The following is a 332,335-nucleotide window of genomic DNA, read 5'->3' on the forward strand; positions in this document are numbered from 1 at the left end:
GAAAATCGACGGGGTTTGTCAACGGTCTGAAAAAGGGGCAATGCCCCTTAGATAAAGTGGTTTTCGGGCAGGTTGAATTTTTCCACCATGAAGTCCACGAAGACGCGGACTTTGGGGGACAGGTGGCGACCCGGGGGGTAGATGGCGTAGATAGCGCTGTCGGGAACGTGGTAGTCAGGTAGAACTTCGACCATATGGGCCTGGCGAATGGCGGGGCCAACCAGCCAGAGGGGGAGCAGGCTGATCCCCATGTTTTTGCAGGTCAGATCCATGATAACTTCGGGGTTGTTGGTTTCCACGGCGCCACTGACATGGACCAGCTCTGCGCCGTCTGGTCCTTCAAAGCGCCAGTCGTTGCGAAAGGCACGTGAAGCATAGATCAGGCAATCATGATTTTCCAAATCCTTCGGATGTTTTGGTGCGCCGTGCTTTTTGAGGTATTCCGGCGAAGCACAGACCACCCGGCGATTGGCCGCCAGCTTGCGTGCGATCAGGCTGGAATCTTCCAGATCGCCAATGCGCACGGCAAGGTCATAGCCTTCACTCAACAGATCCACAAAGCGGTCCTGTAGATTGAGATCCAACTTGATTTCGGGATAGAGGCTCATAAATTCAGGAATAAGCCCGGTAATCCACAGGCGTCCAAAAGCAACGGGTACGTTTATTTTCAGGGTTCCCCGCGGCGCGGCATGCAGGTTTGCTACCGCATCCTCGGCCTCTTCCACGTCCACCAGAATCTGACAGCAACGCTCATAGAAGCCCTTGCCGACTTCCGTCAGGGAAAGATGGCGCGTTGTGCGATTAAAAAGCCGCGCCCCGAGGCGATCTTCCAACCGCCCGACCTGTTTGCTCACCGCCGAAGGAGTCAAGGAAGCCGCCCGCGCCGCCGCCGAAAAGCTGCCCTCGTTCACCACCTTCACAAAGATGCCCATCGCCGAAAGATTATCCATGTGCTCGCCCTGAGTCAGAATTTATTTGTGACACAGGGGAATAGATAGCAGGATTTTAATGGATTGTAACGATGATTAGGGAAGTAATTATACCTGCTGAAAGCAGTGTGCTACATGAAGGTAGGCAAAGCATCTAATTGAAATTTCAACACGCCAGCTTCAAAGCTCGACGCTTATTGTCAATCAAAGTCTGTAGGCGGGATTTCATTTCATCATTAGACATAAACCGCCCTGCTTGCCGTTTACGCAACAAAAGGCCAAGTGCTTCTTGATCTTTGGGTTTTACTTTCTTCTCCACTGAACCTGCCCCAGCTTAAGCCATCGTATTTAAACGATGCCAGTGTATCCTGTTAATAAAGCAGTATCAAAACTTCAATCCACACCCCAATCCAGTATCACCTTGCCGGAGTTGCCGGAACGCATGATGTCAAAGCCTTGCTGGAAGTCGTCGATGCTGTAGTGGTGAGTAATGATCGGGGTCAGGTCTAGGCCGCCTTGGATCAGGGCGGCCATTTTGTACCAGGTTTCGAACATTTCGCGGCCATAGATGCCCTTAATCACGAGGCCCTTGAAGATCACTTCGTTCCAGTCAATGCCCATGCGCCCGGGGGGAATGCCGAGCATGGCAATGCGGCCACCGTGGTTCATGGCGCCAAGCATCCCGTTAAAGGCGGGTTCACTGCCAGACATTTCAAGGCCAACGTCAAAGCCCTCTGTCATGCCGAGGTCGGCCATAACCTCTTCGATTGAGCTTTCCGTGACATTGACAGCATGCTTGATGCCCATCTTCTTGGCCAGTTCCAGACGGTAGGGATTAATATCGGTAATCACCACGTGGCGGGCACCGACATGGCGGCAGATTGCGGCGGCCATGATGCCGATGGGGCCAGCCCCTGTGATCAGCACGTCCTCGCCCACCACATCAAAGGACAGCGCGGTATGGGCCGCATTGCCAAAGGGATCGAGGATTGCCGCAATATCGTCAGAAATATCATCGGGCAGGATAAAGACGTTACTGGCCGGCAGGCAGAGATACTCGGCAAAGGAGCCTGTGCGATTCACGCCGACGCCTTCGGTATTGCGACAGAGATGACGCCGCCCCGCCCGACAGTTGCGGCAATGTCCACAGGTCAGATGGCCTTCGCCCGAGACCCGCTGTCCGATTTCCAGATGTGAAACCTGACTGCCTACCTCTTCGATGGTCCCCACGTACTCATGCCCCACGGTCATGCCGACAGGAATCGTGGCCTTGGCCCAGTCATCCCAGTTATAGATATGCACATCGGTGCCACAGATCGACGACTTGCGGATCTTGATCAGCACATCATTGGGGCCGATTTCCGGTTTGGCTTCATCGCGCATCCAGATGCCGGGTTCTGCCTTTAACTTCGCCAAGGTTTTCATATCTAAACTCCAACCAGCCAGTGGCTGGTTTATGGTTATCGCTCTGTTCTCTAAATAGAGAACTTCTCTATCGTTCAAGCGCCACTAAGGCTTGTTCTCGCATAAGCTCGGGCGCGTAGTCACGCTTGCCAGATTGAGAATATTCAATCTGGATTTGGTTTTATACCGCTTCTCAAGAAAGCGTATTGCGCTCAAGTGCCGCGCATGCTTGTCCTCACTTCGTTCCGGGCGTGCATTCGCACTTGCCAGATCCTGGATAGGATCTGGGTTAGGTTTGTACCGTCCCCCGAGAGGACGTATTGCGCTCAAACGCCACTAAGGCTTACCTCGTATAAACTCGGGCGTCCGGTCGGACTTGCCAAATTGCACCAGCAATTTGGTTTACTTCTTATATTATCCCCAGTTCTTTTCCGGCTTCGCCGAAGGCTTTGATGGCCCGGTCGATCTGTTCCTTTGTGTGGGCTGCAGACATCTGGGTGCGGATGCGCGCCTCGCCTTTTGGCACCACGGGGAACGAGAAGCCGATGACATAGATGCCCCGTTGCAGCAGCGCATCTGCCAATTTGGTGGCAAGGGCGGCATCGCCGATCATCACCGGGATAATGGGGTGCTCGCCCGGGAGCAAATCAAAACCCAGCTCGGCCATACCTTTGCGGAAATGGTTGCTGTTTTCCACCAGCTTGGCGCGCAGGTCCTGCCCGTTTTCCACCAGATCCAATACTGCAAGAGTCGTTGCTGTGATCACCGGGGCCAGAGAGTTGGAGAAGAGATAGGGGCGCGAGCGCTGGCGCAACCAGTCCACAATCTCTTTTTTCGCAGAGGTATAGCCGCCAGACGCCCCGCCCAGCGCTTTGCCCAACGTGCCTGTAATGATATCCACGCGGTCGCGCAGGCCCCAGTAATCCGGCGTTCCGGCACCGTTTGGCCCCATAAACCCGACGGAATGGCTGTCGTCCACCATCACCAGTGCGTCGTACTTGTCCGCCAGATCACAGATTGCGGGCAGGTTGGCAATGTAACCATCCATAGAAAAGACGCCGTCTGTCACGATTAGACGGAAACGCTGGTCCTGTGCCTCTTTCAGGCAGCGTTCCAGCTCGTCCATATCACTGTTGGCATAGCGATAACGCTTGGCTTTGCAGAGGCGAACCCCGTCGATGATACTGGCATGATTCAAGGCATCACTGATCACCGCATCTTCGGCCCCGAGGATCGTTTCAAACAGACCAGCGTTGGCATCAAAACAAGAGGAATAGAGAATGGTGTCTTCCTGTCCCAGAAAGCGGGAAAGGCGGTCTTCAAGCTCTTTATGAATGCCCTGGGTGCCACAGATAAAACGTACGGAGGAAAGCCCGAAACCATAGTCATCCAGCGCCTTTTGCGCCGCGGCCACCAAAGCAGAATCATTGGACAGACCAAGATAGTTATTGGCACAAAAATTCAAAACATCGCCAGAGGACTGGACCTTGATCGCCGAAGACTGGGATGATTCAATCACCCGTTCAGCCTTGTAGAGGCCTGATTCCTTCAAGGTGGCGATTTCACCCGTTAGATGCTTGATAATGGACTTGCTCATAACCCGTCGCGATCCCGTTTCAATGGAAGTTCAATATAATAGATATATTATCTAGTATAAGGGATTCGTCAAGCCACTTACTGCCCAGTACTGCCCAGAATTTTACCCGTAACCTGAGAACAGTGCTTCAAGAATGCTAACAAGGCTGCTGTTTCCCCTATCGTCGTTATCAGGAATACTAGCATACTGCGCAGGTACAATATCAGCTATATTAGGCCGAACACAGGAATCAGCCTGAACAACAGGAGCCTCAGCATGTAACAGTTCACAGAAGCGGAACTCTTCACCGGGGGATGCCTCTGTGGCAAGGTCCGGCTTGTGGCGTCGGGAAGGCCCGATCGGGTCGGGGTCTGTCACTGTCTTGATTGCCGGAAACATCATGGCGCACTTTTCTATGCCGCCGCTATATTCCCGCAAACTGCTGTCACCGTCGACGGCAAAACCCGCGCCTATAAGGGGCGGCATTTCTGCCCTGATTGCGGATCATCGGTTTTTGCACAGACGGGAGATGAGATCGAAGTGCACCTTGGCACGCTGGATGCCCCTGACCAGTTTGCACCCGACTATGAAAGCTGGACCCTGCGCCGCGAAGCCTCCTTGCCCGCCTTTCCCCACACAAAACAATACGCCCGTGATCGTGATGATTCAGAAGGCTCTAAAGAGTCGTAACACCGCAGCTTAAGGCTTGAATCACAAACAAACGCGCTACTGCGATAAACTGAACCAAAGCCGCAAACTCATCCCCAAATAAAGCCCGTGGCGCTGCCACAGATTAGAGGATCTGGTAGTTCTGGCGGTATCGGGTCGGGCTGATTCCCATTTGATCACGGAAGTGATGGCGCAGGGTATCGGCGAGGCCAAAACCACAGTGCGAGGCGATTTCTTCCACAGACATCGCGGTTTCTTCCAGACAGGTACAGGCCAGCGCCAGGCGTTCCTGAATCATCCACTTGGCCGGGGGCAGCCCCGTTGCTTCCTTGAATCGCCGGATAAAAGTGCGCAGACTCATATGCGCGCGTCTGGCCAGCTCTTCGACCCGCAGCGGCGTGTGCAGGTGCTTTCTGATCCAGGCCAGAAGGTCATCCATCGCCAGTTCTCTCCGCACCTGTGGGCGGTCGATAAACTGCGCCTGTCCGCCATCGCGCTGTGCCGGAAGCACCAGACGTTTGGCGACCTTGTTCGCTACGGCAGGGCCAAAGTCGTTGCGGATAATATTCAAACAGAGGTCGAGTCCCGCGGCGGACCCCGCCGAAGTCATGATTCGCCCCTCATCAATAAAGAGGACATTGGGATCAACGTGTAAATCAGGGTATGTCTCTGCCAAAAGATCCGCATAGCGCCAGTGTGTCGTGACCTTTTGATTGCGCAGGATTCCCGCCGCCGCCAGCACAAAGACACCGGAACAGATCGACACAATTCTGGCCCCGCGATAATAGGCCGCCCAGATGGCTTCCAATAACGCCTCGGGCGGGCGTTCGTGCACAGAGCGCCAGCCCGGCACCACGATGGTGTCCGCCTTTTCCAGCACTTCCAGCCCCTTTTCCGCCGTCACCTGTAGCCCACCAATGGCGCGGCACGGCCCGCTGTCTGCCGAGCAGGTCGTGAAGTCATACCAGTCATCAAACTCGGGGCGGTCCAGACCAAAAGCCTCTACAACCATGCCGTATTCAAAGGTACAGAGACCGTCATAGACCACCGCCGCAACAAGGTGGTTTGCCTTCTTCACAGCTATTTCTTGAGAGGTTTCCAAGTTCTTTTTTGAGATCGTCTTCTGAACTGATTGCGGGACTAGTTTCTGGCGAGATTTTTTATTCATGGCAGATTTTTCACTATCTGAATTAATTGGCATTATTTATATTAATATAGTCATTTATGCCAATAGGCAAGCGTAAAAACACGCCCTATGATCATTTTCATCACCACCTGAACACGAAGATTTTGGAGAAAAGAAATGCCGTCTAATGTCGCCCTCGTTCCCGCCGCACCTCCCGAAGAAGCGCTAATGCATTTCGAGCGCCGCCTGCGTCTGGAAACCGATTGCTGGGACACGCATCATGCGCTGAACGAACAGGAACAGGATTTTGTTTTGCTGGATGTACGATCACCGGATCTCTACGAGGCCGGACACATTCCCAAGGCCATCAACTTGCCCCACGGCAAGATCATCGCCCGCAAAATGCGCGGTTTTCCCGACGATACCCTGTTCGTCGTCTATTGCGCTGGCCCCCACTGTAACGGCGCCAACAAAGCCGCCATACGCCTCGCCAAACTGGGCTATCAGGTCAAAGAGCTGATCGGTGGTATCGAAGGTTGGAAAGACGAAGGCTTTGACCTCGTCACAGGCGTTATTTGATTTTTGGGCTGATTTTTTTTGTGGCCTGTTTTGGGCCAGTTACAAGGCCATCTACGACAGGATAGAAGTCCGGCAAAACATTATTTCCTGGGTCGTTACCTTGGGTCGTTGGCTTGGATCGTTGGCTTGGATCGTTGGCTGGCCCGAATCACAAGATAGAGATTTACCAGCACTTACATCAAGAAAAGGCATCTATACGACACGAGCAGGTCGAAGTAGATGCCTTTTCATATAAATAGCCTACGCGTTAACATACCGCCCGAATTTTACAGCCCCTGTAGCCGTTCGACCACCAGCAAGGCAACAGCGTTGCCGTCGCCCACGTTGATCAGGGCATGGTCGCAATCGGCGGGGTAGCGGGCGGTGCCGCCGGCTTCGACAGTTTCTGTATCGCCCGCGGACTCAACCTCTATGCGCCCCGACAGCACCGTCAGGTGTTCGCGGGTTCCTTCGGCATGGGGGGCAGAGCGCAAGGCCCCGGCGGCTTCGAAGCTCAGTTCGTACCACTCGCACAGCGCAGCATTTTCAACGGGGGAGAGAATACGCATCACACAGCTGCCATCCGGGCTGGACATGGTGGGCGTCAGGTTCGCGGGCACGGCCTCTATCTTGACCACTTCCGGCTCGCGCGGCGCGCCCTCTAGCAGTTCATAGATATCCATGCCAAAGCTTTGCGTCAGGCTCCAGAGCGTCGCAAAGGTCGGGTTGGCCTGTCCGCGCTCTATCTGCGAGAGCATGGACTTGGACACCCCCGAAAGCTTCGCCAGCTGATCCAGCGTCAGCTTCTTTTCCTTGCGCGCATCCCGCACCTTATCCCCGATCTGCGGCACACCCTTGCGTTTCGTACTCATACCTTACCTAAAACCCCTTTAGTGGAATTTCCACCATAGTGGATTTTTAGAGCGAGTGCCAGATGGAAGGAGTTTTAGGTTTAAATTATTGAAATGCTAATGATAGTATTAAATTTAATTGTGTATAATAATTAGCAACTCACACTAAGGCATTTCTAGGTGCAAAATGACAGACCCTGCTCAATGGCTAAATATGCATTTTGAAGGTTGGAGCAATCTCACACCCCAAGAGAAGAAAGCTATAAGAGATTTTCCAATCTTGTGGTCTATATTCGAGTTGCAAGCAACTGGCCAAAATGGCGAGCGTCCAAATGCTACGCCAGAGAGAATTTGCAGAGCAATTGAAAACCTAACTGCCGATATAGATGAGAATGGAATTCAACAAGCTAAACATTACTTCTCTGGACGTTACTATAATGACAACGGTCAAGGAACGTATGCATTTGATCAACTTAGAGTTCACAGCGACTATCAACAATACGTAAGAAATGCACTTCTTGAGGTAGATGTATCCAGCCAAAATATTTTGCTTGGATTATTATTAATTATCAATCGGCTGAGAAACAATTTTCTGCACGGAGAAAAAGCATCATATGCATTCGCAAATCAACTAGAAAATTTTCGTCATGCTAATAGTGTGTTAATGTTCGCAATCCCTTTATGGGATACACCCTAAGACATTTTTCTTTTAATTCATCTCGGGCTAACTAGCGCTTTTCCATCTGACGTGCGTCACATGCAACGTACTGTCATCAATCGCGACCACGACGTCGCCGTCCTGAATGAAAAGGCACCACAAAACATTACTTCCCAAATGGAACTAGTATAGTTCTTATTAATGATATTTTGGTCGTCTTGAATCAATTCTATTGTTAACTCCTACAGATTTCCGGAGTTAACACCATGGACCAACCCAACCGTCGTTTTGAGATAGAATTCATCATTCTAATCGCCACGTTGATGGCAATTGTAGCAATGGCGATAAATATGATCTTGCCTGCCTTTGCAGACATCACCCGACATTTCGGATTGGATACACCAACACAGGTTGGGTTAACGGTATCGCTGTTGTATGTCGGGCTGGCATTTGGCCAAATCACCTTTGGCGCGATCTCAGACAACTTGGGCAGAAAACCGGCAATGCTCGCTGGTCTGGGGATTTTTGTCGTGGGTACACTGGTGTCCTGGAGTGCCCCGACATTTCCATTGCTGATATTCGGACAGATTATTCAGGGCTTCGGTCTGGGGGCACCCAGGGTCATCACAGTCGCCATTATACGGGACCGTTTTGAAGGCTCGGGCATGGCGCGAATCATGTCATTCATTATGATGATCTTTGCATTGGTTCCCACCGTATCACCCTATATTGGTCAAGCGGTGATCGTCGCCTCTGATTGGCGCATGCTGTTTGTGGTTTTTGTCGCCGGGACAATGCTGGCCGCGCTCTGGTTTGCATGTCGCTTGCCCGAGAGCCATCCCACGTCAGCAAGAACGGGCTTTTCATTTCGCCCTGTGCTTGTCAATTTGCGCGACGTTCTGTCGAACCGCGCTGCTATGGTACACGCGGCTACCCTTGGTATTGTGTCTGGTGCGTTCATTGCCTATCTGAATCTGTCCCAACAAATTTTTGAGTTTCAATACGGCTTGGGAAATCAATATCCCTTTTATTTTGCTCTGATGTCTTTGAGTCTGGCATCGGCATCATTTATCAACGGACGAGTCGTCGTCGCCGTCGGTCTGGAGCGCCTCTCTGCATTTGGATTATTTGGTATGATAGCCGGATCCACGGTTTTAGTCGGCATCATTGCTATATCGCCCAGCGATCCAGCCCTGCCCGTCCTGCTCGTATATCTGATGGCGATGATGTTCTGCTTTGGCATTTTGGTAAGCAATCTCAACGCTTTGGCCATGAAATCTCTGGGAACTGTCGCAGGAACAGGTGCTGCGCTGGTTGGTGCACTGACCACACTCATATCGGTACCGCTGGCCATTATGGTTGGCAATATCCACCACAACTCGGTACTGTCGCTTGCATCAGCATTTGGTTTGTTCGCACTCATTAGCCTGTGCATGGTGCGTTTCATCCCGACGGAACGATTGCAGGTAAACACATGAAGCTGTTGGACATGGAAACATTTGTAGCGGTTGCCAGGGCGGGCAGCTTTGCAGGAGCGTCCGCGATTTTGGGCATTACAAGCTCGGCAGCCAGTCGACGTATCGCCCGTCTGGAAGACAGTTTACAGGTTAAACTTCTTTACCGTACCACACGCGCGCTGTCACTAACCGAGGCGGGTAACGAGTTCCTCATACATGCCCAATCGGCTTTGTTATCTGCAGAGAATGCAGTTGATGCCGTCAAAAGTCATCAATCATCTCCCGAGGGGCACCTGAGGGTACATGCGCCTATGTCATACGGAAAGCTTCATGTTTCGCCACTCATACCTGAATTTCTGGATCAATTTCCAAATCTGAAAATCAGTTTGTTCCTGGATGACAAGATTCCCGACCTGTTGGACGCAAATCTCGATGTTGCCATTACTGGCCGCCACATTTCTTCCGGCAGCTATATCGTACGCAAGGTTGGCGCGCTGACAAGTGTGCTATGCGCAGCACCTCACTATCTTGAGCATCACGGGGCGGTCCAACACCCACAGGACTTGTCAGCACACAACTGCCTTTTCTATCATCATTCCGAAAACACACCTTATTGGGTTTTTAACCATGACGGCATTTCATTTGAGGTGGAGGTATCCGGAAACTTCCTGTCCGATAGCAGCGAAGCTGTTCACGATGCGGCTCTCAAGGGAATGGGGATTGCACGCATCCCTCGATTTCTCGCCAATCCCGACTTAAAAGCCGGTCGTCTCATCGAACTGTTGCCGGATTTTGTCATGCCGGAAAAACTGCTTTTCACCGTTTACCCTGAGCGAGAGCACAAGCCTGCCAAATTGAACGCCTTTCTTGAGTTTTTTATACCCAGACTGGCGACACCATAAAAGTTGGCAACACCATAAAATTCGACCCTATCATACAGCATTGTTTTTTTATGGCGAGAGGTAGAGTTCTTTGGCGCAGAAGAAACATTCTGATACAGCGAAAGCCTGTAGCCTAAAGCTTTTTCCACCTCATCGGCGTCACATGCAGCGTACTGTCATCAATCGCAACCATAACGTCGCCGTCCTGAATAGTGACGGACAGACGCATGGAGCGGTTGGCGAGGTCGGCCAGGGCGCGAGTGTCTTCTCGTGAGAAGTTTATCACCTCGAGATTATCAAACCGCGTGGTGCTGTTTTTGACCTTCTCCCACCACATCTCTGCTGTTGAGCCGCCGTAACAATAGATTATGACCTTGTTGGCCTTGCCACAGGACTGGCGCACGATTTTTTCCCCCGGCATGCCCAGCGCGATCCACAGATCGATCTCGCCACTCAGGCTTTTTTGCCACAGGTCCGGTTCATCCTCTGTGGACAGACCCCGGGTAAATTCCAGTTGCTCGTGGGCGTTCAGGGCAAAGCTCAACACGCGCAGCATCAAACGCTCATCGGTTTCCGAAGGGTGCTTGGCAACGGTGAGATTATGGGTCTCGTAATAGTGACGATCCATATCAGCAACGGAAAGTTCTACTTTATAGATGGTGGCATTCTTTGCCATGAATTGCGCCTGTTCTGCTTTTTTCAGGAATTTGAATGACTCAACTTGGGTACTGAATGTTGTTTAATGGCATTGGCGACTTTGGGAAAGCAGAAAGAAAAGGGACAAGGCTTTTCCTTGAAGGATAGCATTTTGAGTCTGGATTTTTTAAGCTCCTGATTTTTAATCTCCCCTAACAATTAGCCCTTACCCATACTCTATTTGTGAGCTACCAAGTCTATGTCGGTAACAACATAATCAAGCCAGCTTTAATGTATAGTTGATAAACTTGCGCTAAAGTTGTGCCCAAGACAAATAACGTTTGGACAGTTAGTTTATGGACAGGCAAATTTGGGGAGGCAAGCTTGCCCACAGGTAACACTCCGGTAAGAGGTTTGTTTCTATTGCTAAACCAGTATGTTGCCCCGTTAACGGGTCTCTTTCTCATCCTGTTTTGCTGCATGATCTCTGGGGTATTGTTAAGCAGTGTCTCTGCGCAAGACATATCAACCGGACAAACCATACGCATAGTCGCCACAGACTATCCGCCACATGTAATCGCCGCTGAGGAAGGTGGCATGGATCTGGATATCCTGCGGGGTGTTCTGGATGAAATGGGGCACCCATCCACCGTCAGTTTTGTGCCCACCAAACGCGCATTGGCCATGGTCACCCGGGGTGATGCCGATGTTGCCGTGCCTGTTTTCCTTGAAACAGATCGGGATGGTTATTACACGTCAGACGCAATCATAGAATACAAGCCAACTGTTTTTACCCTCAGCAAAAACCAAGATAAATTTCGAAACTTGGGCGCTCTGAGTGAACACAGGGTTGTCACCTTTATCGGTGCAAGCGGTTATTTTGGAACAGTTTTTACCAATGCCACAGATAAAGCTATTTCCTATAACGAAATAAATAACGTTGACGCAATGCCAGAACTTTTATTGATGGAACGCTATTCAGCCGCAGTTCTGGATGCGAACATTTTTTATTATTTTTACAGAAAAGAAAATAAAAACAGAGACCTAAGCGTTTTTGACGCCCATGCCGTTTTCCCCAAGGTCGAGGCCTCTGTCGGGTTTAACAATAAAAGCTTTCGAGATTCCTTTAACCAACACCTTGCCAAATACCGCGCCGCAGGAAAAGACCATCAAGTCATCGAAAAATACATTGGCGCCACGCGTTAAATTTAATTATCCCTTTTTGTTTCAAGTACATGCTCTGCGCCCCAATCACCCAAGGCCAACAAAATAGGCCGCAGGCTCTCGCCCTTTGGTGTTAAGCTGTATTCTACCTTTGGCGGAACCACGGGATAGACTTCGCGGTGGATCAGGCCATCCCCCTCCAACTCCCGAAGCTGTTTGGTCAGCATCCGTTGTGTAATTGTGCCACAATCCCGCTGTAGTTCATTAAAGCGTTTGGTACCGGACAACAAATGAAAGAGAACAATGCCTTTCCACTTGCCGCCGATTATCTCTAACGCAGCCTCAACAGGGCAACCTTTGGAACAGTCATAAATATCGTATCGCATCACTCATAGTATACTTTTTGTATGTATAGCACAAAATTGTGCATACTTGTTAAATTACCCCTTAAATATATATTCGATTCATCCCCGGATAACTAAGTGAAATATCTAGACGAAAATATCCACTGGAAAACATCGACAAAAACGGAAATGCTCATGACAAAACTTGCCATTGTTGCCAATATTTACGCCAAGCCTGATCAGATTGATCTGGTACGAGCCGAGCTGGAAAAACTGATCCCCATTACACGCGCTGAAAATGGATGTCTGCAATACGATCTGCATCAGGATAATGACGATCCGGCTCATTTTATGTTCTTTGAAAGTTGGGAAACCCGCGAGCTGTGGCAAACCCACATGAACGCCCCGCACCTTGCCGCCTACATGGCCGCAACCGACGGGGCCGTTGAAAACTTTACCCTGAATGAAATGAGTCAGATCGGGTAAGTCAAACAAATCCAAAGACAAAAGCGGAACCGTTTTTATGGGCTTCTGCTTCTCTGCTTGCCGGTTTATTTTCCCCCAATTATTGCCATTTCTCCAGGAAACGGGCATGAATGAAGAAGCAATTTTATTCAATAAATCACTTTAGAAGCGGGGGAGCTTTCATGCAGATCGTCACAACTGATTCCATCGAGGGAAAACGCATCGTAGCCTATAAAGGTATCGTCAGCGGTGATGCCATCGTCGGTGCCAACTTCGTAAAGGACTTCTTTGCCAAGGTAACCGACGTGCTCGGCGGACGTGCAGGTGGCTATGAAAAAGCCCTGCGCGGTGCCAAGAATCACGCCATGGACGATATGATAGAACAGGCAGAAGAAGTTGGCGCCAACGCCGTGATCGGCGTTGATCTAGATTATGAATCAATCGGCGGGTCCATGTTAATGGTCAGCGTCAATGGCACCGCTGTGGTTCTGGAAGACGCCTAACATACACTTCGTGTACACACACTTTGTGATTTTGGGTTAAGGTCGGTGCGCTTGTTCCGGCCTTTTTCTTTTCAGAAAAGAAAACAAAGTATAAAAGGCCGAAGCACATGCTCCGGCCTTTCTTATTTAGTTCAAGCCCTGATCAAAGCAGAGCAACACTGTTGCTTAGGAAGACACCATGTTCTTGAGCTGACGGTTGGCCACCGCCAACATGGCGTAGTCGGGCTTTCCAGCGGCGTTCAGTTCCGCGAGGATCTGTTCGGTCCGGTTTACCAATGGGCGTTTCGATTCAGCCCACTCTTTGATAGCGGCCTCAACACGATCGGTTTTCCCTGCGGCCTCAAGTACCCGGGCTGTCAGTTCACCCTGATGACCATAGAGATCATCCACAATCGCCGTCACCGCCAGTTTATCCCATGCAGATTCACTTGGCAGACGACCGGCCGCACTGCGCAACCAGTCAAAGCCATAGCGTTCCCCGATAGAGAAATAGGTGCTGCCAACGGTATCCACGGGCATTTTCAGGGTATGGGCCAGACGCACAATATCACAGGCTGGCGTCAGAAGACGCAGACCCGCAATCCGCTTGGCGATATCAGCCGGAACACCCTGTGCTTTGAAGTTGGCGATTTTCTTTTTCAGAAGTGCCGTATTTTCCTTGGACAGTAGTTTTTCCAGCTGATCCGCAATCGTGCCGACTTCCTTGCCATAGGAATTGACCTCTTTTCGGATATCAAGCGGATGTGCTCCGTGACGCAGGAACCAGACAGTGCCCTGTTCAATCAGACGCCCACATTCCGCCAAAAGCGTTGCCTGAAGCGACGCGGGGGCCTTGTTATCCAGGCCTTCGATCATATCAAACAACGTATTCATATCGAACACTTCGCGGGCGATGGTATAGGCCCGGGCAATGTCGCAGGACGCCATGCCGGTTTTTTCCTTCACCTCGTAGACAAAGGTAATGCCGACCCGGTTGATCATGTCATTGGTTACTGCCGTAGCAATAATTTCACGACGCAGACGATGTTCGCCAATCTGTTTGGCAAACTTTTTCCGCAAGGCCGTCGGGAAATAGTCAATCAGCGTATCTTCCATATAGGAATCATCCGGCAGATTAGAGCCTAACAACTCGTCATAGAGAGAAATCTTGCTGTAAGACATCAGGGTCGCAAGCTCTGGCCGTTCAAAACCAAGGCCCTGTTTCATGCGCTCAAGCACCATCTCGTCATCGGGAAGGAACTCAATGGCCCGGTTCAGCAGGCCCTGCTTCTCTAAAGACCGCATATAGCGGGCAATACGGTCAAGCAGACGTCCGCCGATATTTGCAGTGACCGAAATCGCCTGACTTTGCAGATAGTTATCGCGCAAGACCAGATCCCCAACCTCATCAGTCATGGATTCCAGCAATTTGTCACGCTGCTTGCGTGTCATATCACCGTCCTGCTCGACAGCGCCAAGGAGAATCTTGATATTCACTTCGTGGTCAGAACAATCAACGCCCGCCGAGTTATCCAGGAAGTCAGCGTTTACACGACCACCGTTTTGCGCATATTCAATACGCGCCCGGTGGGTCATCCCCAGGTTCGCTCCCTCGCCCACGACTTTACACCGCAGTTCCTTGCCATTGAGACGCAGCGCATCATTCGCGCGGTCCCCGGCATCCCCATTGGTTTCGGTCGAATGCTTCACATAGGTGCCAATGCCGCCGAACCAGAGCAATTCAGCCTCTGATTTTAACATGGCACGAAGCAGATCATTCGGTGCCAGTTCGTCTTCGGCAATACCAAAGAGATCTTTCATCTCTTTGCTGATCTTCAAAGACTTGGCGCTGCGATCAAATACACCGCCACCCTGGGAAATCAGCTTTTCGTTATAATCTGTCCAGGATGAACGCGGTAAATCAAAAAGACGCCTGCGCTCGGCAAAGGATTTCGCCACATCGGGATCGGGATCAACAAAGATATGCAGATGGTTAAAAGCACCGACAAGCTTGGTTTGGTCCGACAACAGCATCCCGTTCCCGAACACATCGCCAGACATATCGCCAACACCGATCGCCGTGAAGGGTTCGTTCTGAATATCCTTACCCAGTTCGCGGAAATGACGTTTCACAGATTCCCAGGCACCCTTGGCTGTAATACCCATTTTCTTATGGTCATAGCCGGCAGAACCACCAGAGGCAAAGGCATCATCCAGCCAGAAACCATAGTCAGCCGAAACACCATTTGCGATATCAGAGAAGGTTGCCGTTCCCTTATCAGCCGCCACCACAAGATAGGGGTCATCCCCATCGCGACGAATCAATCTTTCAGGTGGCACAACTTCGCCAGCCACCAGATTATCGGTCAAGTCCAGCAAACCACGGATAAAGGTTTTATAACACTCGATACCAGAGTCGATAAAGGCTTCGCGCCCTTCGCTGGCCGGCGGCGGATTCTTGACCACAAAACCACCCTTGGATCCCACAGGTACGATGACTGAGTTTTTGACCTGCTGTGCTTTCACAAGACCAAGAATTTCAGTTCTGAAATCTTCCCGGCGATCTGACCAACGCAACCCACCACGCGCAACAGGGCCAAAACGAAGGTGCACGCCTTCTATATCCGGGCTATAGACAAAGATCTCGCGATAAGGTCTAGGCAACGGAAGATCAGTAATTTTTTCCGAATTCAGCTTGAACGACAGGTAAGATTTAAAATCGCCCTCTTCCGTTTTCTGCAAGAAGTTTGTTCGCAGTGTACATTCGATCACATTGCGGAAACGACGAATAATTCTGTCTTCATCAAGGTTGCTGACACCATCCAAAGCTTCGTTGATCTTTTTGTTCAGATCATCCGCAAGCTGTTCGTCCCGCTCGGTCCCTTTGCCCATAAATCGCACAAGGAAAAGATCGACAAGCATCCGGGTGATATTCGGATTATTGGCCAGCGTCTGTTCCATGTAGCTTTGAGAAAAAGGAATCTGTGCCTGAAGCAGGTACTTGCAATAGGCACGAAGAATAGTAACTTCACGAACTTTCAGACCCGCAATTAGAACCAGTCTGTTAAAACCGTCGTTTTCCATCTGCCCATGCCAGACAGAAGCAAAAGCCTCGTGGAAACCTTCGCGCAGGCTTGAGATTGAAATTTCCTGATCACCCGAAATCACCATGTTAAAATCGTGCATCCACACGCTTTCACCGGTTTCAAGGGAATTAAAGTGATAGGGAATTTCACTAAATACCTTTAGTCCCATGTTTTCCAACATCGGCAAGACATCAGACAATGGAACTGGATTATCCCGCAAATAGATTTTGAATCTGACCTGCTCGGGATCAGCCCCAAGCGGGCGATACAGATTCATGGCCAAGCCGTCACCCTCAAGCGCCTCTTCGGCCCGGGTAATGTCAAAAACCGCATCGTTTTCGTTAAAGTGTTCCTGATAATTCACCGGGAAAGCTGCGCCGAGACGACGCATGGCCCGGATACCCTGTTCTTCACCACGATCTTCGATCAAAACCCGTTCAAGGCGGTCTTCCCAAGAACGGCCTGCATCTGCAATACGAGCTTCCAGTTCGCTGACATCAACATCGGGCAACTGACCACGGGTTGTTTTAACAATGAAGTGAACCCGCGCGAGAACCGTGTCGGAAAGATGGGTAAAGAATGCGCTGATCTGGCCATTATAGGCATTGCATAAAATTTCCCCGATCTTGCGGCGCAAGGCCGTATCAAAACGGTCGCGAGGAATATAGGTTAGACAAGAAATAAACCGCTCAAAAGGATCTTTGCGCACAAAAAGTGCAATCCGGCGGCGTTCTTGCAAATGAAGAATACCATGCGATATCGCAGATAGTTCAGTACTGGAAATCTGGAACAGCTCATCTCGGGGATAGGTATCCAGAATATGGGTCAAACCTTTGCTGTCATGACTGCCGGCTTTAAACCCGGACTTATCCAGAACTTTCTTGACCTTGTGGCGCAACAGCGGAATATCGCTAGGTGAACAAGCATAGGCCGTAGAGGTCAAAAGGCCCGCAAACAAAATCTCACCGATCACTCGCCCCTTGGCATCAAAACGTTTCACAGCAACTGTATCAAGGTGGACAGCCCGGTGAACCGTTGAACGACGGTTTGCCTTCGTAATACGCAACAGAACAGGCTTGGTCATGAAATCCCGGACTTCTGCTGGCAAAGATCCAAAGTCTCTTAGACCGTCAAAAACATGAACATCAATATCACGCAGTAAGCCCAAAGAATCAGGATGTACCTTTAAAATCGCATTGGTGCCTTCGCCTTCAAACTTGTATTCGCGATATCCAAGGAAAGTGAAATTATCCTGGGTCATCCATTCCAGAAAAGAAATAGACTCGCTAATTTCAGTTTTGGATAGTGACGGCGGAGATTTTTTAAGCTCACCAATCACATCGTTCATCTTGCCAAGCATTGGCTGCCAGTCTTCGACGGCGGCTTTGACGTCTTCAAAAACCTTGGTCAGTTCATGCGCAATCTGTGTATGACTTTCGACAACCTGTTCACTAATCTGTATGTGCATCACAGATTCTGTCAGAATACCTTTGCCGCCACCGTTTGCATTGATGCCACTTAACTTACCCTTTGCATCGCGGACACAGCTGAGAACGGGGTGCACGACAAGATGTACTTCGACATCCAGACGTTCCAGGGCTGCAGTAACTGAATCTACCAGAAACGGCATGTCGTCATTAACGACTTCGATAATGGTATGGGACGATTTCCACCCGTGTTCTTCAGGTCGCGGGTTATAGACCTTTATTTTGGTTTCTCCGGCGTTGCGCTGCTGTAATTGCCCCCAGAGAGCCAGTGACGCCCCAAAGAGGTTATCTGCTGTCTCTTCACGCAAATCATCCGGCGGGACGTTTTCATAAAAAGTGCGCACAAACTGTTCAATCATCTGGGCTTTATCAGCACTTATTTTTTTGTGAACCAGCTCGACTACTTTATCAATACATTCAGATGTACTGCTATTGCCATGAATGGCCATTATTCTTTCCTCGGACCGCTGTCGCTTTTTAATTATTGGGTTATCGCTCTATTCGACGTCTCCACCCCAGGTCCGCCCTTAAAGGTGGAGGACAAACCACGTTAACCTATTTCAGGACCATTGTTAGTAAAAAATACGTCGTCTACAGGATATTTTTTCAATACTTACAAAAGAGTAAAGTTATCCACATTATTTTCGCCCATAGGTTTAAAAAATTGGCGCCAAAATCACCAAATGGAAGAGAACAAAGTCAGTCCATTTGTCCTACCTATTTTTACTATGGATACAGGCTATCTTGCCTTTTGATATCTAAGATCAGATTCGATCAGAGTCGGACTTATCCAGCGTTCTCAGCGTTCAAATTGTCATCACTTTTTTATCTAGGTCTCTATTTAACACGGCTCTCGGTGATTTTCCTCTGTCCTTGGGGTGCTCTTTGCAAAATACCAGCCGAAAGCAGCGGGAGAACGTCATATCTGAATGTTTTTTTAAGGACACTTTCAGGCCGTAAAATACCCACAATACCCGTGCCTTATAAAGCAATACGAGAGTTAGGTTGTCCCAAAAGCACAATTAATGCGCCCGTGTGACATCCAAATCTCTCTCAAAAGAATTAACAATGACACCTTTGTGGCCAGTTTATCAACGGCTTGCATTAAAACATCAGACAAGGTAACTCTATGAGCATGTATCGGATTAACACAGAAATTGCTGCGCGAATGTACACGAGCACGCGAATGACCGGGGGCATGGAAATGTCAACGACCATCGTCACGTCTGCTTGTTTAAATCTTCGCCACACGAGATCCGATCATGAATACTTCAGCTCTATCGCAGCAAAACAGCCTATCTAATTCCTGTAAGCTACCGAACTCCTACCGATTTATCAGACTAAGCTTTTCGGTACCTTCGCTTTCAATAGACACAATCAAAGATCAACTGACTTTCAATCAGTACAATGTCTTAGCAGATTTATCTGCCTCTTCACCTGGGGGACATTACCACCTTTTGATAGAAGCAGAGGTTTCCGCCCTTGATCTCCCGATTATTAGCCAATGGTTCATCAAACGCGTTAAATCTGAATTCGTTCACAGCAAGCTTGAAAATAAATCAGGTGAAATTATCGCCGAATGCAAACTTTATTGCGATGGTAACAGCAGTTTTTGAAGCTGTGGATCACTTAGAATTTTTGGGCAGTGACTGTCGAGCATCGCGATATAAAGAAAAAGATTACCGGATTCAGCTTTGAGCGCAGCCCGGTCCTCAGGCCTTAATCCCTGGTGTCGAACCAAGCGTGCCAAAGGCGTTTTTAGGGATTCTGGTGTCTTATCCAAAGCAAGATCAGCGGCACAAGAACAGTGATCTTCCATCTTCAAAGCATTTTCCGCACCAATTCTTTTCCCAAGTTCGGTGACACAAAAGTCTAGTGTTTCTTCGTGACCCAGACTATCAAAAGCCCTGACAGTACTAGGGAGAACAAAGGACACAGCCAAACAGAGGCATATTGCACTCCACAAAAACCTATTCGGCCACAAGAACGTATTTGGTCGCATTAACTCTCTTGCCCTTCACGCCGTCGTTTCATCCAGAACATTATCTTAATCACAGGATAAATCCAGACAAGCCCAACAAAGGGATAATATAAAAGATGAACAAAAGGGTGATCAGGCAGCCAGTCTGTTCCGATAGAGATAACCAGTGCAGAATAGAGACCCAGCAAAAGGAAAAAGACGAGATACCCAACAAGGTTTTTAACCAAAACTGTAACTCTTTGAACAATAATTAATAATGCAAATCGTTTGGTGATTTATATCCTGCAAGACAAATAAGAACCAGCATAAAAACATCACCATGTTTTAGGTTCTCTCTTCTTATTTCATTAAAGAGTGTAACAAACAGGAAAAATTACATTTAAAGATTTGGCCTGTATGAACTCGGCTCAAGAGCTTTAGCCCAAGAACTATAACTGAGCAAAATTTGATCTACAAAATGGTATTAAAAACGAAAAAACCCAGCCTAAGCCGGGTTTTTTTCAAGCAACACTGGAGCGGGCGATGAGATTCGAACTCACGACATTCTCGTTGGCAACGAGATGCTCTACCACTGAGCTACGCCCGCGTCTCTGTGTTGGTGGAGGGGTATTTACGTCACGAAGTTTGACATTGCAAGAGCTTTTTTCACAAAAAAATAATCCTGTATGATTCTTTCTGGTTTCAAAGATAAAAAAAACGAGGCATATCCTTAATTCTAAACAAATTTTGCAAAAGTACGCAGGCAAAAAAATATGACTGACACCCCCCCTTGTACCCCAGATGAACTCTTTCAAAAACTCGATGATCTAGGAATCGAAACAACAACGATTACTCATCCCGCCGTTTATACAGTCGAAGAATCCAAAGAACACTGTGGTGACATTCCCGGTGCCCATACAAAAAACCTTTTTTTGCGTAACAAAAAGGGACAAATGTGGCTGCTTGTTTGTTTTGAAGATCGAAAAATCGATATGAAAATATTGGGTAAAGCACTTGGCGCAGGAAAGCTCTCTTTTGGTAGCGCAGATCGTCTGATGGAATTTCTTGGCATAACCCCGGGGTCAGTTTCACCCTTTACCGCAATCAATGATAAAAACAATGCTGTAAAGGTTGTTCTGGATAAACAGATGATGAAACAATCACCCATAAATGCGCACCCCCTCACCAACACCATGACCACATCAATTTCACCCACAGACCTTGTAAAGTTTCTGTCGGCTATTGATCACTCGCCGGAAGAACTGGATATGGATAATTTGACACAACTCGCACAGGACTTAACTTGATCTCTTGCAGTTCACGTCATTCAATATCATCTTGTCAGGTAGAAAAATAACTTTCTAGGGTTGAGGCTCTGCAATTAAAACCTAAGTCTGGTGAAACCTGTGTTTGGAACACCAGATTTTATGGTTCCTGATTTTATGTGCTTCAGAGACTAATTTTAAAGCTCGGATATTAAACAATGGAAGAACTCATCGGCAGCAACGCAACACCACAAGCTGATCTGATAAAAGATACAAATCAGCAAGATTTTGCCAAGGATGTCATGGAAGCTTCCATGAACCAACCGGTACTGGTCGATTTCTGGGCGCCGTGGTGTGGGCCATGCAAACAAATGATGCCCGCCATTGAACAGGCTGTAATGGCCGCCAAAGGTGCGGTTAAACTTGTGAAAGTCAATATTGATGAAAATCAAATGCTGGCATCACAACTGCGCGTTCAATCCGTTCCAACCGTATATGCTTTTTTTCAGGGACAACCTGTTGATGGTTTTAACGGTGCTCTGCCGCCCAGCGAAATCAGCAAATTTATTGATACTGTTATTAAAAAAACCGGAGGTGCCAAAGGTGACCCCATAACCAACGCACTTGAACAAGCAACCATTGCCCGGGAAAATCAAGACGATATGGCGGCAATGTCCATCTATAGTCAAATTCTGGAACACGTTCCGGATAATGAACCGGCGCTTGTCGGTATGCTTGAATGCCAAATTAGTGCTAACATGGAAGAAGAAGCACAAGCGTTGTTTGATCAATTACCTGACGATGTTAAATCAAAACCCGAGTTTTCAGGTGTTAGAGCCAAGCTGGAACTCGCTGGTCAAAGCCTTGATAACGAAGAAATTATTGCACTGAAAAATAAAGTTGAAAAAGATCAATCTGATAATCAATCACGGTTTGATCTGGCACTGGCATTACAAGCTGAAGGTAATCACGAAGAAGCCGCAGATCATTTGTTGTATATCATCAAACACGATCGCGAATGGAATGATGACGCAGCCCGTATTCAGCTTTTGAAATTTTTTGAGGCTTGGGGCATGATGGATCCAATGACGATGAAAGCACGCGGCAAATTATCTTCGTTACTTTTCAGGTAAATTATTCATTGTCACTTCATAAGAATAAATAAAACTATCAAGGCGGGTTCCCCAATAACAATCTTCAAGGGCATGCTATGACCGGTGGTATCTTCGATCCAAAGTTTAACGAGCTCCCGAACGAAATTCCTGTGTTTCCGCTAGAGGGCGCACTGTTGCTCCCCGGCGGAACTCTTCCACTTAATATTTTTGAACCTCGCTATCTGACAATGATCGATCATGCATTGGGGCAAGATCGGTGTATCGGGATGATCCAGCCCAATAGTAAACCTGATCAAACTCTGTTAGATGATTCCAACACTCCACTATATAAAATCGGGTGCCTTGGAAGAATTACATCCTTTATGGAAACAGATGACGGACGCTACCTTATCTCTCTACAGGGATTGATTCGCTATAATATCGACAGCGAGTTAGCATCCGATTTTGGCTATAGGCGTGTCATTCCGGACTACACCTCCTATCGCCCTGATCTTGAAAATACCGAATCTGAAGATCTGGATCGCAACCGCTTGTTGTCCAGCCTGCGAAGCTATTTCGACACCAACAACATTGATGCAGACTGGAAAGCCATAGAACACACAAACAATCATCGACTAGTGAATACTCTTGCGATGATTTGCCCCTTTTCATCAGCAGAAAAGCAGGCGATATTAGAAGCATCAACTTTGATACAGCGTGCCGATATCATGGAAACAATCATGGACATGGCCGTGCACCAAAGTAACCAAAACTTTGCCAAACAGTAAAACACCCCTGATAAAATGAAGTCAGGGATTTATGGATAAAATTGATGAGCAGTGAACCACGTGTCGACAGAAAATTACTCGAAATATTAGTATGCCCAGAAACCAAGGGGCCACTTGAATACGATGCACAGAATCAGGAATTGATTTCACGACAGGCAAAACTTGCTTATCCAATACGCGATGGCATACCCGTGATGCTAACAGACGAAGCAAGATCAATCGATTAATCTGGGTAAATATCAATGACCGGGTCAATTGAAGAAGATAATGCACAGAATTTTCATACTGAGCATTGGCCGACAGATCTGAAATATAAATCAGAACAACGGGCCCTTCATATAACTTTTGAAAACGGAGAAACCTTTGTCTTACCGGCAGAGTACCTTCGTGTGGAAAGCCCCTCTGCAGAAGTGCAAGGCCATCATCCTAGCCAAAAGCAGATCCTGTCCGGACGGCGAATGGTCGGAATTATTGAAATTGAACCCGTTGGGAACTATGCCGTCAAACTAACATTTGATGATTTGCATGACACGGGTATCTATTCTTGGCAGTACCTTTATAAACTGGCCACAGAGCAAGAAAGTATCTGGCAAAAATATCTGGATGAGATAGAGAAGCGAGGCCTTTCCAGAAACCCCTAAGGTTTGACAACAATCCTTAGCGCAAACAAATCTAGCCTCTATATAACTAAGGTCAGCCCTTAACCCTCGGCCAACAGGTGAAGGGCTATCTTTTTGGCCCTGGCTGCAGCTTGTTTATCACCACTGACCTGTGCGGTAACAATCGCCCCTTCTTTCAAGAGCATTAATTCAGCGGCCAACTCTTCTGAATGGGAAAAGCCAGTTTTTTCAACTATTTTCAGGATTTCTTGTGTTAAAACACCTTTATGGCGCGCAGCAACTTGGTGCGCCAACTGCTTTAAATCAGAGAATTCCGCAGCTGCATTTATAAACAAACATCCACAGAAACGGTGCTCTGGAAAAGCTTTATCGTTAAACCACAGCTCCAAAGCATCAAACATCGCCAGTATCTGATCCTTTGGCTTTTCTTCCTTAGTCATATAATTTAGCAACCACTCTCTGAACTGTTCATCACGCCGTTCCAAAACAGCGATGATCAGATCATCCTTGGATGGGAAATGTTTATATAGCGTCATGCGCGCTACGCCGGCCTCTGAAACAATCTGCTCAACCCCAGTCGCGTGAAATCCTTGGGCATAAAAAAGCCCAAGTGCAACATCGACGAGGTGTTCACGTTTTTTAGATCGGCGCATTTCTTTTCATTCAGGTTTTATTGGACCTTTCGCTCAAAACCGATTTTGCAAAATCTATTTTGGAGCCTTAATAACAACAACGGATGGCTTTCCATCAAGTTTTGACAAGGAACTTTGCCAACTTGGTGGACATGGGTGTTTTTTCGAATTCTGATTACATGCCCATCCCGTTCGAATACCTTCGAAAGCCTGTTTCATTGCATCGTTCGTAACGGGCTGAGCACCAATTTCAAATTCAGGCACACGAAAAACATGTTGGATCAAGTACAAGGCATTCTGGCCAACCGTCGCCCGAAAGAGCGCTACTTCGCCTGTGTTACGGGTTAAATCACGTGTACAGTTGATCAAACGAAAACCTGTTGGGAAACCATTAACCTGATCCTTTAGGGGCGGTGTAGCACCACTTACCTCACAATTCTGCTTATAAATTGCGGCCAATTCATCCAAAAAACTGACAACATCACCATCAGCCCACCCCGGAAAAACCTGAACGGTGATCATGTCTTTCCAGTTATTGACGTTCTGTCCTGGCGGCAACCATTCTGCCGTCGTTGATTGCGCCTGCGTACTTCTGGGCAAAGCCTGCCATTGATCAGGTAAAGCTGCAAAAAAGACTTCACCGTTTCCACCCTGGGCAATAACAGAATCACCAGCGGCCCGAGCAGTGCTCAAAGACACCACACTGACAGCCCCAAATAACAAACTGGCAAGAAATACCCCTGACAAGAAGTTTCCGGGCCATTTAACTTCGCCTTTAATCAAAGACACTGATACCTCTCAAACGCAAACAACTTCCATTTATCGCGACTATTACCAAGATACTGTATGCAAGGTTCCAACAGAGACATCGCGATAGATTCTCAAACACTAGAGTAAAATAACAACCAACTCTGGCGATTTTGTGTCAGCTATCAAAGACATTACATTGCCTGTTATCATTTTCCCTACTCTACTTTTGTCAATTTTCATAAAGAGATTTAGAGCTTCTGCCCCTGCATCAAACGAGGCAAATCCCCAACGATTCCCATAGCATGCTTCATGAAAAACCGTTTTACAGGTGGAATTTTGTCAACAGTGGCCAGGCCGACATCACGTGCCACGCGAACTGGTGCCAAATCATTGGAAAACAGTTTCACAAGACCATCCATGGCACCCAGCAGGAGCACGTTATCAAAACGACGCCACTTGGCGTAATCTTCCAGTACCTGTGGTGATCCAACATCGAGACCTACTCTTCGGGCATCCACAACAACCTGCGCCAACGCGGCAACGTCCCGTAAACCAAGATTCAACCCCTGTCCGGCAATCGGGTGCATACCGTGGGCCGCATCCCCCACAAGAGCCAGGCGGGTATCTGTATAACGTTCTGCATGTAAAGAACTCAACGGATAGGACCAGCGCATATCCGTTACAGAAAAGGCACCGAGGCTTTCGCCAAATCGGCGATGAAGCTCATTGGCAAAATCTTCATTACTCATGGCCATATAGCCATCAACAAGATCTCTTTTTTCTGACCAGACCAATGAAGAACGGTGCACCCCCTCATCGCTATCAGGTAACGGTAAAAGCGCAAAGGGACCTGAAGGCAGGAAATGTTCGAAAGCAACGCCGTTATGGGGCTTTTCATGCACCACGGTACAGACGATACCGTTTTGCTGATAATCCGTCCCTGATACCTTGATTCCAGCACTTTTCCGCAGTTGAGAACCGCGCCCATCTGCCCCAATCACCAGGCGCGCTTTGATTTTTGTGCCATCACCCAGGGAAGCAACAACGCCACGCTTGTCTCTTTCCAGTTCTTGTAAATTATGGGGCGCCAGATGGTGTAGGTTTTCAAGCTCGGCAGCCTTGGCATGTGTCGAAAGCCTGATGGCCCGATTTTCCACAATCCACCCCATCGGCGTGTCACCGACTTCCTTAAAATCATAAGACATGGAAAGCGGCGATGCACCGCGGTCAATCTGACCATCAGTAATCTCAATATAGCGAATGGCCTCTGCGGCCCATGCCATACCATCCCACAAACCAACCTGATCAAAAACTCTTTGAGACCCCAATGCAATAGCAGACGATCGACCATCAAAAGGCGCAGCTTTTTGATCAGAAGGCTGTTCACGATCAACAACTGCGACGTCCATTCCCGCACCGGCAAGGGCGACACCCAGCGTCAGGCCAACCAGGCCACCGCCAACGACAAGAACTTCAACGGTTAGATCTTTTTGAGCCATATTATTTTAAGCCATTTATATTCAGGATCTTCTTTAAGGTAAGCACAGTCCAACCAAAGAAATCCGATCGCGCCAACTTTCTTATTCCTATATAAGAGGGATTCCAGCCTTTGCCAAAAGATAACCGCCAACAAATCGGAATTTGCGACAATTTAGTCTGATATAGCAATAAGCCAGAACACCTTGTTCTGATTTATATTATTTCTTTCTGCAAATACGTCATACATAAAAAGAGCACTAAAAGGGTATAAATACAAAATCTCTCTTGACCTTCCCCCTAGAGGAAGCCCTACCTAGGTGGCATGGAACGTATTCTTCATATCTTGTTGATTTTGACCTTTGCCCTTTCGACGCCCTTGGTGACTGCCAAAGCCGCTGGACATTGGAATGATAACACTCATCATTATCCTGTTATATCAGAACAAATAAATACTGATGTCTCAGGTTCTGATATATTCGGTGTATCACAACAAGACCAATCTCTTCCTTCTGAAAAGCAGGCTATGGAAGAGTGTACGAAGATTATGCACTGTAGTTCTTCCAGTAGCTATTTTTTAACTACAAACACCCAACAATATGTTGATTTCTATCAACATAGCCTCTGGAGCCTACTGCAAGAACAACGTCTGTTGGATCAATCTCCTGCAGTAGATCTTCCTCCACCGCGATTTCTGTAACTCCACTTCAAGATTTAGATCTTATACCTCTCTTTCGTGAAGCAGGATTTTCATCCTCCCAGCAAAGAGTGAGATAGCGTCTGAATCTCTTTTTGCTCACAAATTGATACAAATTATACTGCTGGAGTTGCAGATGAAAATAACACTTACATACCCAAAAGTCTTGACCTCAACCTTAACTAGCTTTGCTTTATCCCTTGGCCTGATTTCCGCCTCGATTTCCACAGCAATGGCAAGCCCGGGCCACGGTAACACCGAATTGCCATCAATTGGTAAACAGGGTAAAGCCTCTCAGATAAGCCGGACAGTTGAGGTTAATCTAGAAGATAATTACTTTAGCCCCGAGACAATTTCGGTAACTAAGAATCAAACTGTGCGTTTTGTAATTAAAAACAGCGGAGAGTTTGTTCACGAGTTTAATATTGGCACCGCCGCCATGCATGCCGGCCATCAGAAAGAAATGATGATGATGACCGAACATGGCATCTTAGAGGTGGATAAAATCAACCGGGACAAGATGATGATGATGGATATGGGGGATGGAGAAACTATGTCCCACGATGATCCAAACTCTGTATTACTGGAACCGGGCGAAACCGCTGAGATTATTTGGCAATTTCCCGAAGCTGCAGAACTGGAATTCGCCTGTAATGTCCCGGGACATTACGAGAGTGGCATGGTCGGTGAGATCAAGGTCGGAAAAGGCCAATAAATACCCACCACATTTTCAAATCATCAAGATTGGATATTGAGAGCAGATAAGGCTGTCATCCAATTAATATTGATATCAATCACATAGTTAAACCCGCAGGTACGATTGTTGTTTACCTGCGGGAAGACTGTCATGGGTAAGGAAAAATTTATGAAACGAGAAATACGTTATCTCGCGTCTGTCCTTGGCGTCATATCTTTTATGACTTCAACTTATATGACAGAAGCAGAAGCCGCCAGCTATGACCTTACAGTTGATAAGGTTGAAATTGAAACAGCAGAATTCACCAAAACAGGTATCGGTTATAACGGTAGTTCACCCGGTCCAATACTACGCTTTACCGAAGGCGAAGATGTCACCATTAATGTGACAAACAATCTCGACGAACCCACTTCCATCCACTGGCATGGTTTGATTTTACCAGCCAATATGGATGGTGTTCCAGGGATTAGTTTTGATGGTATCGCACCTGGCGAAACCTTTAGTTACCAATTCCCTGTGGTCCAGTCTGGGACTTATTGGTATCACAGCCATTCTGGCTTTCAAGAGCCTGATGGCGCCTATGGGACGATTGTAATTGAGCCCCAAAAGCGTGAACCTTACCGTTATGATCGTGATTATGTTGTTCAATTTACGGACAAACATCCACAATCGGGTTCTACCATCATGCGTAACCTCAAGCTGATGGATGACTATTACAATCGCAGCCAGCGTACTCTTGCCGATTTTTTCTCAGATGTTTCACGCAAAGGGTTTTCCGAGACAATTTCTGAGCGCATGTCTTGGGGGCAAATGCGGATGACACCAACTGACATCGAAGATGTGCAAGGCTTTACCACCTTGATTAACGGGCAAGACCCAGAGGCAAACTGGACTGGTCTGTTTAAACCGGGTGAGCGAATCAGGCTGCGTTTTATCAATTCATCTGCAATGGCCTATTTTGATGTACGGATCCCCGGCTTGAAAATGACCGTTGTCAGTGCGGATGGCAACAATGTACAGCCAGTGAAAGTTGATGAGTTTCGAATTTCCGTAGCCGAGACATACGACGTAATCGTTCAACCGAAAGAGAATAAAGCCTACAGCATTTTCGCTGAATCCATGGGTCGCAGTTCATACGGCCTCGGGACACTTGCACCGCGTAAAGGCATGAAAGCAGCAGTACCTGAAATGCGAGAGAAGCCGTTACTGACTATGGCTGATATGGGCATGGATCATGGCTCGATGGAGCATAACAATATGATGTCATCAGGTAAAAATTCTGCAGAGATGACAAATAATACCAGCAAAGACCACACACCAACACTATCCAGTGCAGAAACAGGTATCTCTACAATGATGCGAATGGATCATTCCAAGATGCCTGATTCCCATGCTGCCAGCATGAAGAACATGAGCAACAAAACAGATCCGTTTTATGCCAACGGCAGTGGACTAAAACCTGAGATCTCTGAGGGTGCGAAAGTTTTGTCCTATGCTGATTTGAAAGCTCAAAAACCACTTTATGAAGATCGGGAAGCAACACGAGAGATTGAGCTGCGACTAACGGGAAACATGAATCGATATAGCTGGTCGATCAATGGGGTTAAATATGAAGATGCCGACCCTATCCGTCTGAAATATGGTGAACGAGTGCGTTTTAAGTTTGTCAATGAAACCATGATGACTCACCCTATGCACCTACATGGTATGTGGTCCATTTTGGATAACGGCAATGGCAAATGGAATCCGGTAAAGCACACCATCTCTATCGCCCCCGGCACAACGGTCTATTCCGAAACTGAAGTTGATGCTACTGGCCAATGGGCGTTTCATTGCCATCTCTCCTATCACGCAGCAACAGGTATGTTCCGCAAAGTAATTGTTGAGGGCGGTCCAGATGTTGCGCAAAGCACAACTGATGTTGAGAACCCTGTTTCTGAAACAGACTTAGAGCAAAAGGGTTAAATTATGAAAAAACTTGGAAAAATAACTCTTGCCTCAAGCAAACGCTTTGTGCTGACTAGTCTTATCTTCTTTACCTTTTTGGGAGCTGGAGTACCTGCCACCTCACAAGAACTCAAGTATGATAATCTTGGAAAAGATCCTTATATCTATTATGGATTAAGCATTGAGCAGCTGGAAACCCGCATCGGAGAAAGCGGCCATTCCCTTGTTTGGGATGGTGATGCCTTTGTAGGGACAGATGAAGCAAAGTTGCGCCTGCGATCAGCGGGGGAATATTCACTGGACGAGAGTCTGTTGGAGAATTTGGAACATCAAGCTTTGGTCCAAACACCTGTATCAGACTTCTTTGATGCTAAAGCCGGTCTTCGCTACGACAGCCCTAATGGCAAGAACAGAGGCTATGCCGTTGTTGGTTTTCAAGGTTTAGCCCCGCAATGGTTTGAGCTTGAGGGTGATCTGTTCCTCAGTGAGAAGGGTGATCTATCTGCACGGTTGGAAGCAGACTATGAATTGCTTTTAACCAATCGTCTGATCCTGATACCAACTGCTGAAATTGATCTGGCCTTTTCTGATGATGAAGATATAGGTATTGGAGCAGGTCTGAATTCTATCGAGACAGGTCTTCGCCTTAGCTATGATCTCGTAGATCGTACCATTGCACCTTATATTGGGGTCAACTACGAACGTAGTTTTGGTCAAACTCGGGATTTTGCCAGAGAAGATGGTGAAGACACAGATCAAACGACCTTTGTTATGGGCGTTCGCTTGCTATTCTAATACTTCGATAAGTTAATCAGCATAAAAAGCTTCACCACGAAATCTGGTGAAGCTTTTTTTTGGAATAGATACACAAAATAGGACCTGCCATGAACATACATATCGCTATAAAAATCAAGAGCAATATGAGTTTCCTTGCTGAATTGGCGGACAAGCGACTGTGCCATATGAACAATACACACAACAATCGCCTTTGAGGGGGCGTAAAATCTCGTTGCATCCTTTACAGTCATAAAACCACTGGCAAGCATCAGTCGGCATTGTTTCAGATTCAGCATGTCCGCATTTAGGACAAGTAATAATCGAGATTACTTCAAACGACGCTTTTGACGTTTCCATAGTGCGTATCCCGTGATGATAACGAAGAAAGCAAGGACAGGAAGCAAAACGAAGTCCAAGTAACCAACTATCGCCGAAAGGCCAAGCAAACTAAACAGAACAACAAGAAGAGGTGTAAAACAACACAATGCAGTGATAATTGTTCCAACAATACCAACGGTAAGAAGGTCAGGTTTCATCAAGTTTTAATCCCATATGACACCTTCATATTTACCATCAATATTATCGTTTTTCATAATCATCTATGCGTGATCATCTCTATCCCGACCACCGTAATTGAAAACAAGAACACCCAAGAATCAGTAATCCCATTTCCAGAAGACACCGACCTTGCTGTCTGCTGTTTGTCCGGTTTCGCTTTCAAGCGTGATATTGGGCGTCAGATCAATTTGGACTTTGGCTTTGGTGCTGTCCGCTGAAGCCCCTTGGTCGACACCGATATAGATATTATCGGTGATGTATTTTCCGGCGCTGACCTCTGGCGATCCGGTATCAGAATTCGTTCCCGCAGTCAGAACATCTACCCCCAGTGTATCCCGGGCGAAGCCCAGAACACCCCCGCCGGAATCTATCTTACCGGAAAGGGATGCAACAGCAGATGCAAGTTGCAAGGCCTCAACCGCCGAAAGTTTTCCCGAAGCTTTGCCAAAGAGAACATGGGAAAGCACCTCATCCTCGGGCAGACCATCAGGCGAAGAGAAACTGATCTTTGGGTTGGACGCTGTTCCCTGAATAGAAACAATAGCTGTCACGTTATCGGCTTCATAGATTGCAGAAAGATCGAGTTCCGGATTAATCTGTGTACCGCCCACTAGTGCGATCTTGCCCTTTCGCAATTTAAAGTTCTTACCCGCGAATGAGAACTGTCCTCTAACCGGGCTTAGATATCCTTCAATCACTGGTGCATTGGCAAGCCCCTTGATGGTGAACCTGCCTTCCCATTCCGAATCAAGCCCCCGTCCGCGAATGAAAACCTTACGCGGCATATTCAACAGTAAATCCAGTGAAATTTTTGAAGGTGGTTTTTCCTTCTCAGCCGTCACATCCCCCGAAGTCGGCTGCCCCGGACGATGGGGACGATTTATTTCAGTTACCTCCAGCTCTACGACGCTAGGGGCAACGGCACTGCCGATATTAATATTGGTTTCCCGGGTCGTGATATCACCCGCCACAGTCATACTGGTCGGCGAACCTTTGATTGCAATATTACCATCGGTCTGGACGGCTATCTGATCCTGATCCAGCGCGGCAAGATTATCGAGTTGAATAGCCAGGTCAACCAGTGGATTGCTAAGGCTTTCAAAGCGCACGGTGCCTTCGGATCTCAAAACCCCCTGTTTATTGTCATTCGCCTGAAGGTTTAATCGCAACAACTGGCTATTTTCCAACCCGGCATCAAGGGTGATATTTTTAAGCAACGTTCCCAGTTCAATATTTTCATAACGACCTTCACGCACAGTGGCTGTACCGATCAACTGCGGGTTTGCAACAGTCCCGGAAACCTGGAGATCAGTGTGAAGCTTCCCGCGCATTTCCTGCGTATCCAGTGCCAGAATAGCCCACAAACTTTCGATTTCACTATCAATCAGCAGATCCCCGCTCAAAGGCTGGCTTTCAGGAACAGTGACAGAAAAAGGAGAAAAACCTACCTGTAGAGGCACAGAACCTTTGGCCTGAACTGTTGATTTTTCCAACCCCGTTACATCATTTTGAAAGTCAAAACGGGTATTATTCAGTGTACCGGATAAGGTTGTGCGCAAAGGAGGTATTGTTGAGTTCGGATCGTCTGTAAGTTTGACGTTTTCCGCCTTCAACAAAAGACTCCCCTGTGCATTATCAGGGCGTAGAGACAAGTCTGCCTTTCCGGCCAGTACCCCTTTGATCTCTAAGTCAGGAGCCACCAGATTGACCAGATCAAGCGGGAAAGTTTTGATTTCTATCTGCGCATCTGCACTGGATTTTGTCAGTGCACCCGTGCCGGAAATCACACCGCGATCAAATGCAAGTTCAAAGGGATCAATACTGGTTTTATCCTGATCCTGAAGCACGACAAGAGCCTGGCGTAAAGCCAGAACCTTGTCTGCAATCGTGCCATCCAGCTGAGACAGTTCAAAACGTGTGTGTGATGTTTTCCCCGCTACTGGAAGCGTCAGATTACCGCCCCCTCCTAACGAAACAGAAGGTGCCATTGAGCTGTCCACAGCAAAGGTAAAATCAGCATTGGAGAGGCCACCCCTAACATCCAGCCGAGCTTGTTCGATCAAGCGATCCTGAACAGAAACATCAGACAAAGTGGCCGTCATCGCCAACAAGGGATCATTAAAATTCCCCTGTGATGTGGCAGTCACCTCCAGATTCCTGATAACTGTCCCCCCGGAGTCAGGTGAGAAATTATTTACCTTCGAGTCCAAAGCCAGATGTTGCACACCGCCTTTTTCTGTCAGGGCTGCATTGGCCGTGACTACCCCTGCGAGATCAACCCCAAAGGCTGTTCCCAGAGAGGAAACATCACGGAAATCCCCCCGGATATCAGCAATAAGCGGTGCCCCATCAAAGGGAACCGTTGCCGTACCCGACATATTATTCTGCCCCGTTTGCAGCAGAATATCCGCGACTTCCAGCTTCCCGTAATCGGGCATAGAAAACCCAAACGCCAGATCCAGAGGAAGAATTCCCCCGCGAAGCTCTGAATCAACACCCCCACTTGCCCCGCTCGCCAATGTCTTCGCGTTAAAGGTTGTCACCAAATCACCGATTTTATTCTGATTCAGATTCAAAGCGGACAGGGTTAACGTTCCTTCTGCTTTTGGATCTGTGACCTCACCGCTTAGCGTGGTTTCAAAGTTTGCTGCCCCCGACAAGTCAAGTCCGGCAACCTTATTCAACCTTGAAAGCTCTGGTGCTTCGACCTTTACATCAGCCAAAAGACTTTCAAAGGTGGCAGGAAGTTCAGCTGCCCCGGTAAGTTGTGCCACCGGAAGCGGTAAGGAGATATCCAATATCCTGAAGCCCCCATCACCCAAATTCAAATTTGCCCTCAAGGATGGATCGCTGCTCACGAGTTCCTGAAGAACAGGATCACCCACATCAAGGCTTTGAGCTGTAATCGTGATGTCACCCGTCATCTGATTGGCAACATCCAGACTCTGCAAACTTAATTCGGTGACAAGCTTTCCCTTTATTGGTGCAATCCGGGAAAGATCATCCAGAACGATTGCAATTTTTGAGCTTGCCGTATTCTCACGGGTTGCCATGGCCGCTCTGACATCTGCACCGATGAAAGCCCCGCGTGCACGCAGCATCGGGATATTTAACAATCCGCTTTCAAGGACATAATGACTCTCAAGCTCAAGACGTAAGTTACGCCCCAGCAAGTTCTCTGCCTGAGGAGGAAGCCCGCTAATTTCTGTGAGAGCTGCCGAAGCATTAACGGGAATCATTTCCAGCGACGCCAAATAGATATCAGAGCTGATACTGCCAATAATGTCCCCGATACCCAAGGCAGGCTGCGCAGCAGTATCAAGCTTTTCGCGCTGATTGAGCTTGATGTCCCCCGCCTGAAAGGTCGTCGTGATATTCATCGACTGAAAATCACCAACGACATCAAGATCGACAACCCCACGCCCAAGCGAGGCCGGTGCAATCAACGAATTAAGCGTATCGACACCTAACAACAAGGTACTGGCGGAGACATGAACGCTTTCCTTGTCGAGATCCACATCACCACTGACTGAAACACTCAGGTTAGAATTGGTAACCTCCAGAGATGACAGTGTGATCAGATCACTTTCTCTGTCCCAAAGAACCGTCGATGCCAAATCGATCGGCATATTGTCGATCAATGGCAGAGAGGTTGCCAACTTTTCTGAAACCACTGTGGCACCAGAAAGGGCAAATGTAATCGCATCCTGCCCCTGGCTAGAAAGAGAGAGGTCGGTTTCAAACAATTCCCCCGCATGCCCCTTGAGCTGTCCTTGCCAATTCACCAAGGGCCCCTGCCCTGTGATTGTAAAATTCACTTCAGGATAACCGGGAAGATCTAACGCCCGTGCAATCAATCCCCCTTGAGGCTCTGAAAGCTGTGCGTCAATTGACAAGGTGTCTGCATCAGGCTGGTAATTAACTCTGGCACTGACAGATCCCTGATGCGCATCCAATTGGTCAATATCAAGAGTACTGACAATCCCGGATTCATCCCGTGCAGAAAGCTTCATAGATAGAGCCAACAGAGCCTCTCGCCCCAATATGCTCTCGGCGAGATCAATCTTTGCGATATCAAGCTGCCCAAGACTTATATCTATGGGTAAAGGCAGAGGTGATGATGTGCTCTCTTCCTCTTCCGGTGCGGAAGGAAAGTCCGGATTACGTTTCACAACCAGCGAAGCAAGAGAGATTTGGTTTATTTTTAACTGGCCAAATAATAAATCCTGTGGAGACCAATCCAGAACAAGGTCTGTTGCTTCAAGCCAGTCACCTTGAGGGTCCCGCAAGATGACCTTGGCAAGCCGTGCATTGGAAAAGACGTTGCCATCAAGCTGTTGCAGATCAAGGGTCAGACCATCGGGGTCATTTACTGCAACCTCAATCTCTGCCAACAGGGTCGCCCGCCCGCTATCGGTTTGCAGATAAATATACCCGCCCAGCAACAAAACCAAAAGAAGGACCAGCGGCGCAAAGATGATCGCAGCAACAATTTTGCCTTTGCCTGTTTTCCCTATGGGGCCATTTGGGGAACCATTTTGACTTTGAACTGATCTTGATCTCAAAAAGCCTGCCCTATGCTAACGTAAAATTGCCAGGCATCATCGATATCTTTACGTCTGTTCAATGGAACTGCCACATCCAAACGGATCGGTCCGATGGCCGTATAATACCGCAACCCCAGTCCCGCACCCCACTGAAAATTCTCGAAAAAATCAGGAACAGCACTGTCGTAAACATTACCCCCCTCGATGAAAGGAACCAGGCCAATGTCTTCAGTCACACGCACTCTGGCCTCTGCCCCAAATTCAACAAGAGACCGCCCGCCAACGGGATCATCACTTGAATTTAGTGGGCCAACAGTCTGGTGTTCATAGCCTCGAATTGACCCGCCACCCCCGGCATAAAACCGTTTGGTCGCCGGTATATCGCTGGAGCTATCCCCGGCCAACAGACCGATTTTACCACGGGTGGCAAAGACCAGCCTGTCATCATCCAGAATTGAATAATAGGTCGATCCGTCAATTTCTGTCTTGAAGAATTCCGGAGAAGCCGCCGTTAATCCATAATAGGGTGTTGCTGTCACACCAAAGCGAAAGCCTGTTGTTGGGTCCAGCAAATCATTTGTTGAATCATACCGTGCACTAAGCGGGATGCTGGCAAAGGCATATGATTCTGTATCATCTTCATCTTGAATTTCAGACAATTCAAGCTCAAGACCGCCACCAACAGTCCAGTGCTGACCCCACTTGCGATCAATACCAACAAACGCGCTTACAGATTTCTCTTCGTAAGCATCTGTATCTTCGTGCTTGATGTTTATGTTAGCATTTAAGCTTTGATTATTTCTGAGGTAATTTGGCTTATTAAACCCAAGTTTTAATTGCTGACGTATCTCGGCAACTGTTAAATCTGCCCGCAGCTTTTCACCCTGCCCGAAGGTATTTCTGTTTTCCCAGAAAAACTGTGTTCCGGCCCCTTCACTGGTTGAGAAACTGGCGCCAAGACCGACTGATTTATGCTCACGCTCAACAAAAATCATTGTAATCGGAGTCACATAAGTACCGTCACGAGCGGCATTAGTCGTATCCAGCGGCTTCATCCGCACCGCTTCAAACAATCCGGTACGCAAATATTTACGACGCAGTTCGTCTATGATCTTGGCATTATAGAGAATACCAGCTTTCCACTGACTCAATTGTTGCAGATAATTTGCATCTACGTCTTTCAAACCTTCAAATTCAAGATTCCCCACAACCAGTCTTGGGCCCTCGTCAAGAACAAGCGTGACATCCATCTTTTGTGTCGCAAAATCAACGACAACGTCCTGATCAGCCAGTTTTGCATCTGGATAACCATGATCAGCCAGAACAACAATTGCCCGATTTTTGGCTTCAACAACAACTTCCGAGCGGGCAACAACACCCGTTGAGATTCCGATGTTGGCGTTGTTTAAGGCTGAAGGGATCTGCTTTCCGGATTTAAAGATAATACGGAATGAGTTGAGGTAAAATTGTGGACCCGTCTTAATTTCATAAACAATATTGATGGGCCTTTGGCTCTCATCAACGTCATAGGAAATGGTATTGTCATAGTACCCTTCAGAGCGCAGAACCTTATCAAACCCCTCACTGTCTTCCCTTACCCTGCGCTTGAGTGCCGCCAAACTTGAAGGTAGCTTATCTTTTAGCTGCTTTAGGCGAGATGATTCTTCAATCAGACTCAGTAAGTCACCCTGTACATCGCCCGAAAACGAAACTTCATACCCATAGGATTGAGATTCACCAGAAGTTGCCTGATCTTGGGCCCTCGCACTGCTATGCACCCCGAATGACAGCAGGGTTAGAAAAAGAAAAACAAAATTACATCTTGGGGGCCTCAACGTCCTCTCAAGAAATTTAAATCGTCTCATAAAGGGCGTACCCGATCTATTTTCTTCGCAGTTAATATCCAATCCAGATACTTTAACCTCAATCCAGAATCACTTTACTTTTTACCCTAGAACAAAAAAGCAAAAATTTACCCTAAACACTATTCAATTAATGCTTATAGGCTTAAAGCCATTAGTTCAATCGTGGCTTTTACCTACCCCACTTTCTCAACACGCACATAATGCCCAATATTTAATCACCAAACGATCAATGATTAAATATTGGGCATTATTATTTTTGCATTGCACAATTTGAATCCACATCAAAGTACCATATACAACATCTATCATATTGATATATATAATTATTTTATTTTTTTAAAGTTGGCACGTTTCTTGGATCTAATGGATCAGTCCCAGAACGCAAATAATGGAAGAAATAATGTCCAGCTTTCTCAGTTCCAACAAAAATACTATCGCACTTTCTGCGGTCACAGTTTCGTTGCTTACGCTCTCTGCACCAGCTCAAGCCGCAGTAACGGAAGAGACCGCGTTTGTCTTCAACACATTTTCCTTTTTGATAAATGGTGTCCTTGTTATGTGGATGGCTGCTGGTTTTGCCATGCTAGAAGCAGGATTGGTTCGAAGTAAAAACACAGCGGCTATATGTCTGAAAAATATTGCACTCTATTCCATCGCTGGGCTGATGTTTTATCTCGTTGGCTATAACCTTTTATATGTTGGCGTGGAAGAAGGCGGTTTTATTGGAACATTTAGTTTCTTTTATGATTCAGGAGAGGCAGAGGTCGCCCTGCTTTCCGCAGAAACAAGCACCGAAGAAATGATTACAGCAGTTACTTCAAACGGTTATTCCGTTATGTCTGACTGGTTTTTCCAAATGGTCTTTGTTGCTGCAACCGCCTCTATTGTCTCTGGCACTCTTGCAGAGCGCATTAAATTCTGGCCTTTCATGCTATTTATCGCCGTATTGACCGCCATAATCTATCCAATTCAAGCTTCCTGGAGCTGGGGTGGTGGCTGGTTGGCTGATCTGGGCTTCAGTGATTTTGCCGGATCCAGTATCGTTCACTCTGTAGGTGGGTGGGCTGCTCTGACGGGTGCGATCATTCTAGGTCCACGCAAAGGTAAATTCACTGCCGAGGGACGCGTAAAACCAATCCCCGGCTCAAATCTCCCCTTGGCCACACTTGGTACCTTTATCCTCTGGATGGGATGGTTCGGCTTTAACGGTGGATCACAACTTGCTCTTGGATCCGCAGCAGATGCCGTTGCCATGGCGATCGTATTTGTGAACACAAACATCGCCGCTGCTGCTGGTGTTGTTGCCGCCATGATCCTGACACAACTTCTATACAAAAAAGTTGATCTTACAATGGCCCTTAACGGTGCACTTGCAGGGTTGGTTGCGATTACTGCCGGACCCGATGTCTCCCACGCTTATATGGCCATAATCATCGGCGGCATTGGTGGTGCAATAGTGGTCTTTGCCGTTCCCCTGCTTGATAGTCTTCAGATTGATGATGTTGTCGGCGCTATTCCTGTTCACCTTTGCGCTGGAATCTGGGGAACCCTTGCCGTAGGAATTTTTGGTTCTGGCAGTATCGTTTCCCAATTAACAGGAATCATCGCAATTGGTGCCTTCACCATTATCTGTAGTGCAACCTTGTGGATTTTGCTCAAGATTACTGTTGGTATTCGTATCTCTGAAGAAGAAGAATACAACGGACTTGATGTAAGCGAACTCGGCCTCGAAGCCTACCCGGAATTTGGACGAGGTTCTCAGAAACTCGTCTAACGACTTCAGTCTCCCCACTGAAACTGGTGGTTTTGCAATTGATCGTAAAACCACCTGAGATATCCGGTTAATCCCTTTTCCGGTATGTCTCATCCTCCTTAGGCCCTACAGACCGCTATCCGAGCTCTTTCCTAGTAGGGTCTTAACTTGCCGCCTATTACATCCCCGTAATAGGCGGTCTTTTTAATTAAAGCCCAAAAATATTTCTTTTCACTAGCCACGCTCTTGCCCGAATTGGTATTTAGTTACATTAATTAAACCAATTCATGTTGACCAAAACATTATTAAGAGTCCGAGGTTAAGAGTTCACGTGATTACCCGCCAATTTGTTGATCGCCAAAATTTACAGGAATTTCATCCCTTTACTCGCCTTCGCGCCTTACTCGAAGACATACCTGTCGGCCGATCATGCCTGCAAGATGGACAGGTGATAAACCTTTCTATCGGCGAACCGCAGACTCAGCCACCAGCATTTGTTGCCGAAGAAATTGAAAAAGCGTCAACAGGTTGGTCAAAATACCCTCTTTCAAAGGGAACACCTGATTACCTGGAAGCTAGCGCCAATTGGCTGGAAAAACGTTACAATCTCCCTGAGCAATTTATTGATCCGACAAAACATCTTTTGGCTGTACCGGGAACACGCGAAGGGTTGTTTATGACGGCCCTTACTGTCCTTTCTACGCCCCAAAAGGATACTCAAGCCCCTGTATTTCTTACACCAAACCCTTGTTATCATGTTTACACCGGAGCTGCCGCTGCCGCCGCTGCAGAAGTTGTAACCGTAAGCGCGACTAAGGAAAGTGGTTATCTTCCCGATTACACAACCGTGCCCGAAGATATTCTAGAACGGACCGAACTTTGCGTGCTTTGCAGCCCCTCTAACCCCGAAGGAGCGGTCGCAACCCCACAACAGATCAAAGATCTTATTTCTCTTGCTCGCAAATACGACTTCGTTGTCGTCTTTGATGAATGTTATGCCGAGATATATAATGAAACAGCCCCACATTCAGCCTTAGAAATGGCACTGGAAATAGCCCAGGATATGGTTGGGGAAACCACAACAGAAACAAACACAAATTTTTCCCATAATTCTCAGATAGATCCCTTAGCCAATATTCTGGTTTTTCATTCTCTTTCCAAACGATCTAGTGCTGCTGGTCTTCGTTGTGGTTTCATTGCCGGTGATGAGAAATGGATCTCTATGATTAACACAACCTGTCAGGTTGGTGGTGCTGGTGTTCCCATTCCAGTCCAGGCAGCAGGCACACGCTTGTGGCAAGATGAAGAGCACGTCAAAGAGAATCGCGCACGTTATAAACAGAACTTCGATCTCGCCAAAAAAATCTTGGGGCAAGCCCATAGCGTAGAAATCCCTGCTGGTGGTTTTTGTTTGTGGCTAGATGTAGGCAACGGCATAGAGGTAACAAAAAAACTATGGCAAGAGGCCGGCATTCGTGTCATGCCCGGTGCCTTTATGAGCCACGCAAACAGTAAAGGCACATCCCCGGGGGATCGCTATATCCGTCTTGCCTTGGTTTACGATCCAAGCTTTATGGAACAGGCTCTTTTGAGTATCGCAAACATACTGAAAGAAATAAAAGACATAGGGGTTAACGATTAATGGCAAGATCCGCCAAATCAGATAAAGTTCAACTCCTGCCTCAGGGAACAGGCGTATTTTTTAAAAAGCGCCTGATAGAGTGTCTGGGTGCCACCCTCTTCCTTACAGGCTGTTTACTTTTCCTGTCCCTCGTAACCTATAGCCCGAATGACCCCGGCTTTAATAGGGCCACAGATGGAATGGTAGAGAACCTTCTGGGTATTTATGGTGCTCAAACAGCAAGTTTTATGCTCCCATTTATCGGGTTATCTGCCTATTGTTTGCCTCTCATACTCATTGGCTGGTGCTGGAGGTGTTTCAAAGATCACGGCCTGAGACATCCTTGGCTTAGAATTTTAACTCTACCATTTTTAACCCTTTCCCTTCTCATCGCATTTGCAGGGCTTCCACAAACAGAGGGGTGGTTGGGACAGGGTCAGACATCCAGTTTAGGCGGTACCTTTGGTCAATTAATTCTTAACGAATCACAACCCTATTTAGGCAACTTGTCCTGGGTGCTTTCTGTCGCCTCATTTTTTATTGCCATTCCCCTTTTCCTCTATGCTGTCGCCCTCAGAAAAGAAGAATGGCAAACAATCGGACGCGGATTAAAATTTGGCTTTTCTGCTGCGGGGCAAATCAAACACATCTTCAACGCACCTAACCCGTTCAAAAATAATCGTGACGATGATGAAACCCCGGATATCAGAGGGAAAAGAGATCAAGCCATTCGCAGACGGGCAAAGAAAGATCGAATTGAACCCACTCTGGAAGACGAAAAAATTACCAACGCGCGTGTTGAAACATCTGCAAAACCAACAAAGCCAAGCAAACGGATCAAAGCGGAAGAACAGGGGCGTCTGAATCTGGAAACTGTTGATGGTGAATATGAACTGCCCCCGATTTCCATACTCAATGATCCCCCCAGTGATTCAGGGAAAAATAGCCTTAGTAAAGACGCATTGGAAAAAACGGCGCGTTTACTGGAAACCGTTTTGGATGATTTTGGCGTCAAGGGCGAGATCGTTACAATCCGCCCCGGTCCGGTTGTTACACGCTATGAACTAGAGCCTGCCCCCGGCACCAAAACCAGTCGGGTTGTTGGCCTTGCCGATGATGTCGCCCGATCAATGTCCGCAATTTCAGTACGTGTTGCCGTTGTCCCTGGATCAACAACAATTGGTATAGAACTGCCAAACAGCAAACGGCAAACCGTCTATCTGCAAGAATTAATGGGGTCCAGCGACTACGACAAAGACAAGGGCAAACTTCCCATCATTCTCGGGAAAGATATCGGTGGCATCCCCTCTATTGTGGATCTTGCACGCATGCCACACTTACTGATTGCCGGTACCACAGGATCGGGTAAATCAGTGGCCGTGAATGCAATGATTCTGTCGCTGTTATACCGCTTTACGCCAGATGAATGTAAATTCATCATGATTGACCCCAAGATGTTGGAACTGTCTGTCTATGACAATATTCCACATCTGTTAGCACCTGTGGTGACAGAGCCTAAAAAAGCGGTAGTTGCCCTCAAATGGACTGTGCGTGAAATGGAAGATCGTTATCGCGCCATGTCCAAACTGGGCGTCCGAAATATCGACGGCTATAACGCCCGAATGGCAGAAGCACGCAAGAACGGTGAAATTCTGACACGTAAAGTCCAGACAGGGTTTGACCCTGAAACCGGGCAACCTATTCACGAAGAACAACCGTTTGATATGAACGCACTGCCCTATATCGTCGTTGTAGTCGATGAAATGGCCGATCTTATGCTTGTGGCTGGTAAGGATATTGAAGCAGCGATTCAACGGCTTGCACAAATGGCCCGTGCCGCGGGGATTCATATTATGATGGCAACACAACGTCCCTCGGTTGATGTTATTACCGGTACAATCAAAGCCAACTTCCCGACACGCATCAGTTTCCACGTCACGTCAAAAATTGACAGTCGTACAATCCTTGGGGAACAGGGGGCTGAACAACTTCTTGGACAAGGTGATATGCTATACATGGGTCAGGGCGGCAGAATTCAGCGTGTCCACGGCCCACTGGTAACGGATGAAGAGGTAGAGGAAGTCGTGAACTGGCTAAAAAAACAGGCCATGCCGAACTACATCGAATCAGTTACCACCGAAGACTCTGAAAGCCCTGATTTTGACGCCGCCGCTCCCTCCAGTAGCGGTGGAAATGGTAGCAAAGCAGACGAGCTCTATGACCGAGCAGTCGCGGAAGTGGTTAAAAGCAGAAAAGCATCGACCAGCTACGTCCAGCGACGTCTTCAGATCGGATACAACCGCGCTGCCACTATCATTGAAAGGATGGAAGACGAAGGCGTTATTTCATCTGCAAACCACGTTGGAAAACGGGAAGTGCTGGTTCCAGACAGAGATGAATAGAATACGTATAGATACGGCCTTGTTTTCAGGACCGATACAGCGCACAAACTTACTATCGAACTATTGATTTATTAAGGATCAAACTTTGATCATGTTTTATAAAATATTTTCCTTAAAATCCTTAATGACGGCTATGTTTTTTGCCGCGTTTATTTTAACGGGACAACTCATCGCAAGTGATCACGCTGCCTTAGCCGACACAAAGACAGAAACACCCCCTGCGGAGAAAACAAGCGGTCTGGATGGGCTATCCCCTGATGAAGTATCAATTGTTCGTCGTGTCGAATCTTATCTTAACGACCTGAAATCAGTCTCGGCACGGTTCATTCAAATTTCCAGCAATGGTAGTCTAGCCGAGGGAAACGTTAACATTCAACGTCCGGGAAGGATGCGTTTTGAATATGACGAACCCGTGCCAATCGTCATGATCGCAAACGGAGTCACCCTGCTCTATTTCGATAAAAAATTAAAACAATCGACTTATTTGCCCCTATGGAAAACACCCTTGTGGTTTCTAATTCGCGAAAAGGTCGAGCTTCATAAGGACATCCAAATCCTTCGCGCACAGGAATCTGACAGTACAATTCAACTGGAAATAAGAGCCGAAGGTGAATCCGACGGCACACAGATGACATTGTTATTTAGTGATAACCCAATATCTCTGCGAAAGTGGGAAGTAGTTGATGCACAAGGCATTACAACACAGGTGTCGCTTGTTAACCCTGTTTATGATGCGTCGATTGACGAGGCTGTGTTCAAAACAGATGATCTGGATATGAAAAAGAAAAAAATAGGCGACTAATCTTTTCTTTTTACAAAAGGCCTGAGGAATAGCTGTGGGAGGGATTTATCCGTCGCTCCCTCTACCCCTATTTTCATATTTAATGTTCTTCGCGCAAGGCTTTTAGAACTGAAAACTCTATCCCAGAAGCTGAAAACTGAACCGTAATTACTATCTGTATCGCTCCGAAGTGCATGATGATGAACCCAATGGATGGATGGTGTTACAATGACCATGGACAAGGCTTTTTCCAATCTCTGGTCCAATCGTAGATTTGAATGGTGGAAAATCGTTCCGACCAATAATATCGTTTCAAAAATTATGACGGATACCAATGGGATATCAAAAAGAACAATAACGAGAACTCTCATAATTGCGGATAATATAACCTCCCCAAAATGAAAGCGAAGAGCCGAAGTTGTATCTAAGTTCATGTCCAGGTGATGTATTTCATGAAACCGCCAGAGAAACGGGATTTCATGATTGAGCCGATGCCACCAATAGATAAAGCAATCTAACAAAATCACATCCAGAATAATACCAATACCACCTGATAAAACAGCTGGACGCCAGCCAACAAGATGTGTGGTGGCCCAAATAGTCAGGGGAATAACCACAAGCGGTGACAAAAGCAAATTACAGAACCAGAGGCATATATTCCGCCAAACCCTGACAGGGAAATATTTTTCAACTCCTTCGCTGTTTTTTGTCAAAGCAGAAGCAGGAAAAGTTCGCTCCAAGACAAAAAGCAATAAGAGCCAAACAAAAACGATCAATCCTTTATAGGTCAAAAGCACTTCTACAAAATTTTCCATCTAGTTACTGCACCGCCATATATTCAATATTCGATTATATCGTTTTACTTATTTTGAGTTTTGCTACAAACCAATCATCCTTACCGATAGAATCATACTTGCACTCAATAGCTTATACAGTACGATCACAAATCACATTTTCCTGAGTTTTTTGATCCGTAAGTCCAATGGCCAATCCAACATTATCACCAGTACTTCCCATCGTCGGTGTATCAGCATGCCTCTATAAAGCAGAAACACCTAAACCCTATCATGCCGTCGACGATAAATATCTACGCGCCGTAGCCACATCATCAAATACAATGCCTGTGATCATTCCAGCATTACCTGATCTATTGGATATTCCACGTCTGGTTTCCAAACTTGATGGCATAATGCTGACCGGAAGCGCCAGTAACGTACACCCCAAACGTTATAGAGCATCGCCCTCTCCAGAGGCTGAGCCCTATGACGAAATGCGGGACCAGACAACTTTTGCCTTAATCAAAGAAGCCATTAATCAGGAAGTCCCCCTTTTAGCTATCTGTCGCGGGTTTCAAGAGCTTAATGTCGCCTTAGGTGGCAGTTTATATCCACAGGTCAAAGAGATCGCAGACCGCATGGATCATAGCAGCCCAGACACAAACAATATGGAAATTGACTACGGGCCAAATCATTCAATTACGCTTGACCGAAATGGCCGATTGTATGAGATCCTGAAAAAAGACGATGCGATGGTAAATTCATTACACTATCAGGCGGTCAACAAACTCGGGGATGGTCTCATGGCCGATGCAACCGCAAAAGACGGAACGATAGAAGCCATTTCCATGCCTGGACAAAAGTCTTTTGTTCTCGGTGTTCAATGGCACCCGGAATACAAAGCAAGTGAAAATAGCACATCACAAGCTATCTTCAGGGCTTTTGGAAAAGCCGTGATTAACAGGATACAATAGATCATCTTTTCTTCGGCGCAGTTACTCCCCCCAAAAGATCATAGTTTCCGTGGAGTCCCTTGACCTATACCCAATTTAATCAGCGTTTTTCTGCACAAATAAGGATAATATTCTCTAAAATACAAAAAATCTGTGAATAAAAACCTATAACTTAAATTTTATCCACAGGTTCATTGAAATCCCCACTAGATGGCTTATCTTAGAATCACGTCGCCTCCTACCTCACTCCTGGCGACGTTAAAGGAACTGGAATCCCCCCTCTGGTTCCTTGAAACTCTGCGAAGAAGCGGGAACACCTGGTTATCCCCCCAATCAGGTGTTCCTTTCTTTTATTCCTTAGATCTATGTGTTAAAGTATCTTAGGAATAAAATTAACATTATTTGATTAAAGCATTTAACACTCGTTTCGCCTCAGAAACAAAAACCTATTAAACATTCCATATTCGAAACAAATTCATAACGATAGTGGAATGAAATCATTTCGCGTATGGAATAAATAAATGTCACTTCGTATTGCTACCTGGAACATCAACTCGATCAGACAGCGTTTGGGGCACCTCAAAGATTTCACAGATAGCCATGGTCCAGATGTTCTATGTCTTCAAGAAACAAAAGTACAAGACAGCGAATTCCCCTTATCCGATTTAGAATCAATGGGTTATGAAGAGGTATTTTTCCACGGGCAAAAAAGTTATAATGGCGTTGCGATCTTGTGCAAAAAAGCAGTTCAAAGCCATCAGAAAATTGTCTGGTGTAACAAGGATGACCGAAGGCACCTGTCCGTCACACTGAATAATGGCCTGGAAGTTCATAATTTTTATGTACCATCAGGTGGCCCCATTCCGGATCCGGAACAAAATGACAAATTTGCCCATAAAATCCAGTTCCTCAAAGAAATGGCAAAGTGGGTCAAAAATCCAGATATAAAAGATAAAAAATTAATCCTTGTTGGCGACCTTAACGTTGCCCCCTTGGAAAAGGATGTCTGGAACCATAAGAAGCTGTTGAAATCAGTTGGTCACACACCTTTGGAAAGTGACCTTATGGCAGGGCTAAGACAATCAGGCGATTTAATCGATGTCGGCCGTCACTTTGTCCCGGATGATCAACCGCTCTATAGCTGGTGGGGCTATCGCTACAAACCATCCTTTGAAAAAGATTACGGATGGCGGTTGGATCACATACTTGCAACCCAAAGTTTGAAACCTGCTTTAAAAAAGTTCGAAATTGTCAGACACACCCGCGGCTGGGAAAAACCCTCTGACCACGTTCCAAATGTCGTCGATATTGATGTCTGATCAGCAAGAAAGATTTACTGTTGATCTAAATTGAACCATCGCCACAGCGTGATTTGAAATGTGTCTCAGAGGTTTATTTAAATCTGCAGATACACGGAACGTCCCACAGAAACGTCCGCTGAGACAATGTAAACCTCAACTTGTCTTTTCAGCCAGCGCGTTCCGGGCTTCGGTCAATTGACTCGTAGTATGGTCGATGCGGTGCGCAAGAACCCGCATAACCTCGACCCCCATTTCAGGAAAGTCCATCACCATATTAAAAAAGAGTTCTTTGGTAATCTTGAGAGTTACCAGCTCTGACTTGGCTTTAATAGTTGCTGTTCTTGGTACATCACAGAGGATAGCAATTTCACCGACAAAATCATTTTTCCCAAAGGTCGCAACGACAAGAGGTCCATCGTCAGTATCAACAATAACATCGGCCTCTCCTTCGATAAAAATATAGGCCGCATCTCCGGCATCTCCCTGATGAAAAAGCTCCTTTCCTTCCTTGAAAGTAAGTCTTTCACTCGCAAAAGCCATAAGTTTTAACCGAGAAGGATCAATGTTTGCGAAAAGTGGTATGTTTTTTAACGCTTCAACTTCTTGTTCAATCGACATCTACTTATTTTTCCAGCTACTCTGTTTCTCTTTGGCTTCGTTTCACGATGGCTATTTCTTGATTTTTCTATTCATCATCAATAAGACTTTTTAAAACTTTTCCATCTTTGTTCAGCTCTTCAAAACGGCCGCTTTCAACAACTTTTCCATTTTGCATTACAATGACATATTCGAAATGCTGCGACAAACTGGCTCTTTGCAATGTCCAACAAACACCTCGATTTTCCTGCGCTTCCATAATAGACGGAACCAGCCTGTTTTGACTCTGTGAATCCATAACCGCTGCTGCTTCATTCAGGATCAATAAATCAGGTCGTTTGATCAGCGATCGCGCCAATGCCAGCTTTTGTCGCTGAACGCTGCTTAGACGGTTACCTGCAATACCAACATTAAATTCCAGGCCAACTTCAATAACTTCTGACCTTAGCCCCAAATCATCCAAAAGCTCTGTCATGACGCGCCCTATTGTTGCGCCAGCTTCCGCACGACCATAGGCCAAACGACCAAACAATATATTATCCTGAATACTAGCTGCTGAGTTATAATTGTCCGGATCATAAAACTCGACTGCGTCCGGGTCACGGCTTTCCAGTTTCTCTGCAAAAATCTTACGGGCCCTTAAGATTTTTGCCTCGACATCTTTGGTTACAAGCCCAAGACGATGACGGGCCTCGACATAATCAAAAGGCAAATACATCAAAGCTTCCCGATCAGAATCAGATATATCGGCAAAGCTGCTTTTATCAGCTCTTTTCACTATTTTATCGAACTCGGGCAAATCATCTGCAGATATAAAACTAAACTGCTCAAAGAACTGATGAGACGGTGGCAATCCCATAAAAAGTTCAACCATCGTACGGGCAATGGACAAACCCATATTATAAATACTGTCCCGCAGGTCTGCTTCTTCAACTGCCTCGCGCAAAACCGGCATCGCCAAAAGGTTATTTCCCGCATACTGCTTTTTACGGGGTGTTCCAAATAAAAGGTTTTCGCGCAAAGTCGCGTTATTATTGTATTTCTCGGGATCAAAAGCGATTACAAGATCTTCATCGCCTGTGGATTTAAGGTGCTCCTTTAACGCTATCCTTGCCCCAAGGATGCTTTCAGCAATGTCTGGTCGATTTTCACTATCAACGATGCCACTTAGTCCGAATAAATAAACATCTTCTTCAAAATCAACGGCACGCAATACCTCTGTAACCCGAGGCACCAATTCCGCCGGATCATTAATCCCCGCAGAAACAAAGTCGACCCATTCACCATCAGGGTTGAGCGCAATGTTTCCAGTCCGCAGGGCTTCTTGCTTTTCGCGTTGATATTCAGCCTCGGAATGAGAAAGCAGGGATGAATCTTTGATCATCCAGTTCCGTAACCCATAAAAAAGGTTGTCCATAACCGACAAGGGAAATAGATAAGCCTCAGAACTAACATAGGAAATTCGACGTCCGGTTATGGCAGAAGGCAATTGAGCCATTGATTTGCCCCCTATCTTCATCGACCCCGAAGACGATTTAACCAAATTGGCAAGAAGCAACCCCAGATATTCCTTTCCACTGCTGGCGTTGCCAACAACGGCAATTTTCTTATCAACACCAACACTGAAAGTGATACCGTCTAGAAGTTTGTTCTCATTTTCATCAACCAGACAAAGGTTGCTTGCAACAATATCCCCTTCCAGTGGCGGGCTATGCTTTTCTTCAAGTCGTTGCATTTCTGCATCGATCATACCATTTGGCTGGAACTGTTCAGCAACCTGCTCGTACTTGATTTGAACATCATTTCGTTGCTGATCCCAGTTAATGAGATCTTTGATCGGCGGGGGTAAATCCTTATAAGCTGCAAGAACCGCCACAAGGGTACCGATTTCAAACTGTCCGGTTATTACCAAATATCCACCGCCAAGATAAAAGATAAAAGGTGTTATTTGCGCCAACAAGTTGTTCAGAAACTTAACAAAAAACTTTCTCTGATAAATTTCATATCGAATTTTGAAAATCTTGCCCAGCCGGCTTGATATCTCGGCACGCTCATAGTTGCTGGTATCATGGGCCTGAATTTCAACGGCACCTTCGACCAATTCACTAACGCGACCAGCCAACGCCCGTGCTGTCATCTGCCGTTGGCGACCAAGGTCGAGAATACGTCGCCGCAGTTTGGGAATCAAAAAAGCCTGCACCAATACGATGCTCATGGCCACAATGCCCAACCACACGTTCTGGACCATAATAAAAATCAAGGCCGTTAAGGCTTGGCCGCCTAAAAAGACGGGGGTAACAATGGCATCACCGATAAAGCCGCCCAAAGGTTCGACTTCATCCTTAAGCATTGTTGCAATCTCTGCCTGCTTGACCCGTCGGCTGTGCATAACTGGAAACCGGAGAATACGATCAGTCAATTCAAACCGTAGCCTGCGGAGCATTCGCTCCCCTAGCTGACCTTTTAACGTATTGATTACAAACTTGAATAGACCGTTGACAAGTACCAACCCCAAAAAGGAAAAACACAATGCAAACAGTAAAGAGATTTGTGTTAAATCAAACCCCTCAAACAACACCACCGGCTGACCAAAGATTGCTTCCCCAAAGGGAAGGTCAAACCGCATGAAAGACAAAGTTGAATTAATGTCAGAAAAATTTTGAGAGTCGACAGCCCGGTTTATTATGCTTTTTGGTAAATCCAATGACAGAAAGTAAAAAGGCATTGAAGCAAGTACCAGGAACAAAATTTTAATCTGGTCTGCTTTACTGTGCTTCCAAATATACTTAAAAAGTCGTTGCTCCATAGTGCCCCTAATCCCCCGCAGCCGTCCTTTAAAAGTTTAATTGCAGCCATTACATCTGTATTTCAAGTGGTTACAGGATAAAATAAGATTTTTTCCGGTAAACCGTCCACAAATTTTAATGTGCGACAACGATTAGCCTATCCGAAGTCACAACAGAGGTAAACTCGAAGAGCATAAACTGATTGTTATCCAACGTGTCTCTCCTAATTAATAACTCTACAGTATTATAAAGAACGCAGTGCACCGGGGATGTGATTATGTCATGCCAAATAGAAAATTTTTTTAGAACATATAGTTACACATAATCCATGCGATATTTATCACAAAAAAACTGGTAAAATACTCTTTGGCTATATTCTTTCTTGGGTCTTGGGAATGAATTATGGCATAGTCCCGACATTATTGAGGGGAGCAAAACCATTACAAAAGACAGTAGACACATTGTTGACGATCAAAAAAGTACCCGTGTTCTGATTTACAGTCACGATAGCTTTGGTCTGGGGCATTTGCGACGCTGTCGGGAAATTGCCCATACACTGGTGGAAGAACATAAAAACCTATCAGTTTTAATTCTGTCTGGGTCACCAATCATTGGATCTTTCGGATTTAAGGCACGGGTGGATTTTGTCCGTATCCCTGGCGTAATCAAACTGAGAAATGGCGATTACACCTCTCTCAATCTGCATATTGATATTGAACAAACTCTGAGCATCAGATCTTCTATTATCAAACACACAGCAGAGTTTTATGACCCCGACCTTTTCATTGTGGATAAGGAGCCTTTGGGCCTAAGAGGTGAAGTGGAAGACACACTTCGCTTGCTGAAAAGTAGAGGCACCCCCTGTGTGCTCGGCCTCAGAGACGTCATGGATGATCCGGATCTGCTGTCAAATGAATGGGAACGTAAGAATACAGCCCCCGCTTTATCTGAATATTATGACGACATATGGGTCTATGGCCTTCCTCAAATATGTGATCCGTTGGATGGCATTGACCTGCCCCCGTCAGTCCAAAGAAAGATGACCTATACCGGATATCTGCGGCGAACCGGGGGCAACGATGTTCCCATGCCTGTTCTGGAAAAAATCGATGAAGAAACGCCCTATTTGCTTGTGACTGTCGGTGGGGGCGGTGATGGTGAAGAAATAATCGATTGGGTTCTCTCTGCCTATGAAAGTGACCCGGACCTGCCATATCCTGCGCTGATTGCTCTTGGTCCCTTTATGAACAGCGACCTTCAACACGATTTTCAAGTTCGCGCCAGCAAACTGCCAAATGTTGAAGCCATCACCTTTAATGCACAATTCGAGAGTCTGGTCGATAGAGCCATCGGTATTGTTGGTATGGGCGGATACAATACTTTCTGTGAAATTCTTTCCTACGATAAACGCGCTCTCATCGTACCTAGAACTGTTCCCAGAATGGAGCAATACATAAGGGCCAGTCGTGCACAGGAACTAGGCTTGGTGTGTATGCTCGAAAATGATGGCAAGCGCGACCCGCAAAAAATGGCAACTGCCTTGAGGAACTTACCTCAACAACATCTGCCATCCGATGTGGTTGTCCCCGGTTTGCTTGATGGTCAGAAAAATGTGATCAAACTTGCTGATAACTGCTTCAAGGCAAAGCTTTCAAAGCTCGGATTAATTGATAAGTTATCAAATACAAACTAACAACATCTGCTTAATCGCGCTCCACACCCAAAAGACGTCTCCCCAAAGCAGACAACAGAAAAAGAGATATAATCCGGCGGTATGAAAAAAATAACCGTAATTCTTAAGGGGTATCCACGCCTTTCCGAAACTTTTATCGCACAGGAACTTCTTGCGCTGGAACAACGCGGCCTAGACCTTTCACTGGTCTCACTGCGCCATCCAACGGATACATCCACACATCCCATTCATCAGGAAATCAAGGCGCCCGTCAGTTACCTGCCCGAGTATATCTATCAAGAACCTTTACGGGTTTTGAAAAGCTGGTGGAAAGCCCGGAAGATGGCAGGATATAAAAAGGCATTTTCTCTTTTCATCAAAGACCTGAAACGTGACCGAACGCCAAATAGAATAAGGCGTTTTGCCCAAGCCTGTGTTCTCGCAGCTGAATTGCCAGAGGATGTTGATTGGCTCTACGCGCACTTTTTACACACTCCCTCTTCTGTCACACGCTATGCATCCTTTATGCGTGGAATTCCCTGGTGCGGATCGGCCCATGCCAAGGATATATGGACATCGCCAGAGTGGGAATTGAGAGAAAAGCTGGCCGACATTAAGTGGTTGGCAACCTGCACAAAATTTAACGTGGACTATTTAAGGGGCTTAACCCAAGACAAAGGCCGTGTAGACCTTGTCTACCACGGTCTTGATTTTGACCGTTTCGATAAAGCAGCGAACAGCCATTCACTGAATGACGGTAGTTCAGAAGATAAAAAAGTTACCCTGATTTCCGTAGGGCGGGCAGTTGCCAAAAAAGGCTATGACGATCTTTTGAAAGCCCTTTCCCATCTACCCCCAACTTTACATTGGCAATTTATTCATATCGGAGGGGGAACATTAAGCAAGAGCCTGAAAGATCAGGCTGAATCACTCGGCATTAGCCATAAAATCTTCTGGATGGGCGCTCAACCGCAAGAGGTCGTTCTGAAGCAATACCGAAAAGCAGATCTTTTTGTATTAGCGTCCAGAATCACCGAAGACGGGGATCGCGACGGCATGCCAAATGTGCTTATGGAAGCACAAAGTCAGGCTCTGGCCTGCCTTTCAACCGATATATCTGCTATACCTGAGCTTATTGTTAACAATGAAACGGGTATATTGGTTTCACCAGAAAACCCGGATGCTTTAAGTGATGCCCTTAATAAGCTTATCAAGGATCCTGCGCTCAGGAAAAGGTTAGGGGAAGCTGGGGCAAAGCGTGTGAGAGGTGAATTTTCTATGAAACAAGGCATAGACCAGCTTTTTAATCGGTTCACAGCAACATAGTCGGGCGATAGAAATGCGGATTGCTTTTTACGCCCCCCTAAAATCCCCACATCACCCAACACCATCGGGCGATCGCCACGTTGCCAGATTAATTATTCAAGCTTTGGAAACACAGGGTCATGAGGTTGAGATCGCGTCTCATCTTCGAAGCAGGGATGCAAAAGGCGATAAAGAGCGCCAGATCAGAATGAAGAAGATTGGGGAAAAACTGGCCGCAAGATATATCAAGAAAATTCAAAACAAACCAGAGGACCAACGCCCAGATATCTGGATTACCTATCACCTCTATTACAAAGCACCCGACTGGATTGGCCCTCTTGTTTGTGAGGCCCTTAATATCCCCTATATTCCCATCGAAGCATCGATCGCCAACAAACGTGCAAATGGCCCTTGGGATCTAAGCCATCAAGCTGTCGTTGCCGCGGTTCATCAAGCCGATTGTATCATTAGCCTCAACCCCCATGACTCAAACTGTTTACCTAAAAGTATCAGAAACTGGACTTTGCCACCCTTTATTATCCCAGACCCCATTATAGAAAACCGGGAAAACTGGTCGCAGTGTCGTAAAATCATTGCAGAAAAATACGGGCTGGACCCCCATAAGCAATGGTTGCTGGCAATTGCCATGATGCGCCCCGGGGACAAGCTGGAATCATACAAAGTGCTATCAAAAGCCTTGCGCGGCCTTCCAGACTTGTCCTGGCAGTTAATCATCGTTGGTGATGGACAGGCCAGACCCGATGTTGAAACGGCATTTGTCTGGGTACCTAATACAAAGATCACCTATACGGGTCAGCTCGATTCAGACGAGCTGGCGACACTTATTCCGGCGTGTGATATCTATACCTGGCCCGCAGTTAATGAAGCCTATGGCCTCGCTTTTTTAGAAGCCCAAGCAGGGGGGCTACCAGTCATCGCAGGAAACACCGGGGGGGTTCCGGCTGTGGTTGCAGATGGTGAAACCGGCCTGTTAACAACACCCGGAGATCCCGTGGCCTTTGCAGCAGCGCTGAGAAGTTTACTCACCGCGCCTGTTCGTCGCCGAGATATGGGAAAAGCCGCAGCAGAAAAAGTAGAAGCAATGCATAGTCTGGTGACAGCTGGAAAGCGTTTGGATGCAATCCTTGCAACATCCAGAAAAAACTTTATTGAACCCGGCTTACCCCTGTTCGATTATGTCCAAAAAAATACCAATAAAAACAATACTTTATTATCATGACATCTGACACTCAAAACCCAGAAATCAAGAGATCAGAAGAACGCATTGATGTTCTTTTTTATGTTCAACATCTTCTCGGTATCGGGCATCAAAAACGAGCAGCGACTCTCACCCGAGCTATGAATAAAGCCGGTCTTTCAGTTGCTTTTGTTTCCGGTGGGATGAACGTTCCCGGACTCGATACCGGTAGTGCAGAATTTTATCAACTCGATCCCGTTCGTGCTGATGGTATCCTGTTTACAGAATTACTGGATAAAAACGATCAGCCCATTGATAAAACCTTCAAGGCCAAACGCGCACAAGATCTTGTCGATATCTATCACGCAACAAAACCACGGCTTGTACTGTTGGAAATGTTTCCCTTTGGCCGTCGGCAAATGCGCTTTGAACTAATTCCCTTGCTTGAGGCCGCGAAAGCATCAGAATTTTCCAGTAAAATCGTCTCATCCGTTCGGGATATCTTGGTCAAGGCCCCCAAACCGGAACGCCTTACCGAAATGCTTGCCTGGGTAGATACTCATTTCGATCATGTCCTTATCCACGGTGATCAAAACCTGATTCCCTTTGATAAAACCTTTCATCCTGCCCGGGATATCGCTGATAAAATTCTCTATAGCGGCTACGTCATTGATGAAAAGGTTGATGCGACACCTCACCCGACAGATGGTATTGACGAAGTCCTTGTTTCAACCGGCGGCGGTGCTGTCAGCGAACGTCTGATCGACGCAGCCTTGAGCGCGAGAAAACAAAGTATTTTGAAAGAAAAACTTTGGCGCATACTTATTGGCCATAGCCTACCGGAAAAATTATTTGAAAAGTACAAAGCACAGTCAGATGATAACTTGATTGTTGAGCGTTCAAGACCGGATTTCACATCTCTTTTGGCTAACTGCGCCCTATCCATAAGTCAGGGCGGCTACAACACGGTTATGGAGGTTCTACGCGCCGGATGTCCTCGTGTCATCGTCCCCTATTCCGGTGGCCTGGAAACAGAACAAACCCTCAGGGCCAAGCTGTTATCTGAACAAAACGCCCTTACCTGTGTAGATGAAGAAACACTGACAGGTGAGAAGCTTGCTACAGCCATGGAGAAAACATTACAAAAGAAACAAAAGCCGCCATCCAGCCTTAATACAAATGGCGCTGAAAACACAGCGACAATCCTCGCAAACATTCTGAATGATAACCCCCTGCAACAGTTTTTGAAAAATGGCTGAACTCTTGATCTTCAGGCATGGGCCAACCATTTGGAATGCTGAAAAAAGAATACAGGGAAGGTCTGATATTTCCCTTTCTGAACAAGGCATCGAAACAGTTCAAAAATGGCAGCTTCCAGACGAATGGATGGCTGTACCCTGGTATGTCAGCCCTCTGCAACGTGCTCAGGAAACAGCCAAACTTCTGGGCCAAGAAAAGCTCGAAACCGATCCCTTGCTGATTGAAATGTCCTGGGGAAAGTGGGAAGGACAAAGGTTACCTGAATTAAGGAAAAAATTGGGACCAGAAATGGAAAAGATGGAGGCCCTTGGACTTGATCTTTGCCCCCCTGGTGGCGAAAGTCCGAGAGATGTCCAAAACCGCCTGAAACCATTTTTATACAAGGTCGCCGGATCGAACCAGTCAGCGGTCGCCGTGGCACACAAAGGTGTTCTAAGAGCCCTTTATGCCGAGGCAACAAACTGGGATATGCTCGGCAAACCAAAAGAAAAAATCAGAGATAACTGCGCCCACCTTTTTCAGATTTCCTCAACGGGTATAATCAGTGTAAAAGCAATGAATATCAGTTTATTGTCATCCATTGATTTTTTTCCAAGACCAATAAAACAATCAGAGCATCCCCCATCAGACTTCCCCAAAGAAAATCGCTCATGAGTATCCACAAAAATACGGGTAATGTTTTTATCTATGTGCAGCACCTTCTGGGGATTGGACACCTGAGACGTGCTTCTTTACTTGCCAAAGCCATGGACAACGCAGGAATGTCTGTTGTCTTTGCCTCTGGGGGGCGCCCCGTGTCCTATCTTGATATCGGAAATGCGCAACTTTTCCAGCTCCCTGCCCTGCATGCTGCCGATAACAGCTTCAAAGTTCTAAAGGATATTGAAGGATCAATCGTCAATGATGAGTGGAAAAAACAGCGAAAAGAGCTGCTTTTATCAGCTTTTCGCGAGGCCCGGCCAGATGTCCTCCTGATTGAGATGTTTCCCTTTGGCAGGCGCCAGATGCGTTTCGAACTGGACCCCTTAATTACTTTGGCCAAATCGATGAATATTCCCGTCGTCAGTTCTATCCGGGATATTCTCACAACCCATAAAACCCCGGGCAAAAGTGAATGGATCATTGATCGGGTTCAAAAAGACATTGATCATGTTCTAGTTCATGGCGATCCGGATTTTATCCCTCTTGAGGACAGCTTTCCCCTTGCCGAAAAAATAAAAGATAAAATCGTCTATACCGGCTACGTTGTTGAAAACAATACAGAACATAGAAGCCGGAACTTAGAAAAAAAACGAAGAGGTGTGCTCGTCTCTGCAGGCGGCGGTGCCGTTGCCCTGCCCTTGGCTGAAGCAGTCATAACAGCCAAAAACCTTTCCTCTTTGAACGATGTACCCTGGCGATTGCTTTTGGGAAACAATCTGCCTGATGAGGAATTTAATAAAGTTCTTAAAAGTGCGTCCGATGGGTTAATTGTTGAACGAAACCGCCCGGACTTTTGCACGCTTCTGGCCGCAAGCCAGCTTTCGATCAGCCAGGCCGGATACAATACCGTTATGGAAACCCTTATGACCGGAACACCCGCGATTGTCGTTCCCTTTTCGGCAGATGGTCAAAGCGAACAAACGGATCGTGCACAAAAACTGGCGCAAGCAGGCGTGCTATCACTGCTATCAGAAGCAGACCTAACCCCGGAAAATCTGGCAAAGACTATTGACCATGCCGTCGAAAAGGCGTCATTGAAGAACCTGGAGTCAGAAATAACAGTCGATGTTCACGGCACAGACAAAACAACGTTATTTATCAAAAACCTAATTGAAAAGAGACACAAAAAGAGAGACACACAGTGCCCCAGATAACCCCCCAAAGTTTCAAGTATCCTCTTTTTGATATTTATCTCGATTATCTGAAAACCGCCTTCGGTTTATCCATTGGCCTCGGCGGGCTGATTTATGGCCTGAACAACACTTTTTCCCAAATCTGTTTTAGCATTATCCTCGTTATCTTTATCGTCTTTGGATTTCATTCTCTACGGCGCCATAAAACATGCGTAAAGCTGGATGGTCAGCAGGTTGAAATTACAGATTTCAAACAACGGAAAATTCTATTCAAAGACTTGGAAAACATAGAGTTGCGCTATTACGGACGTCCCGTCAAAGACAAAGATCGTGATCAAAAACCCAAAGGCGTTCTTCACCTGACGTTAAAGAGCAAAGAGCAAAAACTCACTTTTGATTCCAACTTGTATGGGTTCAGATATCTGGTCTGGTCAGCCATACTATTTGCGAAAGAGTGTAACCTGCCGCTTGACCCAAGCACCATTGGCAATATGCTAGATATCGGACTTGATCCAGAAGGCAGCAGTGAAATGCCGGATCCAAAAATGTCGGGAATTTAAGAAGATATAAAAAGATCAAGCCAACAGGGTTTAACAACGGGGCCAGAGTATAATCGTGGACGATCTGTTACAGGTCAAAGACCTCCGTGTCGCATTTAAGCTTCCAGAAGGCACTTTGAACGCCGTCAAAGGCGTATCCTTTCGTATTCCAAGGGGAAAAACAGTTTCTCTGGTCGGTGAATCAGGATCGGGTAAATCCGTTGTCAGTCAGGCAATCATGGGAATCTTACCCAAAGTAGCTGAAATTGCAGGCGGAGAGATTCTCTTTTCCGACCCGGAAAAACAGGGTGAAATCCTGAATCTGGCAAGGATCAAACCTGATAGTAAACAAATGAGACAAATCCGCGGTGGTCGCATCTCTATGGTTTTTCAGGAGCCCATGACCTCGCTTTCGCCAGTACACACCGTTGGTAACCAGATCTGCGAAGCTTTGGAACTACATCGGGATATTACCTCGGCTCAAGCACTGGAACTTGCAACCGACATGTTACGTATGGTCGGGTTCCCCGACCCAGCCCGCGCAATGCGTACCTATCCCTTTGAACTTTCAGGTGGTTTGCGTCAGCGCGCCGTCATTGCCATGGCACTGGTATGCCACCCCGTCCTACTGATTGCCGACGAACCCACCACAGCGTTGGACGTCACCATTCAGGCACAAATTCTGAAGCTTATCAAAGATTTGCAGAGCGAGCTGGATATGTCCGTTCTGATGATCACCCACGACCTTGGCGTTGTTGCCAATATGGCCGATGAAGTCGTGGTCATGTACCACGGCGAGGTAATGGAAAGCGGTACGCTGGAGGATATTTTCAGAAAAGCCGAACACCCCTACCTCAAGGCCTTGCTTCACGCGGTTCCTCGTTTTGATATGAAGCCGGATGAACGGCTCAAGCCAATTCGTGAAATTGAACACCACCCTGATAATCCTATTCTCAAGGCAAAGAGACAAAGACGAAAAATCTGCAAAGATGATCCCCCTTTGCTTGAGGTAAATAACATCTCAAAAGCCTTTTCTATCAGAAAAGGAGGGTTTTTCTCTCAAAAATCAGAAGAGAAAGTACTCGCCGTCGACGATATCAGCTTTTTTGTCAATCGTGGGGAATGCCTCGGTTTGGTCGGGGAAAGTGGGTGCGGGAAAACCACCCTGTCAAAGATCATTATGCGTGCTCTAAAGCCCGATCAGGGGTCAATTATTTTCCGCGATCAGGATAATAATCCGACAGATGTTTTAGCCCTGGAGAAAAAAGAGCTCTTTAAGTTTCGTGAACGTGTTCAGTTCATGTTCCAGGATCCTTATAGTTCGCTCAACCCCCGCATGACTGTGCAGGAACTAATTGGAGAACCCCTGCTCATCCATGGCATGAAAAATCCTAAAGAGCGACGAAAGTACGTTGAAAGCCTAATGGACGTGGTTGGATTGGCACCAATGCATATAAATCGCTATCCACATTCATTTTCAGGGGGGCAGCGTCAACGGATCGGGATTGCCAGGGCACTGGCCCTACAACCCGACCTTTTGATCTGTGACGAGCCTGTTTCAGCCTTGGATGTCTCTATTCAGGCACAGGTTCTTAACCTGTTGAAAGATTTAAAAGCAGCTTTGGGTCTGACCTATATTTTCATCAGTCACAATCTGGCAGTTATCGATTACATTGCTGATCGGATTATCGTCATGTGCAGGGGACGATTGGTTGAAACTGCCCCCAAGGAATTACTCTTTAAAAATCCTGTTCATCCCTATACCCGGGCATTGGTATCTGCAGTACCTGATCCCGATCTCGACCATCCACTCGATTTAAAGGATTTATTGGAGGGCAAAGCTTCTGTGCCCGAAAACTGGCCAGCGCCTTTTACTGTAAATGAGCAACACGAGATGGCCATGGTTGATTTGGGTGGTGGACATTATGTACGCGTCCATAAAGGCACTGAGAGTGATGCCATCCCTCAAGCAGATATGAGGGAGAACGCGTAATGTTGACCTATATCGTGAATCGTATTTTGGCCATGGTGCCAACACTACTTATCATTTCAGCAGTTATCTTCACATTGATTCAGTTGCCGCCCGGCGACTATCTGGAAACACAGATTGCCGAAATGCAGGCACAGGGTGAAAACGTCGATCAGGAAAAAATCGATTATCTCCGCACCGAATACGGTTTGGACAAACCCATGTACGAACAATATTTCGATTGGGTTTTTGGGCTTTTACAAGGTGATCTTGGCTATTCATTCGAACATGAATTACCTGTAACCGAAGTTATTGGTGATCGGATCACCTTAACCATTGTGCTCGCCCTTGCTGCAACGCTCTTTACCTACGTTCTTTCCTTCCCCATAGGTATCTATACCGCTGTAAAGCAATACTCTGTCGGTGATTATGTTTTCAGCTTTGTCGGGTTTATCGGCCTTGCAACACCTAACTTTTTGCTGGCTTTGGTTTTGTTATATTTTGCCAATGTCTGGTTCGGTACATCTATTGGCGGCCTGATGGATGATCAATTTATCGGCAAGCCCTGGAGTGTAGATAAAGCGCTGTCCGTCTTGGAACATCTATGGGTTCCCGTTGTCGTAATTGGAACTTCCGGTACCGCAGGTATGATCAGACGGCTACGCGCGAATATGCTGGATGAACTATCCAAACAGTACGTCATTACTGCCAAAGCCAAGGGCCAAACGCCCCTCAAAATCCTTTTGAAATATCCACTTCGTTTGGCAATAAACCCTTTTATAGCAGATATTGGATCTATTCTGCCTGACTTACTTTCCGGGTCTGTCTTGGTCGCGGTGGTCATGGGATTGGAAACAACCGGCCCAATGCTGGTCGATTCACTCTTGAGCCAGGATATGTATCTCGCGGGGTCATTTCTTATCATCGAAGCATCGCTTGTTGTTATCGGGGTTTTCCTTTCAGATCTTATTCTTGCCGCAATTGACCCCAGAATTCGTCTGGGCGGGGGAGCTGAAAAATGAGCAAAAACACAACAGATCATCAGCCCCAAAATCGGCCAATGGAACACTACGTCAATCCAGCCCCTTTTGATCCCCAATCGGTCACAAAACTGACGCCACAGCAAGAACGCTATTTCACGGCATCGCAATGGCAGATCATGTGGTGGAAGTTCAAAAAACACAAATTGGCGGTTTATTCCGGGGTTATACTGCTTTGTATGTATGTGGTTGCCATTCTAGCAGAGCTGGTCGCCCCCTATAATTTACATAACAGGGAAACAAAATTTATCTATGCCCCGCCGCAGGCCATTCACTTTTTCCATGAAGGCGAGTTTATAGGGCCCTTTGTCTATGGCTTTGACTACAACCTCAATATGGAAAACCTGAAACGTGAATATACCCCGAATACATCTGATATTCAGAAGTTAAACTTCTTTTGCCGAAGTGATCAGGAGTATGAGTATCTTGGTCTAATCAGCGGAGATTTTCATTTCGTCTGTCCGGCAGAGAATGGAACGCTTTTCATCTGGGGAACTGATCGTTTAGGACGAGATGTTTTTAGTCGGATTATCTATGGGTCAAGAATTTCTCTAACCATTGGGCTGATCGGTGTTGCCATCAGCTTTGTGCTTGGCACCTTCTTTGGTGGTTTGGCCGGATATTTTGGTGGTCTGGTCGATAATTTTGTGCTGCGAGCCATTGAAATACTCAAATCCTTCCCGAGCCTGCCATTATTCATGACTCTTTCCGCTCTTTTACCTGTCACTTGGAGTCCTTTGGGCGTTTTCTTTGGCATATCTATCATTCAGGGTTTTCTGGATTGGCCGGGTCTAGCCCGCGCGGTCAGGTCAAAATTGTTGAGCCTACGCGAAGAGGATTTCACCACAGCAGCGCAGTTGATGGGCGCTTCACATGCAAGAATTATTGGCAAACACCTTTTACCATCTTTCAGCAGCCATCTTATTGCCTCTGCAACCCTGGCCATTCCCATGATGATACTGGGTGAAACCAGCTTGTCTTTCCTTGGTCTTGGTCTAAGAGCACCCATCACATCTTGGGGCGTATTGCTAAACGAAGCGCAAAATATTAGTGCTGTTGTTCTATATCCATGGCTGCTGTTACCCGTACAGCCTGTGGTATTGGTCGTACTCTGTTATAATTTCTTGGGTGACGGACTGCGTGATGCAGCAGATCCCTATAAGTAACTTTTAGTGTGGTGAGAAATGATTATTGCTCACCACACTTAGTTCGCGATAACCACCAGATCCATTGCTTCGGTAACACCCATAACCTGACTTTTCTCCAGTACCTTTGGCTCTAATAAAGGCTGATATCCTTGTTCAAGTGCTCTCTGATAGGTCGTGTGGTCTGAAATAGCGCGTGCACCAACGTCTTTATTGTGCTTTTCAAGCTTTGCAGACAAGTTCACAGCGTCACCAATTACCGTATATTCCAAACGTGTATCATCACCCACAGCCCCAAAGAGAACGGGTCCAACCGCTATTGATCCATTTACCAACGGGGCTTCTTCACCGTTATCTCTTTGCCATGCCGCTGTTACATTCATCAACTCGTCCATGGCTCTTAAAGCGTCGGCCGCATAGGTTTCCGAAGGAACAGAAGCACCAAAGGTTGCCATAATACCATCGCCCATAAACTTATCGATTGATCCGCCATGCTTTTGGATAATCGGAACACAAAGCTGCTGATATTCAGCCAAAGTGCCCATGACAACCTCGGCAGATTCAACCGCTGCTAACTTTGTAAAGCCTCGCATATCCAAATTCATAATCGCAGCTTCGCGTCTTTCAGCACTTCCCACCATTATTTTATCTTTTGAATGGGCAATCTTTTTCGCAACTTCCGGGGAAAAGAAACGGGAAAGTTCTTGGGCAGCCTGTCGTTCAGAAACGGAATTGATCAACAAGGCCCGGGCACGCACAAGGGCAACAGCCAAAATAAGCGTTACAACCAGAATAGAGATTATCTTATCAAACTCTGCACCCAGAAGAATGGAATTTGACGTCATGTAATGCACATAATCACGCGTTATCATGCTGTCCATGGAATCCACAGAGACAACGTACATAATCATTATGCCCCACCCCAAGGCCGCGAATAATCCAGCAATAACAACGAACTTTGCTTCAAACCGTAAGGCCCTGATGGCTATAAAAATAAATACATAAAGAAGTGTCGGCACTTTCAAATAAAAACTTGGGGGTTGATTGTACTGAATATGAAAGCTCCAGATCAGAACCATCAAAAGCGTCATATCAAACAATGCTGAAACGGCGAGCGACCAGTCAGGTAGATGAAAATTATAAGCCCAAACAATCCGAATGAGTGTCAAAACCAGATAAATGCTCAAGGCCCAGGGAACAGGAGCAAAGGTCACATCTTCGTTAAAGGTTTTAGGTGAAATCAGATAAAGGGACCCAAAAATAGAAACGACCCCCAGCTGAATCCAGCCAATCAATCGTTCTGTTTTATCTTCTTGCTCATGAATGGCTTTCAAGACCCGCTCTGGCAGAGCTGTTTCATTGACCGGGCTAAACCATTTCATATTCATAATCCTGAATTTAAAACAACTGATTGTGGTCAGTTATGCGGTAAATTTAAAGAAATTCTGTTGTTTTATTCTACAGGAATATTGATCAAGCCATAGTCAGAATAATGTGATTCAGGGGTAAATTATTATAGACTAAGAACCAGGCCTTCTTTGGCAAACAAAGTGCCCGACCGTAATTTTTCTGCTTTCTCAGCTTCAATATCCAGAAAATCATCATTATGACAGGGGTCATGATGAAAGGCGATTAATTGCTTAACATCAGCCTGTTCACATAAACGTACCCCTTCTTGCCAAGTAGAATGCCCCCAATCCTTGAATTTCGGGAACTCTTCATCTGTATAGCTGCTGTCATAGACCATACAGTCAGCCCCTTGGACAAGTTCCAAAATCTGCCTATCCGGTACGCCCGGGGTATGTTCAGTATCCGTTATATAACAAAAGGATTTGCCTTGATATTCCAAGCGATAGCCCGTTGCCCCATTTGGGTGATTCAAAGGGGTCGTACGAACCTTGAGCCCCGGATAAGGTTCTAACGTTTCCCCCCCGTGAAAATCATGGAACGTTACATTTGCTGAAAATATCTTAGGTGGCACCGGAAACAAGGGTTCAGCCATATAACGGCACAAAATTTCATGAAGATTGCTTTTTTGCTCTAATAAATGCCCCGCCCATAACCGCACTTTATTTTTAGGATAAAAATTCGGACCGAAAAAAGGCATGCCCATAATATGGTCATGGTGTGTATGTGAGAAAAAGATATCGATCTGCTGCTTATCACTCGCCGAACATATATTCTGCCCCAAAGACCGAATACCTGTACCCGCATCGAATATAAAATGGTGATCTCCACAGCGAACCTCTACGCATGACGTATTCCCGCCATAGCGCCTGTGGCTGTTTTCCGGGCAAGGTATAGAACCTCTTACTCCCCAGAATTTCACTGTAAAATCACTCGTTGCCGACACCTTTAATCTCCCGGCTATTTCATAGCCAAATGCAATAGTTCACAGATCCTTTGCCAAGATATCCCTAAGGCACCAAACGATAACCACCAGGCTCTGTTACTAATAACTTTGCATTCGATGGGTCGATTTCAATCTTTTGTCGTAATCTATAGACATGAGTTTCAAGCGTATGCGTGGTTACACCAGCATTATATCCCCATACTTCGTTAAGGAGAGTATCACGCCCGACAACCTGAGATCCCTTACGATACAAATACTTAAGAATAGACGTCTCTTTTTCAGTCAGGCGAATTTTCTTTTGTGTTTCACCCTCGATAAGAATTTTTCCACTTGGCTGAAAAGTATAGGGCCCAATCGTAAAAACGGCATCTTCACTCTGTTCATGCTGGCGAAGCTGGGCACGTAATCGAGCTAAAAGTACCCCGAGGCGAAACGGCTTGGTTATATAATCATTGGCACCGGCATCCAAACCAAGAATAGTGTCGGCATCTGATTCAGCCGCCGTCAACATTATAATAGGACTCTTCACCCCTGCCCGACGCATAAGGCGACAAACTTCACGTCCATCCATATCGGGAAGACCAACATCCAGCAAAATAGCATCATAGTAATCGTCTTTGGCCTTTTCCAGGCCTTCCATACCATTAACAGCTTCTGTTGTTTCAAACTCTTCATGTAGATGCAGCTGCTCTCTTAACGATGAACGCAACGCGTCATCATCATCGATAAGCAATACTCTACGGCCGTTTGAAGTCGTCATCCCATAGGCCCCTTATCTGTTTCCCTGTTTTACGACACAGTTTTTATTTCACTGTTTCATTATATTGCCGGATTTTCTATCCAAATCCATTATTTCCACAGCATTCAAATAACCAGCTTTTATCTAAAAATAACACTTATTTAGATAACACTCGCCTTATCCACATTCAAGTTCACCTGATAAATCTATATTTTGGCATCAATTATAAAGGTGGCTATAAACAAAGAAGGTTACACTTTAGCTATCAAAATTATATATATGGTCTCATTTAGAGTTTACCCATATCAAGATATTTTATAGAAATTACAAATAGAAATTGATAAACAATCCGTGTGATCCCTAATATCATTGAATTAAAGTCACTTAATTCATGTAACCACCTGATTACCCAGCGTTTGTTACTAATATTTACAAAAAATACTTTTAACTTTTTCCATCACATCTCGTAAAATGTCTAGGACTGTCGCAAATCCCTTATCACTGCTTCGTATTTTCACTCTTTCCATTCCTGCCACTTTGTTATAAGTGACCATGGGATTTAGACATTTATCTGGAATGTCAAAGCATCGGTTCCTAAATAATGAGCCGATCACTGTTCTTTGGTGATATATTACCAAAGGCCGTGATTACCAATGTAACCAAGCCGGACGAAAGAACTGACCAGTGCCAGCGCTAGAAGAAAATGCCGCAAGGATCCTCCCTGCTGTTGAGCGGGCTATTGCAGAATTGCGCCGTGGAGCAGCCGTTATTGTTCAGCGCCCAGATGGACAATCTGCCCTAATTCAGGCATCAGAAACGTCTTCAGAAGAAAGCTTGAACGAGCTTCGGGAGATCAGCAATGCTGAACCTTGTCTTCTTTTGACGGCACGACGCGCAGCGGCAATTGGTATTAGCGAGGCAGAACCCCTGATCAACACGACCGAAGTTATCGCCTTTGCCTTGGACGGTATGTCTCCTGAAGCCGCGGCTTACCTCGCGGATCCCGTACATGACCCTTTGGGTATCAATCTACGACATGATAACTTTCTGACGACCGAAGTTCCGGAAATATTGGCCCGAAACGCTGTACTTTTGACGAAACTGGCCTGCCTGCTTCCCGCAGCTCTTTTTGTAAATTTACCTGATGGTACTGACAAACAACTTGCAGAAGAACATAATCTTCTCGTCGTTTCAGCCGATGATATTTCCAGCTATCGCAGCACAGCGGCCTATAGCCTGAAAAAGGTTGCATCAGCTCAAGTTCCCCTTGAGATGGCCGAAAAGACAACTGTTGTTGCCTTCCGTCCCAAAGATGGTGGCACAGAACACCTTGCACTGGTAATCGGTGATCCCGATCCAAATCAACCAACCCTTATCCGGCTGCACTCTGAATGTTTTACCGGTGATCTTCTTGGTAGCTTGCGGTGTGATTGTGGTGACCAACTTCGCGGTGCCATTCGCCTTATGGAAGAACAAGGTGGGGGTATCCTCCTTTATCTTTCACAAGAAGGTCGTGGCATTGGCCTGATGAACAAGTTACGAGCCTATGAACTTCAGGATAGGGGTGCTGATACGTCTGATGCCAACGAACTTGTCGGCTTTGATCCTGATGAGCGGGTTTATATCCCCGCCGCAGAAATGCTGCGCCAGCTAGGGTATGATGAGGTCAGACTTCTGACAAACAATCCGGAAAAAGCCACTTCCCTTATAGAATGTGGCATAGAAGTCATTGAAATGGTCCCACACCACTTTCCTTCCAACGGACATAATGAGTTTTATCTCAAAACCAAAGCCACACGTTTTGGGCACAAACTTTAAAAAATATGCACTTAAAGTATTAAATTAAAAGATGCTAACGCTGCATCGGCAAGCTTTTCCCCATTTCGGGAAAAGTATTCCTGCCCGTTAAGAAAATTAAACCCAAAACACGATACAAAAAGCCTAAATAAACTGGCCCGATCATTGCATTGATATTTTCGCATTAACGATCAGGTGTTATCAGGCTTATGTTGGATCAGCTCTATTCTCAAAAAAACATCCCAAAGGGACAGATACGTTCCGCAGTTCATAATGGGCAAAATAATACAGATTCAAGATCTGAACACACTTCAGCGCCTTTTCCGCAATCACAAAACGCCCAGATCCTTAAAGTAGCCCTATCCCAAGAGCATGTCCCGGAGAATCCGTTTAAAGGTGAACTGATAAAAACCAGCACCACAGATTCAAATAAAAAACTTGCAACAGAAGAAACAACACAACAGCAAAACATAAACGAGAACGACCAGAGTTTTGGCTTTTTTGATTTTCTGGACGTTATAAATCCTTTGCAACATATCCCCGTAATTTCAACATTATACAGGGAAATAACGGGCGATGAAATCCAACCCGCAGCACGGGTGGTTGGGGGGATGATCTACGGGGGACCTTCCGGGTTTATTTCAGCCATCGCAAATTCGATTTCAGAAGAAACAACTGGCAAAGATATAGGCGAAAACATTCTGGAGGCTTTTCTGGGATCTGATGAAGAAGAAACCCCAGTTCAAGTAGCAGCGGTCGATCCTTTGTCCGAGAAGGCTCCACCGCCCTTATTCTCTCAGCTAGCTCCAGCAATCCCCCCAGCACCCTTACCAGCATCTGGGCAGCAACCACAGACTAATAATGCTCTAAATACCAGTGCTGCACCCTCTCCTCTTGAAGGGAAAGCAGCCCTAGCCGCTCTTTACGACGATATAACATCTACAACAACAGCATCACATCCTATTCAGGCATCATCAAATTCCCCTTCAAATTCCGATTTAATGATACAACAAGCGGCTTCTGAACCTCTCCCCCCTTCCAAACCCGGCAAATGGTTTCCACTCTCAGGCAGTAATGTTCTTATTGCACAAGCGTCACATTCCCCTCAGTCCATACCAACAAAAACGAGGACACAACAAATCACACCCGCTATAACTGCACCTGCCACTAACAACCTACCATCAGCCGAAGAAACAATTGCTGCGATTGAAAGTGATTTTGCCACGAACCTGTTAAACGGTCTGGATAAATATCAGGAACTAAAAAGCAATAATTGAAACCTCGACAATCCAGATTGAATATGTATGTTTGGCCCAAATTATATTTCTGGCTTACGACTAAAGACTGACTTCGGGCAAAGACATGGATCTCATCGTTCAATCAAGTAATGGCAAATGGCAGGCATCATTAGGTGACAAGACGTGGTCTTGCGCCATTGGCAAAAATGGTACCGTTCCCGCTAAAGAAAAAGTTGAGGGTGATGGCAAGACACCGATAGGAAGTTGGGCTTTAACAAAAATTCTCTATCGCGCAGATCGTATATCACTGGAACAAAGAAAAATGATAGGTAAGTCAATTGAAATTGCACCACTATGCCAAAGAGATGGATGGTGTGATGAGCCTGAGGATCCCTATTATAACAAAGCTGTCATTGTACCCTACACATCCAGCTACGAAGTCCTCTGGAAAGAGCAAGAAAACACCTATGATCTGATCGGCCTTCTCAGCCATAATTCCAATCCAGTCATTCCAGGCTTGGGATCAGCAATTTTTCTGCATGTCGCAAAGCCAGATATGACCCCGACAGAAGGCTGTGTTGCCCTTGAGATCAATGATCTCTTGGAGCTACTTTCTCTATTAGACAATGGATCAAAAATTAAGGTAATCGGGTAACATCTTCTCAAAATGTCTGATGTATTTTTTCAGATTATCCCCATATTAAATAATTAAGAATGAAAATTTAAGAAAGCCCAAAGCATGAAAAAGACTCTTTCTTATGTAACTATAAGCCTTTTACTGACAGGGTGTGCGGCCTCTGGCTATGACAGTCTTCGTTCTACTTACTATTCATTGGCATATACAAAAGGGGATGCCCTGTTAGCTGCAAATGGTCAGGCAATAAAAGTGAATGTTGTCTCTAAAGATGGGAAAGAAGCACTCGAGAAAAATGTTTCGACTGGCCTGAATAAATATGGTCCAAAGTGGCTTGACGCAAAGTATGCCCCCGCCTCTGCCATACAGAATAAAAGTCCCTATCAAATGAAATGGGCTTTTAATGTGCCTGAAAGTGGGAATGCAATCTCCATCTGCAGAGAAGATTACGATTCAAATCCAGAAAATTTTGCCATAAACAATACAAGCGTTGTTCTAGCAGCCTTTTGTGTAGATAACAGAACCCTAACAAGCTTAAGGGCACGGGTTTACTCTGCACCAGATACAGAAGAGTTTTCAAAGACCATCGGGCTTATCGGCAGAAAGCTGTTAACCACAACAAATCCAGAGAGATTTGATGACTGTACGAATTTCGATGATTGTACTTAGTCTACACCGGTATAATCACGAGCTCCAAAAATACCTGAACCGACCCTGACGTGGGTCGCGCCAAAACGAACCGCCAAATCAAAGTCATTACTCATACCCATTGATAGATTTGGCAAATCGTATTCCTTTGCAAGCTTAGACAAGAAGGAAAAGTGTAGCGAAGGTTCTTCATCTACTGGCGGAATACACATAAGCCCCGTAACTCTGAGATCTTGTTCATGACAAAGGCCGATAAGTTCCTTTAAATCATCGGGTAAAACACCTGCCTTTTGTGGCTCTTCACCTGTATTCACTTGAATATAGAATTCAGGCTGTTTCCCCAATTTCTTTATTTCCTTGGCCAGCGCTTTAACCAACTTAGGTCGATCTACAGTCTGAATGACATCAAAGGTCTCAACAGCTTCTTTTGCCTTATTCGTCTGCAAAGGACCGATAAGATGCAACTCAATTTCTTCTCTTTTATGACCAATCTCGGCGAATTTTTTTTGGGCTTCCTGAACTTTATTCTCACCAAAAACCCGGTGCCCAGCTTTATAAGCTGATACAATATCCTCAACAGGCTTTGTTTTGCTTACAGCTATCAAAGACACATTCTCAGAAGCCATTAAAGACTCTACTCTAGAAAGCTCTATCTGATCGCTAATGTTTTTAAGATTTTTGGCAATATCAACAGACATCGTTACAATTTTCTACAAGCTCTAGACAAAATTTAGGTTCACTACAGTTCGAAACCAGGATTACAAATAGCCAAAACGCTTCATCTGTGTCTTATGATCTTTCTCAATACGATAGCGTTGTTTATCGGTTAAAACCTCTCGCCATCCACCGGCTTTTCCAGAGCGAAAGAATTTTTCACTTTTGTGAGATCTTTCAATAAAACCTTTTTCAGCTTCCAATGCTTGTAGTTGTTTAAAAGAAGAAAATTCCACAGCACGTTTTATACGTTCTTCGTCCTTTGTAACCCCTAGTTTACGTGCCAAACTACCAAGTTCTTTATGAGGGTCAGCTAACATATCTTCATAACGCAAAACGATGAGACGATTATGTTTGACCTGTGTCCAAGACTTCACATGTTGCGACCAGCTACTATAAACTTCATAAATTTGACTTTTATCAGGTTCACTCATTGCACTCGATTTACTCATCAATTCAATTGTCTCATCCAGGGAAACACCGAAATGATCTGCTCCAGAAACGGCAACATCCCTTGGGTCTCTTACTATATAAATTGCTGCCGCAGTTGCAGACATGTTACAAAGTGGTTGCCCAGAAAATTCCCCTAGGTAGTTATGCGTTTTTAATAGCACGACATTCTTATTGATATTGACGGCCCTTTTTTGAGCCTCGATTCTCAGCTTAGCAATATCCATAAAAGACAAATCATCGAATGATTGACCTTCTTCCAACAAAGGAGCAGTCCATGATTTACTCGCCTCGGACATACAAACTTCAGCAACACGATCAGGTGTAATTGGTTCCTGTTCATTTAAAATCAGGTTAGCCAGAAAAATCCTTGTCCATGTGTTTCCCGACTTAGGATAGGAAGAAATCCAAACAATTCCTGGCATCATAAACTCCAAAATTTAAATACGCTGAATGCTACTAGTATATTTGTTAAACAATAAATACCGCGTGATGGAAGATAGATATCAATGCCTTCACCTACTAGCAAGTGTACATATTTATACTGAATCTAATAAAGATGAATTCAACAACTTCATTTATGTTTCCCCCATCCTTACGTTAATTTTGAATAAAAATTCTTGATCCCACGGTGTACACGGTCACTGAGATACTCAAATATGTTGCATTCATGACACAGTAGTACTTAAAAACAACAATTGTGTAGATTCCAGTGTTGCAGAACTTTGAAGGCTAGTGATACAAAAGCACACGTTAATTGATGGCTTGAAGCCTGATTTATTTTTTTGGAGATCGAATATAATGAAAAAAGTACTGCTTGCTAGTTCAGCTCTTGTAGCTGGCGCAGCTTTTTCAGCACCAGCTATGGCTGCTGATGGCGAACTCGTTTGGTCCGCATTCACACAGTTCCACGTTTCTTCTACTGGTGTAGATGACGATTCAACTGTTGCTGGTGGCGACACTAACAACGGCGTTGACTTCAACACTAACTCTGAAATTGCTCTTACTTACACAGCAACTGCTGATAACGGCCTAACTTATGGTCTTCACATTCAGCTTGAAGCTGATCAGAGCAATACAAACGACGTTGATGAAAACCACATCTTCCTAGAAGGAGATTTTGGTAAAGTTCTTCTTGGTGACCAGGATTCTGCTGGTGATGCGTTGATGGTTTCTGGTTCATCAGTTGGTTTCCAGTTCGGTATGTATGGTAACTACACTGGTTCCATTCTTGGTGGTGCCTACACTTCTGGTGCAAACACTGCTGCTGACTTCGCTGATGCTGGTGATGACACAAAGATCACTTACTTCACACCAAACTTCAATGGCTTCAAAGCTGGTATCTCTTACGCACCAGACGCTGATGAAGGTAACTCTGTTTCAACTGGAAATACTTCACGTGACAACCACATTGATGGTGGTATCAACTATTCTGGTAACTTCAACGATTTCTCAATCGATGCAGGTCTAGTTGGTGGTACACACGAAACACAGCAAGCTGGTGCTGATGACCAGACTTATTACGCTGTTGGTGGTGGTCTAATGGTTGGTTACGCTGGTTTCAGCGCAGCTGTTGGCCTTATGCACGAAGACCAAGAAGATACTTATGACCAGAACACTGTTGATCTAGGTCTAAGCTACGGAACTGGTCCTTGGAGCTTCGCTGTTGGTGCAGCTTGGTCCGAGCGTGATAACGACAATGCATCTGATACAGAATTCACAGCTTACTCTGCTGGTCTTGGCTATCAGGTTGCTCCAGGTCTTAAAACTTGGGTTGGCGGTACAGTTGGCGAATACGAAGACGCTGCTGAAGACTTCACAAACATCCAAGCTGGTGTAGCTGTATCATTCTAATTGATACCTACTACATAGTTTAAAAGTTAGGCTGGTTCGGTTTCGAACTAGCCTTTCTTTTTACTGTACTTCTGCATAAAGATTAGGTTAAGTATTCTCAGATTAAGTAAAATCCGGGAAGAAGTATGACCAACCTCACCTCTTTTGTTCGTTTAGCTTTTATTGCTCTACTCTCTATATTCCTGCTCGCATGTGAGGGAGGAAAAGAGTCAGACCTTATTTACGATAACCCTTCTGATGAAAGATACGCTAAATACGGCGGGTCCATTCTTGGCGGAGATGGTGGTGTTAACCTTCTAGATCTGGGGAATAACAAACCCCAAGACGGCGGTGCTGGCGTTGGTGTAAACTCTTTCCTTTGGCGCGCATCACTTGATACCATCGCTTTTATGCCATTAACCTCTGCTGATCCTTTTGGTGGCGTTATTATTACAGACTGGTATAGCCCCGACGAGACCAAACCAGAGCGCTTTAAGGTGAACGTGTTTATTCTTGGCCGCGATCTACGCGCCGATGGCGTACGTGCCTCTGTTTTCAAACAGCAACGCGACGTTACTGGCAGCTGGATTGATGCCAAAGTTGATCCCAAAACTGGCACAGAGTTGGAAGATGCGATCCTTACCCGCGCACGTCAGTTAAGAATTGCATCAAGTGAATAAATTCGATTTTCCTAGCTAGTCAGGAATTGAAATAATTTGCGTCCAAGGCCACAGAAACTGATTCATCACTCATCTGTGGCCTTAGCCTTGTTAGTCATCAGCTTTTTATAAAAGCCAGTTATTGTATAATGTAAGTCAAAACATCATGAGCCGTTACAACGTCAAAGAAACCGAAACAAAGTGGCAAAAAGCCTGGGTTGAGAGCAATTGTTTTTCTGTCGAAACAGATACAGACAAACCCAAGTATTATGTCTTGGAAATGTTCCCCTATCCCTCAGGCAGAATCCATATGGGGCACGTTCGGAACTATACAATTGGCGATGTAATTTCCCGCTATAAAAAAGCCAAAGGCTTTAATGTTCTTCACCCCATGGGTTGGGATGCCTTTGGACTGCCGGCAGAAAACGCAGCGATGGCCCGCGGAGTCCATCCTGGTAAATGGACTTACGAAAACATTGCCGCTATGCGCGAACAGCTTAAATCTATGGGTCTTTCCATTGATTGGGATCGCGAAATAGCCACTTGTCATCCTCAGTACTACAAACATGAACAAAAGATGTTCCTGGACTTCCTGAAAGCAGGTCTGGTTGAGCGTAAAGAGTCATGGGTGAACTGGGACCCCGTAGATCATACAGTGCTCGCCAATGAGCAGGTAATTGACGGTAAGGGCTGGCGATCCGGTGCTGAAGTTGAAAAGCGCAAATTAAGCCAATGGTTCTTTAAAATCACTGACTTTGCAGACGAACTGTTAGAAGGCCTGGAAACACTGGATCGCTGGCCTGATAAAGTCCGTACGATGCAGCATAACTGGATCGGCAAATCCGAAGGGGCCAGAGTCTTTTTCAAAATAAAAGACTCTGATCAGGAAATTGAGGTTTATACCACACGTCCCGATACCCTGTTCGGGGCATCATTCTGCGCGATTTCAGCAAACCACCCGCTCGCAGACCAACTTTCAGCTGATAATGAAGGGCTCAAAGCCTTTGTTGCCGAGTGCAACAAGATGGGAACATCTGAAGAAGCCATAGAAAAGGCAGAGAAAAAAGGCTTTGATACAGGCTTAAAAGTGACCCACCCACTGGATTCTTCTATTGAGCTTCCCGTTTATGTCGCAAACTTCGTCCTCATGGACTATGGAACAGGCGCTGTTTTTGGCTGCCCTGCTCACGATCAGCGTGATCTGGATTTTGCCCGAAAATATGATCTGACTGTAACACCCGTTGTCCTGCCAAAAGACGAAGATCCAAACATTTTCGCCGTCGAAAACGAAGCCTATACAGGTGAAGGAACGCTATTTAATTCTCAATTCCTTGATGGTTTGAACATTGTTGCTGCGAAGAAAAAGGTTATCAGTCATCTGGAAGACCTTGGCCACGGCAAAGGAACAACCCAATTCCGCCTGAGAGACTGGGGTGTATCCCGGCAACGCTATTGGGGCTGTCCAATTCCCATTATCTATTGTGATGATTGTGGCGCTGTTCCTGAAAAGGAAGAAAACCTGCCCGTTGAGTTGCCTGAAGATGTTACCTTTGACAAACCAGGCAACCCCATCGCGCACCATCCGACGTGGAAACATACCTCGTGTCCTTGTTGTGGAAAAGCAGCCGTCAGGGAAACAGATACCTTTGATACCTTTATGGAATCTTCCTGGTACTTTGCGAGATTTTGTAGCCCGAGAGATGACAACGCCTTTGATCGCAAGGATGTAGATTACTGGCTTCCCGTTGATCAGTATATCGGCGGTATTGAGCACGCTGTCCTCCACCTGCTCTATTCAAGGTTCTTCACCCGTGGACTTGAGAAGTGTGGGTATCTAACAGCGAAAGAGCCCTTCAAGGGCCTCTTCACTCAGGGCATGATTTGCCATGAAACCTATCAAAACGACAAAGGCGAATGGCTTTCCCCCGAAGAGATCGAGAAAAATGATAGTGGTGACTTTGTCACTTTAGATGGTGGCCCAGTTAACGTCGGTCCATCGATCAAGATGAGTAAATCAAAGAAAAATACCATCGATCCTGCCGATATTATTGGCAGCTATGGCTCTGATACAGCAAGATTTTTTATGCTTTCTGACAGCCCACCCGATCGTGATATGGAATGGACAGAATCCGGAATTGACGGGTCCTGGCGATTTACCCAACGTATGTGGCGTCTGATCACAACACAGTTTGATAGCCTTCCTGCTGTCAATACGGCACAGCCAGATAAATTCAATGATCAAGCACTGGAACTAAGAAGAACGGTTCACAAGTCAATTGCATCCATAAGCGAGAATATTGAAAGCTTCCGCTTTAATGCTGCTGTCGCAAAAATATACGAGTTGACGAATGCTATTGGTCAATTCAAAGCAACGGAAGATAATGATTTCTGGGCTTTACGCGAAGCATTTGAAATTCTCGTACGTCTTGTTTCGCCAATGATGCCACATATTTCCGAAGAGCTTTGGAATCAACTTGGCCATAACGATCTTATTGTTAATGTATCCTGGCCTGTTGCCGATGACAGCCTGATCGTAGACGACACTGTAAAACTTCCCGTTCAGGTTAATGGTAAGCTGCGCGCGACAATTTCATTGCCTCTTGAAGCGACCGAAGATCAAATTAAAGAAGCTGCGCTGTCCGAAGCCGGCGTTCAAAGAGCAATTGATGGCAAAGATATTCGGAAAGTTATTATCGTCAAAAACCGTATCGTAAATATTGTTGTATAAATCTGCTTTTAAGGCCCTGATGATGCCCATTATTCTCAAAAAATTGTGTATGCCAGTTGTGCTAATTCTCGGCCTTATCAGCCTCACTGCATGCGGATTTCAACCTGTTTACAAGAAGAGTGCAGAAACCGGGTACTCTTCGCATCAGGCTTTGCAAACGATTAGAATTAGCCCCCTTCCTGATCGTCCGGGACAAATCCTTCACAACCTGTTGCGCGACAGAATGAATCCTCTGGGGCAACCCAGAAAACCGCTTTATGTTTTAAAAGCCACGATTACCGAAACGGAAAAGGATCTTGCTGTCCGTCTTGATAATACGACCTCAAGGACAAATTTGACTATAATGGTGAAATATTCGCTTATAAGCCTATCAAGCAATAATGCTGTTTTTTCTTCCATCGCAAGATCTACCAACAGCTTTGACAAGCTTGACGATCCCTATGCAAACCTTGTTGCTGAAGATACCGCCCGTAATCGTGTATTACGTCAGGTCGCAGATGATATGGCTTTACAGCTCGGTGCTTACTTCAATAAATTACAGTAAGAAATAACCCTATAAGGCTTTAGATACGTGAAAATACCTGCTGCCAAAGCTGATAGTTTTTCAAAGTCTCCTGACAGCAGCATAAAAGCTATACTGGTTTATGGTCCCGATGAGGGGCTGGTTTTAGAGCGAAGCCAAAACCTACTTCATACAGTTGTTGACGATGCACAAGATCCCTTTCGTGTCGTTAACCTGGATAATGATGCTTTAAAAAAAGAACCTTCATTGATCAGTGATGAAGCAGCGGCCATATCCATGATGGGTGGTAGGCGTGTGATACGAATACGCTCAGCCAGTGATGCCCTAGCCCAAGTTTTTTCCGATTATTTTTCTGACCCCGTTGGCGATGCCCTCATCATCCTAGAAGGCGGAGATTTACCGGGAAGATCCAAACTCAGAAAAGTTTTTGAAACCGAAAATCTTGCTGCAGCGATTGCCTGTTACAAAGATGATGAAAAAAGCCTCCCAGGTCTAATTCGTCAAACCATTGAAAATGAAGGATTTTCTCTTTCAAACGACGCTCTCGGCTTCCTCGTGGCAAATCTTGGTACAGATAGACGATTAACGCGCCGAGAATTACAGAAATTATGCCTATATAAAGGAAAAAATTCCTCTCCCATTTCTCTTGAAGATGCGCAGGCCTGTATCGGTGACACCGCCACATTAACACTGGATGATTTAGCAATTGCCGTCGGAACAGGGAATATTCAAAAGCTTGAAAAAAATCTGTTGCGCGCGCAACAAGAAAATCAAAACGCAATCACCATCCTGAGGGCCGTCACCAGACATTTTCAAAGGTTGCATTTAACGGCGGGTCTTGTTGCACAGGGAGTCCCCATGGACAAAGCTGTATCTACACTTCGCCCACCCCTGTTCTGGAAAGTTGCTGATCCCTTTAAAGCCCAGGCAAGAAAATGGTCGCCAAACGCTCTGTCCAAATCACTCGGCATGCTTTTAGAGACTGAAGCAAATTGCAAAAAGACGGGCGCTCCGGCTGAAACTCTCTGCGCCAGAACACTTCTGGAAATTACAGCCAACGCCCCTACGCGCCGCCGGGCTTAAGCTCTTTAAAAGCCGTTTACTCAGAAGACTGGGTTAACCGATGCAGAACATTATCAAGCTGTTCCAGTGTATCGTATGAAATTTTAAGCGCCCCGCCTTGCCCGTGGAAATCAATACTCACCTTTAGGCCTAACATATTCGAAAGATCACGCTCCAAGGCAAGAGTATCTGCGTCCTTTTGTGGCCCTGAACTCGGCTTAATCTTTGAGCTAGTGATAGGCTTTTTTAACTGAGTCTGATCATTTTCAGGTTCTTTCAACTCATTCTTCATCGCTTTGGCCAGGCGTTCTGTCTCGCGAACAGAAAGGCCTTTGGAAGCTATTTCCTGAGCCAAATCAACCGCATCATCAGCACCAACAAGCGCGCGAGCATGACCTGCGCTCAAATCACCCTTTTCAACAAGCTCCTGTACTTCTTCCGGCAAGGATAGCAAACGCAGCATATTTGCAATGTGGCTACGACTTTTCCCAATGATTTTAGCAACATCATCCTGTTTATGGCCAAATTCATCCATCAGGCGTCGATAACTTGTCGCTTCTTCGATTGGTGTCAGATCCTGACGCTGCACATTTTCAATAATCGCAACCTGGAGAACTTCGGCATCATTCAGCTCTCGAATAACAACCGGAATTTCATGTAACTGTGCCCGCTGAGAAGCACGCCAACGGCGCTCTCCTGCAACAATTTCGTATTCTGAAGACAGTTCAGGGTGCCGACGAACCAAAATTGGCTGTAAAAGCCCGGACTGTTCAATTGAATCGGCAAGTGTCGCGAGGGCCTCTTCTTCAAAGTGACGACGAGGCTGTTTTGTGTTGGGGTGAATATGCTCTATTGGAACCTGCTTTGTTGAGCGTACTTTATCCAACGAAGCATAGTCTTCCGTCTCGTCCCCAAAAAGAGCAGCAAGACCGCGGCCTAAATTTTTCCGTTTATCCTGAGCTTCAGCCACCAATCGACCCTCTCAACTAACCCTGTTATCTATTCTATCCGGTGTATGACCGATTAACCTTATGCGACAGCTGGTTCCGTAACACGAACCTGTTCATTTCTGAGGATTTCCCCAGCCAGCTTGATATAGGCCTGAGACCCCGCACAGGCAACATCATATAAAAGAACAGGTTTGCCATGTGAAGGTGCCTCTGACACCCTGACATTACGCGGAATAACCGTATTAAAAACCTTCTCTCCCAGGAAAGCCCGCACGTCGGCAGCAACCATCTCACACAGGTTATTCCTTCTGTCATACATGGTAAGAACAACACCCTGGATTTGAAGGCGACGATTAAGTCCCCTCTTCACGCGATCAATGGTACGTAAGAGGTGAGAAAGTCCTTCAAGGGCATAGAACTCTGTTTGTAAGGGGACAAGAACCGCATCAGAAGCAACCAGAGCATTCAGGGTTAACAAACCAAGTGCTGGTGGGCAATCGATCAAGATGTAATCGAATTGATCCAGAAGCGGCCCAATAGCATTCACCAGTTTGAATTCACGCTCTGCTAGCCCCACAAGCTCGAGCTCAGCACCCGAAAGTTCCACACCAGATGAAATAACATGCATACGCGGAACATCCGTTGATCTGACAGCTCGCGTTATTGGTAATCCCTCGATCATAACCTGGTAAATACTTTGCTGCCGAGCGTCAGGTTCCACACCCAATCCCGTACTGGCATTCCCCTGAGGATCCAGATCAATGATCAGGACCTTCTTTTTGCAAGCCGCAAGAGCAGTGGCCAGATTTACAGTCGTCGTTGTTTTACCAACGCCACCCTTCTGATTTGCAATGGACCAGACCTTAGCTTCGCGTTTCTTTTTACTTGAAATTGAATCCATATCTTGTACTGACATGATCAATCCCCCCAAATTATAGAAGTTTGAGGTTCAATATTGCTGCATCATCGTCAGACAAAGAATTGTACCTCGACACCTTCATAGTCCACTTTTTCTCTGCTTCGGTCAATTCCTCATCTACATTTCGACCCTTTAAAAGCAAAAATTCCGGATCTTTTTCCACCTTTGAAACCTCGAGGAAGGCTTGTGAAAAATCTAAAATCTTGGAAAGTGACGCAAATGCACGTGCTGTAAAGACATCCACAGGAAAAGGTTTGATCTTTTCAATACGGTTATTATGGACCGTCAAACCTGCATCTGTTTCACGTGAAACTTCCCGCAAGAACATTGATTTTTTGAGATCAGATTCCATTGCATGAACGTCACCTGCCCCCAATATCGCAAGAATGAGAGCTGGAAAACCAGCACCACTGCCAAAATCAACGATCGTTTTTGTATGATCTGTCTTTGGAAGATATTTAATCAGCTGAGCGGAATCTAAAAAGTGGCGGGTCCATAGATCCGGTACAGTATTTTTACTCACCAGATTTATTGCTTTGTTCCATTTGACAAGAAGATCAGCATAACACTTTAGTTTATCCTCTGTTTCACGTGAAACAGGAATGTGCTTTTTAAGAAGATCAATTCCGGTAGTATCAAGCAACATAATTTTTATCTAATTTTCTGACATATCTTAAGAGAGCGACCAACGCAGCAGGTGTTACACCCGAAATACGCGATGCAGCTCCCAATGTTTCCGGTTTTGACTGATTGAGTTTTTGAACGATCTCATTGGACAAACTTGGCACAGATCCATAATCAAAATTATCAGGCAGCTTTAAAGCCTCATCTTTTCGAAAAGCTCTGATATCTGCATCCTGTCGCTCAATATAACCGGCATAACTGGCATCAATTTCCAGCTGCTCGACAATGACCTGATCAAACTGCGAAAGCTCTGGCCACACTTTTGTGAGAACTTCTACAGTTACGTCAGGATAGCGGAGTAAATCAAAGATTGATCTTCTCTGACCGTCCTTATTTACATTGATATTATAGGCAATCAACTCGTTAGGTGTCGCAGAATGTTCCTTTGCAAAAGCTCTAGCTTTTGAAAGTTCAGACATCTTTTTCTTAAATACAGAAGCTCTGTCTTCTCTAATACAGCCAATATCAAGCCCGATTGGTGTTAGACGCTGATCTGCGTTATCTGCGCGAAGTTTTAAACGATACTCTGCCCGGCTGGTAAACATACGGTAAGGCTCAGTAACGCCTAAGCTGACCAAATCGTCAATCATGACCCCCATATAGGCATCAGCACGATCCAAAACAAAATCCCGTTCTGATCCTTTAGATTTTAAAGCAGCATTTACCCCAGCAATAAGACCTTGTGCCCCCGCCTCTTCATATCCTGTCGTTCCATTAATCTGCCCGGCAAAATAAAGGCCCTGAACTTTCAAAGTTTCCAAAGTAGGACGTAGTTCACGGGGGTCCACATAGTCATACTCAATCGCATAGCCATGTTGCAGGATCTTTGCCTTCTCAAGTCCCGGGATTGTTTTCAGGAAGTCCTCTTGAACATCTTCGGGAAGAGAGGTTGAAATGCCATTCGGATAGACATTTACATCGTCCAGCCCTTCTGGTTCCAAAAAGATCTGATGGCGGTCTTTCTCTTTAAACCGCACAACCTTGTCTTCGATAGAAGGGCAATAGCGCGGTCCCTTACTTTCAATCTGTCCGGAATACATCGGAGATTGATCTATATTTTCAGCAATAATATCGTGGGTATCAGTATTGGTATAGGTGATATGACAGGCAACCTGTTCCTGGGTAATTTCCTTTGTCATATAGGAAAAAGGTTCAGGTGGCGTATCCCCCGGCTGAACAACCAGATTGCTATAATCTATTGTCCGGGTATCCAGTCGGGCCGGTGTACCCGTTTTCAAACGGCCCAATTCAAACCCAAAACGGGAAAGTGTCCTGGATAACCCGATAGCAGGTTCATCCCCTACCCGCCCGGCAGGAATTTGTTTTTTCCCAAGATGTATCAAACCGTTTAAAAAGGTTCCTGTTGTCAAAACAACAGCAGATGAAAGGATTTTCTCTCCAGAAGCCGTGATCACACCACAACAAATATCATTTTCATCAAGAATAAGATCTTCAACAGGCGCTTCAAGAATTGTCAGGTTTTCCTGATCATCCAACAGATCTTGAATGGCTTCTTTATAGAGCTTGCGATCAGCTTGTGCTCTTGGTCCACGAACAGCTGGACCTTTACTTCTGTTTAAAACACGAAATTGAATGCCGCCACGGTCAATGGCTTTTCCCATCAAGCCATCAAGAGCATCAATTTCTCTTACCAGATGCCCTTTACCCAAACCGCCAATCGCAGGGTTACAAGACATAACCCCGATCGTTGACTTTTTATGGGTTACAAGAAGTGTTGCCGCGCCCATTCTGGCAGCAGCAGCAGCAGCTTCTGTTCCAGCGTGTCCGCCGCCAACAACAATAACATCATAGTTTTTCATAGCTGATCGCTTTACTGTATTTTAGAATATTAAAAATACTCTGGACAAATTTATAAGCTATTTGCCAAGAGCATCCTTAATCTTCTGATCTGTTTTATATTGGCTCAAAGCATAAACAGACCAGATAGCTGCTACAGGCCAACCAATTAAAGTGATCTGTAGAATAAGACAAATGATACCGGCAAAAGGTCTTCCGATTGTAAAAAACTGAAGCCACGGAATTAGCAAAGCCAATAGTAAACGCATTCTCTTCCCCTTAAGAAGTCTCTTCAAACTTTTCTATGAAATAATAATAAGCGAGAATTCATAGATAGATTTGTTCTCAACTTATTTTACAGTCATATTTATATAAACATGATCCGTTTCACGTGAAACATCTTCACAAAACACTTCACTTATGTAAGCTAACTCAGCCTATTTTCCAATGCAAAAATCACGGAAAATAACATCTAACAACTCTTCAACATCCACTTTTCCAGTAATCCGTCCAAGATAACGTGTGGCAAGACGAAGATCTTCGGCACAAAGTTCTGGCAGATCAGTTTCGAGTGATCGTCCAAGGGAATCCAGACACTCCTGTAAAGCCGATCTGTGACGTTGGCGCGTTATACCAGAAGAGCTACCTGACAGTCCCATATTGGCAACAACCCAGGTGTTCAACTTTTCTAGTAAAGCATCAATCCCCTCTCCTGTTTTTGTGGAGATTTTAGTGACATCAAAATCTGAAAGAGAAACAGGAGTTATTTCATTATCATCCGTTTTGTCACATTTATTGATCGCGACAAAAGAGCTGGTAGAACTCAATAGTCTTAAAGTTTCCTGATCAAAGTTGTCACTGTCTTCTATATCAAAAACGGCCAGACATAAATCAGCAGACTCTGCATGTAATTTCGCACGTCTTATTCCCTCGAGCTCAATGCCGTCTGTCGTGTTTTCTTCTATTTCTCTTAGACCAGCTGTATCAGAAACAATAACCGGGTAACCAGACAGATCGAGATGAACTTCAATAATATCCCTTGTTGTCCCTGCTACATCAGAAACAATCGCGACTTCACGTCGTGCCAAAACGTTCAGAAGTGACGATTTACCCGCGTTAGGGGGACCAACAATTGCTATTTTAATGCCATTACGTAATCGTTCACCACGATGACTATCATCAAGATGATGTCTAATGTCTTCTCTTAATTCCTCTATCTTGTGTTTAACCTGATCAGAAATTCCCTCTTCCAGCTCTTCATCAGGGAAGTCAATTTCAGCTTCCAGATAAGCCAGCATTCGAACCAGACGATCTCTCCACCCTTCGACAAGTTTGGAAAGTTCTCCATCCATTTGACGAATGGCCTGCTTCCTTTGCGCTTCGGTTTCGGCAGCAATAAGATCGGATAGTCCCTCTACTTCTGTTAAATCGAGCTTGTCATTATCAAAAGCACGTCGGGTAAATTCACCAGCTTCAGCCGGACGAAAACCAGGCAATTTTGCCAAAGCTTCAATGGTACCATCCACAACTGCACGACCACCATGAAGGTGCAGTTCAACAACATCTTCCCCCGTAAAACTGCCAGGACCCGGAAACCAAAGCGCCAAACACCGATCAAGTTCAGCTTTGTCCTCGGGATCAAAAAGCTTTATGAGTGCTGCAATCCGTGGTTCTGGAAAGGAAGATGACATTTCCTGCAAAACAAATCTGGCTTTACTGCCAGATATTCTGATCACAGCAACCCCGGCCTGTCCCGGTGCTGTTGATAGGGCAAAAATTGTTTCGGAAGTCATCTTGTCTAAACCAATACGAGTTTTGTGCGCAATTCACCAGAATTCATATACAGGTGGAATTGCACATTAACCGCAGATAATCAGCGGGTCAAAAGCCTTTATTACATAGCAGAACTGCGAAAGTTCATGATCCAGGGAAATTAAACCAACGCCAATTTTCTATTTAGATAATACCCATAATTACTTGGTTGTTTTTGATGAACTATCTTTGGAAAATTGAGACCAGAACATCTTTTGCATTTGATCAAACCCTTGCATAGAAGCTGGCATCCAGGTTTTCATCAAGGTTTCAGGATCACTTGATTGAATAGTTTCCATCATTCTTTTTCTGACTTCTTCCATCGCTTCTTTCTGAAGCTCGGAAACGTCGGGAAGCCCTAAAAACTGACGCGCTTCCTCCGGGGTACAGTCTACATCAAAAGTGATTTTCATTGGTATGTCCTGAATTTAAAGCAATTGATAAAAGTTACACTACCTTACTTACAGAAAAAGAATTACAAATTTTTATATCTACGTTTGTTTCCCGTGAAACATTCACAGAAAACATTTCTTTGGCGAAATAATTTAATTCCAATTTTTGCTCAAACTCACCAAAGGTTCTCTGGCAAAAAACCAGCACACAATCTTACGAGTAACAGTAAGTATTGGCGTATAAATCATCCAGATCGTTACCATAAAGGCCAGGAAAACACCACCGATAGCAACATCTCCAAACCAGTGCCCTCCCCCGACAAGTCTTGGACTGGCGTTGATAAGTGCAAAGAAGCTTACGAGAATTCCATAGGACGTTCCAAAATATCGCCACATGAAAATAACGGAAATAAAAGAAATAGCAGCATGATCACTGGGAAATGATTTCCTTGTTCCTGTTTTAACCTCTATCCAGGAAACAAGATCATTTATATTTACAAAAGGTGTAAGAACCTGTGACGGGCTTTGGTGATAATACAGCTCAAACCCACGGGAAATTATTATCATCGTTATAGCAACAGAGATGATGAGAAGAAAAACTCTGGCAAGGCGTTCTTGAAAAGAAGTTTTCCTGTTTAACACAACGTACCAAAGGCAGATAGATGCTAAAAATAACCCGCTTAAACTGTCAAAAATTTTACTGTTGGTGAAGGCCCAATAGTTATTCCAAAGGGTACGACCTTCCTGTAGAGAACCATTTAAATAGAAAAATATCTGCTCGTCCCAAGGCGTTTTAAATCCATGGTCTATAGAAAAATAAACAACCAGACCAACAAGTAGGTTTCCCAGAAATAATTTCTTAATATTCCATGCCGACAGCTTTTGATCAGAATTATTCACACCTGTGCCCTTAATTATTTTAGTGGTTGGTTTTCTCTACCAAACATCACCAAATATGCTGTTATAATATCGTAAAACAATAAAAAACGTTATCATGCAGTACGCACGTTTTTTCCTAATCCTATTATAAGCGTCTGACAACCGGGAACTTCTATGTATCACTTAACCTTTCCTTCGCCACAAGGCTATTTGGATGTAGCAGAAGAAGATAATAAAATCGTTCGATTGCAATGGATTAGTGATAAAAATCTGTATGAACAATCCTCTACGACATTGCTTTTAAAATGTAAAAAACAACTAAAAGAATACTTTAGCGGGGAACGAAATAATTTTGATGATATTCCCCTGGCCCCAAAGGGGACAGATTTTCAAAAAAATGTGTGGCAAGCCTTATACAAAATTCCCTATGGAAAGGTAAAAACCTATGGCGATATTGCCCATGAGGTTAAGTCAGTTGCAAGAGCAGTAGGTGGTGCTTGTGGTGCAAACCCTATCCCCATCATTATCCCTTGCCATCGTGTCATTGCTGGAAATCAGGCTCTCGGCGGTTTTTCCGGTGGTGAAGGCGGAAAATCCAAAAAAGAGCTCTTATTTCTCGAAGGTTATAAACACTTTGAAAAAAATCAGCTTGAAAAAAAACAGCCAAGTCTTCCCGGGCTTTAAATTTCAGTTAAACAACCCCGAAACAAATTTTAATAACCATACAAACACAGGTGCAACATGAACAAAGGCATTAAATTTTATGAATATGGCGGACCGGAAGTTCTTCACTATGAAGACATAGAAATTGGCAAACCAGGCAAAGGCGAGATAAGGCTAAAACAAACCGCCATCGGACTTAATTTTATAGATGTTTATCATAGAACAGGTCTCTATCCTCAACCTTCACTTCCTTCGGGTATAGGGTTGGAAGCAGCAGGGATTATTGAAGATATTGGTCCCGGCGTCACAGATCTCCATGTCGGAGACAGAGTTGCCTATGGCACCGGCCCCATAGGCTCTTATGTTGAACACAGAATAATTCCAGCCGATAAAGTCATTCTTATACCTGAAAGAATTTCTGATGAAGAAGCTGCCTCGGTAATGCTACAAGGAATGACCACAGAATATCTGATTAGACGCACCTATTGTGTCCAGCCCGGTGACTTTGTTCTTTTCCATGCTGCTGCCGGTGGTGTCGGATCATTGGCTATCCAATGGCTCAATGCATTAGGCGCAACTGTTATCGGGACAGTCGGCTCGGAAGAAAAAGCGGAAATAGCCAAAACAAAAGGCTGTCACCACACGATAAATTACAAAAGAGAGAATTTTGTCGAACGGGTTAAAGATATTACGGATGGTAAAGGCGTAAACGTCGTTTATGATTCTGTCGGAAAAGATACTTTCGAAGGATCCCTCGATTGTCTGAAGGTTCGCGGCACCATGGTAACCTTTGGTAATGCATCCGGCCCCGTTCCTGCCATAGAACCTCTTATACTCAATGCAAAGGGTGGAATTTATCTGACACGTCCAAGTTTGGCCCACTATTGCGGGACTCACGGCGAAATGACTGCTTCAGCAAATTCCCTGTTCCAGGCCATTTCTTCCGGCGCGATACAGATTGATGTCAACCAAAGCTACGCTTTGTACGATGCGCGTAAAGCGCATGAAGATTTGGAAGCAAGGAAAACAACAGGATCTACCATTCTTGTTCCCCAGCATTAAGAAAAAATCAGAAACTACCATAAATAAAAAGGGCTACCAAAGATAACTGGCAGCCCTTATTCCCTTGAGAAACTAATAAATTGGTTCTCAATTACTGATTCATAGAATCAAAGAATTCGTCATTATTTTTGGATGATTTCAGTTTATCAACCAGGAACTCAACAGAATCTGTCACACCCATCGGTGTAAGAATACGGCGGAGTACCCACATTTTACTCAATGTTGCTTTGTCGACCAGCAACTCTTCCTTACGTGTACCGGATTTGCTGATATCAATCGCAGGATAGGTACGTTTATCAGAAAGTTTACGGTCCAGAACAATTTCAGAGTTACCAGTACCTTTAAATTCTTCGAAGATCACTTCGTCCATACGGCTACCGGTATCGATAAGAGCCGTAGAGATGATCGTCAGGCTACCGCCCTCTTCAATGTTACGTGCAGCACCAAAGAAGCGTTTAGGACGCTGTAGCGCGTTTGCATCGACACCACCGGTCAAAACTTTACCAGAGCTTGGAACAACAGTGTTATAAGCGCGAGCTAGACGCGTGATGGAATCAAGAAGGATAACAACGTCTTTTTTGTGTTCAACCAGACGCTTTGCCTTTTCCAAAACCATTTCAGTTACCTGAACATGGCGATGAGCTGGCTCATCAAAGGTAGAGCTAACAACTTCACCTTTCACGGAACGTGCCATGTCTGTGACCTCTTCCGGACGTTCATCAATCAGAAGAACAATCAGGAAAACTTCGGGATGATTTGCCACAATCGACTGCGCAATATTCTGCATCAAGACTGTTTTACCGGTTCTTGGCGGCGCTACGATCAATGCTCGCTGACCTTTACCAAGTGGAGTCACAAGGTCGATCACGCGGGTTGTCATGTCTTTTTTTGTTGGATCATCAAGCTCAAGCTTGAGTTTTTCATCCGGATAAAGCGGTGTCAGGTTGTCAAAATTAATTCTGTGACGCGAAGATTCCGGTTGATCAAAATTTATCTGATTAACTTTTAACAAAGCAAAATATCGTTCACCATCTTTGGGCGCACGAATTTGTCCTTCGACAGTATCACCTGTTCTTAACCCAAAACGCCTTACCTGACTTGGGCTGACATAGATATCATCAGGCCCTGGCAGATAGTTTGATTCCGGCGCTCGGAGAAAACCAAATCCATCTTGTAAAATTTCCAAAACGCCTGAGCCAAAAATAGGCACATCGTTCTCAGCCATTTGTTTGAGGATGGCGAACATCATGTCCTGCTTTCGCAGGGTGCTGGCGTTCTCTACTTCAAGTTCCTCTGCAAGCTTAAGAAGCTCTGCGGGACTTTTTACTTTGAGATCTTGTAAGTTCATATGATGGAAAAGTTTGGTTCAGTTAAGAATGAACGAGATGATAAGGATGCAACAAACAAGTTAAGATTTATAAAAGGCTTCGTCTTTTATTACGACGATCCTCAAAGACCTGATATCCTGTTGCAATGTAAATCGGAGTAACGGGCTGTTGAAGTTGGCCCACGTTTGCTAGCGGGGTGAATTATAGTACCTCAAAAAGGAAGTCAAGTAAAAGAATTCTCGCGTGGACTAAATTTTAGACTCAAAATGGCTTCACAACTGCAAAAATAACGATAGCAATCATTAAAATTGTCGGAATTTCATTGGCATAGCGATAAAAACGTTCGCTTCGTGTGTTTTTGTCCACTTGGAAAGCTTTCATCCACTTTCCTGCGATTTCATGAAAAACAGTCAAAGCAATCAAAAGCGTAAGTTTGCCATGAAACCAGCCATCGCTATAGGCTTCGATGTTTAAAACCAAAAGAATACCAAAAAGCCAGCTGGCCATCATTGCCGGGTTCATTATGAAGCGAAAGAGTTTTCGCTCCATAACTTTAAAAATCTCTGACCGTTCAGAACCAACAGGAACTTGGGTATGATAAACAAAAATGCGCGGAAGATAGAGCAAACCTGCCATCCATGAGATAACAGAAATAATATGCAGAGCTTTTATCCAGAGATAGCCCTCACCCAAAAATCCACCCATTTGTCAGAAATTCCCGTTTAATTCAGCTCCTGACGAGCTTTAGCATTTTTTCAACATTCTCAATTGGCGTTTGCGGCACAATGCCATGACCCAGATTGAAAATAAAGGGACCACCACTGAGATCGTTCATAATGGTTTCAATGGATTTTTCCAATATGTCACCACCAGCTACCAACACGAGCGGATCCAAATTACCCTGGACAGTGACGTGAGATTGGATGTTATCTCTGGCCCAGGAAGTTGACAAAGTCGTATCCAGACCCAAGGCATCAGCTCCGCTTTCCTTAGCAAAAACTGGATAGCTGTCCCCTACTCCCCTTGGAAAGAGAATAACGGGGACGTTTGGATAAACTGATTTGATTCCGGCTATAATCTGTTTACAGGGTTCCAAACACCAACGGCGTAAAGCAAATTCAGGCCATACACCTGCCCAGGAATCAAAAATTTGTACTGTTTCTGCACCGCTTTCAATTTGTTTGATCAGGTATCTGGTTGTTGCCTCAACCACCAGATTAATAATTTGATCAAACTCTTCAGGTTTTGAATAGGCCCAAGTTTTGGCTTTGGCATAATCTTTGGAAGATCCGCCTTCTATCATGTAACTGGCAACTGTCCATGGAGCCCCGGCAAAGCCGATTAATGTTGTTTCTTTTGGAAGTTCTTCTTTCAAGCGACCAAGTGTTTCATACATGGGCGCGAGATGTTCATGAAGATTATCCATATTGAGTTTTGATAGATCTTCTATGGAATTAAGCGCTTCCAGCTTTGGGCCTACACCTTCTTCAAACCATACCTTTTGACCAAGTGCATGGGGAATGACCAGAATATCACTAAACATTATTGAAGCATCGAACCCAAATCTGCGAATGGGTTGAAGGGTAACTTCTACAGCGAGATCCGGTGTGTAACAAAGGTCGAGGAAGCCGTTCGCAGATGCTCTTGTTTTTCTGTATTCGGGTAAAAAACGCCCTGCTTGTCTCATAAGCCAGATCGGTGTGCGTTCTGTTTTTTCGCCTTTTAGGGCGCGTATCATGAGTTTGTCTTCGGTTTGCACGATTTCTTTGAACCTCGCGTTAAGAGTTATCTCTATTAATATACTATGTAATAGTAATTATTTGTTGTTGTTGTAGATCCCTGTGAATCACGAGGATTAGTCAGTTATTCATAACTTGTCCTCAAGCTTCAAGTCTTCAATTTAAATTTTTTGTGATTTCTGATTCTTCTGTGAGTTTCACTGTGAATTGAAAATGGGGACTCGTTAACGAATCTCGGAGTCCTATTTTTTCCTTAATAACCTTAATTATGGGGATAACTTTTTTACATTCCGGAGTCCTTTTACAAGTTTTGCACAGATGTGAATATTGCAGCGAATTGTCGCATAAGGTGAGGGAATGACCGGGGGACAGCGTGTGTAGAAAAAGGTCATGTGGACAAATAGCTATAGTTATCCACAAAGTTTTACGCACTACCCCCAACTTTGTTCACATTTGAGAGCATGGTCTGAATAGTCGTGTTATCTGAAGAATAAGTTATTGTTTTTCCTTGGCTTGACCTTTGTTCTGGTGTTTTAAAAAGGGTAACTATTCCCCAACAAAAACGATCTATTCCTTGAAGAAAATATGAAAATAGATTGCTTTCCTGCTCAGACAGGTTTCGTGCTTTGCACTTAATGTGTATGAATGAAGCACAATAAATGTGCCATGAAGCCGAGAGGCAGGGCCAAAAGTTCGGAAGTAGATATGTCACAAACCCATTTACATCTTGTTTCAGATTCCACAGGTGAAACGATTAATTCCGTCGCCCGCGCTTGTATGGTGCAGTTCAAAGTGGAAGAACCTATTGAACATGTCTGGAGCTTGATCCGAACCAAGGTTCAAATGGAAAAGGTCTTACTTCAGATCCGGCAAAAACCTGGACCTGTTCTCTTTACAGTTGTTAATCAAGAGCTTAGAGAAATTTTAATCCGTGAATGTCGGCGTTTGGGATTACCCTCTATTCCTGTTCTTGATCCGGTTATTCATGCACTCGCCAGTTATTTCAATCTGGAAATGTCGGGTAAACCCGGTCTGCAGCACACGCTGGATTCAGAATATTTCAATCGCATAGAAGCGATGAATTTTGCATTAAACCACGATGACGGACAACTTCCCCAAAACCTGAATGACGCCGAGATTGTATTGCTGGGGGTTTCCAGAACATCAAAAACACCGACCTGTATCTATCTGGCTAACCGGGGATATAAGGCAGCGAATGTTCCGATTGTGCCGGGATGTCCCTTACCAAAAGAGCTGGAAACTCTTAGTAATCCTCTGGTTGTTGGTCTGACGAAAGACCCTGCAAGCCTGATGCAGATCCGCCGTAGCCGCTTGAAAATGATCTCGAATGAAGAAGAAACAGACTATGTTCATCTGGAATCCATCAAGGAAGAGGTGAAGATGGCGCGGAAGTTTTGTAACGAGCATCGCTGGCCAATTATTGATGTAACCCGCCGCTCTATAGAAGAAACGGCAGCAACTATTATCAAACACTATCATCGTCATATGGGTATTGCCGATGAATAGGGTTATAGAGCAGGAAAAACTGGACCAAACCCCTGTTATTCTGGCTTCAGCAAGCAAAGCACGTGGATTTCTTTTAAAGAATGCGGGCGTTCCGCTTGCTGATTTGTTACCTGCCGCGATTGATGAGGACGAGGTCAAACAGTCCTTAAAATCCGAAGGTGCAACAGCTATACAAGTAGCAGAAACTCTCGCAGAGCTTAAGGCCCGCAAAATTTCCATGACAAATCCCAATTCTTTTGTCATTGGCGCAGACCAGATGCTGAACTGTAATGGGATCTGGTTTGATAAGCCAACCGATCTGGATCATGCCGCGGCTCATTTGAAGGCCCTGTCCGGGAAAACACATCAGTTGGAATGCGCAGTCTGCGTGGTAAAAAATGGCGAGAGGCTTTGGCACCATAATGAAACGGCCTCTTTGACCATGCGTCCTTTGGATGATGAGTTTATTGCCGCCTATCTGAATAAATTGGGTGATGAGGCGCTTTCCTCTGTCGGGGCCTATCAACTGGAGGGGCTTGGCGCACAGCTTTTCCACAGGATTCAGGGGGATTATTTTACAATCCTGGGGCTTCCCCTTCTCCCTCTTCTCACGTTTTTACGACATAACAGGATTTTGGCTTAGATGATTCTTTCAGGGAAAGCCCGCTTGGCCGGGGTTATTGGTTGGCCTGTGTCCCATTCAAAATCCCCGCGCCTACATGGTTACTGGCTTGAAAATATGGGCATAGACGGGACCTATTTACCCCTTGCCATTGAACCCGAAAACTTTGAAGCGGCTGTGCGCGGCCTCATGCATTCAGGCTTTGGCGGTGTCAATGTTACTGTTCCGCACAAGGAAGCTGCGTTGGCTTTTTGTGATGAAGTTGATCCGCTTGCGAAACGAATTGGGGCTGTGAATACCATTGTTTTTAAAAACGGGCGTTCTTATGGCTCTAACACTGATGCATTCGGGTTTATTGAAAATTTGAAACAAGGTGCTGAAAAGCTTGATTTTTCCCTTGGTTTCTCTGGATTAAAAACGGTTGTTTTAGGGGCTGGTGGTGCATCCCGCGGGGTGATTGTGGCTTTGCAAGATGCTGGTGTTCAAAACATTATCCTGGTGAACCGGACAAGAGAACGTGCTGAAGTTCTTGCGGCTGATTTATCGTCAGGTGCTGATGGCATGATTACAGTTGCCGATTGGGATGATCGTAATAATGTGCTTAATGGCTGTGATTTACTGGTAAACACGACAAGTCTTGGTATGGCAGGTCAGCCACCTTTGGAATTATCACTGGATAAATTACCAAAATCCTGTGTGGTGACGGATATTGTCTATGCGCCTTTGGTTACACCTCTTCTTGCTTTGGCCAAGGAAAGAGGAAACAAAATTGTGGATGGTCTGGGGATGCTATTGCATCAGGCAAGACCCGGATTTGAAGCATGGTTTGGTGAAAAACCAGAGGTAACAGAGGATTTACGCAAATTTGTTCTGGAAAGTTAATTCCAGATTTTTGCACAGGTTTTAGTGTATCAGGAGCGGGTTGTTTTAAATGCATGTTCTTGGGCTTACGGGTTCAATTGGAATGGGAAAATCGACCGCTGCCAGGATGTTTCAGCGGTTGAAAGTTCCTGTGCACGATGCTGATGCGGTTGTCCATCAACTGATGGGTAAGAATGGGGCCGCCGTTAAAGATATTTCTGCCCTTTTTCCTGAAACAAAGACAAACAACGGCATTGACCGCAAAAAGCTGGGGGATGCTGTTTTTAGACAACCGGAAAAATTAAAACAGCTCGAGGCAATTTTACATCCCCTCGTTCGACAAAAGATGCACCGTTTTATCGACCGCTATGCCCGACAAAGAAGAGAACTGGTTGTCTTGGATATCCCGCTTTTGTTTGAAACAGGCGGAGACAGGTTTTGCGACAGTGTTCTTGTTATTTCTTGTCCCAAATATATACAGGATCAACGGGTGTTATCGCGCAAGGGAATGACGGCGGAAAAATATCAGGGAATACTGAAAAAACAGATGCCTGATATGGAAAAAAGGGCGCGGGCTGACTTTGTTATCAGATCAAATCAGGGACGAAGATATTCTTTTCAACAGGTACAACAGATTGTTGAAAAGCTGGGATCAAGTGATAAAAGTGCTCATGGCACAAAAGACAGAAAGTTTTGTCCTCATCTGTCGCTGATCTACAAACAATAGTATTATGCAAACAGTAATCTGGGATTTAGATAGTCAACATGCGTGAAATTATTCTGGATACAGAAACCACCGGTTTTAAACCTGAAGAAGGTCACCGTATTGTCGAGATCGGGTGTCTGGAAGTTTATCAAAATTTGCCAACCGGGAAGTCATTACAGCTCTATATAAACCCGGAACGTGACATGCCTGAAGGGGCTTTCAAAGTTCACGGTATTAGCGAAGAGTTTCTGGCCGATAAACCTGTTTTTGTTGATGTTGTTGATGAGTTTCTGGAATTTATCGGCGAAGATCCTCTGGTGATTCATAACGCGCCGTTTGACATGAAGTTCCTCAACTCGGAACTTAAATGGGCGGGTCGACCAAATCTGAAGAACAAACCTATTGATACTGTGGTGATCGCCAGAGAACTTTTCCCGGGATCACCGGTTAATCTGGATGCTTTATGCCGTCGATTTGAAATTGATAATTCGTCGCGTACCTACCACGGTGCTCTGCTGGATTGTGAACTTCTTGCAGAGGTATATCTGGAACTTCGGGGCGGTCGTCAACATGGCTTTGATCTCGGTGCAAAAAAAGCAGCTTCTTCTGCAAACAGCAGTGGCCAGAGACAAGACTTAAGCCGTACCAAAACGGGCAAGAAAGTGCGCGAAGCAAGACCTCATGTTATTCCAGAAGAAGAACTTGCTGCCCATAGTGCGATGCTTGAACTCCTAAGCGACCCTATTTGGAAAAAATAGCCAGTCTGGAAAGACTTCATAAAATTTTGAGAAACTAAAAAAGGGTAGCCACGGCCACCCTTTTAATAAAGCTATGTCAGATGACTTTAAGCGTCGGCTGTTTTTTCGTCTTTGGCCATTTCAGCATTTGCTTCGGCAGCAGCAGCTTCGCTTTTGCGTTGCATGAACATCTGATGGAAATCAATCGGGTTCATGATTAATGGTGGGAAACCACCGTCTCTTGTGATGTCTGCAACAATGTTGCGTGCAAACGGGAAGAGATAACGTGGCGATTCAACCATTAACAATAGCTCAACGATCTGTGCTTCAAGACCTTCGGCAAGGGTAACAACCCCACCGTAATCAAGCTCGATCATAAAGGCAGTTTTGTCGTCAATTGTTGCGGAACCACGGATGTTCAGAACAACTTCGTACGCTGTGTCGGAAAGTTGTGTCGGAGTGACATCAACATTGATATCCAGCTGTGGTGCCTTTTCTGACATCATTGGGTAGATCATCGGTGAATGCGGATTTTCGAATGACAAATCCTTGATGAACTGCATTTTGATAACCAGCGGCTGTTGCTGGGCGGTTGTTTCTTCAGCCATAAAAAAGCTCCCTAAATGTTTGCCTGATTGGCTAGCACGCTTTGAAGGACTGAACAACCAACGATTAGGCCAGATGTTAAAAATTCATATTCAATAGTGCTCTAAATTGGCAATAAAGAGACACATATGAGCTAACTCGCAAGGATATTAATACCCGTTACTTTGTCGCAGGGGCAGCCGTATCAACTGAGAGAGATTGTAGATCTATATTCAGGATCGCGCCGTTGTCTATTTCCTGACCGGTTAAGCCACGAATAAAGGCCCAATGGCTGACAACCAGTGTTTTGGACCAGTCTTCAAGCGCAAGCATTTTTTGCTGAAACTCTTGGCCCCTCAATTTTACCTGATGTTCGGTTTCATTTAAATCCGGCCACCAGCATTCTGATAAGTGTTGAAAATCCAGATGGGGCCATTCCCGGGATAGCTTTGAAGACGGGGACCCAATATCGCAGGAGAAAAAAGCATGCTCGCGAACCAGTTCTTCAATCTGAACAGGTAAGTTTAAAATATCACTGACTATTTCTGCGGTTTGAAGGGCTCGCGTATAGGGGCTTGCCAAAATTTTGGTGATATCTTTGTCTTTTAAGTGCTGGGCAGCAGTATGAATTTGGGATCGACCTTCATCTGTTAGTTCCGGATCCGGAATGTTTGGGTCAATGCGTGTTTTTGCATAGGTCACGTTAAACTCGGATTGTCCGTGTCTAAGAAGGTACATTTTTTATCCCGTTTGTTTGATCCGACACTTTATTGCATCTAGTAAAAAACCATTCTTGTCACCAGTTACAATAAGAGAGGATATACAGAGATTGGAATCTTGAAAACCAAATAGCGTTGTTGGGAATACGTTATTCGGAATGCGGGGTTCTATGAATTACAAATCATATCAAAGGATATAATTCATGCTGATCAAAACACCTATTTGCGATTTTGGATGGCCTGCACCTGATTTCAAGCTACCGGATCTGGACGGACAGTTCATCAGTCTCGATGATGTAAGAGGTCCAAATGGCACGTTAATCGCGTTTATCTGTAATCACTGTCCTTACGTAAAGGCAATTATTGGCGATTTGGTAACTGATGTCAAAAAGCTTCAGGATGCAGGTATCGGTGTTGCGATGATTATGTCCAATGATTATCGGAATTACCCCGATGATTCCCCGAAAAACATGAAAAAATTCAGCAGGGATAACAACTTTAACTTTCCCTATTTACTGGATGAAAATCAAGATATCGCGCGGGCTTATGATGCTGTCTGTACCCCGGATTTTTTCGGTTTTGACGCGAAAGATGGTTTGCAATACAGGGGGCGTTTGAATGCATCAACAGCCCAGATCGTCCCTAATGCAAGACCAGAGCTTCTTGAAGCCATGCTGGGTGTTGCTGAACATGGCAAAGGACCTGTTGAGCAAATTCCTTCTATGGGGTGTTCCATAAAGTGGCGGTAAATAGGTTGAGCCGGCAATAATTTAACTTCTTGTCAGGGATCCGTCAGGTATGTCGCTAATATTCAGGCTTCTGTTTAGATGATGTTTCCCATGTTTACGCATGGGGCATATGCCTTGATGAAGTCAGGATTTAATCTCAAAATGATAAAATTTATTAGTGCAGGCCTTTTGGTAATTGGCGTGAGCTTTTTGGTGGGTTGCGATACTACTGAGACAACAATGGGACATGGACAAATTCAAACAGCCAATGGAAAAGGTTCTCAATCTGTCCAGTTAAAAATTACTCAGGATATTTTTGATAATTCAGGAGCCCAAGCGATGGTGACTTTGGGTAATGGTGAGGTTTTCAATGGAAAAATAATTATCGAAAGAGAACACATGGAATCTACCACAGACTCTTTTGATTATTTTTCCTGGGACAGTGACGATGATAAAAAGAAAAAAGAAAAGCACTATCCAGAAACAACGAATACAAATTCAACCTCTTATTCTTCCCAGGCTAGAGGTGTTCTGTTTAGTACTTCTCGCTCTATGCAATGCCTAATGACACTAAGTGATCCACGCAGTGGTTTTTCAAGTGGTGGAGTTGGACGATGCACGATTTCTACAGGCGAAGTTGTTCCTGTTCAGTTTTAATTTCTGAAGCATTAAATTTCATTATTTCAGGCGATCTTTATCGCTTTCGGTGACGTCCTGATAGTCTCCGTCAATGACGGTGTCATCATTTTTATTCCAGGCACCTGCCTTACCGAAGGGAGATTGTGCGCGGAAATCACCAGACTGCTGGTGATTGGAAAATCCTTGAGAATGAAAGCCCTGATTTTGGTATCTGGAGTTTTGTAGGCCATGGGAAATGCGTTGACCCAGAGTATTGCGCAGCAGTTCTCTGACCGGGGGGATTAGCAGGGCAAAGCCAATGCTGTCTGTAACAAAGCCGGGGGTGAGCAAAAGAGCACCGGCAGCAAGAAGACACAGACCATCAAACAATTCTTTGGCAGGAACAGCGCCCTGATTAAGCTGTTTTTGAGCATTCGCAAGAGTTGCTATGCCTTGGTGACGAAGCATCCCGGTGCCAATTACAGCTGTCAAAATGATTAAGCCAATCGTGCTCCAGAGACCGATTTGATCGCCAACTTGAATCAATACTGCGATTTCCAACAATGGAATACCGATAAAAAGAATAAGGAAAACAATTCCCATACTTGCTCTTTCTTAAGCACTTGCCTATTTAATCAATATTAAGTGATTATGAATATAGTGATTAATGTCGTTTCTCACTAGTAGCTGATCGATATTTATTGAATCAAATCATACATGGGTAAGAACTTGCCTTTTTTCGATATCATTCTTCTTGCTGCAGTTGCAGTTTTCCTCGTCCTCAGGCTTCGCAGTACGCTTGGTAAGCGCACAGGCTTTGATGAAAAGCCTGACCATGACCCTTTTCAGGATCGTGCTGAAAATGACAATGTTGTCAATTTACCAAGCCGTGAAGATAGACATGGCGGTGATTCACAGTTTTTGGATTCTAACGATTCGCCCGCTAAAGAAATCCGAACGGGTTCCCTGCATGGCGGGAAAGTTGCTGTAGATGTTTTGCCATCAGATTCTGCATTGGCCGAGGGGCTCTCTGCAATTCAGATGTCGGATCGATCTTTTGACCCGGCTGAATTTGTTCAGGGTGCGGGGGCTGCGTTCGAAATGATTATTGAATCTTTTGCGTCTGGCGATAAAAAAACCCTTCGTAATCTTCTGGATGATGACGTTTATCACGATTTTAAATCTGCGATTGATGAACGTGAAGCTCTGAAACAAACGCATGAAACCGTTATGGTTGGCATTAATGATGTGGATATTATTGAGGCCGAAATGTCAGGGCGCCATGCTGTTGTCACGGTCAAGTTTGTATCAGAACAGGTTAATGTAACCCGTGATGCAGATGGTAATACGGTCTCAGGTGATTCAAATCATGTGGCCAAGGTGACTGATATCTGGACCTTTACCCGTGATACAAGAAGCAAAGACCCAAATTGGCTACTGGTGGAAACACGCAGTCCGAACTAAGCTTCTACACAGGTTTGACTTAGATGACGGGCTATCAATGTTTATTTGGTAGTCATGGGGGTAGCTTTGCAGATTTCTTCGCGGATTGTTTCGACCAAGGGCCTTAAAGTTTCCATAAGATTACAGTGTCTTTACAGGAAATTATGGCTGATTTCCTTACCCGCAGTGCTGTTTTCATTAGCGAGTTGTGATCAGGCCGCAAAACCCCCTGCCCCCAGCGTGACAGTTGATGAAAACCTGACGCTGACCTCTGTCGGATACGAAGACCTGCCCGGCTGGCATGATGATGAGCTGTTCAAAGCCTATCCGGCGCTGGAAAGAAGCTGTGCCCGTTATCAAAAATGGCCGGATACCAAAAAGGTCGGCCCGGAAGGTATTGCTGGCAGTGCCGGTGATTGGAAAGCTTTGTGTGAGGATCTGAAGCTTTTCATGTCCAACCCGGATAACCACAGCGATTTCGGTGTCTGGCTCGAAGAAAATCTGACGCCCTATCATGTAAAGAATAATGCAGAACCCGAAGGTCTCTTTACCGGGTACTATGAAGCCGAACTAAACGGCTCTTTTGTCAAAGACGAGACCTATAAATATCCCCTTTATGATGTACCGTCCGACCTTGTTTCTGTTCGCCTCAGTGACTTTGATAAAGAGCTTAAGGGGACGACAATCGTGGGAAAAGTCGAAGGTAATCGACTTGTTCCTTATCACAACCGTACTGAAATAGATGATGGCGTCCTTGAGGGACGCGATCTTGAGGTAATCTGGTCCGATGATCCTGTGGATGTATTTTTTCTTCATGTACAGGGATCTGGCCGGGTGAAAATGCCGGATGGGCAGGTTGTTCGCGTTGGCTATGCCGGAAACAACGGACATAAATTCTATGCCATTGGTCGGGCATTGATCGACGAAAAGATTATTCCCCGGGATCAGATGTCCATGCAGTCCATCAGGACATGGCTTCGGGAAAATCCTGAAAAAGCCAATGAACTTATGCAGCGGAATAACAGGTTTATCTTTTTCCGGAAGATAGAAGGTGATGGCCCAATTGGTGCAATGGGGATTGCCCTCACCCCTGAACGCTCCCTTGCGGTTGATCCCCGTCATATGCCTCTTGGTGTGCCCCTGTGGCTGGATACCACATGGCCCGGGACGCAAAAGCCGTTGCAGAGGCTTATGGTTGCCCAGGACACGGGCAGTGCTATTCGTGGCCCGGTAAGGGGGGATTTCTTTTGGGGACCGGGCGAGCCAGCTTTGGCTCAGGCGGGGAAAATGAAACAAAAGGGACAGTATTACCTGTTGCTGCCAAAGACTGTTTCACCAAAATCTGTTTCGCCAGCGGAACAAGTAAGTGGTTAGGGTGAAGTACCCTCTTTTGATCGAAATAACAGAGAAGATACTTGCAATTTTCAGGTAACTTGATTACCTCCGCATCAGTTGCGCGTAAATGACAGTATGCTTGGCGCAAGAAGAGACTATCTTGGTCTCCCTATTATTCCGGTGATACTGCGTGGCCAAAAAAGATAAAAACATATCTTCGAAACCAAAGGATTCTGATCTCTGGCGTTCTGTCTCTACGACAGTTAAACCACTGGAGAACAGAGATTATTTTGTCTTTGGTCGGGCTCTGCCCCAACCGGAGTTTGATCCGGATCATCTGGAAGCCGACATTCCAAACCTGAAAGAAGATCAGCCTTTCAAATCCTATCGCAGTGCGCCAACGGCCCCGAGACCAAGCAAGAAGAAACAGAATCAGGGTCCCTTGAGCCATGGGCAGGTCGAAAACATGGATCGGCGTCAGGCTGAGCGTTTTATCAAGGGGAAACTGCCTATAGAGGCTGTGCTGGATCTGCACGGGCAGACGCAGGCACAGGCGCAAAGCTCTCTGGAGCGTTTTATCAGGGACTGTCGTGCACGTGATTTGCGTAATGTCATTGTGATCACGGGCAAAGGATCAGGACCGCAGTCACAGGGCGTGTTAAAATCCATGGTACCCCATTGGTTGAATGAAGAGCCAAATCGCAGCGCTATTTTAGCCTTTAGCCATGCCAAACATTATCATGGCGGCAGTGGAGCTCTATATGTTCTCTTGAAAAGACGGCGAGAAAGTTAGAGACTGTTCGCTCGATACATCGCTGTAATTGTTATATAATGTTTACATGACACCCTTTGGACACAAGCTGCGCGAAATTCGGGCAGAGCGCAATATTACCCTCAAGGACATGGCAAAAGGCCTTGGCGTTTCGTCTGCTTACCTGTCGTCTATTGAACACGGGCACCGGGGGCAGCCAAGCCGTCGTTTTGTGCACCGGGTGTGTCAGTATCTCAATATTATCTGGGATGACGCGGAAGCACTGGAAGAACTGGCCATAAGATCTGATCCCAAGGTATCGGTAAACACGGCAGGACTATCGCCAAAAGCTACTTACTTTGCGAACTGCCTCGCCGAAAAAATATCGACGCTGGATGATGAAGAGATAGAAGCCATGATGAAAGTTATGAACCAAGAATTTGATGATAATCTTGGGCCTTCTACTGAATAGAAAATTATTAAATTTAGCCTTACATTTACTGTGAGTGTGTCTTGTGAAATCAGGCATTAAAAAGGCGCTAAAAAGCGCCTTTTGTTGTTATTGATCTGTTAAATCAATAGATTATAGATCTACTCAGCTACTTCACGTTTGGGTAACTTCCAGTTTGGTCGTGGGAAGTGGCAGGTATAGCCGTTGGGCACGCGTTCCAGATAATCCTGATGCTCAACCTCTGCTTCCCAGAAATCACCCGCGGGCTCAACTTCTGTGACGACCTTTCCGGGCCACAGACCGCTGGCATCGACATCGGCAATGGTGTCGATGGCGATCTGTCGCTGGCCTTCATTAACGTAGTATATGGCTGAACGATAGGAAGCGCCGCGATCGTTTCCCTGTCGATTGGGCGTGGAAGGGTCGTGAATCTGGAAGAAGAACTCCAGCAGGTCCCGGTAAGTGATCTGGGCCGGATTGTACAGAATCTCGATACCCTCGGCATGGGTACCGTGATTGCGGTAGGTTGCATTTTCAACATCCCCGCCCGTATAGCCGACCCTGGTTTTCTCTACGCCGGGAAGCTTTCTTATCAAGTCTTGCATGCCCCAAAAACACCCGCCGGCCAATATGGCTTTTTCAGTCATCTATACGTCCTCTACCTGATCTAGATATTCACCATAACCTTCTGCTTCCATTTCGCTTTTGGCAATGAATTTCAGCGAAGCAGAATTGATACAGTACCTCAGACCACCTTTGTCGGTTGGCCCATCAGTGAATACGTGACCCAAATGACTGTCACCGTGTTTGGACCTTACTTCCACGCGCTCCATTCCATGAGTACTGTCCCTAAGTTCAGCGATATGTGCAGGCACAATTGGTTTGGTAAAGCTTGGCCATCCACAGTGGCTTTCATATTTATCTGACGAGGCAAAGAGAGGCTCCCCGGAAACGATATCAACATAGATACCAGCCTCTTTGTTTTCCAGATATTCCCCGGTATAGGGTCGTTCCGTCCCATTTTCCTGCGTCACCCGATATTGTTCGGGTGTCAGCTGTGCGATTGCCTCTTGATCTTTTTTATAGGTCTTCATGACAACAAGGTCCTTTTATCACCATTTCTTATAGGCATATGGGGCGTGTGGGCCGTAAATGCCAAGTGATCTGACTATAAACTTTATGTGAAGAAGATTTTGCAGGTTTCTGTTTAGGGAAAAGCTTTTAGTTGTTTTGGTTAGAAAAGAAAAATGCAGGTGAGATATCCCACCTGCATTTTGTCATTAACCTAGAGAATTTATTGGCAGAAAGAATTTAGTCTTTTTCTCTGCCTTCTGGCCAGATAACAGCTTGCCCGCAGATGACATCTTCACCGTTGAATGTCAGGGAAGGAGAGCCATAGAGCTGATACCCGTCTTCCAGCGCCTGAGAGATGCGTTTGCAAAATTTGTCATCATCCTTACCAGTAATAAAGCGATAGCCTTGTTTCATCATCTTTCCTTCATTCCTGGCCGTTAGAGAATAAATTTAGACAGATCAGTATCTTTGGCAAGGCCAGATACCTGTTCTGTTACGTCATCAGCGGTGATTGTGACGCTTTCGCCGCTTCTGTCTGTTGCGGTGAAAGAGATTTCTTCAAGCAGCTTCTCAAGCACAGTATGAAGACGCCGTGCCCCGATATTCTCTACAGAAGTGTTGATTTCTGCAGCAAGGTCCGCAAGTGCATCAATAGCTGAATCTTCAAAGGAAAGTGTCAGGTCTTCGGTACCCATCAAGGCAATATATTGCTTGATGAGGCTGTTTTCCGGCTCCATGAGGATACGTTTCATATCATCACGGCTCAGGGCATTCAGCTCTACGCGAATAGGCAAGCGCCCCTGAAGTTCCGGCAGCATGTCAGATGGCTTGGACAGGTGGAATGCACCGGATGCGATGAAGAGAATGTGATCGGTTTTAACGGCACCGTGTTTTGTACTGACGGTCGTTCCTTCGATTAGCGGCAACAGATCACGTTGAACCCCTTCGCGACTGACATCGCCACCTGAACGTTCTGAGCGGATGGTGATTTTGTCGATCTCGTCCAGGAAGACGATCCCGTTCTGTTCAACATTGCGAATAGCGTCCTGAACAAGACTTTCTTCATCCAGTAGCTTGTCGCTTTCTTCTGTCATCAACAGGTCGTATGACTCTTCCACTTTCAGGCGGCGTTTTTTGGTTTTCTGACCAAAGCCTTTACCAAAGATATCCCCCAGATTCAGCATACCCATGCTAGCGCCCGGCATGCCCGGAATGTCCATCGTTGGCATTTGCATACCGCTGTGATCTGTGACCTCAACTTCGATTTCTTTGTCGTTCAGTTGACCTTCACGAAGCATTTTTCGGAATTTTTGTCGGGTTTCTTCGCTGGATCCTTCGCCAACCAAGGCATCAAGAACGCGGTTTTCAGCGTTCTGTTCTGCTTGGGCGGTAACAGATTTACGCTGGCTTTCGCGGGTTAAAAGAATAGAGGCATCAACCAGATCACGAATAATCTGTTCAACATCACGACCGACATAACCAACTTCGGTGAACTTTGTTGCTTCTACTTTCAGAAAAGGCGCATTTGCCAGTTTTGCCAGACGGCGTGCTATTTCAGTTTTACCAACACCTGTTGGGCCGATCATAAGAATGTTTTTTGGTAAAACTTCTTCACGCATATCATCGCTAAGCTGTTGGCGTCTCCAACGGTTGCGCAGGGCAATGGCAACAGCGCGCTTGGCTTCATTTTGTCCAACGATGTAGCGGTCCAGCTCTGATACGATTTCACGCGGGCTAAAAGTGCTGGCGTGTTGAATGTTATTTTCGGTCATTATTTGGCGTCCATACTTTCGACGATCAAATTGGAATTAGTGAAAACGCAGATATCTGCGGCAATGCCAAGGGACTTTCTGGCGATCTCTTCGGCTTCCATGCCATCGATATCAATAAGTGCTTTTGCAGCTGACAAGGCAAATGATCCGCCGGATCCAATACCCATCAAGCCGTCTTCAGGTTCCAGAACATCGCCGTTACCTGTCAAAATCAAAGATGTTGTGGCATCGGCTACAACCATCATTGCTTCAAGTCGGCGAAGATACCGATCAGTTCGCCAGTCCTTTGCCATTTCGACACAGGCGCGTGTCAGCTGGCTGGGGTAGCTTTCCAGCTTGGCTTCCAGGCGTTCAAAAAGAGTAAAAGCATCGGCAGTCGCCCCGGCAAAACCAGCGATAACATCGCCTTTGCCCAATCGACGTACTTTGCGTGCATTTGCTTTGATAACGGTGTTGCCCAGGCTCACTTGGCCATCGCCGGCTATAACAACCTTGTTACCTTTGCGGACAGACAGGATCGTCGTGCCGCGCCATTTAATTGGATCGTGTTCAGACATTGTTTTGAAATGGTCCATTCACTGCTTCACGTCAAGGGATGATCGTACGAGAAAATCAGGTTTATGCTAAGAAAAGCGGAAATTGTATCCTTTTTCGGTAATCCGTTTTCGTCGTCGTTTTGTTATGGTCTTGATTATTATTTTCTGGTCATAGGTAATACAAGCTATGGCGAGGGATGACAACCACGTCGCAGCGGCATTAATTTGATCCATTAAAGAAGGTTTTTGGTCAAAAAGAGACCTTTGATGGTTTAATCTGCCTGTTGGGTTAAATCTCTCTGGCATCAGGGGGGCTGACCTGTTACAAAAGCCGCGGCTTTACTAAGGAAAAAGCTGTTTAGTCGTCTATACAATTTTGGACAAATTACGGATAGGCTTTTGAGTCTATGCATCCGATCAGTCATTGGGAAGGATACCCCCGTGCGGCAAGCAAGTATCGAGCGTAACACCAACGAAACGCAAATTACGGCAACCATCAATCTGGACGGTTCCGGTAAATATGATGTGGAAACAGGTGTTGGATTTCTCGATCATATGATCGAGCAACTTTCTCGACATTCCCTGATGGATATAACGCTGCGTGCCAAGGGTGACCTTCATATTGATTTCCACCACACTGCAGAAGATGTTGGCATCGCATTGGGCCAGGCCTTTAAACAGGCTTTGGGTGACCGCAAGGGTATTCGCCGTTACGGGTCTTGCCTTTTGCCCATGGACGAAGCCCTGAGCCGGGTTGCACTGGATTTGTCCAATCGCCCTTATCTGGTCTGGAACGTGAGCTTTGATCGCGACAAGATCGGGGATATGGATACGGAACTCTTTCGGGAATGGTTTCAGGCCTTCGCTTTTAATGCGGGCATGACTTTGCACGTGGATCAGCTTCACGGCTTTAACAATCACCATATTATCGAAGCCTGCTTCAAAGCTCTGGCACGGTCCATTCGTGAGGCAATCGAGATTGATCCGCGTAAAGCAGATGAAGTTCCCTCGACCAAAGGTGTGCTCTGATCAATCTGAGCTGATAGCAAACTTTTCAACGTAAACGTGATGAGGCATTGAAAATGACGCTCGCGATCATTGACTATGGATCTGGAAACTTACGCTCGGCTGCCAAGGCTTTTGAGCGTGCTGCTGATGAATCTGGTCTGGGGACGTCTGTTGTTGTGACAAGCGATCCGGAACAGGTACGTAAAGCAGATCGTATTGTATTGCCCGGAGTTGGCGCTTTTGCGGATTGTTGGCGTGGTCTGAATGCTGCTGATGGCATGATTGATGTCCTGCGCGAACAGGTTATTCAAGGCGGCAAGCCCTTTATGGGTGTTTGTGTGGGTATGCAGTTGATGGCATCTGTCGGTCGTGAATACAAAGACTGTGAAGGTCTGGGGTGGATCCCAGGCGAAGTTGTCAAAATGGACCCGGAAGACCAAAGTCTGAAGATCCCGCATATGGGTTGGAATGAGCTGAATGTTCTGCAAGAGAACCCTGTTTTGGACGGGCTGGAAGACGGGACCCATATTTACTTTGTCCATAGCTATCACTATATCCCTGAAAACCGGGATCATATCCTTGCCGAAGTTGAGTATGGTCACAAAGTTGTTGCTGTTATCGGACGCGATAATTTGATTGGTACTCAATTTCACCCTGAAAAATCTCAGGCCGCAGGTTTGAGCCTATTTGCCAATTTCCTGAAGTGGAAACCATGAACGCAACGCCAATTATGCCTGATCGTGAACCCACCGTCGGTGTGAACGAACTTACAGAATTTCGCGGACCGGATCTCTATGATCTCTGTGATGCGACGGAAGCTGCTATTGAAGATGGTGGTGGCTTTGGATGGTTACGGGTTCCTGAACGCGATACGCTGGAAAACCATTGGCGCGGGGCATTGCTTGTGCCCGGTCGGCAAATTTTTGTCGCGCGGCTTGATGGTACGATATGTGGATCAGCACAGTTGCATTGCCAGCCACGGAACAATGAGGCACAGGCACATTCCGGTCAATTGTCCTCGTTCTTTCTGGCGCCCTGGGCCCGTGGTCACGGGCTGGCGGCCCAGATGGTCAAGGCTGTTGAACTCGCCGCGAAAGAGCGCGGTTTGAGTGTTCTTAACCTCGACGTACGAGAAACACAAAAACAGGCTATTCGTGTCTACGAGCAACTTGGTTTCACACGCTGGGGTACGCAACACAGCTATGCCAGGGTAGATGGCCAATGGGTAGCCGGGCACTATTACAGCAAGCTTTTAAATAATTCCTGAGGATAGAGGACCATGATCGTATTTCCGGCAATTGATCTGAAGGATGGAGAAGCCGTTCGCCTGTTGAAGGGGGAAATGGATACAGCAACCGTTTTCAATACGAACCCTGCGGCACAGGCAAAAGAGTTTGAAGACGCTGGATTTGAATTTCTGCACATGGTTGATTTGAACGGCGCTTTTGAAGGGCGCCCGGTGAACCGTGCTGCCGTTGAAAATATTGTTAAAACAGTTTCCATGCCGACCCAACTTGGGGGCGGTATTCGTGATATCCAGACCATTGAACAGTGGCTGGATGCCGGGGTTACACGGGTTATTTTGGGAACTGTAGCTGTTAAAAATCCAGAATTGGTTATGGAAGCCTGTAAAAAATTTCCGGGCAAAATTGTTGTCGGGATTGATGCCCGGGGTGGTATGGTTGCGACCGAAGGCTGGGCAGAAACCAGCGATCTCAAGGCAACCGATCTGGCCCGTAAGTTTGAAGATGCTGGCGTTAGTGCAATTGTCTATACTGATATTGACCGGGATGGTTTGCTTCAGGGATGTAATGTTGATTCAACGGCCAGCCTGGCCAGAGCGATTTCAATTCCAGTGATTGCATCCGGTGGCGTTGCTTCGGTTGAGGATATCAAACAGCTCAAGCTGGTAGAAGATGCCGGGATTGAAGGTGTGATCTGCGGGCGATCCATTTACGATGGGCGTATTGATGCCAAAGAAGCTCTCGCAATTGCGTCTGGTGCGATTGCTGTCAATTAGTATGGTTTAAGAGATAATCAAACTGTCATTTGTAATAGGCAACAGGTCGTTTGATATTATGGATGATATCACGGGGTGGAAACCTTGTAAGTTCCGGAGAATTAAATGCTTAAGGCAAGAATTATTCCCTGTCTTGATGTGAAAGACGGACGCGTCGTAAAGGGTGTGAACTTTGTTGGATTGCGTGATGCTGGCGATCCGGTTGAACAGGCAAGGCTTTATGACAAAGCAGGTGCCGATGAGCTCTGTTTTCTGGATATAACGGCAAGCCACGAAAAGCGGGATATCATGCTGGATGTCGTTTCCCAGACGGCTGAAGAATGTTTTATGCCCCTGACCGTTGGCGGTGGTATTCGAACACTCGAAGACATCAGAAGTCTGTTGCTTGCAGGCGCAGACAAGGTTTCCATTAACACGACGGCTGTGACAAACCCTGAATTTGTTAAAGAAGCCAGTGAAAAATTTGGCTCTCAATGCATTGTTGTCGCGATTGATGCGAAGCAGGTTGCACCGGGAAAGTATGAAATTTTCACCCATGGCGGCCGCAAGGAAACCGGTTTGGATGCCGTTGAATGGGCACAAAAAATGGAGCGCTATGGTGCTGGCGAGCTGCTTCTCACCTCTATGGACCGAGATGGCACGAAACAGGGATATAATTTGCCCCTGACCAGAGCAATCGCCGATGCCGTGCGTATCCCTGTTATTGCATCCGGGGGCGTGGGTGACCTTGACCATCTGGTCGATGGAATCAAAGAAGGCCATGCCACGGCTGTTCTTGCGGCATCTATTTTTCATTTCGGCACCTACAGCATTGCAGAAGCCAAAGAACATATGGCACAGGCAGGTGTTCCCGTTAGAACTGTCTAGGTCAGAACCGTCTAGACGCATTATTGGATCAAGTAAATGGCGAAGAAAAAACTCTCGGCTGATATTCTGGATGAACTTCACCACGTTATTGTTAGCCGTAAAGGGGACAATCCGGAAGAATCCCATACGGCGCGGCTGTTTTCAAAGGGCATAAACAAGATTGCCCAGAAGGTTGGCGAGGAAGCGGTTGAAACGGTCATTGAGGCTGTCGGCGGATCAAAAGAAGAACTTGCGGCTGAATCAGCTGATTTGCTGTATCATCTTTTGGTGCTTTGGGAAGCCCGCGGTCTAAAACCATGTGATGTCTGGGAAGCACTGGAAGGTCGAAAAGGCATTTCCGGCATTGCCGAGAAGGCGTCCCGTATAAAATACTGATCTTATTATTATGTGGCTGGATCTATGGGTAATCTTGACGGATCTTACAGGCTGCTGTTTTATAAGGTAATCATATTTTAAAGGAATAATAACAATGGCCTATGATCAAAATAACATCTTTGCAAAAATTCTCAGAGGCGAAATTCCTTGTGAGAAGGTTTTTGAAAATGAGCATGTTCTGGCTTTCAATGATATCGCTCGCAAAGCCCCGGTTCATATTTTGATCATTCCAAAAGGAGCATATGTTTCTTCTGCTGATTTTTATGAAAAAGCATCAGCTGATGAAATTGTTGCCTTGAATCGTGCTATTGGTGAGATTGCAAAGGAAAAGGGCATAGTTGAATCCGGCTACCGGGTTATTTCAAACCATGCCGCTCATGCGCATCAGGAAGTCCCTCACTATCATGTGCATTTACTTGGCGGTGCTGACTTGGGGGCATGCTTTAACTAACAGATACTTCTGTGGCTGTTACATCATATTTCAACGGAGGCCAAAGTGCCTCCGTTTTTGTATCTGTTCAATTGCTATTAATTTATAAGCCTTAAATTCATACAGTCATGTCGGCGGGGAAATGTAATACAACAGTTGTCCCTTTGCCCTTAACGCTGGTCAGCTTTAAATTACCACCATTAATAACCGTCAAAGATCTTGAAAGTGGAAGTCCCAAGCCTGTTCCTTCGTATTTGCGCTCAATACTGTTATCAACCTGTGTAAAGGGTCGTAATGCTATACGGATTTCTGCTTCATTCATGCCAATGCCTGTGTCTTCAATACGGATGTGAAAACCATCTTTGAGTGAATAGGTAGCAGTAATGGTGACGCGACCTTGATTATCCGTAAATTTAAGAGCGTTAGATAGAAGGTTGAGTAAAATCTGTTTCAAGCTTCTTTCATCGATATGAATACGGGGAATGTCTTTGGGCACATTTGTTTGTAGAGAAATGCCCGTATTAATGGCTTTTCGCTGTGTAATTTGAAGGGTGTGTGCAATGGCGGTTCTTAAGCAAACATCTGTTTTCTTTAGGTTTAGCTCTCCTGATTCGATCATCGAAAGATCCAGGATATCGTTGATAATTCCTAAAAGATGGCTACCGCTATTATGAATATCACTGACATATTCACGATATCGAGGGTGGCCAAGATCGCCGAAGATTTTTTGTTCCATAACTTCTGAGAAACCAATGATGGCGTTAAGGGGTGTACGCAATTCGTGGGTCATGGCTGATAGGAAAGCTGTCTTTGCCATATTTGCGCTTTCTGCATGTTCTTTGGCAATGCGCAAGGCACGCTCTACTTTTTTTATTTCGGTCAATTCAACATCAATGCAATACATTTCATGTTCTTGATGAGAATTTAAAAGCATCACATGACTGGAATAAACGGGTATTTGGTCACCATTTTTGTTTCTGAGACTCATCTCCCCCGAAGGAATTGGAATATTTTTTGCGAGCCAGTCCTGGTGCACGGTAATAACATGATTTCGCATCTCATCTGGAATAATTAGATCTTCCAGCTTTTCCCCTAAAGCTTCGTTTTCTGTGTACCCATAAAGTTTGGTACTGGCATTATTCCAATATATAACTTGCCTGTTATGGTCATAGCCCTGAACAGCGATATTTTCAATTTGGTCAAAAATGGCTCTGAATCTGGCTTCGGGAAGTGAACTGGTTTCAATTGTATCGCCCTGATTACCCATTGGCTCTACATAGCCCTCGAAAGCGATTATTGACCCATGAGTATCCCTCAAGGCGATGCAGTGTTCTTTCACCCATCGGGTTGTCCCGTCTATCCTATATATCTGATAGACAATCTGGCTTAACTGATTTTGTTGTTTGAGTTGATTGTATAGATTTTTGCGTAGATCAGGGTCAGTATAAAGCTGACAATCAGGTGACTGGATATATTGATAAAACTCTTCGACAGTATTCAGACCAAATAGCTGGGCATACGAAGGATTAACAGCAGAAAAATAACCATCACTGTCAGCTCGGTACATGCCGTATGGGCAGTTGTTTACGAGACTTTCGCACGAACCATTTGTACTTACTTTTTCTGGCGTCAGTGACTTGATTTCATTAATTGCTAACATTGCGAGTCCTGTTAATTCGAAATGGGACAACCGCACACGTAGTCGTTAATTATATGCATAAGTTGAGTTTGATTTTAGTAAAATTTTAGTGAAATTTTATTTATATTTAAAATCAAATAGTTATCTGTTTTTGGCACAGTTTGGAAACTCGCTTTTGTTTCTTGTTTTAAACTTAAAGTTGTTTTTTTTATGAAGGATAAGCTGTTCAAGCAGGCGGTTTTATACGGAGTCCCAGAAATTTTGTAAGGCTCTTTCGTCTTTTTGAAAATCTCAAAATCGTCGGGAAAGTTATTTCCAATAAAGAAAATGCTTATTAAACTACTGGGGATCGACAGGCTTGGGAGAAAGAAAGTGCTGAAGGTTCATACCCTAAACATAGACGAGATTTATGTACCAGCTGGCCGCCGTAAAGAGCTTGATCCTGAAAAGTTAAAACTCACTGCTGACAAGATTATGGAAGAGACAGAACAGAACCCTATAAGCGTTCGGCAGGGAAAAGGCCGTTATGTGTTGTTGCGGGGAGTCCATAGGCTTGAAGCACGAAAAGCCTTGGGGGAAACAACAATAAAAGGGCATATATTACAGGCCAAGCAAAGATAGTTTCTGATCGCGGTTCACCAATCAATTTTTATCGATCTGATGTTTTCTAAATGGCCCTATTTTTTCGGCTTTCTATAACGCAAGGCTTCGGCGATGTGCTTTGTCTCAATCATATCCTGATTATCCAGGTCTGCGATGGTTCGTGAAACTTTGAGAACGCGATGATAAGCTCGGGCTGAGAGCTTGAACTTTTCTGATGCGTTTTGCATTAGTTCCTTTTCCTTGTGACCGAGAAAAGCAATTTCGTCCAGAATTTCACCCTCAGCTTCTGCATTGCAGTGGGGCCGATTTTGTTTTGGATAAGCTGCATATCTTTGTGTCTGAATATCGCGCGCGGCCTGTACCCGAAGGGCAACTTCATGGCTGCCCTCTTTCGGGGGCGGTAGTGATAAATCGGATGCTCTGACGGGGGGGACGTCAAGATAGAGATCAATACGGTCATATAGTGGTGCAGAGATACGGGCTTGGTATTGCGTGCTACATCTTGGTCCTCTGGCGCAAACCTGGGTAACCGGATCTACCTCTCCGCAACGACAGGGATTCATTGCAGCAACCATCTGGACACGTGCGGGATAGGTAATATGGGCCTCTGCCCGGGCAATAGAGATTTTGCCAGTTTCCAATGGTTGTCGCAAAGTTTCTAGCACGTTGCGATTAAATTCTGGCAATTCATCAAGAAATAAAACGCCCCTGTGAGCCAGAGATATCTCACCTGGTTTTGCTTTGGGGCCGCCGCCAGCAATGGCCGGTGCAGAGGCAGAATGATGGGGATCTCTATAAGGACGTAAGCTTTCTAACGCGCCATTCTTCAATAAACCTGCCAGTGAATGAATCATGCTGACTTCGAGAATTTCTTCGGGCAGAAGTTCCGGTAAAATTGAAGGTAGTCGTGAGGCTAGCATCGACTTTCCTGATCCAGGTGGACCATTAAAAAGTAAATGATGCCCGCCAGCAGCAGCAATTTCGAGCACACGTTTCGCAGTTTCTTGCCCTTTAACGTCCCTAAGATCTGGAAGATGGTGACGATCATTCGCTGGCTGAGGTAAAGCTGTTTTGGGAGGTGAGAGTATTTGGCGGCCATTAATATGGTTCGCCAGTGTTAAAAGGCTGGACGGAGCAATAATTTCTAGCCCTTTCACCCATGCAGCTTCTGCCCCTTGGCTCTCGGGGCAAATAATGCCCTTATCACTTGCCAGTGCCTGTAAAGCCGCTGGTAAAATGCCATTCACGGCGCGGATGGTACCATCCAGTGCCAGTTCACCTAGAACAATATAGGTTGTTAATTCGCTTGCTGGTACTATTTCCATGGCCGCAAGTATGCCAAGCGCTATGGGCAGGTCGTAATGACTGCCTTCTTTCTGTAAATCAGCGGGGGCCAGATTTACCGTGATTCTTTTGGGTGGTAGCGCTAACCCGATTGCAGTCAGGGCTGCGCGCACTCTTTCACGGCTCTCGGCAACGGCTTTGTCTGGTAATCCGACAATGTTAAAGGCTGGCAATCCACTCGATAACTGGACTTGCACCTCAATGTCACGAACTTCTATCCCTTGAAAAGAGACAGTATTGACTTGAACAGTCATCTTCTTTTACCTGAGCAGAACAAATAGAGAACTTATTGTAGCATTCTTTGGTACACGTAAAAGAAGAAATTTATATTTTGAATGTAAGTTACTTTACTGGCTCATTGGTTCGCCAGTTTTAGGGCAAGGTCAATAGTATGTTCGCTGAAAACGGAAACACCGTTTGCACGCAATAGATCTGTGACGATCCCTGAACCACTGATTTTTGTTCCGGTAAAGGAACCATCATAGATAAAGTCACTACCACAGGAGGGACTGTTCTCTTTGAGGATCGCGATTTTGATGTTGTGGTCTTGACACATGACAAGTGCTTTTTCTGCACCGCGGATAAAAGCATCGGTAAAATCATCGCCTGTCTGGCTTTTTATTCGCTCAGAGATACGTTCGGCCGGAGCTCTGGGTGTTGGCAGGCCGCCGGCTACTTCGGGACAAAGTAAAACAAGACACCCTTGTTCCTGTAAGTGGAGAAGTTTTTCTGTTCCTTGGGATGCGCACTGCCCATCATATCGTACGGGCTTACCCATTAAACAGGCGCTTACAAGTATTTTGCTACTTGTAAGGTCAATGGTGGATGTTTGCATATCTGAGCCTTTAATACTGGTCTTTATATAAGGTTTATTGCTCATAATAGCGGAGTGTAGCCTTTGTTATTTATAGAAACTTAGACATTAAATAACGCGGATGTGACTCGAACCCAAACCGTTTATAGAGAGCTTTTGCCCCGGGATTACTTTGCTCAACTTCTAACACAATGCGTTCTGCGCCCAATTTTTTTGATTCCGCACAGGCAAATTCAAGCGCTTTTGTACCAATGCCTTGATTTCTGTATGTCTTTTTAACAAAAAGCTCATCAATAAAGAAATCACGTCCTCCGGTTTCGAGAGAAAATCCAAGTGATACACAAAGATAGCCAATAACAGTGCGTTCTTGTTCAATGATCCAGAGTTTTGCCAAGGGCTCGCCCGCTAAAATAGAGGCAATTGCCTTTTCTATTCTGGTTTCTCCATAGCTATTTCCGTCTTCGAGGTAATAGCTCTTTGCCATTGCAATAACTGTTTCTTTGTCTGAATTCTGAACTTTTCTGAACATCTATGTGACCTGTACTGGCATAATCTAGTATTGAGATAAATCAGGCTTTTCGTTTGGCTCGGTTCTTTAGCTTTCAGGTTTCTAAGCTTATTAGGTTTCCTAGCTTATTAGGCTTCCTCTTGGGGAATATTATCTTCCAAGGTGTAATAATCACCTTTGTGGCGGCAAAAGATATGGCGTTTCATTTTTAGCCGGGATGTATCATCCAGAGATCCGGCTGAAATCGCATAGTAATCCCCCTCCTCACCTTCTTTATTCAGCTTCCAGAATAGAGAAGATCCACAGGTCTTACAAAATCCGCGCTTTGCATGATCGGAAGACTTATACCAGGTTAGGCTTGAGGGAGAAGACGTGAAAGTCAGTTGATCAGTTGGGCAATCTGTTGAAGCCCAGACATGACCGGACCATTGGCGGCATTGTTGACAATGGCATGCTGAAATATCGTTGAGTTCCGAGTTTACTTCAAAGCGAATATTTCTGCAAAGGCATCTGCCTATGTGCTTGGTCTTTTGTGACGTTGGGTCAGACATATGATCAAGTTTCCAGATCAAGTTTCCGGGGTATCTTATCAATGGCTCTGTATTTCAGAGTATAGGGAAGAGAACAAAAATAGAATTGAGTATTAAAATCACTTGTTTGTCATGTTTTGTCAATCATGCCAAATGGGGGAATTGTGATAAAGCCCTTGGGAATATGACAAGAACTCGAGGACTTCAAATATATCAGGAGAGGAACAGAGACTGCTATTTTATTGTCGAAAAAAAAGAGGACCGAAGCCCTCTTTTTAAAACAGATTATGATAATTGGCGTTTATGCCTTCTGAGCTTTATCAGCGATCTCATCATCTTCGTGGTACATTTTGTTGTAATCAACAAAAACACCGTAATGTGGATCACCTTCTTTGTCTTCTTCAACCATGCTAACAGACTTTTCGAGAAGGTGACGGCAATCAGGGCTCAGATGACGAAGGTGCAGTGTTTTTCCTCTGCGGGTATAGCGTTCTGCCAAACCGTCGATTGCTTCTAGGCCTGAATGATCCCAAACACGGGCGTTACGAAAATCAACAACCACATCATCTGCATCATTAGCGGGGTTAAATAGATCCCGGAAAGAGCTGATAGAGCCAAAGAACAATGGACCTGAAATCTCATAGACCGTTGTCTTTCCGTCTTCTGTTGTGCCGACACGCGCATAGATGTGTTTGGCAGAATTCCAGGCAAAAACCAGGGAAGAAACAAGAACACCGACGACAACAGCAACAGCCAGATCACTATAAACGGTGACACCGGAAACCAAAATCAGGACAAAGGCATCCGTTTTGGGAATGCGGTGCAGAATACGGAAACTTGACCATTCGAATGTGCCGATGACGACCATGAACATTACCCCAACCAACGCGGCAAGGGGAATAAGCTCAATAAGATCAGAGGCAAAGAGTATAAAGATCAGAAGAAAGATAGCCGCAGCCACGCCTGAAAGACGGGCCTTACCACCAGACTTTATATTGATCATGGACTGACCGATCATGGCACAGCCACCCATACCACCGAAGAAACCAGTTACAAGGTTTGCAACACCCTGCCCCATACATTCTTGCGATGTGCCACCTTTGGTTTCGGTGATTTCATCAATCAAGGTCAACGTAAGTAGTGATTCAATCAAGCCAATAGCTGCAAGGATGAGTGAATATGGGAAAATGATATAGAGGGTTTCAAGTGTAAATGGAACGTTCGGGATATGAAACTCTGGCAGGCCACCTGCAATAGAGGCCATGTTACCAACCGTTGGAATATCTAGTCCGAAACCAATAACTACTGCGGTGACAACAGCAATAGCAGCCAAAGGCGCTGGGATTAGTGTTGTGACCTTTGGCAAGAGATAGCTGATCGCCATTGTCAGGGCGACCAGGCCAAGCATGATATAGAGGGTTGCCCCGCTCAGCCATTCGCTATTGGGATCTGTTGGGCTAACTTTGAACTGGGATAACTGGGCAAGGAAGATAACAATGGCCAGGCCGTTGACAAAGCCAAGCATCACCGGGTGGGGAACTAGACGGATAAATTTTCCAAGCTTAAAAATACCTGCCAAAATTTGCAGGATACCCATAAGGACAACGGCAGCGAAAAGATATTGAACCCCGTGAGAGACAACAAGAGCGACCATAACAACTGCCAATGCACCTGTTGCTCCGGAAATCATCCCGGGACGTCCGCCTATTAACGAGGTAATCAAGCCAACGATAAAGGCAGCATAGAGCCCAACCAGTGGATCGACCTGTGCCACAAAGGCAAAGGCGACTGCTTCTGGTACAAGAGCAAGGGCAACGGTTAATCCCGAAAGAACATCAGCTTTGATATTTTTCGGGTCACAAAAATTGTAGGCTTTCATCTGGTATCCGATCGGATCTCTTTAAGGCTATAGGAAATACCCTATGGCCGAATTAAGGGCGATCTTTACCTCTTGGCAAAAGCCGCCATCTGTCTGTTCAGGTTTCTATGTTGGCGCGCTTCTAACAAATTTATTTACTTTAGAAAATATCTAATCTGCGTCTTATCAGTTCTGTGGGGTATGTGTTGGATACATATCAAGTTATGCCTACGGATGTAGTGATGATTTGGAATCATAGATTCAAGCTATAACAGATTGAAATCATCATTGATCCAAGACAGTCCTAATCTCTACTCTTCCTCGATGATCACATGATCTGCGTCCCAAGCGCCGGGCCATACCTCTGCAGAGCCCTTTCGCAATCGGCGAATTTCATCCAACGGAATGTCTTTGGCAACAATCAAGGGTCCCTGCCCGACTGTGGTGTCCGTTGGTGAAATCTCTGTGGCAACCCCGATATGCCCCAGGCTTTCTTCGCAAGGAATGTAAACGGCCGCGGCAGAGGTTTGATTCTGGCGTTTTTTGCCGAAAAAATGTGTGGCGCCAATTGGACCGACTGCAGCCACAGCCGCTTGAAGTTCAATGGATCTGGCTTTTGCGCAACCAAAAACGCGGTTATAGCCAGCAAGCTTTGATGTCATGGATGGTACAAGGATTAAATCCACATCGTGACCAGCAATGAGTGAGGATAAAGCAGGCATCTCTATATCAAGACAAATCAGGATGGCAATTCGTAGCCCTCGCCAGTTAAAAACTTTAACGCTGCTTCCTGGTGTTAAGCACCAGGCTTGAGTGTCTTGTTCATTGGGCGTCAGGCACAATTTATCCTGTGTAATATATCGCCCATCGGGCAGAAATAGATGCGCCCTGTTGTAATAGCCGCTGTTATCATTGACGGGTGAATCAGAAATCTCGCCCTTGGTATCAATTGCCACCGGAAAAGTTCCGGCGAGAAGCCCCATATCATGATTGGTTGCTAGAACTTTTAAATGCTCAATTGCTTCTGCTGCCTGTGTTGCCATCCAGGGGATCTCTTCATCGGGGGCAATGCCTGCGGGTGCAAAGGACATCCATTGTTCTGAAACGTATTCAGGCATAAGTAACAAATCCGCGCCTTGTTCTTTGGCTTGCTGCATCCGATGACTGGTAATATCTATCCAGTCTGCAAGCGACTTGAGGGGTGTTTCCAGATTTACAGCCCAAAGAGCAATGTTTAGCGGGGATGGGGTCACAATGTATTCTCCTGTAATATCGATCTTATGATATAGAAAACCTCTTTAAATAAAATCCTTTGATGTAAAAAATAAGGGATTTGGCAAAAGCGATTATCTCTATTACAAAGGCTGTAAATTTTTATCCAATTCCTTAGGCTTAATATATAGAGATCTATAATGCATTCTGCGACAAAAATCAGTTTGATTATAACGACATATAACTGGCCGCAAGCATTGGGTTTTGTGTGTAGAACGATTGATAAGGCTTAACTGGTGATGTCTGAATTGGGTAAAACACTTGTAGTAACAGGCGGTGGTCTTGGCGATACCCTGTTCCATATGCCTTTTATTCGTTCTATCCAACAAAAATCCGAAGGAAAATCCGTAGTACTTGCCTGCAAAAAAGGGCGGGAAATAAGTGAACTTTTTTCAGAAATAGATATGGTTAGTCAAGTTTTACCAATCGCCAGAAATCAAGATGTTTCTGGTAAGGCTGATTTGGGAAGACTGCGCCGTTTAACGAAAGCGGCAAAGATTGATACAGCCTTTGTTTTTCACAAATCAACGGGTATTTCCTTTGCCATGATGATGGCGGGCGTCAAGAATCGTTTCGGTTATTATTTTAAAGGCTCCTGGAATCGCTTTTTCCTGAACAAAGGTACCTTAACGCCAAAACAAGTCCCTTTACCGGCCTTTATGCATCACGCAGCACTGGTGATGGATGATGTGGGGATTTCCTATGATTATAGTGATGTCGGGTTCCGTCAGCCTGAACACGTTGTGAAGGCAGCGTTCGAAGGTATTGGAATTTCAGATAAACAAAAAATGATTGCCGTGGGCATTAATGCCAGCGCTGCTTACAAGCAGTGGGGTGTCAAAGGGTATTCCGAAATAGCAGAGCGTCTTTTGGAAAATTATCCTGGACAAATCTTGTTATTCGGCGCTGGTGATGTTGCCCCGATTGCCCAGGGCATTTTGGATAATACATCTAGTCCGGAACGATTTATTGATCTGACAACCCGAAAAGTATTGCTGCACCACAGTCATGCTTTACTGCAATCCTGTGATTTTTATGTCGGTAATGACAGCTTTGGTCTTAACCTGGCGGCAATGTCGAGTATGCCTGCGGTGGGAATTTTTATCAAAAGCTATTACTTTTCTTATTCTGACTGGATTAAACCTGTGATCTCCCCCAGCGATGACATTTCCGAGGTTACGTCAGAGCAGGCTTGGGATGAAATAGAAAAGCTTTTGTAAGCAAGCTTTCTGGGTGCCTGGAATCATAAATAGCCAATAATCTGTGCCTTGTTTATACCCAGACAGATTATTGGCTATTTTTATAACTATGGACTTTTACGGTTACGCTGCTTTGGCGCGATCCAACGCATAGCCAGCGGAACGGACAGTACGAATCAGATCCTGTTCAGTGCCTTCGTTCAGTACTTTGCGCAGGCGTCTGATGTGAACATCGACTGTACGTGGTTCAACGTACACATCGTGACCCCAGACTGAATCCAGTAACTGTTCACGGCTAAAGACACGTCCAGGGTTTTGCATCAGGTGACGCAGTAACTTGAATTCCGTCGGGCCCAGGTGAACTTCGCGATCACCGCGATAAACCTTATAAGCCGCCAAATCCATGTTGATATCTTCAAAAACAAGCGCTTCGGTTACGGTTTCTGGTTTGCTTCTACGCATAATAGCGCGAATACGGGCAACCAGCTCAGCAGGTGAAAACGGCTTTGTCATGTAATCATCGGCGCCAGAATCAAGGCCTCTGATTTTGTCTGTTTCTTCACCGCGCGCTGTCAGCATAATGATTGGCACATCTTTGGTTTCCGGCAACCGACGTAGCTGACGGCAAACTTCGATACCTGATAGAAGCGGGAGCATCCAATCCAGCAGAATTAGATCCGGAGCTTCTTCTTTTGCACGCAAGAGGGCTTCTTCCCCATCATGTGCTTCATTGACACGAAATCCTTCTTTCTCAAGGTTATAGCGTAACAACGTTGTTAGTGCGATTTCGTCTTCAATGACTAATGCCAAGGGCTTCATGGAAAGATCCTTTTTTTCCATTACATTAAATTTCTACTTCGCCTTCCCCATCATCAGGGGTTAGGATTTGAAAAGCAGTACGATCCCCTTTGGGACGTTTGCCTTCCAAACGTTCACCAGTTGCCAAATAGTAGATGGTTTCAGCAATATTTGTTGCATGGTCGCCCATGCGTTCAATATTTTTGGCGATAAAGAGCATGTGTGTGCAGGCGCCGATATTTCGCGGGTCTTCCATCATGTAGGTCAGAAGTTCCCGAAACAAAGATGTGTACATTTCGTCAACTTCTTCATCCCGGTGCCACACATCGATGGCTCTGTCCTTGTCACTGGTTGAAAAGGCATCAAGCGTATCCTTGACGATTTCCTGAACCAGTCGGGACATGCGCATGATACTGGTAACAGATTTCTGTGGCGGCATCTGGTTGATGGCAATACTGCGCTTGGCAATGTTTTTTGCGTAGTCGCCGATGCGCTCAAGGTCTGATGAAATTTTAAAGGCCGCGATGACAGCCCGAAGATCGTTTGCGACGGGCTGACGCAAGGCAATCAACTGAATAACAGCAGATTCCAGTTCTTCTTCTAGGGCATCAATTTTGGCGTCTTCGTTGCGTACAAGTTCGGCCTTTGCGCTATCGCGTTGAACAAGGGCATCTACCGCCTCGGAAAGCTGGTTTTCTGCCATACCGCCCATACGGATGATAATTTCATGTATGGTGCGAAGTTCTTTGTCAAACGAGCTGACGATGTGGTCTGTGGTTTCTGGCATATCCATCTTCCTTACCCGAATCTTCCCGTAATGTAACCTTGGGTGCGATCATCTTGTGGGCTGGTGAAGAGACGATCTGTTTCTCCAACTTCGACCAATTCCCCCAGATGGAAGAAAGCTGTACGTTGAGACACACGGGCGGCCTGTTGCATAGAGTGTGTTACAATAACAATTGTAAATCGTTCTCTAAGTTCATCAATAAGTTCTTCAATTTTAGCTGTAGCAATAGGGTCCAGAGCTGAACAGGGTTCATCCATCAGGATTACCTCTGGATTAATGGCAATAGCACGGGCAATACAAAGACGTTGTTGCTGCCCACCGGACAGACCTGTTCCCGGCTTGTCCAAACGGTCTTTGACTTCATCCCATAAACCGGCACGACGCAGGCTTTTTTCTACACGTTCATCCAGCTCATCCTTGTTGCTGACGGTTCCGTGTAAACGCGGTCCGTAGGCGATGTTGTCATAGATGGACTTGGGGAAGGGGTTCGGTTTCTGGAAAACCATCCCGACACGTGCGCGAAGAAGCACAGGATCAAGGCCGGAGTTGTAAATATCAACGCCGTCCAGACTTATGCGCCCTTCGACAGAGCAATTTTCGATCACGTCATTCATGCGATTGAGGCAGCGCAAGAAGGTCGATTTACCACAACCGGAGGGACCGATCAGGGATGTGACCTCGTTGGCACCAATATCCAGTTGAATGGATTTTAGTGCCTGACTGGGACCATAGAAAACATTTACATCGCGTGCCATGATTTTTGGCTCGGAGGTAGCGGTTTCAGATTGAGTCGTATAATTTTGCATATCCATAGCGTAGGACATTCCTATTATTCCTTGCTTACCAACGACGCTCAAAGCGTTTCCGCAGAATAACTGCGATTGCGTTCATGACGACGAGAAAGGCCAACAGTATCATAATTGCTGCTGATGTTTTTTCGACAAATCCTCGTTCCGGGCTATCAGCCCAAAGATAAATCTGTACAGGAAGGACGGTGGCCGCATCGCTCATTGATCCTGGGATATCTGCGATAAAAGCAACCATACCGATCATCAAAAGTGGGGCAGTTTCACCAAGTGCCTGTGCCATGCCCAGAATGGTTCCGGTCAAGATCCCTGGCATTGCGAGGGGAAGCACATGGTGGAAAACAGTTTGCATTCTTGAGGCACCGATGCCCAAAGCGGCTTCACGGATGGACGGTGGTACAGCCTTAAGTGCGGCACGGGATGCAATAATAATTGTTGGTAGTGTCATCAGGGCGAGAACCATACCGCCAACAATTGGTGCTGATCTTGGTAATCCCATAAAATTCAAGAAGATTGCGAGACCTAAAAGACCAAAGACAATGGAAGGGACCGCGGCAAGATTGTTGATATTCACTTCAATCAAGTCAGTCCATTTGTTGGTCGGGGCAAATTCTTCAAGATAGATAGCAGTCAAAACACCGATAGGAAAACAAAGAGCCAGTGTAATAGCCAGGGTATACAATGAGCCGATCACAGCCCCCAAAATACCGGCTTCTTCCGGTTCTCTTGAATCACCATGAGTGAAGAAATCAACATTGAACTGTTTTACAATACGATCGTCTGCAGATAGCGTATCAAGCCAGACGAGTTCGCGGTCTTTGATCTTGCGGTTACTTTCTGGAACATCCCTTGGGATGTAACCTTTATAGAAGCTATCCACGTCATCAGATGACTTAACGGCGATTGTTGCCGTTGTGCCTACCAGTTTCGGATTATTCAATACGGCATCGCGGACATCGAACTCAGCTCCCGATGCGACAATCCCGTACAGAGCCCGTTTGTCTTTACGACCCTCAACACCGGGAAACTGTTCTCTCAGGGCATTGCGTAACAATCCTCTATAACTGGCGGCGGCAAGGTCTTCGACCCGTTTTGTGCCTTTGGGGTCAATCGTTTCTGCATCAAGTCGAATATCAACAAGAATATAAGTTTGTTGAAATGCAGTGTAACCTTTGGAAACGATCGATGTCAGGAGAAGACAAAGCACAAGAACTGCTGTCATTACGGCGGCCAGTCCATAAAAACGAAAACGTTTTTCAGCTGCATTACGCCGTTTGAGTAGGGCAGGATCTACTTTGAGGTGTGGCGTGTTATCAGTCATATTTTTCACGATATTTACGGACCACTTTTAAGGCCACAACATTCAGAACAAGGGTGACGGCAAAGAGTAGTAATCCAAGAGCAAAGGCCGCGAGCGTCTTTGCAGAATCAAATTCCTGATCACCAACGAGGAGGGTTACAATTTGTACAGTAACGGTTGTGACAGCTTCCAGCGGATTGGCCGTCAAATTTGCTGCAAGCCCCGCAGCCATCACAACAATCATGGTTTCGCCGATGGCGCGGCTCATAGCCAGCAGAACAGCACCGACAATTCCGGGAAGGGCTGCTGGAATGATTACTTTGGTAATGGTTTCTGATCTTGTCGCCCCCATAGCATAGGATGCATCTCTGAGCGACTGTGGAACAGAGTTCATCACATCATCTGAAAGCGATGAGATAAAGGGAATGATCATAATACCCATAACCATACCAGCGGCCAAAGCAGATTCAGAAGAAACACTTAATCCAATAAGAGTACCGCTATCACGAAAAAAAGGTGCGACGGTCAAAGCAGCGAAAAAGCCATAAACGACCGTTGGAATACCAGCTAAAACCTCAAGAACTGGTTTCGCAAAAGCGCGGAATTTTTTACCGGCATATTCAGACATATAGATGGCTGATAAAAGTCCGACGGGAATAGCAACAACCATACAGATGAAGGTAATCAGCATGGTTCCGGCAAAAAGCGGGATAGCCCCGAACGAGCCTGACCCACCAACCTGATCACTGCGCAGAGCTGTTTGTGGGCTCCAGTGCGTGCCAAAGAGAAAGTCGAAGAAAGGGACTTTATCGAAAAAACGAAGTGTTTCGAAGATCAAAGAGAAGACAATGCCAACTGTCGTCAGGATTGCTATCAAGGATGAGATCATCATGATGATTGAGATTACTTTCTCAACCTGATTCCTTGCCCTGAGTGCTGGGTTAATTTTTTTGAGGCTTGTGTATAAAGCGAGTAAAGAAAGGGAAATGGCGACTACGGCCATAGCAAAATAGCTGACTTGCCTAAAAAGCGCATAGTTATCAGCGGCGGATAGTAACGCTGCATCTGGGTCACGGCTCATAATGCCGCCAGAGGCCAAGTTTACAACATCATTAATGTAAAGTGTTAGTTGATCCGGTGTTATCGAGGCATCGCTGTCTCTTAACTGTGAGGCAACGAGCATTTCTGCTATTTGCGGCTCAAAGATCATCCAGCCAGCCATAATAAGAAGGCTGGGAAGGCCACACCACAGGGCGGTGTAGAGACCATAGTAGGGTAGTCTAGAATGCAGAGGCTGATCTGAATGACCAGATAACGCTACTGCCCGCCCTTTTCCCAGGATGAAACCCAGTACTGTGAGGAAAAGCAAAGCGAAAAAAAGAGCCAACTGTTCCATTTGATTATATACCCGAAAGGGAACCCACTTTTATTTTAAACTGAACTTACCAGAAGCTGGCGGCTTGATAACAAACCGCCAGCTTTCCAGATTAGTCTTTATAAGCTTACATGCTCAAAGATTGAAGACCACGGGCAGAGTTTTTAACCTGCTCACGATCAGCCGCAGGAAGCGGGATCAGGCCTTTGTCAGCAAGGTAACCTTCGTCACCCCAAGCATCTTCGTTTGTGAAAGCGTTAACAAACTCTTGGATACCAGGTACAGAACCTACGTGCTCTTTTTTCACGTAGAAGTACAGGGAACGGGATACGCCGTAATCACCAGCAGCGATGTTTTCGAATGTTGGCTCAGCGCCATCTACGATGGAACCCTGAACTTTATCAGCATTCTGGTCAAGAAAACTGAAACCGAAAACACCCAGAGCCTGTGGATTGGCTTCAAGCTTTTGAATGATCAGGTTGTCATTCTCGCCAGCTTCAACATAGGCACCATCTTCGCGGAGTGTGTGAGCGATTGCTTTAAACGCTTTTTTGTCACTTTTACGAAGGGCTTTCAGGCTTTCAAATTTCTTTGCGCCGCCTTCCATTGCCAACTCAACAAATGCATCACGTGTACCGGATGTTGGTGGTGGGCCAAGAACTTCAATTTTGCTGTTTGGCAAGCTTGGGTCGATGTCGCTCCATTTCTGATATGGGTTGTCAACCAACTTACCGTCTACAGGAACCTGCTTGGCAAGGGCCATGAAGATCTGTTTTTTCGTAAGAGTCAGACGGTCACTTTGTTTAGAGTTTGCAAGTACGATACCGTCAAAACCGATTTTAACTTCTGTGATGGAAACACCATTTTTGGTGCATTTTTCATATTCAGAAGCTTTGATACGACGAGAAGCGTTTGTGATATCAGGGTGTTCAACGCCAACACCTGCACAGAAAAGCTTCATGCCACCGCCAGAACCGGTGCTTTCAACAACTGGAGTTTTGAAACCGGTTGTTTTACCGAATGTTTCAGCAACTGTTGTTGAGAATGGGAAAACTGTAGAAGAACCGACGATGCGGATCTGGTCGCGTGCTTGAGCAGCGCCAGCTACTGCCATCATCATTCCAGCTAGTGCTGTCGCAGTGAGAACTTTTTTAATCACGTTCATGTCTCCGCTATATAGCGTTAATAAATCTCAAGGTACGCATTCCCGGTTTTCCGGGATCCCCCTTGGTGTGAACTGTTTTTACTGCCACTGGGATAATATGCGCTGCCGATCATTCGGCGAGGCAAAACATATCGGGCTAGAGCTATAGTTCTGTGACTCTACTGTGACAGTTTTGTTACTCATGTTTAGGTGAAAAAACGAGTAAGTTTAAAATATATTTAGTTTAAGTCATTAATATATAAGAAAATATTTTTAAAAATAAAAAAGATCCCAAGAAAATTCCGGGATCTCTTAATTTGAAGCTTTTGTTAAATAACCCAATCTTTATCAAGAATGTCTAGGGTCAGAAATTAACTTCGTTGATATTAATTGGTTTGCGTTGTCCCTCTGTAATCGCTGCTTGAGGTAAGTAAACTGTAAATGTTGATCCACGTCCAACTTCACTGTCGATAGTTAGAACACCGCGATGACGGTTGACGATGTGTTTTACAATAGCAAGGCCGAGGCCTGTGCCGCCGAGTTCTCGTGATCTTGCGGCATCAACACGATAAAAACGTTCTGTCAGGCGCGGTATGTGTTCGCGGGGAATGCCGTCGCCTTGATCAATGATAGATATTGCCACGGAAGGTCTGCCAAGGCGTCGCATACCCTGGCTTCCCGGGCCATATGATTTACAACGAATCGTCACGGTTGTACCTTGGTGTCCGTATTTAACCGCATTCTCCAGAAGGTTTTGAAAGACTTGTGTCAATGCTTCCAGATCGCCAAGAACGGAAATAACGTCATCCATATCACGGCGAATGGTAATGTTTTTACTTTCAATCTGGGTGTGCAGGCCTTCAATAATTGTTGTGATGGCTTCACCTAGGTCGGTCACACTTGTTGGTGGTGTATGTTCTAATAGCTCGATTTTTGACAATGACAATAAATCAGAAACAAGGCGCGACATGCGTTCTGATTGATCTTGCATGATCTTGAGGAATTTTTGCTGTGCATCTGGATCGTCTTTGGCTGGTCCCTTGAGCGTTTCAATGAATCCCATAAGGCTCGCTAGTGGCGTTTTTAATTCATGACTGACGTTTGCCACAAAATCTTCCCGCATCTGTTCCACGCGCTTTGCCGAGGTGAGATCGTGAAGACTGATAATAACTTTTGTGCCATCCCAGGTTTGTTCGGGCATGCGGGCGATTCGTGCCTGGAGATAGCGTTCAACTCTTCCGTGGATTTTGAAGTCAACAAACCTGGAAATGTCTTTTTGGCTTTTTTCCAGCTCGTCAATGGTGTTGAGGATAGATGGGTTTCTCAAGACTGTTGAAAGCTCTTTTCCGGCTAACTGATCTTCGAATATTGTTTCGGCGGCGGGATTGCCTCGAATAATCTTTCGTTTGCTTCCTAGCATGATCAGGGGATCAGGCAGAGAACGCAGTATTGCTTCGTTTCCATCCGTGACATCTTCAAGCTGGCGTCTGTATTGCTGTCTTTCCTGGGCCATTCGAGACAAGGTCGAATTTAGCTCTGGGTACAGAAAGCTGCCAACCGCAGATGGTGGTTCAGGTAGGGTATCGCGACCTTTCAGTTGTCGAAGGGCAGTAATGTATTCTTTAAGGCGTTCGACATGACTGTAGTGGCTATTCAGAATATAGCCTGTGCCAACCAGTATCAGTAGACCCGATATTAAGGCTGCTTGCCATGCAATCAGATGAAGAATGACGAGTGCAAACAGGACGGCAATGGTCGGGGATGATAAAATGAGAGACGACGTAAATAGTCGATTATATTTGTCCTGGCGAACTGGCATGTTGACCCGATTGTGTTAGCAAGTAATACGAAAAGTTAGATAGTGTTTCCGGTTATACTTAACTTGCCTTCATGACAGTTTGAAGACGCTTATGAAAATCGTTTTAAAACAGTGGCTTCTGGTTGTTCAAATCCAGAAGCCACTGTGCATTTCATGAAACCGTAACAAATAACGTCAATTTTTTAAATCAGAGAAAAGGTTCTTCCATCTCATTTGTAATTGACTCATAGGCGCCAAGTGCCGCCATTGTTACCAGATCAGTGACGGTTGCCCCCATAGGAACGATCTGTACGGGTTTTTCCAGACCAACCAACATAGGACCGATGACCGCCGTGCTGCCGCCAGCCTTTTGAATTAGTTTGGTTGTAATGTTTGCAGAATGCAGCGCAGGCATGATCAGAATATTTGCAGGTCCTGTCAGGCGAGAGAAGGGGAACAGCCTTTGTTGAAGCTCAAAATCCAATGCGAGATTGGCTTGCATTTCGCCTTCGTATTCGAAGCTGACATTCATGGTATCAAGTACAGAAACCGCACGTCTGATCCGTGTTGTCGTCTCGCGTGTCGGGTTGCCGAAGTTTGAGAAGCTCAAAAAGGCGACGCGTGGCTCATAGCCCATTGCCTGAACATGAGAAGCCGCCTGAACAGCGATGTCAGCTAGTTGTTCGGATGATGGAACTTCGTTCACAGATGTATCGGCAACGAATATCGCCTTTCCATCGATGATCATCATGGACATACCCATGGCACGTTTGCCCGGTTTGCAGTTAATAGCCCGCATAGCGTCATCAAGTGATACTGCAAAGCTGCGGGTGAGACCCGTAACCATGGCATCTGCAATACCATCTGTTACAAGACAGGATGCAAAGATATTTCTGTTCTGATTAACCATGCGTTGGCAATCACGATAGAGCTTACCTTTGCGTTGCAAGCGATTGTATACATAATCGGTATAGCGTTCACGATGTTCGGAAATACTGGCGTTATGAATTTCGATAAAGTCGCCATTGATACCGAGACGTTGCATCGTGTTTTTGATGGTTTCTTCGCGTCCAACCAATAGTGGCGTACCATAGCCGGCATTGTAATAGGTTACTGCCGCGCGAATGGCTGATTCTTCTTCACCTTCGGCAAAGACAACTCGTTTTGGATTACTGCGGACTTTTTGGGCAATACGCATAAAGGTTGTTGCCGCCGGGTCCAGGCGGGCAGAAAGTTCGCGTTCATAGGCATCAAGGTCTTCGATATTTTTACCGGCAACACCACTTTCCATTGCAGCTTCAGCAACGGCCCGTGGGATAACAGCCACAAGGCGAGGATCAAAGGGGGCCGGAATAATGTAGTCCCGCCCATATTTGAGTTGTCTGCCTGCATAGGCCTTGCCTACTTCGTCGGGAACGTCCTCTTGTGCCAGTTCGGCCAAGGCCTTTGCCGCAGCTACTTTCATTTCCATGTTAATGCTGGATGCGCGGACATCAAGGGCGCCACGGAAGATGTAAGGAAAGCCGAGAACGTTGTTAACCTGGTTCGGGTAATCGGAACGTCCGGTCGCGATAATGGCATCATCCCGGACTTTAGCGACCTCTTCCGGGGTAATTTCAGGGTCCGGGTTAGCCATGGCAAAGATGATTGGGTTTGGCGCCATGCTTTTGATCATGTCGTTGGTAAATGCCCCTTTAACAGAAAGGCCAAAAACCACATCGGCGCTGTTCATCGCATCTTCCAGAGTACGATCATCTGTCGGCACAGCGTGGGCAGATTTCCATTGGTTCATGCCTTCTTCGCGCCCTTGGTAAATCACGCCTTTTGTATCACAAAGCAAAATATTTTCATGGGGAACACCCAGTGCTTTGACAAGTTCAGTACAGGCAATACCCGCGGATCCCGCACCGTTTACCACCATCTTGATTTTCTTTAGGTCTTTGCCAGTGATATCAATCGCGCTTAACAGACCGGCTGCGGCGATAATTGCTGTTCCGTGCTGGTCATCATGGAAAACCGGAATATCCAAAAGCTCTTGCAGCCTCTGTTCGATGATAAAGCATTCCGGGGCCTTGATATCTTCCAGATTGATGCCACCGAATGATTTGCCCAAAAAGCGGACGCAGTTGACAAACTCGTCAACATTTTCTGTATCAACCTCAAGATCAATACCATCGACATCGGCAAAGCGTTTGAAGAGAACGGCTTTACCTTCCATCACTGGTTTTGACCCCAATGCACCAAGGTTACCAAGTCCGAGTACAGCAGTACCGTTTGAAATTACGGCAACAAGGTTTCCCTTGGCGGTGTAGTCGTAGGCTGCTGCCGGGTTTTTGGCGATTTCCAAACAGGGTACGGCAACTCCAGGAGAATAGGCGAGGGATAAATCTCGTTGTGTTGTGAGGGGTTTGGTTGCCTTGATTTCCAGTTTTCCGGGACGTCCCGAGGCATGAAAGTCCAGCGCATCTGCGTCGGTGGTTCGGGAATTGTGCTTAGGCACGAGTCTGCTCTCCGCTATTAGAATAAATAAGTGTCGTCATCAGGGTGATTTAGGTCTTTTTTTGATATGAATAAAACCTGTTAAGCGGTTCTTGGGGATATACTGCATTGCAAAAAAGCCAATGGGAAGAGAAATTGTTCAAAAAAGTCCCTGTTGAGCTAATTAAATTAGCAATATGTGACGCTCATTGTTTTCACCAACGCGAAATAAGGGTAAAAGAAATAAGCAAATCGCGTTTTGATAAGAGAGAGTTAAGTAATTCTGTCTTATTGTTGAAAAGATCTTCTCTTGAGTGTGGATAGAAGAAAGCATTTAATCTTTGTTGATAAATTACTTGGCATTGGCTCGGAATATTTATGCAGACTCTTTCACGACGATATAAAGCCCTGATGATGGGGTTCTTAGCGTTAAATTTTATTGAGTGTCCAATTGATCAACAAAGTGCCTTTGTGGATTTTGCCGATGTTTAAACCTGCAAAAACCATTAATGCCAAATTATTATACCTTATTGTCCCTGCTGTTCTTATCGCCACGATGGTCGAATCCTTTGTTGATAGCTATCTGGATTTCGAAGAAGAGCAGACCATGGTTTCCGAACAGTGGCAGAATCTGGCAACGACCCAGGCCAATGTTGTTTCAGGGTATCTTTGGAATTTTGACCTGGAAGCGATTGATTCCCATTTGGGTAGTCTCGTTGAGTTTTCCGAAGTTTACAGGGCCGAGGTCTACGACGAAAAGGATAACTTGATAGCGAAAAAGGAAGTTGCTGATAAAATTTTACAAACTCATAGAAGCTATACTCTTGATATTGTCTACGAAGATCCTTTTGTTAACCGAAAGATAGGTAAATTTATTCTTGTTGTTGCCTACACGGATATAAAAACAAAGTTATGGAACAATTTTGTTGATGAAATCCCCGAGGGTATCCTGTTGGTTTTTGGTCTGTCCGGGGTTCTTTTCTTTGCAACCCGACGATATTTAATCAAACCAATACAGGATCTTGGCCAAGGTTTCGCGTCTTTTGACAAGCAGGAACTTCGCCATAAAATTCCGGTAAAATCAGAAGATGAAGTTGGCGACCTTATTGAAGGTTACAACCGAATGATTGATAAGTTGGAACAGCACGAAAAGCAGCAATTGATTTATGTGCAAGGGTTGGAAGCGGCTAATCGGGCCAAGACCTACTTCCTGGCGAATATGAGCCACGAATTGCGCACGCCCTTGAATGCGATCATCGGCTTTTCAGAAATGATCAAGTACGAAATGCTCGGGAAGATTGAGGAGCCGCGCTATAAGGCCTATGCAGAGGATATATACAGCAGTGGGTCGTTGTTGTTGGAAATTATCAACGACATTCTCGACATGTCAAAGATTGAAGCGGGTGAGCTAAGTCTGGTTGAAGAAGTTGTTGATATTGAAGAGGCTGTGTCTGCTTGCCTGAAAATTGTCAATAATCGTGCTGAACGTAACCATATAACGCTGAAATCAAACGTTAGTCCCGATTGCCCTTATCTTCTCGGGGATAACACCAGGTTGCGACAACTGTTACTGAACTTGTTGAGTAATGCGGTGAAGTTCACGGCCGAAGGCGGAGAGGTTGTTTTATCTGCATGGCTGAACGAGAAAACCCAAATAGTTATCTCGGTTGAAGATACTGGGATCGGTATTCCAAGGGAAAAAATCAAAGAAGTCCTTAAGCCTTTTATTCAGGTGGATAGCCACCTTACGCGTCAACACGAAGGCACTGGTTTAGGGCTACCTTTATCTAAAACTTTGATGGAATTACACGATGGCGAACTCATTTTAGAAAGTGAGTTTAACAAAGGGACTAAAGTTACTTTGGTCTTTCCATCCAAGCGTACAGATATGAGTGTGAAAAAGCGGGCAAACTGAGTCCCTGACAGCCCAGAGATAGTCCAGAGACAACCCAGAAATTTTAAATTGAAAATAGAGTAAGCATTCTTTGCTCGGCAATGTGAGTGTGTTATTTTCCCCACCCTGTTTTCTTTTTTAGAGTATTGTCTTTCTGTGACTGAAATAATAACGACCGCATCTAGCGACCAAGATCAAGATACGACATCCACTGTGCTTTCAGGTCGTGTGAAAAGCAAAAAGGCTGAGCATTCTCTGCCGAATTCGACGGTCAAGAAGCAGTCTGCGGAAAAAGACCAGATCGAACCAAAAGACCAGATTAAATTAAAAGACAAGACCGCATCAAAAGCAAAGTCAGTTGAAAAAGTAACGCCAATGATGGCGCAATATTTAGAGATTAAAGCGGATCATCCAGACTCTTTATTATTCTATCGCATGGGTGATTTTTACGAGCTTTTCTTTGAAGATGCGGTGCAGGCGTCTGAAGCTTTGGATATCACCTTGACCAAAAGGGGACATCACAAAGGTGATGATATCCCGATGTGCGGTGTGCCCTTTCATGCGGCAGAAGGTTATTTGTCTCGCTTGATTCGCAAAGGCTTTAAAGTCGCGATTTGCGAACAGATGGAAAACCCGGCCGAAGCCAAAAAGCGTGGAGCAAAATCCGTTGTAAAGCGCGGGGTAGTCCGTCTTGTTACGCCGGGGACAATTACAGAAGACGAACTTCTCGATGCCCGCAGTCACAACTATCTGGCTGCTTTAACGGATGCGGCGGGTGACTATGGTCTTTCCTGGTTGGATATGTCCACTGGGGATTTTTACACGCAACCGCTGGAAGCTTCTGAAAAGAATATCAATGGTGTCCTTCTTGCAGCTTTGGCACGGCTGAACCCCGGCGAGCTTTTGTTACCGGAACGTTTGTTCTTGCGTGAAGAGCTGGCCGATGTGGTGAATGAGTGGCGATCTATTCTGTCGCCCCTGCCATCATCGCGATTTGATAGTGAAAATGCCCGTCGACGTTTGGAGGATGTCTTTTCCATAAAGGCACTTGATGCTTTTGGGGAATTCTCTCGGGCTGAAGTCGCTGCTTCGGGCTCTTTACTTGATTATGTTGAGCTCACGCAAAAGGGTAAACTCCCCCGCTTGTCATCCCCGAAACGGGTGCGCAGTGATGCGGTTATGGAAATTGACGCGGCAACGCGACGGAACCTTGAGCTGACACAGGCATTGACGGGTGGGCGCAAGGGAAGTCTGCTCGCAACCATTGACCGGACAGTTACAGGTGCTGGCGCCCGGTTACTGGGGTCGCGTATTGCCGCCCCTCTGACAGAACCCGAAGCGATTTCCCATCGTTTGAACATGGTGTCATGGTTTGTCGAAGAAGATGGCCTTCGACAGGATTTGCGCGCAAGTCTTCGGCAGTGCCCCGATATTGAACGAGGTCTTTCCCGTTTGACCGTTGGACGAGGGGGACCACGTGATGTTGCTGGTATCCGCGATGCATTGCACGAAGCGGGCAGATTAAAGTCGATACTGAGCGGGGTACAGCCTGATAGTCTGCCCGAAGGTATCAAAAACTGTATTAAGAATTTGGGTGACCACCGCGAACTTTGCGATGTGCTCCAGCGCGCTTTACTGGACGATTTGCCGTTGCTTGCCCGGGATGGCGGTTTTATTGCCGCGGGCTTTTCACCTGAGCTGGATGAGTATAAGCAACTGCGTGACGACAGCCGTAAATTGATTGCTGGTCTTCAAGCCCGATATGCCAAAATTACAGGTGTTAATAGCCTGAAAGTTAAACACAACAACGTTCTGGGCTATTTTATTGAAGTCAGCTCGACAAATGCATCCAAGGTTAACATTGATGCTGAGTCGGAATTTATTCATCGTCAGACGCTTGCTTCTGCGATGCGCTTTACCACCGTTGAGCTCTCTGATCTAGAACAAAAGATTTCCGGTGCTGCGGGCAAGGCCTTGGCTATTGAGCTGGAACTCTATGATGATTTGATTGCCAAGGTGATAGAGCAAGCTGATCAGATAGCTTTGGCGGCGCGTACGCTTGCAGAGCTGGATGTTAATGCTGCCTTGGCGGAGCTGGCTGTCAGCGAGCGTTGGAACCGTCCCAAGGTCGATGGCAGTCTGGCGTTTGATATTGTTGCTGGTCGTCATCCCGTTGTGGAAGCTGCCCTGTCCAGAACCTCTGAAGGGCCCTTTGTCGCCAATAACTGTACCTTAGAAGATCAACAGCGTTTGTGGTTGATTACTGGGCCTAACATGGCGGGTAAATCGACTTTCCTCCGGCAAAATGCCTTGATCGCGGTTCTGGCACAGATGGGGTCATTTGTGCCGGCGGAATCTGCGCATATAGGATCTGTTGATCGATTATTCAGTCGTGTTGGTGCGGCTGATGATCTCGCTCGCGGGCGATCTACCTTTATGGTCGAAATGGTGGAAACAGCGGTCATTTTGAATCAATCGACAGAACGGTCGTTGGTTATTCTGGATGAAATTGGACGCGGTACAGCGACTTACGATGGTTTGTCGATTGCATGGGCCTGTGTTGAACATTTGCATGAAACCAATAAATCACGTGCCTTGTTTGCGACCCATTACCATGAACTCACCAGTCTGACATCAAAGCTTAAGTCGCTTTCCTGTCATTCCATGCGAGTCAAGGAATGGAAGGGGGAAGTTGTCTTTCTGCACGAAGTCACCAATGGGGCCGCTGATCGGTCCTATGGAATTCATGTGGCAAAACTGGCGGGATTGCCGGTTGCTGCCGTTACCCGTGCCGAGCAGGTTTTGGAGACGTTGGAAAAGGACGGTCAGGCTGGAAATTTAACACATCTTGCCGAAGATTTACCTCTGTTTGCCAGTTTGCCGACGACAACGGCGGAAGCTGACGTTGAGAAGGGAGTTTCTGTGGTTGATCAACGACTAAGTGAAATAAATGTGGATGATTTGACACCGCGTCAGGCACTGGATTTACTTTATGAGCTTAAAGCGGTTGATCAAGAATAGGCCCCTTGGTCTTTAAAAGTTAAAGGTCCAGAGAATATCAGATAACAACACATGTTATAAAAACAGGACGGCATGCCGATAACATCTCTCGATTATGCGTATCATCAAGACGTAAAAAGTAAGACGGCTATTTTTCCTGCTTCCAAGCTTGAAGCCGCGATAGCGACTATTTGTGCTTCTGATGAGAAAAGCCAGGACAAGCGTAATAAAGTCCTGGCGCTTTTGCGTGATGCTTTGCAAGCAGGCCATGCTGAGGTTCGCAGACGTTTTGATAAAAAATCGTCTGGGACAATGGTTGTTCGTGCGAACTGTTTCCTGGTTGATCAAATTTTGAAATTGGTTTTCAAATTTGTAGAGGAAGAACTATATCCAATTGGGTCGCGTTCCAAGGGTGAAAGCTTTGCTGTTGTGGCTGTTGGGGGATATGGACGAGGCGAGTTAGCTCCTCAATCTGATGTCGATCTATTATTTTTGTTGCCTTACAAGAGTGTCCCCCGGACCGAGCAAGTGGTTGAGGCCATGCTTTATTTTCTGTGGGATCTTAATTTCAAAGTGGGACATTCCGTTCGCAATGTGAAGGAATGTATTCGGAGCTCACTTTCGGATTTGACGATTAACACGGCTATTTTAGAGGCTCGTTATCTCTGTGGCGATGATGCTCTCTATACCAAGTTAAGAAAGACTTATGACCGGGTTGTTCGTTCTGGACACGGGGCGGAATTTATCGAACAAAAACTCAAAGAACGAAGTGAACGCCACAAAAAAGTCGGCGGTTCCCGTTATACGTTGGAACCAAATATCAAAGAGGGTAAGGGCGGATTAAGAGACTTACATACCCTGTTCTGGATTGCGAAATTTATCTATCAGGTTGATGACATATCCAGTTTGGTTGAAAGGGGAATCTTTACCAAACAGGAAGTTCGACAGTTTGCCAAAGCACAGTCATTTTTGTGGTCCCTACGATGTGCATTACATTATCTGACGAATAGACCTGAAGAACGCTTGTCTTTTGATGTACAGCGCGATCTTGCTGATTGGATGAACTATACTGATCATGCAGGAACCAAGGGCGTCGAGCGGATGATGAAACATTACTTCATTGTTGCGAAAGAGGTCGGTGGCTTAACACGTATCTTCTGTGCGGCCTTGGAAGCTGAACATAACCGAAGATCTGGATTTCGTTTGCCTCTCCCCTTTTTAAAGCGCAAACGTTCCATCGAAAAATTCCGGCTAGAGGGGGATCGTCTGACTTTTCGCAAAGACGATTCCATTGAAACAAATCCTGTGGAAATGTTACGTATCTTCCATGTTGCTCAAAAGCACGATTTGGATATTCATCCTGCGGCGTTGCGGAAAATTACCCAGTCATTACGTTTGATCAATAAGAGTGTTCGTCAAGACGGTGCAGCGAGTCGTTTGTTTTTGAATATTCTTACCTCGCCCAAGGATCCTGAAAAAACATTGCGTCGATTGAATGAGTCCGGTGTTTTAGGGCGTTTTGTTCCCGATTTCGGGCGTGTTGTCGCCTTGATGCAATTCAATATGTATCATCACTATACGGTAGATGAGCACACTTTGTTCGCGGTGGGAATTTTACACCAGATCGAAAAGGGAGCTCTTAAGAAGGAAGCCCCGATTGCCAGCGAGGTCGTGCATAAAATTCTATCTCGTAAGGTCCTTTATGTGGCTGTTTTCCTGCATGACATTGCCAAGGGAAGAAAGGGGGATCATTCGAAAGAAGGTGCTAAAATAGCACAGAGAATTTGTCCTCGTATGGGGTTAACGCCAGAGGAAACGGAAACTGTTTCGTGGTTGGTGCGTTATCACTTAACCATGAGTGAAACAGCTTTCTCACGGGATATTGATGATCCTAAAACGATCCAGGACTTTTCCGAAATCGTTCAGTCTCCGGAACGATTAAGGTTATTGCTGGTGTTAACAGTTGCCGATATTCGGGCAGTGGGACCCAATGTATGGAATGCTTGGAAAGCAGCGTTATTACGCGATCTTTACTGGCGCACCGAAGAGCTTCTATCTGGTGGGCTGGCCGCAGAAGGGCAAGAAAGACGAATTCAGGTAGCTTGGGAAGTTTTGACAAAAGAGCTCTCTCATTGGCCTGCTCAGGATGTTGCGAAGCACCTGGAGCTTGGAACCGTGTCCTATTGGATTTCGACAGACACAGAAACCCAGAAACGTCGGGCGGAATTAATTCGCAAGGCTGAAAATGATAAGTCTCCTTATACATCCGAAGTTCGTGTTGATACCTATCGCCAGATTACAGAGGTAACAATCTATACCGCGGACCATCCGGGCTTGTTCAGCAGGGTTGCGGGTGCTTTGGCTGTATCCGGCGCCTCTATTGAGGGGGCAACCATCCATACCCTAAAAAACGGGATGGCATTGGATAGCTTTTATATTGCTGATGCCCAGACCAAGACCGTAATTAATGATCCAGAGCGTTTGGCAACGCTGGAAACGGCGATTGAAAAGTCCCTGACGGGCGAATTGAAAACAGCAAAACTCCTTAAGAATCTTCCGACCAGATTGCCAAGCAGGGTGCACAAGGCATTGAAAGTTAAACCACGCGTGCTGGTCGATAACAAAGCGAGTGAAAGTTATACTGTTTTGGAAATTAATGGTCAGGACCGCCCCGGATTACTTTACTTTCTGACCCAAGCCCTGACCAAGCTTGGTTTGTTGGTTCATTCAGCGCGGATTGCGACCTATGGTGTTCGTGCGGTCGATGTTTTTTATGTACAGTCTGCTTTGGGCGACAAGGTGTCGTCAGAACAAAAAGTGAAAAACATACAAAAAAAATTACTTGAAGTGCTCAATGCTTGATTAACTCTCTGTGGGCTAAACTGTCGTAAGTAAGTCAGTTTAGCTGTGAGTTAAAGGCATGAAATCCGTTTCGTCACTGGGTTTTACAAGTCCGCGTTGTCAGCGTTTGCATGACTATTGGTGGGAGTTGAAATATTCCTGTGGCCAAACTGTTCCTAAAAAAAGTGATTTTAATCCAGCTGCAATTAAAGATATTTTATCACACATTCTGATACATGATCTGAGTAAACCCGGACAATCGTTGTTACGACTTGCTGGTACGGGAATTGTTGATCGTCTTGGGTTTGATCCTACAGGGCGGGATTATGTTGAGTTTGTCGCAGAAGATCGCCGGGATGCTGCCTATAACGAGCTCTACAAAGTGGCTTCTTTTCCCTGTGGCATGCGGGTGATTCTGGAAGGCAGGTATCAATCAGGACTGGTACATATTTCTGAATCGGTTGGCTATCCACTTTGTTCCGATAGTGGGGATTATCACTTTCTGGTCTTCATTGACGATGTGCTTGAAAATATTGAGTGGCATCAAAGCCCTGACAAACAGTTGAATTATAGCAAGGTTAATCAAAGGGATTATATTGATATTGGGTTTGGGACACCTCTTTCAGATTAAAATAAACTAGAGAAGATTATAGAAAGCCCTTTGTATAGATCAGCTTTATCGTTTCTGTGCATGGTCTTCCCCTTTGCAAAATCATTCCCTTCCAAATTAGAACGGCTTCCTCTACAAAGAGTGTGAACATGGGGGAGAGTTTAACAGGAAGAGAAACTCCCTTTGTGAGTTCTATGTGGAGTATCTGAATGTCTTTGGTTCGTAATCTGGCAACAGTGAGCGGCTTTACAGGGTTAAGCCGTATTCTCGGGTTTGTGCGTGATATCCTTGTCGCTGCTTTTTTGGGTGCGGGACCAATTGCCGATGCCTTCTTTGTTGCTTTTAGATTACCGAATCTATTTCGTCGTTTGTTTGCCGAGGGCGCTTTTAATGCAGCTTTTGTCCCTCTGTATGCTGGCAAGGTAGAAGCCGAGGGACGCGACGCTGCCCAGACTTTTGCAGAGCAAACTCATGCGGTTATGTTTACCTTTATGTTGTTGTTGACCTTTGGTGCGATGGCGTCAATGCCATGGGTTACCTACGCGCTTGCACCGGGGTTTGAAGATTGGGCTCTTAAGGTCTCAACGCAGGAAGCCATAAATCTTAAAGCCGACGGACTTGATACCGTTCTGGCTATTCCGAGCGAATTTATTTCAAAGCTGGCTTATGCCGAGCAGCTCAACATGATCACTTTTCCCTATTTGTTTTTTATGGTCATCGTTGCGCTGTTTTCTGGCATGTTGAACTCTTTGGGACGTTTTGCAGCAGCGGCGGCGGCCCCTATTTTACTCAACGTCTTTTTCATTATTACCCTTGTTCTAATTGTTCCACGAGTAGCAGATCCCGGACGGGCGATGGCGTGGACGGTAAGTGCCGCTGGGTTTGGTCAGATGCTTTTGTTGTATATTTCGCTTAAGCGTGCTGGCTTGAACATGAGAATGAGACTGCCAAGACTATCCAGTGACGTGAAGACCTTAATGCGACGTATGGTTCCTGGTGTACTCTCGGCGGGTGCCATGCAGATTAATGTTGTTATTGGTACGATGATTTCGACATTTCAGGAAGCTGGTGTTTCTTTCCTCTATTATGCTGAACGTGTCTACCAATTACCTTTGGGTATGATAGGAATTGCCTTTGGTGTTGTTCTTTTGCCCGAACTCGCTCGAAAGTTAAAAGCGGATGACCAAAAGGGGGCAATGAACAGCATGAACCGGGGCATGGAAATGGCGTTGTTATTGACGTTACCAGCTACGATTGCCCTGATTGTGATGCCTTGGCCTATTGTTGTGACGTTGTTCGAGCGGGGGTTGTTTAGCCGTGAAACAAGTGACGCTACTGCGATAGCACTTATGGCCTATGCGGCTGGGCTTCCGGCTTATGTACTGGTGAAAATTCTGCAACCTGCTTTTTATGCGCGGGAAGATACGGTAACGCCATTCCGTTTGGCGTTGGTATCTATTGTTCTAAACATAGCACTCAGTTTGGTGCTTTTTCAGTTTATCCAATATGTCGGAATTGCACTGGCAACTGCGATTTCATCTTGGGTGAATGTTTTGATGCTTTGGATTGTGTTGGTGCGTAAGGGCCACCTGAGCCTTGATGGTCGATTTATTTCAAGATTACCAAAAATCTTGGCGTCATCCCTCGTTATGGGTGGTGTGTTGTGGTCTGGAATGCGTTGGGTGCGCCCATGGTTTGATGGTGCGCTTTACGAAAAAGTTGCGGCGCTTTCGGTGCTGATTGGCGCTGGTCTTCTTGTCTATGCACTATTGTCGTTGTTGCTCGGCGCTGTGCGGCCGGCTGATTTTTCGGCTATGTTCCGGCGCGGTAAAGCATAAAGCTTCGGGCGATTTAAATCCAATGGTGAAATACATTGGAATGGTCTTTTCACCATTGGATGAATTGAGCTGGAGTGAGTTAATTTTCCAGGGCTTGATCCAGAAAATTGATACGGTCCTGTCCCCAAAAGTTTTCATCGTTATAAATATAAGTCGGAGAGCCAAAGACATCTCGCTTATGAGCCTCTAGTGTCGTGTTGCGATAGACTTGAGCCATGGCATCACTTTTGGCCTGTGCAATAAGTGTGTTTGGGTCAAAACCACAGTCACGTGCAATTTCTGCAAGCGTTACTTCATCGGCAATGTTTCGGTCTTGAGCCCAGACGGCGGTCAGAATGGCATCGCTAAAGGGGCCAGCATTACCGCTTGCTTCTTGTATTGCATAGATCATTTGGGCGGCGAGGGTTTGGTCGGCTGGCCAAAAGGCAGGTTCAAAGTTTATGGGAACCCCTAAGTGCTTGGACCAGCGTTTTAGCTCAACCATTCTGTATTTCATGCGTGATGGGTGGCGTTTACTTGGGGGCGTTCCCCTCATAGCCTCAAATGTGTCCATAACAGATATGGGTTTGTAGTTCACAACGGCGCTATGTTTAGCCACAACGGCGTTAAATTGTTTAATGCCGAGGTAACTCCAGGGGGAGAGTAGAAAGTGATAGTTATCTATAACTTTGGTCATCATTAAGTCCTGATGTGGGGTGGTAAGTACCTGCAGGTGGCTAATCGAGGGACAAAAGTTTCGTTTTCGATAAAGCGAAACTTTTGTTCTTTCGTTTTTCTTGAAGTCATTTTAAACTGTAATCAATATATAATAATAAATGAGTTCGGGGGAATAAAAATGGATACTCTCAATCCCAGACAGCGTGAAATTGTTGGGCTTGCGCGGGAGGAAGGGCGTGTTTTGGTCGAAGAGCTTGCCACTCGTTTTGAGGTTTCGCTGCAGACCATACGCAAAGATCTCAATGAAATATGTGCGCGGGCCATATTGAAAAGAATCCATGGCGGTGCTGTCTTTGCGGCAGGTGTCGAAAATTTGCGCTATGACGCGCGACGGATGATTGCCAAGGATGAAAAAAGAGGCATTGGTGCTGCGGCTGCTGATCTGGTGCCTGACAATTGCTCTCTTTTTATCAATATCGGCACAACAACCGAAGAAGTTGCACAGTGCTTGTTAAGCAAGAAAGATTTGTTGGTTATTACCAATAATATTAATGTTGCCAATATATTACGCCCTGCACCCTCTATTGATGTGATTATTGCCGGGGGAATGGTTCGTCGTTCAGATGGTGGGGTCGTGGGCGAAACGGCTGTTGATTTTATCAAGCAATTCAAAGTGGATTTTGCCATTATTGGAACGTCTGCCGTGGATGACGACGGGTCTTTGCTTGATTTCGATCTGCGGGAAGCGAAAGTTGCCCAGGCCATAATTGACAACGCACACCATGTCATTTTGTGTGCAGATAAAATGAAACTAAAACGAACCGCCCCTGTTCGCGTGGCCGAATTTGATCAAATTAATACTTTTGTCACAGACCGCCTTGAATCCGAAAACTTGAGGAAAATCTGTAGGGATAGCGGTATCCGGCTTATTGAATCTGAGCTGTCATAAAAATGTAATAAAAATTTTCACTTGCGAACCTTGAAATCTTCGAATAGCGTTCAAAACGAAACCAAAAGGAAAGTGGTTTCGAAAGATTCGAATAATACAGTACGGCGTATCTGCAAGTGCTGTGTCGGGGAGGTAATGTGAGCGGTCAGACGTATGATCTGGTCATCGTTGGTGGTGGCGTTAATGGGTGTGGAATCGCAAGAGATGCTGCGGGTCGTGGGCTCTCTGTATGCGTTGTAGAGCAAAGTGATCTGGCACAGGCAACGAGTTCTGCAAGCACCAAGCTTATTCATGGTGGATTGCGTTACCTCGAACACTATGAGTTCAGGCTTGTTCGCGAAGCTTTGATCGAACGCGAAACCCTTTGGGCAATGGCGCCGCATATTATCTGGCCGCTTCGTTTCGTTTTACCGCACAATAAATCCCAACGTCCCGGCTGGCTTATTCGCATTGGCCTTTTCCTCTACGACAATCTCGGCGGGCGCAAGAAACTCCCAGCAAGTCACGGCCTGAACCTGAAAACCGACGAAGCGGGATCTCCGTTGAAAGAAGGTTTTGCAAAGGGCTTTGAATATTCTGATTGCTGGGTTGATGATGCGCGTTTAGTGGCACTGAACGCTATTGATGCGCGGGATAAAGGCGCAGATATTCACTGTCGTACCCGTTGTGTTGATGCCAAGGTTAAAGATGGCATCTGGAATCTGACCTGTGAAGATACCAACGATGGTGAGCGACAGGTCATCAAGGGCAAAGTCCTGGTAAATGCCTCTGGCCCATGGGTGTCCAAGTTCCTGAACGAGGAAATGGAGAGTTCTTCAAACCACTCCATTCGAATGGTCAAAGGTAGCCACATTGTGGTGCCAAAGCTCTTTGATCACGATCGCTGCTATATCTTCCAAAACGATGACAAGCGTATTGTTTTTGCTATTCCCTATGAAAAAGACTTCACGCTGATCGGCACCACTGACGAAGATTTCCAGGGTGATCCTGCTGATGTGAAGATTTCTCAGGACGAGATTGAATATCTTTGCCGTCTTTCCAACAGCTACTTCAAAACATCGATTTCTTCCAACCAGGTTGTTCACACCTATTCCGGTGTTCGCCCGCTTTATGATGACGGTGCGAGCCAGGCTCAGGAAGCAACACGCGACTATGTTCTCAAGGTTGATGAACTTGATGGCGCCCCTGCGCTGAATATTTTTGGCGGTAAAATTACCACCTATCGCCGTCTTGCAGAACATGCGATTGAAAAACTTGCTGGATTTTTCCCCGAAATTGGGGGAGCTTGGACTCAGGGCGCTACCCTTCCTGGGGGCGACTTCCCTTGTGAGCAGGCAACTGAACAAGTTTCTAAATTACTAAAAGACTATCCGTTTATAACAAAAAGCCATGCGGAGCGGTTGATACGGAGTTACGGAACTCGCTATTCGCTTTTACTTGGCAATGCAACGTCGCTAGAGGATTTAGGTCAGAATTTCGGAGCTGACCTTTATGAAGCAGAAGTGCGTTATCTGATGATCCACGAATGGGCGCAGAAAGCGGACGATGTACTGTGGCGTCGAAGCAAACTAGGACTGAGAATCAAGGGAGCAGACAAGGAAGCACTATCTGAATGGATGGCGCTGAATATTAAAAAACTGGCACAAGCCAGCTAAGCAAAAATAGAAAAACAAAACCAACTTTTTAGTTGAGTTTCGTGGGGTTGAAATGACGTTATCTCTAGAGAATATCTGGAGGACGGTCGGAGACGAAGTACACATAGCTGAGGCAAACCTCAGTCTGGAACGTGGTACGCTAAATACGCTTCTCGGACCGACTCTTTCGGGTAAAACCAGCTTGATGCGGCTCATGGCCGGCTTGGACAAGCCGACCAAGGGGCGTATTTCCTTTGATGGTATCGATGTAACAGGCGTTCGGGTTCAAGATCGCAATGTTGCCATGGTTTACCAGCAGTTTATTAACTATCCGGCATTGACTGTGTACGAGAACATTGCGTCTCCGTTACGCATTGCCCGCGCTCCGGCTGACGAGATTGATCGTAAGGTTCGTGAAGCTGCCGCAATGATGAAGCTGGAACCGATGCTGGATCGGACACCGCTTGAACTTTCAGGTGGTCAACAGCAACGTACTGCCTTGGCACGGGCGATGGTTAAGGGCGCGGATCTTGTTCTGTTGGATGAGCCGCTGGCGAACCTTGATTACAAGTTACGTGAAGAGCTTCGCGAAGAATTGCCCCGGGTTTTTGCAGAAACGGGTGCAATTTTCGTTTATGCGACAACGGAACCGACCGAGGCATTGTTGTTAGGTGGTAACACCGCGACTTTGCACGAAGGTCGGATTACACAATTCGGGCCGACAATCGATATCTATCGTAACCCGGGTGATCTCTTGACCGCTGATGTGTTCTCGGACCCGCCGATTAACACCTTGCCTGTCAGTATCAAAGGCGGTGTGGTCAGTCACGGCGAGAAATTCTCTGCGCAGGCCAGTGGTGTATTGTCTCAGGTTCGTGATGGTGATTACACATTGGGTTTCCGCCCAAATCATCTACACATCGACAGTGGCCCGGATATGATTCCTTTTAAGACCAAGGTTGCGGTTACAGAAATCACCGGATCTGAAAGCTTTGTGCATGTGGATTTCGCCGATCAGCGTTGGGTCAGCCTGACACACGGTGTACAGGAAGTTGAAATCGATAGTGATATCGAGGTCTATCTGGAACCGTCCAAGTGTTTTGTTTTTGATACCAATGGCAAGCTGGTTGCGGGTCCCTGGGGTACAGCCGGGGGGCAAGCGTAATGGCGAAGATTGAACTGAACGGTTTGGCGCATTCCTATATGCCGCACATTCAGGAGCCTCAGGATTTTGCCCTTAAAGAGCTTAATCACGTGTGGGAAGATGGTGGAGCCTATGCCCTGCTTGGTCCATCTGGTTGTGGTAAAACAACGCTTCTGAATATTATCTCTGGCTTGTTGAAGCCGACACATGGCGAAATTCTCTTTGACGGAGAAGCTGTTACCAATAAGGCAACTGAAGACCGCAACATCGCACAGGTTTTCCAGTTTCCTGTGGTTTACGACACCATGACTGTCTATGACAATCTGGCTTTCCCGCTTCGCAATCGCGGCGTTGGTGCCAGTGAGGTTGACGGGCGGGTTCGTGAAATCGCTGAACTGCTTGAAATGAGCGACAGCCTCAAGCGTAAAGCCAGTGGCCTTACCGCAGATGCCAAGCAAAAGATCTCTCTGGGACGCGGTCTGGTTCGTGCCGACGTGTCAGCGATACTGTTTGATGAACCGTTGACGGTCATTGACCCGCATTTGAAATGGCAGTTGCGCTCTCAGCTTAAGCACCTGCACAAGCGCTTTAACTACACGATGGTGTATGTGACACACGATCAGACCGAAGCCCTGACTTTCGCTGATAAAGTTGTTGTTATGTACGATGGCGCCGTTGTTCAGATGGGAACACCTGAAGAGCTGTTCGAACGTCCAAAGCACACATTTGTGGGCTATTTCATCGGCTCGCCGGGGATGAACGTGGTGCCGTGCCATGTTGATGGCAAACAGGCAATGGTTGCCGATCATGCTTTCGCTATGGAACAGGGCCTGAGCAACATTCCAGAAGGTGCTTCATTAGAGGTTGGCATTCGTCCGGAATTCCTGTCGCTTTCACGCGAAGGATCCGGTCCGACCGTTTCTATTCAAAAGGTAGAAGACCTCGGTCGATTTAAGGTTGCGAGCGTTCGCCTTGAAGATCACGAATTTAAAGTGATGGTCAACGAAGAAGATGAAGTTCCAACTGATGGTGCGCGGCTTGTTGTCGATCCAACGCATGTAAATCTTTATGCGAACAGCCATTTGGTAGAGGAGGCTTGATCATGAATAAATGGTCCGATAACCGCGCCTGGTGGCTTGTTCTTCCCGTTGTTTTAATCGTGGCGTTTTCTGCAGTCATTCCTTTGATGACAGTGGTTAACTATGCATTTCAGGATACCTTCGGGAATAATGAATTTTTCTGGGCAGGTATTGAATGGTTCCGGGAAGTTCTGCGTTCTGACCGTTTCCATGGGGCGTTGGGGCGTCAGTTCCTGTTCTCTTTTATTATCCTTTCTATCGAAATCCCGCTTGGTATTGCCATTGCGTTGGCGATGCCGAAAAAAGGTCTGTGGGTGCCATTTTGTTTGATCCTTATGGCCTTGCCACTGCTTATCCCCTGGAACGTGGTGGGAACGATCTGGCAGATTTTTGGCCGTATTGATATCGGTCTTCTGGGCGCTGTTCTGGATGGATTGGGTATTGAATACAACTATACGCAAAATGCACTTGATGCCTGGGTAACCCTCATTGTCATGGATGTCTGGCACTGGACATCACTTGTCGTGTTGCTCTGTTATGCTGGTCTACAGTCCATTCCAGATGCCTACTATCAGGCAGCCCGGATTGACGGTGCCAGCAAGTGGGCGACATTCCGTTTTATCCAGTTGCCGAAAATGAACCGTGTGCTTCTGATTGCCGTTCTGCTGCGCTTTATGGATAGCTTTATGATCTATACCGAGCCTTTTGTTGTGACGGGCGGTGGACCGGGTAACGCGACAACCTTCCTGTCGATTGATTTGGTTCAAATGGCAATTGGTCAGTTTGACCTGGGGCCTGCTGCGGCCATGTCATTGGTCTATTTCTTAATCATTCTGCTCTTCAGCTGGGTATTCTTCACAGTGATGAGCTATTTAGACAGAGCGGAGTCCTAAGCTATGAAAACCAAAGCTCTCGTCACAATTCTCTATATCGTTTTCTTGCTGTTGCCAATCTATTGGCTGCTAAACATGTCTTTGAAAACGAACGAGGAAATTCTGAGTACCTTTAGCCTTTGGCCACAGGATCTGACCTTTGCCAATTATATGGTGATCTTCACTGACCCCAGTTGGTATAACGGCTACATAAATTCAACGATCTATGTGGTGTTGAACACGGTCATTACCCTGTTGGTTGCTCTGCCTGCGGCATATGCTTTCTCGCGCTATAATTTCATGGGCGACAAGCATCTGTTCTTCTGGCTTTTGACCAACAGAATGGCACCGCCTGCGGTTTTTGCCTTGCCGTTCTTCCAGCTCTATTCAGCTGTGGGACTGTTTGATACGCATATTGCTGTCGCCTTGGCACACTGTCTGTTTAACATTCCATTGGCTGTGTGGATCCTCGAAGGATTTATGTCCGGTGTGCCGCGTGAAATTGATGAAACCGCGTATATTGACGGCTATTCCTTCCCGCGTTTCTTTACCCGTATTTTCACACCGATGATTTCTTCGGGAATTGGCGTGGCAGCCTTCTTCTGCTTCATGTTCTCATGGGTTGAGTTGCTGTTGGCAAGAACGCTGACTTCTGTTGATGCCAAGTCAATTTCTGCGACCATGACACGGACGGTGTCTGCATCAGGTCTTGATTGGGGTGTGCTGGCAGCTGCCGGGATACTGACGATTATACCAGGAATTCTGGTGATCTATTTTGTTCGTAACTACATCGCCAAGGGCTTTGCCCTGGGCCGGGTTTAAAAGGGAGTCCGTATCATGGAATTGAACTGGATGGCCTGGACTTGGCCAACGGCTACTTTCTTTATCATCATTGCAACAACACTTGTTGTTATGACGATATTGGCAATCAAATTCCCCGAAAGGGAAAAGGTTGGAATTCTTAATATTCCAACCACACGTGGGGATCGATTGTTTATCACACTACTGGGCAGTGCTTTTATTCACCTCGGTTGGCTTCTGATGTCAGATATCCAATTGTGGGGAGCCCTCGTCGTAAGCGCTGTCTACGCATTCATCGTTTTTAGATGGGTGTAAACACCTAGAGGGCAATGTGGGGTGACGAGGCAAACTCGTTTACTGAATGAAGCAACAGGGAGATATAATAATGAAGTCCCGTTATATTGGCGGCGCTCTTACAGCCGTCGCTTTGGTTCTCTCAACTGGTGCAGCCCATGCGGATGCAGCAGCTGCTAAGAACTGGATAGAAAATGAATTTCAGCCATCGACTTTGTCTAAAGCTGACCAAATGAAAGAAATGGAGTGGTTTGCAAAAGCCGCTGAGCCTTTCAAAGGCATGGAAATCAATGTGGTTTCCGAAACCATTACAACGCACGAGTACGAATCAAAGACTCTTGCAAAGGCTTTCTATGAAATCACAGGTATCAAGGTTAATCATGACCTGATCGGTGAAGGTGATGTTGTTGAAAAACTGCAGACACAAATGCAGTCCGGTAAAAACATCTATGATGCCTATATCAACGATTCAGATCTGATTGGTACGCACTATCGTTACCAACAGGTTGTGCCGCTTTCTGACTGGATTTCCGGGGAAGGTTCGGATGTAAGCAACCCTGATCTTGATCTGGGTGATTTCATTGGTACATCCTTCACGACTGGTCCAGATGGCAAGCTTTATCAGCTACCTGCCCAGCAGTTCGCTAACCTTTATTGGTTCCGTTATGACTGGTTCTCTGATCCAGATATCAAAGCCAAATTTAAAGCTAAATATGGCTATGACCTGGGTGTTCCGATTAACTGGTCTGCCTATGAAGATATTGCTGATTTCTTTACAAATGACATCAAAGAAATCGATGGTAAGCCTGTTTACGGTCACATGGATTACGGTAAAAAAGATCCATCACTTGGCTGGCGTTTCACCGATGCGTGGCTGTCCATGGCTGGTGCTGGTGACAAAAACATTCCAAACGGTATCCCGGTTGATGAATGGGGCATCCGTATGGAAGGTTGTAGCCCGGTAGGCTCTTCTGTTTCACGTGGTGGCGCGACAAACGGTCCGGCTGCTGTTTATTCCGTATCCAAATATGTTGATTGGCTCAAAGCTTATGCTCCACCATCAGCACCTGGTATGACTTTTGGTGAAGCTGGCCCGGTTCCTGCCCAAGGTGCTGTTGCCCAGCAGATCTTCTGGTACACAGCCTTTACAGCTGACATGGTTAAAGACGGTCTACCGGTTGTTAACGAAGATGGTACACCAAAATGGCGTATGGCTCCTTCTCCACACGGTCCTTACTGGGAAGAAGGCCAGAAGCTTGGTTATCAGGATGCGGGTTCCTGGACTCTGATGAAATCCACACCGGTTGATCGTCGTAAAGCGGCTTGGCTCTATGCGCAGTTCACTGTTGCCAAAACTGTTTCTCTGAAGAAAAGTCACGTTGGTCTGACTTTCGTACGTGAAAGTGATATCCAGCACGAATCTTTCACAGAGCGTGCACCGAAGCTTGGTGGTTTGGTTGAATTCTATCGTTCACCTGCCCGTCTTCAGTGGACACCAACAGGTATCAACGTTCCTGACTATCCAAAACTTGCACAGCTATGGTGGCAGAACATTGGTGATGCCAGCTCTGGTGCAAAAACACCACAGGAAGCAATGGATTCACTTGCAGCAGCTCAGGATAAAGTTCTTGGCCGTCTGGAACGCGCAGGCGTACAGGGCGAATGTGGTCCTAAGCTGAACGAAGAAAAAGAAGCCAGCTACTGGCTGAATCAGCCTGGTTCTCCAAAAGCCAAATTGGCGAACGAGAAACCACAGGGTGAAACAGTTGATTATGACGAGCTTGTTAAAAGCTGGAACTAATTAACTTACTTCCTTGCGAATAGAAGGGCCGGAGGTTTTTCCTCCGGCCCTTTTTTTTGTTTGGGGGGGGTTGAAGGAACATCGTTGACAAATTTTTAAAATTCTTCTATTTCTGTAATAACAGAAATTTCGGAAATAAATATGAAACTTACACCTGCCATGGAACGTTACATTCTTCATTGGGGCGAAATGGGGTCTCGCTGGGGGGTTAACCGTTCTGTTTCACAAATTCACGCTCTGCTTTATCTTGCTGCGCGGCCAATGCATGCAGAAGAAATTGCAGAAACACTTAATATTGCCCGATCCAATGTAAGCACTAGCCTTAAGGAACTCCAAGGGTGGGAGCTTATACATCTTATGCATGTCCTAGGGGATCGCAGGGATCATTTCGAAGCAACCCACGATCTTTGGGAAATGCTTTTGACGATTGCGAATGCCAGAAAGCAGAGAGAAATAGCCCCTACGCTTACGACATTGCGCCAATGTGTTCTTGATGGGTCTGAAGAAGATGCAATTCCTGCCGAGAGCTTGAAACGAATGCAGGATATGCTTGATTTTATTTCCAACCTTACAAATTGGTACGAGCAAATTAGCAAGTTACCAAAAGGGACATTAATCAAGATCATGAAACTCGGGGCAAAAGTAGCAAAGTTTGTTGGGAAATAGATAGGGGACGGGTTGTTGCCTGTCCTTTATTTTTAACAAGTAATTTCTGTTTTGACAGAAATTACAGAAAGAGAGGAATGGTGAGGTGTGAACGCCAAAATGATCAAGGAGTTTCTGCTTATAGTCCTCGAAACACCTTTGGGCTTGTGAAAAATAAGCCCGTTGAAATTACCCCCCCTGTTCCCGATCCGCTTCATATCCGATCTTTACTGGGGGATGCCGCTTGGCAACGGTTGAAACCGGCAATCAGAAAACGCTTTGGTTGTGATGCGCAACCAGGGAAAGCGCACCTGTATCGGGGGAAAATGAAACGGGTTGAGGCCAGCCTTGTGGGTTTGCTTATGGCACATACCGCCAGATTAATAGGAAGCCCCATGGCTTGGTCACGGGGGGTAGATGTTCCGTGTGACGTCATAACGTTTGATGATCCGGACCGTAAGAGGGGCATTGTCTGGGAGCGGCATTATTATTTTGCTCCTGATAAACAGCAAATCGCACGTACAACGAAGCTTGTCAGTGAAACAGAAGGGTTGCTGGAATGTTTTGGCAAGCATTTTGGGATGAAACTCAAGCTCGAAGAAGCAGATGGTGCGCTTCACTTTATATCCACAAAATTTTATTTGCAGTTATTTGGCAAGAGACTGAGCCTTCCGGATTTTTTGAGCCCTGGGACATTGCACGTTACACATCGAGACCTGGGGGATAACTGGTTTCAATTTGTTCTAGAGGTTGATCATCCCGTTTTGGGCCAGCTTGCGTTCCAAGATGGATATTTTAAAGAAGAGGAGATGAAAAATGCTACTCGTGCTTAGCTTACTTGTTCTTCAGGGTATTATGGGGGCTTTTGATAATTTCTGGCACCATGAAATAACCGAGGCACTTCCTTCCAAACCCAGTGCTCGTAAGGAATTAATACTCCACAGTGCGCGTGAATTTATTTATGCAGCGTTGTTCCTGATGTTGGGGTGGGCAACGTGGCACGGAATTTTTGGTATTATTGTAATTATTTTACTGGTTATCGAAGTCGCAATCACTCTGTGGGATTTCATTGAAGAGGATATGACCAGAAAATTACCGCCTCTGGAACGTGTTCTACATACAGTACTCGCAATGAACTACGGAGCTGTATTAGTTTTGCTCTTGCCTATTTTGTGGGGGTGGAGTTTAGGTGCAACCCAGGTCAAAGCAGTTGATTATGGGATTTTTTCCTGGGTTATGACTCTTTATGGTGTTGGTGTTTTTTCTTGGGGAATTCGTGATTTCTATGCAGTTATCAAGCTTGGCCCTCTGCAAACACCTGAACATATTCGACATCCCATTATTGTTGGTTCCATTAAAAATCCCCGAACAGTATTGATAACAGGAGCAACAGGATTTGTTGGCAAGGCTGTTGTGCGGGAACAACTCGTAAAAGGAAAAAAGCTTGTTGTTCTGACGAGAGACAAAGAAAAGGCAAAAAATGCGTTTGGGGATAATGTTACAATTATCGAAAGCTTGGACGAAGTGTCAGACAACACTGAAATTGACCAAATTATCAACCTGGCTGGTGAAGCGGTAATTGGCCTTCCATGGACAAAGTCACGCCGTGAAAGAATTCGAAACAGTCGTATCGGCATCACGAATGATTTGGTTGCTCTTATTGCACGACTGAAAATAAAGCCCACGGTTTTGATTAATGCCTCTGCCGTTGGATTTTATGGGAATGGTGGTGAAAAGCGACTCGATGAAAGTAGTAAGGGGCAGGATATTTTTGTCTCTGAATTTTGCCAGAAATGGGAAGCAGCAGCACTGAAAGCTGAAAACCATGGTGTAAGAGTATCTCTTTTACGTTTTGGGATTGTACTTGGACATGGTGGAGGTGCTTTACCGGGTCTGGCAAGGCCAGTTCAGCTTGGTTTAGGGACTATCATGGGGAGCGGACAGCAATGGATGCCCTGGATTCATCTTAAGGATGCTATTGGATTAATAGATTTCTCTCTTGATTGCCCAAAAGTACGCGGCGCAATTAATGCTGTGGCTCCCGATACTGTCCGACACAAAGATTTTATAAATGCGCTAGGTGATGCCTTGAACAGAAAGATCGTTTTTTCCCTCCCAGAAACTTTTTTAAAAATGATGCTCGGGGACATGTCCGCAATTTTTCTTGAAGGGCAAAACCTTGCACCTTCTAAAGCGATTGCGCAGGGATATACATTTGCTTATCCGACACTTAATGCGGCCTTGAACAGTTTGTTTTTTAGACAGAGAGCTCTGGTTTGTTCGGAAAGTTAAATATCTGTCACTGATTCGGTGAGGTTGTATAAGTAAAAACAAGATGGAGTGAATTATTCTCCATCTTGTTTTTAGCGTTACTGATGAACAGAGAATTTATGAGACATAGGTATGTTATAGTGAGCAAAAACGATCAGGTATTTTACCGTTTCATTGTCTAGGGTGGTTTTGAATGAAAAAGGAGCGGCCCACGTTTATGACAGTTTTATCTGTAAAATCTGTGAAGTGACTGGATTATGAGCGTGGTGTTCAGCTGGTATGTTATGATCCGGCACAATTTTGAAGTTGAGGACCTGTAGGTACAGACAGTCCTTGTAGCGAAGTATGCCGTTGCTCATTTTAAAGGGGCTTATGACTGGCTTTATGACGGATGGTTGCCTGATTCTGGACTACAGGCCTGCAATAGAGATCTATTACAATGATCCGGATAGGGTTTTGGAAAAAGATCTTTTGACGGAAATACGTCCCCCCCTTGGTGGTAAGCTGATGAAAAACTTAAAAACAGAAATATTCACAAAAATATTCCAAGTGATTAAGGCTGTGACCTCGGCCGTTAAAGTCATTGGTAAAGTCATTGGTTTCGGACTGCTGGTGGGTGCAGGTTGTATAACGCAAAGTCATGCTGCAAATGAAGATTATCTTATTGTAAATGCCCAAATTTATACCGTTGATAAAAGTATGCCGTGGGCAGAGGCGGTTTTGGTTGAGAATGGCGTTATTGCAGAAGTGGGGACGGAAAAGGAGCTTCTTGACAAGATTAGTTCTAATGTTGAGGTCATAGATCTTGGCGAGCGGATGTTGATGCCCGGTTTTCAGGATCCGCATCTGCATGCTCTGGAAGCAGGCATCAATGAAACAGTTTGTTTTCTTCCTGCGGAAGGAACGGAAGAAATTTATCGCGGGGAAATAGGCTATTGCCTTGATGAGCAACATGATAATCCCTGGTTTATGGGGGCAGGTGTTTCCATGCCGGCTTTGCTGGAAACAGTGGAATCCCCCATGGCGTTTCTTGATCGATTAATTCCAGATCGACCTGCGGTTATCCTTGATAATCTTGGACATGGTGCCTGGGCCAATACCAAGGCAATGCAGGCTGTGGGATATCTGGATTTTCAAGAGACTCCCGGCGTTCATCCACAGGGAGGATTGATTGACAGACACCCATTTACGGGTCGTTTGACCGGTGTTGTTTTTGAAAATGCGCAACAGAAGCTTCGCAATGCCGCACTGCCACCAACTAAAGATAATGTTGATTTTGCTTATGAAAGTTTGCTTCAGGCACTGGAGCTTTTAGCAGAAAACGGCATTACGAGCGTGAGTGACGCAGGGGGCTATTGGCCCAGAGGTCATCAGGAAGCGTGGATCCGGGCAGAAGAAGAAAACTTGCTCACGGTACGGGCCAGTAATGCGCTTTATCTCTACCCGGATTTGCCGTTTGAGGAACAGATTGCCGAATTTCAAAAGCGGTACAGCAATGACCCTGCAAAGCTTTTGCGGTTTAATCAGGCCAAAATTTATGTGGATGGGATTCTATCTCAGGCAACAGGGGCGCTTTACCAGCCTTATGAAGTCAGCCTTGACCTTCCGAAAGATTTGCAGCGGGGATTCCTGTATTTTGAAGAAGAAACCCTGTTTGACTATGTCAGTGCTCTGGAGCGTTTAGGATTCCAGGTTCATTTTCATGCCACGGGTGATCGCGGTGTCGGATTGGCTCTGGATGCTGTAGCACACGCAGGAAAAGAAAACGGGTCCAGGGGCATCCAACATCGGATAACGCATCTGTATCTTGTTGATCAAAAGGATGTATCTCGATTTACAGGGTTAAATGTCATTACCGATTTTCAACTCGCACCGAGTTCAACCAGTTCGGAAACGAAACGATATCTTGCCGGATTCATTGGTAACCGGGCAGAAAATCTTATGCCTGCCCGCAAGCTATACGAGGCAGGTGTTGAGGTCGTTTTAAGCAGCGATTGGGATGCTGAAGAGTTATCTCCTTTGATGAAGATTGAAGCCGTGCTTACCCAAAAGGACGGGGCTTTTGATCGGGTGGAGGACGTTATTGAGATGATGACGCTTAATGTTGCAAAGCTATTGCAGCACGCGGATAAAACAGGCTCAATTGAACCGGGCAAACTGGCTGACTTTGTTGTGCTGGACCGAAACATTCTGGATATACCAGTAAATGAGATCGGGGCCGTTAATGTAGAGGCGACGCTTCTTGGCGGAGAAGTGGTTTATGATCCGAAGGGTTTGTTCCCCTAGTTCACTCTCGTAACTCAAGGGCTTGCCGCCTGTTGGTTCAAGCTCTTGACCCCAAGGGGTTGAACGGCGATAAAGCCTTTTCTTGAATCTTTGTATCAACCGCTATTGGAATGGATCTTTTCCCATGAAGCGTATCTTCTCGGGCGTACAGCCTACAGGGAACCTACATCTTGGCAACTATCTCGGCGCTATTCGCAATTTTGTGCGCCTGCAGGACGACTATGAATGCATTTTCTGTGTCGTAGATATGCATGCCATTACTGTCTGGCAAGATCCCAAGCAGTTGATTGATAATACACGTGAAGTTGCGGCATCATATCTGGCAGCAGGTGTTGATCCTGAAAAGCATATTATCTTTAATCAATCCCAAGTATCGGCCCATGCTGAACTTGGCTGGATCTTTAACTGTGTGTCCCGGATCGGCTGGTTGAACCGGATGACGCAGTTTAAGGACAAAGCCGGAAAAAATAGGGAAAAAGCATCCACAGGTCTTTATGTATATCCAAACCTGATGGCTGCAGATATCCTTGCCTATAAAGCTACGCATGTGCCTGTTGGCGAAGATCAGAAACAGCATCTTGAGTTGACGCGTGACATTGCCATTAAGTTCAACAATGATTTCAATGTTGATCTTTTTCCTGTACCGGAACCGCTGATATTTGGCGCTGCGACGCGTATCATGTCTTTGCGTGATGGCAGCAAGAAGATGAGCAAGTCTGACCCGTCAGACTATAGCCGTATTACCATGATGGATGATGCAGATACAGTTGCGAAAAAAATCAAGAAAGCAACCAGTGATCCACATTTGATTCCTGGCGCTGAAGTTCTGGATGAGAATGGTAAGCTGCTTGATGATGCCCGCAAAGAACGCCCCGAGGCCTTTAATTTGCTCTCTATCTATGCGGCATTGAACGACAAGGAACTTGTTGATGTTCTGGGGGAATTCGAAGGCAAAGGCTTTGCCGACTTCAAAAAGTCCCTGACAGAAGTTGCGGTTACCAAGCTTGGGCCCATGGGATCGGAAATGAAACGCTTGATGGATGATAAATCCTATGTTGATTCTGTGCTCAAGCAAGGGGCTGATCGAGCTGCTAAATTGGCAGAGCCAGTGATGAAGGAAGTTTTTGACGCCGTTGGTTTTTTACGTCCGTAATGGCATAAGGCAGTTAAATGAAACTGCCGGGTTATATGGGGCCAATATAAAAAATATTTGGCACCAAAGTTATTAGAAAAAGGGTATCAGATGCTTGTCTGGTACCCTTTTTTCATCAGGAAGTATTTGGAAATATGAAGTGACGAGGTTTTGGAATTGGTCAAATTAAAAAAATATTAAGCAAAAAGTTGAAAAATAAAGAAAATATTCAACGGACCCCCTTTTCCTTTTTTGTGAAGCAGGATAGATTCTTTTGGGGGTGCTCCCTTGAAAGCCTATGAATAAAATTGTCTGTCTGCAATGACAGAACAGGGTAGAGCGAAATGAAAACCTGCGAAAAAGGCGACTGACGGCAATGCAAATTTATCTGCCGATCGCTGAGATATCTGTCGATATAGTCCTCTTACTGGCAATGGGGGGCGGTGTCGGATTGCTGTCGGGGATATTTGGAGTTGGGGGCGGCTTCTTAATGACGCCCATTCTGATATTTGTTGGTGTTCCCCCGGCTGTTGCTGTGGCAACACAAGCGAACAATGTGATTGCGTCATCGGTTTCCGGTGTTTTTGCCCATTGGAAACGGGGAAATGTTGATTTCCTGATGGGCTGGATCCTTTTGGTGGGTGGTTTTATTGGGTCCACACTGGGTGTGGGTCTGTTTTCTCTGCTTAAAAGCCTTGGCCAAATTGATTTGGTTATTAATCTCTCTTATGTGATTTTTCTGGGAACTATCGGGTTGTTGATGATGCTCGAAGGCATCAAGGCGGTGTTCCGGCGCCGAAAAGCAGGCGGTGCTTCCCGTGGTAAGTTACACGAACATAACTGGTTCCACGGTTTGCCGCTTAAGATGCGGTTCCGTAAGTCTCGTCTTTACATTTCTGCTCTGCTGCCCTTGGGAATTGGTTTTTTTGTTGGTGTCCTCTCGGCGATTATGGGGGTTGGCGGTGGATTTATTCTTGTTCCGGCAATGATCTATATGCTGGGCATGCCGACAGCGATGGTGATTGGCACATCACTTTTCCAAATCATTTTTGTTGCCGCGAATGTTACTTTTTTACAGGCGGCCCAAAATCAGACAGTTGATGTCGTTCTTGCGCTCTTGCTTTTGGTTGGTTCTGTCCTCGGTGCCCAGGTTGGTACGCGGATCGGCGCCAAGATGCAGGGTGACTGGTTACGTCTGTTGCTTGGTATTTTGGTCGTTATGGTCTGTGGCAAGCTGTTTCTTGATCTTCTGATTGAGCCTGCGGACCTTTATGCTTTGGAGATGCTGTGATGATAAATTTATCAGCATCAGGTACTTGTCGGCGTCTCTCTGAAACCAGATTTTCTTCATTTATTGCGATTTGGGCCGCTGTTTTTTCATTTCTTTTTGTTCTGACGGCGAAAGAGACAAAGGCAATTGAAGCAGATCTTTCCAGTCATCTCGTCGCGATTACGGCTGGTTTTTCTGGCGATCGTATTTTGCTGTTCGGCAGTATTAATTCCCCCGGTGAGGTTATTGTGGTCGTTAGGGGGCCGGATACAGATTTTAAAGTGCAGCGAAAAGGACAGGTTGCCGGGATCTGGATGAATACAGCATCAATGAAATTCGAAAGTGTACCGAGTTTCTATTCTATTGCTTCGACGGGCCCAATTGAAGAAATATCATCGTCGGCGACGCGCGCCCTTAATGCCATCGGGTTTGATAATATCGGTCTGGAGCTTCCGGTGACAAAGGCTGCGGGAAAGCTGGCAGATGACTGGAAGGATGCCCTTCTTCGGAATTTGTTGCGCAGTGGTAACTATCAATTGGAAAATGCGGAAATTGTTTTTTTAGGCGAACATTTGTTCCGTACAGAATTTGAGTTGCCTGCAAATGTGCCGACAGGCACGTATTCTGTCAGTGTTTATCACCTGCGCGATGGGCAGATTATAGATGCGCGCACGACCCCCTTAACTGTATCAAAAATTGGGGTAGAAGCTGAAATTTATGACTATGCACACCTTCATAGTGCGATGTATGGTATTATCGCCATTGTGGTTGCTTTGGTATCCGGCTGGATCGGTCATTTAATTTTCCGCAAGGGATAAGGTATGAGTGAAACAGAATCGACAGAATTGAAAATCGATCAAGAAACCGATGGAAAAAAGTGCCGTAATCACGGCTCTACAGATCGGATTTTCCTTGTTGTCGTCGATGACAGTGACGAGATGTTGCAAGCAATGCGTTTTGCCTGTCGGCGCGCCTTGCATACAGGTGGGCGTGTTGCACTGTTGTATGTTATTGAACCTGCTGAGTTTAATCACTGGGCAGCTGTCGGGGATTTGATGCAGGAAGAAGCCCGCGAAGAAGCTGAGGCACGGTTGAATAAGCTGGGCGAAGAAGTACTTGAATACTCTGGACAAATACCTGTTCTTTATATGCGCGAAGGTGATCGTCGTGATGAGCTGGTCAAGCTTGTAAACGAAGACGATCAGATCTCTATTCTGGTTCTGGGGGCGAGTTCCGGGTCTGGTGGTCCTGGGCCTCTTTTAACGGCCCTGATGGGGAAACATATCGGTAAATTGCGTGTCCCGATTACGGTTGTGCCCGATAATTTGGAGCCCGCAGAAATAGACGAGATCAGCTAAAGAAATATTCTATATGAATATTCATTCTGGATAGGGACTTGAATAGCCCCTATAAGATTACATATAAGAACAACAATCATAGACCGATTTTAAACGAGCAAGATATGTTTATCCAAACAGAACAGACGCCAAACCCGGCTACGCTAAAGTTTTTACCAGGATGCCCGGTGCTTGATGGCGGGACAGCTTTTTTTGAAGCAAAAGAAGCGGCTTCTAATTCTCCCCTTGCTCTTAGATTGTTTGAAATCGAAGGCGTGACTGGCGTGTTCTTTGGTGGTGATTTTATTACCATCACTAAGGCGGAAGACAAGGAATGGTATATTCTAAAGCCATCCATTCTTGGTACAATTATGGAACACTTTACAGCAGGTCGCCCCGTGATTACCGATGCTTCCGCGGCAATGTCTTCACATGCTGAAAGCGATGAAGATGATGATGAGATTGTGTCCCAGATTAAAGAATTGTTGGATACGCGTGTGCGTCCGGCTGTGGCACAAGACGGTGGTGATATCGTTTTTCACGGATTTGAAAATGGCATTGTCTATCTTCACATGCAGGGTGCGTGCGCTGGGTGTCCAAGTTCTACTGCGACGCTGAAAATGGGCATTGAGAATATGTTGCGCCATTACATTCCCGAAGTATCCGAGGTACGCGCGAGTGCTTAGATAGTTCCAAAGGCTGAATACTGAATCTTTAGAACCCGAAGCTGAATATTCAGCTTCGGGTTTGTTGTGTCTAATTCAGATATTAAATTTTGAGTTCAGGGGATGTAATATTGCTGCCCGAACCAACGCCAACGTCCATTGGGGCCAAGCATTGTGCAATTCAGACGCGCCCGCCCTGCTTTAAAGGGCTCTTTTAGTCGCACTTCTATTCGGCCCCCCCCGAGCTCCTGTATCGTTAGTTCACCCTGAGAACTATAACAGTTCAATCCCCGATAGGATCCGTTTTCGCGAGGTTTTATTTCTGGGGCAATGGTAAATCCGATAAGGGGTGGGTTTGTTGCCTCGGTGAGAGTCAAGTTCTCGGGGAGCACCGCAGATACAGGGAGAGGCAGGCTGTTTATGGCCAGTTTAAAACGTTCCATTGTGCCAAAGCGGTCATTAAATGGGTAGCGCGGTAAAGCCATTAAGTTGGAATTGGGACCAATGGCGCCTGAATGTTGGCCAAAAGCGGCTTTAAATCCTGCCACCTTTAAAACATTTTCCAGATCATTACTGATTTCGCCAAAAGGATAGGCAAAGAGATTGGGTTGTTTTCCCAGTGCACGTCTGAAAGTTTGATTGGATTGATCAATAATCTGCTTTTGTTCTTGTTGTGACAGGTGGGCAATGTGCCTGACTTCGTTCGCATGATTACCTATAGTTACAAGTGGATCAGAAGAAAGCTCTCTAATTTGGGACCAACTCATATAGCCGATCCGATTTTGATCAACTGCAGAGGTTGTTACAAACAGTGTGATCGGAAGCCCTGCTTTCTGCAAGACAGGCCAAGCCGTTTCGTAGAAAGAAAGATAGGCGTCGTCGATTGTGATTGAAATCGTTCGATCTGGCAGCGGTAAATTATTTTTGATGGCATCAACGACATCTGTAAGAGGGAGCACGTTATACTTACTGTCTTGGAGCTCTCGCACATGATCTGTCAAAACGGATAGAGCAGTACTGGTTGTTGGATATTTACTTTCTTCAAAGCGTTGATACATAATGACTACAGCGCTGTTTCCATTTGCACTTTCAATGGGTTTTTTTGCTTCCTGTGCTGATGCTATCTTTTGAAAGCCGCATATGCCGACGGCCGTTGCAAGAAGAAGAAAGAATAATGGAAAGCTTTTTAGTCTAAGCATAGTCGCTCGTTCAGTTTTTAATCAGACATGGTTATTCGCGGTCTTCAATTGTAACAAAGCCCCATCGCGGATATAAGCCATAATGTTATTTAAGCTATGGGCTAAGTTAACCTGGGTGTCAAAGGGATGGTTTCACGATAATGCGGGCTGATAATTCATTACTGCTTGGTTTGGATACTGCTGGGTCTTCTTGTTCTGTTGCGATTATCGACAAAGGCCAAGTACTTGTTTCGCGTAGTGAGACAATGCGGCGCGGACAGTCAGAACGCCTTTTGCCTATTGTGCAGGATTTGCTGGAGGAAACTGGTAAAGATCTGATGGATATGGATGGCTTTGCCGTTACGACAGGTCCGGGCGGGTTTACGGGGGTTCGTATTGGCTTGGCTGCGGCTCAAGGCTTTGCCCTTGCATGCAACAAGCCCCTTGTCGGTGTGAATAATTTTGAGGTGCTGGCACGTGGTGTACCTTCTGATGAAAAGGGAGTCGAGACACAAGTTGTTGTTATCATTGATGCCAAGCGTGCTGATTTGTTTGTTCAAAGCTTTGATTCAAAGCTGAAGCCATTGATGGAACCTTTTTCAGTACTTCCAGAAGATTTAAATAATAAATTGCCAAGTGGTCATCTGCTGTTGGTTGGGGATGGTATTGACCAGGCTATTGAGGAGCTGAAACAATCGGGTCGGAAAATAACCATTTCTAGGTCATCATCGAATGCTGATGCTCAAAATTTGTTGCTTTGTGCCATAGAACAAGACCTGTTTAATAAAGAAAATCAATCTGTTGAGCCACTGTACTTACGGGCTCCTGATGTTTCATTGCCGAAAGATAAAACAATATTTTAGATAAAGGTATGAGTGACCTTCCCGAAGTAACTTTTTGCGGTATTGAGCATGTTGATCTTCTGGCCGAGATGCATTCACGGTCATTTGCCGTTTCCGCGTGGAATGCAAAAGATTTTTTGGGATTACTTATTCAAAAAACAAATAAGGGTTTTATTTATTGTAAAAATGGACACCCGGTTGGTTTTATTATTTGGCAAGAAGTTGCCGGAGAAGCTGAAATATTGACCTTTTGCGTTGATCCGGGGTCTCGTGGGCAGGGATATTCAAAAAAAATCATTTCTCTTTTATTTGAGCACCTGAACCAAGCATCTGTTTATAAGATGTTTTTAGAAGTTTCTGAAGATAATATGATTGCGCTATCTCTCTATCGGACTATGGGGTTCGAGGAAGTCGCCCGAAGATCCAAATACTACCACAGACCTGATGGTTTATCTGTTGATGCAGTTATCATGTCTGTGGATATTTAAATGATTCTAAGCGTTATTGTTTTTGAAAAATTGAATGTAAATATTTTGCAGAAATTAACTTGAAATCTGTAAGAAATAACTTTAACTCACTTGTTGGTATGTTATGAATTAAATAATATTTTGATCATTACAAGATAACTTTATATTGGGAAAGAACAGTCATACTATGTCTGAAGATAACTCCTCGTTAGAATTAGTAGAACTTACAACCAGTCTTGTTTCAGCACATGTTTCCAACAATTCTGTAGCCGTGGCAGATTTGCCTCAATTGATCCGCGAGGTTTACGGTACCCTGTCCACATTGGGCCAGGAAGAAAAGAAAGAGCCAGAGCGTCCGACGCCGGCTGTATCTATTAAAAAATCCATCACGCCAGAATTTATTGTGTGTCTGGAAGACGGTAAGAAACTTAAAATGCTTAAGCGTCATTTAAAAACAGCATACAACATGACGCCAGAGGAATATCGCGAGCGCTGGGGTTTGCCACAGGATTATCCAATGGTTGCGCCAAGCTATGCAAAACAACGTAGTTCTTTGGCAAAGCAGATTGGTTTGGGGACAAAAGCTAACAGAACCAAGTAATCAATTTTCTTTGAACTGATAAGCCTTAAAAAATGCGCTATCGGGCTTTTCTCGGTAGCGCATTTTGTATAGATTAGAATTATTCAAAAAAGTAACCGTATTCATTAAAGATGAGCTCAGGGTAATTATGGCATCAAAACTGGAAGTTCTTTGTGCTGAAAAAGGTCTGAAGATGACCGAGCAGCGACGCGTTATTGCAAGGGTTCTTTCTGATTCTACGGATCATCCTGATGTAGAACAGGTATATCATCGGGCTTCCAAGCTGGATTCTAAAATTTCTATCGCGACTGTTTATCGGACCGTTAAGCTTTTTGAAGAAGCCAATATTCTTGAGCGGCATGATTTTGGTGATGGTCGTGCCCGTTATGAAGAGGTTACCGAGCGCGTCCATGATCACCTTATTGACGTGAATTCTGGGGAAGTTTTGGAATTTTCTGATGATGAGATCCACGAACTCCTGAGTAAAATGGCGCAAAAGCTTGGTTATCGCCTGGTTGATCATCGTCTTGAACTTTATGCTGTTCGTGAAGGCTGTAGTGCAATAAAATAGACACAATTTTCTGGCACAGTCCTCGCCATGTTTAAATTCGCTATGTCTATCCAGGGAACACGCTGAGCATGAATGAGGGTACTTCACGACCCGTCGATGTAACTGCGGGACAACTTACGATCCGTTTAGCCGAGAGCGAACGGGAAGTTTTGGCCGCGCAGAATTTGCGATATGATATTTTTTATCGCGAGAACTCCGCTCAACCAACACCAGAGATGGAAGAACAAAGCCGAGATTTTGATAGCTTTGATCCATTCTGTGACCATTTGCTTGTTTTCGATAATGACCGGGGAACAGGGCCAGAAGCTGTTGTCGGCACCTATCGTGTCATGCGCCGCGAAGGTGCAAAAAAACGTGGACAGTTCTATTCGGTTGATGAATTCAATCTGGAAAAGCTGCTGAATTTTGATGGTGAAATTCTGGAGCTGGGGCGATCCTGTATCAATCAGGAATATAGACGCGGTTCGACAATGCAGCTTTTATGGCGCGGCATTGCCCAGTATGTTTTCACCTACGACATTCGATATATGTTTGGCTGTGCAAGCTTGCACGGCATTGATCCCAAGCAAATGAAGGTGCCTTTGTCGTACCTCTATCACAATCACCTTGCTGATCCTGAGATTCGCCCCAAGGCTCTGCCGGAAAGATTTAGTTCCATGAATCTTATGCCGGCGGATGAAATTGATCCCAAGGCAGCCATTAAAGAACTTCCCCCTTTGATTAAGGGCTATTTGAGGCTTGGCGGTGTTATTGGCGATGGCGCTGTGATTGATGAACAGTTTGGCACCACGGATGTCTGCGTGATTGTTGAAACAAGCCGTGTAACAGACAAGTATTATAAACATTATCGCCGTGAAACGGACAATGCAGCACAACAGGTAGCGTGATATGTCGGACATCGCTGTAGCTTCTGGTTTGGGATCTGATTTAAGAGCCTCTTGCCGTTTGATCGTGTATGTCCTTTTCACTCTGGCTTTGATGCCGTTACAGCTTCTGCTTTTGCTCTTGCGATTGCCCGGGCGTTACAAATTACCCCTGTGGTATCATAATGCGACCTGCTTTTTGAATGGCATCAAGATCGTGACCCGCGGGCAGCAAAGCACACGTCAGCCGACACTCTATGTATCCAATCATGTTTCCTACTTGGATATTTCTGTTCTGGGCAGTTTGATTGACGGGCACTTTGTCGCGAAGTCTGAGGTTGGAAACTGGCCGTTCTTTGGATGGCTTGCAAAGCTATCCGGTACAGTTTTTATTCAGCGTCGTCGGCATAAATCCAGTGAAAGCCGCGATAATATGGCAAAGCGGCTTGGAAATGGTCGTGATTTGATTTTATTTCCAGAGGGTACTTCGAGTGATGGGACCCGGGTACTCCCCTTCAAATCGGCGCTCTTTTCAGTTGCTCAGGCATCAGAAAACGATAGCCCCTTGCTGGTTCAGCCAATCTCTATTACATACACCCGGTTGGATGGTATGCCGATGGGGCGTCTTTGGCGCCCTTTTTATGCTTGGTACGGCGATATGGAATTGCCCGGGCATTTATGGCATGCGCTGGCTATGGGTGTTTTGACTGTAGAAGTTGAGTTCCTGGAGCCGGTAGAAGCGAGTTCTTTCGCCAATCGGAAAGATATGGCCAGTCACTGTCACAAGGCGGTATCCGGCGGTGTTTCCGATGCCTTGAGAGGGCGTAGATTACAAATAGCTTCAAATCCCAACAGATGGTAATTTAACAAGGTGTCTGAACGGTTTATCACATATGTAGCCGAAAATGACACTAGGCTGAATTGGTAATTACGTTGGCAAAAAAGCTCTATATTAAGACCTATGGCTGTCAGATGAACGTCTATGATACGGTTCGGATGACAGATGTTCTGGCTCCTTTGGGATATAAAACCGTTGATAGCCCCGACGCGGCAGACATGGTTATACTCAATACCTGTCATATACGCGAAAAAGCTTCCGAGAAGGTCTTTTCGGAACTTGGACAGCTGCGACGTTTGAAAGAAAAGCGCGAATCCGATGGTGATCGCATGCTCATCGGCGTTGCTGGCTGTGTAGCGCAGGCTGAAGGCGAAGAGATTCTACGCCGTGCCAAACAGGTCGATATGGTTTTTGGTCCCCAGACTTATCATCGTTTGCCCGAAATGGTTACCAAGGCTTTGGGGAATACATCGGGGCGGGGGATTTCCGACACGGATTTCCCGGTGGAATCCAAATTTGATTTCCTGCCAGAAGAAAGCCAGACACATGGTCCTTCTGCCTTTTTGTCTGTTCAGGAAGGTTGTGACAAATTCTGTACTTTCTGTGTCGTTCCCTATACCCGTGGAGCCGAATTTTCGCGCCCGGTAACGGCGATTGTCGATGAAGCCAAGCGTCTGGTTGCCAACGGGACGCGTGAAGTTACCCTTCTTGGGCAGAATGTTAACGGCTATCACGGCGAAGGTGCGGACGGTAAAACATGGCGTTTGGGACGATTGCTCAGAGAGCTTGCCGAAGTTGATGGAATTGAACGTCTTCGTTATGTGACGTCGCATCCGAACGATATGGATGACGAGCTTATTGATACCCATCGTGATCTTTCAGAGTTAATGCCGTATTTGCATTTACCGATCCAAAGTGGCTCTGACCGCGTTTTGGAAATGATGAACCGCAAACACACTGGGGACGAATACCGCCGGGTCATTGATAAGCTTCGGGATGCTTGTCCTGAACTGGCGCTGTCTTCTGACTTTATCGTCGGGTTCCCGGGCGAAAGCGATCAGGACTTTGCTGATACCCTGCGTTTGGTTACCGATGTGAATTACGCCCAAGCCTATTCTTTCAAATACAGCCCGCGTCCGGGCACACCGGCTGCAAGTATTGATGCCCAGGTTCCTGAAGATGTTAAATCGACACGTTTGGCAATGTTGCAGGAACTGCTCAATGCTCAGCAAATGGCTTTTAACCAGAGTATGATTGGCAAGACACTTTCGGTTCTGATTGAACGTAAAGGCCGTGAAGTTGGTCAATTGGGGGGCCGTAGCCCTTACATGCAATCTGTCTTTGTGCAGGCACCGGAACGTCTGATGGGGCAAATTGTTGATGTCAAAATTGAAACAGCAAAGCCAAATTCTTTAACAGGTTCAGTAGTAACAGGTGACTTTGGTGTTTTTGACGCGCATAATATGGAACATGCAAAAGCCGCAATGGAGGGACGCATTTGACAGCCAGAGCTCGTAACGGACAAGCCGCTCGTGGTGCACGGCAGAATAAATTAATTGAGTTTGATGATAATAGTCTTCTCCCCATGCTTTATGGGGAACATGATCAGCATCTTGTTCGATTGGAACAGCACCTTGATGTGGATCTCGCTTCGCGTGGAAATCAAGTATCAATAAGCGGTAGTAAAGATTCTGTAGCGACAGCTAAGGTTGTTTTAAAAGCATTATACGAACGATTGCAAAAAGGTCTGGATGTTGGCGATAGCGAAGTTGATGCTGTTGTCCGCATGGCGCAAATCACACCGGATGTTGATGAAACCGAAAAGGCCGTAAAGTCAACGCATGGTGATGAGCTGGCAATCGTTACCCGCAAAAGACGTCTGAATCCGCGATCTCCGGGACAAGCTGCTTATATCAAAGCGATGCAACGTCACGAGCTGGTATTTGGCGTGGGGCCTGCTGGAACGGGCAAAACCTATATGGCCGTTGCCTATGGGGTGTCACTTTTGCTTAACGGGGATGTTGAGCGGATCATTCTCTCGCGTCCGGCTGTTGAAGCCGGGGAGCGGTTGGGTTTTCTTCCTGGGGATATGAAAGACAAAGTCGATCCTTATCTGCGTCCGCTTTATGATGCCCTGCATGATATGCTTCCTTCGGATCAGGTTATGGGACGGTTGGAAAACGGTGAAATAGAGATTGCTCCGCTTGCCTTTATGAGGGGGCGGACCTTATCAAATGCTTTTGTTATTCTGGATGAAGCTCAAAATACGACTCCAGTACAAATGAAGATGTTTTTGACCCGGCTTGGGGAACGTTCTCGCATGGTTGTGACGGGTGATATGTCACAGGTCGATTTGCCCAAAGGGCAATTATCTGGCCTTCGAGATGCCTCGCAGACGCTTGCCAAATTGGAAGAGGTCGGTTTCGTTCAGTTTGCGCATGCAGATATCGTGCGGCATGAGTTGGTGACCAAGATCGTACGCGCCTATGATAACCGTCAAAATAAAGGTGAAGCTGAAGAAAGAGATTTCTTTGATGGCTAACCTGTCTGCAAGTTATCCGGAAATTGAAGGGCCTTCGCTCAGAGGGCTTGTTAGATGTCTGATCTGATCATGGCCGAAGCTTTAGAGCGTTCTTTAAGTAATGAAGGCTCTGTCTTTAGATCTTCGGGGTTTGATATTGAAGTTGAGGTTCGGGAACCTCAATGGTCTGATCGGCTTCCTCATCATCAGGCCCTGATCCACCGGGCTGTTGTTGCCGCTTATGTCTTTGCTGGATTTTCTTCCGAAGCTTCTTCATCGGACACGACGCTTATTTCGCAAGCGGAACTATCTGTGGTCTTGGCGAATGACACTTCTGTACAAGCACTGAACAAAGAATACCGGGGTAAAGATAAGCCGACAAACGTACTTTCGTTTTCGACTTTGGATGATCCTGATGAAGCCGATCTTGCATCGCAGCGGGGTGTTTTACCTCTTGGTGATATTGTTTTATCTCTTGAAACCTTGATTTCAGAGGCAAATGAGCAATCTAAAAGGCTTGAAGATCATTTTACGCATCTTTTGGTGCATGGTGTTTTGCATTTGTTGGGGTATGATCACATTGAAGATGATGATGCGCTTGAGATGGAAGGGCTTGAGGTAGAAATTTTGAATAGGCTTGGTGTTAAGAACCCTTATGAGTTTGATGGCGATCGGCTTTTTGAGGGCGCGATAGATGAGTGAAATATCGGGAAATAGTAAATCGCTGCGCGACCAGGATGCAGAAACATCGTCGCGCGGCGGACTATGGAATTGGTTAACACGTAGCTTTGGTTTCAAAAATGGCGATTCCAGTCTTCGCGAGACAATGGAAGAAATCATTGAGGAGATCGAAGGCAGCGAAGATGAGGCTGCGTCATCTACGCCGATTGGTGAAGACGAGCGTGTCATGCTCGGAAATATCCTCAAGCTTCGCCATCTGACCTGTTCGGATGTTATGGTACCCAGGGCTGATATTATCGCTGTGGACCTGGATACATCTATTGGCGATCTTATCGATATGATGAGCCGCGCCGGACATTCAAGACTGCCTGTTTTTCGGGAAACCTTGGACGATGTCATTGGTATGGTTCATATCAAGGATGTTCTGGAATATTCAAAAGGGGCTCGTAATCCCAATCTTGCCAGTATTGTGCGTCGCGTTTTGATCATTGCACCTTCTATGCGGGCTATTGATTTGCTTTTGGAAATGCGCATGTCGCGTGTTCATATGGCCTTGATCGTTGATGAATTTGGCGGAATAGACGGGCTTGTTACCATTGAAGATCTCGTAGAAGAAATTGTTGGAGAGATCGAAGATGAACATGATACCGACGAAGGTCCGCGTTTGTACCCACGCCCGGATGGCTCTTTTATTGCTGATGCGCGGTGCCCAATTGGTGAATTGGAAGAGAAGATAGGTCCGATCTTGACGGATGAAGAGCGTGATGAGGATATCGATACGCTTGGCGGGGTTGTTTTCTGGTTGGCAGACCGCATTCCTGCCAGAGGAGAGTTGATCGAACACGAGGAAACATCCGTTATGTTCGAAGTGCTTGATGCCGATCCACGCAGAATCAAGCGTTTGAAAGTATGGAAAAACACAGCAACAGATAACGAAGAGCAAAAAGAAGGCTAGGCCAGTATGGGTATTGGGCGGGGACTGGCAGGTGTATATAGCCTGAGCAAAAACCTTCAGGAAATCAGAGGTTGGAAGCGCTACGGGATTGCCGTTGTTTTGGGCGGGCTGTCTGCAACCGCCTTTGCGCCTTTGTTTTTTATACCTCTTTTGATACCTGCCTTTGTCGGTCTTTTATGGCTTTGGAAAGGTGCTGAAACCCCTAAAAAAGCAGCCTTTATCGGGTGGGCATTTGGAACCGGATATTTTGCTGTTGGCCTCTATTGGGTTGGCGCAGCTTTTCTGGTTAATAGTGCCCGTCATGCTTGGTTAATGCCCTTTGCGATTCTTGCACTGGCTGCCGGCATGGGGCTTTTTCACCTTCTTCTCGGTTACGTAATGGGCCGCCTGAAGCTTCAGGGAATTGAACGTATCCTCGCTTTTGCGTCCCTATGGCTCTTTATCGAATGGTTTAGGTCATGGATTTTCACGGGATTTCCTTGGAATCTTCTTGGGGCGGTATGGACTTTTTCTGACCAGATGCTTCAGTTTGCGAGTTTGACCGGGGTTTGGGGGTTAAGCCTTCTCACTCTTCTGGTTGCCAGTGTGCCATCGGTACTGTTTGAGGATCCTAAAGTCCCCTTTTCTGAAATGAAACGCCGTGTTGCCTTTGTCTTTCTTGTCTTGTGTGTGCCTGTTTTTGTTTGGGGTTACGGTGCCTTTCGATTAAGCACTGCATCGACAGGTAGCGACGCCTTCGTCGACAACATCAAGATGCGTCTTGTACAGCCTAATATAAGGCAGGCAGATAAGTGGAAACCAGATCTGCGTGGGGAACATATTGTTACACAGATGGGGCTGAGCGCTGGTGAAGGGTTTCAGGACATAACCCATGTAATTTGGGCAGAAACGGCTGTACCATTTTTGTTGTCAGGGGATTCCGAGTTAAGATCAGTTGTATCCAGGGTGGTGCCGCCATCCGGTTATTTAATAACCGGCGCACCCAGAGTGGAAGAGCTTTCGGTTGAAGGGGGTGTTGAGAGACGTTTTCGCAACTCGATGCATGTTCTTGATCGTCGAGGTGAAATTATCGACACCTATGACAAGTTTCATCTGGTGCCTTTTGGTGAATACGTACCATTGAAAGATTGGGTGCCTTTCCTAAAAAAAATGACGGCTGGCAGTTCTGATTTTACACCTGGTGAAGGATTGCGAACGTTGAATGTTCCCGGGCTTCCCGGGGTAAGTATGTTGATCTGTTATGAAATTATTTTCCCGGGTGCTGTTGTGAATTCTTCTGAAAGGCCGGATTGGATACTTAATGCAACCAATGATGGCTGGTTTGGTATTACCAGTGGTCCCTATCAGCATTTTGGTATGGCACAACTCAGGGCTGTTGAAGAAGGTCTTCCGGTGATCCGCGTTGCCAACACTGGCATTTCGGCCTCTATCGATGCTTATGGGCGGGTCGTCAAAAGTCTGGGCCTAGGGGAAAAGGGTATTGTTGATACGGAGCTTCCAAAAAAAATATCTGGGCAGACATTATTTTCTATTCTTGGAAATTTCTCCGTATTGATTCTCATAAGTCTGTTGTTACTACCGATGGTAATTTGGCGTAAAAGGTAGCAAAAAGCCCAAAAAATACACTCTTTTGGTAGAAATAAGTTGACCACATACGATAGTATGCATAATTATACTCGTATAGATGGTTGCTTGTGTGCAGTTTAGAAAGAGTAAAATTATGGGTCGAGTACAAGAAAACGAACCAGTTCGTGGTAAAGGCAAACCAAATCCTGTTGATGTTCATGTTGGAAGCAGAGTTCGATTGCGTCGGACCCTACTAGGCATGAGCCAGGAGAAGCTTGGCGAAGCTATTGGTCTGACTTTCCAGCAGGTCCAGAAATACGAACGCGGAGCAAACCGTGTGGGCGCCAGTCGTTTGTATGACTTGGCACGTGTTCTCGAAGTGCCTGTGGGCTATTTCTTCGCGGATATGCCCGATGAAGTTGCTTCGCAGTCACCTGTTCGCTTGCGCGAAATGAGTGAAGAGAAGGTTGAAGCTTTTGTTCACGAAGCTGATCCAATGGCGAAGCGTGAAACGCTTGAGTTGGTCCGTGCTTATTACAAAATTGTTGACCCACAGGTGCGGAAGCGTCTTTTTGAGATGACAAAAGCCTTGGGAACTGCTGCTGAAGCTGCTTCTGAAGAAGCGGCAAAAGCATAATCCTTTTAGGGCAACAGCAGGAATTATCAGCTTAAATTTTGCTTTCTCAATGAATTGGTAATTTAAGCATTGCATTATAGAGCGCGATCAGGCATTCCTGATCGCGTTTTGCATTATATGCATTTTGCGTTATATAGTGCATTTGGTCGGGCATGGGTCGCATTATCGTTACTTTCCGGTGCCACGATCAATTTTTTTTATAATCATATAGAAAGGGGTTGTCGTGCGACTTGGCAGCTATCTTTTCACAAGCGAGTCCGTGTCTGAAGGGCACCCTGACAAAGTTTGTGATCGTGTATCAGATTCTATCGTAGATCTATACCTCTCTCACGATCCGCAGTCTCGTATTGCGGTTGAGACACTTGCAACAACAAACCGGATCGTTTTGGCCGGTGAAGTTCGTGGTCCTGCTTCGGTAACACCAGATGTAATTGAAGAAGTGGCCCGTCAGGCTGTTCGTGACATTGGCTATGAACAAGACGGTTTTCATTGGAAAAACATGGATGTGCAGAACTTTATCCATGAGCAATCCGTTGATATCGCCCAGGGCGTAGATGCCGCTGGTAATAAAGACGAAGGTGCTGGTGACCAGGGTATCATGTTTGGTTATGCCTGTAAGGAAACCGACGGTTACATGCCTGCGCCGATTTTTTATTCTCATAATATTTTACGGTCACTTGCTGAGGTTCGTCACTCAGGTGAGGAGCCAGGCCTTGGTCCGGATGCGAAAAGCCAGGTAACACTGGAATATGTCGATGGTAAGCCTGTTCGTGCTACATCTGTTGTTGTGTCCACTCAGCATGCTGAGGGTATGGATAATGACCAGATTCGTGAAATCGTTCGTCGGCATGTTGAAAAAGAACTGCCACAGGGGTGGATGTGTTCTGACGACGAATTTTATGTGAATCCAACAGGCCGCTTTGTTATTGGAGGCCCTGATGGTGATGCAGGTTTGACAGGCCGTAAGATTATTGTTGATACATACGGTGGTGCGGCTCCACATGGTGGTGGTGCTTTCTCGGGTAAAGATCCGACCAAGGTTGACCGTTCAGCTGCCTATGCCGCACGGTATCTGGCAAAGAACGTTGTCGGTGCTGGCCTCGCAGAACGCTGCACAATTCAGGTTTCTTATGCGATCGGTGTGTCCAAACCGCTTTCACTTTATGTGAACACTCATGGCACAGGCCAGGTTGATGAGCAAAAACTTCCGGCTGCCCTGATGGATATCATGGATCTTTCGCCGCGCGGTATTCGCGAGCATCTGGCTTTGAACAAGCCTGTTTATGCGCGTACAGCGGCTTACGGCCACTTTGGCCGCCGTCCGGAAGGTGATGGAGGTTTCTCTTGGGAGCGCCTTGATCTTGTGGATAACCTGAAGTCTGCTTTTAACCTTTAAGAGCTGAAGAAGACGTAGAGTAAGAAGATGAGCGATCCTGTTAAGCGTAGTACTTTTTATGGCCGACGACAGGGTCGCCCTCTGCGGAAAAAGGCAACTGAGCTGGTCGAGACGGTTCTGCCAAAAATCCAGATAACACTGGGTGATCCCGAAAACATTGTGCCTTATAAACTGGACGAGATGTTTGGTCGTTCAGGGCAAGAAACATGGCTTGAAATCGGTTTTGGCGGTGGCGAACATCTGGCTTGGCAAGCCGAACACAATCCTGATGTTAACTTGATTGGGGCAGAGTATTTTATCAATGGTGTTGCCAGTTTGCTGGGCCATCTTGATGATAATGGTGCCGAGAACGTTCGTATCTATCGGGGTGATGTACGCGATATGATGCCATTCTTGCCGAAGAATTCTCTCAGTAAAGTTTTTATTCTTTTCCCTGATCCTTGGCATAAAGCCCGACATAACAAACGTCGTATTGTCCAAATCGAAACACTGGATCTGCTGGCTGATTTGCTTGTGGATGATGGTGAGCTGCGGATGGCAACGGATGATATGGGGTATCTGCAATGGATGCTTGAAAGAACTGTTCCTCATCCATTGTTTAGCTGGCAGGCTGAATCAAAAAATGACTGGAACCAGCGCACAGAGGACTGGCCTAAGACCAGGTATGAAGAAAAGGCCCTGAATAAAGGCCTTAAGCCGGGATATTTACGTTTTAAAAGATTGCCGCGCACATAAGTCTTTAAAGTTACCGTTACCTCCTAAATATATGTTAAACAGCGCTTTTCCTGCAGGAATAGAAAAGCGCTTGCACTGGAATGGGGCTAAGGTTACAGTGCGCGCGGGACACACTTTGTTGTAGCCCGCTACATCGAAGTTTTGAAAGCGGGCCTTAAGGCCCATTTTTTGTATCTAAATTCAGCGCCTTTTGTTGGTTTTGTATCTTTATATCAAAGATATAGCTCGGGCGCTTATGCAAACGGAGATGAGTTATTGTTAGACGCTAAAGGGGGTACGATACCTCTTCTTGCCAAAACGAGTGACGGTAAAGCTGCTCAGATAGAGCAGATTATAGCCCCGACTCTGGCGTCTATGGGCTTTGATATCGTTCGTGTTATGATTACAGGTGGTGATGAGCGCAAAACGCTGCAGGTGATGGCTGAACATAGTGATCTTACCCAGATCATGACTGTCGATAACTGTTCAGATATCAGCCGCGCGATTGAAGCTCTTTTGGACGTGGAAGATCCAATTTCAGGGGCTTTTCGTCTGGAAGTTAGCTCACCTGGTATCGACCGCCCATTAACACGCTTGTCGGATTTTCAGCGCTTTGCCGGTTTTGATGCGCGTGTTGAAATGTTGATTAATGTTGATGGGCGCAGACGTTTTAAAGGGCGTCTTCTAGGGGTTGAGGGAGAGGCTATTCACCTTGATCTCGAAGAGGAAGAGGCCGAAGTATATCTGGCTTTTCAGGACATGTCGCGCGCAAAGCTAATTTTGACCGATGAACTGATTGCTGCAGCACAGGCCGGTGGATAACACGCTTGTGAATAATGCGTTGTGGCGAGGTGCTTATATGCCGCGCCATAGGATAAACAAGTAAAGTGATGGTTTAGAAAATAGTTCTGACTGTCATGATAGATTGAGGATTTGAGGGCAAATGGAAACGACTGCTCTTTATAGAACTGAACTTCTTCAGGTTGCTGAAGCTGTGGCTCGTGAAAAAAGCATTGAGCGCGATGAAGTGCTGGATGCAATGGAGCAGGCTATTTCCAAAGCTGGGCGCGCAAAATATGGTCATGAGCGTGATATTCGCGCTGAAATTGACCGTAAAACCGGTGAAGTTAGATTGCGTCGTTATACAGAGGTTGTTGAGGAAGTTGAAAACGAACTGACACAAACAACGCTGAAAGATGCAAGAGTGCGTCAGGCTGATATCGAAATAGGTGAATTTTTCTTTGACGAATTGCCACCAATTGATCTTGGTCGTATTGCGGCTCAGACTGCAAAGCAGGTTATTGTCCAAAAAGTTCGTGATGCAGAGCGTGCCAGACAGTTCCGTGAATACAAGGACCGTGTTGGTGAAGTTATCAATGGTGTTGTTAAGCGGAACGAGTTTGGCAATGTTACTGTTGATTTGGGTAAAGCCGAAGCCATCATGCGCCGCGATGAAACACTTCCGCGTGAAAACTTCCGTAATGGTGATCGTGTTCGTGCCTATATCTATGATGTACGTGAAGAGCCTCGTGGCCCTCAGATCTTTGTTTCTCGTTCTCACCCACAGTTTATGGCGAAGCTTTTCTCACAGGAAGTGCCTGAAATTTATGATGGTGTGATTGAAATCAAAGCTGTTGCCCGTGATCCGGGAAGCCGTGCAAAAATCTCTGTTCTTTCTGAAGATGCATCAATTGATCCTGTTGGTGCCTGTGTTGGTCTGCGTGGTAGTCGTGTTCAGGCGATTGTGACAGAACTTCAGGGCGAAAAGATTGATATTATTCCATGGTCACCTGACGTAGCGACATTTGTGGTGAATGCTTTGGCCCCTGCTGAAGTTTCCAAAGTTGTTCTGGACGAAGATTCAAAGCGTATCGAAGTTGTTGTTCCAGATGATCAGCTATCTCTTGCAATTGGTCGTCGCGGTCAGAACGTTCGTTTGGCCTCTATTCTGACTGGTTGGGATATTGATATCATGACCGACGAAGAGGAATCTCGACGTCGTCAGGAAGAGATCAAACAGCGTTCACAGAACTTCATGGATGCACTTGATGTGGACGATGTGATTTCTCATCTTCTTGTTGCTGAAGGTTTTGAAAGCGTTGAACAGGTTGGATATGTTCCCGTTGATGAACTTGCTGCTATTGAGGGCTTTGACGAGGATATTGCTGAAGAACTTCGCAACCGTGCCCGCACATACCTTGAAGCACATGAAAAAGAATTAGAAGAGTCTCGCCAGAGCCTGGGTGTTCAGGATGACTTGATGTCTGTAGAGGGGCTTTCATCTGAACAGGTGGTTCATTTGGGTGAGCAAGGTATTAAAACTCTGGATGATTTGGCTGATTTGGCTGGTGATGAGCTTGTCGAAATGCTTGGTGAAGAACTTGCACTGTCAGAAGACAAGGCAAATGAAATTATCATGGCTGCACGTGCACACTGGTTTGCAGATGAAGATGCGGCAGCGGCTGGATCTGATGAGTCAGAGGCAAGTGAATAAACAAAACCAGAGGATTAGATACTTTGGTTAAGTCTGTGACAACGAAAAAAGCTGAGGGAAAGAAAAAGGTCAGGAAGAAGCGAAAGAGCGAACCTGAAAGACGCTGTATTGCTTCTGGTGATCTTTTCCCTCAGTCGGCCCTGTTGAAGTTTGTGATTGGACCGGATGGAAATGTAGTACCGGATTTATTCGGAAAACTGCCGGGACGCGGAATCTGGTTGTCTCCAAGCCGGGATATGGTAGAGAAAGCGTGTCATAAACAATTATTCGCTCGTTCGGCTAAAGCGAAGGTCAAAGTGCCCGATGATTTGATCGAGCAACTTGACGCGCAGCTAACGAAACGTTGCCTTGATGCTCTAGGTCTGGCAAAACGTGCAGGACATTTAGTAGCAGGGTTTGAAAAAACGAAAGCTTGGCTTTCTTCAGGGAACGTCAAGATACTTGTACAAGCCGCAGACGCGGCAGAAGATGGGCGCGGTAAAATTCGTGCGTTGGCCAGGGCTATCGATCCTGATTTGCCGATAAACGAAACCTTTACCGGGCATGAGCTAGGGCAAGCGCTAGGCCGGGATACCTGGGTACATGTAGCGCTTAGACCAAGTGGAATCGCTGATAGGTTCGCCGCTGATGTGGCGCGGTTGTTGGCTGTAAGAGGAATTGCGGGACACCCCGCCAAAAAGTAAGTGGACGCCTGAAAGAATGACCTCGAGCAAGGACACCAATAAGAGCAAAAAGCCGCTGACATTAAGCCGGCCGAATACGCTTGAGTTGAAGAAAACTGTAGAAACCGGCCAGGTTAAGCAGAGCTTTAGCCATGGGCGGTCTAAATCCGTTACCGTGGAAGTAAAACGTAGCCGGACATTCGAACGCGGTGAGAGCGGACGTATGGCAGAAGTGACGACGCCGGAACCAAGTTTGACCGAAGCGCCGAAGCCAGAGAAAAAAGCTCCTGCTGCTCCTAAGAAAGCGGCAAAGCTTGCGGCAACGCATGATGATCTGACAAACGCTGAAAAAGCAAAGCGTATGCAGGTTCTCGCGGCTGCACGTGAAGCTGAAGAAAGTAAGAAAAAGGCGGCAGAAGAAGAGAGAATCCGCCAGGAAGAAGAAAATAAACGTAAAGCTGCGATTCAAGCCGAAGAAGACGCTCGTCTTGCCGCTGAAGAAGCTGAACGGGTAAAAGCAGAAGAAGCTGCTGCGCGGGCTGAGAATGCCAAAAGCTCTATGGAAAAAGCTGAAGAGGAAGCGAAAGCTGCTGCACGAGCGACGACTGAAGCCCGTAAGAAGCGTGAGGCTGCAGAGCGTGCGCCGGATAACCGTCAATCCAAGCCGAAGCCAAAATCAAAGAAAAAAGCTAATGTTGCACCTGCTTCCGTTGGTGAAGCCATCGCGAATGAGCTTGGTGGTCGTGTGAAGCAGGGTAACAAACAGAATTTTGTACCCAAGCAGGCGACTGATAAAAATCAGGCGACTACAGAACGTCGTAATAAAGGCAAGCTGACCATTGCAAGTGCGATGGATGAAGATGGGCGCCAGCGCTCTCTTGCTTCTGTGAAACGCCGTCGTCAGAAAAAGCTACAGCAAGAACGCGGTGCGCGTCCTTTGCCGACAAAAGTTTTGCGCGAAGTTATCCTGCCAGAAACAATTACGGTTCAGGAACTTGCCAACCGTATGGCGGAACGCGCGACTGAAGTTATCAAGCAGCTTATGAAGCTTGGCGTGATGGCAACAATCAATCAGACGATTGATGCTGATACTGCTGAATTGGTTGTTCAGGAACTTGGTCACACAATCAAACGTGTTACAGCTGCGGATGTTGAAGAAGGCATTCTTGGTAATCAGGACGAAACCGATGAAGAGCAGCAACCTCGTCCGCCGGTCGTTACCATCATGGGGCACGTGGATCACGGTAAAACATCTTTGCTGGATGCTATTCGTTCAGCGGACGTTGTTCGCGGAGAAGCTGGTGGTATTACCCAGCACATCGGTGCCTATCAGGTAAATCTGGCTTCTGGTAACAAGATTACCTTCCTGGATACACCGGGTCACGCCGCCTTTACTGAAATGCGTCTGCGTGGTGCAACTGTTACAGATATTGTGGTGCTGGTTGTGGCTGGTGATGATGGCATCATGGAACAGACTGTTGAAGCGATTAACCATGCTAAAGCATCTGAAGCGCCGATTATTGTTGCAATCAACAAAATGGATAAGCCCGACGCGAACGCGGATCGTGTGAGACAGGAATTACTTCAGCATGAATTGATCGTCGAAGAAATGGGCGGTGATATTCAGACTGTTGAGGTTTCAGCGAAAACCAAAATGGGTCTCGATAAGCTTGAAGAAGCGATCATGCTACAGGCTGAGTTGCTTGAACTGAAAGCGAATGCAAACCGTGCTGCTATCGGTGCTGTGATTGAAGCCAAGCTTGATAAAGGCCGTGGTTCTGTCGCAACTGTACTGGTTCAAAAAGGAACGCTGAATGTTGGCGATATCTTTGTGACAGGTAGCGAGTGGGGCCGTGTTCGTGCCATGACGAACGAACGCGGACAAAAGCTTAAGTCTGCGGGGCCGTCACTTCCGGTAGAGGTGTTGGGTCTAAACGGTACGCCGAGTGCTGGTGATGACTTCATCGTTGTTGAGAATGATGCCAAAGCCCGCGAAATCGCGGCCTATCGTGAGCAGAAGAAAAAAGATCTTGCTGCTGCGGCAGCTGGTCGTGGTTCGCTGGAACAGATGTTGGCCAAACTGAAAGAAGGTAAGGCGGAAGAACTTCCGGTTATCGTCAAGGCCGATGTTCATGGTTCTATGGAAGCTATCGCAACGAGCTTGCAGAAAATGAACACTGACGAAGTTAAGGTGAACATTCTGCATACTGGCGTTGGTGCGATCAACGAATCCGATATTACCTTGGCTCAGTCTACGGGCGCTTTCGTTATTGCTTTTAACGTTCGTGCAAACCCACAGGCTCGTGAAATGTCCCGCCGTGAAAAGGTGGATATTCGTTATTATTCCATCATCTATAACGTTGTGGATGATGTGAAAGCAGCGATGAGTGGCCTTCTTGAGCCTGAACAGCGCGAGAAATTCACAGGTTATGCCCAGATCCGCGAAGTTTTCAACATTACCAAAGTTGGCAAAATTGCGGGTTGTATGATCACCGAGGGTTCCGTTCAGCGCGGATCCAAAGTTCGCTTGCTACGTGATAACGTGGTTATTCATGATGGTTCTCTGAAAACTTTGCGTCGCTTCAAAGATGAAGTGAAAGAAGTAAAAGAAGGTTATGAATGTGGTATGGCCTTTGAGAACTATTCAGACATTCAAGTGGGTGACCAGATTGAGTGTTACATCATCGAAGAAATCGCACGAGAGCTATAATAGCTCTCGTCAGCGATGAAGGGATGATATGAGTTCCAATAGTAAAAACCGTAGCGGTACACCCCGAAGCCAGAGACAGTTACGCGTCGGCGAAGAAATTCGCCACGCAATGTCAGAGATTCTGAATCGGACAAGCTTTAATGATCCACATTTGGAAGGCGTGATTATCACGATTTCCGAAGTGCGTATTAGTCCTGATCTTAAGAATGCGACCGCCTTTGTTGTGCCTTTGGGTGGGGCTGATCTTGAGGCAGTGACCAAATCTTTGAACAAAGCCAATGGTTTTTTCCGTCGTGAACTAAGCCATATGCTGCGGCTAAGAAGTTGCCCTCGGATTGGCTTCGAACCCGATACCTCATTTGATGAAGCTGCAAAGATTAATACTCTGTTGCAGAGTGACAGTGTTCAGCAAGATCTGCGTCATGATGACGATGATGAGTGGATCGAGTCGCGAGCCGGGGACGACGAAGCGGACAGCTAATGGCCCGTAAGAAAAAAGGTCTTCCTATCCATGGCTGGCTTGTTCTGGACAAGCCACTTGGATTTTCTTCTACACAATTGGTTGGTAAGGCAAGACGAGCGCTTAATGCCCAAAAAGTTGGGCATGGCGGTACGCTTGATCCCTTGGCCAGTGGTTTACTTCCCCTGGCATTTGGTGAGGCAACCAAAACAGTCTCCTATGCAATGGATGGACGCAAAACCTATCGCTTTGCTGTAAAGTGGGGGGAAGCGACTTCTACAGAAGATCGTGAGGGTGAGGTTATTGAAACAAGCCCCGTGCGCCCCCAAAAAAAAGATATACTTCAGGTGCTTACAAACTTTGTTGGCGATGTGGAACAGGTGCCACCGCGTTATTCCGCCATTAAAGTTGATGGTAAAAGAGCTTATGATTTGGCGCGTGATGGCGATGAAGAATTCGAATTGAAATCCCGCATTGTTCGTATTGATCGCTTTGATTTAGTTGATATGCGTAACGAGGATATTGCCGAATTTGAAGTCGACTGTGGCAAAGGAACTTATATCCGTTCGCTGGGCCGTGATCTGGCCAAGGCACTGGGAACCTGTGCTCATATTATCGAGCTACGACGTACACGCGTAGGACCCTTTACCCTGGAACATGCGATTTCACTGGAATCTCTCGAAGAGATCGGGCATAGTCCCGCTGCCGATGAGCTTTTGCTCCCGGTAGAGACCGCGCTGGACGACATCTCGGCGTTGGCCTTATCAGAAACTGAGGCAACCCGCCTTCGTCAGGGTCAAGTGTTATCCATGATAACACGACATGATCTTGACCGGATTGGAGACTTGGTGAACGGGGATGTTTTTCTGGCAACAGAAAACGGAACACCCGTTGCGCTGGCCCGATTTGAAAAAGGTGAGGTGAGATCAGTACGTGTTTTAAATCTCTAGGATTTTCCTAGATAGCTTTTAAAGAAGGAAAAGCGATGTCGATTACGGCTGAGCGTAAGCAGGAACTCATCAAAGAGTTCGCAACTGTTGAAGGTGATACTGGTTCTCCAGAAGTACAGGTAGCTATTCTATCTGAGCGTATCAACAACCTGACTGAACATCTAAAAGATCATAAAAAGGATTTCCATTCCCGTCGTGGTCTTCTTGGATTGGTTGGTCAGCGTCGTCGTCTGCTGGACTATACCAAAAAGAAAAATCAGGGCCGTTATGATGCTCTGATTAAACGTCTCGGCCTTCGCCGCTAAGGCAAAGGAAGTTTCTAGTGACACCCGGTCCACAGCGAATATCATTCCTGTTGGCCGGGTGTACGTTTATTCAAGGACTGGCCAAGGACTGAAATGTGAGAGACTTTCTCGCTAATCCATTTACAAGGCCATGATCTGAATAAGTTATTTGATGTTGTTTCGGGGGTCGGGGCAATATCAGGTCTGCGCCGGTCCTGCGCAAGCTGTTCAACAAAAATGGACAGCTTGCGTAGGCCCGGCAAAAGAAAGAAACCGGCCCGTGATAATAAGGAAAACTGATGTTTAACATCTACACGAAAGAAATTGAATGGGGTGGTCGTACCCTTAAGCTGGAAACAGGTCAGATTGCACGTCAGGCTGATGGTGCTGTATTGGCAACCTACGGTGACACTGTTGTGCTTTGTACCGCGGTTGGCGCACGTAGCGTAAAACCGGGTCAGGACTTTTTCCCACTGACTGTAAACTACCAGGAAAAAACATATGCCGCAGGTAAGATCCCTGGCGGCTTCTTTAAACGTGAAGCACGTCCATCTGAAAAAGAAACTCTGGTTTCTCGTCTGATTGACCGCCCACTTCGTCCTCTTTTTGCTGATGGTTACCTGAACGAAACTCAGGTTATCTGTACTGTTATCAGTCATGATCTTGAAAACGATCCAGATATCGTTGCTATGGTTGGTGCTTCTGCAGCCCTGACAATCTCTGGTCTTCCATTCCTGGGTCCAATTGGTGGTTGTCGTGTTGGTTACGAGAACGGTGAATATGTTCTGAACCCGCTCATGCAAGACTATGAGAACATGGACCTTGATCTTGTTCTTGCTGGTACACACGAAGGTGTATTGATGGTCGAATCAGAAGCGAAAGAGCTTTCTGAAGAAGTTATGCTTGGTGCGGTTGCTTATGGCCACGAGCAGATGATGCCTGTGATCAATGCAATCATCGAACTGGCTGAAGAGTGTGCAAAAGATCCTCGTGAACTTGCACCTGTTGATCCGGCTGTTGCAGCTGTTAAAGAAAAGCTGATTGCAGGTGGTATTCTTGATAAATTTGCAGAAGCCTATGGCGAACAGGAAAAGCTACAGCGTCAGGCAAATATTGCAGCTGTTAAAGAAGCTGCTTTGGAAGGATTGGAAGAAGACGAAGCTGCGATTGCTGGTGGTCTTTTCAAAAAGCTTGAAGCCGAAGTTGTTCGCGGCAGCATTTTAAAGACAAGCATGCGTATTGACGGTCGTAACACCAAACAGATTCGTCCGATTGTTGCTGAAGTTGGTAAATTGCCACTAACACATGGTTCTTCTCTCTTTACCCGTGGTGAAACACAGGCTCTTGTGACTTCTACACTGGGTACTGGTCAGGATGAGCAGATTATCGATCAGCTAGAAGGTAGCTATCGTGAGCATTTCATGCTGCATTATAACTTCCCTCCATACTCTGTTGGTGAAGCTGGCTTCCTTCGTGGCCCTGGGCGTCGTGAAATTGGTCACGGTAAGCTTGCATGGCGTGCGATTCACCCATTGCTGCCGTCCAAAGAAGACTTCCCGTACACAATGCGTGTTGTATCCGAGATCACTGAATCAAATGGTTCTTCTTCTATGGCGACGGTTTGTGGTTCTTCCCTTGCGTTGATGGATGCAGGTGTTCCGTTGAAATCACCAGTTGCTGGTATCGCGATGGGTCTTATTAAAGAAGGCGACGATTTTGCCGTTCTTTCTGATATCCTTGGTGATGAAGATCATCTTGGTGATATGGACTTTAAAGTTGCTGGTACTGAAAATGGTGTGACTGCCCTGCAGATGGATATTAAAATCACGTCCATTACACAGGAAATCATGAAGGTTGCTCTGGAACAGGCGCACGAAGGTCGTCTTCACATTCTGGGTGAAATGGCGAAAGCCCTTACATCTGGCCGTGAAGGTGTTTCCGAGCATGCTCCACGGATCACAACGTTCAGCATTCCAAAAGACAAGATCCGTGAAGTCATTGGTACTGGCGGTAAAGTTATCCGTGAAATCACTGAAGAAACGGGTGCGAAGATTGACATCGAAGACGATGGTACAATCAAGGTTGCTGCGGTTGATAAAGAAGCAGGTGATGCGGCTGTTGACTGGATCAAGTCAATTGTTGCCGAGCCAGAAGTTGGTGTTGTTTACGACGGTAAAGTCGTTCGCTGTGTTGACTTTGGTGCGTTCGTGAACTTCATGGGCGCCCGTGACGGTCTTGTTCATATTTCCGAGCTGGAAAATCGTCGTGTTGGCAAAGTGACTGACGTTGTAAACGAAGGTGACATGGTTAAGGTCAAATGCATCGGTATCGAGCGCGGTGGTAAGGTTAAACTTTCCATGAAACGTGTTGATCAGGAAACTGGTGAAGATCTGGAAGGTCAGGAAGACGAAGAATAAGTCTTCTGCCGGTTTGGATAAGCAAACAAACTGGACCTACTAAGCCATGCAAACTGGTAATTGACCTGTCATAAAAAGCAGGTATTAAGAAACGGACGATCCTGATTAGTGGTCGTCCGTTTTTTTATTCCGGCCAGCATGTTTAGTTAAGGGAGATGGAGAATGGCAAACGCCACTCCGCTTGTTACGTTGCCAAGAGTACAAGCCCATCGAGGAGCCAAGGGCGTTCGACCTGAGAACACGATGGCAAGTTTGCGCGAAGCTCTTGACCAAGGGGTGTGCTGGACTGAATTTGATGTGAAGCTGTCAAAAGACGGTGTGCCCATTATTTACCATGATCAGGATTTAAAACGGACGTCAGGTATTGATGCACTGGTCAAAGACCACAGCTTTGCCGAGCTGGGTGAATTTGAAGCCGGGGCCTGGTTTGATGAGAAGTTTCGTGGCGAGAAAATTCCTTCGCTAGAGGAATTTTTGCTGTTCCATATTGAACACAACCTTCACCCGAATATCGAGTTGAAACCATCTGATGGTGAAGAGGCGGAAACGTCTCGCAAAGTGGTTGAGCTTCTTGACAGAGTGTGGCCGAAACATTTGGATAAACCACTGTTCAGTTCTTTCAAGCTTAAGTCGTTGGAAGTTGTCCGGGATCTTGCGCCTGATCACCCCAGAGGTCTGTTGCTCTATGACGATATTACGGGGTGGCAGGAAAATGCGAAGCGATTGGAATGTTCGGCAATTCACTTGTGGCACAAGATGTATACGCCTGAGCTCGTGAATGAAATCAAGCAGGCTGGTTATGCGACAGCAACATATACGGTCAATGATGTGGACCGTGGGGTTGAGCTGGTCGCTATGGGCGTCGACAGCATTATTACCGATTTTCCAGGGGACATGATCGCGGCTATTGGTGACTAACCCAACCGGGTACTTTGGCAATAATTGATGCCTAAGTGGCATTTATTTTGTGTTCCTAGATGACCATAATTCTTTCAAATGAAATTGAGAATAGAATATGGGAATTTGAACATGCTTGAGCTTAGGCCGAATTGTGAGTGTTGTGATAAGGATCTTTTGCCAACAGCCACAGATGCGATGATTTGTACTTATGAGTGCACTTTTTGTCGCGACTGTGTGAATGAAATTTTAGAAAATGTCTGTCCCAACTGTGGTGGAGGTTTTGCGCCGCGACCAATTCGCCCGGCCACTGAATACCGTCAGGGATTATCCACTAAACACCAGCCCCCATCTAATACAAGAATTCATACAAAATACTCTAATGAAGAGTTGAAAGCATTTTCGGCTACTATAAAGTCTGTAAAACCAGAAGAGCGATAATCACGGCTTTGTTTTGAGGTTGTTTTGGGAATCGTTCTGTGACTTCGTCCCTTTTCCAAACAGGCTTATAACTTTATGTCTCACATTATTAAGACCGCCGAGGACCTCAAGAAAATTTATGGGGAAAGAAGCCCTCGTGCAGACCAAAAAGTACTGAAAAAGCTGGATAAGCACTGTCGTGCTTTTATTGCTAAATGTCCTTTTTTGGCCATGGCAACAAGTAGCCCGCAGTTAGGGGCAGATTGTTCCCCTAAAGGGGATGCACCCGGTTTTGTTAAAGTGTTGAGCGACACTCAACTGGCGATACCGGATCGCCCTGGCAACAACCGTATCGATAGTTTGTTAAATTTGATCGACAATCCGCAAATTGGCCTTTTGTTTATGATACCCGGGGTCAAAGAGACTTTGCGGATTAATGGTGTTGTGCAAATTTCTGTTGATCCGGAATTGTTAAGAGATCTGGCAGTGGATGGTAAAGAACCACGTTGTGCTTTTGTTGTGACGGTTCACGAAGCCTATATCCACTGTGCAAAGTCAATTATGCGGTCGGAAATCTGGAACCCCGATAAGGTTGTTGATCGAAAAGCTTTGCCATCAATGGGACGGATTTTGGCCGATCATGTTGCTGGTGGACTTGATGCGGATGAATATGATGCGACCATGGAAGAACGGTATCATAAAAGTTTGTATTAAGGGGGATTGGTAATGGATAAAAAGACCGGGTCTTGTCTTTGCGGGGATGTACAGTTTGTCATTATGGGTGATCTACGTGATTCCGTCGCTTGTCATTGTATCCAATGCCGTAAAACCAGTGGTCATTTTGTTTCTGCGACAGCAGTTTCCAAAGATGAGTTCAAAATTACAGTCGATAAGGGGCTGAAGTGGTATCACTCATCCAATCGTGCCCGGCGGGGCTTTTGTAACAACTGTGGGTCCAGTTTGTTCTGGGACCAAGAAGGCCGCGATCAAATGGGTATTATGAGTGGCACGATTGACGGAGAAACGGGGATCAAAACATCCAATCATATCTATGTCGCTAAAAAGGGAGATTATTATGATTTGGATGACGCGCTTCCGAAACACAAAACCTATCCGCAGAAATAGATGGTGCTGGTGGGTGGTCCGGTCATTACCTTCTAGGCAGCTTTTGGGGGAGAAGAAAACCTCATTCCGGTAGAGCTTTGCTGAGCATCAACCGGAATGAGTAATTGAATTGATAGAGGTATGACTATCTGTTCAATTTGCTTTCAATTGAATCCCAAATATCAGCTTCAAGGGACACATTATTGAAGCGATTGATTTCCTGAATTCCCGTAGGGGATGTGACATTGATTTCTGTCATATAGTCGCCGATTACATCAATACCAACAAAGATCAAACCGCGTTCTTTTAGGGTTGGGCCAATAGCGGCACAGATTTCGCGATCACGTTCTGTCAAACCAATTGGATCCGGGCGTCCACCCACATGCATGTTGGACCTTGCTTCGCCTTCTGCTGGTACGCGGTTAATGGCACCTGCTGGCTCTCCGTCAATCAGGATGATCCGTTTGTCCCCTTTACGCACATCTGGCAAATACAGTTGTGCGATAATGGGTTCGCGGTAGTGTTGTTCAAACAATTCAAAAACAGAATTCAGGTTTTCATCATCGGGCTTGATGTGGAAAACGCCTGCGCCGCCGTTTCCGTAGAGTGGCTTTACGATGATGTCTTTGTACTCTGTCCTAAAGGCTTTGATCTCGTCCAGATCGTTTGTGATCAGGGTTGGCGGCATGAGATCGGGGAACTCAGCAATGAAGAGTTTTTCGGGGCAGTTTCTGACCCAGCTGGGATCGTTGACGACAAGTGTTTTAGGGTGAACATGATCCAGCAAATGCGTTGCTGTAATATAGGACATGTCAAATGGCGGATCCTGACGCATCAGAATCACGTCAATTGTGGAGAGATCGATAACTTGGGCGTCCCCAAGTGTTGCGTGGTTGCCTTGCTCTCGCCTGAATTCAACGGGGCGGCATTTAGCATAAACCTGTGATCCTTTCATTGAAAGATCTTTTGGCAGGTAATGGTACAGTTTGTAACCACGTTTTTGTGCCTCAAGGCCCAAGATGAAAGAGCTGTCGCCATTGATGTCAATGGTTGATACGGGGTCCATCTGGATGGCAACGGAGAGTGTCATGAGGTCATTTTCCCTAAGTCGATCAGTTCAGTTGTGCTTTCAGTTTCTGAAGCATATGAGACGCTTCCATCAGACCTCTGTGGTCTTCTTCGATAAGTAGATAGTGTTCCAGAGTATCAATTGCAGCAAGAATGTTATTTAAAAATGCCTGCAGCATTCCTGTTTCACGCCATATGGCAGGTTCTTTCGGGGCAATAAGGAGCATTCTTTCAAGAACCTTTAGTGCTTTTTCCGGTTCTTCTGCCTCGATTAAACGGACTTTTATATTATTTTGAAGTCGTAAGAGAATGTTTCTGTTACTGACTGATTGAGTGAATTCCGCCCGTAGTTCGGCCTGATCACTCATAAAGCTTTTCAAGGTCGCGCGTAACCAAGGTGTGTCGCGAACCTTTCCGCGTTCAAAGGGGTCAATAATGACATGTTTTTTTCTGTAAGAAATTCGCACCAGAAAATGCCCGGGAAAATTCAATCCGGTAGCAACTAAGGGCTGTTCAAGATTTAATGAACGTATGATGTGAAGATAAAGAATTCCCAAAACGATGGGCAGACCCTTGCGTCGTTCTATGACAGAAATCAGGTTTGCATTTTCCAGACTGTCATAGGTTTCAGTATCCCCTTTATAACCCTGGATATCGTAGAGTACGGTTTCTATCGTGGTAAGAATATCATTAAGTGCAAGTTGATCCACAGACTCGTTTATCTGAAGTAGTATATCGTCTGTCTGCTGCACCAGATTGGCCAGGTGATCTCTGTAGCGATCAATGCTATTGGACTGCCGTTCATGTGCCGCGATTAACAGCGCTGTTTCTGATATTGAAATATCGTCATCGTCTGCCAGACCAACATTTTTCAGATGGTGGTTAATATCAGCGGGGGATAGCGATGTACGATGTAACATTTATCTTTTTTATTTTCAAAGCGGCGGTAAAGATAAATATTACCGCCGCATATGGTCATTTGAACAGGCTTATTGTGTCCTGGAAGGGTCGTCTTTTAATGTGACATAACTGACAACACGTTTAACGTAATCAATATCCTTTGCGTGTGCGATTACGCGGTTCACTTCCTGTTGATTTTGAGCGATGCCAAGCAGGTAAACACTTTGGTTAACCGTATCAATATTGTAGTTTATCGAAGTGATTTCCTTGTCGAACAATAGAACCGTTTTTAATTGTGTATTAATCCACACGTCCCGTGCATAGTCGGTGATGCCACTGTCGTTATTAACTTCGATCTCGTTAATGACTTCGCGAACCCCGTTTGCTTTCCAGGCTTCACGTACAGCAATGATACGGTGTTCCGGCAGTTCAACATTACCGCTGAGTAATACTTTGCCTTCATTAACCTGAATATTCACTTTCCTGAAAATAGAGACGTTTTCCCGTAGAAAAAGATCATTTATTTCAAGTTGAATTTGCACATCGGTCACAGCGTTTTGAAAGGAACGTTCTTCTGCGGCAGTATTTGCGGCAACAGCACCGGCACCAATAACCGCACCTGTTGTGCTGCAACCGCTTAATGTTGCGATTCCGATGAAAGCCAATGTAAGTTTAAATACTATCCCCACCTTGGACATGCTGAAATTACTCCTGTTTATAACCTGATCCTTAGTTTTGGGATCTGTAATTCTGTCAGTATCTTTTACGGCTTGTTCAATGAACGTGCCATGCATTTTTAATGTGATAGGGAAAAACTGTGGCACCAATAAGAACGGCATCAAATCGTTTGTCAAAATCCTGATAAAAAGGATTTTGTTTCAGAAAATACTCTGCGGCGTGAATGATCCGCCTTTGTTGTTTTTGATGTATTGCTTGTGAGGCTGTTTCCAGATTTTTTCTTTTTTTAATTTCCAAAAAACATATCAGTGATTTCTTCTTTGCAATCAGGTCAATTTCTCCGACCTTGGTTTTATAGTTACGGGCAAGAATTTGATAGCCTTTGCATCGTAAATATATTGCTGCAAATGTTTCTGCATAACGGCCAGTCCTATAGCTGTTCTTTTTGATCTTTTTTAAAAAGAAATCAGACATTCAGTTATCTTTGGAAAGTTCTAGGGCGCGTTGATAAACTTTCTTTTTTGGCAGGCCCGTGGCGGTACTTATCAAAGCAGCAGCATCCCTGAGCGAATTGTTTTCCATGGCACTTCTGATTTGATCATCAAGATCCTGTTCACTTAGCACATCCGATTGTACGCTGCTTTGTCCAACAACTATCACAATCTCACCTTTGGGGTTACCAACCTCTGCATAGTGTTCTGACAGGTCTTTCAGGTTTCCGCGTCGTATTTCTTCGAATTTTTTCGTCAATTCCCGTGTAACAGCTGCGGGACGATTCCCAAGAACGTCGTACATATCTGCCAAAGATCCAGCCAATCGATGGGTAGATTCGAAAAATATAAGTGTTGAAGGAATCGAGATCAGTTCTCTCAAGGCCTTACAACGTGCTCCGGTTTTGTTGGGAAGAAAGCCGTTGAAGAAAAACCGGTCCGTTGGCAATCCGGATAAAACAAGTGCGTTAATTGGGGCTGAAGCACCAGGAATGGATGTTAAGGCAATGCCTTCTTCGTGGGCGCTATTGGCCAGTTTATACCCAGGATCTGATATCAAAGGGGTTCCTGCATCAGAAACCAAGGCCACGACATTGCCTTTTTTTACCTTTTCAATAAGCTTTGGTCTTACCTTGTCTGCGTTATGTTCGTGATAAGCCACCAACGGGGCCGTAAAGCCAAAAGCTTGGGCGAGCTTTTTGGTGACACGCGTGTCTTCGCAGGCGATAAGATCAGCGGCGGCCAGAATTTTTTTTGCGCGGTCCGTAATATCCCCCATGTTGCCGATTGGGGTGGCAACGAGGTAAAGTGCTGGTTCGGGTTTATCGCTGCTTAGGGCAGGTCGACTGTTGGCTTGTTCCTCGGTAAGTGTTTTATTGGTCCCATCGGACTTGGTAACAGGATGATTTTGAGAGGATGATTGTTTTGAGCTCAACGTTGGCAACTTTCTTTGTTGTAAAAGGCATGGGTATTGGCCGTCGGCTTGTTTCCCTACCAGCGATCATCTTGTTTTCTGTTCTGATCTCTGGTTGTCAGACAACCATGAAAAAGGGGCCAGATGCAACGGCAGAAACCCCAAAGGTTGAAGAAAGTCAGCCAGATTCTGTTGAAAATACTGTTGAGCCAGAAGTAACTGAGCCTGAAATAATTGAAGAAGTCGAACCCTTTGCAGATATTGATACCGCAGAAACTGTTGTGATCACGGAAAGAAGAACAAAGGTTGGATTTCTTTTACCTTTGACTGGTCGGCACAAGGCTATCGGTGAATCTCTGTTGAATGCGGCGCAACTTGCCTTGTTCGACGTATCCGGAGAGAAATTTGACCTAGTTGTTCGCGACACTGCGGGAACGCCGACGGGCGCGCGAACCGCAATGGAATCATTGGTTGCTGAACAGGTTGATTTGGTTATTGGACCGCTTTTTGCGACGTCAGTTTCTGCCATTACACCCTTGGCTCGACAGGCGGGAATCAATGTTCTTTCATTTTCGAATGATCAGGCCGTTGCGGGTGATGGTATCTATGTTCTGGGCCTGACACCGGAAGAACAAATCAGACGCGTTGTCGATTATGCGGCCTCTCAGGGAATTCGCCGGGTTGCTGTTTTTGCTCCCGATAATGACTATGGTCGCCGGATTGTGAGCGCCTTACAAATCCAATCATACGGTTCGGGCGTGGAATTGACACGCTTGGGCTTTTTTAATCCGTCAGACCCAGATCTGGAAGATAAAGTAAAAGCCATTGCGAACTATGATGCACGTCATCAGTCTTTATTGGGTCACAAAGCAGCCCTGAAGTCCCGGGGTGATGCGGCTTCGCAAAAGGCGCTTGCCCGGCTTCGGGGTCGCGATACACTTAATCCCCCAAATTACGAAGCGATCATTATTCCAACTGGCGGCAAGCAGTTGCTGACGATTGCGCCGTTGCTCAATTATTACGATGTTGATCCCAATCAGGTGAAATATCTTGGTACCGCATTGTGGGATAATCCTAAACTTGGGCGTGAGCCAGCATTGGTCGGTAGCTGGTATGCGGCTCCCTCTCCGGTACACTGGGAAAATTTTAAAGATCGTTACAAGGTACTATATGGCAAGACGCCGCCACGTATTGTGACACTTGCTTATGATTCAGTTGCTCTTGCTGCCGTCATTGCTCGTCAGGCTGAAAGTCAATCCACGGCTGTGAACTACTCCAAGAGTTTGCTGACCAACTCACAAGGCTTTGCAGGTCTTGATGGTGTTTTCCGCCTGCATGCTGATGGACGAAGTGAACGTGGTTTGGCAATCCTTTCGCTAGAACGTGATTTGATTAATGTTGTCGACCCTGCACCAGCAAGTTTTACGCCTTTGGTGAACTGATTATAAGTGATGCTGTTATCAAGGGATCATTGAAAGTAGAGCTGTGGCTATAGAAGATCATCAAAACTGCCAACCTGTTGTTTCCGGTGTGTCGGGGGAAGAAAGCTGTTGTCAGGGACTGCCTGCACTTGGAAATAGCGGCATTGAAAACCTGAGCAACATTTTCAAGACTTTGGGGGATGAAGGTCGGTTACGGTTATGTCTGTGCTGTTTTCAAAACCCTTGTTCTGTGAGCGAACTTTCAGAGGCTACGGGGCAATCTCAGTCCTTGACCAGTCATAACCTGCGCCATCTAAGAGATGCGCGTATATTGGTGTCTAAAAAAGTAGGTCGCCACGTTCACTATGAATTAGCCGATGATCATATTCGTCATGTTATTGCCGATATGGCACATCACGTCCTGGAAGATCACGATTAAAACCAAGCCAAAGCAGTAACTCTGCAACAATTGATACAAAATACCCGCTAGCAGCTTTTCATAGGCACTGTATAGTAGGGCAGATTTAATTCTATTACGGATTGTAGATGCCCTCTTCGTTTCTTTTTTTTCTTCTTGTCATTGGCATGCCTGTCCTCGTGATCCTGTGGGGTATTTTCGCCTACAACCGACTGGTAAAATACCGCCAACAGGTTTCCGAAGGATGGAGCGGTATTGATGTTCAGCTGAAAAAGCGGAGCAACCTTATCCCCAATCTGGTTAAGGTTGTGAAGGGGTACGCAGCACACGAAAAATCAACATTGACCGAAGTTACGGAATTAAGGGCTCAGTGCGTGAGTTCTGTGGGGAACAGTGTCGATCAACGAGGCAAGGTCGAAGGGGGTCTTGCCTCCGCTTTAACCAAACTGCTCCTGGTCGCAGAAAATTACCCGGATCTAAAGGCGGATAATAATTTCCGAGATCTTCAGTCCACGCTGACCGAAGTGGAAAATGATATTGAAATGGCACGTCGATATTATAACGGGGCCGTACGCTTGATGAACGTCTCTGTTGAAAGCTTTCCAAGTAATTTAGTCGCAAAACAGTTTCATTTTACGCGCGCAGAGTATTTCCAATTGGAAAACCCGGCTGACCGACAGGCACCAGGAGTAAAACTATGAACTATAAGATCTTTCGCAACTGGAATCTTGTTAATCTACTATTTGGTTTTCTGCTGGTTTTGGCCCCTTCTGTTGTGCTCGCGGATGAGCGAATTAAACTCTTTGTCTCGGACATTGTAGTACGTGAAGACAGTAGCCTAAAGGTGACCGAAACGATAACGGTCCGTGCGGAAGGACAAAATATCCGACGTGGTATCTATCGAGACTTTCCGACGAAATATGAAATCCAGGGTAAGCGCTATTCTGTCGGTTTTATTCTTGTTTCTGTCAAACGGGATGGCCGGAATGAACCCTATCATACCGAAAACTTAAGTAATGGTATGCGCATTTACATGGGGCGGTCTGATTATTTCCTGCCTGTCGGTGAATATACCTATGAAATTACTTACATCACCGATAGACAGCTAACGCATCTGGAAACGATGGATGAACTGTACTGGAACGTGACTGGTAATGGTTGGGAATTTCCGATCGATAAAGTTGTTGCCAATGTTTACCTGCCACGTGGGGCTGAGGTTTTACAATCTATCGGCTATACAGGATACTTCGGCGATGATGGTGGGGACTATCAGTCATCACTTAGAACTGATGGTGTGTCCTTTGAAACAACGCGACCTTTGTCTGCGAGTGAAGGTTTGACGATTGCGGCGGCCTGGCCAACGGGTTTTGTCTATGTGCCGGATAGTTATGAACAAGCACAGTATTATCTGGAAGATAACGCCAGTTTTTTGATTGGCCTTGTGACGCTGGTTATAGTCACGGTCTATTATGCCGTAGTCTGGTTTCTTGCAGGTCGTGATCCGGCCGCTGGCATTGTTATCCCACTTTTTGAAGGTCCGAAAGGTATTTCACCTGCTGCTGCGGGGTATCTTAGTCATCTTGGTTTTCGAAAGGGTTACAGCAAAAAAACAGCCTTTGTCGTCGCGCTGACAAGCTTGGCAACAAAGGGCTATATAACGATCGACCAAAGCAAGAGCGATTATACACTACTGCGAACAGAAAAAGATGATCTTGATAGCCTGCCACGAGGTGAATGGACGATTATTGATCGGTTACTGCCCGATCCCGGTGATGAATACAAGTTGAAGCGAAAATATGATTCCAGATTTGCGTCTGTTGTGGATTCCTTTGGTGGGGAAGTCAGCAGTGAGTATGGGTCGGGTTATTTTACGGCAAACACCGGTAAATGGTTGATCGGGTTTTTGATCGGTCTTGGCGGTATTATTATGTCATTAGCCTATGCCGGGGGTGACCTTATCATTCCGGCTCTCTTTTTCATGGCATTTTTTGGTATTTTTTCAGGGATTGTTTTGCCACCTTTATGCAGGGCTCTATCGGGAAAAATGGAAAAATCTGGATTATCCAAAAACATTGCCGCACTCTTGCCCCTGAGTATTTTTCTGGTGATCCCCTATTGCTCATTGTCTGTAGGGGAATTGGTTACGGATCAAGCTTTCTCAGCTGAAAATTACAGTGTTGTTCTTTTGATTTTTACCGTCACGCTGGTTTTTAGTTATTTGATGGAAGCACCAAGTATCAAGGGACAAAAAATTCTCGATCAGCTGGAAGGCTATAAACTCTATCTTTCTGTTGCAGAAGGCGAACGATTGGAAGCCATTGGTCCAGAACCTGATTTTAATGAGCATGTATTTGAAGAACATCTGTCCTTTGCCATGGCTCTTGGGGTCGAAGATCAATGGTCGCAGAGGTTACAAAATTATCTCACAGTGATGAATCAGGCGCCAATGGATTATAAGCCTCGCTGGTACAGTGGGGATTCTTTTTCCCGAAGTTCAAGCTCTATTGCCAGCGGGCTGACAAGTGGCATCGGACATACAATTTCTTCTGCCTCTAGCCCCCCGAGTTCTTCGTCCAGCAGTTCGTCAAGTGGCGGTGGCTCTTCTGGCGGTGGCGGTGGCGGCGGCGGTGGCGGTGGTTGGTAAACATACTGCTGATACAGTATTCAAATTTAGTTCTTTGAATATTAAAGGTGTATGCCCTTGACTTAATCCATATATGATCATATTTTCATATGAAATATTTTTCATATATGGATTTGCTATGACACAAACAATTCTGTTTATTGATCATATGCCCGAGGCTGAAAGCTGTGGGGATTGTCGAGACCGTATTGGCAAACGGCTTGAGGCGCTACCCGGGTTGTCATCTTTCGAGGTTTCCCGCAAGGCAATATCCTGGGCCGGTGGTGATGATATCAAGGATGCGATTGTTACCGTCATAGCGGAAATGAAAGATCTGCATCATCACATGGCCTGGACAATCAGCGGTATGGACTGTCCAAGCTGTGCAAAATCAATCGAAAAAGCTGTTGATCGATTGCCGGGTATTCATGCCGCGCGAATTTCTTTTGCGCGAGAACGCCTTAATACAGATTTTAACCCGAAGGAAGTTTCGCAAGATGACATCCAAAAGGTTGTCACGGGCTTGGGGTTTGGACTCACGGAAGTTGGCGATGGCAGTACAAACACAGTTGAAAGAAAATCTAGTTGCTGTTCTTCTTCGCAAACTGTGGATCAATCATCCAAAGCAAGCTTTACCGGTGATGTAAATGGTCATTTTGACAAGCTAAAGGCATTCTTGGGTGGTAGTACTGGTAAGGTGCTGATTGCGGGCGTTGCTTTTTTTATTGCTGTTGGGCTGGCGCAGTTTAACCCGGTGAATGCACGTTTATATTATAGCGCGGCTGCTTTGATCGGGCTGGTTCCGATTTTTCTCAATACGTTAAGAGCTATTCGTTTTGGTCAGTATTTTGGGATCCAAACCCTGATGACTGTTGCGGCGATCGGGGCTTTGTTTCTGGGGGAAGCCTTAGAGGCATCTATGGTTCTGTTCCTCTTTTTAATCGGTGAAGCTCTGGAGCAGCGCGCCGCGAATAAAGCGCGTGAAGGTGTGACACTTTTGCTTGATTTACAGCCCAAAGTCGCCCATCTGGTTCAAGGAAACCATCGTCAGGAAATATCTGTAGAAGATCTGTCTGTTGATGATGTGATTGAGGTGCGTCCGGGCGAGAGATTACCGGCCGATGGGATTGTTCTCAATAGTATGGCTGTATTGGATGAGTCAGCCTTGACGGGTGAATCTATCCCCCGAAACCGAGACGTTAATGAGGCTGCCCAGGCTGGATCTCTTGTTCTTGAAAAATTGACCACCTTTCGGGTTACGTCAGAAGCTGGTGACAATACGCTGGATCGTATTATCAGACTGATCGAAGAATCAGAAGAGCACAAAGCCCCGGTTGCCCGCTTTATTGACCGCTTTTCGTCATGGTATACGCCCGCGATGATGGGCGTTTCATTACTGGTTGCTGTGATTCCCCCGCTACTTTTCAACGGCGTTTGGGAAGCCTGGATATACAAAGCACTGACACTGCTCATTATTTCCTGTCCTTGCGCCTTGGTTATTTCTGTCCCGGCAGCGGTGACATCATCCCTTGCGGCTTCTGCGCGTCGCGGGTTGTTGATCAAGGGGGGTGCTGCGCTGGAACTATTGTCCCGGGCTAAAACCATGGCCTTTGATAAAACCGGAACGCTTACAGAGGGCAAGCCACAGGTTACGGATGTTGTTGCACAGGGTGATGCCGCAGAGATGGTTCGGTTAACAGCAGCAGTTGAGAGAGGATCAAGCCACCCCTTGGCAGAAGCTGTCGTTCGTTATGCTGAAGATCAGGGAATTGACATTCCGGCTGTGACCGATGCGCAATCCATAACAGGAAAAGCAGCCCAGGGACAGGTAGAGGGGCGTAACATTGCTGTCGGATCGACGGATTATTTTGCAGAACAGCTGGCTGGTGATGCAAATATCTATGCGCAGGCCCAGGAGCTTTTGGCACAGGGTAAAACAGTTGTTGTTGTGACCGTTGATAAGGCACTTGCCGGGATTCTGGCGTTGCGGGATGAGCCACGTGCAGAAGCCAGGGATACCTTGAAGCAATTGCAGCAATTGGATATTGAAACGATTATGCTGACCGGGGATAACCCGAAAACGGGTAAAGCCTTGGGGGGAGAATTGGGGCTTGCTGTAAAAGCCGGTTTGATGCCTCAGGACAAACTTCGGGAAATTGACCAGCTACGGTCAAAAGGTACCGTTGTGATGGTTGGCGATGGCATAAATGATGCCCCTGCCCTGAAAGTTGCTGATGTTGGCATTGCAATGGGGGGCGGTACCGATGTTGCGCTGGAAGCGGCTGATATTGCGTTAATGCAAAACAAGCTAGAGGACTTGCCCGCCTTGATTCGCCGCGGTCGGCAGACAATGTTGAATATTCATCAGAACGTCGCTCTGGCGCTGGGGCTGAAGGGAATCTTTTTGCTGACGACTCTGTTTGGTGTGACAGGACTTTGGATGGCCGTGTTGGCTGATACGGGGGCAACAGTGTTGGTGACCCTGAACGCTTTGCGGTTATTGCGAAGTTCCTCGGATTAAGCCTGTGGTTTGATCTCGGGCTTATGATGTGGTCACAAAGCCTTTGGGCAGGTCAGCGATGTGTTTGTATTTTTCAAACTGTTCAAAGATAAGATTCAGGCGCTCTTTCGGAACCGGTGGATGTTTGGGGTCCAGCAGAGGTTCACAAAGGGGATCCAGCGCTGCATTTTGAAACTCGAGGGAGAGACTTAGCCTTGGCGTTTGGGCGTTCCGATGACTTCGGCCGCCCCAGTGATAGAGATCCTGTCGCCACCCCAGCACCGAACCTGCTTTGGCAGGTAGACAGAGAATATCCTGTAGCGCGACTTCTGATGGTGTGGTAACCGGAGTGTCGTAATTCTGCTCACAGCTTAGCGGTAAAATGGACATACAGCCGTTTTCTGGTGTTGCATCTGTTAGGGGGATCCAAAGGCTCAGGGAAACCAGCATTTCCTGACCATAGAGTTCTATTACGGATTGATCGGCACTATCTCTGTGTGGTGACCAGCCCTTCGCTTTGCCCGGCTCAATATACCAGGCCCAAAAGTGAGGAAGTACACTGTAATTTTCCCCAAGGAAATTTTGTAGGAGTACGCGCAGACGGAAAAATAACTCCCAAGTTTCATTATAGAGGTAAATAAACGCCTGTGGCAGGTTGCGGCTATGAAGTCTTTCCATCGCCTGACGCAGGGGGAGAATATCCTGTTCTGTAAAGATGCTTTGGCAATTGAGGTATCCATCTTGCCATAAAGATTCAGAAACGTCTGACAATAGAGCATCATTAATGACTTGCAGAGGAAGTGCAGTAAGGGGGGCAGAGCTGATCGTAAGCTGTGGATTGAGATCGCGCCAAAAGGAAATGCTTTTAAGCTGCTCTTTGGTAATGTGATCCACAGTCCTGTCCTGTATAAAAGTGCCGGTTACTTATTGATGTGCTGAGCCAGCGCAGCATCAAGAACGGCGGATGCCATGGCCCGCGCCGTATCTTCCAACAGCTTTCCGTCATCAGCCTTTGGCCCTGCCAGCTTTTCAAGCCTGTAATCTTCCGGGAGATCCTCAATTCCCGCGGCCTTTACATCCGGATGCTCTTTCAGTTCGGCAATCAGCGAAATACAGCCCTTCCACTTATGGGTCAGGGTTTTGATAACACGGTCTTTATCAAGCGCAATTTCTTGCCACTTATCCGCTGTGTCCAGATCCTCAAAACCGGGTCTTTTTGCGGCTTGTTGATAAATAACGGCGGCGGCTTTTTCCAAGTGTAACATGCATAAATCCTCTATTTAATGCCTTGTCTCATCTGTTTGATGATCAGGCAAGTCTTGTATAGAGCTAAATATTCGATGTTGAGTGGCGTGATGCTTCGAAATGTCCTTCGGGGGAAAGAAGAGAATAGCAGTAGGTCATAAAATACGATGGTGAATCTTCCGGTGCTGCATTATTTTGGGCAAAGGGAAGAATCAGACGTAAATAGTGACAGGTTTCCAGTTCTTTATAGAAGATTTTCCATATCTGGGGGATGCCTGCTTCAAAGGTTATTTTAAACTCTTCAAAATGTTCCTGATAGATTTCACTTGGTGTGCCATCCAGAATGCTTTTACCGCGAAGATCTTCGTTTGAAGAGGAGGAAATCTCTGTACCATCAAGGCGGTATATAAAATCCAGAGGATTTTTCTGAATCTCAACAACGCAAAAGCGCCCAAGGTGTTTACGGTACCGCAGCGGATCTATCTCGTTTTTATAGGGATTGCCCTGAGCAGGTTTATGATCTTGCCATATCTTCAGAACGCGGAGAATTTCATCAGGCGCATCCGAAAAATCTATAAGTGAAGAAGCATAGTCATAATTGGGCATGGCTATTTCTGGAATGATTCAGGCGGATTGTCAACGCGGATAAAATGATATTTTCACTGCAAAGATTCCTGCTAAACTTTTGGCGGAATTACAGGTTTATGTCTTTGATTATGCCAAAAGATAAGAAAGGACGCTGTTTAATCGGGTTCTACCTTCACTTGTGGCCGCTATTCTGACATCGTCCAGGAACAGCAAGCCTTCTTGTTCAAGCTGCTCAATCTTTTTTTGCTCAATCAGATTTGTCAGATCCTGACCGGTTTCGTTACAAAGATCCGCTCGTTTTATGCCTTCGCTCAGGCGCAATCCCATCATCAGCATTTCTTCAAAACGTTCCGTATCCGAAATAGAATCATAGGTGCGTGTCGCATGGCCCGCCTGTTCAACCGTGCTAAGCCAGATTTCCGGGGCTCTGTGCTGTCTTGTCGCGATTTTTTTTCCCAAAGATGAGCTGTCTGTCAGAGTCAAGCGCCCGTGTGCGCCGGGGCCGATGCCTATATAATCGCCGTATTTCCAATATGTTAGGTTGTGACGGCTTTCTTCCCCGGGATGGGCATAGTTCGATATTTCATAGTTCGGCATGCCATGCCGGGTCATAACATCATTGGTAATATCGTAAAGCTCGGCAGCTGTATCAGGGTTAAGCTCTTTGAACTCTCCCCGACGGCGAGCACCGTGGAACGGCGTGTTCTCTTCGATTGTCAATTGATAGAGAGAAAGGTGTCTGGTGCCTTCTGCAAGTGCCCGTTTGAGTTCCTCTTGCCAACTCTGTTTATTCTGTTCTGGCCGGGCATAGATCAGATCAAAGGAAAAACGTTCAAAGTTCTGTCGGGCAACGTCAATGGCCTTAAGAGCTTCGGCTGCGGAATGTTCGCGCCCCAAGAACTGGAGATCCTGATCATTAAGCGATTGAATCCCCAAAGATATGCGATTGATACCTGCTTGCGCGAAGGCAGCGAATTTATTCGATTCAACAGATGTCGGGTTGGCTTCCAGCGTGATTTCAAGATCGTTGTGACAGGGCCAGTGTTTTCGAATTCGCTGTATCAAAGCTTCGGCAGTTTCCGGCGCCATAAGAGACGGGGTGCCCCCGCCAAAAAACACCGAGCTGACAATTCTGCCTGTACCACCGGAAGCTTTTAATAATTGGGCATAGTGATCAAGCTCTTGTAGCAGGGCAGCCCGCCATCGTTCCTGAGAGACTTCTTCACGAACGTGACTGTTAAAGTCGCAGTAAGGGCATTTTTTCAGGCAAAAAGGCCAGTGTATATAGATACCAAATCCGCGTTGCGCGGCAGCTGGTATATATGAGGCAGTACTTGTTGTGTTGCTCAAAACACTGGCCTTTTAGAAATCAGTTAAAAACCAGACATAACCCAGCTCATAAAAGCCATGGTCCGTTTTGCCCGGCCACCCGGTAAGCCAACTTAGCACAGTTTCGTCGGTATATTGGCGGTTTAGGCCTTTGAGGCAAACTTTTCAGCAACAAGAAGGGCAAAGGCCCGGGCGCGATGGCTCATGGAATGTTTCCGTGCGGGGTCCATTTCCCCAAAGGTGATTGTCTCGCCTTCGGCCTGAAAAATAGGGTCATACCCAAAACCCTGTAAACCCCGTGCCGGATGGACAATCGTGCCATCAACGCGGCCTTCGAAAACTTCTGTTGTGCCGTCAGGCCAGGCAAGGCAAAGGGCGCAAACGAAGTAAGCCGCGCGTGTATCGTTTCCTGTCTCAGCGGCTTTTTGCAGTTCTTCTTCAACCTTTTCCATGGCCAAAGAAAAATCCTTTTCAGGGCCTGCCCAACGCGCAGAGTAGATACCGGGATCACCATTGAGAGCAACCACCGCCAGACCACTGTCATCTGAAAGAGCAGGCAGACCAGATCCCTTTGCAGCGGCCAGTGCTTTTATTTCTGCATTTGCTGCAAAGGTTTCCCCGTCTTCGACAGGTTCAGGCAAGCCGAGATCTCCGGCTGAAATAACATCTACGCCGTATGGGGTCAGAAGCTCTGCTATTTCGCGCAGCTTTCCCGGATTATGGCTGGCAAGAACAAGTTTGCCATCCCGCAACGTTTTTTCAGGGTGTGTTTTGTCAGCCTGAGTCATGGCCTTGTTTCCTGTTTGTCTTATTCGCCTGCTATTGCTTGCTTCTGTAGCTCTACAAGTTCGGATACGCCCTTTTCCGCAAGATCAAGCAGCGCATTGAACTCGTCACGAGAGAAAGGCTTTTCTTCGGCTGTGCCCTGGATTTCGACAACGCCGAGACTACCGGTGAGGACGAAATTTGAATCAGCCTGGGCATTGGAATCTTCGGGGTAATCGAGATCCAGAACGGGTGTCCCTTCGAAAATACCGCATGAAATGGCTGCAACATGGTCTGTCAGCGGAATTTCTTCGATCATGCCAAGCTTTTTCATGTGCTGGAATGCCAGATGAAGGGCAACAAAGCCACCCGTTATGGAAGCCGTACGTGTGCCGCCGTCGGCCTGTAGGACATCACAGTCAATTTTGATCTGACGTTCACCAAAACCTGACATATCGGCAACTGCACGTAGGGAACGACCAATCAAACGCTGGATTTCCTGTGTACGGCCTGATTGTTTACCGCGTGCAGCTTCCCGGCTTGAGCGGCTGTGGGTCGCGCGGGGGAGCATACCGTACTCGGCAGTGATCCAGCCTTTACCGGAGTTGCGGAGCCAGGGCGGCGTGCTGTCTTCGACAGATGCGGTGCAGAGCACATGCGTATCGCCGAACTTGATCAGACAGGAACCTTCGGCGTGCTTGCTGAAGTTGGTTTCAATGGTGACCTGACGCATTTGGTCAGGAGTACGGCCTGATGGACGCATGGTATGCCCTCGATATTAATAGATGTTGGGCGGAAGCTACCTTATGGCGTCCAGTACGTCCAGTGACATTGATCAGGTGTGTTCCATCCCTCGTTTGTGATCTGATTATCTTGTTGATTTATCTAGAATATCATAGGGGTTCTGGAGCCGTGCTCAATAGATCCTTTTGCGTATCTTTGTTTTTCAATTTGATTAGATAGATTGACAAGAGCGTGGCAAGTATGAGCACAGGGAAAAAGATGGCGTGAACCCAATAGGATGTTTGTTCGATAATCTCCGGGCTGGCTCCTTCGCTGAAACCGATTATGGCAGCTGGAATACCCGCAATGGCTGGACCCAAAGCGCCGCCACACATTTGCAAGGTCGGAATAGCGCCTGATCTTTTATCCTGTTCATCACTCGGTCCTGATTCAATGATGACAGAGGACAAGTCTGCCCAGAAAATACCAAAACCTGCACCAGCTAAGAATATCGCGATACTCAGGGACCATAGCGGCCCGCCATAGAGAAAATGGGCTATACCATAAAAGCCAAGGAATGCTGTGAAAACTCCTGTTGGAATCAGATAGAGCCGCCAGTTGTTATTCTGGGGAAGTTTAGCACAGGCCATGGCTGCGAGGGACCAGGATATGGATTCCAGCGCAACCATAAAACCTGCGGATAGGGGCGAGAAGCCGTGGGTTTTTTGTAAAATATAGGGGCCATAAACCATAAAGGATATGGAAGAGACCATGGCCAGAAAGATAACAGTAATTCCGGTGCCCGCAACGGTGAAAAGGCTGAGGCCACGTTTGGGGAGTAGAGAAGAAGCAGACCTCTTGTCCCGGTATAAAAGGTAACCCAGTAAGGATAAGCCAACGATTAAAAACGCAACTGCGTATTCGGGCTCTCTGTTGCCCATCGCAATGATCAATACTGCTGATCCCAGCAAACCAAGTCTGAAGAAAGGCAAGGGTGATTTGGGTTTGGAGTCTTTAGAAGTTTCAATTTCTTCTTTTTTAGGAAAACTGGATCTGATGAGAATGATAAACAGGATTGCACAGGCCGTCATGATGTAGAAACCTGCCCGCCATCCAACGGTTTGGGCAAATATACCGCCTGCTAGAGGACCGCCAACCGAAGCAATGCCCCAGACGGCAGATTCCATTGCAAACACAGTCGGCCAGAGATGGCGGGGAAAAAGATCTGCGATGACCGTATAGCAGCTGGCAAGAACCAGCCCTCCACCGATCCCCTGAACAGCGCGAGAGAATAAGAACAGTTCCATTGAGGGGGAAAGGCTGATTAGCAGAGAGCCGACAGCAAAGACTGAACCACCGATTGTCATAATGGCACGGCCACCAATTCTGGTTTTTGTTGTACCCGCTGAAAGCGACGCAATCATTGCTGCTGTGGTATAGAGTAAAGCTGACCAGTTAATGAACTCGAGTCCATTAAGGTCATCAACAGCAGAGGGTAACAGTGTTGAGGTGATGAGACTGTTTAAGGCATAAAGGGCCACGCCCATGCAAACGATGACCAAGTGCAAAATGTTCTGTGGGGTCATCTTTGACTTGCGAGTTGAAGAATCTGGATTATTCGCAGAATTTGATACAGTGCTATTTTCTGGCTCAGAGTTAGGCATGGTGTAAACCTTAAATAAAAAAGTATTTTCTTTTCTTATTAAGTTTGTAATTCAGATAATTAAAAAAGCAAATACTTTTTTTAATTGATTTAATAGACTATACTCTATTCCTATGCGGAAAAATGAAAAGACAGAAGATGCCATTCTCGCTCTATTGAAGGCGAGGGGAGCTATGCAAGCCGTTGATTTAGCGGACGAATTATCAATGACGGCTGTTGGTATGCGTCAACACCTCAAACGGATGCATTCTGAGGGTATGATTCAGAAAGCAGCAGAGGAAAGAGCTTCTGCTTCTGCTGGGGCTGGAAGGCCTGCTGCCAGTTGGGAATTAACAGCTGAGTCACATAATACCTTTGGCGATTCCCATGCATTGCTTACAAAAGATCTAATCGAGAGTACCCGTGCTGTGTTCGGAGATCAGGGCCTTGATCAGTTGGTGAGCTATCGTGAACAACAGACACTCAAAAATTATACCGAGGCACTGACAGAGGCGTCCTCGCTTGAGGCCAGAGTACAGAAACTCGTCGAACTACGAGAAAAAGAAGGATACATGGCCTCGGCTGAAACGGATAATGACGGTGGTTTCCTCTTTATTGAAAACCACTGCCCTATTTGTACGGCGGCAACCATTTGCCAAGGCTTTTGTCGGGCAGAGCTATCTATTTTCAGAGCTGTTCTTGGGCCGGACGTGAATGTCGAACGCGCTGAATATCTATTAGAAGGTGGACGGCGTTGTAGCTATCGTATTCGACCAAAGAGTTCCGAGCTATATATTAAGTCCGAAGACGTTGATGATGATAAAAATGATGATCAACAGAGGGCTGATACTGAGAATTCTCGCCCACAAGCGCGGTATTTAATCATAGAAGACTAAATGGCCGAACGTTGACCCACACATTGACTGGGACTATTCGGCTTACTAAATTATCACTATGCAAATAGGTGGATAAGGATCGCTTATTTAACGGTAATGGAATTCAAAGGATAATTCTGTGAAATTTAATGAGACATCCCTGATATCCGGTGCAATTGCTGGTATGAACGATCGCTCTCGCGAGATTTTCCGTCTGGTGGTTGACGCCTATGTTGAAACCGGGGAGCCCATCGGGTCCCGAACACTATCACGCAAGCTGGGTATGGAACTGTCGCCCGCTACAATTCGTAATGTCATGGCTGACCTAGAGGATATGGGGCTTCTATTTGCCAAGCATACTTCTGCGGGGCGGTTACCAACAGATGTGGGGCTGCGACTTTATGTAAACGGTTTGCTGGAACATGGAAATCTTAGCAAAGACGAACGCAGTCAGATAAAAGCACAATGTGCAGCGGGTGGAAAATCTATGCCCCAGCTGTTGGAAGAGGCAACGGGGATGTTATCCGGCCTTTCCCAGTGTGCAGGATTGGTTGTTGCCCCTAAATTATCTGAGCCTTTAAAGCATATCGAATTTGTTTCTCTTGCGCCCGGACGGGCCTTGGTCGTACTGGTCTCTGATTCGGGATCGGTTGAAAACAGGGTTGTTGATATTCCCCTGGGGCTGCCACCCTCTGCCCTTGTCGAAGCGTCTAACTTTTTGGCTGCACGCCTGGTCGGGCGAACACTGGAAGAGGCAATTCAGGAGATTCAAACCGAGCTTAAAGAACATCAGGCGATGTTGGACCAGTTGTCTCAGAAAGTTGTCGAATTAGGACTTGCAACCTGGGCAGAGGATATCAATGGCAGCTCGAATGGCGCATTGATTGTCAGAGGACAGGCCCAGTTGCTTGAAGATATAAATGCCCTTGAAGATTTGGAAAGGGTACGCCATCTATTCTCTGCATTGGAAAAACGAGAGTCTCTTGTCCGTTTGTTGGAAATGACAAAAACGGCAGAGGGTGTTCAGATCTTTATCGGGTCTGAGAATGAATTGTTTGCCCAAGCGGGGTGTTCTGTAGTAATGGCACCTTATAAAAATACTCGGCAACAGGTTGTCGGGGCGATTGGCGTTATTGGTCCAACACGGATTGATTATGCCCGCATCATCCCGATGGTGGATTATACCGCCAAAATCCTTGGCCGAATGGTTGGATAAAAGTCGTTGGATAAACAGGGCTGAAATCTTGTGAAGTCCAGAAACTGGTAACTTAAAGAGAAGATTGGTTAGCGGAAAATGTCCGAAACGGAAAAACAAAATCCGGAAGAGAATGTTGTGGCTGAAGATCAGATTCCTGATGATCTTGTAAATGAAGAAGCAGCCGATGAAGCGACCGTTGATACAGCGTCTGCCGCTGAAGAAGCAAAGTCAGATGCCGTAAGAGTTGCTGAACTGGATGCACAGAATGCACAGTTGACTGACAAGCTGTTACGTACGATGGCGGATATGGAAAACCTCCGCAATCGAACGCGTCGTGACAAAGAAGACGCGATTAAGTATGCGCCGCAAAAGCTGGTGACAGATCTGATCGGTGTAATGGATAATCTTCAGCGTGCTCTGTCTGCCGTTTCCGAAGAAGCAGCAGAAGGAAATGAAGATCTTAAAACACTTCGTGACGGTGTAGAAATGACCAACCGCGAAATGCTCAAGGTTTTTGAAAAGCACAATATCACTGAAGTAGAAGCGATGGGGGCCCGCATGGACCCACATAGCCATGAAGCTTTATTTGAAATCCCCGATCCTTCCCAGCCAGAGGGAACAATTGTACAGGTTATCCAGCCTGGTTTCCGCCTACATGATCGCTTGTTGAGGCCTGCACGTGTTGGCGTTGCCAAAGGCGGCCCGGTTGCGGGTGCAGAAAAAGTGGATACAACAGCTTAAACCTTTGCGCTGTTTAACGTCAGAAAGCCGGTACTTTTGTGCCGGCTTTTTTGTTCGGGATGTCCCTTCCTGTAATTGGTTTACGGGTTGGAAATTTATGATAGGGAATTCTGGAAAAAGTTGGCTAGGATCTCGTTACTCGGCGCAGTGTCAGATTGATACGTCCACCATTTTTCAACAGCTGACTGGATCCGTATAAAATATGGTCGATGCCATGATAGGCATTTCGGGCTTCGCCACCGAGAATGACGATATCGCCAGAATTCAGCTTGGTAGAGGTTGTTGGGCCTTTTCGTTTGAGGCCACCAAGGCGAAAGAGCGCGCTGTCGCCAAGTGAAATGGAAAGAACAGGAGCGTTAAAATCCTGTTCATCCTGATCCCGATGCAGACCCATTTTCGCTTTTTCGTCTTTGTAGTAGTTCAATAGACAACATTCTGGGAGTTCGGGGTAACCAGTTAGGTCAGACCAGATTGAAAGCAGCTTTTCAGGGATGGGGAGCCATGACCGTTTGGTAACGGGATGAGAACTTTGATAGCGGTAGCCTCCTGCTTTGTCGGATACCCAGCCATGAGATCCGAATGATGTCATGGCAACCGAAAAAGGTTTTCCGGTTTTAGGCATTGACGGTTGGAAAAGCGGATTTGTTTTGATCATCTCTCGAATTTCACCCAAGAGATTTTCCTGTTCTTTTCGACTTAGATATTCCGGGTGGTATTCAAAGCCGGGGATCATTTTATTATTGCCAATTTACCATTGAGTTGTGATTCAGGTTTAATCTAGAGAGTCGTCTTTTGGATTTATGATACGCGTTTGGCGCTTTTCAAGTAAACGCATTGTCAAAAACAGTAATCCGCCAAGGAGCGTTACAGCGAGACCAAACCACTGAACAATTTCATTTTGCAGAATATAGTGTGCTGTGAGCATGACAGCGATTCCAAATAAAACGTCGCCAACTGCAATCCATTTGACCATTGTTCGTATATTGGGGCTGATTTTGTCTTTTTTTGAGTTCATTACGGCTAAATTCCCGGAATATTTATGCGATGATTCACCCTAAAAACGTAATAACAAAAGTGAGAGAAAAATTATTATATCACTAATCTATTGATTCATAATGTAATTTAACTTTTCTGAAAAACCTTATTTTTTTAGGCATATTGCTCCTTGCAGTGAAAGCTCTGGCTGCATATATACTCCGTGAGCCCAAAAGATAGGTTCACCCCTCAAAAGGGACCAGCCGGCAGTGCTTGGCATCAAGGCTGCCAAATCGGTTTGCTATATTAAGTGTGAGGAATAAACATGAGCAAAGTTATTGGTATTGATCTAGGAACCACAAACTCCTGTGTCGCTATTATGGACGGTAAAGACGTCCGCGTTGTTGAAAATGCCGAAGGTGCACGTACGACACCTTCTATGGTTGGCTTTACGGCTGAAGAGCGCCTTGTCGGGCTGCCCGCCAAACGCCAGTCTGTTACAAACCCAGAAAACACTCTTTTTGCGATCAAGCGTTTGATCGGCCGTCGTTTTGACGATCCGCTGACGAAAAAAGATATCGACCTGGTTCCATACAAAATTGTCAAAGCTGACAATGGTGATGCATGGGTCGAAGCCAACGGCGAAAAATATAGCCCGTCACAGATTTCTGCTTTCATCCTGCAGAAAATGAAGGAAACTGCCGAGAGCTATCTTGGTGAGCCTGTGACAAAAGCAGTTATTACCGTTCCTGCCTACTTCAACGATTCTCAGCGTCAGGCAACCAAAGATGCCGGTAAAATTGCTGGCCTTGAAGTTCTGCGTATTATCAACGAGCCAACTGCTGCGGCTCTTGCATACGGTATGGACAAAAAAGGCTCCGGTACTGTTGTTGTCTATGACCTTGGTGGTGGTACTTTCGATGTGTCCGTACTTGAAATTGGCGACGGTGTCTTCGAAGTGAAATCAACAAACGGGGATACATTCCTCGGTGGTGAAGATTTCGACAGCCGCATCATTGATTACTTGGCAGACGAGTTTAACAAAGAACAAGGCATCGACCTTCGTAACGATACCCTTGCCCTTCAGCGCTTGAAAGAAGCTGCTGAGAAAGCAAAGATCGAGCTTTCTTCCTCTACTCAGACCGAAGTGAACTTGCCGTTTATTACGGCTGATGCATCCGGTCCTAAACACCTTAACGTCAAGCTGACACGTGCAAAACTGGAAGCGTTGGTTGACGATTTGATCCAGCGCACAATGGGTCCTGTTAAGTCTGCGTTGAAAGATGCTGGTGTGAAAGCGGCTGACATCGACGAGATCATCATGGTTGGCGGTATGATCCGTATGCCAAAAGTCCATGACACTGTTAAGGAATTCTTTGGTAAGGAACCACACCGTGGTGTGAACCCTGATGAAGTTGTGGCAACTGGTGCTGCTATTCAGGCGGGTGTTCTACAGGGTGAAGTCAAAGACGTTCTTCTTCTTGACGTGACACCATTGTCTCTTGGTATTGAGACACTTGGTGGTGTTATGACAAAACTGATTGATCGTAACACAACAATCCCGACGAAGAAGAGCCAGACCTTCTCTACAGCCGAAGATAATCAGAGTGCTGTGACAATTCGTGTGTTCCAGGGTGAGCGCGAAATGGCTGCGGATAACAAAATCCTTGGTCAGTTCAATCTGGAAGGTATTCCGGGCGCGCCACGCGGTGTTCCACAGATCGAAGTTACTTTTGACATCGATGCTAACGGTATCGTTAACGTTGGCGCGAAAGATAAAGCAACTGGTAAAGAACAGTCTGTTCGTATCGAAGCTTCTGGCGGTTTGAGCGATGCTGATATCGATCAGATGGTTCGTGATGCCGAAGAAAATGCGGAAGCTGATAAAGCGCGTCGCGAGTCTGTGGAAGTTAAAAACCAGGCTGAAGGTCTGATCCACCAGACAGAAAAAACACTTGGCGAAGTTGGCGATAAGATTTCTGACGAAGAAAAAGCCTCTATCGAAGCTGCTGTTGCTGAATTGAAAACAGCACTTGAAGGCGATGATGCCGAAGAGATCAAAGCCAAGATGGAAGCCCTTGGTCAGGCGTCAATGAAGCTGGGTGAAGCCCTCTATGCTGACGCTGGTGCCGAAGGCGCAGAAGGTGCTGCAGAAGCGGCTTCTGACTCTGCGGCTGACGACGGTGTTGTCGATGCAGACTTCGAAGAAGTTGACGACGAGAAAAACAGCAAAAGCGCTTAAGGCGGTTTTGGATTTCAGGGGGCTGGCAGTTGTCAGCCCCTTTTCACCTTCTGATGAGGGAAAATTACACTGATGTCCAAAAAGGATTTCTATGAGGTCTTAGGGGTTTCACGTTCGGCAGATGCCAAAGAACTGAAATCGGCCTACCGCAAACTGGCAATGAAATACCACCCGGATCGCAATCCGGATGACGCCGAAGCGGAAAAAAAATTCAAAGAAATTAACGAAGCCTATGGCGTTCTGAAGGACGACCAACAGCGCGCGGCCTATGATAACTATGGTCATGCTGCCTTTGAAAATGGCGGACCAGGTGCTGGCGGCGGCTTTGGCGGCGGTGGTTTCGGCGGTGGCGGCTTTGCTGATATCTTCGAAGAGATGTTTGGCGGTTTTGGCGGTGGTGGCCGCTCTTCCGGTGGTGCGCAGCGTGGTGGCGATTTGCGCTACAACATGGAAATTTCTCTGGAAGATGCCTACACGGGTAAAGAAGCCGAGATTCGCATTCCAAGTGCCGTTTCCTGTGATGTCTGTGATGGAACGGGGGCTGCTAAAGGATCTTCTCCGGTAACTTGCGGTACTTGTAAGGGTAATGGCCGTGTGCGTATGCAACAGGGTTTCTTTACCGTTGAGCGGACATGTCATACCTGTCAGGGTGTTGGTAAGGTTATCGAAAACCCCTGCGGAAACTGTCACGGTTCCGGACGTGTAGAAAAAGAAAAAACCCTTCAGGTCAATATTCCGGCTGGTGTGGAAGAAGGCAATCGTATTCGTCTGGCTGGCGAAGGCGAAATGGGTGCCCGTGGCGGAACGCCGGGTGATCTGTACATTTTCCTTTCCATCGAACCTCACAGGATTTTCCAGCGTGAGGGCGCGGATATTTACTGTCGGGTTCCCATTTCGATGACGCAGGCTGCTTTGGGCGGTTCTGTTGAAGTGCCGACAATTGATGGTGGCCGGGCGAAAGTTTCTATTCCCGATGGCACACAGAGCCGACAGCAGTTCCGTTTACGGAACAAGGGTATGTCCGTTCTGAGATCCAGTTCTCGTGGTGATATGTACGTTGAGGTTACGGTGGAGACACCGGTGAACCTGACAAAACGCCAGAAAGAATTGTTACGCGAATTTGAAGAAGAGAGCGGGGACAATTCGCCTCTCAGCTCTGGCTTCTTTAAGCGCGTCAAAGAGTTCTGGGAAGACCTTACGGAATAAAGATCAGACCTTGATAACAAGAAAAAAGCCTGTCAGCGATAACTCTGACAGGCTTTTTTTATGGCTTCGGCTCGTTTGAGAAACCTTGTATTGGCATTGCGTATTGGCACTGTGGATTTCCTTTGGCTGATCATCACTGCCAAACATGAACAAATACAGGCATGAACAAATAAGGGATTTTGTTTTGGGAAAGGGGTAGAGTTCCGCTTGGACTGATCTGACTTAGCTGCTATCTCTGTTTTGAAACAGATAAAAGAGCGATAAACGCGGGTCTTTGACGGGAAAATAAGATGAGTAACAAAATTGGGATTGTTGGTTGTGCTGGTCGCATGGGGCGTATGCTGACGGATGTTATTGGCCGGACGGATAACTGTGAAGTTTTTGGCGGCACTGAACTTCGGGGAAGCCCGAACCTTGGTAAGGATCTCGGTGAGTTGGCGGGCATCGGCACGATTGGCGTGAAGGTTGGGGATGATCCCCTTGCCTTGTTCGAAGCTTGTGATGTTGTCATTGATTTCTCTGTACCGGAAGCAACGCTTAATCACGCAAAGCTGGCGGCAAAGACCGGGTGTTCACTGGTTGTCGGAACCACGGGCATGACCCATGAACAGGTTGCGGAACTGGAAGCTGCAACGACGACAACCTCGATCGTCTTTGCCCGTAATATGAGCCTGGGCGTCAATCTTCTGATGTCGATTGTGGAGCAGGTTGCGGCCTCTTTGGACGAAGACTACGACATTGAAGTTGTGGAAATGCACCACCGTCACAAGGTTGATTCACCTTCAGGTACAGCGCTTGCCCTTGGTGAAGCAGCGGCTGCGGGACGAGGTGTTGATCTGGACAAGGTTGCAGACAAGGTCCGCGATGGCATCATTGGTGCCAGAAAACGCGGTGATATCGGTTTCGCAACCTTGCGCGGTGGGGATGTCGTGGGGGATCACAGTGTGATCTTTGCCGCGGATGGCGAACGAATTGAGCTGGGGCATCGCGCCAGCAACCGCGAAGTCTTTGCCCGTGGTGCCGTTAAGGCCGCCAACTGGTTACAGGGCAAGGAAAACGGCTTTTACGATATGCGGGATGTCCTCGGATTGAAGTAAGCTGAGTTAACTGGCTGTTGAAAAGGGAGCTTTGGCTCCCTTTTTTAGAGCAGTTTAGCTTCTTTTACGCTCACGATAGAGCGTATAAAGCCCGCTGGAGACCACCACCAAAGCGCCTACAATGGTCCATTGATCAGGGAACTCATCATAGAAAAGCCAGCCGAATAGCGTCGCCCAGACCAACAGCGTGTAGTTAAAGGGCTGTATCGCTGACGGCGTTGCGTATTGAAACGCAAAGATGAGAAAGAAATGCCCCAGACTGATAAAAATACCCCCGGCAATCAGTGCCAGCCAGCCATAGAGATCGGGTGTAACCCAGAAAAAGGGCACCATAAAGCTTACGCAGATAAAGGGAACAACACCTGTATAAAACTGTGATGTTTCCCCGTTGTCGTAACGGCTACTGATACGCAGCAAGATTTGATAGACAGCAAAGGCCGCTGCCGCAAGAAGAGGTAAAAGAAAGAGTTCGTTAAAACCTTCGAAGCCGGGACGTAGAATAATCATTACGCCTGCGAAACCAACCAGCACAGCAGACCAACGGCGAATACCGACCTGTTCCTTTAGCCACAGCGCAGACAGGGCTGTCACGACGATGGGGGCCACCGCCACAATTGCATGAACGTCAGCAATGGGTAGTAGTTTGAAGCTCAGGGTAAAGAGAAAGGCTTCGCCTAGCAAAAAGACGGATCTAAAGACCTGTAGGGGCAGATTGTTGGCCTTTATGACTTTTTTTAATCCCTCGGGGCCTGTGCGATAGAGCGCCATGCTGATGACAAAGACTGACAGGATAATATAGCGCACCCACAACAGCTGTGGCAGGGGATAGGTCTGTGCAACGTGTTTGACCACGGCATCACCCGATGAAAAGGCTGCCATGGCGATAATGGCCAGGACAATTCCTTGTCGTGTGGTATCCAAAACGGATGCCTGACTTTCCTGTGTGTGATTTTCCTGAACGCTCACAAGTTGTCTTTCTATCATTAGTGATACTCTGCATTTATAATGCAGTGTATTTTTGGGTATTTTCAGGTGACTTTACGCAGCTTTTTATCCCCTTTGTGGGGGCGGATAGCGGGTAAAGTTGTTTGAAATATCAAGTTTCGTAATCTAATCCGACTTTGACCTTTATTTCCTGTACGGGCAAGGGGCAAGATTGTCAGATGCTTTTTCAATGACTTACACCGAATCTGTGCCCTTTTATTCTGGATAAGACACAAGCTGTGTGAGCAACGCATAGGTGCCCTGTGGCTTTGTGCTTGCCCAGAAAATGGAACTGGCTATACTCCGCGCAAATTGTAACCCGACTGTAACCGACCACAGAACAAACTCTGCGGGCCTATAATACGGAATTTTTATGAGCGAAAACGCCAAACTTGATGTTGTCGGCATTGGTAATGCCATCGTTGACATTGTTGCCACTGCGGATGATGCACTGCTTGAAGAACAGGGTATTATCAAAGGGGCAATGAACCTGATTGATCAGGACCGTGCCGATGCGCTTTACGATGTGATGGGCCCGGCCATTGAACGTTCTGGCGGATCAGCGGGTAACACCATGGCCGGTATTGCATCACTTGGTGGCAAGGGTGGTTATTTCGGCAAGGTTCGCGACGATCAGTTTGGTCAGATCTTCCGTCATGACATTCGCGCTGAAGGTGTTGAATTCAATACTGCGGCTGCAACTGATGGACCATCAACAGCGCGCTGTTTGATCTTTGTAACACCGGATGCCGAGCGTTCGATGAATACTTATCTTGGTGCCTGTGTTAACCTGACAGTGGCGGATATTGACGAAGAAATGATCAAATCAGCCAAGGTAACCTATATGGAAGGTTATCTTTGGGACCCGGAAGAAGCGAAAAAAGCTTTTATCCATGCGTCTAAAACAGCGCATGCAGCCGGACGTAAAGTGTCACTGACGCTATCAGATTCTTTCTGTGTTGATCGCCATCGCGAATCTTTCCTGAATCTGGTGAAAAACTATGTGGATATTCTTTTTGCTAACGAAGAAGAAGCCATGGCGCTTTTCCAGGTTGATAACTTTGATGCTGTTTTGCAAGAGGTTAGAGCCTGTTGTTCTGTCGCGGCAATTACCCGTGGCGAGAAGGGTTCTGTGATCTGTGCCGGTGACGAAGTTCACGTTGTTGATGCTATTCCGGTTGAACAGGTGGTTGACACAACAGGTGCAGGCGACCTATATGCAGCAGGATTTCTTTACGGTTACACGAACGGCTACAGCCTGTATGACAGTGGCCGGATTGGTTCAATCGCCGCCGCCGAGGTAATTTCCCACTTTGGTGCTCGCCCGGAAACGTCCCTGGCGAAACTGGTAGAGGAAAAACTTAAGTAGGTCATCGCTCTGTCACACGACTGCGCTACAGACCTTAGAGGTTACGTAGAACAGAAAGACAAGAGAGATTGATAACACTCTGGATGTCCGGGGTGTATTTGATGACCGAAGATAATGCGGGGCGCAGAAGCCCCTCTTGATACATGAGAGTATAAGGCAATGACTACAGCGCTTCGCAACGTGGCGATTATCGCACACGTTGACCACGGCAAAACCACTTTGGTGGACGAGCTATTAAAACAGTCCGGTACCTTCAGTTCGCATCAGCAGCTTTCAGAGCGTGCGATGGACAGCAACGATCTGGAAAAAGAACGTGGCATCACGATTCTTGCCAAATGTACATCTGTGACCTGGAACGATACCCGGATCAATATTGTTGATACACCTGGTCACGCCGATTTCGGTGGTGAGGTCGAGCGTATCCTGTCCATGGTTGACGGTGTTGTTCTGTTGGTTGATGCCGCCGAAGGACCAATGCCACAGACAAAGTTCGTGACATCCAAAGCTCTTGGCTGTGGTCTGAAGCCAATCGTTGTTGTGAACAAAGCTGATAAAGCCGATGCGCGTCCTGACTGGGTTGTGGATCAGGTATTTGATCTCTTTGTGAGCCTTGACGCTTCTGAAGATCAGCTTGATTTCCCGGTTCTGTTTGCTTCTGCAAAGCAGGGTTGGGCTGTTGAAGATCTCAGCGAGCCACACGAGAACATGGAATCACTCTTCAAGATGATGGTAGATACCCTACCGGCACCGACTGAAGAAGTTGATGCGCCGTTTTCTATGTTGGCAACAACACTGGAAGCAGATTCTTTCCTTGGTCGTATTCTAACTGGTCGTATTCACTCTGGTGTTGCTAAAGTGAACATGCCTGTGAAAGTTATCACTGCTGACGGTAAAACAGTTCCAAACTGCCGTTTATCTAAGCTTCTGGCTTTTGATGGTTTGAAACGTGTACCTGTTGACGAAGCCCGCGCGGGCGATATCGTTGCCATTGCTGGTATCCCTGACGCGACTGTCGCTGATACGATTTGTGATCCATCTGTTGAGAGCGGAATTGATGCTCAACCAATCGATCCGCCAACCTTGTCTATGACTTTCTCAGTGAACGATTCTCCGCTCGCGGGTCGCGAAGGTGACAAGGTTACCAGCCGTATGATCCGTGACCGTCTTTTCCGTGAAGCAGAAGGTAACGTTGCCATCCGCATCACAGAGAGTGAATCAAAGGATTCATTCGAAGTTGCTGGTCGTGGTGAACTCCAGTTGGGTGTTCTTATTGAGAACATGCGTCGCGAAGGTTTTGAACTTTCCATCTCGCGTCCACGTGTTTTGATGCACAAAGACGAAGAGGGCACCTTGATGGAGCCGATGGAAGAGGTTGTCGTCGATGTGGACGAAGAGTTCTCTGGCGTTGTTGTTGAGAAAATGGCCGAGCGTAAAGCCGAGCTGACTGACATGCGCCCATCCGGTGCTGGTAAAACGCGCGTAACCTTCCTGGCCCCTTCACGTGGTTTGATCGGTTATCACGGTGAGTTCCTAACGGATACACGTGGTACCGGTATTATGAACCGTCTGTTCCACAGTTTTGGTCCTTACCGTGGTGCGATCCAGGGGCGTCGTCAGGGCGTTCTGATTTCCAATGGTATCGGTGCAGCTGTTGGTTACGCTTTGTTTAACCTGGAAGATCGCGGAGAAATGTTTGTGAACCCGGGTGATGCGCTTTACGAAGGCATGATCATCGGTGAACACAGCCGTACCAACGATCTGGAAGTGAACCCGCTGAAAGCAAAACAGCTGACCAACGTGCGTGCTTCCGGTAAAGACGACGCTATCAAGCTGACTCCGCCACGTGTGCGTTCACTGGAACAGTCCCTTGCTTACATTCAGGACGATGAATTGGTGGAAGTAACACCAAAATCAATCCGTCTGCGCAAACAGTACCTGATCGGCCACGAGCGTAAACGTCACGCACGTACCAAAGAAGCGATCGGCTAAGCTATCTTGGATAGAAATGATAAAGGGGTTGCTTTTAAGCAGCCCCTTTATACTAGTTAATTATTAGAATAACTTACCTTGCTTATCGGCTATTTCACGGGCTTGTGGAAATCGCTTTCCTGTTTTGATTTCTGAAATTCGCCCTTGGTTCATTTTCAAGTATGAAGCAATTTGATGTTGATGGTAGCCTTTGCCAAGTAGCTCATGTACTAGTATGGCGTCTTGTAAAGACGGTGTCTTAGATGGACCTGAGTTAAGATTTTCTGTGTTCATTTTACGTCACTTTCTTAAAAAAAGTGATGACACAAGTGTAGAGATATAGTTGACATTCTCTATGCATCAGCTTAGAAAATGTTGTGAGATACGGAAAAAATTCCGTAGATGTTACTAACTTGTGTCATCAAGTTGGTTACCAAAAAGAGACCAAGTGCCAGCTTGGTCTCTTTTTTTATTTCATTATTGTTCATAAGAGTCGAGTCAAAAGTTGTATGATATCAACTACATATGGTGTATTTTTTTGCATAATAAGCACACTATGTAGTTGACAAAAGTAAATGATGTTAAAAATCAAATACTTGCAAGATTGGCGGTAAGTAGATGCTGTTTCATTAAATGCTTAACAAAGCAATAATTTTTCCTAATTTTTAAAAGTATATGTACGAATCCACAAATTTAAGTGGATAATTTCTTCTCTTCCGGCGCAGACCCAATGGGATAGACAAAGCGCTGGTAGAGGAAGCCGATACCGATGAGGCAGAGGCCAAGGCCGATAAAGGAGGCCACGCGGTAGAGGCCGCTGAGCGCGGACATATCCCACAGGAAGACCTTGGTGGTCACCAGAAGAACCAGCCCAAGCGATAGGTGGCGTATCTTGGAAATGTCCCGGATAATCCCGACAGCGAGTAGTGCCCCGGCAAAGATGAGCCATGCGGCAGAATAGCTGTAGCCTTCGGCGTTGAGAATATCGCCGGAGGCCATGGCAAGGGGGTGGAAGGCGCGGCGAACCTCGAGCGTCAGGTCAAGGAACACCAGCCAGACGGCAATACCACCAATCCAGGGCATGAACTTCGTATGCCCCTGATTACGGGCTTCGCGGTAGATGATGATCGCGATCAGGCCGGGAATCAGGTAGGCGAGGGACAGTTGGTTGAACAGGGGCCAGTTTCCGACAAACTCGTTGGTAAAAACCGGATTGAAGATAAGAGATTGAAAGACCAGTATCTGTGCCCCGGCCATAGATAAGAGAATTTTTGATCCCCAGTTGCTGACAAGGCGGGGCACAAGTCGATTGCGATAGTACAGAAATGCACCCGTTATCAACCAGGATAGCGATTGCAGGCTCTGTTCCAGTGGCATGTAGTACTGGGCGTAGAGGTTATTGTCGTTCGCCAGATATCTTATTTCCAGACTGACCAGTGCAACCCCGATGGCAAGGGCCCCGGATTCAAGAATAGTGACGAGCTGGTCGTCCTTTTCCCGTTTGAAATAGTAGGCTGCCCCGGCAAAGGCGAGAGCCGGGATACCGAAGCTATAGAGAAGCCAGAGAGCATCGACCTCTTCTCTTGGGATTACGGGGTCAAAATGGTTCAACGCGACAAGGCGTAAGACGACGATCACCGCGATGAAAAGAATGCTTGGCCTGATAAAGGGGATACGGATCTGGGACGCAACCCATCCGGCAGAGGGCAGCAGCAGCGCAAGGGCAATGGTCAGGCCGCTTTTCTCAAAGGCGATGGCAAAGGCAATACCCAAAGCGGCGAGCACCGCGAGGGCATAAACCCCCAATACGGGTTCCATGCCTGTTTCTGACCTTTTTGGGAGAACCTGTTTGGCAGCCATAAAGCAGAGGCCCGCGAGGACCAGCGCGAGCAAGCTCCATGCGAGATCGGCACCAAGCGCAGATACCCTGAGATAAACAAACAGGAAAGCTAACAGAGGAACGGTGACTGACAGGGTTGCCATATAGACGGGGGTTCTGGTTTTGCCCAAGCTTCTGAAGCCGAGAGTCGCGGCAATGACCGCTATAAAGCCAGAGAGCAACAGGTAGAAATTAAGTTCTGGCGGGATAATGGGGTTAATAAGCGTCCCTGCTTCTTGCCCGGAAACGTAAAAGGTTTCTGGTAGTTCGATTGAACCGGGGAAGGGATAGCGGGCGATAATATAAAGCGCGACCAGTGAAATGGCTGTGAGAAGGGCTTCACAGTGTCTGAGTTTCAAGGCGCCATAACCAAGCCCGCCAGCAATGATAAAGAAGAAGACGAGCGAGGCGGTGGAGAAGTTATCCATGGACAAGAGGATAACCTGCAGGGCTAGAACGGATGTAATGGCTGACAGTCCAAGGGTCTTTTCTGGCGAAAGTTTGCCGATAAAATCGAACGGATGTTTCAGGTTCTTAACAGAGGTCAGGAAGTCTTCATAACGTGGCGCGATAAAGAGGCCGATCATCAGAATTTGATGCAGGGCAAGTGGATAGACGTTGCCACCTTTCCACGCCGCAGTCATCCAGATAAGTTGCCAGAGAACAGAGCCTGCGAGAGACATCCAGCCAAGCCACCACCAGTTTTGATAGCGGACAACAGCCAGTGCAGACGCGGTGATAAAGCTCAGATAGCTGAAAAGCGCCCAGGCAGAGGAATTGCCGGTACTGACGAGTATAGGAATGACAAAGGCACCGGCCATGCCCATGGCGGCAATCAATGGCCCCTGAAGCAGGGAAAGCCCCAATCCGGCAATTGCGACGATAGTCAAGAGGATAAAGGCAATGAGGGGGGGAATCAGATCGTAAAGGCCATAGGCGGCATAGATGCTGCCATAGGTGATGGCAAGGCCCGCTGCGGTCAGCGCGGGAGGAACATGGTTTGGCTTGAGCGCGGCGATAGCCTGTTCAATGGGGCGTCTGCGCAACCATTCCCCGCCAAACATCAAGGCGAGACCAAAGAGAACGCCACAGGTTACTCTGAAACCGGGGGAAAGCAGGTCGTTTTCAATGGAATATTTTATCAGGAAGACACCCCCGATAATGACAGTCAGGCTGCCAAGCCATACCAGCCATTGACGGGTGAAAGCCTCTTCAAAAGATTTCCAGGGGCTTTTTTCACTGGAATAGCTTTCCATGGCCTCGGCAATGGATCGGGCCGCGACTGGTTGTTTGTCTTGTTGCTCAGCCTGTTGTTCAGTCGGTTTTTCATTTGAAGACTTTTGCGCATCGGTTTCGGGGCCAGAAGTTTCCGTTTCTTCTGACGACGTAGGCTGTTTGTCTGTTGGTGGCGGTGTTTGTAGGGGGTCGCTCTGGACCTTTGTATTGCTATCAAGTGCTTTTTCCTGTGACGGTGTCACAGGTTTTGCAGCAGTTGTGGCAGGCACAGCCTGTTTCTCAAGGTTTTGTATCTTGAGTTTCAGGGCAAAGATTTCACTGCGCAATCCGCCGATTTTATACAGGGCAATAAAGGCCAGTATCGGGCCGCCAAAAAGAATGAGAATTCCGAGAAGAACCAATAGTACTTCGTCCACAACACCCCCCTGAACCAGCATAAGAAAACACGTAAAGCTGGTTGATTATATAAAAACCTCACGGGATCATAGCGTTATCCCTATGGAAGAGACAACAGGAAGCTGTGGCTTCTAGACCTTTATCCGAACCTTTTCTTATTGTTGTTAGGACTAATCTTGTAAGGAACAGGGAAGAAGCTGTTTGATCTTTTGATCCGAGAGGTTCTCAAGGCTCAAGAGATTAAGATAGGGATCACCTGTAATACCCAGTAACTTGGCAAAGGCGGGTTCCGTTTTCATGCCTTGCTGTTTGAGGCGAATAAGCTGTTGGGTGAATTCGGATCCAAGAAGAGACAGGAGGCGCTTTTCCAAGAAAAAGTGTCTGACCCCAAATTGATCTTTCAGCGGACAATCCTGAATGAAGAACTCGATGGGCCAGTCCATAAAGGTGAAGGAAACCACTTCGGTTTTATATGGCGGAAAAGAAAGGGTTCTTGCGGACAGATCTTTATAATCGACGAGCGCTGTTGATAACTTTTGCGCCAGCGTATCCGGGGTGGGGCTGAAGCAGGCAATATCAATATCGCTGTCGGCAATGTCGATACCCAAAGGCGGTGTCCCGATGATTTCGTAATCAACATCAGCGAGCAGTTCCGATAGATTCAAACCCGCCAGAACTTCTTCATAGCGGGATTTGTTCCCTGTGATATCAGCCGTCAATTTCAAAACCTCTGAAAGGCATATCCGGGCTTCTGCTTAGCCAGTTTGTATCGGGATAGTCACAGGCCCCGTCTATCAGATGGAGTGTATAGGCCTGTCTGGACTTATCCGACGTATTTGCGCCGCTCAGGTGTGGCAACTGTCCGTGGAGCACAATCAAGGATCCCTGTTTGACTTCCAGTGGCACGCGGTCTTCTTCGGGCCATGCTGTGTCGTTGAGCTTTTCTGTGACAAGCTTTCCCTCTGCATTGCGATAGTGGCGCTTTTTCAAAGGAGATTTATGATGTCCTGGCAGGCCCCACATGCAACCGTTCTCAAGGGTGGCATCTTCCATGGCAAACCACATCCCGATGCAGGAATGGGGTTCGGTATAGAGAAAGGTTGAATCCTGATGACAGATAACCTCGCCGCCGATGCGGGGTTGTTTGAAAATATACATGGACTGGCTTAACAAGGGTTGGGCCATACCCAGATCCTTGGCCACCTGTGCGAGATCCGGATTACGGGAAAAGTCTGAAAAGACAGGATCAAGATCGTGTTGCGCATGCCCGATCTTGTTGATGGACAGGGCCTTGTCCTGCTTCAGGTTGCCATTGGCATCAAAGGCCCCTTCTTCGAAGAAACAACGGATTTTATCGCCTGATTTTTCGAAGTACTCATTGCCTTCGTGGCTTTTATTTGTTGTCGAAAAGACAGCCCGAAATTCATTGGGGTCAAAAGCATCCACAATGGTCCCTGCTTGTGCCATCAGTTTTTCACAGGCTTCTTTGGACACAAAATTTTCCAACACCAACACACCGTTATCATCAAAAAACTGCTTCATTTCCGGGCTAAGAATACCCCTGTCGGGGGCGTCAAATTTTTGAATGGATGAAGTGGTGTTGTTTGTCATTTAAGGCAGATCCTGTTGCTGGCGGTTTACGGGTTTGTCATTTGGATTTAGTTGACCATTGGGTGAAAAGTGTAGAGATAACAATGGGCTTTGAGTAGAGGAAATTATGCGAGATTTAAAATAACCCGCAGACAATCTTTGACCCGTGACTTATGATCGAAAAATTCGTTAACTATAAAAATAAAGAGCCGAATAGGGCTTTAAACGTTCGCAAAACAGGGAAAACCAATCTATGACAACCCCTAACAGCAGCCAATCACGTGTTCATAGCTGGGCTGAGTCTTTCAAGGTTTATCGCCAGCCACGTGTTATTGGCATGTTGTTTCTTGGTTTTTCAGCTGGCCTGCCTTTACTGTTGATTTTCTCTACACTCAATACATGGCTTAGAGACGTAGGTGTTTCTCGTACCGAAATCGGATTTTTTGCTTGGGTCGGTTTGGCTTTTTCAATCAAGGTTCTTTGGGCACCCTTGGTTGATCATATTAATATCCCCTTCTTATGGCGCTTGGGAAAACGCCGCTCATGGATGCTTTTGGGACAACTGGGGATTATTGTTGGCTTGATGGGGATGGCTTTTACTGATCCAACAGCCAATTTGGCACAGATGGCTGCTTTTTCCGTTATTGTTGCTTTTTCTTCTGCGACACAGGATATCGGACTTGATGCCTATCGCATTGAAGCAATGGATACAGAGTATCAAGGGGCGATGTCTGCCAATTATGTCATGGGATATCGCATTGCCATGCTTGTTGCTGGAGCAGGGTCTTTGTATCTGGCGGATTTTTATTCCTGGATATTAAGCTATCAGGTTATGGCTCTTTTGATGGGCGTCGGTATCATCACGGTTTTTATTATCAAGGAGCCGGATCGACAAGAAACACCTGATGAAATTGAATCTTTAGTCAAATCAAATCGCTACCTCGATCAAGCTCAAACGATGGTGTTGAATCCTTTTGTTGATTTTTTCAAGCGTAATGGTTGGGTTGGTGGGTTTATTCTGGCATTTATTGGGGCTTACAAGATCAGTGACATTATTATGGGGAATATGGCAAATCCCCTTTATATTGATCTCGGATTTTCCAAGTCTGAAATTGCCAGCATATCCAAAGTGTTCGGCCTGATCATGACCATCTTTGGCGGTTATGTTGGTGGTATGTTGCTTATGCGCATTGGGCTTTTGCCTGTGTTGCTCCTTGGGGCAACATTGGTGTGCTTAACAAACATTCTCTTTGCCATCCTTGCGCAGGTTGGTTATTCCCTTGATTTCCTTACACTGACAATCACAGCTGATAACTTTGCCAATGGTGTGGCGAGTTCAGTGTTTATTGCCTATTTGTCGAGCCTTGTGAACAAGAGTTACACGGCGACACAATATGCACTATTCAGTTCTTTTATGACTCTGCCTGGGAAATTTATTTCAGGATTTTCCGGTGTCATCATTGATCACACAGACTATACAACCTTTTTCCTCTATGCCGCAGGCATGGGCATTCCGGCTATCTTAATGGTAATCGGATTGATGATTTATGATGCCAGACAGAAGGCTGACGAAAGTTCGGAAAAGCCAACAGAAGAGACTGTCCAATAAATGCGTATTTTAATTGCAGGAGGCGGGATCGCCGGGCTTTCGATGGCGATTGCTTTGAAGCAGAAGGGCTTTGGCGGGGTCGATGTTGTGGAGAAGGCTGATGGCTGGCGATCAGAGGGGGCGGGATTACACCTGCCGGGAAATGCAGTATTGCCGATGGAAAAGCTGGGAATTCTGGATGATGTTCAGAAAAGGGCCTTTGATTTTCAAACCATAAGGTATTGTGATCAAAAAGATAACAGAATTTTTGATCTTGATTTATCTGGTGACAGCTGGCCGAAGTTTCAGGCGCTTTCCCGCAAGGATTTTCATGAAATCCTGATCGCAAAGCTTGGCGATACCCCGGTTCATTTCGGGAAAGAAATAAAAAGCCTTACGCAGCAGGACGAGAGTGAATGTGGCCCTGTGACGGTCAATTTTGAAGATGGGTCAGACGGTGAATATGATCTGGTTATTGCTGCAGATGGTATCCACTCCTCCTTGAGGACACTGCTTTTTGGAACGGCGTTGAAACCCGTATCAACCGGGATCAGTTGCTGGCGCTGGACAACAGAGATTTCTGGCCGTGACAAGCCCCACTTTATGTTGGGTAGAGGCAAGATTTTGCTAGTTATGCCGATCAGTGCAGACAAGGCCTATGTTTTTGCCTCTTTAACTGATAATGGAAATCCTTTTGCAGAGGATCCCGCTTCATTAATCAAGCGCGAGTTTGCTGACTTTGGCGGGCCTGTGCCGAAGATACTGACGCGCTTGGAAGAGGATGGCCCGATTTTGGCTGGAGATCTGTTGCAAATGATTGTGTCCGACTGGTCAAAAGGGGCCTGTGTGTTAACGGGGGATGCCGCTCATGGTACCTTGCCGACCATGGCGCAGGGCGCGACCATGGCTATGGAAGATGCCCTTGTTCTGGCGGAAGAGTTGGAAAGGCAGGCGACTGTTGCCAAAGCTATTGAAGCCTATAAAGCGCGCAGAATTTCACGGGCGCACTGGGTGCAGCAGCAATCTCTGAAGCGCATGGGGCTTGCGCGAATAAAATCACAGCCTTTGTTGGCACTTCGCCATCTGCTGATGAAAGCCTTTGGTCCTAAAATACTTGCTTCTGGTTGGCGTCCGCTGATTGACCAGAGTTTCTAATTACAGACCGCTGGCGGGACGCGAGAGTTTAACCGGCTTCCCGAAAAGAATCAGGTAAGAGCATATGATCGATGATTTCGGGGTCTTTGATTCCCCGCACCCGGGAAAAGAGATCCTGTGCTTCCGGGTATTGGAGCTTCAGAAAATTAAGCCATTGCTTAAGGCGTCCGGGGCCGTGCTTGTCGGGAACTTCCAGCCACATTTCCCTGTAGAAACCATGTAACATGGGTAGGAACTCTTGCCAGGACAGGACGGAAGCCTTTTGACTGGTGCTGGTGCCGTCGTTTTGATTTTCATGCTGGATCAGGCGGGCGAGGTCTGGCTTGGCGATAAGGCCACGCCCGATCATGACATCGGTACAGCCACTGACGTCTCGACAGCGTTTATAGTCATCCACTGTGCAGACATCGCCGTTTGCGACCACATTGATATCAACGGCTTCGCGGATACGGGCAATCCATTCCCAATGGGCCGGGGGACGATACCCTTCGACCTTTGTCCGGGCATGTACACAGACTTCCGAAGCACCGCCTTCTTCGATGGCATGGGCGTTCTCCAGAGCCTGTGATTTATCTTCATAGCCCAAGCGCATCTTCGCGGTGACGGGAATTTCTTGTGGAACGGCGGTGCGTACTGCCTTAACCACGTCGTGGACAATGTTGGGTTCTTTGAGCAGGACAGAACCGCCTTTGTGCGAGTTGACGCGCTTGGACGGGCAGCCAAAGTTGAGGTCAATTGCTGGTGCGCCAAGCTTAACTGCAAGCTTGGCGTTTTCGCCCATAACATCGGGGTTCGAGCCAAGTAGCTGAATTGAGATCGGGGTTCCGGCAGCGGTCTGGCCTGCGGTTTTAAGTTCCGGAGCAATCTTGTAGAAAGATTTTGGCGGCAGAACGAGATCGTTGACCCGGATAAACTCGGTCACACCCTGATCAATACCCCCGATAGCCGTGAGTATCCGGCGCATCTGTGCATCAACCAGACCTTCCATCGGGGCAAGGATCAGTTTCATCCCCATATCTTTCTATACTTGGGGGTTTTTCTGTACTTAATGCTTTTCAATCTCTCTTGCCCTGGCATAAGCAACTGTGAGCCTTATAACTATAAACTTCGGGCAACACTCTGGTGCCCGTATGTTTGGGTGCTATGTACATGGCAGAGGTAAGGGAGTCAAAGGTCACCTGTTCTCGTATAACCCCCTATGACCTGTTCCAATCCGAATTTCAGGAAACAGGTTTTCCGTTATAAAGCGCGTTTAGTCGTTTGAGCAGGTGATACAGCGTTATGCTGTCAGCCTGGCCTGTTTGTGGAATGCCAAGATCCTGTTGTGCCTGCAAGAGAGCTTCTTTTTTATCAGATGCGTTTTTTTCAAGGTATTTAAGATCGACCAACAGACGCTGGACACTGTTTTGGGCTTGTGGAGAAACATAGTGAGTTTTTTGTGGCGCAACGGGCTGTGAACTAAGGTTCCAGCTTTGATAGGTTTGATCTGCAATCACATTGCTTGGTGCCAACACAAGTCCCTGCTCTGTGAGTGAAAAACGATTGAGAGGCCCTTCGTGCCGGGCGGGGCACAAGGTGGTTCTGTTGGCATATTGATTACAAAAGGGGAACAGAGCCTGTATGTGTTCCCAGCCACGGCGATAGCCAGCTTCGATAATCAAATCATCTTGATGTATCTGGTTTGTAACACCGACCCAACCGGTATAGTCACCAAGCGGATTGGTAAGCTGGATCAAAGCCCAGTTGTGTAACAGCGATTTCAGACTTTTCTTTTCCGGGGTAAAGCCTTGCGCGATCTGGTAGCTTTCTACAGCAGAGGAGATGGTCGCATCATCCCGTTGATATCCCGCGACAAAGACCATCTCTTTGGGTTGAAACCAGCGTCCTTCGACAAGATCGTAAAGGCAGGATGCTGGGGCCAGAAGTTTCCGTGCGCCAACCATCGTGCCGTTGCAAAAGTGGCGTCCGGCAACGTTCAATCGCCCAAGCGTGCTCCAGGGGTATTCACGGGCCTCGAGCAAGGCGACGTTTTTACCAGCCAAAAATCCGGCATTTTTCTGTTGAGTTTTTGCTGGTGATTTTGTTGTTTCCAAAGATGGCGTCGGTTGCGAGGACACCGTTTTTTGTTGAGAGCTGCATCCAGCGAGCAAGACAACCATGGTGATCAGGAGAATGTAGAACTTGCTGGATACCATTGTTGGTTTTCCTCTGTTTTTAAAAAATCCACCCTATTAAGATATACCGTAGTCCCTTGCCAAAGAAGACCAGTGGCAAGAAAATAATGAAACGTACTCGTAGCACACCAGCTGCAAAGGTAAGGGGATCACCTATTACAGGCACCCAGGTGAATAGTAAGGAGAAGATACCGTATTTTTGAAACCAATTTGAGGCCTGGTTTAACTGGCGGGATGAAAAGGGAAACCACTTATGGTCTGACCAGTGTAAGAGATAGAGGCCAAGCCACCAGTTCAAAACTGCCCCAAGAGTGTTCCCCATTGTGGCAATAAGTACCAAAAGCCACTTTTGATGCTCGCCGGAATGCAAGGCTGTTGCCAACATAACCTCTGAAGAAAAGGGGAGTATTGTTGCGGCTAAAAAAGCACCCGCAAAAAGGCTAACAAGTGTGAACATGCCGGATGTGTCTAAACTTGATTGTTTGTCGTAAAAAAGGCTGCCAAACGGCAGCCTTGATCTCATGCCTTATCAAAAAGTCTTTAGTCTTTTTTCGGGCTTGGTATTGCAATAACGTTAAAACCGGCATCAACAAAATGCACTTCGCCAGTAACACCTGCCGAAAGATCAGACGCCAGATAAAGACCCGCGTTTCCGACTTCTTCCAACAGCACGTTGCGTTCTAGTGGTGAGTTATCCCTTGTAAAGCCATAGGTGTATTTGGCATCCGCAATGGCCGAGCCTGCAAGTGTGCGCATTGGGCCAGCAGATATTGCGTTTACACGCGTTCCTGTTGGGCCCAGATCTGTTGCCAGATAACGCACAGAAGCTTCCAAAGCAGCTTTTGCAACACCCATAACGTTGTAGTTCGGTGTTACCCGTTCTGAACCTAGATAGGTCAGGGTGATTAGACTGCTGTTCTCGCTCAGGAAAGGTGCAGCCTTTTGTGCCACGGCGGTAAAGGAATAGCAGGATATAGACATTGTTTTGCGGAAATTATCCCGCGTTGTATCTACATAGCGTCCTTTGAGCTCTTCTTTGTCGGAATAGGCAATTGCATGAACGACAAAGTCCAGGCTACCCCATTGTTCCTTGAGGGTTGCGAAAACATTTTCCAATGCATCACCATCTTCAACATCACAAGGAAGAACCAGATTTGATCCCAATGATTCAGCCAGAGGTTCAACGCGCTTTTTAAAGGCGTCACCCTGATAGGTGAAAGCGAGTTCTGCCCCTTGGTTATGTAACGCTTGAGCAATCCCCCAGGCGATGGAATGGTTGTTCGCGACGCCCATGATTAAGCCGCGCTTTCCATCCATCAATGCCGTTGTCATCGTCACGTTTCTACCTTTCGTCTAATACTGCTGTTCGAAGCTTGTTTTGTGCGAGATTCCGATTTTTCTTATCGGGTTTACTCGCTTAGGCGTTTGAAGACTACCGATGCGTTGGTACCACCAAAGCCAAAGCTGTTGGACATTACGCAGTCGATTTCCTCGTTGTCTCTTCTTTCAAGGAGAATTGGCATACCTTGAGCTTCGGGATCGAGGTTTTCGATATTTGCAGATGCACACAGGAAATTGTTGTCCATCATAAGCAGTGAGTAAATAATTTCTTGAACACCGGTTGCCCCTTGCGAGTGCCCGGTCAGGGACTTTGTTGACGAAATCCAAGGAATATCCTGTCCCTTAAAGGTTTCCTTGATTGCATTTAGCTCGGTCCCGTCACCTACAGGTGTCGAAGTACCATGCGCATTAATATAGTTGACCTTTGTATTTCCTGCTTCGGCAAGGGCAAGCTGCATACAGCGGATAGCACCTTCGCCAGATGGTGCAACCATATCTGCGCCATCACATGTTGCGCCGTAACCAACGAGTTCACCATAAATTTTTGCACCACGTGCTTTGGCGTGTTCGTATTCTTCCAGAACAACGACACCTGCACCACCGGAAATAACAAAGCCATCTCGGTCTGTGTCATACGCACGTGATGCTTTGGTTGGATTGTCGTTGTACTTGCTGGAAAGGGCACCCATAGCGTCAAAGAGAACAGTCAAGGTCCAGTGAAGCTCTTCGCCGCCACCGGCAAAGACGATATCTTGTTTGCCCATTTGAATAAGCTCTGCACCATTTCCAACACAGTGTGCTGATGTGGAGCATGCAGATGTAATGGAATAGCTGTGGCCTTTGATTTTAAAAGCAGTACCCATATTGGCCGAGTTTGTTGATCCCATGCATCTTGGCACCATATAGGGACCAACACGTTTCGGGTTTTTCTCGCGTGTGATGTCTGCGGCTGCGACCTGATTGGATGTGGAAGAGCCACCAGAGCCCATTACAAGCCCTGTTCTGATGTTGGATACCAGATCATCGCCAAGTCCGGCATCTTCAATGGCTTCTTTCATGGCAACATAGTTATAGGCAGAACCATCGCCCATAAAACGGCGAAGCTTTCGGTCGACCAAAGAATCAAGATCAATGTTGATGGAACCGTGAATATGACAACGAAAGCCTAAATCGGCATAGGTTTGGCAATATTCAATGCCTGATCGACCTTCTTTCAAAGAATCAATCACTTCTTCTTTGTTGTTGCCAATGCTGGAAACAATTCCAAGTCCGGTGACGACTACGCGACGCATCTGTCGTATCCCTTCTTTATAAGCCAACCTAAATTGATAACGGCGGCGATAATTAATGTCCTGGTTTAAGAGTCAGATTGAAACAAACCAACTTTCATATCTTTGATCTCAAACGCAACTTCATCATCTGCCATGATGATGCCGTCTGAGACACCCATAACCAGTCTGCGATTTATGACTCGCTTCATATCAACTTTGTAGGTCACTTTTTTGACGGATGGGGTGATCATGCTCTTGAGCTTCACTTCACCAACCCCCAGAGCACGTCCTCTGCCAAGTGCGCCAGTCCATCCAAGGAAGAAACCGGTCATTTGCCATACGGCATCAAGGCCAAGACAGCCGGGCATAACCGGGTCGCCTTCGAAATGACATCCAAAAAACCAAAGATCTGGCTTAATGTCGAATTCTGCAATTATCTGGCCTTTGCCGTGTTCGCCACCATTGTCGTTAATGGTTGTAATGCGATCAAACATCAGCATGGGGGGTAAAGGTAACTGGGCATTTCCAGGACCAAAGAGTTCACCACGTCCACAAGATAGAATCTCTTCATAGGAGTAGCTGTTCTGGCGTTCGCTCAAAGGTTTATCCACCGTCTTTTATGTTGTTATCCGAACATCAGCTCTAATCGGCCGAATCCGGCGTGACTATAGCACAGGCACAGGGTGCCATGGCAATGTTCTTCAAGTTGTAACAGCTCGTTTATTAAGGAATTTTATATTCCTTGGCACGAGAAGCGATCTATTTCCCTGACATGTGCTGTTTCTATAGGAAAAGATCAATCAAAAACTGAAACAATTTGAAACATTTGACAATTATTGTCTGAATTCTGGCCTTTTTTTGTCAATGAAGTAAAAAAAAATCGGGTCTTGGGGTCTTATTCTGATTTTGAAAATAATACTGCGGTCGAAGCCTGCGAATTAGGTGCGGATGACTGAAAGCAGCGCGTTTTGTGGATTTTTTCCTTTAATAGCGCTGAAACTGCCTTATATTGATAATCATGGAAAAGATACGCCCCTATACAGAATTGATCGACACCCTTAAGGGTGCTGGCCTACGTCCTACGCGACAACGACTGGCCTTGGCCAAGTTATTGTACTCTCGTGGGGATCGCCACATATCTGCGGAACAACTGCACGTAGAGGCTATGGACGCCAAGGTGTCTGTTTCTCTGGCAACGGTATATAACACGCTTCACCAGTTTCACGACGCGGGTCTTCTTCGCGAAGTTTTGGTCGAAGCCGGGCGATCTTATTTTGATACCAATATCAGCGACCATCACCATATTTTTTATGAAGAGACGGGTGAACTGATCGACATCGACAAAGAGACTGTTCAGTTCAAAAACCTACCCAAGCTACCCGAAGGGAAAGCGATTTCACGGGTGGAGGTTGTTGTCCATGTGGTTGACCTTGAGGAAAAATCCAAATCCGTTTAAGGCGTGGCCAATTTTGTTTAAGACGTGGATAGAACCTCGGGTAACACAAGGTTTCTGGGTCTTGGATAAGTGACGCCTGAATTACTTACCCTGATATTGCTGTTGCAATGTATTGACCAACTAGGGTTGAACGTTAAACCTGATGTCGGGTAGCCGTACTTGCCTGTTGATCAGGACGTGGTGTTGGCCGAACAATCCTTTTGACCCTAAACAAATGTTGAAAAGGTATCAGCACGGCTTAATCGAAAACTTCGCCCTTGTATGACCCGTAAAGGGAACTCCGTTGAAGCCAGCCTGAAATATCGTTGATTTCCACCTGACACCAATCCTCTATATTACAGGACTCTAATTCTCCAATAACACCTGCTTCGGCCTGAACTACCGGGCGACTGGTTGTTTCGGGGTCATCGTAGATGGTTCGGACGGTGCCCGTAATCATCATGCTCCTTTGACCTTTGAGCATGGATTGATGTACCCAACCTGTTGTTCCTTGCCAATCACGGATTTGTCGCCAGGTATCAAACTCATCAATGATTTCGACAGGTAATCGACGGCGTTGATAAATCCACTGAATCGGATATCGGGACCCTGGACCAGCGCGCATATTTACTTTGCCTGATCGAAAGCTCACAAATCGTGGCAGGGGCAATCCGCTTGGCCCTATCTTTCTTTGGACCTGATCACCCGTGGTGGTGCCGACAGTTTGTGCTTTGACATGCGGGGTAATTAACAGGAAGCAACTTGCGATGACAACAAGGCTTAAGGTGCTATGGACCCTTGTCTTTAAAAAAGACAGTACAAGCCAGAGCGTCATTTTTTTGTCCCCCAAAAAAGGTAGACGCAGCAAACTTTTTTTCATGCCGAATTTTCAATAATATCCAAATAACTCGCGAATTGTCTGAGAGATTACCTTCCTAATTCTGTGCTGGCTAGAATTTATCGAAACAACTGTTTCTCTCTCTTGGCAAAGACCTTGTTCGCAGCATAGACTAGGGGAAAGAAACAAGACCGTTAAGTTAAATAATAACGGCTTGACGTAAAGGACCAGCGACGGGGATCCCAGAGGCACATGACACAGAAAAAACCTCTTGTAATTGTTACGCGACGACTTCCAGATGCGATCGAAACCCGGATGATGGAATTGTTTGATTGTCGTCTTAATCTTGATGATAAACCATTTTCTCAAAAGGAATTGATTGCAGCAGTTAAAGAGGCTGATGTCCTAGTCCCGACAGTAACCGACCGGGTTGATGCTGGGGTTCTTGCCCAAGCCGGACCGAACTTGCGGTTGATTGCTTCTTTTGGGACCGGTGTTGATCACATCGATCTCAAGACCTGTCGTCAGCGGGGTATTACCGTCACAAATACGCCGGGTGTTTTGACCGAAGATACAGCGGATATGACAATGGCTCTTATTCTGGCTGTTTCCCGCCGTATTACCGAAGGCGTCAAGCTAATCAAATCTGGTGAATGGACCGGGTGGAGCCCGACCGGAATGCTTGGGCATCGCATGTGGGGTAAGCGTCTTGGTATTATCGGCATGGGGCGTATTGGCCAGGCTGTTGCCCGCCGCGCAAAGGGTTTTGGTCTTTCGATCCATTATCACAACAGACGTAAAGTACATCCAGATATTGAAAACGAATTGGAAGCAACATACTGGGAAAGCCTGGATCAAATGCTTTCACGCATGGATGTTATTTCTGTCAATTGCCCTCATACACCTGCGACGTTCCACCTGTTATCCAGTCGGCGTCTTAAATTGTTGAATGACCGTGCGATCATTGTGAACACCAGTCGCGGAGAGGTCATTGATGAAAATGCTTTGGCTCGTTTGATCAAATCCAGAGATATTGCGGGTGCCGGGTTGGATGTTTTTGAACAGGAACCAGCCGTTAATCCTAAATTACAGGCCAGTGAAAACGTCGTTTTATTGCCACATATGGGATCAGCAACGATCGAAGGCCGCCACGATATGGGTGAAAAAGTCATTATCAATATCAAAACCTTTGTTGATGGACATACACCGCCTGACCGTGTTGTAGAGGCTATGTTTTAGGTACAAAAAGGAGCTTCTTAGCTCCTTTTTTATAGGGGACTTGCGCCTAAAAAAGTTTGAATTTTAAAGGCTTGTGTTTTTTGCATGACTGAATTGAGTTGAATGTTATTGCTCGATTCGTTTTCTTGATTTAAGATTCAGTTAACTAATTTTTTAGCTCGAAGTTTGTTCCTGAATTTGTTTGGGAGCGTGCATTAGTAATCTTGCTTATTTGCAGGAGACTCCGAGTTCATAGTAGAGTCAAAGTCTGGGTTAAATCGTTCGATCTCCAAATCAGACGCACCTGGAATAGAAGGCAGAGTTGAAAATCAACTCTGCCTTTTTCTTTGTTGGATTTAATTCTATATTCACACTTGTTCAATGGACGTGGATTTATTGCGTTCTTTTAAGGGCTATCCACTCATCCACAGCGTGGCCGTATTTTTTCAAAACAGGGCCAATTTTGCTGTGCTTATATAGATTGTCCTGCCAGGTAATAAATTTGTTTGGCAAACTGAAACTCACATTGCTTTCACGAAACATTTTCTCTGCCAGTAACAGACTGGGCGCGTAGCCACAATCAGCCAAGGTTATGTTTTTTCCTGCAATGAAAGGTTTAAAGTTACCAAGCTGGGTCAGTAATTCCAATTGCTGGGAAAGAGAGGCTTTTGTTGCTTCAATGAACTCTATGTCCCTTTGTGTAGGTGCCATGTGTTTGAACAGGGACCTGATCATTGGTTCGACCTTAAGGTCATGCAGGCGCGCGAGCATACGAACCTTGGCACGGTTTTCTGTTGTTCCGGGAAGGAGTTTTTCCTGCGGATATTTTTCTTCCAGATATTCACAGATACTATCTGATTCGCTTAGAACAAGGTCATCGTGCACAAGTGCAGGAACGGTTCCGGCAGGAACAATGGATTTGTATTCTGTCGAGCCATATCCTGATGGTGGCAGGCGTACCTCGGCGGAGAGATTCTTGAAAGCCAGCACAATTTCAACTTTTGCGCAGAAATTACTGACTGGAACAGCATAGAAAATCATAGCGAATTTACTTTTGGGGACTAATTGCAAGAATAAGGGGCCGCGCTCAGCCCGTTATTCCTGCGGTATATGAAAATAACTTTATTCAGCCAGCTTCCATTTCACGGCAAGCTTGTTGAAAAAGCCCTGGGTCTTTTTAAGTTCGATCCAGTGGTTGAGATAGTTGATCCAAACCTGATCGTCTTGGGCAATCAACATGGCAAGAGGCGTAGGCGAGCGGGCTTCTTTAACAGGAACAATTGCCATTTGCTCATACTTCTGGACAAGGGTGGCGGCCTCTACGTTAGAGGTGATATGCACCATCGCACGGCCAGAGAGAACTTCTTGAAAGTCTCGTGCCGGCGCTTCGACTGATTTTAGCTGGGCCAGAGGGAAATATTCTTTGGCCTGTTGTTCTTGAACTGTTCCAAGTGTCGTTGCGACGGATACATCAGCCTTGTTGATGTCTTCCCAGGAATTAAACTTATCAAGGTGCTTTTTCAGTGTTAGCGGAACGGTCCCGACGTTGTAATAACTTTGTGTATAACCAGCAACGGCCATACGTTTGGGATTAAGTGATGCGGATGTTGTCATATCGTATTTATTGGCGACGACGCCGTTGATCAATGTTTTCCAGTCAGTCGGCACAAAGGTCAGTTTTACACCCATGTCTTTGGCGAGTTCAGTGACCACGTCGATGTCAAAACCTTCGTAGTTACCTGTTGCCGTGTTTTTGATGGTCATGGGGTTCCAGTCCCCGGTGGTGCCAACTCTCAGCTCTCCAGAGCTAAGAATTTTGTTCAGGCGCGATTCATCGGCGGCATGCGCAGATGTAAAAAGTCCAACAGTTAGAAGTGTAACTGTGGCGAGTAGTGTCTGAATTTTAAGCATGAGAATTCCGGTTTTACGGCTATTTCAAAGATGGGCTCAGATGCAAGTGTAGATCAGTTGAATATTTTGCACCAGTTCAAAGACTAAGGTGGAATACAGGCTTGCTTCAAAGTTTTGTGAACAGTCTTTGTGTGTGGGCAGTTGTTTTATTTCTGATCAGGTAAGATGTACAACCCGATCTGCGATAGCATCGGCATCTTCTTTTAGATGCGTTACCATTAAAGTCAGAAGCCCGTGGTTATGATGCAAATTTTTTACAAGTCTCAACATTTCTTTGCGCAAATCCTGATCAAGGGCACTGAAGGGTTCATCCAGTAATAAGATTGGTCGCCGCCGAACCAGACATCTGGCAAGCGCGACACGTTGCCGTTGACCGCCTGATAGTTCGGCTGGGTGGCGTTTTCCCAATCCCTTCAGGCCGACGTCATCAAGGGCTTGTGTTATTTGTTCCTTGTCTTGGCTTGTCAGACGCAAACCGGGATGAATGCCCAGACCGATGTTTTCTTCTGCGCTTAGGTGGGCAAAAAGATTGTGTTCCTGAAAAAGGCTCGTAATCGGACGCTCGGACGGGGACAGCCTGTTAAGTTCTTTCCCATTAAACTTAATACTGCCCGAAACCGGATTTTCAAATCCTGCAATCAAACTGAGAAGCGTTGATTTTCCAACCCCTGAAGGACCGAGGATGGCTACGAGTTCATTGGGGGCGACACTTAAATCAAAACCCAGAACCTCTTCACTGCCGTGGTGCTGATAGGACAGTTTCTCAATGCTTAACCCTTGTAATGATTCTTGGTGACTTGCGCCCGGGTTCCGTGCTTTCGAGACTGATGTTTTTTGATCGTCAGGCACTGGTTGAACCCTTCTTATGAGCTTTGGCAGTTGATAAAGAGAAACCTTTTCCGGCTATCGTGCGCTCTATTAGAATAAACAGGGTCAAACTCTGAAGACAGAGAAATAGCGCTGTGATTGCGGCGTCATCCAGGCGATAGCTACCCATTTTCTGGAACATTAGAAGCGGCAGGGTTGTGAAATCCTGTGTGCCGAAGAGGGCAATGACACTTAAGTCGCCTGTTGATAGGGCGACTGATAGCCCCAGGGCCAGTCCGAGTGCTTTCCTGTTTTGTGGCCAGTCAACTATACGGATGCGATTTAGTCCTTTGATACCCAGATTATCACATAGGTGATCGCTTTTTTGTGCAGATGTTTCAAAGGCGGGAACAAGGATTCTCAGGATAAAAGGCAATGTCATCAGGGCATTTACAATGACCACCAGAAAAGGCGCCAATACTGACAGGCTGGCCGCTGTTTTGAAGGTAATAAATAGCCCTGTTGCGAGGACAAAGGGGGGAAGAAGCAGAATAATACTTCCCGATAAATCTGTCATTGTCGCGAAAGACGATGCAAAGCTGTGTCGCCCCAATCGATATGGTGATTGAAGGCTTCGCAGCATTAATGCAATGCCAATGGCAAGCATCAATGCAATGCATCCGGCGGTTAATGAAATGAGCAGGCTGTTCAGGGAAGCCGCCCATAATTTTTCGTCTGTCAAGACGGCTGCCAACCGAGGGGAGAAAGCTTTCCAGATCGTCGCAATCAAAGGGGGGATAACCAATAACACCATGGCCAGAAGTGCCAGTCCATCGGTTATTTTCGCAATGGTATGCGTGGCATCAAACCGTTGAACAGCACGTTCTTCTGTTTTTTGAATCATAACGTGACGGGCAAATTTGCTGCCAATGATAAGGAGCATAAAACAGAGGCTTAACTGGGCAAGTGACAGAATAACAGCTTTGGGAATATCAAAATCAAAGCGAATTGCCTGATAGATCGCGACTTCCAGGGTATTTGTCGAAGGCCCCCCGCCAAGGGCAAGGACAACTGCGAAAGAGGTAAAACAAAGCAGAAAGACAAGCCCGCATGAGGCGGGAATAATACGCCGAAGCAGAGGCCATTCAACAAGCCGGAAAATATCTTTTCCTGTCATGCCAAGTTGCGCGGTTGTTCGCCAGTATTCCGGGGGTAATGCTTCGAGGCTTTGTAGAAATATCCGCGAGAGAAGCGGGGCGTTAAAGAAGATGTGGGCGATCAGAATGCCTGTGAGACCGTAGAGATAGTTTCCGGCACTGAGATCGAACAGGGAAAGGAACTGGTTAAACCATCCGTTACGGCCATGAATGGCGACGACACCAAAGACCCCCACAATCGTTGGAATGATGAGGGAGAGTGAGGCGAGTTGCAGGAAAATCTTTCGCCCGAGCAAGGTTGGACGTCTCGCAAGGGCACGGGCAACAGGAATAGCGAGAAGCGTTGCCAGAAGTGTGCTTAGCCCAGCTTGAAAGAAGGTAAAGCCGATCACCCGAAACAGATAGTTGTTCTGGAATATACGGGCGATATCAATGTTCTGGATTTCAGAGAAAAGACCGTTAAAGGCGAAGCCCAATATCAAGGCAATAAAGCTGAGGCTTAAAAAGCCCGGCCATAAAAACGCGAGCCATTTTTGTACAGATTGTAATGGCCTTTGCATTATTAAGCGCCTTGATATCGGGACTTTAACATTATCAATGATTATTCGACTTACTGATTGATGGAATTTAACCAGCTATCGATCCATGCCTGCCGATTGTTTTTTGCTTCTTCAGGGGTAAAAAGAAGTGACTTATCCGGGCGTGGTAACTCGGCAAATGTCGCGGGAAGGTCTTTGCCCAAGTCAATAACCGGATACATCCAGTTACCTGTAGGAATTTCGTTCTGGAAGCCGGATGTGGCGATAAAGTTTAGAAATTTCTGTGCCAGTTCGGGCTCTTTTGCTGTCTTTAGCTGTGCAGCAACTTCGACCTGCATGTAATGACCTTCTGAGAAAATAGCGGCTTTATACTGTTTCTTTTCTTCAGCGATAATGTGATAGGCCGGGGATGTTGTATAGCTCAAGACCATATCAGCTTCCCCGTCGAGGAAAAGACCGTAAGCTTCACTCCACCCTTTGGTTACCGTGACAATTTTTGGGGAAAGTTTCTTCCATGCATCGGCCGATTTATCGCCGTATACATTTTGAATCCACATCATCAGCCCTAACCCGGGTGTTGAACTGCGGGGGTCCTGAATAATGATTTTCAGATCTGGATTATCATTAATGAGGTTGTCGAGGCTCGAAGGTGGATTAGCCAGTTTTTCACTGTCATAAACAAAGGCAAAATAGCCATAGTCAAAAGGAATGAACTGCTCGTCTTTCCAATCGATGGGCAGATCGACGTTGGACAAATCGACATTGCTTTTTGCAAAAAGGTCTGTGGCAGCTGCCTCAGCGGTCAAATTGGTATCAAGACCCAATACGACGTCTGCTGTGCTGTCTTTCCCCTCTAGCTTCAGACGGCTGAGAATGCCAACGGAAGAATCAAGGGCGACAAACTTCAGATCACAATTGCAATTGGCTTCAAAAGCCTTTTCCACCTTTGGGCCTGCTCCCCAGTCGGCAGCAAAGGAATCATAGGTGTAAACAGTCAGCGTTTTTTTGTCTTGTTCCTGAGCTTGTGCGCTCAAGCCAAGGGCGAGTGTTGCTGCTACGGCAGCTATCGTTGTACGCAGGATCATGCGACGCTCCATATATGAGTGGGGCGGGCAAGGACCTGAAAAATCTGGAAATAGCCATGTGTTCTGGATTCAAAAACTCTTGCGTATTTATGCCTGTTAAGGCGAGAGCTTCTAAATCATAAACAGCATCCAGTCTTCAATTCCCTCCGCCGGTATTAACCGGTTCAGGTTCCACGGGTCTATTTCATCACTGAAAATTCTCAGCCCATAAAGGGCACCCCGTTGAGACCGCTATCGACCTTAGACATTTCCTTTGCAGCCAGCAAGAAATATCCGATTGATACCTTTATGCTTTCTGGAAAGAAAAAGAGCCCTTTTGATCGGGCTCTTGTTATGAGGAAAGTTCTAGAACAGCTAGGTTTTTTCAGCTGTCTGGTTCTTTTGTGGTACGGGGGAAAGCTTTAGCAATAAATAACCAGACAAGGCGGATAGAATGGAGCCACTGAGGACACCAATTCGCACCTGGCTTCCGATTTCAGGATCATCAAATGCGAGGCCACCGATAAACAAACTCATGGTAAAGCCAATACCAGTCAACAGAGCGAGTGCATAGATTTGAACCCAGTTTGTTCCTTCGGGTAGGCGGCAGAGTTTTGATTTTACGGCCACCCAGGTGAAGCTAAAGACACCGATCTGCTTACCGATAAACAAGCCGCCCGCAATACCAAGGGTCAGCGGGGCTAGAACGGTTTCCATGGTAATACCGACAAGCGATACACCTGCGTTAGCAAAGGCAAAAACTGGCAAAATCATGTAGGCAACCCATGGGTGAAGGTTGTGTTCCAGATTTTTAAGCGGGCTGGCACTGTCCTTTGTTTTTCCATTCAGAGGAATAGCAAAGCCAAGGGCCACACCAGCCAATGTGGCATGCACACCGGATTTCAAAACGCAGACCCACAGTACAAGACCAACCAGGATATATGGTGTTTTGGCGGTGACGCCTGATCTATTGAGAATGAGAAGTCCAAGAAGAGCAACAGCTGCCAAAGCCAGTGAAATCAAGGATAGCTCAGCGGTGTAGAAAAGAGCGATAATGATAATTGCTCCAAGATCATCAAAAATGGCGATCGCTGTCAAAAGCACTTTTAGGGCCAAAGGAACTCTATTGCCCAAAAGCGCCATAATGCCCAATGCAAAAGCGATGTCTGTGGCGGTTGGAATGGCCCAACCGTTCATGTTGGGGCCAACGCCCCAGTTAATACCAGAGAAAACAAGCGCGGGTATAAGCATTCCACCCACAGCAGCGATAGCCGGCAAAACGATCTGATCGGCTGACGAAAGCTGTCCTTCGAGGATTTCTCTCTTGAGCTCTAGACCAATCAGCAGGAAGAAGATAGCCATCATGCCGTCGTTAATCCAAAGCAAGATAGCCTTGGAAATTGCCCAGTCACCAAGGGCGATGGTGAAGGGGACTTCCAAAGCACTTGTATAGAGCGAGGCAAGCGGTGAATTTGATGCCACCAATGCCAAAAGAGCAGCGATCATAAGGATAATACCCCCGGATGATTCCAACTGTAAGAAGTCTTTAATCATCTTGGTTGGCATCTTCTTGATCATTTTTGTTGGCATTGCTGGAATCTCCGAATTGCCGATTTCACCTGTCTCGGTGAAAAATGGGGGTTGTTGCTTGATTAGTGTAATCGTTTTATTGTCAATGTGTAATAGATAAAAACTATCAATAAGCTATTGGTATGATTAAACCTACTATCAAGCAACTGGAATATTTTAGTGCAGTGGCCGAAACTTTACATTTTCGTAAGGCGGCAGAACAATTGCATGTTTCACAACCGACTCTCAGCGATCAAATAAAAGAACTGGAATATCGTCTGGGGGTTATCCTTTTGGATCGAACTCGCCACGGGGTCGAACTAACACCTGTGGGGCGCGAAATTCTTAAACGGACAACTTATCTATTACGTGATCTTAATGACCTTTGTGATCACGCAAAAACAGCAAAATCAATGCTGGGGGGAACCTTACGGTTGGGCGTTGCACCCACCGTGGGACCTTATTTGTTGCCATATGTTCTGCCTGATTTGCATCGTGCCTATCCAGATTTGAAAATCTATATTCGGGAAGACAGGTCTTCATCGTTGGAACAAGCGCTTCGTACTGGTCAGCATGATCTGATTCTAACAGCACTTCCTCTTGAAGATGAAGGCTTGAGGACAGAGGCACTTTACAGCGAACCCTTGATGGTTGGTTTGCCTAAAAACCATCGTCTCGCGAGTGCTGATTCTGTTGCGCCACAGGACCTTAAAGGCGAAGCCGTTCTTTCTCTTGGCGTTGGTCATCGACTTAATGAACAGGTCCAAGAACTGTGCAGAGAATTTGGTGCTGATCTGCAGAATGATTACGAAGGTACCAGTCTGGATACCTTGCGACAGATGGTCGGTATGGAAATGGGTATATCATTTTTTCCAAATCTCTATGCGCGTTCTGAAATTACTAAAGATCCAGAAGTTTGCGCCAGGCCAATTGAAACACGAGTTGTTAAAAGACAAGTGGGGTTGGCCTGGCGCAGTAATTCCCCGCGTATTAATGAATTTCTTCAATTCAAAGAAGATCTGTTACGGTCTCTTAATCGACAGATTTCGCGAGAGGTAATTTTAAGCGGATAACTCTTTTTTCGTTACAGGTATCCAGATATCCACTTCACCCGTCGCACTGCTTCCGTCAAAACGGTCATCATAAAGTTCGAAGTCCGGTGTGTCTGCGTAATCATAATCAGAATTCGGTAGCCAGTTTCCCCATATGCCCTGATATACGTTTGAGAACTGTTCGCCAATAGGGGACTTGTCGTCAATTGTGAAGGTGAAAACGGCATAGTCAGCTTCTTCAATGACCAGACCTTCCATCCCCGTCGGGATATTGTTGAGGTCGTCTACCTCAAAGGCGGCCATATAGGTAAAGTTTTCCGGAGACCCCTTTAAACACAGGCCGTAGGCACGGCTATTTTTACTGTGGGTGATTTCGGTGTGTCGACCGACGACCTTTTCCCAGAGGTCTGGGATACTTTTGTCAGTATCCGGCCCAAAATCGTCACTGATACCAACAATATGGAAAGCGGATTTTTTAATAATATTCGGTTCCATCGGCAGAATTCCTGAATTTGTTGTAATCGAATGCAGGAGAGAAAGCTGGTACTTCGCCGATATTGAGCATCCATTGGATCGATATTGACCCGGAGGCAAGCCGAAACATTTTTTAAATGCGCGGGTAAAAGCTTCCTGACTATCAAAACCATAATCCAGTGCCAGATGAATGAGGGATGTTCTCTGATCTGATTCGAGGATTTTAGCTGCTTCTGTCAATCGGCGATGGCGAAGGTATCCCATAGCTGTTTTTCCGGTTGCGGAACGAAATAATCGGGCAAAATAATAGGGGGAAAGGCCTGCATTATCGGCTATTTCACCAAAAGTAATTTGCTGGTCAAGATTTTGTTCTATAAAGGAAATAGCTTTTTTTATCGGCATGGTTTCTCCTGCATGAGAGAGAATAGACTCAGGCTTGTTGTCAATCTTGATCAGGATTGCTTTTTTACAAATAAACTTGTTTTGTTGTCTCTAGCCCCATCCGTTTGTCTTTTCGCCCTTTGTAAAAGAGGATTATGAAAAGAATTGGTGCTTTAACACAAAGGAGAAGGGTGTAATAAGAACCTTATAACATCTGTTCTTTTTTCTGTCTTTCAGGATGTCTCGATGACTAGCTCGCTTATTGTTCTTGATCAAATGCCTACTGCTCATGAGTTTTATGGCAGCTATTGGAATCAAAAGCCGTTTTTGGTGCGAAAGGCAATTCCGGATCCAACGCTGGACCTGTTGATCAAACCGGATGAGCTTGCCGGGCTTTCCATGGAAGAAACAGCAAGATCCCGCATGGTTAAAACCGCTGGTGAGGAAAGAGACTGGACTTGTGCATTTGGTCCTTTTGCGGAAAAGGACTTTGATGCTGCTGGCGACAAGGAATGGAGCCTGCTTGTGCAAAACGTGGAACAATTCCATCCTGATACGGCAACGCTGCTTCCCTGTTTTGATTTTGCGCCTCGCTGGTTGATGGATGATATCATGGTCAGTTTTTCCGCTGTTGGTGGGTCAGTTGGACCCCATATCGACAGTTATCATGTCTTTCTGGTGCAGGGCGAAGGAAAGCGGCACTGGAAAATCGGACGCGAAGCAATTGAGGACGAAGTTTATATTGAAGGCATCGACCTAAAGGTTCTGGATGGCGGCTTTGAAGGCGACGAGGTCGAGGTGACCAGCGGTGATGTACTTTATGTGCCGCCGCGTTTTGGTCATGAAGGGACAACGCTAGAGGCCGCACTGACCTATTCTGTTGGTTTTCTGGGGCCAAAAATATCAGAGCTGTTCAGCGGCTATGCACAATACATTTCCGAATTTGATGAACTTGACCAACGTTATGTCGGTCAAAATCTCTCGGTTTCATCGTCCGGGTTTACTCTTGGGGAGCAGGCCGTTTCTGATATCAAAGCTTGTTTTGATCAGCATCTGTCCTCTGCAAATTTTACACAGTGGCTGGTTGAATTCTTTACGGAGTCCTCGCACGAAGATTTTGGTATCTATAGTGAACGCGAAGAAATGCTGTACGATGATGAATTCGAAAATGAACTACAGGAAGGCGCCAGCCTGATTAAGCCGGAATATGTGAAGTTTGCCATCACGGCTTCCCCAACGGGCGGTTTCTGTCTCGGTTTTGATAGCCAGAGCTTTACTTTGGATGAACGCATGTTCCCACTTGTTCAGCTGTTCATGAAAGAAGAAATCGTAAACTCAAAAACCTATCCGGATCTATTTAAAGAACCAGCTTATCTGGAATTTCTTTTGGAGCTGTATAACCATCAAGCGCTAGAGTTTCTAGACTAGCTATCTTTTCTGGTTTCAAGGTGATCTTTTGGCGCCCATCTAAAAGCCTGAACACGGCCTACATTCTTGAGCTTAAGGCCTCTTTGTCCATCTTCGTCTGATAAACTGGTACAATCCTTTTGCAAAGCAAAGGGCAGCAGGTTTTCAAAGCGGTTTGTCATAAATACGGTCCGGGGATCGGCGCGGGCTTCGAGCCGTGCAGCCAAATTGACGATCTCGCTCAACAGGCTAAATCCGGGGTAGGCTGACGGTAATGAAAGAAGAGTAACGGGGCCGTAAGACAGACCAATGCGTGCGCCTTGGGTTTCAATGACACGGTCAATCGAGTCCTGCCAAATTTGGGCAGTTTCCTTGGCAAGTTTGTGGATTCTGGCGGCAACGTTGAGCACATTGGCTGCATCCACTTCATCATGGACACCCCAAACTGCCAGTAGACCATCACCCTGAACACGGTCAACCAGGGCACCACTTTCGATCAGGATATCCCGCGCGCCGTCACAAAAGGTACTTAACATTCTGTGAGCGAGGGAAATATTGCTGGTTTCACGTACAAAGGCACTGTAGGAACAGAAATCCATCGCCATGACACAGCAATTTTCTATGGGGCGATCCAACTTTTCATCAAAGTTTTCCCATCCCTTGAGTGAGCCAAAATGGAACTCGTACAGTTCCTTATCAACGGCCATTCTATTCCCCTAACCGACGTTACCTGTAACCGCGTTCTTTGCACGGTAATTATGCGCGCCATAATAGAAAGAAAGATGCCAGAAGAAACAAGGGAAAAACCTGTGGTTAGTAAAATCTGATTACAAAGTTAAGAGCAGGATCTGAATCCTGCTCTTAGCTATTTTGGGATTGATGGTACCAAAGGGAAATACTTAGTTGCCATAAAGGGCTGAACAATCTTTTTCAATCATTGCCATTGCTGCGCGATATGGTCCGGGGCCATGGCTAATACGAGCAACGCCAAGGTTACCCAGTTCATTGATAGAAGGGCATCCTGCCATCATCATGATGTTGACGGGTAGTACACATTTTTCGCAAAGCTCGCTGATAAGATCTGCATCTGTTAACGCAGGGACAAAAAATCCGTCTGCGCCAGCATCGGCATAGGCTTTCCCACGTTTGATAACTTCTTCCAACAGTTTGCTTTTATCATCTGATGGGGTTGCTTTCAGAAAGATATCTGTCCGTGCATTAATGAAGATCGGTACATCCAAAGCATCTGATGCTTTTCTGGCTGCGGCAACTCTCGCGGTTTGATCTTCGATGCTATAGAGACCTTCGCCATCAATGATCTGGTCTTCAAAGTTTATCCCGACTGCGCCATTTTGTCCGGCTAGGGTTACAGATTGTGCAACTTGTTCAGGTGTTGCGCCATACCCGGCTTCCAAATCCAGTGAGACAGGAATCTCAACGCTATTGCAAATACGGTTGATATTTCCCATGGCAAGATCACGGGGGAGTTTTTCGCCATCGGGAAAGCCAAAGGCCTCGGCGACTGACCAGCTACCTGTAGCAATGGCCGGGGCACCTGCGCTTGCGGCGACTTTGGCTGTTCCCGGATCCCAGATATTATAGAGAACCAGCGGGGCGCCTTTTTTGTGAAGATTGTGAAAGGCTGTTGCTTTTTCTTGAAGCGAAGGCATGGAAAAGGCTCCTGTCATGTAGAGCTTGGAAAGACTCGGTTAACGATGTTTCTTTCCAAGCTATAGCTTTCTGGCTTGATAAAAACTGGTCGAAATCGGACCTAATCATGTTTTTTGCGCGACGAAGGGCTAGCTTCGTTTTTGCCGCTTAGCCACACGAATCAGCTTTTGAAACTTGGGGCATTCCATATGGGACGGTGCGGAACAATTCGCGACATGCCGTAGGGCTTTGCTGAGAACGGTGAGATCATGGATTTGCCTGTCCAAATCGTCCGCACGCGTTCGCAAATCTTCTCTCGAGAGGTTAGGTTGGCCATCTTCACCAAACATGCCTGAAATTTCATCTAGCGAAAAACCTGCTGATTTTCCCAATGTAATCAAGGACAGCTGCATTATTGTTTCCGGGGTAAATTGACGTCGCAGACCCTGCCTGCCAATGGATTTTATCAGCCCGATTTCTTCGTAATACCTTAGCGTTGAAGGGCGTAACCCTGTTTGTTCCACCACTTCGGCAATATCTAAAATTCGCATTTTTTCCCTGATTGTTAACGGGTGAATTTTACATCTTGACCTCAAGTTAACTTGAATTTGTATGATGCGCTCAACAGACGATTTATTCAAGAGGAAAGAGCTTATGACACAGTCTCTCATATCAAAAGAAAGCCCGGTTTGGCAGGACGGCAGGGCGATTGCCCTGATGATGGCAGCAACACTTATGGTCATGGCAAATGCAACCATTAGTCCGGCCTTGGCCGGATTAGAGTGTGCATTTATGGGGCAGCCCAACGCAGAACTTTTGATCAGACTATTGGTTCCGGCACCTTCGCTGACGGTTGTCATCTTTGCACCACTTGCCGGGTACTTTGTGGACCGTTATGGCAGACGTGCGATGCTGTTATCCGGTGTTGTATTGTTTATCATTACCGGTAGTGCTGGTTTTTATCTTCCTGGCCTTGAGATGATTTTTACCAGCCGATTGGCGTTGGGTGTTGCGGTTGCAATGATCATGACGTCGCAAACTGCGTTGATCGGGGATTATTTTACAGGTGAAAAACGCAGTGCGTTGACAGGGCTACAGATTTCTGCCCGAAATTTTGGGGGCTTCGTATTTTTGACTCTCGCGGGGTGGCTGGCAGTTAATTCTCCACGGTTGCCCTTTGCTATTTATGGTTTGGCCGTACTTTACCTGCCCTTTATGTGGCTGGTTATCAAAGAGACATCTGCTGCACCCAGTAAGAATAAAACAACTGAAACGTCCGTGAAAACAAAAGCAGACGGGACGGATGGACATCCTGCGTGGAAAGGATGGATGGCGGCGTTAGCGGTGTTACAGCTAATGACCAACATGATTTTTTTCCTGATGCCAACCCAGTTACCTTTTTTCCTCGACAGCCTGGGGTATGACAGTGCGGTTATGACAGGGGTTGGCTTGGGCGCTTTGTCTTTGGCCGGGGGATGTGCTGCATTATTCTATGGCCGGATTAAACGTGTTATGGGATACGCAGGGGCTTATGCGCTGGGCTATGGCTTTATGGCCCTTGGGTTTGCCATTCTGCCCTTTGGCGAGAATGTCGTTGCGATCATTGCGGGATCGGTCGCCGTTGGTACCGGCTTCGCGCTTGCGGTGCCAAATTTTGTTGGGATTGCCCTGCAAATTGCCCCTACAAGTCGTCGTGGTATGGCGGGTGGCATTTTGACAACCGCCGTTTTCCTAGGTCAGTTTTGCTCTCCTTTTCTAAGCATCCCGTCGATTGCATCCTTTGGCTATAACATAACCTACCAAGGAACAGCCCTGTTGCTGGGAACAATCGCGCTTATGGCCGCCGTAAAACGCGGGATGGATATCTTGAATTTGCGGATGAAGCAGGTTTGATTTTGGAGCTTTTTGATTAAGTACGATATATAGCCGTGGTTTTTAATAATTACAATTATTGGACAAGCTTATTGCGCGATAATAATTATTGTTACACTACTATATTGGTTAAGTTGATAATTATACGTGTTGGAATTTAAATAGTGGCAGAACGGCGAAATTGGTCTCAAGAAGAAGTTCGTCATGCACTCGCGCTGTATTTAGTGACTGATTTTGGAAAAATTGATAACAAAAACCCAGACATTATAAAGCTAGCAAATGCGCTAGGACGATCTAAGAATGCAGTTGCTTTAAAGTTAGCTAACCTTGCTGCTTTGGATGCCTCGATCCCTCAATCAGGGATGTCTAACGTCAGTAAGACAGATCGACAAGTTTGGGATGAGTTTAAAAATGATCCATCTGCAATAATTGAAGCTTATGAAGAACAATCATTAGATAAAAACCATACTATTATTAAGACTGATACAGATCGCTTCATAAATGAGACTCTTGGTTTAGCAGAGACCGATACTAACTTTGATCCACGAAGAGCTAGAGATAAACAGGTTTTCAGTAAACAAAGAGTGGGGCAAAATTTTTTCAGAAAAGCAATTTTGAGTGCATATGAAAGACGATGTGCTTTAACTGGAGTTGAGGATATAAGGCTTTTAAACGCGAGCCATATTGTTGCATGGAAAGATGATCATGTTAATCGTGTAAATCCTTCTAATGGGATCTGTTTGAATGGTTTACATGATCGTGCGTTTGACAGGCACTTGATAACTTTCGATGAAGATTATCGCTTGAAAATAAGAAATGATGTACCGCAAATTGCGAGACGACAATTAGAACGAGTAGAATCTTCTAGATTGTATATGCCAAAACGGTTCTTGCCTGATCAAGCATTTTTAGAACAACATCGTCGCATATTTTACGAGGAAGGTTGATTTTATTGGCGCACCCGACAGGATTCGAACCTGTGACCTTCGCCTTCGGAGGGCGACACTCTATCCAGCTGAGCTACGGGTGCTAAAGCAGAGGGCCAATAGGGCGGACATTACTGCAAGCTCTGGACGAGGTAAAGGGGCAAAATGGCGGTTGTCCTTGTTAATGGGGTAAATTTATTGCTCTGGTAAAATTATCTCTGTGAGTTGTTCATCTAGCTCTTTTCCTGTTTCTGCGCCATCCTCTATTTCATCGTGTTCGTATCGGAGTATCCAGGCCGGAGTATAATTTTTTCAATGAAATATAACGGTCTCTGTAGAGTCCTTGGAATCTTTGGCGCTTTTCTTATATTGCTATTGATAATAGGCTGAAGGGCTGCGGTGGCGCTTTTTTCTTGTGTTTGGGCGGTTCTTTGTGGCTTGTTGGGCAACGGATTTTTGGATGTGATAAGATCACTGCTTTTGACAGGTGGTATTTTATCGCTGGTTTGATGTTCTGAAATCGCTGTCGATGACGGTTTATCAGAACAAAAAGGGAGTTAGGAATGGCGCGTCAAAAACCGAGCTGGATGGGACCTGCAATCGAATATGGTCCAATTCTGATCTTTATGGGGATCTACTATGGTTTTGATCGTATTGTCGCGGCCTTTCCGCATGAGATCCTTCAGAATACAACACAGTTGATTGCCGCGACGGTGGGCTTGATGATCACAACGGTGATCGGTATTGCTTTTTCACTCTATTACGATGGCAAAATCCCAAAAGTTCCTCTGATTACAGCTTTGGTGGTAATGGTCTTTGGTGGCCTGACGGTCTATCTGAATGATGAAACCTTTATCAAAATGAAGCCGACCATTATTCAGACCATTTTTGCCGTGATCCTTTTTGGTGGGCTTTTCATTTTCAAGCGCCCCTTGATCAAACCCTTGATGCAAAAGGCATGGAACATGACCGATGAAGGCTGGCGTATTCTGACCATCCGTTTCGGTTTCTATTTCCTTGGCATGGCGGTGTTGAACGAGATTGTCTGGCGTACACAATCCAATGATTTCTGGGTGAACTTCAAGGTTCTGGGGTCAATGGTCCTGATGGTCATCTTTATTTTTAGTCAGTATCCGGTGATCCGCAGATATCATCTGCCTGACGAAGACGAGACATAAGCCTGTTTTTAGCTTAATTTGCTTCCTGTTTCAGGTTTTCCTGATCCAGTTTTTGTTGGGCGTTGATATCGGCGCCTGATGGCAAAGGCGTTGTCTGACTTTTTACCCAACTCGCAATATCGGCAAGCACCGTTTCAGCTTGTAAGTCCCGTAACAGCATGTGCCATCCTTCCGGGTAGAGCGCGGCCTTTTGCGGACCGGCAATACCATTGGGCAACCGCTTCCAGACATCGCGTGTCGGGTGCCAGGGCACAACTTCATCTTTTTCGCCATAGAGCAAAAGTGCAGGAAGGGTCAGGCTGTCGGGTGAGCCATAGGCAGCATCCATCAAGTCCGTCAGGCCATAGACGCTATCAATCCGGGTGCTTTTAATCACGAGGGGATCTTTGCCAAGGTCGATCAGCATGGGGATATTGTCTGATGCCTGTATTTTCAATCCACTGCCGGTAAAGCTGGCCCATGGTGTCGTATGGGCCACCAGCCACAAGGATGCTCGTTGATACCACGGCATGGTTTTTCTGGCCCATACGGCGGGAGCAGAGAGGATTACGCCGTCAATATCTAAAGGGGTGATATCCAGAGGTGTTGGATCGTTTTGTTCTAATGCCCTTTTTACTAACACTTTTTGTCCTAATACTTTCTGTTCCAATCCCTTCTGTTCTTCCAAAGCGGCCATCGCCACGGCGCCGCCCATACTGATCCCGAGTACATAGAGGGGCGTGTCCGGGTGACGTTGACGCAAGAGTCTGGCGGCTGTGCGTAGGTCGGATGTCATGCGTTCATGCCCACCCCACAAACCGGGATGAGGCGCCGCCCCAAAGCCACGTTGATCATAGGCATAGGTGGCGATACCGGCTTCTGTCCAGAAAGTGCCGGGACCATTGAAGGCATTGGAATAGTCATTAAAGCCATGAAGGCCCAGAATGATAACAGAGGGTTTTTCCTCTGGCAGCCAGATTCGCAGGGGAAGTTGCAGGCCATCATCTGTTATCAGGTAATCGTCGGTGAGTTCTGCTGCCTGTGTCAGTTCACCAGCGGGGCCAAGGCGCGGTGTACAGGCGGCGAGTAAGGGTATCAGCAGTAGGCACAAAAGAAGGAAGCGCCATAATCTGTTATCTAAAATTTTACCCGTACTAAACATTCCCAACCTTCAAGCTATTCTTCGTCTGCCAGTCTGATTTAGATATGGGACTGGGTACCTGAATGAAGTATCTGATTCCCGGTAGTTTAAGGCAAGAAGTCAGTTTTGATATTTAAAAGGAATGAACTGGTAAAAGATAAATTGGGGTAAAGGGGAAGAGAAACTTCCCCCTCGTGAGCCTATATTACTGGCGAAATTACACTAGGCAGTGGCGGTGTGCGCGCCGCGGGTCAGTTGCAGGAAGATATCTTCCAGATCCCCCTGATCCGTTGTCAGATCCAGAATGGAGAGGCCCGCAGTGTGCGCGGCTTTGAGGATTTCTGCGAGTTGCCCGTCATCGGATTTATAAGTGAAGGTCAGTTCCCGGGCTGACTTCTGTTCGACGTGGAAAGCCGTAAAGCTGCTGGGCAGACTATCAAGATCTTCGCCGAGGGTAAGGGTTAGCGTTTTGCTTTCGATACGTGCGAGCAAAGCCTGGGTGGTGTCACAGGCGATGACCTGTCCGTGGTTGATGATGGCGATTTCATCGCAAAGCTCTTCGGCTTCTTCCAGATAGTGTGTGGTCAGCAGAATTGTGGTGCCGCGTTTGTTGAGTTCACGTACATAGGCCCAGAGCTGTTGACGGAGTTCGATATCCACGCCTGCAGTTGGTTCATCAAGAACGAGAACAGGGGGATTGTGCACCATGGCCTTCCCAACCATCAAGCGGCGTTTCATCCCGCCAGACAGGCTACGGGTATAGGTTTTTGCCTTGTCGGCCAGGCCCATGACGCCGAGGATTTCTTCGCTGCGGCGCTCGCTTTTGGGGACACCGTACAGTCCGGCTTGAAGTTCAAGTAGCTCCAGGGGTGTGAAGAAGGGATCAAAGTTCAGTTCTTGGGGTACCACACCGATTGACATACGTGCGGGACGCATCTCGTCCACAATATCGTGTCCCCAGATCTTGGCAGAGCCGCTGGTTTTATTGACAAGGCCAGCAAGAATATTGATCAGGGTTGATTTTCCGGCACCGTTTGGTCCCAGAAGGCCAAAGATACTACCGCGCGGAATTTTGAGATCAACAAAACTCAGGGCGCGTTTTTCTTCGGCGTTTCCGGCAGCCTGATAAACCTTGGTCAGACCTTCGAGTTCAACGGCGTAAGTGGGCATGCCAGATGGATCCTTATCTGTTGAGCCTGGTAATTCAGACTGTTCCGGGGTGTTTCGTCCGGGGGTGCTTGGTGTTGTTTGGGCGTAACTATGATCGTCAGGCATAATATGTACTATCTGTCCGTCTTAAAAGGCTGTTTACCTTAAAAGGTCTAGGATGGTTTAAATTGCTGTCCGGCAGGGAAAAGGCAGCCATCGGAAAAAGAGGCTGGAAACTTTCCTGTCTGGACGGTAAAAGAATTTCAGCATCATTACATAGTGACTATTGTCTCAATAATAAAGTCCTCCATGAAAAAGTGGGCTGAAAATCGCAAAGGAAATTTGCTATTCAGTTCGAAATCAAGGGGTGAAGTCAGGAAAGAGTTATGGCCGTTACTGAAACGCAAGAGGTAGAAACCAACGTTGTTGCCTGTGATGGCGGCAGTGGTCCCGAGGGACATCCGCTCGTTTATCTCAATATGAACGGGAAGAATGAGATTACCTGTCCCTATTGCAGCAAGCGTTTTATATTGAAGGAAGGTGCTGGCGGCGGAAGCGGTCACTAAAACTTTCCGATCAAGACATGTTCAAAAGCCCCACACCCAAAAAATTCTATGCTCTGGGTGTGGGGCTTTTTTCTTTTTAATCAATGATTTTATGATTTTTGTGTTCAGTTCCGTTTTTAGCCAGAATTCTTTGGACTGTAATCTAAGATGATCGACGTACCCCGTTAGTCCGCTAGAGATTCCAATGCTTGATTCCAAAATTTGCCAAAAAGCCCGATTATCCAGAGACCCCCGGTTTGATGGCAAATTTTTTACGGCGGTCAAAACCACCGGGATTTATTGCCGCACGATCTGTCCGGTCTATCCGCCGAAAGAAAAGAACGTCTTATATTTTCCGACGGCGATAGAGGCGGCAAATGCGGGTTTCAGGCCCTGTTTGAGGTGTCGTCCTGACAGTGCGCCGGGGTCACCAGCGTGGAAAGGGACCAATGCGACACTGGACCGTGCCATCAGATTGATTGACGAAGGTGCCTTGCAAGACGGATCTCTTGGAAAACTCGCCGATCGCCTGGGGATTACAGATCGCTATTTGAGGCGGCTCTTTGATAAAGAACTTGGTATTTCACCAAAGTCCTATGCGCTTTATCAACAATGTCTCTTTGCGAAGCAGCTATTGCATCAGACAAACCTGCCAATTATTCAGGTCGCCTTTGCGAGTGGTTTCAAGAGCCTGAGGCGCTTTAACGACTGTTTTAAAGCTCATCTGAAATTGACGCCTTCTCAGGTGCGGAAAAAGGGACAATCGGCTTCTAATATCTTGCAGCTAAATCTCTACTATCGTCCTCCTTATGATTGGCAGTCCATGCAGAGGTTTTTAGCAAAGAGAGCTATCGGCAAGCTGGAATGGTGTGATGAAAGCAGTTACGGACGAACCTTTAGCTGGCTTGGATCCCAAGGCCATTTTACTGCACGCCATGATTCGTTAAAAAACTGCTTTATCGTTACGATTTCTCTGGATGATCTTTCTCACCTGAAGGCGGTTGTTGCCAATATTCGCAGGATATTGGATATGAATGTGGATATTCAGGCAATAGAAGCTGATATTGAGAGCTGTATACGTCCGTTATTCCCGCTTAAATCCGGGTTGCGGTTACCCGGTATATGGTCTTCTTTTGAGGCGGGTGTCCGTGCCATTCTGGGACAACAGATTTCGGTTGCGGCAGCGCATGAACTCGTCAGAATTCTCGTCGAAAAATTGGGTGATTCTATGGGGGATAACAAGGTTTTTCCATCACCCGAGCGGTTGGCTGAAAGCGATCTGGGCTTCCTGAAAATCCCAATGTCGAGAAAGCAAACCTTGCGCAATCTGGCGCAACATTACCTTGATCATAAGGCCCCGGATGATCTGTCCGCTTGGCAGACGTTGTCGGGAATTGGGCCATGGACAATTGACTATGTCCGCATGAGGGGGCAAAGCGACCCGGACGTTTATCTCGACAGTGATCTCGGGGTGAAAAACGCGTTGAAAAAATATACAACACCAATCAATGCCTACATGGCAGCCCCTTGGCGGAGCTATCTGACGCTACAATTATGGAACCAGCTATAATGTATACCGACTATTTAGAAACACCCCTTGGTATGGTCGAAATCAAAGCATCGGAAAAAGGTGTTCGACACGTTATTTTTTGCGGTTCAGACCAAGGCGTTGTGCGGCCCAGCAGTGTTACAGATCGATGTAAACAGCAGCTGAAAGAGTACTTTGAAGGCTCGCGCAAAGAATTTGATTTGCCGCTGGATCCACAAGGCACTGATTTTCAAAAATCTGTTTGGGCTATTTTGGCCCGGATTTCCTTTGGGGAAACGCTTTCCTACATGGATATTGCGCAAAAATTGAACAACCCGAAGGGGGTGCGAGCTGTCGGCGGTGCAAATGGCCGGAACCCCATCAGCCTTGTTTTGCCCTGCCATAGAGTTATTGGCAGCAATGGAACCCTCACCGGCTATGCGGGCGGTGTCGCTCGCAAGAAATGGCTGTTGGAACACGAGGGAATTCAGTTGAATTTCTTTAGGAAAGGCGAGCAACTCGATCTTGATGATGTCATCAATACCCGCCAGGATAAGACCCGGTTTTTAAAATAGACCACTCCCTGGCAGGAGCTTTTCCTGCCAAAGTTTCCATGCCAGAGTTTCCAGGCACTTTTTTTCGTTTTGAGAAAGTCGGTCTATACTCTCGACAAACAAAGTAGGGAATAGGGTGTCGCAAGTGATGCAGTTTATGTGGTGGTGTATGCAGCAGATTTCTGGAGCAGTGCTGAGGGTGAAGGGTTTTATGTCCAGAATTTGTGTTCTTGGGGCTGTGACCTTTGGTATTCTTGGCTGTAATATCCTGTTATCGACACAGCTACAGGCGCAGGATCAAGAAGAATTGTCCGCGCAGGAGTTTATTGCCGGAAACATTCTGCTAACACTCTATCACGAGGCAGGTCACGCCTTTGTCTCTATGTACAATCTGCGGCTGAGTGAAAATGAAGAGGATGCGGTTGATCATTTCTCTATCATTGCCCTTACGGAAGAGCTTAATGAAGGTAATCTGAGAGAAGAGCGGGAAATTCAGCTCGATAACTACCTTTTTTCAACGGCTCTCTATTGGCTTGCCATGAGCGAGGATGAAAGTTTTGGCGATAGCAGTGAAGGGCAAGAGCATTCATTGGATTCAGAGCGGTTTTTACAGCATCTGTGCATGGTTTACGGGTCTGACCCGGATGTCTATGTGGATTTGCCCAAGGACTTTGATGTCGCTGATTTGGTTACGCCCGACTGTGCTGGTGAGTACGAGGAAAAAACCGATGAGTGGTATGATATGCTGGCATCACACTGGCTCGGAGATCGCATTCGCACAGACAGGATTATGATTGTCGAAGACAAACCCGATCCTCGTTACAAAGGCTATCGCGAGTGGTTGCATGTGCATGGTATTCTTGACGAGTTTGAAAGCTACATTGAAGGTAACTTTTATCTACCACGTAAAATCACTCTGCGCTTGATGTCCTGTGGTCAAGCTAATGCTTTTTGGGATCCGGAAAATTTTGAAATTATCCTTTGTGACGAGCAGATTGCACAATATAGCCATATCTATGATCGTCTCGCAGAAGAGAACGGATAAGGCTTTGGACCTGACCTGATTATTATTGTATCTTTTCACCTAAATAATAAACATCAGAGATAGAGATACTTAGCATGTCTCGAGATGATTTTGGTCAGGGAAGCCTTTGTTACGGTCATTTTTCAGCAGTCGTCGACGCATAGAAAAACTGGTTCCGGATTTGAAAGCCTATGCGATTGCCCTTTGTGGTGATCGGGATCAGGCCGAAGATCTGGTACAGGAAACTATGGCGCGTGGGCTTGAAACAGGCACCCGATTGAAATCGGTGGATGAGCTGCGCCCCTGGCTGTTTCGTGTTCTTCGCAACCATTTCTTTGACGAGCAAAGAAAAAAGTCTGTGCGCAGGGAATATTTTGTGCAGGAAAAACGTTGGGTAAGTGAGATCAGTGATCAGACACTTGATCCTGAAGATACTATCGCAATCAGAAATGCTTACGAAGAACTCTCGGCAGATCATAGAGAGGTTTTGGCCTTGGTGGATATTTTGGGATTACGCTACAAAGAAGTGGCCGAGTTACTGAATATTTCTCCGGGTACGGTTATGAGCAGGATCAGTCGTGCACGGCAAGCGTTGTTACAAAGACTGGAAGAAGAGGCAGAAGACAAGATTGTTAAGTTCCCACATAAGTACAGTTAATCATGAGTGCCATTAATTATGTCCCGTAAGGATCATTCAATCGGGGAGAAACCGAACCGGGAAATACTAAATGCTTTTGTTGATGGTGAATTATCTCCATCCCAAGAGGCATGGGTAGAAAGCTGTGCCAAAAAAGATCCGGAAATTGAATCTGAAATTGCACGGTTTAAGCTTTTAAAGAATGCTCTGGCGGGGAGTGCTTTGATCACTTCGAACGAGAAGATATCTATCGCAGAAGAAAGAAAAACGATTGGATGCAGACAGATTGCGGGCGGTGTATTTGCGACTGCTGCGGTTATTGTCTTGTTTGTGATGGCCTTTCTGTTGGGGTATTTTTCTTCGCCTGATTTTGAACATTGGGCGCGAGATCGTCATCAAGATCTGTCCGGGCAAAATTTTGTTGTGTCAGATCTTGAATACAGGCCGTTGATTGCGGCGGCTATATCCGGCACGTTACAAGCCCCGGACCTGACAGGCAGCAAGCTTTATCTTGTAGATTTGTCAATCGGTACTTTTGATCGTGATGATGCAATTGTTATGCACTATCGGGGATTGCGAGGGTGCCGGGTTTCTTTGCTAGTAACGCCGCTTCGGGATAATTTAAAGCTTCAAAGGGATGAAACTGAGGAACAGTCGCCTGATCGAACCGGGACAAAAAAACTGGTGTCCGATTTCTGGAACGGAGAGCGTTTTCGTTTTGCGCTTTTGGCAACCGGTATGGAACGCAAGAGATTTGATTCCATTGCGACTTATCTAAAGCTGGAGGGAGAAAGAAATCTTCCCTCGCCTAATGATGAAGCTCAATACGCAATGCAGCAGGTCTATGCGCAGTCTACACCCTGTGTGTAGGTTGTTTGGATTTTTTTAAATTGTCTCATCAAGTAATATGAAAAGAGGAAGCCGGGCAAATATTTGCCCGGCTTCGTGTTGAGAGCTTCTCCCTGACGTCGCATATGCTGACAGCAAGCAGAGTTCTACATCTTAATTTGTTGGGAAGTTGGGGCGATCGACGTTGTAGTTTTTCGCCAGATAATCGAGAATTAAAGTCAGGTCAGGTTCTTCAATCTCGCTCATGCCCTGATCTTCTACCATCCATTCCAGTGTTTCGGCCCACTCGTCCCGAGAAAGTCCTTGTTGTTGAACAATTTGAGTTGAATGACAGGCGGAGCAATAGATCAAAACCTCTTCCTGTCCGGGACCCGCGACAAGTCCTTCAAATTCGTCTTCGTCGGCGTCTTGTCCAAAGCTCGGCGCACTAAAGGCAAAAAGTGTTGATACCAATAGCAAAGCTGTTGCAGCACCGCGATGCAGTGATGTTTTTGTCATCTTGTAATTATCCATAGACAGAATGTTCATGTCGACAGCATGAACGACCTTGGCGGTGAAAATAACCGCCAAGGTGCTAATAAAAAGAGCGCGGTGGGCTTAAGAAACCCGAACGGCGACGCGGTGCATGGTATTGTTCAGGTACCCTTTGGGGTTCCAGTCAATGGCATGAGGTTGGCTTTCACCCTCTGAATCTGTGGCTTTGGCCCAGATTTCATAATAGCCCTTTTCTGGTAAAGTGACCGCCGCTGACCAACTTTGCCAGGCACCAGTATTTGTCGCTTTTTCCAAATTAGCTTCCTGCCAGGTTGTCCCGAAATCAACAGAGATTTTAACTGAACTGATATCCCGATCACCGGACCATGCATGGCCACGAACGGTTATGTTCCTGTTTGCTGTTTCTACGCCGGATTGCGGGAAAGTTATGAGCGATTTAACCGGCATACGCTCAATAATTTCAAAGTCTTTCTTATCAACTTTTTCACCGGGTGCAACGGGATGGTTTGGAACTCGATAGGCTGTGCCAGTCATTTTTGGACCGTCGTGAACCTGATCTCGTAACCAGATGCGTGTGAGCCATTTTTGCGAACAGGATCCCGGCCAACCCGGAACAACGAGGCGTAAAGGCGCACCGTTCATAGGGTGGATTGGCTCACCGTTTTGCTCGAAAGCAATCAGGATATTCGGGTCCATTGCTTTGGCGATGGGGACGCCACGGGAAATAGGTAGTTTTTCCGGGTCTCCGGAAAGATGAGCATCTGCCCCTTCGTGTGCTGTATAGACCACACTGCTCTGAACACCGGCAGCTTCGAGAACATCTTTCAGACGAACACCTGTCCATTGCGAGCAAGCCACGGCACCCAGCGTCCACTGGTTGCCTTTTGCGGGTGGGTTAAAATAGGCGCGTCCATTTCCGCCGCATTCGATAACCAGTGCTTTGGTGACAACTTCAAATTTGCTTTTCAGATCAGCAATTGTGAGTTTCATCGGTTTATCGACGAGACCATCAATGGTCAGGGTCCAGGTTTCGGGATCAACGTCTTCTGGTGGAATACCGTTGTTGCGGATGAAGTGGCGGTTTACCGGGGTTATTGCATCATCCAGAAGATGTGGCGGTGTTTCTGCATTGAGAGGACGGTCATTGAGAAGTGTCAGGCCGTCTTTTCCTTCGATAACGCCACCTGTCTCAGCAAGGGCAACCGGAATCAAGCCTGATGGCATGTTTTTGCTGAAAGGAATAGAAGCACCCAGCATAGCCCCCATCGTAGCAAGGCCGGCACCTTTTAAAAATCCGCGGCGATTTTGATCGGGAATGCGTCCGAAAATTTTCAAATCAGCGGCAGCTGGGTCAGATGAATAAAGGTCAAAAAGCTTTGGAATGCCAGAGTTTTTGGTTTGTTTTTTTGATGGTTTTTCAGTCATGTAATTCCCCGTTAACGTCGTGAGTTATATATTTTTATCTTCCTTGTAACTGTGGGATTAACGTCTTGGGTTTGGTTTTTATTCCATGCGCACTGAAAAAAAATTGACTAATTTGATAGGATAAAATTTTAGGACGTTTTGCACGTAAATTTCCTTGAGGCAGTTTTTTATAATTTCAGGATATATTTCTGTTATTCCTGCTCGACTTAATCGGGCTGCTTGGGCATTCTGTGCAGCATGACTGATAACGTACCTTTCAAGCACCTCTACCTCGTTGATGGTTCTGGATATATTTTCCGGGCTTTCTTTGGCATTCCCCCGATGACGCGCCCTGACGGAACACCCGTTAATGCGGTATTCGGATTTACCAATATGTTGCTCAAATTGCGCGATGATATGGAGGCTGACGGTATTGCGGTTATCTTTGATGCCGGGCGATCCAGCTTTCGTATGGATATTTACGAAGAGTACAAATCCCATAGACCGGAAGCCCCTGAAGATTTGATTCCACAGTTTGCCCTGATCAGGGAAGCAACAGACGCCCTGAACTTGCCGCAGATAGAAATGCAGGGTTTTGAGGCCGATGATCTGATCGCGACCTATGCGCGTCAAGCCAAGGAAAAAGGCATTGATGTGACCATTGTATCATCAGACAAGGATTTGATGCAGCTGGTTGAACCCGGCATTTCCATGATGGACCCAATGAAGAACAAAATCATTGGCCCCGATGAGGTGTTTGAAAAATTTGGTGTGCAACCGGACAAGGTTGTTGATGTGCAGGCTTTGGCCGGTGATTCTGTTGATAACGTCCCGGGTGTACCGGGGATCGGCATAAAAACCGCTGCGCAGTTGATCACCGAGTATGGCGATCTGGAAAGCTTGCTGGAACGTGCGGGTGAGATTAAACAGCCCAAACGCCGGGAGAAGCTGCAGGATAATGCAGAAATGGCACGTATCAGTAAACAGTTGGTGACCCTTAAACAGGATGTGCCTGTTGAAGTTCCTTTAGAAGGCTTTGCCACTCGGGAACCCGTGGCAGAGGTTCTGCGTCCCTTTTTGGAAGTAAATGCTTTCCGGTCTCTGCTTGCCAGAATGGCAAAACGGCTGGGGGATACCCCCATGGAAGTAGCTGATGAAGCGGCCTCTGAAGATGGTGATCCAGAATATGAGTTGGTTCAGGATGAAGAGGCGCTGGTCAAGTGGATTGCCGATGCAAAGTTAAAGGGAACCGTCGCTGTTGATACAGAGACCACGTCGCTGGATGCCATGAGTGCTAATCTTGTGGGTATTAGCTTGTCCACGGGTGGCAACAAGGCCTGTTACATTCCATTGGATCATATTGCGATCTCTGAGAGTGGTGATGGCGGGCTTGATTTGTTGGGTGGTTCAGCGGATCGGCCGAAGCAAATTCCGAAAGCACGGGCCATAGAGCTTTTGAAGCCGTTATTGGAAGATCCGTCGGTTCTCAAAATCGGGCAAAATATCAAGTATGATATGGTGATTTTTGCTCAAAACGGGATCTCTGTTTCCCCTGTTGATGACACGATGCTGCTATCCTATGTGCTTGAAGGCGGGATGCACGGGCATGGCATGGACGAGTTGGCTGAGCTTCATCTGGATCACACGACAATTAAGTTCAAGGAAGTTGCCGGAACAGGGAAATCTCAGGTTACCTTTGATAAGGTGTCTTTGGATAAAGCTCTGGATTATGCCGCGGAAGATGCTCTTATTACCTATCGTCTTCATGCCGCTTTAAAACCGCGTCTGGTTCCCGAGAAGATGGCAACTGTTTACGAGACAATCGAACGGCCTTTGGTAAAGGTGTTAGCAGATATGGAACAGCGCGGTATCAAGGCCGATCGTCCTTTCCTGCACCGCCTTTCCAATAACTTTGCTCAACGTCTGGTCGATTTACAGTCCGAGATCCACGAGATTGCAGGGGAACCCTTTACCATCGGATCACCCAAGCAGTTGGGTGAAGTCTTGTTTGATAAGCTTGGTTTGCCGGGGGGCAAAAAAGGTAAAAGCGGGTCTTATAGTACCGGGGCTGATATTCTTGAAGGATTGGCTGCCGAAGGTCATACGCTTCCGACCAAAGTTCTGGAATGGCGTCAACTTTCCAAGCTGAAAAGCACCTATACAGATGCTTTGCAGGATCAGATTAATAGCAAGACTGGTCGTGTGCATACTTCCTATGCCCAGGCCGTGGCGTCAACCGGGCGGTTATCTTCATCTGATCCAAACTTGCAGAATATTCCTGTTCGCACAGAAGAGGGTCGGAAAATCAGAGATGCCTTTATCGCCGAAGATGGCTACAAATTGCTTTCTGTGGATTACTCGCAGGTTGAATTGCGTCTTGTTGCTGAAATTGCCAAAGAAGATGCTTTGCGTCAGGCCTTTATAGATGGACAGGATATTCATGCGATAACAGCGCATCAGGTTTTTGACACGCCAATTGAAGGCATGGACCCGATGATCCGTCGACAGGCCAAAGCCATTAATTTTGGCATTATCTATGGACAGTCAGCCTTTGGTCTGGCTGCAAGTCTGGGGATTTCCCGAAAAGATGCCAAAGACTATATTGATGCTTATTTCGGGCGTTTCCCCGGTATCAAGCGCTACATGGAAGAAACCAAAGAATTTGCGCACAAGTATGGCTATGTGAAAACACTGTTTGGGCGCCACATTCATGTGCCGTCGATCAACGAAAAAAATCCGATGCGCAAAAACTTTGGCGAGCGGGCAGCGATTAATGCGCCAATTCAGGGAACAGCGGCAGATATCATCAAACGGGCAATGATCAGAATGCCGACTGCGTTGGACAATGCTGATTTAAGTGCAAAAATGCTGCTTCAGGTGCACGATGAATTGATCTTTGAAGTTCCCGAAGCAGAAGTTGAAGCAACTTCGGAAGTTGTACGTTCTGTTATGGAAAATGCCTGTGATCCCGTGCTGAAGCTTTCCATTCCCCTTACCGCAGATGCGGGTGTCGGACGAAGCTGGGGTGAAGCACACTAAACATTGGATATTGGTATGATGGTAGAGCCGGGATTATGCCCGGCTTTTCCTATTACCCAAACAGAATTTCGGTGAGATCTTTGTAGTCTTCGGCAATCCATGTTGGCTTGTATTCAGCATGTTCGCCGTCTTTACGGCTGGCTACACCCGTTAAAATCAGTATTGATTTCATCCCGGCCTTGTGGCCAGCAAGAATATCTGTGAACAGATTGTCCCCGATAATTGCACATTGATTCGCTGGTTTTTCAAGGCGTTTCAAGGCAGCGTCCATAATTGGCTTTTCTGGCTTTCCAAAGATTTCAGGTTCTTTATTTGTCGCGGCTTGCACCGCAGCAACCAGTGGTCCGGCTTCGGGTAAGATGCCGTCTTCAACTGTGATCAAACGATCAGTGTTGGTCGCTATGAAGCGGGCGCCCCTATCGATAAATCGCAGGGCGTGGCTTAATTTTTCATAGTTGATACCACGGTCATAGCTGACCACAACGGCATCGATTTCATGATCTGTGGAACTATCCACAATAACCATTCCAGCTTCTCTGAGAGTTTCTTTAAGGGGTTCTTCCCCAAGGCAATAGATTTTTGTTCCGGGGGGTAGCCCCATGGCAACGGCCTGTGCAGAGGTCAGGACATCATCTTCCGAGCAGGGGATGTCCATAGATATCAATTGATCGGCGACGGCGGAAGGGTGGCGGTTCCCCCGGTTGGTTACAAACAAAAAGGGTATGTTGCGCTCTTTTAGTCTTGCGATGAAATCACTTGCGCCGGGAATGGCATCTGTTCCCCGATAAACAGTGCCATCAAGGTCAAATAAAAGGGCTGAGATATTATGCATTAACAAAGTCCTGTTGAAATCAAATGTGGCTTAGTAGCAGATTTTATTACCAATAAAAAAGCCCAACCTTTCGGCTGGGCTTTGGAATGTTTATGTGGTCAATTTTGGAGATCGAATCACATATTGCTTGTACTAAATTTGGGGTCGGTTCCCAGATGTTTCAAGAGGGGGACAAACTCATCCCGTCGCAGGAATATGATGATCAGGCCGGAAAACCAGACGCCGACAGCCTGTGTGAAGAGTTTCCCGCCGTCATTATAGGGGTCGATACCCAAAGGGGTGAAGACGTGGAAGAAAATGGCGCCAGTCATCAGGGCCAGCGACAGTAAACCACCAAGTGATTGAAGTCGCGGGATGAAAAGCAAGATACAGGCAAGCAGTTCTGCGCCGCCGACAAGATACCGACCATGGGGCTCAAACCACGCCAGTCCACTCCAGTCTTCGAGAACCTGAAAGAGATGACTTCCCTTGGCAAATTTAAAGGGCAGGTATCTTAAAAAAACATAGGCGATAAATATCGCAAGCAAATATGGCAGTACTTTTTTGATCATAGACATTTAGTTTATTCCCCTAAACTGTGTTCCATGGAGTGCATATGACTTTTCTTTTGATCAAGTACTAGTAACATTTCCGGCAACGAAAAGTTATTGGGATGCTCTTGCTTGTTTGGTTTGGCTAACAAGTGCATTTCTGGCTTCTGATGTATTTGTGACAAGCTGATCAAACGTACATCTGGCATGAACATGGCCGTTGTGCAGATCCCACCCTTCAGGATCAATGCCGCACATACGCCACTTGCCGGGATCTAGCTGCAGTGTTTGTTCTGCGATCACGCTGATGGCGTCTGAATGGTCGCTGTTCATATGATCAATGATGGATGTTTCGGCTGCGATGAGTTCCTGCGATCCTGTGCAATCCAGCTTTAGATCTTCCGCGGGGACCCAGATAGCTTTTGCAAAACCGCCGATAAGATGTGCTTCCTGAATGTCGTAGCGATAGAGGCTAAAGTCTTTGAACCCGGCATAGAGCTTGGATGCAGGGTGCCGGGCTAAAAACCGTTGTAACATCCGTTCATCATTTACTTTTTGCATTGTACCGATCAGGGTAACGCGTCCCCCGGCCAAAGGATCTCGGTATCCAGCTGTGCCATCAAACAGTATTCCGGTTTTGGGGTTATGTGCCATGTTCTGACTGTGGTCTGCCAGATCAGATAACATCATGTATGGCGTTGCATCATGATCTAAGACAACAAGTGATAGTGACGCATAGGGATGGGAACTTGTAACTGTTGTCGCTTTTCCACCAGGAGCATCTGTTGCTTTAGTGTCCGGAGAAAGTTCTGTTGCAATATAGGCTTTCGTGGCCCAACGCATCAGATTTCGCGCTTTCTCTGCTTCGCTTGAATTAGGCTTGGCTTTAATTTTATTCATTTTTAGTACCTGATGAAAATTTTGAGGGCTAATATGCTCATTTATTTGAATTTAAAAGGAAAAAAGTAAATCTGACAATTTGTCTCTGTTTCATTGATACTATGTTGAAGAGAAGAGTTTATTCACTGAAACGGAGTATCGTATTTTGGAATACTTATAAAAATTAAAAAAGATGACATTAGATGACAACCTATTATTGATATTAACTATAATTGAAACTATTATTTGAGGAAATGTCACTGTTGATTTTCAGTGACTTGATTTCTATCAAGTCGTTTGTGTGTATCGAAAATCCAGACATATTTGTTAACGATTGCCGGTATTAAGGGATACTGGTTTGGAAAAGCTACAATAAGCGGTGCGCCTCTGGGGTGTGCCGCTTGTTTTTTAAGGAGTTAATCTTGATACAACAGGGGATTGTCCGTTGGTTTAGCAGCCAAAAAGGATATGGTTTCATCACGCCGCAATCGGGGGGGGAAGATGCTTTTGTGCATTTTGCCGCGGTGCAGAAATCTGGATTGGCTGGCCTGGTCGAAGGTCAGCAGGTCGAATACGAGTTGGTGGAAAGCAGAAAAGGCCGTATGGCTGCTGATAATATCAAGTTGTTACAGCCTGTGGGTTAGTGTTGCAAAGTATAATGCCCCGAGATTGCAGGAAGTAGGGCATAATCAAATGCCCTACTTTTGGATTAAGAATCAATACTTCCCTAATTATCTAATATTCCCGAGGGAAATTAGGGTTTTATATTCGTTTGAGGTTATTACTTATTAACTAATTGAGAGCCGACTACGATAATATCAATATTTGATTCGTCGCCTCTTTTTGCTAACCAATCTGAAAAATGCTCATGTCCAAAATGATCTTCATGGTTTGTCATTTGAGTTCTAACGTATTTTAAGTAATTGATAATCTCGTTAAGCTCGTATGAATCACAAAGTATGCTAACTTCTTTTAGATTTTGAAGTTCATCATTATCTTTGTTGTACCCAAAAATTTTCACTCTCCTGGTACTCCCTGCGATGTTGAGTATTGGAAATGGAGCTCCTGATCAGGAAATACTCTGGGGTGGATGGCATGGGCTGCCATGGCTGCTTCGGAAAAGCCGCAGAGGATGAGTTTTAGCTTGTTTTCATAGGTTGCGACATCACCGATAGCATAGATGCCGGGCTGCTTGGTTTCGCAGGTTGCTTGATTGACAAGAATATGATTGCGTTCCAATTCGAACCCCCAGTCAGCAATAGGACCGAGGTTTGTTGCCAATCCGTAAAAGGGTAACAGGATATCGGCTTTCAGAGCACGCTCGTTCCCCTGTAGGTCTTTGACGATGACAGATGAGAGTTTTCCGTCTGTTCCTTTTAATCCATGAAGTTGGTAGGGAACCACCATTTCCACTTTGTCAGTCTCTGCCAAAGCGCGCATTCTGGCAACGGACTCTGGTGCTGCGCGGAACTTATCGCGCCTATGGACGACATAAACTTTTTTGGCGACCTGTGGCAGGGACATGGCCCAATCCACGGCACTATCGCCTCCCCCAGCGATCACGACTGTTTTGTCGCGGAAATCTTCACGGCGTTTAACCAGATAGAAAACAGATTTGCCTTCAAAATTTTCAAGGCCATCAAGAGGGGGGCGGTTCGGTCCAAAAGCCCCTGCCCCAGCCGCGATAATAACAGCTTTGCAATCAATGACAGTGTTTTTTGTCGTCGTGACGCGCCAAGTCTCATCGTTTTGTCGTTCCAGGCCGGAAACCTGTTGATCCAGATGATAAACAGGATCAAAGGGGGCGGCCTGTTGCTCCAGATGCTCGATCAGTTCTGCTGCTGCGACAGTTGGGAAACCGGGAATGTCATAGATGGGTTTTTCCGGGTAGAGAGCGGTACACTGTCCGCCTGTTGCCTCTAGGGCATCTATTACGTGAGTCTTCATGCCAAGCATGCCGCATTGGAACACGGAAAAAAGGCCGGTAGGTCCTGCGCCGATAATAACAACATCAGTTTTCTGGATATTTTGACTCACGCAGATAATCCTTATGATCGACCTAAGCGGCGTTTAGAATAGCTTCATAAAGGGCGCATTGTATGTAAGCTTTAGGGCGATTCAATAGTAGAAAAACGCCAATGCCATGTTTTTTGTTCCAAAAGGTAATGTAATTTGGCCGCTGATACTGTGCGGATTAAGGATTTTTTTGGTCAAAGTTTGAAAATTGTCTTCCCATAAGTGCCCATTCAGGAACAAAATGCTGCCATAGTCACGCGCCACATTGTTTAATGTGACAGGATACTTACTATTTGATTCGCTTAAGCGAAATAAGGGTGCCGCCCCGGGTAACGGCTCGGCCCCTGAACTTGAAATGAGGAATGGCATGGAAGGCAACATTGTACTGGTAGATGACGACAGAAATATTTTAACGTCGGTATCTATTGCTCTTGAATCCGAAGGCTTCAAAGTTCGAACCTATACAGATGGTTCCGAAGCGTTGCGCGGAATGGCTTCCAATCCCGCAGATCTTGCCGTTCTTGATATCAAGATGCCACGCATGGATGGCATGGAGCTTTTGCGTCGTATTCGTGAAAGTAACTCTATCCCCGTGATCTTCCTGACATCGAAAGATGATGAGATTGATGAAGTTCTCGGGCTTCGTATGGGGGCCGATGACTACATCACCAAACCTTTTTCCCAGAGACTCTTGGTTGAACGAATCAGGGCATTGCTGCGCCGGGAAAAAGCAAAGCAGGATATGAGCGAGGGCAAGGAAGGTGAAAAACCAATCCAGCGCGGCGAAATGATGCTGGATGCATCCCGTCATCTCTGTACCTGGAAAGGCAAGCACGTTAATTTGACCGTGACCGAGTTTTTAATTCTCAAGGCCTTGGCACAACGGCCTGGCCATGTAAAAAACCGTGACCAGTTAATGGATGCAGCATATGGTGATGCGGTCTATGTTGATGATCGAACAATTGATAGTCATATCAAACGATTACGGAAAAAATTCAAAGAGTGTGATGACGATTTCGGCCAAATTGAAACGTTGTATGGTGTTGGCTATCGCTATCGTGAATAAGCGGAATATCCAGCAAAACATCCAAAGGGGGAATAGCTGTAAAAAAGAGCCGGGGGCTCTTGTGATACGGAGGTCTTTTGATGGATAGGATGGAACGCTTAGGTTTAGTTATAGGAATGGGGCTGATTGTTCTTGGTCTGGTTACATTGTTTGACGGCACGAGTGATCATTCTGATCTGAAATCGAAGACGAACAGACCGGAGCTGTTGAGTGAAAATACCGGTGCGAACACAGCTGGTCCAGTTTTACCCGATTATGATATTATTCTGGTTAATTCTGAGGGCACTGCGGGCGATTCACCTGCGCAGTCTTTGAGCCGACAGCAGGAAAAAATAATTCGTTTGGCCTTGAAAACCGGTGGAAAAGGAGCTCCCTGCGATTTGCAGGGGAAGCGTCCTGATCGTGTTTTGTGGGGACAACGGGGAAGCCAGAAGCATTTGGATAGTCTGTCGATTTTTTCTGAAGAGAAGCTGATTTATATTGGCAGTTATCTTGAGGCTTGGAAGATACAGGCAACCGGGGGCACGGTGACCTGTTACAATTTAAATGATCAAGCTGCCAAGATATTGACCGAGCTGTAATAATTCATGTTGTTTGGGGGATGCTGTGGCTGATGAAAGCCATAAACAAAGGGCGGAAATAGCGCAGACCGTTAAAAAGCACCGTAAGGGGCGCAAACGGGGATGGCGGTCGTCCTTAACACATAAAATTCTCCTGATTAACAGCTTTGTCTTGATGATTCCTGTCGTCGGATTGATGCATCTGGAACAGTACAGACTGAGCCTTATTGCATCCGAACTGGATGCGTTATCCATACAGGGGCGTGCTTTTTCTCTCAGTCTCGGGTCGACTGCTGTGGTTGCCAGTCAGGTGGGCAGTGAAAAACTTGTGCCAGAGCTAACGCGTAGCCTGATGCGCGCCATGTTAAATGACATTGGTGTCCGTGCCCGTATTTTTTCGACCAGTGGGGAAATGCTAGCCGATAGTCTCTACCTTGCCGGGGTTGGTGGTCCCGTCGAAGTTGGGGAACTTCCCCCACCTGGTGGTATAGGGATGATGGATCGGATTATCCAGTTTTACGAAGAGATCATGAACTGGCTTCCCGGGCACGATGATTGGCCTCTATACAGAGAAGCTCAACATCAGACGGCTGAGGACTATACCGAAGTTTTGATTGCTTTGAACGGCGAGCCCGCGGGTATGGTTCGGACAGATACAACAGGCCGTCTTGTTCTGTCTATGGCTGTTCCTGTACAAAGATATCGCCAAGTTCTTGGTGCCCTGATGCTTTCAAAGGATGCAGAGGTTGTCACACAAGCGGTACAGGATCGTCGCCGGGATATTCTCGCCGTCTGTGGTTTGGCGCTGGGCGTTACGGTTCTTTTATCCCTTTATCTCGCAGGTATTATTGGTCGTCCGCTACGTCGCTTGGCCAATGCTGCTGACTTTGTACGGTATGGCAAAGGGCGCGAATATGAAATTCCTGACTTTACCCATAGAGGTGATGAGATTGGTGATTTGTCTGGCGCTCTACGGGCAATGACCGAAGCATTGTGGGCCAGAATGGATGCCATCGAGGGTTTTGCGGCGGATGTTTCCCATGAAATCAAAAACCCGCTGACCTCTCTACGTTCTGCTGTTGAAACCGTTGCTCGTGTGAGCGACCCGGAACAGCAAAAGAAGTTATTGGCCATCATTATGGATGATGTTCAGCGACTGGACCGTCTTATCAGCGATATTTCTGATGCGTCACGTCTGGATTCAGAACTTTCCAGGGCCAAAATGGAAGAAGTCGATGTGGGTAAGCTATTGGAAGCTTTGGTGGAAATTCAACGCGTTGATGAAAGCTGCCCCGTTTTTGAGACCGATATAAAGACTGACGACAAGCTTTGCGTTCAAGGGCTAGAGGGCCGACTGGGACAGGTTTTGCGAAACCTGATGACGAATGCAAAAACGTTCAGCCCACAGGATGGTGTTATTCGCTTAGCTGCCAAGTCTGAAAACGGCAGAGTTATTATTACGGTTGATGACGATGGTCCCGGTATTATTCCTGGCAAATTTGAGGCTATTTTCGACCGTTTTTATACCGAACGTCCAGAGGATGAAAAGTTTGGTACTCATTCCGGCCTTGGTCTGAGTATTTCCAAACAAATCATAGATGCCCACAACGGAACGATAGCGGCGGAAAACCGGACGGGTGATGATGGTGAAGTCCTTGGTGCGCGTTTTACGATCTCATTACCGGAAGAGCAGCGATAGATGTCTGACAGTCAACTTGTGCATTGTACCGCGATTGCCTTTGAAAAAGGCGGATGGCTGACAGCTGTTTTGCTCCGTGGTGAACCGGGCGCAGGCAAGTCCGATTTGGCATTAAGGGCAATTGATACCGGGCGTGCTGAACTTGTTTCAGACGATCAAACACATCTTGCCAAACGGGGAAGTGATTTACTTGCCTCTCCTCCACCAACAATTGCCGGAAAGCTCGAGGTCAGAGGTTTGGGGATTGTTTCTTTTTCCTATTGTTCTGATGTGCCTGTGGGGTTGATTGTAGATCTGGTGCCGCGGGATAAGGTAGATCGGCTTCCTGCCCCCAACACAGAGGAGTTACTCGGTATTGAGATTCCCTGTATCAAATTACATAGTTTCGATCATTCAGCTGTCGCAAAGCTGTTACTTGCCATATCCCGTCCGGACAGCGATATAGTAAGATAAGTAATGTTCTTTCTGTAATTTGCCGGGTACGAGGGCGAGCGTCTATGTCAGTTTCTTCAGAAAAAAAGGTTCAAGAACCCCTTCGGGTTGTCTTGGTAACAGGGCTTTCCGGTGCGGGGCGCTCTACGGCAATGAAGGTTCTCGAAGACCATGGGTTTGAGGCAATTGATAATCTGCCATTGAATTTGTTGGATCTTGTCATCGGGGGGCAACCGCGCCGTCGTCCCTTGGCCGTTGGCATTGATATCCGGTCCCGAAATTTTTCTGCGCCCCCCCTTCTTGAACATATCCGTGAATTGAAAAAGCGTCCTGAGTTGGATGTTTCGTTAGTTTTTCTAGATTGCTCTGTTGATGTTCTTGAGCGACGTTTTAAAGAGACCCGGCGCCGTCATCCGCTTTCCGAAGATCGCCCTCTTAAGGACGGTATTCTTGCGGAACGTTTATTGGTTGCCCCGCTTCAGGCCCGTGCAGACTTCGCAATTGACAGTTCGGATACGACATCAGCAGATTTCAGACAAAACCTAACAAGTTTGCTGGGGCTGGAAGAAAGCGGCGTGATGACTGTGCAGGTCATGTCATTCTCCTATCGCTTCGGGGTACCAAGAGAAGCTGATTTAATGTTTGATGTGCGCTTCTTGCGAAATCCCCATTATGATCCTCATCTGCGTCCGTTATCGGGAAAAGATAAAGTTGTCTCGGATTATGTTCGCGAGGATCCTGATTTTTCCAGCTTTGCGTCGCGTTTAAAGGAACTGGTTATTCCCCTTTTGGCGCGTTATCAGCAAGAAGGGAAAAATTATCTAACTATTGCAATTGGCTGTACTGGTGGACGTCACAGATCCGTCGCTTTGACAGAATGGCTTGGCAGTGAACTGGATAGTGTTTGGCCACAAATTATTGTTGCGCATCGGGATATGGACAAAGAGCCAGATCGATACAAATAGAAATCCTTATCAATTAAAGCATCAGACAATTGATAAAGTCTGATAAGACGATGATAAGAAAAGAGAACCTGATAACAATTCAAAAATTTGGCTGTGTTGTATCTATGGTTTTCTCTCCTGTTTAATTTCCTGAATCTCTTCTTTCTTGAGAATATTTATCTTTAGTGCATTGCTTCGCCTTGTATCAGGTCATGGTTTACTGTTAATTTTCCCATCTATAAAGGGAAAGCGCCTGCGGAAAGGGAAGGCATGATAGGGATGGTTCTGGTCACACATGGTGACTTGGCTCTCGAATTCGTGGCAGCATTGGAACATGTTGTCGGGGCTCAAACACAGATTGAAACTGTGTGTATTGGTCCCGAAGATGACATGGAGCAAAGGCGTCAGGAAATTATCTCTTCTGTTGAAAAGGTAGAAGACGGTAGCGGTGTTGTGATTTTAACAGACATGTTTGGTGGTACTCCTTCTAATCTTGCGATATCCATCATGGACAAAGCCAATGTAGAGGTCGTGGCAGGTGTTAACCTGCCTCTGTTGATCAAATTGGCTGGCCTGCGGGAAACAAAATCCATGAAAGAAGCGGTTTTAGAAGCTCAGGAAGCAGGGCGTAAGTATATTCACGTCGCTTCAGAGTTACTTTGATTGTGCTTAAAACTGGGTTTTAAGGGTTCTAAGGGGGAAATAGAACTTGCTTACCAAAACATTGATGATTTTGAACAAGCGGGGATTACATGCCAGAGCTTCGGCCAAATTTGTAAAAGTTGCCGAGGTTTTTGATGCAGAAGTGACCGTTTGCAAGGATGGAACAAGCGTATCAGGATGTTCCATTATGGGATTAATGATGTTGGCAGCGGCACCGGGGTGTGAAATTGAGCTATCCGCTAGTGGACCTTCCGCCCAAGAAGCAATGGATGCTTTGGAAGAGTTAATTCTGAACAAGTTTGACGAAGATTAATTCGGTCAAATCAAACGATCAAACTTCACCAGTAATTTTACTGGGAAGAGTGTAAAAGTGAACAGAAAACACCGTCACTTTGCATCAATTACGAGATAGGAATGCGCTGTGGCCCATAAGTCCGGTGAACGTATATTCGAAGGTCTTGCTGTCTCACCAGGGGTGGTGATTGGTTCTGCTTATGTCAGTGAATCCAGTGATATCCAGATTTTGGAATATCGAGTTCCGACAGCAAAGATCTCTGCTGAGCTAAAACGCCTGTCTGATGCGGTGCAAAAGGCGCAAAATCAAGTCCTCAAACTTCATGGGCAGTCAAAAGATTTTCACGGTGCTGCCGGTGAAGAGCTTGGCTACCTGCTTGATGCCCATATGCAGATGCTCAAAAGCTCCAGCTTGATTGGTGGTATCGAAGCGCGGATTCAAACCGGACAGAAAAATGCCGAAGCGGCTGTTATGGCCGAGGTTGGTCAAATTGCCCGTAAATTTTCATCGATGGAAGATCCGTACTTACGGACAAAGTCACAGGAAGTACGCGAAGTCGGGCATCGTATTGTTCGCAACCTGACCAAGACAAAGGCAGATTCCTATTCCGGGCTGACTCCGAATTCCGTGATTCTTTCCGAGGAAATTACACCTGCGGATACCGCGATGATGGACCCCAGTCACATCGGTGGTTTTGCGACTGTCCTTGGTGGGCCCGAGGGACACACTGCTATTATGGCGCGTTCGCTTGGGTTGCCAGCCGTTCTGGGTGTCCCGGGCCTTTTGAAAGGTGTGGAAAACGGCGAAGTCATAATTATTGATGGCACAAATGGTCGGGTGATCATTAACCCCAGCCCTGCGCGAATCAAAGACTACAAACTTCGCCTGAAGGATATTGAGCGTGAAGCCAAAGTTTTGGCGGGTTTACGCGATGTTGCCGCTTTGACCGTTGATGAAGAACGGGTTGGGCTACAGGCGAATGTCGAGTTGCCGCGTGAAACGGGACAGGCGGTTGCCAATGGGGCTGAAGGTGTCGGTTTGCTGCGAACTGAGTTCCTCTTTATGAACAGGGATGAATTGCCGACAGAGCAGGAACAATACGAAGCGCTGGCTGAAATTATAGATGGTATGGCCGGACGGCCCGTGACAATCCGGACATTGGATGCAGGGGGCGAAAAGCTGGTTTCGGCTTTGGGAACACACCCCACAGAATCGCAAAACCCGGCACTTGGACTGCGGGCTATTCGCCTTTCACTGAAACACCATGATCTGTTGAAAACCCAACTGCGCGCTATTTTACGGGCCAGTGCTCATGGCCCGCTGCGTATTTTGCTACCGATGGTGACAACGCCAAGTGAAGTACGTGAAGTTCGCAAAGCCTTAACAGAAGTTGCTGAAGGCCTGAAGAAGCAGAATATTCGCATTGCTGATCCCTTGCCTCCTCTCGGTATTATGATCGAGGTTCCTGGTGCTGCACTGGCTGCGGACGGTTTGGCAAAAGTTGCTGATTTCTTTGCTATCGGAACCAATGACCTGACGATGTATACCTTGGCAATCGACAGGGCAGAGGAGCAGGTGGCATACCTTTATAATCCTTTGCACCCAGCGGTGTTAAAGCTGATTTCCTTTGCCGTTGATGCCGCGCGACGGGCCCATATTCCGGTTTCAGTCTGTGGCGAGGTTGCGGGTGATGTGGATTATTTACCCCTGTTGCTTGGCTTGGGTGTGCGCGATCTTTCCATGAGTTCCAACGCCTTGCCCCGGGTTAAGAACAGAATACTGAAACTGAATATGGAAGATGTGACCCGACGTGCAGAAGCGATCATGACACAGCACGATCCCGGACGTATTTCGATTATGCTCCAAGATTATAACGAACGTTATAACTCGTAACTGTTTTATCTGTATTAGTGCGGTCTATTCAGACGGCGGGACAAGAGGAATGCGGAGAAACACACCGAACTCCTTGGTAAAGTCGCAACTGACTCTGGCGTGAACGGCACCTTGCTTGTCATAGAAACGGGATTTTTGTGAAAGGGGCGTTATGGCTTCGTGCCAAATGCCCGGGTGGATACACAGGCCAAATGATCCGTCACAGTAAAAGGCGACCCAATCCTCGGGTTTCATGTCGTCCCCGGTTTTTGCCAGCGCAGCAACAAAGGGTTTGTTATCAAGTGGATAGAAGAGCTGCGCGCCATCGGGATGATAATTGGCGTGCCAGATCAAAAGTTGGGAACGATCAGGTGCAGGGTTTTCGCGCGATGCTAATCCCGGCTGCTCTGACCATCCCAGAATATAGCGATCATTCACTGCCATGTTTTGTCCCAAGAGGACATCGCCTTCCCACCAGAATTCAAAAATCCCGTCCAGATGTCCGGCTTCGTCACCAGTGCCATCGTCAATTTTGCGCCATCCCTGGGCGGGCCACTGAACAATTTCAACAGGGTGAGACATGTAGTCTGTTACGATAGTGCCAAATCCCTCCAGCGATTCAGCTGTTGCCTTAACCAGTGGCATATCAAAAAGCGGAAGTTCATCAGGGACAGCGGGATTCATATAGTCAAAAGATTTCTTTTTAGTATGGACCGTAGAAGTGGTGTTCGGAGATGATGGTTCAGACATTAAAGTTTCCCAAAAGATATTCAGATTTTGTCGTCAGTTTGTTCTTTGAGGCTTATCAAAACAAATTAAATTCAGTATTTAATAAATTAAATAAAATTTAATTCTGAGTTCAGATCGGGCATATCATGAGGCATAGTCAACTGAGGGCATTTGATGCCGTGGCAAGAGAAGGGAGCTTTGCCAGAGGCGCTCACCTGTTGAACTTAAGTCCTCCTGCTGTGACTATTCAGGTGAAAAGCCTTGAAGAGGCCTATGGATTGACGCTTTTTATCCGAAGCGGGGGTAAAGCTATTCTGACACCGGATGGTCAGGCTTTATACGATAGAACGCGCCGCTTCTTTATTGAAGAGGAAGAGATCCAAAGTTATTTGTCTGCATCTTCTGCTTTGGAAAAAGGTTATTTGAAAATAGCAGCAGATGGCCCGCACGCTGCTTTGAATATCATTGCAGCATTTCGTGAAAAATGTCCGGGCATCAAGTTGACCGTGGCTCTTGGGAATGCAGAGACGGTGAGGCAGGATATTTTGGCGCAAAGGGCAGATGTGGGCATCACGGCGAATTGCCCGGAAAGTGATCGACTGGTTATTGACGAACTGTCGGTGCAGTCAATGATTTCCTTGATTCCCAAAGGGCACCGTTTCAGCTCTCGAAAAGAGCTTTCTCTGCCTGAATTGATGTGTGAGCCATTGATTTTACGTGAACGTGGATCCAACACGAGACGGGTTTTTGAAGGGGCGATAAAAGAGCTTTCTCTGAACTATGAAAACGAACTGGAGCTCGGTAGTCGAGAAGCTGTTCGGGAAGCTGTTGCCGTTGGCTTGGGTATCGGGTTTTTATTTGAGCATGAAGTTCTTGGGGATAATCGTGTCGTTGCTGTGCCGTTGAAAGAGCTCGCAAGTAGTAATCGTGATATGGTGATTTGTCTGAAGAGCCAGCTTAAACGAAGGGTTGTAGAATCCTTTGTTTCATTAGCAAGAACCTTCGCAGAGCTTAAAGTCACTTAGTGTGATGTTTCTTGGTAAAATACTGATATCAAAATGAAGTCGTTTGTCATAGTTATCCTCTAATTTATGGAACGGTGATGATTTCATGAAATGGGTTGCAAAATTGGTTTGGGACTGTTAGTTTTCTGCCAAAATAAACACATAAAGATTTCTTTATGTAACTGCCATAGATGAAAGCCAAGTACATGACAGAATTTACTGATTATAAAGTTGCGGATATGTCCCTCGCTGATTGGGGCCGTAAAGAAATCACGATTGCTGAAACTGAAATGCCAGGTCTAATGGCACTTCGTGAAGAGTTTGGCGAAAGCAAGCCACTTGCAGGGGCTCGTATTGCCGGTTGTTTGCACATGACAATTCAGACCGCAGTTCTGATCGAAACTCTTACTGCTCTTGGTGCAGAGGTTCGTTGGTCTTCTTGTAACATCTTCTCCACTCAGGATCAGGCTGCGGCTGCTATCGCGGCTACTGGTGTTCCTGTTTTCGCCTGGAAAGGTGAAACAGAGGAAGAGTTCAACTGGTGCATTGAACAGACAATCGAAGGTCCTGATGGCTGGAAGCCAAACCTTATCCTTGATGATGGTGGTGACCTTACTGTGATGGTTCACGATCACTTCCCGGAACTTCTTGACGATATTCGCGGCCTTTCCGAAGAAACAACAACGGGTGTTCATCGTCTGTATGAAATGGCCAAAAAAGGCACATTGAAAGTACCAGCGATTAATGTGAATGACTCTGTTACAAAATCAAAATTCGATAACCTTTATGGCTGTCGCGAATCCCTTGTTGATGGCATCAAACGTGCGACTGACGTTATGGTTGCTGGTAAAGTTGCTGTTGTTGGTGGTTTTGGTGATGTTGGTAAAGGTTCTGCGGCTTCCCTGCGTACACAGGGTGCACGCGTTCTTGTAACCGAAATTGATCCGATTTGCGCACTTCAGGCCGCAATGGAAGGTTACGAAGTAACAACTATGGAAGAAGCTGCTTCTATCGGTGATATCTTTGTAACGACAACAGGTAACAAAGACATCATTACAATCGACCACATGCGTGATATGAAAGATCGCGCAATCGTTTGTAACATCGGTCATTTCGATTCAGAAATCCAGATTGCTGCTCTTCGTAATTATCCTTGGCACAATGTTAAGGATCAGGTTGACGAAGTTGAATTCCCTGATGGCAAGCGTTTGATCATTCTTGCCGAAGGTCGTCTTGTAAACCTTGGTTGTGCAACAGGTCATCCAAGCTTCGTGATGTCTGCTTCCTTTACAAACCAGGTTCTCGCACAGATCGAACTGTGGGAAAATTCAGCGAATTATGAGAACAAAGTTTATGTTCTGCCTAAAGCACTGGATGAAAAAGTTGCAATGCTTCACCTTGCCAAACTGGGTGTTAAGTTAACCAAGCTGACACAAGAACAAGCTGATTACATTGATGTGCCAGTTGAGGGTCCTTTTAAGCAGGATCATTACCGTTACTAATAATGCCGTTATGGGGTGATTGACGGTCTCTACCGATAAGATTGCCCTAAAAAGAATATCTTCAGGGGACGCAGGTTGATTTCTGTGTCCCCTGTTTGCGTTCAACATCTTGTTTTGACAAGATAAACTTATTACACTTGATCTGGGTTTTCTGGCAGTTTCAAAAAATCCCCACAAAATATGGATTTACTGCACTTATTGAGGGGAACGCAGTGTCGTCATTTTCGGCTTATCTGCCGGGCTTCTTTCTTACTCTCATTATCCTGCTTGGCTCGGGGTTAATTGTTTTTGCCTATCGTCACCGTTGGCGATTGCTTCAACAAAAACTCAATGACTTGCAGATAAGATCGTCACTCGACCGTGCTGCGGTTCTAGCGGCTCCTCTTGGGTGTGTCACCTATTCTCACCACGATAAAAAATCGCGGGCCAGTGTTGGCGTTGTCCGTGAGTTTGGTCTGGATAAAGGAGAGATTGATTTTAATGCAATCTCTATCGCCTTTCAGCGTGGAACAGGTGAAGCGAATACGCTGACAGAGGCTTTTGAGAGTCTCAGGGATCAAGGCAGGTCCTTTACGCTGACGTTACGCGCCAAAGGGCGAACATATCGAATGCATGGTCAGCGAATAGAAGCCGCGGGTGATAATCCCCCAATTACTGATGTTGTCTGGTTTTCAGATATTAGTGATTTGGCAAAGCAAGCGAGCACTGCGGCAGAAGAATCCCGGCATGTATCTTCTTTGTTAGAAAACTTGCCGATCCCGGTATGGATGCGTGATGACAACCTTGCGATTACTTATTGCAACAAAGCCTATGCAGATGCTGTTGAGGCCGAGCAAACGGAAATCATCCAAAAAAATATAGAACTGGTCGACAGGTCAAAGGTTTCTCAGGCCCATAACCTTGCAAGGCGCGCGCTGGATAGTGGTGAAATTTCCTGTGATAAACACCACGCAATTATTGCTGGTGAAAGACGGCTTTTGGAATTCAGTGAAAGAAAGTTGGATGATAAAACCCTGTTGGGATTTGCGGTTGATCAAACAGGTTTAGAGGAAGCGGAAAACAAATTGGGGCGGCATATCGGCGCCCATGCCCAGGTACTTGAAAATCTGGGCATTGCTATTTCAATATTTGGTCCAGATGAACGTCTTACTTTCTTCAATTCTGCCTATGCAAATCTGTTCAAGTTAAACGAGGATTTCTTGAAATCCGAACCTCATTTAAGTGAGGTTCTCGACACCATGCGTGAAAACCGCAGATTGCCTGAATATGCGAACTTCCCCGAGTTTAAACAGCAAAGGCTTCGTGATTATCGCACGATGATCGAGCCCGTTGAAGAGCTATTGCACCTCACCGATGGCACAACCCTACGTTCTGTTGCGACGGCGCATCCTTTTGGCGGTGTGCTTGAAACAGTCGAAGACGTAACAGATCGTCTTGCGCTGGAACGATCATACAATACCTTAACCGCAGTACAGCGTGAAACGTTGAACAAGTTATATGAAGCTGTTGTGGTGTACGGAGCGGATGGTCGCTTGAAGCTGTATAATCCGAACTTTGCAGAACTTTGGAAGCTTCCGGAAGATTTCCTCAATAGTGAGCCACATGTCAGGGATGTGGTTCAGCAAAGTAGAGATCTTTTTGAAGTAAGGGATGGCGATTGGGATAGTCAGCTTGAAATGATGGTCGCACGTGTTTGTGAGCCCGAGGCCAGATCTGGTCGTAAATTTCGGGCCGATGGTGTTGTTCTTGATTGGGCACAGGTTATGCTGCCGGACGGGGCATCTTTGTTGACATTCCTTGACGTGACAGATTCCTTTACCGTTGAACGCGCACTGCTCGAGAAAAATGAAGCACTGGAGACAGCTGATAAGCTAAAAACTGAGTTCATCGCCAATGTTTCATATGAATTGAGAACACCTTTAAATGCGATTGTTGGCTTTGCAGAAATTCTGGAGAACCAGTTTTTTGGTGAACTTAACAGCAGACAGAGAGAGTACAGTCAGGCGATTGTTGAATCTTCGCAGCGGTTAATGACCTTGATCAATGATATTCTTGACTTGGCAACGATTGAAGCTGGCTATCTGCACCTAGACCTTACCGAGGTCAAGGTCGAACATATGTTGCAACATCTTCACACCATCGGACATGAAAGAGCACGTCACCGAAATATTGATGTGAATATTATTTGTGATGACAAGATTGGCTTTGTTCTGGTGGATGAGCGTCGCTTGACACAAGCACTGTTTAACTTGCTGTTGAACGCTCTTAAGTTTTCCCCCGAAGGAGAACGAGTTGATATCACAGCAAGCCGTGATCATGAGCTGCGGATTGCCGTGAAGGACAATGGCATGGGGATTAGTAAGGAAGACCAGGAAAGGGTTTTCCATAAATTTGAGCGTGGTGAAGGCCATGCTAAACAGGCTGGTGCAGGTCTGGGACTGTCCCTTGTTAAAAGTCTTGTGGAACTACATGGTGGTTGGGTAGAGATTGAATCCAAAATAAACGAGGGAACCACGGTAACTTGCCATATTCCATTGCTTGAAGATCCTGAAAAACCGGGTGGAATTCGCAAGGTTGTTGCCGATACGATCAGTGCAAACAGTGGTGCACATGACGCTGTTGAAGATCAAAAAATTGCTGAACAGCACGAAAAAAATATCGTAAAAAATGAAGAAGGTGCATCCCCAGAAGAGAAAGAGGCGCCGTGACAACAGAAGAGCTGATTGGTGAAATTGTTCTTGCGGATGAAAATGAAACCCGGAAATTTGCTCGTCGTCTTTCCCCTTTTTTGGGGGAGGGTGATGTTCTGGCTTTGGATGGGGATCTTGGAGCTGGGAAGACAGCTTTTTCACGCGCCTTGATTAATGCCTTTCCGGCAACGGAAGGAGCGGAGCAAACCGAAGAAGTCCCCAGTCCGACCTTTACTCTGGTACAAATCTATGACCGGGCTGAAAAACAGGTTTGGCACTTTGATCTCTATCGATTAGAGGATCCGGAAGAAGCATATGAGTTGGGTATCGAAGAGGCTTTTTCTGAAGGTATTTCCCTTATTGAATGGCCTGATCGGCTTGGCTTTTTAATGCCGCGTGGACATCTAAAGGTAAAGCTGTCTTACGGTGAGGGAGAAACTGCAAGGGTATTGAAGCTTGTGGGGGGGCCGAAATGGCGGGAAAGACTATCCCCTTTGTTTTCTTGAAATCTGGTGTTTTCTTAAAGCGTGACTTGATCGACGATGGGTCCGACTAATAGCAGGATATAGTAATTCCGATGGCGACAAAAACTGCGGCAATAAAAACGGCAATGGTATTGGCGGCTGGTTTTGGCAAGCGGATGAGGCCAATCACAGAAACAATCCCCAAACCTTTGGTGCCTGTTCTTGGGGTGCCAATGCTGGAAAGTATTATTGCGAAGCTAAGAACCGCAGGTATCGAGAGGATTGTGGTAAATGGCTTTTATCTGAAAGAGCAGATTCAACGCTTTGTAGAATCTTATGACGATCCGATGATTATGTTTTCTGAAGAACATGAAATTCTAGAGACGGGCGGAGGAGTGACGCAGGCGCTGTCTCTTTTGGGGAATGATCCTTTTGTTGTCGTGAATGGTGACGTCTGTTGGCTCGATGGTGGTTCATCTGCCATCAAGCGGATTATGGATTTTTGGAATCCTGATGTCATGGATGCGTTACTTCTGGTTCATCCAAGGTCCAAAGCCTATGGGTACGAAGGGGCCGGTGATTTTTTTCTGGGGAATGATCAAAAGCTGAGCCGCAGGGGAGAGAAAAAATCTGCGCCTTACGTCTATGCAGGCATTCAGATTCTGCATCCAAAACTTTTTGTAGCTGTCCCTACAGAGGCCTTTTCTCTAAATGAAATTTTCGACAAAGCTCTTGCGTCCAATCGATTGTGTGGATTGGAACATGACGGGGAATGGTTTCATGTGGGAACACCCGAAGGCCTTCGTGAAGTAGAGGATCTTTTACAAAACATGTTACCTACGGCATCCAAATCCAGTGGCTCTTGAATAATGACTTTTGAGTTGCCCTTCGACCCAGAGCCTTTAGAGGTGAGAGACACTGTATCAGAAGTTTATTCTGTCGCGTCGAATGCTTCATTTGTTGATGCGCTGGCCAAGGGAATCTTAGAGCGCTGGGGAGACAACCCGCTGGAATTTTCCAGGGTAATGATCCTTTTACCAACAAGGCGTGCTTGTCGAAGCTTGCAGCAGGCTTTTTTGCGGGCGTCTGAGGGTAAAGCCATGATGTTACCCAGAATGCTGCCGCTGGGTGATTTGGATCCCGATGAATTGCTTATGTCGGCTTCTGACGTAGCTATTGGGCAAGATCAGGATCTTGATCTTCGTCCTGTACTTTCATCATTAAGGCGGCAACTTTTGCTAAGTCAGCTGGTGTTGAAATGGTCGGCGTCACAGGCCAAGGCAAACGGCGGGGATGTCATTCCCGAAGATCAGGCTGTGCGTCTTGCCGGAGAGCTTGGTCGTTTTCTGGATCAGGTGCAGACAGAGGGCCTGAGCTTTGCCGATCTATCTGATCTTGTGCCGGAGGACTATGCCGTCCACTGGCAAATCACACTGGAATTTCTGGAGATTTTAACAAAAATCTGGCCGACCGTAGAAGAGGCAACAGGCGGTATTGGCCCGGCAGAAAGACGGCGACGTCTTTTGGAGGGACAGGCTGAGTTCTGGCGTCAATGCCCTCCGGACCATCCCCTTATCGTTGCTGGTTCAACAGGCTCTATTCCGGCGGCAGCCGATTTAATTGGCGTTATCTCCAAATGTTCGCAAGGGGTGGTCATTTTGCCGGGTGTTGATTTGACCGCAGACGACGATACCTGGCGTGAATTTCTGAAAGATAGCTCACATCCCCAAAATGGATTGGCGCGTTTGTTAAAGCGTTTGGACATTCCTAGGTCTGATTTACAACCTTGGCCTTATGGCCTTGAGGGAACCGATTTAGAAAACAGAGCGCCGGAAAGGCGGGTTGATTTTGTGCATATGGCAATGCGTCCGGCACAGGCAACAACGCAATGGCAGGGCTATATAGAGCAGTCGGATATTTCGTTATTTCAAAAGGCACTTGCAAAGGTATCCCGTCTGGACTGCCCCGGACCCGGCGAAGAAGCCTTGGCCATTTCCCTTGTTTTAAGGTCAGTTCTGGAAACACCGGAAAAAACAGCGGCCTTGATCACGCCAGACAGAGACCTTGCCCGACGTGTTGCGGCAGAGATGGAACGCTGGTCAATTACGATAGATGATTCTGCGGGCTCTCCCTTGCCGGAAGCGGCTCCGGCTGTTTTTTTGCGTCTAACTGCCGAAATGATGGTGTCTGGGCTATCACCAATTTCTTTCCTGTCGGCAATGAAGCATCCTCTTTGTGCTGCGGGTATGCAGATCGGTGTCTTTAAACGAATTATTCGACAGTTGGAGATTACGGTCCTGCGCGGGGTTCGGCCTGCGTCGGGATTTGAGGGGCTGATGACGGCGCTTGGTGATGATGCCGAAGGGGGGCTGGAAGCTCGAAATCTGCTAGAGCGTCTTGTCACTGCGGGACAGGTTTTTGACGATCATATCCGTGGTGGTACACAATCTTTCCGCTCCCTGTTGGATGCTCATATAGAGTTTGCCGAATTTTTGGCTTCAACGGATGAACAAAGCGGGGCAGAGAGACTTTGGGCTGGGGATGACGGAACAGCCACCGCTGAATTTGTCGCGGACTTGCGGGAAGCGGTCGGTGATGCCCCAGATGTATCGCCGCGTCGCTATCCGGAATTACTCGCGGCTCTTATGGTTGGGCGCGCGGTGCGTGCCCCCTTTGGCGCGCATCCGAGGCTGAGTATTCTCGGTGCTATCGAAGCACGCTTACAGCATGCCGACGTGGTTATCCTTGGCGGGTTGAACGAAGGTAGTTGGCCGGCAGAGGCGAAGCCCGGCCCGTGGATGAGCCGTCCGATGCGACGGGATTTTGGCCTTCCCCAACCGGAACAGCAGGTGGGATTGTCGGCACAGGATTTTGTGCAGGCCTTTTGTGCGCCAGAGGTATTTTTGACCAGATCGGAAAAGGTAGAGGGGGCGCCAACTGTGCCTTCGCGCTGGTTACTCCGTATCGAAGCCCTGTTAGAAGGTAAAGGGTTGCGGGGTTTTTTACAGCGAGATGCACGAAAATGGTTAAGCTGGGTCGAAGCGCTGGATCTGCCTGAAAAACGTCTTCAGATAAAAGCACCAGCTCCCACGCCACCCGTGTCTGCACGTCCCAGGAACCTTTCTGTTACCCGCATCGAAACGTGGATGCGGGACCCTTATGCACTTTATGCCCAAAAGATATTAAAACTTCGCAAGCTTGATCCTCTGGATGCAGACCCATCCGGAGCTGACAAAGGAAGCCTGATCCATGAAGCCCTTGAAAAATTCCTGAAGCAATTTCCCGATGCGTTGCCTGAAGATGCAGAGCAACAGCTTTTGATGATTGGCGAGGGTGTTTTTGCGGCGGTTAAAGACCGTCCGGGGATCTGGTCTTTTTGGTGGCCCCGGTTTCAGCGTATTGCCAAGTGGTTTGTGGAACAAGAGAGCTTGCGTCGGAAAATGGTTTCCAAGTCCCATGTAGAAGTGACGGGTAAGCTGGTTCTGAAGGCACCAGCGGGTGATTTTACCCTGACAGCCAAGGCGGACCGCATTGATGAACTGGCAACGGGTGGCCTGGCGATCCTTGATTATAAAACGGGTACGGTCCCAAGTGCCAAGAATGTGCTACAGGGAATTTCACCACAATTACCGTTGGAAGCGGCTATCGCTATTGAGGGCGGTTTTGGCATCTTACCCGATGAGGTGAAAGAGCTTCTTTATTGGCGCCTAACCGGTGGTGATCCCGCAGGGGAAAACAAAAATGCACTGGGACAACGCGGGGCAAAAGACGGTGTTGACCAGATTGCAAAGATTGCTCTTGAAGGTTTACAGGACCTGATTACAGAGTTTGATTATCAGGAAACACCCTATGCAGCGCGTCCGCGACCTAATCAAGCCCTCGTCTATAATGATTTTGAGCATCTGGCGCGGATTAAGGAATGGTCCACAGGTGGCGAGGGGGATCTATGACGCTGCGCATTGACGATATCCTCCGGCAAGCCACCAACGAACAAAGACAGGCTGCGGATCCCACCACATCTGTCTGGGTCGGGGCTTCTGCGGGGGCGGGCAAGACAAAAGTTCTGACAGACCGCATTCTCAATCTGCTATTGAGTGGATCAGAGCCGGGGAAAATTCTGGCACTGACGTTCACCAAAGCGGCTGCGGCAGAGATGGCGAACCGTCTGTCTGACAAACTGGCTGGCTGGTCCACAATTCCTGAAGATGATTTGATAAAAGAGCTGGAAAAGCTATTTGGGCGCAAGGCTTCTCTGGACGAACTGCAGACAGCCCGGCGATTGTTTGCCCGTGTTCTGGATACGCCCGGTGGCATGAAGATCCAGACCATTCACGCGTTTTGTCAATCTTTGCTGGGGCGGTTCCCCCTGGAAGCCGGCGTTGCGCCGAACTTTCAAATTCTTGACGATCGTTCAGCGGAAGAACTTCTTTTTAGATCCCGTGAAGACGTTCTCTCGGGGCGCGGAGGATTAACTGAGCAGACTGTTACCGACGCTCTGGAATGCATCACAGCCTATACTCAGGAACAGTCCTTTGGATCGTTGGTACAGGAAATCATCCGGGAACGCGGGAGGATCTCGGACCTTCTGGCTGAATACGGCGATCAGCAGGGGCTAAATAGGATTATCTATGAAACCCTTGGTGTTGATTCGAACAGTAATGCGACTGATCTCTTGAATGCAGCCTGTGGTGATGGCGCTTTTAACGCCATTCAGCTTTCTCATGCTGCTGATGCTCTTTTACAAGGGGCAAAGTCAGATCAGGAACGCGGTTATCTACTCAAAAACTGGTTGGAAAGTCAGCCTGAAACCAGGTGTGAAAAATATAGCGAGTACCGGGGGATTTTCTTCACGCAAGCTGGTGAAATAAGAAGTCGTTTGGCAACAAAGGGTGCTTTATCTGTATTACCTCAGCTACCGGATATATTGATTGCCGAAGCTGAGCGTCTTATTCGCTTGAACGAAAAACTCAATGCCATTGGTGTTGCGAAAGCAACGTCGTCTTTGCTTGATCTCGGTACTGCGATTTTATCGCGATATGAGCGTTATAAAGAAACCCGCGCTTTTCTGGACTACGATGACCTTATTCTCAAAACCCGTGACTTGTTAACGGGGGAGCGGGCGGTTGCCTGGGTGCTCTTTAAGCTGGATGGTGGTATTGATCATGTTTTGATTGATGAAGCACAGGACACCAACCCGGAACAGTGGGAAGTCGTGGCGGCGCTGTGTAACGAGTTTTTTGACGGTGAGGGTGCAAGAGAAGACATTCGAACAATCTTTGCTGTCGGGGATGTGAAGCAGTCCATCTATTCATTCCAGCGGGCTGACCCGGCCAAGTTCGAGCAAATGCGTGAACACTTTGAAAAGCGCGTCGAGATCGCCCAACAAAAATGGCAAGGTATCAGTCTGGATGTTTCCTTTCGTTCGACACCTTCGGTATTGGCAACTGTTGATCAGGTTTTTTCCTACCCCTCGGCAGCGGATGGGGTTGCTTTCCATGATGATCGCTTAAAACATCAACCCGTCAGATTGGGGCAAGCTGGGCGCGTTGAACTCTGGCCCTTGATGGTGAGTGAGGGCGGTACTGAAGACACACCTTGGACCTTGCCATTAGCACAAGAAGCGGAAATGGAATCTCGTGCACGTCTGGCAAGTGTGTTGGCGCGTCGTATCCATTACTGGACTCTGGCAGAAGCTGGAATCGATGACCCCGTTTGTCAGTTACCTTCGCAGGGGCGACGTATTGACCCCGGTGATATTCTGATTCTGGTTCGCCGCCGGAACGCTTTTGTTGAAGAGCTGGTGCGCGAGCTCAAGACCTTGGCCGTCCCTGTCTCCGGGGTGGACCGAATGGTACTGACCGACCAGATGGCGGTTATGGATCTTGTTGCCTTGGGACGGTTTTTGCTGTTACCCGAAGATGATTTGACATTGGCGACTGTTCTAAAGGGACCTCTCCTTGGGCTGGATGAAGATCAGCTTTTTGAACTGGCCTATAATCGCAAAGGAAGCCTGTGGTCCAGATTACGGGATAAAGCCAAAACGAATGATGTTTTCGCCCGAGCAGCAGGTTTCTTGAACGGTTTGCTGGCCCGTGCAGACTTCACACCACCTTTTGAGCTTTTTTCTCACATCCTGGGGCCGTTGGACGGGCGAAAGTTGCTCTTGTCCAGACTGGGGCCTGATGCACGTGATCCTATCGAAGAATTTCTCTCTCTTGCTCTGGCTTATGAGCGGGAAGAAACGCCATCGCTGGAAGGGTTCCTGCATTGGCTCGAAGTTGGCGATCAGGAAATCAAGCGTGACCTTGAACAAGGCGGCGGTGCCGTTCGTATCATGACGGTACACGGGTCCAAAGGTCTTCAGGCGCCTGTGGTTATTTTACCGGATACAACTCAGATACCACAGGCTGATCGCGGGGTTGTCTGGCTAAAAGAACAGGGCAATCTCCCTGTATGGTCACCGCGTACAGCGATGAATACAGAAATCATTTCTTCTGCACGAGATCAGCTTCGCAAAGATGGTCTGCGGGAATATCGGCGACTTTTGTATGTGGCTTTGACCCGTGCCGAAGACCGTTTGGTTATATGTGGTTGGACAGGTGCACGTGAACCATCTGAGGATAGCTGGTACGCCTTGGCGCAAACGGCTCTTGATGAACATGGCAAAGAGGTCGAGTTTGCCTTCCCCGAAGACCCGACGGGCCCTTGGACTGCAATGGGAAGGGTTCAGGAGAATACACAGGAAGGTCAGATTAAGGCGGGTAAAGAAGAAGTCGCTGTTGATCATTTCGATGGCAGTTTACCTGCTTGGGCTTTTGTCGATCCGGATCAGGAACCTGTGCCGCCCCGTCCGCTTGCCCCATCCCGGGCAAAGGATGATGAACCGCCTGTCAGATCACCTCTGGGGCAGGATGATGGTACACGGTTTAAGCGGGGACGGATTATTCACCGACTTTTACAAACATTGCCGGATTTACCAAAAGAAAAGTGGGAACCGTCAGGGCGACGATTCCTGGAATCGCCTCTGCACGAATTAGATTCTGATCAGGTTGATATGTTATTGGGTGAAACATTATCTGTTCTCAATCACCCGGAGTATCAGGATATTTTTGGTGAAGGTAGCCGGGCGGAAGTGCCTGTTGTTGGGCTGGTGCATCGCGATGGGGATGTGGAAGTTATCTCTGGTCAGGTTGATCGCCTGATTATAACGGATAGCAAAGTAAAAATTATTGACTATAAAACCAATCGTCCACCACCCAAAAAAGTCGAAAAAGTTCACCGCGCCTATCTGCGCCAAATGGCAGCCTATCGTACGGTTTTGAGGCAAATTTACCCGAATTATCAAATAGAAGCGCACCTGTTGTGGACCGATGAAGCCCGCTTAATGCACTTGCCGGATAACATTCTTGTACAATATGAACCTTGACGTCGGGGGACCTGCATCCCTACATTCATGCTGACGATGTGATGGGAAGCACAAGATAGCTGATCCCATTGCACATAAACAAATGGCAAGAGGTATAATATGTCAACGATCGCAATCAGCGACGATTCTTTTGAAGCCGACGTTCTTAAAGCGGATGTCCCTGTTCTTGTGGATTTCTGGGCTGAATGGTGTGGCCCTTGTAAAATGATCGCACCGGCATTGGATGAAATCGCCGCAGAAATGGACGGTTCCCTTACTATTGCCAAGCTTAACATTGACGAAAATTCAATGACTCCACAGCAATATGGCGTTCGTGGCATTCCGACACTGCTTATTTTTAAAGGTGGTGAAGTGGTTGCCCAGAAAGTAGGCGCTATTGCCAAAGGTCAGCTAAAAGAGTGGATTACATCTTCTCTTGCATAAGATAGAGCAGCGTATTTGACGCGCTGTCTCGAGATAAAAGCCCTGCATTTTGCGGGGCTTTTTTATGTGGAATTATCGGAACACTAACAGGCACACAGATCGTGCGTTATAACGGTTATCTGGTTCCAGCAAGGCGCAAGCCGGGTATAGTTAATGGTGCACTTCATCGGTGCAGAGAATGCCCCCTGCACCCCAGTTTTCTTTATGAACATCGTCTATTACGACATACACCGCTTCGGTATTGCAGCCTGTGATTCGGGCCGTTTCTTCGGTCAATGTTTTGACCAGAGCTCGTTTTTGCTCAAGTGAACGACCTTGGAACATTTCCACACGGATTATCGGCATGGTTTCGTCCTCTTTCTAGGTTGAATCAGAATAGAGGCTTTTAGCCAAAAAAGCTAGGATTTGTGTTGGACAAAGAGTCGTGAAAATAATGTATCTGGTTATTGGCTTTCTGCGAGGATATGACCCGCGAGATAGAGTGAACCACAAATCAGAATGCGACCGGGTTCTTCCCGGGCAAGAATTTCTTCAACGGCTTGTTGTGCCGAAGCGCATGCTTGGGCATCAAAACCGGCTTCAACTGCATGTGCGGCAGCTTCTTCAGCACTAAGTGAAGCTGCTTCAAAAGGGATTTCAATTGCGCGCAGGCTTGATCCAAGCGGCGCCAGCGGGCGCAGATAATCTGTGGCAGCTTTTGTATTGAGCATGCCATAGATTATATGAACCGGTTTGTCCTGCCACGTCTTGAGAATTGTTGCCAAGGCAAGTCCAGCTGATTCGTTGTGACCGCCATCAAGCCAAAGTTCGCAACCTTCGGGAAGGAGGTCGGGCAATAGACCTGTGGTCAATCGCTGCATCCGACCGGGCCAATAGGCCTTGGTCAAACCTTCTTTGATCGTATCCGTTTTCAGATCAAAAGAACTCGCCAGAATATCAGTGGCGGCGACGGCCAAAGCGGCATTTTCAACCTGATGTTCACCGAGAAGATTTGGGTTCGGATAGCGCTCTTCTCCGTTTCGACCACTAAAAAGGAAACCATCGGTATCTGGTGTTACTGTCCAGTCTTCACCTTCGATATAGAGTTCAGCGCCAATCTCAGTCGCACGGGCCTTTATAACGTCGAGGGCAGCTTTGGGTTGCTTGCCAACCACGCAGAGAACGCCGGGTTTGAGAATGCCGGCTTTTTCTGCGGCTATTTCTTCAATGGTATCCCCTAGGAACTGCGTGTGGTCGACGGAAATAGGGGTGATAGCTGTCAGGGCTGGCTGTGCGACCATATTGGTGGCATCCAGGCGACCGCCCAGGCCTGTTTCAAGCAGCAAAGCATCCGCTTTGTGACGGCTATAGGCCAGGAATGCAGCAACGGTTGTCACTTCGAAGAAGGTTATGGAATCAGGGCCATTGACCTTTTCGCACTCTTCAAGCAGGGCGACCAGTTCATCTTCGGAAATTAGCTCTCCGGCCAGTCTGATGCGCTCGTGGAACTTTACCAGATGCGGAGAAGTGTAGAGATGAACATCCTTGTCATGCGCTTCCAAGATCGCCCTGAGATAGGCAAGGAAAGATCCTTTCCCATTAGTTCCGGCAACATGAATAACCGGGGGTAATTTTTCTTCCGGGTGATCGAGCAACCCCAGCAACCGCTCGACGCGTCTGAGGGACAGATCAATAATTTTTGGATGCAAGAGGCTAAGGCGCTCTAAGACGATATCACTCCGGCGCATGGTTATATCTCTACCTGATAGAAGTTTAGTACTGGTTTTTCGCCTTACCTCTTTTGTTTATGCACTCTGGTATCTAATGCAGAGAATTTACAAAGAGGGAAGCAAACCCGGCTTATTCAACCGGGTTGTTCTTTTCCGCAGTTTCTTCTTTTGTCTCTTCAGTGCCCTTAAGTGGTAAAATCTCAGCTGAAGGTCCCTTTTGAGTCAAAAGATTGAAAACACGAATAAGAGTGTCACGTAAATCATGGCGGTGAACCACCATGTCAACCATGCCATGTTCCAGAAGATACTCGGCGGTCTGGAAGCCTTCCGGTAGCTTTTCCCGGATGGTTTCTTCGATCACGCGCTTTCCTGCAAAACCAATATTGGCTTGTGGTTCGGCAATGGCAATATCGCCTAGCATTGCAAAGGATGCTGAAACACCACCAGTGGTTGGATCGGTCAAAAGAACGACATAGGGAAGTCCGGCATCCTTGACCATATCGACCGCAATGATTGAGCGCGGCATTTGCATGAGGGAGAGAATGCCCTCTTGCATCCGGGCACCCCCGGAAGCCGGGATGACCAGCAAAGGTGCTTCCTGAAGAACGGCCAATTTCGCTGCTGTCAGTAGCCCTTCGCCAACGGCGGTTCCCATGGAGCCGCCCATGTAGGAAAAGTTGAAGACGGCAACAACTGTTTGCATGCCACCCATGGTGCCACGGGCAACAATGATGGCTTCCTTGTCTTCATTCTTGGCATTCGCATCTTTGATGCGGTCGGTATATCTTTTCAGATCCTTGAATTTAAGTGGGTCTGTGATGGTCTTTGGCAATTCAACGAGAGTGTAATCACCGTCATCAAAAAGAGTCTCAAGGCGTTTTCTCGCAGAGATCCGCATGTGATGTCCGCTATAGGGACAGACCCAGAGGTTCTTTTCCAATTCCTTCTTGAAAATCATCTGGCCTGTGGCAGGTGATTTTACCCATAGATCATCTGGTGTATCTTTCTGTACCAGCGCACGGATCTTCGGGCGGACGTAGTTGGAAATCCAGTTCATGCTTTCTGCCTTACTTGTTTCAATTAAGTACGGGATCCACGTACACCGTCAGCAAGTGTACGTACGTATCCCAATACAGCTTGGCTGAGGCCAGGTTTCGCCTGGTTATCGTCATCCAAGTTTTCTTTCAATCTATCAATAATTGCAGAGCCAACAACAGCGGCGTCTGCAACTGATGCTACGTTAGCGGCCTGTTCGGGTGTCCGAATGCCAAAGCCAACGGCAACAGGTAAATCTGTTTCGGCTTTCAGGCGGGCAACTGCGTCGTGGATCGCACTATCTGACGCGGCGGCAGTACCTGTAATGCCAAGGATGGATACGTAATATACAAAACCACTCGTGTTGTTAAGTACTTTCGGTAATCTACCGCCAACTGTAGTTGGCGTTGTCAGGCGGATGAAGTGCAAACCCTGTTCCAGAGCTGGAATACAGAACTCCTCATCATGCTCTGGCGGTAGATCAACAATAATAAAGCCGTCAACACCAGCTTCTTTAGCATCGACGAGAAATTTATCAACACCATAGATATAGATTGGGTTGTAATAGCCCATCAGGATAATTGGCGTATCCTGATTGTCTTTTCTAAAGGAGCGGACAAGATCAAGAGTTTTGCTCAGTGTCATGCCATTGCGCAAAGCCCGCAAGCTGGATGCCTGAATAGCAGGGCCATCGGCCATCGGGTCGGAAAAGGGCATGCCAAGTTCGATGATATCAGCACCGGCTTCTGGCAGGCCTTTTACGACTTCAAGGCTGGTTTCGAAGTCGGGATCACCTGCGGTTACAAAAGTAACGAGGCCGCCTCGACCTTCTTCTTTCAGGTCCGCAAAACGTTTTTCAAGTCTGGTTTGGCTCATGATATCTTCCCCCTAGATCTTTACGCCGAGTGCTTCGGCAACTGTAAAGATATCTTTGTCACCTCGACCACAGAGGTTCATGAGGATGATTTTGTCTTTGTCCATGTCCGGTGCGATCTTGGTTACATGGGCCAATGCGTGTGCTGGCTCCAGTGCAGGGATAATTCCCTCTATTTTTGACAGCATCTGGAATGCTTCCAAAGCTTCGCTATCGGATGCAGAGGCGTAGTTCACGCGACCAATGTCGTGCAGCCATGAATGTTCCGGACCAATGCCAGGATAGTCGAGACCAGCAGAGATTGAATGCGCATCTTGAATCTGTCCATCTTCATCCTGTAACAGGAAGGTTCTGTTACCATGAAGAACACCGGGCTTGCCACCTGTTAGAGACGCGGCGTGCTTATCGGTTTTAACGCCGAAGCCAGCGGCTTCAACACCTGTGATTGCCACTTCTTTGTCATCCAGGAACGGATGGAACAGGCCAATCGCGTTAGAGCCACCACCGATGCAAGCAACGAGCTGATCAGGTAAACGGCCTTCGGCTTCGCGCATTTGTTCTTTTGCTTCGCGGCCAATAATGGACTGGAAGTCACGGACCATCATCGGATAGGGGTGCGGACCAGCAGCAGTCCCGATGATATAGAATGTTTCTTCAACATTGGTCACCCAATCACGAAGCGCATCGTTCATGGCATCTTTCAGGGTGCCTGTCCCACTTTCAACGCCGATAACTTCAGCACCCAGCAATTTCATGCGGAAAACGTTTGGAGCCTGTCGCGCAATATCGGTTGCACCCATGTAAACAACACAGGGAAGATTGAAAAGGGCACAGAAGGTTGCCGTTGCAACACCGTGCTGTCCGGCACCTGTTTCTGCGATTATGCGTTTTTTACCCATACGTTTGGCCAGAAGAATCTGTCCGAGAACGTTATTCGCTTTGTGCGATCCGGTGTGGTTTAACTCATCGCGTTTGAAGTAAATCTTTGCGCCGCCTAGCTCATTGGTCAGGCGCTCTGCAAAGTAAAGGGGACTTGGACGGCCAACATAGTGTTTGGCGTAATAGTCGTAATCTTTTTGAAATGAAGGGTCAGCCTTGGCTGCATCATAGGCTTTTTCGACTTCGAGAATAAGCGGCATCAATGTTTCAGCGACATAGCGACCGCCAAAAATACCAAAATGCCCGCGCTCATCAGGGCCGTTCATATAAGAATTAGGTGTTGTCATATCTACTCTGCAACCTTATCGGATCTCTATGATCTATCTTGGGCGGACTTTGCCTGAAAAGCCACCATCCTGCAAGGGATGCGATGCTCAGATCTTTAATATCTTGAAAAGAATTGGTGCTCCATAACTGGACCATAATCCGGCAATGGTACCAACGACGAAGGTAAGGATTAAAATAAGCTCTATTTCTTTCCCCGGTGCAATGTCGATTAAAAGCGCCAAGGGCGGCAAGCCAAGCAAAGGTCGAAGAGCAAGCTTGAGCTTTTTTCCGGGTTTCGGCGGATGTTTTCCATCCAAAAGGGCAAGGCCGAGAAGCCAGCCGAATAAAAGACCAGGCACAATAATAATGTTGTCGGCTTTGACGGGGCGCAGAGGATGTCCTGCGTTTTCAATCCAGCTTTGGGGGACAATTTGCTGACCAGCATGAACAGCAGCCCATAGTCCAAATGCCATCAAAACAGCACAAAAGACGAAGGAGCCGGAAACCCGGATGGTAAAGTTACTTCTTTGCCACCAATGTGTTGCGGGTTTTTCCAGCAAGAATATAGCGATGAGCAATAAAACACCAATTGTCCAACCAGAGAGGACTTGTTCCACGCTGTGTACATTACCGACAATTCTGGTCCAACCTGTGAGAATCACGATTGCTGCGGCAAGAAAATAGGCCCAACGTCGCCGGGAAGATTTGGCGAGAATGCCATAGAAAAGCGGTGGCGTTTGTGCATGCCCCGAAGGCATACCGTAAGAAGTACTTCTCTCAATCGCAACAAGATCAGGATTTACCCAATAAGGCCGTGGTTGTGCAAAAGCCATTTTGAGGGTTTGTTGAACCGAACTCGAAAGGCAGAGAGCAAACCAAAGTCGCGTGCCCAGTCTGGGACAGATCATCCAATGGATGCAAACCGTCGCAACGATAAAAAGCTGTATCTCGCCAAAGTGTGTAAGAAAAGCAACGACAGAATCTGGCATTAGATACTCCGAGATCAGGTGCTCTTGGCTTTGGATGTAAAGGAATGAATCTTTTCGACTGATTTCAGCCCGGGTTTGTCTTCGACCCCGGAAGACACATCAACAGCGGGGGCGCCGGAAATTCGAACGGCGTCCTCTACATTATCGCTATTCAGCCCACCAGCTAGCATCCATGGTCGTTTCCAGCTTTTCCCTGCCAGCAAACGCCAGTCAAAGGAGATAGCATTTCCGCCGGGGAGTGCATCTTTAAGGTCTTTTGGAGGCTTGGCATCAAACAAAAGGCGATCAGAAACTTCCTCAAAAACAGAGACGGTTTCAAAATCTTTTTGCTCAGAAACCTTGATGACCTTCATTATTTCCAGACCAAAGTTGCGTTTGATCTCGGCAACACGTTCCGGTGTTTCGCCACCGTGCAATTGAAGGATATCCAAAGGAACCTGTTCTGTGATTTGGTGAATTTCATCATCACTGGCATTGACAAGTAACCCCACCTTCTTAATGCCGGGCTTTACCTGTTTTGCAAGGGCTGCAGCCTGTTCTACAGAAACGTGACGGGGGCTTTTGGGGAAAAAGACAAAGCCAAGGTATTCCGCACCAGCTTCCAGTGCTGCGTTCAGAGCTTCGTTACTGTTTATACCGCAAATTTTAACTTCAGTTGCCAAGGTACTTGCTCGCCTAGTCAGTTTTTGTTTCCTGCCCAAATATTTATAACATCCGGGCAGGAAAGCAAAAGCTTTAGGAGAAACGATCAAGTATTTCTTGGTCGTTTGTTAGGCTGACATCTGTTTTGAAACAGTAATAATGCATATTGATGAAAGGGATATAGGATATCAATGTGATGGCCATGCTAATAAGGTAAGATGGAATTACCAAAATGAGGAAGCCAGCTGAAAGAAGGGTTGCAGAAATGTCTGATGTTGAAGTGAGTTGATTAGCATTTAAGCCAATTGGTGAGAAAACAGCCCCAAAAATGGAGAAAATTAATCCAAGTACGAGTTGGATCACGATTGTTGCAACAATCATAATAAGGACAAGTAGGATAAAAGCGACAAAGATGCGTAGCCAGTTCTTACGTGTCGCGTTCCAGCTGTCGATAAAACCAAAGCGTTGATCAATAGCGGCCGCCGGGAAAATGTAGGATAAGCGAAGAAAAACAACGGCTAATGCCAACATTAGCAAAATTTGGATAACAGCTGTTATAATTCCCGGGCTACCAAGGTTTAAAAAGCCGAGTGGTATATTCACGATAGTGGCTATTAAGACAACAATGATATTTAACAAAATCGCTTTGCCCAGAATGACAAAATGACATTTTTTGATGTTGAATATAAAAGTATTCTTAAGGGATGTATCTCCGTATCTTAAGAATTGTATCCACGCGGTATAAAACTGTATTGATATCAGAACGGATAGCAGCACAAAAACAAGTATCGCGATGAAGAAGCCAGTATGAAAATTAGAAAAATTTCCAGATGCCTCTTCACTAAACAGTGAGAGCCCAAAAACAATGCCGATCACAAGAATAATTGACCAAGATAAAATTGGTAAAATTGTAAATTTTAATGCTGTTTTTAGATTGCTGAATAGTGGAGAGAAAGCATTACTTAATGCTTTTCCCATCGTTATGGACCCGTCATCCACATAATCATCTGTCACGACTGACATAATTTTTAGCCCCCAAAACATGTACTCATTGGTAGTAATGTGAAGAGAATATTCAATTAAGAAGAGGGCGGCAAACTCTAAAATCAGGTGTCAAAAAACTTAACACAAAATAAGGGCAGCAATAGTGGTTAGCTATCGATCTTTTCTTCGCTTTGTTCCGGAACCCACCCCGTGCAGCCTTTAAAGGCAATAGATAGTGCTGTGATAGTCGTGGCTGTTGGGAGATATGTCAGAGCTATTATGAACAGGTTAAGTATAAAAATTTCTAGTCCATTGTTCAGAAAATGCTTATTCAAGTCGTTGATATAATTTTCAAAATTAACTTGAGATGCATTCGTCGTTATAGATGGCAGCTCTGAAATAAAAGCACTTTCGAAAGCCTGACTAATAATAATGATAAACAATGCATAAGGGGTGGTTACTATAATGAAAGTTCCTAAAAGTCGCCAGCCTTGTCTGTCTGTGTGCTTCCAGCTGTTACTTAAGGTGTATTTTTCACCTATGGCTGTTGCAGGTAATATAAATGATAAGCGTGCAGCTACATAAATAATAAAAATGAATAAAGCGAAGAAAAGTATAGGTAGACTGGCTGGGATAGCTGCGCCTAGAGTTAGAGCAGGAAGGCTTCCGAGTATAAGTAAGCCATAGGAAATTAGTATTAATTGAATAACCCTGAGAAGAAATCGCCAGTGTACTCTTCTCCAACTAGAGATAAAAGTTGGTTCTGATTTTTCAAGGTTAAGTAATGTTCTTCTGTGCCAAGCAACCGCAAAAAGAGAATGTGGGATAAAAGATAATATAAACAATATAATAATAAGAAATGGGCTGCCGAAGTTTGTAATGGTTACGGCTGTTATAAGAGCCGATAGCAAGAACGGAAACAAAGCCATTTGCATCAAAGCGGGTAAATTCCCCATAACCGTTTTGATGGCAAGGCCACTAACGATCTTGACCGGAATGTCATGAACGGCTTGTTCTGGAGGAATCTGGGATACCATGCTGTCTTTCCCGGCTTTGCTTCCGGCCTTCTGATTTAATTTAACTCTTCAACAATTCTGCGTGCAGCGGCAACGGGGTCTTCTGCGCCTGTGATCGGACGGCCAATGACAAGGTAATCCGCACCGGCTTCAATGGCATCACGCGGTGTCATGATTCGTTTCTGATCACCTGCATTTGCCCATGTCGGCCTTATGCCGGGAACCACAAGCTTAAAATCAGGTCCACAGGCCTTGCGAAGCAGTTTTATTTCTTTTGAAGAACAGACCACGCCGTCAATGCCGCTTCCTTTTGCAAGTAGAGCTAAGCGTTCGACCTGTTCTGCTGCCGGACCCTTTTGGCCTACGTCAGATAGGTCGTTATCGTCCATACTTGTCAGGACTGTTACCGCCAAGACGATTGGGCGTGGAAGGCCGAGGTCCTCTGATGTTTCCCGTGCAGCTTCTGCGGCGGCTTGCATCATGGCTTTGCCCCCTGAGGCGTGCACGTTCACCATGAAAGGGCGCATGTGTAGGGAAGACCGGATTGCGCCGGCAACAGTATTGGGAATGTCGTGAAATTTCAGATCGACAAAAAGTGGTTCGCCACCAACCGCGCCTCTGACGGCATTGGGACCTTGAGCCGTGAAAAGCTCTTTGCCTATTTTAATACCGCCGACTTCACCAGAGAGTGCCTTTGCAAGCTCTGTTGCCTTGTTTATATCCGGGGTGTCAATGGCAACAAAGATGCGTTCTTTCGGGGTCATAATCCGATCTCCAGTCGAGGTTGTTAATCGGAACCCATACCTAACAGAGGTAACCGTATTGGTCACCCCTGTATTTATCGTAATAAGTAATTAATACTGAATAGATCGTGGCTGATGCTATATTCAAATGCCGTTAATACGCTTATCAACCAGCTGTGCGGCGGCCAGATCTTCAAGTGCATGACCAACAGATTTGAAGTAGGTAATTTCTTCTGCAGAAGTCCGACCTTTATGTTCGCCTTGGGTAAGGTCAAAGAGATCTGCTTTGATATCTTCTTTTGTCAAAATACCGTTTTGCAGGGGAATAACGATGTCCCCGCCTTCTTTCATTGCGCCTGCGTATGTATCGACAAAAACACTGCTGCGTTTGATCGCTTCGTCATCAGCTTCGCGCATATCCGGGCGATAGGCGCCGACCAGATCAAGGTGTTGGCCGGGTTGTAACCAATTTCCTGAAATAAGGGGTGTTTTGCTCAAGGTGGCGCTAGATATGATATCTGCAGTCCTAACGGCCTTTTCCAGATTTTCCTCGGCATGGGCTTTGAAGCCAAGGTTGTTCATCTCCTGTGCGAGGTCTTCCGCTTTTTTAATATCACGCCCCCAGATCGCTACTTCTTTGATTGGGCAGACAGCTGCATGTGCCTGAATAAGATTTGGTGCAAGGACGCCTGTTCCCACCATTGTCAGCCTTGTACTGTCTGGCCGCGCAAGATAGGACGTGGCCAATGCAGAAGCTGCTGCCGTGCGACGTGCGGTAAGGGTTTTTGCTTCGATAAGTGCTTTGGGGGTTCCGGTATCACCATCAAAGAGGATGTAAATGCCTTGGATAGCGGGTAAATCTTTTTTGCCATTTTCAGGACTAACCGTAACAAGTTTTACACCTACGGACTTTCCTGATTCCCATGCTGGCATAAGTAAAAGCGTGGACTCTCGTTGGCCGTTAGGCTGTTCCATGTCGTGGTGATGACGCATGGGAACAGTTATTTTGCCCTGAAAAGCTTCTCTGAGCGCGTCGACAAGTGAAGGATAGTCCAGGCATTTTGTTACCTGTTCAGCTGTGATGTTTTGCACGGAGAGTCCTTTGATTAATCATTGCTTTGGATATTTTATACAATGATGGCTGCTTGAGTGCTAGCCCTAACCTTACAGAAGTACGATAATAGTTAGAGTGATTTTCTTGTTCGACTGACCGGATAGATGGAAAAAACAAAAAAACTTACGAAGCTTCTTTAACAGCAAGCGAATTTGAGGCTTCTTTTTCTTTCAATTTCTTGAGCTCTTCACGCTCAAAGGAAAGATCGCGCTGCAAGTCCAATACTTTCCATTCGGCTACCTTCGCACGTCGGCGGGTAGCTGCACTGGACAGCCACGCGATAACGGCACCAGTTAAAATACCCAAACCGACTGAAATTAGGATAATAAGATAAAGCGGGTAATCAAACTGAAGCCCAAAGGGCCAGATCTCTAACGTGACATCCTGGCGATTGTTAACTGCCAAGAGCAAGATGGCCAGCGTTATAGGAGCTGTGAGTACCCAACTAAATCGTTTCACTTATCTCGAACCATGTTTTGGGGGATTAATTAGCTGTCTGCACCATTGTTCAGGCGCTCACGTAGCTGTTTACCCGTTTTGAAAAAAGGAATGTGTTTGGAATCCACTTCGACGGATTCGCCTGTGCGGGGGTTACGGCCAACACGGGCATCACGATGCTTGACGGAAAAAGCCCCGAAACCGCGGAGTTCGACCCGATTGCCGTCTGCGAGAGCATTTGAGATTTCGTCAAAGATAGTTGTGACGATTCTTTCAACGTCCCGATGATAGAGGTGTGGGTTTTGCTCTGCGATATGCTGAATGAGCTCTGACTTGGTCATGCCTTACGTCTCCCTATAGCTGTTACCGAAGTAGTTCAAAATACCGGCCTCTTGCACCTCGGATTATCTGGCATTTAATTCTGACTCTACGCTTTTTTTGCCGCAATTATATTCCTGTTCCTCTAAAGGGTGCCAGAGCCTGAAAAATCCGTCAAGTCTAAGTCATTAAGAATAAAGCATTTCCACTATATAAAAACGTTTTTAATGCAAAAAAGGCCCGGTGAATGAACACCGGGCCTTTCTTTGAGCTGAAAAATTCAGCTTATTTTTTGTCTTCAGCAGCTTTGGAGAGAGCTTCGCCGAGAATATCGCCGAGGCTAGCACCAGAGTCTGTTGAACCGTAATCAGCCATTGCCTGTTTCTCTTCAGCAGCTTCGTGCTGTTTGATGGACAGGGCAATTTTGCGTGATTTGGAATCGATGTTAGTGATACGTGCGTCGATCTTCTCGCCAACTGCGAAACGATCTGTGCGCTGTTCACTACGCTCACGGGAAAGTTCAGTTTTGCGGATTGTGCCAGTAGCACCATCAGCGATCTGTACTTCGAGAGCACCATCAGTAACGGCTGTAATAGTACAGGTAACAACAGCACCTTTTTTCAGACCCTCAACAGAACCTGCGAAAGGATCAGAGCTGAGCTGTTTGATACCAAGGCTGATGCGTTCTTTATCAACGTCAACGTCGAGAACTTTAACCTTAACCATGTCACCTTTGTTGTATTCTTTAACAGCTTCGTCACCGGAAAGTTCCCAGTTCAGATCTGAAAGGTGAACCATGCCGTCGATTTCGCCGGGAAGACCAACAAACAGACCGAATTCGGTGATGTTTTTGATTTCGCCTTCAAGCTCGGATTCAGCAGGGTGGTTTGCCTGGAATGATTCCCATGGGTTGGAAGAACATTGTTTCAGGCCAAGGCTGATACGACGTTTTGATTCGTCAACATCAAGAACCATAACAGCAACTTCCTGGCTCGTAGAAACGATTTTGCCAGGGTGGATGTTTTTCTTGGTCCAAGACATTTCAGAAACGTGAACAAGACCTTCGATACCAGCTTCTAGTTCAACAAAGGCACCGTAGTCAGTGATGTTGGTCACGCGACCTTCAAGCTTCGCGCCCATTGGGTATTTAGCTGCAACGCCATCCCAAGGATCAGTCTCAAGCTGTTTCATGCCCAGGCTGATACGCTGTGTTTCAGCGTTGAAGCGAATAACCTGAACATCAACCTGTTGGCCGATTGTCAGTTTTTCACTTGGGTGGTTGATACGTTTCCAGGAAATATCAGTAACGTGCAACAGACCGTCAACGCCACCAAGATCAACGAAGGCACCGTAGTCAGTGATGTTTTTAACAACACCCTGAAGAACCTGACCTTCATTAAGGTTCTGGATAAGCTCTGAACGTTGCTCTGCACGGGTTTCTTCCAGAACAGCGCGACGGGAAACAACGATGTTACCACGTGCACGATCCATTTTCAGGATCTGGAATGGCTGTGCATTGCCCATCAATGGGGAAACGTCACGAACTGGGCGGATGTCAACCTGGCTGCCTGGCAAGAATGCCACGGCGCCGGAAAGGTCAACAGTGAAGCCACCTTTAACACGACCAAAGATAACGCCGTTAACGCGCTCATTGTCGCCAAAGGATTTTTCAAGCTGTGTCCAGGCTTCTTCGCGCTTCGCTTTATCACGAGAGACCATAACGTCTCCGTTTTTGCTTTCCATGCGCTCGAGGTAAACTTCTACCTCATCCCCGACTTTAACTTCGGGAGCCTGACCAGCGTCAGCAAATTCTTTAAGTGCAACTCGGCCCTCAGATTTGAGGCCTACATCAACAAGGGCAACATCGCCTTCGATGGCAACGATCATGCCTTTAAGTACATTACCTTCCAGACGATCGGATTGACCGAGGGATTCGTCTAGCAGGTCGGCAAAGCTTTCAGTAGCTGCTTCAGCCATGGGTTAATATTCCTTTCAAAAGGTTCGCACTATACAGGCCGGCCGGTTTTTCCGGCGGTCTACCCAGGACCATCCCGGGCTAGTAAAATTATACTGAGAGAAACAAACGGAACATCTTGATAAGATGTCCGGGATTTTAAAGAGAAAGCCGCTCGCTTACGAGTGACTTTGCAACTTCAAAAGCCTTGTCGGCATCCATATCGCTGGTGTCCAGAGTGACCGCATCTTCAGCAGCCCGCAAGGGAGCCGTAGCGCGATTACGATCCCGCTCATCACGTTCACGTAAATCTTCCAGTACGCGGGCGTATATAGACTCATCGCCACGATCAAGCAACTCTTTATGTCTGCGTTTTGCTCGGACTTCCGGCGTTGCAGAGATGAAAAGCTTGATTTCTGCATCGGGGCAAACAACTGTACCGATATCTCTGCCGTCCAGAACAGCACCTAAGTGATTGTTTGGCGGTGCTTTTGCAAAGTTACGTTGAAATTCCAGCAAAGATTTTCGCACTTCCTGATTAGCAGCAACAATAGATGCTGCCTGTCCAACTTTTTCGTCACGAAGGTCACTACGATTAATGTCATCTGCAGTAAAACTGTCTGCAACCTTTGCGGCAACAACGGAGTCGTTTGGGTCACTCCCCCGCTCCAAAATCAGAGATGCGACTGCTCTGTAGAGAGAACCGGTATCCAAATAGGCAAAGTTGATTGTGGCGGCGAGACGACGCGCCAGAGTTCCCTTGCCAGAAGCAACGGGACCATCAATAGCGATAACAGGCAAAGTCTTTTCCTTTTTATCCAGCCGATAATTATTATCTCAGTAAACGGATGGTAAGGTTAACCGATTTGTGCACCCAAGCCGTTCATCAGTTTGGCAAAGTCCGGGAAACTGGTGTCGATTGCATCAGCATCCAGAACCTTAACCGGTTCTTTTGCGGCCATACCCATAACCAAGAAGCTCATGGCGATACGGTGATCAAAATGCGTTGTGATCGTACCACCACCTTTTACGTCAGTGGGGGATCCTTCTACGATCAAATAATCATCGCCTTCTTCACAGGTAACGCCACAAGCTTTGAGACCATTGGCAACAGCTGAAAGGCGATCGCTTTCTTTGACACGAAGTTCGCCAAGACCTTCCATAATGGTCTTTCCTTCGGCAAAAGACGCGGCAATTGCCAGAATAGGATATTCATCAATCATGGACGGTGCACGTTCTGCGGGAACGGTGATGCCCTTGAGCTTGCTGGCGCGAACCACGAGATCTGCGACGGGTTCACCTGCTTCGGTACGCTCGTTTTCCAGCGTGATGTCAGCACCCATTTCTTTCAATGTGATGTAAATTCCGTTGCGGTGCGGGTTCATGCCGATACCGGGAAGGCGAAGCTCAGATCCTTCGTTGATAAGGGCTGCGACTGTTGGGAAGGCCGCAGAAGAGGGATCTGAGGGAACATGCACATCAGCCGCTTTCAGTTCTGGTTGACCGACAATGGTTGTCTCCCGGCCTTCCTCGGTCTGGGTGACGCGGACTTCGGCCCCGAAGTGACGGAGCATCAGTTCGGTATGGTCGCGGGTATGTTCTGTCTCGATTACTGTTGTCTCGCCGGGGGTATTCAGTCCGGCAAGGAGAATACAGGATTTCACCTGTGCCGACGCCATTGGTAATTTGTAGCGGATAGGCATGGGCGTTTCAGCCCCCTGTACCATAAGCGGAAGACGTTGACCGGAACGGCAATGAACCTGTGTTCCCATTTCAGCCAATGGATTGGCAACCCGGCCCATGGGACGCTTTCTGAGGGATGCATCCCCGGTCATAAAGGTGGTGATAGGGTGACTTCCCAGAATACCCATAAGCAATCTGGCGGATGTCCCTGAATTTCCCATGTCCAAAACATCTTCGGGTTCACAAAGACCGCCAATGCCGCGCCCTTCTATATGCCAGACACCTTGGTCATCCCGTTCAACATGGGCCCCCAAAGCACGCATGGCTTTGGCCGTAGCCAGCACATCTTCGCCTTCTAGCATGCCAAAAACATTGGTTTTTCCAATCGCGAGAGCCCCAAACATCAGGGACCTATGCGAGATAGATTTGTCGCCGGGAACTTTCACCGTGCCTTTGAGTGAAGAACTTGGGGTTGAAGACAGAGAATTGTCGCTGGTCATTAATGTATTCCGTGTTCCGTATTCCAGATTCGTCGCGAGTTCCACCCCTAACGAATCTGTGCGAATCTGTATGTGTTCAAGATCTGATGCGGTATCCCCGTCACAGAACTTCAACGTGCAGTGTGATCCTAAAGAATTGTTTCGGGTTTCTTTTATAGAGGAAAACCGCCTTTTACCAGAGCTTGATATTGATAAAGATCGGGCTTGTGCATGACAAAGTGGGGAAAAGTTAAAAAATTTTCTCAATATTTAAATTGTCATTCACCCTTTGTTGACAGTCTGCAGCGATCATGGCATTTGCAGTTTTTTCGAAAGCCATTGTGTGGTTGTTACAAAATTCTAGTTGGAGGATCTGGCTGTGAGTAAGCCGGAATGGGGTAGCAAACGTACCTGTCTAAGCTGTAAGGCAAAATTTTACGATTTTAAGAAATCGCCAATTGTGTGCCCGAAATGTGGAACAGAATTGGATTTGACCGCAAAATCAGGGCGCCCAAAGCAATCTGCCAAGGCGCAGGCTGAAGAAGCAAGTGAAGCACAGGATATTGATCTGGATACATCCGATGACGTTGTTGACTTCCCGGATGAAGAAGAATTACTTCACATTGATGACGGTGATGATCTGGATCCGGATGATGATGATGATGATCTTCAAAGTGTAAGCGGCGGCGCTGGTGGTATCAGCGACGACTAAGTCGTTTAAATCCTAACCAGAAGAGGGCTTTTCTTTTCGCAAGGAAAAATTTTTCTTGCCAAGGAGGAAAAGACGACATATTTTCCGCCGCATCAGCTGCTTTGCGGCGGATAAATTGGGGCCATAGCTCAGCTGGGAGAGCGCTTCGCTGGCAGCGAAGAGGTCAGGAGTTCGATCCTCCTTGGCTCCACCATCAAAACCCACTGCCTAAAGCAGTGGGTTTTGTTCTTTTTGGCAAAAATATTCCCATAATTGCCCTCTACTCTACATGATATTTAGTAATTTTTCGCTCGGCTGGTCCGCGTCTATGCGCCATTTTCCACCCCGGGCAGGGGTAATGCCATCGAGATTTATAATTGTTGAGAGTATTCGGTCTATAAAGACCTCAGCGCGGCGGGTAAGTGACTGTCGTGACGGATAGAGGAGATAAATTGGTTTAGGAGGAACAGTGTAATCGGGTAGAACCTTTTCCAATGTACCATCATTCAGTTGGTCTTTTATCAACAGATAGGGAAGCTTTGTATAACCAATCCCTCTTTTTAACGCGTTTATAATTACATCTGGATTATCAAAGGTGTAATTCGATTGAATGTCCGCTTGATATTCTCGCCCGTCCTTTTGCACAATTTGTTTGCCAACCTTTTTTTCGTCGCGGTATTGGATCATAGGTATCTTAACCAAATCCTCTGGTTGTTTTGGGCGGCCATATCGGTTCAGAAAGTCGGGTGTGGCGGCAAGCATTAATTCCAGATCACCGATCTTGCGCGCCATGGCATCAGATTTTCCGAGTGATCCGACGCGCACAGCCAGGTCGATACCATCCTTCACAAGATCAGCAAGTTGATCGCTAAGCTTGAGCGATATATCAAGTTCGGGATACTGGCTTTGCAGTTCAAAGACGATCGGGGCAACAAGGCTTTGCCCGATTGCCAGCGGGGCTGTAATTCGCAGTGGCCCGGTGAGGCTTTCGTCCAGATTCTTCAGTTCTTCGTGCAGTTTTGTGACTTGTTCAAGGATGTTTTGGGCATTGTTGTAAACAACCAGCCCTGCTTCTGTAGGCTTTACGCCTCGGGATGTTCTGAACAGCAATTCTTTCTGGAGGATACTTTCCAGCAAGGTAATCTGCTGGCTCACCGCAGGTTGACTGATATTTAACACCTTTGCTGCGCCCGAGAGCGAGCCTTTGTCAATGGAGGCAATGAAAGTCTGAAAAAGTTGCAGTCGATCCATAGTAATCCCATGATATAAGTAATGCTTATACAAGATATAGGCGCGAAGCCTCTCCCGATCCAGAAAAATATACTGATATTAAGCGGTATTGATTTGGATAACAGTGATATCGGGAAACTTTCGACATGACACTTTCAAGACGCGAGCTATTAAAGGGTTCATTATTAACCGGTGGTGCAGGGCTTGTTGCTTCCATGGCATCGCTTTCTGTTCCCATGCCGGGCTTTGCCGCGGCCCCGAAAGCGGGTGTGCAAACAACAGGTGCCTATCGTTTTTCGGTGGGTAATTTTGAAATAACGGCTTTGTTGGATGGCTATATTGACGCGGGGTCGGACCTGATTCCCAACTATGACCCGCAAGAGGCAGCCCAACTTTATAGAGATCAGTACCGGACGCCACCGGTTGATAAGATCCGGGTTCCGATTAATTCTTTTGTGGTGAACACAGGGGAGAAAATCATCCTGATTGATTCAGGGACAGCGGACAATATGGGACCTACGCTCGGGCAGTTTACCGAGAATCTGAAAGCAGCAGGAATCACACCTGAATCTGTTGATGCGATTTTGCTAACCCATATGCATGTGGATCATATTTCTGGCATCACATCAAAAGAAGGGAAAGCACACTTTCCCAATGCAGAATTGATTGTGCATAAGAATGATTGGGACTTTTGGCATGACGATGCGTATATTTCGAAGGCATCTGATTTCCTAAAAACAAATTCTGCTAATGCCAAGGCCATGTCTGCGCCTTATGCAAAGCGCTTGACCCTTATCGATAAAGACGGCGAAGTTTTGCCGGGTATCGAGGCTGTCGCGTTACCGGGGCACACGCCGGGGCACACGCCGGGGCACACAGGGTTTGTTCTGCGTTCGGAAGGTCAGGAAGTTTTGATTTGGGGGGATCTTGTTCACTTCACAGCATTACAATTCCAGCATCCTGAATGGAGCATTGCCTTTGATATTGATATGCAGCAAGCTGAACAAACCCGTCGCAGAATGCTGGATTGGGTAAGCGCAGACAGAGTTGCAGTACTGGGTAGTCATCTGGAATTTCCGGGTCTTGGACATGTTGCTCAAGACAAGGGGGCTTACAGGTATTATCAATCAAGTTGGCAGTATCAATTATAAGCCGCAGTATCAATTATAAGCCAAAGAATCGGGCTGCATACAGAGGTGTATGCAGCCCGAATTCTTGTTCAGCGCTCAACTGTGTTAGACTGTTATGATACTCTACAGGGTATGCCCCGAATAATAGGCCCCGAACAATAGACACAGGAAAATAGAGTTGAGAGCTTTGATGAGAATTTATTCAAAACGCTTTATTTTTTCTTGTTTCAAAAATTTACTTCTAGCGCTTGGTTTGGCTTACCCAAGTTACCTTTGGGCCGACAGCAATGAATTGAATTTTGTAACACTTCAACATGCGCCCTATGGATTTTTATCTGAGACAGGGGAAAAACGTGGGTATCTCTACGATCTTACAAATGTCTTGAGGAAAGAGGCCGGATTTCATGGCACGCATGAAATCGTTCCAACGCTACGTGTGTTTAGTGAACTGGAAGAAGGCAGTGCTCATTGTTCTGTATTGGCGCGAGTGCCTGTACCGGATGCGCGATATGAAAAGCTTGCGCCGATTGGCAAAAGCATCACTGTATCTGCTATTCCAAGAAAACCTATTATTTTGAATAACTATAGTGATTTAGCTGGTAAGAAAATTGGTGTTCCCAGGGGTGTTTTTGTGGGGGAGCCTTTTGATTCAGATGACACGCTGTTGAAAGTCCCAACTAAAAATTATGACCTTAGCAGTGCGATGTTTAAAAGCGGTCGGGTCGATGTGGTTATAGGGGCTTATGATAGCATGTTGTTTAACATGCGAAAAATGGGGGTGGATCTTTCGGAAATTGGACAGGCCTATGTTTTTAAGACAGTTGAATTCTGGTTAATGTGCCAGCCGGGAAAGGTCTCCACAGCGCAAAAGAAACGTTTGGTCGAGGCTACGGACAAGCTGAGAGAAAGCGGGACGATTAAGCGAATTATTGACAAATATCTTCAGCCTGACAGTACATCGTAATCTACGTTTTTATCCACGTGCTGTTAGCTGTTTGGTTTCAACCAACTCGGTTAGCTTAACCAAAATATTCTTTAGATAAGGTCGCAGAACGGCTGCTTTTTCAGTGTCATAATCAAAGGGTATGTTTTCTTCTTTTAAATGTGTCCGCTGGGCGAGTTCCATTTGGATCGCGTGAATATCGTTGTGTGGCTGGCCATAGTGCCGGGTTGTCCAGCCGCCTTTGAAACGCGCGTTGAGAACCGTGTTGTATTCGGGCGCGTTATTGCAGATATCCCAAACACTTTTCTCAATCATTCTGTCACAGGTTTCTCCATTGTTTGTGCCGATATTGAATTCGGGTAGCAAGCCGTCAAAAAGAAAGGGAATGGTCGATCTGATGGAGTGGCAGTCATAGAGAATTGCCACGCCATGGAGGTTGCGAACACGCTCTAGTTCGCTCTGTAGTGCGGCGTGATAGGGGGCGTGAAAGCTCTGACGGCGTTTTTCAATTTCTGCTTCATCCGGTTCGCAACCGTCTTTGTAGATCGGCTGATTGTCGAAATCCGTTACAGGGCAAAGGCTCGTCGTGTTTTGGCCGGGGTAAAGACTGATGCCGGCAGGGTCTCGGTTGGCATCAATGGCATAGCGATGAAAGTTTGCTTTGACGATTGTCACGTCAGGCAAGAGATCCGCGTAAAGCAAGTCAATATGCCAATCCGTATCTGCCTGTTTTTTGCCGTTCGCGTTCAGCTTATCCAGAATTTTTTCGGGAAGCCAGGTTCCTGTGTGGGGCATGCCCAGTACAATCGGACTAGTCCCGCTGGTGATGGTTACCGGCGACACAGGCGTTTCGAAAGCAGAGGCAGACGGCATGAGAAATACTCTTTCCTGACTTGATAAGATCTATCTTTATTGTATTATGTATGTACATAATATTTTGTCAAGCGGTGGCGAGGAGCAGAAAAAGTGAAGCATCTGTGGGCAGAACAGGCACTTACGCAAAGTGGATGGCAGTGGGATGTGCATGTCATCATTGGTGACGATGGGCGGATTGTTTCTGTGGAATCCGGTATTGCTGCTGACGCCCCTGTTGTTAAACAGGGGAATAAACTGGGCGTGCTTCTGCCTTCGCCGACAAACCTTCACAGTCATGCTTTCCAGCGGGCGATGGCGGGTATGACCGAAACCAGAGGTCCGGACCCAAAAGACAGTTTCTGGACCTGGCGCAAGCTGATGTATCGCTTTTTGGATCATCTCAGCCCGGATGATATTGAAGCAATTACAGCCTATATGCAGATGGAAATGCTGGAAGCGGGCTATGCAGCAGTTTGTGAATTCCACTATTTGCATCATCAGCCCGGTGGTGTGGCCTATGATGATATTGGGGAACTGTCCAACCGTGTTGTTGCGGCCTCAAAGGAAACGGGTATTGGTCTGACGCTTTTGCCTGTTCTTTATGAGCATGGTGGATGCGATGGCCGATCACTTGGGCCTGGACAGATCCGATTTGGTAATACGCCTGATCGTTTCCAGAAGCTCTTTGAGGCGATAGCCAAAGAACTCAAAACATTACCAGATGATACCAAACTGGGGGTTGCCCCTCACTCGCTTCGGGCGGTCAGTCAGGACGGGATGCGTTTTGCGACAGGTCTCGCACCCACAGCCCCTCTTCACATGCATATTGCCGAACAAACGGCAGAGATTGAAGAAATTCAATCAGCTTGGGGCAAACGTCCTGTGGAATGGTTGTTGGAAAATCATTCTGTGGATGAGCGTTGGTGCCTGATACACTGTACCCATATGGAACCACACGAAACAGAAGGTTTGGCGCGGACAAATGCTGTTGCAGGTCTCTGTCCGATTACTGAATCCAGTTTAGGGGATGGGATTTTTGATGGCGTTCGTTATGTGAATTCTGGTGGACGTTTTGGTGTTGGTTCTGATTCCAACATACGTATCTCGCTTTCGGAAGAGCTTCGGACGCTGGAATATTCTCAGCGCCTTCGTGATCGAGGGCGGGCCGTGTTTGCGACGAAAGAAAAGTCAACAGGCCGGGTTTTGATGGATGCTGTAGTCGCGGGGGGAGCACAGGCCGGACAGCGTGAATCCGGGGCCATTGCTGTTGGCCAACGCGCAGATCTCTTTGCGCTTGATATGGAGTCTGTTGATCTGTTGGGTAAAGAAGGTGACGCCATTCTTGATAGCTATATTTTTGCGGGTGATGACAAAATGATCACCGATGTCTGGTCAGCTGGCCGTCATCTGGTAAAAGAAGGACATCATACCAAGCGGGATAGGATCGTAACCCGGTATAAAAAAACCATGATGTCACTAAAGGACCGGATTTGACTATATCAGAGATCAACAGTTGGCAAAGCGTTAAAGCCGAAGTTATGCGCCGGATACTTGAACGTATTTGGTTACCTGGCGATATGATTCCCAATGAAATTGATCTCGCCGAAGAATTTGGCTGTGCACGGGCGACGGTTAATCGGGCGATGCGTGCGTTAGCCGAGGAAGGTCTGTTGGAACGTCGTCGTAAGGCGGGAACCCGTGTGGCCTTGAATCCGATCCGCAAGGCAACACTGGAAATCCCGATTACAAGGTTGGAAGTTGAGCAGCGTGGATGGGCTTGGCGGCACAGTGTTTTGGAAAGAGCAGAGACACTACCGCCTGTGAGTGTGGCAAGTCGCTTGGGTCTTTCAGATGACGTCGAAATGTTACATGTTCGTAGCTTGCATTATGCTGATAACCATCCCTTTCTTTACGAAGATCGTTGGGTAAACCTTTCCGAAGTTGCAGCTATTCGGGATGTAAATTTGCAAGCGATTGATGCAAACGAATGGTTGGTCCAGAACACGCCTTTGACAAAAGGTGATATTTCCTTCTCTGCAGCAAATGCAACAAAGCAGGAAGCCGAGCTGTTACAGACAAGCGAAGGTGAAGCCATTTTTGTCATAGACCGGACAACATGGAATGGTGATATTCCGGTAACAATTGTTCGCTTGGCTTATACACCGGGTTATCGCATGCACACTGAGATCTGAGCGATTTATACCTAGGTAATTTATATCTGAGTGATTTTCTGTGACATTCTGTCACTTTGTCGTTTGTTGATCGCGTTCTTATTTTAGCGGGTATTATATACCTGACTAAAATACTGCGAGAATAGATGACAGATATAACAGCGCAAAAATTGTCTTCTGGAATAACGGATAAGCAAGCATCTGATGAACCCAAGATTTTTCGGTTGATTTATGCTGTGCCGTTTATTGGTTCATTTTTCAAGGAGTTGCTGGACCCCAACTCGGATGCGACGTTGTATTTTTTACTGAACGTGGTTTTGCTGTGGATTTTCAGCGGGGCTTTCTGGGGGATTCAAGGCGTGTTTGCCGTGGCTTTAGGGCTTGTACCTGTCATGTTTATCGTCATTCTACGAATAACGCTTGGAAAAGTACCTGTTTCCGAGGCTGGGGATGAAACATTATAATGAACAAACACTCTGCCGGAATTATTTCGACAGAGTGTTCATCATTAATCGCAGAAATTTACGACCGTTATTATATAATTTATAACTGTTATCATATAAATGATCAGGACTATTTATAACACCTGATCAAGTGCCTTGAGCAGCTTTTGAATGTCGTCGGGGCTGGTGTAATGAACAAAAGAAACCCGCAGGGCGCCAGCTTCCGGGGCCAGATTTATTCCTTCAAACAGTCGATAGGAATAGAAGTGTCCACCAGCAGCCATAATGCCATGTTTGGATAGCTTTTCTGCAACGGACCGGCCATCCTGTTTGGTAACTACCGAAATGGTTGGTGCTCTTTCTTCCGGTTTGTCCGGGCCAAGAAGACGTAAATCATTTCGACCTCTGATATATTCAAGCAAGGGAGCCATCAGGGCTTGTTCCTGTGCCTGGAAAAGATCGTGTACATCCTGTCCCCGTTTTGCCGGGGTTGCTTCCTGGTCAAAGTGATGTGCGTGCACGGCATCAAAGTATTCTGTAATGCCGCTGGATGCCGCAACTTGAGCATGATCAGGTCCAGCAGGCACAAAGCGCTTGTGGGCAAGGTCTTTGTTAAAGAAATGCCCCTGATAGGCTAACATATCCCTTGTTTCCTGACGAATGACCATGAGGCCCTGATGCGGGCCATAGGTTTTATAGAGGGAGAAAAGATAGACGTCTGCGCCAAGAGCCGTCACATCGGGGAAACCATGCCCGGCATAGGAAACACCATCGACAACAACCTTTGCGCCAACCGCATGTGCACGTGTGGAAATTTCGGCAACGGGGTTCACGTGGGCAATGATATTTGAGCAGTGGGGAAAGGTGACAAGGCGCGTTTTGTCGTTCAGTAAATTATCGAGATCAGTAAGATTCAGATAGCCGCTTTCCGGATCAACACGCCACTCTCTGACAATAATTCCACTGTCTGCCAACCTGCGCCAGACGCCGGAGTTCGCTTCGTGGTCCTGATTGGTGACGATGATTTCATCACCCTGTTGCATGGTGGCGCGAAAAGCTTGTGCCAATACATAGGTATTCTGACTTGTGGATGGTCCCAGATCAATTTCAGCTTCGGAAACGTTGAGATAGGCGGCAAGATTGACAAGGGCCTGATCCATTTCCTGCCCGGCTGTCTCGGATGCAGGAAAGGGGTGATAGGGTTGTAGTTTTGTTTTCCGATAATAATTGTTCAAGCGGTCAATAACCTGATGACAGGCATAGGAACCACCTGCATTTTCAAAAAAAGACCAGTTTTCAAGCGAGGGTTCTTTAAATGCAGGGAACTGAGATCGAACAAAATCAAGGTCTAATGTTGTCATGGGCGCTATATGTCTCTTTATCTTGGGTTATTAAGTGCCTGAATTATATTAATCGTGGCTTTATGGTGTGACTGCCGGATTGCCGACAGAAAGGGATGGGGGCTATCTAGGACAGAAGCATAAAAAAACAGTGTTCTGTCTGTTATGTAACTCTGTTTTAAGGGGCAGGGTCAAGCACCACTTTGAGGCGAAACGAAATTTTAAGAGTTTATTGCTTATCTTGAATAATTAAGGCTGATAAACAAGCCTCATGATATTTTCGGGGTCAACTGTATGGGGAAACATAAGGGAACTGAGGCAGAACTTTCTGCAGAGTATTCCAGTCCGCTTTATTTACCAAATCAGGCTGTTGCTTTTTTTGATGGCGACCACAGGTTGATCGGCTGTGATGATGACTTTCAAAAACTTCTGGGGCTTGGCCAAAGTCATGTTGAGAATGATACCCCTTTAAATGATATCCTTTTGAACTGCATTAATAACGATGTACGTGTTGCCGCAAAGGAATGTGGCGCCCAAATTCTGGATGAATGGCTTTATTTTATGGGAATTGGTCAACCCGTTGTTTTCCAGAAACCAAACTTGGAATTAATCCAAATTCGTATGGCTCGATTGAACAATGGAAGCCTTTCCGTCGTGGTCACTGATGCGTCATCCAGCCTGATGGGGGATGTGATTGCCATTGCGGGACAATTAAAGACTGTTGTTGAAAATATTACCCAGGGGATATCGCTTTTTGATCGTAACTGTAACCTCGTCTTGTGTAATCAACGCTTTCTTGAATTGATGGATTTCCCGGAAGAGTTAGGAAAACCGGGTACATCAATGGCAGAGCTTTTCCGTTTTAACGCTGAAAGGGGAGAGTATGGGCCGGGCGATGTTGATCATCAGGTTCATGAACGAATGGCGTTAGCCTTTAAGTTTGAGCCCCATCAATTTGAACGAACACGAACGGATGGAACTGTCGTAGAGGTCTGCGGGAACCCGCTTCAAGATGGGTTTGTAACGACTTATAGCGATATAACCGTTCAAAAAAGGTTTGCCGAAGCCTTGGAAGAGTCCAACCAGAGCCTTGAAAGGCGGGTTAAACAGCGTACCGCAGAGCTGCAGGAAGAACTACAAACCCGTATTAAGACAGAAGAACAGTTGCGGAGCGCAGTTAGTAAAGAACAGCTTGCCAGCCGAAGTAAAAATGAATTTTTGGCGAATATGAGCCATGAACTTCGAACGCCCTTAAACTGTATTATTGGCTTTTCAGAGTTACTCAAAAATGAGTCCTTTGGTCCTTTGGGGCAGGACAGGTACAAAGATTATTGTCAGGATATCAATAACGCCGGTGTGCATTTGCTTGAGGTCTTAAACGATATTCTGGATGTTTCCAAACTTGAATCCGGGGATGTGGATCTTCTTGAGACAGAAGTGGATCTGTCTGTCGTAATTGAATCGTCTGTTGCAATGTTGTCGAACAAGGCAGCCAGTTATAATATTTCAATAAAGACAGAAGTCCCTGATGATTTACCTTATCTCTTCGCAGATGCCCGCAGGGTTAAGCAGATGCTGATCAACTTGCTTTCTAATGCAGTTAAATTTTCCGGTAAAGCGGGGGATGTAATTGTCTCTGCAAGTGGAAACAAAAATGATGGAATATGTTTGTCGATTGCTGATAAAGGGATCGGGATAAGCAAAGAAAATCTTGCCAAGGTTATGGATCCGTTTCAGCAAGTCAGTGAGGCGTTGACACGAGATCATGAAGGAACCGGATTGGGGCTTCATATTGTAAAGTCCCTGATCGAGCTGCATGGCGGCTATGTTACTATCGATAGTGAGTTGGGTGTTGGAACAAATGTTTGTGTCTACTTTCCCCAAGAACGAAGTATTGATCGGGCATTTATCAAAAACAACAAAAGCAAAAAGAGTGCAGCAATCAGTCACGATAACCGATCGCTGCACTAATAGGCTTTATGCTGTTCTGTGCTCTAGTTATTTATTCTTTAGCCTGTAAATTTAACTGTGGACTGACGCTCTCTGTTTACAAATAGCTGTGTTACATCTGGTCTTGAATAGTGTCCGGCGGGGTCAAAGTTCTGACGCTCTCTTCGGACCAGTTTATGGTCTATGGTTGCCACAGCCAGACGTTCTTCACCAATAATCGGTTCGATAACCCACTTGCCATCCGGCCCCATCAGACAGCTACCGCCATTGGCCAGAAAACCTGTATTCTCCCCGGCTCTGATCAGATCGGCATGGGGGATGTCGTCGGTGATGTCTTCCACGCGCATCAGGCCACAGACAAACATTGTATAGGACCGGGATTCCTTGGCGATAAAACCGGGCAAGTCATGGGTATTGTGATCGCCGCCGGGCCAACAGGAAAAATGAAGATCTTCCCCCTGTGCATAGAGCGAGGCACGGGCCAGCGGCATCCAGTTTTCCCAGCAATTCAGACCGCCAACGGTGAACTCGCCAAGTGTATGGGTGCGCAGGCCGTGGCCATCACCGGGTGCCCAGGCCAAACGCTCTTCATATGTTGGCATCAGTTTGCGATGAACAGAACCTATTCGCCCCTGCTTGTCGATATAAACGAGAGTGCAATAGAGGCTGTGTCCGGCCCGATCAAGGGGGCGCTCCATTATCCCGACATAGACGGCAATTCCTCGGGCTTTTGCCGTTTCACAGACGGATGCAAGATCGCCGCGTTCAATACAGACACCTTCGTCCAGATATCTGGCGTGGATTTCCTTTTGGATGTCATTGTTAAAGCGCGCACCATCGGTCCGGTCGAGCCAAAAGGGATAACCGGGGGCCAGGGCCTCGCCGAAACCAACGAGATCACAGCCCTGATCTGCGGCCTGGTTAATATAGGTGATAATTTTCTCAAGCGTTGCTTCACGGTTGAGCCATACGGGGGTGATCTGGGCAAGTCCAACGGTCAGAAGGTCTTTATTGGCTGACATAGAATAACTCCGGATAAAACGAATTTACCCGGAGTTAAGCACGCATATTTTTGTGGATCAAAGCCTGATCCATAGTGGAGTTATCTTTACCGCAAGAATGTGAAAACAATGGCTAAGGGCGGTTAATTATTCTCCTGTTTCGGGTATTGCAGAAGCTACCTGTTCTTCTTCATGCTTGCGCAGGTTATTTTCAAATTCATGCAGGCGTTTGTAGATTGATCTTAATTCAGTAATGATTGTCCAGTTGTCCAAGAAATAAGAAAAACTGCCATGAACTTGCCCATAGGCGTTTGCTGTTTGCATTAATATGCCAAGTAATATGGTCTGCGTAAAAAGGCTTGGGCCCATTATGATAAGCGGAGCGACGCTCATTAATTGTTTATAGGAATATCTCCATAGATCGAAATAACTATAGTGCCTGTATAGTCTGTGTGCATTAAATTTTACACCAGTAAATAATGCTAATAGGTTGTTTGGTTGGGCAAAGTTAACTTTATCTTCTTCACCGAGAACCAGATCTTTTCTGAATGCAGCTTCTGTCTTTTGACGATCATACTCAATGCCGGGTAATTTAGATCCTATGATCCAAGAAGTAATAACGCCTCCAACTGATACAATGAGGGAGAGCCAGACAAGAGAGCCATCAATGTCTTTGATATAGGGGATTTCAACCTTTTCGCTTAAAGTCCATAAAATCGGGATAAAGGCAATTAAGGTCAATAATGAATTGACTATATCTGTTCCTAAATGTTCGACTATGACGGCAAACCGATGGCAATCTTCTTGAATTCGCTGAGAAGCCCCTTCGATTTCTTTTTTCACACTCCTCCAACGGGGGATGAAGTTAAAGGTCATGGCTTCACGCCATCGCAATACATAAATGCGTGTGAACCAGTTGGCGAAAACGCTGAGTATCACGAGCGGCATGACGATGACCAAAAATGAAAGGTCTTCATCTGTCCAGGTTGATAAGTATTCCAGGCCAAATACAGTTTCGTAAAATTGGCGAATACCTTCTTCTGGATTGTCCTTAAAGTCGCCTGCTTTTTGAAGAAGATCGTAAAACTTTTCGTACCACTTATTAAGAATGACAGATATCTGCACTTGTACCCAAACGATTGAGAGCAGAATTATACTTCCCCCATAAGCCCAGAGTGCCCATTTTCTGGATTTAAAAAAACTGTGAAACATGTGGTTCTTTCTCTGTGGACCTTGGAAAATTGACTGGGGCTATCATGGCGATGGCTTGTGGCGGGATCAAGGCTGTATTTACCTGTTATATGGGATAAGGCGTGAAATCACAGTAACTTGAATAGCTATTGCTGATGCTCATGTATTGTTTGGTAATAAGAATTGTGAAGTATGCAAATAAAAACAGCAGCAAGCTGCGATGGCTTGCTGCTGTTTGATGCTCTTTGCGATTAATCGTTTTGAAGCAGATGCACCAGACTGGATGTGTCCCAGCGATTACCGCCACGGGCTTGAACCTGTGCGTAAAACTGATCAATCAGGTGGGTCACGGGCAAGCGGGCACCGTTGCGTTTTGATTCTTCGAAACAGATGCCCAGATCCTTGCGCATCCAATCGACGGCAAAGCCAAATTCGAATTCGCCCTGACACATGGTTGATCCCCGGTTCTCCATTTGCCAGGAACCTGCGGCACCTTTGGAGATAACGTCGATGACCTTCTCCATATCCAGATTAGCTTTCTGGCCGAAGTTCATGGCTTCACTTAGGCCCTGGACAAGGCCGGCAATGGCAATCTGGTTCACCATCTTGGTCAACTGACCAGATCCCACAGGTCCCATCAGGGTAACAGCGCGAGAGAAACAATCTGCAACGGGTTTGATGCGATCAAAGGCAGCTTGTTCACCCCCACACATCACGGTGAGAACGCCGTTTTCAGCACCGGCCTGACCACCGGATACCGGGGCGTCGATAAAGTGGATGGATTTTTCACGGGCGATTGCATCAAGTTCGCGGGCAACATCGGCAGACGCCGTGGTATGGTCGACCAGAACAGTGTCGGCCGTCATACCGGCAAAGATGCCGTCGTCGCCAAGAACAACTGAACGCAGATCATCATCGTTTCCAACACAACAAAAAACAATTTCTGCCCCTTCGGACGCGATCCGGGGTGTTGCGCCACTGCGTCCACCGTGTTCCTTGACCCATGCCTCGGCTTTTGCATGTGTTCTATTGTAAACGCTAACTTCATGTCCCTTTGCGGCTAGATGTCCAGCCATGGGGTAGCCCATAACGCCTAAACCGATAAACGCGACTTTTGCCATAATCCTGCTCCTAATTTTATTGTTTCCCATTGGCAATCTATCAAGGGAATAGATTTTTGGGCGTTTCGAAGAATTGCGATGAGCTTAGAAACTTGACAGGGATTGGGCAAGGGGCGTGATCTATTGTCCTCTAAAACATAGGGACAATACGGGGAATTGGATAAATGCGTTTTTTACATCACTTTCGCCATAGGTTTCGGCTACATATGGACCTTCTTTGCCGAGACGTGTTGATTTATTACCTTTGTTAATTGATCGAAATCTACGGGTTTGGCTACGTAGTCATTCATGCCAGCGGCGATATATGTATCACGATCACCCTTCATGGCGTTGGCTGTGACTGCGATAATAGGAATTTCTGACTTGGCACTGTTCAACTTACGGATAGCCTTTGTTGCTTCAATACCATCCATTTCGGGCATCTGTATGTCCATAAGGATGATGTCTGGATCTTTATGCTTTAGGTATTCAAGCGCTTCCAGACCATTAAACGCAACGTCAGCAAGGTGTCCACGTTTGCTAAAAAATTTAGTCAACAACATCTGGTTTATCTTGTTGTCTTCTACAATCAACACATGTAGCTGATCGTTCCCGGATGATGAGATTGTTCCCGTAGTTTGTTGATCCTGAGTTTCTACAACGGATTTGTTGGGTTCGGTATCTTTGGAAGGGGGTTGATCAGTGTCCGGTATCTCCAGAGGAACGGTAAACCAAAAGGTACTGCCGTTTCCGAGAGAGCTTTCCAATCCGACTTCACCATTCATCTGTTCGCTTAAATGTTTTACGATAGATAACCCAAGGCCAGCGCCACCGTGTTTTCTGGATGAAGAACCATCGGCCTGGGTAAAGCGTTCGAATATACGTTCCTGATCTGCTTCACTGATACCGATGCCCGTGTCTTCAACAGAGCATTTGATCCATTGGATGTTCCCTGACCTTGGTTTATGGGGAACGACCGAGACCGTAATGTGCCCTGTATCCGTAAATTTGATGGCATTGCCAACAAGGTTAAAAAGTACCTGCCTTAATCGGGTTGGATCATTGCGTACCCAATCGGGCAGACTTGGATCAATTTCGGAACGTAATGTTAAGTTTTTCGATAGCGCCTTTGGTTCCTGGGTTGAAGTTACTGATTGAATGATTTCTGATAGTTTGAAGTCGCTGATTTCCAGTTTGCTGACGCCAGCGTCCAATTTAGAGATATCGAGAATATCGTTAATAAGTAACAAAAGATGATCGGCAGAATTTTTGATGGATTTTGTGTAATCCAACTGTTCTTCATCAAGCTTGCTTTCCAACAGTAGGTTGGTCATACCCACCACCCCATTCATCGGGGTACGAATTTCATGGCTCATTGTGGCAAGGAATTCTGATTTGCTGCGGCTTGCCTGTTCGGCTTCTATTTTTGCGGCACGTAAGTTTTCTTCTGTCCGCTGTCTTTCAATTACTTCTTCTTCCAGCCTGTCGTTGGTTTCCTGTAGCCAATGGGTTCTGTCCCTAACCTTGTCTTCCAAATCGCTTTGGTGTTGACGAATTTCTGTTTCCATCGCATCGAAACTTTCCAATGCCAGTAAAAGCTCGTTGGATTGGGCTTCCGGGATGGTTTCTGTTGATAGTGTTTCGCTTCTCTTCATCGCATTAATTTTCCGCCGGAGAGTGCCCAGAGGGTTGAGAACAATTTGATGGAGAGAAAAGACCATGAAAATTAAAGCAATGGCAAAAAAGGCAGCAAAAAGTTGTAACACGGTTGAAATTGCAAATTGCCCTTTGCTTAATATTTCCATTTCATGTGGATGAACCAGACGCATTAATTTGACGTCATTCATGGCGATAATATCGACATAGGAATAGAGCATTCCGTTTTCCTGAGCATCGAACAGGCCGATGGAGCCAGGTTGCAGCGGGTTTGTAATAACTTCAATCGGCAGATTTTGTTCTTCCGAGATACTTTGATCGAGACTGAAAACTGTGTTGAATTCTGCGTTGAGGTCTTCTGCTATTTTTTCCATACGATTTTGGTCCAAAAATCGTCCGGTGATAGCAATCCCCCGTGCAGGCCCATCCTGATTACTTTTAAGGATCGGGTACGCCGCAATCATCATAGGCCCGCGAGTTGTCTGGGCAAAGCCGGCCATGCCGTTATGTGCAACAACAGATTGGGGAGACATGACAGATCTGGTTTTATTGTCGACAAAGGTGATATCAAGATCTGTAAAGCTGTCAGCCTCTTTGTCGAACCAGCGGCCCCATACGATATCGTTATTCATATCGTAAAATGCCATCATGTGTATATCTGTTAATAGAAAGGTGTCATCCGGGGCACTGCCTGATATAAAGTCCGGATCTTTTGTGACCATGTACTCATAGGTGTCATCCCAAACGCCCCAATCGCTGGAATAAATTTTTAAATCTTCCAGTTCGTCATCAAGTGTATTTTGTATCTGTTGTGATCTATGAATTGTATTTTCACGATCAAGATCTGCAAATTCCGGCTCTACGACTGTTTTCAGGATAACAGCACTGGTCGCGATCAAGACGAGAAACAGAAGGGTTAGAAGGGAACCAATTTTGCTCTGAATCGACATAGTTTTTACAAACCTTTTCACGTGTTAAATCTTAAACGCACGCTGTAGTTCTGGAAATCTTGCGGATCAGTTGGCAAAACTTCTGTTTTCATTCCGAACAATTATATATTTTTTGTTTTAATAAATTGTTTCTATTTTGGCGAGTGCCTGAAAAGGGAGCAATACGCAGCTGTGTCTGTTCTTGATGCTGGCAACGGGCTGAAAAATAGAGAATGATTCCCAATCATTAGGAAGGGATATAGGCAAGTTTTCCTTTAATTGGGACTTTAGTTTCATGTGTATGTCCTGCAATTCGACTAAGTTACGTCCAATGGAAAGATCTTTTATAAGTTGTGCCGAAGCTTTGCAAAGCGCGCAGGACTGCGCTTTGTATCCAACCTCTGTAATAAGATTATCGTCTATGCGCAAGTCCAGGGTAATACGGTCGCCACAAAGGGGGTTGTTGTGAACGATTGTATGGTCAGGGTTTTCCAGACGGCAATCTCCCATGCTGGCAAGACGCAGAAGCTCTTTGTTGTAGAGGTCTTCATCAGTTCCTAATTCGCTCATTTTGAAAAACTCGTTTTGCGTAAGGTGGATAGAGCTTCGGGGGTATCTATATCGGAAAGAACTGATGTATTATCCATTATCACTTCTTGCAGGTCACCGGGATAATTGCCCAAAAGGTGTCTGGCACCGCTATCGCCCTTGAGGTTTAACATTTCGGGTATAAAGCTTCTGCTCCAAAGTACAGGATTTCCCCGTTTGCCCTCAAAAGTAGGCACACAGATTGCGGCCCCATTTTCCGGATCATAGGCCTTGATTAATTCATCCAGTTGCGCACTGTCGATTGACGGCATATCACCTAAACAGATCAAGACGGCATCGCTGTCTGCGGGTACTGCCATCAATCCCTTGATCAAAGATGTACTTAACCCGTCGGCATAATCAGGATTGTGCACATATTCTAGACCGTTAGCGCACAAGCTTTCCCGCACGAGGTCAGCTTCGTACCCGGTTACGACAATGGTGTGATCCACTTGGCTTTCGCCAATGTTATCGGCCACCCATTTAACAAGGGGTTTGCCATGCCATTCCTGAAGAAGTTTGTTTTTAGGTCCCATTCTCCGGGATTGTCCAGCTGCCAGAAGGATGGCCGTAATCCTGGGCGTGATATGCAATGTTTCAGGGGGCATTTTTTCCCTTGGTTGTGGGCGCGTTGGAATTTCAGAAAGTAATCCGCCACACCCCATTTGTACGATCGTATCCTTTGTAACGGGCAGCCCTGCAATAATACGTTGAAGGATCCAGTCAAAGCCGTTCAGTTTTGGTGATCGGGCACAGCCTGGTAGGCCTATGATGTCGCTGCCGGAATGTTTCCCCAGTAAAAGTAAGTTCCCGGGATCCACAGGCATTCCAAAATGTTCTATTTCTCCACCTGAAAGCTCTAGTCCTTTGGGAAGGGCGTCTTGTCTATCGACGATTGCCGAAGCACCGAATATTAATATCAGTTCGTGATTATTTGCGCGAAGGTCACGAATGGCTTTGGCGATAGAATTAGGGTCATGGTCAACAATAACTGTTTCCGAAAGTTCATTGGCGCAGGATTTGAGCCTTTGATTTACGACTGTTTTTGTTTTTTCTAGAACAGACTTTTTTGTCTGTGGCAAGCGGGTGAGAATAAGGCCTGTTTTCCGTTGACGAAAAGGATGGACGGTAAGTTGGGCGACCCCTTTTGTTTTGTCCAGAGCTTGCGAAGGGGCGGCGAGTGGGATTATTTTTGCCGTGGCAACAAGCTGATCCGGATGAACAACACTATAGGGCGCCAGCGTTGCCAGGGTTATAGCTTCATCAACTGAATTTATCTGTCCAATCTCTTGTGGCGTGGTCTCAAAGACACCGTGCACGGTGCTGTAAATATTACAGCGGCCTGTAAAGGCGGGGCTTGTTTTGACACCACTACTACAGACAAACTGACCAAGCTTTGCAGCCGCAAGATCTTCGTGGACGTCTTGCTCCTCAAGACGGATTGTGGTTATGGTTGTGATATCCGATGTTAACAAATCTTCGATATCGAGGGCCGTCAGATGATGCCCTTTGCCCAAACGGCCTTTGTTGGTGTTAATAGAATGAGCCAGATAGGTCCCTTCGGCTTCTTCCGTTTTGATTTCAGCGAAAATCACGTCTTGCCCCCATGACGGAGAGACTTTGTGATTGAGGCAAGAATGGAAAGAGCAATTTCCGCGGGGTTTTTTGCACCGATATCGAGCCCTATCGGTCCCTCTATGCGTTCCAGGTTTTTCAGATGCTTCAAGCGTTCTAGCCGTTTTGCGTGGGTTCTTTTACTGCCCAGTGCACCAATATAAAAGGCGTCTGATGTTAAAGATGCTTCCAGTGCTGGATCGTCCAACTTTGGATCATGCGTTAGCAGTACGACGGCCGTTCTGTGATCCGGTTTTAGATCTTCCATGGCCTCGTCTGGCCATTCATTGGTAATTTTGCAATTGGGAAAACGGGTTTTGTTGCCAAAAGCACTGCGGGGATCAATAAGAATGACTTCGTACCCTGCTGACTGCGCCATTGGTACCAGGAATTGTGAAATATGAACGGCTCCAACGATAATTAAGCGTAGGGGAGGATTGAAAACCTGAATGAAAGTTTCGGAATCCTCTGTGGCATGGACAGAGGATTTATCGTCGCGGATAGCTGCCTTAAGCAGGTCTTCAAGAGGGTGTGTTGTCTCGGGCCTTAGGGGATAGACCAGCTCTTGCGCACCACTTTTCAGATTTGTCAGAAGAACGGTGGTTTCTTTTACAGCTTTGGCGAGATTGAGTTGATCAAGTGTTGCACGCTTCATGTTGTTTCCAATCGTTCAACATAAACCTGTATTGTTCCCCCGCATGCCAGTCCAACATCCCAGGCTTGCTCGTCTCCGACACCAAATTCAAGAATACTGGCTTTGCCGTGATCCATAATTTCAAGGGCTTCTTGAATCACGGCGCCTTCGATACAGCCACCGCTGACTGAACCAAGCATGGTCATGTTGTCATCGATGATCATTATACTGCCGGCTTGGCGCGGGGATGATCCCCACGTTTTTACGACAGTTGCCAGCGCAACTTTGCGCCCCTCATCCTGCCACGTCGCTGCGGTTTTCAATAAATCCTCAGCAGAAGTTTCGTCAGTCTGTTTTTCAATCATTCCTGATAGGTCCATTATTGTGCCGACGCTGTCGGGGCTGCCAGTTATTTTGCAAACTTTTAGCCAGATCTTCCAGGCTATTTATATTGTGAGCACTTCTAAATTCATCAACATGTGGCAACATTAATTTAATGCCGCGCGCCTTTGCCTGAAATCCATCGTATCTGAGAAGGGGATTCAACCAGATCAACTTTCGACAGGATTTCTGTAGTCTTTCCATTTCGAGTGAAAGGTCATGGGCCCCGTCACGTTCAAGTCCATCGGTGATGAGCAAAACATTTGCACGCTGCCCTAGCACACGACGTGACCAATGTTGATTGAAATCATGTATTGCGGTGCTGATCCGGGTTCCCCCAGACCAGTCGTCAATTTGTTGGCCAACAGCGGTCAGGGCCTCATCGACGTCCTTGTATTTCATCTGTCTGGTGATGTTGTGCAGCTCTGTTCCAAAGGTAAAGCTATGAATACGATCACGTGCAGAGCTGAGGCTATGAATAAAATGCAGCAACATTCGGCTGTATTCGCTCATAGAGCCAGAAATATCGCAGAGAATGACCAGGGGGGCGCACTGTATTTTTTTTGCCTTGTGCTTTAGTTCAATGATATCTGCGCCGCGTCTCATAGAGGCCTGCATTGTTTTACGGGAATCAATGCGTTGTTTTTGAACCGACGGCGAAAAGCGCCGGGTGGTGATAAGGTCAGCTGGTAACTGTAAATGTCTGATAATTTCAAATGCGCGTCGTTGCTCATCGGCGCTCATCTGTTCAAAATCTTTATGACGAAGGACCTTTTCGTCTGAGCTGGTGAGCCTGGCGTCAAATTCTATCTCTAGCTCTTCATCTGTTTTTTCTTTCGGGCGTTCGTTTTTTTGCTCTGGAGCGAATGCTTGGCTCACACGTTTGAGGGCCTTGTCTTTTTCGTCCTGTGGTGCGTTTTCAAGAAAGGTTGTTGGCAGCAGTAATGACATGGCACGTTCCAGAAACTCTGGATTTCGCCAAAAGATATGAAAGCACTGATCGAAAATTTCCTGTTGATCCCTGCTGGTGATAAAAAGGCATTGAAAGGTTGAATAGATATCATCCCGTCTGGTGATGCCGGAAAACTGAATAGCATCGATTGCTTCCAAAACACGTGCTGACGGCACAGAGAGCCCAGCCTTTCGCAAGGTGCGTGCAAAGTGCAGTATATTTTCTGCCAGATAACCCTGGTTACTTTGGTTATCTTGTTTTGGGTTAGTCTGTTTTGGCTGTCGTGAAACCATAAGGTGTTAGCCTATTTGATCCATCTCAGTTTGTACTTTTCTTAAAATATCCGACGCCTCGCTTCCCTGAATACGGGTGATGTCATCTTGGTATTTCAAAAGAACACCCAGGGTATCACTGACAATTTCAGGGGCGAGTGAAACGCGATCCAACTGGGTTAGGGCATTCGTCCAGTCAATGGTTTCGGCAATACCGGGCTGCTTGAATACTTCTGGGTTCCTTCGTAATTCCTGTACAAAAAGAACAACTTCGTTGCTCAACTTTTCGGTTGCATCCGGGGCTTTGAGCTTAAGGATTTCAAGTTCTCGTAGAGCATCAGGATAATCAACCCAATGATAGAGGCATCTGCGTTTCAAGGCATCGTGAATTTCGCGGGTTCTGTTTGATGTTATGATAACAATGGGCGGCTCTGCTGCCTTGATTGTTCCAAGCTCTGGAATGGTGATTTGGTAGTCAGAAAGAACCTCTAGCAAATAAGCCTCAAAAGCTTCATCAGCACGATCCAGCTCGTCGATAAGCAAAACAGGGCTTTTACCCTCGTGGCTTTCCAAAGCTTTTAACAAAGGCCGCTTGATTAAAAACTCTGGATCAAACATATCTTTTGAAAGTCGGTCTCTGTTGGTATCCCCTGCCGCTTCTGCAATGCGAATTTCGATCATCTGCCGGGTGTAATTCCATTCATAAACAGCCGTGTTTATGTCGAGACCTTCATAACATTGAAGACGGACCAAAGGACGGTCGAGAGTTGCCGAGAGTACCTTGGCTATTTCCGTTTTCCCAACCCCGGCTTCCCCCTCAAGAAACAGCGGACGCTGCATGTTCAATGCCAGATGAATAACGGTGGCAAGAGAACGATCAGCAACATACTTGCCGTTGGCCAAATTTTGAAGAACGTCATCTATGGAAGCAGAGACTTGATGAGAATTGGGCATGACGTGCTCCGAAGTTGGTTTTGGAACGTAAAAAAAGGCCGCAGTTGATCGTAAAAAACAACTGCGGCCTAGAAAGTTTAGCCGTTTATTTGTGCAACAGCGCGTTTCGCCAACACCTTGATCAGGTTGGCACGATATTCTGCCGATGCATGTATATCGCTATTTAACCCATCTGAAGGTACTGAAATGTTATCCAGAGCTTGTGGGGTGAAGCTTGCTGAAAGGGCAGCTTCCATTTCTGTTTGACGGAAAACGCAAGGCCCCGCACCGGTCACAGCTACCCTGATACCAGAGCCAGTTTTTGCGACCATCACACCAACAATGGCATAGCGTGACGCAGGATTATCGAACTTTATGTAAGCAGCGGCCTCTGGTTTTGGAAAGGTCACATTGGTGATAATCTCGCCTTCTTCCAAAGCCGTTTCAAAAAGATCGGTAAAAAAATCATCGGCAGCAATTGTGCGTCGATTGGTACAGATGACGGCATTCAACCCAACAACAGCAGCTGGATAATCGGCCGCCGGATCGTTGTTGGCAATTGATCCACCAATGGTTCCTCTGTTACGAACCTGGGCATCGCCAATCCCACTTGCAAGAGATACAAGCGCCGGGATAGTTGCCTTGTTTGCAACTTCGGCATGGGTTGTCATCGCCCCGATTGCCAATTGGTCACCATCTGGACAAACCCCACGGAGTGATTCAATGGCACTGAGATCAACCAGTGTTTCCGGTTGGGCCAAACGCTGTTTGAGTGTCGGGATCAAGGTTTGCCCACCAGCCAGCAAAATGGTGTCATCGTTCAAGAGGCTAGCAGCTTCGTCTATGGTAGCTGGACGTTTATAATCAAAATTATACATGATGCATTCCTCCCTTACAGTCCCTGTGCCGCACGCCATACCTTCTCAGGTGTGGCAGGCATATCGATTTCCTTGCCCAGTGCATTGGTGATGGCATTCATCAATGCCGCTGGTGCAGATATTGCGCCAGCTTCACCACAGCCCTTTACGCCAAGGGGGTTTGTCGTACATGGGGTGTTGATGGTTTCAACCCGGAAAGTGGGCAGGTCATCAGCACGAGGCATGCAATAGTCCATGTAGGAACCAGTCAACAACTGGCCGCTTTCCTTGTCGTAGACACAGTTTTCCAGAAGGGCTTGTCCAATACCCTGTGCCAATCCTCCGTGAACCTGTCCTTCGACAATCATCGGGTTGATCACGTTACCAAAATCATCCACGGCGACCCAATCCACGATCTCAGTTGTTCCTGTGTCAGGATCAATTTCGACCTCGGCTATGTGTGTCCCAGCGGGGAAAGTGAAGTTGAGCGGATCGTAGAAGGCTGTTTCGTCCATGCCGGGTTCGACATCATCCGGATAGTTATGTGGCACATAGGCGGAAAATGCGATCTCTGCCATGGTCATCTTTTTGTCCGTTCCGGCGACCGAGAAAACACCACCGGAATGTTCAATGTCCTCGACCGATGCTTCCAGTGTATGGGCTGCGATTTTCTTGCTCTTTTCAACAACCTTATCAATGGCCTTCATTATCGCAGAACCACCAACAGCAAGTGAACGGGACCCATAGGTGCCCATGCCAAAAGGTACTTTGCCTGTATCGCCATGGGATATTTCAACCTGATCAATAGGCACACCGAGTTGATCGGACACAATTTGGGCAAAGGTTGTTTCGTGACCTTGGCCGTGCGAGTGGCTTCCGGTGAAAACTGTTACGCTGCCCGTTGGGTTAAAGCGAACCTGTGCTGATTCCCACAATCCGACACCTGCACCTAGCGAGCCAACCGCCGCTGACGGTGCAATACCACAAGCTTCGATAAAGGCAGAGTAACCAATGCCGCGAAGCTTGCCACGTTGTGCTGATTCAGCTTTTCGAGCTTCAAAACCACTGTAATCAATAGCAGCCTGTGCTTTGTCCATTGCAAGCGCGTAGTTGCCGCTATCATACGCCATGATGACGGGCGTTTCATAAGGATAGGCATCCGGTGGAATAAAGTTTCGTTTGCGAATTTCGCCCGGATCTATCCCCATTTCACGGGCACCGATTTCGATCATTCTCTCGACAACATAGGTTGCTTCTGGTCGTCCGGCACCACGATAGGCATCAACCGGGGCTGTGTTGGTAAAGCCTGCCTGGACCTCGCAATAGATGGCTGGCATTGTGTATTGACCATTCAGCAATGTTCCGTAGAGATAAGTTGGCACTGCAGAGGCGAAGGTTGATAGATAGCAACCCACATTTGCTTTTGTGGATACCTTGAAGCCAAGGATCTTGCCATTGGCATCAAAAGCCATTTCTGCATGGGTTTCATGATCACGGCCATGAGCATCCGACAGGAATGATTCAGAACGTTCCGCGGTCCATTTGATGGGTCGGTTTAATCTTTTTGTTGCCCAGGCGCAGACAGTTTCTTCGGAATAGATAAAGATCTTTGATCCAAATCCACCACCGACATCCGGGGCAATAACCCGTAATTTATGTTCTGGGGCAACCGCATTAAATGCTGACAGAACAAGCCTGTGCACATGTGGGTTTTGGCTGGTGGTATAGAGTGTGATTTCATCCGTTCCCGCATCATATTCACCCAATGCAGCACGGGGTTCCATCGCGTTTGGAATCAGGCGGTTATTCCGCAGATCCATGCGGGTGACGTGGTGCGCTGATGCAATGGCCTGTTCTGTTGCTGCGCGGTCACCAAGCTCCCAATCAAAAGACAAATTACCTGGGATGTCATCATGGATTTGTGGGGCTCCACTCGCCAGTGCATCACCGACTTCAATAACGTGGGGGAGTTCTTCGTAATCGATTTCGACTAACTCGGAAGCATCCCTTGCCTGTTGCAGGGTTTCTGCAACAACAAATGCAACCTGATGACCAACGTATTTAACATGACTTACGGCCAATGCAGGATGAGCAGGGGCTTTATGGGGTGTACCGTCTTTGGATGTAATGCCCCATCCACAGATGATTGGTCCAATACCATCTGCTTCCATATCCGGCCCAGTTAAAATATCAATAACGCCCGGCGCTTTTAGCGCTTCGCTGGTGTCGATGCTATTGATTTTTGCGTGAGCATAGGGGGACCGTATGAAGTATCCATATGTTTGCCCGGGCTTGGTGATATCGTCGAGATAGCGTCCTTTGCCGATGATAAAACGCTTGTCTTCTTTGCGGCGTACAGAGGCGCCAATGCCAGTTTCAGTCGTCATGATTATGCCTCCATTTCTTTCGCTGCTGCCTGGATGGATTTCACAATATTCTGATAGCCAGTACAGCGACAGATATTGCCCTCGAGGCCTTCGCGGATAGAGGTGTCATCAAGATTGTCAGACTTGTTAACCAGATCTACAGCGCTCATGATCATGCCTGTCGTACAAAAGCCACACTGTAAGCCGTGGTTTTCCTGAAAGGATTTTTGCATGGGGTGAAGGTCATTGCCCTTTGCCAGACCTTCAATCGTTGTTACCTCTGCGCCTTCTGCTTGTACGGCAAGCATGGTACAGGATTTTGCACTGTTGCCGTTGACGTGAACCACACAAGCGCCACATTGGCTTGTATCACAGCCAACATGGGTGCCAGTAAGTTTCAGGTTTTCGCGGATAAAAGTCACAAGCAGGGTGTTCGACGATACTTCTGCCGAAACTTGCTTGCCATTAACTGTCATAGATACCGTTGGCATCGGTTTTCTCCTGTTCGTGGTGTGACAACCCAGAGATTATTTTTATCTTATTTCGTCGTTCTTGGGCTGTTGCCTCTGGGGCGATTGGTGCACTGCAATGGCGTTTGAATCCGTGCAACGCGATCTTAAGGGCTGGTTCTTTCTAGAACTCTTTTTTGTGTTTAGAATGCGGTATTTCAGTAGTTATGTACTTTATCTTGAAGGGACTAGCTGAAAGCATAGATAGCTATGGCGACCAGAATAACACTGGCAATGCCAATATAGATAGCGTTATTGCCCGTAACACTTGTTGTTGCAACCGTGGTGTCATTTTCGTTGGAAGGGACTTCTGCTGGGGCACTATTCTCGGCTTCTGTCGAAGATCCTGTGGTCGTGATGTTCTGGGAAAAGGCTTCAAAGAAGTCATCGGCCATTTTTTTTGCAGCTGAATCAACCAAACGCGAACCGATTTGGGCAAGCTTTCCACCAACTTTGGCGTCTACTGTATAGTTGAGTAACGTTTGTCCATTTTGATCTTCCAGCCAGACTTTAGCTTCTCCCTTACCGAAACCAGCTGCGCCTCCCTTACCTTCTCCAGTTAAAGTGTAGCTGGTAGGAGGGTTTAGATCTGAAAGTGTTACCTGCCCTTTGAACTTAGCTTTAACGGGGCCAAATTTGGCGGTTAGGCTTGCTTGAAATTCTGTGTCTGATGTTTTGTCAACTGTCTCGCAGCCTGGAATTGAAAGTTTCAGTATTTCAGGATCATTCAAGGCTTCCCATACCTTGTCCTGAGGGGCGGGGATCAGTTGCTGCCCTTCCATTTTCATTTTGATTTACCTTGTCCGGTTTACCCTGTTTTGTGTTCGCACTTTTTATGCGTTTTTTTGTTTGTTTCAGATTAACTATCGGGGAAGCTCCAAAATCTTTCTACCCCTTGTGCGTGTTTACACCATTAGAGTGTTTCAACTTTGCGACAAATTTCGAGCTATAATTAGATATGCAATTTTTGCGTGCTAAGTTTGTGTTTTTACTCTTTTAAGTATGGCTCTGGCTTGTGGTAATTTCAAGCGTCCCTCAATTCTTTCGTGGTAAATGTATCTGGCAGCGAAATAAAAATTCTGTGCGCAGGCTTATGTAATCAATCAGATTTTTTGGCTTACTGTGATTGTTTTTATTAATTGGACTCCGGGTGGATTGGGGTATGTGGGGCTCTGAGTGTGAATGCTTGTGCTATACTTCGATCGTTTAAGGTTATCTTTTTGATTGTAATAGTTTTGATCAAAGGAGGATAAAATGACGATGACACCAAAACGTGTTCCCCATCAGTATTCGGTTAATAATTGCCTTCAATCTGATGGCAATCATGGGGCGTTTTATTTTAAGCGTTTGATGATGGAGAAGATGGGGAGAAAATATCGAAGCCCCTTGGCTATTTTTCGAGCTATTCGAACAAAGCAAGATCTGGATAGGCCGGATGGGGCTACTGACATGTTTTTTTCTGGAAAATGAAGTAAGCTGCTGCAAAAAAATAGCCAATCGGCGGGGGACCGATTGGCAAAGTGGGGATGCAAAGACACTTGGGGAAGATGTGAAAGCCACATCAATCGTGTCTTGGCATCAGAGCATCGGGGTAGGATGCATCTGGATAAAACCGTTCATATACAAAGGTTTACCGGCGTATATAAGGGTTCAAAATAAAATTGGTACTGGGGTACGGTACTGACACAAAAGGTACAGACTGGTTATTCGCAGCAGTTTTATTTGCGAATTAATTTATGCCTGTAGTAAGCCTGAAAAAAATTAAATAATAATTAATTTCCCCAATAAGGCGTAGATAGATACGCCTTATGGTTGCTTTTTGGCTTCATGAAATTTTGAGAGAAGCTGTTTTTAAGCTGTTCTGGAAAGAGCCAGAATGTAGCGTGTTTTCCAGTTGCTTACGGGTGAAACCAAGGCTTTCAAGAACATGCCGAAGAGCTTATGTGCTTCTGCAGATCTGACTTTACGCGCATTTTGAAAGTGGATGCTCATATCAGCAGCGTTTAAATCAAAATCTATGGTAGAATCGAGTGCATTTCTCATTTGTCATGTCCTCATCGGTCTAATTGTTTCCTTGAGAATAAGATAAGCATTTCTAGCGGAAATGATAATAGGTCTTGTTGGATAAGGATTATATAGTTTATTTTGATAATACTATGGATGTAATTAGCGACATGACTGTATTTGTCGAGGTCGTTGCTGCTGGCGGAATGACCGCGGCAGGGCGGAACCTCAATTTATCAGCTGCTGTTGTCAGTAAGCGCATTGCAAACCTTGAAGAACGACTTGATGCTCGTTTGTTAAATAGAACGACAAGACGGTTAAGTCTGACGGATGAAGGCGCTGGTTATTATGTCCGCTGTAAATCTATCCTCGAAGATATTGCAGATGCTGAGGCCGCGCTTTCTGGTCTGGCGGGACATGTGAAGGGTACCTTGAAAATAACGGCGCCATCATCTTTTGGGCGTAAGCATATATCACGTTTGTTACCAGAGTTCCTAAAGCAATACCCGGACGTATCTATTCAGGTGAGCTTGACAGATCAGATTGTTGATATGGTCCAATCCGGCTTTGATTTGGCAATTCGTACTGGTGAACTGAAAGACAGTAGCTTGATTGCGAGGAAGTTAAGTCCAGCGCGGCGCGTGGTTTGTGCTTCGCGTGATTATCTTGCGAAAGAGGGGGTGCCAAAACACCCACAGGATCTTGTCCATCATAACTGTCTGGTGCTTGGTTATCCTGGGGGTGTACATGATCACTGGCACTTCAAGGGGCCTGAGGGGCAAATAGATGTTAAGGTCAAAGGCAACCTAGAAACGAATAACGGCGAAATCTTACGAGATGCGACAAAGGCAGGTATTGGTATCGCGATTAAATCCACCTGGGATATTGGCGATGAACTTAAAGCCGGGGAGTTGATACCTATCCTGAGAGAGTTTGAATTGCCCAGCGCAGCTGTTTATGCCCTTTATCCAAACAGAGAACATTTACCCGCCAAAACCAGATCGTTTATTGATTTCCTCGAAGGTAAGTTTGGTAGTGAACCCTATTGGGATCGGGGAATTCGTCTAGAAGATATCTAACAGAGTTTTGTTGATGGACTCGTCATTTTAGTTGTGTGGGCTAAGGCGATAGAGGGCGCCGTTATTTGAATCCGTCAGGATATAGAGAAGGCCATCCGGGCCTTGCTTTATTGCGCGAATGCGCCCTACTTCTTCGGTTAGTAATCTTTCTTCATGAATAACTTTGTTGTTTTTGATTTCCTGTCTAACCAGAAGTTTAAACTTTAAGGCGGTCGTAAAAAGATTACCTTTCCAGCTTGCAAAGGTATCCGCGGAATAAAAAGTTATACCGGCAGGTGCGATAGATGGTGTCCACTGGTGGATAGGTTGTTCCATGTCAGGGTGGTGTGTTCCTTCGCCGATTGAGCCCAAAATGTATTCTTTTCCATAGGTGATAATGGGCCATCCGTAATTTATCCCCCCTTTGAGGCGGTTTATTTCATCACCACCACGGGGGCCATGTTCGCTGATCCACATTTCACCGGTTTCCGGGTGTTTTGTCAGCCCCTGTGGATTGCGGTGCCCATAAGAAAAAATTTCAGGAAGTGCATTGTCGCCCTCCGGGAAGAAAGTGTTGTTGGCGGCGGCGCCTTTATCATTCAGGCGCAATACTTTACCGGCATGCGAGTTTAGGTTTTGCGCATTATCACGGTTCCCACGGTCACCCACCGTCATAAACAACATACCGTTGTTATCAAATTCAATACGTGATCCATAGTGCTTGGTCGTGTTGGATCCCGTATCAGCAATAAATATAGTTTGTGGATTGATAAGTTTTTGCCTGACAAATTTGGCTTGGGCCAATGCAGTGGTTGAGCCTGTTGGCAAAGGATGGCTATAGGTGAAATAGATCAGCTGATTTTTCTCGAATTCCGGGTGGATTGCTATATCAAGTAATCCGCCTTGTCCTCTTGTTTTGACCTCGGGAAAAGTGTTCAGGGGGATATTGAGAAGGGAATTGTCTTGATAGAGCTTAAGTCCTTTTTCCCGTTCCGTAATCAATAAGTTTCCGTTCGGTAGAAAAGCCATTCCCCATGGGTGGTCCAATCCATCTGCAAGCAGCTCGAGTTCGAAATTTTCTTTTTCACTTTGAAATATCGTAGGGGAGGCGATGACGGTTTGCTTGGCTGTCACTGCAACCGCGATAAAAGCAAGCCAGATTACCAGAAAGGTGTTTTGAACCATGTCGCACTCCATAGATACATGACAAGTGATTTGAGTGTGTCTAATTCCTTACAACCATCATGGCTTATGACGGCGGTAAAAGACAGGTTTGCTTGAATTATTGTGATCAGATTTCTGTGAAGTAAATTTTTCTGAGAACATTTTCCCGTTTTATTAAATTGTTCCTGCGCTCGAATTTCTAGACCCTTGGCATAATCGGAACTGATATGTGTAGATCCTGATTTCAGGCTAAAAAAACGAGGGATATAATGGCGCTTAAACCAGAAGAGAACTTAAATAGTGTTCAGAAAAGAGCTTTGGGTGTTTTTACCGCGGGTATATCTAATGGCGAATTCGGGTTTCCTCCTGAAACACTGATTGAGGTTAAAAGGGGAAAGGGGGCCAAACTCTGGGACAGTGGTGGACAAGAATATCTGGACTATTCAATTGGTTGGGGATCGTGTTTGGTTGGCCATGCCCGAGAAGAGGTCGTCGAAGCGGTCCAAAAGCAAGCCGAGTTGGGGTCAAATTTTGCGTATTTGAATAACCATGCTTTGCAACTGGCCGAAGAAATTCAGAGTATAGCTCCGGCGATTGATCGTCTTAGGTTTTGTGCGTCGGGTACAGAAGCAACGATGTATTGCCAACGTTTGGCACGTGCTTTTACTGGTAAGAAAAAAATACTCAAGTTTGAAGGGGCCTATCATGGGGCCAATGAAGCGGGTGTGACCTCTCTTTTTCCGCGTCAGAACTTGGCCTTTCCGACACCTGAGTTGACGTCTGCTGGTACACCAATGGCACAGGAAAACCTTTTGATAGCGCCCTATAATGATCTGGAAACTACGAAAGAAATTTTAATCGGAAATATCAATGAAATAGCAGGGGTTTTGATGGAACCCTTGCAGCGATGCACGCCCCCGGTCCCCGGCTTTCTGGAGGGCATTAGAGCGCTTTGTGATACCTATGGTATTCCGCTTATTTTTGATGAAGTTGTGACTGGTTTCCGGTTGGCCTATGGCGGTGCACAGGAAAAGTATGGTGTGATTCCCGACCTTGTCGCCTATGGCAAAGCCTTGGGTGGGGGGTACCCTATTGGTGCTTTTGGGGGGCGTGCAGATATTATGGATCATGTGAATGAACATTATATTGGCCAAGATAATTATGTCTGGATGGCGTCCACCTTGGGGGGGAATCCGATTTCAACCACAGCTGCCAATGCCGCGCTTTCTGTCTATCGGTTGCCCGGAACTTATGAAAAGCTGTTTGAAACTGGGGAGTACCTGCGGACTAATCTGAGATGTATTCTTAGTGATTTGAATGAGCCTGCGCAGGTTATTGGTGATGGACCTTTGGCCCAGATCGTTTTTACAGATCAGGATGTTTTTAATTATCGTTCTTCCGCATTAGGGGATAAAAAGAAAGGGCGTGCGATGATGCTAGGGCTTTTTAAAAGAGGTGTTTTCTTGAATCCAATGGGGACAAAGCTTTATCTCTCGATTGCCCATGACAAAAACATTTGTGATGCTTTCTTGGCGCGTTTTGAAGATTGTTTGCGAAAAGATGTTTTGTAACCAAAAATCTTATCGACAAGGCTGTTACAGATAAATAAGACCCGTTAATGAGGTCGGAACCAGTTAAGAACAGAATGTTCTTTTTGTGATCGTCTTAAAATGATCATATTGCTCGCTTACATTTCATAGTTATTCAGGTAATTCTGTTGAATATATGTTCTTGAGTTGTTCTGGGTTTGAATCTTTGTTGTTTTTTTAGATAAAATTTATCTTAACATTTGATCCATCATGGTCAGAAGAGTATCAATCCCTGAATAGATCCTGAAAGTAGTTTTAAGAATGGTTTATGAGAGAATTCGAGCATATGCCTGAGATTGGTGATATTTTTTCTAAAAGGCACGCATCGTACCAAGATTGGGAGGTTGTCGAGGTATACAAGTCGACAATAGACGGGTTGGAATATGCCCGACTCCGTAATAAAAATATTGGTGATAAATCTGTAAGTGCAGTTGAACTAACGCGTCGTGGTTCAGATTGGCTACGTAAAGCACCTGCATGAAACGAGTGATAGATTTTTGAATTAAAAAGCCCGCTGTATAGCGGGTCAGATTGCTGACAAACCCCGTCGATTTTCG

At 46.5% G+C, this 332,335-nt stretch carries 312 protein-coding genes, 3 tRNA genes, 1 pseudogene and 1 riboswitch; of the genes and pseudogenes, 170 read left to right on the forward strand and 146 right to left on the reverse strand.

Translation table 11 applies throughout. The features are described 5' to 3' along the window. Window positions 1–47: 47 nt before the first annotated feature. The 4 genes from WH95_RS08145 to WH95_RS08155 form a co-directional block, all read right to left on the reverse strand. Window positions 48–950 (reverse strand): LysR substrate-binding domain-containing protein, encoded by a 903-nt coding sequence (locus WH95_RS08145; RefSeq protein WP_046505489.1) that lies wholly within the window; start codon window positions 948–950, stop codon window positions 48–50. A gap of 145 nt (window positions 951–1,095) precedes the next feature. Further along, entirely contained in the window at window positions 1,096–1,248 is a 153-nt protein-coding gene (locus tag WH95_RS21270; protein ID WP_157845920.1) for a hypothetical protein, read from the reverse strand. Window positions 1,249–1,322: 74 nt separating this feature from the next. Further along, window positions 1,323–2,354 carry an L-threonine 3-dehydrogenase gene (gene tdh, locus WH95_RS08150; RefSeq protein ID WP_046505492.1) on the reverse strand — a complete coding sequence of 344 codons (1,032 nt, stop codon included), beginning with the start codon at window positions 2,352–2,354 and terminating at the stop codon, window positions 1,323–1,325. Window positions 2,355–2,742: 388 nt separating this feature from the next. Beyond that, complete coding sequence (locus tag WH95_RS08155; protein ID WP_046505494.1) at window positions 2,743–3,930, reverse strand: glycine C-acetyltransferase; 1,188 nt, start codon at window positions 3,928–3,930, stop codon at window positions 2,743–2,745. Window positions 3,931–4,248: 318 nt separating this feature from the next. On the opposite strand from WH95_RS08155, the pseudogene WH95_RS21920 reads away from it, so the two are divergent. Together WH95_RS21920 and WH95_RS21925 are read left to right on the forward strand one after the other, a co-directional pair. Beyond that, window positions 4,249–4,449, forward strand: a pseudogene (locus WH95_RS21920) (GFA family protein); the annotation flags it as partial. Further along, window positions 4,450–4,599: a hypothetical protein gene (locus tag WH95_RS21925; RefSeq protein ID WP_455349778.1), complete on the forward strand. Its 150-nt coding sequence runs from the start codon at window positions 4,450–4,452 to the stop codon at window positions 4,597–4,599. Window positions 4,600–4,702: 103 nt separating this feature from the next. On the opposite strand, the gene ftrA is transcribed toward WH95_RS21925, so the two are convergent. Continuing rightward, the gene (gene ftrA, locus WH95_RS08165) at window positions 4,703–5,746 is read right to left on the reverse strand and encodes a transcriptional regulator FtrA (RefSeq protein WP_218044473.1); all 1,044 of its coding nucleotides are present in this window, start codon (window positions 5,744–5,746) and stop codon (window positions 4,703–4,705) included. A gap of 135 nt (window positions 5,747–5,881) precedes the next feature. Here ftrA and WH95_RS08170 point away from each other — a divergent pair, with 135 nt between their 5' ends. Then, entirely contained in the window at window positions 5,882–6,283 is a 402-nt protein-coding gene (locus tag WH95_RS08170; protein ID WP_046505499.1) for a rhodanese-like domain-containing protein, read from the forward strand. Window positions 6,284–6,549: 266 nt separating this feature from the next. On the opposite strand, the gene WH95_RS08175 is transcribed toward WH95_RS08170, so the two are convergent. After that, window positions 6,550–7,134 (reverse strand): helix-turn-helix domain-containing protein, encoded by a 585-nt coding sequence (locus tag WH95_RS08175; RefSeq protein ID WP_046505501.1) that lies wholly within the window; start codon window positions 7,132–7,134, stop codon window positions 6,550–6,552. A 166-nt stretch (window positions 7,135–7,300) separates the two neighbouring features. Here WH95_RS08175 and WH95_RS20520 point away from each other — a divergent pair, with 166 nt between their 5' ends. From WH95_RS20520 to WH95_RS08190, 3 genes are all read left to right on the forward strand, one after another. Further along, window positions 7,301–7,810 (forward strand): hypothetical protein, encoded by a 510-nt coding sequence (locus WH95_RS20520; RefSeq protein ID WP_052741880.1) that lies wholly within the window; start codon window positions 7,301–7,303, stop codon window positions 7,808–7,810. A 227-nt stretch (window positions 7,811–8,037) separates the two neighbouring features. Next, window positions 8,038–9,249, forward strand: coding sequence for a multidrug effflux MFS transporter (locus WH95_RS08185; protein WP_046505503.1), 1,212 nt, complete (start codon window positions 8,038–8,040; stop codon window positions 9,247–9,249). Next, window positions 9,246–10,130 carry a LysR family transcriptional regulator gene (locus WH95_RS08190; RefSeq protein ID WP_046505505.1) on the forward strand — a complete coding sequence of 295 codons (885 nt, stop codon included), beginning with the start codon at window positions 9,246–9,248 and terminating at the stop codon, window positions 10,128–10,130. Before WH95_RS08185 ends, WH95_RS08190 begins: the two co-directional genes overlap by 4 nt. Before the next feature lie 112 nt (window positions 10,131–10,242). Here WH95_RS08190 and WH95_RS08195 read toward each other — a convergent pair whose 3' ends face one another. Then, window positions 10,243–10,785: a YaeQ family protein gene (locus WH95_RS08195; RefSeq protein ID WP_046505507.1), complete on the reverse strand. Its 543-nt coding sequence runs from the start codon at window positions 10,783–10,785 to the stop codon at window positions 10,243–10,245. A gap of 344 nt (window positions 10,786–11,129) precedes the next feature. On the opposite strand from WH95_RS08195, the gene WH95_RS08205 reads away from it, so the two are divergent. Then, window positions 11,130–11,951, forward strand: coding sequence for a substrate-binding periplasmic protein (locus WH95_RS08205; RefSeq protein WP_157845921.1), 822 nt, complete (start codon window positions 11,130–11,132; stop codon window positions 11,949–11,951). A 2-nt stretch (window positions 11,952–11,953) separates the two neighbouring features. Here WH95_RS08205 and WH95_RS08210 read toward each other — a convergent pair whose 3' ends face one another. Further along, window positions 11,954–12,295, reverse strand: a complete 342-nt coding sequence (locus WH95_RS08210) for a winged helix-turn-helix transcriptional regulator (protein WP_046505513.1) — start codon at window positions 12,293–12,295, stop codon at window positions 11,954–11,956. Between the two features lie 96 nt (window positions 12,296–12,391). On the opposite strand from WH95_RS08210, the gene WH95_RS08215 reads away from it, so the two are divergent. Further along, window positions 12,392–12,739, forward strand: a complete 348-nt coding sequence (locus WH95_RS08215; protein WP_218044474.1) for a putative quinol monooxygenase — start codon at window positions 12,392–12,394, stop codon at window positions 12,737–12,739. Window positions 12,740–12,900: 161 nt separating this feature from the next. Further along, entirely contained in the window at window positions 12,901–13,221 is a 321-nt protein-coding gene (locus WH95_RS08220; protein ID WP_046505515.1) for a YbjQ family protein, read from the forward strand. A 165-nt stretch (window positions 13,222–13,386) separates the two neighbouring features. On the opposite strand, the gene WH95_RS08225 is transcribed toward WH95_RS08220, so the two are convergent. From WH95_RS08225 to WH95_RS08245, 4 genes are all read right to left on the reverse strand, one after another. Beyond that, a complete protein-coding gene (locus WH95_RS08225) occupies window positions 13,387–18,222 on the reverse strand; it encodes an NAD-glutamate dehydrogenase (protein WP_046505518.1) in 4,836 nt (1,611 codons plus the stop codon). A gap of 1,139 nt (window positions 18,223–19,361) precedes the next feature. Further along, a complete protein-coding gene (locus WH95_RS08235) occupies window positions 19,362–19,709 on the reverse strand; it encodes a hypothetical protein (RefSeq protein ID WP_046505523.1) in 348 nt (115 codons plus the stop codon). A gap of 65 nt (window positions 19,710–19,774) precedes the next feature. After that, on the reverse strand, window positions 19,775–19,981 hold the full coding sequence (locus WH95_RS08240; protein WP_046505526.1) for a DUF2842 domain-containing protein: 207 nt from the start codon (window positions 19,979–19,981) through the stop codon (window positions 19,775–19,777). Window positions 19,982–20,265: 284 nt separating this feature from the next. Continuing rightward, window positions 20,266–20,340, reverse strand: a tRNA-Gly gene (locus WH95_RS08245). A gap of 166 nt (window positions 20,341–20,506) precedes the next feature. Here WH95_RS08245 and WH95_RS08250 point away from each other — a divergent pair. The 5 genes from WH95_RS08250 (at window position 20,507) to WH95_RS08270 (ending at window position 23,521) form a co-directional block, all read left to right on the forward strand. Continuing rightward, complete coding sequence (locus WH95_RS08250; RefSeq protein WP_046505529.1) at window positions 20,507–21,040, forward strand: prolyl-tRNA synthetase associated domain-containing protein; 534 nt, start codon at window positions 20,507–20,509, stop codon at window positions 21,038–21,040. Between the two features lie 176 nt (window positions 21,041–21,216). Beyond that, entirely contained in the window at window positions 21,217–22,131 is a 915-nt protein-coding gene (locus tag WH95_RS08255) for a thioredoxin family protein (RefSeq protein WP_046505531.1), read from the forward strand. Window positions 22,132–22,208: 77 nt separating this feature from the next. Next, window positions 22,209–22,880: an LON peptidase substrate-binding domain-containing protein gene (locus WH95_RS08260; protein ID WP_046505534.1), complete on the forward strand. Its 672-nt coding sequence runs from the start codon at window positions 22,209–22,211 to the stop codon at window positions 22,878–22,880. Between the two features lie 44 nt (window positions 22,881–22,924). After that, entirely contained in the window at window positions 22,925–23,107 is a 183-nt protein-coding gene (locus tag WH95_RS08265; protein WP_046505536.1) for a Trm112 family protein, read from the forward strand. 15 nt (window positions 23,108–23,122) lie between these two features. Next, the gene (locus tag WH95_RS08270; protein WP_046505539.1) at window positions 23,123–23,521 is read left to right on the forward strand and encodes a gamma-butyrobetaine hydroxylase-like domain-containing protein; all 399 of its coding nucleotides are present in this window, start codon (window positions 23,123–23,125) and stop codon (window positions 23,519–23,521) included. Window positions 23,522–23,580: 59 nt separating this feature from the next. Here WH95_RS08270 and WH95_RS08275 read toward each other — a convergent pair whose 3' ends face one another. The 3 genes from WH95_RS08275 to WH95_RS08285 all read right to left on the reverse strand — a co-directional run bounded on the left by WH95_RS08275 (window position 23,581) and on the right by WH95_RS08285 (window position 26,381). Then, window positions 23,581–24,153 carry a TetR/AcrR family transcriptional regulator gene (locus WH95_RS08275; protein ID WP_046505540.1) on the reverse strand — a complete coding sequence of 191 codons (573 nt, stop codon included), beginning with the start codon at window positions 24,151–24,153 and terminating at the stop codon, window positions 23,581–23,583. 54 nt (window positions 24,154–24,207) lie between these two features. Then, complete coding sequence (locus WH95_RS08280; protein ID WP_046505543.1) at window positions 24,208–24,921, reverse strand: hypothetical protein; 714 nt, start codon at window positions 24,919–24,921, stop codon at window positions 24,208–24,210. 209 nt (window positions 24,922–25,130) lie between these two features. Then, on the reverse strand, window positions 25,131–26,381 hold the full coding sequence (locus tag WH95_RS08285; RefSeq protein WP_046505545.1) for a UbiH/UbiF/VisC/COQ6 family ubiquinone biosynthesis hydroxylase: 1,251 nt from the start codon (window positions 26,379–26,381) through the stop codon (window positions 25,131–25,133). A gap of 302 nt (window positions 26,382–26,683) precedes the next feature. Between WH95_RS08285 and WH95_RS08290 the strand changes: the two genes are divergently transcribed. The 4 genes from WH95_RS08290 to WH95_RS08305 all read left to right on the forward strand — a co-directional run bounded on the left by WH95_RS08290 (window position 26,684) and on the right by WH95_RS08305 (window position 30,494). Continuing rightward, window positions 26,684–27,058 carry a hypothetical protein gene (locus tag WH95_RS08290; protein WP_046505550.1) on the forward strand — a complete coding sequence of 125 codons (375 nt, stop codon included), beginning with the start codon at window positions 26,684–26,686 and terminating at the stop codon, window positions 27,056–27,058. Between the two features lie 133 nt (window positions 27,059–27,191). Next, window positions 27,192–27,770 carry a cupredoxin domain-containing protein gene (locus WH95_RS08295; RefSeq protein ID WP_082114050.1) on the forward strand — a complete coding sequence of 193 codons (579 nt, stop codon included), beginning with the start codon at window positions 27,192–27,194 and terminating at the stop codon, window positions 27,768–27,770. A gap of 150 nt (window positions 27,771–27,920) precedes the next feature. Beyond that, a complete protein-coding gene (locus tag WH95_RS08300) occupies window positions 27,921–29,717 on the forward strand; it encodes a copper resistance system multicopper oxidase (RefSeq protein WP_082114078.1) in 1,797 nt (598 codons plus the stop codon). 3 nt (window positions 29,718–29,720) lie between these two features. Continuing rightward, window positions 29,721–30,494 (forward strand): copper resistance protein B, encoded by a 774-nt coding sequence (locus WH95_RS08305; protein ID WP_082114051.1) that lies wholly within the window; start codon window positions 29,721–29,723, stop codon window positions 30,492–30,494. A 114-nt stretch (window positions 30,495–30,608) separates the two neighbouring features. On the opposite strand, the gene WH95_RS21795 is transcribed toward WH95_RS08305, so the two are convergent. From WH95_RS21795 to WH95_RS08325, 4 genes are all read right to left on the reverse strand, one after another. Next, entirely contained in the window at window positions 30,609–30,833 is a 225-nt protein-coding gene (locus WH95_RS21795) for a GDCCVxC domain-containing (seleno)protein (protein ID WP_082114052.1), read from the reverse strand. Next, window positions 30,803–31,012 carry a mercury resistance system transport protein MerF gene (gene merF, locus WH95_RS08315; RefSeq protein WP_046505556.1) on the reverse strand — a complete coding sequence of 70 codons (210 nt, stop codon included), beginning with the start codon at window positions 31,010–31,012 and terminating at the stop codon, window positions 30,803–30,805. Before merF ends, WH95_RS21795 begins: the two co-directional genes overlap by 31 nt. Before the next feature lie 120 nt (window positions 31,013–31,132). After that, complete coding sequence (locus WH95_RS08320; RefSeq protein ID WP_046505558.1) at window positions 31,133–35,599, reverse strand: translocation/assembly module TamB domain-containing protein; 4,467 nt, start codon at window positions 35,597–35,599, stop codon at window positions 31,133–31,135. Beyond that, window positions 35,596–37,446 (reverse strand): autotransporter assembly complex protein TamA, encoded by a 1,851-nt coding sequence (locus tag WH95_RS08325; RefSeq protein ID WP_082114053.1) that lies wholly within the window; start codon window positions 37,444–37,446, stop codon window positions 35,596–35,598. Before WH95_RS08325 ends, WH95_RS08320 begins: the two co-directional genes overlap by 4 nt. 400 nt (window positions 37,447–37,846) lie before the next feature. Here WH95_RS08325 and amt point away from each other — a divergent pair, with 400 nt between their 5' ends. From amt to WH95_RS08345, 4 genes are all read left to right on the forward strand, one after another. Further along, window positions 37,847–39,220 carry an ammonium transporter gene (gene amt, locus WH95_RS08330; RefSeq protein ID WP_218044475.1) on the forward strand — a complete coding sequence of 458 codons (1,374 nt, stop codon included), beginning with the start codon at window positions 37,847–37,849 and terminating at the stop codon, window positions 39,218–39,220. Between the two features lie 310 nt (window positions 39,221–39,530). After that, complete coding sequence (locus tag WH95_RS08335; protein WP_046505570.1) at window positions 39,531–40,841, forward strand: aminotransferase class I/II-fold pyridoxal phosphate-dependent enzyme; 1,311 nt, start codon at window positions 39,531–39,533, stop codon at window positions 40,839–40,841. Next, window positions 40,841–43,222 carry a DNA translocase FtsK gene (locus WH95_RS08340; protein WP_046505574.1) on the forward strand — a complete coding sequence of 794 codons (2,382 nt, stop codon included), beginning with the start codon at window positions 40,841–40,843 and terminating at the stop codon, window positions 43,220–43,222. The genes WH95_RS08335 and WH95_RS08340 overlap by 1 nt, the downstream gene beginning before the upstream one ends. A gap of 91 nt (window positions 43,223–43,313) precedes the next feature. After that, window positions 43,314–44,024, forward strand: a complete 711-nt coding sequence (locus tag WH95_RS08345; protein ID WP_052741882.1) for a LolA family protein — start codon at window positions 43,314–43,316, stop codon at window positions 44,022–44,024. Here WH95_RS08345 and WH95_RS08350 read toward each other — a convergent pair. Continuing rightward, window positions 44,021–44,818: a sterol desaturase family protein gene (locus WH95_RS08350; protein WP_046505580.1), complete on the reverse strand. Its 798-nt coding sequence runs from the start codon at window positions 44,816–44,818 to the stop codon at window positions 44,021–44,023. The genes WH95_RS08345 and WH95_RS08350 overlap by 4 nt on opposite strands. 167 nt (window positions 44,819–44,985) lie before the next feature. On the opposite strand from WH95_RS08350, the gene WH95_RS08355 reads away from it, so the two are divergent. Then, window positions 44,986–45,753 carry a gamma-glutamyl-gamma-aminobutyrate hydrolase family protein gene (locus WH95_RS08355; RefSeq protein WP_046505582.1) on the forward strand — a complete coding sequence of 256 codons (768 nt, stop codon included), beginning with the start codon at window positions 44,986–44,988 and terminating at the stop codon, window positions 45,751–45,753. A gap of 500 nt (window positions 45,754–46,253) precedes the next feature. Continuing rightward, entirely contained in the window at window positions 46,254–47,051 is a 798-nt protein-coding gene (gene xth / locus WH95_RS08360; protein ID WP_046505585.1) for an exodeoxyribonuclease III, read from the forward strand. 135 nt (window positions 47,052–47,186) lie between these two features. On the opposite strand, the gene WH95_RS08365 is transcribed toward xth, so the two are convergent. After that, entirely contained in the window at window positions 47,187–47,651 is a 465-nt protein-coding gene (locus WH95_RS08365) for a cyclic nucleotide-binding domain-containing protein (protein ID WP_046505588.1), read from the reverse strand. A 67-nt stretch (window positions 47,652–47,718) separates the two neighbouring features. Further along, the gene (locus tag WH95_RS08370) at window positions 47,719–50,436 is read right to left on the reverse strand and encodes an ABC transporter transmembrane domain-containing protein (protein WP_046505591.1); all 2,718 of its coding nucleotides are present in this window, start codon (window positions 50,434–50,436) and stop codon (window positions 47,719–47,721) included. 362 nt (window positions 50,437–50,798) lie between these two features. Here WH95_RS08370 and WH95_RS08375 point away from each other — a divergent pair, with 362 nt between their 5' ends. The 10 genes from WH95_RS08375 to WH95_RS08420 all read left to right on the forward strand — a co-directional run bounded on the left by WH95_RS08375 (window position 50,799) and on the right by WH95_RS08420 (window position 62,400). Further along, on the forward strand, window positions 50,799–52,109 hold the full coding sequence (locus WH95_RS08375) for a glycosyltransferase family protein (RefSeq protein ID WP_245622945.1): 1,311 nt from the start codon (window positions 50,799–50,801) through the stop codon (window positions 52,107–52,109). 81 nt (window positions 52,110–52,190) lie between these two features. Further along, window positions 52,191–53,414, forward strand: coding sequence for a glycosyltransferase family 4 protein (locus tag WH95_RS08380; RefSeq protein ID WP_046505592.1), 1,224 nt, complete (start codon window positions 52,191–52,193; stop codon window positions 53,412–53,414). 13 nt (window positions 53,415–53,427) lie between these two features. Next, window positions 53,428–54,633 carry a glycosyltransferase family 4 protein gene (locus tag WH95_RS08385; protein WP_046505595.1) on the forward strand — a complete coding sequence of 402 codons (1,206 nt, stop codon included), beginning with the start codon at window positions 53,428–53,430 and terminating at the stop codon, window positions 54,631–54,633. Beyond that, window positions 54,630–55,850 (forward strand): glycosyltransferase family protein, encoded by a 1,221-nt coding sequence (locus WH95_RS08390; RefSeq protein WP_046505597.1) that lies wholly within the window; start codon window positions 54,630–54,632, stop codon window positions 55,848–55,850. The genes WH95_RS08385 and WH95_RS08390 overlap by 4 nt, the downstream gene beginning before the upstream one ends. Continuing rightward, complete coding sequence (locus tag WH95_RS08395; RefSeq protein ID WP_082114055.1) at window positions 55,843–56,505, forward strand: histidine phosphatase family protein; 663 nt, start codon at window positions 55,843–55,845, stop codon at window positions 56,503–56,505. Before WH95_RS08390 ends, WH95_RS08395 begins: the two co-directional genes overlap by 8 nt. Beyond that, complete coding sequence (locus WH95_RS08400; RefSeq protein ID WP_046505599.1) at window positions 56,502–57,707, forward strand: glycosyltransferase family protein; 1,206 nt, start codon at window positions 56,502–56,504, stop codon at window positions 57,705–57,707. Before WH95_RS08395 ends, WH95_RS08400 begins: the two co-directional genes overlap by 4 nt. After that, complete coding sequence (locus tag WH95_RS08405; RefSeq protein ID WP_046505601.1) at window positions 57,695–58,246, forward strand: hypothetical protein; 552 nt, start codon at window positions 57,695–57,697, stop codon at window positions 58,244–58,246. Before WH95_RS08400 ends, WH95_RS08405 begins: the two co-directional genes overlap by 13 nt. Window positions 58,247–58,301: 55 nt before the next feature. Beyond that, window positions 58,302–60,218, forward strand: a complete 1,917-nt coding sequence (locus WH95_RS08410; protein ID WP_046505604.1) for an ABC transporter ATP-binding protein — start codon at window positions 58,302–58,304, stop codon at window positions 60,216–60,218. After that, on the forward strand, window positions 60,218–61,216 hold the full coding sequence (locus WH95_RS08415; RefSeq protein ID WP_046505606.1) for an ABC transporter permease: 999 nt from the start codon (window positions 60,218–60,220) through the stop codon (window positions 61,214–61,216). Before WH95_RS08410 ends, WH95_RS08415 begins: the two co-directional genes overlap by 1 nt. Then, window positions 61,213–62,400, forward strand: a complete 1,188-nt coding sequence (locus WH95_RS08420; protein ID WP_046505608.1) for an ABC transporter permease — start codon at window positions 61,213–61,215, stop codon at window positions 62,398–62,400. Before WH95_RS08415 ends, WH95_RS08420 begins: the two co-directional genes overlap by 4 nt. Before the next feature lie 38 nt (window positions 62,401–62,438). Here the strand turns inward: WH95_RS08420 and WH95_RS08425 are convergent, their stop codons facing one another. From WH95_RS08425 to WH95_RS08435, 3 genes are all read right to left on the reverse strand, one after another. Continuing rightward, window positions 62,439–63,761, reverse strand: a complete 1,323-nt coding sequence (locus WH95_RS08425; protein ID WP_046505610.1) for an adenylate/guanylate cyclase domain-containing protein — start codon at window positions 63,759–63,761, stop codon at window positions 62,439–62,441. A 131-nt stretch (window positions 63,762–63,892) separates the two neighbouring features. Beyond that, window positions 63,893–64,732: an MBL fold metallo-hydrolase gene (locus WH95_RS08430; RefSeq protein WP_245622946.1), complete on the reverse strand. Its 840-nt coding sequence runs from the start codon at window positions 64,730–64,732 to the stop codon at window positions 63,893–63,895. Between the two features lie 64 nt (window positions 64,733–64,796). After that, complete coding sequence (locus WH95_RS08435; protein WP_046505615.1) at window positions 64,797–65,492, reverse strand: response regulator transcription factor; 696 nt, start codon at window positions 65,490–65,492, stop codon at window positions 64,797–64,799. Between the two features lie 663 nt (window positions 65,493–66,155). Here WH95_RS08435 and ribA point away from each other — a divergent pair. From ribA to WH95_RS08455, 4 genes are all read left to right on the forward strand, one after another. Further along, on the forward strand, window positions 66,156–67,289 hold the full coding sequence (ribA, locus tag WH95_RS08440; RefSeq protein WP_046505618.1) for a GTP cyclohydrolase II: 1,134 nt from the start codon (window positions 66,156–66,158) through the stop codon (window positions 67,287–67,289). A 188-nt stretch (window positions 67,290–67,477) separates the two neighbouring features. Further along, the gene (locus WH95_RS20525; protein ID WP_052741883.1) at window positions 67,478–68,545 is read left to right on the forward strand and encodes a hypothetical protein; all 1,068 of its coding nucleotides are present in this window, start codon (window positions 67,478–67,480) and stop codon (window positions 68,543–68,545) included. A gap of 85 nt (window positions 68,546–68,630) precedes the next feature. Continuing rightward, on the forward strand, window positions 68,631–69,161 hold the full coding sequence (locus WH95_RS08450; protein ID WP_046505620.1) for a L,D-transpeptidase family protein: 531 nt from the start codon (window positions 68,631–68,633) through the stop codon (window positions 69,159–69,161). A gap of 84 nt (window positions 69,162–69,245) precedes the next feature. Then, window positions 69,246–69,809, forward strand: a complete 564-nt coding sequence (locus WH95_RS08455) for a hypothetical protein (protein WP_046505623.1) — start codon at window positions 69,246–69,248, stop codon at window positions 69,807–69,809. Here the strand turns inward: WH95_RS08455 and WH95_RS08460 are convergent. Next, a complete protein-coding gene (locus WH95_RS08460) occupies window positions 69,806–70,486 on the reverse strand; it encodes a YggS family pyridoxal phosphate-dependent enzyme (RefSeq protein WP_046505626.1) in 681 nt (226 codons plus the stop codon). The genes WH95_RS08455 and WH95_RS08460 overlap by 4 nt on opposite strands. A gap of 60 nt (window positions 70,487–70,546) precedes the next feature. After that, window positions 70,547–71,380, reverse strand: a complete 834-nt coding sequence (locus tag WH95_RS08465) for a sulfotransferase domain-containing protein (protein WP_082114056.1) — start codon at window positions 71,378–71,380, stop codon at window positions 70,547–70,549. A 373-nt stretch (window positions 71,381–71,753) separates the two neighbouring features. On the opposite strand from WH95_RS08465, the gene WH95_RS08470 reads away from it, so the two are divergent. The 5 genes from WH95_RS08470 to holA all read left to right on the forward strand — a co-directional run bounded on the left by WH95_RS08470 (window position 71,754) and on the right by holA (window position 77,778). Beyond that, entirely contained in the window at window positions 71,754–72,806 is a 1,053-nt protein-coding gene (locus WH95_RS08470; RefSeq protein ID WP_046505629.1) for a porin, read from the forward strand. A 125-nt stretch (window positions 72,807–72,931) separates the two neighbouring features. Beyond that, the gene (locus WH95_RS08475) at window positions 72,932–73,465 is read left to right on the forward strand and encodes a DUF3576 domain-containing protein (protein WP_046505631.1); all 534 of its coding nucleotides are present in this window, start codon (window positions 72,932–72,934) and stop codon (window positions 73,463–73,465) included. 145 nt (window positions 73,466–73,610) lie between these two features. Continuing rightward, the gene (leuS, locus tag WH95_RS08480) at window positions 73,611–76,172 is read left to right on the forward strand and encodes a leucine--tRNA ligase (protein WP_046505632.1); all 2,562 of its coding nucleotides are present in this window, start codon (window positions 73,611–73,613) and stop codon (window positions 76,170–76,172) included. Window positions 76,173–76,221: 49 nt separating this feature from the next. Continuing rightward, window positions 76,222–76,716, forward strand: a complete 495-nt coding sequence (gene lptE / locus WH95_RS08485) for an LPS assembly lipoprotein LptE (protein WP_162199385.1) — start codon at window positions 76,222–76,224, stop codon at window positions 76,714–76,716. A gap of 27 nt (window positions 76,717–76,743) precedes the next feature. Then, window positions 76,744–77,778: a DNA polymerase III subunit delta gene (gene holA, locus WH95_RS08490; protein ID WP_046505636.1), complete on the forward strand. Its 1,035-nt coding sequence runs from the start codon at window positions 76,744–76,746 to the stop codon at window positions 77,776–77,778. A 16-nt stretch (window positions 77,779–77,794) separates the two neighbouring features. Here holA and WH95_RS08495 read toward each other — a convergent pair whose 3' ends face one another. From WH95_RS08495 to WH95_RS08530, 8 genes are all read right to left on the reverse strand, one after another. Further along, the gene (locus tag WH95_RS08495) at window positions 77,795–78,727 is read right to left on the reverse strand and encodes a ParB/RepB/Spo0J family partition protein (protein WP_113772004.1); all 933 of its coding nucleotides are present in this window, start codon (window positions 78,725–78,727) and stop codon (window positions 77,795–77,797) included. Between the two features lie 59 nt (window positions 78,728–78,786). Further along, complete coding sequence (locus WH95_RS08500) at window positions 78,787–79,608, reverse strand: ParA family protein (protein WP_046506123.1); 822 nt, start codon at window positions 79,606–79,608, stop codon at window positions 78,787–78,789. A 31-nt stretch (window positions 79,609–79,639) separates the two neighbouring features. Then, complete coding sequence (rsmG, locus tag WH95_RS08505) at window positions 79,640–80,272, reverse strand: 16S rRNA (guanine(527)-N(7))-methyltransferase RsmG (protein ID WP_046505639.1); 633 nt, start codon at window positions 80,270–80,272, stop codon at window positions 79,640–79,642. After that, window positions 80,262–82,130 carry a tRNA uridine-5-carboxymethylaminomethyl(34) synthesis enzyme MnmG gene (gene mnmG / locus WH95_RS08510; protein ID WP_046505640.1) on the reverse strand — a complete coding sequence of 623 codons (1,869 nt, stop codon included), beginning with the start codon at window positions 82,128–82,130 and terminating at the stop codon, window positions 80,262–80,264. The genes rsmG and mnmG overlap by 11 nt, the downstream gene beginning before the upstream one ends. 57 nt (window positions 82,131–82,187) lie before the next feature. Further along, window positions 82,188–82,376: a hypothetical protein gene (locus tag WH95_RS08515; protein ID WP_046505643.1), complete on the reverse strand. Its 189-nt coding sequence runs from the start codon at window positions 82,374–82,376 to the stop codon at window positions 82,188–82,190. 168 nt (window positions 82,377–82,544) lie between these two features. Continuing rightward, window positions 82,545–83,900, reverse strand: coding sequence for a tRNA uridine-5-carboxymethylaminomethyl(34) synthesis GTPase MnmE (mnmE, locus tag WH95_RS08520; protein WP_046505646.1), 1,356 nt, complete (start codon window positions 83,898–83,900; stop codon window positions 82,545–82,547). 180 nt (window positions 83,901–84,080) lie between these two features. After that, window positions 84,081–84,332, reverse strand: a complete 252-nt coding sequence (locus tag WH95_RS08525; protein ID WP_046505649.1) for a DUF6489 family protein — start codon at window positions 84,330–84,332, stop codon at window positions 84,081–84,083. A 132-nt stretch (window positions 84,333–84,464) separates the two neighbouring features. Continuing rightward, complete coding sequence (locus WH95_RS08530; RefSeq protein ID WP_046505651.1) at window positions 84,465–85,211, reverse strand: phosphatase PAP2 family protein; 747 nt, start codon at window positions 85,209–85,211, stop codon at window positions 84,465–84,467. Window positions 85,212–85,364: 153 nt separating this feature from the next. Here WH95_RS08530 and WH95_RS08535 point away from each other — a divergent pair, with 153 nt between their 5' ends. Together WH95_RS08535 and WH95_RS08540 are read left to right on the forward strand one after the other, a co-directional pair. Continuing rightward, window positions 85,365–85,874: a methylated-DNA--[protein]-cysteine S-methyltransferase gene (locus tag WH95_RS08535; protein WP_046505653.1), complete on the forward strand. Its 510-nt coding sequence runs from the start codon at window positions 85,365–85,367 to the stop codon at window positions 85,872–85,874. 57 nt (window positions 85,875–85,931) lie between these two features. Further along, a complete protein-coding gene (locus tag WH95_RS08540) occupies window positions 85,932–86,915 on the forward strand; it encodes a quinone oxidoreductase family protein (protein WP_046505655.1) in 984 nt (327 codons plus the stop codon). 91 nt (window positions 86,916–87,006) lie between these two features. Here WH95_RS08540 and rho read toward each other — a convergent pair whose 3' ends face one another. The 3 genes from rho to hemE all read right to left on the reverse strand — a co-directional run bounded on the left by rho (window position 87,007) and on the right by hemE (window position 89,981). Continuing rightward, window positions 87,007–88,263, reverse strand: coding sequence for a transcription termination factor Rho (gene rho / locus WH95_RS08545; RefSeq protein ID WP_046505658.1), 1,257 nt, complete (start codon window positions 88,261–88,263; stop codon window positions 87,007–87,009). A 241-nt stretch (window positions 88,264–88,504) separates the two neighbouring features. Then, window positions 88,505–88,948: a protoporphyrinogen oxidase HemJ gene (gene hemJ, locus WH95_RS08550; protein ID WP_046505661.1), complete on the reverse strand. Its 444-nt coding sequence runs from the start codon at window positions 88,946–88,948 to the stop codon at window positions 88,505–88,507. A gap of 22 nt (window positions 88,949–88,970) precedes the next feature. Beyond that, complete coding sequence (gene hemE, locus WH95_RS08555; protein ID WP_046506125.1) at window positions 88,971–89,981, reverse strand: uroporphyrinogen decarboxylase; 1,011 nt, start codon at window positions 89,979–89,981, stop codon at window positions 88,971–88,973. 706 nt (window positions 89,982–90,687) lie between these two features. Between hemE and WH95_RS08560 the strand changes: the two genes are divergently transcribed. The 5 genes from WH95_RS08560 to dnaQ are packed head-to-tail and all read left to right on the forward strand — an operon-like array spanning window position 90,688 to window position 94,435. Continuing rightward, window positions 90,688–91,509: a pyruvate, water dikinase regulatory protein gene (locus tag WH95_RS08560; RefSeq protein ID WP_046506128.1), complete on the forward strand. Its 822-nt coding sequence runs from the start codon at window positions 90,688–90,690 to the stop codon at window positions 91,507–91,509. Then, complete coding sequence (locus WH95_RS08565; RefSeq protein ID WP_046505663.1) at window positions 91,502–92,131, forward strand: Maf family protein; 630 nt, start codon at window positions 91,502–91,504, stop codon at window positions 92,129–92,131. Before WH95_RS08560 ends, WH95_RS08565 begins: the two co-directional genes overlap by 8 nt. Continuing rightward, entirely contained in the window at window positions 92,132–92,992 is an 861-nt protein-coding gene (locus WH95_RS08570) for a shikimate dehydrogenase (RefSeq protein ID WP_046505666.1), read from the forward strand. It begins immediately after the preceding gene. A 49-nt stretch (window positions 92,993–93,041) separates the two neighbouring features. Continuing rightward, window positions 93,042–93,698, forward strand: a complete 657-nt coding sequence (gene coaE, locus WH95_RS08575) for a dephospho-CoA kinase (protein WP_046505668.1) — start codon at window positions 93,042–93,044, stop codon at window positions 93,696–93,698. 38 nt (window positions 93,699–93,736) lie between these two features. Further along, window positions 93,737–94,435: a DNA polymerase III subunit epsilon gene (gene dnaQ, locus WH95_RS08580; protein ID WP_046505670.1), complete on the forward strand. Its 699-nt coding sequence runs from the start codon at window positions 93,737–93,739 to the stop codon at window positions 94,433–94,435. An 86-nt stretch (window positions 94,436–94,521) separates the two neighbouring features. Here dnaQ and secB read toward each other — a convergent pair whose 3' ends face one another. Further along, window positions 94,522–95,022 carry a protein-export chaperone SecB gene (gene secB / locus WH95_RS08585; RefSeq protein WP_046505673.1) on the reverse strand — a complete coding sequence of 167 codons (501 nt, stop codon included), beginning with the start codon at window positions 95,020–95,022 and terminating at the stop codon, window positions 94,522–94,524. 157 nt (window positions 95,023–95,179) lie between these two features. Then, entirely contained in the window at window positions 95,180–95,737 is a 558-nt protein-coding gene (locus tag WH95_RS08590; protein ID WP_046505675.1) for a histidine phosphatase family protein, read from the reverse strand. Window positions 95,738–95,921: 184 nt separating this feature from the next. Here WH95_RS08590 and WH95_RS08595 point away from each other — a divergent pair, with 184 nt between their 5' ends. Both WH95_RS08595 and WH95_RS08600 read left to right on the forward strand, forming a co-directional pair. Continuing rightward, window positions 95,922–96,467, forward strand: coding sequence for a thioredoxin family protein (locus WH95_RS08595; protein WP_046505677.1), 546 nt, complete (start codon window positions 95,922–95,924; stop codon window positions 96,465–96,467). Window positions 96,468–96,545: 78 nt separating this feature from the next. Continuing rightward, window positions 96,546–97,103 carry a hypothetical protein gene (locus tag WH95_RS08600; RefSeq protein WP_052741884.1) on the forward strand — a complete coding sequence of 186 codons (558 nt, stop codon included), beginning with the start codon at window positions 96,546–96,548 and terminating at the stop codon, window positions 97,101–97,103. A gap of 21 nt (window positions 97,104–97,124) precedes the next feature. Here WH95_RS08600 and WH95_RS08605 read toward each other — a convergent pair whose 3' ends face one another. Further along, window positions 97,125–97,667 carry an FxsA family protein gene (locus tag WH95_RS08605; RefSeq protein ID WP_046505679.1) on the reverse strand — a complete coding sequence of 181 codons (543 nt, stop codon included), beginning with the start codon at window positions 97,665–97,667 and terminating at the stop codon, window positions 97,125–97,127. Window positions 97,668–97,793: 126 nt separating this feature from the next. On the opposite strand from WH95_RS08605, the gene WH95_RS08610 reads away from it, so the two are divergent. The 4 genes from WH95_RS08610 (at window position 97,794) to WH95_RS08625 (ending at window position 101,065) form a co-directional block, all read left to right on the forward strand. Then, window positions 97,794–98,528 carry a Tim44/TimA family putative adaptor protein gene (locus tag WH95_RS08610; RefSeq protein ID WP_204247747.1) on the forward strand — a complete coding sequence of 245 codons (735 nt, stop codon included), beginning with the start codon at window positions 97,794–97,796 and terminating at the stop codon, window positions 98,526–98,528. Between the two features lie 66 nt (window positions 98,529–98,594). Then, window positions 98,595–99,881, forward strand: coding sequence for a murein transglycosylase A (mltA, locus tag WH95_RS08615; RefSeq protein ID WP_245622949.1), 1,287 nt, complete (start codon window positions 98,595–98,597; stop codon window positions 99,879–99,881). A 151-nt stretch (window positions 99,882–100,032) separates the two neighbouring features. Then, the gene (locus WH95_RS08620; protein WP_052741885.1) at window positions 100,033–100,635 is read left to right on the forward strand and encodes a Smr/MutS family protein; all 603 of its coding nucleotides are present in this window, start codon (window positions 100,033–100,035) and stop codon (window positions 100,633–100,635) included. Window positions 100,636–100,681: 46 nt separating this feature from the next. Next, window positions 100,682–101,065, forward strand: coding sequence for a helix-turn-helix domain-containing protein (locus WH95_RS08625; RefSeq protein WP_046505684.1), 384 nt, complete (start codon window positions 100,682–100,684; stop codon window positions 101,063–101,065). A gap of 119 nt (window positions 101,066–101,184) precedes the next feature. Here WH95_RS08625 and msrA read toward each other — a convergent pair whose 3' ends face one another. The 5 genes from msrA to hslV all read right to left on the reverse strand — a co-directional run bounded on the left by msrA (window position 101,185) and on the right by hslV (window position 104,465). Continuing rightward, window positions 101,185–101,691, reverse strand: a complete 507-nt coding sequence (gene msrA / locus WH95_RS21165) for a peptide-methionine (S)-S-oxide reductase MsrA (protein WP_046505687.1) — start codon at window positions 101,689–101,691, stop codon at window positions 101,185–101,187. Further along, window positions 101,692–102,138: a peptide-methionine (R)-S-oxide reductase MsrB gene (gene msrB, locus WH95_RS21170; protein ID WP_046505690.1), complete on the reverse strand. Its 447-nt coding sequence runs from the start codon at window positions 102,136–102,138 to the stop codon at window positions 101,692–101,694. It lies immediately after the preceding gene. Window positions 102,139–102,355: 217 nt separating this feature from the next. Next, window positions 102,356–102,535, reverse strand: coding sequence for a DUF1737 domain-containing protein (locus tag WH95_RS20945; RefSeq protein WP_245622950.1), 180 nt, complete (start codon window positions 102,533–102,535; stop codon window positions 102,356–102,358). 20 nt (window positions 102,536–102,555) lie between these two features. Next, window positions 102,556–103,890 carry an ATP-dependent protease ATPase subunit HslU gene (hslU, locus tag WH95_RS08640; protein WP_046505693.1) on the reverse strand — a complete coding sequence of 445 codons (1,335 nt, stop codon included), beginning with the start codon at window positions 103,888–103,890 and terminating at the stop codon, window positions 102,556–102,558. Beyond that, window positions 103,890–104,465, reverse strand: coding sequence for an ATP-dependent protease subunit HslV (hslV, locus tag WH95_RS08645; protein ID WP_046505696.1), 576 nt, complete (start codon window positions 104,463–104,465; stop codon window positions 103,890–103,892). Before hslV ends, hslU begins: the two co-directional genes overlap by 1 nt. 402 nt (window positions 104,466–104,867) lie before the next feature. Between hslV and hisB the strand changes: the two genes are divergently transcribed. The 7 genes from hisB to WH95_RS08680 all read left to right on the forward strand — a co-directional run bounded on the left by hisB (window position 104,868) and on the right by WH95_RS08680 (window position 109,147). After that, window positions 104,868–105,455 (forward strand): imidazoleglycerol-phosphate dehydratase HisB, encoded by a 588-nt coding sequence (hisB, locus tag WH95_RS08650; RefSeq protein WP_046505697.1) that lies wholly within the window; start codon window positions 104,868–104,870, stop codon window positions 105,453–105,455. A gap of 53 nt (window positions 105,456–105,508) precedes the next feature. Further along, window positions 105,509–106,150: an imidazole glycerol phosphate synthase subunit HisH gene (gene hisH, locus WH95_RS08655; protein WP_046505699.1), complete on the forward strand. Its 642-nt coding sequence runs from the start codon at window positions 105,509–105,511 to the stop codon at window positions 106,148–106,150. Beyond that, a complete protein-coding gene (locus WH95_RS08660; protein ID WP_046505702.1) occupies window positions 106,147–106,701 on the forward strand; it encodes a GNAT family N-acetyltransferase in 555 nt (184 codons plus the stop codon). The genes hisH and WH95_RS08660 overlap by 4 nt, the downstream gene beginning before the upstream one ends. Before the next feature lie 12 nt (window positions 106,702–106,713). After that, window positions 106,714–107,454, forward strand: coding sequence for a 1-(5-phosphoribosyl)-5-[(5-phosphoribosylamino)methylideneamino]imidazole-4-carboxamide isomerase (gene hisA / locus WH95_RS08665; RefSeq protein ID WP_046505704.1), 741 nt, complete (start codon window positions 106,714–106,716; stop codon window positions 107,452–107,454). Between the two features lie 105 nt (window positions 107,455–107,559). After that, the gene (gene hisF, locus WH95_RS08670; RefSeq protein ID WP_046505706.1) at window positions 107,560–108,321 is read left to right on the forward strand and encodes an imidazole glycerol phosphate synthase subunit HisF; all 762 of its coding nucleotides are present in this window, start codon (window positions 107,560–107,562) and stop codon (window positions 108,319–108,321) included. A gap of 36 nt (window positions 108,322–108,357) precedes the next feature. Beyond that, window positions 108,358–108,696, forward strand: coding sequence for a phosphoribosyl-ATP diphosphatase (locus WH95_RS08675; protein WP_046505709.1), 339 nt, complete (start codon window positions 108,358–108,360; stop codon window positions 108,694–108,696). 94 nt (window positions 108,697–108,790) lie between these two features. Continuing rightward, window positions 108,791–109,147 carry a histidine triad nucleotide-binding protein gene (locus tag WH95_RS08680; RefSeq protein ID WP_046505711.1) on the forward strand — a complete coding sequence of 119 codons (357 nt, stop codon included), beginning with the start codon at window positions 108,791–108,793 and terminating at the stop codon, window positions 109,145–109,147. A 97-nt stretch (window positions 109,148–109,244) separates the two neighbouring features. Here the strand turns inward: WH95_RS08680 and WH95_RS20530 are convergent, their stop codons facing one another. Continuing rightward, window positions 109,245–110,786, reverse strand: a complete 1,542-nt coding sequence (locus WH95_RS20530; RefSeq protein WP_052741886.1) for a PAS domain-containing sensor histidine kinase — start codon at window positions 110,784–110,786, stop codon at window positions 109,245–109,247. A 261-nt stretch (window positions 110,787–111,047) separates the two neighbouring features. Between WH95_RS20530 and WH95_RS08690 the strand changes: the two genes are divergently transcribed. Next, a complete protein-coding gene (locus tag WH95_RS08690) occupies window positions 111,048–111,386 on the forward strand; it encodes a ParB N-terminal domain-containing protein (RefSeq protein ID WP_204247748.1) in 339 nt (112 codons plus the stop codon). Between the two features lie 56 nt (window positions 111,387–111,442). Here the strand turns inward: WH95_RS08690 and WH95_RS08695 are convergent, their stop codons facing one another. The 6 genes from WH95_RS08695 to WH95_RS08720 all read right to left on the reverse strand — a co-directional run bounded on the left by WH95_RS08695 (window position 111,443) and on the right by WH95_RS08720 (window position 117,675). After that, complete coding sequence (locus WH95_RS08695) at window positions 111,443–112,966, reverse strand: YifB family Mg chelatase-like AAA ATPase (RefSeq protein WP_046505713.1); 1,524 nt, start codon at window positions 112,964–112,966, stop codon at window positions 111,443–111,445. 101 nt (window positions 112,967–113,067) lie between these two features. Next, window positions 113,068–113,592, reverse strand: coding sequence for a DUF523 domain-containing protein (locus WH95_RS08700; protein ID WP_407060149.1), 525 nt, complete (start codon window positions 113,590–113,592; stop codon window positions 113,068–113,070). 25 nt (window positions 113,593–113,617) lie between these two features. Next, window positions 113,618–114,055: a GNAT family N-acetyltransferase gene (locus WH95_RS08705; RefSeq protein WP_052741887.1), complete on the reverse strand. Its 438-nt coding sequence runs from the start codon at window positions 114,053–114,055 to the stop codon at window positions 113,618–113,620. A gap of 107 nt (window positions 114,056–114,162) precedes the next feature. Beyond that, entirely contained in the window at window positions 114,163–114,585 is a 423-nt protein-coding gene (locus WH95_RS08710) for a GFA family protein (RefSeq protein ID WP_046505715.1), read from the reverse strand. Between the two features lie 280 nt (window positions 114,586–114,865). Then, window positions 114,866–116,443, reverse strand: coding sequence for a SulP family inorganic anion transporter (locus WH95_RS08715; protein ID WP_046505718.1), 1,578 nt, complete (start codon window positions 116,441–116,443; stop codon window positions 114,866–114,868). Between the two features lie 290 nt (window positions 116,444–116,733). After that, window positions 116,734–117,675 carry a nitrilase-related carbon-nitrogen hydrolase gene (locus tag WH95_RS08720; protein WP_046505720.1) on the reverse strand — a complete coding sequence of 314 codons (942 nt, stop codon included), beginning with the start codon at window positions 117,673–117,675 and terminating at the stop codon, window positions 116,734–116,736. A 258-nt stretch (window positions 117,676–117,933) separates the two neighbouring features. On the opposite strand from WH95_RS08720, the gene WH95_RS08725 reads away from it, so the two are divergent. Next, on the forward strand, window positions 117,934–118,914 hold the full coding sequence (locus WH95_RS08725) for a glycosyltransferase family 9 protein (protein WP_046505722.1): 981 nt from the start codon (window positions 117,934–117,936) through the stop codon (window positions 118,912–118,914). Between the two features lie 102 nt (window positions 118,915–119,016). Here WH95_RS08725 and phoB read toward each other — a convergent pair whose 3' ends face one another. The 8 genes from phoB to WH95_RS08765 all read right to left on the reverse strand — a co-directional run bounded on the left by phoB (window position 119,017) and on the right by WH95_RS08765 (window position 129,401). Continuing rightward, the gene (gene phoB, locus WH95_RS08730; RefSeq protein WP_082114061.1) at window positions 119,017–119,733 is read right to left on the reverse strand and encodes a phosphate regulon transcriptional regulator PhoB; all 717 of its coding nucleotides are present in this window, start codon (window positions 119,731–119,733) and stop codon (window positions 119,017–119,019) included. Window positions 119,734–119,737: 4 nt separating this feature from the next. After that, window positions 119,738–120,478, reverse strand: coding sequence for a phosphate signaling complex protein PhoU (gene phoU, locus WH95_RS08735; protein WP_046505725.1), 741 nt, complete (start codon window positions 120,476–120,478; stop codon window positions 119,738–119,740). Window positions 120,479–120,489: 11 nt separating this feature from the next. Beyond that, window positions 120,490–121,290 carry a phosphate ABC transporter ATP-binding protein PstB gene (gene pstB, locus WH95_RS08740; RefSeq protein ID WP_046505728.1) on the reverse strand — a complete coding sequence of 267 codons (801 nt, stop codon included), beginning with the start codon at window positions 121,288–121,290 and terminating at the stop codon, window positions 120,490–120,492. Between the two features lie 28 nt (window positions 121,291–121,318). Beyond that, window positions 121,319–122,605, reverse strand: coding sequence for a phosphate ABC transporter permease PstA (gene pstA, locus WH95_RS08745; RefSeq protein WP_046506146.1), 1,287 nt, complete (start codon window positions 122,603–122,605; stop codon window positions 121,319–121,321). Then, window positions 122,598–123,980: a phosphate ABC transporter permease subunit PstC gene (gene pstC, locus WH95_RS08750; RefSeq protein WP_046505731.1), complete on the reverse strand. Its 1,383-nt coding sequence runs from the start codon at window positions 123,978–123,980 to the stop codon at window positions 122,598–122,600. Before pstC ends, pstA begins: the two co-directional genes overlap by 8 nt. A 106-nt stretch (window positions 123,981–124,086) precedes the next feature. Continuing rightward, window positions 124,087–125,124, reverse strand: a complete 1,038-nt coding sequence (locus tag WH95_RS08755) for a PstS family phosphate ABC transporter substrate-binding protein (protein ID WP_046505735.1) — start codon at window positions 125,122–125,124, stop codon at window positions 124,087–124,089. Window positions 125,125–125,467: 343 nt separating this feature from the next. Next, a complete protein-coding gene (locus WH95_RS08760) occupies window positions 125,468–126,922 on the reverse strand; it encodes an ATP-binding protein (protein WP_046505737.1) in 1,455 nt (484 codons plus the stop codon). Window positions 126,923–127,109: 187 nt separating this feature from the next. Beyond that, the gene (locus tag WH95_RS08765; protein WP_046505740.1) at window positions 127,110–129,401 is read right to left on the reverse strand and encodes an NADP-dependent malic enzyme; all 2,292 of its coding nucleotides are present in this window, start codon (window positions 129,399–129,401) and stop codon (window positions 127,110–127,112) included. A 462-nt stretch (window positions 129,402–129,863) separates the two neighbouring features. On the opposite strand from WH95_RS08765, the gene WH95_RS20535 reads away from it, so the two are divergent. From WH95_RS20535 to murJ, 5 genes are all read left to right on the forward strand, one after another. Continuing rightward, window positions 129,864–131,294 (forward strand): sensor histidine kinase, encoded by a 1,431-nt coding sequence (locus tag WH95_RS20535; protein WP_052741888.1) that lies wholly within the window; start codon window positions 129,864–129,866, stop codon window positions 131,292–131,294. 354 nt (window positions 131,295–131,648) lie between these two features. After that, on the forward strand, window positions 131,649–134,294 hold the full coding sequence (mutS, locus tag WH95_RS08775) for a DNA mismatch repair protein MutS (protein WP_046506152.1): 2,646 nt from the start codon (window positions 131,649–131,651) through the stop codon (window positions 134,292–134,294). A 72-nt stretch (window positions 134,295–134,366) separates the two neighbouring features. Beyond that, window positions 134,367–137,135, forward strand: coding sequence for a [protein-PII] uridylyltransferase (locus tag WH95_RS08780; RefSeq protein ID WP_046505742.1), 2,769 nt, complete (start codon window positions 134,367–134,369; stop codon window positions 137,133–137,135). A 58-nt stretch (window positions 137,136–137,193) separates the two neighbouring features. Continuing rightward, entirely contained in the window at window positions 137,194–137,745 is a 552-nt protein-coding gene (locus tag WH95_RS08785; protein WP_046505744.1) for a PAS domain-containing protein, read from the forward strand. A gap of 188 nt (window positions 137,746–137,933) precedes the next feature. Then, window positions 137,934–139,562 carry a murein biosynthesis integral membrane protein MurJ gene (gene murJ, locus WH95_RS08790; RefSeq protein WP_046505746.1) on the forward strand — a complete coding sequence of 543 codons (1,629 nt, stop codon included), beginning with the start codon at window positions 137,934–137,936 and terminating at the stop codon, window positions 139,560–139,562. A 79-nt stretch (window positions 139,563–139,641) separates the two neighbouring features. On the opposite strand, the gene WH95_RS08795 is transcribed toward murJ, so the two are convergent. After that, window positions 139,642–140,241 (reverse strand): 2-hydroxychromene-2-carboxylate isomerase, encoded by a 600-nt coding sequence (locus tag WH95_RS08795; protein WP_082114063.1) that lies wholly within the window; start codon window positions 140,239–140,241, stop codon window positions 139,642–139,644. A gap of 156 nt (window positions 140,242–140,397) precedes the next feature. On the opposite strand from WH95_RS08795, the gene WH95_RS08800 reads away from it, so the two are divergent. From WH95_RS08800 to WH95_RS08880, 17 genes are all read left to right on the forward strand, one after another. After that, window positions 140,398–141,168, forward strand: coding sequence for a DeoR/GlpR family DNA-binding transcription regulator (locus WH95_RS08800; protein WP_046505752.1), 771 nt, complete (start codon window positions 140,398–140,400; stop codon window positions 141,166–141,168). Between the two features lie 137 nt (window positions 141,169–141,305). Further along, complete coding sequence (glpD, locus tag WH95_RS08805) at window positions 141,306–142,823, forward strand: glycerol-3-phosphate dehydrogenase (RefSeq protein WP_046505754.1); 1,518 nt, start codon at window positions 141,306–141,308, stop codon at window positions 142,821–142,823. Between the two features lie 52 nt (window positions 142,824–142,875). Beyond that, entirely contained in the window at window positions 142,876–143,967 is a 1,092-nt protein-coding gene (locus WH95_RS08810) for an ABC transporter ATP-binding protein (RefSeq protein ID WP_046505757.1), read from the forward strand. Beyond that, window positions 143,967–145,046: an ABC transporter ATP-binding protein gene (locus tag WH95_RS08815; RefSeq protein WP_046505759.1), complete on the forward strand. Its 1,080-nt coding sequence runs from the start codon at window positions 143,967–143,969 to the stop codon at window positions 145,044–145,046. Before WH95_RS08810 ends, WH95_RS08815 begins: the two co-directional genes overlap by 1 nt. A gap of 2 nt (window positions 145,047–145,048) precedes the next feature. Then, window positions 145,049–145,918, forward strand: coding sequence for a carbohydrate ABC transporter permease (locus WH95_RS08820; RefSeq protein WP_046505761.1), 870 nt, complete (start codon window positions 145,049–145,051; stop codon window positions 145,916–145,918). A 3-nt stretch (window positions 145,919–145,921) separates the two neighbouring features. After that, window positions 145,922–146,719 (forward strand): carbohydrate ABC transporter permease, encoded by a 798-nt coding sequence (locus tag WH95_RS08825; protein WP_046505763.1) that lies wholly within the window; start codon window positions 145,922–145,924, stop codon window positions 146,717–146,719. 15 nt (window positions 146,720–146,734) lie between these two features. After that, window positions 146,735–147,013, forward strand: coding sequence for a DUF2160 domain-containing protein (locus WH95_RS08830; protein ID WP_085902566.1), 279 nt, complete (start codon window positions 146,735–146,737; stop codon window positions 147,011–147,013). A 70-nt stretch (window positions 147,014–147,083) separates the two neighbouring features. Then, the gene (locus WH95_RS08835) at window positions 147,084–148,793 is read left to right on the forward strand and encodes an ABC transporter substrate-binding protein (protein ID WP_046505766.1); all 1,710 of its coding nucleotides are present in this window, start codon (window positions 147,084–147,086) and stop codon (window positions 148,791–148,793) included. 141 nt (window positions 148,794–148,934) lie between these two features. Beyond that, window positions 148,935–149,459: a GbsR/MarR family transcriptional regulator gene (locus WH95_RS08840; RefSeq protein WP_046505768.1), complete on the forward strand. Its 525-nt coding sequence runs from the start codon at window positions 148,935–148,937 to the stop codon at window positions 149,457–149,459. 77 nt (window positions 149,460–149,536) lie between these two features. Beyond that, window positions 149,537–150,271 (forward strand): DUF4166 domain-containing protein, encoded by a 735-nt coding sequence (locus WH95_RS08845; RefSeq protein WP_046505770.1) that lies wholly within the window; start codon window positions 149,537–149,539, stop codon window positions 150,269–150,271. Next, window positions 150,255–151,730 (forward strand): TIGR01777 family oxidoreductase, encoded by a 1,476-nt coding sequence (locus WH95_RS08850; protein ID WP_046505771.1) that lies wholly within the window; start codon window positions 150,255–150,257, stop codon window positions 151,728–151,730. The genes WH95_RS08845 and WH95_RS08850 overlap by 17 nt, the downstream gene beginning before the upstream one ends. A 351-nt stretch (window positions 151,731–152,081) precedes the next feature. Then, window positions 152,082–153,995, forward strand: a complete 1,914-nt coding sequence (locus WH95_RS08855; protein ID WP_157845923.1) for an amidohydrolase — start codon at window positions 152,082–152,084, stop codon at window positions 153,993–153,995. 124 nt (window positions 153,996–154,119) lie between these two features. Next, the gene (gene trpS / locus WH95_RS08860; RefSeq protein ID WP_046505777.1) at window positions 154,120–155,148 is read left to right on the forward strand and encodes a tryptophan--tRNA ligase; all 1,029 of its coding nucleotides are present in this window, start codon (window positions 154,120–154,122) and stop codon (window positions 155,146–155,148) included. 355 nt (window positions 155,149–155,503) lie between these two features. Then, the gene (locus WH95_RS08865) at window positions 155,504–156,418 is read left to right on the forward strand and encodes a sulfite exporter TauE/SafE family protein (RefSeq protein WP_046505780.1); all 915 of its coding nucleotides are present in this window, start codon (window positions 155,504–155,506) and stop codon (window positions 156,416–156,418) included. Then, the gene (locus WH95_RS08870; RefSeq protein ID WP_052741889.1) at window positions 156,418–157,215 is read left to right on the forward strand and encodes a TIGR02186 family protein; all 798 of its coding nucleotides are present in this window, start codon (window positions 156,418–156,420) and stop codon (window positions 157,213–157,215) included. The genes WH95_RS08865 and WH95_RS08870 overlap by 1 nt, the downstream gene beginning before the upstream one ends. A 3-nt stretch (window positions 157,216–157,218) precedes the next feature. Next, a complete protein-coding gene (locus WH95_RS08875; protein WP_082114064.1) occupies window positions 157,219–157,755 on the forward strand; it encodes a universal stress protein in 537 nt (178 codons plus the stop codon). A gap of 104 nt (window positions 157,756–157,859) precedes the next feature. Next, window positions 157,860–158,420 (forward strand): NifU family protein, encoded by a 561-nt coding sequence (locus WH95_RS08880; RefSeq protein ID WP_046506160.1) that lies wholly within the window; start codon window positions 157,860–157,862, stop codon window positions 158,418–158,420. A gap of 95 nt (window positions 158,421–158,515) precedes the next feature. Here WH95_RS08880 and WH95_RS08885 read toward each other — a convergent pair whose 3' ends face one another. Then, window positions 158,516–159,598: a polysaccharide deacetylase family protein gene (locus WH95_RS08885; protein ID WP_052741890.1), complete on the reverse strand. Its 1,083-nt coding sequence runs from the start codon at window positions 159,596–159,598 to the stop codon at window positions 158,516–158,518. Window positions 159,599–159,738: 140 nt separating this feature from the next. Here WH95_RS08885 and tsaB point away from each other — a divergent pair, with 140 nt between their 5' ends. From tsaB to WH95_RS09015, 26 genes are all read left to right on the forward strand, one after another. Next, window positions 159,739–160,440, forward strand: a complete 702-nt coding sequence (tsaB, locus tag WH95_RS08890; protein ID WP_046505783.1) for a tRNA (adenosine(37)-N6)-threonylcarbamoyltransferase complex dimerization subunit type 1 TsaB — start codon at window positions 159,739–159,741, stop codon at window positions 160,438–160,440. Between the two features lie 8 nt (window positions 160,441–160,448). Beyond that, window positions 160,449–160,907: a ribosomal protein S18-alanine N-acetyltransferase gene (gene rimI, locus WH95_RS08895; RefSeq protein WP_046505785.1), complete on the forward strand. Its 459-nt coding sequence runs from the start codon at window positions 160,449–160,451 to the stop codon at window positions 160,905–160,907. A gap of 166 nt (window positions 160,908–161,073) precedes the next feature. Further along, the gene (locus WH95_RS08900) at window positions 161,074–161,487 is read left to right on the forward strand and encodes a MucR family transcriptional regulator (protein WP_046505787.1); all 414 of its coding nucleotides are present in this window, start codon (window positions 161,074–161,076) and stop codon (window positions 161,485–161,487) included. Window positions 161,488–161,614: 127 nt separating this feature from the next. Further along, window positions 161,615–162,037, forward strand: a complete 423-nt coding sequence (locus WH95_RS08905) for a Fur family transcriptional regulator (RefSeq protein WP_046505790.1) — start codon at window positions 161,615–161,617, stop codon at window positions 162,035–162,037. Between the two features lie 68 nt (window positions 162,038–162,105). Continuing rightward, window positions 162,106–162,924, forward strand: a complete 819-nt coding sequence (locus tag WH95_RS08910) for a GNAT family N-acetyltransferase (protein ID WP_046505793.1) — start codon at window positions 162,106–162,108, stop codon at window positions 162,922–162,924. Window position 162,925: 1 nt separating this feature from the next. Then, on the forward strand, window positions 162,926–163,762 hold the full coding sequence (locus tag WH95_RS08915; protein ID WP_046505795.1) for a lysophospholipid acyltransferase family protein: 837 nt from the start codon (window positions 162,926–162,928) through the stop codon (window positions 163,760–163,762). A gap of 71 nt (window positions 163,763–163,833) precedes the next feature. Then, window positions 163,834–165,240 (forward strand): tRNA (N6-isopentenyl adenosine(37)-C2)-methylthiotransferase MiaB, encoded by a 1,407-nt coding sequence (gene miaB, locus WH95_RS08920; protein WP_218044476.1) that lies wholly within the window; start codon window positions 163,834–163,836, stop codon window positions 165,238–165,240. Beyond that, window positions 165,237–166,280: a PhoH family protein gene (locus tag WH95_RS08925; protein ID WP_046505797.1), complete on the forward strand. Its 1,044-nt coding sequence runs from the start codon at window positions 165,237–165,239 to the stop codon at window positions 166,278–166,280. The genes miaB and WH95_RS08925 overlap by 4 nt, the downstream gene beginning before the upstream one ends. Before the next feature lie 54 nt (window positions 166,281–166,334). Next, a complete protein-coding gene (gene ybeY, locus WH95_RS08930; RefSeq protein ID WP_052741891.1) occupies window positions 166,335–166,961 on the forward strand; it encodes an rRNA maturation RNase YbeY in 627 nt (208 codons plus the stop codon). After that, entirely contained in the window at window positions 166,954–167,895 is a 942-nt protein-coding gene (locus WH95_RS08935; RefSeq protein ID WP_046505800.1) for a hemolysin family protein, read from the forward strand. Before ybeY ends, WH95_RS08935 begins: the two co-directional genes overlap by 8 nt. Window positions 167,896–167,901: 6 nt before the next feature. Beyond that, the gene (gene lnt, locus WH95_RS08940; RefSeq protein ID WP_082114066.1) at window positions 167,902–169,500 is read left to right on the forward strand and encodes an apolipoprotein N-acyltransferase; all 1,599 of its coding nucleotides are present in this window, start codon (window positions 167,902–167,904) and stop codon (window positions 169,498–169,500) included. Between the two features lie 115 nt (window positions 169,501–169,615). Then, window positions 169,616–170,098 (forward strand): helix-turn-helix domain-containing protein, encoded by a 483-nt coding sequence (locus WH95_RS08945; protein ID WP_046505804.1) that lies wholly within the window; start codon window positions 169,616–169,618, stop codon window positions 170,096–170,098. Window positions 170,099–170,321: 223 nt separating this feature from the next. Beyond that, window positions 170,322–171,494: a methionine adenosyltransferase gene (gene metK / locus WH95_RS08950; protein WP_046505807.1), complete on the forward strand. Its 1,173-nt coding sequence runs from the start codon at window positions 170,322–170,324 to the stop codon at window positions 171,492–171,494. A 27-nt stretch (window positions 171,495–171,521) separates the two neighbouring features. Beyond that, window positions 171,522–172,229 carry a tRNA (guanosine(46)-N7)-methyltransferase TrmB gene (gene trmB, locus WH95_RS08955; protein WP_046505810.1) on the forward strand — a complete coding sequence of 236 codons (708 nt, stop codon included), beginning with the start codon at window positions 171,522–171,524 and terminating at the stop codon, window positions 172,227–172,229. A 255-nt stretch (window positions 172,230–172,484) separates the two neighbouring features. Further along, window positions 172,485–173,030 (forward strand): ribosome maturation factor RimP, encoded by a 546-nt coding sequence (rimP, locus tag WH95_RS08960; protein WP_245622952.1) that lies wholly within the window; start codon window positions 172,485–172,487, stop codon window positions 173,028–173,030. 121 nt (window positions 173,031–173,151) lie between these two features. Further along, entirely contained in the window at window positions 173,152–174,702 is a 1,551-nt protein-coding gene (nusA, locus tag WH95_RS08965) for a transcription termination factor NusA (protein ID WP_046505812.1), read from the forward strand. 35 nt (window positions 174,703–174,737) lie between these two features. After that, window positions 174,738–175,385 carry an RNA-binding protein gene (locus WH95_RS08970; RefSeq protein WP_046506176.1) on the forward strand — a complete coding sequence of 216 codons (648 nt, stop codon included), beginning with the start codon at window positions 174,738–174,740 and terminating at the stop codon, window positions 175,383–175,385. Window positions 175,386–175,401: 16 nt separating this feature from the next. Continuing rightward, entirely contained in the window at window positions 175,402–178,074 is a 2,673-nt protein-coding gene (infB, locus tag WH95_RS08975) for a translation initiation factor IF-2 (protein WP_046505814.1), read from the forward strand. 28 nt (window positions 178,075–178,102) lie between these two features. Next, window positions 178,103–178,555 carry a 30S ribosome-binding factor RbfA gene (rbfA, locus tag WH95_RS08980; RefSeq protein ID WP_046505816.1) on the forward strand — a complete coding sequence of 151 codons (453 nt, stop codon included), beginning with the start codon at window positions 178,103–178,105 and terminating at the stop codon, window positions 178,553–178,555. Beyond that, entirely contained in the window at window positions 178,555–179,484 is a 930-nt protein-coding gene (gene truB / locus WH95_RS08985; RefSeq protein ID WP_046505819.1) for a tRNA pseudouridine(55) synthase TruB, read from the forward strand. The genes rbfA and truB overlap by 1 nt, the downstream gene beginning before the upstream one ends. Before the next feature lie 35 nt (window positions 179,485–179,519). Beyond that, window positions 179,520–179,789, forward strand: coding sequence for a 30S ribosomal protein S15 (gene rpsO / locus WH95_RS08990; protein WP_046505822.1), 270 nt, complete (start codon window positions 179,520–179,522; stop codon window positions 179,787–179,789). A gap of 278 nt (window positions 179,790–180,067) precedes the next feature. Then, window positions 180,068–182,185: a polyribonucleotide nucleotidyltransferase gene (gene pnp, locus WH95_RS09000; RefSeq protein WP_046505826.1), complete on the forward strand. Its 2,118-nt coding sequence runs from the start codon at window positions 180,068–180,070 to the stop codon at window positions 182,183–182,185. Between the two features lie 162 nt (window positions 182,186–182,347). Beyond that, window positions 182,348–183,103 (forward strand): glycerophosphodiester phosphodiesterase family protein, encoded by a 756-nt coding sequence (locus WH95_RS09005; protein ID WP_046505828.1) that lies wholly within the window; start codon window positions 182,348–182,350, stop codon window positions 183,101–183,103. 111 nt (window positions 183,104–183,214) lie between these two features. After that, window positions 183,215–183,523 carry a DUF1272 domain-containing protein gene (locus WH95_RS20950; RefSeq protein WP_082114067.1) on the forward strand — a complete coding sequence of 103 codons (309 nt, stop codon included), beginning with the start codon at window positions 183,215–183,217 and terminating at the stop codon, window positions 183,521–183,523. Window positions 183,524–183,598: 75 nt separating this feature from the next. Next, window positions 183,599–184,216: a pyridoxamine 5'-phosphate oxidase family protein gene (locus WH95_RS09010; protein ID WP_046505830.1), complete on the forward strand. Its 618-nt coding sequence runs from the start codon at window positions 183,599–183,601 to the stop codon at window positions 184,214–184,216. A 12-nt stretch (window positions 184,217–184,228) separates the two neighbouring features. After that, entirely contained in the window at window positions 184,229–184,627 is a 399-nt protein-coding gene (locus WH95_RS09015; RefSeq protein ID WP_046505832.1) for a GFA family protein, read from the forward strand. A gap of 124 nt (window positions 184,628–184,751) precedes the next feature. Here WH95_RS09015 and gshB read toward each other — a convergent pair whose 3' ends face one another. From gshB to rsmI, 5 genes are all read right to left on the reverse strand, one after another. Next, window positions 184,752–185,696 (reverse strand): glutathione synthase, encoded by a 945-nt coding sequence (gene gshB, locus WH95_RS09020; RefSeq protein WP_046505834.1) that lies wholly within the window; start codon window positions 185,694–185,696, stop codon window positions 184,752–184,754. A gap of 22 nt (window positions 185,697–185,718) precedes the next feature. Beyond that, window positions 185,719–186,594, reverse strand: a complete 876-nt coding sequence (locus WH95_RS09025; RefSeq protein ID WP_046505836.1) for a SirB1 family protein — start codon at window positions 186,592–186,594, stop codon at window positions 185,719–185,721. Window positions 186,595–186,663: 69 nt separating this feature from the next. Next, a complete protein-coding gene (locus tag WH95_RS09030; protein ID WP_046505838.1) occupies window positions 186,664–187,272 on the reverse strand; it encodes a BON domain-containing protein in 609 nt (202 codons plus the stop codon). A gap of 76 nt (window positions 187,273–187,348) precedes the next feature. Beyond that, window positions 187,349–187,726 carry a YraN family protein gene (locus tag WH95_RS09035; RefSeq protein WP_046505840.1) on the reverse strand — a complete coding sequence of 126 codons (378 nt, stop codon included), beginning with the start codon at window positions 187,724–187,726 and terminating at the stop codon, window positions 187,349–187,351. After that, window positions 187,727–188,677: a 16S rRNA (cytidine(1402)-2'-O)-methyltransferase gene (gene rsmI, locus WH95_RS09040; protein ID WP_046505842.1), complete on the reverse strand. Its 951-nt coding sequence runs from the start codon at window positions 188,675–188,677 to the stop codon at window positions 187,727–187,729. Between rsmI and WH95_RS09045 the strand changes: the two genes are divergently transcribed. The 5 genes from WH95_RS09045 (at window position 188,668) to WH95_RS09065 (ending at window position 195,639) form a co-directional block, all read left to right on the forward strand. Beyond that, entirely contained in the window at window positions 188,668–190,098 is a 1,431-nt protein-coding gene (locus WH95_RS09045) for a penicillin-binding protein activator (RefSeq protein WP_157845924.1), read from the forward strand. The two genes, rsmI and WH95_RS09045, sit on opposite strands and share 10 nt — an antisense overlap. Before the next feature lie 43 nt (window positions 190,099–190,141). Continuing rightward, complete coding sequence (locus WH95_RS09050) at window positions 190,142–190,516, forward strand: ArsR/SmtB family transcription factor (protein WP_204247750.1); 375 nt, start codon at window positions 190,142–190,144, stop codon at window positions 190,514–190,516. A 107-nt stretch (window positions 190,517–190,623) separates the two neighbouring features. After that, entirely contained in the window at window positions 190,624–191,196 is a 573-nt protein-coding gene (locus WH95_RS09055) for a LemA family protein (RefSeq protein ID WP_046505844.1), read from the forward strand. Further along, complete coding sequence (locus tag WH95_RS09060) at window positions 191,193–193,139, forward strand: DUF2207 domain-containing protein (protein WP_052741893.1); 1,947 nt, start codon at window positions 191,193–191,195, stop codon at window positions 193,137–193,139. Before WH95_RS09055 ends, WH95_RS09060 begins: the two co-directional genes overlap by 4 nt. 118 nt (window positions 193,140–193,257) lie before the next feature. Continuing rightward, complete coding sequence (locus tag WH95_RS09065) at window positions 193,258–195,639, forward strand: heavy metal translocating P-type ATPase (RefSeq protein ID WP_052741894.1); 2,382 nt, start codon at window positions 193,258–193,260, stop codon at window positions 195,637–195,639. A gap of 21 nt (window positions 195,640–195,660) precedes the next feature. Here WH95_RS09065 and WH95_RS09070 read toward each other — a convergent pair whose 3' ends face one another. From WH95_RS09070 to WH95_RS09100, 7 genes are all read right to left on the reverse strand, one after another. Next, window positions 195,661–196,512, reverse strand: a complete 852-nt coding sequence (locus tag WH95_RS09070; RefSeq protein WP_052741895.1) for a phytanoyl-CoA dioxygenase family protein — start codon at window positions 196,510–196,512, stop codon at window positions 195,661–195,663. A 26-nt stretch (window positions 196,513–196,538) separates the two neighbouring features. After that, window positions 196,539–196,883: a hypothetical protein gene (locus WH95_RS09075; RefSeq protein WP_046505846.1), complete on the reverse strand. Its 345-nt coding sequence runs from the start codon at window positions 196,881–196,883 to the stop codon at window positions 196,539–196,541. A gap of 64 nt (window positions 196,884–196,947) precedes the next feature. Continuing rightward, complete coding sequence (locus WH95_RS09080; RefSeq protein WP_046505848.1) at window positions 196,948–197,469, reverse strand: PAS domain-containing protein; 522 nt, start codon at window positions 197,467–197,469, stop codon at window positions 196,948–196,950. Window positions 197,470–197,577: 108 nt separating this feature from the next. After that, window positions 197,578–198,801, reverse strand: coding sequence for a radical SAM family heme chaperone HemW (gene hemW / locus WH95_RS09085; protein WP_245622953.1), 1,224 nt, complete (start codon window positions 198,799–198,801; stop codon window positions 197,578–197,580). Between the two features lie 122 nt (window positions 198,802–198,923). Next, window positions 198,924–199,568, reverse strand: coding sequence for an RdgB/HAM1 family non-canonical purine NTP pyrophosphatase (rdgB, locus tag WH95_RS09090; protein ID WP_046505850.1), 645 nt, complete (start codon window positions 199,566–199,568; stop codon window positions 198,924–198,926). A 20-nt stretch (window positions 199,569–199,588) separates the two neighbouring features. Further along, complete coding sequence (gene rph / locus WH95_RS09095; protein ID WP_046505859.1) at window positions 199,589–200,308, reverse strand: ribonuclease PH; 720 nt, start codon at window positions 200,306–200,308, stop codon at window positions 199,589–199,591. Between the two features lie 130 nt (window positions 200,309–200,438). Further along, on the reverse strand, window positions 200,439–201,932 hold the full coding sequence (locus tag WH95_RS09100) for an MFS transporter (RefSeq protein ID WP_082114069.1): 1,494 nt from the start codon (window positions 201,930–201,932) through the stop codon (window positions 200,439–200,441). A 172-nt stretch (window positions 201,933–202,104) separates the two neighbouring features. Here WH95_RS09100 and WH95_RS09105 point away from each other — a divergent pair, with 172 nt between their 5' ends. From WH95_RS09105 to grpE, 3 genes are all read left to right on the forward strand, one after another. After that, entirely contained in the window at window positions 202,105–202,806 is a 702-nt protein-coding gene (locus WH95_RS09105; protein WP_204247751.1) for a helix-turn-helix transcriptional regulator, read from the forward strand. Window positions 202,807–202,969: 163 nt separating this feature from the next. Continuing rightward, window positions 202,970–204,001 carry a heat-inducible transcriptional repressor HrcA gene (gene hrcA, locus WH95_RS09110; protein ID WP_046506198.1) on the forward strand — a complete coding sequence of 344 codons (1,032 nt, stop codon included), beginning with the start codon at window positions 202,970–202,972 and terminating at the stop codon, window positions 203,999–204,001. A gap of 78 nt (window positions 204,002–204,079) precedes the next feature. Further along, the gene (gene grpE / locus WH95_RS09115; protein ID WP_046505863.1) at window positions 204,080–204,724 is read left to right on the forward strand and encodes a nucleotide exchange factor GrpE; all 645 of its coding nucleotides are present in this window, start codon (window positions 204,080–204,082) and stop codon (window positions 204,722–204,724) included. 124 nt (window positions 204,725–204,848) lie between these two features. Here grpE and WH95_RS09120 read toward each other — a convergent pair whose 3' ends face one another. Both WH95_RS09120 and WH95_RS09125 read right to left on the reverse strand, forming a co-directional pair. After that, window positions 204,849–205,457, reverse strand: coding sequence for an alpha-ketoglutarate-dependent dioxygenase AlkB family protein (locus WH95_RS09120; RefSeq protein WP_046505865.1), 609 nt, complete (start codon window positions 205,455–205,457; stop codon window positions 204,849–204,851). 39 nt (window positions 205,458–205,496) lie between these two features. Beyond that, window positions 205,497–205,739: a hypothetical protein gene (locus WH95_RS09125; RefSeq protein ID WP_046505867.1), complete on the reverse strand. Its 243-nt coding sequence runs from the start codon at window positions 205,737–205,739 to the stop codon at window positions 205,497–205,499. Window positions 205,740–206,024: 285 nt separating this feature from the next. Here WH95_RS09125 and dnaK point away from each other — a divergent pair, with 285 nt between their 5' ends. The 3 genes from dnaK to dapB all read left to right on the forward strand — a co-directional run bounded on the left by dnaK (window position 206,025) and on the right by dapB (window position 210,244). Continuing rightward, a complete protein-coding gene (gene dnaK / locus WH95_RS09130; RefSeq protein WP_046505870.1) occupies window positions 206,025–207,941 on the forward strand; it encodes a molecular chaperone DnaK in 1,917 nt (638 codons plus the stop codon). A gap of 72 nt (window positions 207,942–208,013) precedes the next feature. Beyond that, window positions 208,014–209,147, forward strand: a complete 1,134-nt coding sequence (gene dnaJ / locus WH95_RS09135; RefSeq protein WP_046505872.1) for a molecular chaperone DnaJ — start codon at window positions 208,014–208,016, stop codon at window positions 209,145–209,147. 290 nt (window positions 209,148–209,437) lie between these two features. Further along, window positions 209,438–210,244 carry a 4-hydroxy-tetrahydrodipicolinate reductase gene (gene dapB / locus WH95_RS09140; protein ID WP_046505874.1) on the forward strand — a complete coding sequence of 269 codons (807 nt, stop codon included), beginning with the start codon at window positions 209,438–209,440 and terminating at the stop codon, window positions 210,242–210,244. Window positions 210,245–210,298: 54 nt separating this feature from the next. On the opposite strand, the gene WH95_RS09145 is transcribed toward dapB, so the two are convergent. Beyond that, complete coding sequence (locus WH95_RS09145) at window positions 210,299–211,228, reverse strand: DMT family transporter (RefSeq protein ID WP_046505876.1); 930 nt, start codon at window positions 211,226–211,228, stop codon at window positions 210,299–210,301. A gap of 373 nt (window positions 211,229–211,601) precedes the next feature. On the opposite strand from WH95_RS09145, the gene WH95_RS09150 reads away from it, so the two are divergent. Then, window positions 211,602–212,597, forward strand: a complete 996-nt coding sequence (locus WH95_RS09150) for an adenosine kinase (protein WP_046505877.1) — start codon at window positions 211,602–211,604, stop codon at window positions 212,595–212,597. Window positions 212,598–212,756: 159 nt separating this feature from the next. Continuing rightward, window positions 212,757–214,586, forward strand: a complete 1,830-nt coding sequence (gene typA, locus WH95_RS09155) for a translational GTPase TypA (protein ID WP_046505879.1) — start codon at window positions 212,757–212,759, stop codon at window positions 214,584–214,586. Window positions 214,587–214,649: 63 nt separating this feature from the next. Here typA and WH95_RS09160 read toward each other — a convergent pair whose 3' ends face one another. From WH95_RS09160 to WH95_RS09175, 4 genes are all read right to left on the reverse strand, one after another. Further along, a complete protein-coding gene (locus WH95_RS09160) occupies window positions 214,650–214,859 on the reverse strand; it encodes a hypothetical protein (RefSeq protein WP_046505881.1) in 210 nt (69 codons plus the stop codon). 399 nt (window positions 214,860–215,258) lie between these two features. Next, window positions 215,259–218,096: a DUF2339 domain-containing protein gene (locus tag WH95_RS09165; RefSeq protein ID WP_157845925.1), complete on the reverse strand. Its 2,838-nt coding sequence runs from the start codon at window positions 218,094–218,096 to the stop codon at window positions 215,259–215,261. A 150-nt stretch (window positions 218,097–218,246) separates the two neighbouring features. Then, entirely contained in the window at window positions 218,247–218,795 is a 549-nt protein-coding gene (locus tag WH95_RS09170) for a DUF4269 domain-containing protein (protein WP_052741896.1), read from the reverse strand. After that, window positions 218,785–219,687, reverse strand: coding sequence for a phytanoyl-CoA dioxygenase family protein (locus tag WH95_RS09175; protein WP_082114071.1), 903 nt, complete (start codon window positions 219,685–219,687; stop codon window positions 218,785–218,787). Before WH95_RS09175 ends, WH95_RS09170 begins: the two co-directional genes overlap by 11 nt. 232 nt (window positions 219,688–219,919) lie before the next feature. On the opposite strand from WH95_RS09175, the gene WH95_RS09180 reads away from it, so the two are divergent. Together WH95_RS09180 and WH95_RS09185 are read left to right on the forward strand one after the other, a co-directional pair. Next, a complete protein-coding gene (locus tag WH95_RS09180) occupies window positions 219,920–221,275 on the forward strand; it encodes an AmpG family muropeptide MFS transporter (protein WP_046505887.1) in 1,356 nt (451 codons plus the stop codon). Continuing rightward, window positions 221,276–222,409: an FAD-dependent monooxygenase gene (locus WH95_RS09185; protein ID WP_046505897.1), complete on the forward strand. Its 1,134-nt coding sequence runs from the start codon at window positions 221,276–221,278 to the stop codon at window positions 222,407–222,409. Window positions 222,410–222,437: 28 nt separating this feature from the next. Here WH95_RS09185 and WH95_RS09190 read toward each other — a convergent pair whose 3' ends face one another. The 6 genes from WH95_RS09190 to fabA all read right to left on the reverse strand — a co-directional run bounded on the left by WH95_RS09190 (window position 222,438) and on the right by fabA (window position 227,794). Continuing rightward, window positions 222,438–223,418: a tRNA dihydrouridine synthase gene (locus WH95_RS09190; protein WP_046506204.1), complete on the reverse strand. Its 981-nt coding sequence runs from the start codon at window positions 223,416–223,418 to the stop codon at window positions 222,438–222,440. 211 nt (window positions 223,419–223,629) lie between these two features. Continuing rightward, complete coding sequence (locus tag WH95_RS09195; protein ID WP_046505900.1) at window positions 223,630–224,604, reverse strand: peptidoglycan-binding domain-containing protein; 975 nt, start codon at window positions 224,602–224,604, stop codon at window positions 223,630–223,632. A gap of 19 nt (window positions 224,605–224,623) precedes the next feature. Further along, the gene (locus WH95_RS09200) at window positions 224,624–225,106 is read right to left on the reverse strand and encodes a YqaA family protein (RefSeq protein WP_204247752.1); all 483 of its coding nucleotides are present in this window, start codon (window positions 225,104–225,106) and stop codon (window positions 224,624–224,626) included. Window positions 225,107–225,123: 17 nt separating this feature from the next. After that, on the reverse strand, window positions 225,124–225,900 hold the full coding sequence (locus tag WH95_RS09205) for an SDR family oxidoreductase (RefSeq protein WP_204247759.1): 777 nt from the start codon (window positions 225,898–225,900) through the stop codon (window positions 225,124–225,126). A gap of 92 nt (window positions 225,901–225,992) precedes the next feature. Beyond that, a complete protein-coding gene (fabB, locus tag WH95_RS09210; protein ID WP_046505905.1) occupies window positions 225,993–227,216 on the reverse strand; it encodes a beta-ketoacyl-ACP synthase I in 1,224 nt (407 codons plus the stop codon). A gap of 65 nt (window positions 227,217–227,281) precedes the next feature. Beyond that, a complete protein-coding gene (gene fabA, locus WH95_RS09215) occupies window positions 227,282–227,794 on the reverse strand; it encodes a 3-hydroxyacyl-[acyl-carrier-protein] dehydratase FabA (protein ID WP_046506208.1) in 513 nt (170 codons plus the stop codon). 419 nt (window positions 227,795–228,213) lie between these two features. Here fabA and irrA point away from each other — a divergent pair, with 419 nt between their 5' ends. Then, entirely contained in the window at window positions 228,214–228,651 is a 438-nt protein-coding gene (irrA, locus tag WH95_RS09220; RefSeq protein WP_046505907.1) for an iron response transcriptional regulator IrrA, read from the forward strand. Between the two features lie 238 nt (window positions 228,652–228,889). On the opposite strand, the gene WH95_RS09225 is transcribed toward irrA, so the two are convergent. After that, a complete protein-coding gene (locus WH95_RS09225) occupies window positions 228,890–229,465 on the reverse strand; it encodes an SH3 domain-containing protein (protein ID WP_046506210.1) in 576 nt (191 codons plus the stop codon). A gap of 255 nt (window positions 229,466–229,720) precedes the next feature. On the opposite strand from WH95_RS09225, the gene WH95_RS09230 reads away from it, so the two are divergent. Beyond that, on the forward strand, window positions 229,721–230,707 hold the full coding sequence (locus tag WH95_RS09230; RefSeq protein ID WP_046505909.1) for a 2-hydroxyacid dehydrogenase: 987 nt from the start codon (window positions 229,721–229,723) through the stop codon (window positions 230,705–230,707). 372 nt (window positions 230,708–231,079) lie between these two features. Here WH95_RS09230 and WH95_RS20540 read toward each other — a convergent pair whose 3' ends face one another. The 6 genes from WH95_RS20540 to nhaA form a co-directional block, all read right to left on the reverse strand. After that, a complete protein-coding gene (locus WH95_RS20540) occupies window positions 231,080–231,727 on the reverse strand; it encodes a glutathione S-transferase family protein (protein WP_052741897.1) in 648 nt (215 codons plus the stop codon). 81 nt (window positions 231,728–231,808) lie between these two features. Further along, window positions 231,809–232,597, reverse strand: coding sequence for a transporter substrate-binding domain-containing protein (locus tag WH95_RS09240; RefSeq protein WP_046505911.1), 789 nt, complete (start codon window positions 232,595–232,597; stop codon window positions 231,809–231,811). Between the two features lie 156 nt (window positions 232,598–232,753). Beyond that, window positions 232,754–233,446 (reverse strand): thiamine ABC transporter ATP-binding protein, encoded by a 693-nt coding sequence (thiQ, locus tag WH95_RS09245; RefSeq protein ID WP_052741898.1) that lies wholly within the window; start codon window positions 233,444–233,446, stop codon window positions 232,754–232,756. Next, on the reverse strand, window positions 233,439–235,121 hold the full coding sequence (gene thiP / locus WH95_RS09250) for a thiamine/thiamine pyrophosphate ABC transporter permease (RefSeq protein WP_046505913.1): 1,683 nt from the start codon (window positions 235,119–235,121) through the stop codon (window positions 233,439–233,441). Before thiP ends, thiQ begins: the two co-directional genes overlap by 8 nt. A gap of 50 nt (window positions 235,122–235,171) precedes the next feature. Continuing rightward, entirely contained in the window at window positions 235,172–236,185 is a 1,014-nt protein-coding gene (gene thiB, locus WH95_RS09255) for a thiamine ABC transporter substrate binding subunit (protein ID WP_082114086.1), read from the reverse strand. Window positions 236,186–236,308: 123 nt separating this feature from the next. Then, window positions 236,309–236,417: riboswitch (TPP riboswitch) on the reverse strand. A gap of 122 nt (window positions 236,418–236,539) precedes the next feature. Further along, on the reverse strand, window positions 236,540–237,730 hold the full coding sequence (gene nhaA, locus WH95_RS09260; protein WP_046506218.1) for a Na+/H+ antiporter NhaA: 1,191 nt from the start codon (window positions 237,728–237,730) through the stop codon (window positions 236,540–236,542). Between the two features lie 146 nt (window positions 237,731–237,876). Between nhaA and WH95_RS09265 the strand changes: the two genes are divergently transcribed. After that, entirely contained in the window at window positions 237,877–238,806 is a 930-nt protein-coding gene (locus tag WH95_RS09265; protein ID WP_046505915.1) for a hydrogen peroxide-inducible genes activator, read from the forward strand. On the opposite strand, the gene WH95_RS09270 is transcribed toward WH95_RS09265, so the two are convergent. Beyond that, on the reverse strand, window positions 238,795–239,661 hold the full coding sequence (locus WH95_RS09270) for an AraC family transcriptional regulator (RefSeq protein WP_046505918.1): 867 nt from the start codon (window positions 239,659–239,661) through the stop codon (window positions 238,795–238,797). The two genes, WH95_RS09265 and WH95_RS09270, sit on opposite strands and share 12 nt — an antisense overlap. 225 nt (window positions 239,662–239,886) lie before the next feature. Between WH95_RS09270 and WH95_RS09275 the strand changes: the two genes are divergently transcribed. Then, complete coding sequence (locus WH95_RS09275) at window positions 239,887–241,068, forward strand: cupin domain-containing protein (protein ID WP_046505921.1); 1,182 nt, start codon at window positions 239,887–239,889, stop codon at window positions 241,066–241,068. Here WH95_RS09275 and WH95_RS09280 read toward each other — a convergent pair. The 3 genes from WH95_RS09280 to WH95_RS09290 all read right to left on the reverse strand — a co-directional run bounded on the left by WH95_RS09280 (window position 241,065) and on the right by WH95_RS09290 (window position 243,248). Further along, on the reverse strand, window positions 241,065–241,754 hold the full coding sequence (locus WH95_RS09280; RefSeq protein ID WP_046505924.1) for an adenylate/guanylate cyclase domain-containing protein: 690 nt from the start codon (window positions 241,752–241,754) through the stop codon (window positions 241,065–241,067). The two genes, WH95_RS09275 and WH95_RS09280, sit on opposite strands and share 4 nt — an antisense overlap. A gap of 192 nt (window positions 241,755–241,946) precedes the next feature. Beyond that, window positions 241,947–242,717 carry an isocitrate lyase/PEP mutase family protein gene (locus tag WH95_RS09285; RefSeq protein WP_046505926.1) on the reverse strand — a complete coding sequence of 257 codons (771 nt, stop codon included), beginning with the start codon at window positions 242,715–242,717 and terminating at the stop codon, window positions 241,947–241,949. A 129-nt stretch (window positions 242,718–242,846) separates the two neighbouring features. Beyond that, window positions 242,847–243,248 (reverse strand): helix-turn-helix domain-containing protein, encoded by a 402-nt coding sequence (locus WH95_RS09290; protein ID WP_046505928.1) that lies wholly within the window; start codon window positions 243,246–243,248, stop codon window positions 242,847–242,849. Between the two features lie 103 nt (window positions 243,249–243,351). Here WH95_RS09290 and WH95_RS09295 point away from each other — a divergent pair, with 103 nt between their 5' ends. Both WH95_RS09295 and WH95_RS09300 read left to right on the forward strand, forming a co-directional pair. Next, entirely contained in the window at window positions 243,352–244,590 is a 1,239-nt protein-coding gene (locus WH95_RS09295; RefSeq protein WP_046505930.1) for an MFS transporter, read from the forward strand. 143 nt (window positions 244,591–244,733) lie between these two features. Beyond that, the gene (locus tag WH95_RS09300; protein ID WP_046505933.1) at window positions 244,734–245,516 is read left to right on the forward strand and encodes an HNH endonuclease; all 783 of its coding nucleotides are present in this window, start codon (window positions 244,734–244,736) and stop codon (window positions 245,514–245,516) included. Window positions 245,517–245,522: 6 nt separating this feature from the next. On the opposite strand, the gene WH95_RS09305 is transcribed toward WH95_RS09300, so the two are convergent. Next, a tRNA-Arg gene (locus WH95_RS09305) sits at window positions 245,523–245,599 on the reverse strand. Window positions 245,600–246,058: 459 nt separating this feature from the next. On the opposite strand from WH95_RS09305, the gene WH95_RS09310 reads away from it, so the two are divergent. Next, window positions 246,059–246,673 (forward strand): septation protein A, encoded by a 615-nt coding sequence (locus WH95_RS09310; protein ID WP_046505936.1) that lies wholly within the window; start codon window positions 246,059–246,061, stop codon window positions 246,671–246,673. Window positions 246,674–246,686: 13 nt separating this feature from the next. On the opposite strand, the gene WH95_RS09315 is transcribed toward WH95_RS09310, so the two are convergent. Together WH95_RS09315 and WH95_RS09320 are read right to left on the reverse strand one after the other, a co-directional pair. Then, window positions 246,687–247,814, reverse strand: coding sequence for an alpha/beta hydrolase (locus WH95_RS09315; RefSeq protein WP_046505938.1), 1,128 nt, complete (start codon window positions 247,812–247,814; stop codon window positions 246,687–246,689). Window positions 247,815–248,015: 201 nt separating this feature from the next. After that, a complete protein-coding gene (locus tag WH95_RS09320; protein ID WP_046505942.1) occupies window positions 248,016–249,068 on the reverse strand; it encodes an ABC transporter ATP-binding protein in 1,053 nt (350 codons plus the stop codon). A 260-nt stretch (window positions 249,069–249,328) separates the two neighbouring features. Between WH95_RS09320 and WH95_RS09325 the strand changes: the two genes are divergently transcribed. From WH95_RS09325 to WH95_RS09350, 6 genes are all read left to right on the forward strand, one after another. Next, entirely contained in the window at window positions 249,329–249,508 is a 180-nt protein-coding gene (locus tag WH95_RS09325) for a zinc-finger domain-containing protein (protein WP_046505944.1), read from the forward strand. A 184-nt stretch (window positions 249,509–249,692) separates the two neighbouring features. Next, window positions 249,693–251,057: a DNA-3-methyladenine glycosylase 2 family protein gene (locus WH95_RS09330; RefSeq protein WP_046505948.1), complete on the forward strand. Its 1,365-nt coding sequence runs from the start codon at window positions 249,693–249,695 to the stop codon at window positions 251,055–251,057. After that, entirely contained in the window at window positions 251,057–251,590 is a 534-nt protein-coding gene (locus WH95_RS09335; RefSeq protein WP_046505951.1) for a methylated-DNA--[protein]-cysteine S-methyltransferase, read from the forward strand. The genes WH95_RS09330 and WH95_RS09335 overlap by 1 nt, the downstream gene beginning before the upstream one ends. Window positions 251,591–251,780: 190 nt before the next feature. Beyond that, window positions 251,781–252,614 (forward strand): DUF4344 domain-containing metallopeptidase, encoded by an 834-nt coding sequence (locus WH95_RS09340; protein ID WP_046505954.1) that lies wholly within the window; start codon window positions 251,781–251,783, stop codon window positions 252,612–252,614. A gap of 106 nt (window positions 252,615–252,720) precedes the next feature. Continuing rightward, a complete protein-coding gene (locus tag WH95_RS09345) occupies window positions 252,721–253,251 on the forward strand; it encodes an RNA polymerase sigma factor (RefSeq protein ID WP_046505956.1) in 531 nt (176 codons plus the stop codon). Between the two features lie 18 nt (window positions 253,252–253,269). Continuing rightward, entirely contained in the window at window positions 253,270–254,100 is an 831-nt protein-coding gene (locus WH95_RS09350; protein WP_046505958.1) for an anti-sigma factor, read from the forward strand. Window positions 254,101–254,232: 132 nt separating this feature from the next. Here WH95_RS09350 and WH95_RS09355 read toward each other — a convergent pair whose 3' ends face one another. After that, on the reverse strand, window positions 254,233–254,577 hold the full coding sequence (locus WH95_RS09355) for a hypothetical protein (RefSeq protein ID WP_046506220.1): 345 nt from the start codon (window positions 254,575–254,577) through the stop codon (window positions 254,233–254,235). Between the two features lie 99 nt (window positions 254,578–254,676). Then, on the reverse strand, window positions 254,677–255,999 hold the full coding sequence (locus WH95_RS09360) for a molybdopterin-dependent oxidoreductase (RefSeq protein WP_046505961.1): 1,323 nt from the start codon (window positions 255,997–255,999) through the stop codon (window positions 254,677–254,679). 237 nt (window positions 256,000–256,236) lie between these two features. Here WH95_RS09360 and polA point away from each other — a divergent pair, with 237 nt between their 5' ends. Beyond that, window positions 256,237–259,017: a DNA polymerase I gene (gene polA, locus WH95_RS09365; protein ID WP_046505964.1), complete on the forward strand. Its 2,781-nt coding sequence runs from the start codon at window positions 256,237–256,239 to the stop codon at window positions 259,015–259,017. Window positions 259,018–259,069: 52 nt separating this feature from the next. On the opposite strand, the gene WH95_RS09370 is transcribed toward polA, so the two are convergent. The 3 genes from WH95_RS09370 to WH95_RS09380 all read right to left on the reverse strand — a co-directional run bounded on the left by WH95_RS09370 (window position 259,070) and on the right by WH95_RS09380 (window position 261,279). Beyond that, on the reverse strand, window positions 259,070–259,849 hold the full coding sequence (locus WH95_RS09370) for an HAD-IIA family hydrolase (RefSeq protein ID WP_046505966.1): 780 nt from the start codon (window positions 259,847–259,849) through the stop codon (window positions 259,070–259,072). A gap of 116 nt (window positions 259,850–259,965) precedes the next feature. Then, complete coding sequence (locus WH95_RS09375) at window positions 259,966–260,406, reverse strand: DoxX family protein (protein WP_052741900.1); 441 nt, start codon at window positions 260,404–260,406, stop codon at window positions 259,966–259,968. A gap of 87 nt (window positions 260,407–260,493) precedes the next feature. Further along, window positions 260,494–261,279, reverse strand: coding sequence for a HugZ family pyridoxamine 5'-phosphate oxidase (locus WH95_RS09380; RefSeq protein WP_052741901.1), 786 nt, complete (start codon window positions 261,277–261,279; stop codon window positions 260,494–260,496). Window positions 261,280–261,680: 401 nt separating this feature from the next. Between WH95_RS09380 and WH95_RS09385 the strand changes: the two genes are divergently transcribed. Next, window positions 261,681–261,902 carry a cold-shock protein gene (locus WH95_RS09385; protein ID WP_407060150.1) on the forward strand — a complete coding sequence of 74 codons (222 nt, stop codon included), beginning with the start codon at window positions 261,681–261,683 and terminating at the stop codon, window positions 261,900–261,902. A gap of 137 nt (window positions 261,903–262,039) precedes the next feature. On the opposite strand, the gene WH95_RS09390 is transcribed toward WH95_RS09385, so the two are convergent. Continuing rightward, complete coding sequence (locus WH95_RS09390) at window positions 262,040–262,279, reverse strand: hypothetical protein (RefSeq protein ID WP_046505968.1); 240 nt, start codon at window positions 262,277–262,279, stop codon at window positions 262,040–262,042. Next, window positions 262,276–263,295: an NAD(P)/FAD-dependent oxidoreductase gene (locus tag WH95_RS09395; RefSeq protein ID WP_046505972.1), complete on the reverse strand. Its 1,020-nt coding sequence runs from the start codon at window positions 263,293–263,295 to the stop codon at window positions 262,276–262,278. The genes WH95_RS09390 and WH95_RS09395 overlap by 4 nt, the downstream gene beginning before the upstream one ends. A gap of 346 nt (window positions 263,296–263,641) precedes the next feature. Here WH95_RS09395 and WH95_RS09405 point away from each other — a divergent pair, with 346 nt between their 5' ends. The 8 genes from WH95_RS09405 to ptsP all read left to right on the forward strand — a co-directional run bounded on the left by WH95_RS09405 (window position 263,642) and on the right by ptsP (window position 270,826). Beyond that, window positions 263,642–264,340 (forward strand): response regulator transcription factor, encoded by a 699-nt coding sequence (locus WH95_RS09405; protein ID WP_046505978.1) that lies wholly within the window; start codon window positions 263,642–263,644, stop codon window positions 264,338–264,340. 80 nt (window positions 264,341–264,420) lie between these two features. Continuing rightward, window positions 264,421–264,921 (forward strand): hypothetical protein, encoded by a 501-nt coding sequence (locus tag WH95_RS09410; protein WP_157845927.1) that lies wholly within the window; start codon window positions 264,421–264,423, stop codon window positions 264,919–264,921. A gap of 25 nt (window positions 264,922–264,946) precedes the next feature. Beyond that, window positions 264,947–266,599 (forward strand): stimulus-sensing domain-containing protein, encoded by a 1,653-nt coding sequence (locus WH95_RS09415; protein WP_082114073.1) that lies wholly within the window; start codon window positions 264,947–264,949, stop codon window positions 266,597–266,599. Continuing rightward, window positions 266,600–267,052, forward strand: a complete 453-nt coding sequence (locus WH95_RS09420; protein ID WP_046505983.1) for an HPr kinase/phosphorylase — start codon at window positions 266,600–266,602, stop codon at window positions 267,050–267,052. It begins immediately after the preceding gene. 44 nt (window positions 267,053–267,096) lie between these two features. Next, a complete protein-coding gene (gene rapZ, locus WH95_RS09425) occupies window positions 267,097–267,996 on the forward strand; it encodes an RNase adapter RapZ (RefSeq protein ID WP_046505986.1) in 900 nt (299 codons plus the stop codon). A 249-nt stretch (window positions 267,997–268,245) separates the two neighbouring features. Then, window positions 268,246–268,638, forward strand: a complete 393-nt coding sequence (locus WH95_RS09430; protein WP_046505989.1) for a PTS sugar transporter subunit IIA — start codon at window positions 268,246–268,248, stop codon at window positions 268,636–268,638. A gap of 64 nt (window positions 268,639–268,702) precedes the next feature. Continuing rightward, on the forward strand, window positions 268,703–268,951 hold the full coding sequence (locus WH95_RS09435) for an HPr family phosphocarrier protein (RefSeq protein ID WP_046506233.1): 249 nt from the start codon (window positions 268,703–268,705) through the stop codon (window positions 268,949–268,951). Between the two features lie 108 nt (window positions 268,952–269,059). Beyond that, window positions 269,060–270,826 carry a phosphoenolpyruvate--protein phosphotransferase gene (gene ptsP, locus WH95_RS09440; protein ID WP_046505991.1) on the forward strand — a complete coding sequence of 589 codons (1,767 nt, stop codon included), beginning with the start codon at window positions 269,060–269,062 and terminating at the stop codon, window positions 270,824–270,826. Between the two features lie 24 nt (window positions 270,827–270,850). Here the strand turns inward: ptsP and WH95_RS09445 are convergent, their stop codons facing one another. Then, window positions 270,851–271,555, reverse strand: a complete 705-nt coding sequence (locus tag WH95_RS09445) for an ureidoglycolate lyase (protein WP_046505993.1) — start codon at window positions 271,553–271,555, stop codon at window positions 270,851–270,853. 125 nt (window positions 271,556–271,680) lie between these two features. Here WH95_RS09445 and WH95_RS09450 point away from each other — a divergent pair, with 125 nt between their 5' ends. The 8 genes from WH95_RS09450 (at window position 271,681) to trxA (ending at window position 285,043) form a co-directional block, all read left to right on the forward strand. Next, on the forward strand, window positions 271,681–272,559 hold the full coding sequence (locus tag WH95_RS09450; protein WP_046505995.1) for a LysR substrate-binding domain-containing protein: 879 nt from the start codon (window positions 271,681–271,683) through the stop codon (window positions 272,557–272,559). A gap of 185 nt (window positions 272,560–272,744) precedes the next feature. Next, window positions 272,745–274,040 carry an adenosylhomocysteinase gene (gene ahcY, locus WH95_RS09455; protein ID WP_046506236.1) on the forward strand — a complete coding sequence of 432 codons (1,296 nt, stop codon included), beginning with the start codon at window positions 272,745–272,747 and terminating at the stop codon, window positions 274,038–274,040. 212 nt (window positions 274,041–274,252) lie between these two features. Next, the gene (locus WH95_RS09460; RefSeq protein WP_157845928.1) at window positions 274,253–276,748 is read left to right on the forward strand and encodes a PAS domain-containing sensor histidine kinase; all 2,496 of its coding nucleotides are present in this window, start codon (window positions 274,253–274,255) and stop codon (window positions 276,746–276,748) included. Beyond that, a complete protein-coding gene (gene tsaE / locus WH95_RS09465) occupies window positions 276,745–277,236 on the forward strand; it encodes a tRNA (adenosine(37)-N6)-threonylcarbamoyltransferase complex ATPase subunit type 1 TsaE (protein ID WP_052741904.1) in 492 nt (163 codons plus the stop codon). The genes WH95_RS09460 and tsaE overlap by 4 nt, the downstream gene beginning before the upstream one ends. Before the next feature lie 71 nt (window positions 277,237–277,307). Further along, complete coding sequence (locus tag WH95_RS09470; protein ID WP_046505999.1) at window positions 277,308–278,060, forward strand: nucleotidyltransferase family protein; 753 nt, start codon at window positions 277,308–277,310, stop codon at window positions 278,058–278,060. A 3-nt stretch (window positions 278,061–278,063) separates the two neighbouring features. Continuing rightward, window positions 278,064–281,144: a double-strand break repair protein AddB gene (gene addB / locus WH95_RS09475; RefSeq protein ID WP_046506000.1), complete on the forward strand. Its 3,081-nt coding sequence runs from the start codon at window positions 278,064–278,066 to the stop codon at window positions 281,142–281,144. After that, on the forward strand, window positions 281,141–284,620 hold the full coding sequence (addA, locus tag WH95_RS09480; protein WP_046506002.1) for a double-strand break repair helicase AddA: 3,480 nt from the start codon (window positions 281,141–281,143) through the stop codon (window positions 284,618–284,620). The genes addB and addA overlap by 4 nt, the downstream gene beginning before the upstream one ends. 99 nt (window positions 284,621–284,719) lie before the next feature. Next, window positions 284,720–285,043: a thioredoxin TrxA gene (gene trxA / locus WH95_RS09485; protein WP_046506004.1), complete on the forward strand. Its 324-nt coding sequence runs from the start codon at window positions 284,720–284,722 to the stop codon at window positions 285,041–285,043. Window positions 285,044–285,193: 150 nt separating this feature from the next. On the opposite strand, the gene WH95_RS09490 is transcribed toward trxA, so the two are convergent. From WH95_RS09490 to aroA, 16 genes are all read right to left on the reverse strand, one after another. Further along, window positions 285,194–285,388 carry a 2-hydroxymuconate tautomerase gene (locus tag WH95_RS09490; RefSeq protein ID WP_046506006.1) on the reverse strand — a complete coding sequence of 65 codons (195 nt, stop codon included), beginning with the start codon at window positions 285,386–285,388 and terminating at the stop codon, window positions 285,194–285,196. Window positions 285,389–285,486: 98 nt separating this feature from the next. Then, on the reverse strand, window positions 285,487–286,770 hold the full coding sequence (locus tag WH95_RS09495) for a bifunctional folylpolyglutamate synthase/dihydrofolate synthase (RefSeq protein ID WP_082114074.1): 1,284 nt from the start codon (window positions 286,768–286,770) through the stop codon (window positions 285,487–285,489). Window positions 286,771–286,882: 112 nt separating this feature from the next. Beyond that, the gene (accD, locus tag WH95_RS09500) at window positions 286,883–287,809 is read right to left on the reverse strand and encodes an acetyl-CoA carboxylase, carboxyltransferase subunit beta (RefSeq protein WP_046506012.1); all 927 of its coding nucleotides are present in this window, start codon (window positions 287,807–287,809) and stop codon (window positions 286,883–286,885) included. A 23-nt stretch (window positions 287,810–287,832) separates the two neighbouring features. Then, window positions 287,833–288,663: a tryptophan synthase subunit alpha gene (gene trpA, locus WH95_RS09505; protein WP_046506013.1), complete on the reverse strand. Its 831-nt coding sequence runs from the start codon at window positions 288,661–288,663 to the stop codon at window positions 287,833–287,835. Window positions 288,664–288,675: 12 nt separating this feature from the next. Next, a complete protein-coding gene (gene trpB / locus WH95_RS09510) occupies window positions 288,676–289,887 on the reverse strand; it encodes a tryptophan synthase subunit beta (protein WP_046506016.1) in 1,212 nt (403 codons plus the stop codon). Window positions 289,888–289,974: 87 nt separating this feature from the next. Next, the gene (locus WH95_RS09515; RefSeq protein ID WP_046506018.1) at window positions 289,975–290,856 is read right to left on the reverse strand and encodes a phosphatase PAP2 family protein; all 882 of its coding nucleotides are present in this window, start codon (window positions 290,854–290,856) and stop codon (window positions 289,975–289,977) included. 14 nt (window positions 290,857–290,870) lie between these two features. Further along, the gene (locus WH95_RS09520; protein WP_046506020.1) at window positions 290,871–291,518 is read right to left on the reverse strand and encodes a phosphoribosylanthranilate isomerase; all 648 of its coding nucleotides are present in this window, start codon (window positions 291,516–291,518) and stop codon (window positions 290,871–290,873) included. A 73-nt stretch (window positions 291,519–291,591) separates the two neighbouring features. Beyond that, window positions 291,592–292,476, reverse strand: a complete 885-nt coding sequence (locus WH95_RS09525) for a hypothetical protein (protein ID WP_157845929.1) — start codon at window positions 292,474–292,476, stop codon at window positions 291,592–291,594. Between the two features lie 173 nt (window positions 292,477–292,649). Then, complete coding sequence (locus tag WH95_RS09530) at window positions 292,650–293,519, reverse strand: hypothetical protein (protein WP_046506026.1); 870 nt, start codon at window positions 293,517–293,519, stop codon at window positions 292,650–292,652. 35 nt (window positions 293,520–293,554) lie between these two features. Further along, window positions 293,555–294,262 carry an orotidine-5'-phosphate decarboxylase gene (gene pyrF / locus WH95_RS09535; protein ID WP_046506028.1) on the reverse strand — a complete coding sequence of 236 codons (708 nt, stop codon included), beginning with the start codon at window positions 294,260–294,262 and terminating at the stop codon, window positions 293,555–293,557. Window positions 294,263–294,385: 123 nt separating this feature from the next. After that, on the reverse strand, window positions 294,386–295,333 hold the full coding sequence (locus tag WH95_RS09540; protein ID WP_046506031.1) for a bifunctional Delta(1)-pyrroline-2-carboxylate/Delta(1)-piperideine-2-carboxylate reductase: 948 nt from the start codon (window positions 295,331–295,333) through the stop codon (window positions 294,386–294,388). Window positions 295,334–295,478: 145 nt separating this feature from the next. After that, window positions 295,479–295,814: a lipopolysaccharide assembly protein LapA domain-containing protein gene (locus tag WH95_RS09545; RefSeq protein WP_052741906.1), complete on the reverse strand. Its 336-nt coding sequence runs from the start codon at window positions 295,812–295,814 to the stop codon at window positions 295,479–295,481. 29 nt (window positions 295,815–295,843) lie between these two features. Then, window positions 295,844–296,134, reverse strand: coding sequence for an integration host factor subunit beta (ihfB, locus tag WH95_RS09550; RefSeq protein WP_046506034.1), 291 nt, complete (start codon window positions 296,132–296,134; stop codon window positions 295,844–295,846). 262 nt (window positions 296,135–296,396) lie between these two features. Further along, window positions 296,397–298,088, reverse strand: coding sequence for a 30S ribosomal protein S1 (gene rpsA / locus WH95_RS09555; protein WP_046506036.1), 1,692 nt, complete (start codon window positions 298,086–298,088; stop codon window positions 296,397–296,399). A 136-nt stretch (window positions 298,089–298,224) separates the two neighbouring features. Continuing rightward, the gene (cmk, locus tag WH95_RS09560; protein WP_082114075.1) at window positions 298,225–298,866 is read right to left on the reverse strand and encodes a (d)CMP kinase; all 642 of its coding nucleotides are present in this window, start codon (window positions 298,864–298,866) and stop codon (window positions 298,225–298,227) included. 56 nt (window positions 298,867–298,922) lie between these two features. Beyond that, window positions 298,923–300,248: a 3-phosphoshikimate 1-carboxyvinyltransferase gene (gene aroA / locus WH95_RS09565; protein WP_046506249.1), complete on the reverse strand. Its 1,326-nt coding sequence runs from the start codon at window positions 300,246–300,248 to the stop codon at window positions 298,923–298,925. 358 nt (window positions 300,249–300,606) lie between these two features. Here aroA and WH95_RS09570 point away from each other — a divergent pair, with 358 nt between their 5' ends. Together WH95_RS09570 and WH95_RS09575 are read left to right on the forward strand one after the other, a co-directional pair. Next, the gene (locus tag WH95_RS09570) at window positions 300,607–300,939 is read left to right on the forward strand and encodes an FYDLN acid domain-containing protein (RefSeq protein ID WP_046506252.1); all 333 of its coding nucleotides are present in this window, start codon (window positions 300,607–300,609) and stop codon (window positions 300,937–300,939) included. Window positions 300,940–301,056: 117 nt separating this feature from the next. Continuing rightward, a tRNA-Ala gene (locus tag WH95_RS09575) sits at window positions 301,057–301,132 on the forward strand. A 71-nt stretch (window positions 301,133–301,203) separates the two neighbouring features. On the opposite strand, the gene WH95_RS09580 is transcribed toward WH95_RS09575, so the two are convergent. Continuing rightward, window positions 301,204–302,169, reverse strand: coding sequence for a LysR family transcriptional regulator (locus WH95_RS09580; protein WP_052741908.1), 966 nt, complete (start codon window positions 302,167–302,169; stop codon window positions 301,204–301,206). Between the two features lie 125 nt (window positions 302,170–302,294). Here WH95_RS09580 and WH95_RS09585 point away from each other — a divergent pair, with 125 nt between their 5' ends. After that, a complete protein-coding gene (locus WH95_RS09585) occupies window positions 302,295–303,299 on the forward strand; it encodes an MBL fold metallo-hydrolase (protein ID WP_046506041.1) in 1,005 nt (334 codons plus the stop codon). 169 nt (window positions 303,300–303,468) lie between these two features. After that, the gene (locus WH95_RS09590; RefSeq protein ID WP_046506043.1) at window positions 303,469–304,242 is read left to right on the forward strand and encodes a substrate-binding periplasmic protein; all 774 of its coding nucleotides are present in this window, start codon (window positions 303,469–303,471) and stop codon (window positions 304,240–304,242) included. Between the two features lie 9 nt (window positions 304,243–304,251). Here WH95_RS09590 and hutG read toward each other — a convergent pair whose 3' ends face one another. Next, window positions 304,252–305,094 carry an N-formylglutamate deformylase gene (hutG, locus tag WH95_RS09595; RefSeq protein WP_046506044.1) on the reverse strand — a complete coding sequence of 281 codons (843 nt, stop codon included), beginning with the start codon at window positions 305,092–305,094 and terminating at the stop codon, window positions 304,252–304,254. A gap of 93 nt (window positions 305,095–305,187) precedes the next feature. On the opposite strand from hutG, the gene WH95_RS09600 reads away from it, so the two are divergent. The 3 genes from WH95_RS09600 (at window position 305,188) to WH95_RS09610 (ending at window position 307,711) form a co-directional block, all read left to right on the forward strand. Next, window positions 305,188–306,570 carry a formimidoylglutamate deiminase gene (locus WH95_RS09600; RefSeq protein WP_046506047.1) on the forward strand — a complete coding sequence of 461 codons (1,383 nt, stop codon included), beginning with the start codon at window positions 305,188–305,190 and terminating at the stop codon, window positions 306,568–306,570. After that, complete coding sequence (locus WH95_RS09605; RefSeq protein ID WP_082114076.1) at window positions 306,567–307,268, forward strand: GntR family transcriptional regulator; 702 nt, start codon at window positions 306,567–306,569, stop codon at window positions 307,266–307,268. The genes WH95_RS09600 and WH95_RS09605 overlap by 4 nt, the downstream gene beginning before the upstream one ends. 125 nt (window positions 307,269–307,393) lie before the next feature. Next, window positions 307,394–307,711 carry a hypothetical protein gene (locus WH95_RS09610; protein ID WP_046506050.1) on the forward strand — a complete coding sequence of 106 codons (318 nt, stop codon included), beginning with the start codon at window positions 307,394–307,396 and terminating at the stop codon, window positions 307,709–307,711. 113 nt (window positions 307,712–307,824) lie between these two features. On the opposite strand, the gene WH95_RS09615 is transcribed toward WH95_RS09610, so the two are convergent. After that, entirely contained in the window at window positions 307,825–309,051 is a 1,227-nt protein-coding gene (locus tag WH95_RS09615) for an aminotransferase class V-fold PLP-dependent enzyme (RefSeq protein ID WP_046506053.1), read from the reverse strand. Window positions 309,052–309,324: 273 nt separating this feature from the next. Between WH95_RS09615 and WH95_RS09620 the strand changes: the two genes are divergently transcribed. Further along, a complete protein-coding gene (locus tag WH95_RS09620) occupies window positions 309,325–311,001 on the forward strand; it encodes a sensor histidine kinase (protein ID WP_052741909.1) in 1,677 nt (558 codons plus the stop codon). A 38-nt stretch (window positions 311,002–311,039) separates the two neighbouring features. Here the strand turns inward: WH95_RS09620 and WH95_RS09625 are convergent, their stop codons facing one another. From WH95_RS09625 to WH95_RS09690, 14 genes are all read right to left on the reverse strand, one after another. Beyond that, on the reverse strand, window positions 311,040–312,002 hold the full coding sequence (locus tag WH95_RS09625; RefSeq protein WP_046506055.1) for a carbon-nitrogen hydrolase family protein: 963 nt from the start codon (window positions 312,000–312,002) through the stop codon (window positions 311,040–311,042). 126 nt (window positions 312,003–312,128) lie between these two features. After that, entirely contained in the window at window positions 312,129–313,193 is a 1,065-nt protein-coding gene (locus WH95_RS09630; RefSeq protein WP_046506057.1) for a putative transporter, read from the reverse strand. A 230-nt stretch (window positions 313,194–313,423) separates the two neighbouring features. Further along, window positions 313,424–314,293: an NAD(P)-dependent oxidoreductase gene (locus WH95_RS09635; protein ID WP_046506059.1), complete on the reverse strand. Its 870-nt coding sequence runs from the start codon at window positions 314,291–314,293 to the stop codon at window positions 313,424–313,426. A 200-nt stretch (window positions 314,294–314,493) separates the two neighbouring features. Continuing rightward, the gene (locus tag WH95_RS20545) at window positions 314,494–316,878 is read right to left on the reverse strand and encodes an ATP-binding protein (protein ID WP_052741910.1); all 2,385 of its coding nucleotides are present in this window, start codon (window positions 316,876–316,878) and stop codon (window positions 314,494–314,496) included. A gap of 117 nt (window positions 316,879–316,995) precedes the next feature. Then, window positions 316,996–317,427: an iron-sulfur cluster assembly scaffold protein gene (locus WH95_RS09645; protein WP_046506062.1), complete on the reverse strand. Its 432-nt coding sequence runs from the start codon at window positions 317,425–317,427 to the stop codon at window positions 316,996–316,998. Next, entirely contained in the window at window positions 317,424–319,040 is a 1,617-nt protein-coding gene (locus WH95_RS09650) for an NTP transferase domain-containing protein (protein WP_046506064.1), read from the reverse strand. The genes WH95_RS09645 and WH95_RS09650 overlap by 4 nt, the downstream gene beginning before the upstream one ends. After that, window positions 319,037–319,714, reverse strand: coding sequence for an XdhC family protein (locus WH95_RS09655; protein ID WP_046506067.1), 678 nt, complete (start codon window positions 319,712–319,714; stop codon window positions 319,037–319,039). Before WH95_RS09655 ends, WH95_RS09650 begins: the two co-directional genes overlap by 4 nt. Further along, the gene (locus tag WH95_RS09660) at window positions 319,711–320,058 is read right to left on the reverse strand and encodes an XdhC family protein (RefSeq protein WP_046506069.1); all 348 of its coding nucleotides are present in this window, start codon (window positions 320,056–320,058) and stop codon (window positions 319,711–319,713) included. The genes WH95_RS09655 and WH95_RS09660 overlap by 4 nt, the downstream gene beginning before the upstream one ends. After that, window positions 320,051–321,319, reverse strand: a complete 1,269-nt coding sequence (locus WH95_RS09665) for a vWA domain-containing protein (protein ID WP_046506072.1) — start codon at window positions 321,317–321,319, stop codon at window positions 320,051–320,053. Before WH95_RS09665 ends, WH95_RS09660 begins: the two co-directional genes overlap by 8 nt. Before the next feature lie 6 nt (window positions 321,320–321,325). Further along, window positions 321,326–322,252 carry an AAA family ATPase gene (locus WH95_RS09670; protein ID WP_046506074.1) on the reverse strand — a complete coding sequence of 309 codons (927 nt, stop codon included), beginning with the start codon at window positions 322,250–322,252 and terminating at the stop codon, window positions 321,326–321,328. Between the two features lie 77 nt (window positions 322,253–322,329). Beyond that, window positions 322,330–323,109 carry an FAD binding domain-containing protein gene (locus WH95_RS09675; protein WP_046506076.1) on the reverse strand — a complete coding sequence of 260 codons (780 nt, stop codon included), beginning with the start codon at window positions 323,107–323,109 and terminating at the stop codon, window positions 322,330–322,332. 14 nt (window positions 323,110–323,123) lie between these two features. Then, window positions 323,124–325,475 (reverse strand): xanthine dehydrogenase family protein molybdopterin-binding subunit, encoded by a 2,352-nt coding sequence (locus WH95_RS09680; RefSeq protein WP_046506078.1) that lies wholly within the window; start codon window positions 325,473–325,475, stop codon window positions 323,124–323,126. 2 nt (window positions 325,476–325,477) lie between these two features. Further along, complete coding sequence (locus WH95_RS09685; RefSeq protein WP_046506081.1) at window positions 325,478–325,945, reverse strand: (2Fe-2S)-binding protein; 468 nt, start codon at window positions 325,943–325,945, stop codon at window positions 325,478–325,480. Between the two features lie 206 nt (window positions 325,946–326,151). Beyond that, window positions 326,152–326,751 carry an SRPBCC family protein gene (locus WH95_RS09690; RefSeq protein ID WP_046506084.1) on the reverse strand — a complete coding sequence of 200 codons (600 nt, stop codon included), beginning with the start codon at window positions 326,749–326,751 and terminating at the stop codon, window positions 326,152–326,154. Window positions 326,752–327,223: 472 nt separating this feature from the next. Here WH95_RS09690 and WH95_RS09695 point away from each other — a divergent pair, with 472 nt between their 5' ends. Beyond that, window positions 327,224–327,433 carry a hypothetical protein gene (locus tag WH95_RS09695; RefSeq protein WP_157845930.1) on the forward strand — a complete coding sequence of 70 codons (210 nt, stop codon included), beginning with the start codon at window positions 327,224–327,226 and terminating at the stop codon, window positions 327,431–327,433. Between the two features lie 381 nt (window positions 327,434–327,814). On the opposite strand, the gene WH95_RS09700 is transcribed toward WH95_RS09695, so the two are convergent. Further along, window positions 327,815–328,006 (reverse strand): hypothetical protein, encoded by a 192-nt coding sequence (locus WH95_RS09700; RefSeq protein ID WP_046506089.1) that lies wholly within the window; start codon window positions 328,004–328,006, stop codon window positions 327,815–327,817. 131 nt (window positions 328,007–328,137) lie between these two features. Here WH95_RS09700 and WH95_RS09705 point away from each other — a divergent pair, with 131 nt between their 5' ends. Beyond that, window positions 328,138–329,046 (forward strand): LysR family transcriptional regulator, encoded by a 909-nt coding sequence (locus WH95_RS09705; RefSeq protein WP_204247755.1) that lies wholly within the window; start codon window positions 328,138–328,140, stop codon window positions 329,044–329,046. 27 nt (window positions 329,047–329,073) lie between these two features. On the opposite strand, the gene WH95_RS09710 is transcribed toward WH95_RS09705, so the two are convergent. Further along, complete coding sequence (locus WH95_RS09710; RefSeq protein ID WP_046506093.1) at window positions 329,074–330,210, reverse strand: PQQ-dependent sugar dehydrogenase; 1,137 nt, start codon at window positions 330,208–330,210, stop codon at window positions 329,074–329,076. A gap of 248 nt (window positions 330,211–330,458) precedes the next feature. On the opposite strand from WH95_RS09710, the gene WH95_RS09715 reads away from it, so the two are divergent. Next, window positions 330,459–331,760, forward strand: a complete 1,302-nt coding sequence (locus WH95_RS09715; protein WP_052741911.1) for an aspartate aminotransferase family protein — start codon at window positions 330,459–330,461, stop codon at window positions 331,758–331,760. A 329-nt stretch (window positions 331,761–332,089) separates the two neighbouring features. Here the strand turns inward: WH95_RS09715 and WH95_RS21490 are convergent. Next, window positions 332,090–332,335 (reverse strand): hypothetical protein (locus WH95_RS21490; protein ID WP_204247756.1); only part of this gene is annotated, 246 nt, incomplete at its 5' end.

Source organism: Kiloniella litopenaei, assembly GCF_000982415.1.
GTDB lineage: Bacteria > Pseudomonadota > Alphaproteobacteria > Kiloniellales > Kiloniellaceae > Kiloniella > Kiloniella litopenaei.

Coding starts and splice junctions, on each gene's coding strand:
- dnaK (WP_046505870.1), top strand. CDS start 206,025: ATGAGCAAAGTTATTGGTATTGATCTAGGAACCACAAACTCCTGTGTC.
- WH95_RS09080 (WP_046505848.1), bottom strand. CDS start 197,469: ATGCCCAATTATGACTATGCTTCTTCACTTATAGATTTTTCGGATGCG.
- WH95_RS08885 (WP_052741890.1), bottom strand. CDS start 159,598: ATGCTTAGACTAAAAAGCTTTCCATTATTCTTTCTTCTTCTTGCAACG.
- WH95_RS09060 (WP_052741893.1), top strand. CDS start 191,193: ATGAACTATAAGATCTTTCGCAACTGGAATCTTGTTAATCTACTATTT.
- dnaQ (WP_046505670.1), top strand. CDS start 93,737: ATGCGTGAAATTATTCTGGATACAGAAACCACCGGTTTTAAACCTGAA.
- phoU (WP_046505725.1), bottom strand. CDS start 120,478: ATGCCAGAAACCACAGACCACATCGTCAGCTCGTTTGACAAAGAACTT.
- WH95_RS08210 (WP_046505513.1), bottom strand. CDS start 12,295: ATGCGATACGATATTTATGACTGTTCCAAAGGTTGCCCTGTTGAGGCT.
- WH95_RS08190 (WP_046505505.1), top strand. CDS start 9,246: ATGAAGCTGTTGGACATGGAAACATTTGTAGCGGTTGCCAGGGCGGGC.
- rpsA (WP_046506036.1), bottom strand. CDS start 298,088: ATGGCTGAAGCAGCTACTGAAAGCTTTGCCGACCTGCTAGACGAATCC.
- WH95_RS08915 (WP_046505795.1), top strand. CDS start 162,926: ATGTCGGACATCGCTGTAGCTTCTGGTTTGGGATCTGATTTAAGAGCC.
- WH95_RS08325 (WP_082114053.1), bottom strand. CDS start 37,446: ATGAGACGATTTAAATTTCTTGAGAGGACGTTGAGGCCCCCAAGATGT.
- WH95_RS09065 (WP_052741894.1), top strand. CDS start 193,258: ATGACACAAACAATTCTGTTTATTGATCATATGCCCGAGGCTGAAAGC.
- WH95_RS09010 (WP_046505830.1), top strand. CDS start 183,599: ATGTCTCACATTATTAAGACCGCCGAGGACCTCAAGAAAATTTATGGG.
- WH95_RS08540 (WP_046505655.1), top strand. CDS start 85,932: ATGAACAAAGGCATTAAATTTTATGAATATGGCGGACCGGAAGTTCTT.
- WH95_RS09690 (WP_046506084.1), bottom strand. CDS start 326,751: ATGAAAATGGAAGGGCAGCAACTGATCCCCGCCCCTCAGGACAAGGTA.
- WH95_RS09125 (WP_046505867.1), bottom strand. CDS start 205,739: ATGAACTCAAAAAAAGACAAAATCAGCCCCAATATACGAACAATGGTC.
- WH95_RS20525 (WP_052741883.1), top strand. CDS start 67,478: ATGTTGGATCAGCTCTATTCTCAAAAAAACATCCCAAAGGGACAGATA.
- merF (WP_046505556.1), bottom strand. CDS start 31,012: ATGAAACCTGACCTTCTTACCGTTGGTATTGTTGGAACAATTATCACT.
- WH95_RS09105 (WP_204247751.1), top strand. CDS start 202,105: ATGCAAGCCGTTGATTTAGCGGACGAATTATCAATGACGGCTGTTGGT.
- WH95_RS09295 (WP_046505930.1), top strand. CDS start 243,352: ATGACACAGTCTCTCATATCAAAAGAAAGCCCGGTTTGGCAGGACGGC.
- WH95_RS09715 (WP_052741911.1), top strand. CDS start 330,459: ATGGCGCTTAAACCAGAAGAGAACTTAAATAGTGTTCAGAAAAGAGCT.
- WH95_RS20545 (WP_052741910.1), bottom strand. CDS start 316,878: ATGTCGATTCAGAGCAAAATTGGTTCCCTTCTAACCCTTCTGTTTCTC.
- WH95_RS08565 (WP_046505663.1), top strand. CDS start 91,502: ATGAATAGGGTTATAGAGCAGGAAAAACTGGACCAAACCCCTGTTATT.
- WH95_RS08590 (WP_046505675.1), bottom strand. CDS start 95,737: ATGTACCTTCTTAGACACGGACAATCCGAGTTTAACGTGACCTATGCA.
- mutS (WP_046506152.1), top strand. CDS start 131,649: ATGATGGCGCAATATTTAGAGATTAAAGCGGATCATCCAGACTCTTTA.
- addA (WP_046506002.1), top strand. CDS start 281,141: ATGACGCTGCGCATTGACGATATCCTCCGGCAAGCCACCAACGAACAA.
- WH95_RS09630 (WP_046506057.1), bottom strand. CDS start 313,193: ATGTTTCACAGTTTTTTTAAATCCAGAAAATGGGCACTCTGGGCTTAT.
- trpA (WP_046506013.1), bottom strand. CDS start 288,663: ATGAGCCAAACCAGACTTGAAAAACGTTTTGCGGACCTGAAAGAAGAA.
- WH95_RS09350 (WP_046505958.1), top strand. CDS start 253,270: ATGTCCCGTAAGGATCATTCAATCGGGGAGAAACCGAACCGGGAAATA.
- WH95_RS09335 (WP_046505951.1), top strand. CDS start 251,057: ATGTATACCGACTATTTAGAAACACCCCTTGGTATGGTCGAAATCAAA.
- pyrF (WP_046506028.1), bottom strand. CDS start 294,262: ATGACCCCGAAAGAACGCATCTTTGTTGCCATTGACACCCCGGATATA.
- WH95_RS09025 (WP_046505836.1), bottom strand. CDS start 186,594: ATGTTACATCGTACATCGCTATCCCCCGCTGATATTAACCACCATCTG.
- WH95_RS08460 (WP_046505626.1), bottom strand. CDS start 70,486: ATGTCTGTTGATATTGCCAAAAATCTTAAAAACATTAGCGATCAGATA.
- WH95_RS09355 (WP_046506220.1), bottom strand. CDS start 254,577: ATGACAAAAACATCACTGCATCGCGGTGCTGCAACAGCTTTGCTATTG.
- ftrA (WP_218044473.1), bottom strand. CDS start 5,746: ATGAATAAAAAATCTCGCCAGAAACTAGTCCCGCAATCAGTTCAGAAG.
- WH95_RS20520 (WP_052741880.1), top strand. CDS start 7,301: ATGACAGACCCTGCTCAATGGCTAAATATGCATTTTGAAGGTTGGAGC.
- WH95_RS08825 (WP_046505763.1), top strand. CDS start 145,922: ATGAAAACCAAAGCTCTCGTCACAATTCTCTATATCGTTTTCTTGCTG.
- WH95_RS09675 (WP_046506076.1), bottom strand. CDS start 323,109: ATGTATAATTTTGATTATAAACGTCCAGCTACCATAGACGAAGCTGCT.
- trxA (WP_046506004.1), top strand. CDS start 284,720: ATGTCAACGATCGCAATCAGCGACGATTCTTTTGAAGCCGACGTTCTT.
- WH95_RS09205 (WP_204247759.1), bottom strand. CDS start 225,900: ATGGATGGAAAGCGCGGCTTAATCATGGGCGTCGCGAACAACCATTCC.
- WH95_RS08435 (WP_046505615.1), bottom strand. CDS start 65,492: ATGACGACTTCAAACGGCCGTAGAGTATTGCTTATCGATGATGATGAC.
- coaE (WP_046505668.1), top strand. CDS start 93,042: ATGCATGTTCTTGGGCTTACGGGTTCAATTGGAATGGGAAAATCGACC.
- xth (WP_046505585.1), top strand. CDS start 46,254: ATGTCACTTCGTATTGCTACCTGGAACATCAACTCGATCAGACAGCGT.
- WH95_RS20950 (WP_082114067.1), top strand. CDS start 183,215: ATGCTTGAGCTTAGGCCGAATTGTGAGTGTTGTGATAAGGATCTTTTG.
- thiB (WP_082114086.1), bottom strand. CDS start 236,185: ATGATCCTGCGTACAACGATAGCTGCCGTAGCAGCAACACTCGCCCTT.
- WH95_RS08390 (WP_046505597.1), top strand. CDS start 54,630: ATGACATCTGACACTCAAAACCCAGAAATCAAGAGATCAGAAGAACGC.
- hslV (WP_046505696.1), bottom strand. CDS start 104,465: ATGGACCATTTCAAAACAATGTCTGAACACGATCCAATTAAATGGCGC.
- WH95_RS08905 (WP_046505790.1), top strand. CDS start 161,615: ATGGCATCAAAACTGGAAGTTCTTTGTGCTGAAAAAGGTCTGAAGATG.
- WH95_RS08850 (WP_046505771.1), top strand. CDS start 150,255: ATGCTACTCGTGCTTAGCTTACTTGTTCTTCAGGGTATTATGGGGGCT.
- rph (WP_046505859.1), bottom strand. CDS start 200,308: ATGCGTCCATCAGGCCGTACTCCTGACCAAATGCGTCAGGTCACCATT.
- WH95_RS08420 (WP_046505608.1), top strand. CDS start 61,213: ATGAGCAAAAACACAACAGATCATCAGCCCCAAAATCGGCCAATGGAA.
- WH95_RS08755 (WP_046505735.1), bottom strand. CDS start 125,124: ATGAACGTGATTAAAAAAGTTCTCACTGCGACAGCACTAGCTGGAATG.
- WH95_RS09490 (WP_046506006.1), bottom strand. CDS start 285,388: ATGCCGATAATCCGTGTGGAAATGTTCCAAGGTCGTTCACTTGAGCAA.
- WH95_RS09145 (WP_046505876.1), bottom strand. CDS start 211,228: ATGATAGAAAGACAACTTGTGAGCGTTCAGGAAAATCACACACAGGAA.
- WH95_RS20530 (WP_052741886.1), bottom strand. CDS start 110,786: ATGTTAGCAATTAATGAAATCAAGTCACTGACGCCAGAAAAAGTAAGT.
- WH95_RS08290 (WP_046505550.1), top strand. CDS start 26,684: ATGGAACGTATTCTTCATATCTTGTTGATTTTGACCTTTGCCCTTTCG.
- phoB (WP_082114061.1), bottom strand. CDS start 119,733: ATGGAAAAAAAGGATCTTTCCATGAAGCCCTTGGCATTAGTCATTGAA.
- WH95_RS09100 (WP_082114069.1), bottom strand. CDS start 201,932: ATGCCTAACTCTGAGCCAGAAAATAGCACTGTATCAAATTCTGCGAAT.
- ybeY (WP_052741891.1), top strand. CDS start 166,335: ATGTCTGATCTGATCATGGCCGAAGCTTTAGAGCGTTCTTTAAGTAAT.
- WH95_RS09405 (WP_046505978.1), top strand. CDS start 263,642: ATGGAAGGCAACATTGTACTGGTAGATGACGACAGAAATATTTTAACG.
- WH95_RS20535 (WP_052741888.1), top strand. CDS start 129,864: ATGTTTAAACCTGCAAAAACCATTAATGCCAAATTATTATACCTTATT.
- hrcA (WP_046506198.1), top strand. CDS start 202,970: ATGAACGATCGCTCTCGCGAGATTTTCCGTCTGGTGGTTGACGCCTAT.
- WH95_RS09615 (WP_046506053.1), bottom strand. CDS start 309,051: ATGACAACATTAGACCTTGATTTTGTTCGATCTCAGTTCCCTGCATTT.
- WH95_RS09015 (WP_046505832.1), top strand. CDS start 184,229: ATGGATAAAAAGACCGGGTCTTGTCTTTGCGGGGATGTACAGTTTGTC.
- amt (WP_218044475.1), top strand. CDS start 37,847: ATGTCCAGCTTTCTCAGTTCCAACAAAAATACTATCGCACTTTCTGCG.
- WH95_RS09420 (WP_046505983.1), top strand. CDS start 266,600: ATGTCTGACAGTCAACTTGTGCATTGTACCGCGATTGCCTTTGAAAAA.
- WH95_RS08810 (WP_046505757.1), top strand. CDS start 142,876: ATGACGTTATCTCTAGAGAATATCTGGAGGACGGTCGGAGACGAAGTA.
- WH95_RS09375 (WP_052741900.1), bottom strand. CDS start 260,406: ATGTCTATGATCAAAAAAGTACTGCCATATTTGCTTGCGATATTTATC.
- ahcY (WP_046506236.1), top strand. CDS start 272,745: ATGACAGAATTTACTGATTATAAAGTTGCGGATATGTCCCTCGCTGAT.
- WH95_RS08155 (WP_046505494.1), bottom strand. CDS start 3,930: ATGAGCAAGTCCATTATCAAGCATCTAACGGGTGAAATCGCCACCTTG.
- WH95_RS08710 (WP_046505715.1), bottom strand. CDS start 114,585: ATGTCTGACCCAACGTCACAAAAGACCAAGCACATAGGCAGATGCCTT.
- WH95_RS09410 (WP_157845927.1), top strand. CDS start 264,421: ATGGATAGGATGGAACGCTTAGGTTTAGTTATAGGAATGGGGCTGATT.
- WH95_RS08845 (WP_046505770.1), top strand. CDS start 149,537: ATGGTGAGGTGTGAACGCCAAAATGATCAAGGAGTTTCTGCTTATAGT.
- WH95_RS08355 (WP_046505582.1), top strand. CDS start 44,986: ATGGCCAATCCAACATTATCACCAGTACTTCCCATCGTCGGTGTATCA.
- WH95_RS08870 (WP_052741889.1), top strand. CDS start 156,418: ATGATAAATTTATCAGCATCAGGTACTTGTCGGCGTCTCTCTGAAACC.
- WH95_RS08875 (WP_082114064.1), top strand. CDS start 157,219: ATGAGTGAAACAGAATCGACAGAATTGAAAATCGATCAAGAAACCGAT.
- WH95_RS09290 (WP_046505928.1), bottom strand. CDS start 243,248: ATGCGAATTTTAGATATTGCCGAAGTGGTGGAACAAACAGGGTTACGC.
- WH95_RS08675 (WP_046505709.1), top strand. CDS start 108,358: ATGGCGAAGAAAAAACTCTCGGCTGATATTCTGGATGAACTTCACCAC.
- hisF (WP_046505706.1), top strand. CDS start 107,560: ATGCTTAAGGCAAGAATTATTCCCTGTCTTGATGTGAAAGACGGACGC.
- grpE (WP_046505863.1), top strand. CDS start 204,080: ATGTCCGAAACGGAAAAACAAAATCCGGAAGAGAATGTTGTGGCTGAA.
- WH95_RS09285 (WP_046505926.1), bottom strand. CDS start 242,717: ATGCCTTCGCTTCAAGAAAAAGCAACAGCCTTTCACAATCTTCACAAA.
- lptE (WP_162199385.1), top strand. CDS start 76,222: ATGCCAGTTGTGCTAATTCTCGGCCTTATCAGCCTCACTGCATGCGGA.
- WH95_RS09660 (WP_046506069.1), bottom strand. CDS start 320,058: ATGATTGAAAAACAGACTGACGAAACTTCTGCTGAGGATTTATTGAAA.
- WH95_RS08425 (WP_046505610.1), bottom strand. CDS start 63,761: ATGAAATGGTTTAGCCCGGTCAATGAAACAGCTCTGCCAGAGCGGGTC.
- rho (WP_046505658.1), bottom strand. CDS start 88,263: ATGAACTTACAAGATCTCAAAGTAAAAAGTCCCGCAGAGCTTCTTAAG.
- WH95_RS08415 (WP_046505606.1), top strand. CDS start 60,218: ATGTTGACCTATATCGTGAATCGTATTTTGGCCATGGTGCCAACACTA.
- polA (WP_046505964.1), top strand. CDS start 256,237: ATGACTGATAACGTACCTTTCAAGCACCTCTACCTCGTTGATGGTTCT.
- rsmG (WP_046505639.1), bottom strand. CDS start 80,272: ATGTTGCTTGATACTACCGGAATTGATCTTCTTAAAAAGCACATTCCT.
- WH95_RS09190 (WP_046506204.1), bottom strand. CDS start 223,418: ATGAAACTGATCCTTGCCCCGATGGAAGGTCTGGTTGATGCACAGATG.
- WH95_RS08815 (WP_046505759.1), top strand. CDS start 143,967: ATGGCGAAGATTGAACTGAACGGTTTGGCGCATTCCTATATGCCGCAC.
- WH95_RS09430 (WP_046505989.1), top strand. CDS start 268,246: ATGATAGGGATGGTTCTGGTCACACATGGTGACTTGGCTCTCGAATTC.
- WH95_RS08800 (WP_046505752.1), top strand. CDS start 140,398: ATGGATACTCTCAATCCCAGACAGCGTGAAATTGTTGGGCTTGCGCGG.
- irrA (WP_046505907.1), top strand. CDS start 228,214: ATGGAAAAGATACGCCCCTATACAGAATTGATCGACACCCTTAAGGGT.
- WH95_RS08835 (WP_046505766.1), top strand. CDS start 147,084: ATGAAGTCCCGTTATATTGGCGGCGCTCTTACAGCCGTCGCTTTGGTT.
- WH95_RS08395 (WP_082114055.1), top strand. CDS start 55,843: ATGGCTGAACTCTTGATCTTCAGGCATGGGCCAACCATTTGGAATGCT.
- rpsO (WP_046505822.1), top strand. CDS start 179,520: ATGTCGATTACGGCTGAGCGTAAGCAGGAACTCATCAAAGAGTTCGCA.
- WH95_RS09685 (WP_046506081.1), bottom strand. CDS start 325,945: ATGCCAACGGTATCTATGACAGTTAATGGCAAGCAAGTTTCGGCAGAA.
- WH95_RS09695 (WP_157845930.1), top strand. CDS start 327,224: ATGACACCAAAACGTGTTCCCCATCAGTATTCGGTTAATAATTGCCTT.
- pstB (WP_046505728.1), bottom strand. CDS start 121,290: ATGGATATGCAAAATTATACGACTCAATCTGAAACCGCTACCTCCGAG.
- WH95_RS08255 (WP_046505531.1), top strand. CDS start 21,217: ATGGAAGAACTCATCGGCAGCAACGCAACACCACAAGCTGATCTGATA.
- WH95_RS08295 (WP_082114050.1), top strand. CDS start 27,192: ATGAAAATAACACTTACATACCCAAAAGTCTTGACCTCAACCTTAACT.
- ihfB (WP_046506034.1), bottom strand. CDS start 296,134: ATGACCAAGTCAGAGCTCATTCAGCATATCGCAGAGCAAAACCCACAC.
- WH95_RS09360 (WP_046505961.1), bottom strand. CDS start 255,999: ATGACTGAAAAACCATCAAAAAAACAAACCAAAAACTCTGGCATTCCA.
- addB (WP_046506000.1), top strand. CDS start 278,064: ATGACTTTTGAGTTGCCCTTCGACCCAGAGCCTTTAGAGGTGAGAGAC.
- WH95_RS09470 (WP_046505999.1), top strand. CDS start 277,308: ATGGCGACAAAAACTGCGGCAATAAAAACGGCAATGGTATTGGCGGCT.
- WH95_RS08840 (WP_046505768.1), top strand. CDS start 148,935: ATGAAACTTACACCTGCCATGGAACGTTACATTCTTCATTGGGGCGAA.
- WH95_RS08910 (WP_046505793.1), top strand. CDS start 162,106: ATGAATGAGGGTACTTCACGACCCGTCGATGTAACTGCGGGACAACTT.
- WH95_RS09680 (WP_046506078.1), bottom strand. CDS start 325,475: ATGACGACTGAAACTGGCATTGGCGCCTCTGTACGCCGCAAAGAAGAC.
- WH95_RS09240 (WP_046505911.1), bottom strand. CDS start 232,597: ATGCTTAAAATTCAGACACTACTCGCCACAGTTACACTTCTAACTGTT.
- fabB (WP_046505905.1), bottom strand. CDS start 227,216: ATGCGTCGCGTAGTCGTCACCGGACTTGGAATTGTTTCCAGCATTGGC.
- hutG (WP_046506044.1), bottom strand. CDS start 305,094: ATGCCGTCTGCCTCTGCTTTCGAAACGCCTGTGTCGCCGGTAACCATC.
- WH95_RS08935 (WP_046505800.1), top strand. CDS start 166,954: ATGAGTGAAATATCGGGAAATAGTAAATCGCTGCGCGACCAGGATGCA.
- WH95_RS09635 (WP_046506059.1), bottom strand. CDS start 314,293: ATGGCAAAAGTCGCGTTTATCGGTTTAGGCGTTATGGGCTACCCCATG.
- WH95_RS09700 (WP_046506089.1), bottom strand. CDS start 328,006: ATGAGAAATGCACTCGATTCTACCATAGATTTTGATTTAAACGCTGCT.
- rapZ (WP_046505986.1), top strand. CDS start 267,097: ATGTCAGTTTCTTCAGAAAAAAAGGTTCAAGAACCCCTTCGGGTTGTC.
- WH95_RS09055 (WP_046505844.1), top strand. CDS start 190,624: ATGCCCTCTTCGTTTCTTTTTTTTCTTCTTGTCATTGGCATGCCTGTC.
- WH95_RS08595 (WP_046505677.1), top strand. CDS start 95,922: ATGCTGATCAAAACACCTATTTGCGATTTTGGATGGCCTGCACCTGAT.
- WH95_RS09230 (WP_046505909.1), top strand. CDS start 229,721: ATGACACAGAAAAAACCTCTTGTAATTGTTACGCGACGACTTCCAGAT.
- WH95_RS09645 (WP_046506062.1), bottom strand. CDS start 317,427: ATGAGCGAATTAGGAACTGATGAAGACCTCTACAACAAAGAGCTTCTG.
- WH95_RS08700 (WP_407060149.1), bottom strand. CDS start 113,592: ATGAGCAATAAACCTTATATAAAGACCAGTATTAAAGGCTCAGATATG.
- WH95_RS09030 (WP_046505838.1), bottom strand. CDS start 187,272: ATGTCCAAGGTGGGGATAGTATTTAAACTTACATTGGCTTTCATCGGA.
- WH95_RS09320 (WP_046505942.1), bottom strand. CDS start 249,068: ATGCCTGACGATCATAGTTACGCCCAAACAACACCAAGCACCCCCGGA.
- WH95_RS08340 (WP_046505574.1), top strand. CDS start 40,841: ATGGCAAGATCCGCCAAATCAGATAAAGTTCAACTCCTGCCTCAGGGA.
- dapB (WP_046505874.1), top strand. CDS start 209,438: ATGAGTAACAAAATTGGGATTGTTGGTTGTGCTGGTCGCATGGGGCGT.
- pnp (WP_046505826.1), top strand. CDS start 180,068: ATGTTTAACATCTACACGAAAGAAATTGAATGGGGTGGTCGTACCCTT.
- rdgB (WP_046505850.1), bottom strand. CDS start 199,568: ATGACTCAGGCTGACAAAACACACCCTGAAAAAACGTTGCGGGATGGC.
- WH95_RS09435 (WP_046506233.1), top strand. CDS start 268,703: ATGATTTTGAACAAGCGGGGATTACATGCCAGAGCTTCGGCCAAATTT.
- WH95_RS09265 (WP_046505915.1), top strand. CDS start 237,877: ATGATTAAACCTACTATCAAGCAACTGGAATATTTTAGTGCAGTGGCC.
- truB (WP_046505819.1), top strand. CDS start 178,555: ATGGCCCGTAAGAAAAAAGGTCTTCCTATCCATGGCTGGCTTGTTCTG.
- WH95_RS08865 (WP_046505780.1), top strand. CDS start 155,504: ATGCAAATTTATCTGCCGATCGCTGAGATATCTGTCGATATAGTCCTC.
- WH95_RS08450 (WP_046505620.1), top strand. CDS start 68,631: ATGGATCTCATCGTTCAATCAAGTAATGGCAAATGGCAGGCATCATTA.
- leuS (WP_046505632.1), top strand. CDS start 73,611: ATGAGCCGTTACAACGTCAAAGAAACCGAAACAAAGTGGCAAAAAGCC.
- WH95_RS08265 (WP_046505536.1), top strand. CDS start 22,925: ATGAGCAGTGAACCACGTGTCGACAGAAAATTACTCGAAATATTAGTA.
- WH95_RS09515 (WP_046506018.1), bottom strand. CDS start 290,856: ATGCCAGATTCTGTCGTTGCTTTTCTTACACACTTTGGCGAGATACAG.
- WH95_RS09380 (WP_052741901.1), bottom strand. CDS start 261,279: ATGAATAAAATTAAAGCCAAGCCTAATTCAAGCGAAGCAGAGAAAGCG.
- WH95_RS09610 (WP_046506050.1), top strand. CDS start 307,394: ATGACAGATATAACAGCGCAAAAATTGTCTTCTGGAATAACGGATAAG.
- WH95_RS09270 (WP_046505918.1), bottom strand. CDS start 239,661: ATGCCGATAAAAAAAGCTATTTCCTTTATAGAACAAAATCTTGACCAG.
- WH95_RS08830 (WP_085902566.1), top strand. CDS start 146,735: ATGGAATTGAACTGGATGGCCTGGACTTGGCCAACGGCTACTTTCTTT.
- WH95_RS08385 (WP_046505595.1), top strand. CDS start 53,428: ATGCGGATTGCTTTTTACGCCCCCCTAAAATCCCCACATCACCCAACA.
- WH95_RS09310 (WP_046505936.1), top strand. CDS start 246,059: ATGGCGCGTCAAAAACCGAGCTGGATGGGACCTGCAATCGAATATGGT.
- thiP (WP_046505913.1), bottom strand. CDS start 235,121: ATGCAAAGGCCATTACAATCTGTACAAAAATGGCTCGCGTTTTTATGG.
- WH95_RS09315 (WP_046505938.1), bottom strand. CDS start 247,814: ATGTTTAGTACGGGTAAAATTTTAGATAACAGATTATGGCGCTTCCTT.
- WH95_RS08570 (WP_046505666.1), top strand. CDS start 92,132: ATGATTCTTTCAGGGAAAGCCCGCTTGGCCGGGGTTATTGGTTGGCCT.
- WH95_RS09590 (WP_046506043.1), top strand. CDS start 303,469: ATGAGAATTTATTCAAAACGCTTTATTTTTTCTTGTTTCAAAAATTTA.
- WH95_RS09180 (WP_046505887.1), top strand. CDS start 219,920: ATGACAACCCCTAACAGCAGCCAATCACGTGTTCATAGCTGGGCTGAG.
- WH95_RS08725 (WP_046505722.1), top strand. CDS start 117,934: ATGTCTGAATTGGGTAAAACACTTGTAGTAACAGGCGGTGGTCTTGGC.
- typA (WP_046505879.1), top strand. CDS start 212,757: ATGACTACAGCGCTTCGCAACGTGGCGATTATCGCACACGTTGACCAC.
- WH95_RS08175 (WP_046505501.1), bottom strand. CDS start 7,134: ATGAGTACGAAACGCAAGGGTGTGCCGCAGATCGGGGATAAGGTGCGG.
- WH95_RS08365 (WP_046505588.1), bottom strand. CDS start 47,651: ATGTCGATTGAACAAGAAGTTGAAGCGTTAAAAAACATACCACTTTTC.
- WH95_RS08515 (WP_046505643.1), bottom strand. CDS start 82,376: ATGCGTTTACTATTGGCTTTGCTAATTCCGTGGCTTCAGTTTTTTACA.
- WH95_RS08625 (WP_046505684.1), top strand. CDS start 100,682: ATGACACCCTTTGGACACAAGCTGCGCGAAATTCGGGCAGAGCGCAAT.
- WH95_RS08475 (WP_046505631.1), top strand. CDS start 72,932: ATGACCAACCTCACCTCTTTTGTTCGTTTAGCTTTTATTGCTCTACTC.
- WH95_RS08260 (WP_046505534.1), top strand. CDS start 22,209: ATGACCGGTGGTATCTTCGATCCAAAGTTTAACGAGCTCCCGAACGAA.
- accD (WP_046506012.1), bottom strand. CDS start 287,809: ATGAACTGGATTTCCAACTACGTCCGCCCGAAGATCCGTGCGCTGGTA.
- hisH (WP_046505699.1), top strand. CDS start 105,509: ATGACGCTCGCGATCATTGACTATGGATCTGGAAACTTACGCTCGGCT.
- WH95_RS08780 (WP_046505742.1), top strand. CDS start 134,367: ATGCCGATAACATCTCTCGATTATGCGTATCATCAAGACGTAAAAAGT.
- WH95_RS08560 (WP_046506128.1), top strand. CDS start 90,688: ATGTCACAAACCCATTTACATCTTGTTTCAGATTCCACAGGTGAAACG.
- WH95_RS09340 (WP_046505954.1), top strand. CDS start 251,781: ATGTCCAGAATTTGTGTTCTTGGGGCTGTGACCTTTGGTATTCTTGGC.
- WH95_RS09370 (WP_046505966.1), bottom strand. CDS start 259,849: ATGCATAATATCTCAGCCCTTTTATTTGACCTTGATGGCACTGTTTAT.
- WH95_RS09525 (WP_157845929.1), bottom strand. CDS start 292,476: ATGGGAAAAGCATTAAGTAATGCTTTCTCTCCACTATTCAGCAATCTA.
- WH95_RS09450 (WP_046505995.1), top strand. CDS start 271,681: ATGAGGCATAGTCAACTGAGGGCATTTGATGCCGTGGCAAGAGAAGGG.
- WH95_RS20540 (WP_052741897.1), bottom strand. CDS start 231,727: ATGATTTTCTATGCTGTTCCAGTCAGTAATTTCTGCGCAAAAGTTGAA.
- tdh (WP_046505492.1), bottom strand. CDS start 2,354: ATGAAAACCTTGGCGAAGTTAAAGGCAGAACCCGGCATCTGGATGCGC.
- WH95_RS08715 (WP_046505718.1), bottom strand. CDS start 116,443: ATGAAAGCCTACAATTTTTGTGACCCGAAAAATATCAAAGCTGATGTT.
- WH95_RS08680 (WP_046505711.1), top strand. CDS start 108,791: ATGGCCTATGATCAAAATAACATCTTTGCAAAAATTCTCAGAGGCGAA.
- WH95_RS08705 (WP_052741887.1), bottom strand. CDS start 114,055: ATGTTCAGAAAAGTTCAGAATTCAGACAAAGAAACAGTTATTGCAATG.
- WH95_RS08145 (WP_046505489.1), bottom strand. CDS start 950: ATGGATAATCTTTCGGCGATGGGCATCTTTGTGAAGGTGGTGAACGAG.
- murJ (WP_046505746.1), top strand. CDS start 137,934: ATGTCTTTGGTTCGTAATCTGGCAACAGTGAGCGGCTTTACAGGGTTA.
- aroA (WP_046506249.1), bottom strand. CDS start 300,248: ATGACCAGCGACAATTCTCTGTCTTCAACCCCAAGTTCTTCACTCAAA.
- WH95_RS09665 (WP_046506072.1), bottom strand. CDS start 321,319: ATGGTTTCACGACAGCCAAAACAGACTAACCCAAAACAAGATAACCAA.
- msrA (WP_046505687.1), bottom strand. CDS start 101,691: ATGACTGAAAAAGCCATATTGGCCGGCGGGTGTTTTTGGGGCATGCAA.
- WH95_RS08600 (WP_052741884.1), top strand. CDS start 96,546: ATGATGTTTCCCATGTTTACGCATGGGGCATATGCCTTGATGAAGTCA.
- hemE (WP_046506125.1), bottom strand. CDS start 89,981: ATGATACGCGCCCTAAAAGGCGAAAAAACAGAACGCACACCGATCTGG.
- WH95_RS09620 (WP_052741909.1), top strand. CDS start 309,325: ATGGGGAAACATAAGGGAACTGAGGCAGAACTTTCTGCAGAGTATTCC.
- trpS (WP_046505777.1), top strand. CDS start 154,120: ATGAAGCGTATCTTCTCGGGCGTACAGCCTACAGGGAACCTACATCTT.
- WH95_RS09625 (WP_046506055.1), bottom strand. CDS start 312,002: ATGTCAGCCAATAAAGACCTTCTGACCGTTGGACTTGCCCAGATCACC.
- rimI (WP_046505785.1), top strand. CDS start 160,449: ATGAGTGACCTTCCCGAAGTAACTTTTTGCGGTATTGAGCATGTTGAT.
- WH95_RS09175 (WP_082114071.1), bottom strand. CDS start 219,687: ATGACAAACAACACCACTTCATCCATTCAAAAATTTGACGCCCCCGAC.
- WH95_RS08345 (WP_052741882.1), top strand. CDS start 43,314: ATGTTTTATAAAATATTTTCCTTAAAATCCTTAATGACGGCTATGTTT.
- WH95_RS09225 (WP_046506210.1), bottom strand. CDS start 229,465: ATGACGCTCTGGCTTGTACTGTCTTTTTTAAAGACAAGGGTCCATAGC.
- WH95_RS09280 (WP_046505924.1), bottom strand. CDS start 241,754: ATGGCCGTTGATAAGGAACTGTACGAGTTCCATTTTGGCTCACTCAAG.
- WH95_RS08305 (WP_082114051.1), top strand. CDS start 29,721: ATGAAAAAACTTGGAAAAATAACTCTTGCCTCAAGCAAACGCTTTGTG.
- WH95_RS08900 (WP_046505787.1), top strand. CDS start 161,074: ATGTCTGAAGATAACTCCTCGTTAGAATTAGTAGAACTTACAACCAGT.
- trmB (WP_046505810.1), top strand. CDS start 171,522: ATGAGCGATCCTGTTAAGCGTAGTACTTTTTATGGCCGACGACAGGGT.
- WH95_RS08535 (WP_046505653.1), top strand. CDS start 85,365: ATGTATCACTTAACCTTTCCTTCGCCACAAGGCTATTTGGATGTAGCA.
- WH95_RS08525 (WP_046505649.1), bottom strand. CDS start 84,332: ATGAAAATCACTTTTGATGTAGACTGTACCCCGGAGGAAGCGCGTCAG.
- WH95_RS08250 (WP_046505529.1), top strand. CDS start 20,507: ATGACTGACACCCCCCCTTGTACCCCAGATGAACTCTTTCAAAAACTC.
- hslU (WP_046505693.1), bottom strand. CDS start 103,890: ATGACCGAAAATAACATTCAACACGCCAGCACTTTTAGCCCGCGTGAA.
- mnmG (WP_046505640.1), bottom strand. CDS start 82,130: ATGAAAAACTATGATGTTATTGTTGTTGGCGGCGGACACGCTGGAACA.
- pstA (WP_046506146.1), bottom strand. CDS start 122,605: ATGACTGATAACACGCCACACCTCAAAGTAGATCCTGCCCTACTCAAA.
- WH95_RS09005 (WP_046505828.1), top strand. CDS start 182,348: ATGGCAAACGCCACTCCGCTTGTTACGTTGCCAAGAGTACAAGCCCAT.
- pstC (WP_046505731.1), bottom strand. CDS start 123,980: ATGGAACAGTTGGCTCTTTTTTTCGCTTTGCTTTTCCTCACAGTACTG.
- lnt (WP_082114066.1), top strand. CDS start 167,902: ATGGGTATTGGGCGGGGACTGGCAGGTGTATATAGCCTGAGCAAAAAC.
- WH95_RS09195 (WP_046505900.1), bottom strand. CDS start 224,604: ATGGTATCCAGCAAGTTCTACATTCTCCTGATCACCATGGTTGTCTTG.
- infB (WP_046505814.1), top strand. CDS start 175,402: ATGACCTCGAGCAAGGACACCAATAAGAGCAAAAAGCCGCTGACATTA.
- WH95_RS09150 (WP_046505877.1), top strand. CDS start 211,602: ATGAGCGAAAACGCCAAACTTGATGTTGTCGGCATTGGTAATGCCATC.
- WH95_RS09580 (WP_052741908.1), bottom strand. CDS start 302,169: ATGGATCGACTGCAACTTTTTCAGACTTTCATTGCCTCCATTGACAAA.
- trpB (WP_046506016.1), bottom strand. CDS start 289,887: ATGACAACACCTAATTCTTATATGAACGGCCCTGATGAGCGCGGGCAT.
- WH95_RS08945 (WP_046505804.1), top strand. CDS start 169,616: ATGGGTCGAGTACAAGAAAACGAACCAGTTCGTGGTAAAGGCAAACCA.
- nusA (WP_046505812.1), top strand. CDS start 173,152: ATGGAAACGACTGCTCTTTATAGAACTGAACTTCTTCAGGTTGCTGAA.
- WH95_RS20945 (WP_245622950.1), bottom strand. CDS start 102,535: ATGATGAAACAAGGCTATCGCTTTATTACTGGTAAGGATGATGACAAA.
- WH95_RS08170 (WP_046505499.1), top strand. CDS start 5,882: ATGCCGTCTAATGTCGCCCTCGTTCCCGCCGCACCTCCCGAAGAAGCG.
- WH95_RS08195 (WP_046505507.1), bottom strand. CDS start 10,785: ATGGCAAAGAATGCCACCATCTATAAAGTAGAACTTTCCGTTGCTGAT.
- WH95_RS08820 (WP_046505761.1), top strand. CDS start 145,049: ATGAATAAATGGTCCGATAACCGCGCCTGGTGGCTTGTTCTTCCCGTT.
- WH95_RS08465 (WP_082114056.1), bottom strand. CDS start 71,380: ATGATGCCAGGAATTGTTTGGATTTCTTCCTATCCTAAGTCGGGAAAC.
- WH95_RS09655 (WP_046506067.1), bottom strand. CDS start 319,714: ATGAAGCGTGCAACACTTGATCAACTCAATCTCGCCAAAGCTGTAAAA.
- WH95_RS09710 (WP_046506093.1), bottom strand. CDS start 330,210: ATGGTTCAAAACACCTTTCTGGTAATCTGGCTTGCTTTTATCGCGGTT.
- WH95_RS08185 (WP_046505503.1), top strand. CDS start 8,038: ATGGACCAACCCAACCGTCGTTTTGAGATAGAATTCATCATTCTAATC.
- WH95_RS08605 (WP_046505679.1), bottom strand. CDS start 97,667: ATGGGAATTGTTTTCCTTATTCTTTTTATCGGTATTCCATTGTTGGAA.
- WH95_RS08660 (WP_046505702.1), top strand. CDS start 106,147: ATGAACGCAACGCCAATTATGCCTGATCGTGAACCCACCGTCGGTGTG.
- WH95_RS08270 (WP_046505539.1), top strand. CDS start 23,123: ATGACCGGGTCAATTGAAGAAGATAATGCACAGAATTTTCATACTGAG.
- WH95_RS09530 (WP_046506026.1), bottom strand. CDS start 293,519: ATGGTATCCCAGATTCCTCCAGAACAAGCCGTTCATGACATTCCGGTC.
- secB (WP_046505673.1), bottom strand. CDS start 95,022: ATGGCTGAAGAAACAACCGCCCAGCAACAGCCGCTGGTTATCAAAATG.
- WH95_RS09585 (WP_046506041.1), top strand. CDS start 302,295: ATGACACTTTCAAGACGCGAGCTATTAAAGGGTTCATTATTAACCGGT.
- nhaA (WP_046506218.1), bottom strand. CDS start 237,730: ATGCCAACCAAGATGATTAAAGACTTCTTACAGTTGGAATCATCCGGG.
- hemJ (WP_046505661.1), bottom strand. CDS start 88,948: ATGGGTGGATTTTTGGGTGAGGGCTATCTCTGGATAAAAGCTCTGCAT.
- WH95_RS08300 (WP_082114078.1), top strand. CDS start 27,921: ATGAAACGAGAAATACGTTATCTCGCGTCTGTCCTTGGCGTCATATCT.
- WH95_RS08285 (WP_046505545.1), bottom strand. CDS start 26,381: ATGGCTCAAAAAGATCTAACCGTTGAAGTTCTTGTCGTTGGCGGTGGC.
- WH95_RS08455 (WP_046505623.1), top strand. CDS start 69,246: ATGAAAAAGACTCTTTCTTATGTAACTATAAGCCTTTTACTGACAGGG.
- WH95_RS08470 (WP_046505629.1), top strand. CDS start 71,754: ATGAAAAAAGTACTGCTTGCTAGTTCAGCTCTTGTAGCTGGCGCAGCT.
- WH95_RS08795 (WP_082114063.1), bottom strand. CDS start 140,241: ATGATGACCAAAGTTATAGATAACTATCACTTTCTACTCTCCCCCTGG.
- WH95_RS08760 (WP_046505737.1), bottom strand. CDS start 126,922: ATGCCAGTTCGCCAGGACAAATATAATCGACTATTTACGTCGTCTCTC.
- WH95_RS09075 (WP_046505846.1), bottom strand. CDS start 196,883: ATGTTACACTTGGAAAAAGCCGCCGCCGTTATTTATCAACAAGCCGCA.
- WH95_RS08225 (WP_046505518.1), bottom strand. CDS start 18,222: ATGGCCATTCATGGCAATAGCAGTACATCTGAATGTATTGATAAAGTA.
- WH95_RS09670 (WP_046506074.1), bottom strand. CDS start 322,252: ATGCCCAATTCTCATCAAGTCTCTGCTTCCATAGATGACGTTCTTCAA.
- WH95_RS21795 (WP_082114052.1), bottom strand. CDS start 30,833: ATGGAAACGTCAAAAGCGTCGTTTGAAGTAATCTCGATTATTACTTGT.
- rbfA (WP_046505816.1), top strand. CDS start 178,103: ATGAGTTCCAATAGTAAAAACCGTAGCGGTACACCCCGAAGCCAGAGA.
- mnmE (WP_046505646.1), bottom strand. CDS start 83,900: ATGACTTCCGAAACAATTTTTGCCCTATCAACAGCACCGGGACAGGCC.
- WH95_RS08695 (WP_046505713.1), bottom strand. CDS start 112,966: ATGACTGTTCAAGTCAATACTGTCTCTTTTCAAGGGATAGAAGTTCGT.
- dnaJ (WP_046505872.1), top strand. CDS start 208,014: ATGTCCAAAAAGGATTTCTATGAGGTCTTAGGGGTTTCACGTTCGGCA.
- WH95_RS09120 (WP_046505865.1), bottom strand. CDS start 205,457: ATGATCCCCGGCTTTGAATACCACCCGGAATATCTAAGTCGAAAAGAA.
- WH95_RS09200 (WP_204247752.1), bottom strand. CDS start 225,106: ATGAGATCAAGGCTGCCGTTTGGCAGCCTTTTTTACGACAAACAATCA.
- WH95_RS08220 (WP_046505515.1), top strand. CDS start 12,901: ATGCAGATCGTCACAACTGATTCCATCGAGGGAAAACGCATCGTAGCC.
- WH95_RS08880 (WP_046506160.1), top strand. CDS start 157,860: ATGTTTATCCAAACAGAACAGACGCCAAACCCGGCTACGCTAAAGTTT.
- WH95_RS08500 (WP_046506123.1), bottom strand. CDS start 79,608: ATGGATTCAATTTCAAGTAAAAAGAAACGCGAAGCTAAGGTCTGGTCC.
- WH95_RS09185 (WP_046505897.1), top strand. CDS start 221,276: ATGCGTATTTTAATTGCAGGAGGCGGGATCGCCGGGCTTTCGATGGCG.
- WH95_RS08275 (WP_046505540.1), bottom strand. CDS start 24,153: ATGCGCCGATCTAAAAAACGTGAACACCTCGTCGATGTTGCACTTGGG.
- WH95_RS09275 (WP_046505921.1), top strand. CDS start 239,887: ATGACTAGCTCGCTTATTGTTCTTGATCAAATGCCTACTGCTCATGAG.
- WH95_RS08350 (WP_046505580.1), bottom strand. CDS start 44,818: ATGGAAAATTTTGTAGAAGTGCTTTTGACCTATAAAGGATTGATCGTT.
- hisA (WP_046505704.1), top strand. CDS start 106,714: ATGATCGTATTTCCGGCAATTGATCTGAAGGATGGAGAAGCCGTTCGC.
- WH95_RS09160 (WP_046505881.1), bottom strand. CDS start 214,859: ATGAACACAGAAAATCTTAACTCAGGTCCATCTAAGACACCGTCTTTA.
- WH95_RS09035 (WP_046505840.1), bottom strand. CDS start 187,726: ATGTCTGATTTCTTTTTAAAAAAGATCAAAAAGAACAGCTATAGGACT.
- WH95_RS09445 (WP_046505993.1), bottom strand. CDS start 271,555: ATGTCTGAACCATCATCTCCGAACACCACTTCTACGGTCCATACTAAA.
- WH95_RS08855 (WP_157845923.1), top strand. CDS start 152,082: ATGACTGGCTTTATGACGGATGGTTGCCTGATTCTGGACTACAGGCCT.
- WH95_RS08400 (WP_046505599.1), top strand. CDS start 56,502: ATGAGTATCCACAAAAATACGGGTAATGTTTTTATCTATGTGCAGCAC.
- msrB (WP_046505690.1), bottom strand. CDS start 102,138: ATGAAGACCTATAAAAAAGATCAAGAGGCAATCGCACAGCTGACACCC.
- WH95_RS09495 (WP_082114074.1), bottom strand. CDS start 286,770: ATGCGCCGGAGTGATATCGTCTTAGAGCGCCTTAGCCTCTTGCATCCA.
- tsaB (WP_046505783.1), top strand. CDS start 159,739: ATGCGGGCTGATAATTCATTACTGCTTGGTTTGGATACTGCTGGGTCT.
- gshB (WP_046505834.1), bottom strand. CDS start 185,696: ATGACACTCTCCGTTGCCATCCAGATGGACCCCGTATCAACCATTGAC.
- WH95_RS08370 (WP_046505591.1), bottom strand. CDS start 50,436: ATGGAGCAACGACTTTTTAAGTATATTTGGAAGCACAGTAAAGCAGAC.
- WH95_RS09705 (WP_204247755.1), top strand. CDS start 328,138: ATGACTGTATTTGTCGAGGTCGTTGCTGCTGGCGGAATGACCGCGGCA.
- WH95_RS09330 (WP_046505948.1), top strand. CDS start 249,693: ATGCTTGATTCCAAAATTTGCCAAAAAGCCCGATTATCCAGAGACCCC.
- WH95_RS09325 (WP_046505944.1), top strand. CDS start 249,329: ATGGCCGTTACTGAAACGCAAGAGGTAGAAACCAACGTTGTTGCCTGT.
- WH95_RS08380 (WP_046505592.1), top strand. CDS start 52,191: ATGAAAAAAATAACCGTAATTCTTAAGGGGTATCCACGCCTTTCCGAA.
- WH95_RS08785 (WP_046505744.1), top strand. CDS start 137,194: ATGAAATCCGTTTCGTCACTGGGTTTTACAAGTCCGCGTTGTCAGCGT.